We start from the raw sequence: 361,609 nt of genomic DNA on the forward strand, positions 1-361,609 counted from the left end.
TCTTTCACGGATTTGGCCATGCGCGAAAGCATACACGAGGCCGACAGGACCGGGCATCCACTCCACGACAGTACGGGCGCTTCAGGAAGCCCGAGTGCTCAAGCTCGGCTCAGGCTTGATCGCCAAAACAAAAGCCGAAATCTTCGCAGCCCGGACACCCTGGCGCCGGCTGCGGCGTCTGTCCGAGCGACAGCGCAAGTTCTCGCGCGAGGAATTTTTTCCAGCGCATCCCATCGATATTGCGTGCCACCAGCGCCGGGAAATACCGGCTAAGCATGTCCGTGACGTCGTGGCGCCCGCTAAGTCCGAGATCGCGCCACAGATGGTCCGGCCGCAAGCACGCATGGGCGATGATCGATGCGAGGCAATCTGCGTCAGCGACCTCGGCGGCGCTACTAGCCCGGACATGACTTAGCAGAAAGGCGACCAGCGCCCTGACGAACCGGGACTGCCCTTCCGAAAGAATAACCAGACTTGCCCTCGGTAATTGCATGCCGCCAAAGTGCCGGCCAGTCAATAAGGCGAATTGTTCCGGCGATAACCCAAGCAGAGAGGGATCGCCGTGCGCGGCAAGCAAGGTGGCGAACAAAGCGGTGCCGGGGGCATTGGGGGTGGCGGAGGCGGCTAGCAACTGGGCACGCGTCGCAAACGAATGGGTCATGACCGGATAGCGGAAATAGCGCCCGAGAGTGCAGCCAAGCGAGGCGTTCACCGGAAGGATTAGCGCAAAACCAGTATGCCACGCGCGCCCCGGAGTCAAGCCCGTGTCTCGTCAACCCTACAAATTACCTCTATTACGTTTACCAAATACAAATCAATCGTTATATTCCTGCCAATATTTCGCAAGTCCCATGTAAGGCTAATACCATGGCCCGTTTCGTTTCGAGCAACACGGGACATGGCGTGCTTCACCAACGGCGACAACTCAGACTAAAACAGGAATAGCGATGAAAAGGAAGATCGTGGCGGCAGCCGCATTGAGCAGTTTCGGCGTAATTGCACACGCCCAAAGCAGCGTGACGCTATACGGCTTGATCGACGCGGGCGTGAGCTACGTCAGTAACGCCGCTACATCGACGGGACATGACCATTTGATCCGTTACGGCGACGGCGTAGCCCAAGGCAGCCGTTGGGGCTTGCGCGGCATGGAAGACCTGGGTGGCGGCCTGCAAGCCATCTTCACCCTGGAAAGCGGCTTCAGCTCGGGCGACGGCACGCTCGGCCAAGGTGGCGCGTTGTTCGGCCGCCAGGCGTATGTGGGTATTGCGAAGAAGGGCATGGGCTCGGTCACGCTCGGCCGCCAGTACTCGTTCTCGACCGACTATCTCGGCGGCAACTATTCGATGGGCGGCCAGACACCCGCCGGTAACTATGCGTACCACATCAACGACCTGGATCAACTGACGTCCAGCCGCATCAACAACTCGATCAAGTTCAGCAGCGCCAACTTCGCAGGCCTGACTTTCGGCGCACTGTACGGCTTCTCGAATCAGGCCGGTGCGTTTGCCGGTTCGCCCACCACCACCGCTGGCACCACGACCACGCAAGGGTCGTCGAGCACCATCAGCGCCGGCGTGAATTATGCGCAAGGGCCGTTCGGCATCGGCGCTGCGTACACCAACATTCGCTTCCCCAATGGCGCGACGCCGGCGTTCAGCGTCAGCATCGCCAACGTAAATACCGGCGGACTGCGTGACCTCGAAACCTTTGGCGTGGGCGCGCGTTATGCCATTGGTGCGGGCACGGTGTGGGGCCTCTGGACCCATACGACGTTCGATCCGATCACGGGCGCCGAGTCGAAGCTGAACAACTATGAACTGGGCGGCAAGTATGCGTTTACGCCGGCCTTGAGCGCAGGCCTGGGTTACATGTTCTCGAAGCTTGACGATCATTTCGAGGGCAAGTGGCATCAAGTCAGCAGCATGCTCGACTATGCGCTGTCGAAGCGGACCGACGTCTATGCACTCGTGATTTACCAGAAGGCCTCGGGCAGCAATACGGTCAATGGCCGCAACGTTCCAGTGCAGGCTGAAATTGGATCGAGCTCGAGCTTCATCGGCAATTCGGGTACCGGCGCGAACAATCAGGTTGCGGCCCGCATTGGCTTGCGTCACAAGTTCTGATTCCGCATCCCGGGCGGCAAGCGCTGCGAAAAGTGCTTGCCGCATGAGGCTTCAGAAGATTTCAAATCAGGGCGACAAGACCCGCGCCACGATCCGCACGAGGCGCTTCACATGACGGGGAGCGGGAAGAATATCCGCACCCGAAAACAGAATAGGCACACCGTCCTCGCTGCTCAGCGAGCGACCTCCGCATTCATGCGCGACGATGACACGCTCACCCACGGGCGTATTGAACAATTCGTGCCATGAGAAGGCGACCGCGTAGCCGTCGTGCGCGACCGCAATGAACACGGTGCGCTTGAACTCACCCTTGGGCTCGGGCCGCAGTCCGGCTTTCATGATCAGGTCTTTCAGCAACACCCCGCGATACGTGTCAACGCTGCGGATAAACCGGTTCGTCGTATAACAACGCAGATCGAACGGATCGGCAACCACGTTGGGTTGCTCCCTGAATTCCGCAAGATCAACGGTCAATGGCCGCAGGAAATCCCCTTCAAGCGATATGACAGTTTTCGCGGCGGTTTCTAGCGCGACCGCGTGGGAATGGGCTTCACTCATTTCTCGTCCTCCAGGGGCCGGTTTTGGGCGGCTTGTCCGGCATTATATCCACGCGAATATTACGCTGCTGTCATAGCGGGCAAGTCAGTGCGAAAACAATAGGCAACATATAAATTCGCGCATATGCGCACCTGGATGGCACGGAGGAGCGCGCCGCCTTAAAGGTCTGCATCAACCCTTATCGCCTAAAGCGATATATTGAGGGCCTTGAACCCATGCACCTGACCCAAGGAAAATACCGATGGCCCAGCGTCTCATCCGCCATGCGCTTACGCTCGCCAGCACCTTGACCGCCGCTGCGGTCGTCGCGCTATCCGGTTGCAGCTCGGCGCAGATTGCAAGCGCGCCACAACGCGTCACCCTCGATGCACGGGCAAACGGCATTGCTATTCGTCCTGCCGACGGCACGATTTTCATCGCCGACGATAAAACCAACAGCGTGCTTTCATCGGCTGACGGCAAGACGTTCAAACCGTATGCCGCCATTCCCGTGGTCACGGACCAAGGGAATGCGCTAAGCCAGGTCAGCATCGCGGATGATGGTTCGCTTCTGGTCGGACGATTCGGATTCGGCACGGCAGGCGCCGTGTTCGACATTGGAGCAAACGGCTCCGTGTCTCCGTTGTCAGGCATTGATCCAATGCGGCGACGGCTGGGACTTGCCGCCATTGGTGAGGGGAAATTACTCTCGACCTGGTTCGTCAAGAACGGCAATAGCCCGCCAACGGGTGGCCTCAGCCTGATCACTTACGACATTTCAACTCACGCCGCGTCCGAGCACAACCTCCTGACCGGACTGGCGAAACCCGTTGGCATAGTCGTGCAAGGCGACACCGTTTTTATATCGGATCAGACTGACAACATGATCTTGAAGACCACCTTGTCCGGCCTGATCAACCATGCCCAGCCCGGGGGCCTTAACACGGCGGTCATCAAGATCAACGGGCCGGACCTGCTGACCATCGATTCAAACGGCGCGCTCTATACGAAATGCAACGTGACGGCGGTCTGCCGGATAAGCCCCGATAAATCGGTTGCCGTCATTGCAAACGATTTCGAGGATGCCCGTGGTGTCGCTATCGACGCGGCGCATCACGCGTTGTACGTGATAGACCGGCCGAAATCCGCTGACAGCGCCAGTACCCTGCGAGCAATTCCGCTGAACTGACGCAGCGGGAACCAGCAAACAGGCTAGTCGTCCACGCCGATAATCACGCTCGACGCCTTGAAGATCGCCGTGGCCGCTTTACCGTTCCCGAGCGCCAACCGTTGGGCGCTTTCGTTCGTGACAATGGCGGCAATCTGCGCGCCGCCGGCGACCGTAATAATGACTTCACTATTGACGGCGCCCGGCGTCACGGCCGACACCGTTCCCGCAAAGCAATTGCGCGCTGATACCTGGCTATCCGCCACATCGACCATCACGATGACCGACGATGCCTTGACCAGTGCAAACGCAGCCTTGCCGGCGGCAAGCCCGAGCGATTCAGCGCTGCCATGCGTGATCACCGCGACAATTTCCAGGCCGTCATTGGCGCGCAGCAAGATCTCGTCATTGACTGCGCCGTGCTTGACGTCCACCACTTCACCGACAAATTTATTTCGGGCGCTTGTTCGCATGTTCATCTCCGGTTGCGGCGTCCTTCGAAGGCGTGGATCACCTGGTCTCAGAACGCGCGGTTGCTAGGGTCACCTGCATGACAGGCAGGCCACAAGTGTAACCGCGCCACAGCGTCACTTTGCGACGAATAGCCGCGAAAAACATGTCGATGGCGTTAGCGGACAAGTTAGGTCTCAGCGTAATATAGCGGCCTTTATTACGCCTTTATCAATGTGGAATCAACGTGGAGAATCAGATGATCCGTAAGATGATGGTATCGGTTGCGGTCATGGCGGGCGCGCTGTTGAGTCATGCTGCCATGGCGAATGAGGACGCCGTAAACGTGCTGTATGCAGGCTCGCTCGTCAATTTGATGGAGCGCAGCGTCGGCCCCGCTTTTGAAAAAGAAACCGGCCTGCATTTCCAGGGCTATGCCGCAGGCTCGAACAAGATCGCCAACGAGATCAAGGGCAAGCTGCGTCGCGGTGACGTGTTCATCAGCGCGAGCCCCAAGGTGAACACGGGCTTGATGGGTGCCGCGAACGGCGACCACGTGGCGTGGTATGTGACATTCGCCGAATCGCCCTTGATGATCGGCTATAACCCGCGCAGCAAATTTGCCGGCGACTTCAAGACCAAGCGCTGGGACAAGGTCTTGCAGGAGCCGGGCATTCGCATCGGCCGGACCGATCCGAAGCTGGACCCGAAGGGCGCATTCACCGTCGAGATGGTGACCAAGGCCGCCGGTCTTTATCAGCAGCCGGACCTGGTCGAGAAGACACTCGGCGCAGCAGAAAATCCCGATCAGGTCTTGCCGGAAGAAACGCTGGTGGGCCGTTTGCAATCCGGCCAACTTGACGCGGGTTTCTTCTACTCAACCGAGACTTCGGACCTGAAGATTCCGTCCATCCGTCCCGCACCTGAATTGCAAGCCAAGGCGAGCTATACGCTGACCATTCTCGGCGATGCACCGAATTCGGCGGGCGCCACGCGCTTCGTCGACTTCCTGCTTAGCCAGAAGGGCCGCGAGTTGCTCAAGGAACATGGCGTCGATGTCATCAAGCCCGCGATCACCGGTAACGCCCAGGCCATGCCGCCGTCACTTCAGGCCGTGATCGACGCTACTCGATGAAACGCACCGCTGCGCGACCGTTGTGGTGGCTTGCAGCGCTGCTCGCGGTCTATCTATGCGCGCCGTTCCTCGCGAGCGTCCCGCAGGTCGGCGCGGCTGACTGGCACGGGGTCGACTGGACCAGCACGCTGTCGGCGGTGGCTGTATCGGCGGGCAGCGCGAGCGTGGCATCGCTTGTTATCTTGCTGGGCGGCGTACCGCTGGGCTATCTGCTCGCCCGCTCGAATTCGCGCAAGGCGGCGTTGCTGGGGTTTATCGTGCAATTGCCGCTCGCGTTGCCGCCGCTCACCAGCGGCGTCTTGCTGCTGTTTCTTCTTGGCCCCTATAGTTGGGTCGGACAACTGACGAACGGCGCGCTGACCGACTCGTTCACCGGCATCGTGCTGGCTGAAACGTTTGTTGCAGCGCCGTTCCTGATCATCGCGGCGCGCTCCGCATTCGCGGCCGTCGATCCCATGTTCGAAGATGTGGCCGCCACGCTGGGACATCGTGCCGGCAGCCGCTTCTTTCGCGTCACGCTGCCGGTTGCATGGCCCGCGATCAGCGCCGGACTGGCGCTCGCGTGGCTGCGCGCATTCGGTGAATTCGGCGCAACCGTCATGGTCGCGTATCACCCGTACTCGCTGCCGGTCTACACCTATGTCGTATTCGGCGGCCAGGGCTTGCCCGCCATGATGCCCTTGCTATTGCCGACGCTTGCCATTGCCGTTGCATGCGCCGCGTTGTCCATCTATAGCCGCCAGGGCCGCGCTTCGTTGGGTCCGGAACTCGTCAATGGCGACGATGCCGATGACAACGCCCCGGCGCACCCGGTCCTGGACCAGGATGATAGGCGCCTCAAGATCGTGTTGAAAAAAAGTCTGGGCAGCTTCGACCTCGACATCGAATGGGCGCCGCGCACACAACGTCTTGCGATCATCGGCACGTCGGGGTCGGGCAAGTCGCTCACGTTGCGCCTGATTGCAGGGCTTGAAGCCGGGCAGACGGCTAGCGTATCGCTGGGTGAAAGTTCTCTCGACGCACAGCCGCCCGAAGAGCGCAGGATCGGCTATATGCCGCAGGACTACGGCCTTTTTCCGCATATGACGGTCGCACAACAACTCGCGTTTCCGCTAAGCGCGGATGCCGCGAGCGCGCGTCAATGGGTCGATCAACTCGGCCTCGCAACGCTGCTTCTCCGCTTGCCGCATGAGCTTTCATTCGGTCAGCGCCAGCGTGTAGCGCTTGCTCGCGCACTCACGCAGCATAGCCAGCTGCTGCTCTTCGACGAACCCTTCGCCGCACTCGATACCCCGCGCCGCCGCCGTCTGCAGCAATCGTTGCGCGCGCTGCAGCGCGAGATATCGGCGGTCACGGTGATCGTCACCCATGATCCCGATGAAGCCGCGCTGCTGGCCGACGAAGTATTGTTGCTCGAGCATGGCCGCGTGCTTCAGTCCGGACCGGTAAGCGATGTCTTCGAGCGCCCCGCGTCCATGCGCGTGGCGGAATTGCTTGGGCTTCACAATGTCGGGCAAGGTCGCGTGCTTGAAGCAAATCAGATCGAACTGGGCGGCGGGTTGCGTCTGGACATGGCGGGAGACAACGCCACTCCCGCAGGACAAACCGTGATGTGGCGGCTGCCCGCGCTTGCGATCATGCCGTCAGATGAAGGTGCGTTCGAAGGGACGGTCGACGGCATCGAATTGCGGCGCGGAGACCGGTACGCGCGTCTGAGAATTGGCGGTGTGACGTTCGATATTCCCAGCGATGACGCGCGCCTGAAAACCGGCACATCACATCGGTTCGTGTTGGACATAAACAAATTAACTATCTGGTCCATTTGAAGGGCCACAGCCTTCGGGTGCAAATAAAAAAACCGTCTTGCGACGGTTTTTCTTTAGTCAAATCACCACCCGAACTAAGCGGTGGCTTCCTCGCACAGGCTGCCTTCATCGACAGTGTCGCCGTAAAGATGCAGTAGCCGATAGCCGCTTTTGTACACCGGCTGCAAGCGGAAGTGATTCATCGGTTCAATCGTCAGTGCAAGCCTCAGGCGCGAAACGTGGCTGTCGATAGTCCGCGTGGACTCGCGAAATTCTCGTCCCCAGACCATGGCGAAAATATGATCGCGCGACAACACGCGCCCGACATTCGAGAAAAACAGCAGCGCGAGCCGGAATTGCGTACCGCTCAGTTGCACCGGTTGGCCGCGCACGGTGACGCTCTGCTGACGCGAATCGAAGCGATACGGCCCGAGTTCGGTGATCGCCGCGGTATTCGCCGGATACGCACGCCGCAGCAGCGCTTCCACGCGCGCGCCGAACTCGGCGGAACGCACGGGGTGCGTGACGTAGTCATCGGCGCCCGCGGTCAACGCGCGGACCACGTTGCTCTCTCCGCCGTCCGCCGAGGCGAACATCACGGGCACGCGCTCGCCAATGCCCGAGCGCATCGATTTCAACAGGTCGAGCCCGGACAAGCCGGAGGAATGCCAGTCGAGAACCAGCATGTCGACAGTGGATCGGGACAGCGATTTCGACATCGACAAACCATCGCTGAAGGGAATGCAAACATGGTTGAGACGTTCGATGATTCCACCGATGACATAACGATGCTGTGGATCGGACTGGAGAATTGCGATGCGCATGATAACGGGACCGGTGAACCTGCAAACGGTGACTTCGCGCGTACTTAAAAGGCGGTGTTGAAGGCACCAAAGAAGGTCTCATGACGCTCTACGAGACCACTTCAGACGCGCGAATTCTGCAGAGCGGTACTGGCTTGATCTATCGGACAATTCTTAATCCCGGGCAACATATCGTCACAAATGCTTTCAATATGTCTCGCGAAGTCACTGTTTGTGCCCAGACGTGACGGAATCCGGCCCTTTCAAAAAAGTGTTGCCTGCACGCCATGCCGCCCCCATGCCACCCGTTTGACAGCGCTGCGAAAAGCCGACATGCATATTTCACGAACCACGGAAACGTCGGACGCTGCAGATCGATAAGCTGGTCTTCATGAACTCGAACCTTCCCTCCTCACGCGCAGGGCTGAGCACACGCCAGACGCTGATCGTCACCACGGCCAGCATGGGTTTCGTGGTCTCTCAACTCGATGTCACCATCGTCAACGTGGCGCTCGCGAGCATTGGCCGCGACCTGCACGCGAGCGTGGCGGGCCTGCAGTGGACCGTCGACGCCTACGCGCTCGCCTTCGCCGCGCTGATGCTCTCGGCAGGCGTGCTCGGCGACCGCTTCGGCGCGCGGCGCTTGTTCGTCGGGGGCCTGATGTTGTTCGGGGTGGCTTCCGCCGCTTGCGGCTTTGCAATGGATGCGACCCAACTGACCGCCGCACGCGCATTGCAGGGCATAGGAGCGGCCGCCACGCTGCCCAACTCGCTGGTCCTGCTGAATCAGGCCTGCGGTCACGACGACGGGCTGCGCGCGCGTGCCGTGGGCTTGTGGACGGCGGCAGGTTCAGTATCGATTGCTGCAGGACCGATCGTCGGCGGCCTGTTGATCGCTGCGTTCGGCTGGCGCAGCATTTTCTGGGTCAACGTGCCGTTGTGCGCGGCCGGCATCGCGGCGACCTATGCGTGGATCGCCGATAAAAAGCCGGAGCAGAAAGCGCGCGGCGCCGACTTGCCCGGGCAGGTCCTCGCGGCCGTTGCGCTGACCGGCTTTGTCGGCGCGATGATCGAACTGCGGCCGTTGGGCCTGACGCACCCGCTGGTGATCGGCGGCATTGCCGTGGCGCTTCTCGCGGCCGTGGGACTTGTGCTGGTCGAGCGGCGCGCGTCGGCGCCCATGCTGCCGCCTGCGCTGTTTCGGGACCGCACGTTCAATGCGGCCACGGTGTTCGGTATCTGCGTGAACCTCACGTATTACGGCATGGTGTTCGTGCTGAGCCTGTACTTGCAGCGCGTGCTGGGCCACACGCCCTTGCAAACCGGGCTGGCGTTCCTGCCGCTGACCGGCGGGTTCCTGTTGTCGAATCTGGCGAGCGGCGTGGTCGTTGCCCGCTTCGGCTCGCGCTTGCCGATGATCGTTGGCGCATTGATCGATGCGGCCGGTTTCGCCGCGCTTCTTTTCGTCAACGCGTCGACGCCGGTGTGGGCGCTATTGCTGCCCTTCTTGCTGATCCCGACAGGCATGGGGCTCGCCGTCCCCGCGATGACGACCGCCGTATTGGGCTCGGTTGAGCCGGACCGCGCGGGCACGGCGTCGGCGGTGCTGAACACCGCGCGGCAGGCGGGTGGCGCGATAGGCGTCGCGGCGTTCGGTGCGCTGGCGAGTCACTCGGCCATGGCCGAAAGCGCGCAGATCGTGATAGGGGTGAAGGCGTCGGCGGGGGTATCGATGGCGTTGCTGTTATTCGCCGCGGTCCTCGCTTGGCGGGCGATTGAGAGCAAACGTGCGAAGGACGGAAAAACGGATGCGGGATCGATTAAATGCGGCTCGGCGACGCGTTCCTGAGCAAGACGCGGGCGCGTGAAACGCGAACGACCGGCGGCGGGAACGTTAGTTGCGCCTGCCTTGCCATACGCACTTCTCGTGCAACGCGCGGTCCGCAGACCGCTCATGAGGAACTGGATATGTCCACGCCGCCGCCGGACCCGACTTACTTGCCGATAGAACCCGATCCCGACGAGCTGCTCGACCCGGATGCGCCGCCGCCCGAGGACGACCCCGACTTACCCGATGGTCCTGATTCAGCGACGCCTATAGTGCCGGCAGATCCAAAAAACGGCACACCGCGCCTTTGAATTTTCAGCTTTGAAGTGCAGCCTCTCGTCAACAGCAAAAAATGCCCGCCTGCGTCTTGCAGGCGGGCATTTTTCCTTTGGGTGATGCGGTCCGGGCGCGGTACACCCGCGCTATCTGTTAAAGAGCCGTTGTCAGGATTTCGCCCGAGGCGAGTGCCCGTTCAATCAACCCTTCCTGCTGGGCCTTGCGCACCGCTTCGGCGACGAACGTTTCCGGTGCTTCGACCTCGGCTTTGATCGCACCAATGATCCCTGAGGCCTCCACGATCACCAGCGACTTCGCCGAATCCGCCCGGCTGATGATGACGCGTTGCGGACTTCCGCCGTCTGCGATGCTTGCGCAGAATTGAACCGGTTTGCCGTCGATGGTCTGCTCGAAAGTTTGAATCATCGCTGGGTTTCGCCTGTAGTAAATGGAGTTCGCGTCAGGGCACGCATAAAACGTTCCGCCCCAACTTTCGCAAGCCGCGACCGACAGCTTAGACCCATAGTTTAGAACCTATAAGTCACGCCCACCTGGACGACGGGATACCAGCGATACCGTTCCACGTGATCAGTAATGTTTTGCTGTTCCTGATCGATATTCGCCTGCGTCGTCAACTGGCTATAGATGGCCGGCACGGAATAAGAAACATGGGGACGGCCGTACGCCACGCCGAGGTCGCACATAAAGCCAAATCCCTTCGATACCGGCTTGTGACCGTAACCCACGCCGAGGTACGGCATCACGCTCGGCAAGCGCACCGTGGCCGATGGCGCAGGCCCGACAGCCGGCACAAGGTCGTTGCCGATCTTGTAGTTGCCGTCGGCGTCAGGCACCGCATGCCCAGTCAGTTTGTCACCGTTGAAAAGCGCACCGCCCGTCACGCGAAAACCGCTGCTGGAGAACGGGAACAGGTCGAGGTAGAGCCCTCCTTGCTTGAGGCTCAGGTGCCCGTCGTACTTATTGTCGTCGACGGTAAATGAATGCGACAGGCCGAAGCCCTCCACTTCCGCATGCACGCCCGACCACGAGTTGAAGGAATATGCCGCGCCTATCCCTGCGCCCAGCGTGCCGCCCTGTACGTAAATTTCCTGCGCGTGCGCTGCGCTCGTTGCCATCGTTGCGATCGCTGCGGCGGTTGCCGCCCTTAAGACAATGTTCACTGCACCTTCTCCGTAATGTCCCCGGCTCTTTCCCGTGGCGAGACTTTACGGTTTCAGTAATCGTTTCAATGAAGCGAATAGTGACTGTTTTCGAGTTCAGTTCGACGCTCCGGAAAACTGACCTGGACGCCATGAATCAACGCCTCTAATCATCTGATGAATAACACCTAAATTTGATTTGGCGCGATGGAAGGTAACTTTTGCCATGCCCAATCCCTCTACAGGCAAAAAGATACCTTCTCCCTACCCTAAATCTGCTGAGCAGCTTGCCGTTAAGGTCTAGGACAGCTTCATTCAACGGAAGCATAAAAATCAGGCGGAGAGAGCATGTTTGTTGTTATTGGCTGGGTCGTGGTCATCGGGTCGGTGATCGGCAGTTTTCTGGGCGTAGGCGGTCATCTGGCCGCACTGTTCCAGCCCTTCGAGTTGCTGTGCATCTTCGGCGCGGCGGTGGGTGCGTTCGTCGTATCCAATCCGGTGACGACGCTCAAGAAGACCCTCAAGGTCATCCCCACGGCGTTCAAGCAAGGTGGCTACTCGAAAGAGAAGTACGTGCAGCTCATCGCGCTGCTGTACGAGCTGCTTCAGAAGGCGCGCAAGGAAGGCATGATGGCGCTCGAGGTCGATGTTGAAGCGCCACAGAACAGCCCGACGTTCAAAAAGTACGAACACGTGCTCAACGATCACCATCTGCTGGAATTCATCGTCGACTATCTGCGCATGATGTCGAGCGGCAACATCAACGCGCTCGAGATGCAGGACCTGATGGACGAAGAACTCGAGACGCATCACGCGGAAACATCGCTGGCTGCCGGCGCGATTCAGAAGATGGCCGATGGCCTGCCCGCGTTCGGCATTGTCGCGGCCGTGATGGGCGTCGTGCATACGATGGGTTCAGTAGGCGCCGCGCCCGCGATACTCGGCGAGATGATCGCGGGCGCGCTGGTCGGCACGTTCCTCGGCATCCTGCTCTCGTATGGTTTCTTCGGACCACTTGCCGATCTGCTGGCTGCAAAAGGACAGGCCGAAGCCAAGCCGTTCCAGTGCGTGAAGTCCGTGCTGCTTGCATCGATGAACGGCTATGCGCCGGCTATTGCCGTCGAGTTCGGGCGCAAGGTGCTGTTCACCGCTGATCGTCCGTCGTTCCAGGAACTCGACGAGGCCGTCCGCGCCACCAAGCAACCGAAGTCGGCGTGACGAGCCTGTCTCGCCCGCTGCAGATCACGCCGACCATCAAGAGGTTCGCTCATGGCTGACTCCCCTTCTCGCGACCCCATGCAGTCGGTGCTCGCGCCGACTGTTGTAGTGCGACGCAAGAAAAAATCCGCACACGCGGGTCATCATGGTGGTGCATGGAAAATCGCGTATGCGGATTTCGTGACTGCCATGATGGCGTTCTTCCTGCTTATGTGGCTGCTAGGCTCGACCTCCAAATACGACAAGCAGGGCATTGAAGATTATTTCAACACGCCGCTGTCGGCAGTCTTCGGCGGCAAGGACGGCAGCGGTGCTGCACGCTCAAGCTTGATTGAAGGCGGCGGACGCGATCTCTCCAGTTCGCGTCCGGGAGAAGCCACCAAAAGCCAGACCCAGCCCTTGCCGAAGACAACCGAACGCACGGCCGCAAGTGCCGCTGCAATCGCGGCCGCCGCGGTCAAGGACGACGCAGAGCGCCTGAAACAACTCAAGCAGAAGCTTAGTGCGTTGATCGAGCGCACGCCGGCGCTGGCCGCGTACAAGGACCAGATTCGCATCAACATCACGAGCGAAGGATTGCGCATCGAAATTGTCGACTCACTCAAGCGGCCGATGTTCCCCTCAGGCAGCGCAAAGCTGGAAACGTATGTGACGACCATCCTCGGGCAGATCGGCTCCTCGCTCAACGACGTGGATAACCGCGTGTCGATCGCCGGACACACGGACGCCGTGCCGTACTCAGGTGGCGAAGCAGGGTATTCGAACTGGGAGTTGTCGAGCGAACGGGCGAACGCCGCACGCCGCGCGCTGATTGCAGGCGGCATGAACGAAGGCAAGATCCTGCAAGTGCGCGGACTGGCTAATGTATTGCCGCTCAATAAAGCAGTCGCCGATGAACCCACTAACCGGCGCATCAGCATCCTCGTTTTGAACAAGGCCGCCGAACAAACCTTCTTTGCGGACGGCGGTCGGACCGCCGTGGATGAATCGAAGCCGGCTAGCTCAATGATTCCGGCGGTCGTTGGGTCGCAGGCGGCAAGCGCGGTGATTCCGCCGGTCGTGGGGGACCAACAGGCGAAGCCTCGAGTTGCGTCGGCGAACGCCCGGCCGGCCTTAAAAAGCTAGCACGCTGCAGTGAGCGGCGGCGATTTTCCAGCCGCTCTCCGTTTCCACCCACATGCGCGTGTAGCGCAGATTGGCGGAAAGCGGCACGCCGCCAAATTGGCCGGCGAGCGCCGCATGCGTGAGCGTCACGGCGCTCCTGTCATACACGCGCACCGTCTGTTCCTTGATCTCCAGCCGCTCGATCCGCTGTATTCCATGGCGATGCGCGTTCAGGTCGTCGGCCTTGCTCCACACCTTGCCCGTTGCATCGACGAACGTGAGGTCGTCGGCGAGCAACGTATCAAGCACGTCTACGTCCGATGCAAGCATGGCCTCGCGCAACCGCTCCTCGAGTGCCGCAATCACGCTCTCTGTCATGGCTTTGTCCCTCGCTTGAAGATGAGCCGTCAGCATAGCGCGACGGCTCGCCAAAGCGCTTCCGCACGCCTCTCCGATACCCGTTCCTGGGATTTATCGAAAGTATTTTTCTGAAGCCGTCGCTGAAAAACAACTGTCATATACCTTACACACCCGTTCGCTAAAGTCCGCCCGTCGCGAGCTACAGACCGTCAGAGTCCGATGCCGTGCAGCACCTATTTGCTTCATTGACAAGTTTCGCTTAATCACACCCACGCTAGGGAGAACGTTTTGAACCGTAAAACACTGCTCGCCACTGCTGCAATGGCGGCATTCGCCGCATCGGCAACCACTGCTCAAGCTCAAAGCAGCGTCACGCTTTACGGCCTTATCGACGCCGGTATCAGCTACGTGAACCACGCAGCCGTCGGCACGACAGGCAGCTCGAAGAACTTCAAGTATGACGACGGCGTATCGCAAGGCAGCCGTTGGGGCCTGCGCGGTGCTGAAGACCTGGGCGGCGGCCTGAAGGCGATCTTCACGTTGGAAAGCGGTTTTAACAGCGGCAACGGTACGCTCGGCCAGGGCGGCGCGGAATTCGGCCGTCAAGCGTATGTGGGGATTTCCAAGTCGGATATCGGCTCGGTCACCCTCGGCCGGCAATACACGTTCTCGACCGATTACCTCGGCGGTTCGTACTCCATCGGCGGCCAGACGGTTGCAGGCAACTACGCGTATCACATCAACGACGTCGACCAGCTCACGTCGAGCCGTATCAACAACTCGATCAAGTTCAGCAGCGCCAACTTCAGCGGCCTGACGTTTGGCGGCTTGTATGGCTTCTCGAACCAGGCTGGCGCATTCGAGGGTTCGCCCACGACGACGACCGCAGGCGTGACGACGCAAGGTTCATCGCGCGCTTACAGCTTCGGCGCGAACTACGCTAACGGCCCGTTCGGCATTGGCGCGGCTTACACCGACATCCACTACCCGGGTTCGTCCACGCCGGCGTTCAGCACGAACATCGCGAACGTTTCGACGGGCGGTACGAAGGACCTGCGCACGTTCGGTGTTGGCGCCAGCTACAAGTTCGCTGCTGCAACGGTGTTCGGTCTCTGGACCAATACGCGCTTCGAAGCCATCACGGGCGCAACGTCGAAGTTCAACGCGTATGAAATCGGCGGCAAGTATGCGTTCACGCCGGCTCTTACCGGCGGCCTCGGCTACACGTACATGAAGCTGACCGATGCAGCGCAAGGCAAGTGGCAACAAGTCGACGCAAGCGTGGACTATGCGCTGAGCAAGCGTACCGATGTCTACGTGCTGGCCATCTATCAAGACGCGTCGGGTTCGAATGCAGGCACGCCGGTGCAGGCTGAAATTGGTTCGAGCACAAGCTACTTCGGCAACTCGGGCAAGGGTTCGTCGAATCAGATCGCTGCACGCGTGGGTATTCGCCACAAGTTCTAAAGCAGGCGTTTGACGATAAAACGGGCCACTGGGGTAACTTTTCCCGGTGGCCCGTTTTTCGTTTGACGCTTAAGCAGACGTCTTTTCGAGGCGTCGTTGCTGGCTTAGAGCACCTTGTTTTTATCGAGCGACTTGCCCGTTGCGGCGTTATAGCGCTCGACATACTCCACCATCAGCTTGCGCATCGCGCGGCCGATCGCCTTGTAGTCGCTCTCATTGAGATTGGCAAGCGACACGCGGCCCGATGGGTGCTGCGTACCGAAGCCGCGTCCCGGCAAGAGCACGACACGTGCTTCTTTCGCAAGGCGGAACAGCAGCTCGGAGGGCTCGGTATTCTTGAAGAGCCACGCGACGAACTCCGGCCCGTACGCACGATTGCCGAGGAATTCGAGGTCGATGATGGTGTAGTAATCGACCTGATTCACGTCGCTGTCGTCAAACGATATCCCTATCTCCCGGTACAACGCCTCTTTGCGGCCACGAATCAGGCGCTTGAGCGCGTTCTTGTACGCGTCAGGCGTATCCATCAGCGCGAACAGCGAGAACAGCACCATCTGCACTTGCTGAGGCGTGGAAAGCCCCGCCGTGTGGTTCAGCGCGACGGTACGGCTGTCGGCCACCAGGCGGTCGATGAACTTCAGGTTCTCCGGCTCGGTGGTGATCGACTCATAGCGCTCGTGCAATTCCTTGCGCTGATCCTTCGGCAACTTGCGGATCAGGTCATCGATCACGTTCTCGCGGTGCATGGCGATCGTGCCGAGCCGCCAGCCTGTCGCGCCGAAATACTTCGAATACGAATACACGAGGATAGTGTTCCTCGGACACAGGGCGAACAGCGAGACGAAGTCGTCGGCGAAGGTGCCGTACACGTCGTCGGTCAGGAGGATCAGGTCGGGCCGTTCCTTCACGATCTCCGCGATGTACTCCAGGCTTTCGGTATTCATCTTGACCGAAGGCGGATTGCTCGGATTCACGAGGAAGAACGCTTTCACCTTCGGATCGCGCAGCTTGTCGAGTTCCTTCTTCGAATATTGCCAGCCGAGTTCCACGTCGGCATCCAGATTGACCACGTTCAACTGGTAGTCGTTAAGCGTCGGAATCTCGATATACGGCGTAAAGATCGGCGAGCCCAGCGCGATGGTGTCACCTGGTTTGATCAGGTGATTCTCGCGCATCGTGTTGAAGATATAGGTCATGGCGGCGGTGCCGCCTTCAGTTGCGAAGATATCGAAGTCGCCGACGAATGGATGTTTGCCGATCATTTCTTTCTTCAGGTACTGCGCAACAATCACCTCCGACAACTTGAGCATCCGATCGGGCACCGGATAATTCGACGCAAGAATCCCTTCGCACATTTCATAAAGGAATTCGCTGCCACTCAGGCCGAGCTGGTCGCGCACATACGAGAGCACGCCGCGCAGGAAGTCAATGCCGGGAACGCCTTTATTGTCGCGGGCAAAGATTTCAAAGCGCTCTTCCAGTCCCTCGCGCTTCGGAAAGCCGCCCAGCCCTTCGGGCATGTGGGCGAACGATCGCTCCGACTCACGCATGGCGAACAGGCCCAGTTGCCAGAAGCCGTGGCGCGGAATGGTGGCGAGGAAATTCGGATTACCCCGGCCAGCATTGAGCATGGCCGCGTTGGCGGGACGCTCGACCGCACCGCCGCCGGCGGCCTTGATTAATTCGTCCTTGAGTTCGAACGGGCTGAGCGCCGCGATCTTGGATTGTTCCTGCGAGCCCGCCTTTGTAGATTTTGCCATCCAACACCTCCAGAAATGATCGACTGCTTGAAAGAGCGACGTTTTCGAGGAACGCCAGTCCCTTTGGGAGTAAAGCGGCAATGAATTTTCAGGTTATGCGTGAGTTGTGCCTTATTAACCGAGTACTGCAACACATCTCTTTTTTTACCGGTCTTCGCAACAATCCCGCCAACCGGCACGTAGACTGTTTATGCATTATGAGGACGATAATTTTAGGTAATGAAATAATCCAACACCATTCGCAGCCTTGCGAGTTAATAGTCTAAGGGAGAAACCTTCAAACGCAATCGCTTTATGTTTTGCCCGTGGAGATTGAGCGTGAACCGCCAAACAGTGTTTAAAGCGCTTGATACTCCATGCTATTACCGAACGTCAATTACACCATTGCACAGAAACATAACAAACTAACTAATTGGCCGATTTTTTGTTGCCGACGGCTTAAATCCCCTCTGTGCACCCGGGTGAAAATCCCGGATATCACAAAGCAGGCATGCAGGCACGCCTCGTGCGCCCAATGCCCCTGCCGTATCGACAGTATTTTCGGCAGCCACCTAAACTGTCGGCCATCCGCGTGGCCACTTCATCGTGTTCGGACACGACCTTGCGGCCGTCTGGGCAAACCAATACCACAATGGCTTTAAAACGCATGGCAATCAGAAACAAGCAACCCGACGACAAATCGATATCGATATCGACATCGACATCGCTTGACCCTTCCCGGACCGGCTTCGTGCGGGTGCGCGGCGCCCGCGAGCACAACCTGCGCAACATTGATGTCGACATTCCGCGCGACGCTCTCGTCGTCTTTACCGGCGTCTCGGGATCGGGCAAGTCATCGCTGGCGTTCGGCACGCTCTACGCCGAAGCGCAGCGCCGTTATTTCGAATCCGTGGCTCCTTATGCGCGTCGCCTCATCGAGCAGGTTGGCGTGCCGGAAGTGGATTCCATCGAAGGTCTGCCACCCGCTGTCGCTCTGCAGCAGCAACGCGGTACGCCCAACGCGCGCTCGTCGGTGGGCAGCGTCACCACGCTGTCCAGCCTCGTGCGCATGCTGTACTCGCGCACCGGCACCTACCCGGCGAAACAACCCATGCTGTTCGCCGAGGACTTCTCGCCGAACACGGTACAAGGGGCGTGTCCCACGTGTCACGGCCTGGGGCGTGTCTACGAGGTGACCGAACAATCGATGGTCCCCGACGACTCGCTGACTATCCGCGAGCGCGCCGTCGCTGCATGGCCGCCGGCATGGCATGGTCAGAACCTGCGCGACATCCTGGTCACGCTCGGATTCGATGTCGATAAACCGTGGCGCGACTTGCCGAAGCAAGACCGCGACTGGATCCTGTTCACGGACGAGACGCCGACCGCGCCCGTGTACGCCGGCATGACGCCGCAGGAAACACGCGCGGCGCTCAAACGCCACGCGGAACCGAGCTACCAGGGCACGTTCACCGGCGCGCGGCGCTATGTGCTGCACACCTTCGCCAACACGCAAAGCGCGTTGATGAAGAAGCGCGTATCGCGTTTCATGGTGAGCAGCGCGTGTCCGTCGTGCCATGGCAAACGATTGAAACCCGAGGCGCTATCCGTGACGTTCGCGGGGCTTGATATAGGCGAGTTATCGCAGATGCCGCTCGCCCGTGTCGCCGATGTATTGCGTCCGGTCGCTCGCGGTGAAGCGCCGGCGGCCGCGAAGGATCCAGCGGCCGCGGCACCATCGGACAGCGAGATATTGAGCAAGGACGAGATGCGTGCCGCCGTCGCACGACGGGTCGCATCCGGCGGATCGGAGCACAAAGCCTCCCCCGATATTAGACGGACTACGAATCAATCGAAAGAGAAGCAAGTCGCGGCTCAACGCATTGCAAGCGAGTTGCTCGAACGCCTGACTACACTCATCGATCTTGGACTGGGGTACCTCGCGCTGGACCGCGGCACGCCGACTTTGTCGTCGGGCGAGCTGCAGCGGCTGCGGCTTGCGACGCAACTCGCGTCGCAATTGTTCGGCGTGATCTATGTCCTAGATGAACCCTCCGCCGGCCTTCATCCAGCCGATGGCGAAGCGTTGTTCAGTGCGTTGCAGCGTCTGAAGGCCGCGGGCAATTCGCTGTTCGTGGTCGAGCATGATCTGGAAATGATGCGCCGCGCGGACTGGCTCGTGGATGTGGGTCCGGCCGCGGGCACGGCGGGCGGCCAGATTGTCTATAGCGGGCCGCCCGCCGGATTGGCCCACGTCGAGGAATCGCAAACGCGGCTGCATCTATTCGGCGATTGCCGGCCGGCTCCGCGTTCGAAGCGCACGCCGACGGACTGGCTGCGGCTTGCGAATGTGACGCGTAACAACTTGCAGGACCTGGAGGTCGCGTTTCCGCTCGGCTGCTTCACGACGGTCACAGGGGTTTCTGGCTCGGGCAAATCCAGCCTCGTCAGCCAGGCGCTGCCGGAGTTGGTTGCGGAGCGGCTCGGCCGGCCGATAGCGGCAGAAACGGATGAGGAGCGCGATCCGTTGCTGGATGTCGAGGACATTACTACTGGCGGTGAAATCACGGCCGGGATGGAGAGAATCCGGCGCCTGGTTCGCGTCGATCAGAAACCGATTGGGCGCACGCCGCGCTCGAATCTCGCCACCTACACCGGCCTCTTCGATCATGTGCGCAAGCTGTTCGCGGAGACGCCCACGGCGCGTCGCCGCCGTTATGACGCGGGCCGGTTCTCGTTCAATGTGGCGAAGGGTCGATGTCCCACGTGCGAGGGCGAAGGATTCGTGAGCGTTGAATTGCTGTTCATGCCGAGCGTGTACGCACCATGTTCAACCTGCGGAGGAACACGCTACAACCCGGAGACGCTGGAGATCGAGTGGCAGGGTAAGAATATTGCGGACGTGCTGCAGATGACCGTGGACACCGCCTGCGCGTTCTTCGCTGACGAGCCGCAGATCATGCGTGCGTTGACCGTGCTCAAGGACATTGGACTGGGCTATTTGCGTTTGGGTCAACCAGCGACCGAGTTGTCTGGCGGCGAGGCGCAGCGAATCAAGCTCGCGACCGAACTTCAGCGAGCGCAGCGGGGCGAGACCCTTTACATCCTGGATGAGCCCACAACGGGGTTGCATTCCACGGACAGCGACCGCTTGCTGGTTCAATTGCAGGGTCTGGTCGATGCGGGCAACACAGTGATCGTGGTTGAGCACGACATGCGGGTGGCGGCCCAAAGCGACTGGGTCATCGACATGGGACCGGGCGCGGGCGAGGAAGGCGGAAAGGTAGTGGTCGGCGGCACGCCGGAGGACGTGGTGAAGCGGGGGAAACACAGCAATACTTCGAGGTATTTGAAGGCCTGCCTGCTCTGAGTTCACGGCTCAGAAGCGAAGCCAAGAAAACAAAACAGCCGGTGACTTCCCATGAAGCCACCAGCTGCCGCCAACCAAAAATCTGACCGCTTAGTCCATCGTCTCGAGCGTCGGATAGTCCGTGTACCCTTCGGTGCCACGAGCATAGAACGTTTCGGGAACCGGTGCGTTCAACACGGCATTGCTCTCAAAGCGTTTCACGAGATCCGGGTTGGCAATAAACAACTGCCCCCACGCGACGGCGTCGGCATCACCGCGGTCGAGCGCTTCCTGCGCGCTTTCCTTGGTGAACTTCTCGTTCGCGATATAAACACCACCGAAGGCACGCTTCAACAGCGGTCCGATCGAGTCTTCGCCCACGCGTTCACGTGCAGCAATGAACGCGATCTTGCGCTTGCCCAACTCACGTGCAACATAGCCGAAGGTAGCAGCGGGATCAGTGTCGCCCATGCTGTGCGAATCGGCGCGCGGTGCGAGGTGCATGCCAACCCGGTCAGCGCCCCAGACTTCAATACATGCGTCGACCACTTCGAGCATCAGCCGTGCACGATTTTCAGCCGGACCGCCGTAGATGTCCGTGCGTTTGTTCGTGCTGTCCTGCAGGAATTGGTCGAGCAGATAACCGTTTGCGCCGTGCACTTCAACGCCGTCGAAACCGGCGAGCTTCGCGTTCTCAGCACCTTTGCGGAAAGCTGCAACCACGCCTTGAATCTCGTCGAGTTCAAGCGCGCGCGGCGTCACGAATTCGCGTTGCGGCCGCACGAGACTCACATGACCTTGCGCTGCAATTGCGCTCGGCGCGACCGGCAGGTCGCCGTTGAGGAAGATCGGGTCGGAGATTCGGCCGACGTGCCACAGTTGCAGCAGGATCGTGCCGCCTGCGTCGTGGACGGCCTTCGTCACCAACTTCCAGCCTTCGACCTGCTCGTCCGACCAGATGCCCGGCGTTTCAGCATAACCCACGCCTTGAGGCGTAACCGAGGTCGCTTCGCTCAGGATCATGCCGGCGCCAGCGCGCTCAGCGTAGTACTGCGCCATCAACGCATTGGGCACGCGTTCAACACCTGCGCGCTGACGCGTGAGCGGTGCCATGATGATGCGGTTGCGAAGATTAAATGCACCAGCTTTGAGCGGATCGAAAAGATTTGGCATTTTGAAAGCATTCCTAAATAGACTGTAAAGGGAACCAGCAGCCAGAACACGGTGAACAAGCTGACGCTTCGGGAGCCGTTTTTCAAAGGCCCTTATGAAGCTGGTCGAGAAAAGCCTGGATAACCGCATCGTCGCGCTTGAAGAATATCCACTGCCCAACCCGCTTTGAGGTCACGAGGCCCGCTTTATGAAGCGTGGCCAGGTGAGCCGACACCGTGGATTGGGACATATCGCAACGCGCGTCGATCTGACCGGCGCACACGCCATTCACGAGCGGAAATTCCTGCTCGGGAAAGTAGACCTCCGGGTCCTTGAGCCACGCGAGAATCTCGCGGCGGACAGGATTGGCCAAGGCCTTGTGAATAGCGTCGATATCCATGGAAAAACGGCTTTAGGTAGAATCGCGATGAGACGAATTATATTTCGTATAAAACCGATATACAAGCAATCCACTATCGACGATAGGGGTAATCCCGGATCTCGCCGCTTGCCGTCGTCTTCAACTCGTTTTGCGTGCGTAACGAAGCCATACCGCGTCATGCTCGACGTGCTCAACTGACGCCAGGGTCAGATATGCGGGGTTTTTCCATGCGTTCATCGGCACTTCGAATGACGACGGATGTTCACTGCGGCCGTCCACCAGTGGCATGATCAGCACGCTCACCTCATCGACCAGACCGGCATTCACGAACGCGCCGCTCACGTGCGAACCGCCTTCTACGATCAGCTTCTTCACGCCCAGCTCGCGTTCAAGCGTATCGATCACTTCAGCCAGATCGATCTCCGTCTTGCCGCCGAAAACGTACGACACGTCAATTGACTGAAGATAGGCGAGATAGTCGTCGGAGACCTGCTCCGTCAGCACTTCGATCACATGCGACTTCAATGCGGTATTCGATTTCCATTCAACCAGTCCCTTCGGGTCAATGGAAATGGCGTATTGATCCGCGCCGCGTTGGGCGAAGTGATTCGTGCGAGGAATCGGCTGCTTCGCGAGGCCTTTCGGATACCCCTCGCCGTGCGCGATTTCCTGCATCGTGACGCGGCCGCAAATCCAGCCGTCGGCTTCAAAAGTCGCTGCTGTTTTCTCGTAGAGATCGGACGCGAAGTCGAGATGCCAGCCATCGGTCAGACTGCGGCCATCGACGGAAGACATCATGTGGCAAACAATAGTGGGCTTCATGGGCGTTGGTTTGAGTGTTGGGGGGAAAGCGGAGAATGCAGCAAGTAGTGTTCCGCGCCGCAAGCTGAAAGAGCGGGACGCGGCCGTCCTGAAGCCCAGAACATGCTGGCGCCGTCCTGAGGCTTGTGGTCTTATTCGTCCTTTGGATCACGCGGATAAACGCGCTGCCGCTCATGGACCTGAAGCAGATTCACTATTTCATCGCGCTGTTCGAGGACGGCTCGGTCACGCGCGCGGCTAAGCGGCTCAACATCGTGCAGCCGGCGCTCAGCATGCAGATATCGAAGCTTGAGGCAGAGCTTCACCAGCCGCTGTTCGAGCGTGGACCGCACGGCATGACGCCGACCGAAGCCGCGCGGCTGATGTATCGGCTATACGTACCCATTATTCGCGATATTGAACACGCCCGCGAGCAACTCAGTCGCAGCGACGTAATTGTTACGGGGCGCGTCGCGCTCGGCATGGTGTCGTCGGAAGCAGAGAGCGTGCTGCCCGAATCGCTCGCCACCTTCGACGCGCTGTTTCCGCAAGTGGAGGTGTCAGTAGCCGACGGTTTCAGCGCGCAATTGATTGATGCGGTCGAGGCCGGGCGCCTGGATGCCGCGGTCATCAACAAGCCGCGCGGACGTCTCTCGCTCGACACGCGTTCCTTGCTCGATGAAGAGATGGTGCTGGTGACCAGCGTCATTCACGGACGGCAGATGCCCGAGGCCATCGACCTGGCTGAACTCGGCGATCTCGAGCTCGTACTGCCCACCCGCCGCAACGGTTTGCGCGGCGTGCTGGATGCTGCGCTTCTCAACGCGGACATAGTGATCCAGCCGAAGTTTGAAATCGATCTGCTGAATACGATCGTGCAGTTCGTTGAACAGAGCAATGTGGCGACCATCTTGCCGCGCGTTGTCGTCCAGCGGAAAGTGGACGACGGCCTGCTGCACGCTTATCGCATTGCATCGCCGGGGATCGTGCGGCATATCGTATGCGTGAGCCACCCGAAGCGGCCGATTGGCGCCGCGACGAATGCGCTCATCGAAATCATCACGGACAACATTCGCCGCGTGACCACGACCGTTGCGCCGCCATAGCTCTCAAGAACAAATCGCGCAAATCAGCCTGGCTGCACCGACCGATTATCGAGCCTGCCCAGCGTCTCCGGCACGATGAACGCGCCCACGAGAAAGATCACGCTGATCACGCCGACGAAGATCGCCAGCGTCATCGGCAACTCGCCCGGGTCCTTCGCCACCAGCGACACGGCGGTCGGCATCATGCCGCCGATCGCGAAGCCTATATTCCACGACAGCCCCGTTCCGGTCGCACGAATCGCGGTGGGGAAACGCTCGTTCAGGAAGATCAGGATAGGCGCATACCCCGCGCTGCCGAGTGCGCTCAACACGACCGCATAGACGGCGATCATGGTGATGCTTTGCGCGGTGGGCAGCAGCAGGAACAAACCGGGCAGCGCGACCAGGCGAACCAGCCCGAGCCAGATAAACGCGCTCTTGCGTCCGATGAACGTGCTCAGGTGCCCCGCCGCCACCGACGCCGCGAGCACCCCGATGCTCGCGATCATCAGGATGCCGGCGGCCGTGCCGTTGGGCACGTGGCTCACTACCTTGAGGAAGGTCGGCAGGTAACCCGAGGTCAGGTAATAACCGCTGCCGCCACCAATCGTGAGCAGCAGGTTGACGAACAAGATGCCGCGATAGTCCCTCGAAAACAGCGTTTTAATTGGTGACCGGATGATTTCCACCGGCGCCGACATGTCGCGCGCGGCGGCCTTTGCGGCTTTCTCAGCCGCGAGCTTTTGCCACAGCGGCGACTCTTCGAGACTATTGAACACGAACAGTCCAAGCACCGAACTGATGATGCCGGTGAAGAACATGCACCGCCAGCCCCACACGTCGAAGAGTTCGCCCGGAAAGATCGACGACATGGTCAGGTACACGATGGAAGCGAGCAACGCGCCCAGTCCCGCGCCGCCACCGCCAACCAACCCGGAGACCGCGCCGCGATACTTCGGCGCGACGGATTCAGTGCCGATGGTATGCGTCGACGCCACCACCCCGCCCACGAACACGCCCTGCACAAGACGCAGTGCGAGGAACAGGATTGGCGCTACCAGTCCGACCTGTGCAACGGTAGGCAGGACACCGAAAAGCGCAGTCGATATCCCCACGCCAACGACGGCGAGAATCATCGCGCCCTTGCGGCCATGACGGTCCGCGTAGGACCCAAACCACGCGGAGCCAAGCGGACGCATGAGCAGAGTCACCGCGAATGACGCGTACACCGCGGCCAGCGAAAGCATGGCATGTTCGGACGGAAAGAACAGCCGGCCGACCACGGGAGCCACGTATAAAAGCACAAACAGATCAAATAGATCGAGTGCCCAGCCCAGGCATGAGGCGACGACTGCGCCCATCACCTGTCGCGTGTTTACTTCGGGCGCGGCGGCGCTTTCCTGTGCTGCTACGGACATTGTCATCTCCTTGAAGGTCGCGGCGCATTCTGTTGAATGACGCCGTGTTTTTTGGCACGTCGAGATGTCGTGCTCTCGTTGGTATTTAAGTGCCGGCGCACCATTCGCGTGTTCATCTCAGCTACCGCGAAACACCGGCTTGCGTTTGCCGTGGAACGCTTCCACGCCTTCACGGAAATCGTCGGATGTACGCAGCCGGCTATAGCTGTGCCCTTCCAGTTCGATAGCAATCGAGAGAGGAGCATCTTCCGTGTCGTTGAGCAGCTTCTTCGCCGTGCGTTGCGCGAGCGGCGAGAACGCACGCAGTTCATCGACGAGTGCATCGGTCGTGGCTTCAAGCTGCGAATCCGCTACGCTCTCCACCGCGATGCCCCATTCGTACGCCTGCTTGCCGGGGATCCGGCGCGAGCGCATCACAATGTCCTTGGTCCTGCCAATGCCCACCATCTGCTGCAGGCGCGCCGAGCCGCCCGAGCCCGGGATCTGTCCGAGCTTCTGCTCCGGCAGAGCGTAGAAGGTTGTATCGGTTGCAATGCGGAAGTCGCAAGCGAGCGACAACTCGAAGCCCACCCCAAAGCAAAAGCCGCGATTCGCGGCGATCACCGGCTTCGAGCAGCGAGCGGGCGCCGCAATATTCCACGCCAGTTTCGACACATGTTCCGGCGATGCTTCAAGGAAGCCCTTGATGTCGCCGCCGCTCGAAAAATGCTCGCCGATGGCGCGCACGACGATCACGCGCACGCGGTCGTCTTCGTCGAGCGCTTCGAACGCGGCGCGCAACTGGTCGCGTGCGTGCATCGAAATGACGTTGAGCGGCGGACGATGCAAAATAATGTCGGCGCGCTCGCGTTTCTCATCGACTTCAATCGAAAAGCCGTCCAGGTCCTGCAACAGCGTCTGGCCGCGATGGGTCAAGTCAGTCATCGGTTACTCCTTCGTTGTTTCTATGGGGTTATTCGTGGTGTCGATGTCATATTCACCGGCAGATAATTTGCGGCGGAGGATCTTGCCGACAGGCGACTTCGGAATCTCGTCGACGAAAACATAGTCGCGCGGACGCTTGAAATTCACGAGGTCCGACTCGCGGCACCAGGCGTCGAGCGCGTGGGCTTCAACATAATCACGGCGCTTGATGAATGCCACTACACGCTGTCCCCAGCGCTCGTCTTTCACGCCCGCGACCGCCACTTCGTCCACGGCCGGATGCAGCGACAACACCGATTCAATATCGACAGGCGAGATGTTTTCTCCGCCGCTGATGATCATGTCGTCTACGCGGCCGCTCACGAAGAGGTCACCGTCCTGGTCGAAGAAACCGGTGTCGCCGGTGAAGTACCAGCCGTCGCGCAAGGACTTCGCATTCGCGTCCGGACGATTCCAGTAACCTTCGAATGCCTCGTCGCCGAGCAGGTCCGCAATGATCTGGCCTTCCTCGTGCACGGCCGCAAAATCGTTCGGCGATGCTGCGTCCAGCTTCACCACGCGCAGCCGCGTGTTGATGCCGGCGCGGCCGGCGCTGCCGGGTTTGCGCGTGGCGTCCTGGTCGATGCTGAACGTGTAGACCTCGGAAGAGCCATAGTGATTCACGAACAGTTCGGGCTTGAATGCGGCCGACAAACGCTTGAGCAAGCCATCACTCATGGGCGCACCCGCGAAGCCGAGCTTTGTCACCGAACCCGTGCTTGCTTTCGCAAAGCCCGGTGCGGCCAGCAGATCGTGGTAAAGCGTGGGCACGAGATACAGGCAGGTGAGCTCGAACGTGCCGATCGACTCCAGCGCATGGGGTGCGTTCCAGCGCCGCGCGCACACGAACAGGCCATCGACCAGCGCCATGGCGAGCAGCGAGCGCACGCCCATGGTGTGATAAAGCGGCATGACGCCCAGCGTGCGTTCACCGTAGCGGTACAGGTTCTGTGCGACGTGTGCAAGCGCCGCGGCGCGCTCATGCCGGTGACGGCGCGGCACGCCCTTCGCCTTGCCCGTCGTCCCGGAGGTATAGAGGATCAGCGACAGGTCGTCGGCCGTGGCTTCTGTCGTGATGTTCACTGCACGTGCGTTCAGCAACGCGTCGAATGATGTCGTGCCGCGTGCATCGTCCAGCGCGATACGCGGTATCTTCTGCGCCGCCTCGCTTGCATCGACTGCATCTGCGGAAACCGGTTCGAATACGATCGCTTTCGCGCCCGCATCGGTCACGCAGTAGTCGAGTTCGTCAGGCTTCGCGCGCCAGTTCAACGGCGTCATGACAATGCCGGCGAACTGGCAAGCCCAATGCAACGTCGCCATTTCCCAGCGGTTTTGCAGCACGACGAGCAAGCGGTCGCCGCGTACGAGACCCAGCTCGCGCAGACCACCAGCAGCCTTGGCAATGATGCCGTGCCACTTGACGTAAGTCAGCTGCACGTCGCCATCCACGAGGGCGAGCGTGTTCGGGCTGCGTTCGACGCTTTGCAAAAAGGTCCGGCCGAGATCAAGCATGTTCCGGCTCCTTCTCGCTGTTCTTTTTACGTAATGCCGCTACATCAAGCACTGCCGCCACGATCGGCGTATAGCCTGTACATCGGCACAGATGGCCTGACAGCATCTCGCGCACCTGCATTTCCGTCGGGTCCGGCACGCGCTTGAGATAGTCCGCGCACGACATCAGGATGCCGGCCGTGCAGAAGCCGCACTGCAATGCGTGATGACGCTGGAAGGCACGTTGCAGATCGCCTAGCGTCTGATCAGGCGCGAGACCTTCGACCGTGTCAACGCGGCGTCCCTCCGCCTGCACCGCGAGCATCAGGCACGAACGGGCCGCCACGCCGTCCACCTGCACGGTGCACGCACCGCACACGCCGTGTTCGCAGCCGACGTGGGTTCCGGTCGCGCCCAGTTCATGACGCACGAAATCGGACAACAGGTCGCGTGATTCGCAATAGCCCGTACGTTCTCGTCCGTTGAGTGTCACGGTGATACGCCGGCGCTCGCCGCGCGCAAGCGTGGTGGATGATGTCTTGCTCACTTCGCCTCCTCTATTACGCGCCATCCGAGTTGCCTCACCAGATGGCGTCTATACGTTGCGCTGACATGGGTGTCGTCCTGCGCGTTCAGCTTCCAGCTCAAATCGTTCAGCGCGCCACGCAAGTCGTCGCCATGCAGCCTTGGCCATTGCTCGACCACTGGCCGGTCCGCCACGCCGCCTACGGCGATCCTGATCGATGTGTCGGTGACCACGGTGGCGCACGCGACCATTGCGAAGTCGCCGTGACGGGAAGAAAATTCGGTAAACGCGTATCGCTCGCCGGCCCGCTTCAGCGGAAACCGCACGCCTTCAACCAGTTCATCGGGCTCGCGCGCGGTCATCAACATGCCCTGGAAAAAGTCCTCTGCCTTGAGCGCGCGCTTGCGTCTCCTCGATCGCAGCATCACGTCGCCACCGAGCACCGAAAGCACCAGCGGCAGCTCAGCGCTCGGGTCGGCATGCGCGATGGACCCGCATACGGTGCCGCGATTGCGAATCTGAAAATGCGAAATGTGCGGGAACACGAGCGCAAGCAAGGGCACTTCGTCCTGAAGCGTCGGACGCCACTCCACGCTGCCCTGAGTAGCCGCTGCGTTCACGACAAGAGAATCACGGTCGATGCTCACGCGATCGAGTTCCTCCGTGCGAGAGATATCGATCAGCACCCGCGGTTGCGCAAGCCGCATGTTCAGCACGGCCATCAGGGACTGGCCGCCTGCAAGAATGCGGGCCTCTTCACCGGTTTGCGCGAGCGCTTCGAGCGCGTCGTGCGTGGAAAAGGCGCGCAGGTAATCGAATGGCGCCGGCTTCATGACGTTCTCCTGAAACGTGCAACGAGCCGGCCTAGCCACGAACCGCCGCTTTTTACGGGCTTCCCTGCTGCCTGACGTCCCAGTGATTCAAACAGTTGACGCAACACGACCTTCGCCGCGCCTTCAAGCATCCGTCCGCCCACGGCTGCAACCTTGCCCGAGACCTGCGCTTCGTAGTCATAGGTGAGCCGCGTGCCAGTACCAACGGGCGTGAGTTCCACGAGGCCATTGCCACGCGCGCTGCCAAGCGACGACATGCCCGCCCCGGCGAGCCGCAATCGATGCGGCGGATCGAGGTCGGACAGCGTGATCTGCGCTTCGAAACGCGCCTTGATCATGCCCACGCCCACGGTCACATCGGCGCGATAAGAATTCTCGCCATTCGCTTCAAGCGCGTGACAACCCGGGATCACCTTGGCGAGCGCGTTGGGATCGAGCAGCACCGCGAAGATCGCTTCCGGCGATGCCGCGAGATCCACGCTGCCTTGCGCGGTCAACGCCTTGCCGCCGGGCAACACCGGCTTCTTTTGCTGCGTCTCCCGGAACTCGGGCCGCGAAGGTTCGGGATCCTCTATACCCACCAGCGCCATCACCTTTGAAGGCGTCAGGGGCAAACGGATGTCATCGACACCGAGCGCGTCCGCCACTGCATTTGCAATGCAAGGCGGCGTGCTCATGTTGTTGCCTTCGCCCAAGCCCTTAGCGCCCAGCGGCGTAAACGGCGATGGCGTCTCCAGGTGAATGATCATAGGATCAGGCACTTCGCAGGTCGTCGGCATCAGGTAATCGGCCAATGTGCCCGACTGGAAGCTACCGTCGGCACCATAACGAAACTCTTCCATCAGCGCCGCACCGAGCCCCTGAGCGAACGCGCCGCGGATCTGGCCATCGGCGAGTGCGGGGTTCAGCAACGTGCCGGCATCGTGCGCGGTGACATAGCGGTCGATCCGCACGCGCCCCGTTGCACGGTCCACTTCAACACCGCACATATCGAAGGCAAAACCATACGCCGCCGATGTATTGATGCGGTCCTGCTCATCAGGCGCATCCATGTTTTCCGGCGTCCAGAACACCGTCTCGCGCAGACCCGGCTCTTCGCCTTCGGGTAGCAATGCAGGCGCCCAATGCGGTGCATTGCTCGCGACGCGGCCAAAGGGCATTGCATGCGTTTCATCGCCTGCTTTATAGATGCGTCCGCCTTCAAAACGGATGTCATCGGGCTTGCACGCAAGCTGCGATGAAACAATGCGCGCCAGCTTGTCGCGCACGCGCATGGCCGCGAGATGCACCGTGCCCGCGACGGCCCCTGCAAAGCGGCTCGAATAGTTTCCCGACGCCACCGACCACGCATCCTTGTGCGTATCGAACTCCACGTTCACCACGATCTCGTGCGGCGCGAGTCCGAGCACATCCGCCACGACTTGCGCGCAAACGGTCATGTGTCCTTGCCCCGCCGGTGTCGACGCCACCGTCACCACCACGCCGCCAAGCAGGTCGACGCTGACCGTCGCGCTCGCAATAGCACCGCTCTTCGGTCCTGCCTTCTTGCGGGCTTCAGCAGGCATCACCGTCGTGATGTACCCCATGTTCGATATCGACGGCTCGACAATCGCCGCAAAGCCGATGCCATACAAACGGCCTTCCTTGCGCGCAGCGTCGCGGCGCGCCTTGAGCTCGTCGTATCCACCCTCGGCGAGCGAGCGTTTCAATGCTTCCTGATAGTTGCCCGAGTCCAGCAATGCGCCCGCCGCCGCGCGATAAGGGAAGGCATTGGCGGGAACAAAATTGCGCCGGTACACGTCCAGCACGTCAAGCTTCAACTCGATCGCAATACGTTGCATCAGGCGCTCGAGCGCGAAATAAACCTGCGGCCCGCCGAAACCGCGTACGAGGCCCGTAGGCGTCTTGTTGGTCAGGACAACCCTGTTCCGCACCAGCAGCGCGGGAATGGCGTACGCGCCCGTTAAACAGCCGTGCATGCGATAAAACGTGGCAGGCTCCGGCGCGCGCAGATACCCGCCGCAATCCTCGATCTGGTCATAGTTGAGCGCGGTGATCCGGCCATCGTTTTCCACGGCTGCTTCGAGCGTGGTCAGCCGCGCCGTAGCGGAGGTCGCCGCGCTCAGGTGCTCGAGCCGGTCTTCCACGTATTTGACCGGCGCGTTCGCCTTGCGCGATGCCAGGCACATCAGCACGACGTAGGGAAATACGGCCTGCTTCACACCGAAGCTGCCGCCCGAATCGCGCGGCGCCTTGTGACGCAAGCGGTTGGCCGGAACGTTCAGCGCGAGCGCCATCACTGCGTGCAGCGAGAACGGCCCCATGAAATTGGAGGTGACGTCATACCCTTCGTCGCCGGAAAGATACTCGGCGATTACCACGGCACATTCGATCGGCGCGCAGGTATTGCGCGGATAGTGCGCTTCAAGTTTCACGCGATGTGGCGCGTTCCTGAATGCCGTTTCGGGCTCGCCATACCGGAAACTTCGGTCGCTGATCACGTTGGTGTCGACGTTCGGATGCAGCACCGCGGCGTCACTTTTAAGCGCGCCTTCTATCGATGTCACCGGGTCGAGCGTCTTGTATTCCACCTTGATCAGGTCGAGCGCGTCCTCGGCCAGCGCACGCGATTCGGCCATCACCACTGCAACGGGTTCGCCTACGTAGCGCACACGCTCGGTCGCGAGCGCCCACTGTTCCATCTTCGACTTCACCCCGACCACGAACGGACGTGACCACGCGGCGAGATCGTCACGCGTCAGCACTGCTCGAACGCCTTCACATGCAAGCGCCGCGGTGGTATCGATGGAAACCAGTTCGGCATGGGCGTGCGGCGAGCGCAGCACGGCCGCGTGCAGCGTGCCCGGCTTGATCGCAAGGTCGTCGCCATATCGCCCGCGGCCAGTCAGGATGGCGGGGTCTTCAAAACGTTCGAGCGACTTCCCGACGTAAGTGTTCTTCGGCTTCGGCGCGTTTTGCGCCTCGTGCGCTGTGTCGAGCGCCTCTGACGCTCGCGCGTCGACACCGGCAAAGCCGGTCTGTTCGCGCTGGTTCATTCGTCCGCTCCTTCGGTGTGCCGTGCACCGAACTCATCGGCAAGACCGCTCCATCGCCGGGCTATTTCCCGATGCTCAATGCCGAACAGATCGAGAATGCGTCCGACGGTATGGTCAACAACGTCTTCGATGGTTTTCGGATGCGCGTAGAACGCCGGCACCGGCGGCATCACGATCGCGCCCATTTCAGTCGCCATGGTCATGTTGCGCAAGTGCGCCAGATTGAGCGGCGTTTCGCGCGCCACCAGCACCAGGCGGCGGCGCTCTTTCAGCATCACGTCGGCCGCGCGCGTGAGCAGGTTGTCGGCAAATCCATTCGCCACCGCAGCCAGTGTTTTCATCGAGCAGGGAGCCACGACCATGCCTGCGGTGACGAAGGAACCGCTCGCAATCGACGCGCCAATATCGCGGACGTTATGCACGACGTCAGCCATCGCATCGAGATCCTGGCGCGTGATGCCGAGTTCCTGCGCGGCTGTCACCGCACCCGATGCCGACACGATCAGATGCGTCTCGTGCGTACCAATCCGGCGCAGCGCAGCAAGCAGACGCACGCCAATGACCGCGCCGCTCGCTCCCGAGATGCCGACAACCAGACGCGGCTTTTGGTCGGCGCTCATCAACTCTCGCTCAGGTAGGTATCGAAGCCGGCGTTATCGGGCGCGACCAATGTGTCGAGATCGACCGCGTCGTAGCCGGGAATCCGCACGCGGGTGAACACGTGGCCCGAATAGGCCACCGGCCGCGTGGCATCCAGACCCATCTTCGCGCTGATGCCCTGCAGATGCGGAGGGGCATCGTCAGGATGACCAACGGTTGTCGATGGATCCAGCGGCGAGCCTTGCGCGCCTTCGATTAACACAAGATCGCGGTCCGCCTGAAAACGCGTGGCGATCGCCCATTCGATTTCGGCGGGATCATGGATGTCGACGTCGGTGTCCACCACCACGACTTGCTTGATGTCGTAATGCGCGCCGAATGAGCACAGGATCACGTTCTTCGCCTCGCCCTCGCGCTTCTTCGCGAACTGCACCCACAGGTGGTATCGGCATACGCCGCCGACTGAAAGATGCACGTCGGTCACGCCGGGATGACTGCGTTGAAGGTGCGATAAAAGCGTCGCCTCGCGCGGAATGCCGCCGAGCAGCAAGTGCTCCATTTCTGCCGGCACGATGGTGTGATAAACCGGTTTCCGCCGATGCGTGACCGCCGTCACCTCGATCACTTCGCGTGCTTCCTGTGCGCTGTAGTACTTCGGAAACTCGCCGAACGGGCCTTCCGCTTCGCGCACGTCGGGCAGGATGCGGCCCTCGATCACGATCTCCGCGAACGCCGGCACGCGCACCTCGTTTGTCACGCATTTAACGACAGGCAGCGGCGCGCCGTGCAGTGCGCCGGCGATCTCCAGCTCATCGAAATCAATGGGCGAAATGGCCTGGGACGCGAGCATGGTCAGGGGATCGACACCGATTGCGATCGCAATATCGAGCGCATCACCCGCAGCTTCCGCGGTCTTCTGGAACGCATGAAGATGGCGCGGCAGCAGCAAGATCGCCATGCGATCGCGAGCGTGCACCTGGATACGGTTGATCGAAACGTTCTGCACGCCTGTACGCGGATTGCGCGCAATCACAAGACCTGCGGTGATATACGGACCGTTGTCGTGCTCGCTATGAGTGGGGATCGGCAGCAACGCGTGAAGGTCGATTCCGCTGGTATGCACGACCTGCTGGCATGCGGCTTCGCCGGCGGGCACTTCTTTCCATGGCAGAGGATGATCTGCCGCATCGCGGAAACGCTGCAACAGGTCTTTCTCCGCTACGCCCATGGCCTCGGCAATCCATGCGCGCCTGGACATGAAGCCGCTGACCACCGGCATGTCATGTCCACCCGGCGCGAGGAATATTGCTGCCTGCTTGCCGTCGAGCCGCTTCGCCACGGCCGCGAGCTCATGTTTCAGCGCGACCGGTTTAGCGATGGTCGCAACGCGTCCGGTGGCGGAAAGGTGCGCGAGCCAGCCACGCAGCGACAATGTGTCGAAGGGGGTCGTTGCGGGGCCGTTCGTCGCGGCGTCACGTCGATTCATCTGCGTCTCCATCGCGTCTCCTTCATTTCTTAAATCAAGCGTAACGACAACGCGACATAACTTCTAATACTGTTTTTTGATGTTTTCGATCAGTCTCCGTGATATCCGTGTTTGCCCCAATGAAAGTCTTTTGTTAGTGGAATATCAATAGCATGGGGCTTGGGCGCGGTACCCTGCGGGGCGGCGTCTGATAAATAGCGGTTGCTGTATTAGACTTATTGATAGCCCGCACTTCGGACCTGTTCTTTTTGAGGCGACCTACATGGACCTGAAGCAGATTCAGTATTTCATCGCCTTGTTCGAGGACGGCTCCGTCACGCGGGCCGCCAAGCGGCTGAACATCGTGCAGCCCGCGTTGAGCATGCAGATCGCCAAGCTGGAGGACGAACTGCATCAGCAGCTCTTTGAACGCGGCGCGCATGGCATGGCGCCAACCGCAGCGGGACGGCTGATGTACCGCCTCTTTCTGCCGATCATGCGGGATCTCGCACACGCGCGACAGCAACTGGTGCAGCGCGACGAAGTGGTGACGGGGCATGTATCGATAGGCTTGATTGCGTCGGTGACGGAAAGCGTGCTGGCGGATTCATTGTCGCGATTTCACGCTCGTTATCCGCATGTGGAAGTCACCGTGGCAGACGGTTACAGCGCGACGTTTATCGACTGGGTGTCGGGCGGGCAACTCGACGCTGCGCTCATCAACAAACCTCGCTCGCGGCTGTCGCTCGACTCGCAGCCCTTGCTCGATGAAGAGATGGTGCTCGTCACCAGCGCCGTGCATGGGCCTGACTTGCCGCATGTCATCGAGCTTGCGCAGCTTCCTGATCTTGAACTGGTGTTACCCACGAAACGTCATGGCTTGCGCGGCGTACTGGATACCGCCGCGCAGCACGAAGACGTGCTGCTCGCGCCGCGCTTCGAGATCGACGTGCTGAGCACGATCGTCAAGCTGGTGGAAAGCACGCGCTTCGCGACAATCCTGCCGCGCATCGTGGTCGAGCGCGCGGTGCGGCTGGGAACGCTGCGCGTGTATCCCATTCTTGCGCCGCGGATCGTGCGTCATATCGTGCGGATCAGTCATCCGCGACGTCCGCTAAGTGCGGCGGCGGAAGCGCTGATAGCCATCATTGCCGACGAATTGCGGCTGGTGTCCAGCGAGTCGACGATGGAAGCGTGAACGTAGCTGGTACTTCTATCGATCTTCAAGCACCGAAAAAATATTGCCGGCCGGGTCCTTGAACCAGGCAATTACCGGGCCTTCCGAGCCTCGGCAAATCCCCTTGGCATCGGTCTTGAGACCTGGCATGTCGTAGTGTTCGAAATTCACGCCGCGTGCGCTCAGCGTATCGACTGCCTGCTCCACGCTATCGACCGGGAAGTTCAACACGGTGTAGGTTGCCGGCACGTAATCGGCCTTGGGATAGACAAGTACATGGTTACCGCCCGCGAGATGCAGCTTGAGAATGCCCATGGGCTCGCTCGTCACCTTGAGGGCCAGCATATCGCTGTAAAACGCCTTTGCTTCGGCAAGATCCTTCACCGCAAAGCCGCTAAAAGCGTGACTGTCTTTCAATAGCGTTGCCATTGTTTGCTCCTTTAAGATTGTGCAACTCATGCGTCCGACCACGACGCGCGCAACTCCTTCACCGGACGCACTTCCACGCCGCCCAGCCGTGCGCCGGGAAAGCCGGAAGCCACGCGCATGGCGTCATTCATGTCGCGTGCCTCGATAAGAAGAAAGCCGCCCACCTGCTCCTTCGTTTCGGCGAATGGACCGTCCGTGATCGAAACATGCTCACCGCGAACCCGCAACGTGACCGCTTCCTTCGCGGATTGCAGCGCCTGCGCCGCGATGAAATGGCCGCTCTCTCGCAGGCGTTCGTCGTATGCCAGGGATTCGTCGACTAGTGCGTCGTACTGCCGTTTCGACAGATCGTCGAGCACGTGTTCGTCGAAGAAAATGAAGCACAGGAATTTCATCGGTCTCTCCGGTTTGGGTTGGCTTCACCTGCTAGACGCGCGAGCAAAGCCGAAATCGACAGAAAACGCGGTGAAAAAGTTTCGAAATGTAACGGACGGGACGGCGGTGCTTGCCGCCTTTGCGACCGTGTGAGATCTCGTGCGACGATCGGCGGGATGCCGGAGTTGGGCGCGTCTGTTAATCTGCGCCTTTCTTTCCGCCGACAAGACTTCGAACCATGCAACAGGATCTCCCTTTCAACGAACGAGGTATTACGTTTGCCCGCGCCGGCCTGAGCGCGGCGGGCCAGCTCTTTCCGTTGCGTGATTTGCGCGGCGCGACGGTGGTCATGGTGCCAAAGCAGAAGCCCTTGCCGATTGCACTGGGTGTCATTGGTTTGATCGTGGCGGCAACGGGAGGAATTCTCGGTTCAGGACCGGCGTTGCTGCTGGGCGTGATGATCGCGGTAGTGGGATATTTGTCGTGGATCACGCAGGACGTGATCTACAGGATGTACGTCACTACGCCGGCAGGCGAGCGTGAGGTCTTCACGACGAAGGACGAAGAGTTCGCGCAGCGCGTGGCGCAGCTCGTGCGCGAAGGAATTCCGGCAGCGCCTGCTTCCACAGCCACGCCGGGGCCCTCATCTGCGCCCGAGCCGAATTAATACTTTCTTTACACGGACCGCCGCGATCCATGCCTATTGTTAATGCGCGGCTCGCTAAAGTGGTCGTGTTCTAGCCACCGCCCGTCGCGAGACGGTGCACCATCCGATGCTTCAGGCAAGCGTTGCTTCCCCGGTCCGTTCATCTGCCGTTCCTGTGCCCAAGCCGTTCGTACGGGCCACGCGTAAGCTCCAGACGGTTATTGCGTTTGATCTCATCCTGCCGGGGCTTGACTCCAGCGGGCCGCGGCGCGTTTTGCAGAAGGCGTTGGGCGGCGAAGCGCGTATGCAGGTGGTAGCAACAGATCGCCGGCATGAATGCGTCACGTTGCACGTTGAAGTGCCGTCGCGGACGTTAAGCGATGTGATTGGCGTGGTGACGTCCCGGTTTGAGCAGGCAACCTTGGGCCACGCGACGACGTTCACACTGCGTCGCTAATGTCGGTTTTAGTTTTAGTTTTTGGTTTGATCTACTCGCACCGATGGACCTCAAAACCCGTCCACCGGCGCGAGCTAAAACATCAAACGTTAAACGTTAAACGATCAAAGGCTCAACGTGCCAAATATGCTTGGCGTATTCCGCAATCGTCCGGTCTGACGAAAAAATCCCCATCCCCGCGACGTTTTCAATTGCACTGCGCGTCCACGCTTCCTTATCGAGAAATTTCGCATCGACGTCTGCCTGGGCTTTGTCGAAACTCTCGAAGTCCGCCAGCACCATGTAATGGTCGCCCCAATCCACCAGCGTATGAAAGATGTCATAGAAGCGATGCGGCTGGTCCGGCGAAAAGTGCCCAAGCCGGATTTGGTCAAGCGCCAGCTTGAGTTCAGGATTCTCTTCGTAGATATGACGCGGCCTGTATCCGGTCGCCCGCAACGCATCAATCTCTTCGGTTGAGTGCCCAAAGATAAACATGTTCTCGCGCCCGACGGCATCGCAAATCTCGATGTTCGCGCCATCCAGCGTGCCAATGGTCAATGCGCCGTTCAACGCGAGTTTCATGTTGCCCGTGCCCGACGCTTCGGTCCCCGCCATCGAAATCTGCTGCGATAAATCCGCTGCCGGAATAATCAGTTCGGCCACGCTCACGCCATAGTTCGGAATGAAACCGACCTTCAACCGGTCACCAATCAACGGATCGTTGTTGACCTTCTCCGCCACGTCGTTAATCAGCTTGATGATCGTCTTGGCCATCTTGTAGGCCGATGCCGCCTTGCCGGCAAACATCACCACGCGCGGTGTCCACGCCTTCTCCGGCTCCTCGCGAATCCGGTTGTAGCGCACGATCACATGCAAAATGTTCAGCAACTGACGCTTGTATTCGTGAATGCGCTTGACCTGCAAATCGAACAGCGCATTCGGGTCGATGATCGCCCCTGTCTCAAGCTTCGCTCGTGCGGCAAGCCGGACCTTGCTCGCGAACTTCGCGTCATGAAAGGCTTTGGTAAATTCAGGGTCGTCGCGCCATTCGCGCAGCCGGGCCAACTCGAACAAGTCAGTCCGCCACCGCGGTCCAAGCCGTTCATCGATCAACGACGACAGCTTCGGGCTCGCCTGCGACAACCACCGGCGCGGTGTAATACCGTTCGTCACGTTCGTGAAACGCTCGGGGTACATGCGCGCGAAATCGGCAAAAATATTCTGCGTCATCAACTGCGAATGCAGCTTCGACACGCCGTTCACCGTGTGGCTCGCAACAATCGCAAGATGCGCCATGCGTACACGCCGCTGACCGTATTCGTCCACCAGCGAAATGCGGCGGATCAGGTCGACGTCGCGTCCAAACTTTTCGCCCACCTGCTTGAGAAAATCGGCGTTGATATCAAAGATGATCTCGAGGTGGCGCGGCAACAGCCGCGACAGCATTTCCACGTCCCACGTTTCCAGCGCCTCGGGCATCAAGGTGTGGTTCGTGTACGAGAACATTTGCTGAATCAGCTTCCATGCCTTGTCCCACGGCACGTGATGCGTATCGACCAGCAAGCGCATCAGCTCGGGGATGGCCAGCACCGGATGGGTGTCGTTCAGGTGCACCGCCACCTTCTCCGCCAGCCGCCCAAAATGCGTATGCGTGCGTTGATAGCGGCGGATCAGGTCCTGCATCGTCGCGGATACGAAGAAGTATTCCTGGCGCAAACGCAGCTCGCGGCCGGCCTGCGTAGAGTCGTCCGGATACAGCAGGCGCGATACGTGTTCCGAGGTGTTCTTCGCTTCCACCGACCGGCGATAATCGCCCTGGTTGAACGCGGACAGGTCGAATTCATCGGTCGCCCGCGCCGACCAGAGCCGCAGCGTATTGGTCGCGGTCGTGGCGAAACCGGGGATCACCGTGTCGTACGCCATGGCGTTCACGTGTTCCGTATCGATCCATTCGGTCCGGTCATCATGACGGACCGTACGTCCGCCAAAATGAATCACATAGTTCACTTCGGGGCGCGGGAACTCCCAAGGATTGCCGGCGCGCAGCCAGTAATCGGGCGTTTCGACCTGATTGCCGTCAACGATGGTCTGCCGGAACATGCCGTATTCGTAACGGATGCCATAGCCAAAACCGGGAATGCCGACGGTCGCCATGGAGTCGAGAAAACACGCGGCCAGGCGGCCCAGGCCACCGTTGCCGAGCGCGGCATCGGGTTCCAGGTTCTCTAGCGTATTCAGGTCTATGCCAAGGCCGGCAAGGGCTTCACGGACTTCGTCGTGAATGCCAAGGGCAAGCAACGCATTAGTAAACGTCCTGCCGATCAGGAACTCCATTGACAGGTAGTAGACGCGTTTGACGTCTTGCTCGTATTGCTGGCGCGTGGTTTTCATCCAGCGCGCCACTAGCCGGTCGCGGACCGCCAGTTCGGCGGCATGAAGCCAGTCGCGTGGCTGCGCGGTGACGGCATCTTTGCCGACGCCGTACATGAGGCGGTTGGAAATGGAGCGCCTGAGCGCATCGACGGTGCTGTTCAGCTGTTCGAATTCCAGGTCGACGGATGTCATCGAACTCTCCAGAAATGCATTGCTGGACAACGCGCTAGGTACGAGCCGCGTTCTGTCAAGCGGGACGGGGCCGGGTGAACAGGCAGGTTACGCTATTTTTATTTTTTTGGGTATTGGCCGCGGGGGCCGTGGAACTGGCACGACATCCGCCGGCAGTCCGTCCTTTGTCGCATTTCCGTCATCGGAAGCAGTTGAGCTGATCTTGAAACAGAATTGTTAAATTATTTTGGTTTCCTGATCATTTCCCCATTTGAACGCGCCTTTATGACGCGGCGTTGTGGCTGTCAGCCAGCCTTTCGATTAGCTGAATATAGTGATCGAGCGAGGGCGTAACGCGCTCGGGACTCTTTGCAAGATCATCCCAGCGGCGCAATGAAAGTGCTTCCTGCGCGAAGGGTTTGCGCATGAAATCATCCGATTCTTCCCGGCTGAAAATGCCTCCCTGCAATTTCAGGCTACGGACTGAATCGGCGGATAACGTCGAAAAATATTCGTCATCAATTGCACATAAACAGCGTTTTGCGTCCACATGCAGGCGGATCGGTTCGAGCACGGCATTACCGAACAACGGCCGCAGGAAGGGCAGCGCGAAATACTGGTGCAAGTCGTCAATGCCCCGCTCGCTTGGCGTCTCCCCCTGGAGGTTCAGCAAGTGTCCCAGGTCGTGCAAAAATGCCGCGCCAACGAGCGTTTCGTCTGCGCCCGCTTCCTCGGCCAGCGCCGCCGTCTGCAGTGCGTGCTGGAGTTGCGTGACCGGTTCACCGCTATAAGCAATGGCGCCGTAAGTGTCGAAGAGATGCCGGATATCAGTGAGCGTAAGCGCCATGATTCAAGCCCAGGGCAAAGAAAAAGTCTTGAGGTTTGTGAAGCTTTTCATCGCTTCCTGAACGCCTTCCTTGTAACCGAGACCCGAGTCCTTGATACCGCCGAACGGCGTCAACTCGATCCGGTAACCCGGCACTTCCCACACGTTGACAGTGCCCACGCGCAGTTCGTTCACAAAGCGCGTGATCAGGTCCGCGCGGTCCGTACACACGCCGGACGACAACCCGAACGCGGTGCCGTTGCTGATGCGGATGGCGTCATCGATGGTATCGAATTCGATGATCGGCGACACCGGCCCGAAGGTTTCCTCACGCACCAGCGTCATCGATGGATCGACGCGATCAAGCACCGTGGGCGAATACAGCGCGCCGTGGCGGTGATTGCCGCAGAGCAATCGCGCTCCATTCGATACCGCTTCGTTCACACGTGCTTCGAATGACCTGGCCGCGGTTTCGTCGATCACCGTGCCCATCTGGTTGGCGGGATCGAAGGGATCGCCGTAAGTCCACTCAAGCGTTTTTTCCACCACGAGTTCAGTGAACCGGGCGGCCACGCTCTTCTGCACCAGCATGCGCTTGACCGCCGTGCAGCGTTGTCCGGAGTTCTTGTACGAGCCCTGCACGGCAAGCGTTGCTGCACGTTCCAGGTCGGCGTCGTCCAGCACGATCAGCGGATCATTGCCGCCGAGTTCCAGGACCACGCGCCTGTACCCCGCCTTCGCCGCAATCGCCTTGCCAATCGCTACGCCGCCGGTAAAAGTGACGAGGTCGGCATAGCGGTTGGTGACGAGCTCTTCAGCGATCTCGCGCGGGTCGCCCGTTAAAACCTGCAGCATGGGTGCGGGCAAACCGGCTTCGGCCAAAATATCGGCGAGGTAATAAGCCGATAACGGCACCTTCTCCGATGGCTTCAGGATCACCCTATTATTCGTCGCAATAGCCGGCGCAAGCTTATGCGCGACTTGATTCATCGGATGATTAAAGGGTGTGATCGCGACGATCACACCGGCCAGCGGTTCACGCTGCGAAAACACGCGGCGGGCCTTGCCGTGCGGGGTCAGGTCGCAGGAAAAACTTTGGCCATCGTCGCGCAACGCTTCCATCGCGGCGAATTTGAACACGTCGGCCACGCGGCCAATTTCATAACGCGAGTCCTGTTTCGACAAACCCGATTCAAGTGAAATAAGATCCGACGCCTCTTCCGTGCGCTCACGCAGCAACGCAGCAGCGCGTTCGAGAATCTGCGAGCGTTCATAGCGCGTCAGCGTGGAGCGGTAATTCGCGGCGTACTCGAATGCGTCGCGCACGTCGTCGACGCTCGCCATTGGCACGGTGCCTATGCGTGTATTCGTGTACGGATCGAGAACATCGATAGTGCGAGCACGCGCCGCACGCTCGCCCTTCAGGCGCAGCGTTTCGACCCGTAGCGCATGTTGCTCAACCGCAAGAACGGCGCTCATGATGCAAGCTCCAGATGATTCAACGCGATGCTGAAGACATCGAAGTTGCGCAGGCGCTTCCCGTCACGCTTCGCCTCGAAACCATCGGTTGGACGATTGAACAACAAGGGTACTTCCTGCTCGGACACGCCGCCATGCGAGCGCAACGGTACGGTCAATCCTGACAGGTCGTGCTCCGCGCGCCGGGTGCCGAGGACCGTGTTGCGGCCGCTCACGACGACCAGATCTCCCACGCGATCATTCGGCAATTCGAAGCGCTCGCACGCGGCCTTGTTGTCGAGCACGATATCCACGCCCGGCAGTTCGGCAATGCGCGCTGCTAACGCTTTTGCATCGACGGAACCTGGCAGGTAGATAGTTGCGAACGAACCAAGCGCTCCGTGGTGGACTACGTAGGGATCGGTAATCGGCAGGATCACGCGCGCGTTCGGTGCGTCCAGCGTTTCGTCGAGCCAGTCTTGCAGATACACCACGTTCGGCTCGCCGGTCGTGACGTCGTGTTTAGCGTTCATGCCGTGGTCTGCGGTCAGCCCGATCACCGCGCCGAGTTCGTTGAGGCGCGCGAGGTAGCCGTCCATCATTGCGTAGAACGCGTTCGCGCCGTCCGTGCCGGGCGCGCATTTATGCTGCACGTAGTCCGTGGTCGACAGGTACATGAGGTCAATCTTGCGGGTTTCGGCAAGCCGTACGCCGGCCGCAAAAACGAACTCCGAAAGATCGGCGCTATAGACGTCCGGCACCGGCTTGCCGACCAGCTCAAGCACGTTTTCGATGCCGTTCTCCGCGAGCGTCACCGCGTCCGCTTTCTCCGCCGAGAAACAGATGCCGTCGAGTTGCCAGCCAAGCAACCGGCGCAGTTTGTCCTTCGCCGTGATCACCGCGACCTTATCGCCGCGTTGCGCCGCGGCCGCGAGGATCGTACCGGCGCGAAGATACGCCGGGTCGTTCATCATCACTTCGCCGCCCTTGCCGCCGTTCGCTTGCGGATCGAAGAAATAGTTGCCGCAAATGCCATGCACGGAAGGCGGAACACCCGTCACGATCGACAAGTTATTCGGGTTGGTGAACGATGGAATCACGCAGTCGGCGCGAAAGGCCGACCCGCCCCGCAGCATGGTGCCGATAAACGGCGCGACACCCGCTGCAACCGCCGCTTCCAGGTAATCGTATTCGCAGCCGTCGACGCAGACGACCACGGTCAGCGCGCGCGCCGGCCCATAAGCGCGGCCATTAACTTCCATAAGCATTTCGGTGGACGTGGACATGAGGTTCCTTCCCGTGATGAACCAGCGATTCTTCTAACCGTTGCGGTTAAAAACGCGATTCCATATTTTGATGCACAACGCCAATATTTGCCACATTTTTCGACATAAAAAAGTCCCGAAAAATGGGACTTTCAGCGGGACCGGCCTGGATCAGGCCATCCGCCGCCGTGGCACTTTTGCCGCGATCAGCAGCAATGCCGCGAGTGAAACGGCCAGCAAGATCAGCGAAAGTGCCGATGCCGGCAAGTAATAACCGCGATTCACCTGCCCGACCACCACGATCGGCACGGTGGCGAAACCCGGCGGATAAACGGTCAGCGTCGCGCCCAGTTCGCCGAGCGACAACGCGAATCCCAACGCAAGGCTCGCGCGGATCGCGGGGACAAGCTGCGGCAGGACAACGCGCGAGAGGACCATTGAAGGCGGCGCGCCGAGGCTTGCAGCGGCTTCTCGCAAGATGGTCAGTTCGGGGCGCAGCGCGGCGGCCGCGCATCGATAACAAAACGGCAGCACAAGCGCGAGCTGCACAAGCACGACGATTGCCGCCGACCCCGATATATCCAGCGGTTTCTTGTGATACGCAATCAACACGGCAAGGCCGAGCACGACGCTCGGCACGCCATTGGGCATCATCGCGATGGTGTCGACCCACGCGCCCACGCCGCGGCGGTCACGGCCTTCCAGCGCAAGCGCCAGCCACAGGCCGAGCACCGTACCCAACACTGCGACGCCGAAGCCGACTTCGAGGCTCGTGGTCAACGCATCGAGATCACTTCCGCCCAAACGTTCGAACCAGCGCATGCTGAAACCATCGGGGAAGATGGTTCCCGACCAGTGCGACGCCACGCTGGACAGCGCCACCACGATCACCGGCAGCACGAACAACCAGAAGCAGAGCAGTGCGGCAAAAACCGTAAATATCCACCCGCCGATCCGCTTCAGCGAATACGGCTTCGACGTGCTTGCGGGCAGCGTAAATTCAGTTGCCATTGCGGCCTCCCGTGCGTCGATTGACCCGTCTATACAGCGCGTACAACGAGAGTGACATCGCAAGCATCACGACCGCGCCGGCGGCGGCCGTCGGCAAGTCGAGATCGACCGTAGCCGAGCTATAAATGGCCATTGGCAAGGTAATCAGATGTGCGCTGCCGAGCACCAGCAGAATGCCGAATTCGTTGAGCGTCAGCAGAAAACAGAGGATTGTGCCTGCGGCAATACCGGGCCACGCGAGCGGCAAGATTACCTTGAACGCAACCATCCAGCCGTTCGCGCCAAGGCTCTTGGCGGCTTCGATCAAGCGCATGTCGAGCGTCGCGAACGACGCCAGCGTGGGCCGCACGACGAACGGCGCGTAGAACACGACCTCCGCGAGAATCACGCCGCCAATACCGAACAAGAAGTTGAGCGGCGGGTCCTGCGTGTTGAAAAGCCGCTGCAAGCCGATGCTCACCGACCCCTGCGAGCCATACAAAAAGATCAGCGTGAACGCCACCAGGAACGACGGGAACGCGACGAATAATTCGAGGAACCGCGTGACCAGTTTCGCGCCCGGGAATGGCTTGAAAAACAGCATGGCCGCGAGCAGCACGCCGAGCAATGAAGCGAGTGTCGCGCTGGCAAAGAGAATGCCCAGCGTTGTGCCAATCACCCCGCTAGTCTCAGGATTGCTGAAGAACGCGGTGTAGGCATGAAAGCTCATGCCATGCGCACCGCTCACGCTGAGGATCAGGAGTTGCAGCAGCGGATAGATGACCAGCGGGCCGAGTACGACCACGAGAATGAACCACAAATGCCACTGTGCCAGGCGTTCGCGACGCCGCTTGGCCGCGGTATGCGCAACGTCGTCGACTACGTGTTCACTCACTGATAAGGACGACATCGTCAACCTCGTGGCGTAGGGAAACGCGCGCGCCCTTCACGGGCATCGGGCCGTGGGCACGCTGCATGGTGACCAGCACGGGTTGATCGGGCAGCGCGTCTAGCATCACCGATACCGACAACGCCGCGCCGTACCACTCCACTGAAGCGATGGTGCCATGCAGTTGAGCATCGCCGAGCGGCACGATCTTGAGGCACTCGGGGCGCACGCACGCTACATGCTCGCGATCGTCGTGACGGGCATCGCCGATGGGAAACATGATCGATGGCGGCAACAAATTCGCCGCGCCAAGATAGCGCGCGACGAACGCGTCCTTCGGGTTGTCGTAGAGTTCGCGCGGCGTGCCGAGTTGCGCAATGCGGCCATCGCGCATCAGCAATGTGCGGTCGGAAAGCACTAGCGCGTCGTCCTGATCGTGCGTCACGCAGACAATAGTCAGGTTCGGCAAACGCTCATGCAACGCCTTGAGTTCGGTACGTACGGAGGCGCGCAGGTTGGCATCGAGTGCGGATAGTGGCTCGTCCAGCAGCAGCACATCCGGCTCGATCACCAGCGCGCGCGCCAACGCAACGCGCTGCTGCATGCCGCCCGACAGCTGCGCGGGCATCACATGCCCCGCGTCGCCGAGTTGCACGAGTTTGAGTGCATCGGCTACCCGCCGTGCGATCTCACCGGCTTTCAAGCGCCGCGCCCGCAAACCGAACGCGACATTGTCGTACACCGACAAATGCGGAAACAGCGCGTAACTCTGGAACAGCAAGCCGAGATTGCGCTTGAACGGCGGCACGTGCGTGAGGTCCCGCCCCGCCACCGTCAGCGTTCCCGCGAGCCCGTCCGCTTCAATAAAGCCTGCTATAAACCGCAGCAACGTGGTCTTGCCGCAGCCGCTACGGCCGAGCACGGTGAGCAATTCCCCGCGCTCGATAGTCAGCGACAGATCGTCGAGCACCGTGCGCGTGCCGAAGCGCACGCTCAAGCGGTCGATACGCACGCCGCCGTGCGCGTGCTGATTTGAATCCACGGCGGCAACTTCGCGAGCGGCCGGAGCCAGCGTCAAAGTGTTCACGGTTCGCATCCTTGAAAGGCTGGTGGAAACAGGACGAGCCCGAAGGTCTAAATTAGCAACGGCTTAAGACTTCGGCTTGACGACTTCGAGCTGTTTGTCCGAGTTGCCGATCACGTCGTTTTTCCAGCGCGTCGTCCATGCGGCCTTCTTCTCCATCACCTGGTTCCAGTCCACCGGAATCAGCTTCACGCCCGCGATCGCCTGCTTGACCGTTTCGCCATTCTTGCCTGCCAGCGGCACGTCGGTACGGCCCGGAATACCGTAGATATCCGGTACCTTCGCCTGCACTTCCTTCGACATCAGGTAGTCCACCAGCTTCTTGCCTTCAGCCTGGTTCGGGCCGCCCTTGATCAGGCCGATTGCGTAGGGCAACTGGAACGTCGTCGGTGCGTCGCCCGGCTTGGCCGAGAGGAAGACCGGCTTGAGCGAGAGGCCGCCGTTGGTCGAGTCGTCCAGGTCCATCTGCAAGTCGCCGTTGGCGAATGCGATCTCATTGCGCGAGAGCAGGACGTCGAGATAACCCGTGCCCTTGGTGTGGAATTTTGCGCTCTTTTCCAGATTCTTCAGGTAGTCGAACGCCTTGTCTTCGCCCATCAGTGCGCTCGTCAGGATGATCACGGCCATGCCGTCACCCGCGGTGGCCGGATTCGAATACGCAATCTTGCCGCTGAAGTCGGGATGCAGCAGATCAGCAAAGGTCTTCGGCGCGGTCTTCGTGATTTCCGGGTTGATCGCGAACGAGAAATAGTTGTTCACGAAGGTCGCCCAGGCGCCGTCCGGCGCTTTCGCGATCGCCGGCACGTTCGCGTAGTTGACGCTCTGGTAGGGCTGCAGCAAGCCGGCTTGCGACGCCTGCTGGATGAACGGCGGCAACGTGACGAGCACGTCCGCTTTCGGCGAATCCTTTTCCACCGTCGCGCGATTCACGACTTCCCCGCTACCCGCGATCACGATGTTGACCTTCACGCCTTCCTTCTTTTCAAAGGCCGGCAATACGTCCTTGTACAAGTTTTCCAGGCCGTCGGCGCTGTACAGCACGACTGCATCGGCGGCGAAAGCCGGCACGGTCACAACGCTCGCGAAAGCGGCAACGGCGAGTGCCGGCAACACGCGCTTTGCAAAACGGGATGCGGGGAAGCGATTTTTTGTCATGGTGCTTGTTTCTCCGGGAAGGCGGATACGACCAGATGGCGTGAGGTTAGATGCACGTTTTCTTGCACGTTTTTCTAAACATCGGTTCGACTCTTCTTTCGTCCGATGCGTCCGATGATTCATTGGTGCAGCGTTCCAGGATTTCAGTCCGCCGGCAACCCGAACGAAGGATCACAGAACTTCATGACAGCGACGTGACGATGCCACATTTTTCCAACAAAGACCACATTTCGCCAAAATTCCGACGTAGACTATTTCAGACCTGCCGCAGGAGACTTAAGCGTCGACCGAAGTCGACCAAGCCGTCGAAGCGGTGCCTGAAGCTATGAATGGAGGAAACCGTGATCAACGGAAGCGACCCGATTTTACTGACCCCCGGCCCACTGACTACATCGCCTGCCACCCGCCAGGCGATGCTGCGCGACTGGGGTTCCTGGGACGCAGCTTTCAACCGGATGACAAGCGATATCTGCCGCGACCTGCTTGCCATCGTGTCCGGTCAAAAAGATTTCGTGTGCGTCCCCATGCAAGGCAGCGGCACATTTTCGGTGGAAGCCGCGCTCGGTTCGCTCGTGCCGCGCGACGCCGTGGTGCTCGTGCCAAACAACGGCGCGTACTGCACGCGCTTACTGAAAATACTGGAGCGGCTGGGGTTGGCGTCGATCGAGTTGAAGTTTCGCGATGACGAACCGGCCAGCGTCGCGCGGATCGAGGAAGCATTTCGCCGCGAGCCGCGCATCACGCATGTGGCGCAGGTGCATCTGGAAACGAGCGCGGGCTTGCTGAACCCGCTCGATGAGATCGCGGCGTTGTGCAAGCAACATGGCAAGAGCCTGATCGTCGACGCAATGAGTTCGTTCGGCGCATTGCCTATCGATGTATCGAAGGGGGGAATCGATGCCGTGATTTCCGCCAGCGGCAAGTGTCTCGAAGGCGTTCCGGGGATGGGTTTCGTGATCGTACGGCGCGCGTTGCTGGAAGCGTCGGCGGGCATTTCGCGGTCTCTTGCGCTCGATCTCCACGATCAATACGCGTACATGCTGAAGACCACGCAATGGCGCTTTACGCCGCCAACGCATGTAGTCGCCGCGTTGCGCGCGGCGCTCGATCAGTTCATCGATGAAGGCGGTCAGCCGGCTCGCGGCGCGCGGTATAAACGCAATTGCGCCGCGTTGATCGACGGCATGGCGTCGCTCGGTTTCAAGCCGTTCCTGGACGCCGCGGTGCAAGCGCCCGTGATCGTCACATTCCATGCGCCGCGCGATCCGTCCTACGATTTCAAGCGCTTTTATGAAGCCGTCCGCGATGCGGGTTATGTGCTTTATCCCGGCAAGCTGACGGAGGTGGAGACGTTCCGCGTGGGGTGCATCGGGGCTATTGATGCGAACGAAATGTACAACGCGGTCGCGGCAATCGGGCGGGCGCTCGACGCGCTGAAAGTGGGCATGACGGACCTGACGCCAGCGTGACTTCACCGCGCGAACACGCACAGTGCCGGCTTTCAGGCGATCATCAATTCCGGCCCGCGCGCGGCGATGGCGCGGCGCATGGCTTTATCGGGCGCGACTTCCGTGATCACATAACGCGCCTTCTCGAAGTCGCGGATACGCACGGGCGTGACGTTGCCGAACTTCGAGTTGTCCGCAACGATAGCCGCTGCGCTCGCCGCCAAAATCATGCGGCTGCGTACTTCGGCGGCCAGGCGCGAGTAGTCGGTCAGGAAGCCTTCCGGCGTGATCGCGCCCGCGCCGACAAACGCAAAATCCACGTGGTACTGCGAGAGTTGCTGCACGGTGTCGAGCCCGAATACCGCGTCCTCATGGTCGGAGAGCTCACCGCCGAACAGCGTGACCTTGTTGTCGTTGCGGCGGCCGAGCAGCAGCGCGATGCGCCAGTCGTTGGTATAGACCACCAAGCGGTGCCGGTCACCCAGTGCACGCGCGACAGCTTGCGTCGTGCTGCCCGAGTCGATGATCACCGACGCACCGTCGGGGACGAGTTGGGCAGCACGCTCGCCGATCGCACGCTTCGCGGCGGCGTTCGCCGCTTCGCGCACATCGAGGTCGGGCTCGCGACGGTCATTGGACAGCGCGCCGCCGTGGGTGGTCGCGATCAGGCCGCGTTCGGCGAGTGCGTTGAGGTCGCGGCGGATGGTCTCGCGCGACACGTCGAGCGCACGCACGAGTTCGGCGACCGACAACGCGCCGTTTTTCGACAGCTCCGACAGGATGTATTGATGGCGTTGTTCGGCGAGCATCGAGTGCGGCCGGGCATGCCGGCAATGAATGAACAAGCAAAGGAATAACCACGGGACCGCGCGTATTGTAGTACGCGAAGGGCCGTCATACGGATGACCATGACAACAACACTCACTCCCCTTCATACCGATGTCGCGATTGTCGGCGCGGGCATTCTCGGGCTGGCGCATGCGTATGCGTTCGCCAAACGCGGCTTGCGCGTCACCGTATTCGAGCGCAGCGGCACGCCGGTTGGTGCGTCGATCAGAAATTTTGGCATGGTGCTGGTGACCGGCCAGCCGCCGGGCGCAATGCATGCGCTTGCGCAGGCATCGCGGAAAATATGGCTCGACTGGGCGGCCGGTGCGGCGTTGCATGTCCGGCGTTCGGGCTCGCTCATGTTTGCGCGCAGCGCGGCCGAAGTGCAGCTTATGGAAGCGTTCGCCGCAACCCGTGCCAAAGAAGCGGGTTACGACGCCGCGTTGCTTTCCCGCGCCGCGCTCGATGATCTCTACGATGGCCGCTTCCAGAAACATCGCGCGGCACTCCATGGGCACGCTGATTTGCAGGTGTTTTCGCGCGAAGCGGTGCCTGCGTTAATCAGTTACTTGCGGCTTGTGTTCAACGTGGATTTTCGCTTCGGGACGCTCGTGCAGGATGTAGATGGCGGGCGGATCGAGACGACAGCGGGTCAGTGGCGCGCGGAGCACGTGGTGGTTTGCGCGGGGCACGACTATTTGTCGTTGCTCGCGCCGCAAATCGCCGGGCTTGAGCCGCGCGTGTGCCGTTTGCAGATGCTGCGCGTACGGCCAACCACACCTTTCACCCTCGATCACGCGGTGCTGACCGGACTGAGCTGCCTGCATTACGGTGCGTTCTCGGACCTTCCCGAAGCCGCCGCGCTGCAGGCTGAAGTGGCAACGCGCGCACCCGAGTTGCTTGAGCACGGTATCCATCTGCTGGCGAGTCCGACGCCTCGAGGCGACCTGATCGTCGGCGATTCACACGATTATGGCGATGATCCGTCGCCCTTCAATGCGCAGGCTATCGATGACATCCTGCTCGGTCTGGCCGAGGACACGCTCGGCGGCACGCTGCGGGTCGTCGAGCGGTGGCAAGGCGTATATGGCGCGCGCACCGGGACGTCGGACGCACCGTTTTCTGTTCTGCGCGCCGCGCCCAATGTGACCGGTGTGTTCATGCATAGCGGCGTGGGCATGAGCGTCGGACCGGCGCTGGGTGAGCGCGTCGTCAGTCATTTGATCGACGGGGCAGCGCTGCCCACGGCGTGACAACTTGTCGCAGAGACGTGTCCGGGCGGTGCGAGGCCCCGGCATCAAGGGGCTTCCCTTGGGGGCTTCCCTACCCCTAAGCCACGTCATCTAACCAGCGGCAAGAGTCTGTTTCCTCGCTGCATGGCAATGAGGGCGCTCGCGCCCGGTAACATCGACGCCTGTTCTTTTATGCGACTGCGCTGGGTGTTCAACGATGAGCTACAAGAAAGGCATTGTCCTGGAGATTCAGTTTCCGCCCGAGCGGTTGAATGACGGGGCGGGAGACCCCTACTGGATCGACCTGACACTCGACGAAGCCCGCCGTCTCCACGACCAGCTTGCGAGACGTTTCGCAATCGATACGCAAGCCAACGAACCGCTAGACACCTTCACCATGGAGTGACTTGGGTCCCGGCGTTCTCACGACCCATTACAAGTAGGGCTCGACAAGTTGCGGAAACGGTTCGGCCAGTCGCCCGACATGGCCGCCTGTGCCGCTGCCAGCGGCATATCGCCCGTACACACGCAGCGCTTCAGAAACACCGCCAGCCGCTCCTTGCGGCGTTGCCCGGCACGCCCGTCCCAGCGGCGGATGTCGAGGTTCGCGGCGGCGGTCGGCGAACCGCCAAGCAGGATCGGCATGCGGTGATCGAGCGCATAGTCCGATGCAGTCTTCGGGTCCACATGGCGCTGAGTCAGCAGTTGTTCCTTCTGGTGCTGCAGGGTGTCGAAGGGCGGCAAGACATCGTCGGCATAACCGGGGCGGCAGATCGTGTCCACAATGGTCGTCTGGGTCACGCGCGGATCAAGCAGCTCGGCTTTTTGCGCGTGCGCCGGCATACCACCGGCGGACAGCGCGAGCAGGAACCAGACAGTGGCAACGCGCCGGCGACCATGGCGGCGGTAACGATGATGCGGAGAAAACCTTCTATTCATTCGGCGATCGGGCCGCGCCGGAGACGCGACGGCCATATGTCGGAGCGAGAGGAGGGGCTAATTAAAACACATGCGCGTTCCCGGAACGGAATCGTCATTAATCACGGCGGTGCAATGACCCGTGCGGTCGACGCCAGTCGATGGCTTGGCGGCTATCTGCGTGCTTAGGCAGTGTGCTGCTCGAGCGCCGTCTTGAGCGCGATTGCTTCATCGACGAAATACGCATAGGCCGCGCGGATTGCCGCGGTGTCGTAGCCTTGTCCTGGCTTGAGCGCGCATGCACGCTGCAGGCTCAGGCAGGCGTCGGAGAAAGACGTGGCGCCGATCACGAACGCCGCTCCCTTCATCCGATGCGCCAGTTCGAGCAGACGATGGAAATCGCCCGATGCGAACGCCCTGCCCGCTTCCTCCAGATCCTGGCGGTTCGCCGACAGCATTGCATCGATCAGGGCAGCGGCTTGATCACCGAAGCCGTTGACCTGGTCTGCGTCGAAACGCGGGGCCGTGGACGGAGGAGCCGAGTCTGGTTCAGCAACTGCGGGTTGAGCCGGTTCAGACGCTGTGTCCGAGGCGCTATCGGATGTGGTGTCTAGTTGCCCCGGAGAGGAAAGGGACATGCTGTATGCGGCTGAAACGGCCCTGCAGACCGCTCTGTTCGCCGGGAAGTTTTGAGTGGGGCCATAGGTATCGGAATGAACATGGCCTGGCGCGAGGGATCTCGCAGAACCAATCGATGCGGTCGACACATGCATGGGTGATGCACCCACAACGCGATCGAAGAAGGCTCTGCTCGGCGCCGCGGCCTTCGACTCTCGCTCATCGCGTATGGCAAGCACCAGCGCGCGGCCCAGCGCGTCGAGCCCAAGAGGCTTGACGAGGCACAACGTCATGCCGGCGTCGAGCGCTTGAGTAACCGCCTCGGGTTGAGCATTCGCGGTCACGCCGATGATGGGTGTCGGCTTTGGCCTGGCGTTCCTACGCGTCAACGTTGGCATCGGTTCACGCTCGAGTTCACGCTCACGAATTGCGCGCGCGAGATCCTCGCCGCTCATCGTGGGCATCGAACAATCGGTCAGGATCAAGTCGAACGAAGTGCTCTCCTGCCGCCGCCGCTCCCAGCGCGCAAAAGCATCTACACCGTCATTCGCGGTTTCAATCACGCAGCCAAGCGTTTTCAACTGGCTCGCCAGCAGGATGCGATTGGCGGGATGATCGTCGACAACGAGTACATGCAGACCGAGCAAGTCATGTGTATCGAGAGCAAGCGTGAGTGCTGGCGCTGCCGTGTTCAACGGCGGGCGGGCTACAGGAAACCGTACCCGCGCGGTAAAGCGGCTTCCCTGTCCAGGCTTGCTGGACAATCGGATCGTGCCACCCATCATGGTCATCAAGCGGCGGCAGATGGTGAGGCCCAAACCGGTGCCGCCAAAACGGCCGGGCCGCTCTTGTCGCGCCTGCGCGAAGGGCGCGAACAGCAACGCTTGCTGATCCGCCGCGATACCGATGCCGGTGTCGGAGACCGCCATTAAGAGTTCGCGATGCGCGCCAGCATTGCCTTGCTTCACGGCCCCGATCGCATACTCGAGCGTCACGTGTCCCGCATCCGTAAACTTGATCGCATTCGACAACAGGTTGCCCAGCACCTGCCGCAGGCGCAGCGCGTCGGCCATCACCCAAACGTGCTCGTGCTCCTGACGGCCACGCGCGCGCACCACGAGCGCGACGCCTTTGCTGCGCGCCGCCGGCTCATAGATCGCCGCCACGCCTTTCACCCACTCAGCAAATTCCAGCGGCGCCGACGTCAACACCAGACGCTCTGCTTCGATCTTCGCCATGTCGAGAATATCGTCGATCATTCCAAGCAGGTCATGCGCCGCCTGATGTGCCGTCCCGAGCGCCCGCTGCGTCGATGCGCGGTCCCCCGGGCTGCGCAATTCGAGTTCGAGAAGTCCGAGCACGGCATTCATCGGCGTGCGGATTTCGTGGCTCATGGCAGCGAGGAAGATCGACTTCGCGCGGTTCGCAGTTTCGGCTTCTTCCTTGGCCGCGCGCATCGCCTGTTCGGCCGCACGCCGGCGTGCGATCTGCGCTTTCAACGACACGCCCCAGCCGATCAGCAATGCCAGCAGGGCCGCCCCCAGCAGCGCCCCAAAAATGACTTGCGGACGACGCCGCTCCCACTGGCTATCCGGGTGCTCGACCAGCATCCAGCGGCGGCGGATCGCGTCGAGCTCTGTCGGCTGCATGTGTTCGATCGCGCGGTTCATGATTTCCAGCAGCATCGGCTGATCACGCGCGATGAGAAAACCGTGCTGCACAGGCTGATCCGAAAACGCGCCCGTGATGACGAGCTTGTTGCGATACGGATTGCCGACTGCATAGTTGGCGAAGGTCAGGTCGATGATGGTGGCATCGGCCTGGCCGTTCACCACGGCGTCGAACTGGCCATTGATCGGCGATGTCTCGACAATACGCACCGAAGGCATGCGCTCGCGCAACATGCTCATGAGCGCATGATTACGCCACAGCGCAACGCGTTTGCCCGCCAGCGCATGCGCGTCGCGCAGCGGCTCCGCTCCCGTGCGCGTCAGGATCACAAGCACGCCTTCGCCATACGGTTTGCTGGGCGCGAACTGCGGCGGAATGTCGCCGGCGCTCAGCCCGTAGGCGATCAGGCTCGCGCGGCCATCGCTCAGGTCATCGGTCACACGCTCTGTCGAACTGCGCAGGCGGCCTTCGAAGTTAAGGCCCGTGAGCGCGCCAATGGCGCCAAGCATATCGACCGCCAGACCCGCGGGCTTACCGCTTGCATCGCGGAATGTCATGGGCGCAGCGTCTGCATACATGGAGTAGTCGATCACCGGATGCGCGGTGATCCACGCTCGTTGCGCATCGCTCAACATAAGTGGCCGGTTGAACGTCACCGCGGCGGCGGCAGACCACCGCGCCCGCACCTCCAGCAGAAAGCGCGGCGGCAGCGCGGCGAGCGCCGCATCCACACGTTGACGCTGCAAGTCACCGGCCGAGTCGGCGGCGAAGGCGAAGCTGTAGCCGGCTTCGTCGAATGCGGCAAAGCCCGGGATGGTGAGGCTCACCAGGTCCAGATGATCGATCGTGTAACCCGTCGTGGCGAGGTCTCCTACAAACGCGTCCGCGTCGCCGAGTGACACAGCCAGCAGCGCACTCAGCGTGTCGCGATAGCCCACGGCGCGCAGCGCGGGATAAGCATCGCGTAGCCGTTGCGCCGACGTTTGCTGCTCGACATAAGCAACACGTCCTGTACGACGGCCCTCGATGCGCCGTTCAACGAAGACTTGCTTGGTCACAACATAAGGCCGGCTATAACGCAGCGCCGGTCCTGCGTCATTGCCGGTCGCACTGGTCGCGGCATCGATCCGATGATGGCGCAGCGCGTCCATCATGGCGGGACGGTCAGGAAAGGTCCGCCATTCAAGCGGCCTTTGCAACGCAATGGCCACGCGTTGCGCGAAATCGGCAGAGACACCGCGAACGCGCAAAGCGGAATCATCTGGATCGTTCATTTCCATTGGCGGCAACGCGCCCGGAACCGCGCCCACGATAAACGGCCTGGGCGTTGCGGCATTGACTGCAATGGACAGTGCCAGCGGGCACGCGAAGACGATTACCTGATGCAACGCCGTGATGCTACGTGTCGCGATGTGAGTCCTTGCGTGTGTTCTTGCGTGTGTCCTTAGCCAACTCATAACGTGATTGCCTGCGCACGACGCTAGACGTGTTCTTGAAAGGAGCGCCAGTGTCGCAAATACCAGCAACCACGCCAATTGGCGATTTGAAACGATCAGTCTGCCTAAATGAAACAGTCACGTTGACAAGCTAGCGATCAGGCTAACGTTCACGCTGGTGATTGCTAGCGTTGAGTCGCTGACAGAACCGTAAGCCTGGTCATTAACCGTGCGGTTAATTTGTCAGCATTCGCACCGCTCCAGTGCATTTATCGATTCATTATTGCAAGACACACAAAACTATTTCGACAGATACACAGCTAATGCATCAACACTTACTTACCTACACTTCATTGTTGAGATTGTTCAGCATGACCTCATTGGTCCTGGAACGAACTCGACACACACAAGAGAGGAGATTCCATCATGTTCAAGTCACTGGTTCCCGCAATCGTGCTTGCTTCCGCGCTAGGCGCACCGGCATTCGCTTATGCGCAAGACGCGGACTCGGTAAGCCGCGCTTCAGTCAAGGCCGATCTTGTTCGGATGGAGCAGTCCGGCTATAACGTAGAAGGCGATCACGCCACCTACCCGGCGCAGTCCCAGGCAGCGGAGCAACGCGTGCAAGCGAACAGCGGAGTCGTGGCAACGTCGTACGGTTCACCGACCGATAGTTCGTATGCCGCCGGCGCGCGCAGTACTCCAATGGCGCAACCTGCATCGACACGTTCGGTGTATTTCGGGCATTGAACGCCGGCACCAATGATCCGAGTGCCTCAGAGAAAAATTAACGCGTTAGTTAAATTGCATTGATGAAAGGAGCCGCTACATAGCGGCTCTTTTTGTTTCGGTCTCACCAGCAGCACTTCATGAATAAATCGGCATACCGCCGCGCCCGTCTCAGCCCATCCCTCGAAGCATCCGCTAGCTGTTCCCTGACAGAAACTTATTTCGCCGCTAACATTCGGCAAGGTTCTGTTGCCGTGTCCAATCAGCTCGCTTATTGCGAAACCAGACACATCAGTGTCACATCGCTTGAGGGGCTATCCGGGCTACGCAATATTCGACCTGATCGACGTAAGCATGCTCGTTCGCTTCCCCATGTATTTTGTATCGCCCGTATCAAGCCGTCTTTTCATTTAGTTGTGGCTTAAGTCTTCGCTATTAGTAAAACGCTCCACCCGTGACCATCCGCTATCAACTTTCAGTCGATGGTATTTCCGGCGGGCAGCGCAGGTATGTCTTTCGGTCTTCCTGACTAAAGCCATGCATGCACGCACCGCCTGCCTGCTCATTCACTCGCGCAAGAGGACACACATGAAGACGAAACTCATCGCAGCGCTACTTGCAGCAGCGCTCGCTCAAGTCGCCCTTCCTTCGCAGGCGCAAGTTGCCGGCTCGCAGACGCTCGGCATCAGCGTGGAGGAATCCACAGCCATCCTCGGCGGCTGGAGTGTCAAGAAATCCATCCTTAACAAGCCGGTTGTCAATGAGAACGGCGACCGGGTCGGCGTGATCCACGACATCATCGTGGCGCCGGACAAGGCGGTGTCGTTTGCGATTGTCGCGGCCAGCCAGTTCGCCGGCGTCTCGCATCACGACGTCGCCATTCCTATCGAGCAACTCGATATAGTCGGCGGCAAGATCGTATTGGCTGGAGCGACGAAGGCAGCAATCAAGGCGCTGCCGGAGTTTGAATACGCGAAGATGCCCGCAACGCCGAAGCCGCGCGCGGATTTCAACGATCATCATTGATGAGATGAAAGTTTGCTGCGGCACTCGACGCCGCAGCAAACCGTTCACGTGCCGTGTGAACCGGGCGAGTTCAGCCCGGCAGCTTGGAGGCCAGTACATCGACTTTCATGATCTGCGGCGGCGAGGCGAACAAATCGCCCGCCTTCGCCATCAGCGCCTCGGCCACCTTGCCGGACAGATGTGCATCGCGGCCGGCTTCATCGGGGAAGGCATCGAAGATGCCAAACGTGCTTGCACTCAGCTGCAGCGCGAACCACGCGGTCGTCGCAGGCTCTTGCTCGACTAGCGCAAGGCCGCCAAGCAGGAACGCCTCGACCTCTTTCTCCTTGCCGGGTTTTGCTTCTAACCGGACCCACAATGCTGTCTTGACCATGTCATCCTCCGCGGATTCCTGTTGCACACCATGACGGGCAACGCCCGTGTCACCCCCGTGCCACCCATTACGCCGGCACGCTCTCCGCCTTCTCAGCCCGCGCCCATACGCGATGTTTCGACATCGCCGCGATAAACGCCTTCATCACCTTCTTAGTGTCGCTGCCTACGCTGATGCCTTCGTCACCAGTTGGCAGATGCGCGGCCGCCAGCACGTCCTCGCCGTCGCCCACCGCGCCAATCGCCTTCAGATGCTTGAACGATTCCAATACGTAGTGCCGGGCATCGCCGGATTCAGACAGGAGCTTCGCACTCGCCGCGCCGCCTGCTACCACCACGCCGTCGAACATGATCGATGGCAACGCGAGAATGGTGGCATCGACTTCCACGCCGTCGCCCAAGGTGCCTAGCTGCGGCGCGATCACCTTCGCATGTGCACCTTCGGCCGCCAGCGCGTCCTTGATCGCCTTGATGCTGGCGATATCCGCACCCTTCGCGGCAAGGATGGCGACCTTGCGCGTCTTCACCGACGGTTTGGCCTTCGCGACAAGGCTCAACGCCGGCGACGCAGCCAGCGACGACTTGCCCAATTCCGCCGCGCCGGCGCTCGCTTTCGGCGCCGGCAAGCCGAGGTTATCGGCAACACGCGCACAGAGTTCGCTGTCGATATTCGCCAGGATCCCCAATTGCCGCTCGCGGATAAACTTGCGCTCGACCTTGCTGAGCTCGAACGAATACGCGCCCACGATGTGATCCTTTTCCGGCTTCGTCATGCTGTTCCAGAACAGCGTGGCTTGCGAATAATGATCGGCGAAGGACTCGCTGCGCTGACGGATCTTCACGGCATCCACGCGTTCCGGATAGGTCTCGAAACCACCGCCAATTGCCGCTGGTTCGGTTTCCTTTGGCCAGCCGCTATCGATGGAATTAGGTTCATACGAAGCCTGTCCGCGATTCACCGTCATCCGGTGTTTCGCGTCGCGCTGGTTGTTGTGCATCGGCGCAATGGTGCGGTTAATGGGGATCTCGTGGAAATTCGGACCACCGAGGCGGCTGATCTGCGTGTCCGTGTACGAGAACAAACGGCCTTGAAGCAGCGGATCGTTCGAGAAGTCGATACCCGGCACAATATGCCCCGGACAAAATGCCACCTGTTCCGTTTCCGCGAAAAAATTATCCGGATTGCGGTTCAGCGTGAGCTTGCCGAGCATGGTGATCGGCACGGTTTCCTCGGGAATGATCTTGGTCGGATCGAGCAGATCGAAGTCGAACGAGTGTTCGTCGTCCTCTTCCACAATCTGCACGCCCAGCTCCCATTCCGGGTAGTCGCCCATGTCGATCGCTTCCCACAAATCGCGCCGATGAAAATCCGCATCCTTGCCGGCCAGCTTCTGCGCTTCGTCCCACAAGAGCGAAGCCGAACCAATGGTCGGGCGCCAGTGGAATTTCACGAACCTCCCCTTGCCCTCTGCATTCACCAGACGAAACGTATGGATACCGAACCCTTCCATCGTGCGCAGGCTGCGCGGGATCGCGCGGTCGGACATGGTCCACAGCACCATGTGCGCGGACTCCGGCACAAGCGAGACGAAGTCCCAGAATGTGTCGTGCGCCGAGCCGCCCTGCGGCATTTCGTTATGCGGTTCAGGTTTGACTGCATGAACGAAATCGGGGAACTTGATCGCGTCCTGAATGAAGAAGACAGGCATGTTGTTGCCGACCAGGTCGAAGTTGCCTTCGTCGGTGTAGAACTTGACGGCGAAACCACGCACGTCGCGCACGGTGTCTGCCGATCCACGTGAACCTTGCACCGTCGAGAATCGTACGTACACCGGCGTTTCTTTATTCGGGTCCAGCAAGAAAGCCGCTTTCGTCAGGTCCGTATGCGCCTTGTACGGCTTGAACACGCCATGCGCGGCCGAACCGCGTGCATGCACGATACGCTCCGGAATCCGCTCGTGGTCGAAGTGCGTGATTTTTTCACGCATGATGAAATCTTCGAGCAGCGAGGGGCCGCGAGGACCGGCTTTGAGCGTGTTTTGATTATCGGAAACCTTGACGCCCTGGTTGGTCGTCAGCGCTTGATTCGTCGCGTCCGAGCGGAACTGCTCAAGACTGTCGAGCTTGGGGTTGGTATTGTTTTGTGACGGTGTGCGCGCAACTGCGCTGGTGTTGTTCGACGGCGCGGCGGCGCCCGCATTCTTCTTCGAGGTCGGCATTGGGGAAACTCCAGAGTGCAGTTGAAGTGGCGCATTTCACATACGCTCGTTCGTCCGTTCGCAACTTGTGTTCCCGCCAATGCCGTGCCTGAAAACGTACCTGAAGACGTCCTTCAGACCCTCGCTAAATCGTTGCTCGCTACCTTGCTGCGATCTTGCGTTGCTGCAATGCGCGAATCCGGCCCATGGCTTCGTGGTCGGTAGTCGCTGCCTGATACATCTTCGCGAGATCCGCCTTCAATTGCGTGCGCGAACCGCCGTCGAGATAAATCATGTGGCCCGACGGATAGAAGTTCGCCGTCAGATTTTCCCGGACGGTTTTATCGATGAGCGGCATTTCCTGCAGGTCGATGATCGTCTGGTAGAACGGCGTCACGAAGTCGTAGAAACCATTCGCTGACAACACCTTCAAATCAATATTCAGTGCCATCACCGCAGCCAGATCGCCGGCCGTGTAGAGAATGATGTTGCCCTGCGCGTCCATCCCTTTCTCGGCGCCGGTCGGATCCTTGTGATGAAAATCCCAGTTGGCAAAAGCCTGGTCGTTGAGGTCCGTGAACGAAGACGTGGACGTGAACTTCAATTTCTCGTTCAGGTACTCGTTCCACATCGCCGTGTACACGCCTGTCACCGCGGTCATGGTGGGATCGTTGCCGCCGGAGTTCGGATCGATCTTGCCCGCAATCCCCGTTGAAATAGCCGTCACGCGACCATCGTAGGAACCTAGCGCCTCGCCTTTTGACTTCAGCAGCGTGGTGAGAAAGAGCGAGTTGCCGCGGCTGTCGTAGGACGCCACGTCGAGACTCCATGCAATCAGCGTAGCTTTGTCGATGCCCGTGTATTCGGACAGCTTCTCCACGGTGTCGTTGTCCGTCTGCGGGAATTTTCGCAGTGCCGCAATGTAATCCGTCCGCGAGAATTGCGCGACTTCCTCGGCGAACGTCAGCAGATCCGTGGGCCGCGGATGCACACCCAGCTTTTTATGAAACCAGGCATCGGCGGCGGCGGTCGGCAACGCGCCCACCGGATTGCCGGATTGCGTGTAGTCGAGAATCGATGACTGCAGCGTGATGCCGTTCAGGTCCACGCCGTCTTCATGCAAGAGGTACGCGAGCACACAACTGCGCGCCGTGCCGTACGACTCGCCATATAGAAATTTCGGCGAATTCCAGCGATTGTTTTTTGTCAGGAAGCGCTTGATGAATTGCTTGAGAGAATTCGCGTCCTGATCGACGCCCCAGAAATCGCGATTCTTGTTCGGTGCAATGGCCGCCGAATATCCGGTGCCAACCGGGTTGATGAAAACCAGGTCGCTCTTGTCGAGCAAGCTGTCCGGGTTGTCCTCCATCTGGTAGGGCGCGGGCGGCGTGAACGCAGGCGTGGAGGTCTTGATGCGTTGCGGCGCGAAGGACCCTAGCAGCACGAATACCGACGACGACCCCGGTCCGCCGTTATAGAAAAACGTGACCGGGCGCGATTCTTCGGTCTGGTTATCCTGCGTAAATGCAACGTAGAACAACTTGGCGTCCGGCTTGGAACTGCTTGGATCGACGATCACAAGATGCCCGGCCGTTGCCGTGTAATCGATCGTCTTGCCGCCTATGACGGCCGAGTGATGCGTAATGGCGGCGCTTTCATCGGTCTGGGTCGCATCGATGGAATCATCGGGACCGTTGCCGTAAGCGGTGGGATCGAAGTAAGGCTGATCCGCCCCGGATGAAGGCGGAGTTGAAGAGGGGGTTGAAGACTTTTTCGCCGCTGAACTGGAGTTCGTCATGATTGCTCCTTTGCCGGTGTTGTTGGAGTTCTTGCCTGGCCCATCGTCATCGCACTGTCAAAACTGAACCAATCAACCTGAACCGCTACTTCAGCGCAGCCGCGACTGTTGCGCCGTCCGGGCTGCCGAGCCCCGTACACGCGTCCCATCCCGCTGCCGCCTCGAAGCTGCCGTTATTTCCCTTCGTGATGTCATGTCCCGCGGTCTTAGCGCCGTACAGCTTGGGGTTGAGGAAACCCGCCGGCTTGCCCGCCGCCGCGTTGATCCGGGCGATCAGCCCCGCCCATAGCGGCGCGACCGCGCTCGTGCCGCCCACGACAGTCTGCGTCCCGCCAATGATCACATCGTAGCCGGTGATCGGCGACGCGTCGCCTGCAACATCGGGTACACCGCGTTTGGTCAGCGCCGATTTCCCGCCGCTGGCCCGCGTAACGCTCAAGCCTTTCTGCCAGACCGGCAGCGCAAACACGGCGCTCACGCCGCCGCCGGTTGCGCCACCCTGGTCGCCGTCGTTCCACACGACTTCGCTGCTGATGCCGCTCTTCGTCGCCCGCAATTGCGTGCCGCCACACGCGAGCACATACGGGCTGGAGGCCGGGAAATCGACGGTGTCCTGGCCGCCTGCGGCGCCGTCGCTGGAGCCGCTGTCGCCGGAGGCCACGCACACGGTCACGCCCAGTGCCGCGGCCGATTGCAGGACTTCATCGAAGGCGTTTTGCGATTGCGGCGTCCAGTTGGTTTCCGGGCCGCCCCAACTGATCGAGATGACCGATGGCTTGTTCGTATCGTCGTGGATCGCGCGGTTCACGGCGTCGATAAACCCCGCGTCGCTGTTGGCCGTGAAATACACCGCGATCGTCGCGCCCGGCACGATCGCGCCAATGATTTCGATGTCCAGCGTCACCTCGCCGTCCGGCCCGTTCGGATTGCCTGTCGGCGAGTTCTTGGCCTGGTCGACGCCCACTGAAACCACGTTCGGCTTGCCCACGCCCAATTGCGAAAAATAGGCGCTCAGGTCGCTTTCGCTATACCCGCCGCCCAGTTCGATGATGCCCACGCACTGGCCGCTGCCGTCGCCGCTCGGGAAGTCGTAGAGCTGCGCGAGATCAAGCGGCGTGTACGAGGTGCTGGATTCGCTGCGCGCCGTCTGGAACGGCGGCCGGAAGCGGAAATGCGGGCGCGCCTGCGGGCGGCTGTCCAGCCCCAGCACGGCGGTCACCGTGTCCTTCATATCGTCCGGCACGTTCACAGGTCCCGTGCGCCCGCGATACTCGCCTATCGCATGATGTTCGAAGCGCTCCAACTTGACGCCGAAGGCCGCGCTGAACTGGGCGATGGTGCCCGACAGCACCACGCTGCGCGAGCCTGCATCGGCGCGGACTACGCTCAGACTGTGCGCCTTCGCGAACGCTTCGGTCTTGGCGACATCCGCAGCCGATGCTCCGAAGCGTTTGGCAAACTCATCGCGGGAAACCGGCTCGGCATCGGCCGCGCCGGTATTGATCTTTTGCATCAACTGGGTGAATTCGCCTTCGTTTTGCCGCCGAAGCATCACTACTACTTCGATCTGTTCGTCCGGATTGCATGCGCCGAGGCAACGCGCGCCCTCGGGTTGCGACTTGTCGCTGCCGGCTATCGGATGCTTGCTCATGGCTTGTGGCTCCTGGCTGGTACGGAAAAATTCGTGTCGCGCGGATTCAGGTTCGAGATGATCTCTGCTTGGCTCAAGGCTCATGCTCGGGTCTCGGCTCAAGCATCTTGCTCAAGCCTCCTATCCGACACCGCGCGACGGGTGCAGTTCCAGCATAGGCAAACGATTGCCTTCTGCTTATGCCTCGGGCGGCGAAGGACTGTCAATTCGGCATCGCCCCCGCTTTTGGGCTTGATTCGGGATAGATCACGGTGCCGTCGGATTGCGGCAAGGCGTGTAGCGTGAGCGTCGCGTGCGTGACTTGATGCGCTCCCATGATGTGCAGCACGGTCTCGCCTCGCGCGAGCAGATAATCCGCCACGATCCGCCGATGACATCGCCACCACACGGCTTCCGAGCACATGATCGCGCAACGCTGTGCGTGGCCGAGGTCCAGAAGGTCCCGCAGCGCGTCGCGGAAAGGTTCGCTCAATGCGTAATCGGCGTAATTGCGGAACGCCGGATGAGTCCAGTAGGCGTTCGGCGATGGTGAGTCAGTGTTGCGCTTGCCGCGCCGGCCGCCCAACGCCGGACTATGCACGTAGGCAATAGCGTCGGCACTCAGCGAAGCCGGCAAGGTGTCCTGGTTGAATTGCGGATTGGTCCGCGATCGGGGAATGCTGCGGACATCGACTAGCGTGTTTATCGCGTTTTCTCTCAGCAAGCCGATAAATTCCGGCAGCGGACGCGTCGAATGACCAATAGTGAAGAATGGCAGGTTCATCGGGTGGTCTATAGGCCCGGTCTTCAGGGCCGGTCTTCAGGATATTCCCGCCGTCCGTCGCCGGACAGCCAAGGCTCGCGGCGGATGCACCAGAGTTCATACGATGGATCGAGGAAACCGGTTTCGTCGAAGGCGCCAATCGGCAAGTCGATTTCATCATTGTTGACGTACGCCATATACGCAACCGACCCGCAGACCGGGCAGAAATGGCGGCGGGCATCGACTGAGCTTTGCCAGGCTTTGGTCACGCCCGACATGGTGACCTGCTCCTCGGCGTACACCGCGTACGCGCCAAACGCTGACCCATGCACGCGGCGGCATGTCATGCAATGGCAAAGACCCACGCGATTCGGCGCCGCCGTCGCCGTGAAGCGCCATGCTCCGCACGCGCAGCCTCCTTCATGCCGAACTTCCTGACCGGTGTCCTGAATCATGTCGTTCATCTCAGTCTCCCTATAATCTGGTATCTGTTATCTACTACTGGCATGCAGGATCTCGTCACCCTGGCAGCAGCGGGCATGGCAACAATCTTAGTAGCAATGTTAGTGGCAATCCGCGTGGTAGCAACCGGCGCGCCGCATCGGTTTGGCGACGTGCAAAAAGGCGCGATTTTGCTACGATGACACCCCCACGAGACGGAGATGGCACTCATGAAGCACGTATCCCTGCTGGCTCTGCTCCCCTCCGGCACGACGCCTGCCGTCGCGACCGGGCCGTACGCGACGCCGGCCGCTCCCGATCTGGCCGCCTATGTTCTCTCGCACGAACGTTATGACGCAGTGGAGAACGCGCCGTCCACGCGCAACGATTACAAAAACGTGCGCGTCGCCGATGTCATGACCGACGAGTACGTGTTCCCGCTTGGAGATACAGGCAAGTCGATCGTGCTGTCCGGTTATCAGATTGCGGCGGGATTTCTCGCTGAACGGGCCGCCGACGAGTGGCTTGAACTCGCACGCCAACAGCACGCCGCCGATGGTGGCGCAGACGACGACGGCACGCGCCACGTACCCGATCCCGCGGAAGCCGATCAGTTGATGGACCGTGCGCTTGAATCCGCCGAACGCATCCTTGCGCCGTTCGAAATGGCGCCGATCGCGTCGTTATTCGAAACGAACTATCGCGGCGCTCGCGAGTTTCTTCGCCTGAGCTGGGAAGGTTTGCCGGAAGACCTGGTGCCCAAGTCGCGTCGACCGGCCGCGGTGTTGAAAGCGGCTGCGGATTCGGATCGGGACTCGGCATTGGCCGCGAAGGACTATGACCCGTATGGCCTCCAGGGCACGAGCGATTACGACGTCGACAAGCCATTGGCATATCGGGAAAAAATCGGCCCGTTCCTGCTGACCATGACATATCGGCATGAATATCCACAGGTCGACGACGAACGGCTCGGCACCGCGTTCGCGGTGTTTCACGAGGCGGGCACGGATATCGTCGCGGCGGCGGTCGAGTTGAAACTCGTGAAAGTGCCGCCCATCCAGAGCAGCGCGGATCTGGTGTATGTCCTCGATACCTACTCCGGCGAGATGCTGTCTCTCGCGCTCGCCGCCACCGAAGCGCTTGGACCGGAGCGCCTGTGCAGCGTGTTCAATACGCATCGGGTGGTGTATATCAGCACGTGGGAAGTGAGAAAACCGTGGCGCGGCGAAGGCCTGGGCGTTGCATTGCTGCGCGAGGCGTTGGAGCGCTTGCCTGCGGACCCCGATGGCCGTCCCGATGCGTTGTGCGTGGCGCCCGAGCCGTATCAGACTGAAGTGCGCTATCTCAGCCAGTTGCCGCCCGCGTTGCGCGCTGAAGTCGATATACCCGCGCAAAGGCTCACCCGGCATCTGGCGGAATGGCTGGATCGTGCAAATTTGCCGAACGTGAAGACGCATTTTTTCATCCCGATGGCCAAGCATGAAGGCATTGGATCTGCGGGCGAGAACGCGCGGTTGATCGACCGGATCATGGAAAGTGAAGCCTGATCCGGTACTTGTGATGATCGATATGCAGGCGAAATTGATGCCGCATATCGATAACGGCGCGGCTGTGCTGAAGCGTTGCCGGGCGTTGGTTCAAGCCGCCGATCTGCTCGATATCCCGGTACTTGTCACCGAGCAGAACCCACGTGGGCTGGGCGCAAGCGTCGACAGCCTGCTTGGAGAACGTGGCGAGCGGCATCGCCTATTCGAGAAGCACACATTCGATGCCACCCTGTGCCTGGACTTCGTGGCGGCGTTGCCGACGAAGGAATCCGTGTTGTTCGTAGCCGGCTGCGAGGCGCATGTGTGCGTGTTGCTGACGGTTACCGGCTTGCTGAAACTGGGCTACACGGTGGAGCTGATCGCCGATGCCGTCGGTTCACGCGCTCCGGAGAATAAGGCAATCGCGCTGGCCAGGGCGCAGCGCGAAGGCGCGCTTCCCACCACGACGGAAACCGCGATCTTCAGCTGGTTGGGAAGCTGCGAACATCCGCGTTTCCGAGACGCACTCGCGTTGATCAAATAGCATCAATGCCCGTCACTGCAGCCATGCGCGCCGGTCATGGCTGGCATGAGCAGATTTCGATTGTTGCGGGTTTTTGGCCTGCCTACAGTGCTTTCACGTGCACGGTCACGTAGCGCTCCAGGGTATCCGAGTGAATCCCGCGAGGCGAATCCCGCAAGGTTGATCCAAACCGCGCTCTCCGACTTTTCTGCTCAAGGCCACCATCATGACGACTCGCCTCTCCCGCCTTGCCCGGCGCCTCTTCGTGGCTACGGCGTTCGCCGTGCCCTTGGCAGCCACGGCCACTTTCGCTCACGCGGATGCCCTCGATACCGTGCAAAAAAATGGCGTGCTTCGGGTTGGCGTATTCATGGACTATCCGCCGTTCGGCTCTATCGGCCCGGATATGAAACCGCAGGGTTACGACATTGAAATGGCCGACTATCTCGCCAAGACGATGAAGGTCAAAGTCGATCTTGTCCCGATCACGGGCGAAAACCGCATGGCTTATCTCGCCACGGGCAAGGCCGACGTGCTGCTGAGCGTGGGCCAGACGCCGGAGCGCGAGAAAGTGCTCGATTTCTCGCGGCCGTATGCGCCGTACTATCTGGCGGTGTTCGGACCGAAGTCGCTGCCGGTGAAAAGCGAAAAGGATCTGGCAGGCAAGACCATTTCGGTGGCGCGCGGCACGCTGGAAGACCTGAGCGTGACGAAGGTCGCGCCGCCGGACGCGACGATCAAGCGTTTCGATGACCCGAATGGCGCCATTTCGGCGTTTCTGTCGGGGCAGGTTCAGTTGATGGTCGTGGGCAATGACGTAGGCGCAACGATCATCGCGCGTAATCCGCCGATCGCGCCGGAGCAGAAATTCGCGCTCTTCAGCTCACCCGATCATGTTGCCGTGAATAAAGGCGAGACGCGTTTGCTGAAGGAAGTGGATGCGGCCGTGGTGAAAGCTAAGAACGACGGCACGCTGAACAAGCTTTCTACGAAGTGGCTCAAGGCGCCGTATCCGAGCGATTTGTAAGCAAGGTCGCATCGTTACCGATACAAAACTGCCACCGTCAGGTGGCAGTTTGCATTTGCGGTTAGCGGGGTCACACGGGGCTCATTTCCAAGCCCGGAAGCTCATAGTTGGAGGAAGGATCTAGTCGCATATTTGGCCGCGTCGAGCTCCTCTGCCGTTACGGTTTCGCCTCTGAAGTTAACTTCCCTGGCGACGTAGCTCCAGCTCCGGATCTGATCGACGAGCGCCACACCTGGGCGCTTGAGGCTCTTGAGCGGAATCTCGGTCGCCCACTCTCTCACGGTGGAGGTGATCGGCAAGCCAGTAAAGCGGCCGGTAATCTCATTCACGACTGAATCGGAGATGATCAGGACCGCGCGATAGCTATCCTGTTCATTCCCTTTGGACGGGCCAACGTGCAACCTGACCACATCGCCGGCGTCCGGTATTCCATTCTTCATTCCATACCTTCGCGTGTCGGGTCCTGCGGGCCACCCCATTCGTCACCGACCGGATCGCCGAAATCAACTTCGTCGTGGCGTTGGAGCTTGCCGTCCTTAAATTGCTGAATCAGGCGCTCGCGAGAGAACCGTGGAATGGCGCTGTGTGCACGCACGAGCAGTTGACCATCGTGGACTTCAACATCGACTTCCTGACCTTCAACGAGCGAGGCTTCGATGGCAAGGCTGGACGGGATGCGAACGGCAAGGCTGTTACCCCATCGCTTTACAATTTGAATCGGCATACATATCTCCTGCGTATCAACGCGTTGCTATAATCAATCTTATATATTAAGACATGGAGTGTCAACGCGTCGATACAGGCAAGTTGCAGGCGTTTGACATGCAAAGTTTTTTGACCCTGCGGCAGAACACGGCAATGAAGAAGTAAGCCCACGGTAACCGTATCGAACGGCTTGCCTAAGGCCGTCCAGACCCTCCCAAAGATCTCGATTTACCGATGAATGTAGCCCTTACCTGCAATCCCGAGCGGGAATCATCGTGAGAGCGCGGCATTCATTGATGGCATTGGATTTGCTGACTCTCATCGTCCCCACTCGCCTCATCGGCTTGCACCCCGCAAGACACAAGCGAGTGGCGGCAGCGCCTCTGTCAGCCAGACACGCCGACACCCCGACGCGTCCAGCCAAACATAGCGCTCACTCGATCGAGCGAGGAGCTTCATATCGCCATGCGCCACGTCAACGTTCCCCATGACAGCAACCTAGACCAAGAATCATCCGAGGCAGTCAAACCGTCGCGCCGCAGGTTCCTGCAATCAGCAGCGGCAGCGGCGGCCGTCACCGCCGCGCCGCTCGCTCGTGCGCAGCAACCGGCGGCGACGTCGGCACCACCGCCCACGTCCACGACCGCCGCGCCATTGATGCCCGTGAAGCTGACCATCAACGGCCGTGCTTACGACATGCAGCTTGAAGCACGCACGACCCTGCTCGATGCATTGCGCGAATACGCCAGCCTCACCGGCACGAAAAAAGGCTGCGACCGCGGCCAGTGCGGCGCGTGTACGGTGATTGCGAACGGCCGCCGCATCAACTCGTGTCTGACACTCGCTGTCATGCACGACGGCGATTCGATCGTCACGGTAGAGGGCCTTGCCAACGCGCAGACGCTTACGCTCAGTCCGATACAAAGGGCTTTCATCGATCACGACGCGTTCCAGTGCGGTTTCTGTACGCCCGGCCAACTGTGTTCGGCAACTGCGCTGATGGATGAATTCCGCGCCGGCGACGCCAGCGCCGCGACTGCCGATGTCCGCTACCGTCCCGCCCAACTCTCCGACGATGAAATCCGCGAGCGCATGAGCGGCAATATCTGTCGCTGTGGTGCGTATCCGAACATTGTTGCGGCGGTGAAAACCGTTGCGATCAATAAAGCTTAGGAGCGCACATGGATGCCATTTCTTACGAACGCGCCACCGATATAAGCGCGGCGATCAAGGCAGCGCAGCAGCCGGGTGTTGCGTTTATAGGCGGCGGAACAAATCTGCTCGACCTCATGAAGGGCGGTGTCGCGAGGCCGGTAAAGCTCGTCGACATCACGCACATAACCGGCTTGAACACGGTGAGCGAACTGCCCGACGGCGGCCTGCGAATTGGTGCGCTGGTTCGCAACAGCGACGCCGCGAATCACACGTGGGTCCGCGAACGTTATCCGCTGCTGTCGCAGGCGTTTCTCGCGGGGGCATCGGCGCAGTTGCGCAACATGGCGACCGTTGGCGGCAACCTGATGCAACGCACGCGCTGTTATTACTTCTACGACACCGGCTTTCCCCAATGCAACAAACGCACTCCGGGAAGCGGCTGCGCGGCGATAGAAGGCAATAGCCGCATCCACGCCATCCTGGGGGCGAGCGCGCAGTGCATTGCGACGAATCCATCCGATATGAACGTGGCGCTCGCCGCACTCGACGCCGTGGTGCACGTGAATGGTCCCCAAGGTGAACGGTCGATTGCATTCGCGGAGTTTCATCGATTGGCCGGCGATCATCCTGAAGTCGATACCACCCTGCAACCCGGCGAACTGATCACGGCCGTCGATCTGCCGCCCCCGCTCTTCGCGCAGCACTCGCACTATTTGAAGGTACGTGACCGCGCGAGCTATGCGTTCGCGCTGGTATCGGTGGCCGCCGCATTGCAGATGGACGGCAATACGGTGAGGACCGCGCGCATCGCGCTGGGTGGCGTCGCGCATAAACCGTGGCGCGCCACGGCGACTGAGCAAGCACTCACTGGCCAGCCGTTGTCACCCGACACGTTGCGTAGCGCAGCAGCGCTTGCCGTTCGCGATGCACGCAGTTATCGCGACAATGGCTTCAAGATCGAACTGGCGCAGCGCGCGATTATCCGCGCGGTGTCGACTGCAGGAGGTGTGGCATGAGTGTTCTTGGACAACCGCTCGACCGCACCGACGGTCTTCTGAAAGTCACGGGCCAGGCGAAATATTCCGCCGATAATCCCGAAGCCAAGCTCGCGCATGCGGTGCTGGTGACGAGCACGATCGCGCACGGCAGGGTCGCGTCAATGGACACCGCGCGCATACAAGGCATGCCCGGAGTCTTGCTCGTGATGACGCATGAAACCGCGATGCGCCTCCCCAATGGGGGCAAACCGAATGCCGAGCCGCCAGCTGTGCGCAGATTGTCGCTGCTGCAAACCGATGAAGTGCGCTACAGCAACGAGCCCGTAGCCGTCGTCGTTGCCGATACGCTGGAACGCGCAACCGATGGCGCCCGCACACTCCAGGCATCGATTCGATACGAAGCCGCAACGCCAAACGCGGACTATCAGCGCGCGAAAGCCACGGCGTATCAGCCGGAAAAAATGATGGGCAGGCCGATCAACACCCAACGCGGCGATGTGGCTGCCGGTCTGCGTCAGGGTCCGACGCGCCTCGACGTGGTCTACACCACGCCGAACGAACACCACAATCCGATGGAGCCGCACGCAACATTGGCGCGCTGGGACGGCCCGAATCTCACGCTCTACGATGCCACGCAAGGCGTCTCCGGCGCACGCGGCGCGGTCGCGAAAACGCTCGGCATCAAGGAAGAAAACGTGCGTGTACTCTGCCCGTTCGTCGGCGGCGGATTTGGATGCAAGGGTTCGGCGTGGTCGCATGTCGTGCTTGCCGCCATGGCCGCGAAACAAACCGGCCGGCCGGTTCGTCTCGTGCTGGAACGTCCGCAAATGTTCGGCATGGTCGGCAATCGGCCGTTCACGGATCAGCACATCCAGATCTCGGCCCGCGACGACGGCACGCTTACCGGCATGCGTCATGACGTGATCTCGACCACGTCGACGTTCGAGGACTGGAACGAGAGCTCGGCCATCCTCACGCGCATGCTGTACGCCGTGCCGAACCAGGCGACCACGCACAAGCTGGTGAAACTCGATGTCGGCACACCCACGTTCATGCGCGCCCCCGGTGAAACGAGCGGCTCGTTCGCGCTCGAATCCGCGATGGACGAAATGGCGTACGGGTTGAACATGGACCCGCTCGCGTTCCGGTTGAAGAACTATGCCGAGATGGAGCCTCAGGAAAAGAGACCGTGGTCGGAGAAGTCGCTGCGTGAGTGTTATCAGATTGGCGCCGATAAATTCGGCTGGTCGCGGCGTAATCCGAAGCCGCGTTCCATGCGCGACGGCAACACGCTGATCGGTCTCGGCATGGCCACGGCAACCTATCCGGCGAACCGCAGCGAGGCATCGGCGATCGCGCGCATCTTGCCGGATGGCACGGCGATGGCCGCATCGGGCACGCAGGATCTCGGCACCGGAACCTATACGGTGATGACGCAAGTGGCCGCCGATGCATTAGGTTTCCCGGTAGAGAAGGTCGACTTCGCGCTCGGCGATTCGTCGTTGCCGCACGCGCCGGTCTCCGGCGGTTCGCAATCGGTGGCGAGCGTGTCGCCGGCGGTGCGCGAGGCGGCGTCGCAGGCACGCGCCAAGCTGATCGCCATGGCCATAGCGGATTCAGTGTCACCGCTAAGCGGAGCTTCCATCGACGATGTCACCGTCGACAACGGCTGGGTCATTAGCCGAGCGGACCCATCGAAGCGTGACCCGGCCGCCGCGATAATCGCGCGCAACGGCGGCAAACCGATCGAAGCCATGGCGACCACCAAGCCCGGCGATGAAAAACAACAGTTCGCGTTTCACTCGTTCGGCGCGGTGTTCACTGAAGTTCACGTCGATGCGGACCTGGGCACGATCCGCGTGCCGCGCATTGTGGGCGTGTATGACGTCGGCAGTTTGCTCAACGAAAAGACCGCGCATAGTCAGTTGATGGGCGGTCTTGTGTGGGGCATTGGCTCGGCGCTGACCGAGAAGAGCGAACTCGATGGACGTTATGGCCGCTACACGAACGCCAACCTTGCGGAATATCACGTGCCGGTGAATGCCGATATCGGTTTGCTCGATATCACCTTGCTGGGCAAACCCGATCCGCACATCAACCCGCTCGGCGCGCGGGGGATAGGCGAAATCGGCATTACGGGGGTGGCGGGATCGATCGCTAACGCCGTGTATCACGCGACGGGCGTCCGGGTGCGCGATTTGCCGATCACGCTAGATAAGGTGATGCCGAAGACATCGGTCTGACGTTTTTGTCCAGGAAAACCGTGCGGGTGCACTTCCGGTGCATGCCGTGCGGTTTTTTTTCTTGCTTGCGACATGCCTTGGCGCTTGTCAGAATCGACGCTTCTTACCATCGACTATCGGGAAGCCGGCCATGAGTTATTCATCGAGTGCGACCGGCATTCTGCTTGCAGCCGGTTACGGCTCCCGCTTCGATCCGAGCGGTCTTCACAACAAACTCCTGGCTACGCTCCCCGACGGCACGCCGGTCGCGTTTCAATCCGCACGCCGGTTGTTATCGGCGGTGTCGCGGGTCATGGCCGTCGTGCGGCCGGGGTCAGAGAAGCTGGCGGAGGTGTTGAACGAAGCGGGCTGCGACGTGATGTTTTCTATCGATGCCGAACGCGGCATGGGCGCGACGCTCGCCGCAGCGGTGCGCGCGACGCAGGACGCGGAAGGCTGGCTGGTCACGCTGGGCGACATGCCGTGGATCGAACCGGGGACGGTCGAAGCGGTGGCCCGGTCGCTGGACGGGGGAGCATCGATTGTTGCGCCGTTTTATCGCGGACAGAGGGGACATCCGGCGGGATTTGGAGCCATGCATCTGGACGCGCTCAGCGCCCTTGACGGCGATGCCGGCGCGCGGGCGCTGTTTATGTCGGAGGCGGTGGAGCGCATCGACGTGGAGGACGCGAATATTTTGCGCGACGTGGACTTGCCGGAGGATTTGCGTCCTGATTGAGTTTTGTTTTACGCGCGCTCGTCCGCGGCGTCTTACACGTCACCGCCTTCACGCTGGCCGACGGCAATGACGAAACCGTGACGAATTTTCCGCTTTAAGCCCGGTTCCAGACCGAAAATGGGGTCAGTCTCAAGCCGCCAACGCCCCGTCCTCGTCTGTCTTCGCCGAAAAGCACCGTCGGCTCACATCCACCAGCGTCGCACCAAACCCCTTGAGCGCGCGGAAATCCGTACGCGCACTCGTGACCACCCGCGGCATGGCACTCCACGCAATTGATGCCCCGTCCGCAATCAGCGCCTCCACCAGCGCCACATCCTCGCTGGTTTCGAGCGGCGCGAAGCCACCGACGCGCACGTAAGCCTCCGCCGATACCCCCATGTTCGCGCCGTGAATGTGCCGATGACCGTCGGCATCGGTATAAGTGCGCGCGAAATGCTCCCGCACGGCCGCCAGATGCGGAGACCAGTCATGAACGGAGATCACGCCGCACACCGCGTCGGCGCGGCAATCGAGTTGCCGGACCAGCCAGTCATCGGCGACGACACTGTCTGCGTCGGTGAACGCCAGCCATCGCGCGCCCAGCGACAACGCGTGGCGCGACCCCTCAGCCCGCGCCACGCCCACATTTCGCGCACTCACGCTGAGCACCTCGGCGCCTAACGCGGCAGCGATGGCCGCAGTATTGTCACTGCAATGATCGACGACCACGATCACGCGCACCTCCTCCCCCAGCAATTCGTGATGATTCGCCGCGCGTTTTGCCGCGCTGACGCAAGCCCCGATATGTGCCGCTTCGTCATGAGCGGGAATGATGATGCCAAGCATGTCGTTCTCTCCATTCGCATTTTCGGCGTCCGGATGACCCGGGCACGGTTGCGGAAAGACACAGCAATGGCTATTCCCAAGCGAGTTGGAAGGTCTACGTGCGCCCGGGTGAAACGTGGGCGAGCGAACATTTAGGAGGATGGCAGGAGCGCGGACAATATTTCGACGGCGTTAGGAGCCTGGCACTAACACGCACGCGAAGAGAGAGGCAACGCGTTAGCCGGTTCGCGAGTTCAGCGAGAGACTGCGCCGCAGAAAACGGCGTTGGATGGCTTAATTAGCCATCAGACCAGGAATATGTTGGCAACCGTTAGCAGGTTCCTGACCAGCTTGGAAGATTAGAGTTTGGACGTGGCTACTGCCGCCGGGATTCGCAATCGGCGGGCTCAACCGAAGTGCTTCGCAGCGTTCCCATTAGAGCGGTCATCCGCCGATCCTGAGCCATCCTTACCTTGATGGGACTTCAGTAGCCCGAGCACAGAGATGTCAATATTGTGGTCGACCAGCGTGAGCGCCGTACCCGCAAAGGACAGCGTAATAGAGGAAAGTGCTTCAGCCGGAACGTTATCCAATTCCGATATCTCGTCCACCGGGATCACGACACTCTTCCCAAGCGGAAAATGAATCATGATCACCGCGTGGTCCGGAAGATATTCCACGCTGTCCGCAACGCCCGGAAGGGCACTGGAGTGTGATCCATGCAAGACGCTCTGGATGGTCTCGAAAGCGGCTTTGAGCTTGAACATTGCGCCGGTCGGACGACGCTCCAGAACGAAAAGCGTGTTACGTCCCTCGTCGAGATCGACAGGTTTTTCGTCAGGCGCGTTGATAATTTTCATAACTTGATCCCTACTTGCGTGCAATCTGCCAAATGCAACACGGTCAACCGCTCGACAGGATCATAGGTTCCCCGCTGGATGTTGACCAGCGTCCTTCCCGCCAGATTCGGCTTCACAACATATTGTTTCGTTTCGTCCCACGCCTGATTTTCCAGACACGTATTCTTGGTAGCTTCCATCCAACCTTCCCTGGCCACGAACAAGCGTTCTTTGACAATGGCAATGACGTCATTTCTCACTTGAGAAGGCACCCAAGCTGTATCCGGAATGACATCCAGCAGACTCACGCCGTTGTGCCAAAACGAAAATTCAAACCGCGCGGACCAGTCGCCGCCATCCAGATGCACATGCGGCGGACAATGCTCGTCTCTCGTGAACACAGCGATTCGCCTTCCCTTATATTGACCCACTTTCATCGATTTTATTCTCCCTCGTTAAACCAAACGTTGCTTACAACTATCGGTGGGCAGGTGCTTCGATGTGGTAAATATTACACACGCACTTGACCTCCGATAGCTGTCCAAACGGCTAACGAGTAAAAACCACCCGAAACATTTTGAGATCTAACTGAAACAACACGTAACGCGAGTCAACTTTCCTGAAAGCTTGGCGTTAACCCGTGGACAACGCCAATCCTGGCGACGACTTCCCAAGGCAACCGACTCCATGGCCGCCCTTCCGCTTTCAGCACTTCAGCAACGTCGACAAAAACAAGGCCACGCGGCACTCGTTCCGAGATCGGCCGGCCAACTCAAGGCTGAGCACGACCGCATCGTCGGCCGCGCACAGTTTTTCCTCTACGCGACCATCGCGCTGGGTATTGCTGGCGTGATCGCCGTCGCAATGCTGCCGTTCTCATCAGTTCCAGACGACTTCAGTTTCGGCGCTCAGGAAGTGGTCGGCGTGGCTGTGTTCGCGGCGTGCCTGTTCCTGCTGCATGAACGCACCGAGCTCACGCTGCGCCTGTACAACTACGAACCCGTGGAACAAACCACGCAGGGCGAGCTGCGCGCGCTATTGCATCGCGTGCCGGAAGGCATGTCGTATCAAAACGCTCTCGCCGCCGACAACCGGACGTTCGTGACCGTGGAAGCTGAAGAAATTCGCCGTCGTGCCGATGCATTCAAACCGCAAACCGAAGGGCTAGAACCGGCAGAAAGCTGATCGCCGTGCCTTTTGCCGTATGAACCACGGCGGAAGGGCGACGTACAAGACGTGGTAGAAAAATCGTCGTTCCCCGGTAAAAATCCGGGTCTGAATAAACCTGAAAGCCGCCGCCCCGCATTGACGGGCCGGCGGCTTTCATTTTTCCGCTCATGGGTCGAGCCTGTTTTTTGCTGGATGAATTCCGCCGCGAACGCATTCTCGTCGTTCGCCCAGTTCACCTGCGGAGCGACACATCCATGAGCAAACAACCTCGCATCGAGCAATATGACCACCCGGCTGGCGGTTGGGGCTCGGTCAAAGCCGTTTCATCGATACTCATGAAAGAACACGTCGCCGTGAACGGCACGCGGGTGTTGTTCAAGCAGAACAAACCGGATGGGTTCGCGTGCGTGAGTTGCTCGTGGGCCAAACCAGCCGATCCGCATCTGTTCGAGTTCTGTGAAAACGGTGCAAAGGCCACCGCTTGGGAAATCACCACCAAACGCGCGACACCCGAGTTCTTCGACCATCACACTCTGGCCGCGCTAGAAGCCTGGAGTGATTTCGAGCTTGAGTCACAGGGCCGGCTCACCCACCCCATGCGTTACGACGCCGCCACCGATCGCTATCTGCCTATCCCATGGCAACAAGCCTTCGATGAAATCGGCGAAAAGCTTCGCAGCTTCGATCCGAAACGCGTGGTGTTCTATGCATCGGGCCGCGCGTCGCTGGAAACCTCGTACATGTACGCGCTGCTTGCCCGTTCATACGGCTGCAACAACCTGCCCGATAGCTCGAACATGTGCCATGAGAGCACGTCGGTGGCGTTGCCCGACACCATCGGCGTACCGGTTGGAACGGTGACGCTCGCAGACTTCGAACACACCGACTGCCTGTTTTTCTTCGGCCACAACACCGGCACGAACGCGCCTCGCATGCTGCATCCTCTGCAAGAAGCGAGAAAACGCAACGCGCAGATCATCACGTTCAATCCGTTGCGCGAGCGCGGGCTGGTGAGTTTTGCGAATCCGCAGTCGCCCAAGGAAATGCTCTCCACCGAGCAAACCTGTATCAGCACGCAATACCATCAGGTCAAGATCGGCGGAGACATTGCGGCGATCACAGGCATTTGCAAGTCGCTGATAGAAGCCGACGACCAAGCCCGCGCAGCCAATGCACCTCGCGTGCTGGATGCGGATTTCATCGCGGAACATACGCATGGTTTCGATGCCTTCGCCGACGCCATGCGCGCCGCCGACTGGAAAGACATCGAGTCGATGTCGGCGCTGACACGCTCCGCGCTCGAGGCAGCCGCCGCCGAATATGCGCGTGCGAAAGCGGTGATCATCTTGTACGGCATGGGTATCACGCAGCATCGGGAAGGCGTGCTTGCCGTACAGATGCTGACAAATCTGATGCTGCTTGGCGGGAACATCGGCAAGAAGGGAGCCGGGATTTGTCCGATCCGCGGCCACTCGAACGTGCAGGGGCAACGGACGGTTGGCATCACCGAAAAACCCGCGCTGGTTCCCATGGACAAGCTCAGGGAACTGTATCAATTCGAGCCGCCACAGGAAACCGGCCTGACCACCGTGGATACGTGCGAAGCCGTCAGGGACGGCGATCTCGATGCATTTATCGGACTCGGCGGCAATTTCGCGCGGGCGATTCCCGATCAAGGCGTGCTGGACCCGGCGTGGAAACAGATGCCGCTCACCGTGCAGATCGCGACCAAACTCAACCGCAGCCATATCGTCCACGGGCGCACGGCATATTTGCTGCCGTGTATCGGCAGGATCGAGGTGGACCGGCAGGCGAGCGGCGAGCAGACGGTGACCGTGGAGGACAGCACGGCGTGCGTTCACGCATCGAAGGGGATGACTGAGCCGGCGAGCGAACACTTGTTGTCGGAGCCGGCTATTGTTGCCGGGCTGGCGAAGGCAATCTTGCCGCCGAATCCGACTATCGACTGGGATGCGTGGGTCGGCGATTACGGGCTGGTTCGTGATGCCATCGAGCGTACTTACCCCGAGCAGTTCAAGGATTTCAACCAGCGCATGACTCAGCCCGGCGGTTTTCATCGGCCATTGCCGGCCGCGAAACGTGAGTGGAAAACAAAAACCGGCAAGGCAAACTTCATCGTGCCCGATGGTTTCGGTGAAGATCCCGATATGGACTTCGAAGGCGAACGCACGCTGCGCCTGATGACCACACGCGGCGACAGCCAGTTCAATACGACCGTGTACGCACTCGATGACCGCTTCCGCGGCGTGTACGACACGCGTGACGTGCTCTTGATGAACCAGGACGATATGACCCGGCTGGGCCTGGCCGAAAACGATACGGTCACGGCAATCACAGTCGCGAAGGACGACGTCCTGCGCGAACTCGGCGGGCTGCGGGTACATGCATTCGATATCCCCGCCGGCTGCGTGATGGGCTATTACCCGGAGTGCAATCGTCTGATTCCCGTGTCGCATCACGCGAAACGCAGCAAGGTGCCGGCGGCCAAGGCGATTCCTGTACGTCTGCGGAAAATGGCGGCTTGAGGGCGTGAACCAACGTCCGCAAGGCCCCGCAGGGTTAAAAGTGCACGGCCGGAGTTTGCGAGCCTGCCTTTCAGTCCGCATGCGCCTATGCTGGAGAAGACGACATTGACTGTCGGCGACAAAACAAACCGAGGCCACTCATGAACCAGATGAACATCCCGCAGCCCAGGAAATACGATATGCAGACCAATCCGATTCCTGACCCGCTCGCCGATCCAAACCGCGATCCCGAGGCGGATCCGCTCTCGCCGCCTTCGCCCGGGCATCGTCCGGAGGAGCCGCAGCATCCCGATGCGCCACCCGACGGACATCCGGTTTAGAAAGACTCCCCAGCAACCCGTTATGACGCGGTTTCCGATCGCTCGCCAACGGCGACGATCGTGGTGACCGCGTTGCTGTCATCGACGGGTTCCAGGGTGGGATCGAAGAAAATCTTCGCACCGCGCTGATAGTTGAAGATGAACAAGACAACCGACGCAGTAGACGCCAGCAACACGCAAAACACGAACACTGCGCGATAACCCCACGTCGCCGCCACGAATCCCGACGCCACGCCTGCGAGCACGGAGCCGGTGCGCATCGTGTTGAAAAACAACGTGGTCGCGCGAGCCAGTGCGCCGGGCATCAGTTCCTGAAAGTACGACATGCCAAGACACGACGTCACCGCGACCACGACGGCGTTAAGGATCTGCAGCGGCACGAGCACCCACAGGTTCGGCGCAAGCGCGATGCCCGCGAAATACACGATATGCGACAGCGACGCGAACGCAATCATGTTCGCCTTGTTGATGCGACGGGACGCGCCGCCGAGCAGGAGCATCATCGGAATCTCGGCGAACGCGCCGAGGCCGACCATCTGCGCGACGTGCGCGGTCGCGCCGTGCAACTGATCGACAATCAGCACCGGCAGCATGATGGTCGCGATCGCCGAGCCCATGCCAATCAGCGTAAAGCTCACCAGCGCCGCGTACACGTGCGCGTTTTTGCCTTGGGGCGGAATTTCGCTGGTGGTTTGATCAGCGGATTCGAAGGCGTCGTAGGCCTTGGGTTCGCGCATGCACAACACGATGAACCCAGCCACCGCAAACGCGCCCGCCGCCGACAAAAACAGCCCGTTAAATCCCGATACGCCCAGCACGATTGCGCCCACCGCCGGGCCAAACACCCACGCGCAGGAAAGCGTGGTGCGCAAGGTTGCCATCGGCAGTTCGGTATGTTCGATGCCTTCCGCGTGCAGCCTCGCTTTGCCGAACGTGAAAAGTTGCGGAAACACCGCCGCACCGATACTCAGGAAGACGCAGCCGAAAATTGTCAGCAGCACGTAGTTGCGCGTGACGCACAGCAATGCATAACCCAGCGCCGACCCCGCGATGGACAGCAACACGATGCGTTTTTTATCGGTCCGGCGATCGGCAATACGGCCGAGATACGTACTCACGACCACGCTGCTCACCGCGGTCAGCGTCATGAAGATGCCTAGCCGAACCGGCGTCATGTGCGCCTCGGTCGCACCGAACAGCGACGTGTAAGGCACCGCGAATGAGGACGCAATGCCTGACAGGAACATCGCTAGAGAAATGCCGGGATAACCGGGAAGACGGATCAGCGCGAGAAAAGTCTTGAATACGGCGTTCATTGAAATTCACGTTGGCGGCCAAAGGTCCGTCGCGTGACGCTCGTGGCGAGCGAGAAAAACGACGTTCAGCGGGCACTTAAACACGCGCTCACGTTTTTTTCAATGACGTTTTCTTTTGGTTGCAGACTGGCGAAACCTGGGCCGGGGAAAGCGCACGACTTGGCGGTGTGCGATGAAACCCGCAACGCAATCGCGCAGACAAAGGCTCCGAAGCCGAACGTCACTTTCTATATAACAGCCCTCAAAAGGAATACAAATTCATATAACAGTCCATACAAGGGCTTTTATTCAAATTATCCTGTCATATTGCCTCTAAATTGCTATAATAGCCCGCATGGAGTCTACTAAACCGTTTAAAAGCCCACTTGAAGGCCGTAAAACCGGAAAACCGCTTCCCATTCCGGTGCAACGGACGCTCATGAAGCTCGGTGAAGACCTGAACCGCGCGCGCCGCCGCAGAGGGTTGACGCAGCAGGCGCTCGCCTCGCGCATCGGCGCTGGACTTAATACAGTCAAGCGCATGGAGAACGGCGATCCGCACGTGCAATTACATTTCCTCGTGCGCGCGCTCCATTTTTTCGGTGAACTGCAGCGGCTCAATGATCTTCTCGACAGCGGCCAAGACGATATCGGCCTCGCGTTGATGGATGAAAAGCTGCCGCAGCGGGTGAGAGCCGCGAAGAAAACCACCAAAGCGTTCTAACGGGTCAAGTGAATGAAAAGCAAACCTTCCAGGTCCGGCAAGCCCGGTATCAGTACGGCCCTGGAGGTTCACCTCGGGGCCGCCGGCACGCTTGTCGGCCACTTGAACTACGTCAGCCAGGGGCGGCGCGAAGTGTCGCAGTTCGCATACGACGAGACCTGGCTCGACAGTCCGGATCGGTTTGAAGTCTCTCCTGACCTGCCCCTCGAACCTGGTTATCAGCCGCGTCGGGCGACGAACCCCGTGGATTCGGTGTTTCACTTTGCATTGGCCGATACGGCTCCCGACGCATGGGGGCGTCGTGTCATCAACCGTATCCACGCCAAGGCGCGCAAGGATAATCCCCGCCTGCTCCCGCTGAACGAGCTCGACTATCTGTGTGCAGTGGACGATTTCAGCCGCATTGGCGCGCTTCGCCTTTGCGACGAAGGGATCTATCTGAGGACAGTTGATGAAGGCCGGCGCATGACGCCGCCCATGATCGAACTTGAACGCATGTACAGGGCCACGCGCGCGGTCGAGACAACCCGGGAAACTGCGGAGGACCTGCGTTACTTGCAAGGTAAGGGCACCTCACTCGGCGGCATGCGTCCCAAATGCACCGTACTCGATGAAAACGGCAAGCTCGCCATCGGCAAATTTCCGAGTGTCAATGACACGATCAATGTCACCCGGGCCGAAGTCCTGGCGCTCAAGCTCGCGCGCCAGGCGGGCATTACGACCGCCAATGCGCGGTGCGTCACGCTCAATGACACGCCGGTCGCGATCATCGAACGATTCGACCGGGAGGAAGGCGACTTGCGCATCCCTTATCTTTCGGCTGCGTCCATGCTGCAGGCGTCGCGGCAACATGCCCACGCCTACACCGAGATCGTCGATGTGATGCAGCAAAAGTGCTCGCATCCGGACGACGACGCTCGAGAGTTATGGCGCCGCCTGGTTTTCAACCTGCTCATCACCAACACCGACGACCATCTGCAGAACCTCGGTTTTCTGTATGACGGCAACGGCCTGTGGCGCATTTCGCCGGCATTCGACGTGAATCCGATGCCCGGCAAGGTGCGAGAGTCCACGACCTGGCTTACTGAAGATGCGGGTCCTATTGAATCGGTCGAGATGCTTCTGGATACGTGCGCCTATTTTTCACTATCCGATGCACAGGCCAGGATGATCCTTGGGGAAGTCCTGGACGCGGTAATGGAATGGCGGCGAGTGGCCGTGACGCCGGACGTCGGTCTCGGCGCTCACGAGTTGGATGATTTCGACGATGCCTTTGAGCATGCTCAGACGGACCAGGCTCGTAAGTTACTGGGCCGCGTCATGCTGCGGCCTGAGCTCGCCGAAGATGCCGAGGATATTGGGTAACCGGCCCGGCTGACTGGTCGTTCCCGAGCAGTCAATTCGTCCGGATCGGCGGATATTTACTCGTGTTTTGTTATGAATTTCCGCCTACTCTTGTCTTAGCGGCCGTACGCAGCGGCCGTACACAGACACCATCATGACGATGGGATCGTTGCATCAAACATGGGGTCCGGGAGTTCATCTTGAAACAGCTTATGTCCGCGGTCATCGCCGTTTCGGTCTTGATGCTGCCCGCCGTTTCGTTGGCTGCGCAAGCCGACGGCCCAAGGGCGCTGGACCGCGTGGTTCAACAGAACGAGAAATATGAACGGGACCACCCGCGGCAATTGCCGGCCACCCACAGCGAATGCAAGGCGTCGAACCCGGGCCAGTAAACTGAAAATCGCAGCGAATACGTTTCTTCCCGATGGTTGGAAACGGCTTTTGCAAGCATCGCTGCGACGTTTAATACGTTTCAATACTCAGTAGACGATTCTCCCGCAGACAACCTTCACGCGAACAAGCGCCTGATTCTTTGCCAGAACGCGAGACGGTGTGGGTGCGCAACTTCCGCCGGCACCTCTTCGTCCGGATGGTAATGGACCTCCCGAACCTGCCGAACCTGTGAGACAAGCAGCCCGATGTACATGGTGACTCTCCCGACGTTGGACTTTTAAGTTCGCGGAAAGTCGGCAGCTTGGAGTTCGTGCGCGCACTCGCGCGGCGACATGGGCTTATCCGCTTCCGCTAAAAGGGGGTTGGCGTACAAAGATATTGTTGTTTCTGGCATAACCCTCCTTTTTTAGCTTATTAGCTCGCCGCCTCACGAACCGCCGACGTCCGGTGGTCATCGATTTAATACAAACAGCTTAACGAAATAAGCATCCCGAACTATTGGCGCATTCACTGAACCGAATAAAGCGCCGGTCAATGTCCAACAAACCGTCCCATTGTCATATTAGGCCGATCCAGAGCCGGGGGGAATACGCACCAGCAACCGTCGTCATGCCGGAAGAAAAGCAGCGCGCGCGATCCAAAAGGCAACGCAGTTTCTACACACACATATCGCCTTCCGCCTAAACGCGTGCGGCTGAACTCGGTGACTCGAACCGGGGTGGAAAGACCGGGAGCCAACCATTTGTCGACTTGTGTCCGTAGCGAATATTCATGCGTGGATTTCATGTGCTGCTCCGGCAAATGAAGCCTGCCCGGCTTCGTCTCGCGCGGACTTGATGCCGTCCGCGGTACGCCCCGTTTCTTTATCCGAGCTTTGAGTGATGGTCCTGCTGACCGACGCCGCCCTCAGTGCGCTACACCGCGCGAGATGATTTAAATCTGCGAGTTGAGCAACAAGTTGCCTAGCCGTCCTGCGCTTCATCACACCTCCCGCACCGCAACCTGAACTTGATAAAACACTTTAACTGTATGCCTGGATCGCCCGCTTGGGCGGCTTGTCGGCAAAATCGCAACACTTTGTCATAAAGAGGAAAGCGCCGAATTGATCCCCACTGATTTGCAACGGTTACTTAAATCAGTTGCTGCCGGCCATGTTTGTTTATCGGCACGCGGAGATTCGGACTTGAGCATCTGCGATCAATGCCGCCGATGTTTTTCGGAGGGGTGCGATCGTTGAGCCGGCAACGGTCAGTTGCTGTGCGATCATCCGCGCGGGTGTTTTTCCACCGGCCGAATCCAACGGCGTGAGTTATCCGACGCTGCCGTTGAACACCTTTTAAAGCACGTTTGCAAAAGCAGTCTGGCAGGGTAAGAAATTGAACTTTGAAGCAGGGGTATAGCAATGAGCACGAATGCAGCGGCTTCAGGCAGTACAGGAAATTTCGACGTAGTAGTCATTGGCGGCGGCGCTGCGGGTATTGGCGTGGCGGCAAGCTTGCTGCGCCGGCGGCTCGATCTTCGCATCGCGGTCATCGAGCCGAGCGAGCGGCATTTCTATCAGCCCGCATGGACGTTGGTCGGCGGAGGTGCCTTCAACATAGACGACACCGTGCGGCCCATGTCGTCGGTCATGCCGGAACGAGCGCATTGGCTGCGTGCCAGTGCGAGCGCGATCGAGCCCGGGCAGCATCTTGTCCGGCTCGACGATGGGCGCGCCGTTGGTTATCGGCACCTGATCGTCTGCCCCGGACTGCGGCTCGCATGGGAAAAAATCGAAGGTCTGGAAGACACATTGGGCGCGAACGGCGTAACGTCGAATTATCGATTCGATCTCGCGCCGTACACGTGGAAACTCGTCAACGAACTCAAGCGCGGCAAGGCCCTCTTTACGCAGCCAGCCATGCCGATCAAATGCGCCGGCGCCCCGCAAAAAGCGCTGTACCTGTCTTGCGATCACTGGCTCAGGCAAGGTGTGCTTGATCAACTCGACGTCGAATTCAACCTGGCCGGCGACGTGCTTTTCGGAGTCGCTGCGTTCGCGCCGTCGTTGATGAAATATGTCGAGCGCTATCATGCGTCGCTTGCGTTCGGATCGAACCTGGTCGGCGTGGACGGTGCTCGCCGGATCGCTTCGTTCAGCGTGAAAGACGGTACCGGCAGCGTCATGCGTGTCGACAAACCGTTCGACATGCTGCATGTCGTGCCGCCGCAACTACCACCGGACGTGATCAGCAAGAGCGCGCTTGCCGACAAGGCCGGCTGGTGCGAAGTCGATCACGCCACGCTCGTGCACCCGCGTTATCCGGACATCTTTGCACTCGGCGATGCGTGCTCAGCACCCAACGCAAAAACGGCCGCGGCGGCTCGCAAGCAGATAGTCGTAGTGGCGGAAAACCTGCTTGCTGCGCGTGAGCAAAAACCATTAAGCGCACGCTACGACGGCTACGGCGCCTGCCCGCTGACGGTTGAGAAAGGCAAGGTCGTGCTGGCGGAGTTCGGCTACGGCGGCAAGCTGCTGCCGACCATCCCGCTCGACCCTACCGTGCCGCGCGCCCTCGCGTGGCATCTCAAGACAATGGTCCTTCCGTGGCTGTACTGGAATGGCATGCTGAAGGGCCGCGAATGGCTCGCCGGGCCGATGAAACCTCAAGCATGAGCTCCTTGCGTTCGTCACGTTGACGAGGCGCCCGCGTCGATCGACGCGGGCGGTGGGCTCACAAAGGAACACTCCCCAGAAGACCTCGATCAGGCAATTGGGATTTTCTTGAATCTAAATACATAGTTATCCAAACTAACTTCCCGCGATCGTGACTGATCCGTAACAGATGCCACGTCGATTACCCAATCGACGAAATTTGACACCTTAATCGCTCGCTATCCGACCTTTGTTGTACTAAGTGTATGTCCTCGAAATCAATCCATCCCCCAGGCGTCTAAAACCGAGCGTACATATGTTAAAAAAACTTGCAGCGATTATCCCGATTATGGCCACCACTTCCCTCGCGCATGCACAGAGTTCGGTCACGTTATATGGAATTGTGGAAGACGGTGTCGATGTGGTCAGCAACGTGCAGGGGAACCACTTGTTCCAGCTTGCATCCGGCGTGACCGCAGGCAGCCGCTGGGGCGTGCGTGGCACCGAAGACCTGGGCGGCGGTCTCTCAACCCTCTTTCGCCTCGAGAGCGGTTTCAATATCAACTCGGGAAACCTCGGCAGCGGACTCGCGTTCTCCCGCAACGCTTATGTGGGCCTTCAGAGCGTTCAGGCGGGTACGTTGACGCTCGGTCGTCAATGGGACTCCGTTGTGGATTTCGTCGAGCCTTATACGCTTAACGGCAATGTCGGCGGCTATTATTTCGCCCATCCGAACGACATGGACAACACCGACAACGGCTTCCCCATCGCGAATGCGATCAAATATCGCAGCCCCGCCTTTGCCGGATTTACCTTCGGCGGCCTGTATTCGCTAGGCGGCATCGCCGGGCAGTTCTCGAACAACGCCACGTTCAGCGCGGGTGCGACTTACGCTGCAGGGCCGATCAGCGCAGGCGTGGCGTATCTGCGCATTAACAATCCAGGTGTGTCGACGCAGGGTTACCAGAACTATCCGGGCTTCACGAATGCGGTCTATGGCGACTTCCTGACTGCCGCTCGCGCGCAAAAAGTACTGGGTGTAGGGGCTTCGTATCAAGTGCTCGCGTCGCTGCGCGTGTTGGCGGACTTCACGAATACGATATTCCAGCAAGGCAGCGCGGGACATGACGCGACGTTCCAGAACTACGAGTTGTCGACGCTGTTTAATCCGACGCCGGCAGTGACAATCGGCGCGGGTTACACCTACACCACCGGCCGCGACCATGCGACCAGCGCGCAGCCCAAATTCAACCAGTTCAACCTGACGGCTGAATATGCGTTGTCGAAGCGGACATCGGTGTATGTGCTGGGCGTATTCCAGAAAGCCGCCGGCGACGCAGAAGCCGCCCAGATTGCAGGCTTCAATCCTTCAAGCAACCAGAAGCAGGCGGTTGGACGGGTTGGTATCCGCAGCACTTTTTAATTCGATGATCTGATCACTGCCTGTATCTAAAGCGACAAGTCCGGTTGCGCCAGGAGCCGTCCAACCGGACACATCTTTATCTTCAGATGAATAGAACGATGCGCTCATTTCTTTGCTAGGGGTTATCCCACCCCTACATTCCGCCACTGCTTTGCCGTAAAGAAGCTACGCATAGCGTTCGGCAACGCCCGACGCCGCACATTCACTTATACGGTTCAACACTAGGCGACGGCAGAAACATGAAGAAAATGACATTGAATCAGAAGCTCGGATCGATGATCGCCGTGCTATGGCTCGGACTGGTCGCGATCGGATTCATAGGGGCGTGGCAAAGCCGTTCATCGACAATGGACGATCGCCGCGAGCAACTGAAAGCGCTGGTTGCCGAAGGCATGACCGCCACGGCGCATTTCCAGAGTCTCGCCGCGAACAAGACCATCTCCGAAGACGAAGCGAAAAAGCGCGCGCTTGAAGTGCTTGCTTCGATGCGCTACGGCACCGACGGCTACATTTCAGTCAACGACTCGCAGCCGAAGATGATCATGCATCCGATCAAGCCGGCGATGAACGGGCAAAGCCTGGGCGGCTTCACCGACCCGGCGGGGAACAAGCTCTTCGTCAATATTGTCAACGCCGGCAGCTCGTCGCCCGAAGGCGGTTTCATCACTTATCTGTGGTCGAAGCCCGGCAGCGACGTCCCCGTGCCGAAAATGAGTTTCTCGAAGCACTTCGTGCCGTGGGACTGGTTCATCGTGACCGGCATGTATACGGACGACATCAACGCTGCGTTCTACGCGAGCGCATGGCGCTGGTTCGGGATCACCGCGGTGCTCGGCGTGCTCGCGTCGCTGGTCATGCTGCTGGTGTTACGCAGCATCAAGCGTGAACTCGGCGGCGATCCGTCGATTGCCGTGATCGCCGCACAGCGCATTGCACGCGGTGACCTGACCACGCATGTGCCGCTTGCAGACGGCGATTCGCATAGCCTGATGTTCGCGCTGAGCGAGATGCAAAGCGGCCTGGTGGAAACCGTTACGCGTGTTCGCACCGGGACCGAGAACATTAACGTGGGGGCGTCGGAGATTGCAGCGGGAAATACCGACCTGTCGCAGCGCACTGAACAACAAGCCGCTGCACTGGTACAGACCGCGTCGAGCATGGACGAGATGACGGCTAACGTGAAGCAGAACGCCGACAGCGCGACGCAAGCCGCCAAGCTGGCCGGCGAAGCAGCCGACGTGGCCCAGCGCGGCAGCGGCGTAGTCGAGGAGGTTATTCATACCATGACGCGCATTACGGAAAGCTCGAAGCAGATTGGCGACATCATTGGCGTGATCGATGGCATTGCGTTCCAGACCAACATCCTGGCGCTGAACGCGGCTGTGGAAGCAGCGCGAGCCGGCGAGCAAGGGCGTGGGTTTGCGGTAGTGGCGGCGGAAGTGCGCAGTCTTGCACAACGCTCGGCGACGGCGGCGAAGGAAATCAAGGCGCTGATCGGGACATCGACGGAGACGGTGAAAGAAGGCGCGTCGCTGGTGTCGAACGCCGGCGCGACGATGGGTGAAATCGTGAGTTCGGTGCGCCGCGTGAACGAGATTCTCGATGAAATCAGTCATGCGTCGAATGAGCAGAGCGCGGGTATCGAGCAGGTCAATCGCGCAGTGGGTGAAATGGATCAGGTGACGCAGCAGAACGCGGCGCTGGTAGAAGAAGCGGCAGCGGCGGCGCATTCGCTGAAGGATCAGGTCGACGTGCTGCGTGAAGCGATTGGGAGCTTTTCGCTGCCGGCTTGAGAGGATGACATAGACGCACGCTGAACAAAAAGGCCATGCAAATGGCCCTTTTGTTTTTAAACACGCAGCCATTATGTTGTCGCCGATATTTTCCGGTCAGCCCTGCAGCGGATGCTCAAGGAAAAATCGCATCATGATCGTGCTGGCGTCGGGACCCGTTGCGTCGGTGTACGAACCATTCGCGCTACCGCCCGCCCAGGCGTGCGGAGCACCATGAATCAACCACAACTCCGCATCAACGCCGTCCGCCGATTTCAGCCTTTCCACCGTGCTTTTACGCTTGCCCGCTTCTCCACGAGAAGTCTCGTCGAATATAACGGCCTGAGCGCCGAAACCGCGCAACAACTCAGCCGTGTTCGATGGATGTACGGTTGTGTCAGCATCGCCGTGAAACACGATCAGCGGCCGCTTCGGAGCCGCTGCACGACGAATACCCGGCGACTTCCCCCCTCGCATGGCCGCCAGCGCCGATTGCAAATCGTGCGCGGCCCCCACGGCCAGCCCTGAATGCACGCATGCAGCGGCATAAAGATCCGGATACGCCTGGACCATGATGGCGGCCATTGCCCCGCCCGCCGATAAACCGGCGACGAATACGCGCGCCGGATCAACTGCGTGCTTCGACATTACTTCTCGCGTGATGCCCGCAATCAGCGCCGGCTCGCCGCTGTCGCGCTGCTGATCGCCAGGCTTGAACCAGTTCCAGCACTTCGATGCGTTCGCACCTTGCGGCTGCACCGGATACACCACGATGCATCCATCCCGCTCCGCCAGCGCGTTCATCTGCGTGCCCGCGGCGAAGTCATCGGCATCCTGCGTGCAGCCATGCAGCATGACCACCAGCGGCAACGGCTGGCTGCCGTGGTGCTTCGGCACATAGACCTTGTAGTTCCGATGACCGGCGGCACTCGTGAACGTATGCGTCGTGAGCGTGCCTGGATCCGCGACGGCCGGCGCGTCTGTATTCGCTTGATGCATTGGCTGAGCGTGTGCGCCAAGCGCACGCTGCAGCGCCGCCGTCGCTTCCTTTGGGCCGCGTGCGCGCAGCAGCTTCATTGCATCCTGCATCGAATGCAGGAATCCTTCATTGAGTTTCATTATCTTTCCCATTGGTTGCTGCTATTGCTTATCCGCCAGCATCACGAGCGGTATCACTATCTAATCCGGCCAGCCAGCGCCGCTTTTACTGCGGGCGATGCATGAAAAGCGCCGAGCACGACGATCGATGCGATCGTTTCGAGCGCCAGTTCGACCGACACGTCGGCAGCAATACTTGCGAGTCCCAGCACCTGAATGTCGAACTTTTCACCCGCCTCGCGCGCCGCTTCAAGATCGCGCTTCGAAAAGTGCTGCATGCCCAACACCAGCGCGCGCCGCGTCACCGTTTCGTTCACGACCTGCGAGTGCGTGGCCAGTTGATTCCTGATGGCCGTGCGAATCAGGTCCGTGCGGTTCGAGTAAAAACCCTCTTCCACCAGCAGGTCGATCTGTCCCAAGTCCACTGGACCGAGGTTTATCGTGATCTTCTCTGTCTCACCACCCTTCGGCCTGAGCACTTCAACTTTTTGAATCATTCAAACCATCCCGTTACCATCCCATTGGATGGTTATAGGCTGGTTTTCGCAGTGCGTCAAGGATTTTTGCCAATTTACGATAGTCAGCCAGCGATGAAAACGGGAGTGCGGGGCCTCGGGAACGGCCCATGCTGAAGTGGTTGTCGTGGTTCTTTTTTTCTTTGCGGCGAAGTTGCCGCCTGTACGCCAGAGCATTTCGCCGCTCTGAGACCCGGACGCCCAGGGTTGGGTGCGACACGGTTTGCCATCGCGTTGCCGTCCGGAGCAATCCGCTACCTTCGTTCTGTTTTTTCATCGCGACGACGTCGCGTGCTTCTGCACGCCTCTCGAGTGCTTTTGGGAAAGCCGAGCGGTTAATGATCCTAGGAGTACTACGTATGTTTATTCATAACAAACGCTTGCAATACACTGTCCGCGTTGCGGCTCCCAACCCGGGTCTCGCCAACCTTCTGCTCGAGCAGTTCGGCGGCCCGCAGGGCGAACTTGCCGCGGCCTGCCGTTACTTCACCCAGGCCGTAGGAGAGGACGATCCGGGCCGCAAGGACATGCTGTTCGATATCGCCACGGAGGAGCTGAGCCATCTGGAGATCATCGGTTCAATTGTCGCGATGCTGAACAAGGGCGCGAAGGGCCAACTCGCCGAAGCCGTTGAGCAGGAAGCTGAGTTGTACCGATCGATGACTTCCGGCGGCAACGACTCGCACACCACTGCCCTTTTATACGGCGGCGGTCCTGCCCTCACGAATTCGGCGGGCGTGCCTTGGTCGGCGGCGTACATCGACACCATTGGTGAGCCGACTGCAGATCTGCGCTCGAATATTGCAGCCGAGGCGCGTGCCAAGATCGTGTATGAGCGCCTGATCAATGTCACCGATGACGCCGGCATCCAGGAAGCGCTTGGCTTCCTCATGACGCGCGAAATTGCGCACCAGAAGTCGTTCGAGAAAGCGCTGCATTCGATCCAGCCAAATTTCCCGCAAGGCAAGTTGCCAGGCGTGCCGGAATTTACAAGCGTCTACTACAACATGTCGCAAGGCAGCGAGCCGGCGGTGCGCGGCCCGTGGAATGAGGGCGGCGACTGGAAGTTCGTGGAAGATCCGCAACCGGCCGTGGATGGCGGTGACGGACTCGCGACCGTGGGGGTATCGGCGGAAGAAGTGGATGTGTTGCAGGCCATGGCCGCACGCACGGCATCGGACAAGAGTTCGGATCCGATGACCGGCGCCGATCTTGGATCGGGGCAAGCGACCGGGGTTTGAATTAGTCGCGTATGTAGAAGTATTGGACCGCATGGCCTGGGAAAATCGGGCCATGCGGTTCGCTCGGTCTGAAGTTGATTTGGGGTTAACGCAGTCGTTTCGATCTCACACCGCTTCCCGCTCCGGCACCACTCGCCGCACCATGAACCAGTAAAACAGCGCGGAACATCCCGCTATCAATCCACCCGAAATCAACGCGATCGAATACGAGCCGGTTTTATCGACGATAAACCCCGCCACCACCGGCGAGAACGCACCGCCGAAATACCCGCCGAAATTCTGGATCGCGCTGACGGAGGCGACCATCGACTTCGGCGCAACGTCGGATGCCAGTGCCCACGCGGCGCCAATAATCGCCGCAAGGAATGCAAGGCCCAGCGTCATCAACGTAATGGTGACGCCCAACGAATCGGCAAAAGGAATGGCCACCGCCGAGACCGCTGCACCGATCGCACAGATCACGATCCACATGCGCTTGGCATCGATAGGCGTCGCCATGCCGCGATCAACCATCTTCTTGGTCAGATACCCCACGATAATCTCGCCAACCGCTCCGCCGATCCATGGGATGCTCGCGTAAATACCCAGCTGTACGAACGATATGTGAAAGCGATCGAGCAAATACAGCGGCAGGAACACGAGGAACAGGTTCCACAGCCAGATCGCGCAGAAGTATCCGAGGATCATGCCCCACACGCTGCGGTGCGTGAACAGTCCGCGCCACTCGTGGGTCGAGTTGCTGATCGACCGCTCACGGCCGCCGCCGCCCGCTTCGATATAAGCAAACTCCTGCTTCGAAAGCCGCTTGCTCTGCTCAGGGTTTCGATAGAGAAAAAGAAACACAATGGCGAACGCGATGCCAACAAAACCCGCCACATGAAACAGCGAGCGCCATCCAAACGCGACCATCAACGCAACGAGCACAGCGGGTGCAAGCGCGGGGCCCCATTTCGATGACGAATCCCAGATGCCCGTGGCAAATCCTCGTTCCTTCATCGGGAACCACGCGGCTGTGATCTTCGCCGAGGTAGGCCAGCACGGTGCCTCACCGACTGCGAGTAACGCGCGCATCACGAGCAGCGCGCTGACCGATCCGACCACCCCGGTCATGTAGGTCGCAACGCTCCACCAGATCATCGCCACCGCGTAGGCCTTCTTCGCGCCGAAGCGGTCGATCACCCAGCCCGCGGGCAACTGCATCACCGCATAGGTCCACGCGAACACCGTGCCGAGCAGGCCGATCTGCGTTCGCGACAACCCGAGTTCGCGAATCATTTCCGGCGCCGCAATGGAGAGACTGGCGCGATCGATGTAGTTGATGATGCCGCCCGCCACCAGCCATATCAGCACGGTCCAGCGAAAATTCATGCCGGCACCGGTTGCAACTCCGGCGGGGGCTACGAGCTTGTCGGCCACATCTGTCTCCTCGTTCATGCCGCTGGGCGCCCTCCAACGGACACTCTTTGCGGGGCAACAAATAGTCACACTATATTTCGCAACGACTCTGTAAGGCAGCGGAGTAAACCCGGCTCGACCGTTCAATAGTCTGGCTATATTCCCAATAATTGGGCATGAGACGGCGGCTAAGCGCGGCGTGCACTGCCTTCTTCAAGCACGCTGTCCGCATCCACTCGTGCGCTTTCGAGCTGCACCAGACTCGCCTGCCGCGCGCCCAGCGGATCGCGGCTTTGAATGGCCGTAAGAATCGCCTTGTGCCGCGGCAAGGAGAGCGCGTGCGTATCGGGATGACGGCTGGTCAGGCGAATGGATTCGGACAATGCGAGCGACAACATATTGCCGATGTACGCCAGCATGTCGTTGTGCGTGGCTGCCATGATCGCGCGATGGAACTCCAAGTCGGGCTCGAGCAAATCGGGCGCGGTGGCTGCCCCTTCCATGCGTGTGTAAGCGGCCTCGATCCGGGCGAGATCCTCGCTGCTGCCGCTCGTGGCCGCGAGCGCCGCAGCGGCCGGTTCGATAATGCGCCGCACAGTAAGCAGCGAACGGAAGAACTCACCCTCTGGCACGCTGTTGAGCGTCCAGTGGAGCACGTCAGGGTCGAGCATATGCCAGTCAGCGCGCGGCCTGACTACACTGCCCACCCGCGGCTTCGACACCACCAGCCCCTTCGCCACCAGCACACGCGTCGCCTCCCTCAAGACCGGCCGGCTGACGCCATAGGTTTCGCACAGCAGCACCTCGGCAGGCAGCCGTTCGCCGGGCGCAACCTTGCCGCCGACGATATCCATGCCGAGATCCTGCACGATGCGCCCGTGCATGCTTTTGCCTTGCTGGATGTGTCGATAGTCCATATGCGATGAAAAGATGAGCCTCGGTTCTGAGCAACTGAGCAACTGAGCAACTAGCCGACCTAAGCACAGCATAAGTAGGGTAGTCAGAAATTCCAAATAGTATGACTAAATTGAGGGTAAACGCGCTTGTGTGGCCGCTTGGCGAAACAGACCTCCGGGTTGCTGACGATCTGGCTCACCAAGTTTGCCGCTTTGCCCGACGTGCCCACCGGCGCCGCCCGGCTCAAATGCGATAATCCCGGGCTGTCACCCTGTTTCCGGAGAACCCATCCCATGAGCCGCCTCGACAACCCGTTTCACGATCAGGAGGCCGGCCGTGCCGACTCGACGCAAGATACGACCCGCATCGACGATGTCCGCATTGGCGCCGTCCGCCCGCTGATTTCTCCCGCGCTGCTGCAAGATGACCTGCCTGTGCCGCTCGCGGTGCAGACGCTGGTTGAAAAAAGCCGCGTTGAGATAGCCGACGTCCTTCAAGGCCGCGATGACCGGCTGGTGATCGTCGTCGGACCGTGCTCGATTCACGACCACGACCAGGCACTCGAATACGCTCATCTCCTGAAGGCCGCCGCCGACGAGCTGCGCGACGACCTGTTGATCGTGATGCGCGTGTACTTTGAAAAACCACGCACCACTGTCGGCTGGAAGGGTTACATCAACGACCCGCTTCTGGACGGCACGTTTCGCATCAATGAAGGCCTGCGCCGCGCACGCCAGTTGCTGCTCGATATCAGCAGCATCGGCTTGCCGACGGGCACCGAGTTTCTCGACCTGCTCAGCCCGCAGTACATTGCGGACCTGATCGCCTGGGGCGCCATTGGCGCGCGGACGACGGAGAGCCAGAGCCATCGGCAACTCGCTTCTGGCCTGAGCTGCCCCATCGGTTTCAAGAACGGCACCGACGGCGGCGTGCAGATCGCGGCCGACGCAATTGTCGCGGCGCAAGCAAGCCACGCGTTCATGGGCATGACCAAGATGGGCATGGCCGCCATCTTCGAAACCCGTGGCAACGCGGACGCACATGTGATCCTGCGAGGCGGCAAGAAAGGACCGAACTACGATAGCGAAGGCGTAGCTGCTGCATGCGCCGCGCTCAAGGAAGTGGGACTTCGCGAGCAGGTGATGATCGATTGTTCGCATGCGAATTCGGGCAAGTCGCATCTGCGCCAGATCGACGTGGGTCAGGACATCGCGCGTCAACTGGACGGCGGCGACCGGCGCATTATTGGCGTGATGATCGAAAGTCATCTGGAAGAAGGCCGGCAAGATCTGAAGCCCGGTGTACCGCTGCGCCGTGGCGTCTCCATCACCGACGCGTGCCTCGCCTGGACGCAAACCGAACCCGTATTGCAGACACTTGCTGCTGCAGTACGTGAGCGCCGCAAGCACTGATATCAATTCAATACGAGGCTCGGCGAGTCTCGTATAACGTTGCATTGCCGCAAACACATCGCGTGCTTACGCGATGACGAACTCTCCCCGTAGCACTGCGCATGCCATGCCTGTGTTGCACCCATAACGACGCAAGATAGGGTTATTGCTTCGCTTCCCATTAAATTTCATTAGGCATAGACTTAAAGCGTCAGCGTGATTCACTCCATGTAGTGGGTCGCCGTGAGCCGTCTTGCATCAAGCGTTTTTCGTAGTGATCCGCAAGTTGATCCGGGCATTGCGTCCCGTTCAATTCGTGTCCACCAACGTACGACCGAGGCGAGACATCATGGCTGATACGAGTTACATGGCGCGCAAATCCGTTGCCGACATAGTCAAGAGTGCTGAGGGCGGAGAGCGCCCGCTAGCGAAGACACTAGGCGCACTCAGCATCACGGCAATGGGCATTGGCGCCATCATCGGCGCCGGCATCTTCGTGCTGACAGGCACAGCCGCTGCGCAGTTCGCGGGACCGGCCATCATCTTGTCGTTCATATTGGGCGGTATCGCTTGCGCGTTTGTCGGCCTGTGTTACTCCGAACTCGCGGCCATGCTCCCTGTCTGCGGCAGCAGTTATACCTATACGTATGCCACGCTCGGCGAGGTGTTCGCGTGGATCATCGGCTGGGACCTGATACTCGAATACGCCATGGGCGCGGCCACTGTTGCTGTCGGTTGGTCGGGTTATATAGTCAGCTTGCTTCATAACGTAGGCATTACTCTGCCACCGCAAATGGCGGCTGCACCCGGCACCATGGTGAAGCTTGCCGACGGGACATCGGTGGCGGGCGTCGTCAATCTGCCGGCCGTCTTCATCATCGCGATCCTGACGCTCATGCTGGTGATGGGGACCAAGGAGTCAGCCCGGCTCAACAACGTCATGGTCGCGATCAAGCTGTTTGTCGTGGTGGCGTTTCTTGCGCTGGGTGTGTTCTTCGTGCATCCCGGGAACTGGCATCCGTTCATCCCGGCGAACACCGGCGAGTTCGGCAACTTCGGCATGAGCGGAATCCTGCGCGGCTCCGCAGTCGTGTTCTTTGCGTTCATCGGATTCGATGCGGTATCGACTTGCGCTCAGGAAGCCAAAAAACCGCAACGCGACATGCCGGTTGGGATTCTCGGTTCACTTGTGATCTGCACGGTCCTTTACATCGCGGTGGCGGGGGTGCTCACCGGACTCGTGCCTTATGGCGAATTGAACGTGCCCGATCCGATCGCGAAGGGCGTGGACGTGATTGGCCTCACCTGGTTCTCCATCCTCATCAAGATCGGCGCGCTGACCGGTTTGACGACCGTGATCCTGGTGCTGCTGTACGGACAGAGCCGCATTTTCTTCACGATGTCGCAGGATGGCTTGCTGCCGGGATTGTTCGCGCGGGTTCATCCGCGTCTGCAGACCCCTCACCTCAGCCAGATCATGATCGGTACGGTAGTCGCTATCGTCGCGGCCTTTACGCCGATTAACGTACTGGGCGAGATGGTGAGTATTGGCACGTTGTTCGCCTTTGTGCTGGTGTGCGGCGCGGTGATCTATCTGCGGCGCAGCGATTCAGGCGCGAACCGGCCGTTCCGCGTTCCGGGCGTGCCGGTGGTGCCCATTCTCGGCATCCTGTTTTGTGTGCTGCTGATGACCGGCCTGCCACTCGTCACATGGATGCGGCTCGTGGTCTGGCTAGTGATCGGACTCGTGATCTACGTCTCGTTTGGACGCAATCACTCGCGGCTGCGGCATCCGGAGCGGCACGTGGAGTGACCACGTAAGTCGCCCAAGGCTGCGTCGTGCAGCGGTAGTTGCTGAGTCCCACGAGTCTCACGGGTCCCACGCTTCGCACGACGCAGGCCAGCCGCTCTCACCCGCGATTCAAGCAGGATGGATATTCGATGCCTGCTTGCCCTTGGGGCCTTGACCCACGTCGAAGCTCACCTTCTGGTTCTCGAGCAAGGACTTGAATCCTTCGGTCTTGATCTCCGAGAAATGGGCGAACAGCTCTTCGCTGCCGTCGTCCGGGGTGATGAAACCAAAACCCTTTGCATCGCTGAACCACTTTACTCGTCCGAACGGCATGGCCGTCTCCTGGCTGGAAAAAGGGGAACGGTATCACGCGCGGCAGTTTCATTGACGCCGCTTTTTGCCCGCATCGGCTGAATCTTCGTCCTCGTCCATTAGTGTGGAGCAAAAAACCTCCCGCAGCCTGTCCCAGCACCTCTCCGCGTTTACCTTCACTTATAAAAATTCTTTTCATATGTGAAAATTGGACATCAAACCGTACGGGGAATCGCATCGACGGGACCCACCACCGAAAAGGAGCATCAATGGTCAAGCGTGTCGAAGGCAAAAACATCGTGGTGACGGCGGCCGGCAAAGGCATTGGACGGGCTTCCGCGCTCATGCTCGCGGCCGAAGGCGCTCACGTCTGGGCAACCGATATCGACGAAGGCGCCCTCGCCGAGCTCGCCCGCGACGCAGGCGCTGGCTCGACCCTGCGCACTGCACGCCTGAACGTGCTGGATTCCACCGATGTCGACGCGTTCGCCGCGACCACCGGCCCGCTCGACGTGCTGTTCAACTGCGCCGGCTACGTCCACGACGGCAACATCCTCAAGTGCACGGACAAGGATTGGGACTTCAGCTTCGACCTGAACGTCAAGGCCATGTACCGGACCATTCGCGCATTCCTCCCCGCCATGATCGATGCAGGCAAGGGCGCGTCGATCATCAACATGGCCTCGGCGGCGTCGAGCGTGAAAGGCGTGCCGAACCGCTTCGTTTATGGCGCGTCGAAAGCGGCCGTGATCGGTTTGACGAAGTCCGTGGCTGCTGATTTCGTTGGCCAGGCAATTCGATGCAATGCGATTTGCCCCGGCACGATCGAGTCACCGTCGCTGCGTGGCCGGATCGCGAGTCAGGCGGCGGCATCGCATCTGGACGAAGCGCAGGTTCGTGCCGCGTTCGTCGCGCGTCAGCCGATTGGACGGGTCGGGCGTGCAGAAGAAGTCGCGGCGCTCGTGACCTACCTCGCCTCCGATGAATCCGGGTTCACCACCGGCGCGATTCACATGATCGACGGCGGTTGGTCGAACTGAGCCTATTGATTCGTATAGCTTACTAAAACAAAAAACCCAGAGGGGAACGAAATGTCAGGATCGATACCGCTGGCGGCGAGCCCGGAAGCCGCCGCTGCGCTTGAAGAAAATGCGTATCGCAAGGCTGTGTGGCGGATCGTGCCGTTGCTGATCGTGTGCTTTATCTTCGCCTACTTCGATCGCGTCAACATCAGCTTCGCCAAGCTGCAGATGCAGGGCGACCTGGGTCTCTCGAACGCGGCGTATGGGTTTGGCGCCAGCATCTTCTTCGTGGGCTATTTCATCTTCGAGATTCCCAGCAACCTGATCCTGAGCCGCGTGGGCGCGCGTATCTGGATAGCGCGCATCATGATCTCTTGGGGAATCGCCTCGGCTGCGATGATGTTCGTCACATCGGAAACATGGTTCTACGTGCTGCGCTTCGTGATTGGCGCGACAGAAGCGGGGTTCCTGCCGGGCATCATCCTGTACTTCACTTACTGGTTCCCCGCCAAGCGGCGCGCGCGCATCAATGCGCTTTTCATGACGTCGATCTCTATCTCAGGCGTGATCGGCGGCCCGTTGTCGGGCTTCATCATGACGCGCTTTGCCGGTCTGGCCGGCTTGGCCGGCTGGCAGTGGCTGTTCCTGCTGGAAGGCTTGCCGACCGCCCTGCTCGGCTTGCTGGTGCTGGCCATTCTCGATGACCGCATTGCCAGCGCGAAGTGGCTGAACGCTGAAGAGAAGGCTGTGTTGCAAGCCAACCTGGATCGCGAGGACCACGGCACGTCGCACAAATTCATCGACGCAATGCGCCAGCCCGGCACGCTGCTGCTCTCGCTGATCTATCTTTTCATGCTGATGGGACTCTATGGGCTGACGTTCTGGATGCCGCAACTGATCAAGAACACCGGTATCACCAGTCCGATGACCATCGGCCTCCTCACTGCCATTCCGTATGCGGCGGCGGGCATCGGCATGGTGGCGCTCGGCAAGAGTTCGGACCGGCACGGCGAGCGCCGCTGGCACCTTGGGCTGGCGGTCGGCGTGGGCGGCATCGGTTATATGCTGAGCGCGTATTTCGCGCACGACACCACGCTTGCCATGATCTCGCTCGTGATTGCCGCGGTGGGTGCCATCGGCTGCCTGCCGGTGTTCTGGACCTTGCCGCCTGCGTTCCTGAGCGGCACCGCAGCGGCCGGCGGGATTGCGCTGATCAATTCCATCGGCAATCTGGGCGGCATCATCAGCCCGTATCTGGTCGGCAAGGTGGTGGATATGACCGGTGTGCCGTCAGGCGGCCTGTACGCGATTGCGGCGGTCCTGATCCTCGCTGCCTTGCTGATCCTGTTCGGCTTGCCCGCTCGCATTGCCGACCGCGATCAAGCGCTTTGACGATGCGCTCTCTTTCGCTCAAGACATTGCCATGAATACAGTGCTAAAACCGTCCCGGAACGCGTCCGACGAGAACGCCGAAAGTCCGCGTTACGCCGCGCCCGCCCTTGAAAAAGGCCTCGATATTCTCGACGTGCTCGTGGACACGGCCGAGGGTTATACGCTCAACGAACTTTCGGTGAAACTCGGCCGCACCGTGAGCGAAATCTTTCGCATGGTCGTCACGCTTGAGCGCCGCGGTTATGTGCAAGGCGATCATAACGACCGCTATACGCTGACGCTCAAGCTGTTCGAAATGGCGCACCGGCAGCAGCCCATTCGATCGCTGACCGCCATGGCGCTGCCGCTGTTGCGCGATCTTGCCAACGTCACGCGGCAGTCGTGTCATTTATCGATTTATCACAGCGGCCGCGTCGCGGTGATTGCGCAAGTCGATAGTCCCGAGCGATGGTCCTTCGGGCTGAAAGTCGGCGCGGTGATGGGCCTGACCGATACCTCGTCAGGCCACGTGCTGCTCGCGTTCCGCGATCCCGCCGAACGGGAGCGAATGCTGGCTGCGCACACACGCGTGGAGGGCGAGAACGACGTGGAACCGGCGGCGCTGCTGGCGCTGCTCGACGAGATTCGCGCGACCGGGCATGAGATCGTGCCCAGCCGGCAAATGCGCGGCGTGACCAACGTGGCGTTCCCGGTGATCGGGAGCAGTGGCGACGCCGTGGCGGCGGTCAACGTGCCGTATCTCGAACGTATCGATAAAAAGGTCAATCCCGAGTTCGACGAAGTCTGCAAGATGGTCGGTGAAATGACCGCGCGCTTGTCCGCGCTCATGGGGTTCAGCGGTTACAACCTGGAAGGCGAATAAAAGCCGTACCTGCTTTGGCGCGGGCGCTCGAATGTCATCATTCGAGCGCCCGCTTGCGCATTGCGAAATCAACCCGGCAATTAAGCGTTTGCCGAGTAAAAAATAGAAAATAAATCAGCGTTGGTTTTAGCGCCATTTAATCGCGTTGACGAAATAAATGCGCAACCGTATAAAACCAGCAACGCCTCCCGTCCTTGCGCAGTCTTTCAGTTATCCGACGCCGCTATTCCTGGTTTAGCCCGAATGCGCCCGGTCGATCCAACCATTCAGCCCACGGTGAAGACATCATGCGACAGACCAAAATCTCTATTTGCCTGCCAACGTGCAACCGCCCCGACCTGCTGATGGAATCGCTGAATTCGTGTCTTGCTCAAACCCATGAGGACATTGAAATAGTCATTGGCGATGATTCCAGCGACAGCCGCACGCGCAATATGATCGACACCACGTATATGCACGAAACGCGCATTTCGTACGTCAAGAATGAGCCGCCTCTCGGGCAGGCGGATAATATTGCCAGCCTTTTCGACCGTGCTACCGGCGATAAAATCCTCCTGATTCACGATGACGATGCTCTCAAGCCAGACTGCATAGAACGCCTGCTGTCCGTGTGGAATCTTTACTCGGACCTGGAAATCGCATTCGGCGACCAATATCAAATGGACGATACCGGCCGCGTCGATCTGGACGCCAGCCGGCAGCTCAATACCGATTACCACCGCACCGAAGCGGTGGTCGGAATGCAGGAGAATCCCGGACGCACCGGCCTGATCCAGATGATGCCGAACAACGGCTGGCTCGCCAACGCGGATCTGGTCAAGAAAATCAGCTATAGAAAGCAATACGGCATTGGCTGCGAATTCGTATTCGGCGCGCAGATTTGTATCGCGGCCCGGAAGGTGTATTACCTCAAGGAATATGTATCGTTTTATCGGAAGACCGAGGTTTCGATGTCCAAGACCACGGCGCGCTCGACCACTGCCGCGGCCGTCCTGGCTTATGACTTTCTTAAATCCCTGAAGCTTGACCGCAGCCTCGAGTCAGCGCGTGAACTGGCGCTTAAACGGATCGTGCCAATCGTGGTCTCCGTGTATGCACGCAATCATCAACCCGTGCAGGCATTGAGCATCGCGCTCGGGCATCTGTACGCGTACAACTATGGGCTTAGCAAACGGCTGTATTTCCACCTGATGCTGATCCTCAAGGGATTCGCCAGCGCCGGAAGCTACAAAAGCAGTACTCAGAACGGCTGAAATAAAGCGGTTTCAAGCCCAAGCCCGGTGCGAGTTCGGGCTTGAAACCACACGTGCCTCGCTTCGCCATCACGCCCTTCTATTCGATTAACGCGCTCCCGCGCCATCGTAAAACCCTCCCCACGTAAAACACTTTGCAGTACATTCGACAAGCGCCCCAATAGTCGAAAAAGTCTATGTATTCATCTGACAATTGCGGCCTTTAGCGACTGCTTATCCGTTTGCGCCGTACGAACATCGAAATCACGTCAAAGCATTAGAGCGTCCGAGTCACGAAAGTTTTTCGGGAAAATCCGCCATGCTGAAGCTCATCGCCTGTTTGTTCGGCCTCCGCCTGCTTGCCACGCGCGGAGAACGGTTTCCATCGACACCCGCTGCGGCCGGCGGCGAAGACCATTCTTCCTCCACATTACCGCCGGATTTCATTGGCGTTGAGATCGAGCAAGCGCGGCGCCATCGCCGAGCGGTCGGGCTCGATCCGTTCCCGGGCGACCAGCCAGACAACACGCTCGATGCCGCCGGCATACCCGGCCTCGCCATCTCAGGCGGCGGAATTCGCAGCGCCGTATTCTCGCTCGGCGTGCTTCAGGCCATGGCGGATCAGCAGGTGCTGAAGCACTTCGGTTATGTATCGACCGTGTCGGGCGGCAGTTATATTGGCGCGTTCTATGGCAGCCTCTTTCTCCCCGATTCGTTGCGTACCGGCAGCGCGCAAACACCCGCGGCCGAATTCAAAACACGCGCGCAGAGCGCTGACACGGCACTCGGCCCGAAGACCTGCGCGGCCACGCCCGCTTCGGTCACGCCAATTTCCTATCTCCGCGATAACTGCAACTACCTCGTGCCGAACGGCATGAACGACGTCCTGCAATCCATCGCGTTCTCGCTGCGCAACTGGTTCGCGTTGCAATACGTGATTGGCGTTTCGCTGCTGACTGTGTTGCTGTGGATCAGCCTCACGAACACCACGATTTTTCATTTCGCCCGCTTCGCCGACCGCTGGCATCCATTGCTCAAGTCCGTCCCGGGCCTGCTGGCAATAGCCATTTCAATCTTGCTCATTTCGCCGTTGAGCCGTGCTTACTGGCTCACGCAAAATCTTGCCCAGGGAACACGCTCGGCCTACAAAGTATTGCCTGCTGCGTCGCTTATCCTCGTGACCTTGATCGCGTTGATCAGCGTGGAAATCAATCGGCCCGGGACCATTCTTCCGGTTCATTCCGCGGCTGCCTCGTCGTCCTTGCTCAACTACTCGTTTGTGGGAACGGGCTCATGGTTCGTCATCCTGACCGAAATTCTTGCCGTCCTTGCTTTCGTTATAGCATGGAGCTTCGTGAACCGTAATGCCTCGCCGGGCAAGTCGGGCATCGCATGGCGAGTTGGTCCGAGAGCTAAACCGGCATCCCACCTCGATAGCCGCGCGTTCGCCGACCGCTTGCGCAACGCACTGACGAATGCTTACACCACGCCGCTTCGCATCGGCCGGCATCGCTTGTTCTCCGGCCCTGTCCAGGTCATGATCTGGGCTGCCGCCATAGCAGCGATTGATGCGCTCGGTCAAATAGGCTATGCGTGTGCGCCCTACCTGACGGGCGGCGCTTCGCACACGTGTGTGCTCGCGGTGTCGAGCGGGGCGGCAATGACCACCGCGACCACCGCCTCTGCCGTCGCCGAATCGTCGTCTGTACCCGCGTCGCTCGGCGTGTTGGCGGGTTCGGGCGCGGCGATCTGGGCAGCGGCGAAGTTTCTTTTGTCCGAGGGGAGCACGGTCAAGAATCAGATCATGAAAGTGCCGAAGATCGTACTCGCCTCGGTTGCCGCCTTTTTCGCCGCGCTGATCACGCTGACGTTCTGGTCGATCGCCGCCCGCGCCGCCGATGTCGCGTTAAGACACTATGCGCGCAAGACCGCCCTCCTCGATGCCTTCCCGGCCGTCTGGCGGGATGCTAATCGCAGCGGCCTGCTGTTCCTCGGCCTTACCTGCTTAGTCATCCTGATGCTTGCGATCATCGATGGCCTTTGCATCCAGTTTCTCAACCTCTCGACCTACCAGCGCTTCTATAGCACGCGCCTGACGCGTGCGTTCATTGGCGCGACGAATCGCGTCCGTCTCGATCAGGCGAACCGCCGCGACGTCACATCACTTGTGCCCGGCGACAGCATCGCGATGAGCCAGTATTACCACGAACAAAGTTGCGCACCGGTCCACCTGATCAACACGACGATCAACAAGACGATCGACTGGAATTCGTCGCTGGTGCAGCGCGGTGCGCGCGGCATGATCATGAGCATCGGCCCTGCCGGCATGACCGTGGGCGCGAAGCTGGGCGTGCTGAAATGCGACTGGCGTTCAGCGAACGACATCTCAACGCCTGCTTCGCATACCTTGTCCGGCCGGACAACGCAGGACATCTGGCTCGAATCACTGACGCTAGGTGACTGGATCGCGATCTCGGGCGCGGCGGTGAGCACCGGACTCGGGCAACTGACGCGTCCGGGTTATTCGCTGTTGCTGGGCATTGCCAATATTCGCCTTGGTTACTGGTGGGACACGTATTCCGCGCCGTTTCGCCATGGCGCAAAGAACAGCCGGCGTACACGCGTCCCGCTTCCGGACGACAAAGACCCCAAGCGCATTTTTCGTGAGAAGGTGTTCGGCACGCAGTTCTGCCTGACGAGTGAACTACTCGGGCAGTTCGACGGGCCGCGAGGGCGGCGCTGGTATCTGACAGACGGCGGACACTTCGAAAACACCGGCGCGTACGAATTACTGCGTCGCCAGTTGGCGTTCATCGTCATCTTCGACAACGGTTGTGATCCGCTCTATACGTTCGATGACCTCGCCAACCTGATGCGGCGCGTTCGCGTGGACTTCGGCATCGAAATTTTCGAGTCGCCGTGCAAGATCACGTCGCCCGATGGCTTGCGGTTGAACGCAAGCGTGATTGCCAAATCCTTCGATGCTTTTGCGAAAGGTTCCGAGTACCTCGCAGTCCGCCTGATGGTTGCGTTTCCGGACGGACGCAGCGGCCAGATTCTCGCGATCAAACCCCGCTTGACCACGGCGGCGCCTCACGACGTACGTCAGTACAAAAACACCAGTGCTGATTTCCCGAATGAAACAACTGCCAACCAGTTCTTCGACGACGTCCAGTGGGAGTCGCATCGCGCGCTCGGGTATTCGCAAGCGCGCGCGTTGTTCGGCTGACCTGGCGGGCTTCAGAGCCCTGCAAGCGTGTCGCGTTTGATCTTCTTGGCGATCGACCACTTGTGGACTTCCGTGGGGCCATCGTAGATACGAAACGCGCGGATCTCACGGAACACTTGCTCGACCACCGTATCGCGCGATACCCCCGTGCCGCCCATGACCTGCACACAGCGGTCGGCCACGCGGAACAGCGCGTCGGCCACGGCAACTTTTGTCATCGAACTTTCCGATGTGCCCAGCGAGCCGCTATCGAGTACGGCCGCGCACCAATCGATCATGAGTTCCGCCTGCTGCAAATCAATCACGTTTTCCGCGAGCATGAACCCGACACCTTCGTGATCGACGAGCAACTTCCCGAATGCCCGGCGGGTGCAGGCGTACCGTGTCGCGATCTCGTGCGCTCGCGTGGTCGCGCCGTGCCACCTCATGCAATGCGACAGCCGCGCGGGCGACAACCGGATCTGGGCATATTTGAAGCCTTCGTGCGCCTCGCCCAGCACCTGACTCTCGGGCACGCGCAATCCGCTAATACGTACGACTGCATGGCCGCCGGGCATTGAACTGTCGATGGTGTCGAGAATGCGCTCAAGATGAATGGCGGGATGCGGCAAGTCGACAAGAAACATGGTCGCCCTGACCTTGGCGTTGCTGTGGTCCGTCGGGTCTCCTTCTTCACCCGTGTTGCTGCGCGCCATCACAATGCCGACCGATGCCCCTTCAGCGCCGGTAATAAAGGCCTTCGTACCGTCGATGACCCAGTGATCGCCATCGCGCCTCGCCGTGGTCTGGAGCATGGAAGGATCGGAGCCCGCGCCGCCATCGGATGCAGGTTCGGTCATGAAGAAAGCTGAGCGCGCATCGCCGGCTACGAGCGGCGCGAGGAATCGCTCCTTCTGCGCGTCAGTGCCGATCTTGCCAATCAGGTACATGTTGCCTTCGTCCGGCGCGGCGGTATTGACGGCGACCGGGCCAAGAGGCGACAAGCCTGAACGCTTCAGGATGGTCGCAGTTTCAAGCTGCGTGAGATGGTCGCCACCCGCCAGGATATGTGGCGTGAGAACGCCCGCGGCGCGCGCCTTGCCGCGAAGTTCACGCACCAGTTCCTCGCTCGGCCCGTGACTGCCGCAACGCGGATCGCGTTCGTACGGAACTACTACCGTGCGCACAAACTCTTCCACCCGTTTGGCAATTTCGCTCGCGCGCTCTGTCTGTATAACTTCCATGCTGCTCATGCAGGGTCTCCTTTTTTTCGCCGCGCAATGCGCGGGCGCCGTCTTCAGGTTGATCATTCCTACCAAGGCGTTACTTGGCGCCGTGATGATAGCGAGGCGCCGAACCGGCAGTTTGGGAACAATCATAGCCCTGTTCGCATGCTCGTTCGCCAGCCACGGCGATGACGTTCAATGCCGCCAAAATAATGCTGCGGTCCGCCAACCGTGCGGCGCCAGCCGAAGCACTGAAAGGGCGAAAAAACAGGACCGCACATTGCACGCGCATATGAACCACGCTGACGAGTTATTTCGCATTACTCATAACTAGGTCTACTCCGTCTCACGAAACAGATATTTAACGCTGCCGTCTCCATGCTTCGCCTGGCATGACGCGTACCGCGCCATACCGCTTACCTCACCGCTTTTCCTTATGCGATTAATGACACGCTAGCGCGCTCGCCCGCGCGCGGCGTATAGTTTGCTGCTCGTGCAGTCATGCAAGATGGCGCGTTGACTCTGCAGTCCGCGCCCCGGATTCCACCTTCTCAGGAGAGTCGCGATGACGTCGGTGTTGTTTCGTAATGGCGCGCTGCTGGACCCGTTGCAACCAGAATTAATTCCCGGCCACGAGGTCCTGGTCGAAGACGGGCGAATCAAGGAAGTGTCAGATCGTCCGATCAAAGCCGCCAGTGCCCGCGTGATCGATTTGAAAGGCAAGACGTTGATGCCTGGCCTGATCGACCTCCACGTGCATGTCATCGCGGTCGAATTCAACCTGCCGCGCGTCATGACCCTGCCCAACGTGCTCGTCACGTTGCGCGCCGTGCCCTTGATGCGCGCGATGCTGCGGCGAGGGTTCACCACCATCCGGGACGCAGGGGGTGCCGGTTACCCGTTCAAGCAAGCCGTGGAATCCGGACTGGCCGAGGGCCCGCGCATGTTCGTCTCGGGACGCGCGCTGAGCCAGACCGGCGGTCACGGCGACATGCGCGCGCGTACCGACTACATGCCGCCGGACGCGCCGTGCGGATGTTGCGTACGCGTCGGTGCGCTCACACGGGTGGCGGACGGCGTGGACGAAGTGCGACGTGCCGTTCGCGAAGAACTCCAGATGGGCGCGGACCAGATCAAGATCATGGCATCCGGCGGTGTTGCCTCACCGACCGACCCCGTCGGTGCATGGGGATACTCCGAAGACGAGATCCGCGCGATCGTTGCCGAGGCGCGCGGCCGCCAGACCTACGTGCTGGCTCACGCCTATACGCCGGACGCCATCGCCCGCGCGGTGCGCTGCGGCGTGCGCACGATCGAGCACGGCAATCTCATCGACGACGCCACTGCGCGCGTGGTTGCGGAACACGATGCCTTCGTGGTTCCCACGCTGGTGACCTACGAAGCGCTCGCGAGCGAGGGCGCGAAATACGGCCTGCCCGAAGCGAGCCTTGCAAAGGTGGCCGACGTGCATGAGGCCGGCCTCAAGTCTCTCGAGATCATGAAACGCGCGGGCGTACGCATGGGCTTCGGCACGGATCTGCTGGGAGAAGCGCAGCGTCTGCAAAGCGATGAATTCCGGCTGCGTGCCGAAGTTTTATCGCCGGCTGAAGCCATAGCAAGCGCCACGGTAGTAGGCGCCGACGTGCTCGGCATGACCGGCAAACTCGGCCGCCTCGTGGCGGGCGCGTTCGCCGATGTGCTCGTGGTGGACGGCAATCCGCTGCGCTCCATCGACTGCCTGCTAGGTCAGGGTGAGCATATTCCGTTCGTGATGAAAGGCGGCCACATCCACTTCGACGAACTCGAGCACGCTTAATTCCAAAGCCGAACCCCAAGCCAAATCCGCTCATTCCTGACACCGAGGCGCGTTACCCATGTCGACGATTTCCGCCCGTATCGAACGCATGCCGTTTTCATCCTTTCATCGACGGCTACTGCTGATGGGCGGTCTCGGCTACACCTTCGACGCCATGGACGCCGCCGTGCTCGCGTTCCTGCTGCCGGTGCTGCGCACGCAGTGGGGCCTGACGAGCGTGCAAACGGGCGTGCTCGGCAGCGGCACGTTTATCGGCTATTTCCTTGGGGCGATGCTTGCAGGCATTCTCGGTGACCTGATCGGGCGCAAGCGCGTGATGATGTACGCGCTCGTGATCTACTGCATTGCATCGCTGGCCAGCGCAACGGCGCATGACTGGCCGTTCTTTCTCGCGACGCGCATTGTTGCCGGACTCGGCACGGGCGCCGAAAGCGCGATCGTTGCGCCGTTCTTGTCGGAGTTCGTGGCGCGACGCTATCGCGGCGCGTTCACTGGGAGTCTCGCCGGCTTCTTCTCCTTCGGCTTCGTGGCGGCCGCCCTGCTCGGCTATTTTGTGATTCCGATTGCGCCGAACGCGTGGCGCGTGGTCATGGTGATCACCGCCCTGCCGATCGTGATGTTGCTGTGGTGGCGGCGCGCATTGCCCGAATCGCCGCGCTGGCTGGTCGCACGCGGACGGCATGCGGAAGCCGAGGCAATCGTCGCCCGCGCGGAGGCGGAGTTGACGGCAGCCGGCGTGAAACTGGAACCTTTGCCCGAGACCGATGCAGCGGCCGCAGCGGAGGTTCCTGTCGCGGCTGAGCGCGCATCGGCGCTCGCCAACGTGAAGGCGCTCTGGTCTCGCAAGCTTGCGCGCATCACGACCATGACGTGGCTCATGTGGCTGTCGATAACCTTCAGCTACTACGCCTTCTTCACGTGGATTCCGAGTCTGCTGGTGCAGAACGGCATGACGATCACCCGCAGTTTTTCCTACTCCCTCGTGATCTATATCGCTCAGATACCAGGCTATTTCTCAGGCGCGTGGTTGAACGAAAAGATCGGCCGGCAAGCGACCATCGCGTCGTACATGGTGCTGGGAGGCGTGTCGGCATTGGGCCTCGCACTCACGCGCAGCGACGCGGGCATCATGCTGTCCGGTGTGCTGTTGTCGTTCTTCATGAACGGCACATACGCGGGTGTCTATGCGTACACGCCCGAAGTTTTTCCAACCGATGTCCGCGCGACCGGTGCGGGAATGGCCTCATCAATCGGTCGGCTGGGCGCCATCGCTGCTCCGATCCTGGTCGGGTATGTGTATCCGTTGCTGGGCTTTCCAGGTGTGTTTGGCGCGACCACGTGCGTGCTGCTGATCGGTGCGGCGGCAGTAGTGCTGATGGGCGTGCCGACGCGTGGGCGGTCGCTTGAAGACATTGCGGCGCAGCAATTGAGGGGGTAGCGAAATTGCGGGACGCGTGCAGAAATCAGTACACGTCCCGCACATAACGCTTGTCCCTGACCATGTCGCTGACATACTCGCGGGCTTTGTCGTCACTCATGCCGGCGTGCTGAGCGACGACAGACTTGAGCGCTGCATCAACGTCACGGGCCATGCGGCCCGCGTCGCCGCAAACATAGAAATGCGCGCCCGCCTCAAGCCACGACCACAGTTCCGCGCCGTGCTCACGCATGCGATCCTGCACATAGATTTTCTCGGCTTGATCCCGCGAGAAAGCGAGGTCGAGACGGTTCAACAAACCCTTGCTGCGCATCTCGTCGAGTTCATCGCCGTAGTAATAGTCCGTGGCGGCATGCTGCTCGCCAAAGAACAACCAGTTACGGCCCGTGTCGCCTCGTGCGAGGCGTTCGTGCAGGAAGCCTCTGAACGGGGCCACGCCGGTGCCGGGGCCGACCATGATCATGGGTGCATCGCCACTATGGGGAAGACGGAAATGCGCCGATTTCTGGACGAACACCGGCACGCTGGCGTCACCTGCGCGGTCAGCCAGGAAGGTCGATGACACACCCTTGCGCTGACGCCGGCCGTTGTTATACCGGACCGCCGACACAGTCAGGTGGATCTCGTCAGGATGTGCCTTCGGACTCGATGCAATCGAATAAAGCCGCGGCTGCATGCGTTTGAGCATGCCGACCAGTTCCGTAGCTGACAGATCAACCGGAAATTCATGCAGCACGTCAGCCAGTTGCTGACCCCACAGCCATTTCTTCAAGTCCGCTTTGTTGCCCTCGCGAAGCAGTCTGCTTAATGCATTATTTTGATCCGCTGCACCGTTGCGCGTCCTTGCTGCGATGAACGCCAATGCGTCGTGATTGGGGCGTGCTATTTCATAATGCTTGCCGAGCGCGTCGGCCAGGCGCATCTCACCCGCGCCCGCCACATTGACGGGGGCATCGGCGCTAAGACCACTCAGGCCGATAAGTTCATCGACCAGTTCAGGACAGTTTCGCGGCCACACGCCAAGCGCATCGCCGACCTCGTAGTCAAGGCCCGAGCCAGCGGTATCCAGCGAGAAATAACGCGTGTCCTTCGTCGCGCCCTGCTTGTTGAGACGCAGGTTCTTCACCAGCCGCGACGCCGCGGGATGCGTCTTCGAGGGCATGGTGCCGGGCAGCACGGCCGGAATCATGCCGTCAGCCGGGATGGCATGGAGCGCCGCATCCTCTTCCTTGATCCGCGCGACGATCCGCTCGAGCCACGCATCGGCTGCGGGCTGAAACTCTGCATCGCAGTCGACCCGCTCGAGCAAACGTTCCGCTCCGCGTTCAAGCAAACGCGTATCGAGCTTGCGGCCATGACCGCAGAACGCGTCGTAGTTGCGGTCGCCAAAAGCCAGCACGGCGTAGCGCACGCCATCGAGGCGCGGCGCGTTATTTGCACTGATCGCGGCCCAGAAACTCTCGCCGTTATCGGGGGCATCGCCATCGCCGAAGGTGCTCGTCATCAGCAGAACGTACTGCGCTTTCTCCAGGTCGGACACCGTATAGTCGGCCATGCATGCGGTCCGTATCTCGAAGCCGGACTCCATCAACTGGGTCGCATACCGCTCGATCAATGATTCGATATTGCCGGTCTGGGAAGCCCACAGCAACACGACCTTTGGCCGTGCCCGCGCAATCCGGACAGAGGACTCGGCGGTCGATTCTGCAAGCGGCGCGGCTAACGTTGGAACGGCCGATTCCGCGCGGCTGAACAGCCCCGCAAGGACACCGTCGAGCCAAAGCCGCGTGGCAGGGGCGATGGGCGCGCTAAGCGGCAACGTCGGCACGCCATCCTTCGAACGCCCTTCCGTCGATCGCAGGCCACTCATGAAACCGGCGACGTAGATGCGTTCAGAGTCGCTCAGTTCGGGCGCGGGCGTATTCGGAATTCCGAGCAGCGTGGCAAGGGCGTCAATACGGGACATGTCCAGTTCCTGGTTCGGACGGGCTTGATCGGCGGCAGCGGACTCGACGCGTTCCGGGCGGCCCGCATCGTCGCGCATTTCGGGATTCGCCATGTCAGCTTTAAGTGCTACGCGGCTGAGCGCAACGGCGCAGAACTTGAATTCAGGCTGCTGCGATATGGGGTCGATCGCGTCATTCGTCACCGCGTTGATGCAGAGATCTTCGCCGAAGACATCGTTCCAATGCATGGGCGCAAAACAATTACCGGCACGAACGCGATCAGTGACGACCGCCGGCAGCACGGCCCGGCCGCGACGCGATCGAACCTCAACCGCGTCCTTCGCCCTGATACCCAGCGCCGCCGCATCTTCGGGATGAATTTCCACGAACGGGGCGGGGTTCAGCTTGTTCAGCATGGGCACCTTGCCGGTCTTGGTCATGGTGTGCCATTGATGCTGCAAGCGGCCCGTATTCAGCACAATAGGCCGTTCGCTGTCAGGCATTTCAGCCGGCGGCACATGCGGGCGCGCAAAAAAGACGGCCTTGCCGGATGAAGTGGGAAAGACCAGGTGCGGGCGGCTGCCGTCCGGCAATTCCCTGAGTGTCTGGCTCACGCCGTCGTTGATATAGCGCACCGGATTGCGATCGGCCGCGACGTCTGGCGGGCAGGGCCATTGCAACGGCGTCTGGCGCAGGCGTTCATGGCTCGCGCCGCGCAAATCGTAGCCAGTCTTCCGATTCGATGTCCGCGTGATTTCAGCGAAGACCTGTTCCGCCGACACATAGCTGAACGCATCGGCGAAACCCATTTCACATGCCACGCGCGCGATGATCTGCCAGTCCGGCAACGCGGTGCCCGGTGGCTCGATGGCCTTCTGCGCGAGCGTCATGTTGCGCTCCGAGTTGATCATCACGCCTTCGGCCTCGGCCCACAACGCACCCGGCAAAAGGACATCGGCGTAGCGATTCGTTTCGGTATCGAGGAAGGCATCTTGCGCAATCACCAGCTCCGCGGCCTGCAAGCCCGCCATCACGGTCTGCCGGTTCGGTACGCTGGCAACAGGATTCGTGCAGATGATCCAGCAAGCCTTGATCTCGCCCGTCGCCATGCGCGAGAACATGTCCACGGTGCCTTGGCCAAGCGAAGTCTTCAGCGTGCCCTTCGGGATATTCCACAGGCCTTCGATAAAATCCCGGTCCTCTTCCACCAGCACCGAACGCTGGCCGGGCAGCCCGGGGCCCATGTATCCCATCTCACGTCCGCCCATCGCATTAGGCTGCCCGGTGAGCGAAAATGGCCCGCTGCCCGGCCGGCATATCTTGCCCGTGGCGAGATGCAGGTTGCAGATCGCGTTCGTGTTCCAGGTGCCATGCGTGCTCTGGTTGAGGCCCATGGTCCAGCAGCTCATCCACTCGGGCGCCTCGCCCATCCATTGCGCAGCCCGGCGAATATCCGCTTCGGGAATGCCGGTGATCTCAGCCACTCTATCTGGCGGATAGTCCTCGAGAAAGGCAGGCATCGCGTCCCACCCTTCAGTCGACTCGGCGATGAAACCGGCATCCGTATGCCCGTTCCGATGCAGCAGATACAGCAGGCCATTCAGCAACGCGAGATCGGTACCCGGTTTGATCTGCATGAAGAGGTTGGCTTTGTCCGCGGTGGCATTGCGGCGCGGATCCACCACGATCAGCTTCGCACCCGCCTTCACGCGATCCATCATGCGCAGGAACAGGATCGGATGACAGTCGGCCATGTTCGCGCCGATCACAAAAAACAGGCTGGCCTTATCGATGTCCTCATACGAGCCCGGCGGACCGTCAGCGCCCAGCGACAGTTTGTAGCCGCTCCCCGCGCTCGCCATGCAGAGCCGCGAATTGGACTCTATGTTGTTGGTACCGACAAACCCTTTCGCGAGCTTGTTGACGAGGTACTGCGCCTCGATCGACATCTGCCCCGACACATAGAACGAAAGTGCGTCCGGACCGTGTGCATCGAGTAACCCGCGCAGGCGCTGTGCTGTGTCCGTGATGGCTTGTGCCATGGGCAACGGGATCGGGTCCTGATCCCGTTCGTGGCGAATGAAGGCGCACTCAAGACGACCCGACTTGCGCAAGACCACATGCGCCGATGACCCCTTGGTGCAGAGGCGTCCAAAGTTCGCCGGATGCTCCTTGTCGCCGGACACCTTGACCACTTCTCCCTTCTCGACTTGCAGGACCATCCCACAGCCAACGCCGCAGTACGGGCATACAGTTTTGACGCTGCCGGAAATCATGATCGACTCTCGAACTCGCGTACCTTGCTCATATCGCGACCCATACGTGGCCATCTTCCACGCGCGCGGCGAAGGCGTTCACCGAGTTCTCCGGGATCTCGAGGCATTCGCCCGTGCGAAGGTCGTAGTGGTGCTTGAAGATCGGCGATGCCACCACAATGCGCTCGCCCAGATTGCCGATCAAACCGCGCGACAGCACCGACGCCTGCGAACCCGGATCGAAGTTATCGATGGCAAACACGCTCGTGGTTTCGTCGGCAAGATGGAACACAGCGATCTGCTCACCGTTGATGAGTGCACAGACGCCCGTGTTCGGCACGATGTCATCGAGCGGGCACACAGGCACCCACGCGCTTGGGATTCGGTCGATGTTCATGATGATGTCCTTGATGTGGATCGGTAGATCCCGCGTGCTTCAAACCGTTTCGACAACCACCGGAATATCGATTCGTTTCAGTTGCCGTTCAGCCAGCGTCGCGGGTCGAATCTGGCCACGCTCTTCGACAAAACTCACGTTTGCATCGGCCGCGTCGCTGTTCACGAAATGACGGAAGCGCTTGCGCGTGTCCGGATCGTTGACGGCCTTTTTCCACTCGCATTCGTAGGTGTCGACCACGTGCTGCATCTCCGCTTCGAGTTCCGCGGCAAGCTGAAGCTTGTCGTGCACCACGACATCGATCAGGTACTGAAGCCCGCCTTCCAGGTTGTCGCGCCACACGCTCGTGCGCTGCAACCGGTCCGCGGTCCGGATATAGAACATCAGGAAACGGTCGATGTAACTGACCAGCGTGGCACGGTCAAGATCCGATGCAAGCAGCTCGGCGTGACGCGGTTTCATGCCGCCGTTGCCGCATACGTAGAGGTTCCAGCCGTTCTCCGTGGCAATCACGCCAATGTCCTTGCCTTGCGCCTCGGCACATTCGCGTGTGCAACCGGAGACGCCGAACTTGATCTTGTGCGGTGTGCGCAAGCCCTTGTAGCGATTCTCTATATCGATTGCAAGACCGACTGAATCGCCCACGCCATAGCGGCACCACGTAGACCCCACGCATGACTTCACGGTGCGCACCGACTTGCCGTACGCGTGGCCGGATTCGAAACCCGCCGCGATCAGTTCTTCCCAGATCAGCGGCAGTTGCTCAACCCGCGCGCCGAACAAATCAACACGCGCGCCGCCCGTGACCTTGGTGTACAAACCGTACTTCTTGGCGACCTGGCCGACCGCGATCAATCCATCGGGCGTGACCTCGCCACCCGGCATCCGGGGGACGACGGAATACGTGCCGTCGCGCTGGATGTTGGCGAGGTAGTAGTCGTTGGTATCCTGCAAGCTTGCGTGCTCTTTCTTCAGGACGAACTCGTTCCAGCACGATGCAAGAATCGCAGCCGTAGCCGGCTTGCAGATGTCACAGCCAAGGCCGTGGCCATGCTTCGCGAGCAACGCGCCAAATGTCTCGATGCGCTCGACGCGCACCATGTGATAAAGCTCCTGGCGCGAATACGGGAAGTGCTCGCACAGGTGGTTGTTGACCGCGAGCCCCTGCTTTTTCATCTCGGCCTTCATCACCTGGGTGACGAGCGCGACGCAGCCGCCGCACGAGCTGCCGGCCTTGGTCGATGACTTCAACGCGCCAATGCTGGTTGCACCCGCACAGACCGCTTCGCATATCCGGCCTTTGGACACGTTGTTGCACGAGCAGATTTGCGCGGCGTCAGGCAGCGCGTCAACGCCAAGACCCGGCTTTTGTTTGCCGTCGGAGGAAGGGAGAATCAGGAACTCCGGCGCCTCCGGCAACTCGATTCGGTTCAGCATCATCTGCAAGAGCGTGCCGTATTCGGCCGCGTCGCCAACCATCACGCCGCCGAGCAAATACTTGCCGCACTCGGACACCACCAACTTCTTGTAGACCTGCTTGCGTTCATCGCTGAACTGATACGCGCGGCTGCCCGGCGTCTTGCCGTGCGCGTCGCCAATGCTCGCCACGTCCACGCCCATCAGCTTCAACTTCGTGCTCATGTCGGCGCCTGTGAAACCGGCCACCTCACCTCGCAACTGCTTGGCGACAATACGCGCCATGTCATAACCCGGTGCGACCAGCCCGAAGATCTGTCCGTTCCAGAGCGCGCATTCACCGATTGCGAAGATATCGGCGTCGCTCGTGCGGCAGTTATCGTCGATCACGATGCCGCCACGGGCGCCGACATCGAGGCCGCTGATCCGCGCAATCTCGTCGCGCGGACGGATGCCGGCGGAGAACACGATCATGTCGGTGTCGAGATGGGTCGCATCGGCGAACTCCATGCGATGCGTGCCATTCTCGCCATCGACTATGGCAACGGTATTCTTCTGCGTATGAACCGTCACGCCCAGCTCTTCAATCTTGCTGCGCAAGACGCGCGCGCCGCTGTCGTCGACCTGCACGGCCATCAGGCGCGGCGCGAACTCGACCACATGCGTCTGCAAGCCCATGTCGCGCAATGCCTTCGCGCATTCGAGCCCCAACAGGCCACCGCCCACGACCGTACCCGTCTTCGAGCGCGCGCCGCATTCCTTCATTGCTTCGAGATCCTCAATAGTTCGGTACACGAAGCAGTCATGGCGCTCGTTGCCCGCAACCGGCGGCACGAACGGATAAGAACCGGTAGCGAGCACGAGCTTGTCGTAAGCCAATACCTCGCCGGTCGACACCGTCACGGTCCGCGCCGCGCGATCGATCGACGCAGCCTTCGCATTCAGTTCAAGCCGGACGTTCGCGCGCTCGAAGAATCCCGGCTCGACCAGCGACAGGTCCTGCGCCGATCTGCCGGCGAAGAATTCCGACAGATGCACGCGGTCGTAAGCCGGCCTCGGTTCTTCGCACAGCACGGTGATATCGAGTCCGTGCGCTGCAGTCTCAGCGAGACATTCGAGGAGCTTATGGCCGACCATGCCATGGCCGATGACGACAATTTTCATGATCACGACTCTCTCAATTTGCAATGCGCCACACGCCCGAGATCGATACGGGTTGTTTTGTCTGCCATTGTTTTTCCACAAAACAAAAAGGCGTCCCGCAAACCCAGCCGATGACTGAGTTCAGGGGACGCCTTTGTCCAAAAAGCCCTTCAAGGGCCGCTGTGAAGCCTTGCAATGAAACTGGACCGCCGTTGATCCATGGACGCTCTAAATGCAAGCGCCATGCCATGCTCAACGTTTCTTTATGTGGCGGGCGTTTGCGAGCGATCACGCATTTTGAGCCGGATAGATGCGGTGCATTTTGATGCAGCGCCGCACACTCGCGGTGCGATAGAGCACTGTCCGCGTGCGGGCAAGAAGGCATTCCTGATCGGCTTCATGGGACTAAAGGGAGTCTCGTTCATAACCATACGCATGGGAGCGTGGCTCCACGCGGCGGCCAGCTTACCGATCAAAGGCTCACTCGACGCATGCATTAAAACCATTCTCTTCTGGCCTGGATATTGCCTATGACTAGCTGTGCCCGGCAACGATGTCGGGCGCTTGGATATCACAGTCTTATCGATGTGAATGCCGGTAGACATCGGCGACTCAGGACAACGGCGTCCCTTCGTGCAAGAGCACGAGCGGATGCCGTTTTTCGTTGGCGCGCGGCGTTGAATGCATGGTTGTTTAGCCACCAAAGGACATCACGATGACAACAGGCAAGGTCACCTTGCTCAGCGCAGGCCCAGGCGATCTGGACCTGCTCACGATCAAAGCTGCCAAAGCACTGGCGCTGGCGGATATCGTGTTGCTGGACGATCTCGCCAATCCCGAGATCGTGTCGCTTGCGCCGCAAGCCCGCGTGATCCGGGTCGGCAAACGCGGCGGCTGTAAATCGACACCGCAAGCGTTCATCCAGCGGCTGATGCAACGTTATGCCCTCAAGGGACTGCACGTGGTTCGCGTGAAAGGCGGCGACGCCCTGCTGTTCGGACGCGCAGGCGAAGAGCTCACAGCACTGCGGCACGCGCAGATTCCGGTCGAAATCATCAACGGCATTTCGTCCGGTTTCGCAGCGGCTGCGTGTCTCGGGATATCGCTGACGCATCGGGAGCATTGCCAGGGCGTGACCTTCGTGACGGCGCACAAGCAGGATCACGGCGAACCCAACTGGGCCGCGCTTGCGGCAACCGGCACGACGCTCGCGATCTACATGGGCATGACGCGTATCGACAGCCTGTGCCTTGCACTGCTCTCGGCGATGCCAGCGTCCACCCCTGCGGCAGTGGTTCAATGGGCAGGAACACCATCCGAGCGGCGCTGGCTTGGGCGGCTGGATTGCATGGCGACTGACGCGGTAAAAGCAGGCCTGCAAAGCCCCGCCGTAATCCTTGTTGGCGACGCGATCAGCGAAGCAGCAGCAGACGTGCACGCGGCCTTCAACGCATGGGAAAACCACACCGAAGCGGTCCAGCATGCGGCCTGAGACGCACACATCGCGCGCGGTCTTCATGGTGCTGGCCAACCCGCCGCCGGCCAGCGTTGCGGCCGGCCGGTCTCGCACGCGCTACCCCGGCGCCTGACCCATGCTTCGCGTGCTGCTCGTCACCGACACCGACAAACCCATCGGCGATCTTCGCCAGGCGCTCGCACGCCTGGGCTACGACATGCTGGCCGAGGTGGCGACCCCGGCGGCCTTGCCCAAGGTGGTGGAAGAACAGCGCCCGGATGTGGTTATCATCGACACTGAGTCGCCTTCGCGCGATACGCTCGAGCAACTCGCCGTGATGAACGAAACCGCGCCGCGCCCGGTCCTCATGTTCAGCAACGACGGTGACCAGAAACTGATTCACGCGGCGGTCAGCGCGGGCGTGAGCGCTTATCTTGTTGAAGGGCTGGAAGCATCGCGGCTTGCACCCATCCTTGAAGTCGCACTCGCACGGTTCGCCCGCGAGGAACAATTGCGCAAGCGGCTCGCCGAAGCCGAAAACGAACTCGCGGACCGCAAGCTGATCGACCGGGCCAAGCGCCTGTTGATGGACCGGCGCAGGATGTCCGAGCCGGAGGCATACGCCATGCTGCGCAAGCGCGCCATGGACGAGGGAATGAAGCTTGCCGAAGTCGCGCGCCAGTTGGTGTCGATGGCCGATTTATTAGGGTAGCCCGTACAACATGAACACGCCCAATGCCGCTTTGAAGCACGTGTCCGAGCGACCCGAGAAGACGCATATCCGCCTCGGGTTCGTGGCGCTGAGCGATGTCGCCCCGCTCGCCGTTGCCAAGATCCTCGAGTTTGGCCACAGCCACGGCCTGACGCTCGAACTATGCCGTCAGCCTTCATGGGCGGCCGTGCGCGACAAGCTGTTGTCCGGCGAAATCGATGCGGCGCACGCGCTTTATGGGCTCGTGTACGGCGTCCAGCTGGGTATTGGAGGACCGCAGGGCGACATGGCCGTGCTCATGGTGCTGAGCCGGAATGGTCAGGCCATCACGCTGTCGAATCCACTTGCCGATGCGTTGAGCAAGAGCGGCAATTTGAAGGAGGCGCTCGCGTCGCTCGGCCGTCCTCCGGTCTTCGCACAGACCTTTCCGACCGGCACGCACGCGATGTGGTTGTACTACTGGCTCGCAGCACTTGGCGTGCATCCGCTGCGCGACATTCGCAGTATCGTGATCCCGCCGCCGCAAATGGTCGATGCATTGGCCGAGGGCCAGCTCGACGGATTCTGTGTGGGCGAGCCGTGGAACGCGGTTGCCGAGTCGCGCCACGCGGGCAGGACCGTCGCGATCACGAGCCAGATCTGGCCGGACCACCCGGAAAAGGTGCTTGCCAGCCGGCGCGATTTTGTCGCGCGTTATCCGAACACGACACGCGCGCTGATCCAGACCATGCTCGAGGCGTGCCGATGGCTTGACGACCCCGCACATCGCACCGACATCTCGACGTGGCTCGCCGCGCCGGAATTGTTAGGCGTGCCGCAGGAATTGATCGCGCCACGCCTGCTCGGTGATTACGGCAACTACGATGCAGCGCAATTCCCCGGGCAGCCACTCCCGCGCCCCGCTAGTTTCTTCGATAAAGGCGCCGTCAACTATCCGCGTCCGTCGGATGGCCTGTGGTTCCTGACGCAATATCGCCGATGGGGTCTGCTGAACGGCAATCAGGACGATGACGCCGCAATTGCAGCGGCGATCAGCCAGACGGCCTTGTATCGCGAGGCGGCGGAACTGGCGGACGTGCGCGTACCGGACGAGATTCGCGCGGACGTGCTGTTCGACGGGCGCGTCTGGGATGGACAAGATCCCGCCGCCTATCTCGACGGTTTTGCGATGCGTGCCTGACGCGGTGGTGGCGTTTGTTGTCTATCGCCGGTTTCAACGGCTCGGCGATGCATACCTCATGACAGCTTGACCTTCATTCCGGCGCTTATCAAAAGACCCCCTGCCGTCGAACATATAGCTACTAGAACAACTTCCACCTGCGTGGCGAAAGTGCATGCCGGAAGCATCCTGACGGCCTATGAGCCCGGTTTAGGTTGCCAGTCCGGGACCGTATGACGGATGCTTCATAACCCCGGCGCGCTTTTATGTGACCAGAAGCTTGCCGGCCGTGGAACGCATCCTGCTTCGACGGTTTACAAACCGTCAAGTCGTCGTCACCGTCATCGAAGCAGAGGTTGCCATGAGCACGTTGTCCACCGAGAAAATTCAGGCTGTGGTGAAAAAGGACGCCTCCTGGGTGATGGGCGCGCTCAAGAAATTCGGCGAGGATCGCTGTGCCGCCATGGCCGCGAGCATCGCGTTCTACTCCGCGTTTTCGTTGGCGCCAACGCTGGTCATGGTTATCGCAGTGGCCGGCTGGGTGTTCGGCGCAGACGCCGCGCGGGGGCAATTGTTCCATCAGGTCAATGGACTGCTGGGCGATCAGGCCGCCGCGAGCGTGCAAAGCATTGTTGAAAATGCCCACCGCAGCGGCGGCACGGGTATCGCTGCCGTGATCTCGTTCGTGTTGCTGGCGGTGGGCGCATCAGCAACGTTTTCGTCGCTCAACACTGCGTTAAATCTCGTGTGGCCAATGACCGGCGAGCAGAAATCCAGCGTATTCGCTTTGGTGCGGGTGCGGCTGATCTCGTTTGGACTGGTGCTGGGGGTGGCGTTCTTGCTGATCGTCTCCCTGGTCCTCGATACCGCCATCCAGGCCGTCGGCACATGGCTTTGGGGTAATTCGCCCTTCGTGATCATCGGCGACATTGTGCAACTGGTGGTCGGACTGGTGATTCTCTCGCTGGCGTTCGGGGCACTCCTGAAGTTCCTTCCCGATGGCCGGGTGCAATGGCGCGACGCAATAGTTGGCGGGTTGGTCGCCGCCATCCTCTTTTCCGTCGGCAAAAAGCTGTTTGCGTTCTACCTGACTCACGCCGGCACGGCGAATTCGTTCGGCGCGGCGGGCTCGCTTGCCGTGTTGCTGATGTGGCTGTACTTCTCGGCGGCCGTCCTGCTGCTTGGCGCCGAGTTTTCAGCCGCGCGGGCACGTTTGCATGATCCCCGTGGCGCGTGGGGCCAGCAGAGCTCGCGGGTCCCGCCGGGCAGCCGTGCAAAGATCGGTTCGATGCTGGCAGGCTCGACGCATCCCGGAGCCGGGTTGGCAGATCCAAATGCGGATGCGGGCAGCGCCGGAACTGCAAAAGCCTTTGCGGTCGTGCCGGGACGTACGCGGGCATCTATTGGACAGCGGGCTGAACGCTCGCAGCATCTGACGCAGCAGGCGCGCAAACGCGTGTCGGCACTGAGCACCGCTCTCAGCCTTAGCCGCAAGCTGGCACGTGCGGAAACCACCGCCACTCGCGTGACGGCGCAGGCCATGCTGGATTGCGGGCGCAAGGCGGTGCAGGCCAATGGCTTGGTAAAACAGTATCCATGGCATGCCGTGCTGCTGGCTGGCGGCGCTGGCCTGGCGCTCGCGCTGCTAACGGGCCGCGACACGAGCCGCAGCCTGCCTAGGGCGACCGACGAATAACGCCGGCAAGGTCAATCGCGGGATCCAATAGCGATCCCGCGTCATTCACGAAATCGGCGTGATCCAGGACACGTCAGTTTTCCGTGTCAAAAGCTCGATCGCCTCAAACTTCGTCAAATCGCATGGACCATTCGCGACGTGTGAAGAGCCGCGTTTCTGTTGCGATCTACGCAAGCATCACGCTTTCAGAGCCTGCAACTGGGTAAGAGTGTTGGTAATCCACAACGCGCGCACTTGGCTTTCAGAGCCGGACACTCCTCAGGCGCTTCAAACCCCTGCCCCGTGCAAACCCTTGCCGAGCCATATACAGCGCTCCTCTTGCCGTAAGCGATCGCTTTAGCGAGCACCGTCGGCATGTCTCGCTTATAACAACTAATTAGTAGAAAACTAATAAAAACCGACTGTTTCGCGCTGAACCAATTGCATTAAAGGGAACTTTCTGACGGCGTCTGTGGTTCGGCCTTTCACAAGATGATTGAACGGCTGAAGCCTTGACAGGCTTGCCTTACGAGAGATCACACGGTCGACCGCAAAGTGTCTTTTTTTCGAGACATGTTTTAATTTTTCAGTTCTTAAGTTTTGTAACGCTGCGTTATTCTCTGCGCCGGCAACAACGAATTTAATCCTAGCGTGGAGAACCTGATGAAACGTTTCGCACTGACTTCCCTTTCGCTGGCACTGCTCGGCACAGCTGGCGCGGCTCACGCGCAAAGCAGCGTGACCCTTTATGGCGTGATCGACGAGGCTGTCGCCTATGTTAACCACGCAAGCGGCAACAACCATCTGGTTGGTCTCTCTGCAGGTAACTTGTCTGGTGACCGTTGGGGCCTGAAGGGTTCGGAAGATTTGGGCGGCGGTTTGAAGGCAATTTTCCAATTGGAAAACGGCTTTAACGTGAACACGGGTGCACTGGGCCAAGGCGGTCGCGAATTCGGTCGTCAGGCATTTGTTGGCTTGACGTCGGACAAGCTCGGCACGGTCACGCTCGGTCGTCAATACGATCCGCTGGTTGACATGGTGCAGGGCATCACGGGTGACAACTACTGGGCGTCCATCGTCGGTACGCCGGGCGACGTCGACAACTACGACAACAGCTCGCGTGTGAACAACGCTGTGAAGTACGTGTCGCCGAACTATGCCGGCCTGCAATTCGAAGGCATGTATGGTTTCAGCAACACCGCTGGCACGACGGGTCAAGGCCAGACGTGGAGCGGTGCAGTTGCGTATAACAACGGTCCGTTGGGCTTGGCTGCTGGTTACTACTACACGAGCAACCCGAGCGCAGGCCGTTCGGCTACAAACTGGAACAGCCCGTCGTCAGATTCGATTATCGACAGCGCAATCAACGCTGGCTACGCCTCGGCTCACTCGATCGCCATCGCCCGTGCAGCAGGTCAGTACGCTATCGGCCCGGTAACGCTCGGCGCTTCGTACAGCAATGTGAAGTACCGTCCGGACGGTTTCTCGGCATTCACATCGACAGAGACGTACAACATTGGCAGCGCGTTCGCGAACTACCAGCTGACGCCGGCTTTCCTGATCGGCTTGGGCTACACGTATGAGAAAGCGAGTGGCGACACGGGTGCTCATTACAATCAGGTCGGCATCGGTGCGGACTACACGCTGTCCAAGCGCACGGATTTCTACGCACTCGGCGCTTACCAGAAAGCAAGCGGCTCGCAAGCTACGTTCACCACAAATGGCGGCGTAACAACTCGCGTAAATCAACAAGCGCAAGCATCGATCGGTTCGTTCGGCTACAACGGCACGAGCACGCAGGAACTGGTGCTGGTTGGTATTCGTCACAAGTTCTAAAGTCCGATACGGCGTGCAGCGTTTCACTGCATAGCGCGCCGATTCAGACTGCGGTTCAAAAACAGCCATCGGCTTCGCCGGTGGCTGTTTTTTTATGTGCGTTGAATACAGCACGTCCAGGCTGCCGTGATCGCCATACACACGCTGAACAAGCGAACGGCCCAATCGACTTATGCCGATTGGGCCGTTCGCTTGTTCAACTTACCTAGCTTGCCGAGGCATTGAAAGTCTGTAGGCACTCCAAAACGTACTCAATGCTGCGAACGCTCGCTCCCGGGCTGCATCAGCGTCTGAAATGGCGGCGCTGACGTATCGGGTTCCGCGCGCAGGTCGCTGCCCGTCACGCGCGGCACGTTAGATACCGTTTCGCGCGCCCGCAGTGGCACATTGGCGGGATCGGCCCAGGTCGGATTCGGAATTTCCCCGAAAATCTGCCGCAACCGGTCACCCCACGTACGATGAATCATCTGGAAATACTGATTGTCGTTATCGATCGTGGAGAACCGCGTGACCTGCAACGCGTCCTTTTCATACACGAGCAAGTCGAGCGGCAATCCCACCGACAAATTCGAGCGCAGCGTGGAATCCATCGACACCAGCGCGCATTTCGCCACTTCGTCCAACGGCGTGGATGGCGTGACAACGCGATCGATGATCGGTTTGCCATACTTCGATTCGCCGATCTGGAAATACGGGCTGACCGGCGATGACTCCACGAAATTACCCGCCGAATAGATCATGAACAGGCGCGTATTTGCGCCGCGAATCTGGCCGCCGAGAATAAAGCTGCAATTGAAGTCGACGCTGAATTCCGCGAGCGTGGCTGCATCTCGCCGATGTACCTCGCGCACCGCATCGCCCACCAGCCGCGCCGCTTCCGCCATGGTGGGGACGTTGTACAGCGTGGTTTTGTCTTCGGGCGCCGGTTCCGACAGCAGTTGCATGACGGCCTGCGTCAGCGCGAGGTTGCCCGCGGCCAAGAGCACGAGGACGCGGTCACCGGGCTGTTCGAAGACCGCCATCTTGCGAGCTGCGCTCACATGATCGACTCCGGCATTCGTGCGGGTATCGGACAGGAACACCAGTCCCTCGTCGACGCGCATTGCCACGCAATAAGTCATGCGTCCAATTCCTGAAAGAAGCAAATTCGTATTGTAGTCGGGTATTCGTCCGGACCGGACCGATTGCGGAGACTCTTGGACTAGGCAGCATCGCCCGGCAACGCGGCGCCTGACCTTCTGATAGTTATTATCGGCACAGGGGGGCGCGGCTTGAATGCCGCGGCGCAGGAGAAATGCGCGCCGCGACGTGTCATGCGTATCGCATTGCTGCGATCAGTTCAGCTCACTGGTCGGCCGTTGCCTGCACCGAGACGTCCACGCTCATGCGCTCTTCCTTGCCGCCCACGCGCGAACCGCGCACGGGCGCGGCCGCTTCATAGTCGCGTGCGACCGCGAGGCGGCAGTACCGGCCACTGGCGAACGCCGCGTGCGTGACGTCCACCGACACCCAGCCGTCGTCGATCCACACATCTACCCACGCGTGGCTCGCGGCGTGCGGGACATCGCCCGGATCGATATAACCGCTCACATAGCGCGCCGGCAAGCCCCGCGCGCGGCAGGACGCCAGCATGAGGTGAGCGTGATCCTGGCACACGCCGTTGCCGAGTTGCAGCGCCTGGGCCGCGGTGCTCGTCACCTCGGTGACACCCGCCTTGAACTGCACTTTTGCTTCGATATTCTCCGCCAGCGCAATCAGCGCCGACGGTGAATCGAGTTTCGGCACCGAGTTCGCGAGTTCGCGGATCGCAGCATCCGGTTCGGTCAGCGCGGTTGCACATGTGTAGTGTTGCAGAGGAATCCGGCCGGGACCGTCGTTGAGACGGCCGCCGTCGAGCAACGTGGTTTCCACCTGTCCGGTCACGGAAAGATGGATCTCCATATGCGGTTTCGTCAGCACCAGGGTGTGCAACGTGTTGGCGTAGGCGTCGCGGGTGACGTCGAGCTTGCCGACAGTATCGATGTTCCAGCGCCGCACCATTTGCGCCGACCCATTGGCGGGCGTCATGCGCAGTTGCTGGATGGAGTACTGCACCGGCACCGCGTATCGGTAGCTTGTGTGATGACGAATGGTCAGAAGCATGATGGTTCCCAGGGCGGATGCAATACAAAGCAATGCAAAACAATACGAAGCAAGACGAGCCGGTTCAGGCGAGAGGCAACATGAGGAAGGTGCGCATCACGCGAACACCGAGCTCGTCGACCCGTTTCAGGAATTGCGTCAGGTAGGCGTGCACGCCGGTTTCGAGGATCTGGCGGATATCCATGTACAGCACGTCCGCGCGCAGCTTGCCGGCGAAACGTTCGCACTCGTTCGAGCCGTCGGTACGCAGCTTGTCGAGCGTCGCGCAGACCCCATCAAGAGACGCCAGCAGCGAGCGCGGCATCTGCGAGTTAAGGATCAGCAACTCCACGACCCGCGACGGCGTCACAACGTCGCGATACACCTTCCGATAAATCTCCAGCGCGGACACCGAACTCAAAATGGAGGTCCAGTAATAGAAGTCCTCCAGCTGACGCGCGGCTTCGCGCGAGTTCGGTTCGGCATCGGCGAAACGCACGTCCAGGATCCGCGCCGTGTTGTCCGCGCGTTCCAGGTACATGCCGAGCTGGATGAACCAGAAAGCGTCGTCCTGAAGCGCTGTGCCGACCATCACGCCGCGACACAAATTCGAGCGGTACTTGACCCATTCGAACAGCATGTCCGGGCTTTTTTCCAGCTCGCCAGCGGCGAGTTTCTCGCCGAATTCGAGCCACGTGAAATTGATGGTCTCCCACGCTTCCGTGGTCAGGGTCCCGCGCACGGCACGCGCGTTTTCGCGCGCCGCGTGCAGGCAGGAATTGATGCTCGACGGATTGCCGGTATCGGCGACCATGAAGTGCAGCATGTCCTCGCGGGAATCCGAACCCGGGAAACGCTCCTCGAATTTTGATTCGAGCTCCGAAATACGCAGTACGGAACGTTGCGCGCGAGCGGCCTGATCCGGCGTCTGCGGCAGGAGCATGCCCTTCAGGTTGATATCGAGCATGCGGGCAGTATTTTCCGCACGCTCCATGTAGCGAGCCATCCAGAAAAGGTGATCGGCTGTGCGGCTTAGCATCATGATGGCGTTCCGTTGTTGTGTGGCTCGCGCGGGGCGCAGCGCTTGCAAGCGCGCCCTTGCGAACAATCCTGGTGGGTGCTTAGTCCACCATCCAGGTGTCTTTCGTGCCGCCGCCCTGCGACGAATTCACGACGAGAGAACCCTCCTTCAACGCCACGCGAGTCAGGCCGCCGGCGGCCATCGTCACTTCTTTACCCGACAGCACGAACGGCCGCAAGTCGATATGGCGCGGCGCAATACCCGACTCCACGAAGGTCGGGCATGCGGAGAGCGCCAGTGTTGGCTGGGCGATATACCCATCCGGCCGCGCAATCAGTCGTTCGCGGAACGCCTCGATTTCCGCTTTCGTCGATGCCGGTCCGACCAGCATGCCGTAACCGCCCGCGCCGTGGACTTCCTTCACGACCAGCTCGGGCAGATGCGCGAGCGTGTAGGCGAGATCGTCGGGCTTGCGGCACTGGAACGTGGGCACGTTGTTCAGGATCGGCGTTTCGCCCAGATAGAACTCGATCATGTCCGGGACGAACGGATAGATGGATTTATCGTCGGCTATGCCGGTGCCCATCGCGTTGGCCAAGGCCACGCGGCCCGCGCGATACGACGTCAAAAGCCCCGGCACGCCGAGCGCCGAGTCCGTGCGGAAGGCGAGCGGGTCCATGAAGTCATCGTCGAGGCGCCGGTAGATCACATCGACACGTTTCGGTCCCTGCGTCGTGCGCATGAACACGTAGTTTTCATCGACAAAAAGGTCCTTGCCCTCCACCAGTTCCACGCCCATTTGCTGCGCGAGGAACGAGTGCTCGAAGTACGCCGAGTTGTACATGCCGGGCGGGAGCACGACCACGTTGGGGTCATCGACACCGGCTGGCGCGATCGAGCGCAAGGTTTCGAGCAGCAGATCCGGATAGTGCGCAACCGGCGCGATGCGGTTCTGCACGAACAGTTCAGGGAAGAGCCGCATCATCATCTTGCGATTTTCGAGCATGTACGACACGCCCGACGGCACCCGCAGATTGTCTTCGAGCACGTAGAACTCGCCCGCGTCACCCGCGCGCACCACGTCCACGCCAGCCACGTGCGCGTAGACGTCGAGCGGCACGGACACGCCTTGCATCTCCGGGCGATATTGCGCGTTCGTGTACACCTGTTCGGCGGGAATCTTCCCTGCCCGGACGATGTCGTGATCGTGATAGACGTCGCGGATGAACATGTTCAGCGCACGGACACGCTGTCGAAGGCCGGCTTCCAGCTTGCGCCATTCGTCGCCGGGGATGATCCGCGGAATCATGTCGAAGGGAATCAGGCGCTCGGTGCCCGACAGATCACCGTTCACGGCGAACGTGATGCCGACACGCCTGAACAGCAGATCGGCTTCCGCGCGCTTGCGAGCGATGGTTTCGGGGCTCTGAGTGGAAAGCCACCGGGAGAAGCGTGCGTAATGCGCCCGCACGGTTTCCTCGTGACGCATTTCGTCGTAGATCTGCATCTTGCGTCCTTTTTTGATCGCGGCTTCTAGCCGCCTGTGCGTGGAAGTGCCGGCTCTTCAAGCCGGGCCACGCCTGTCCGACGCATCGGTAGTTTCAGTATCTACAATTAAGCAACAGGCGTGCCATTTTTTCTACTACTTGTTTTTACTCATTGTTTTGGCGGGTTAGGTGGAAGTTTGCTTCAAATGAGTGCGCAGCGGTGAGCCGGGGTGGTAGATGAAGTTGGGGCGATGCCCGGATTTGGTGCGAAGGGAGGCATTCGCGCTGATGGACGAAGCCCATCAACGCTCAGAATATGCGTAAGCTGGCGGTCTGCGGGCGTCGGCGATCTTCTATTTAACTGCTAGCCGCTTGCGCGTCTGCCTGCCATCCGCCGCCTAGCGCCTTATAAACAGCGATCAGATCCGTTGTCACGTTTATCGTGGATTGCGCCAGTTGCTGCCGCGTCTCGGCCAACTGCCGCTCCGCATCCAGAACGTTAATGAACGTCACCAGGCCCTTGCGATAACTATCGGTCGCCAGCTCCAAACTGATCCGGTTCGCCTCCACCGTGCGCGTCAGCGCCTCGCGGCGGTCCTGGTCCGTCCGGTACGACACCAGCGCGTTATCGACGTCCTGCAGCGCCTTGAGCACCGTCGATCGATACTGCAGCGCCGCCTGCCCCGCCTGCGCCTTCGCTATCCGCACGTTCGCCCGCAACGCGCCGCCTTCGAATATCGGCAGGGAAATACTGGGGCCAATCGTCCAGAAAAGACTCGACCAGCGTGCAAGATATTTCGCTTCGCTGGCTCGCATGCCCACATTGCCCGTCAACGATACATCCGGGTACATCTGCGCCACCGCCACGCCAATCTCAGCAGTGGCCGCATGCAAGTCACTCTCCGCACGACGAATGTCCGGACGCCGCCGCGCCAACGTGGACGGCAAACCAATCGGCACGCTTGGCGGAACCGGCGGTATCGCCCCTTGCGTCTCTAACTCCGCGTCCAGCGTCCCCGGCGCATTCCCGGTCAATACGGCAAGGCCGTTCATTGCCTGCGCAATCTGTGCATCGAATTGAGGAAGCTGGGCCTGCAGCGATCCCATTTGCGCAGTCGCGCTTTCCACGTCGCTCTGACTCGTCAGCCCGACACGCGCCTGCTCACGCGTCAGATCAAGTATCCGCTGCTCCGAGCCGATCTCAGCCAACGTGATCTGCTTCAGCAACTGCGCCCCGCGCAGTTGCGAATAAGTCTGCGCGACCTCAGCTTCGAGCGAGACGAGGGCGTCGTTGCGATTCTCGATTGCCGACTCCGTCTGCGCGTTTGCCGACTCCACCGAACGCCGCACACGGCCGAACAAATCGAGCTCCCATGAGGCATCGAAACCATCCTGGAAGAGGTTCACCGGCGCTGTCAGGGAATTCAGGGCGCTCGTCACGCCCGCACTGTTGGGCCCAAGCGCGTTGACCCTGTCATACACGCCCTGCGACTGCAGCAAGCCCTTCAGGCCCAGTTGCTCGCGCTTATAGCTCGCGTTCGCGCTAAGTTGCGGCAACCCCTGCGCGCCCGATGCCACCGCCTGTTCGCGCGCCGCCTCGATACGCAGCACCGCACTCTGCAAGTCCAGGTTGCCCGCCGCCGCGCGGTCGATCAGCGAGTCCAGCGTGGCGTCGTTGAACTGCCTCCACCAGTGAGGATCGGGATCGGCGTTGGTGTCGGCCAGCGACGGTGCGCCCGCATGCGGATATCGAATGTCATCAGGCGGGGTCTGCGGGTTTTGCGCGCGTTGCAAATCGCGCCAATTGTCAGGGGCTTTTGCATCGGGCGGCGTGAAGTTCGGACCGACTGAACACGCGCCGGCGAGCATCGAAAGCAGCAAGGGAATCAAGCGTTTGCGCATCTCAATGCCCTCCCCCGCCACCCGATGCTTTCACCGGAGAAAAGAAAAACGTGACCGGCACGAAGCACAACGCGAAGATCGCCACCGCGCCGAATACGTCAAGGTAAGCCAGGATCGTGGACTGCGAAATGAACTGCTTGTACATCAGGCCGGTCGCGGTAGTCATGGCCTGCTGCATGGTCTGGCCCATGTCCATGAGCGTGTGCGTGAGTCGCTGTATGGAGTCGTTGTAGTTCGGATTCAACGGCGTCATGTGCACAACCATGTGCGCCATGTTCGCCTGCGTGCGCTCCACGATCGCGGCGGTCGCAAGGGAAATTCCTATCGATCCCGCCACGTTTCGGAACATCGTGAATAGCGCGGAAGCGTCCGCGTTCTCCGATGCCTTCAGCGTCAAATACGCCAGCGTCGTGATCGGGACGAACAGGAATGCAATGGCGATGGATTGCGAACTTCGCATGATCGTCAGCGTCTTGAAGTCGATGTTCGGCACCAGGTGATGCGTATAAAACAGCGCACACGCCATCAGAAAAAAACCGAAGCCGACCAGGAAACGGGTTTGTATGATCGGCATCAATTTGCTGACCACGGGAATGATGGCGACGATCATCATCGCGCCGGGCGACAACACGAGGCCCGCGAGCGTCGCGGTATATCCCAGTTGCTGCTGGGCAAGTTGAGGCACGAGCACCGCGCTGCCATAGAGAATGGCGGCAAAGCCCACCATGCATACCGAGCCCAGCGCAAAATTCTTGTCCTTCAATACGCGCAGGTCGGCCACCGGTTTCTTCGCGTAAAGCAGCCAGAAGATCGCGCCCACGATACCGATCAACGAAAGAATCGCGAAGGTCGTGATGAAGCCGGACTTGAACCAGTCATCGTCCTCGCCGCGATCGAGGAACACTTGCAGGCAACCCAGACCCAGCGCAATCAAGCCGATGCCGACAAAATCAAGGCCCAGTTCCTTGCGATCCTTTTTCTTCTCCCACGGCGGGTCTTCAACAAACTGCATCACGGCGATGGTCGTAATCACGCCGATCGGCACGTTGATCAGGAACACCCAGCGCCACGTGAGGTTGTCGGTGATCCAGCCGCCGAGCGTCGGGCCGACCACCGGCGCCACCACGATTGCAACGGCCGAAATCGAGAACGCGCGGCCGCGCTGCTCGGGCGGAAAGGTATCGAGGATGATGGACTGCTGGTTCGGTTGCAAGCCACCGCCGAAGAAGCCTTGCAAGATCCGGAACACGATCAGTTGCCACAGGTCGGTCGCCAGTCCGCACAACAGCGAACAGACCGTGAACGCGCCGATGCAAATCAGGAAATATCGCTTACGTCCCAGCAGTTTCGAAAAAAATGCGGAGATGGGAAGCACAATGCCGTTCGAGACAAGATACGCGGTCAGCGTCCAGGTGGCTTCGTCGTAGCTCGCGGACATCGCGCCCGAAATGTGCGGCAGCGCGACGTTCACAATCGTCGTGTCGAGCACTTCCATGAACGCCGCGAGCGTGACTACCACGGCAATCAGCCAGGGATTGGACTTTGGTTTCCAGCCGGCATGATCGCTCATTTGAACATCACCTTCGGCACCACGGAGAGTCCGAGCGGCAGCGGCAGATCGGGCTGCAATCCGCTATCGATAAGAATCTTCACCGGCACGCGCTGCACGATCTTCACGAAGTTGCCGGTAGCGTTCTCAGCGGGGAAAGCGGAGAAGCGCGAGCCGCTGCCAAGCTGGATACTGTCCACGTGGCCGTGCAGCTTCAGGTTCGGATATGCATCGACAGATACATCCACCGAATCACCGGGACGCATGCGTTCAAGCTGCGACTCCTTGAAGTTGGCCGTGACCCAGACGGTGGTGGTCACCAGTGAAAATATCGACGTGCCCGCTTGCAGGAACGTGCCGTATTGCACGTTGCGCTTGGTGACCCAGCCGTCCGCAGGCGCTCGCAGTTCCGTGTAGGACAGGTTCAATGCAGCCGCTTCCACCTGCGCCTCGGCTTGGCGAACATCTTGCCGGCGTTCCTCCACCGTGGCCTGCGCCTGGCTGATTTGCTGCGGCACGAGGCTCGCGGTCTTCACTTGCGCCTGTGCCTGCGCGACGCTGGCAAGCGCGCTCTTTTGCTGGGCGGTCGCGGTGTCAATATTCTGCTGCGATGTCGCACGGACATCGACCGAGCGCTGCCTTTCGTAAGCCGCGCGGGTCTGCGCCAGGTTCGCTTGCGCGCTTTGCTCCTGTGCCTTCGCCTGCGTCAGCTGCGCGGGAAATTGCACGCGGGCAATGCCCAGTTGCACCTGAGCCGCATTGAGTTGCGCCTGCGCCTGGCCAAGTTGGGCGTTGGCCTGATCCAGTTGAGCCTGATAGTCGCGAGGATCGATCTTGATCAGCAGGTCGCCCTTGTGGACGAACTTGTTATCGCCCAGGTTCATGACCACGACGTAACCCGAGACCTTCGGTGCGATCGTGACCGCATCGCCATCGGTGTATGCATCGTCGGTGCTGACCTGATTGCGGGTCGCGAACCACCAGATCAATCCGCCCAGGATCAGCAGCAATACGACGACGCCCAAAATGATCAGCGGCGTTTTGCCCGGACCTTTTTTTTGGCCGTTGGACTTGTCGTCGGACTTGTCGTTTGTCTTGCCCTCGCTGCCGTTTTTATCGCTATCGTTTTTTTGCTCGCCTCGGGATGAATCATCCCCGGCTTTGTCTGCGTCATGATCAGGTCGTTCGTCTTGATCTGGCATCAGGCCCTCTCTCACTCATTGAAACGCGGAATGGCACAGACGTTGGGCCACTCTCCAGGTCGCAGGTCGACTGAATGGGAATCTCTTGCTCTAGGACTTCTTGCTTCTACGCGTGCGTCGGGTCATGCGTAAGGGCACAGCCTCAGCAAACCACGTGCCTTCATTACGGCATGAGGGATGAGCTGCTTTCAGTTTGGTTTCAGAGGGTTATGCCGACGCCCGAGCGCGTCCGCCCTGCCGGGCAGCATAAGCGTCGTGATCGCGCTGTTCTTGTTGTGGCGTAAAAAGCCGTACGGCCTCAACACCTTTTATGCTTGGCTTTCGCTGCCTTGCCACGGTTCGCGTTTCAGGTAAATGCCCGCGTAAAAGTGACATCGACAGCGCGTTCCTACTCGCGCTTTTATCCGGCATCGGTGTTGCTTGCCTTTGCCGGATCGACACCGAATCGACACTTCTCCTTCGAAGGATCTCATCATGCTGACCGTCCAGGAAATTGCATTGCTTCAAGACGTGGTGCCACGACTTCTCGCCGAAGCGAAAACGGCTTCGCCCGATAACGCCGATTTCATCTTCACCATGGAACTCGAGACGCATCTTCAACCCGGGCTTCGCATACGCGCGCCGGAATCTTCCATCGAGTCCACTCCACCGTTTCCCCTGAACCTGTTCGTCGGTATTCCAATCGGCGAGTTGCGCGCGCTTGCTCACGCCAATTCCGCTCAACGCGACAGGCTCGTCGCGCAGTTCGGCGCGACCTTCTCGCCTCGTCTGCTGCGCGCGATCCATCACTTCGATGCGCATAAAATCGACTACGAAGCGGGCTGCCAAAGCGAACCCGGTACGTCGACAGTGATCCTCGAAGACTCGGTCTGAGCAGGTACCGAATTGCGAACGGCATCGCTGTTTGCGCGTCACCCATCACGCTCGAACGTCACAGCCTTTCAATCCCGCCTCTGAAGAAACAGGCAAAAAAATGGCCGATTCCCTCGCGGAAACCGGCCATTTTTTTTCGACTACGGTTCGCCTCTACTCCTGCGCTGCCATAGTCCTTCAATGCTTTTGCGTCAGCTTAGGCTGCAGCGTCCTTCAACTTCTTCAACGCACGTGCCTTGATACGCACGCTTGCCGGCTTTGCATCGAACCAACGGTCTTCACCCGAGAACGGGTCCTTGCCGAAGCGCCTTTTCTTCGCCGGCACGACTTGCGCCGAAATCTTCAAGAGGCCCGACAGCGTGAACTCGCCTGCGCCCTTCTTGTGAACCGCACCGAGGATGGTGTCCTCGAGTGCCGACAGAACGGCCTTCACTGCTTTCAGGTCAACAGTCGCACGATCCGACAGATGCGCGGCGAGCGATGCCTTCGTGAACGTGTCCTTGACCGGCGACAGCGTTGCCGTCGTCTTCACTGCTGCTTTCTTCGCCACAGTAGCCGGCGTCGATGCGGCCTTCTTGGCAGCGACCTTCTTGACGGGCGCTGCGGCAGTCTTCGTTGCAGCCTTGGGAGCAGCTTTGGTTGCAGCTTTCTTGGCAGCGGTTTTTGCGGAAGTCGGCATGTTTCTCCTACCTGTTGAGGTCAGTGTTTTTAGAATACGGCCGCGTGAATGCATCCGTATCAACGCCGGATTCTACAAGCGCCATTGAACTTCGTGCGAGTCTTTTTGCGCTTCTGAGCCTTTTTTTAAGGGGTTTTCGTTACAAGCGTCTTTTTTAAGGCGACAAGGATAGCCGCGCGATCAATGGATCGTGATCCGATGCCGCCTTCGCCTAGTGAACTTCGATGCGCGTTGACTCGTACATCACGCTCGCGCGAATGCATCCGGATGCGGTGCGAGCGGGCGATGGACGGCGAGTTGGAGAGGTTCGGGAGAGCGTGCTCGATGGAAATGCGAGGTTGGTTGACGCCGCGGTAGGGCCGTCAACGAACCGCTCACTGAGGTTGCCGGGCGGGATCAACGGCATAGCCGGGTATTGAAACTTTGCAACACTTGCTCGACCTGTACCCGTCTTTCACGCGATGCCAACCCAAAATCAGCAAAGACGTTGATACGTTAGTTTCAGATAGAGGACGTCGGCATGCGGCATCAAATGCGCGGGTAGCCGTCTGCATCGACAGCACGATTGCATCGGTGTCGAGCATCATCGATGCGATGTTGAGACCCATCGATCCAAGCAGCAACATGCCGTCGATATTTTGTTGCGCACGTTCGGCGCCATCGAGCAATTCGTGCAGCGGTGCATGCGGAAGTCCATCCTCATTTCCAAGCACCGCCCTTGCGATCCGATCTTGGGGATCGCGAAAATAATCCGACTCATCGATCGGCAAACTAAAACGATCAGCATGCCGAACGCTGTCGGAACAACGGCGCTGTCGGAAAACGCTTCGATGCTCACACGGTCACGGATTCAAGTGGATGCTTGAACAGATTCACCACAAGCAAAAATCGCGAAACGTGTAATAAACCGTACCAATGAAGGAACAGTTCACACGACGCTTTTTGCAAACGCTACGCCAGATCGCGCCAACAACGCCAACCGCACCGTACAGGAAATGACCTGACTATCTGTACCGGTACTGTACAGATCACATCTCATACACTGGCGCTCACGGTCGCTCGATCCGACTCAATTCCTGCATTCGCGACACACTAGGAAACACCATGCATCTCGACACAGCCGCCCTTATGACAGCCCTTCCGGCCGCGGTGCTGTTCGCGCTCGTCACCACCATCACACCCGGTCCGAACAACACCATGCTGCTTGCGTCGGGGGTGAACTTCGGATTGCGCCGCACCGTGCCGCACGTGCTCGGCATCAGCGTAGGCGTCGCCATTCTGATGGTGCTGGTGGGTCTCGGCGTGGGGCAGGCATTTGCGCGCTTCGCCTGGGCTTACACGCTGCTTGAAACTTTAAGCGTGGCGTACCTGCTGTATCTCGCGTGGAAAATCGCGACTTCATCGACCATGCAGGCTCGCGACGGCGAGGGCCGGCCCATGCGGTTTATCGAAGCAGCCGCGTTTCAGTGGATCAATCCGAAAGCATGGATGATGGTGCTGACCGCCGCGACCACGATTCATTTGCATTCGAGCTTTTCGCTGAATGCTGTGTTGATGGCAATGGTTTTCATCGTCGTCGGATTACCCTGCATCACAATGTGGGCCGCATTCGGCACGTCCATGCGGCGGATTCTCACGCAACCGCGCTGGCTCCGTGCTTTCAACTGGACCATGGCCACGCTGCTCGTGCTTTCGTTGTATCCAATTGTCGAGCGTGCGCTGGCGTAACGACTGGCGACTCCGGTGACGTCATAACCGATAGTTCGAAGCGGCGATGTAACCAGTGGGGTGAGCGTTACATTCATGGCAAGTTGATTCGGAAGTCCGGCGTTCAGATCCAGCCTATTTTTTCGTAGGCGGCGCATACTGATCCATGCCTGCCGTCGCGCAAAATATGCAGCCTGATTGCAACTTTGGCCGTGGGAAGCGGCAAGAAATGCGCACTCCGTTTTGGAGAAATCGACAGGCGTGTACGAAGCTTGCTGGCCGAGCTTGCTGTCCGATCAACTCGCGCCTTTGTTGGCGCGGCTTTGAAAATCCCAAGGAGTTACGCCATGTCTGGAGCAAACCGCCCGTCCGGTCCCGCAACACGCAAGTCCCTCGATCTCGCCGATCAAATTGAACGCGATGAACTCGAGAACCAACTGCCGGATGCGCTAAACCACGCCGACGATGACGACCTCGACGACGAACCTGACAACGGCAAAACCCGCCGATAACCGCCGATAACCGCCGATAACATTTCTCCTCTGTTCCGCGCCCTCTGGCGCGTCTTACAAAGCCGCACTCGCGCAACGCAGTGCGGCTTTTTTGCGTGCGAATCTTTTTGCGCCCTATTTTCTGACGTAGTGACTTCTGGGCACGAGGGTTGCTTCAGGTTCGGGCGTCGCGGGATATAGCTGCATTCAGCGGCACATGGTCATATAAACCAGTCAAGGCGGCGAAGGCGTCAAGCCAGCACGCAACCAATCCGATAATCGACCCCTTTGGAGGGCTTCATGCTTCGATACGCTGTCATCTTTTTCATCATCGCGATCATCGCGGCGTTTTTTGGCTTCGGCGGAATCGCGAGTGGCGCGACCGAAATCGCGAAGATCCTGTTCTTCATCTTTATTGTGATCTTCCTGGCGACATTGTTGCTGGGCGTATTCCGGCGATGAAACAGCGGTGTCCATATCCAAAGGACGCCACTGAAGTAATGCAAAAAAGCGCGAGCATGCTCGCGCTTTTTTGTTTTACGTCACTCCGCAAGCAGGCGGAGCAAGCAGTTCAGTTCACCCTTCATGTACCGCAAAATCAACGCTTTGATGAAGCAAAGGTTCAAGGAGCGCGCCTGAGTGCTCGATCGGAATGTACACGGCGCCGCCGGTTTTCAACGTACTTTTTGCCGCCACTCGCCTTCCACGAGACCCGCAACGCAAGACTCCGGCGCAACGGTCGCATGGTCCGTTTGGCCGGCAGGTTTCGCCGGGAGTTTATTGTCGGGAAACAAGTCATGTTCCCCGGGAGTCAGGACATCGGTAGTCGAGAGTTTGAACGCGGCGCGCGAGCCATTTGTATTGATGTCCTCAATACTTATTGCATGCGCAACGTTTTCGACAGTGAAAGCCGCATGATTCGACGGCGAGCGCGGCGAACCTTCTGCATTTGATGCAATCGCATACAGGTCGTGCGAACCGTTGGCCAGGCCCGCGTCCGCGGTGATCCACCATTTACCGGCGCGTCCACCCCGGCGGAGCCGATAACCTGCTGGCCGTCGAACAGCGTGACCATGTCGCCTGGCTTACCGGTTCCCGTCGTGCTGGGATTAGACTCAGAAGTCGTGCTGCCCGGAACAATCGCTAAACCGTTGCGTCCCAGGATGTCCGTAATAAACGGTGAGATCACTGCCGGCAAGTCGATGGTGGTGTCTAGCCATCGACGCCGTCATACACGTTCACCGCGGTTCCGGCATCAGCCGTTCCCGTGATGACCGGCAACGCTTCGCCTGTCGTGCCGCTGGCGCTTGAGATCCAATGGATGTGATGACTGCTTTAGATGGATAGCTGGATAAATTCGCCATATCGGCCCTCTTTTTGAAGGAATCAACATACGCGGCTCCGCCTGGAATCCAGCGGTCGAGCAGTGATGCGAATTGACGGCGGCTGCGTGCCGCCGGTTCAGTTCGCGAGCGCGAGTCTGTGCTTATGATCTAAGGCTATCCGCACGATTGTTCCTAATTAGCAAACAAACCGGAGGATTCAATGTGCGAGCGCAACCTTTCCTAGCGCCGCTTCCATTTATCGATAAACCCCCACAACGCGTCATCGGTGGAATACGGCACGTTGAAGCGAAACCAGCTGCTCGCAGCATCGTTGGGACGGAAATACGAACCGGGTGCAAGCCAGATGCCGTCTTCCAGCGCCTGCGTCGCGAGTTCGCTCGCTTGCTCGGGCTCAACCGGTAAGCGCGCCCACACGAACAATCCCGCACGCGGCCGATGAAACAACTCGACGCCGAGCGCGTCCATCCGGTCCTCGACCTGCACGTGCGCGTCCTTCAGTTTTTCGGTCACCGATTCCACGTTCCGCGCGTAACGCCCTTCGGTCAGCACTTTTTCGACAATCCGTTCCGTCGCCGCCGATGACGTCAGCCCCACCGCCATCTTCGTACGCGCCAGTTCACGCAGCACGTCGCGTTCGGCGACCACATAACCGCAGCGCAATCCCGGCGTGATCGTCTTTGAAAATCCGCCGACGTACAGCACGCGGTTCAAGCCCTCCATGGCGGCAAGAAGCGGCGCGCCGGGCGGCGCGAGCTCGCGGTTGACGTCGTCTTCCACGACCCACAAGCCATAGCGTTCCGCGATCTGCAGCAAGCGAAACGCCGCCGCCATGCCGAAGGTTGCGCCGGTCGGATTCTGCAGCGTCGTGTTGAGAAAGATCGCCTTGGGACTATGCTCGATCACCAGTTGCTCGAGCACGTCGTTATCAATTCCTGCCGGCGTGCGCGGCACGCCCCGCACGATCAGGCCGCCCAGTTGCAGGATCTGCAGCAGATTGCAGTAACCCGGATCTTCGACGATGACCGTATCGCCGGGACGCAGCAGCGTGCGCACGATCAGGTCGAGCGCCTGCGTTGCCCCGGCCGTCAGCAACACGTTCGCGGCCGGGTCGGCGGGCAAACCGTAGCGGTCCAGTTGCTCGGCAATCCGCTCGCGCAGCGGCGCAAAACCGTATGGGTGCCCGTAGTCGGCCATACGCGCCGCCGGCACGCGGCTGATCGAGCGCAGCGCGTGATGCAAACCGCTTTCGTTGACCCATTCGTTGGGCAGCCAGCCACAGCCGGCTTTGATCGGCACGGAATGGTCGGCGAAGACGTCGGACAGGAGCCAGGTCGCGGTAAGACTAGGCGGCTGCCACGCCACAGCGCGCCTGTGGGCCGTCGGCGCTCGTGCCGCCACCCGGTACCCCGAGCCGCGCCGCGCGACCACGAGGCCCATCGACACAAGGCGTCCATACGCCTCCGTTACCGTGAAGGTGCTCAGCCTTTCCGATTGCGCAAGCTGGCGCACCGAAGGCAGCAACGCGCCGGCGCGCAAGGCCTGTTGCTCGATGGCGCCGGAAAACGCCCGCACCAATTGTTCGACGAGCGTGGCTTGCGCGCGGTCGCGGTCCAGTTGAAGTTCGATCATGAAGTGACAGGCAGAGGATGATGAGAGCAAGTCATCCAGGATAGACGACCAATACAGTTTGCACCATTTTGCCAGCACAGTTCTCGTCGCGACAGGATAACTGTCTATGCCGCAGGTTTTTATCGAGGACTACATTGCGTGTTCTAACAGGAGATTTCCCATGACTTCGCGCCCCGTCATCGACGACCTCTCGTCGTTCTGGATGCCATTCACCGCCAACCGGCAGTTCAAAGCTGCACCGCGCCTGATCGAGGGCGCCAAGGGCATGTACTACCGTGCGTCCGACGGCCGCGAGATTCTGGACGGCTGCGCCGGCTTGTGGTGCGTGAACGCGGGCCACTGCCGCGATGAAATCGTCGCCGCGATCCAGCAGCAGGCCGCCACGCTCGACTTCGCGCCGACCTTCCAGATGGGCCATCCGCTTGCATTCGAAGCGGCCACGAAGGTCGCCGCGATCATGCCGGAAGGCCTCGACCGCATCTTCTTCACAAATTCGGGTTCTGAATCCGTCGATACCGCGCTGAAAATCGCCCTCGCCTATCACCGGGCACGCGGCGAAGGCCAGCGCACGAAGCTGATTGGCCGCGAGCGCGGTTATCACGGCGTGGGTTTCGGCGGCATCTCGGTCGGCGGCATTGGACCGAACCGGAAGACGTTTTCAGGCGGGCTGCTGCCGAACGTCGATCATCTGCCGCACACGCACGCACCTGAACACAACGCGTTTTCGAAGGGCCAGCCGGTCTGGGGCGCGCATCTCGCCGAAGAGCTCGAACGCATCGTCGCGCTGCACGATGCATCGACGATCGCGGCCGTGATCGTGGAACCGCTGGCGGGTTCAACAGGCGTGCTCGTGCCGCCGCAGGGGTATCTGCAAAAGCTCCGCGAGATCTGCACGAAGCACGGCATCCTGCTGATTTTCGATGAAGTCATCACGGGCTTCGGCCGGCTCGGCAAAGCGACGGCCGCGGAATATTTCGGCGTGACGCCGGACCTGATGACGCTGGCCAAGGCCATCAACAACGCCGCCATTCCGATGGGCGCAGTGGCTGCGCATCGCAACGTGCACGACACGATCGTCGATGCGGGTGCAGTGAACGGTATCGAGCTGTTCCACGGCTATACGTATTCCGCGCACCCGATGGCAGCCGCAGCCGCAATCGCGACGCTGGACCTGTATGCACGCGATCAACTGTTTGAACGGGCTGCATCGAAGGCGCCGAAGTTCGAAGCCGCTGCGCATGCGTTGCGCGACGCGCCTTATGTGAAGGACGTGCGCAATCTCGGCATGGTGGCGGGCATCGAACTGGAATCGCGCGATGGCGCGCCGGGTGCGCGGGCTTACGAAGCGTTCGTGAAATGCTTCGAGGCAGGCGTTCTGATGCGCTATACAGGCGATATCCTCGCGTTCTCGCCGCCGCTGATCATTGAAGACGACCAGATCGAGCAGATTTTCAGCACGGTTCGCAAGGTCCTCGAAACGGTGAAATAACGCGGGTTTCGATAGCCGAACACTGTAAGCGCCAAGGCCGTTCCGGTTGATCCGGGACGGCCTTTCTTCGTTGCGGCGCTGCACGTGCACTGAGACCAGCACGCTCTGGCGTTCTAGCGTGCGTGCCGAGCCGTACTCGCCTTCGCGGCCGCCTTACGGCGCGTCTGCCAGCCTTTCTTCGCCGCGGCCGATCGATCGGCAGCAGACCGCCGGCTCGCACTGGCATGCGCCTGCCTCGAGAGCGACTTGTGCGAAGCGGCCTTGGTGCCCTCACGTTTGAGCACGCGCGTGGACGTCGCGGATCGTTTCGACTTCGATTCCGTGCTCGCGCTGCGTTGAGTCTTGTGCTGACCCGCCTGCGTATCCTTCGCCGCTTTCTTGCGAGTGGCGGCGGACGCCGCGCCCTTCTTCGGCGCCTTCATACCGACACCCGATCTGCGTGCCTCCGATAACCCGATCGCGATCGCCTGCTTCGCGGACTTCGCGCCGTGCTTGCCTTCACGAACGTGATCGATCTGCTCCTTCACAAACTCGCCAGCCTGCGTGCCGGGCGACTTCCCCGCACGTTTGTCAGCATGGGCGCGTTCGATGGTTTTCTTCTCAGGCATGGTGCTCTCCTTTGAGAGAAGGTTGCTTGGTCCGGCAATGGCATGGCAGCAATGGCCGTGCCAATGTGGCGGGCAAGCGCCACTGTGCGGATTCGTCGCGGATCTGCCTGTAAGCGTGATGTTAGATTGACGACCGATCTACCCAGCCGTTGTCGGTACGCTGGTCCATTCGAATCGTTAAGGAGAGCCAATGTTGAAGAAGACTTGTATCGCAGCAGGAACCGTCCTCGCACTTGCAACAGGCAGCGTGGCATTCGCGCATGACCAGCCGGGCGCGGACTGGATATCGAAAGACGCTGCAATCGCGAAGGTCAAGGCGCAGGGCTATGACGCGGTACGCCTCAAAGCCGACGATGGACGCTGGGAAGGCGAAGCCACCAAACAGGGCTTGTTTTATGACATCCACGTCGATCCGCGCTCCGGCGCGTTGACAAGGCATGAATTGAAGCATTAAGCCTGAATTGCCGCTCACACGCCGGCCTGAACCGCTCTCTCGTCCACGCCAAGTTGTTCTTTCAACCCGGCCCATCCCTTCGGCGTGACCTGAACGGCGCGCGAGGACTTCGAACGCCGGACCCATCCCATCGCGCAAAGCCGGCTCATCAATTCAACGCCCAGCGGTCCGGCCAGATGATGCCGCCGCTCGGTCCAATCCAGGCATTGCCGCGCGAGTCCGCGCCGGGTCGGTTTCAATGCCGCTACGTCAAGGCCCATCGCGCGGAACCATTCAACGCCCACCGGCGTTACATCGAATTGCTTGTCATCGGTTGCGACGACGAGCGCGCGGTCCTGCAACGCCTGCGTCACCGCTACGCCGAGACTGCCGGCGAGATGGTCGTAACAGCATCGCGCGAACTGCAATTCCCGGGCTTCCCTGCTGCGCGGCATTCGACGCACCACGTCATTCGCCGGGGTCGATGTGATCGATGCAAGGTTTTCAAGCGCCAGCGCAACGTGCGAACCGGCTAGCCGATAGTACCGATGCCGCCCCTGTGTTTCCACCGACAACAACCCGCCCGTCAGCAGCTTCGCGAGATGTGAGCTTGCCGTCTGGGCGGTGACGCCCGCCGCATAGGCCAGCTCGCCCGCGGGTCGCGCGCGGCCGTCGGCGAGGGTCATGAGCATGGTGGCGCGCGTGGGATCGGCAATCAGGAAAGCGGCCGACGAGACCGCAGGATGAGAAAACATGAAGGCTCTCCGCTTTGACATCGTCATGATAATCCGCTCACCTGTCCGCATGCTTCGATACGCGTCGAAGCATGCGACATGGCAGTGTCCCTACACTGGATTTCCCGTCTCGTAGAGAAATATCCACGTGCCCGACATCCGAACGCACCAGCGCCGCGTCCTCGCTGCGACCAGCATCAGCTATATCGTCGTGATCCTCGATACATCCATCGTCAATGTTGCATTGGGCAGCATTGCCGATGCGCTCGCGACCAACACGGCGGGCTTGCAATGGGTCGTCAACGCGTACACGCTGACCTTTGCGAGCCTGCTGTTGACGGGCGGCACGCTGGGCGACCGGTTCGGCGCGAAGCACGTTTACTTCGCCGGCCTCGCGGTGTTCACGCTGGCGTCCGCGCTCTGCGGCGTGGCGGCCAATCTTGCCGCGCTGACCGGCGCCCGCGTGCTGCAGGGAATCGGTGCATCGATGCTGGTGCCCTGCTCGCTGATGCTCATCAACCGCGCGTACGCCGAACCGGGCGAGCGCGGCCGCGCGATCGGCCTTTGGGCTGCGTGCGGCGGCGCGGCGATGGCCGGCGGCCCATTGATCGGCGGCATCCTGATCCACGCGTTCGGCTGGCGCAGCATCTTCCTCGCGAATTTGCCGATAGGGTTGATTGGCTTGTGGCTGACATCGCGGGTTGCAAGCACGGAACCTGCCGATGACGCACGCGTGAAGCGCCATCTCGATCTCGCCGGTCAGGCGACGGCAATCGTGGCACTGGGCGTGTTGATCGCCGTGCTGATCGAAGGGCGCTCGCTCGGCTGGCGCTCGCCGTGGATCGTGGGCGGGATTACGCTGGGCGTGCTTGCCACAGGCAGTTTCTTCAAGATCGAATCAAGGCGATCACGACCGATGCTGCCCCTGTCCTTGTTCAGCAACCGGATTTTTTCCAGTGCTGCGTTTGTCTCGATGGTTTCCGCGATGACTTTCTACGGCCTGATCTTCACGCTGAGCCTGTATTTCCAGCAGGTGCGAGCGTATTCGCCGTTGCTGACGGGCCTCGCTTTCTTGCCGCTGACCGCGCTGGTGATGGCGGGCAGCATGTCGGCGGCGCGCTTCGTCAGGATGGCCGGACCGCGCAGGCCGATCTGCGTTGCACTGGGTATCTATACGATCGGCTTTCTCGCGCTGCTGATGTCCACGGACACTTCGCCTTACTGGCTCATCGCGCTTCCCATGCCGGCAATCGGCTTTTCCGCAGGCCTGATCACGCCGATGGCCACACGTTCGCTGATGGATACCGTCGATAAGAACCGCGCCGGCATCGCGGCGGGTGTGCTGAATTCCGCGCGGCAGACGGGCGCGGCGCTGGGCGTCGCGGTTTTTGGCGCGATGCTTGACGCACCGGACCAGTTTGAGCGCGGCATGCATACGGCAATGTTGTTGGCTGCGGCCATTTCGCTGACGGCGGCGTTGGTCTGGTGGCTGGCATCGAAAGCGATGCCGAGGGTGAGGATCGGTCAGGCGGTTTGACAGATTGGACGAGCGTGAAAGCATGCGGGTGGACGGAAAAAGCTGACGACGGCAGAATCGAACCGCTGAACATCCATAGCAAACGAACAACCTTGGCCGCCGCGACGGACCCGCACGATACACGCGGCTGTACCACTCTTCCAACAATGCTCAAATCATCCCGCACTGCAGCACCTATCGACTTCGACGCGCCGTCCGAGCAAGTCGGGCGTCGCCTGATCGGCGCGATCTTCACCGTCGATGGCGTGGGCGGGAGGATCGTCGAAACCGAAGCCTACGATCGTGAAGATCCGGCGTCACATACGTTTCCCGGGCCGACCCCGCGTAACGCCATCATGTTTGGTCCGTCTGCGCACGTCTATGTGTATCGCTCGTACGGCATTCACTGGTGCCTGAACTTTGTTTGCCGCGAAGAGGGCCACGGCGCGGGCGTGTTGATCCGCGCGATCGAACCGCTCACTGGTCTCGATGCCATGCGCCAACGGCGCGGCCTCGAACCAGCCAGGCTGTTGTGCTCGGGACCAGGACGCGTCGCGCAAGCGCTGGGCATCACGCACGGCAACAACGGCATGTCCCTGCTCGAACCTCCGTTTCACATTGAAGCGCCTGACGAGGAATATCCCCTCGCGACCGGACCGCGCATCGGCATCACCAAGGCCGTGGATGTACCTTGGCGCTTCGGACTTGCAGGATCGAAATTCCTCAGCAAGCCGTTCCCAAAAGTCTGATTAAACACCGAGGCGTTTGCGCCGCCAAAAGCTATCAACGTCCGCTCCCGCGGCACCTTTATTGCTCCACGGAACTCTGTTTGCCAGACACAATCCGACCGCCGGCCCCAACTGTTCGATAAAGGGGAATGCACATGAAACGCTCGCATCTTCCACATCGGTTTATCGAAGTGCTGTTTGCGGTTGTGATTGCCGGATGCAGCGGGGGCGGCGGAGATTCGAACAGCAGTAGCTCTTCTCCCGCGCCCGGTGCCAGCGGGGGCGCTCCCTCGCCCGCGTCCAGCGCCAGCGAGGCGACTCCCGCATCCGCAGCATCGGGCGGGGCCTCCAGTCCGGTCACCGCTTCCAGCCCACCCGCAGCATCCGGCGCGGGCGCTGGCTTGCCATCAGGTTCCGCACCCGTCACACCCGTGGTGAACGCCGCTGACGTCGCGACCTATCACAATGACGTCGCGCGAACCGGCCAGCACCTCAACGAAACCGCGCTGACCCCTGCCACGGTGAACTCAGCGACGTTCGGCAAACTCGGTTTATACAGCGTGGATGGTCCGGTCGATGCCGAGCCGCTTTATCTGTCGAACATGACGATTGCCGGCGGCACGCACAACGTGCTGTACGTCGCGACAGAAAATGCGAGCGTCTACGCATTCGATGCCGATACGGGCGCAACATTGTGGAAAACGACGACCCTCGCCAGCGGCGAAACGCCCAGCGACACCCTCAGCTGTTTCCAGATTTCTCCGACAATAGGCGTAACCGCGACGCCAGTTATCGATCGCTCGCGCGGCCCGAATGGCGCAATGTATGTAGTCGGCATGTCGAAGACCGCAGCCGGCGCGTATCACCAGAGAATCCACGCACTCGATGTCACCACCGGTGCTGAATTGTTCGGCGGCCCGACGGAAATCACGGCGTCGTATCCGGGCGCCGGCGCGAACAGTTCGAACGGCAACGTGATCTTCGACCCGAAACAATATGCCGAGCGTACGTCGCTATTGTTGCTGAACGGCACGATCTACACGGCGTGGACTTCACATTGCGATGTCCAGCCTTACACCGGCTGGGTGATTGCTTATAGCGCGAACACACTGCAGCAGACCAGCGTACTGAATCTCACGCCGAACGGGTCCGGCGGAGCGATCTGGATGAGCGGCGCGGGCATGGCGTCGGATGGAACCTCGATCTATCTGCTCGATGCCAACGGCAGCTTCGACGCCACGGTCAACGCGGCGGGCGTGCAGGTTTCGGGCGACTACGGCAATGCGTTTTTGAAGCTCGGAACGACGACCGGCTTGACCGTGGCCGACTATTTCGAGGCATCGAATACGATCCAGGAATCAGCCGACGACGAAGACCTGGGTTCGGGCGGTGCGCTCGTGCTGCCCGACCTCACCGATGCCGCCGGCACGGTGCATCACCTTGCGCTGGGCGCGGGCAAGGATGCGATCATCTACGTGGTCAACCGCGATTCGATGGGCAAGTACAACCCGGTCGCAGACGCCATTTATCAGGAGTTGGCCGGACAAATCTCCGGGCGCGTGTTCAGCATGCCGGCGTACTTCAACAACACGGTGTACTTTGGCGCGGTCGGCGACACCATCAAGGCTTTTTCGATCAGCGGGGCGCGGCTGTCGGCGACGCCGGTCAGCCACTCGCCGACCACTTTCGGCGCACCCGGCGCGACGCCCAGCGTCTCGGCCAACGGGACATCGAATGGCATTGTGTGGGCAGCGGAAAACGGCACCGTCGGGGTACTGCATGCGTATGACGCGACCAATCTGGCGAACGAGTTGTACAACAGCAATCAGGCGGGTGCGCGCGACCAGTTCGGTGCCGGAAACAAGTTCATCACGCCGATGATCGCGAACGGGAAAGTGTATGTGGGAACGACGAACGGCGTGGCGGTGTTCGGGCTGCTAGGCAGTCATTGAATCTCGTCAGGGTTGCGAAGTACTTTCAACGCTGCATTAATTTCGCTAACGCCGTGAGTTGCAAACCATCCGGGTCGGCGAGGTCGTAAAGAATGGAGAAGTGATCTGCTGCAGGCAACGGCACGTAGGTCACGCTCTCGCCTGCATCGGCACATGCGTGGGCATAGTCATGCGAATGGCGGATGAGTTCGGGCCGCTCTGCGTCGCCGACGGAGACAACCATTGGCGCACCGTGGCCGATATGCCGCATTGGGCTGAAGCGCGCGATTTCCTCCGCCGATAACCCGATTTTATCGTTCAGCCGGCCTGCACTGATAGGTTCGAGATCGAAGAGACCACTCACGGGCAGCGCGTATTTTACCGCCGGATGATGACGATGCATTGCTGTCAAATGCCCGCCCGCGGAATGGCCGCCGAGTACGAGCGTTGTATGACCTTGCTCGACGAGGAAGTCGAGCAGCCGTCCGATCTCGCTCACGATTTGCGTTATCGAAGCGGTCGGTGCCAGCGTGTATTCGGCCACAACCACGTTCATGCCGCGGGCAAGCGGTCCTTGAGCGACGAACGCGCAGAGTTCCTTGTCGCAGCTTTGCCAGTAACCGCCGTGGACGAAGACGAAAGTGGGCGCGGGGGATTGTTTGTCACTCGATGCCGGGAAGAAGTCGAAGCGCTCGCGGGGCGCGGTTCCGTACCTGACGTCGAGATCGCCGGAATGCGATGCGTAGAACGCCGCGCTGCGGGTCGTAAAGTCGGCCGGGGGATCGCCATTGCTGTAGGCGGCGTCGAGGGTCGCGCGGTCCATGTTGCGCCACGAGAGGTTCATGCATTGATCTCCTTGAAAGTTTGAGCTTACACGGTCTGTTTTTCCAGGAGCAGTGTAAGGAAATTTCAAACGGTCTGCATCGGGAGACGGCGACCGCATTGACAGCGATCCAAACCGCGGACGAAGCCCACTTTGCAAATCAACGGGCGATGGGCCGAAGCTCTCCGCAACTGGGCCCTGCCCACACGGCGTAACGCCTGAAGCAAAATTATTTTGAGATGATCGTTTAATAATCAGTAAAGCTAATTTAACGATCGATCGAAAGCGACCTTGTATATGGGATGCTCATTCGCAAGTTGACCGGACTCGCAGCCACCCATAGAGTCAATCGATAGCAACGCATTAAGCGATCACAAACAGATTGCAAACATCAACGCTGCGAGAAAGACCGCAGCGCTGAAACAGCGTCGAGAAAACCAGAGGGAGACAAAATGCAGGTCCAATCATCGGCCGTCGATGGCGAACGAGTCATTAGACGCGCCACCTTAAAACTCATGCCGTTGCTTGGCTTGCTCTATTTGATCGCGTATCTCGATCGGCAAAACATAGGTTTCGCGAAACTGCAGATGGTGGCCGATCTCGGTGTGAGCGAAGCAGCCTATGGATTGGGCGCATCACTGTTCTTCATCGGCTACCTGCTGTTCGAGATACCGAGCAACATCATGCTCGACAGAGTTGGCGCACGCCGATGGTTCGCGAGGATCATGCTGTCATGGGGCGCGGTTACGGTCGCACTTGGCTTCACGCACAACACCGCCATGCTTTACATCCTGCGCTTTCTGCTCGGCGCCTGTGAGGCAGGGTTTTATCCCGGCGTGCTTTACTACTTGACGCTTTGGTTTCCCGTGCGCCGCCGCGCGAGGCTGATCGGCTATTTCATGATCGGCAGCGCGCTCGCCAATGCAGTGGCCGCACCAATCGGCGGCATTCTGCTGGACTTCAACGGTCTGCTCGGCTTGCGCGGCTGGCAATGGGTGTTTATCGTCTCGGGCATGATGGCGGTGCTCATGAGTCCGGTGGTCTGGAAAGTGTTGCCCGAGTCGCCGCAAACCGCACGCTTTCTCACCGAGCCCGAGAAGAGCTGGCTGCTCAAGACCTTGCAAGCCGAAGCGGCGCGCATTGCGCCGACCGGCCACACCAATCCGTTTGCAGTGCTGCTGGACCGGCGCGTGTTGCTAATGTCGTTTTATTTTCTGTTCTTCCCATTGTCGGCCTATGGTCTGAGCTACTGGCTGCCGACGGTCGTCAAGGGATTCGGCGTCAGTTATACCGTCAATGGTTTATTAAATGTCATTCCCTGGTTGATGGTCGGATTTGCACTGTGGTGGGTGCCGCGTCATTCCGTCGCGAGGAACGAGCAGACATGGCACATTGCTGTGCCGGCATTGCTGGGTTCGTTTTTCCTGCTACTGAGCGTCTTCGTTCCCGGCAATACGCTGCAGTTTATTTGCCTGTGCTTCGCGGCCGCCGGCATATTCGCCGGGCAACCGGTGCTGTGGTCGTTGCCGGGCCGTTTCCTGACGGGCGTCAACGCCGCAGCGGGCCTCGCAGCGATCAATTCAATCGGCAACCTGGGCGGATTCATTGCGCAGAACGTAGTGCCAATGATCAAGGATCGCACCGGCAGCGTCATCGCTCCGATGCTGTTCCTGTCTGCTTGTCTCGCGTTCGGCGCGATGATGACTTTTGTGATGCAGGCGGTTATCCGCAAATCAGAACAGCGCGCGACCGACGTTCAAGCCGGTCCTTCAAATGCGGCAGGCTTGAAGGATTGAACGCACCAAATGAGGTTTTCCGGTGTGCTAGCAGTTGAACAAGACCGACCGAAACACGACATCACATTCAATTACTTAGTTTATCTAACTTATAAAAAGATGGATTAATTAAAAGCGGTGAAACTTCGGAATTAACAACCATTTTTTCGAGAGTATTCGCATGAAAGGACTTATAACCGCTGGCGTCTGCCTCGCTTCCTATAGTTGCGTTGGCCATGCACAGAGCACCGTTTCACTGTATGGCGTTATCGATGTCGGATTTGTGTACAACAACAATGCGCATGGCGCGAAACAGTATTCGATGGTCGCTGGCTCGCTTAAAGGCAATCGCTGGGGCTTACTCGGCAAGGAGGATCTGGGCGGCGGCTACAAAGCAGTGTTCCTGCTTGAAAATGGCTTTTCGGCGGCGAACGGCGCTCTCGCACAAGGTGGCGCCGAGTTCGGCAGGCAGGCTTACGCCGGTTTGAGTGGTCCGGCCGGTACGATCACTCTCGGGCGGCAGTATGATTCGATCGTCGATTACGTCGGTGTGATGAAGGCGGGCGGCGATACTGTGGGCGGTTACGCTAGTCACCCCGGAGACCTGGACAACACGGGAAATAGCTATCGCGTCAACAACGCGATCAAATTCACGAGCCCTGACTATCGAGGCATCACATTTGGCGGTGTATTCAGTCCTGGTGGCATTGCAGGAGATTCACAGCGGAACCGGATTTATTCCTTGGGAGTGGGCTATAAACAGGGGCCGCTCTCAGTTGGTGCCGCTTACCTCGTCGCACGCAATCCGAATTTTTCTTACTACGGCAACAACCCGGCGTCGAGCGTCACGGGCTCGAACATGGCGTTGACCCCGATCTATTCAGGCTACGCGTCTGCTCAGACGCAACAAACCGCCGGCGCCGCCGCGGCGTACACGTTCGGCAATGCGACGGCCGGACTCGTCTATACCAACGCTCAATTCAGCGGCCTGGGATCAAACCCTGCCCTCAACCCCCGAGCTTTGAGCGGTGAAGCCGTGTTCAATACGCTGGAAGCCAATCTCAGGATTTTGCCGACACCGGCCATCATGGTCGGCGCATCGTATGCTTACACGCGCGGTTCGCAGGTAACGAGCGGTGCCGCGGGCGGCGTCACTTACCAACAGCTCAATGTAGGGGCCGAATACTTCCTCTCGAAACGGACGGGCGTTTACGCCGTCGTGTTTGGACAGCACGCAAAAGGGCGGGATTCGACCGGCGGCAACGCGGTCGCTGCCGTCTTCGGGCTCACACCGTCATCGTCGAATACTCAGGTCGCGGCGACGGTTGGCTTGCGCCACAAGTTCTGAGTCAAGCGAGCGCAAGCTGGCTCACTGGCCGCAGATGCCCAGACGGCTCAACGTGATTGCTGAGGCCAGTCATTGCACGGGCAGACGGTCGAGTTGCGCCCATTCGAACTTGGCCGACGGCTGCCAGCCAGGTCGCTAGTGTCTCGTTACAATTCGAATGCCGAGTTTGGGCAGCCTGCGACAGACCACGCAAGTCAGCACCGAGCCTGATTATATGTGCGCCCTTCACGTTCTATCCCAGGGCGCCACGCCTCCCAGGACTTCAACCAGGTAATCGATCATCACCCTCACGCGTGAGCTCAAGTGCCTTCGGCTCGGGTACATCGCGAGTACATCGGTATCCGCCATGTGGAAAGCTGGCATCAGCGCGACCAGACGGCCTGCTCGCAGGTCATCGCCAAGGGCCAAGCTGAACAGAACGGAGAATCATCGTGAATCGACTGACAGGAAAGGTAGCTATTGTCACGGGCGCAAGCGCCGGAATCGGCCGCGCCACGGCCAAATTGTTTGCGGCGGAAGGGGCAAAAGTTGTGGTTGCCGCCCGCCGCGCGGCCGAGCTGGAAACGCTCGTGGCAGAGATCAACGCGGACGGCGGCGAAGCCGTTTATCTCGCGGGCGACGTGCAATCGGAAGACTACGCGAAGGCAGTCGTGGCGCTGGCGATCGAGAAATTCGGCCGGCTCGACGTCGCTTTTAACAACGCCGGCACGCCAGGCGAAATGGGACCGAGCACCTCCGTTTCGGTGGAGGGGTTCAACAACGCACTCGCCACTAATCTGACGAGCGCATTCATCGGCGCGAAACACCAGATCCCGGCCATGCTCGAACACGGCGGCGGGTCGATCATCTTTACATCGACGTTCGTGGGTTATTCATTTGCGTTCCCCGGCACGGCTTCGTATGCGGCGAGCAAGGCCGGCCTCATTGAACTCACGCAAGCGCTGGCGGCCGAGTATGGCGCGCAAGGTATCCGCGTGAACGCCGTGCTGCCCGGCGCCGTCGACACCCCGATGTATCGGGACATGAACGATACCGCCGAATCGCAAGCGTTCATCACCAACCTGCACGCATTAAAGCGCGTTGCAACGCCGGAAGAACTGGCCCGCTCGGTCCTTTACCTGGCCTCCGATGACTCGTCGTTTGTCACCGGCACCGCATCGCTCGTGGACGGCGGCGCGTCCATCACGCGCACGTAAAGCAGCGTTATGCCGAAGGGACCGCGCGGATTGCATTGCCACAGGTCTCTTCGATCCGCCGCTGCCCGTGCATCGGGCAGCCATCACGGATGGAACGGCTCTTGCGCCCCTCTCCATGTCACTCACTCAAGGAGAACGACATGACGGACAAGCAGACAGACACCAACTACGCAGGGCGGTCGCAGGAAGAACGGCGGGCGCAACGCAAGGGCGAGAAGCAGCGCGCGCAGGAACAACCCGGCGGTCATCTGGCGCAGGAAGGCACGGAACCGGACAAGCATCACAGCTCGGGACAACTATCCGAGGAAGGAAAAAAGGTCTGGCAAACCGGTTCGGGAATCGATGGCGGCGGCAAGAGCCGATAAACCTGACATCGCGCAGGGGTCTTCCATTCGGTAAAACGTGGAACAATGAGGGCTTAATGACTTTGCTACAGGCATCTGGAGCCCTCGATGAGCGCCACGCGCAACTCCCCCAACGCGTCTTCGGACATCCACGATCAAACTGGTCACGCCGATCGTCCAAGCCGCGAAGAAGCTGAAGCCGCCGTCCGGGTTCTGATCCGCTGGGCTGGAGACGACCCCGCGCGCGAGGGACTGATCGATACCCCATCGCGCGTCATTCGCTCTTACGAAGAGTTCTTCGCGGGTTATGCGCAAGATCCTCGCGAGATCCTGGCCCGCACTTTTTCCGAAGTGCAGGGCTACGACGAGATGATCGTGCTCAAGGACATCCGCTTCGAAAGTTACTGCGAACATCACATGGTGCCGATCATTGGCCGCGCGCACGTGGCATACCTGCCGCGTGAGCGAGTGGTGGGTATATCGAAGCTGGCGCGCCTGGTCGATGCGTTCGCCAAGCGCCTGCAGATCCAGGAAAAGATGACGGCGCAGATCGCCGATACGCTGGAAGAAGTCCTGCAACCGCTAGGCGTTGGCGTGATCCTGGAAGCGAATCATCAATGCATGTCCACGCGCGGCGTGCATAAGGCCGGTGCGTCGATGGTGACATCGCGGATGCTGGGCACCTTCCGCGACGACCCTTCCACACGCCGCGAATTCTTGTCCATCGTCGGACATTCGAGCGCGTTCAGCGTGTCGAACAGCTAAAAAAGACGCTAGGGTTTAAGCGCCGCGGCCGTCGTCCGGCGCGTCGCCTGCGCCGCCTTCGCGGACCTTGCCTTGCGAGACGTTGCTGCCCGGCGGCACGCTATGCGTGAGCCAGACGTTGCCGCCGATCACCGAACCGCGTCCAATGGTCACGCGCCCGAGAATGGTCGCGCCGGCATAGATCACCACCTCGTCTTCCACCACCGGATGGCGCGCGTTGCCCTTCACGAGCACGCCGTCGTTGCCCGCCGGAAAGCTCTTTGCACCCAGCGTCACCGCCTGATAGACCCTGACATGCTGGCCGATCACCGCGGTCTCGCCGATCACCACGCCCGTCCCGTGATCGATGAAAAAACTGGGGCCGATTGTCGCGCCCGGGTGAATGTCGATACCCGTAGCCGAGTGCGCGATCTCGTTGATGAAGCGCGCGAGCAAGGGCACGCCGAGCTTATGCAGCGCATGGGCCAGGCGATGATGCGTCATGGCCCAGATGCCGGGATAGCAAAGCAGGATCTCCGTGATGTGCTGCGCAGCAGGGTCGCCCGCGAATGCGGCCTGGATGTCGCTGACCAGCAGCGCGCGGATGGCCGGCAACTGCGTGCCGAATTCGCGCGCGAGACCGAACGCGTGCATGCCGAGATCGGCATCGCTCAGGTCGTGGTTCTCAGGCAAGAAACGCAAGGCGCGGCGAATCTGTTCGGAGAGCAGGCGCAAGGTGCTTTCGAGCGTGTGGCCGACGTAATAATCCACGCTTTCGGCGGTCAGGTCCGCGTCGCCGTAATGGGTGGGAAACAGCGCGGAACGCAATCCATTGACGATCTTCACAATCGCTTCACGCGATGGCAATTCACGGATTCCAAGTGGATGGCGAGTGCGGTGCAACTGTTCGCGCGACGCGCGCAAGTCAGCCACGATCTTGTCGAGGCCCCATTCGTGGGAGGGGAATTGATCTTCTACGGAAGCAGTCTTGGGCATGTCGGGAGCTTGGGCGGATGACGCCGCGTCGAACGGCACAATCTAAACGATGCCCCGAGATTAACCGTTTTTCTGCAAGACTGCCGCTTGTACGCAAAACCCGTTTCAGGTGCACGCTAGGACTTGGGCTCGACCTTCACGTGACTGGCATCGATCCATCGAACCGCCCAGTCGCGGGCATGCGCAATGGCTTCGTCGGCGTTGCCAAAGCGCAGGTCGGCAGGGAAAAAACGATTGGCGACCAGTTCACCGTCGCTCGATCGCGAGATGACCACATACGGCTGGAAGCAGCCGTCGCCCTGACGCGCCGGTGCACAATTGAGTAAATAGCCGCGATGTGAAAATGCCGCGTCAAATTGCATGAGTCACCCTGATTTTAAGTGCCCCGCTGGATTCGCGATGGTCGTCTCCCGCTCGCTTTAAACGCGCGAATCCGGCAAGCGGCACGAGGCCGTCCGGTGGCGCATGCAGGCTTGGCGAACAACAAATCATACTCTTGAGAAAACCCTCGTTGGGTTGAAAAAAATCAATTTGGCTTAGAACATTTACTGATGTTTTATCCCGTGGTTTATTTCTATATGTGAGTTAGCCCCGGCCCCGACCCGGCCTTGTACGGCGGAAACCCCGGAATGTTTCTTGCGTGGTGTTTCTTTGTTGACCAGAACCCTAGCGGAGCGAATCATGAACGACCCACAGAATAGTGAATCGCAGGACAAGCAAGCGCAGCGCGCGGCTGACAGCCCGTTGAAGAAGCCGGAAACCGAAACCGCCAAAGCCAAGCCGGCTGACGTGGCGGCGGCAGCGGAGGGACGCAAGGACGGGCTCGAAGCGGGGCATGGACAGACGGGTGGCGCCGTGCCTGATTCATCGCTGGAGAATGCGGGGCCGCTCGGCGACACCAACGTCACGCATCAGGCAATGGATGTTCTGAATGACGACACGCTGGACGATACCGTCGACGCTGACGGAAAAAATCGCGACGCTTCGCGCGACGTGAGCATGATCGAAAACAACCCCAATGCGTTTGTCGGCGTGGATGCAACGCTGGTGAATTCGCACTATGAACAAGGCGATGGCCTGGGCGGTTTCGATAGCCGTCCCGCTCGCAATGGGCTGGCGCTCGCGCTGGAGGAAGGCTTCAGTGTCGTCGATAAAGGCATGATTGCGCCGGACGTGGAAGAGGTGGAACGCCAGTACGAATTCGTCGAACGCGATCCCCACGGTTACAACTTGCGCGGACGCAGGCATTTCGCCATCAATCATGTCAGGCCATCGCGGCTGATTGAAATTCAGCGGCGCGAGAAATAAGCCGGCGTTAGCTGCCCAAGAAGAAAGAAGGACCGAAAGCCTTGGCGGTTCTCGGTCCTTCTTTCAGTTCATCTCCGGTTCATTTCTTTTCCTTCTTGCCCTTCTCATCGTCGGATTCAATCCGGGTCACGCCGCCTGTCGAGGGCGGATCGCTGGCGGGAAAAGTATCTTCCACGGCACGATCGACGTCTTCTTCCTCTCGATGCGAATGCGGATGCTGTTCCTTCGGTTTCGTCGTGGTCATGCCTGACTCCTGGTCGGTGGTGCGTGTAAAGACTGCTAACGAGATGCGGCATCGTTGCAATCGCGTGGTGTCGTGCGGCCGCTTTTCTGCCTTGTTTTCGACTGAAATCTCAAGAGGAAATTTGAGCATTCCTCAGGCAAATCACCGCTGCACGTGCCGCCACGCGGGCTCTGCACATAAGCCTAAGTAGTTGAAAGCAAGCGATGTTCCCAACTTTTGCCTGATCTGGCACGACCCGTGCATTAAGACTCCCGCGAATCAGACGAATGCAGCACGATGCATCGGAAAACCAAGCGGCGGGGGCCAGCATGAACACAACCAATATTTACTCGAACGACGCGTTACAGCCGTTGGAGCAGACACCGCATACGCATGGCGTGCGCGCCCAGTGGCGTGGGCAAGCGCTCTCCACCGCGCTGGTGTGCCTCGGACTCGCATACGCCCTCTCATGGGCCGAAATGGGGCTGGCGCTGATGACGGGTCCGGGCGAGCCCATTGCCGCGCTCATTGCATCGCGAGCGTTGATTGGCGGCTTGTACTTATGCGTGGCGTTCCGGTTGCAATGGGCACGCTGGATTACCGTGGTGCTCGGCTTTGCGTCGGTCGTGCTGGTCGGTCCCATGCTGGCCGCCGAATGGCACGTCATCCCGGTCGCCGCGCTCGTGACCGGCATCGTGCTGGTGTTCAAGCTGGCGGCCTCGATCTTCCTGCTCTCGCCGAATGCGTCGCACGGGACCCATTGAAGTTCAAGTTCATCTAAGAGAACCGGCGCGGGCCGCTTGTCCAGGCGGCCTGTAAAACGCACAATAAGAGCCCGATTCTTCTTCGATGAGCCTCCCATGAAAATTGCTGTCATTGGTGCAACCGGCACAGTCGGCCGCGCCGTCTTCTCCGAATTCCAGCCACGTCACGAAGTCGTCGAAATTGGCGCCACGCGCGGTGCGCACCGCGTCGACCTGATGAAGATCGACAGCATTCATGCGTTGTTCAAATCGATCGGTCAGGTCGATGCCATTGTGGCTACTGCCGGACATGTTCACTTCGGCGAACTCACGCAGATGACCCCCGAGCAATTCCGCATTGGCCTCGACGACAAACTCATGGGCCAGGTCAACCTCGTGCTAGTCGCTCAACAATATTTGAACGACGGCGGCTCGTTCACGCTGACCAGCGGAATCGTAGGCGATGAACCGATCAAATATGGCGCAAGTGCAGCTGCGGTCAACGGGGCTATCGAAGGGTTCGTGCGAGGAGCCGCGATTGAACTGCCGCGCGGTCTGCGCATCAACGTGGTCAACGCGACCATGCTGGAAGAAGCGCGTGAATCGTTCGGCCCGTATTTTCGCGGCTTCGAAGCGGCGTCCGGTGCGCGTGTCGCGCTGGCGTACAGCCGCAGCGTGGAGGGCCTTGAAACCGGCCGCATTTACAAGGTGCGTTGAATGGTTAGCGAATGGTCGAGGGACGATTATCGGGTCACCACGGACGTCGATACGTTCGACTTCGACGTCGTCCATAGGTACTTGAGCGAGGTGGCTTACTGGTCGCCCGGCATCTCGCGCGAGAAGGTCGAGCGCGCTGCCGCGCATTCGCTCGCGTTCGGCCTGTTTCACGGCGATGCACAAATTGGTTATGCCCGCGCAATCACGGACACCGTGAGCTTCGCGTATCTCGCCGATGTATTCGTGCTACCAGGCCGTCAACGCGACGGCCTGGGCACATGGCTGGTGGAATGCGTGCTGGCGCATCCGGATTTGCAGGGCTTGCGCAAGATGATGCTGACAACTTCAAGCGCTCACACGCTGTACGCCCGCTTCGGTTTTGCCGTGCCCGCCGAACCGGAAAAGCTGATGGAAAAACGCGCGCCGGCGTGATATCGCGATCATGTTTCAGCCGCCGATCACGCCTTGCGTATTGACGTAAAGCGAGTACAGGCCGTGACTCGCCGCCATGAACAAGCGGTTGCGATAACGGCCGCCAAAACACACGTTGGCGCAGCGTTCGGGCAACGCGATATGTCCAATCGCCTCACCTTGCGGCGTGAAGATCCTGACGCCGTCCAGTTCGTCGCTGCCCATACCCCAGCCGCACCACAGGTTGCCGTGGACATCGACGCGAAAACCGTCGGGCGTGCCCTGCCCGGCATCGATCACTTCGCGCTGGTTCGTCAGCTTGAGGCCATCGCTGGACATATCGAAGGCGAGGATCTTGCGCGGCGACGCACGCGAATCGACGATATAAATCACCGACTCATCCGGCGAAAATGCGAGTCCGTTCGGGCCAATCAGCGTGTCCACCATCATGGTGATCTCGCCGCTCTTGCCATCGACGCGATACACCGCCGGCGTCAACTCCGGCTCCTTGCGCTCGCCTTCATAAAAGCCGTCAATGCCGAAGGTCGGGTCGCTGAACCAGATCGAGCCATCGGATTTCACGATCACGTCGTTCGGTGAATTGAGCGGCTTGCCGTTGTATTGATCGGCAAGCACGGTGACCGAACCGTCGTACTCCGTGCGTGTTACGCGGCGCGTAAGATGCTCGCACGTGACCAGCCGTCCTTCGCGGTCGCGCGTGTTGCCGTTGGCATTGTTCGAGGGCTTGCGGAACGTGCGGACCTCGCCCGTTTCTTCGTCCCAGCGCAGCATACGATTGTTCGGAATGTCGCTCCACACCAGCGTGCGGCTGTCGCCAAACCAGACCGGCCCCTCTGACCAGCGAGCCCCCTGATACAAACATTCGACCGACGCCATGCCGACACGCAGCGCGTTGAAGCGCGGATCGAGTACTCGGACGGCGGGATCAGGATAACGGCGCTCCATCTGTTTTCATCTCCGGGTTGATTGATTCGTTTGAGTCGCTTGCTTCGTGTATTTAGTTGGGGCCGAGTTCGCCATCGCGCAGGCGCCACAGGCTTAACGGGTTGTCGTCCTGAAGCGAAAGCGGCAGCAAAGCCTGCGGCAAGTCCTGGTAACACACCGGCCGCAGGAAACGTTCGATCGCCATCGCGCCAACCGAGGTCGCGCGGCTATCGGACGTAGCAGGATACGGCCCGCCATGCACCATGGCATACGATACTTCAACGCCGGTCGGAAAGCCGTTCGCCAGAATCCGGCCGGCCTTGCGTTCGAGGATAGGCAGGAGACGGCGCGCGAGCGGCACGTCGTCGTTTTCCATCTGCAGCGTCGCCGTCAACTGGCCTTCAATACGGCGCGCCAAATCCAGCATCTCGTCCTCGTTGCGGCAAATCACGATCAGCGACGTGGGTCCGAATATCTCATCCTCGAGTTGCGGCGTGGAGATGAATTTCTCGGCGCTCACGGTATAAAGCGCCGGCAACGCCGGACAGGATGCATCGGATTCAGCGCCGGTTGCAACGCGCTCCACACCGGACTTATCGCGCCGCGCAATGCCTTCCTCATACGCGGCCGCGATGCCTGCGGTCAGCATCGTCTGAGCGCCCTTCTTTTCAAACGCACTCACCGAATAATCGATAAACGCCTGCAAATGCGGTCCTTCCAGCGCCAGCACCAGACCCGGGTTCGTGCAGAACTGGCCGACGCCGAGCGTGACTGAATCGACAAAACCCGTCGCCAGCGATTCAGCACGCGCGGCCAGCGCGCCCGGCAACACGAAGAACGGGTTGATGCTGCTCATCTCGGCAAACACGGGAATGGGCTCGCGCCTCTTCGATGCAATCTCGATCAGCGCCAAACCACCTCGCCGCGAGCCCGTAAACCCGACCGACTTGATAGCCGGATGCGCGACCAGCGCTTCGCCTATCGCGTTACCCGCCCCGACCACCAGCGAGAACACGCCTTCGGGCAAACCGGAATCCGCCACCGCTTTCTGGATCGCGCGCCCGACCAGTTCCGAGGTGCCCAGATGCGCCGGGTGCGACTTCACGACCACCGGACAACCCGCGGCGAGCGCGGCGGCGGTATCGCCGCCTGCTACCGAAAACGCCAGCGGAAAATTACTGGCGCCGAACACGGCAACCGGACCAAGCGGAATCTTCTGCAAACGCAAGTCGGGACGCGGCAACGGTTTGCGTTCTGGTTGCGCCGAATCAAGCGTGGCAACTAGCCAGCGGCCTTCACGCACGAGCGACGCAAACAGTTTGAGTTGCCCGATCGTGCGAGCACGTTCGCCTTCCAGACGTGCTTTGGGCAACGCGGATTCGGCTTGCGCGCGTTCGATCAGCGTGTCACCGAGTTCGACGATGTTGTCCGCAATCGCTTCCAGGAATTGCGCACGCGTTTCGAGCGGCGCGAGCCGGTAGGTATCGAATGCCTGCTCGGCAAGCTCGGCCGCGCGCGCGACTTCCTTTGCTCCACCGCCGCCGAACGCCGGCTGCAAGTCGACGCCGCGCGCCGGATCGAAGGCATGCAGCGTGGCGTCTTTTCCGCGCACCGCCGTGGCACCGATCAGCATTTCTCCGGTGATCTGCATGTGAACTCTCCTGAAAGCAGCGCCGATCGCGGACCGCGATGGTCGCCGTGAGTGATAAAAAAATTCGCTGACATGATGCGCAAGCAAGCTTGCTTGTTGGCGTGGACTGCCACGCCGCAAGGAAAGTTTCAGGGCACGGTCATGATGCGTGACCTGATGGACCTGAGTGACGATAGGGCGTGAGCCAGCTCAAACCGTCGGACGTGCCTGCGCGCGGCCGATATTCGCAGCCGATCCACCCGCCATAGCCGAGTGAATCGATGAGATCGAAAAGGTACGGATAGTTGACTTCGCCCGTATCCGGCTCATTACGGTAGGGAACGCCCGCAACCTGAATATGGCCGATGCCCGCGTTGGGCCGTTTCATGTCGCGGCGAAGCTTGACGGCCAGGTCGCCTTCCACGATCTGGCAGTGATAACAGTCGAACTGGACTTGCAGGTTCGGCAGGCCAATCTCTTCGCAAATTGCTTGCGCTTGATCCTGCCGGTTCAAGAAATAGCCGGGCATGTCACGCGTATTGATCGGCTCGATCACAATGGTCACGCGCGCCGTTTGCGCCATGCTGGCAGCGAGTGTCAGGTTCCTGATATAGACGTCGCGATGCTGCTCGTGCAACTGCTGCGTTGGCTGTGTCGATTCAAGCAACCCGGCCATTACATGAAGCCGGTCGTTGCCGAGCGCAGCGGCATAGTCGAGAGCAATCTCCATGCTGCGCTTGAACTCTTCCTCACGTCCCGGCAGCGAGGCGAGGCCGCGTTCACCGCCGGTCCAGTCGCCCGGGGGCGCGTTGAACAGCACCTGCTTGAGGCCATTGTCCGTGAGCTGAGCCTTGATCTCCGATGGCGGGAAATCATAGGGAAACAGGAATTCCACCGCCTTGAAACCATCACGCGCCGCCGCGCCAAAACGATCGAGAAACGCGTGCTCGTTGTACATCATGGAGAGGTTGGCGGCGAAACGCGGCATGATGAACCTCCTGCGGATAGGGGTAACGCCCAAGCGGCGTGCAAGACGAACTGCGCAACTCCCGCGCCCGGTTTGCGCATCGTCCGTCCTTACCCTTCGCTGCGCCCTCGCCGCGATGATATTCCCGGACCCCGTGCCCGGAATGATCGGTAAAAACCCTCGTTACGGCGCAACCGGATGGTCGATCAGCGCGAAAGCATCGCGGATTTCCGATGTACTTTTCGGGCGCACGACCCGCGCGACCTCGGTCCCGTTGTCGAGGAAAATCAGCGTTGGCCAGAGTTTGACCCTGAACGAGCGGCCAAGTGGGCGGCCGCTGCCATCCTCGATCTTCAAATGCCGGACGCTGTCGTGTTCCTGGAAAGCCTCCGCGATCAGCGGCTGTGCCGCGCGGCAATAGCCGCACCAGGACGTGCCGAATTCAATGACCGTCGGCCCGTCGAGCGCGTCGACGTCAGCGCGCGGCGGCGCGGAAAGTGCAAATTCAGTGGTCATCGCCATCAGGTCTTTCTCCTCGGAACGCAAGTCCAGCCATTCTATTCAGCAACGACGCGGCGCGCTCGACGCAGCCTTTTGCCTCAACGTCGATACAAGCCTAGAACTGCCCGAAGCCAGTCAGCCCGATCAGGCTGCCCGCCGCCAGCAGCCACAGCGGATGCAGCTTCGTCTTGAACGACAGCAGTGCAATGAGCGCCGTGATGGCCGTGAGTATCAAGCGGGTGTCCGACGCTTCGGCAATCAGCGACGCGCTCGCCGCGACCAGGCCGGCTGTCATCGGTACGAGGCCGAGTTGAACGTATCGCCGCCACGGATGGTCCTTGAAGCGTTCCCAGGCGTGCATGGCCGCGACCGTCACGATTGACGACGGGCCAAATTTTGCAATCGATGTCACCAGCACGCCCGGCCAGCCTGCCACATGCCAGCCGATCAGCGTCACGATCATCATGTTGGGTCCGGGCGCGGCCTGGGCGAGCGCGAACAGCGCGGAAAAATCCGCCTTCGACATCCACTGGTGTATGTCCACTACCTGCCGCTGCATCTCGGGCAGGATGGTATTGCCGCCGCCGAAGGCCAGCAGTGAAAGCTGGCTGAAAATGGCCGCAAGCGAAACAAGATCGTGATTCATCGGCTGTCTCCGTGCTTCGCTTCTTGCTTCGCTTCGCGATTCACCCTCGACGCGACGAAGATGGAAACCGGTGTGAGCACGAGCATCACGGGCAACAACGGCCAGCGCAGCAGCGCGATCGCGATGAACGCCAGCGCAGCGACCGCTGCCATGGAAAATTTGCGCCGCAACGGCCACGCTACCTTGATCGCCATCGACACCAGCAAGCCCGCTGCAGCCGCCGCGAGTCCCGCAAACAGATGGCGGATGTGCGGGTCCTGATGCGTGCGTTGATACAGCACGCCGAGTCCGATCACGATCAATGAAGGCCCGACGATCAGCCCAAGCAGGCCCGCCAGCGCGCCCGCCACACCGCGAAATTTCATGCCGACCGCGACCGACAGGTTGATCACGTTGCCGCCCGGCAGGAACTGGCAAAGGCCCAGCAGATCGACGAATTCGTCGGGAGTGAGCCACTTGCGCCGCTCGACAATTTCGCGTCGTGCCAGCGGCAGCGCGCCGCCGAACGCGGTCAGCCCAAGCGTCAGGAAGCCGATGAAAATTTCCGCGACTGTCGGCGGGGCGAGCGGCTCTTGCAAGGCATGATCGTGCATGGTTCGGCGAACGTTACTTTTGGCTTTTAAGAAGCGCAAAGCGTAACGCGTTATAGGCGTCGCCTCAAAGTACGAAATGGCTGTTTAAAGCGCGCTGCGAATTTTTTAGTCGACGAAACGCGATGCCGGCGCAATCACCGGCATCGCCTTGCCTTGATCCGCGCGGGCGGCTTACGAAGCCTTGACGTCGCCCCGCTCGCGGCGGGATTCGTAAGCTTTCAAATGCGTGTAGGCGGTCGAAAATAGTGGCGTGCTGACCGTACCTTGCGCGCCTTTAGCTCCTCCAGCACGCGCGATCAAATCACCCACCACGTGGTCCGCTTCGATCCGCGCGCCGTTCTCCAGATCGCGCAGCATGGACGCGGTGATCGTGGAGCCCGCCTCCGTGAACATCGCCCGCGCACGCGCGACCACGGCTTCTCCCGGCGGAAATCCGTTCGCGCTTGCAATGGCGCGGGCTTCATCGAAGAGATCGAGCAGCAGTTTCTGGCCGCCCGGCGCCGCGATGATGTCGCCGACCGGTGCGCGCATCAGGCAGGTGCCGGCCGCGAGCGTCGCGAGGAACACCCACTTTTCCCACATCGATTGAATGATCTCGGGGCTGGCTACGGCGTCGAATTGCGCGCCGGACAACTGCGCCGAGATCGCCTCGATACGCGGCGATAAACCGCCCGCGCGCTCGCCAAACGCCATGGAATGCAGCTTGTTCAAGTGAACGATCGTGCCGTCGGCGTCGAGCGTTACGGCCGCGATGCACTGGCCGCCGAGCACGCGCTCCGCGCCAAATTGCGCTTCGAGCACATCCAGGTGGTGCATGCCGTTGAGCATCGGCAGGATGGCGGTGTTCGGACCGACCGAGGTTTTTATCGACTCGATGGCGCCGTCGAGATCGTAAGCCTTGCAACTGAGCAGGATCAGGTCGAACGGTTCGCGTACGTCTTTGGCCAAGACGATGGGCGGATTGGGTATCGACAGATCACCGTTCGGGCTGCGTAGGTTGAGGCCCGTCTGCGCGAGTTGCGCAGCGCGCCGCTCGCGCACCAGAAACGTCACGTCGCGGCCGGCATCGAGCAGCCGTCCGCCAAAATACCCGCCAATTGCGCCCGCACCCACCACCAGAATCCGCATGCCCCGCTCCTTACATTTAGTCTGATCAGAATGCCGCCGCGGGTGCGGCGGCGCTGCCTGGTTCTACGCTTGCCAGACGCCGTATCCGGCTTCCCGCAAGCCAATTGCCAATTCCACTTCCATCTCCCGCGCGCCTTCGTAGGGCATCGGGTTATACAGTTCATAGAGCCGCGGCAACAGTCGCAGCCCGAATTCCCGCGCATACCGGTTCGACTGGATACCGGCTTTGTGTTTGTCAAAACGAACATCGGGATCGATGCCCGTCATGCCTACATAGACAAAGGGCATGCCGAGCACGTAATCCGGATTTGCGCGCCGGAATCGCGCTTCGTTCCAGACGGTGTCGGCCAGTTCGATCACGTACACGTGGTAATGGTGACTCCTTGGGGTCTTTTGCTGAGTCTTTTGCTTAGTCACTTTCCGAAGCGCCATGCCGATGCCCTGCTGTTCCCCTGCCGTTGCTTGTTCCGCCCGGTTCGAGCCTGGTTCGAACGCGTTGGACCGCCCCGAAACCCGCCGCGGATGCACATTCTAGACCGGTGTCGCGCGTGTTGCCCGGCCCCCGCCCGCGTGCCCTCCAGCCGTGCGGGCGCGCGCGATGTCTGCCAGCGTCGTGTCAAAGTGGTAATCTCGCTCCGTCTGCGCGTTCTGCGCGGCGTTCGCGTGTTTCCGTCTGCCTGCGCTCACGGACACGCGTTCGGTCCGTGCCGCTTTCGCCCCCGTTTCCCGGTGCGAAAGCCTGTTCGGAACGCCGTCGCGGGCACCGCCCCAATTGACAAATCGCATCCGTCGCGCGTGTAGCCACGAGCCGCCCGCGCTTCGGTCATTCGGAGAGAAACATGAGCAAGCAAGCAATCGGCGTTGTAGGCCTCGCCGTCATGGGACGCAATCTGGCGTTGAATATCGAGAGCCGCGGCCACGCGGTGTCCGTGTACAACCGCAGCCGCGAAAAAACCGACGAACTGATAGCCGAGCATCCCGACAAGAAACTCGTGCCTTCGTACACGCTGGAAGAATTTGTCGAGTCGCTTGAAAAACCGCGCCGCATCCTGCTGATGGTCAAGGCCGGCCAGGGCACCGACGCCACCATCGACTCGCTGCGTCCCCTGCTCGAGAAGGGCGACATCCTGATCGACGGCGGCAACACCCATTTCACCGATACCATCCGCCGCAACACGGACCTGGCCAAGTCGGGCCTGCACTTCATCGGCACGGGTGTGTCGGGCGGTGAGGAAGGCGCGCTAAAGGGCCCGTCGATCATGCCGGGCGGCCAGAAAGAAGCGTATGACCTGGTGGCTCCGATCCTGACCGAGATCGCCGCCAAGGCACCGGACGGCGAACCGTGCGTGGCGTACATGGGCCCGGACGGTGCGGGACATTACGTCAAGATGGTCCACAACGGGATCGAATACGGCGACATGCAGTTGATCGCCGAAAGCTACGACGTGCTCAAGCGCGTCGCGGGCTTGTCGAACGAAGAACTGGGCAAGGTTTATGTCGAGTGGAACAAGGGTGAACTGGATAGCTACCTGATCGAGATCACGTCGAAGATTTTCTCGAAGAAGGACGACGAAACGGGCAAGGCTCTGGTCGACGTCATTCTCGACCGCGCGGCGCAAAAGGGCACGGGCAAGTGGACGAGCCAGAATGCGCTCGATCTTGGCGCTCCGTTGCCGCTGATCACGGAAGCCGTGTTCGCACGCGTGCTGTCTTCGCTGAAGGAACAACGCGTTGAAGCGAGCAAGCAATTGACAGGACCCTCGCCGAAGTTTGATGGCGATCGCGATGCGTTTGTCGAAGCCGTGCGGCGCGCGTTGTTCCTGAGCAAAATTGTTTCTTACGCGCAGGGGTTTGCGCAGTTGCGTGCAGCGTCTGAAGAGTACAAGTGGGACTTGCAATATGGTCAGATCGCGAAGATCTTCCGGGCGGGTTGCATTATCCGTGCGGGCTTTTTGCAGAAGATCACGGACGCGTACAAGACCAACCCGGACTTGCACAACCTGCTGCTCGATCCGTATTTCACCGACATCGCAACGAAGTATCAAGGTGCGTTGCGCGACGTGGTCGTAGCCGCGGTGAAGGCGGGCGTGCCAGTGCCGGCGTTTTCATCGGCGGTGGCGTATTACGACAGTTACCGGTCGGAGACATTGCCGGCGAATCTGGTGCAGGCACAGCGCGATTTCTTCGGCGCGCATACGTTCGAACGCGTGGACAAGAAGGGCAGCTTCCACGCCGACTGGTCGTAAGTGCCGAGCAGTCAGCTGACGTTTTTGTAGCCCAGTAATTCAACGCCGACGCTTTCGCGTCGGCGTTTTCTTTTGTTTTCTCTCGTCCTGCACATTATCGTCAAATTTTGTCGCAACGAATTTTTCCACAAGTCGAATGTGAGTGTTTGCGCCTAAGCTGTCCTATCGATGGATAACGGAACAGCGGGGCGATAATGACAACAGCACTTTCAGCAGTAAATCGGGAATCGGAGTTGAGCTACGCTTACCTCCACGCCATTGCATCTCATGCGGGCGTCAACTGCAAGACAGGCAGCCGGCACGACGACAATTCCGGGATCGACGCCATGCTCACCGGTTGGGAGCCATTCCCGAATGGCGGAAGCCTGACCGAGTCGACATCAAGATCCAGTTGAAGGCGAGCATCAAGCCGCCATTCGACGACGGCGATTCGTTCTCCTATTTCCTCTCCGGCACGCAGCAATACGACGACCTGCGTCGTGAAACACACGCGTCGCCGCGAATACTTGCGGTGTTATTCCTGCCGCCCAAAGTCGAAGACTGGTTGACGCATTCCCACGAGCAACTCGTGCTTCGCAAATGCGCTTACTGGGTCAGTCTGCGTGGCTCCACCCACGGACAACCCGGCAGGGGCCACCGTAAAAATTCCAAAACATCAGGTGTTCGACGGCACCGGCCTCATGAAACTCATGGCAAGCATCTCGCGTCGCGAAATTCCTGTCTATAAAGCTCCCGCTCATCGAGTTACTCATGGCGATGATCGGCTCGAATCCACGCCAAGAATGATCAGGTCGGCTTGAATGACCGGCTGGGGAACGGTGTCCTTACGACCCGAACCCCAACACTTCCCGTATTTGCTCACCGTCCGCGCCGCTTCCGGCGAAGTCGTCGAATGCCCGATCTGCTACGCGAATAATATGCTTGCCGATGAATTCCGCCCCCTCCCGAGCGCCGTCCTCCGGGTGCTTCAGCGCGCACTCCCATTCAAGCACGGCCCAGCCGGGAAAATCGTACTGCGCCATCTTCGAAAAGATCGCTCCAAAGTCGATTTGCCCGTCGCCCAGTGAACGGAATCGCCCCGCGCGATCCACCCAGCCCGAATACCCGCCGTACACCCCTTGCCGGCCGTTGGGACGAAACTCCGCGTCCTTCACGTGGAACGCCTTGATGCGTTCGTGATAGATATCGATGAACTGAAGGTAGTCCAACTGCTGCAGCAAGAAATGACTGGGATCGAAGAGGATGTTCGCTCGCGGATGATCGTCCACGGCGGCAAGAAAACGGTCGAACGTCACACCATCGTGCAGATCCTCGCCCGGATGCAACTCGTAGCACACATCCACGCCGGCTTGATCGAAGGCATCCAGCAACGGCCGCCAGCGCCGCGCCAGCTCTTCGAACGCAGCCTCCACCAGACCCTGTGGACGCTGCGGCCACGGATACAAATAAGGCCAGGCCAGTGCCCCCGAAAACGTCACGTGCGCGTTCAATCCCAAGCGCTTCGACGCCGCCGCCGCGAACCCGACCTGTTCGATCGCCCAAGCGGCGCGAGCCGCCGGATCGCCGCGAACATGCGTTGCGGCAAAACCGTCGAAGAGGGTGTCGTAGGCCGGATGCACCGCGACGAGCTGCCCCTGCAAATGCGTCGATAACTCCGTGATGCTCACGCCCGCGTCGTCCACTACGCGACGCAGATCGTCGCAATACGCATCGCTCTTTGCCGCCTGCTCCAGATCGATCAGCCGCGGCTCGCACGGCACCTGAATGCCTTCGTAACCCAGGCCCTTCGCCCAGCCCGCAAGATGCGCGAGGTTATCGAAGGGCAAGGTGTCGCCTAGAAACTGCGCCAGGAAAATGGCGGGGCCTTTGATGGTTTTCATGTGCATGGATCCGCAAATGGTGCTGTCCTCAAGCCGTCACGAGTTCAGAACGGCGAGTTCGGATAGTAGAACTGCTTGGCGTTGTCCTTCGTGATCAGCACCGAAGGAATGATGGTCGTGGCCGGCAGTTTTTCACCCTTCAAACGTGCTTCTGCAGTGAGCTTGATGGCGTCGTAGATGAACTTCGGCGAGTACGACACATCTGCCTGGACCAGCTTGTCGCCGTCCATGATCCGCTTGACCGCTTCCTTCGATCCCGCGCCGCCAAACACCTCTTTGATGTCCGTGCGTTTTGCCTGATCGATCGCCTTCAACACGCCGATCATCATGTCGTCATCGGCTGCCCAGACTGCGTCGATATGCTTGAAACGCGTCAGGTAATCCTGCATGACCTTGAACGCATCATCGCGATTCCAGTTGGCGTATTTGGCATCCAGGATCTTCATGTCGGGATGCTGCTTGATCACCGATTCAAACGCAGCCCAGCGCTCGTTATCCAGCGTAGTCGGGATACCGCGCAACGCGACGATGTCGCCCTTGCCGTCCATCGTCTTCGCCAGATATTCCGCCGGCAGCTTGCCGAACGCGGTGTTGTCGCCGGCTACATAGGCATCCTGAGCACTCGTATCGGTCAGTCCGCGATCCACCACGGTCACGTAGACGCCCTTCTTCTTGACCTGCGCCACCGGCTGCGTCAGCGACGCCGATTCGAACGGGAAAATCACCAGCGCATTGATCTTGTTCACGGTCACCAGGTCCTGCAACTGGTTCGCTTGTTCCGGCGCGCCGCCCGCTGTCTTGATGATGATCTTCAGGTCGGGATGCTCCTTTTCCAGCTCCTTCTTGGCCTCGTTGGCCCACCAGACGATGCCGCCGGTGAAGCCGTGCGTCGCAGTGGGAATAGCGACGCCGAGCGTGACTTTATCGGCGGCATTGGCCGAAACGGTGCCCGCCGCCAGCGCCAACGTAACGAGCGGGGCGCCGAGTGCGCGAAGAATGTTTTTCATGCTGTGTCTCCATTGTTTTGACAGGCGCCCGAGAGGATTTCAGGGCACGGTTCGAACACACTTCAACGACGTCCACGCTGTAAAAACGCTACGAAAATAATCACGGCGCCCTGCACTGCCGCGTTGAGATACACACTGATGATGCTGGTGAGATTCAGGATATTCGCGATCACCGACAACAGGATTGCGCCGATCACCGTCCCGATCACGCGCCCTTCGCCGCCTCTTAGCGCAGTGCCGCCGACGACCACCGCCGCAATTGCCTCGAGCTCCCAGAGCAGGCCGGTGGTCGGCGTGGCAGACCCGAGGCGCGGCACGTACAGCACCGTCGCCACGCCGACGCACAGCCCAAGCAACACGTAGGTGACGATCTTCACGGTATCGACGCGAATGGCTGCATAACGCGCGACCTGTTCGTTCGAGCCGATCGCCTGCACATGCCGCCCGAACACGGTTCTGTTCAACACGATCACGCCACCCGCCGCGACGATCAGGAACACCCAGATAGGCACGGGAATGCCAAAGAGACTGGCGTAATACACGGGGCCATAAAGATCGGACAGATTGTTGTCGAGCGTGAGCGCGCCGCCGTCCGCGAGCCACGTCAGCACTGCGCGGAAAATCCCGAGCGTCCCGAGTGTCACGATGAACGGTTCAATGCGTCCCTTGGTCACGAGCAGTCCATGCGCCAAACCGAAAAGACCCCCTAAAACAAGGGCTAGAACGATTCCGACAGTAATGATGGCGAGCGGCGCGAGCGTATGTCCGCCCACCCCGTGCGCAAGCGCGTTCATGATCCAGATCATGCTGCCGGCGATCAATGCGGCCATCGATCCAACAGACAAATCGATACCGCCCGAGATGATTACGAAGGTCATCCCGACCGCGATGATGCCGATGAACGAGGTACGCGTGAGGACGTTCATCGCGTTGTCGAAGGTGGCGAAATCCGGGTTCAGCAGCGTGCCGCCTATGCATAGCGCGACCAGCCCGAGCAGCGGCCCGACGCCGTGCAGACGCCGCGCAAAGCTGCCAAGGCTGCTCGATCCTTCAACGCCTTCAGTGTGTGCCGGTCGCATGCGCGATCAACCTCTCTTCAGTCAGATGTTCGCGCCCAAGCGTGGCGACAAGCTGCCCGCCGCGCATCACCGCCACGCGATGGCATAAACCGATCAGCTCGATCAGTTCGGATGAGATGACGATCACCGCACGGCCTTCGGCGGCGAGCGCGTGGATCAGGAAATAGATGTCGCGTTTCGCGCCGACATCGACACCGCGAGTGGGTTCGTCGAGAACGATCACGCGTGGGTCGGGATGCAGGAACTTCGCGAGTGCAAGCTTCTGCTGATTGCCGCCCGACAACATGCGCGCGCGGCTCGCCAGATTGCCCGTGCGGATCCCGAAGTCGCCGACCGCCTTTTTAAGCGCATCGCGTTCCGCTTGCGCGTCGAGCAACGGATGGGCATAGCGCTCGAGCGTCATCATGGTGAGGTTGTCCTTCAACGCCATGTCGACGTGCAAGCCGCGGCCCTTGCGGTCCTCGCTCAAATATGTGATGCCGTGTTTCATCGCAGCGCGGGGATTGCGCGGATTGATGCGTTCGCCCTCGAGCGTGATGTGTCCCGCCGCGCGTGTCCGCAAGCCGACAAGTCCTTCAAACAGTTCCGTGCGTCCCGCGCCCACCAGTCCCGCGAAGCCGAACACTTCGCCCGCCTGCACCGAGAAGCTCACGTTCTCCGCCCAGCCCGGCACATAGGCGTTATCGACCTTGAACGCAATGCGGGCATTGGCGGGAATGACGGGTTTATCGGGGAACATGTCGGACACTTCGCGCCCAACCATCAGGTTCGCCATCTGCTGGCGCGTGGTCTCGGCAGTCAACCCGCGGCTGACGAAGCGGCCGTCGCGCATCACGATCACTTCGTCGGTGACGCGTTCCACTTCGTCGAGTTTGTGCGAGATATAAATGATGGTCACGCCGTCGTCCTTCAACCGCGCCATCAATGCGAAGAGCCGTTGCGTTTCGGCAGGCGTGAGCGTGGCGGTCGGTTCGTCCATGATCAACAGGCGGGCATCGCGCAGCATGGCCTTGGCGATCTCTACAAGCTGCTTTTCCGCGACGATCAGGTTGCGTACGCGTGTATCCGGATGTTTGTGAAGGCCGACATCGGCGAGACGTGCGCGCGCGTCTTCGCGCATGGCGGGTTCATCGAGGAAGAGGCCGCGCTTCTTCTCGTGACCCAGAAACATGTTCTGCACAATGCTCAAATGATCCGCGAGATTCAGTTCCTGATGGATCAGCACGATGCCCGTGGCTTCGGCATCGCGCGAGCTCTCGAAGGTCACGACCACGCCGTCGATGGAAACCGACCCCGCGCCAGGGCGTTCGTATCCCGCGAGGATCTTCATCAACGTCGACTTGCCGGCGCCGTTCTCGCCAAGCAAACCGTAGATGCGTCCGGGTGCCAGGTCGAAGCTCACGCCATGCAGCACGCGAACGGGTCCAAACTGTTTTTCGATGTTATCGAAGCTGACGGCCAGGCTCATGATCACGCGCTCCTTCGTATCATCAGCTTGTGCGGGAGCAGCACGCCGGGCACATGCGCGTTGGGTTCGCGCAGGCGTTTGAGCAGCAGGCGCGCGGCGGTTTCGCCCAGTTCGCGCATGGGCTGGGCGACCGTCGTGAGCGGTGGATCGATTTGCGCGGCGACCGCGATGTCGTCGAAACCGATCACCGCCATGTCGTCCGGGACGCGCAAGCCGACGCCACGCAAGCCGTTGATCACGCCGATGGCGAGCGTGTCGGAGACGGCGAACACAGCAGTTGGCCGGTTGCGTCGCAAGCGGGTGAGCTTCCGCGCGGCGCTTTCACCGGCGGCGTAATCGAGGGTATCGAGGTCAACTTGCCAGGCGGAATCGGCGTCGATCCCGGCCGCACTCAATGCATCGCGATAACCCTCCGCGCGCTGGCGGCTATATAAGTATCCGTGGCCCGAATTGATCAGCGCGATCTTCCGGTGGCCTTGGCTGAGCAGGTGGCGTACTGCATCGCCGGCGGCTTGATAGTTGTCGATGCCTACATACGGCACGCCTGCGGCCGGATCGAATTCGCAACACGCTACCCACGGCAGCGTGGCCGCCTCTTCGACCAACGCCTGCTGGATCGCGGCAGGATCGAGGCAAATGGCACCGTCGGCGCGGCGGCCTCGCAGCAAGTCGAAATAACTGCGCTCGCGGCCGGGATCGGCGCCGGTATCGCAAAGCAGCATGAAATAGCCGTTTTGACGCGCGACGCTGTCGATGCCGCGAACGATGGCCGCGTAGAACGGGTTGCCGAAGTCGGGGACCATGGTGAGCAGCATGCGGCTTTCCGCGGTGCGCAAATTGCGCGCGAGTTCGTTGATCCGATACCCGCTGGCGGCAACCGCTGCGAGCACTTTGTCGCGCGTGGGCTCGCGTACGTTGGTGTGACCGTTGAGCACACGGGATACGGTCGCGACCGATACGCCCGCCTTTTGGGCGACATCGGAGATCGAGATTTCATCGGCGGAACGCAATGAATCGGTCATTCGTTTCAACTCGCGGTCCGCGGATGTAATGGATTACATTATTGGAGCGAGAGGGCCAGGACGCGATAGGGACAAACACGAAGGGGGAGCATCAGGACCCAAGCTCTGCGGCGGACGTCGCAAACTAGCGCATACTGGCCGCCCATCCTCCCGCGCGGCTTCACTTCCGCGCCTCCCTGATGCCCGGTTACCTGACCAAGCAACAAAACATCGCCATTGTCGGCGTTGAAGACCTGATCATCCGTTCGCTGCTGGACCTTCAGCAATTCTCCGATCCCGCCGGCGACGCTGAACGAATCGGCATCTCTTCCGCCATGTGGCCGCTGTTCGGCATGCTGTGGCCATCCGGCGCGCATCTCGCCGCGCGCCTCGCCCTGCGACCGGTTTCGATGGGTGAAAGAATTCTCGAAATCGGTTGCGGACTGGCGCTCGCCAGTCTCGTCGGACACCGTCGCGGCGCCGATGTCACCGCCAGCGATTGTCATCCGCTAACCGGCGACTTCCTGAAAGAAAACCTGCGCCTGAATCACTTGCCACCCATGAAATACCGGCACGGCAACTGGTCGATTCCTGAACTGGAAGATACGCTGGAAGATGATTCAGGACGCCGTATTGTCGATGGCCGCTTCGACCTGATCATGGGCAGCGACCTGCTCTATGAACGCGATGCCAACGCGACGCTCGCCGCGTTTATCGGGCTGCATGCATCGCCGGCGGCCGAGGTCTGGATCGTGGACCCTGACCGCGGCAACCGCGCCGCGTTCAACCGCCAAATGGGCGAACGCGGCTTTCACATGCGCGAGGAACGCCTGGACAAAATCGCTTTCGACGATACCGCCGCCTATAAAGGCAGGCTGCTGATCTATCGTTTTGGCGACGCATGACATCGCGCTGTGCATACGTTGCTCGTTGCTAGCCGATCAACCGAACGTGAATGCGTACGCCTCGACGCCTGGGTCCAGGAACTCGATGGTGAAGGTGTGATCCTTCACATCGCCTGACTGCCGCACGAGCTGATACAAACGCTGCTCCGTGACCGTGCCGGTGCCGTCGGCCATGACATCCGACCCGTGCGCATCGCCGGGCGCCGCGCCATCGATGCTCACGCGAAACCTCACCGGCTTGTTGCCCTTTCCGGGTCCGAGCACGAGATGCAAGTCACGCGCGTGGAATCGATACACGATGGTACCCGTCGATGCCGCCAGCGTCGCTTGCTCCGAACCCACGTTCCATACGCCCGCCAAGCCCCATTGATTGAGCCCGAGCAAAGCAGGCGCGGTATAGCTGTGCACGCGATCATGCGATGCACCGCCGCGATCGGCAAAGTTCTCTGCGCGCTCGTAGCCGACATACGTTTCCGGCGACTGCATGTCGGCGTTATCGGCCGCCATTTGCACGCCTTTCGCCACAGTGTCGTCGCTGACCATCGCGCCTGCATTTGCGTGACCGGCTTCTGCCAGCAACTGCTGGATCACCTGTTCCGAATGCGCGTAGTCGCCTTCGCCAAAGTGATGGAAGCGAACCTGCCCTTTGGCATCGATGAAATAATGCGCCGGCCAGTACTGGTTCCCGAATGCGCGCCAGATTGCGTAGTTGTTATCGATGGCAACCGGATAATCGACACCCAGATCGTGCGTCGCGCGCTTGACGTTGTCCACGTTGCGCTCGAATGCAAACTCGGGCGCATGTACACCGATCACCACGAGCCCCTGATCGCGATACTTCTGCGCCCACGCCTTCACGTAAGGCAGCGAACGCAAACAATTGATGCACGAGTAGGTCCAGAAATCCACGAGCACGACCTTGCCGCGCAAATCCTGCGCCGTCAGCGGCGGCGAATTGAGCCATTGAACGGCGCCCGACAAAGACGGCAATTCGCCCTCCACCGGCAGCGACAACGGCGCCTCGTTGGTGGCGGCTGCTTTCATCATGGCGGGACCGGCGGCAGCGTCTGTTGCCGCGGTGGTTTGGGCAGACGCGACGTTGTTGTTAGTGGCAGCTTTGGCCGGTGTAGAACCGCCCGACAATGTATCCACCAGTTTCTGTTCGATGCCACCTGTTGCAACTGTGGACACGCGAGCGAGCACGCCGGTATCGAGTCCTAACGAGATGGCGACGACGCCAAGCAGCATCGCGGCGCCAATGCCGCGACGAATCCACTCGCCTGCACCGAGCGAGCGTTTCATCGCTGCAAACACTCGGCCTCCGATGAGCAACGCGACCGCCAGCGACGTCGCCGCTCCTGCCGCATACGCGACGAGCAGCAGCGTTGTGCCCACACTCGCGCCGCGCAGTGCTGCGCCTGTCAGAACGAGGCCTAATATTGGGCCGGCGCACGGCGCCCACAGCAGGCCGGTTGCGATGCCCAGCAGGAACGATGAACTTGGGCGCACGTGTTGTCCGCCGGCTTGAGCGAATTCGGACAAACGGTTGCCCGCGCTGACAAACGGACGCATGAGGCGCTCGGCGAAGCTTGGCAGCAGCAGCGTCAGGCCGAAGATGGCCAGCAATGCGACGGCGAGCCATCGGCCGTATTGGTTCGCCTGCGTGACCCAGCCGCCGCCCACTGCGGCGAGCGTTGCGACTGCGGCGAAAGTGATCGCCATGCCGGCCAGCAAAGGCAGGCCGCTGCGCACGAATGGTTGGTCTGCACGCGAGAAGACGAAGGGCAACACGGGCAAGATGCACGGGCTCAGGATAGTGAGTGCGCCGCCGAGATAAGCCAGGACAATGAGTAACATGAGCGTGAAAGTTCTTAGGTCTTCGGGTGGTCGGGGTGCGGCGCAAAGCAGTTTCGAGAGCTTGTGCAGCGGATCGGGAAGCGTGTTCAGGCCGCGGCGGGTTTGAACTCCATTGCCAGGCCGTTCATGCAATAGCGCAAGCCGGTGGGTTTGGGGCCGTCATCGAAGACATGTCCGAGATGGCCGCCGCAGCGTCGGCAGTGCACTTCGGTGCGTGATACGCCGAAGGACAAGTCTTCGTGCGTTGCCACTGCGTGATCGAGCGGTGCCCAGAAGCTTGGCCAGCCAGTGTGGCTGTCGAACTTTGTGCGAGAAGAAAAGACGTCTAGCTGACATCCGGCGCAAGCAAACGTGCCGTTGCGATGTTCGTTGTTCAGAGGGCTGCTGTAGGGGCGTTCCGTGCCTTCATGGCGGAGCACGTTGTATTGAGCGGGCGTGAGCAGGCTACGCCATTGGTCGTCGGGGTGGACGACTTCGAAGGCTTCGTCGGCGGTGCTGCTGCCTCCGGTGGCACCCATTACGTGACGTTGATTGAATGCGGCGAACGCTGCTGCTGCGAGGACGCTGCCTGCAAAAATAAACCGGCGCCGGGTTTGCATGATGTGCTCCTGAACAAAACTTACGCTTTGGGGAAAGTCGTACTGCGTACGGACGGCCTTCCGGGTTGCTACGGAGAACCTTGGTTGGGGGTTCTAACAGGCAAACACGTCAATCACGGCTTTAATCCCTTACGACCGAAAAAACCGTGATTAATTTAAGAAACCTGAGGCCTGTTTCAACCGGATCTTGAATGCCGCTTGGTTTAAATCGCAACATTCACCGTGCGTCTATAAGCTAGTTCGTCCAGGGAACACAGTGGGTTACACGTGGCCCATTAAAATTCGTTTGGCTGATCTACGGATGATCTACAGCCATTCCATATACAAGTTACGCTATATTTAACTAAATATAGCGTAACTTGATGAATATCGACTTGCCATGCGTATGGTGGGGGTAGATCCGGGCGGTTGCTTGACGGTTAATTGGAGCTTGCCCGAGAGCGTACGGGGCGAAGCGTGTTCGTGTCGGGATTCGCGAGAAGGAGGGGTTCAAACATCGGTGGTTCTGGCGAGCACCGTGCTTTTGGGGCACCCATGAATGAAAACTGCACGCTGTGGACACTTAGGGTAGAGCGGTGAAAGCGTTTTCTTTGCTTCGTTTCTTTGTCGCTAAGGACCAAGAAATGACGCGCCGCCACGCGCAGTGGCTAATAGTGATAAAGAAAACAGCCAACATAAAACCCGCGAAGACCTGGAAAGCAGCAACCCGGCAATGAACCCGACCGCTAACGCAAGAACCTGGCAACCCGGCACTGACCCCGACCGCTAACCCAATCACCCGTCCATCCCTCGTCGCGAGCAAAAAACCTCACTGCACCAAATACCCCCGCCCCGTCATACATTCTCCATACGAGCGCCAATACTGAACCATCGGCGGTTCCGGCGGCGGCAACGCTGGCATGGGTGCATCGGCAGAAGTTGAAGAACTCGCATTTGCCGCAGCCCGCGCATCCGAGGCCACCCCAGGCGTGGGCGTTGCAGAAGCGGCCAGTCCCAATCCCGCGACCGGGTCGGACCCGGGCGCAATCGCTGATGGTAACGGCGTCGCCACCGGCACAGGATGAATCGCGCCAGGCTTCACGGTCCTTGGTTTCTCAGGCGCCTGAGATACGCGCGCCATCACCACGCCGGTGTGTTGATTGGCGTAGCTGTAGCACATGCCTCTGTCGATACTGGTTTGCCCCGGGCTTTGGCTGCGCATTGGAATGGCGACTGGTTGTTGCGCGAGCGCGCTGGTGCTCAGCAACATCACGGCAATGCCGGCGGACAGGGGGATTTTCATAGCGCGTGCACTCCTTGAAACAGGAATGGCGGCGTCCGGATCAGGCTGATTCCGAGGCGTCGCCAAAACGAGCTTTCACCTTACTGTTCGCAGTGCGTACTCATGCGAAAGACTATCGCCATAATCCGCCAACCTTCCGCGTTATTCGCCTGATTAGCGCGCTAGACCGCGTTTGTTTGATGATCCTGAGTGAGTCCGGCGTTGAAAGTCGTGCCGCGAGAGACGAAGTTAAACCTTGTGCATCGCACCACATTCACTGGGATTTCAGACGACGCCTTCCTTTTCAATAGCCAAGCACATCAAACGCTTTCCAGCGCCAGCGCAATCCCCTGCCCGCCGCCGATACACAGCGTCACCATCGCTTTCTTAAGCCCGTCGCGTTTCATCGCGTGAACGAGACGCGTGACCAGCACCGCGCCAGTTGCGCCGATAGCATGGCCATGCGCAATCGCACCGCCTTCGGGATTCACCACGTCATCGGGCAAACCGAGCTTGCGCGCCACCGCAATCGGCACCGCGGCGAATGCTTCGTTGATCTCGATGCGTTCGAGATCGCCCAGCTTCCAGCCGGCGCGGTCCAGCGCCTGCTGCACGGCAGGCACCGGCCCAAGACCGAACATGCCCGGTTCGACGGCTGCAATACCATACGCGACCAGCCGCACCGATGGCCTGATCCCCTTGCGCTCGGCGAACGCGCGATCGGCTACGAGCATTGCTGCCGCGCCGCTGTTCAGGCCCGGCGCGTTGCCCGCGGTAATCGTTCCATCGGGGCGGAATGCGGGCCGCAGTTTGGACAACGTGGCAAACGTGGTGTCGGGACGCGGCTGTTCGTCGGTATCGAAGACGACGCTTTGCTTCCCGGCTTTGACGTCCACGCCAACAATTTCGGCAGCAAACAGACCCTTCGCCTGCGCCGCGGCAAAACGCTGCTGCGAGCGCTCGGCGAAGCGGTCCTGCGCCTCGCGCGTGATGTCCATTTGCGTCACGAGATCTTCGGTGTGCCAGCCGGAATGCTTTCCGGAGAAGGCGTCGTCGAGACCGTCACGCAACATGCTGTCGTGGATTTCCGCATTGCCCATCCGATACCCGAAGCGACCGTTGTCGAGCAGATATGGCGCACGGTCCATGTTCTCCATGCCGCCCGCCACCGCAAGCTGCACGAACCCGGCGGTGATCTCGTTAGCCGCCGATACAATCGCCTGCGCGCCCGACCCGCACACACGGTTCACCGTCAGCGCAGGGACTGTTACAGGCAAGCCCCCGTTCAAGGCCGCCTGACGAGCCGGATTCATGCGGTTGCCCGCCTGGATCACGTTACCCAAGGTAACCGAATCCACGTCCTGTCCCGCCACCCCGGCACGCCGCAAGGTTTCACGGACAACGGCGGCTCCAAGGTCCGTCGCCGGCGTGCCTTTCAGCGCGCCGTTGAATGCGCCGATCGCAGTCCTGACCGGCTCGCACAGCACGATTTCACGTAGTTGAGTCATGGTCCTTCGCTCCTTGCGTGGTTCAGCCCAAAACTCAGTGCGCCGGCGCGAGATACGCAGGCGTGGCCGTCGACAACGACGCCTTCACGTTACGGCCGACGTCATCGACGAGAATCTCTTCCTTGCCTTGCTCAATGCCCTCAAGCACCTGACGCACGACCTCTTCCGGCGATGTCTTCGGTGCATCGATTCCCGCAGTCATATCGGTATCGATAAACGCCGGATGCACGCCCACCACCAACGTGTTCTGCCCGCGCAATTCAGTGCGCAAGCCGTTCGTGATCGCCCACGCGGCGGATTTGGACGCGCTATACGTCCCCGAGGTGTCGATCGTCAGCCAGCTCAACACCGACAGGATGTTGACAACCGCGCCGCCGCCGTTGCGCTTGAGGATCGGCGCGAACGCCTGCGTGATGGCAAGCGGACCGATCACGTTGGTCTCGACCTGCGAGCGCACGGCGTCGACAGACGCGCTATCCAGCAACGAACCGCCGATGATCGCGCCTGCATTGTTGATGACAACCTGCACGTCGGTCAGGCGCTCGGCCGCCGCGGCAATGCTCTGCGCGTTCGTGACGTCGAGTTGGACCGGTTCCACGCCGGGCACTTTGACCTGACTTTTATCGCGCGCCGATGCATACACTTTCGATGCCCCCGCCGCGAGCAGCGCCTTCGCAAACTGCTCGCCAAGGCCGCGATTTGCACCCGTCACCAATACGACTTTTCCTTTGATTTCCATGTCAATCTCCGTTGTGCATATGCACTAAATAGGGTACAAAAAACGCCCGGTTTGGGGCCGGGCGACTGTTCAGTCCGCCGATTATTCCGTCGATGTCAATTCAAGCAGCGACTTTCTCAGTTCTCCAGCGCGTTCCCGGCCGAACTTGTCCTCGAATTCGTTCTGGGCCTCGCGCCAATGCACTGAAGCTTCGCCAAGCGTCTTCTTGCCCGCGTCCGACAGCGACAACGCCACGGCGCGCGTACTCGCGTCTTGCTGGGCAGCAATCACAAGACAGTCACGCTGCAAGGGCTTCAATGCTCGGACCAGCGTGGTCCGCTCCATCACCATGGCGTCCGCGAGCTCAGCCATGGTCACGCCGGGCCGCCGATGGATTGCCGCAAGCAACGTGTACTGCGCCGCCGTCACCCCTGCTTGGCTAACGTGGCGCTCATAAAGCTGCGACACAAACCGCGCCGCCTGACGGATGGCGAAGCAGTTGCAATCGAGGTAGGTCAGATCTTGGGTAGTCATGGCGGTCATTATAATTGTGTATATGCACTTTGTCAAGGCGAGGGAAATCGCCGGCCATGGGACCAGCCCCTCAATTACCCCTTGGGATACGCCACGACATCGCCTTCGACCGACAGCGCAATGCGTTCGCCGACACGCGGATGCGAATGCCCCGCGACGCGAATCTGCACGCCACGCTCGCAGGTGAGAGAGCGCAGCATGACGCTGGCATCGTGACCATAGAACACGACTTTCTCGACCACCGCCTGAACGCCGTCGCCGTTCGTTTGATGATCCGGCACAATCCGGATCTGCTCCGGGCGGATCATCACATCGACATCGATCGCGGCCATCGCGCGTGCGATCGGCAAGGTGCCGAACTCGCAAATCACCTGCTTTGAATTCCGGGCATCGATCGATCCCGGCACGATCACCGCGTCGCCGACAAAACTCGCCAGCTCACGCGACACGGGCCGCCGATACACCGCCTCCGGCGAATCCGTCTGCACAAGACGGCCGCGCCACAACACCGCGACCTCGTGCCCAAGCGACAACGCCTCGGCCTGATCGTGCGTGACCAGCACCGCGGTCGCGCCCGTGGCCGCAAGCGCATTCGCCACGGCTTCACGCGTTTCGATCCGCAACGCGGCATCGAGCGAAGAAAATGGTTCGTCGAGCATCACGAGCGAGGGCGACGGCGCAAGTGCGCGTGCGAGTGCGACGCGTTGCTGCTGTCCGCCGGACAATGCCTGCGGCGGCCGGTCGCCATACGCGGCGGGCAGACCAACGAGCGCCAGCAATTCATCCACGCGATACCGCGCCCGACGCTGCTGCCTCGGCAAGCCGAAGACGATGTTATCGGCGACCGAAAGATGCGGGAAAAGCGCGCCTTCCTGCGGCACGTAGCCTATTCGCCGTGCTTCAGACGGCACGTGAATGCCCGGCCCGGCCACGCGTACACCATCGATTTCAACGGTGCCGCCGTCTGCCCGTTCGAAGCCGCAGAGCACGCGCAACAGCGTGGTCTTGCCGCTGCCGGACGGCCCGAGCAACGCAAGCAGAGTGCCCCGTTCCACCGATAAATCGACGCCATGAAGCACGGGTTGACCATCGAAGGATTTGGTCAGGCTGGTAACGCGAAGTTCGCTCATATCGATTTACTTGTCAGTCGGCGAACCGGCCTGCAGTCCTTCTTTTAAAACCGCCGCACGCCCGCCAACCGCCGATCGCCCGAGCAACGTGAAGAGCGCAATCGATGCCGCCAGCGAAATACCCACGAGCAACGCGGCATACGGCGCAGCGGAGGCGAACGCGAGCGTGGAGGTATCGATCCACACTTGAGTGGCAAGCGTGCGTGTACCGCTGGGCGACAGCAATAACGTGGAATTGAGTTCGGTGACAACCGAGATGAAGACCATGGTCGCGCCAGCGCCAAGGCCTGGGCCCGCGAGCGGCAAGAGCACACGCCGCACGGTTTCGCGCCAGCTAAGCCCAAGCGATCGGGCCGTCTCTTCAAGACGAGGCTGCGCCTGCGTGAACGCCGCGCGCACGCTGACGAGCGCGAGCGGCAGGAACAGGATGGCGTAGGCCACGACCAGTAGTTCAGCACTTTGATACAGCGGCCTCAACGCATGCACGGCCAGCGATACGATCGCCAGCGCGACCACGAGACTCGGCAACCCTTGCGCGAGGAATACGATGCGTTCGAACGTCGTCGCCATCCGGCTCGGAAAACGAACGAGCAGAAACGCGAGCGGCACGCACGCGAGCGTGGTGACGACCGCGGCGGCGCACCCATATCCGATCGATGACAACGTCGATTCAATCAGCAGTTCCGGCGACACTTCCGCGGGCGTGATGGCCGCAGCACCGCTTTGCGTCAGCCAGAAACCAATCATGCCGATAGGCACGCCCAGCGTCACGATTGCCAGCACGATGAACGCGGCGACCACCGCCCATCGCCACGCACCGAGTTCATAACGCAATGCGGCACGCCGCACGCCGCGATCGACGCGTTCATAGCGCGAACGGCCGCGCACGCGCATTTCCAGCGCGAGGCAGAACAGGCACATCGCGATGAGAATGCACGCGAATACCGACGCGCCGCTGCTGTCGAAGCTAGTCCTGTATTCGGCGTAAATCTGGGTAGTGAAGGTCCGAAAGCGCAGCAGCGTGAACGCGCCAAATTCAGACAGCACGCCGAGCGCCACCAGCAGCATTCCGCCGAGCAGCGCGGGCCGCAATTGCGGCAACACTACGCGCATGAACACGCCAACGCGTCCGCAACCGAGCGAGCGCGCGCTTTCTTCGAGCGCCGGATCCATGCCGCGCAAGGCGGCGGCGACCGGCAGATAGACAAGGGGAAAATACGCGGTGGAAATCACGAGCAACGCGCCCGCGAAGTCCTGCAAATCGAGGCTCAGCGAGACCCACGCATAACTCGTGATGAACGCGGGCATCGCGAGCGGTGCGACCGTAAGCGCAGCCCAAAGACGCCGCCCGGGCAAACGCGTTCGTTCAATAAACCACGCTGCAGCCGTCCCCACCACCGCTGATACGAGCGTGGCGCTCACGGTAATGGACAGCGTATTGATGAGCAATTCGCCCACCAGCGGCCGGAAGATCAGCTCGATAGCGTCATCCCAGCCGAACGTCACCGCGCGATACACCGTGAAGGCGAGCGGCATCAGCACGAGCAGCGCGCACAATCCCGCCGCCACGAGCAAACCCCGCGGCGCGCGTTTGCGGCTGCGGGGTTCAGGCAGCGCGGATACGCCAACCGCCTTCACGACTTCGCTCATACGCTCCTGCGCTTACAGTAGTCCGGCCTGGCGCATCAGCTTCGCGGCCTTGCTGTCATCGCCGAGTTGTTCAACCGTCAACGACGGCGGGCTCAACTGGTCAAAAGGCTTGAGCAGCGGGTCGGGAGAAACGCCTGCATGCAGCGGATATTCAAACGCAATCTTGCCCTTGGCCATCAGGTCCTGCGCACGTTCACTCACCAGATACGCGAGGAACTGCTGCGCCGCCTGCTGGTTCTTGCTCGACTTCAACACGGCCGCGCCCGATACGTTCACGAGTGCGCCCACATCGCCGTTACCGAAGTGATAGATCGCGCTACGTGTCGCGCTGTCACCGAGTTGCACATGCAAGCGCGCCCAGTAGTAGTTGTTCACTACGCCCGTTGCCACGCCGCCGCGATTCACCGCTGCCACCACGCCTTCGTCGTCATCGAAGATCTGCGAGTTTTTCTTCAGGCCCTTGAGCCAGTCCAGCGCTTGCGCTTCGCCCTTCATCGCGATAACCGCGCTCACCACCGGCAGGAAATCGCCGTCGCTCGGTGCAATGCCGACCTTGCCTTTCCACTCCGGCTTGGCCAAGTCCATCAGCGATGCCGGCAGTTGCGCGGCATCGATCTTCTTTGTGTTGTAGACCAGCACGTTCTCGCGCGCGAGCACGCCGACCCAGTCGCCCTGCGGCGAGTTGTAGCGTGACGGAATGGTCGAGAGCGTGGACGCATCGGTTTTGGCGAGCAGGCCTTTCTCGTCGAGCAACATCAGTTCGGGCGAGTTCTCGGTGAAGTAGACATCGGCGGGAGAAGCCGATCCTTCCGCGACGAGTTGCGCCGCCATGGCCGGGCCTTCACCGTTACGAACCTTCACCGAAATGCCGCTTTGCTTTTCGAAATCCTTCGCGAGCGCAGCCACAACTTGCTCGTGTTGCGCGTTGTACAAGGTCAGCGTCGCCGCTTCCGAGTTCAGCGGCAACGCCGCTGCGGCAGCCAGCACCGCGATGCCGCAAAGCGTGCGCAGCACGGGCAGGGAGCGTGTGGTGTTCATTGCAATCATTCCTTTTGTTGTGGTGCGCCGGCGTGCGTTAGCGTGCGCCGGCGAGTGCTTGAGCTTGGTTTGAGCTTCTGACTTCTGGCTTACGTTGAATCAGGTATCGAACAGCCCCGCGCCGATAAACGAACCCGGCCGCACGCCCGGCGGGCACGCGAACACCGCGCTGCCAACGTGCGTGGTGAACTGGTTCATCATGTCGAACTTCGCGAGCCGTTCGTTGATCGGAATGAAACCCGTGCGCGGATCGGCTTGATGCGCGACGAAGATCAACCCCGCGTCGTACTCGGTTTCCTGGCGCCATGGCGGCCAGCGCTCGATATAAAAATCGGTGCCGTCGTTGTAGGAATACGAACGGCGCAGGATCTGCGCACCGTTGTTCGTCGCCTGGTTCGACAAGCGCACGTGGGAGTTTTCGGGGATCACCTGGTTGCCGTCTTTATCGGCGGCATCGAGGTCGAGCGCATCGAATTCATTCTTCTTGCCGATCGGCGCGCCGCTGTATTTCTCGCGGCCCATCACCTGTTCCTGGAAACCGCGCTCCATGGTGTCCCAGTGTTCCAGCGTGATACGAATACGCCGCACGACCGTGTATGTGCCGCCATCCATCCACGGCGCATCGGTCGACTTCGCCCACACGAACTGATTCATCAGCGCCGGTTTTGCGACCGACGGATTATTGGTGCCGTCCTTGAAACCCATCAGGTTGCGCGGCGTCTGTCCACGCGGACCGGAGAGAAATCCCGCCTGACCCCAGCGCATGGCCACGATGCCGTAGCCCATGCGCGCGAGTTGACGCACTGCATGGAACGCGACTTGTGCGTCGTTGGCGCAGGCTTGAATCAGGATGTCGCCGCCGGTTTTCTGCGGCAGCAACTGGTCGCCGTTGAAACGCGGCAAGTCGACGAGCGCGGCAGGCCGGTGTTTCTCCAGACCGTAGCGGTCCTTGCCGTCGTGCGTGAAAAGCCCCGGGCCGAAACCGAACGTGATCGTGAGGCCCGCTGCCCCGAGGCCGAGGATATCGCCGGAATCGGGTGCGGCTTTGTCGTCGGTGGGCAACGGCTTGGCCGTGTCGCCGCGCGACATGCGCGCGGCCGCGTCCGTCCACGTTTTCAGAAGGCCGATGACGTCGTCGCGTTTGTCGGTCGTGAGATCGAGCGACGCCACGTACGTGTGGCTCTGCTGCGGCGTCACGATACCCGCCTGGTGCTCGCCGAAAAACGGCTCGACCACGAGCATTGGGTCGATAGGTTGCTTGAATTGCGCCTTGGCTGCAGCGTGCGCGACTGAACCTGCGCCCAGCGCCGCGCCCGCGGCAACGCCTGCTTTCAAAAAGCGCCGGCGCGGTGGATCTTGATCGTTTGCCATGATGTCGCCCTGCTGTGCTGATTACTTCGCTTTGCTTACTTTATGTATCTACTTCACGCACTTACTTCGCCAGGACCAGCGTGTTGACATCGTCCTGTACGTAGTAGAAACCGTCGCCTTCCGGCGTCATCGCGATACCGAACAAGTCGCCATTGCCCGGCGGCGATTGCGCCTTGTCGGTATCGATCCAGCGTGCATACAGTTGCTTGCCCGTCGCCGGATCGATCTCCACAACCTGGCCGTTCAACGCGTTCGTCACCAGCAAGTGCCCGTTGGGCGCCGTCACCATCGCGAGCGGCCGATGCAGGAAACCATCGGCGGTCAACTGGCGACCGACACCCGCGCTGGTATCGCGCGTCATGGGGTCATCAATTTCCGTCACGCGGTTGCCGATGGCATCGGATGCATACAGCAGCTTCTGATCCGGCGATAACGCCAGGCCAGTGGGTCCAACGAGGAACACGCCCTTGTCGGCCTGAGCGCCAAATCCGCTGGCGATCACCGTTTCCTGCTTGACGACGGGCACCTTGCCTTCCGGGATATCCAGGTCGAGGCGAAGAATGGTTGCCTGCTTGAAGACCGGCGGATTGCCGTCCGCACCGCCCACTCCGAAGCCCGCGTTACTCACGAACAGCGTGGCGTGATCGCCGTTATCGACGACCGCCATGTTGCCCCACGGGTCGTTGATGTTCGCACTCACGATAGTCGACGCGACCTTGCCCTGGTTGTCCAGCACGATCAGGCAGCCCGCGCCCTTGGTGCCGGTCGTGCCGTCGTTGCTTGGCGTGCTGCCGACGATCACCCAGCCCGACTTCAGCATGGTCATCGCGGTGGAAAGTCCGATACCGCCCGGGCAATTCTTCAGGTCGCGCGGCACGGTGGCGAACACCGTCATCTCTTTGGTGTCGGGATGATAGTTGATGATCGTGCTGCCGGTGCCCTGCAGGTTGGCGGCGTTATTGAAGTTGCCTACCAGTACGTCGCCCTGCTTGACCGTCCCCGACGACACCGGCGCGACCACGATTGCATACGGGTTCTGGTCGCCGTTGGACGGCACGGTATTGATGAGCGTGGTGTGCTTGTGCAGTGTCTCGAGGAAGCCGATTGGCGCTGCGTGCGCCACGCTGCTGACAAGGCCGCCCACCAGCAACGCGGCCGATGCAACGGTCGACAGCGTGACCGAAAGCGCTCTGGATTTGATAAGTTGTTTCATACAAAAGCCTCGGGTGCGTGCGTTCAAGATCACGCCGATCAGAAAGTGATGGTAGTGCGCACGCCGACGACGAACGTGTTGCGCAACGGCTGCGTGGGATCGTTGGGATTCTGGCCCGCGCCCGCGTTGAAGGTGTATTGCAGATCACCCTGCATGACCCACCACGGGTTGACCTGGTACTGATAGGTCGCCTCCACCGCGGTTTCCTGCGTACGAATTCCGTATGGGCCGCCGCTTGCGGCTGCCGCGGCGATATCGAGGTCATGCACGTGGTTGCCGACCTTGATGTAGGCGAGGCCAATGCCCACGCTGTCGTTGTCACGGCCGGCGAACGGGGCTTTCATCACAATGCCCGCGTTGGCGCTGAAGCTCACCAGGTTGCGATCACCCGGCGCGCCCATCACGCGCGCAAACACGCCAATGCTACGGGGTTCGTCAGGGTCGGGACGCCAGATCATCTGATCCGCGACAGCGTAGAAACTGTAGTTGCCGTTATGGTTTTGCGGCGTGCCGCTGCTCAGCGGATTGGCGAGCGACAGGCCGGTGTTGTCAATGTTCTGGTCAGCGAAGCGTTCGTTGTTGTACCAAAAGCCAATCTTGTACGTACCGGGCAAACCGGATTGCGGAACGCCGACCATTTCGCCGTCTGACGGCTGATTGATCGAGTACTGCAATTCGCCGATATACATCGCGCCGTTATGCAGGTTGAAGTTCGTTCCGCTGAGATTGTTCGGGTTGTTGCCGAGCGGATCTGCGTCGAACACGCCTGCGAGCGCGGTCAATGAGGGCGTGATCTGGCCGCGTACGCGCACGCCGAGTCCGGACAGCGGATACGCCGGTCCACCCGAAGGCATGTCATACGACGGCAATCCCGGCCAGCCGAACATGGTGTTCACGAACGTGGCCGCGTAGCTGCTGACCATGAACTCCTGGTCAATACTCTGCTGGCCGACCTTCACGTCCACGCGCTTGTTCAGGAACGACTGCTGATACCAAAGCTCCCACAGCCGGGTGGTGTCCTGCGCTTCAATCCCGCTCGCGGTATTCAGCGTGCCGAGGTTGAACTCGCTCAGGTTACGGCCATGAATTTGCAGCGCGCTCGCGTTGAACGTTCCGCCGGGCAGGCCGAAGGCTTTTTGTGTATCGAGGCCGAGGGTGACGGTGGTCAGCCCGTCATACGTGCCGCCGGTTTTCAGGCCGCCGCGCGTGTTGTCCAGATATTCCGATACTTCCGTCGCTTGCAAAGTCACGCCGTACTGGCCGAGGAATGAGCGGATGCCGCCCATGTCGCCAAGCAGGGTTGAGCGTGACCAGACACCGGTCCATTGACCCGCCTGTTGCGCCTGGATGTTCAAGTCGGCTTCGGGCGCGTCTGAAGGGGTTGCGTCCGGGTTGGCAGGCGCGCCCGCGGCGAATGCTGCCGATGAAGCCAGCGCGAACAGCGCCACGCTGGTACCGAGCACCACCCGGCGAAGGCTGAAGGGCGCACTACGGCGAGGTGCGCTAAAGCGCTTGTGGGCAGCGCGCAGGGTCGCGTCGGGGCGTGAATCGCGTCGCGATTCAGCGCGCGATTCGCGCGGAGCGAGCTGGACGGGTTGCATCGAAATCCTCTTTCTTGTTGCGACGGCTGCTAACGCGTCGTGTTGATTGTTCTAAAGACGTTCTTACGACACGCGCCATAAGTGACGTCCTCCGGGCCACCATCCAGAAGGCACCAGCGAAGCGAATCGTACCCACGCCAAGTTTGAACGTCAATATAAATGAGAACGATTCTCATTATAATTACAGAGAGGTGAAATCTACCTTACAAGAAGCCATTTCTTACGGCTTCATAACTCCTCTATTCGAAACCGTTTAGTAATGTCTTTGATATATATGAATAAAGGATGAGATATGAATGGCCGCTGCACCCCTCCGCTTCATCTTGTGCCGCAATCTTCAGGGTCGAACCGGATAGTTGAACGTCCGCATCAGGGTATTGCCGGAGTAGATCAACGCCGACGCCAGCGCCAGCTTGGCGAGCTTCGGCAATCCGCTTGAACCCGCTATGCTGAAATCCGCATTGTCAATGCGACGAACTGCCAAGACGCCGCTAATTTGGCTTCCTAAATTGCATCTGCTGCTGGTCGCCAGCGAGTTAGTTCGACGAGCTCAACCGGCTTAACTCCCTTTTTCGTCCACACGATAATGGCAACACACGCGGGCAAGTCCCGTCTTGCTCCAAGCGTGCCCGCCATGGTGCAGTCGTGTATCGGGACAGTGGGAAAAACCGAGTTGAAACCCGGAGTTGAAAATGTGTAGATAAAACCAAAACGCGAAAGCAAAACCTGACCGCCTTGCTCGCCGGACCTGTCCAACCCCGAAGGAGAATAAAAGTGCATCTTCGAACACATATCAAACCGCTTGCCTGGATTCTTGCGTGCGCTGCCGCCACCTTGGGTGCATTGCCGTTATCCGCCGCTGCCGACACATTCGACGTCAAGGTCGGCTTTGCCGCCCCGCTGACGGGCGCAAACGCGGGTTACGGGAAGGACCTGCAAAACGGCGTGCAACTGGCGCTGGATGAAGCGAACGCGAAGAAGATCCAGATTGGCGGCAAGACGGCCAACTTCGTCATTCAGGCTGAAGACGACCAGGCCGACCCGCGGATCGGCGTGCAGGCGGCACAAAAACTGGTCGATGGCGGCGTGGCCGTGGTTGTCGGCCACTTCAATTCGGGCACGACAATTCCGGCGTCGCAGGTCTACCAGAACGCCGGCATTCCCGTGATCGATCCTGCGGCAACGAATCCGACCATCACGCAGCGCGGCTTCGACAACGTCTTCACCGTCATTTCCAGCGACGCCCAGAACGCCGGGACCGCCGGGACGTATGCGGTGACGGTAACGAAAGCGAAGAAGATTTCGATCATCGACGACCGGACGGCCTTCGGCCAGGGTGAAGCCGATGAGTTCGAGAAAGCGGTGAAGGCGGCGGGCGGCTCGATCATCGCGCGTCAGTACAGTGACAACCAGACCGTCGATTTCAGCGCGCAGCTCACCGCGCTAAAGGGCGCGGGCACCGACCTGATCTTCTTTGGCGGCCTCGACCGGCAAGCGGCGGCGGTGGCGAAACGGATGAGGCAGCTCGGTATGACCGCGCAGTTCGTGGGCGGCGGCGGCGTGATGGACGCGGATTTCCTGAAGCTCGCCGGCGATGCAGCCGATGGCGCGATGGCGTGGGAATATGGCAGCCCGCTTGAAAAGCTGCCGCAGGGCAAGGCGTTCGCCGAGAAATTCCAGAAGCATTTCGGGGTGGCGATCCTCTCGTATGCGCCGTTCGGTTATGACGCTGCGTGGGCCGCGATCAATGCCATGCAGAAGGCTAATTCCATCGATCCGAAGGTGTACCGTCCAGCGCTGAAGGCTATTTCGTTCCCGGGCATTACGGGCACGATCGCCTTCGACAATAACGGCGCGTTGAAGAACGCTTCGTCGACGATGTATCAGGTCAAGGGCGGCGCCTGGGTGCCGATCGTGACAAAGAGCGGAACGTAGGAAACAACGGACGCTCGGGGACGGGGCCGCTGCTTTAAAGTCCCGCCCTCGAGCGCGAAAGAATCTCACCTGTTCATGTAAGCCTGAAGATTTACCCGCGTCACCGCAGCCTCTTCCTCGAGCCATTGGGCAAATTCCTGCAGGACCGGCGAAGGCGCCGGCCGCTCCGGATAGATCAGGTAATACGAAGCCCCGCTGGCCACGCACAGCGAAAACGGCGTAATGATCCGTTGCGCCAGCAAGTCCTCTTCGATCAGCGATAAATCCCCGATCGTCACGCCCAAACCCTGCATGGCCGATGAAATGGCGAGATCGAGCGTATCGAAATGCTGCGCTTTCGCCGACGGCAATCCCTTATATCCATAGGCTTCCAGCCATCTGAGCCAGTCGCGCCGGTCCCGCGTGGGATGCAGCAGGGTCTGGTCGGCCAGATCATCGGGCGTAGCGGTTGCAGCGCCGCCCTGCGGCTTTTTCCACAAGCCCGGCGCACACACCGGCGTCAGCACTTCATCGAATAGATGATGCGAACTCACGCCCTTTAACGTCGGCTGCCCGAACACAATGGCGGCATCGAACTGCTCTGCATTGAACTCCACCCCGTGCGATACCGCCGCCGTGACTTCAATCACAAGTTCCGGCCGTTCATTTTGCAAACGGATCACGCGCGGCAAAATCCAGCGCATTGCGCACGTGGGACATTTCACCCGCAACGTGCCCGACTGCGCCCCGCTACGCTCCAGCGCCTCGGTAATCTGCGCCAGCGCCTGCTGCAACGGTGCGAGAAGCATTGCGCCGTTCGGCGTCAGCGCGAGACCGCGCGGCTGGCGCACGAACAATGCATAACCCAGATGCGCCTCCAGCCCGGAAATCTGCCGGCTGACAGCGCCTTGCGTGATGTTCAAAACGTCGGCGGCGCGGGTGAAATTCAGTCGCTGCGCCACGACCGCAAAGGTTTTGAGCACATCGAGAGAGGGCAGCGGTTTCATTGTCGGGTCTCGTAAGCCATGAGCGGGGTTCATGGCTAGTATGACAAACTTTCGATTGTCCACGCTTTATTGCTGCTGTCGAATGACAATGGAACCTTGAATTGCGTCGTCAGGAGACAACCGTCGTGAAAAGTGCCTGGACCCCCGCGTCGAAGCTGCCGAATGTCGGCACAACCATCTTTACCGTGATCGGCCAGCTCGCCGAGGAACATCAGGCGCTGAATCTCTCGCAAGGCGCACCGAATTTCGCGTGTGATCCGAAGCTCGTGGATAACGCGGCGCGAGCCATGCGCGCCGGGCATAACCAGTACGCGCCCATGTCCGGCGTGCTCGCGTTGCGCGAAGCCATCGCGCTGAAAACGCAGCAGCTGTATGGCGGCACCTACGACCCGGGCAGCGAAATCACCGTGGTTGCAAGCGCAAGCGAAGGCTTGTACGCCACGATCAGCGCGCTCGTGCATCCCGGCGACGAAGTCATCTACTTCGAACCGTCATTCGATAGCTACGGTCCCATCGTGCAGTTGCAGGGTGCAACGCCCATCCCGATCAAACTTTCGGCGGTCGATTTTCATATCGACTGGGACGAGGTAGCGGCGGCCATCACGCCGCGCACGCGGATGATCATCATCAACTCGCCTCACAATCCGTCCGGCAGCGCGTTCACTGCGGAAGATGTCAATCGCCTCACGGCGTTGACGCGCGATTCGAAGATCATCGTGTTGTCGGATGAGGTGTATGAACACGTGGTGTTCGACGGCGCCATTCACCACAGCATGGCGCGTTATCCGGCGTTGGCCGAGCGCAGCGTGATCGTGTCGTCGTTCGGCAAGTCGTATCACGTGACAGGTTGGCGTGTCGGCTTCACGCTCGCCCCGGCTGAACTGACCAACGAGATCCGCAAGGTCCATCAGTTCATGACCTTCTCCGCCGATACCCCCATGCAGATTGCATTCGCCGAAGCACTCGGAGACGCATCGAGCTATCTCGGGCTCGGCGAGTTCTATCAAAAGAAACGCGACCTGCTCGCCGAGGCGCTTGGCGGTTCACGCTTCGAACTCTTGCCGAGCGCCGGCAGCTTCTTCATGCTGGCGCGCTTCGGCGCGTTCTCCAATGAATCGGACAGCGACTTCGTGCTGCGCCTGATCCGCGAAACCCGCGTCGCGACCATTCCGTTGTCGGCGTTCTACACAGACGGCACGGACAACCGCATCATCCGTCTCAGCTTCGCCAAGGACGACGACACGCTGCGCGAAGGCGCACGGCGCTTGTGCGCAGTTTAATGGTTGCTTTCAATAACAACATCCAACTTCCATCCATAGGGAAACGCTCCATGAAAAACACCGCTCGCGTTCTGTCGGCCGCCCTGCTGCTGGCCTCATCGTTGTGCAGCGCTGCCGTGTACGCGGCCGAGTCCGATACCTTGCGATACGGCGTGGAAGCGCAATATCCGCCGTTTGAATCGAAGGCGTCGTCCGGAGAACTGCAGGGGCTGGATATCGATGTCGGCAATGCGGTATGCGTCGCGGCGAAGATGAAATGCGTGTGGGTCGAGACCTCGTTCGACGGCTTGATCCCGGCTCTCCAGGGCCGCAAATTCGATGCAATCAACTCTGCGATGAACGCGACCGATCAACGCCGCCAGGCTATCGACTTCACGACGGTCGTGTATCGCGTGCCCACGCAACTGATCGCGAAGACGGGCAGCGGGCTTGAGCCGACGGCGGCATCGCTGAAGGGCAAGAACATTGGCGTATTGCAGGGTTCGATCCAGGAAAGTTTCGCCAAGGCGCATTGGGCGAACGCGGGCGTGAATGTCGTGCCGTACCAGGATCAGAACCAGGTTTATACGGACCTGAAAGCTGGCCGCCTCGACGGTACGCTTGTGCTCGCCGCATCCGGACAATCGGCCTTCTTGTCCAAGCCGGACGGCGCGGGATACAGCTTTGCCGGCGGCTCGGTCAGCGACGACAAGATCCTCGGCAGCGGCATTGCATATGGCATCCGCAAGGACGATGACGCGTTGAAGCAGCGCCTGAACAAGGCGATTGCAAAGCTCAAGGCGGATGGGACAATCGCGAAGTTCGCGAAGAAGTATCTTGGCGATATCGACGTCTCTGCTAAATAAAGTGGTTTTAAACAAGGGATATCCGAAGTCGATGCAAGCTTGATGGCCGGATGAAGGCCGCAGCCTGATCAGCGAGGTTTTTTGAACGCTGGCACACTGCGGCCTTCGTTGTTGGCACAATCGGCCGCCGCGTTTCACGGCGCGGCCGCTTTCTCCGGATATCCCATGAGCACTGCGCCTGCCGCATCGCCCGCGCCCTCCCCGCCGCCGCCGTTGAAAGGTGGCCAACTGGTTCTTGCGACCATTGCCGTGGCGCTTGCCACGTTCATGAACGTGCTCGATTCATCGATCGCGAACGTCGCTATCCCGACTATTTCCGGCAATCTCGGCGTTTCCGTCGATGAAGGCACGTGGGTCGTGACCGTATTCGCCGCGGCCAACGCGGTGTCGATTCCGCTGACCGGCTGGCTGACCCAGCGGATCGGGCAGATCAAGCTGTTTGTCGGCGCAATTTTGTTGTTCGTGATTTCTTCCTGGCTTTGCGGGCTCGCACCCACGTTGCCGATTTTGCTCGCCGCGCGCGTGTTGCAGGGCGCCGTTGCCGGGCCGCTGATTCCGCTGTCGCAGGCTATCTTGCTGGGTTCGTATCCTAAGGAGAAAGCGTCGATGGCGCTTTCCCTTTGGGCGATGACCGCCGTTGTCGGACCAATCGCCGGACCGGCGTTAGGCGGCTGGATTACCGACAGCTATAGCTGGTCGTGGATTTTCTATATCAACATTCCGGTGGGACTTTTTGCAGCCAGCGTGACCTGGTTTATTTACAAGTCGCGCGAATCGGCCACGCGTAAAGCGCCAATAGACACGGTTGGACTCATGCTGCTGATTGCGTGGGTGGCATCGCTGCAAATCATGCTCGATAAAGGCCGCGACCTCGACTGGTTTTCATCGCCGGTGATCGTCTGGCTGGGCATCATTGCGCTGATTGCGTTTGCATTCTTCGTGGTCTGGGAATTGACCGAGAAGAATCCGGTCGTGGATTTACGCCTTTTCGCGGGACGCAATTTCTTTGGCGGCACCGTCGCCATTTCCGTGGCTTACGGCGTGTTCTTCGGCAATCTGGTGTTATTGCCGCAATGGATGCAGCAATACCTCAATTACCGTTCCGTCGATGCGGGGCTGGTAACCGCGCCACTCGGCATTTTCGCGGTGATTCTCGCGCCGGTCATGGGCCGCGTTTTGCCTCGCACCGATGCGCGTGTTGTCGCGACGATGGCGTTTATCGGTTTCGCAATCGTGTTTTATATGCGCTCGAAGTATGTGATCGAGATAGATACCTGGCATCTGGTCCTGCCTACCCTGTTGCAAGGGATTCCGATGGCGTTGTTCTTCGTGCCGTTGACGTCGATTATCTTGTCGGGACTGCCGCCGTCGAAGATTCCCGCTGCTGCGGGTTTATCGAATTTCGCACGGGTTTTTTGTGGCGCGGTCGGAACGTCGCTGTGCGGCAATGCATGGACCAATCGCATTGCGCTTCATCACGAACGTCTGACGGAACAGGCGAACGTGAATAACCCGCTGTTCATGCAGTCGATACAGACGTCGCAGGGGGTATTGCATGTCAACGAAGCTCAGGCGCGCGGTTTATTCGATTACACGGTGAATACCCAAGCCGCGATGATGGGACTGAACGATATCTTTTTTGCTTCCGCCGTTATCTTCATCCTGATTATTCCGCTTATCTGGATTACGAAGCGGGCGAAGGGTGGCGGCGGTGGGGCGGCGGCGGGCGCGCATTGAAGTGGGTGTGGGGCTGGACGAAACTCGGGGGTTTGTGCGGTCCCTTCCGGTCCACCCCGCGATCCCAGCCAGAAAACGAGTAATGGTCGGTTCAACCGCTCTGTGCAACGTGTCAGCAGAGCGTGTGCCGCCTCGCGATGCTTCATCTTTTCCTAGTCGCAAATCGCGATAATCTGGTTCAACTGCTCGCATGCAGCTGCAAACACCTCATCGGGTGCTCGCTTCCACGGATGGGCCTTCGCTCCCCGCGCCCGCCAATCAAAAGACTTGGGCTGATGTCCAAGCACGTAGCTTGTAACGTTTTTCGGCCCCTGGAACTTGATTGCAAACGGATTGGTGTCGTTGAACGCGGCTGTTGTCATCGGAAGGCCGATAACGATCCCGGTCCGTTCGTTGAATGGCTTCGGTGACAGGACCAGCATAGGGTGCATATCCTTCATCTCGCGATCGACCTGAGGGTTGCAGTCAATCCAGATAATGTCGCGCCGATCCGGCGCCCACAAAGCAACTACCATCAAAACGCCTCTACACCCATGCGGCTCGTGGCCACTACCTCACCGCTATGCGTTGCGGGATCGAACTTCGCCAGCTTCTCCGCAAGCGTGAGCTTGCGGGGACCCACCGGCTTCACCGTCACGCCGACCTCGTCAGTTGTCACCTCGACTTCCTGACCAACCTCGAAATGCGCAGAGCGTGCGATGGCGGCGGGAAAATGGACAGCCAGGCTGTTTCCCCACTGCTGGATCGTGAGCGTCGCTGTTTTGGCCATGATGCCAACCTCCTGTGAACGTTGAGACAAGTCTATACGCTTTGTCAAAAGGTTTCGACATGTCTATACGGCGATTGCAGACGCCTTTCCGGGGTCGTCCGAGAGGTAAAAACCACCCTACCCCTTCCGAAACGTAATGTGCGACACCCTCCGCACCATCAGCACCGCCGATAACGCCGCCACCGCAGTCAGCGCGATACCAATGTGTATCGACTGGACGAGCACCTCGCGGGCGCTCTCGATCATCGCCGGCCCATCCAGCCCGGCCGGCGCCAGATCCGCCAGCAACTTCGCACGCAACACGGAATCGATGAGAATTCGCGGATCGGCAAATCGTGGCAGCCACGCCGTACTTACCGGCTCGCCGAGCACCCGCAGCGTGCGCGTAATCACGTCCCGATAATGATGCTGCACGATCACCGCCACCACGCTCGTCCCAAGCATCCCGCCGACCATTCGAGTGGATTGAAGCAGCGCCGTGGTAATGCCGAAGCGCTCACGCCCGGCAATTTCCTGCCCGAATACGTTGAGGTTATTCAGCACGAAACCCAGGCCAATACCAATGCCCGCCATCGGAATTTCGATCCAGATATGCGGCGTGAAAGCATCGGCGAAAGCCAGCGCAATACACGCGAATAACAGCAACGTGAATCCTATCGACAAGATGAACGTCGGCTTGCGCAAATGAATCACAATGCGCGTATTGATAAAACTGCCGATGGCAATAAACATCGCAATTGGCGTAGCCAGTAATCCGGCCTGCTGAGGCGATAAACCAAAACCGCCCTGCAGCAAAAGCGGCGCGAAAAAGATCAGCGAAAACATCACGAAACCCGACAGCATCGACAACGTGAATAACGTGACAAGCTGCGGGTCCTTGAAGAGGTCGAGTGGAATGATCGGATGAGTCGCGCGACGCTCGCATATCAATAACGCCACGGCGCCGATCGCCACGCACGCGGCCAACACCACGTTCCCCGTAGTGAGGCCGCTCTTCGGCACGGCTTCAATGAATGCCTGCAAGCCGCCGAGCACCAAGGCAACCAGCACCGCGCCCGGCCAGTCGATCTTCACCGCCCCCTCGCGCGGCCGATGGAAATTCGGCAAATGCGCCCAGATGAAATAAAACGCGGCAATCCCCACCGGCAGGTTGATCAGGAAGGTCGAGCGCCAGCCCCAGTGCTCGCTCATCCAGCCGCCGAGCGACGGCCCCGCTGCGGTCCCGATCCCGTACGACGCCGCCATCACCACCTGCCAGCGCACCCGCAAACGCGGATCGGGAAAGAGATCGGGAATCGACGCGAACGCCGTGCCGACCATCATTCCGCCGCCCACGCCTTGCAAGCCGCGCGCGATCACGAGGAACAGCATGTCGTTGGCGACGCCGCATAGCACCGAAGCCGCTGTGAACGTGACCACTGCGGCAATCACGAATTTCTTGCGGCCGAAATAATCGCCAAGCCGGCCGAAGACCGGAACGGTCACCACCGACGCCAGCAAATACGCGCTCGCAATCCACGCGTAATACTCGAAACCATGCAATTCCGCGACGATGGACGGCAGCGCCGTACTGACCACGGTCTGGTCAAGTGCCACCAGCATATTGACGAGGCCAATGCCGAGCATCGCAAGAAGTGCGTTGCGGAAAGGCAAGGGTGATCTGGATTCGGGATGTGGCGTGGAGGCGGAAGAAGAAGCGGATTGCGGAGCGGATTCAGACACGGGCGAGGAGTTAGGAGAGTAAAAGAGAAGAATCGATACAAACATCGCATCCCGGATTGTATGACGTCATTATTTCATCCGGCCGGTCAGGATCGAACCGAACACGTTTAAACGCGGAACATTACTCAAATTATTACTGTCGACCATTTGTAAGCCGGCTCAAGCCGTGCAATCAGGCATTTCAACCGAAGGAGAACCGTATGTTCAAACGAATCGTCGTGGCCATTGACGGTAGCCGTACCTCGCGCCGGGCATTCGAATCCGCGCTCGAACTCGCCGCCACGCATGGCGCGATACTGCAGCCTTATTACGTGGTTGAAAACGCCCCGGTCTATTACGACGTCCCGGGCTACGACCCATCCATCCTGCGCGACGAGCTCGCCGACGAAGGTGCCAAACTCGCCGACGAAGCGAACGCCGAGATGAAGCAGCGCGGCGTGCAAGGCGCCGTGGTGATTGCCGAGGGTACGTCGGTGGACGACGTCGCGGAGATGGTGCTCGCCGGCGCCGCCGCGTTCAACGCGGACCTGCTTGTGATGGGCACGCACGGCCGCAAGGGTTTCCAGCGGCTGATACTCGGCAGTGTCGCGGAAAGATGCCTGCGCCAGGCAACGCTGCCGGTGCTGCTGATTCCCGCCGCTTCCGGGACCGATGCCGCGCCTGCATCAAAGGAAGAATGAAGCTCCCGGGCGGCCGCAGAACGGGTTCTCACGCGACGTTTTGCCACCCGGAGGGCGATCGCATCGATGGGACAATTTCCTTGTTCCAGATCAAAACGAACTAAAAGCGAGCGAGCCATGCAAACCGTCCACGAGACCCCCGTTCCTCTGCCCAGCGCCCCCTCGCGCCACGCCACTCATTGCTCGAGCTGCGCGTTAAGGCACTACTGCCTGCCGCAAGGGCTCTCTTCCGACGACGTCAACAGGCTGCAAAAGGTGGTCGTCAACGCTCGGACGATCAAGCGGGGCGAAACCCTGTTTCGCGTCGGAGACACCTTCGACACGCTCTACGCCGTCCGCTCCGGCTCGATCAAAACGGTGGTATCAACCGCGAATGGCAACGGCCGCGAACAGGTCATGGGCCTTCATCTTGGTGGCGATCCACTCGGCCTCGAAGGATTCGATAATGGCCGGCACGCCTGCCACGCCATCGCCCTCGAAGACAGCTCGGTCTGTCTCGTTCCCTACGTGCATTTTGAGCGCGCCTGCCGCGAAACCAGCGCCCTTCAGCGCCGGCTGCTGCAGTTGCTGAGCCGTGAAGTCGTCCGGAAAACCGCGCAAACCCTCATTCTCGGCACGTTGCGCGCCGACGAACGGGTCGCCGCCCTGCTGCTCGATCTCTCTGCCCGGCTGAGCCATCGCGGTTATGCGGGCCACGAATTCAACCTGCGCCTGACACGCGACGACATGGGCAGTTTTCTCGGCATCACGCTGGAAACCGTCAGCCGGACGCTCTCGCGTTTTCAGGCAAAAGGCCTGATCGATGCAAAGGGCAAGCTCATCCAGATCCTTGACTTCGACGGCCTGCGCGCGATCTAGCACATCCGCCAGTTTCCGGCCCGTTTGTGACCCAAGCAGGCTTGGCATGTCCTCTGCTACGATTTATCGTTTTGCATCGGCCCGTGCCCGGAGACAAAGCGAAATGAATCGCGAACCTACCCCGCTGCATCCGCTGCTCGCCCGCCTGCGCGAAGCGCGCCAGATCACCGACGCGTTGTTCGCCATCGTCAAACGCGAATTCCTGTATGAGCGCCCGATTTCCGAGCGGCATCGGATCGTGTTCTACATCGGGCATCTGGAGGCTTTCGACCGCAATCTGTTCGATCAGCGCCTCTTCGACCTGCCCAGCCCGAATCCGGAGTTCGACCAGTTGTTTGCGTTCGGCATCGATCCCGTCGATGGCGGCCTGCCGAGCGACCAGCCTCAAGACTGGCCGTCGCTCGACACGATTCGCGCGTATGTGCAGCGAATTCGTGACGACATCGATACGCGTTTCGATTCCGTCGAAATTACAAAACGTGAAGATAAGCACGACAATTCCAGCGCGCCGGAGACCACGCCCGAGACGCTGCTGGAGGTCGCGATCGAGCACCGGCTGATGCACGCGGAAACGCTCGCGTACATGTTGCACCAGTTGCCGCTGCATCAAAAGACCGGACCTGACGTCACCGAAGACACTGCGAAACATCCGCTCGACAATACGGCGGCGCGGGAAATGGTTCACGTGCCCGCGGGCAGGACGACGCTCGGCCTGGCGCGTGACAGCGGCACGTTCGGCTGGGACAACGAGTTCGGCGAGCATAGTGTGGAGGTGCCCGCGTTCGAGATGGACCGCTACATGGTGACGAATTCGGACTGGCTGGATTTCATCGATGCCGGCGGCTACGGGCATCGCGATTACTGGCGGGACAGCGACTGGGCGTGGAAGGAGCGTGAAGGCATCGACAAGCCGGCGTTCTGGGTACGCGATGAATCGCCGGCGGATTCTTCGGGAGATTGGAAGCTGCGGACCATGTTCGCCGAGATCCCGTTGCCCGCGGACTGGCCGGTGTACGTGAGTCACGCCGAAGCCAATGCGTATGCGAAATGGGCGGGCAAGTCGCTGCCGACTGAAGCGCAATGGCAACGTGCGTCGGAGGCGGCCCCGCATGCCCAGCAGGGCAATTTCGATTTCCGCCGCTGGGAACCGTCACCGGTGCAGGCTCACCCGGAGAATCGCAGCGCGGCGGGCGTGGTGGGGCAATTCGGCAACGGTTGGGAATGGACATCGACGACCTTCGGGCCGTTACCCGGCTTCGAGCCCTTTCCGTTCTACCTGGGTTACTCCGCGAACTTCTACGACGGCCAGCATTTCGTGCTCAAAGGCGGCTCGCCACGCACGGCGGCCTGCATGCTGAGACCGAGTTTTCGCAACTGGTTTCAAGCGCATTACCAGTACGTGTATGCGGGGTTCCGTTGCGTGCGGGCGTGACGAATATGCTTTGGCTGCAGCAGTCTGCATGCTCGATCTGACGTTTAATGTCTGATAGGTGATTCGCGATTCATGATTTGTAAGGGCTGTCCACGGTTCAACGGCGCCCTGATAGCGACGCTGTAAAGCGGCTTGAACAGTCCCTTCGCGTTAAACCCAGGTGGCAGCATGGCTGCCTCCGGTCTAAAGATCCAGGACCAGCTCCTGGCTCAACGCCCGCGATACACAGCAAGTCAGATACTCTCGTTTCTCGTCGTCTCCGAGAATGCAGTCGTTGTGTTCCACCTCACCCGACAAATACCGCACCTTGCACGTACCGCATAATCCGGCCCGGCACGAGGTTTCAATCGCCACACCCGCCTCCTCCAGCGCGTCGGCAATGCTCTGGTCTGCTGACACCGGGATCTGCTGCCCGGTGCTCGCAATCCTCACGATGAACTCGCCCACGGCCGCCGCGACGGTCTCACTCACGTCCCGTTCCGGCGCCTTGAAATGTTCGAAGTGAACGGTTCCGCGCGTCCAGTGTTCAGTTGCTGCAGCGCACGCCTTCATGAAGCCGCCCGGGCCGCAGTAATACACATGCACACCGGGCGCGGTCTCCCTCAACAAGCCCCTTAAATCCAGTCCCTTGGAAGGATCGCCGTTATCGAAGTGAAATTGCAGCTTGCCACTGGCATGCAATGGCGCAAGTTCGGCCGCGAATGCCGTGCAGCTTTCGTCCTTTGCGCAATAGTGCATGTCATAGTCGATACCCACTTCTTCCAGCCGATGCGCCATCGCTTTCAACGGCGTCACGCCAATACCGCCAGCCAGCAGGATGACCTTGCTGGCATCGGCGGCAAGTTCGAAGTTATTGCGCGGATAACTGATGCGCACCTTGTCCTGCACATGCAAGGTATCGTGCAGCGTTTTCGAGCCGCCCCGGCCCGCGTCGTCGCGCAAGACCGCAATCACATAGCGATGCCGTTCGTCAGGCGAATTGCTTAGCGAGTACTGACGGACGAAACCATCGTTCAGATGGATATCGATGTGCGCGCCCGCCGTGAAAGCGGGTAACGCTTCGCCCGATGGATCGACGAACTCGTACGAGTTAATGCCTCTGCCTTCGAAGCGGATCTGGCGCACCATTAAATTGAGTGTGTCACCGTCCGCCGGTTTGTCTGAACTTGCCATTGCTTTTCCTTGCAGGTCTTCATAAGGACCGGGCAACTTGTGTTGGCCGGTCCTTCGCTGAACCGTTCAACCCTTCACCGACGCCTCGAGCGCATCGAACTTTTCACGCACAAATGCCGCTCGCTCGTCGCCCTTCAGTGTCTCGCTTTCGGTCAGGATCGCGACAATCCGCTTCGTCACATTGCGGCGATTCGCGACCTCCTGTTCGACGGTCTCGCCTTCCGGAATATCGAACACGTTGCCCGAGCAATAACTATTCGGCGCACCCGCGTTGGCGCGGAACCATTCGGCAAAGTTCTCCGCCGACGCTGCCGGGTTCGCGCCGCGTACCGCGTCGCGCAGCATCTTGCGAAACAGGAACAAGCCGGCGTCGAACTTCGTCGGATTCTCCAGCGCATGAACCGCGATCGGCCGCTGGCTGATGATGGCTTCGTAATCGCCAGGGGCATATTGAGCGTCCTTGTAGTTCTCGCGCTCACGATGGTTCGGCGGAATCGGCGGCAAGTCCTCCAGCTTGTATTTGCCGAAGCGCTCAGGACGACGCATGGCTACCTGCCCTTCAAGGAAATCGATCGACTCGTAGCCGACCAGCGATTTATCACAGATGCCGCGCGTATCGATGCCCGGGCCCATCACGCGCCAGCCGATCATCTTGCTGTTTTCATCGTCGACAGGAACGGTCCAGCGGATGATGTGGAAACGGCTGAACAGCTTCTTCTTTGAACCATCTTCCGACGTATAGGCGTGCAGGCTCAGGTTGGGCAGGACCTGATGCTGGACGCGCACGAATAGCCTGTCTTTATCGACGCGGCGAGCGCCCGCGCACGCAAGGCTCCGGCCTTGCTGCACCGGCACGAAATGCATGTCGGGCGCGACTTCCATGGACTTCGCGCCGACTTCGTCGAACGTCGTGCCCTGGTACTTGCCGTTCACCACGTTCTTGCCCGCGTGAAGCGCGGTCGGATGATAGTTGTCCGCGGCGTTGTCCTGCACCTGCAGCCAGTTGCAATGCTGGAAGTTGCTGTAGGCCACGAGTTCATCGCCGGGCGCGACGGTGAAGTCGCCTTCCCATTCCGGGAACGGCGGCTCCTTGTCGGGTGGCCCCATGTATGCAAACACCAGACCATTGCGCTCTACAGCCTTGTACGCGCCCTGCTGGATCGAGCACGCGTATTTCTCGGCCTCTTTTTCTTCACCGTTGGGAAATGGGACATGGAGACAGGTGCCGTCTACGTCGAAGACCATGCCGTGATAGCAGCACTTGATGCCGTGCTCCTGGATCGCGCCATATTCAAGCGATGCCCCACGATGCACGCAGTGCGCGTGCAGCACGCCCACCCGGCCGCTGCCGTCGCGAAATGCAACCAGCTCTTCGCACAGGATCTTCAGGAAACGCGGGGTATCGGTGAGTTCGATCGACATGCAGACGGGATGCCAGAAAGCCCGCATGTATTCGCCCATTGGCGTGCCGGGTCCTGTCTCGGTCAGCTCCGGATCGTGACCCGGAACCTTGCTGGTGTAGTACCCGCCAAACGGCACGAGCTTCTTCTGCACCACGCCACCACCGGCGCTTTTCTGACCTTCTGCTTTGTCTGACTTGATATTCATGGGGATCCTCTGCTGGGTTTATCCATCTTGTCGAGCCGGCTTGTCCGTCCGTCTCGATTGTCTTGATTTTTATACGTTCGCTTTGTGCTCTAGATTCTGAACTCCGAACTCTGTATACAAAGATACGATTCAGAGTGCCGCGCTGTCTCTACAGGTAAACGCTTGGTCCTTTCCGCTTGGTCCTTTCCGCTTGGTCCTTTCCGCTTGGTCCTTTCCGCTTGGTCCTTTCTTTTGCGCTATCCGGTCAAGCCGTTTGACGCTGTCCCGTGCCAGCCTGTAACCTGTTGAACTCTGTATCCAAACTTTTATCGAGAGCCATCATGGTCGCCAAACTTCTGAAGCTTCAGGCACGTACCGACTATGTCGATGAAGTCTACAAAGTGCTGCTCGACGCGATTAGCGAAGGATCGCTTGCACCGGGAACCCGCATTACGCAGGAAGAAATTGCCGACCAGCTTGCGGTCTCACGGTCACCCGTCTTGCAGGCGCTGCGTCTGCTCAAGAAAGACGGACTCGTGCAGGACGCGCCGGGGCGCGGTCTTCTTGTCACCCCCCTCGATCCCACCTGGATCGCCCATCTCTACGAGATCCGCGGCGCGCTCGATTCGCTTGCCGCGAGTCTTGCGGCACAACGCGGCGCGAAGCTCGATAAAGCACTGATCACGCGAGGCCGCCGCGCGTCGAAAGGCGACGACGTGAAAGCCATGATCGACACGGACTGGGCCTTCCATTCCGCCATCTACCTTGCATCGGGCAATCCGTTGATCGCTGAGACCGCGCATCTTCACTGGGTTCATCTGCGCCGGGTAATGGGCGCCGTGCTGCAATCGTCGGCTCAACGCAAATCCATCTGGGATGAACACGCGGCGATTGCCGAGGCTATCGCCGCAGGCGACGCTCGCCGCGCCGCGGAACTCACGGACCTCCACACCAGCCGCGCCCGTGAGAACCTGGTGCGACGGCTGGGGGAGGTGCTGAGTGAAGAAGTGGAAGACGCGGCGCATCAGTCTTGAACAAGCGTCTTAAGCACGCGTCTGCACGCCGCTTTCCATCACGCGCTCGGTGTCTTTCATCGCTTCGCGTTTGCGGCTGTTCACGAGTTTCGCGGGCACCGTGAACACGAGCACACTGCCGATGATCAGGCTCGCTGCAAGCCCGAGCACGCCGTTTCCGGTTGATCCCGTTGCGGTCTGGATCAGCCCGATGACATAAGGGCTGACCACGCCCGAGATGCTGCCTACCGAGTTGGCAACGGCGAGCCCGGCCGCTGCTGCAGCACCGCCGAGAATGGCCGGCGGAAGGACCCAGAACTGCGAAATGGTCGTCATTACACCCATCGTGCCAACGGTCAGTGCAAGCATTGCGATCGGCGTGGAATGCGCATACGAAACGCTGAAGTACAAACCTACTGCACCAACAATCCCCGGCAGCGCAAGGTGCCAGCGGCGCTCGCCGCGAGCATCCGAACTGTGGCTGACGAGCACCATGGTGATGGCTGCCGCGGCATACGGAATCGCGCTCAGCAAACCGATGTTCAACGGATCGGACACGCCGCTCGCCTTGATCAAGGTAGGCAGCCAGAAGCTCACGCCGTAGAGGCCCATCGTGAAAAAGAAGTAGATCAGGCTGAGCAGCAAGACCTTCGGATGCAGGAGACCGTCCTTCACGGAATGCAGCACATGCGCCGACCGTTCCTCGACCAATGCGCCTTCAAGGAAGGAACGCTGTGATGAGGAAAGCCATTTGGCGTCGCTGACTTTGTCGTCGAGATAAACCAGCGCGATCAACCCCAGGATTGCGGTCGGAATGCCTTCGAGCACGAAGAGCCATTGCCATCCGGCGAGCCCATGCGTGCCGCCCATGTGGTTCATGATCCAGCCGGACAGCGGACCGCCCACCACTCCCGACATGGGGATACCGGTCATGAACAGCGCCGTGACCTTGCTGCGCCGCGACGACGGGAACCAGTAGGTGAGATAGAACAGGATTGCGGGGATGAAACCCGCCTCTGCTACACCAAGCAGGAAACGCATGATGTAGAAACTGGTCGGCGAGGTGACGAACATCATGCCGGCGGAGATGATGCCCCACGTGATCATGATCCGCGCGATCCAGCGCCGCGCGCCGACCTTCAACAACAGCAGGTTGCTGGGTACTTCGAACAGCAGGTAGCCGACGAAGAACACGCCTGCACCCGCACCATAGACGGCATCGCTGAAATTAAGGTCCTTGAGCATTTGCAGCTTCGCAAATGCCACGTTGATGCGGTCCAGATACGCGCACAAATAACATAGGAACAGGAACGGCAATAGTCGCCACGTAATCTTGGAGAACGTGGACGCTTCGTCGCGTTTGCTGAATGCGGCCGGACTAGCGGGATTCATGTCTTGTCTCCTGGGGGATCGGATAAAAGCGGGACGCCGGCCTGTCTCTTGATGGTGGCTGTTTCGTCCCAGCTTGATGCGGTTCGTTCAACGCATGGCGTGATCAGTCAAACATGTCGGGCTGCGTGGCGACGAGGTCATTCCAGATGGTCTGGAAATGCAGCCAGCCAATGTATTCGCTGCCCACATGCTCGCGGCTATAGCGGGCCCGGTCCGGTGTGACGAGCTTCGGCGTGATGCCGGTTGCATCAATCATCAATTGCTGCTGGCAGCACCGTTCCAGCGCGATAAACCAGAACGCCGCTGACTCTATGCTGTGACGGCTTGCCGTGAGCAGACCGTGATTCTGGTGGATGGCAGCCTTCACACCCTTGAACGCGTTCGCAACCTTGTGGCCCGCCTTCACTTCGACCGCGACCTGGCCGGCTTCATCGCCGATCACTACGTGGTCTTCGAAAAATGCAGCGGCATCCTGCGTGATCGGCTCGAGCTTCTTGCCGAGCGCGGCGAACGCCGTGCCGTACACCGTGTGCGCATGGCACATCGCCACAATGTCCTGATGCATTTCGTGAACGGCAGCATGCAGCACGAAACCCGCTCGATTGATCGCATGATTGCCTTCGACCACACGGCCTTCGTGATCCGAGCAAATCAGGTTCGACACCTTCACTTGCGAGAAGTGAATGGCCATCGGATTGGTCCAGTACAAGCCGGGGTTTTCCGGATCGCGCACAGTCAGGTGGCCGGCGAAACCGTAATCAAACCCCTGCAGTGCAAACGCCCTGCACGCGCCGACCAGACGTTCCTTCAAGTGCTGCCGCTGCGCCGCGGCATTCGCGAACGTCGGCAATTCCGGAAAGATCAGCCCTTCCTGGTCCGGCTGATAAATCGATACCTTTCCATCCTTCACCAGCTTTTCCGCTGCGTCGGAACGCGCTTCCATGACAGCCGCCATTTCGTTTATCTCCTGTAGAACAAGGGGGATTGTTTTCAGGGCTTAATGGTCGTCCGCGCGACGCTCATTGACAAACGATGACTGTTCATAGAAAGATGAACAGCATTCATGTATTAGCGAAAAACATTCCATCGGAGGCGGATCACGCATGCGACGAATACCGAATTTCGTGCTGTTGCGCGCGTTTGAAGCGGCCGCGCGACTTGAAAGCTTCACGCTCGCAGCGGAAGAATTGCACTTGTCACAATCCGCGATCAGTCATCAGGTCAAGGAACTGGAGACGTATTTCGGCTTGCCCTTATTTCATCGACGCAACCGCCGCGTCGAAACCACGGCCGAAGGCAGAAGGCTTTTCGACAGCCTCGGGCGCGTATTCGATGTGATCGAGGCCGCGTGCAGCGAGGTGGCTTTATCGCCGCAAGCGCAAGTGCTGGCAGTTCATTGCGCTCCCAGTCTTGCGGTGAAATGGCTCGGGCCGCGCTTGCCTAAATTCATGCAAGCTCATCCCGACATCACTATCCGGCTTTCATCGGGCGCGGAGCCGATTGACCTGACTCGCATGCATGAAGTCGATATCGCAATCAGTTACGGCATGGCGGTGGAACGTCCTGGCCTGCGCGTGCATCCGCTCGGCGCGGAGCGGATTGTGCCAATGTGCTCGCCCGGCATGTTGCGCGACGGCATAACGCTGGAGCAGCAGATTGTCGACTTCACGCTTATCGATTCACAACTCAGTCGCGTGACATGGCGCGACTGGTTCACGCTGAATAGACTGGCGTTCCCGAACAAGCCACGCCCTTCGTTTGATCGCGGCGCGCTGGCGATATCGGCCGCGGTCGACGGCATGGGTATCGCGCTCGAAACCACGCGTCTCGCCGAACGCGAATTCGCGCGCGGCGAATTGATCGAGTTTGGCGAAGGGCACTTCAAACCCTTCATGCGCGAGACGCACTTCCTGACGTACCGGACGAACGAACGCAACCTCGACAAGGTGAAGCTGTTCAGGCTCTGGCTCGCTGACATAGCGGGAATGACCGCGCAGTGGCAAGCCGACGCGGCGCTATAAGCGACTCTTGGAAGCAATCCATAATTGCATTTATAAATATAAAAATGCAAAATGCAATGCATGGAAAATAATCGCGGTTTCAATTCAGAAGCGCGGCTGACGGTAGCGAACACGTCACTTCGCTTTGTCGACTTGCCGGGCATATTCGGAGACACGCTTTACCGGTTGCCCGTCGTCCTGCGCCTGTTGCTCGAGAACGTGATTCGCAATACGAATGGCGATGAACGCCGGTTGGCGGTCGAAGGCATCGTCGAATGGCTGGAACATGGCACGAGCGAAGTCGAGATCGCTTTCCAGCCTGAGCGCGTGCTCATGCATGACACGACCAGTACGCCGGCGCTAGTCGATATTGCAGCCATGCGCGACGCGCTCGCCGAAGCCGGGGCAGACCCGGGCGCGCTCAACCCCGTTCTTCCCGTCGACGCGTCGGTCGATCACTCGCTGGCGGTCGACTATTTCGCGCGGCCTGACGCGGTGCCAATGAACCTGCAGCAGGAACTTCGCCGTAACGCCGAGCGTTACCGCTTCCTGCGTTGGGCGTCGCGCGCATTGACCGGCGTGCGCATTCACCCGCCTGGCACCGGGATCATGCACACGATCAACCTGGAGCAACTGGCGACGGTCGTATCGGTCCAGGAACGCGATGGTGAACGATGGGCTGTAGCGGACAGTTTGATCGGCACGGACAGTCACACGCCCATGATTAACGGCATTGGCGTGCTTGGCTGGGGCGTAGGTGGCCTTGAGGCGCAAACCGTGATGTTCGGCATGCCGGTCATGCAGCGTATCCCGGACGTGGTGGGTGTGCGCCTGACAGGAGCACTCAAGCCCGGAGCACTTGCCACGGATCTCGCGTTGACCGTCACGCAAAGACTGCGGGAGATTGGCGTTGCCGGTGAATTCGTCGAGTTCTTTGGTCCGGGCGTCGCCACGCTCACTGCCGGCGAACGCTCTGTCATTGCAAACATGGCGCCGGAATACGGAGCCTCCACGGGCTTCTTCCCCGTCGATCAAAGCACGCTCGATTACTTGCGCTCGACTCATCGAAACGCGGCGGCAATCACACTCGTTGAAGCGTTCACCAAGCGGACCGGCCTGTGGTTCGATCCTTCTGCCGAGCCGGTTTTTACGCGCACTATCGAGATCGACCTGAGCGCGATCGGCATGCATGTGGCGGGGCCGCGGCGCCCTCAGGATCTGCTCGATTATTCGGCTACGTCGAAAGCACTCGATACGCTTGCGTTCGTGCCCAAGGCCAACGCGTTCGGCATGCCGAAGCATCCTGTTGTGATTGCCGCCATCACCAGTTGCACGAATACATCGGACCCCGCCTTGCTGATCGCCGCCGGGCTCGTGGCTAGGAAAGCGCGCAAGCTGGGCCTGACGGTGCCGAGCTGGATCAAGACCTCGCTCGGGCCTGGTTCGCCTGCAGCGGCGCTGTATCTGGAACGTGCCGGACTTATCGATGATCTCTCGGCACTGGGTTTCGATATCGTCGGTTACGGCTGCACTACGTGCATTGGCAATTCGGGCCAGCTCACCGACGAAGTGAAATCTGCGCTTGCCGCCGAGGCAATTTATCCGGTCGCCATGTTGTCGGGAAATCGAAATTTTCCTGGCCGCATTCATCCCGACCTGGATCTTGGCTTCATCATGTCGCCGCCGCTGGTAGTCGCATTTGCGCTGTCAGGCGATGCGCAAGCCGACCTAAGCCATGACGCTGTGCAGACCACCTCGGACGGAACACCGGTCTTCCTGAGCGATCTATGGCCCACCCGAGAAGAGGTCGCCAAGCTGCTCGAACAAGCAGCGGATCCGGCCGACTATCCGCGTGCGTTTGCTATCGCCAGCGAGAATCCTGCGTGGCAGGAAATCAATGCACCCGCTACCGCGCAATTCCCATGGAACCCACACTCGAACGCCTTAAGGCGTCCGCCATTCGCCGCCGTAACCGAAGGCACGCAGTTGGGAATGTATAGCGCCTACCCATTGCTCGTCCTTGGCGACGACATCACGACCGACCATATCTCGCCCGCCAGCGCCATACCAAAGGACAGCTTCGTCGCAGACTTTCTCGTCTCCCGAGGCGATGACCGCGATGACCTCAACGTTTTTGCATCGCGTCGCGGCGACTGGGAAGTCATGATCCGCGCGGCGTTCTATAACAAGTCGCTGGTCAACCTCCTGCAACCCGGCGCGCCGGTCGCTCATACGCTGCACGTTCCGACCGGCGACATCAAGCCGATTCATGAAGTCGCAGCGCAATATCGAGCGGATGGGGACGCCGTCGTGCTCATTGCAGGCGAACGGTACGGCACGGGTTCCTCCCGCGACTGGGCGGCGAAAGGTCAGCGGCTGCTTGGAATTCGCGCCGTGCTGGCGGTCAGTTTTGAACGAATCCACCGCTCGAACCTGATCGGCATGGGCATCTTGCCGCTACGATGGCCAGCGGGCGTCAGCCCCGTCACGCTGAACATTCAGCCGGGTGATAAGGTGGAAGTTGACGCGCCGCCCGATACGCTCGCGCCGCGTTGCAGGGTCAATGTAAAGATCGTGCGGGCAGACGCGAGCGTCGAATCATTCGTCGTTACGGCTGCTGTCGAAACGCAATTGGAAGTCGCATTACTGCGCTGTGGCGGTGTCATTCCACTGATCTTGCAAAAGACCCTGGCCGCTCAAGGCAACAAATAAAAGCATGAACGACAGATCGATAGCCGTTCAAATAGTCGAGTGGATCAGGACCGAAGCGATGGAAGTGGGCAGTCATCTGCCCGCGCAAAAAATTGCCGACCATCTTCGGCTATCACGCTCGCCGGTCAACGAAGCTTTATCGCTGCTGCACGAAAAAGGCGTGCTAAGCCGCGAGCGCAACCGCGGATTTTTCGTGGCAAACCCTGCGATTGAATGGGTGACGGAAGACGGCGATTCAATTGGTTTGAGCGGCCCGGACGTAGTCACGAGCGCGTATTTCCGTATAGCTGATGACCGGCTGAAAAGTGCGTTGCCCGACGAGGTGTCGGAGCAGATGCTCAAGACCCGGTACGGCCTGACGTCGACGCAACTCACAGCGGTTCTGGGTCGCATTGCGCAGGAAGGCTGGGCCGAGCGGAAACCCGGGTACGGATGGCAATTCTCGGCCATGCTGACGACGCCCGACAGCTTGATGAAATCGTACCGCCTGCGTCTGGCGCTCGAACCGGCTGCGCTTCTGGAACCCGGTTATTGGCTCGACCCGAAAGTGCTGGAGCGCTGCCGGGCAGCAGAACGGCATCTGCTCGACGGTGGTATCGAAACCGATACGGCAGATCAATTGCATGACCGCGGCGTCCGCTTTCACGAGTCTCTGGTCGAGGCGTCCGGCAATGCGTTTTTCATCGATACGATCAAGCGCGTGAATCGCGTGCGCCGACTGCTTTCATACAGGTCGATGCAGCATCGCGAGCGATACAAGAAACATTGCAAGCAGCATCTGCATATCCTGGCGCTGCTTGAGAAGGAACGTAACGAAGAAGCGTCCGAAGCGCTGCGCGAACATCTTCAGCATACGCTCGACGCCCTTTCACGCATCGGCAACATTCTCAAACCCTAGGTTCGGTTTGCGCCGACCGTTCATTGATCGAGACGCCATGACAACCGGCTCATCCGTACTCTCCGCTTTCGCGCCCACCGGCACGCTGCGCGCGTCGATCAACCTGGGCAATCCGATCCTCGCCAACAAGGACGCGCTCACCGGCGAGCCAAGCGGTGTTTCCATCGATCTCGCGAGGGAGCTCGGCAACCGGCTGAGCCTGCCAGTTGCACTCGTAGTTTTCGATACCGCTGGAAAGTCCGTCGAAGCGGTCAGCGACGAACGCGCGGATACCGGCTTCTTCGCAATCGATCCGGCACGTGGGGCCAGCATTGCGTTCACTGCACCCTATGTGCTGATCGAAGGCTTTTATATGGTCCGCAACGATTCCCCGATCCAGGGCAACAGCGAAGTCGATAGCGCCAACACACGCGTCGCGGTCGGTAAAGGCAGCGCTTACGATTTGTTTCTATCGCGGGAACTGAAGCATGCACAGATCGTGCGCGCGCCTTCGTCGCCGACCGTGGTGCAGACCTTTCTCGAACAAGGGCTGGAGGTGGCCGCAGGCGTAAAGCAACAACTTGAAAGCGATGCTGCAAAAACCCCGGGCCTCCGCTTGCTCGGCGAGCGCTTCATGGTCATTCAGCAAGCAATGGGATTGCCCAAGAGCCGTGGTGATGCAGCGGCGGACTATCTTCGGCGTTTCCTGGAAGAGATGAAAGCGTCGGGCTTCGTTGCGGACGCATTGCAGCGGCACAAGATCAACGGCGCATCGGTGGCCCCTGCGGCCTGACCGCTGGGGCGCGGCGCGCCAAGGGCAAACCATTTTAGTTTGCGCTCCTAATTTCTATTCACAATCCTTCCTGCATCAACGTCAGATCACATCAATAAGCGCCTGTCTAGTGCTGTTTTCCCAGGTGATCCGAATATCGGCCGCCGATCGGCAGGACTGCTCTTCCCAACGCCAATATGAGCTTCTACGATCGCTTCCTATCGATTCATCGCATGAGTCACGCATTGTGCAAATCCTCCCCGGAAGGACGTTTGATGGAAATCCCCGTGTCCCCCACCCCTCGCCTGCTTGCTCTGCGCCGCGTGGAAAACCGCTGGATTCATTCTATGAAACGCGTAGCAATTGCGGGAGCGTTGGCACTCACAACTGCCCAGCCCGCAACCGGATGGGCCGCTGCCCCGGCACTTCCGGAGATCCGTTTTGCCATTAACACGGACACGACAACGTCCATGCCCGGCAACGTGTTACGCAATACGTTTACCGACGAAATCCTCGCGAACGTAATCGAGTCTCTGGTGGCGCTCAAGAGCGACTTGTCGGTCGCGCCCATGCTCGCTGACAGTTGGGACATCTCGCCGGATGGCAAGCAATACACATTTCACTTGCGGCATGGCGTGCTGTTCCATGACGGCACGCCGTTCACTTCCGCCGATGTGAAATGGAGCTTCGACTTCTTCATGAAGCCGCAGTCCGGCTACGTGTGTCGCGGCAACTATGACGGACACCGGGGTCCAAAAGTGCTTGCCGTCACCACGCCCGATCCGCATACCGTGGTGTTTGATCTGGACCGGCCGTCGGCACTTTTTCTCACGCACATGACGGAACCGCGCTGTCCGCTTGCCATCCTGAGCCATGCAAGCGTGGACAAGAATGGCGCGTGGCTGAAGCCGGTTGGAACCGGCCCGTTCGTGTTCAGCGAGTGGAAACAAGGGCAGTACGTGTTGCTCAAACCCTTCGCCCAATACCAGTCGCGCACTGAAGCGCCGAGCGGACTGGCAGGCGCCAAGCATCCGCAGGCCGATGTGCGCTTCGTCGCCATTCCCGACGAAGCGGCACAAGTCTCCGCGCTCATGTCCGGACAGATCGACGTGATGAACATATCGGAAAACAACTTGCCGCCCGCCGATCCTCACTGGCATGTGATCGTGGGACCAGGCGCCGATCCCGCCGCGATGCTGATGCAAACGCGTGACCCTTTGCTTGCCGACGTCCGCATCCGCCGCGCGATCGCGCTTGCGGTGGATTTGCCGGGCGTGGTGAACGCGGTCAGCGGCGGCATGGCGCGCTACAACTCATCGCTGACACCGGATGCCGAAGCGTTCTATACCGCCGGCGACGCGGTTGGATACAAGCAGAACCTGCCCGAGGTCAAGCGTCTGCTCGCGGCAGCCGGTTATGCGGGCCAGACCTTGACGCTCGAAACCAACCGCCGATATCCGCACATGTACTCGACTGCGGTGTATATGCAATCGCTGCTTTCGCAGGCGGGCATCAACGCGAAATTGCAGGTAGTGGAATGGGGTACGCAGGTGAACGACTTTCGCTCGGGGCATTTCCAGCTGATGTCGTTTGGTTATTCGGCGCGCATCGAGCCTGCGCTCATGTACGGCGATGTACTCGGCGACAAATCCAAAAATCCGATGGTGCAATGGGACAACCCTAAAGCACGCGCGCTGCTGCGCAGCATTGACGGCGTGAGCGACCCCTCCGCCCGAAAGCAGGTCTTCCAGCAGTTGCACCAGATGATGATGGATGACGTCCCCATGATCGTGCTCTACGACTCACCCGACCTGACACTTGTGAGCAACCGGTTGCAGGGCGTGACGACCTGGCCCCTGCGCCTGAAGCGCTTTTCCAACGTGACGAAGAACTAGGCAAGCCGATGCTCAGCTACATCATCAAGCGACTATCGATGGCGGTTCCGACGGTTTTTATCGTGACCCTGCTGGTATTCGGCATGATCCGCGCCATTCCCGGCGACCCGGCTTCGCTCATGCTCGGCGACCTCAACGACCCGGCGCTGCTGCAGCAAATGCGCCACTCGTTTGGTCTCGATCAATCGATCCCCGCGCAATTCGTGATCTGGGTATCGCATCTGCTGTCGGGCGACTTCGGCATGTCGATCGTCCGGCATCAGCCGGTGCTGGAACTGATCCGCGAAACCTTCCCCGTGACCGCGGAGATCGTGCTCGCCGCGACTTTCCTCGCGTGCGTGATCGCCATTCCCGCCGGCTTGTTCGCTGCCTGGATGCAAAACCGGCGCGGCGATCTGGCGGTCGTCATGGGCAGCATCATGCTGGTCTCCATCCCCAGTTTCTGGGCGGGTATCCTGCTCATCTGGTTGTTCGGCGTGAAGCTGCACCTGCTGCCCACCTTCGGATATCAACCGTTTTCGCAAGCAGGCTGGGCATCGCTCAAATACCTCGTGCTGCCGGTCATCGCGGTCACGCTGGGAGAAATCGCGGTCGTCACACGCATGATGCGGGCGAGCAGTATCGAAGTCCTGCGGCTGGAATATATCGCTCACGCGCGCGCTAAAGGTCTGTCGGAACGTCGCGTGCTGCTGCGCCATACGCTGCCCAATGCGTTCGGTCCCACGCTCACCGTGATCGGTCTCGTGCTTGGTCACTTGCTCGCGGGAGGCGCCGTGATCGAGACCGTGTTCACGCTGCCGGGCATGGGGCGCCTGCTCGTGGAAAGCATTTATTCACGCGATTACCCCGTGGTGCAGGGATGCCTTCTCGTCATCGCGCTGCTGTATGTGCTGACCAATCTCGTGGTCGACCTGCTGTACCCGATCTTCGATCCACGCCTCAAGCTCTGACTCGCCCATGCCCTCCTCTCCCAAGCGCGCCCGGCGCGCCAACCTCGTGATCGGAGCCGTACTTGTCGGCCTCCTGCTGCTCATTGCAGTGGTCAATCTCGTCTATACACCCTACGGTCCCCTCGACGTCAACATCCATGCACGTTACGCGCCGCCTTCGCTGCATCACTGGTTCGGCACCGACGAATTCGGCCGTGACATCCTCTCCCGGATCATGTCGGGCGCGGGCGTCAGCACCACCGTCAGTGTCTGCTCCGTGCTGTTCGCGTTGCTCGCCGGGACGTCGATAGGCGCAGTGTGCGGTTATGCGGGCGGCTGGTTCGACCGGCTGGCGGCCATGCTGATCGATGCGCTGATGGCGTTCCCTGGCTTGCTGCTGGCGCTTGGCATCATGACCGTGGTCGGGCCATCGAAATGGGGCGTGGTGGTCGCGCTCGGCCTGGCTTATACGCCGTCGGTCAGCCGCATTGCGCGCGGCGCGGCGCTCTCGCTGCGCCAGCGTGATTTCGTGGTGGCATCGCGAACCATGGGCAACAGCGGCGCGTGGACGCTTCTTCGCCATGTGCTGCCGCATTGCGTGGCGCCGCTGCTGGTGTTTTCCACGTCACTCTTCGGCTCGGCGCTGCTTGCCGAAAGCGCGCTCAGTTTTCTTGGACTCGGCGTGCCCGCACCCGAGCCGACCTGGGGCGGCATGCTTGCCGACGGCCGCACGGCAATCGATCAGGCGCTCTGGGTCGTGCTGTTCCCGGGCGCGGCAATTTCGCTGGCGTTGTTCGGCATTAATCTGTTCGGCGATGGCGTGCGCGACTTGCTCGACCCACGCATGAAGGGGGGAATGTGATGAACGCTCTTGTGCAACATCCATTGCTCGCGGTGAGCAACCTGACGATAGGTTTCCCCGACAAGAACGGCACGGTCAAACAAGTCACGCACGACGTGAATTTCACGTTGAACGCGGGCGAGTCGCTTGCGCTCGTGGGCGAGTCCGGCAGCGGCAAGACCATGGTCGGCCGCGCGTTGCTCGGCTTGCTGCCGGAGCGCGCGGAGATCGTGTCGGGGACCATCAGCTTCGAGGGTCACGACGTCCTTAGCAACACGCCGGCGCAATGGCTGGCAACACGCGGCACGGGCATAGGCATGGTGTTTCAGGAGCCGATGGTCTCGCTCAACCCGGCCATTCGCATTGGCGATCAGTTGACGGAAGCGCTCATGCGGCGGCGTTCCGTGGCGCGTGATGCGGCCCGTTTGCAGGCTATCGCCATGCTCGAACGCGTTCGTGTACGCGATCCCCACGGCTGCATGAAACGATATCCGCACGAGTTTTCGGGCGGCATGCGGCAACGCATCCTCCTCGCCGCGGTCATGTTGCTGCGCCCCAGGCTTCTCATTGCGGACGAGCCGACCACCGCCCTGGATTGCGTGGTGCAGAAAGAAGTCCTCGACCTGATGATCGAACTCACGCGCGAGGAAGGCACCGCGCTGATCTTCATCAGCCACAACCTTGCGTTAGTGACGGCTTATACGGAACATGTGCTGGTGATGCAACGCGGGTCCGTCATGGAAACCGGCGCCGTGGCGACAGTCCTGGCAAGGCCCTCGCATGAATACACGCTGAAGCTGCTCGAAGCGTTGCCAAGGCGCGCAGATACCGAAAGCGCGTTGAGCCCGCCAAGCTCATCGGCGCCGCCGATCATCGAAGTGAAGGATGTGGCAATTGACTATCGCGTGCCCGGATTGTGGTTCCGCAAGATTCTCGCGCGGGCCGTGCATCCGACATCGTTCAGCGTGCAGGCAGGCGAAACGGTCGCAATCGTCGGCGAATCGGGCAGCGGGAAAACAAGTATCGCGAAGGCGATCCTCGGACTTGCACCCGTGGCACAAGGGCAAATCCTGCTCAACGGGTTGCCGTTTCTCGGCGCTGGCCATGACGCCATGCAAGCTGCACGCCGCTCGGTCCAGATGGTGTTCCAGGATCCCTACTCGTCACTCGATCCACGCATGCGGGTCGACGCGCTTATCGGCGAAGCGCTACGCCTCGACAAGACGTTAAGCCGCGCACAACGCGCTCAGCGGGTCGCAGAGGCACTGGAAGATGTTGGCCTGGGGGAATTCGCTGGCCGCCTCGTCCATCAGCTCTCCGGCGGCCAGCGCCAGCGTGTGGCGATTGCGCGCGCGCTGGCGAGCAGACCAGCAGTCATCATCGCGGACGAGCCGGTGTCCGCGCTCGATGTCACCGTGCAGAAGCAAATCCTCGACATGCTCGTTTCCTTGCAGCAGCGCTATCGCTTCGCATGCCTGCTGATCTCGCATGATCTTGGCGTGGTCGAGCAGATCGCCGACCGCGTGCTGGTGATGTTCCGGGGCCATATTGTTGAAGAGGGCACGCGCGATGCCGTCTTCGATAACCCGGTCCATCCCTACACCCGCAGACTCCTGCAAGCCGTGCCCGAGCTACGGGGAAATCGCGACGACGGCTTCAAGGTCATCACCCGCACCGTGCCCGACGACATCGATCCGTCACGCAAGTATTTCAACGCCGAGCTGGCAGGCCGCGACATGCCGGTGCTGGTCGATGTCGCGGCGCCGATGCTCACGCCTGCGCACGTCCTGACTGACCACCGCATCGCGCTTGAAGCAGTGCAATCATCATGACGCTGATCCAGCTTCGGGCATTCTGTTCGGTCGTCGAGCAAGGCAGTTTTCGTGCTGCCGCCCGCGCGCTCGACATTGCTCAAAGCACCCTGACCCAGGCGATCCAAAGCCTGGAGGCGGAGCTCGGCGTGGTCCTCCTGAACCGCTCGCATCAGGGCATCAGCCTGACTGCTCTCGGTGAAAACTTCCTGGTCCGCGCCAGTGCGATCATTCGCGACTGCGAGCGCGCGACGCAGGACATGCGGCCGTTATCGGAAGAACCGCAGGGTCACATTGCACTCGGCGTCACCTCCGAGCCGCTCGCGGAATTCCTGCTGCCGGTACTGAAGCGGTTCATCGAACGGTTCCCGCGCGTGCGCGTGCATGTGTCCAGCGGCTACGCGAAGATGCTGATCGAAAAAATTCGCGATGGCGCCCTCGACTTCGCGCTGTGTCCGCTCGCGCCTCATGTGAGCGATATCGATCTCAGCATCGAGCGCATGTACCGGTCGGATGCTGGCGTAATCGCGCGCAAGGGTCACCCGCAAGTGCACGTCACGTCCGTGCGCGAGCTGGTGGAGTGCGACTGGGTCAGCATCCGGCCCGCAGGTATTGCCGGCGGTGCAGAGAACCGCTTGATCAGTCTCTTCAAGGCGCAGGCGCTTGGGGCTCCACGAATCGTCTTCACGGCGGAATCATTGCTGGAGACGCTGCACATTGTTTCCGAAACTGATTGCCTGACCATCGAGCCGGCGGTACTCGCGCAGTTCAAATTGTTTTCACCGTCGCTCGTGACCATCCCGATTCGAGAAGCATTCGATCCGCGTGACGTCTGCCTCATCAGCCGCCGCGCATCACCGTTGACCACGGTCGCGCATGAACTTGTGAGCATGCTCCTGTCTTACTCGCGCCTTTTGCGGAGCGCGAGCGCCTGATCCTGACAGCGCAACAAAGCGCGGCGGGCGATCAGCCGGGCTGATCCCGATCGGTCAGGCCGCCTTCTGCGCTACGTGAACTCCCCGTAAGATGACCTTGCCGCTACTACGAGCCTTTTTCCCTCATGAACAGCACCACCCATGCCTTGCCCCATGCGACCGCTGGCGCCGCGTACCATCTGACGAGTCATCAGTTCGGTACGAATAGCGGTCAACGAAAGGTGTATATCCAGGCCGGCCTGCACGCCGATGAAACGCCGGGCGTGATGGTTGCACTCACGCTGCTCGAACAGCTGCGCCGGCTGGAAGACGATGGCAAGCTTCGTAGCGAGATCGTGCTGGTCTGCAACGCCAATCCGCTTGGGCTGAGCCAGTGGTTGTTCGGTGCGCCCGTCGGACGCTTCGAATTCGCGAGCGGCCGCAACTACAATCGCGACTTCCCCATGCTCGCCAGCAAGATTGCGACGGCGCTCGAAGGCAAGCTCACGCAAGATGCCGACGAAAATCTCGTCATCATTCGTCAAGCCTGGAAAGCAGCGCTGAGCGCGCAGCGACCGGCTACATTATTCGACGGCTTGCAACGCCAGCTCATGCTGCTCGCGCACGATGCGGACGTAGTGCTGGACCTGCATTGCTCGCGCGAAGCCGCCATGCATATCTATACCGGCCAGGCGATCTGGGCCGAGGCCGAGCCGCTTGCGCGGTATCTCGGCGCCGTGGCCTCGCTGCTGGCGTACGACTCCGGCGCAAGCTCGTTCGATGAAGCGCAGAGCCTCACATGGTGGCAACTGAAGCAGCAATTCGGCGCCCACTATCCCATTCCGACAGGCGCAGTATCCGTTACGGTCGAGCATCGCGGACAGCGTGATGTGTCGTATGAAATGGCGCGACAGGACGCACAGGCAATCATCGATTACCTCACGCATCAAGGTTTCATAGACGGCATTGCGCCGCCCTTGCCCGAGCTTACTGGTCCTGCCACCCCGCTTGCCGGCAGCGAACAGTTTCTCGCGCCCGCAAGCGGCATCCTCGTGCATCGCGCGAAGCTTGGCGATGTCATCGAAGTGGGCCAGCCGCTCTTCGATGTGATCGATACAACCAGCGGCTCGATCATCACCGTTCACAGCAAGACCCGCGGCGTGTTCTACATGCGCCGCGACGTGCGTTTCGTGAAGCACGGCGATCCGCTTGGCCGCGTCACCGGCGCGACGCCTCAACGCACCGGCAAGCTGCTCGGCGCCTGACTCCACGTTTGGTAAAACGCCACGCACATCGACACACCCATGTAGCCCCTCAAGTTCATCTCATCGTTCAGGAACGCACCATGACTCGATATATCGACGTCAACGACATCAGGCAACTGCTTCGCACCATCGGTCCCGAAGCATTCATCCACACCCTCGCCGACTATATCCGCGCTGACTATTTGCGCTGGCCCGAGTTCGACAAATCGCCGCGCACCGCAGCGCATTCTCCTGACGGGGTCATCGAGTTGATGCCCGTCGCCGACCACACGCTCTACGGCTTCAAGTACGTCAACGGGCATCCCAACAATACCCGAGCCAACATGCTCACCGTGATGGCGTTCGGTGTACTCGCCGACGTTGCCACCGGCGTCCCTCTGCTCCTCAGCGAGTTCACCATCATGACGGCGCTGCGGACTGCGGCCACGTCCGCGCTCGCAGCAAGCGTGCTTGCGCGGCCGGGATCGAAGTCGATGGCGTTGATCGGCAACGGCGCGCAAAGCGAATTCCAGGCGCTGGCGTTCAAGAATATGCTGGGCATCGAGCATATTCGCGTGTTCGACACGGACCCCGCAGCCACCGACAAACTCATCCGCAACCTGTCCGGCATCAAGGGGCTGACGCTCACGCGCGCGGCATCGATACGCGAAGCCGTGCGAGGCGCCGATATTGTCACTACGGTTACCGCCGATAAAACCAACGCGACCATTCTCACGCCCGACATGATCGAAGCGGGAATGCATATCAACGCCGTGGGCGGTGACTGTCCCGGCAAGACCGAGTTGCATGCCGGCGTGCTGAACGGCGCGCGCGTGATGGTGGAGTTCGAACCGCAGACGCGCATAGAAGGCGACATCCAGCAGCTTCCCGCCGACTCGCCCGTGATCGAGTTCTGGCGCGTGCTGGCCGGGGAAGTGCAAGGCCGCGAATCAGACGCACAGGTAACCGTATTCGATTCAGTCGGGTTCGCGCTGGAAGATTTTTCTGCTCTGCGTTATCTCAACGATCTCGTACGCACCGAAGGGATCGGCACGCCGATCGACCTGATCGCGCAACCGTCGAACTGCAAGGACTTGTACTCGCTGGTGGCATCGACCGGCACGGTTGCAAGCGACGAACTCGTACGAAGCCTCGTTCAAGCGGCCTGACGCGTCAGGCGTCCGGTTGCGGCGCCACACGACGGCTTTCTGGAAGGCTATGCTTGCACGAGCCGAACGCAACGCTCCCTTAGGCCGCTAACAGGCCGGGCGAGCGTTGCATCTATTCCAGAGGGTTTTTCATGACGTTGATCCAGCTCCGGGTGTTTTGCGCGGTCGTGGAGCAAGGCAGCTTCCGGGCTGCCGCGAGAGCGCTCGACATCGGGCAAAGCACGCTCACGCAGGCTATCCAGAGTCTTGAAGCCGAACTCGGCGTGACACTGGTGAACCGTTCGCATCAGGGTATCAGCGTGACAAGTCTGGGCGAGACCTTCCTCGTTCGCGCGAACGCGATCATTCGTGATTGCGAACGCGCGATGCAGGAAATGAAGCAGTCATCGGGAGAACCCGAAGGACAGATCGCGCTCGGTGTTACTTCCGAGCCGCTGGCAGAATCCTTGCTGCCGGTACTCACGCGTTTTATCGCGCGCTTTCCGCGAGTACGCGTGCATGTGTCCAGCGGCTATTCAAAGATGCTGATAGAGAAGATCCGCGATGGTCGGCTCGACTTCGCGCTGTGTCCAATCGCGCCGCAAGTCAGCGATGTCGACCTCGAGATAGAACGCCTCTACCGGTCGGTGCCGGGCGTGATTGGACGCAAGGGGCATCCCCAGGCACACGCCACTTCCATTCGCGATCTCAAGGATTGCGAGTGGGTTAGCATCCGGCCGGCGGGAATTGTTGGTGGCGCGGAAAATCGCCTGACGAGCCTTTTTCGTGCAGAGGGACTGGGGGAGCCAAGGATAGTTGTCACGGCGGAATCGTTGCTGGAAACGCTGCACATTGTTTGCGAATCGGATTACCTGACCATCGAGCCGCGCGTGCTGGTCGAGTTGAAGCTGTTCTCAAATTCGATCGTCAATATCCCGATTCACGAGGCGTTCGATCCACGCGACGTCTGTCTGATCAGCCGGCGGTCCTCGCCGTTGACCATGGTCGCGCAAGAGCTGGCAAGCATGCTGGTTTCCTATTCGCGCATGCTGCACGGCGCCAGTTCGTGAAGGGCTTCTCTTTAGCTCGCGAGTGAACCGGTCAAATCGTCGTGATGCAACGCACCGCCGTTGATGTTCACTTCCCGCTTGAACGTTACCGTCTCTCCCGAAAATTCGCAGATCGCGGTGTCGCGGAAAGCGGTCTCGGGAAAGATCCAGGTCATCTGCAGGCGGGTGTTATCTAGCCAGCATGCACGGGCGACGACCGGGCTGTTATCGAACTCGTAGCCATGGTGAAGATCGCTGCCGGGCATGTTGGTTCGGCCCTCCAGCCACCGGCCTAACCCCGCAACTACGATGTGTTCGCCGCGCGTGTCGGTGAGACGAAACACGCAGGTCTCGTCCGCGAATTCGAATTGCAACTCGCTCACGCCGTGGGGGTTGGGATACATATGGAAGCGCTGCGTCTGGCCGGATGTGCACGCTGCATTGGTGTCCGCACCGGCTCGTTCATAAGGCGCTTTCCACGCTGCGGGCGCATCCGGACTTTGCCAGGCGGTGAGCCTCGATTTGAGTCGCGCATCGGCTGCAATACCGTCTTCGATATGGTCACGAAAAGCCGCCGGAAAATGCCGGTCGATATGTGGAAACAACTTTGCGCTCCCCTTGATCGCGCCGGTAACCGCGAGAGTTGCGCCGTGCAATGGGAACACCGTTGTCATCTGAACGAACTTGCCAATTGCGCTATATGAACCGTCAGGCCGTGTCCACCAGTGATAGCCGTATTTGACCGGCTCGCCGTGCGCCGTCGTGGCGGTCTCAACCCACCTTGCAGGAAGCAGGCGACGCCCCTCCCATACGCCGTTTTGCGCATGCAGTACGCCTAGCTTCAACAGATCGGCAGTTCGCGCAATGAGACCGTTGCCACCCGGATTGATGCCGTCCGGGCCGATATCCCAGGTTTCCCCTTCGATGCCCATCGGCTCGAAGATTCGCGGCTTGAGATACTCATGCAACGTCACGCCCGCCGCGCGGCTCAGTATGGCCGACAACATGTAGCTCGCAGCACTCGTGTACATGAAGGCCGTTCCCGGCTCTTGCACGATAGGGATCTTGAAGAACTCCGCTATCCAGCTCGTGGTCAGCGATCGCCACTCCGCCCCGGATGTTTCGCCTGCGTGACCGACGCGCATGGTCAGGAGGTCTTCCATGGTCATCGCCGTCAGCCAAGCTTGGTCTGATTCAGCAACGACCTCGACCTCGGGGAAAAACGAGACCACCTTGTCGTCGAGCTTGAAGAGACCCTGTTCCAGCGCCAATCCGATCGCGCATGCAGTGAAACTCTTGACGACCGAATGCAGGTTGCGCGGCCGGTCCGCGCGATACGGCCAGCGCCAGCCTTCGGCGACCACCTTGCCGTTGCGATGAAGCATGAAGGCGTGCAGGTCGAGGCCGGCTGCTTCGACGTCATTCAGGAAGGCGACGACGGCATCGGCATCCACGCCCGCTGCAGACGGATCAGCACGGGTCAGACCATCGGCTTGCTGAGCCGCAATCAGGTCCACGGCGGACACGGCACCGCACTCCTCGAAATTGTCCGGCATCGTCTCTCCTGCTATTTGAAAAATGAAACGTGACTTGGCTGTCGGCCTGTTTTGCATCTTCGCACTCGCAGCATTCATCCGTCGGGGACAAGCAAGTGCGTACACGCGATGCTAAGAGCAACCGGGCGCACAAGGAAGCCGTTTCGACCGATCACACGCAGAAAATCGGATCACGTCTCGATCAAAAGCTGCTGATACCAAGTTGGTTGTTGGCGTTCGATCATGATTTGTCCGCCTTGGTGTGCCGAGGTTTTGCCCATGCCACAAGAGCCGTCTCGAAGCGGTTTGGGACGCAATCCACCGAGGGCCAAATGACAGGAACGCGCGTTGCTCGAACCAGGTTCATCGATGCTATTAAAGCGTCACAGACCCGTGGAGCCGACATGTCCCGCTCGCCCTCGCCTTTACCCGCTCAGGATTCTCCCGAAGCACGCCCGCCGTTCGTCGCTGCAACGGAGCGTCGAGCCGCGCCGGAATTTCCTCCGCTTGCGCCTGAACGCCGCGTTGGCTTCGCCGTCGTCGGACTCGGCAGGCTGAGTCTTGACTCCATCCTGCCTGCCTTCGCTTCCTGCAAACTCTGCCGGCTGTCCGCCGTCATGACCGGCGACAAGGACAAGGGGCGTCGAATCCTTGGTCAATACGGCGCGCCGGCCGACGCTGTCTATGGTTACGACGAATGGGACCAGCTCGCGCAAAACGATGACGTTCAAGTGGCCTACATCGTGACGCCCAACGGCCTGCATCACGAACAGGTAAAGCAGGCCGCGCGTGCGGGCAAGCATGTGCTATGCGAAAAGCCGCTCAGTAACACGTCGGCTGAAGCGCTTGAGATGGTAGGCGCCTGCGCGGACGCCGGCGTCATGTTGATGGTCGCGTACCGGCTGCAATACGAACCCCACAATCGCGACATTGCCAAGCTCGTCAGATCCGGAGAATTCGGGAAGCTGAAGCTCATTGAAGCGCACAACGGCCAGGTGCAGGACGAGGCAAGCCAGTGGCGCCATCAGCGTGGCCTGGCCGGCGGCGGCTCGTTGCCGGATATCGGTCTTTACTGTCTTAACTTCGCACGCTTTGTCACGGGCGAGGAACCGGTCGAAGTGATGGCCTGGATCTGGAGTACCCCGGGTGACCCGCGCTTCACCGAGGTCGAAGAAAACGTAGCGTGGCAGATGCGGTTTCCCTCCGGCGTTGTAGGACGCTTCTCGTCAGCTTATGACGCGCACGAGTCGCGCAACGCACAGCTCCATTTCCAGAAGGGCACCGTCAAATTGGACCCCGCGTTTTCGTATAAAGGCATCCGGCTCTACGTGAATCACCGGTCCCCCACACACGAAGATGTAGAGGTGATGGAGGAGCGGGTCTCGGAAGACAAGAACCAGTTCGGCACCGAGATGGACCACATGGCGGAATGCGTGCTGACCGGCCGCAAACCTGGAACGCCCGGCGAGGAAGGCTTGCAGGACCAGCGCATCATGGAGGCGATCTACCGGTCCGCGGCGGACAACCGCCCCATTACGTTAGAGCCCATAGCGGGGCCGGACGCATTTCGCGATCCCCGTTTCTCCGAAGATTAGGAGCTACTCGTGCACTGGCTCCTGGCTCTTTTCGCGGTTCTGGCGGGCATTTCGAATCCGCTGCAGTCCGGTAGTAATTCCGCGTTGCTCAAGACGACTCAGGCGCCGATTGTCGCTGCGTTCATCGTTTATGCAATCGGTGCGTGCTGTCTGCTCGCCTGCATCCCGTTCCTCGGATTTCAGCTGAAGGCGACGGCAGCGAAACTTGGCGATGTACCTTGGTGGGCCTACATAGGCGGCATCTGCAATGCGCTGTTTTTGATGTGTTCGTTGCTCGTAACCAAAAAGCTCGGCTCCGCCACGTTCACGACTATTGTCGTGATCTCGGCCGTCATTACTTCCGTGCTACTGGACCACTTTGGCTTGCTGGGATTCGAGGTTCGATCCGCGACATGGCTCCGGATTATTGGTGCGGGATTGTCAGTGGTTGGTGTAGTGTTGATCGCAGTCTTCTAGCGCTCCCAGTTAGTTAGAAATGCAGATGATTAGAATACTTCGGCTGGCTGCCACTCAGCGCAGCGGCCATTGAGTGCACACGCTAATCAACCGCCCTTGCCTTTCGCCAGCGCACCCTCGCTGTTAGCGCCGCCGAACAGTTGCGTCAGGTACTGCGAATTCTTGTTCATCGTCGCCATGACCGTGTTGAGCGCGGTGAACTGCGCCTGATACTGGTGAGTCAGCTGAGCCGAGTAGCTCGCCAAGGTATCTTGCTGCGTGCTGATGCCCTTGAGGTCCGCGTTGAGCGGGTCCTGGTTATTCGCAATCAGGCCGCCCTCGCCCAGGAACCCATTCAGGCTTTTTGTCATCTTCGCGGCCACGCCGGTCGTCGAATTGAACAGGACCGCGACGCCTTGCGGATTGCTCGTCAGCTCATTGGCCATCTTCGTAGCGTCGGCGGTAAGCGTCCCATCCTTGTTCAGCGCAATGCCGATAGCGCCAAGCGAAATATTGGAACTGCCGTTCTTGACGCCGCCGCTGACAATGCTCGCAAGCGTGCTCTTGACTGTGTTGAACATCGAATTGCCGAGCAGCGGGCCGCCTTGCGCACCCTTGGCTTTCGAACTGTCGAAACCGGCAACCTGGCCGTAGGTGGTGACCAGGGCGTTATAGAGATTGACGAAGTTGTTGATCGCGGTCGATGCCGACGTCGTGTCCTGCGCCACGGTCAGCGTCTGCGGTGTGCCGGCAGGCGCGCCAATGGCCGCGGCGGTCAGGTTCAGCGTGACGCCTTGAATGGCGGTGGTCACCGTGTTGCTTGAGCTCGTGCCGGCCGTGCCGTCGATGGTGAACATGGCGTCTTTGGCCGATTCCGTCTGCGTCCACGGGCTCGTGGCCGATGCCGATGCAATGGTCGAAGGATCCGCGGCGCTGGCGCCGGCCGTGGACGTTACGTCGAGACTCGACAACCCGGCATCGTCGGTCACCGGGCCCACTGAAACATCGATCTTGTTCGATGCACCCGTGGCCGACGAGCGCAAGATCAAGTGCGCGCCGTCCGTGCCCGACACGACGGTTGCCGTGACGCCCGGATTGCTCGACGACGCGTTGATCGCGCCGGCAATGCCGCTCACGGTGTTGTTCGCCGACGTGATGTCGACGCTCATCGACTTGTCTCCGACCGAGACGTTCATCGTGCCCGTGCCCAACGCGGTGGTCGCGCCGAACGCGGCCGACGATAGCGTCTGCGCGCTGGCAATTTGCGTCACCGCGACAGAATAGCTGCCCGTCGCCGCGCCGCTGCTGCCGCTCGCGGTCAATCCCGTGCCGTCCGTGGTCGCCGTGAACTGCCCGAGCGCGGTACCGTTCGACAGCGGCGCAATACCCGCCTGCAACGCCGACAACCCAGCCTGCAAAGCGCCGATTGCCGAGAGCTTGGTGGTGTCGTTTCTCTGCTGTGCGATCAGCGAGCCGGTCTGGCCCGCCACCTTCGCGTTGACAAGGCTCGTGACGAGAGCCGACACATCCAGCGACGCATTGCCCGTCGAGCCGCTGATGACGGACTGCGCGGCGGATGCCCTGGCCGACGCGGCGGCAGCCGTCGTGTCGGCTGCGGTCGAGATGGCGTTGGCCGAGTTCGTATTGGCCGGGGAGGGCAAGCTTGGAGCGCTGGACGCGCTGGAAATCGTCGACATTAAAATGCTCCGTACGTCGGGTTTGATATTAAGCCTGGGCCTGGATGAACATCGCCCGCTGAAGACAAGCTTCAGGAGAGCTTCACGTGATGCAATTCGATGCGATGCGATGCAATGCCGCAGCCGCGCGTTATTCGGGCTGTGCATCGTGTATCGGCGCCGTCATGGTTGCGCACTTCGATCAAAGGCGAATCGATGAGCAACACGCGGCTCCCGAAGGTTCTTTCCAAATCTTTAAAAAGATTTCAACGCGTCTTTCCAGCCGATTTGAGATCACCGACGCGCGGCTCACCGGCCTTTTTTGATTTTTATTTGATTATTTTTTCGCGGATGCTTCCTCGTCGGCGACAACGTCCGGTTGCTTTTTATCGAGGCATCGTTCTTGCGCTTCGTGGACCAAACGAAATACGAGTAGAAGACGAGTAGAAGACGAATTGAGGACCAATTGAAGACCAGTAAGCCGACCTCGCTGTTTCGACCGTCGTCTCAGGCAGTCGCGCGTCCGGCACATTCGGACAAAACAGCGAACCGCCGCGTGTTTGTTTTCGAGGCCGATCCGCCAATCCAGTACACTTATTACATCGAAGGCAATGGCCCAGACCGGGGAAACCTGGTCCGGGGTTTGATAGTTAAGAGGGAGAAATGTACGTGGCTAATGACAAGATGCTGGCGCAAATGAGCAACAAACCGGGGTTTATCGCTGCCCTTGACCAGAGTGGCGGATCAACGCCCGGCGCCCTGAAGGCGTATGGAATTCCGGAGAGCGACTACAACGGCGACGCCGAGATGTTCGCGCTGATGCACGAGATGCGGGTCCGCATCATGACCGCACCCGCCTTCACCGGCGACAAGGTTATCGGTGCCATTCTGTTCGAAGCCACCATGGACGGACAGGCTGAAGGCAAGTCCGTTCCGGCCTTCCTGTGGGAAGACCGCGGCGTGGTTCCGTTCCTGAAAGTGGACAAGGGACTCGAAGCGGAAGCGAACGGCGTGCGTCTGATGAAGCCAATTCCCGGACTGGACACGCTGCTCGAGCGGGCGGTCAAGCTGGGTGTATTCGGCACGAAAATGCGCTCGGTTATTGACCATGCGTCGCAGGAAGGGATCGCGGCCATTTCCAGGCAGCAGTTCGAAGTTGCGGCGCAAATCCAGGCGCACGGCCTTGTGCCAATCCTGGAACCCGAAGTGTCGATCAACAGCCCGGACAAGGCAGCAGCAGAGACCATTCTGCGCGCTGAGTTGCTCAAGGGTCTTGAAGCGTTGCCTGAAGGCAGCAAGGTCATGATCAAGCTGACCATCCCGGATGTCGCGGATTTCTATCGTCCGCTGATCGAGCACCCGGCCGTCGTACGCGTGGTTGCGCTCTCAGGCGGCTATGCGCGGACCGACGCGTGCAATCGCCTCGCGAAGAATCACGGCATGATTGCCAGCTTCTCCCGTGCGCTGATCAACGAACTCAAGAAGTCGATGAGCGACAGCGAGTTCGACGCAACGTTGGCAACGTCGGTCAATGAGATCTACAAGGCCTCGGTCGAAAAGGTCTGAGTGATCGGTAGGAAGCAGATAGGAAACAGGTAAGAAGCCGGTTCGAAGAAGGCTTTGAAACATTGTTGGATGCCGGCCGCACTTGAAGCTTCAGTGCGGCCGGTTTTTCATGCAGCGCGCGCAACGCTCGCTTGCGGCAGTTCAAGACGGCGCGTCCACGCGGCAAGGTGACGGAAAGCGACTGGCGTTTTGCACAGGATTGCACTGTCGTATTGCTTGCCGGCGAACCTCACGAAATCGGCAATCCGGAAGCCCTGGCCCCGATAGAACTCAATCAAATGTGCCGCGGGTTGCGGTGTATCCAAAGCAAGCTCGGCGTAACCGCGAATAGCGGCCCAGTGATCTGCGTAAGCCAATAACGACCTTCCGATCCCCCTGCTCTGATAGGCAGGATCAACGCCGAACTGGCGAACGCTCGCAATGTCGTTCCGCCGATAAAGCGCACATGGCGACTCGCCATCCTGTGCGTAAAGCGCCATGGTTCCAACCAGCCGTCCGTTGCATACCGCGACATAACAATCGCCACGCGTGGCACGTGCGCGCGTAACGAGCGCGGACTGGTCAACGCACGTGCAATTGAGCCCCATCCCGCCGAGCCGCGCGAACGACCGGTGCAGCATCTGGGTCAACTCATCGAAGGAATCGCACGCCGGATCAAAGCGTCTCAGTACTACGCTGCCCACGCCACGATGAACGTAGCTGATGCGCGTGTGATTCTTCACTGCTGTACGTTGCTTGAGCATGACACCCCCGGCTTCATCATTTGCCAGAAGTGTAGGATTCCTCGCCGGTTGATAACAAGAAAAAATGCCGTAAATATTTCGTGATTTGCGGCATATATATGCGGACGGCTCAAGGCTTTATGGAATTTTTATTTCCGGACCGCGCTCACGTAACGCGTACGGTTTCCGCAGTCATTTTTTCGATAGTGAGGTTCACGGATCGCGGGGTCAGAGGATTCGTCCGATGCCTGACCCCGGCTGGCACGGTCAGCATCTCGCCGGCCTTTAACTCGTATCGCGCTGTTTCCAGTTCGACCAACAAGATGCCCTCAAGAACGATGAACACTTCGTCCGAGTCAGGATGGACATGCCAGAAAAATGGCGCGTCCATCACGCTCAGATGAACCGCGTGATCGTTCACCTGAGTCAGGACCTCGTTGAAATAGCCTGCTTTGGGCTGCGCTGCCACTGCGCTTAGGTTGATCAATTTAGCGTCCAAGATCGTTCCCTCCGGATTCGTTACGGCCAAGCGGGTGAGCGACGGCTAAGAAATAGCGCGGACGTCACCCGCTATTCACAAGCCTAACCATCCGGAACGCGCGCGCAAAGCGAGAAATTTTCACCGCGACGTGAGGCAAATTCACAAGGCCGCATCAACCGATGAAGGGACGAAGATGTTCCCTTCCATGAGCCGGCGCGCCGTCCGGCTCATGATCGCCTTGGTGACGACCCATGACCCTTCCCGCTGCTCGGCTTCCGCACCGACCGCCAATACGCCCGATGGATGGCCGAAGCGGACCCGCCCGGCCGTCTTGTTCGCCAGCAGCCGGTGCACGATCGTTTCGGGAATCACGCCGGCAACCGCGATCGCGACTGCGCCGGTACCGGTCATCGCGTGGTGCAACTTGCCCATGGAGAAAATGCGCGCGTTGATATCGAGTGTCGCCGGATCAATCGGCTTGCCGCTGGACGCCACGTAGGCGGAGGGAGCGGCCACGAACGCCAGTTTGGGCGTGTGAGGCCGAAGCGTGGAGGCTTCTTCAACACTTCTGGACAGTCCCATTCGAACAGCGGCATGCGCGCGAATGGCCTCGGCTTTGCCAAGCAGATCCGCATTGCCGTTGATGTCTCGCTGCAGCTCGTTGCCCGTCAGACCGAGTGTCGCGGCATCGATGAAAATTGCCGGATTGCCCGCGTTGATCATCGTGAGCTCGATGACGCCGACGCCGGGTACGTCGAGTGTATCGACGGGATTGCCCGTGGGAAACATGCCGCCGCCAGCGCTATTGTCATCGCCGCCCTCGCCGCTCGGGTCCAGGAACTCGATCCTGATTTCGGCTGCGGGAAAGGTCACGCCATCGAGTTCGAAGTCGCCTTCTTCCACCACCGCGCCATCTTGCATCGGCACGTGCGCGATGATTTTTGCGTTGATGTTTGCCTGCCAGATACGGACGATGGCCATACCGTCGCGCGGCGCATCGACCAGGCCCTGCGCGATCGCGAACGGACCCACCGCCGAGGTCAGGTTCCCGCAGTTACCCGACCAGTCGACGACCGGCTTGTCGATCGCCACCTGCCCGAACCAATAGTCGACATCGCAATCGTCCCGGGAAGAAGGGCCTACAAGTACAGCCTTGCTGGTGCTCGATGTAGCTGCGCCCATGCCGTCGATTTGCTGGCCATAGGGATCGGGACTGCCGATCACGCGCAGCAGGATGCGGTCGCGGTGCGCCCGATCAGAGGGGAGTGAATCCACGCGAAAAAAGACACCTTTGCTTGTGCCTCCGCGCATATAGGTTGCCGGAATCTTTCTTTGCACCTTGGTCTCCTGAGATTGAGCTCGCGTGATGACTACGACGACGCGCGCGGAGCGGGCGCCTCACGCCTCACGCTTCACGCTTCAGGTCGAAAAGACTATCACGTTCGCTTCGCACGCGTGACGTGCGGACTACGGCTTCAAACGTCTCGATGAATAAGGAACAGCCGTTGCAGTTATCCGCGTTTACAGCAGCTTTCGGCGATGTACGACGCGCACGACAAAATTCAGGCGTACGCTGTCAATTCGCCTACGAAGTCGGCTGAACCCACCGTCAAAGGATCCCATCATGCGAATCGAAACTTCATTCCTCTTCGACCTCGACGGAACGCTGGTCGACAGCGTGTACCAGCATGTTCTTGCGTGGAAAGAGGCACTGGACGCGGAAGGTATCGAGCTCTCGGTCTGGCGCATTCATCGAAAGATTGGCATGAGCGGCGGCCTCTTTACAAATCAGTTGCTGCGCGAAACGCATGGCGATATCAGTCCCGAACGCGTGGAGCGGTTGCGCCGCACTCATGCGGATGCTTATCAGCGGCTGCGTGCGCAGGTTTGCCCACTGCCCGGCGCCCGTGAGTTGCTCGCCGCGCTCACCGATGCAGGCACGCGCTGGGCCATCGCGACCAGCGGCCGCATGGAGACGGCGGCCGTGAATCTTGAAGCGCTCGGAGTCGATCCGGCCAAGTCGGTGGTCGTAACACGCGATGACGTGAAGTACGCCAAACCGGACCCCGACCTCTTCCTTGCAGCGGCGTCGCGTCTGGGGGTATCGATAGAACATACGGTGGTGGTGGGCGACAGCATCTGGGACATGCTCGCCGCGAGACGCTGCCGCGCGCTGGGCGTGGGGCTCTTGTCGGGCGGATACGGCATGGATGAACTGGAACGGGCAGGTGCGCTGCGCGTGTATGAAGACCCGGCTGACTTGCTGCTGCATCTGGATGAAGTGGCGGCGAGACCTTAGGCCTAAATAAAACTTCATGAATGCGCCGCTTTCGGAATAGCGCGGGGTCGCTAATCTGCATGAACCGGGCAACAACGACGGTTCATCGCAGGTCCGGTAACTCGCCAACCCTCATTCCAGGAACACACCATGAAGACCCCAGTCATCGCCCTCGCAGTTGCAGGATTGCTTGCCACCGGTTCCGCATTCGCTGCACAAACCACCCCGCCGGCGCAGTCAGGCCAGACTGCAATCCAGGCCGCCGGCCAGTGGGTGCCGCCTTATGGACAGGCCGTTACACCTAAGACACGCGCAGAGGTCTATCAAGAACTCATGCACGCTGAGCAGGATGGTCAGCTGGCGTATCTGGATGCCACGCTTTATTCGCATGGCTAAGCATTGGTTAATCGTGCAATCGGTTCATCGGTTCGGCAACGCGAATAGTGCCGGCTCCTGCCAGCCCGATTCAATCCCGGTCGACAGGCGCTCCCAACGGAAACAACGGCCGATACGGACGCGCCTCGTCCACCGCCCGCGCGAATGACGGACGTGCCAGCAGCCGTTGCCGGTACGCGATCACGTGCGGAAACGACGTGTCAATTCGATGCGTCCAGTCCGCATAAAACAGGAACGGCGCAGCACCGCAATCGGCCATGCTGAAGCGATCTCCCGCAGCCCATTCGCGCCCGGCCATGACGCCATCGAGCCAGCCGTAAGCGGTCTCGAGCATTGCGCGTGCATCGGCGACGCCTCGCGGGTCTCGTTCCGTTTGCGGCCGCAAGCTGTCGCCCGCGATCTTCTGCAGCGGAGTCGAGATGTAGTTATCGAAGAAACGATCCATGCTGCGGACTTCGAGAGCACCGCGCGCATCTTCAGGCAGCAGCTGCACGGGGCCCGGATGGTACAGCCCAAGGTGCTCGATAATAATGCTCGCCTCGACCACGGCGCGGTCCGCATCCACGAGCACGGGAAAGCGCTTCATTGGCCAGAGCGCCGTCAGCTCCTCCATTGCCAGTGGATTCTCCTGCGACAGCGCGCGCCATTCGAATGGCGTGCCGTTCTCGTAGAGCGCGACGAGGACCTTCTGGCAGTAAGACGAAAATGGATGCGCGTAGAGTTTTAATGTCATTGGAACTCCTCGGGTTGAGAAAGGCGGCTTTCCCTGACGACGAGCGAGGTTGCCGGAATTCGACATCCACCCTGAAGAATTTTAAAACTCCTGCTGCCGCGAACTATCCCGGACTTGAAAATTCAGCGATGCACGCCATCCGCACCCGCTCGACAGCCGTCGACCAACTCTCATCGGCTGCTTGCCGGAACAAGCGCAGCGTCTGCGGATACCACGGCGAATCGTCACGCTCACGCATCCAGCGCCAGTCGATATCTTCTCGCGGCAGCAACATCCAACACGGCGTGCCCAGCGACGCGGCAATATGTGCCGCGGAGGTGTCCACGCAGATCACCAGATCGAGCTCGCCGATGATCGCAGCGGTATCGGCGAAATCGCTCAGCTCTGTGCCGAGATGCAGCAGCGGAAGACCGGCGGGTGGCGACTGCCCCTCTTCTTCACCTTGTCCTTTTTGCAGGCTCACGAAGTTGACCCCGGGCACGCTCCAAAGAGGCGCAAGCGTTGCAAGCGATGGCAGCGAACGGTTGATATCGTTGTGATGCTTGGGATTGCCTTTCCAGACCAGGCCAATCTTGCGGCCGGGCGGAAGCGTCGCCAGCCGCGCGCGCCAGTGTTCGACCCGCAACGCGTCGGACGTCAGGCGGACAGGATCGGGGATGGTGTCCATGGCCGTGCGCAGATGCAGCGGCACGCTCATCGGGCTCGTCCAATAATCGAACTCGGGCGCCCGGCGTTGAGCGGTCTCGTGGTCGAGCACCGTATCGACGCCCTCTACATTCGCAAATAGCCGATGCAGCGCAGGCGCACAAGCAAAGGCGATATGGCTTGCGCCTTGCGCCTTGAGCAAGGGCAGATAGCGGCCGAACTGAACCATGTCGCCAAGACCATCTTCCTGCCAGACCAGCAAGGACTTGCCCGCAAGCGCTTCGCCTCGCCAGCGCGGACACGCAAGCAAGGACTGCGTCTGGTGATGAATGAATCCCCGCTGGTCATAACGGGAATCGTAAAGCCGCCATCCCTCTTTGAATTCACCCAGGCTGAGGAGCAGCGTTGCGAGACTGACTTTTGCATCGTGATAGTCGGCACGGATCGCGAGTGCTCGCCGGAAGGATGTCTCGGCGTCGGTCAGGTGGCCGAGTTCCTTCAGCACGTTGCCGAGGTTATGGTGCGCCTCGGCGAGATCGGGACGCAGAGTAATCGCTCCCCGATAAGCAGCAACGGCCTCAGGCAAGCGACGCAACGCCCACAGCACGTTGCCCAGGTTGTTATGCGCTTCAACAATATCCGGACGAATCAGCAACGCTTGGCCGTAGGCCGCTTCGGCTTCGGGTAGCCGTTCGAGCGCCTGCAGCACGATACCGAGGTTGTAATGGGCTTCCGCATAGCCGGGCCGGACTGCGAGCGCCAGCCGGTAAGACGCTTCCGCTTCGGGAAATCGGTTGAGGGCAGCCATCAAGGCGCCAAGGTTAAGGTGCGCTTCAGCGTAGTCGGGGCGGATAGTCAGTGCCATCCGGCAAGCGAGCTCGGCCTCGTGAAGACGGTCCAGTTCCTTGAGCACGTTCGCCAGGTTGTTGAGCGCCTCGGGGTACTGAGGCCGGAGAACCAGCGCTTGCCGGTACGCCGCCTCGGCTTCCGGCAAGCGGGCCAATTCCTTGAGCACGTTGCCCAGGTTGTTGTAGGTCCCGGCATCGGGAGAAAGAATTAATGCCTGCCTGTAAGCACTTTCCGCTTCAATCCAGCGACGCAGGTCATACAGCACGATGCCTAAGTTGTAGTGCGCCTGCGCGTAATTCGCACGGATCGCAAGCGCATGCCGATACGCTGCCTCGGCGTCATGCAAGCGGCCGAGATCGTAGAGCACGGCGCCCAGATTGTTACTGACTTCGGCTAAATCCGGGCGGATGCTCAGCAGTTGCCGGTAGACAGTCTCCGCTTCCGCTAGAGAGCCCACTCCCTTGAGCAACATGCCGAGATTGTTGTAGGCATCGACGAAATCGGGCTTGGCCTCAATCGCCTGTCGCCAATACGCTTGCGCGTCCGCCAGTTGGCTCAGGCCTAGCGAACAGACCGCCGCTATGTTCAAGGCCTCTGCCAACGCACTTCCCGTCAAAGCCGGATGCGGTTCAAGCATTGGCTTAACTATCGACAACGCTTGCGCGTAGTGTCCGGCCAGGCATAACGAAGCGGCCGACTGATGCCAGTCCGCAATGGGAGACGCGCCTGTTAAGACAGGGACAGTTGTCATGGGTTTGTCGTCGAAGCTTGGGTCAGCGGATTCTGTCTGGGCGTCCGCGGGAAAAGCAAAGGGAAAACGCCCATCACATCACTGAGGTTACGATAATTGCTATCGACATGACGGCGGGAAATGAGCGCATTGCTACGCGCTATTCGGAGGATGGGGCGCTAAGAAGCGTTTACACAGCCCAATGCGCAGACGCGTGATTTCATTCTCCCTTCAAGCGCGGTGATCCGCACTTAAAGGAACGCGCCGGCATTGAGCCACTCACTACACGATCGCTTATTGCTGCTTACTTCTGCGTGCTGCTCGTCACGCCATAACGTGCTGCCGGCGCCCGATGTGAAAGGTTAGGTATCAACGTCTGCCGAGCCGCCTCGAACGCGTTCCAGTCAGCCGCTTCCGGCAGCGAGGGGATCGTGACCAGCTCGCCTTGGTCAAGACCCGCGAGCGCCGCGTCCACCAAGTCCTGCGACGTCATCACGATACTTTCCGGCAAATACCTCACCGGCGTACCCGCGATGTCCCAGAACTCCGTGCTGGTTGCGCCCGGCAACACTGCCTGGACCCGCACGCCCTTCGCGCCAAGTTCATGATGCAGCGACTGGGAGAACGCAAGCACGAACGCCTTGCTGCCGCCGTACACACCGTTCAGTATCTCCGGCGACACGGCGACGATCGATGAAATGTTCACGATCGTTCCGCCGCCACGCGCGACAAAACCCGGCACGACCGCCTTCGTCAAATGCGTGAGCGCGACCACGTTGAGCGTGATCATCGCGTCCATCTTGTCGATGTCGGAGTCCACGAGCGGAGCGGTCGCGCCCACGCCGGCATTGTTCACGAGCATCGTGATGCTGGCGTCGTTGCGCAGCACGTCTTCAACTTTGCGCACGCCTTCGGGCGTTCCCAAATCCGCGACGACAACCTCGAAATTGCGTCCCGTGGACGTTGTCAGCGTCGATGCCAATTCGGTCAGGCGGTCGCGATTGCGTGCCACCAGGATGACGTCGTATCCCCGTTCGGCAAGCCGCTTCGCGTAGATAGCGCCAATTCCGCTCGAAGCGCCCGTTACCAAGGCCGTGCCTTTGTTCACTACATTGCTCATTTCCGTTCTCCAGTTTTTCAGGGGTTCCGGCGGTAGGGCCGGTGTGTGAACGGAATAGTAGAAGTGTGCGATCATGTCATCAATGACATAGATGCAACTTTTTAGGACATCGGCCGGGATCCCTTTCCCGGCGCACGGGAGGCACGTGAAAACGATCGGAATCATTGTTTATCCTGACTTTCAGGTGCTGGGGCTGGCGGTCTCGACCGTGTTCGAATTTGCCAACGCAACCGTCGCACAACCCGCGTACGAGGTGAAGCTGCTGTCGGAACATGGCGGCTCCGTGCGCTCGTCGCTGGGCTTCGGCATCGACACAGCCAGTTTCCAGGGCAGCGCATTCCACACCCTGATCGTCACTGGCGACAACCTGGGCACGCCGCATTCGGCCGGCGTGTCGGCATTTCTTCGCGACGCGCTGAAGACGTCGCAACGCATCGCGGCGACCTGCACAGGCGCGTTCGTGCTGGCCGAGGCGGGCTTGCTGGACGGCCGCCGTGCTACCACGCACTGGTTTTACGCGCGGGCGCTTCAGCGCGCGTATCCGCAGGTCAAGATGGAAGAGGACCGGATTTTCATTGTCGATGGCCCGATCTGGACGTCCGCCGGCGCGAGTGCCGGCATTGACCTTGCGCTGGCGCTCGTCGAGAAAGACCTGGGCACCGACACGGCGCGGCTCGTGGCGAAAAAAATGGTGGTCTATCATCGGCGCGCCGGCGGCCAGTCGCAGTACTCGGCGCTGCTCGAACTCGACGCGAAATCGGATCGCGTTCAGACCGCGCTGGCTTATGCAAAGTCCAACCTGACGGCGAAGCTGTCGATAGAAGAACTGGCCGAAGTCGCTCATCTCAGCCCGCGTCAATTCAGCCGGGTGTTCACCGACGAGACCGGACAATCGCCTGCCAGGGCCATCGAAAATCTACGCGTGGAGGCTGCCCGCCTGATGATGGAAGCGGGCCGGCATTCAGTCGATGTCGTCGCACGCGAGAGTGGCTTCGGCGATCGTGAACGGATGCGGCGTGCATTTCTGCGCGCCTTCGGACAGTCACCGCAAGCCATGCAGCGGATGACGGAATCGCAGCTGGTTTGACGGAGGAGCCGGTTTTGTTTTGCGCGGCGAATGGATCAAGCTCGCGTTAAGGAGCTATGCAAGCATTTGCTGAATCAACAACAGGTGACGCCATCGCCGCCGCTCGGGCCGACGTTATGCGGCCGGCGCCAACTGCGCGAGCACAGTCGTCATGCTCATGATCTGCTGGTCACCATCCGAAATTCCCGCGTCCTCGGCAGCCTTCGCCAATTGAGCGTTGGTGAGTCTGACGAGGCCGTCGAAACTATCGCGGACGATGGTTGCGGTCGTGGCGGAGCTGGTCCGGCGTTCCCAGGTCTTGTCTTCAACAAGCCGTCGAAGCACATACTCGCGTGCAGCCGCTTTTGCGGCAAGAATGCCGCGCGCTTGTTCTTCTGTCATGGTGTTCTCCCCAAGTTCGCCCTCGTTTTATAGCAACGCGGCGCACCCTTGGCGGTTCGGAAGAACACACTTGGCTCAATTCTTTTCTCGGGAAAGCTCTGTTCCGGGCGATGGCTTCAGGCCATCGCCAGACGTGCAATCGCTCGCTCCACGCCGCCGCGGCCGAACGGAACACCCTGCACGGTCATCGCGGCTTCGACGCCCCCGAGACACCCGAGGATCATCGCGGAGTTGATGTCGCCGAGATGGCCAATGCGAAATGCGCGTCCCGCGAGCGGCCCCAGACCGCCCGCAATCGCGACTTCGAAGCGTTCGCGTGCGACGCTGCGGATTGCTTCCGGATCGATACCCTCGCTCACCTCGATAGTCGTCACCGACACCGAGCGCGCCGACGGCACCGCGCAGAAAAAGCGCAATGCGCCCGACTCGCTCCAGCACTCCACGGCCGCCTGCACCGCCTCAGCAATTCGCCGATGACGTTCCAGCACTTGCGGCAAGCCTTCGCGGAAGATCAGCCCAAGCGATGCCTCCAGTCCTGCGATCAGGCTTTGCGGCGGCGTGCCGCAAAACTTGCGATACGACAGCGCGCTTTTGCGCCGCTCCCAGTCCCAGTAGAAACGCGGCGTGGCATTGCGGCGCGAGACTTCCATGGCGGTTGCATCGGCCGCGACGAACGCGAGTCCCGGCGGCACCATCAACGCCTTCTGACTGGCGCCCAGGACCACGTTGATGCCGGTTGCATCCATTGCGAAAGGCGCGGCTGCGAGCGATGCAACCACGTCGACCACGAGCAGCGCCGGGTGATCGGCCCGGTCGATCGCCGCCCGCATGGCCGGCAGATCATTCGTGATGCCGCTGGCGGTATCGGTGTGAACGATGAAGACCGCCACGATCTCGCGCTTCGCGTCTTCACGCAGCACGGTTTCGATATCGGCGGGATCGATCGGACGCCCCTGAACCCATGGGGTACGAATCACGCGGCCGCCCATTGCCTCGGTCTGCACCGCCCACGATTCCGAGAAGTGACCTGTGCCTGCCACCAGCACCGCCTGACCCGGCGCAACCACGTTGGCAATGACCGCCTCCCACGCGCCGTGCCCGTTCGCGGCATAGAAGAAAACATCCGCTTGCTCGGTCTGCAGCACGCGTTTCAAGCCCGTTTCACACGCGGCAATACAGCGATCCAGTCGCGGGTCAGCGAGGTCCATCGGCTGACGGCTCATGGCGTGGAGGACTTCATCCGGCACGCGGCTAGGGCCCGGCGAATGCAGGAAGCGATGACCGGGCAAACGTGTGGAGTCGTTCATGCGATGATGTTTCGAAACGAGTGATTGACGCTGGAGTTTGAGCGCGCTTGAGCTTTGTGGTCAGTCAGTTTCATTGCAACCCCGGCTAGTTGTTGGCCAAAAGATTCTACAGGGCTGTCAAGGAGGATGCACTCTCGCATGTGCTAAGCGGGTGAACGCTGCAGGCGCGCGCGTGGTACACCCTTGATCATGTCCACGGCCTTTTCGGCAATCATGATGATCGCCGCGTTCGTGTTGCCGCCAATCAGCGTCGGCATCACCGACGCATCGACAACACGCAGGCCCTGCAGACCTCGCACGCAGAGTTGCGCATCCACTACCGCTAGCGGATCTTGTCCCATCCGGCAAGTTCCAGCGGGGTGATAGACGGTATCGACGCGCTGTTTCAACGCATCGCGAATCTGATCATCGGTGTTCACGTTCGCGGTGAACAAGTCCTTCGTGATCCATTCGGTAAGAGCAGGCGCGCGCATCAGCCGTTGCGCGAGCTTGAATCCGTCCACCATGTCGTCGAGATCGCGAGGGTCCCTGAAGAACGCCGGATCGATGCGAGGAGCATCGTGAGCGTCCTTGCTCGCAAGCGTCACTTCCCCGCGGCTTCGCGGCCTTAGCAAACACACATGGCACGACAACCCATGGCCGAGGTGCAGCGTACGAACATGGTTATCGGCCAGCGCCACGACGAAATGAAGCTGGATGTCGGGCATGGCCAGGTCGGGTCGCGTCTTGAGGAACGCGCCGCCCTCGGCATAATTGGACGTCAGCGCCCCACGGCGGGAACGGCGAAAGCGCATGATTTCCTGCACTAAACGCACGCTGCCGCGCACCGATATGCCCAGCGTGTCGAGGCTGCGAGTCCGGTAGCCGAAGATAAAGTCAGGATGATCCTGCAGGTTCTTGCCCACGCCGGGCGAATGATGCACGACCGGAATTCCGAGCTTGTCGAGCGCCTGCGCATCGCCCACGCCGGAGAGCATCAGCAGTTGCGGCGTCTGTAACGCGCCTGCCGCCACGATCACCTCGCGGCGCGCGCGAATAACGCGCTTCTTGCCGCCCATCGTTACCTCAACGCCAACGGCACGCGAGCCTTCGAAAATGATCCGCTGCGCGTGAGCATGAGTCTCGACCGAAAGGTTCTTGCGCGCCGTCATATGCGGCAGTAAATAGGCGCGCGCGGCGCTCCATCGTTCGCCATTCTTTTGGGTCACCTGATAGATCCCTACCCCCTCCTGCTCGGCACCGTTGAAGTCGTCGGTCACGGGCAAGCCCGTCTGTCGCGCGGCTTCGAGGTACCGTTCTTGAAACGGGTTGTCCGTACGCAAGTCGCTGACCCAAAGCGGCCCATCCCGGCCATGCCATTCGTTGGTGAACCGCTCGTTATGCTCGCTGCGCAGGAAGTACGGAAGCACGTCCTCATATGACCAGCCGTCATTGCCGAGCGACGCCCAATGATCGTAGTCCGAACGATGTCCGCGCGTATAGACCATTGCGTTGATGGCGGACGATCCCCCCAGAGCCTTGCCACGCGGCTGATAGCCCTTGCGTCCATTGAGTCCTGCCTGCGGCACGGTTTCGAACGCCCAGTTGTTGATCCGCGTCGGCAACATGGCGACGGCGGCCGCCGGAGTATTTACCAGCGCGCTGTCACCACGTCCTCCCGCCTCAAGAATGCAAACCGTGACCGCGGGATCTTCGGTCAGCCGCCCTGCGATGACACAACCAGCCGAGCCCGCGCCGATCACAACGAAATCGAAAAGGTCGCTCATTCTGTCTCCTGCCAGAGTGTCGGCGCGCGCCGCACCGCTGGCGTGTTGTTCACGCAATACGCTTGATCAGCCACAGAACCAGGTTGAAGGTCTTGCCATAAGGTGGATGAAAAAGACGGGTGCCATTCAAGCGGGCTTGGTAGAAAACGGGTCTCTCATTGCTGAAGGTACGAAAGCCCCATTCGCCGTGATAAGCGCCCATGCCGCTCGCGCCAACTCCGCCGAACGGCTGCGCTTCCTGCGCCAGATGCCACAGACAGTCGTTGATCGTGACGCCGCCGGATATCGTTTCATTCAGCACCCGGTCACGATTGGCGACGCTCCGTCCGAACCAATAAAGTGCGAGCGGCCGGTCGCCCCGGTTGACCATGGCAATGGCTGCGTCAAGTCCGTCGTATTCGATAATAGGCAGCAGCGGCCCAAAGATTTCCTCGCGCATCAGACGCGTGCTTGCGGGCGCACCGACCACCAGTGTTGGTGGAAATTTGCGCGTGTTCTCATCGAAACGTTCACGGGCCGCATTGACTTCCACAATGCGCGCACCGCTGTCACGCGCTTCTTGCAGGATCGTCATCAGCCGCTCGCGATGCCGCGTGCTGATGATCGCCGTGTAGTCCGGATTCGAGACCAGCGTAGGGTAAAGACGCGTGATGGCTGCCTTGAGTTGATCGGCGATGCTGTCAGCCATGCCCGTTGGCACGAGGAGATAGTCTGGCGCAATGCAGGTCTGTCCGGCGTTCAGGAATTTGCCGTAGGCAATGCTTGCAACGGCAGCGGCAAAGTCGCAGGAGGCGTCGAGTATGGCAGGCGATTTTCCGCCGAGTTCCAGCGTCACCGGCGTCAGATTCGCTGCCGCGGCTTGGGCGACCTGGCGGCCGACCTGGGTCGATCCGGTAAAGAACATGTGATCGAATGGCAGCCCGGCAAATGCCCGCGCCACGTCCACGCCGCCGTTCACCACGCTCATCTCATCCGGCGCAAACGAAGCGCTAACCAAGTGGTCCAGCAACTCGCAGAAGCGAGGGGTCAGTTCGGACGGTTTGAGAAGCACCCGGTTACCAGCGGCGAGAGCCGCGAGCGCGGGTCCCAACGATAATTGAATGGGGTAGTTCCATGGCGATACGATGCCGACCACACCCAGCGGCTGCCTTAAAAGGCGGTTATAGCCGGGCCGAAAGTGCAGGCCGGTCACGACACGCTGCGGACTCATCCAGTGCTTCAGGTGTTTGCGCGCGTGGCGGATGCCGGCGCGCACGACGAACAACTCGGCGAGCCGCGTTTCATGAGCGGACCGGCCCGCGAAGTCGGCATCGATCGCGCGTACGAAGTCACTTTCATGATTCTCCGTCAACGCAAGCAGCCGGTTCAGCCGGTCCATGCGAACGGACAGCGGCGGATTGGATTCCGCCGCGAATGCCTGACGTTGCGCCTCGAAGCGTGCTTCCAGGAAAGAAGGCGAGCTGACCTGCATGGTCTGTTTCCTGTGTGTGGAATGGCGCTAGCTTACGCGCTTGGCCGGCGATCAGGCAGCTCCTGTGTGCCGACGGCTGAATGTAAAGGACACGCTATTCACTGTGCAGAAGGCGCTCCGCTGCTCGAAGGTGGCTCACTACGCGCTTGCCAAAAATACTTAGTAAAATCGTTCCGAACGGGCCATGCCGACCTGCCGCCCATCCTGGATATTCCCGCCATTGTGACAAGCACACTCGAACAACTTCGCGCCGGACAGTTAGCCGGTATCCATCGACTGACGCTAGCTTGCGGCTTGACCGAATTTCCGCGCGAGATATTCGATCTCGCCGATACGCTCGAAATTCTCGACTTGTCCGGCAATGCGCTTTCATCGCTGCCCGACGACCTGCCGCGCCTGAAGAATCTGCACACTATTTTCTGCTCGGACAACCCGTTCACAGAACTGCCCGACGTCCTCGGACAGTGCGCGCAATTGAGCATGGTGGGGTTCAAGGCGAACCGTATCCGCACGGTATCAGGCGCTTCGTTACCGCCCAAACTTCGCTGGCTGACCCTGACCGATAACGAAATCGAAGCGCTGCCGCCTGAGATCGGCAACTGCACTCAGCTACAAAAACTGCTGTTGGCCGGCAACCGGTTACGCGAATTGCCTGTCGAGTTGGCAGCATGCTCTCGGCTCGAATTGATCCGGCTGGCAGCAAATCGGCTTGGCGAGCTGCCGGTATGGTTAGCGTCTTTGCCCCGGCTGTCGTGGTTGGCCTATGCGGGGAATCCATTCAATGACGAAATGGAAACCAGCGCGATGGCGAACACGCACGTCGCTAATATTGCATGGCAGGCGCTGGACCTGCAGCATCGGCTCGGCGAGGGGGCATCGGGGATAATTTATCGCGCGGAACATCGTGTGATGTACCCGGAAATCAGCGACAAAACCCGGCCCGTCGCCGTCAAACTATTCAAGGGCGCGGTCACAAGCGACGGCCTGCCTCACTGTGAGATGGCAGCGTGCATTGCTGCGGGCGCACATCCTAATTTGATTCCGGTGCTCGGCAAAATCAAGGACCATCCCACTGGCGTCGATGGCCTCGTGATGGAGCTGATCGACCCGCAACTCAGGAACCTTGCCGGGCCGCCAAGCCTCGCTTCCTGCACGCGCGATATCTATGACGCCGATACCCGCTTCGACCTGACTTCGGTGTTAAACATCGCGCATGGAATTGCATCGGCGGCGGCGCATTTGCATCGGCAAGGGATCATGCATGGCGACCTTTACGCTCACAACATTCTGCTCGGCGCTCAGGGCTACGCGCTAATGGGAGATTTTGGCGCCGCCTCTTTCTACGCTGCCGACAATAAAACGCTGGCCCCCGCACTCCAGCGTCTGGAAGTAAGAGCCCTTGGTTGCCTGCTCGAAGAATTGATCGATCGATGCAATGTCCAAGGGTCCACGCAAAGCAGCATGGCGATGCTCGTCAAACTAAAAGATAGCTGCCTAAGCGAACAACCAAGCGAGCGGCCCCTGTTCGACGACATGGTAAATACCCTGTCTGCACAGAGGGATTCGCATCGGAGCGAGGCAACTTCAGCTTAAATTCAGGCGCGTTAACCGTATACTCATCCTCCCGTTCCCGTAGCGAGAGAGAAACGTGCCAGTGATTACCTGCATCGAGGATTTGCGCGTGCTCGCGCAACGGCGCGTCCCGCGCATGTTCTACGATTACGCCGATAGCGGCTCGTGGACCGAGAGCACCTACCGGGCCAATGAAAGCGACTTCCACCTCATCAAGCTGCGTCAGCGCGTAGCGGTCAACATGGCGGGCCGCAGCACACGCACGGAAATGGTCGGTCAGGAAGTCGCCATGCCGGTAGCGCTTGCCCCGACGGGATTGACCGGCATGCAACATGCCGACGGCGAGATCCTGGCCGCGCGTGCGGCGGAAAAATTCGGTGTCCCGTTCACCTTGTCCACCATGAGCATCTGCTCGATCGAGGACGTAGCGGCGCACACCACAAAACCATTCTGGTTCCAGCTTTACATGATGCGCGACCGCGATTTCATCGTGCGGCTGATCGAGCGCGCACGCGCCGCCAAGTGCAGCGCGTTGATGCTCACGCTCGACTTGCAGATCCTCGGTCAGCGCCACAAGGACATCAAGAACGGGCTGTCGGCGCCGCCCAAGCTAACCTTGCCGAACCTCATGAATCTCGCAACAAAACCACGCTGGTGTCTCGGCATGCTCGGCACCAAGCGGCGCAGTTTTGGGAACATCGTCGGTCATGCAAAGGGGGTGGGTGATCTCTCATCGCTGAGTTCGTGGACCGCCGAACAATTCGATCCGGGCTTGAGCTGGGCAGATGTCGAGTGGGTCAAGAAGCTGTGGGGCGGCAAGCTCATCCTGAAGGGCATCATGGATGTGGAAGACGCGCGTCTTGCCGCCGACAGCGGGGCCGACGCAATGATCGTCTCGAACCATGGCGGCCGTCAGCTCGACGGCGCGCCATCGTCCATCTCCGCACTACCCGCGATTGCGAGCGAAGTCGGAAATCGAATTGAAGTGTGGGTCGATGGTGGCATCCGCAGCGGACAGGACGTGCTGAAAGCCGTGGCGCTTGGTGCGAAGGGCACGCTGATCGGCCGCAGTTTCCTATATGGGCTGGGCGCAATGGGTGAGGCCGGTGTCGAGCGATGCTTGCAGGTCATCCACAAGGAGCTCGACATCACCATGGCCTTTTGCGGGCACACCGACATCCGGCGTGTGGACGATCAGATCCTGCTGCCCGGGACCTTTTGAAACCGGGTGCGATTATCAATTCGTGTTGGCGTCCGGCGGATAACCAGCCGCTGGACGCTCCCATCAACCGTGTTCAACTTCCCGAAATATCGAAGTCAAAGTAGCGACTCTCGATCTTTTTATACGTTCCGTCTTTCATCATCGAATCGATAGCGTGATCGAGTTTCGTGCGCAGCGCAGTATCGTCCTTGCGTACGCCAATGCCTGCACCCTTACCCAAGGTCTTCGCGTCATTCACGGGGTCTCCGACAAACGCAAAACCCTTGCCTCGCGGTGTCTTGAGAAACCCCTCGCTGCCGGCAATCATGTCCGTCAGGGTGACGTCAATAGGCCCGGCCAGCAGGTCCGTGACCACCTGCTCCTGATTCGCATACGACACCACATCGATCCCGGACGGCGCCCAGTGCACTTTCGCGTAAGCCTCTTGCGTGGAGCCTTGCGCAACCCCGACTTTCTTGCCCGTCAACGATGCCACCGTCGGCTTGATATCCGCGCCCTCTTTCCCGATCAACCGGCTGGGCGTATCGAACAACGGCACTGAAAACGCCACCTGTTCCTCGCGCTTCGGGGTGATCGACATAGCCGACAAAATGGCATCGAACTTGCGGCCTTGAAGCGCCGGGATGATGCCGTCGAAACCTGTTTCAACCCACACGCATTTGACATCGAGCCGCTTGCAGATTTCGTTGCCCAGGTCGATCTCGAAGCCGACCAGTTGCCCCGACGGCGCCTTCGATTCAAACGGTGCATAGGTCGGGTCCACGCCAAATCGAAGCTCGCCTGCGTCTTTCGCTTGCACGCAGAACGCGGCGAGTGACATCGCCAACCCTGCCGCCATACCAGCCAGTGCTTTTTTCATGAATGCTCTCGTTCGACTGAATAGCCGCATCGTTGAATGCGTTGCCGGCTACGGTTGATAAGACCGCCTGTAAAGCGGGTTGTGCGATATAGCTGTACGTAGATTCGATGCATGCCGTGGTCAGCTAGGCTGTCTGCAAAGCGAGCAGCCCACGCTCAAAGATCTGCCGCGTGCGTAGCTGGGTGAGTTCGCGCCAATCCCGATCCGCGGGATAGAAATGTTCCGCCAGCGCCGTCTTGATCCGGCGCCCCGTTTCGTCTTCAGGATCGCCGTATAAATGCAGCCAGTGATCGTCCCTTAGCGCGCGATGTCCACGGTCGCCGTCATAGGTCCCGCATTCGATAACCAATTGCATCAAGTCCGTGCCGGGCAGTGAATCGAGCAGCGCCTGTGACGTGTAGCCGGTCGCCGTCGCCGCGATTCCTGAATCGGTTGTTGCAGCAGGTCCGGTGATGACCGTGTAGAGCCACGGGCCGAAAACCGACTGCGACCTGGCGAGTGCGGGGTAACTTTCCTGCGCGACCGCCATCAACATGGCATGACCGAACGCCCCTGCCCCGGTATGCAAATCGAAACACATTGCTGTCCGTGCACCCTCCATAAAACGCTTCGCGATGGCGCGCAGGGTCTGGTTGCTCCAGGTGGCGTGCTGACCGCCGAAGAAGATGCCGTCGGCATGCGCGTACTGCCCAGCCTCCACAATGCTCATTACCGTGCCGCGACCTAGTCTTTCGATTTCTTCGGCGAGCCGTTCGTCGGCACGGCGGCGAGCGGGACCGTCAAGGTCGCGGCACAAATAGAGGGTATGAAAATCCTCATAGCGTGCGTTGTCGGGCAGCGGCTCGTTAAACGCGATGTAGTTCCGGTTAAGGTCGACGTTGTCTTCATTGACCCGACGAAACCAGGCCGTGCCCCAAGGATTGATCAGATGCACCATGACCAAGCAGACGTCCGCCGGTAGCGCCCGTTTTTGCAAGGAGTGAAGCAATGCGATCTGCGCTTCGGAACCGTAATAGCCTTCAATGCCATGCGTGCCGGAGACGACGATAAACCGCTTGGGCGCAAGCGGATCGCCGATCACGGCTACGTCGGTAGCAAGCAACTCACGGCGGGGACCGCGCAACGGATGCTCGAAGTCCGTGAGTTCAGCGCCAGCAGCCCGCGCGGCTTCAAGAAAACGTTCGCGCTGAGCGGTAAAGCCTGGGGTTTCGATGAAATGCCGGTTCATGTTCTCTTTCCAAAATGTATACCCGCCGCTGACGGATTAATTCGCTTTGCTAAGCAATTTGCAGGGTGATGGCAGTTGATGGTCTTGCACAACACAACAGCACTTCGCCCTCGCGCGGCTCATCGAGCGGTTGCTCAAAGTACTCGACCGTGCCGTCTATCAACTGACTGGCACAACACCCGCACAATCCTGCGCGACAACTGAACGGCGGCGAAAAGCCGGCGGCTTCGGCGAAGTCCAGCAATGAATGACATGACGGATCCCATGCAACAGTCTTGCCGGAAGGCATGAAATGAACTGCGGGCACGGAGGCGTCCAATGCAACGGAAGGTTCGGGCGATGACGACACGTCGACCTCGTCCAGCTCAAGCACTGAGGAAGGTCCAAAGAACTCATGCTGGATACGGGCTTTATCGACACCGAGACTTCGAAGTAACCGGAAGTTCGCCTGCATGAAGTGCGTAGGTCCGCACAGATAAACGTCGTAGTCGTCGAGCGGCAACACGCGTTGGAGGGTCTCGCGCGTAATCAAGCCGTGGCTGTGAAAGCGCTGATCAGCGACGTCCGATGGTTCAGGCGTGCGATAACAGACATGCGTCTGTACGCCCTCCCTGCTCGCCTGCAGGTGCACGACTTCATCCCGGAACGCGTGCACCTCACCGTTTTCACATGCGTGTATGAAATAGACCCGACGCCGCGACGTCGCACACAGGCGATGCAACATGCTGAGCATCGGCGTCACGCCAACGCCACCGCTTAACAACACAACGGGACGATCGCTCAGCTCATCGAGTACGAACGCACCGGCCGGACCGGCAACATCAAGCGTAACGCCTGCCTCGACAACCCCATGCAGATGACCCGACACCAAGCCATCCGGCAGCTCGCCCCTGTCTGCCGGCGCCAGTTGATGCTTGACCGAAATACGCCACCGAGTGCGTTCGGCAGGATCGCCGGACAAGCTGTAATGCCGCAGCAAGCGCTGCCCGTCGGCGCCAGTAATACGCACCTGGACAAAGTGGCCCGGCAGGAAAGCCGGCAGCAATCCACCGTCCTCCGCTTCCAGCACGAACGATTTGATGACGCTGCTTTCGCGCTGTACGTCAACAATGCGCATCCGCTTGAACGCTCGCGGTTCAGTTGCCTCTTGCATGACTATCGGACGGTGTCGAGCGCGGCAGGTTCAGATTCGGGCGCCCGCGTCTCCGCTTCGATCAGCCGTTGCAGGCTGCGTCGAAAGCGCAACGGCCCGGCGTCGAGCGGCAGGTCGAGATTAGGCGTTCGTTTGTTCGCCATACCCGCATGAACCGCGGTCAGGATCACGCGATCCTCTTCGAATGCATGACGAACGTCCTCGTTGAATTGACGCGATACGTTTTCATCGCGTTGATCGAAGTTGCGCATCTGGAACCAGAAATAGCGCGTGTTCGATTCATCGATTGGCGTCATGAAGTTGTACGAGTTCATCAGGAAGACTTGCTCGTGCAGCGGGCCTTCGTCGGACCCCGTGCCTGCGGGTGTGAACACGGCCTTGATAATCGCGTGCGATGGAAACCGGACTTCGTAATGCTGCTTGCGATCGCAGCGTCCCGAGAACTTCACGAAGCGCGCATAGAACGGCGCCACATCCACGTCTCGCATCCAGCGCGACACGACGACGCCGTCATCCGTCACCGACGTCTTCAGCGGCTCCGATTCGCACGCCGCGTTGCCGAACGAAGACGGATGAACCCACGCGACATGCGACGGATCAAGCAGGTTGTCCGTCACATAAAGATAGTTGCACGCGACGGTCATTGCATCGCCCTGGTTCATGCCCCACGCAGGATCGTTCCATTCCTCGACCGCGAAAATAGTGTCCGCATTCGCCTGCTCCGGCGCGCCCATCCAGATCCAGACCAGGCCGTAGCGCTCTTCAACGGGGTAGCTTCGAACGCGTGCGGCCGGTGGAACCTTCGTCATGCCCGGTGCCCGCACGCAGGTTCCCGAGCAATCGAATGTAAGGCCGTGGTAACCGCATTCAATCTGGCCGTCCTGCAGGCGTCCCATCGACAAAGGCAGCTTCCGATGCGGGCAAGCATCTTCCAGCGCGGCCACCCCGCCGTCAGGTTTGCGATACAAGACCACTGGCTCGCCCAGCAGCGTTACTGGACACAGGCCGTCGCCAATTTCGCTGCTCCATGCCGCCACGTACCACGCGTTTCTTAAGAACATTGCCCTCTCCGTTCTATTCCGATGCCAGCCGTTGCGACTGCTCACCCGCTAATCCCTTGGGACTCAGCTTAGGAACTCAAAATTGAAAAGAACAGAGGGCTAAAGCTTTGGCATCGTTTAGAATTTCTAAAACGACTTAGGCCCAGCCGCTCACCATGGACACACTTCCGCCACTGCGTGCGTTGCAGGTATTCGATACCCTGGGCCGTTGCGGGGGAGTGGTCGAGACAGCGCGCCGGCTTGGCGTTTCGCCGGGCGCGGTCAGCCAGCAGATCAAGCTTTTGGAAGATTCATTGGGCATGCGGCTGCTGGCAAAAGAAGGCAAGCGCCTTCGCCTGACGGCCGCAGGCGTGCGTTATCACGAGACCTGCGCAGCGGCGTTCGAAAGCCTGCGCGTGGCCGGCGCCGAGATTGAACGTGTCAGGAACAGGCGCAGCCTCAGCGTGAGCGCGTTGCCCTCGCTGTTGTCGAAGTGGCTGGCACCGCGCATCTACGAGTGGCAAAACACGCATCCGGAACTGGATGTGTATCTGGACGGCACGCATTCGGAGCCGTCGCCCGATGGCCCCGAGATCGACTTCCGCATTACCTACGGCGAGCGGATGAATCATGCGGGCACGACGGTCGAACTCTTTCGTGACAGTGTCGTGCCTGTGTGCAGCCCGCGGTTGCTTGGTACCACCAAACCGCTCGTCAAGCTGGACCAGATCCTCGCTTATCCGTTGCTATCGATAGACTGGTTTCCCAAATTCTCCTCGCCGCCATCGTGGAGCGAATGGTTTGCAACGCACGGCATTGAGTGTCCCGAGGACGTGCGCAGCAATCGCCTGGTGTTCTCGTTGTCGGGACTTGCGATACAAGCTGCCATTGAAGGCCATGGGTTCGTGCTGGCGCAGACATCGATGATCGTCGATGACCTCAGCGCAGGCCGCCTCGTGTTGCCGTTTCCGGTCGGCGTTGCGCTGCCCTCGCCTTATTTCCTGACGTGGCAAGCGAGCAGTTTCGACCAGCCGCACTGCCGCGCTTTTCATCGATGGATTCTCACGCAGAGCCGCGAACAGCAAGCGCTCAACGACCGGATGCTTGGCGCCGGGTAAGCGCTCGCTGACACAAATAGAAGCGCGCTCAACTCATGTAGCCAAGATGCTCGGCCAGGATCACCGAGCCGATAACAACCAGAACCACCCCGCCCGCAATTTCCGCTCGCTGCCCAACAGCCTTGCCGAGAAAACGTCCGACCATCACGCCCAAGGTCACCATGATCAGCGTCGCGAGTCCGATGGTCGCAGCCGTCGAGAGAATATTCACATCGATGAAAGCGAGTCCCGCACCCACTGCCATTGCGTCGATACTCGTCGCGAATCCGGTGATCGCCAGCAGCCAGAAACTGTGGCTATCGGGCTTCTCGACTTCCGGCGTGGGCGTGCGCAGACCCGCGCGGATCATGCGTACGCCGAGCACGAGCAGCAAGCCAAACGCAATCCAGTGATCCCACGAGGCCACATACGGCGCAGCGGCCTTGCCGAGCGCCCAGCCGACCAGCGGCGTGATGGCTTCAATCACGCCAAAGATCAGGCCGGTGCGAAGCGCTTCGCGCATCCGCGGACGATGTAGCGTGGCGCCCTTGCCGACTGCAGCGGCGAAGGCGTCCGTCGACATGGCGAAGGCGAGCAGGAGAGTAGAAGCGATATTCATGGAGAGGTGGAGTTGTCGTTAAGGCGTTCAGGTCGGGCGAGAACATGCGATGCAGCGGTGAGCCCGACCGGTCTCTCCGATGCATCGATGGTCTTGCCAACCAAAAGCTGAACGGTTGCTCATGCCACGGTTCGATCGAACCAAGCGTGTTGACATGAGCGCTTCCAGTAAATGGAAGCCGGCTACTCCCCAAAGACGGACGGAGACTATCACGATTGAAATGAAATCGTAATCTTTCCCCGGCGGCGCGAAGGGACTCTTCCTGACTGCGTGAAACGAAAACGAAAGCAAGAACGAAAGTTCGAGCCGATACAATGCGGCCAGCCCGTCAGACGTGACTAACCTCCCGATCCAATCTGCCGCACGATGCCGAACCCGAACTCCATGCCGTCGTCTGACCGTGCGTGCCCAGCGCAGCACGGCGCCCCGTGCTGCTCGTGCATGACGGGCCGTCCGCGATGAAAGCTGACGCGCCGCTCGCCACGGTTCTGAGGAAGCGTCGCATCCGGTCGCGCTGGACTGCGGTCGGCATGGCGAGCACGCTGTCGCACCATCCGTTGCTTGCGGGCGTAGCCGGCACCGTGGCCGCGGTATTGATGGCGAGCGTGTCGCTCGTTACGTTGTATCAGGGGCGCCAGGGCGTGCTCGACCACGCCCACGATACATCGGCGAATCTCGTCGCCATTATCAGCAGCGACCTCGCCCGCAATGTCGAAATCTACAATCTGTCGCTCAACGCAATGGTCGAAGGCGCGGAAAATCCGGCCATGATGGGACTTCCGCCCGCCTTGCGCCGGCAGATCCTCTTCGACCGGGCGACCTCCGCTGCCTACATCACTGGCGCCTACGTGCTCGACGCGCACGGCAAGGTCACGGCAGTAAGCAAGGACATCCCTCTCTCGCCGGGCTCGTTCGCCGACCGCGAATATTTCTACGCGCAGCAGCGCAGCCCCTCGACCGGCCTGTTTTTCTCGCATCCGTTTGCGTCGCGTTTGCGCGGGACGCCGACCATCGGCATGAGCCGGCGGATCAACGCACTCGACGGCTCGTTCGCCGGCATCGCGCTGCTTGCTTTGAACGTCGCGTATTTCGACTCGTTGCTGGACAAGCTCAACGTAGGCGCCCAAGGATCGATCTTCATCGTCCATCAGGACGGCACAATGATCGCCCGCAAGCCTTTTCGCCACGACGTGATCGGGCGCAACGTCGCCGTTTCGCCCACTTTTTCGCGCATGACGAACGCCGCGTCGGGGTCGTACGCGGCGACCTCTCCCGTCGATGGCGTGCGCCGCCTTTACACGTTCTCGCATGTGCCGGGGACACCGTTCATCGCCGCCGTGGCCCCTGCTGAGGACGAAGTACTGGCGCCGTGGCGCGAACGCAGCCGGATCGTCGGCGCGTTGACATTGCTGTCGGGCTTGAGTTTCGTCGCGGTGTCGTGGCTGCTTGCGCTGTCGCTGCGCGAACGCGCCCGCGCGCAGGAGGAGCTCGTCCGGCTGGCCGGCACCGACGCGCTCACCGGCCTGCCGAACCGGCGCGCCTTCGACGAACGCATGGACGACGAATGGCGCCGTGGGCGCCGCGCGGGTACGCCGTTGTCGGTGTTGTTCATCGACGTGGATTATTTCAAGGCCTACAACGACACCTACGGCCACGCGCTCCGCGACCACGCGCTCGCCACGGTGGCGCACAGCATTGCCACGACCGTGCGCCGTCCGGGCGATATCCCCGCGCGCTACGGCGGCGAAGAATTCGTCGTGCTGCTGTCCGATACACCCCTGGAAGGCGCGCAGCATATTGCCGAAACGATCCGGCAGCATGTGCTGGCCTGCGCAATTCCTCATCGGGCGAGCGCGCTTGGGGTGGTGACCGTGAGCATAGGCTGCGCGACGGCGTCGCCGCCGGGTCTCGCCGGCGTGTACGGGTTGCTCGGCACCGCCGACCAGCAGCTCTACAAAGCGAAGGCCGCAGGGCGCGACTGCGTCCGGCCGCTCGCCCACGCGGCCGCCCCGGTAGAGAGTTCCTAAGCACGCCGGCGGGTCCGCAAATTTCGGGCAAACGCGCGCAGACTTGCTCTACAGCCGAAGCAAACACATGATTTGCAAGGATTTTTCTCGTCTGTATAATGCGACCTTCCCTCCCAAGGCCACTTCCCATGAGCAGACTCCTCTTGCTTGCTGCGCTGACGCTAGGCGGAACGCTAGGACCGATGCAAGGCGCGGTGGCCCAGGAACGCGCTCCAGAGGCCGCCCAGCAAGATGCCGCGGCCAGTGACGCCAGCGTCGAAGCCACGCACCAGGTCTCCCGGCTGATCTCCGAAAAGTTCGGCGTCGCACGGGCGAAAGCGGAGCAGATTTCATCCGCTGTCATGTCGGCAGCTTCGAAATACTCGCTTCCTCCCGCTCTCCTCCTCGCCATCATCTCCGTTGAATCCCGTTTCAAGGAAAAAGCCCGCGGCTCCAATGGCGCAACCGGGCTGATGCAGGTCGTGCCGGCCGCGCACAAACAACTTGTGCGTAATATCGACCTGACCGAAGCGAAGGCGAATATCGAAGCCGGATCGGCGATCCTGCACGGTTATGTCCAGTCCGCTCGCGGCGACGTGGGCGCGGCACTAAAGAGCTACGGCGGCTCGAAAGCCTACGCGGAGAAGATCAGCCTGCGAGCCAAGGCATTCGCCCCGGAATTCGGCTCCGGCACTGCTGCTGACACCGACGCCGACGCGCAAACAGCCGGCGACTGATTGGCAGCTTTCGCGCGCAGTCCTCGCACCTGAATACCTTCTTAATACTTGCTTGTTCGCTCGGCGCGCCTCCACGCGTCGCGCGGACCGCTTTTTGCTCCCCTCATACAGGACACGCCTGATTTTCATCGGGCACTAAACAAGCAAAGAATAGTAAAGTCGCGCTCCCGCGGCTAAGCCCTAATACGGTTGCCTTCCAGACCGCCCGCTTTCGATTCCCCGACGCGTCCCCGGTTGGCTAACCGATCGCCTCATTTTCGAGGAATTCGTGACACGACGCCCCTTCGAAGCGGATCACGATCAGTTCGCTTTATGGCATCCCAAGCGCCTGCCCACCCGCATGCCTGAGCAGCGGGTCGTGATTGCGCATCGCGACCCCATGATCGGCGAGTCGTTTGTGCTGCTGCTTGGGTTGAAAGGGCTGGCGGCGCAGCACGTAAAGGATGTGGAAGCGCTCACGCTCCTGATTGAAGACTGGCATCCGCAGGCATTGATGATCGATACGCGCCTCGCGACCGGCGAGCACGCCGGTTTCGTGCGCAAACTCAGCGATAACCCGAGCCACGCCGGCACGCTGCTGCTCGCGTTCAGCAATTTCCTGCCGGAAGATCCGGTTGCGGTGTTGCAGGAAGCAGGTTACGACGGCCATTGCCGCCGTCCCTGTCCCATGTGGCGCATCTCTGAGGTTCTCAGCGATTTTTTCGCGCTGAACAGAGCATCGATGAGTTGATAGATTGACGAGCTAACGAGTCAACGCAGCACCAGTTCCCGCAACTCGTCGATATTGAATGGTTTCGCGAGAATCGTTACTCCGGTGTGGCGCGCGCGCTCGAATTCATCGGCATAACCGGTCATCAGCGCGATCCGCTGCGTGGGCCAGGCGCCACGCACTTTCTCAGCCAGGTCGATGCCGTTAAGCCGGCCGGGCATTTGTATATCCGACAACACCAGGTCAAAGCGACTGCCTTCGCTGAGCAGGTCGAAGGCTTTGTCGGCGGTGAGTTCGTGGCGTACGTCGCAGCCAAACGTAGCGAGCACCGCCGCCACGCCCGCCGCCACTTCCTCGTTGTCTTCTACCAGCAAGATCGAACCGGGATGTACCGGCGCTGGCGCAGCATTGTCCGGTGAATCTGGCGTGAGAGCCGCGACTTCCGGCGCAGTCCCGGTGGACGGAACGTGGTATCGGGGCAGATAAAGCCGCACGGTCGTGCCACGGCCCGGCACGCTGTCAAGGCGCGCCGTGCCGCCCGCCTGCTCACTTGCCGCCAGCACTTGCGCCAACCCCAAACCCGTTCCTGAGCCGCTCAGCTTGGTCGTGAACAGGGGTTCGAATGCGCGCCGCGCGGTCAACTCCGTCATGCCCTCGCCACTGTCGGTGAAAGCAAGCAGCGCGTACTCGCCGTCGGGTAAAACATTGTCGGCCGTCACGCGAACGTTCTGGCTGCGGATCACGAAACGGCCGCCGCGCGGCATTGCATCGCGGGCATTCACGGCAATATTGATGATCGCGAACTCAAGTTCGGTAGCGTCCGCACGAACCTGCCACATGTCCGGCGACACCTGCACCCTCACCTGGACCTTCTCGCCGGCCGCCGTTTCGATCAGCCCGGTCGCCGCGGGCAGCCAGACAGCGAGGTCGATCGGCTCCTGCTTGAGCGGCTGCTTGCGCGCGACACTGAGCAAGCGTCTGGCGAGCGCTTCAGCACCGGCGGTCGCGCGCTCCACGGCCAGGACTTCCCGTTCCAGCCCGTTGAAATTCTTGCGCCGCGCGAGCTCCATATTCGCCGATACCACCATCAGCAAGTTGTTGAAATCGTGCGCGACATTCGCCACCAGATTGCCGAGCGCGCCCATGCGCCGCAATTGCCGGCTGGATGCTTCAGCCGAAAGCCGCATGGCAACCTCCGCCTGCCATCGCTCCCATGCGGCCTGTTGCGCCCGCAGCTGGTGCAACGAAAACAACACGAGCAGCCAGACCGCGACGCACGGCGCCGCCGTGATCACGGCGATCAGCGAGTAGTGCTTGCGCCACTCCGCGAAAATCGCATCGGTCGGAATCGCGCTTGTCACATAGAGCGGGTAATCCCCCGCACGGCGAAACGCCACCACGCGTTCCACACCATCAACGCTTGAGCGAATCCGGATGCGGCCGAATAGTTCGTTGTTGCGCATGGCGCTGGTGAACGCCGTGTCGCGAGCGTGGGTGATGCCGGGACGGCTCGGCGGCTCGCGCACGAGAATGCCGCCGTCGCGCCGGAACAAGCCGACGCTCATGCCCGGTTCACCATTCGACAGATCGCGATAGAAACCCGCGAAATAATCGCGTTTGAGCGCGATCGACACGACGCCCGCAAAGTGGCCGTCGTTCAGACTACGGCCGACGCTGGTGGTAAACACATTTTCTTGCTGGATGCTGCCAAGGAGCGGCAGTGAAAAATACGGGTCCGGGCGGATGGAGCGAGCCGAAGTAAAGTCGTCGCGATTCGCGATTGACACGGACGGCACGGGGAAATAGCGGTTGCTGGCGAGCATCTCGCCTTTCACGCCAAAGATGGTGATGCCTGCCACCTGATCAAACGAGTCGCCGATCACGCTCAGGCGGTCATGGATGGCTTTCTGGTTCGCGGTGATCTGGGCGTCGTTGCTGTCGGCGAGCATTTCCACAATACGCGTGGAGATTTCGCGGTTGAGATCGAGTACCTTGACCGCTTGTTCATCGGCGACACGCGCGACGCGGTCGGCGATGTCATTCGATTCGATCATGCGGCGCTGATAATCGTAATAACCGTAGCCGAGCAAAAACACGATCGGAAAGAGGATCGATGCCGCCAGCACGACCAGCAGCATTCGCCGGGTCGCGGCGAAATTGCGCAGCGGCAATGGCAAGTCGAGTCCGGCGGAATCCGAAGAGTGCAAAGCGTCAAAGCTCCAAGGTTGCGCTCGCTCGCGCCGGGGTTGGTCAGTTTTGCGGGCGGGCAGTTCTGCCAGCAGTTAGCAAGCAACAGCTAACAGACTAACAACTAGCAGAACCCGTGAGCGCTAAACCTGAGAACCAGCGAAACATCCAACCCCGTTACTGCGGCTTCGACATTGTCCCACTCCCATTTGGCGATGTGGTCGAGTTGCTATTTGCGCTGGAACCATTGCTCTTCATGTTAGGCGTGGCGCCTGTGCCTGTGCCCATCCCGCCACCGACCGCGTTGCCTCCGGGCGCATTGCTCATTCCCGCTCCGTTGGAGCTGCCAGCATTCCCACCGCCGCCGCCCACCCCCGCGCCGCCGGCCGAACCTCCACCCGCTGAACCACCTCCCGATCCGCCGCCTGCGCCACCACCCGCTCCGCCTCCCCCGCCGCCGGCCTGCGCGTAGACACTGCCCACACCGCCCGACAGACCCAGCACAAGCGCAGACACCAAAAGCTTCTTGGTTACGTTTTTCATTGCAGCCTCCTTGAAATACCGTTGAGTGCGTTGCGCAGGACTTTTGTCGCAACGCTCGCTCTTAAGCTAGTGCAAGGGGCATGCCGCACAAGCGGCTATTCGATGGCCGGTAACGCTTGCCTGGCGGGCATTTCAAGGTTTGGACGGCAGCAGTACTTGTGACCTTGAGCCAGCTTTTTGACCAGCTTTTGCGCAACACATAGTCTGATCCGAAACGCACAAAACAAAAAACCGGGCTTGCCAGCCCGGTTTTCGATTCGAGGTAGTTCGGTCTTACCAGCCTTGTTGCTGGTAATAACCTGCCTGCGGTTGCGGACCGCACGGTACATAAGCGCGGCGATAGCTGTCGTAGCAGTATCCCGGGGGCGGGCCCGGCTGGGCGTAGACCGGCTGTGCATAAACAGGTTGCGCATAGACCGGTTGATACACCGGCTGGGCATAGACAGGTTGTGCGTACGTCGGCTGAGCCACGGCGGACCCGACCAATGCGCCAATCACCGCGCCGCCCAGCAATGCGCCGACAACCGCGCCACCGTCCCCGCCACCCCCGTGTGCGGACGCCTGACCCGACATGGCAAGACTTCCGGCCAACACCAACACTGCAGCTACGCGTTTCATTTGAGTTCTCCAGATCCCGTGGTCGGGACTATGGAACCGATCTTATGCGGGTACAGAAGAAATAACTGATGCAGTTGGTAACGGATCATTTCAGCGGATACATCTTCGGGTGCTGTTTGGTACCCGTGCGCCCGCGTTCATCACGCTTCAGTCGATGCCCGGCGGATAGCCCGTTCCACCGCGCCGGTCTCGCCGTGCGGCACGAAGATATAACCCTGTCCCCAGACCGTCTGGACATAACGCGGGTCCGATGGATCGGCCTCCAGCAAGCGCCTCAGCCGCCATATCGACACATCCAGGCTACGGTCCCTGTACGTTCCGGCCTGACCACGCAGCTTCTCGTTCAACTGAGCGCGCGTGAGTACGACCATTTCGTTCTTCACGAAGATCTTCAGCGTCGCGAATTCGCCGGAACGTAATGGCACACGCTCGCCGTTGTGACGGAGCTCGCGCGCGGCGAAATCGACTTCGTAGGGGCCGAATCGAAAAGGCGGCCGGTCCTCCGGCGCGCCGGGCGACGCCGCGTCGCGACGTCTCAGCACCGTGCGGATGCGCGCAAGCAATTCGCGTGGATCGAAGGGTTTGGCGAGGTAATCGTCCGCGCCCAGCTCAAGGCCGATCACGCGATCGATAACATCGGAACGCGCTGTCAGGAAGATCACCGGGATGTCGTCGCCGGCCGCCCGCAGTTCGCGCAATGCACTGATGCCGTCCTGCTCGGGCATCATCACGTCGAGCACCACAATTGACGGCCGCTCGACGTCAAGACGTCGTTTAAGGCCTGTACCGTCGTGCAGCACCGAGACTGCCAGGCCGTTGCCTTGCAGGTATTCGCGAACGAGGTCGCGCACTACGGGGTCGTCGTCGACGAGAAGGACATGATGGGTCATGCGATTCATTCTAAGACGCCAAAGCGCCTTTTCGCGATACCGATTCCTTTCCGCTTCTTTCATCGAATTGCACGGCAAGCGATCGCTCAAATCTCCTGATCAAAGCGCTTGGCCGCCCGGGCCAACGCGCACGGGCTTTTCAAGCCGGTGCCGCCGGTCATTTTTGCGGCAGTTTCGGGTAAGAATCGGTAACGATCTTTGAGCCGATGAAAAACCGTAGTTTTCCTATGCCAGCTAAAATTTCACCATGACTACCTCTGTATTGATCGTCGACGACGACCTCGCGGTGTGCGACCTCCTGAGCCGCTTCCTGAAAGCACGCGGACTCGACGTTTCCGTCCTGCATGACGGCACCGACCTGCGCGGGCGGCTGGAATATGCACGTCCGTCCATCGTGGTGCTCGACATCATGATGCCGAACCTGGACGGCATCGCTGCGCTTCGCCAGGTGCGTGCCGCCGGTGACGACATCCCCGTGATCTTCGTGACCGCACGCGACAGCGTGACGGACAAGGTGGAAGGGCTGGAACTCGGCGCCGACGATTACCTCGCCAAACCCTTCGATCCGCGCGAACTGCTTGCCCGCATCGACACCGTGTTGCGGCGGCGCGCGCCCGCATCGACGGCGCGGCCGGAAGCCCGCGCGAGCGAACGCTTCGGCCGCTTCGAGCTGGACTTCGTGACGCGTGCGCTGGTGAGCGACAACGAGCGCATTCCGCTGCGCGACAGCGAATTCGCGTTGCTCAAAGTGCTGGTGCGGCATCCGTACAAAGTGTTGTCGCGCGTTCTTATCCACGATCTCGTGCATCGCGACGACAGCACGTTCAGCGATCGCAGCCTCGACGTGCCCATCTGGCGCTTGCGCCGGATTATTGAGGAAGATCCGGCCAGCCCGCGTCATGTGCAGACGGTGCGCGGCCAGGGTTACGTCTTCATTCCCGATCCCGACGGTGCGCGCAATATGAACTCGGCGGAGCAATCGGCGCCTCCCATGCCGGCACCCTCCGCGCCTGATCGCGCATCAACGGTATGAAACTTTTCGGCACGGCGCGGGATCACGATTCGCGCAGCAACCCACGCGTCTGGAATAGCGGCCGGTCAGGTCGCGGCAATCCGTTCAACACGCTGTTCGGGCGCATGGCGCTTATTTCGCTGGTCGTGCTGTTTGCCGTGCAGGCTTGCTGGTTCGCGGTGATCACCGTGCAGCGGCCGCATCACGATGCCGAAGGTTATGCGCGCGGCTTGATGCTGGTACTTGCCGCAGCCAATGACGACGCGCGCGAGGGCGTGCGGCTCGCGCCCGCGTTGAGCGTGCAATTGGTGTTGTCATCGAACCTGCCGGAAGGCATCACGTTGCGCGAGCCTGACAACGGTCCCGTCGTGCATTTGCTGCGTGAATTAAGGAACGTGTTGCCGCCGGGCACCCGGCTCGCCGTCGATGGTCCCAAGCACGCGCAGCGTCTCTGGGTCCGTTATCCGAACAGTCCGAACTGGATTGTGACGCCGGTCGACCTGCCGCCTGCACCGCCCATCATGATTGAATCGGTGGGAATGTTGCTGGCCGCCGTGATCCTTTCACTGGTCGCGGCGTGGCAATTGCAGCGGCCGTTGTCGCGCGTGGCGCAAGGCGCGCGTCAGTTCGGCGCGGGCGAGCGGCCGGTCCCGGTTGACGAGCGCGGACCGCGTGAGCTGCGCGACCTGATCCGCGCGTTCAACCAGATGATGCGGCGAATCAACGACGCCGACGACGAGAAAGCCGTGATGCTTGCCGGCATCGCGCACGACCTGAAAGCGCCGCTCACGCGCCTGAAATTGCGGGCGAGTGTGCTGGTCCAGGACGACGCTGAGCGCGCGCATTTCATTGGCGATATCGACTCGTTGACGCGCATCGTGCAGCAGTTCCTGGAGTTCGCGGCCAACGTGCCGACGAGCGGGCCGGCGATCAACGTCGACGATTTTCTTGCAGAGCAGTTTGCGCAGGACGAAGCAGGAGACACCCCGCTGTTCCGCCTCGACCTGGCCGCGGGTAATGCGTTCCAGTTGCCGCGTACCTTGCTGGATCGACTGGTGACCAATCTGGTCGACAACGCGCTGGAACACGGCGCTCCGCCCGTCGATATCACCACGGGCAAGCGCAACGGCGAGTGGATCATCACGGTCCGCGACTACGGCAATGGCATTCCGCCCGAGCGTCTGGACGATGCCCGCAAGCCGTTTGTCCGCCTGGACCCGGCGCGAGCGGGCGATGGTCATTGCGGGCTGGGACTCGCCATCGTAGGACGCCTCGCGCAGGAACTCGGCGGCCGCTGCGATATCGGCAACGCGTCAGACGGCGGCCTCATCGTGCGGATTGTCATTCCAATGGCCGAACCCATCCGTGCGGGTTGCGGCCCGGCTTTGCAGACTGCCCGCGTGCCCGAAGCCGTCATGGCTTCCTGAACACCGCCTGTTCGAGTTCATCGAAGTTGAATGGCTTCGGCAGCAAGGTCGCGCCGCTCAACTCGTCGCCAAGCTCGGCCGCAAGACTCGTCCCGTAACCCGATGCCAGCACCACACGCACGCGTGGCTGCACGCGCTGCATCGCGCGCGCCAGGTCGAGGCCCGACATGCCGGGCATGCGGACGTCGGTGAGCAGGACATCGAACAATTGCTGCGCGATCACGTCGAGTGCGGCCTGCGCGCTGTCCACCGACACCACGTTGGCGTCGAGCAATTCCAGGAGCTCGCGCGTTGCTTCGCGAGTGTTGGCGTCGTCCTCTACGATCAGCACGCGCAGCGGTTGAGACTCGGGCTGCACGTCGGGCGCGTCCGGCATATCGGGCGCTTCATACACCCGCGTGCGGAACATCCAGCGCACCTTGCGCGCCAGCGCATCGCGCCGATACGGCTTGCTGATCAGCGCCACGCCCGGATCGAGCCGGCCGCCATGCACGATCGCGTTTTCGGTATATCCCGATGTAAACAACACTTCGAGCGCCGACAGCATTTCCTTCGCGCGCCGGGCCAGTTCGACGCTGCGCATGGGTCCCGGCATCACGACGTCGCTGAACAGCAAATCGACGTGCACGCCGCTCTCCAGCACACTCAGCGCGCTCTGGGCATCCACGGCTTTCAGCACCTGGTAACCCAGCTGGGTCAGCATGTCCACGGCGGTCGCGCGAACGTTCGGATCGTCCTCGACCACCAGGATTGTTTCCGTGCCGCCCGTCACCGGATCGTTCGCGGCTTCCACGCGCACGGCCTCATCTTCCATCGATCGCGGCAGATACAGCTTGACCGTCGTACCGTGGCCCGGCTCGCTATAGAGCTTGATGTGGCCGCCGGTTTGTTTCATGAAGCCGTACGCCATGCTCAAGCCCAGGCCAGTGCCGCGGCCTTCAGGCTTGGTCGTATAGAACGGCTCGAAGACGCGCGCAAGGGTTTCCGGCGTCATGCCGCAACCCGTATCGGAGACGGCAACCATCACGTACTGGCCGCTCGCCAGGTCCTCGTGATAGCGCGTGTATTCGTCATCGAGCAACGCGTTGCCCGCTTCGATGGTCAGGCGCCCCGCGCCGTTCATCGCATCGCGGGCGTTGATCGCCAGATTCACGATCACGTTCTGCAAATGATTCGGGTCGGCAAGCGTGTTCCAAAGGCCGCCCGACACCACCGTTTCCAGTTCGATGGTTTCGCCGAGCACGCGGCGCAGCATGTCGTCGGAACTGCGCAGCAAACGCGAAATATCGAGCGCCACGGGTTCAAGCGGTTGCCGGCGCGCGAATGCCAGTAATTGCGATGCGAGCTTCGCGCCGCGCTCGACCGCTTCATGCGCGCTGGTGAGGCGCCGCGTCAGGGCTTCGTTGCCATTCGATTCCTGCACGGCGAGTTGCAGGTTTCCGCCAATCACCTGCAGCACATTGTTGAAATCGTGGGCTACGCCGCCGGTCAGCTTGCCGACGGCTTCCATTTTCTGCGATTGCGCCAGCGCAGCTGCCGTTTCGCGCTGTTCCGCTTCGATCGCCCCTAATGCCCTGGACGCCTCTTCAATACGTTCCTCCAATGTCTCCCGATGCTTTTCCAATGCTTCGCTCAAGCGCTTTTGCTCTTGCAGCGCGGCGTCGAGTGAACGCACGCCGAGCACGCGCTCGGTGATATCGCGGGAGATGGAGACAAACCACTCCACTCCGCCGGGTCCGGTCACCGGCGACACCGAGATGTCCCAGTATTTCGGCGTACCTTTCGCTGTCGGGCAAGGCGCTTCGAAACGCGAATGCCGGCCTTGCCGGGCGCCGTCCATTGCTTCGATCAGCAGATGCCGCGATTCCTCCGGCCACAGAGATGCCCACGACTTGCCCTTGAGCGGCGCGAAGTCATCGATTTCCATCAGGCAGATGCCGTTGGCGTTCATGAATTCGAGGGTTCCGTCGAGCCGCAGGATCTTGATGCAGTCCGTGCTGCCGTTCAGCACACTCAGGAAAAACCCGCCGGAATCGAGCGAAAGGGGCGGCGTGTTGTCGGGCTGGTGATCCGTCGCTGGCGCGCTTTCCGGCTCGGAAGCGGGCTCGGAAGCGGGCTCGGGCGCGGCCGGAATGGCGCCATGAAAACCGAACGGCTTGTCGGCGGGCATCAAGGGGTCTGGCTGCTGGACCGGCGCCGGGACGCTGTACGCACCCGTGTCGTCGAGACGTGCGATCACGGGATCGGGACTAGCGGAGTCGGTCATGAATCGGGCACTGGAGAGAGAACGGCGAGGGCAGCGCGAGGCGTTTTTCTAGTCGATGCGCTGCAACGTGATCGGGAATAGAAAGCAAGCACCGCGCCAGTGCAGGGAAACAAGGCCACATAGGACTGCGGGCATAGCTGAGGCTTATGCAGCATTTGCTTCATGCAACCACTGCCCCATGGCGTTCACACGACGCGTGTAAAAAGCAACCCGGCGACGGGTAGTTATTGCGTGGGTATCGCGTATTTATTGCGAAAATGACCTTTTCCCGGATGGCTTGAGCGTGATCGCGAAGACACCGGTACAGTCGATCACCACGCGAAATTTGCTGTCCGGACAGGGCATGAATTGATGGGGTTCGGGACGCACAGACATCACGACTATCGTGACAATGCGCGACCTTGAATCATGAAATGGCGGCGCCGTGCGCGCTTCTTGCTCACCCGGATACTTCGCTCCCCGGTTGCGCGGCGCCCGTCACGGCCGTCACGCCGGATCGCCGATCGACCATTTTCGTCAGGTCTTTTTCGACGCGCGTAATTCTCCGTCATGGATAACCCGCCGGGCGCACTGCGCCACGGCAACATGGAGACGCCTCATGCCTCAAGCCACGACGCAGGCCGTTCAGTCGCCGCGCTTTTCCTCCCCGTTTGCCGCAGCCGTACACGACGGCCTCACGCACGCGCCGCAAAAAGAATTGCCATCGATGTATTTGTATGACGAAGTCGGCTCCGCCTTGTTCGAAGTCATCACCGCGTTGCCGGAATACGGCGTAACGCGTGCAGAAGAGCGCGTATTGAATGCGCATGCCGCCGATATCGTGGCCGCGTTGCCGCGCAATGTGACTGTTGCCGAGCTCGGCAGCGGCAGCGGCCGTAAGACGCGGCGAATCCTGGAGGCGCTGTGCAAGAAGCGGCCGACCGAATACTGTCCGATCGAAATTTCGCCAACTGCATTGCAATTGTGCCGGCGGGAGTTGGGCGATATTGAACGGATTTCGATTGTGGGCTACGAGCGCGATTATCTGGCGGGGCTGGCGGAAGTCAGTGCCAACCGGAAGGACGGAGAAGTGTTGCTCGTCCTGTTTCTCGGCAGCACGATTGGAAATTTTGCGCGGCTGGCGGCTACGCGATTTTTAAAATCGATTCGCGGCATGCTCAAACCGGGCGATTCGTTGCTGCTCGGAATGGATTTGCTCAAGCCGCTGGAAGTGCTGATTCCGGCGTACGACGATCCGATTGGCGTGACGGCCGCGTTTAACCTCAATTTGCTTGCACGGATCAATCGCGAACTGGACGCGGACATTCCGCTGGACGCGTTCGAGCACGTGGCGCGCTTCAATCCCGACGCTCGCAGTGTGGAAATGCACTTGCGTGCGAAGCGCCCGGTGAAGGCAACGATTCGCGCGGCGGAATTGACCGTGGAATTCCTTCAGGGCGAGACGATCTGGACAGAGAGCAGCCATAAATATCTCGCCGGGGAGGTCGGGCCGTTAGCCGCGGATGCAGGGTTCGAATTTACGAGGCAGTGGCTGGACGACGAATGGGGATTTGCCGAGAGTTTGCTGGTGGCAAAGTAACGAGATTCGTTATCTCGCAATGGATGTGCGGCCGGAATTGAAGGCAGCGCATTGAGGCTTGTTTGAAGCCTTGATGCGCTGCCGTTTTTGATTCTGGCAACTTGCCACGACGCCACACGATGGATGGCGCAAGCCGCGCGTAGGACTGGCCGGCGACGCGAAGAAATGTAAAAAATCGAGTCGCGTGAAATTCTTCGGAACAATGATCAGCATGCCTTACTGATATGTTAATCTGATAACCCAACTTTCCCGGCTTCACCGATAAGACCGAAAACTTCGTTCACGTCTTTGAAGAACAATCAATGGACGATGAACGCCCCTTCGCAAGACCAATTTTCATACCTAAGCTTTACGCGTTGGTACGGTCACGTCCACTGCTACGCCAGTCCATTGTGTTGTCATCTTGGTGGCCCGTCCGGGCATGCCAAACGCGCTATGGACAATCGAACATTCACGCGGCGGCTCTATTTTTTGCGGACTACCCAAAATGATTGCGCCCGGCCACACCTTCGAAAACGGACCGGTATATCTGCTGCTGGGCGAGCACTGGAGTCGCCATCGCGGATATCCTGGAGGGACACTGGAAGGAGATCAAGCTGTCCACAAAAGCGCTCTCTCCGGGCAACGTGACAGCTGTATCAGCGTTTGTCGCACGGGTATTGACTCGTCGCGCCAAGATCCATTGTGAGTTCGCCAGCACGCGGGGGAAACACAAACCCATTGTGGTCAAAGGCGGAAACGGAAGTGTAGTGTTGGAGCCCATGGTCGACCGGAGTACTCGCGAATTCTACTATTCGGTCGTAACGGCCTTTAGAGATACAAATGCAAAGGGCCCCGAGATTGGGACCCTTTGATAGCTGGAAAACGGCAGGCGGAACACCCCCTTAGCACGAAGGTAGTCGGGGACTAGCGCGACTTTTTACACTGCGCTACCACTGCCTCAGAATCCCGGATGATTCTGTGCCCAATTGAGTAGACCCGTACGTTCCGGGAAGGCCCCCCGAAGGTTCTTGCAACCAGCTTTCGTAGCCTGGCGCCGTCACCCCCTGAGGTCAAGATTCGAGATTTTCCGACAGCCGGCGAAATAGTATTTTGTACTGGCTCAAAGGCGTTCAACTTAGGAAATACAGAGCCGAAACTCGTTCAGGTTCCACTCACAACAACCCCTTCAATGCTGCTCAAACCGTTCGAACCGCTTCTCGATATACCGCTCTTCGCTGACGAGATCCGTGACGCGCGCATGCGGCGGCCCTCGGCGCAGCCATTCAAGCATCAGGTCGACTTGATTCGCCGGTCCCTGGATCATGGCTTCAACCGTTCCGTCCTCCAGATTGGCCACCCAGCCGCGCACACCTAGCGCATGCGCCCGGCGCACGGTCGCATGGCGGAATCCTACTCCTTGCACCAAGCCCTTCAGGTGCACGTAATACGTTTCTATTCGAACATCCAGGTCTGGACTTGGCATGCTTGCTTCTCCCGATTAGTGCCGATTCGCCACGCCGCCAGATGAGTGCCAAAAGCACGCCCCGGCAAACGCCATCAGGCCGCATTTTAGACAAGACCGACAAAACCGGCAGTGCGCATGGGATTATCGAGATCATCCAGCACGAAGCCGCGACCAAAGCGCCGCTACGCCTTCACCCCAAACGAAACGGCTGAGCACCTTCGGATATGTCGCTACTCCCCCGCCGCGCGACCGCTTCGCGCGGCAACGTCACTTCGAATACCGTGCCGTTCTCTGCGTCGGAGCGTACTTCCACTCGGCCTCCGTGCATCTGAGCAATCTCGCGCGTGATGTAAAGCCCCAGTCCAAGCCCGCCCGTTTCCTGCTGCGGCCGCCCCGACCGATACGGCGCGAAAATGGTCGGCAATACATCGACGGGAATCTCGCCTGCGTTTTGCACGCTGATCAGGACGTCGTCGGGAGCGTCGCCGTTCAGGCGCACCTGAATAGCCGACCCTTCGCGTCCGTGCGTCAACGCGTTGCCGATCAAATTCGAAAACACTTGCGACAACAGATCGCCATCGCCCTGCAGCAGCGTGTCGCCATCGCGGAAAATGAAGATGCGTCCCTTACCCACCCGCGCTTCGTATTCTTCAACGATATTCTTCGCCAACGTCATCAACTCCACGGCCCGAGGCTGCAGCGTCACGCGCCCGCCACGCAGCCGCGCCAGATTGAGCAGCTGGTCGACCATGCGCACCATCCGCATGCCGCTGCTCTTGATACGCGTGCCGATATTCGCGACGTTTTCATCCGGCACGAACCGCGCAAGATATTCCGCCGATGCAATCACCGCCGACAAAGGCGTACGCAGATCGTGGCCGAGCACCGCCATGAGCATTTCGTTGGCATCGAGGAGTTGCTGCACCGTCGCCAGTTGCGTGGCGAGCTGCTGCTTCTGCTTCTCGATCTGGATGAACACATCCACCTTCGAATTCAGGATCCGCGAGTCGTACGGCTTGTACAGGAAGTCCACCGCGCCCGCTTCGTATCCGCGAAACGTGCGCCCGGTGTCCTGCGCGGTCGCCGTCAGGAAGATGATCGGCACATGCGCCGTACGCGGACTGCCGCGCATGAGTTCGGCCAATTCGAAGCCATCCATGCCGGGCATGTTGACATCGAGAATGGCGAGCGCGACTTCGTGCTTGAGCAAAAGCTCGAGCGCCGCCGGACCCGAGCTGGCCGCGAGCACCGAAATGTCCGGCCGCGCGAGCGAAGCTTCCAGCGCAGTGATGTTGTTCTGCACATCATCGACGATCAGGACGTAAATGGGCGGCCTGAGCGGCTGCCTGGCAGGTTGCCTGATGTGTTCCATTAGCGGAGTTCCATTAGCGTGTCGGCTCCAAGTCAACCGCGTTGGCGGCGCGTGCCCGCCACCATGGCGCCCAAACGCGCGGTCATGACGTCGAGTGTAAGAATGTCGTGCACGCCGCCGCGCGCGATGGCGCCAAGCGGCATGGCGCTAGCCACCGCGGTTTGCGGTTCCTGCACCCAGCAGCGCCCGCCTGCCCGCGAGATCGCGACCAGTCCGCGCGCGCCGTCGTCGTTGGCACCGGACAACACGACGCCAAGCAGCGTATTGGCGAAACAGAGCGCCGCCGATTCAAACAACACATCCACCGACGGCCTCGAAAACCGCACGGGCGGATCGACGGAAAGGGAGATCGTGCAGTCGGGCTCGACCAGCATGTGATACCCCGGCGGCGCCACATAGATCGTGCCCCCGGCGATCTCGTTCTTGTCGTCAGGCTCGACGACCGGCAGCTTGCAACGCGCGGCAAACAGCGCGGGCAGCAAGCTGGGCGGATCACTCCTGACATGCACGACCACCAGCACGGCTGGGCGGAAATTGGCCGGCAGCGCAGGCAGGAGATGGTTCAACGCCTCGACGCCGCCGGCCGATGCCCCAATCACGACGGCATCGATTGCATCAAGGTAATCGGTCGACGGTGTCATCGTTAGACCTTTTGATACAAACGCTCGCGCGCATCGAAATCAGCAAAACTGCCTGCGTGTTTTGAGAACCGCAGGCTCTCCTTGCTGCCCAGCCCGAGAAATCCGCGCCGGACCAGTGAATCGCTGAACAGTCCCAGCGCGCGGTCCTGCAACGCTCGGTCGAAATAGATCAGCACGTTGCGGCAAGACACGAGATGCGCTTCGAGAAACACGCTGTCGGTGGCGAGACTGTGATCGGCGAACACCACGCGCGACTTGAGCGTCTGCGAAAATTTCGCGGCGCCATACGCTGCGTGGTAGTAGTCGGAGAGCGAGCGTTTGCCTCCCGCCGCCAGATAATTCTGGCTGAAACTGGCCAGCCGATCCAGCGGGTAAATGCCATTCTCGGCCTGGCGCAAGGCGTCGGCGTTGATATCGGTGGCGTACAAAACCGTACGTTCCGCAATGTTCTCTTCAGCGAACAGAATGGCGAGCGACCACAATTCCTCGCCGCTACTGCACCCTGCCACCCACACCTTGATGGATGGATACGTCTGCAGGATCGGCACGACCTGTTCGCGAATCGCGCGGAAGTACGGCGGGTCGCGGAACATCTCGCTGACCTGCACCGTCAGGTACTGGAACAAACGCGAGAACAAGGTGGCGTCCCGGAGAATGCGCTCCTGCAATTGCGACAGCGTCGAAAAGCCCAGGTCGTGCAGCGCCTGCGTCAGGCGCCGGCGCAGCGAACTCACCGAGTAGTGACGGAAGTCGTGCTGATACTTCATATAGACGGCTTCGAGCAGCAGCTTCAACTCGATGTCGAAGACCGCCTCTTCCGTGTCCTTCAGGGTTCGATGTGGCATGGCGAATCCTGGCTATCGTTGGCGTAACCATACTCGACACAGCGACACCAGCTTGTCGACATCGATTGGCTTTGAAATATAGTCGTCCGCGCCCGCTTCCAGGCACTTCTGGCGATCGCTCGCCATCGCTTTCGCGGTCAGCGCGATGATCGGCAGCCGCGCATGTTCGGGGTTCTTGCGGATCTCGGTCATGGCGGTGAGCCCGTCCATTTCCGGCATCATGATGTCCATCAACACGAGATCGATGTCCGGATGTCGCGCAAGCGAATCGAGCGCCTCGCGGCCATTGCGCGCGATTTCAAGCTTCGCCCCCAGCGGTTCGATCACATGCGACAGCGCGAAGATATTGCGGACATCGTCTTCGGCCAGCAGGATCGTGCGGCCTTCGAACACGTCGTCGCGCTGGCGGGCCGCGCGCAACATGCGCTGCTGCTCGGGCGGCAACGCGCTCTCCACGCTGTGCAGGAACAACGTCACTTCATCCACCAGACGTTCCGGTGACTTCGCGCCCTTGATGATGATCGACTTGGAATAACGACGCAGCCGCTGCTCCTCATCCGGCGACAACACACGCCCCGTATACACGATCACCGGCGGCGACGCATGCTCCTGCACCGTCGATACCCGTTCCAGCAAGTCGTAACCCGAACCATCCGGCAAGGCCAGGTCCATCACGATGCAGTCGAAGTTCACGTGGTTCATCTGCTCGAGTGCTTCTGCAATCGTACCGGCTTCCACGATCTCGACCGTCGCGCTTTTCAGCAGCGCGTGGATGCTCTGGCGCAACGCGGGGTCGTCCTCGACCACGAGCACGCGCCGCGTGCCTTGTGCCGAACGCGCTTCGAGCTTGCGGATCGCGCTCGCCAGCGTATCGCGTGCGCTCGGTTTGAGCGTGTAACCAATCGCGCCGAGATGCAGCGCGACATCGGCATGATCCGTCGATGAACAGATGTGAATCGGGATATGGCGCGTCAGCGGATCGTGCTTGAGCCATTCGAGCACGGTCAGGCCCGACTGGTCGGGCAAGCCGACGTCGAGCAGGATGCCGTTGGGCTGCAAAGTGCGGGCGAGTTCGACGCCTTGTGTCGCGGTGGTCGCGTGCACGAAGTCGAATTCAAGTTCATGCGCGAGGTCGTGCAGGATGTGCGCAAAACGCAAGTCGTCTTCAATGGCCAGGATCACGCGATCCGGGCGCTTGCGGTTGGCGCGGTCATCGGGAATGGGCTGCGGCGCCGGGAAGTTCGCGTTCGGCGCGCGCCAGGACGAAGGCTCGGGAGTAGGCGCAGCCGATGCCATTGCCACAAGGTGCGCGGGCGCGTGGTTCTGCACGAGCGCGGCGCTTTCGTTCGCGGCCGCGGCCATGGGCAAATCCGCCGGTGCATCGTTCGCCGCGGCAGTCTCCGGCTCGCTCATATGCCCGATCACATCGAGCTTAGCCGTGACCGTGCCTTCACGAACAGCTAGCGGCAGCGTGACTGAAAACACGCTGCCCTTGCCCGGCTCGCTCGACACGCTCACTGAACCGCCCAGCAGCCGCGAGAATTCCCGCGATATCGACAGACCCAATCCGCTGCCGCCGTACTTGCGGCTGGTCGTGCCATCGGCTTGCTGGAAGGCCTGGAAAATGAGGTCCTGCTTGTCGCGCGGAATGCCGATGCCCGTATCGCGCACATCGAAGCGCAGCGCATTTTCCCGGTTGTCCGCCTCGTGCACCGAAACGGTCACCTGACCGTGCTCGGTGAACTTGAACGCATTCGACAACAAGTTGCGCAGGACTTGCTGAAGCCGCTGGTTGTCCGTGACGAAATATTCCGGCACGCCTTCCGCGCGCTCCGTCACGAACTTCACGCGCTTCGAGTCTGCGACTGGTGCGAACGATTGCCGCAACGACTGCAACATCCCGTCGATAGCAACCGGCGCGAACTGCACGTCCATCTGCCCCGCTTCGACCTTCGACAAGTCCAGGATGTCGTTGATGAGCGACAGCAAATCGCTGTTCGACGAATGAATAGTCGCGGCGTAACGCACCTGTTCGTCGGAGAGATTGCCGTGTTTGTTGTCCTGCAAAAGCTTCGCGAGGATCAGCGAGCTGTTCAGCGGCGTGCGCAACTCGTGCGACATGTTCGCCAGGAATTCCGACTTGTACTGACTCGCGCGCTCCAGCGCCAGCGCGTTCGATTCCAGTTCCTTTTGCGCGCGCACCAGTTCCGTTTTCTGCCGTTCGAGATGCTGCGTGTATTCCTCGAGATGCACGTTCGTCTGCTCGAGCTCCGCCTGCTGCGTTTCGAGCCGCGCCTGCGTTTCCATCAACGCACGGCCGCGCTCCTCGAGCTCTTCATTCGATACCCGCAACTCTTCCTGCTGAACCTGCAATTCCTCGCTCTGGCGCTGCGTTTCCTCCAGCAACTCCACCATCCGCGAACGATACTGCGCCGAACGCAGCGCCATGCCCATCGCTTCAGCGGCGTTTTCGAGCAGCTCGCGGGTATCGTCCACCGCGTTTTCATCGCCGATAAAACCGACTTCCAGCACGCCTGTCACGTCGCCATCGGCCATCATGGGCGCGACCACGCAGTGGCTCGCAGGCGCCGATGCCAGCGCCGAGCCCACCCTCAGGAAGTCCGATCCCGCGCCCTTTACCTCGATCGCCCGCTTCTCGTCGAGCACTTGCCCGAGCAATCCCTGACCCCGCTCGATACGCTGTGGCACGTCGCTTCCGGCAGGCAGCGCCCACGCTGCAATACGCTCGAGCGCATTGCCTTCACGGCTGTACAACACGGCGACATGCGCCCCGACGTACGGCACGAGCGAGCGAAGAATGCCGTCACCAACGGCAGCAGGGACGAGATCGCCGCGCATCTGCAGGCCGATCTGGACTTCGCCCTGCTTGAGCCACGCGCTGCGTTGCAGGTTCAGCCGCGTTTTGATATAGAGATGCCCCACGGCGGCGAGCACGAACATCACGATTACGCCGATCACGCGGTTGAGTTGCAACACGACCGGGCCGGTGAGCGCGTCGGCGTTCGAAAGGATATAACCCGTGAACGTCAGCACGGAGGCCAGGCCGGCCGTGATGAACGGCACGTTGGGCCGGTCGACCCACATGCAAAGCGCGACCGGCAGCATGTAGAACACCCAGATGGCCACGCGCAGCGGCGTGAGCCAGTCGACCGCAAATACGATCAGGAGCAACATCGCGATCGCGAAGTACAGCCACACGGATCGATTTCGACTGTCTATGAACATTGGCTGAAGACTTTTCTTTAAATTTCGGTGACGGTGAACCTAAACAGCACCGGACCATAGCACGAGCCGCAAGCCCTTGTCACATATGGGTTGGCGGGGAATAGCGACGATTCGGACGACGCGCAACTGTTACCTTTGCAAGACAAAAAGAGGCAAAAATGACTGACCCGTTAAGTGGGTTCGCCCGTGGACGCGTGCTTGTCACCGGTGCATCCGGATTCGTCGGATCGGCGGTGGCGCGGATCGCGCGGAGCCAGGGTTTTGATGTTCGCGTAGTCATACGCAAGACCAGTTCCCGGCAGAACCTCGAAGGACTCGACGCTGAAGTCGTGATCGGCGACATGCGCGATGAAGCCTCCATGCGGGCCGCGATGAAGGACGTGCGCTACGTGTTGCACGTCGCCGCCGACTACCGCATCTGGGCCCGCGATCCGGGCGAAATCGAGCGCGCGAACCTGCAAGGCACCGAGGCTACCATGCGCGCGGCGCTGGCCGAGGGCGTCGAGCGGATCGTGTACACGAGCAGCGTCGCGACGCTGAAGGTGAGTCCGGCGGGCGATATCGTCGATGAAACCAAGCCTGCGCAGGCCCAGCAGACCATTGGCGCGTACAAACGCAGCAAGGTGCTGGCGGAGCGCGCGGTCGAGCGGATGGTCGCGAATGACGGCTTGCCGGCGGTGATCGTGAACCCGTCCACGCCGATCGGTCCGCGCGACGTCAAGCCGACGCCGACCGGGCGGATCATCGTGGAAGCGGCGACGGGCAAGATCCCCGCTTTCGTCGATACCGGCCTGAACCTCGTTCATGTCGACGATGTGGCGAACGGCCATTTGCTGGCGCTTGCGCGCGGCGTGATCGGCGAACGCTATATTCTCGGCGGCGAGAATTTGTCGCTGCAGCAGATGCTGGCGGACATCGCGGGACTTGCCGGACGCAAGCCGCCGACCATCAAGTTGCCGCGCGGCCCGCTGTATCCGCTTGCAATCGGCGCGGAGCTTTACGCGAAGTTCACCGGCAAGGAACCGTTCGTTACCGTCGATGGCTTGAGGATGTCGAAGAACAAGATGTACTTCACGTCGGCGAAAGCGGAGCGGGAGCTGGGATACAAGGCGCGGCCATATGGTGAAGGCCTGAGTCACGCGCTGGACTGGTTTCGCGCGAACGGCTACCTGAATCGATGAAGCGACGATGAAGCAAGGTACGCATCGCCTGTTGTTTTGATGGCATTTTTAGCGTCATCCACGCATTTTGTTACAACGTGTGGAGACGTTGCGCGGTACGCAGCAGTTAAAATCACAGGTTCGATGTAAGGCTAGCAAGGCAAACAACGCATGAACTTAACCGACCAGCTCGGCGCGCTGGAATCAAGCCTCGATGAGCTGATTCTCGCCGCCGCTTCTATTCCCGCTTCTCCTGGCACTTCCACTGCTTCTGCTTCTTCTGTGAGTGACGCCGCTGTTGAACCGGCGGCTGAAGAACAACCGACCGTGGCTGAAGAAAAGCCCACGCTGAACGTCTCGCGCCCCGACAAGAACCTGATCGCAATGACGATTGGCGGGGTGACGGTGCCGTTGAGCCCCGAAGGGGTATCGGAGTTGATCGAGGAATTATCGAACGCGCGCGCGTCGATGGACGTCGAACAGCCGAGCGGCCTCCCGCAAGGCTGGCGTTTTGTCGCGACGAAAAACCCGGTGATGGCCACGCAACGTTATGCGAACGGCGACCGTTTGCTGGTGTTGCGCCATACCGGACACGGCTGGGTGCCGTTCTCTTTCTCGCCCGACACCATCATCGAGATGTACGCGCTGCTGACGAAGCGGTGAGGGAACCGCTCAAGGCGCCTGGACGCGCGCCTTCCACTGCCCGCCTTTGCCGCGCCAGAACCGTATGGCCGAGCCAACGGTCGCGCTCACATAAAACAGCGCGATCAGCGGCAATATTGGCGCCCAGACTATGGAACGGCGGTAGTAGCGCAACATGGGCGCATAGGCGCAGCACATCGCAATCCAGGCGAGCCATGCCGGCCAGCCTTTTGCGCCCAGCGTCAACGCAACCACCGGCGGTGCGAGATAGATCACGCACATTGCCAGCACGGTCCCAACGAGCAGCACCGCCGAATAACGCAACTGCGTGAACGCCGTGCGCGCGATCATGTTCCAGATCTCGCGCCAGTCGTCGTAAGGCCGCAGCGATTCGCTGTCGGCGGCAAGATCAAGCCGGATCGGCCGCGCCGCATTCACGCCGTTACGAAACTTGATACGCGAAGCGAGGCTGCAATCGTCGATCAGTTCGCCACGAATCGATTCCATCCCGCCCGCTTCAACCAGCGCCGCGCGCCGCACCATCATGCAACCGCCCGCGGCCGCGGCCATGCGTTTGCTTACGTCGTTCACCCACGCGAACGGATACAGCTTCGCGAAGAAAAACACGAACGCGGGAATCAACGCCCTTTCCCATGAGGAATCGCTGCGCAGCCGCACCATCAGCGAGACCAAGTCGCGATCTTCAAGAATCGAGCGTGCGACCAGTTGCGAGGCAGCGTCCGCCGGATGACGGATGTCGGCGTCGGTAAGGAGCAGGTAATCGGCGGGGAAACCCAGCCCGTCGATAGCCGCAATGCCTTGCGACTGCGCCCACACCTTGCCGGACCAGCCGGGCGGCAACGGCGCGGCCGTCAGCACCGTCAGGCGGTCTTCGAAACCGCCGTCGCGCGCGGCGGCTTGAGCGGCGTCGGCGGTGCCGTCGGTGCTGTGGTCATCGACGACAATCAGGTGGAACGAACCCGCGTAATCCTGCGCTAGCAGCGATGTCACCGCGCGGCCGATCACATCGGCTTCATTGCGCGCCGGCACGACCGCGACGAGCGCCGGCCACGCGCCGCGCCGTGCAATCTCGGCTTGGCCGACGGCGTGAACGGTACTTTCACTGAGCCGTTCGAGGGGCTGCGCGCGCCAGAAACCGCCGCGGCCAAACAGCAGGACAAGCCAGATGAGAAGGGACAACCAGGCAATCAGGAGCATCGTTTATTCGAAACAGGTCGATGATTAAGCAGATTCAACATCAGGAGGGTGCCATGGCCGCGTCAGATCAGCCTTCAACCGAGCGCAACTGCACACCCACCCGGCCGCGCAGCCGCATCGCGAGGGAACGCACGCCGATGACCGCCCAGTCCGGGCCTTTCAGCACCGGACGCTTGCGGAACACGTCGTAGTCCGCCTGTTCAATTTTTTCAAGGATACGCAGACCGCCATGCACGACGCTGCATAGCTCCAGCCCGAACCGCCCGGGCATACGCACGGCCAGCGGCGCACCGCCAACGATCATCGCGCGGGCGTGGTCAACCTCATGCCGCATCAGCGCGCGCCAGGCGTCGTCGCAGATTTGCTCGTCGATATGCCGTTCGGTCACGCCGAAACGCGTGAGATCGCATAACGGCATGTAAATGCGGCTCTTCTTCCAGTCGATACCCACGTCCTGCCAGAAGTTGATGAGCTGCAGCGCGGTGCAGATCGCGTCGGAATCGGCGAGATTCTCGGGCGTGCTGGCGTCGAAGAGATGCAGCATCAGCCGCCCGACCGGATTCGCCGAGCGCCGGCAATAGTCCATCAGCGCAGGCCAATCGGCGTAACGCGTGGTGTCGATGTCCTGATCGAACGCCGAGACGAGATCGTAGAAGGGGCCGAGCGGCAACCCATATTGCGCGACGGTGCCGGCCAGTTTCTCGAACAGCATGGGGTGAACCGCCGCCGGTGAACCGGCGGCGACCGCATCGAGGCCCGCGCGGAAATCGGCAAGGCGGGCGTGGCGTTCGGCCGGATCGAAGACGCCTTCGTCGGCGATGTCGTCTGCCGTGCGCGCGACGTGATAAATCACGCCGACCGGCGCACGCAGCCGTTTCGGCAGCAATATGCTGGCTACCGGGAAATTTTCGTAGTGATCGACTTCCATAAGGCGGTCCAGGTATTCGACACGGCGCGCGGATGCCAAAATGGACATCGACGCACGCAGGCCGTTCGTGCCGGATCGCTGACACATAACAACATTCCGTTCGGACGACGTGAATGTTGGTTAGGCGCAACGACTCGACACGGGATAAATTCTTGTCGTGCGCTGCCCGAAACCTGTTGAAGGACCAGGCGCGAATCCAGGCAAATCCGGTGCTTCCGGCGCTTGATGCAGCCGCCGAGGCGACTCGTTCGTCCGGCTTAAGCGGCGTCCGCCTCCGCGCAGGTGAGGCTCAAACGCCCGTCAGCATCGGTTTGGATCGGCAGCCCGGCCTAGTGTCCCCACAGCCGCTGATCCCCGCCGATACTGCCCGGCACGGGCTTTTCATAGTGCCTTGCAGCGCTGGACGACTATTGTCCGCGCGTGCCGCAGTCGCCTGAAAGGCCGGATCACGCCGCCATGGCCGCTTCAAAACTGTTTAGCGCAAACGCGGCCTCAAACGCGGCAAAGCGCTAGTTTACAGGCTTCCGCGTCTCCGCAGTAATTCAACCCTGCCGGTAGAAACGTAAACACCCTCTAATAGCCTCTTACAAGCATCCAAAAACTGGACGAGTTAGAATACGCGGTCAACTTCGGCCTTAAAGTTGAAACGAATGGCTTCTTTCCAGCCAGTTGTTTCCCAAAGCTTTTCCGAGAAGCTTTAATTTCGCTTACAACAAATCGACCGGATTTGATCGAAGCTTATAGCCGGTTCCATTCGAAACCCGCGCCAGTCGGAGTTCGCCCGAATATGCGTATTATCCTTGCTCAACCCCGCGGCTTTTGTGCGGGCGTGGTCCGCGCGATCGAAATTGTCGATCGCGCTCTTGAACGACATGGCGCGCCCGTCTACGTGCGCCATGAGATTGTTCACAACCGGCACGTTGTCGACAATCTGCGTAGCAAGGGCGCGCGTTTTGTCGAAGAACTCGACGAAGTGCCGCACGGCGCCGTTGCTATTTTCAGCGCGCACGGCGTAGCGCAAACGGTTGAAGCCGACGCGGAAGCGCGCGGCCTGGATGTGCTCGACGCCACCTGTCCGCTCGTGACGAAGGTCCACGTCCAGGGCCGGCAATATGTCGCGCAGGGCCGCACGCTGATCCTGATCGGCCATGCGGGGCACCCCGAGGTGGAAGGGACCATCGGGCAGATTCCCGGCACCGTGGTGCTCGTGCAAAGCGAAGCGGAAGTGGCAACGCTCGCGCTGCCCGTCGATGCCCCCGTAGCGTATGTCACGCAAACCACGTTGTCGGTGGACGATACGCGCGACATCATCGACGCACTGCATCGCCGGTTTACAGATATCGTTGGCCCGGATACGCGTGACATCTGTTATGCCACGCAAAATCGCCAGGCGGCGGTGCGCGAGTTGAGCAAGCAAGTCGATGTTTTGCTGGTGGTCGGGGCGACCAACAGTTCCAACTCGAATCGTCTGTGCGAGATCGGCGCCGAAACCGGCGTGCCGAGCTACCTCGTGGCAGATGGCTCGGAATTGAAAGCCGACTGGTTTGCGAACGCGCAGACCGTCGGGATTACGGCCGGTGCGTCCGCGCCGGAAGAAATGGTTAAACACGTTATCAGTGCACTGCGCGCGCTGGGCCCTGTTGAAGTCACGACAATGTCCGGCCGCGAAGAAAAGGTTGAATTCAAACTCCCCGCGAAGCTGACGAAGCCGCTTGCTGCGGCAACAGCATCCGCTGGCGCCCTTCGCGAAGATTAAGGAGCACACGCAATTGTCTATTCCAATGCTGCAAAAGGTCCGGGTTGGCGCTTACATCGCGCGTCAGCATTTCATGCGCAACAAGCGCTATCCGCTCGCGTTGATGCTCGAGCCGCTGTTCCGCTGCAATCTGGCGTGTAACGGCTGCGGCAAGATCGATTACCCGGACCCCATCCTGAACCAGCGCATCTCGATGGCAGACTGCCTCGCGGCTGTCGACGAATGCGGTGCACCGGTGGTCTCCATTGCCGGTGGCGAGCCGCTGCTGCATAAGGAAATGCCCCAGATCGTGAAGGGCATCATCGCGCGCAAGAAGTTCGTTTATCTCTGCACGAACGCGCTGCTGATGGAAAAGAAGATGGACGACTACGAGCCGAATCCGTACTTCGTCTGGTCGGTTCACCTCGACGGCGACAAGCAAGCGCATGACCATTCTGTCTCGCAAGACGGCGTGTATGAGAAGGCCGTTGCAGCGATCAAGGAAGCGAAGCGCCGTGGTTTCCGCGTGAACATCAACTGCACGCTGTTCAACGACGCCGATCCGGAACGTGTAGCGAACTTCTTCGACACGCTCGGCCCCATGGGCGTGGACGGCATCACGGTGTCGCCGGGTTATGCGTATGAACGTGCGCCGGATCAGCAGCACTTCCTGAATCGCGAAAAAACGAAGTCGTTGTTCCGCGACATCTTCAAGCGCGGCGATAACGGCAAGCGCTGGTCGTTCAGCCAGTCGAGCATGTTCCTCGACTTCCTGGCCGGCAATCAGACCTACGAATGCACGCCTTGGGGCAACCCGGCGCGTACCGTGTTCGGCTGGCAGCGTCCGTGTTATCTGCTCGGTGAAGGGTATGTGAAAACCTTCAAGGAATTGATGGAAACCACCGAGTGGGACAAGTACGGCACGGGCAAGTACGAGAAATGCGCCGACTGCATGGTGCATTGCGGCTTCGAAGCCACCGCCGTGATGGATACGGTTGCGCATCCGCTGAAGGCAGCACTTGTTGCCTTGCGCGGTCCGCGTACTGAAGGCGCCTATGCGAAGGACTTGCCGGTCGATAATCAACGCCCGGCTGAATTCGTGTTCTCGAAGCACGTTGAGATCAAGCTGGAAGAAATCGGCCGCGCGAAGAACAACAAGGGCGGCAAGCAAACGACGATCGCAGCTTGAGTTTGCGCACGTGAGCTTGGCAGCGTGTTATTCAAGCTCACTGCATACTGCGAAACGAACGGGTGGATAAGGTCGCGACGAGCGGCGTTATCCACCCGTTTTGTATTTCAAGATGCGTATGTGGCGCGCCCGTGTAGCATCACGGGTTTTCAAGGCAACCAAGCAGGAAGCAATGGCTGATTTCAGCGTAATGATCAATCTCGGCAAAGCCGATCTGGACGACTACTCTCTCTTGGCGAAGATACTGTTCAAGACAGGATTCAGCGAGACGAAGGCCGCGCAAGTGGCAGCGGATTATCGGCTGTTGCCGGCATCGTTTAAGTACTCGAGCGAGACCGAAAACCTGACCTCGGTGCGGGAGAAAGCGCTGAAGTCGGCGAAGAGCGTTTCGTCGAAAGCAATGGTGCTTGTGTCGGAATGCTGAGGCGGGAGTGAAGGCCGTCAGGGCGGAACTTGCTGCGCATAAAGTTTCGGGGGTGCTTGGGGTTGGAGCCGAAGGCACGGACGTCACCCCGTTCACGTCCTGCGTTACCAGATCGTCTTGACGTGGGCATAGGCCCTAATCTTAAGGTCCTTGGTCACAAGCGGCGCGGCAAACTTCCGCGCCGTCGCTACGATCAGCCGGTCTGCCGGATCTTTGTGGAACTCACCTGGAAGCTGCACGGATTTGACCGAAATATCGACGTCGACAGGGGCAAACCTCACACCAGGGATTTGAGCCACGGCAGCGAGCCAGTCTTCGACATCCATTGAGAACGCTACCGTTTCACGCTCAACGAGCATGGCGATTTCCCAAGCCGAAATCGCGGAAATAACGATTTCGCCACCGGCTCGTTCACGTTCGATAGCATTCTTCGCTTTTTTGCTCAGCGCGGCATCGCTAGTTGCCCACCAGATCAGCGTATGCGTATCCAGAACAATCACTGCGCGGCCTCCCAATCGCCTTCCCCAACCGGGTCCATCGGATTGTCATAACGCAACAGCGAGCCGCGCAAAAGATCTAGCGGATCCGGTGCATCGGCGCGATACGGGCGCAATTCTAGTGTGGGTCTGCCATGGTCAGTGACGATCAGGCTTTCCCCCGACGACTCCACCAACCTGAAGAATTCAAGCGCCTTCGCCTTGAACTCGGATTTTGATACCTGCCGACTTGGCATATTTTGCCCCTAGTCATATGTCTATGGTCATTTTAGCTAGAGCGAGATGTTTTGTATATGGCAATGCATTGACAATTACTGCAAAAAAGGGCGCATCTGGCTTGGTGCCAGGTGCGCCCTTTTGTTTTGCTCAAGGAATGTTCTAAGCCACTCACCCGCGCTTCATGCGCGAATCCCGTTCGTAGCCCTACCCTTCCTCACTCCGCCGTCCGCGCGTTGTGCGCCGTCAGGAACTTGATCAAACCATCCACGCCGCCCTTCGACAACTGACCCGCGAATTGCGTCTGGTACACCTGGATCAGCCACGCGCCCATCATGTCGATGTCGTAGATCTTCCAGCCGTCCGGCGTCTTCTCCAGCCGATAACGCACCGGGTTATCGCCACCGGTCGAGTACACATGCGACTGCACGACAGCATCTTTGCCGCCTGCATCGAGCGTGGGGGGATCGAATTTGAACTTGACGTCTTCATCGCGTAATTGCGACAGCGACGATGTGTAGGTGCGCACCAGCAGCGTCTGGAACTGCTCGTAGAGCGCCTTCTGCTGGTCGGGCGTCGCCGTGTTCCACGCCTTGCCGACGGCAATCCGCGTGGTGCGCTGAAAGTCGGTCGCCGGCACGAAACGCGTCTGCACCAATTGCGTGATCTTGGCCATGTCGCCGCCACGCGCGACGGGGTCCGCCTTCATCGCGCTGACCGTGCCTTCCACGGCGCTCTTGACGACAGCATCAGGGCTCGTCTGCGCAAACGACGTGCTGGAGAACAACGCCGCTGAGCATGCCAGGGCGAACAAAACCATACGGACAGGAAAATAGCGTTTCATACGACCGTTATCGAGTAATGGCGGGCGGCGTTCAGCCTGAGGCGCCGAGTTAGCGGAAAACGCAGTAAGTATATCGACCTGCGTCTGCCGTGACAGTTCAGTCAACGCTCTTCCTGCGCCCTTACGCCTGCGGACTCGGCCCGCGCTCCAGATACGTCGTCAACGCAATGTAACTTCGCGTGCCAGTGAATCCCTCGATTGAATGAATGCGCTCCAGCAGATGTTCGAGAGTCTGCGTGTCGCGGGTTCTGACTTTCAGCAGCATCGCGCTTTCGCCGGTCACGGTATGGATCTCTTCGACGTCCGGAAACTCCGCCAGTTGCAGCAGTTGACGCGTGACTGCCCAACTGGAGGTATCGACGTGAACAAACGCCAGCAGCGGCCGGCCCACGCTTGCGCCATCCAGCGTTGCCACCGTGGCCTTGACGACGCCATCTTGCTTCAGGCGCTTGGCCCGTTCGTGCACGGCAGGCGCAGACAAATGCAGCAGCCGGCCAAGCTCGGCGTAAGTCCGCGTGGCGTCTTCGGCGAGCAAGGCCAGCAGCTTGCGGTCGGTTGCATCGAGGGCGGCGGCAGGAGGCCTGCGTTTGGGCAAGGCCGTCTCCGAGGTCATCGGCGGGTCCTCATGGCTTGGCCGAATCGTTCAGACCCGGCAACCCCGCCCGCAATTCCTTGCGCATGACCTTGCCGGTCGGCGTCATGGGCAACGCATCGACAAACCTGACCTCGCGCGGATATTCATGCGCGGCCAGCCGGGTCCTGACATGCTGCTGAAGCTCGCGCACCAGCGCTTCATCTCCCACGAAACCTGCATTCAGCACAACGAACGCCATCACGATTTCCGTGCGTGCAGCATCTGGTGCACCGATCACCGCCGCCATGCTCACGGCGGGATGGCGCAGCAAACAATCTTCAATAGGCGCAGGACCGATCCGATAACCCGCGCTCGTAATCACGTCGTCGTTGCGGCCGACGAAGCGGATGAAACCATCGGCGTCGCATAAACCGAGGTCGCCGGTCAGCAGGAACTGGCCGCGAAATTTATCGCGCGTGGCGGCTTCGTTGTTCCAGTAGCGCAGGAACATGACCGGGTCGGGCGCGGCAATCGCGATATTGCCCGGCGTGTCGGGCGGCAGTTCGGTGCCTTCATCGTCGACGATTGTTACGCGATGTCCCGGCACGCTACGTCCAATTGCCCCGGGCCGCGGCTCGAACAACGCAGAACACGACGACACGACCACGTTGCACTCGGTCTGCCCGTAGAACTCGTTGATCGTCACGCCAAGCGCCGACCGGCCCCACGCGATCAACTCCTCGCCAAGCGATTCCCCGCCGCTCGCCACCGCGCGCAAGGACAACCGCCACTGCTCGGGACGCACCACCGAGCGCATCATCTTGAGCGCGGTCGGTGGCAGGAACGTGTGCGTGACGCCGTGGCGCGCCATCAGGTCGAACGCGGCGGGGCCATCGAATTTTTCAAATCGACGCGCGAGCACCGTGACGCCGTGATGCCACGCGGGCAGCAAGACGTCGAACAGGCCACCAATCCACGCCCAGTCGGCGGGCGTCCACATCAGCCGGGCGTGCGCCGGAAAAAGTCCCTGCGACATCTCCACGCCGGGTAAATGCCCCAGCAACGCGCGATGAGCAAGCAGCGCGCCTTTGGGCTTTCCCGTCGTGCCGGACGTGTAGATGATCGCGGCGGGGTCGTCGCAGGAGGTATCGGCCGGGGTGAAGACGTCGGGTTCCGCGCGTAGCGAATCCCAAAAGGAATGGGCGTTTTCGCGCGGGTTTGTATCGACGCAATAGGCCGCTTTCAGGTCGGGCAACGTCCCGCGAACCTGCTCAAGCTTCTCGAATCCCGCGTGGTCGGTGATCAGCGCGGCTGCGCCGCTATCGGCGAGCCGGTACTGGATGGCATCGACGCCAAAAAGCGCAAACAGCGGCACCGCGATATAACCCGCCTTGTAGATGGCCAGATGCGCGATGGCCGTCTCCGGCGATTGCGGCAGGAAGATTCCCACACGGTCGCCGCGCTTGAGTCCCGCGCGGGCGAGCGCGTTGGCGAACTGGTTGGAAAGCGCCTTGAGGTCATCGAAGGTAAAACGCGTTTCCGACCCTTCGCGCGTCTCGTAGATCAGCGCGAGGCGGCCGGACCCGTCGGCCCATTTATCGCAGACGTCCACGCCGATGTTGTAGCGCGCGGGCACTTTCCACGAGAAGGCCCCGGCGAGGGTTTCATATGAATCGGCTGCGGGAAGCATCGCTTCTCCCTGGTTTTTGGTTAAGTCTCATTCGATAGCGGCTTGATCATCGGAATCGTTTGAACCGCTCGCAGTGGTCAATTCCTGCAATCCCGCAGGCGGCTGATATCGAGAAAATCCGTTGAATTCCAGCGTACGCCCAGCGGCCGCCAATGGCCAAGAATGCCGTGCGTTCGGCACGCCGCCATCGACGCGAATCACCGTTCCGTTGATAAACGCCGACGCCTCGGACAACAAAAATACCGCCGCCGCGGCCAGTTCAGATTCGGTCCCGAAGCGCTGCAACGGCACCTTGTGCTTGAGCTCCCGCAACAACGCGCGATAGCGTTCGTCGTAGCTATCCATGCCCGCCGATGCAATCCATCCCGGCGCAACGGCATTCACCCGCACGCCGGCGTAACCCCATTCGCACGCGGCCGTTTCCGTGAAGTTCCAGACGCCGGCGCGCGCGGCGCCTGAATGGCCCATGCCGGGCATGCCGCCCCAGATGTCCGCGAGCATGTTCACGATCGCGCCGCCGTGATCGCGCATCCATTGCGTGAAGCATTCGCGCGACATCAGGAAGGTGCCGTGCAGGTTATTGCGCACAACCGCGTCCCAGCCGTTCAGCGAAATCCTGTCGAGCGGCGCGGGAAACTGGCCGCCCGCGCAATTGAAGAGGCCGTCGAGCCGGTTGAAATCGGCGATTGCCGCAGCGACAACTTCTTTGACGCTCGCTTCGTCGCGGATATCGCAGGCGTGGCAGCGCACGCGTTCGATGCTTTCAGGGTAGTCCTCGGCCAGCTCGGCGCGCACGGTGTCGAGCTTCGCCAAGGTTCGTCCGATCAGGATCACCGACGCTCCCAGCGAGACCAGTTCGTGCGCGGTGCATCGGCCAAGCCCGCTGCCTCCGCCTGTCACCAAAACAACCTTGCCGGCGAACAGGCCGGGACGGAAAACGGAACGGTATTGATGCTGACTGTGGCGATCGTTCGGATTGGTTTCCATGATTCTCGACGTGACAGGATGAGTGCGCCTCAATGCGTTTGAGTAAAACTCAACTTCATACTGACGTCAAGCCGGTTAACCCTTAAATTTCGCCAGTAATTCTGCTAAATTTTGCCTTCAATTTCAATTGAGCTACACTCAAAATACTTTCATTGACGAGCGGCTTTCATCGCTAACCCATCGCCAACCATGAGTCAGCTCAAAACCCTCCCCGCACGTCGCGCACCGTCAAGCGTCAAGTCCGAACAACGCATCAAGGACATCCTGCTCGTGGCCCGGCAAGTGTTCTCGGAGCGCGGATATGCGTCGGCGACGACCATCGATATGGCGCGTCGGCTGGGGGTATCGGAGGCGACGGTTTTCACGTATTTCTCCGGCAAACGCGACCTCTGCGTGCGCGTGATCTGCGACTGGTATGACGAGATCATCGCGGAGATTGAAGCCACGTTGCCGCGCATCACGGGCACGCGCGCGAAGCTGTTCTTCCTGATCCGCACGCATCTGTACAGGCTGATGATCGATGGGCCGGGCCTATGCGCGCTGATCCTGTCGGAAGGGCGCGCGAAAGACGACACCTTCGGCGATGAAATCGTGCGGCTCCAGCGGCGCTATACCGCGCCGCTGATGCAAGTGCTGTCGGACGGCGTGGCAGCCGGCGATATCCGCGACGACCTGCCCTTGAGCCTGCTGCGCTCGAGCATTTACGGGCCGATGGAACATGTGCTGTGGGACGCGATCAGCAAGAAAACCGTGGATATTGAGGAGACGTCGAAGCGGTTATCCCTGCTTCTTTGGCAGGGTTTGCAGCCGCCCAATCCGAAAGTCGCCGCGCTGGGGCAATTACAACGCGACATGGCGGCGGCGCTCAAGACGTTTGAAAACACGCCTGAATGAAAGATCTGAATTTGTAGAATGATTACGGTTGTCCGCGACGTTACCAGAGACTTTGGTTGCCTCGCCATTTCTGGCTTCCCCCTCTCATCCCCGCCCCACAACGCTTCGACCTCCGAGGCGCGTTTTATTTCCCCCGATGACCCCCCCTCGTGAAAATTGCCGGGCCTTGGTCCGTCAGCAATCCGCATAGTTCCCGAAGCCGTATTGAAAACAATTCTTACCTATGTAATGATATTGATTCGTATTCACGAACTATCCGGTAACGCTGCACACCCTTCGCAACTACAAACAGCTGCTTCGACTGCGCCGCTTACCGGCCGCTCGCCCGTCGCTGCGGGAATCACGAAAACAATTGACGGCACGGCGCAACGGCGCCGGCTTTTTTGACTATCAAGCACTCGGGGAAACACATGTTGAGGAAGACACCGCTTGCCGCGGCAATCATGACCGCGCTGGCGGCTCCTGTTGCCGTACCGCTTTATGCTCACGCGCAGACCGCGCCAGTCAGCAAGTCCGATCAAACCGCCCAGGCGGACCCGTCGGCACAAGCCCCGCAAGCCACTTCCCCCACTGAAGGCGCCGCACTGCCCGCCGTGCACGTCAACGCCCAGGCCGTCACGCCCGATTTCCAGCCCGATACGTCGACCGTAGGCGCCAAGGTCCCGACCGCGTTGCGCGATATCCCGCAAGCGGCCGTGGCGGTCCCGAAAGCCGTGCTTCAGTCCCAGGCAGCCACCTCTTTCTCCGATGCGCTCCGCAACGTTCCCGGCGTCACCCTTGGCGCGGCGGAAGGCGGCCAGATCGGCAACAACATCAACTTGCGCGGTTTTTCGGCGCGCACCGACATTTATCTCGATGGTTTCCGCGATCGCGGCCAGTACTATCGGGACACGTTCGACCTTGAATCCATCGACGTGCTGTATGGCCCGTCATCGCTGTATTTCGGACGCGGCTCCACGGGCGGCGTGATCAACCAGGTGAGCAAGCAAGCGGAGCTGAAAGCGCATGCATCGGTATCCGCGATGGTCGGCACGAGCGACCGCTACCGCACCACGTTCGACATCAACCAGCCGCTGTCCGACACATCCGCCGTGCGGCTCAACGCGTTCGGGCAAGACCTCGGTTCCACGCGCGACGTGATGAAAAGCAAGGACTACGGCTTCGCGCCGACCGTGCGCTTCGGCATTGGAACGCCGACGGAAGTCACCTTGTCAGCGTTGATCCAGCACAACCGCGACCAGCCGGACTACGGCATTCCGCCGGTAAACGGCGCGCCGGTCCCGGTGAGCAAGAGCCAGTTCTACGGCTTCGAAGGCGATCGGACGATCCAGGACGTGCAGACGCTGTCGGCGCGCATCCAGCATCGTTTCAACGATAACCTCACGCTGCGCAACGAGACCCAGTTCAGCCACTACGGCACCGAAGCCACGGCCACCAATGCGGCGGCTGTGCTGACCGGACCGCTTGGAACATCCACTGCGCTCGCCAACGGCAATTTCACGACGCTGCCGTTGTCGTCGCTCTATGTGAAGTTGCAGGGCAAGGACCGCAACATCAACGATCACTCGGTCTACAACACGACCGATATCGACTACAAGTTCAATACCGGCTTCCTCAAGCATGAGGTGATCGCGGGCGTTGACCTGAGCCACGAGACCTACAGCAACCAGTCGTTCACCGCGACGACGCCGGGCCTGCCGTCGAACACCATCGCGATCGTTCCGCTGCTCAATCCGCAGTACACCACGCGGCCCGCCAATACGCGGGAAGTGGCGACCAACCTGGCGGAGTCGAGCGCGAACGGCGTGGGCGTTTATGCCAACGATACGGTGTCGATCGGCCAGTACTGGAAGGTGGTGGGCGGCTTGCGCTGGGACCGTTACGAGGCGTCGATCAAGAACACGCTCAACGCGCCTTCATACGCTACGCAGACCAACTACTTCACCAGCGTGCGCGGCGGGATCATTTTCCAGCCGACCGATTGGCAGTCGTACTACGTGTCGTACGGCACGTCGTTCAACCCGTCGCTGGAAGCGCTGACGCTGACGAACAACCAGCAGAACATTCCGCCGGAATCGAACCGCTCGTATGAAGTGGGCACGAAGTGGGACTTGCTGAACGGCGGGTTGTCCGTGACGCAGTCGCTGTTCAATATCGATAAAACCAATGCTCGCACGCTCCAGGCCGACGGCAGCTACTCGCTCGACGGCGACGTGCGCGTGCGAGGTTATCAACTCGGGCTGGCTGGCCACATCACGAACAAGTGGCAAGTCTTCGGCGGTTATACGTACATGGACGGCCAGGTGGTGAAGGCGCTGGACAACACCAACGGCAAGACGCTCGCGAACACGCCGCGCAACATGATCACGTTGTGGACGACTTATGACCTCACGCCGCAATGGACTTTCGGCGGCGGTCCGGTGTACACATCGGCGCGATATGCCGCGAGCAACGACTTCGTGCAAGTGCCTGCGTACACGCGCTGGGACGCAATGGCCGCGTTCCACCAGAAGCATTACGACATCCAGTTCAACGTGCAGAACCTGACCAACAAGCACTATTACGATTCGCTGATTCCATCGGATGGCGGGCGTGCGGTGCCGGGTTACGGCCGGACGTTCCTGGCAACGCTAAACTACCGGTTCTACTGACCGACTGCCCGCCACACGAGCCGCGCGATGCACATCGCGCGGCCGCCGGGCCCCAAAAAACATGATCCTTTCGATACCCAACGTCCTCAGCCCCGAAGACGCCGCCGCCATGCGCCAGCGACTCGATGCGTCGGACGCATGGGTGGACGGGCGCGCGACGGCCGGTTATCAGGGCGCGCCGGTCAAGCGCAACCAGCAGATCGCGCAGGAAGCGCCAATAGCGTTCGAACTCGGCGACACCATCATTGCTTCGCTCGAACGGCATCCGTTGTTCATTAGTTCGGTACTGCCCAACCGGGTGTATCCGCCGCTATTCAACCGCTACGAAGGCGGGATGCATTTCGGCAGTCATGTCGATGGCGCAATCCGGCTCGTGCCGGGACATGGCACGCGGGTTCGAACCGATGTATCGATCACGCTGTTCCTCACCCCGCCCGAGGATTACGACGGCGGCGAGCTGGTGATCGAGGACACGTACGGCGTGCAGGAAGTGAAGCTGCCGGCGGGGCATGCGATTGTTTATCCGGCGACGAGCTTGCATCAGGTGCGGCCGGTGACGCGGGGAATGCGGGTATCGAGTTTCTTCTGGGCACAAAGCCTGGTTCGGGACGACACCCGCCGCAGCCTGCTATTCGATATGGACACAGCCATTCAAAGGCTCAACGCAGAAAACGCCGACGACGCCGCGAGGCGAACGCTCGTGGGCTGTTATCACAATCTGCTGAGGCTTTGGAGCGAGACGTAGGGGTTGCCAAAGCTAGGCTGCGAAGACTTCCTGCAAGGTCCGCAACGCGACCGAGAGCGTACTCGCCGGCACGGCGCCGAGCTTTTTGACCAGACGGGTTTTGTCGATTGTGCGGATCTGGTCGAGCAGGACCAGCCCTTTCTTTTGACTGAAGACAACAGATACACGGTATGGCGCCGGCCGGCTTTTTGTCGTCATGGGCGCGACGATCACCGTGCGCAGATGGTCGTGCAATTCAGGCGGCGAGATCACCACGCAAGGCCGGGTTTTCTGAATCTCGCTGCCAACGGTAGCGTCAAGCTCATCCATTTCAATGAGCCAGACCTCTCCACGCACTACCATGCGAGCTCCGAATCGTCGGCGTTTGGAAACTCGCCGAGTACGAGTTCGTCGTCGCCCGCTTGAGCGATGGCCTTGCTTGCGTCAGACCAACCCTGGCGGGCTTTCTTCTGCGGCTTTCTTAAAACAATTGCGTCGTTTTCCACTTCCATCTCCACTTCGTCCTCCAGCCCAAGTTGGGCCAGGATGGGTTTCGGAATCAACACGCCTTGCGAGTTATCCATCCTGCGAATCATTGTTTTCATCGCTTCACCGTAATGACAATGTTGGTCCGTAAACGGGCCGAGTGGTTGCACAATGTTAGTACAATCTGTCATTAAGCGCGCGCGCGCCGCGCTGCCCGCCAGAGCCCGGCCCGCAAACTGCTGACCAGACCAAAAAGTTTTTGTCCGATCGCAGTATCCAACTCGCGCCCGTCGCGCGCACGCTCCTTCTGCGAGTATTTCCCCGCGCCCGGTATACTCACGCGGCGCCTCATGGCCTCCCGGTTAATTAGCAAAACTTCAGAACACGCCCTCCGAGGCATCCGCCTTCATGCTCACGCCTCTCATTGCCCGTCTCGTCACGTTATCGATTCGCCGACCCGGCTGGATCATCGTTTTATCGCTGCTGATTGCCGTGCTGAGCGGCTATTACGTCGTGCATCACTTCAAGATCAGCACCGACATCAGCCAGTTGATCGAAACAGAACCCGAATGGGCCGCGCGCAGCCACGCGATTGACGAAGCCTTTCCGCAACGCGGATCGACGGTGCTCGTGGTGGTCGAAGCGCAAGCGCCTGAATTCGCCGATGCCGCCGCCAACGAGCTCGCCGCCGCGCTGACCAAGAACACGGCCCACTTCACGGCGGTGTCGCAACCCTCGGGCGGCGACTTCTTCGAACATAACGGCCTGCTTTATCTCTCCACCGATAAAGTCGCCGACACCACCCAGCAACTCGTCAAAGCGCGTCCGCTGATCAACGCGCTGGCGCACGACCCCACGCTCACCGGCCTGGCCGGCACGCTCAACACCAGCCTCAACCTGCCGCTGCAACTTGGCCAGGTGACGCTCGGGCAAATGTCCAAGCTGCTGGGCCAGAGCGCGGACGTGCTCGATAAAGTCGTCGCCAATCAGCCCGCCGTGTTCTCGTGGCGCAATCTCGTCGAACCCTCGGCGACGCATCCCGCCCGCGCGTTCGTCACCGTCCAGCCGATGGTGGACTACAACGCGCTGGAACCCGGTGCGAGCGGATCGAACGCAATTCGGGCGACAGCAAATGAGCTGAAGTTATCGGAGAAATATGGGGCCGTCGTGCGGCTCACGGGCGAACAGCCGCTCTCCGACGAAGAATTTGCGTCGCTGAAAGACGGCGCCGTGCTCAATGGCATCCTGACGTTTATCGTCGTGCTGGTGATCCTCTGGCTCGCGCTGCGCTCGGGAAAGATGATTGTCTCGGTGTTCATCACGCTGTTCGTCGGACTCGCGATCACCGCCGCGATCGGCCTGCTCATGGTCCACGCGCTGAACCTGATTTCGATCGCGTTCATGGTGCTGTTCGTCGGGCTCGGCGTGGATTTCGGCATCCAGTTCGGCGTGCGGTATCGCGAGGAACGCTTCAAGGATGACCGGCTGGACGTTGCACTCGTGAATACGGCGCGCCACGTTGGCGTGCCGCTGACGCTCGCCGCCGCCGCGACGGCCGCGAGTTTCTTCTCGTTTTTGCCGACCGCGTATCGCGGGGTGTCCGAACTCGGGCAGATTGCGGGCGTCGGCATGCTGGTCGCGTATTTCACCAACATGACGCTGTTCCCGGCGCTGATCAAGGTGTTCGGGCCGCCGGGAGAAGCCGGCTCGCCAGGCTTTCCGAAGCTCGCGCCGGTGGACGAATACCTCGCGCGCAATCGCAAGCCGGTGCTGATCGCCACGCTGGTCGTCGTGATCTGCGCGCTGCCGTTGCTGTTGCATCTGCGTTTCGACTTCAATCCGCTCAACCTGAAGGACCCGAAAACGGAGTCCATGGCCACGCTGCTCTCGCTGAAAGACGCGCCCGAAGCGGCCGTGAATGATGTGAAGGTACTCGCGCCCTCGCTCGAGGAAGCGGACAAGATCGCGGCAAAGCTCGAGAAGCTGCCGGAAGTGGAGCGGGCCACCACTGTGTCGTCGCTCATTCCTGCCGATCAGCCGCAAAAGCTCGATTTGATTGCCGCTGCGGCGACGGTGCTTTTACCTTCGCTGGACCAGCGCGTCGCCACGCCCGCCAACGACGCGGTGCGCGTCGCCTCGCTCAAGCGGCTGTCGAACACACTGGAACTCGCCGCCGATGAACATCCCGGCCCCGGTGAAAATGAAGCGCGCCACCTCGCGGCGACGCTGAAAAAGCTCGCCGCCGCCGATGTCGCCACCCGCGATCGCGCCGAGCACGCTATGTCCGACCCGCTGCGCATCGCACTGGGCCAGATGCGCTCGCTGCTGCAACCCTCGCCGATCACGCTCGCGTCGCTGCCTAAATCGATGACCGAAGGCTGGCTCGCCGCCAACGGCCAGGCGCTCGTGGAAGCATCGCCTAAAGCATTGGACGGCAAAAGCCGCGACGACGACAAACTGCTCGCCCGCTTCGCCAATGCCGTGCAGAAAGCCGAGCCGAACGCTATCGGGGGCCCTATCTCCGTGTTGCATTCGGCCAATACGATCATCAAGGCATTCGAGCAGGCGGCGGCGTGGTCGCTGATCGCCATCGCGGTCCTGCTGTGGCTGACTTTGCGTCGTATCGGCGATGTTTTGAGAACTTTGATACCTTTGCTGGTCTCCGCCGTCGTCACGCTCGAGTTATGCGCGGTGTTCGACATGCCGCTGAACTTCGCGAACATCATTGCGTTGCCCCTGATGCTGGGCATTGGCGTGGCGTTCAAGATCTATTTCGTGATGGCGTGGCGTTCTGGACAAACCGGCCTGTTGCAGTCCAGTCTCACGCATGCCGTGATGTTCAGCGCCGCCACCACGGCGACGGCGTTCGGCAGTTTGTGGTTTTCGCATCATCCGGGCACATCGAGCATGGGCAGGCTCCTCGTCCTGGCGCTTTTTACGACGTTAATCGGCGCAGTGGTATTTCAGCCGGTTCTAATGGGAAAACCGCGGGTGCGGCCAAAAGTGGCCGAAACCGTCTAGACCGTCCTTGTTTGAACCGTCCCCTTTGAATCGTCCCTTTAGACGCACTAATAACTAACGCATCACCCCAAGGAAACTGACCCATGAGGATGGCAAAAACGCCCGATGCCGCCCGCAAACTGCGAGCGCTCTCCGGCGGCGTGCTGCTCACAGCCGCTGCTTTCGCCCTGTCCGGTTGCGCCACAGGCCCCGACCGGAAACCAGGCGATCCGCTGGAACCGATGAACCGCGAGATCTTCAAGTTCAACGACGCCGCCGATAGATACGTCGCCCGCCCGATTGCAACCGGTTACGTGAAGGTCACGCCGGTACCGGTTCGCACCGCGATCAGCAGCTTCTTTTCGAATATTGGCGACATTGGCAACTTCGCGAACAACCTGCTGCAGTTGAAGATCACCGACGCGTCCGAAGACTTGATGCGCATCGCAATCAACTCGACGTTCGGGATTGGCGGGTTGATCGACTGGGCTTCAGCTGCGGGGCTGCCGAAGCACAACCAGGACTTCGGGCTGACGCTGGGCCATTACGGCGTGCCGTCGGGACCGTATCTGGTGCTGCCGCTGCTCGGGCCCAGCTCGGTGCGTGATTCAACGAACTGGATCGCGAGCTATCCGCTCAATCCGGGGACGTATTTGAGTACGGAAGCGAGTGTGTCGATGTTCGTCGTGCAGTTCGTGAGCGCGCGGGCCGATCTGCTGGGCGCCACCGACATCCTGTCGCAAGCGGCGCTGGATAAATACGCGTTTGTCCGCGATGCCTACACGCAGCGTCGACAGTATTTGTTGACGGGCGCGGCGAACGCGTCGTTGCCGGATTATGGCGATGAAAGCGGTGCTGCCGCATCGCCTCCGGGCGCCGCGAGCGCGACGGCTGCGCCGGCGAAGCCGGGCATGGGCGGGAGCAGCAGTTCGCAAGGCTTGCCGAATTACGCTGATCCGGGTGCGGCCGAGCCGGCGTCGGCACCGGCTGGGAAGTAAGCTGGCCTCAGCGCCTCACCGCTTTGGTTTTAGCTTTCGCCAAAGCGGTGGGATTCACGGTGTTTTTGACGAGTGCGGCCGCAGTCGCGCGGGCTACATCACGGCGGCCCAGGGATGGCGCTCGAAGTGGCGCTTTTCAAAGGCTTCAATGTCGGCGAGCGCGGTCAATGTCAGGTCGATCGTGTCCATGCCTTCGATCACCATGCGCTTGTGCCGCGCGCCGATCGGGAACGTGAAAACCTGAGCGCTGGTGGTTGAAGTGACCGTCTGCACTTCCAGATCGATGAGGATCTTCGACGCCGGATCATTCGTCGATTCGCGCAGCAACACGTCCACTGCCTGACGTTCAAGTTGCACGAGCAGCAAGCGATTGTTCATCGCGTTGGAGTAGAAGATTTCGGCGAAGCTCGGCGCGATCACGGCGTCGAAACCGTATTGCTGAAGTCCCCACACCGCATGTTCCCGGCTCGATCCACAACCGAAATTTGCGCCGCCGATCAGGATGCGTGCGCCGTTATACGCGGGCTGGTTAAGTACACAATCTGCGAGCGGCGCGCCGTGTTCATCGAAGCGAAGGTCGTAGAGCAAGCCTTTGCTCAAACCCGCTTTATCGATGATGCGAAGGAACTGCTTCGGCATGATCTGATCGGTGTCGAGGTTTTCGATTGGCAACGGCACCGCGCTGCCTTCAATCGTGGTCAGCTTAGTCATGGTGATTTTCCAGGGAACGGACGTCGGTGATCTTGCCGGTCAGCGCGGCGGCGGCGGCCATCGCGGGACTCATCAGATGCGTGCGGCCGCCGCGTCCTTGCCGGCCTTCGAAGTTGCGATTCGTCGTGGATGCACAGCGTTCGCCTGCTTCGAGAAAGTCGTCGTTCATCGCGAGACACATCGAGCAGCCCGGCTCGCGCCATTCGAAGCCGGCAGTTTTTAGAATCTCCGCGATGCCTTCCGCTTCAGCCTGCCGACGCACCGAGCCCGAGCCCGGCACGACCATCGCGCGTACGCCCGCTGCAACTTTGCGCCCCCGCACAATCGACGCGACGATGCGCAAATCCTCAATCCGCCCATTCGTGCATGAGCCGATAAACACGCGGTTGATCGGCGTTCCGGCGATCGGCTGATTCGATTCAAGGCCGATGTAGTCGAGCGCACGACGCAATGCGGCGGCAGCTTCGGGCGTGGCTTGTTGAGTGGCATCGGGCACGAGGGCATCGACGCGCATCGCCTGGTCGGGGCTCGTACCCCACGTGACGAAGGGCGCGATATCGCGGGCGTCGAAGGTGAATTCGGCGTCGAAGGTGGCGTCGGCGTCGGATCTTACATCGCTCCAGTCGGCGAGCGCGGCTTGCCATGCGGCTTCATCCAGCGATGTGGCATGCGCGCGGACGTAGTCGAACGTGGTTTTATCTGGCGCGATCAACGCTGCTCGCGCGCCCGCTTCCACGGTCATGTTGCACAAGGTCATGCGAGCCTCCGCCGAGAGCGACGCGATGGTCGTGCCTGTGAATTCCACCGCATATCCTCGCGCCCCTTGAGCGCCAATCTGGCTGATTATCCAGATGATCACGTCCTTCGATGCCGTGCCATAAGGCAACGCGCCATTGATAGTGATACGCATGGTCTGCGCCACGCGATACACCAGTGTCTGCGTCGCGAGAACGTGCTCGACCTCCGACGTGCCGATACCAAACCCCAGCGCACCCAACGCGCCGTAGGTGGTCGTGTGGCTATCGCCGCAAAGCACGGCCATGCCGGGACGGATCAACCCGAGTTCCGGCGCGATGATGTGTTCAATCCCCTGCAGCGGATCGTTCGCCGCGAACAGCCGGATGCCCGCCTTGTCGCAATTGCGCGCGAGATTTTCGGCTTGCAGCAGGGAGGCGGCGTCGCGAATCACACGCGGCGATTCGGCGTGCGTCGGGATGATGTGACTGACTACGGCGAGTTGCTGCTTAGGACGACGCACCGGCCTGGATCGTTCAGCCAGTCCGCTGAACGCTTGCGGACTTGTGTACTCGTTCATCAGATGCAGATCGACGTAGAGCAGCACGTTTTGATCGTCGATACGCGTAACCGTATGCGAGTCGACGAGCTTCTTATAGAAAGTAGTGTGGTTCGACATGATGCTCAGCCCCGAAGAAACGGCAGCACACGCGCGAGCAGCAACTCGGGCGCTTCTTCCGGAATGTAGTGGCCACATGGCAGCGAGTGGCCGCTGACGTTATCGGAGAAATGGCGCCACTCGGCGACAGGATCGAAGCACTTTTCGATCACGCCTTCCGCGCCCCATAGCGCCAGAAAATCGCAGGTTATCTTCTGGCCCTTCGCCAACGAGTCGCGGTCGTGTTCCAGATCGATACCGACACTCGCGCGATAGTCCTCGCAGATGCCGTGAGCCGTCTCCGGCTGTTGCAGGCAGCGCAGATATTCCGCGTACGCCTCGGGCGTGAACGGCTTCAACCCCGCACTGCGCGCGCCGATGGTCTGCTTCAAATACAGGTCAGCGTCCGCGCGAATCAGCGTCTCGGGGAACGGCGCGGGACGGACCAGGAAAAACCAGTGCCAATAAGCGCGCGCGAATTCGAACGACGTTTGCTCGTACATCGCGAGCGTCGGCGCTACATCGAGCGTGATCAGTTTCGTAACCACCGTCGGATGATCCAGCGCCATCCGCGCCGCCACCCGCCCGCCGCGATCATGCGCGAGCACAGCGAACGATTCGTGACCCAGCGTGCGCATCAGGTCGACCTGATCCTGCGCCATGCGGCGCTTCGAATAATTGCTGTGATCGGGCAAGCCCTCTGGTTTGCCGCTATCGCCGTAACCGCGCAGATCCGCCGCCACGACGGTGAAGTGTTTCGTCAGCTCGGGCACGACCTTGTGCCAGATCGCGTGGGTTTGCGGATGGCCGTGGAGCAGCAGTAACGCCGGGCCTTCGCCGCCTTGTATTGCCTTGATCCTGACGGTATCGACGGTTGCCGATACGTCCTTGAAGTCATCGAACATCATTGTCTCCCGCAGTTTTATGAAGTTTAATTGATGCATTTCCCGATACAGTTTCTATTCAGGCAATCCAGACTTAACTTCCAGGAACTAATCGATGGACGGTTTTTCGGACCTCAACCTGTTCACGCTGGTCGCGCGGCATCGCAACCTGGCGGCGGCTGCGCGCGATCTCGGCGTGACGCCGCCTTCCATTAGCAAGCGTCTCGCGCAACTCGAACGGCGGCTCGGCGTGCGGCTTTTAAACCGCACCACGCGGCGCGTCAGCCTTACGCCGGAAGGCGAGTTGTATCTCGCGAACGGCTCGCGCATCCTCGATGAACTCGCCGAATTGGAACAACTCGTCACAAAAAGCCGAGCGGAGCCGACGGGGTTGCTGCGCGTGAACGCGTCATTTGGATTTGGGCGCAGCCGGATTGCGCCGGCGGTGTCCAGCTTCATCGAGCGATATCCGGCGATCAAGATCCAGCTTCACCTGTCCGACCGGCCGGTGAATTTGCAGGAGGAAGGGTTCGACCTGGGCATCCGTTTCGGCGATGTCCCCGATGCGCGCATCAACGCGCGTTTGCTGCTCAAGAACCGGCGGATTGCGTGTGCATCGCCGGAATATGTGGAGAAATACGGGCAGCCTGCTATGCCGCACGACCTGACGCGGCACGCGTGCCTCGTGCTGCGCGAGAACGAATCGGCGTATGGCACGTGGCATTTCACGCGCGGTAAAAAGATGGAGACCGTCAAAGTCGATGGGCCGCTCAGCAGCAATGACGGGACGGCGGTGCTGCAATGGGCGCTGGATGGACGCGGCATTGCCGTGCGCTCGCAATGGGAGACGGAGGCGCTGGTGCGCGATGGGAGGCTGATGGTGCTGCTGAACGACTGGGCGCTGCCGAACGCGGATATCCACGCGGTCTATTTGGAGCGGCACCAGCTGTCCGCGAAGTTGCGGACGTTCGTGGAGTTCCTGGGGGATGAGTTACGCGCTGGGGCCGGCCAGACAAGCGGTTGCTTAATAGTTTGATTGGCCGAACACAGACGTGTCGCAATACAGGGACGCGACAAAGCGCGCGACTGACCGACATAAGGCATTCACCGGTCTTTCATCGCGGGCAGTGTTTTATTCGATGCGGTTATTTACTTAGCAAAAAAATGCAGCGTTTAATTAATTGAATCGATGTGAATGTTTGCATCGTTAATGAGCAAATGCCCATAATTAACGCGCCCGCGTTTTCGGCGGGCGTGTTTTATCGATACCTATACGGTTTGTTTCGGAACGCTTTGCTTTGTCTTTCGGTTTGGAAAGCCGGATTTATGCGGCCTGATCGAAAGACTGATGCATGACTCGTTGCTGCTGCTGTGGCGCATGACGACGTTCGTCTATTTCCGCCATGCCGTATGCAAGGGCAAACTTGCGGGCATCGACGGGGCACGGGAAATGTCCCAGCACGCCAGTAGCGCGCTGAAGGCCATCGACTTCCCTCACGATAAGCATGGCTGCATACAAGCCATCGTCATACGCGGCCAGCGGAATCAAGACGACGTTCTCGTAAGCGATCTCAGCGTATTGCATGACTGATTCCCCCCAAGTTGACGACTCACTACTCTCTCAGCGCACCAGTTGGTCTGGCACGACATTGTGTTTAGGCATTATCAATAAACAAAAAACAAGAATCAACCGGATTTGCCCTATTCAGGGTTTATACGTGGAATTACCCGGCTGTTATGTGGCAAATACTTCATTTATGCCGTATGCGGCATGGGTGAACGGATGCTTATACAGACAGAATATGTCAATTTAATGAGTAGCGTGGGATAACGCATGGATGCACAGTTGTTGTGCGGTTGATGCTATTGATGGCGAAGGGGTGATTAAGGTTTTACCGCTATTGCGTTTGAAACGGATGGACGGTTTTTTTGGCCGGTGGCCGGTTGGATATGTAATGGCGAGACCAGGCGTCTGTTGGAAATTCCGGTTCTCGCTGCATCGATGGCACGCATCGGGCGGGGAGATCCTGCAGCGCCTTTTTACCTTCGCGTATTCTTGCATTTAGGTTTGCTTGGGCGGATGTGACGACGTTTCGAGGTGCCTTGGTCTTGATGTCAGGCACGTGATATGCCCGCAATCCTTACACTGACAGCAATGTCCTAACGATCTATGGGGGGAGCTTGTGAAACTCGATCCGACTGCATGGTTTCCGTTGAGCGATTACTCACCAGTGCGCGACGGATGGTACGAGGTACAACTTGCGAGCGGCGAAACGGCATTCGCGAAGTTTGGTACGGACGGATGGACCGAAAAACCGATGCTCGTCTTCACTCACTGGCGCGGCCTTTCTGGCGATCCGAGTAAGGTCGACGGCGCGGAGAGTATCGAAGCCGAAGTGACGGCGGCGGAAGGGGTTCGGGCCGTTTGGGATACGTTCTTCCCCGGGTCAGGAGCGGAGCAGCATAAGCCGTTGGACGCGGGGCATGGGAAGGAGTAGCGGTTTGGTGATTTTTTGGTAGGGATGGATAGGCTGGCGAGTGGGTGGCTCGCCAGTTTTTTGTTTTTGGGAATTGGTCGTTGGGGAGGTTTCGCGGCGTGCTCCTCGATGGTGGGTCCGCATGTTCAAGAGATGCCGCTTCCCGTTGTGTGACAATCAAAGTTCTTGACCCACCCAACTACGGCACGACGGAACAACATGAACCCGAACAAGAAAGTGACGTATCTGGTCAGCATATTTATCGGTACTCCGACACAACAGCACGCACAGATCAAAGACATCGCGGCACAAGTGTCAGGCGACGACTACGAGTTCCTGCACCTGCATCAAATGGGCGCGTTTCTGGTGCTGAACACGGATCGCTCGGCCAAGGAACTGGCGGGTTCGTTTTCGCGTGCGACGGCAGCCGATGATCGAGTGTTCATCTGCGAAATGGGACAGGACTGGCACACGCAAGGGTTGAACAAAGCGATGTTCTGGTTGCAGAACCATCAGGCGACGAAGAACCAAACGCCAGCGATGAAGAAAGGGAATCCGTTTGGGGATGCCTGACAAGGACTTACCGTCGAACGACAACTCTTCGGCCTTATGCGATGCTTTCCATAGCGCCTATTAATCGCCTGCCGTTTCGTGCCTATGATTGGCAGGTCGCCGACCGTTAGCGAATTCGCCCCAGGCTTCACGAATGGAGGCTTCGGGGAACTCAGTTGAACTGACGCCATCGGCCCATATCGGCCAGTTCCGGTCAGTCGACCGGCGAAGGAGTCGGACATTCGACGGTCCGCTGCACGCAGCGAAGCGACGTTGAGTCCATGATTTTGTTCGTCAGGTCAATTGCTGCTATCGATCCCTTGGCGCTCGCCTGGCGGACGACAGTTGCTAGTCGCGCGAGGACGTTAGCTTGACCGTATCAAGGTGGCCAATAAGGGCATCAATGAAAGCGCGGACCTTTCATGACATGCTGCTGTGGGTCGGATACAGCGCGTAAAGCTCGATGGGTTCGCGTCTCAATGAGGTAAGTACCCGCACTAACATGCCTGCCTGCGACTTCCACATACTCAGTTCGACCCAACGGATTGACTAATGTTGTTAGATTCATCGCCAGCTTCAGCCTTAAGTTTCGAAGGCCCGCGCCAGTGCAAGCGTGTCGATGTACTCCCGGATGTTCGTCACTTTGCCATTTCGAACGGTAATGGCGAAGACCCAATGGTCGTCGAACGTCCTGTTCGTGGCTTTGACTCTGCCCGTGGCGAAGCCAACGACTAGAACCCGGTCGCCTTGCGCTACGAATTCGGGAGGCTCTGGGTATGACGTTTCCACCATTTCCGAGGCCTTCTGAAGCAAGCCCGCCAACCCGGCGTGTCCGTGGTACGTGCCGGCCAGCGGCCACTCGCCCGGAATGATCCACTCAATGTCTTCGGCAGAAATCGCCAACAGACCTTGCTCATCGCCGCAGCCCATTGCTGCAAAAAAATCCTTCACAATCTGGACATTCTCTTGCGTGCTCATCGAAATCTCTCCATTGCAGGATCGCATCGAAATTTGTGATTACGATTCTTCAGTCGAACTTGACCAAGTCCTTAAAGATCAGTTGACCCCAGCTACTGCCGCGCGCCTGCACAAGCAGTCCACCTTCCGAAAGGCCGCCAAGTTTGATCGGCGAGAAACCGAGATTTTCCGCAAGCGCACCAATCTCCGCTGCGGCGCCGTCATCGTCGCTCGTCAGGAACACGACTCTCCTGCCACCCTGTACGGCCGGATCCTGGCCAAGGACGGCAGCGCCCAAATGGTTGAAGCCCCTAACCAGTCTTGCACCAGTGAAGGCCTGCGCGACGACCTTGGAAGAAGGCTGTCCTCCCAGTTCCTCAGGAGACACGCCGTAGGCATTGGTCACATCGATGATGGTCTTGCCTTGCCAGGTCGGCAGCGCCTTCGCGACATCCCGGTGCGACTCGTAACGGACAGCCAAAAAGACGATGTCAGCCCCGACGGCATCCGCTAGTTTTTTGGGGATAATCGTGGGTCCGATCGTGGCCGCGGCGGATGCAAAGCTTTCCGGGTCGCGCGTGGTTGCAACGGATACTTCGATGCCCTTGCGGGCAAACGCCTTGGCCAGGGCCTGGCCGATCTTGCCGAAGCCGATAATTGCGTAGCTCATAGATTTTCCTTCAGTTTACCGAGCCCTACGGCGCTCCGAATAATCGAATGGAGCGCCTTAGGACGTAGCGTCAGAGTTGCGCCAGGCCGCCGTCGACGGCGACTTCGCTGGCAGTCATGAAGCTGCTGTCCGACGACGCGAGAAAGGCAGCCGCTGCCGCGATCTCCGCCGGATCGGCCATGCGCTGGAGCGGAGTCATCGCGGCGTAGACCTTCTGGCCCTCCTCGCCGAGCGCTTCCTTCGCGAGTTCGGTCGCAGTCGCCCCGGGCGAAAGCACGTTTACGCGGATGCCGGTGCCCTTCAGGTCCTCCGCCCAGGTCCGCGCGAGGTTGCGCACTGCCGCCTTGCTCGCGCTGTAGGCGCTCATTCCCGGCGCGCCCGTGGTGCCGGCGCTCGATCCGGTCAGGATGATCGAACCGCCCTCGCTCATCAGTGGCAGCGCCTTCTGGACCGTGAAGATCGTACCCTTCACATTGGTGTCGAAGTGTTCGTCAATGTGCTCGGCGGTGATCTTGCCGAGCGCAGCCTGGCTTCCCGCCCCGGCATTGGCGAAGACGATGTCGAGGGTTCCGCGCTCGGCCTTCACCGCCGCGTAGAGTCGGTCGAGGTCGGCCTCATTCGAGACAGAGCCCTTCACAGCGCGAGCATTGGGCCCGAGCTCGGCCACAGCGGCGTCGAGCGATTCCTGCCGGCGGCCGAAGATGAAGACGAAGGCACCCTCCTCGATGAAGCGCTTTGCTGCGGCGCGGCCGATGCCGGTAGCGCCACCGGTGATCACAGCGGTCTTTCCATTCAGTCTGGTCATGTCGTGCATCCTTCCTTGGAGTAGTACGGAAGCAGGAACTGCTTGCTTGAGACAAGTATGCAGTTCTGATAACCTAAGGACAAGTATGCACCTTTTGGTAACCATGGAAAATGACTGACTGTACTCAAAATCAAAACTGCGGTGGCCGCTACTCCTACGGGCTCGCCGCCACGCTCAGCATCATCTCGGGCAAGTGGAAGCCGCTGATCCTGTACTTCCTGCTCGACGGCCCGAAGCGCTACGGCGAGCTCAAGCGCAACGTCCATGGCGTCAGCGCCAAGGTGCTGATCCAGCAATTGAAGGAACTGGAGGCCGATCACGTACTGGCGCGGACCGACTACAAGGAGGTGCCGCCGCGCGTGGACTACGCGCTGACCCCGCTCGGCCGCAGTCTCGCCGACAAGATTGTCCCGCTGTGCACCTGGGGAACCGAGAACATGGCAGAAATGGTGAACATGCTCGCCGAGCGCGACCGCTTGCTTTTGCCGGATACGCAAGAACCGCTGAGAACGACGTGAGAGACATTGTTCCCAGCGGTGTTGTGGACCTGTCGATGAAGACGCGGCGTCGGTGATTCAGCCGATCTCGACGTTCAAGGCGATATCCCAGGTGCCGGCGCCGTTTTTGGCCAGGCCGATCATCATCAGACCGAGCGCCTCGAGCGTCGAGGCCATGTGCAGGCCACCGACATCCAACGGACGCAGTCCGAGACTCTCGATGAAGGTCGAGACGCGCGCCTTGGCCTCCGGATCGTCGGCCGCGATGAACGCGTCGAGACGTCCACCCTTAGCAAGTACGTGGCCAAAGACGGTGTTGAACGCCTTTACGACGTGAGCGGTGGCGGGAAGACTCTTGGCGATCTCCTGCGCGCCGGAACTGCCGTGCGGGGTGACGAGGCCGAAAAGGTCGGGGGAGACCGGGTTGGTGATGTCGATGATCACCTTGCCGTCGAGCGCGTCCCCGAACTCGGTCACCACTGCTGCCGCACTGCCGTACGGCACGGCGAGGATGACGATGTCGCCCGCCGGCGCGGCGGCGTAAGTCCCCGTGGTCGCTCCCGCTGAGAGCTTATCGGCCAGCGCCCGCGCTTTGGCTGGGTCGCGGCTCAGGACCTCGACGGTATGTCCTGCCTTGGCGATACGGCCGGCGACCGCCGTGGCCATGCCACCTGTGCCGATGATGCTAATAGTGCTCATGTCAAATATCCCTCTGAGTTGGGGTATGCCCGTAATCTGTACGAGGCTTTCGCCCATAATGTTTTCCGTGTGCGCCGAGCCACTTGCGTCACCCTCCACCACTCCGGGAGGATAGTGTCTTGGTCGGGCTCGGCGCGATGCGGGAGTCCCTGCCGTCCGCTTAGCTCAGCTGGCAGGGAAGTAGTGGCCATTGTCCATATCAGCAAACAGGCCGGGCTGCGTTGGGGTCCAGCCGAGCGTCTGGCGCGTGATGGCATTCGACGCCGGGGTATCCAGCGTGACCAGATTCGCAAGGAACCCGAAATACCCCGGCAGCATCAGCACGTCCGCGGGAATGGGCACAGCGGGCAGCTTCAGGCGACTGCCGATGGCCTCGGCGATCTCGCGGTACGGAATGCTCTCGTCTGCAACCGCGTGCCAGCTTCTGCCGGCGGCGCCCTTCTCAAGCGCCAGGCGGAACACGGTTGCGAGGTCGCGGGTGTGCACGGCGGCCCACCTGTTCGCACCGTCTCCAGGGTAACCGACGACACCCTTTTCCTTCGCCAGCCCGATCAGCAGCGGAAGGAAGCCGGCATTATCAGTCGTGCTGTGCATGATTTCAGGAATCCGAACGACCGAAGATCGCACGCCTTTTTCGGCGAGGCCGATTACGGTGGTTTCCACGATGTTACGAACCCGCAAGGTGTTCTTGTATGGATCGCCGCCGGGAAGAGGCGGATCCTCCTCGGTGGCCGGCCGGCCCAGGTTTTCCCAGCCGGGCGAGCCGATGCTTCCCGATGAGACCAGCGGCTTTCCGGTTCCGGCCAGCGCCTCGCCATATGCGAGCATGATCTGAAGCTCCGCATCGGCCACGGCGTTGATTCCGCCGACCGGAATCAGGTCTTGCCGGTGTGCGACATGGATGACACCGTCGGCGGCGGCGGCCGCTTCTTTAAGACCGTCAAGATCCTCGAGGCTACCGACACGCGCCTTCGCACCGAGTGCGGACACCGCAGCCGCCGCCTTGTCTGAACGAGCCAGGGCGGTGACCTCATGGCCGGCGGCGATGAGGTCGGAGATGATGTACGGACCGGAATGGCCGGTCCCGCCAGTGACGAAAACGTGCATGTGAATGTTCCTTATGAGTAATGTGATGCGGGAAGCGGTGGTGCCGGTGCACTCAGCCGAGAAGGCTGACGCCGATTGAGAAGTTGGCGTGCTTGACGGAGTGGGTGAGGAGGCCCAGCGACAGCAGGCAGGCGTGCTCCAGCGTCCTCGCCATGGGCAGCGGCCCGGTATCCATAGGGCGTAGTCCGAGGCTCTCGATGAACGCCGAGACGCGAGCCTTCGCCTGCGCGTCGTCCCCGGCGATGAACACGTCCAATGGGTGGCCCTCGGCGGGACCGGCAGCCAGGACGTGGGAGAACTGGGTGTTGAACGCCTTGACAACTATCGCATCGGCAAGGGCGGCCTTGGTGATCTCCTTCGCGCCGAAACTGTCTCCAGGGGTCACGAAGCTCGTGTGGTCGGAGGCGACCGGATTGGTGATGTCGACAAGAACCTTGCCTGCCAGCTCTTCGCCGTACTGCTTCACCACGTCAAGAACGGCGGAGTAGCGAACCGCCAAGATGACAATGTCTCCGGCCGGGGCGGCGCCGATCGTTCCTGTCGTCGCGCCGGCGCCGATCTGCTCTGCGAGCGCCCGCGCCTTGACGGCGTCGCGACTCATCACCTCGACGGTGTGTCCGGCCTTGGCGGCAAGGCCGCCGATCGCTGCGGCCATGCCGCCTGTGCCGATGATGCTGATAGTGCTCATGCAGTCTCCTGGTGAGTTGGGTGCTGCTCGTACTTCCAAACAACCATGCTAGATAGATTGCTTGCAAAAAACAAGTAAAAATGGAAATTTACTTGCAACATGCAAGCGATGCTAATATCTAGACATGAAGATGACATCTAAAGAAGACATTCGGTCCCATTGCGCAGTGAACTACGGCGTGGAGGTCTTCGGCGACCGATGGTCGCTCTTGATCATTCGCGACATCGTTTTTGTTGGGAAGAAGACGTATGGCGAGTTCCTGAAATCGGAAGAGGGAATCGCGACCAATGTGCTTGCTTCCCGCCTTGCCTTTCTTGAGGGGCAAGGAATTCTCTCGAAGGCGCCCAGCGCCGAAGACAGGCGCAAGGACTTCTACTCGCTGACCGAGAAGGGCCTGGATCTCATCCCCGTCGTGCTTAACATAGTCCTTTGGAGCGCGAAGTACGATTCGAAGTCGTACGTGCGGCGCAGCAAAGAGTTCGCTGCTCGATTGCGTCAAAACCCGATGCAGGTGAGCGAAGAGGTGAAGGCGCTGGTCCGCAATGGCGGATGTATGTTTCCTGAGAGCAAGGAATGAGTAAGACGGCAAGCGCGCCCTGTTACGTCGCACGAACGATATGCACACGTCATCGGCTACGTGGTGCAGCGAATAGCTGGGCCGATGTCCGACACGGTACTGGAAGCCGCCATTAATGTTTCACCAATCCCAGCGGCGGTTCAGGGTCGAGAAGACTCATTCAATTTTCATGTCAGCGGACATTCGTGGCAGCGCAACCACGAGGTATCCCGAACGGCCGCCACCATCTTGCGGCTGAATGCCATTCTGTCAAATCGCTTGCTGATGGTTTTGCATCGTCAGTTTCTCGAAGCGCCTTCGTTTCTGACACGCTATCTCCCCACCCGGCAATCACTTTGATTACCATCTCAAAGTCACCACCGCTCAAAGCCCCGACTCATGGAATTCGATACCAAAGTAGCCATCATCATCCTCGACGAACTCCCCGTCTGGCAGAAGCTCAACGTAACCGCCTTCCTCGCAACCGGCATCGCGGGTGCAGCCCCTGACGCAATGGGCGAACCCTACATCGACGCCGCAGGCACAACCCACGCCCGCCTCCTGGGCCAACCAATAATGATCTACCAAGCCGACACCCCCAGCATCCTCCGCGCCTTCCGCCAATCGATAGAACGAGAACTCACCCGCGCCGTCTACGTGCGCGCGATGTTTTCCACTGGCCACGATGAAGCCAATCGGGAAGTGTTTCTAAAGGAGCCGGCAGATGCGCCCGATCTAGTCGGACTGGCCGTAAGAGGCCCGAAGAAAGCAGTCGATAAAGCCATCAAGGGCTTATCACTGCATGGATGATTGAAACAAGATTAAAACGATATCGAGAAAAGCTCGAAACGCGGTCGCACGCCGTACACAGACCGCCATTCCCACTCAGCCGCGCAACAGCCAAGCCAAAACCAAAAAAACCGCTAAACCGCCAACGCCCCCGCCACCCCCATCGCATGCCGCGCCTGGACCAACGAAGTCTTTGCCGCCCGCGCATCCCCCGCGACCTTCAACAGCGCACCAAGCTGCGAAGGCTCCTTCAACAACTCGCGCAGTATCGGCAGAATTGTCGTAGTCCCATCATCCCGTAACCCCGCCGTCGCAGCACTCGGCAAGCTCCGCCAAGCTGGATCAACAATCGCGCGACACACCGCAAACGGCAATCCGCGCGCCGTGGCAATCGCCCCGGCAATATGCGATTCCATATCGACAGCCAACGCCCCAGTAGCCCGATAAAGCGAGCTCTTCTGCTGCTCGCCGGTCAAAGGCGCAGCCACACCGGCCATCGTCCCGCGCACCGCCCTTGCCTCCAGCGGCGTCCCGGCAAAAGCCGCGAACAGCCTTGCAGACCATTCCGGATCGGTATCGAGCACACCGAACGGCCCGGACACCGAACTAGCGATAATCACCGTCCCCGGCTCCAACTCCGGCGACAACCCACCGGCCGTCCCGAAGCTGATAATCCCGGAACACCCTCGTGCCAACGCTTCGCTTAACACGCGCTCAAGCAAATCGGACCGCGCGGCAAACACCGCCTCCACGCCTGGCCCGCGAGCGATACGCGCTTCAAACGCCATCCCCGTCACAGCAATCACGGGCAAACGCGCATCGCCTGAACCGAAGCCTGAACCAGAACCCGAGCCAGAAGCGAAGCCGGGGCGCGAACTCACATGCCCGCCGTCACGCGCGACGTACCGTCGCGCATCATGTTCCTGTACCTTGCCAGCGCCCAAAGCGGGAAGAACTTTCTATACCCGTGGTATCGCAGATAAAACACTCTCGGGAATCCCGTCGCGGTGAATCGCGTCTCGTCCCACAAGCCATGTTCGCGCTGCTCGGCCTGCAAATACTGCACGCCCTTCGCCACCGCCGGATGATCGACAAACCCCGCCGCCATCAACCCCAACAATGCCCACGATGTCTGCGATGCCGTGCTCGGCGCCGCTTCATATCCGCGATAGTCGAGCTTGTAACTCTCCCCGCCCTCGCCCCATCCGCCATCGGCGTTCTGAATGCTGATGAGCCAATCCGCGGCGCGCTGAATGCGGCTATCGGCAGGCGGCAATCCAGCTGCGTTCAACGCGCACAACGCGGTCCACGTGCCGTAGATATAGTTCAGTCCCCATCGCCCATACCAGCTTCCATCGCGTTCCTGACCGCGCAAAATGTAGTCGAGCGAGCGCTTCGCCGGCTCGCTCGTCGCGGGCATTTCGCCCAACTGCGCGAGCATCGAAAGACATCGGCCGGACACATCGACAGTCGGCGGATCGAGCAACGCGCCGTGATCGGAGAAAGGAATGTTGTTGAGGTAATACTGCGTGTTCTCAGGCTCGAACGCGCCCCACCCGCCGTCGCTGCTCTGCATGCCGACGACCCACTCCCGCCCGCGCGAAATCGCTTCGCCGTACAACGCCGTGCCGTTTTCACGATCGGCACGTTCCATCGCCATCGCTACAACGGCGGTATCGTCGACGTCCGGATAATGCGGATTCGCGAACTGGAACGCCCAGCCACCAGGCCGGATGTTCGGCCGGCGCGAGATCCAGTCGCCACGTACATCGAGGATCTGCAGCGGCACGAGCCAATCCAAACCACGCGAAACGGCAGCGCGCGCCTGGGGCGTACCGGCTTCGAGTAATGCGTGCGCGACGAGCGACGTGTCCCATATCGGCGATAAACACGGCTGACAATATGCCTCGCCGTTCGGCGCTTCGTCGATGATCAAAAGCTTCTCAATCGACTTGCGCGCTATCGCCCGGTTCGGATGATCTTCCGGATAACCGAGCACGTCGTACATCATCACGGAGTTGGCCATCGCAGGGAAAATCGCGCCGAGGCCATCTTCGCCATTCAAGCGTTCATCGACGAAACGCACCGCCGCTTCTATCGCCCGTTGCCGCGTGTGGCGCGGGAACAGCGGATCAGCGACGCGCAGCACGGCATCGACGCAACGGAACAACACGAACCAGCCCTGATGCTGATGCGGCGCGCGCGCGGCCATGCCGGCGTTCACGGGGGCATCGAAGAACAGTTCATCGATGCGCACGCCCTTCGGATTGCGCGCCTTAGGCCGCTTTGCGTTGAGCACGAGCAGCGGCACGATCACGGTCCGCGCCCAGTACGACACCTTCGATAAATGGAACGGGAACCACTCGGGCAACAGCGTGATTTCCACGGGCATCATGGGCACCGCGCGCCACGACACCACGCCGAACAGCGCGAGCAAAATGCGCGTGAACACGTTCGATTTTTCCGCGCCGCCGGCCGCGATAATCGCGCGGCGCGCCCGTTGCATATGTTCGGCTTCGGGCAAATCGCCGATCATCTTCAGCGCGAAATACGCCTTTACCGTGGCGCTGACGTCCATGGCGCCATCGGTGAAAAGCGGCCAGCCGCCATCGGCGCGCTGGATCCGGCGCAAGTACCGCGCGATCTTCGCTTCGAGTTCAGGCTTCGGCGTCTCGCCAAGGTAATGCACGAGCAGCACGTACTCGGCGGGAATGGTGGCGTCGGCTTCGAGTTCGTAGAGCCAGTAGCCGTCGGGATGTTGGTCGGCAAGAATGGCATCGGCAGCGCGCGCCACCGACGCTTCCAGCGCCGCCGCCGTCACCGGCTGGATACCGGGCGGCTGGACAGGTTCGTTCATCAGCGTTGCACCGAGAAATCAATGGAAGGATTCATAAGCAGGTCCGCGGCCTTCTGGCCGGAGCGGATCGAGCCTTCAATGGTGGCGGGCAGCCCGTTGGCCGTCCAGTCGCCGGCCAGCATCAGATTGGACCAGCGCGTACGCGTGCCCGGCCGGAGGTTCTCCTGGCTCGGCGTAGCCGCAAAGGTCGCACGCTTTTCCGCGACGATCTGCCATGTCGGCATGCGCTCAACGGGCAAGCGCGCCGCCTTCGCGACCTCTTGCCAGATGCCCTGCGCCAGCGTCTCGCGCGGGGTATCGAGGAGACGATCCGCGCCGCTGATGGTCACCGAAAGACGTCCATCGAACGCAAACAGCCATTCGGAGGTGCCGTTCAGCAAACCGGTCATCGGCTCGAAGGCCAGCGGCGGATCAATCGCGAAATGCGCATTGACGATAGCGCGAAATTCGTTCGGCACGGTCAAGCCCGGCACGAGTTGTTGCGCGACATTCGGCGGCACGGCAAGCACCACGCCGTCATGAATACCGACGTCCACGCGGCCATCGTCGAAATCAAGCGATGCAACACGCGTCTTCGAATCCGTGCCGGCGAAGCCGATCTCACGCACCCGCGACCCGAGCTTGATCTCCGCGCCGCCGTATTGCAGCAGACGCAACGCGGGATCGACGAACGCATGGCCCAGGCCATTGCGCGCGACCAGCGGACGGCACGCCTGACCACCCAGCAGCAGCGATTCCTTCAACACGTTGCCGGCGAGCACCGCGCTGCCTTCACGCGGATCCACATTCAACACAGCCAGGAATAGCGGGCTGATCAGCGCGTCCCACAAGCGCCCGTTCGTGCGCATGGTTTGCTGCATCGTGCGGCCGGGTTTGGCGAATAACAGCGGCAACAGCGACAGATAATCCGCGGGCATCGTGCCCGGAACACGCGCGGCGGAATCGAAGATCCAGCCCGGCACGCGCCCCGCCGACAACTTCACCGTCCAGCGCGCGCCGCTGCGCAAATCCATGAACGGAAACTCAGGCTGGGCCGGACCAACGAGCTCGTCGGCCGCGCCAATCGCCTTGGCATAGGCGAGCGTGGCGTGGTTGCCCGACAGCACCAGATGGTTGCCGTTATCGATGGTGGCGTTGAGCTTGATATCGAAGTAGGAACGGCAGCGCCCGCCGGCGTGCGGCGCGGCTTCGTGCAGCATCACGCGCGCGCCACGACGCTGCAACTGGACTGCGGCGGCGAGTCCCGACAACCCGGCGCCAATCACATGAACGAGACGCGACATCAGAAAATATGTCGCGCGACGATCCACAGCAGCCGCGAACGCGGCGTGCGGACGTGGTTGCGCGGGAGATCGAAACCACGCTTCAAATTCGCTTCAAGCACGCACCGGTACGCGCCCGACATGATGCGCGGCGCCCGCACCTGAGCACGCGGCGCGGTCGCCATGATGGCGTCGGATTGCGCGTAGTGGCTGCGCGCACGATCCGCAAGCGTCAGGCAGACGCGCGGCAAGCGGGCATCGTTGATGATGGACGTAATGTCGGTCGTGGAAATACCTTCGCGGGACAGCAGTTCGCGCGGCAGATAAACACGCCCAATACCGGCGTCTTCATCGATGTCGCGAAGAATGTTCGTGAGTTGCAGCGCACGGCCGAGGTGGTGCGCAAGACGCCGTCCAGCGTCTTCGTGCATCCCGAATATCCTCACCGATAACCGCCCCACCGCGCTCGCCACGCGGTCGCAATAGAGGTCGAGGGTGGCTTCATCGGGCGCGACGATATCTTCGGCTGCGTCCATGGCCATGCCGTCGATCACGGCGATAAAGTCATCGCGGGAAAGGTGGAACGCTTCAATGTGTTGCGTCAACGCGGCCAGCGACCGGCGCGGCTTGCCGGCGTAGCAATCGTCAATGTCGGTACGCCATTGTTCGAGCGCGGCGGCGCGTTCGGCGCGCGGCAACGTGCCGTCGGCGATATCGTCAACCGCCCGGCAGAACGCGTAGACCTGATACATGGCGTCGCGCTGCGCAGCCGGCAGGATGCGCATGGCGAGATAGAACGAACTACCCGACGTTACCTTGGCAACATCGGGAGCAGGATCATCGTCGGCGATAAGATTGGAAACGGCCAAGACGGACTCCGCTGTGGCGCCCCCAAGGGCAGCAAGTGTTAGATCGGGCGCCGGGAAAATCCGGCTTCATGGAGCATGCTGTAAAGCTAGCTGTAATGCTGGATGCAAGCCCGGCATGGCTTGGACACCCGCTTCAGGCGGCGTACAAGCCATGCCGGAAGCGGCGAAAAGTATATCAAGTTTGTGAACTGTTGCCCTAAGGCCGCCCGCCGGGTGCTTTCAAAGCGCTTGGTAACCCACCTTCCACTGATCAAAATCTTCGTACAAATCAACGGTTTGCTCTTAGCATACGATCGGCGTCCACGCGATATCCATTGCCAACTTTACGCGATTCGCCGCTTTTTACCTCCCGCTCTCTTGCTCCAGAAAAAATTATCTTCACTCAATCCCGGCGCTTTACACATCGATACGATCGGTTCGGCAAAACATCGATTCATCGGTTGAATGAACGCCAAAGGCACGATTTATGCACGGGGTCTCTTTCCCGAGCGCTGGCGGCAAACTAACAAGCGGCTAAAGTGCGCGGAATTCCGCGTGCCGCATTCGCTGCCTTCATCGTTGTATAAAGATGCCACGCTCAGCCATTCACATCGGGACGACGAGTCATCATGACGCCGCAACGCGAGGAACCGGGCGCTGACCATTGGCAGGACGAGCCGCCGTTTCCCGTGGTGCCGGAGCGTAACTTCGCCGCCCAGCGCATGACCCTCCTGGTCCTGCTGATCGCCGCCATCGTCCTGCCCTGCCTCTACGTCGCGGCCATGGCGTGGAGCGACCTCAAATCGCGCGAGGCCGATGCCGCCGAAGTGGTCGACCGCAACGCGCACGTGGCCGAAGAGCACGCGCTCAAAGTCTTCGACATGAACGAGACGCTCAATGCCCGCGTGATCGATTTGATCGAAGGCGTGGACGACGACACCTTGCGCGGCGAAGAACTCGATATTCACAACAAACTCGTTGCAATGGGCGGCGGTTATCCGCAAGTAGCGTCGGTGAGCATTATTGGCGCCGATGGCCGTTTGATTGCCACGAGCCGCATTTACCCCGTGCCGGATGTATCGATCGAAAACCGCGACGACTTCATCGGCATCCGCGACCACAAGATGTTCGAAAACGTCTCCCGCGTGATGGTCGGCAAGGTGGCCGGGGAAACCGTGTTCAACACGGCCGTGCCGCGCAAGAACGCGGACGGCAGCTTCGCCGGCATTGTGACCGTTGCGCTACGTCCGGGTTACTTCGGCGCGTTCTATCGCGAATTGCTGGGCGAACATTCCACCGTATCGCTTGGCCTCACGCGCGCGGACGGCGCCGTGCTCGCGTGGTACCCGACCCGGCCGCCCAACCGCATGGACCTTGCCGCCAGTTCGCCATTGCGCGAGGCCTATGCCAAGGAAGAGCACAACGGCGTTGTGCGAATGCGCTCAGGGCTCGACAATGAAATGAAGATCGTGGCGTTTCGGAAGGTGGGGACTTATCCGGTGTATGTATCGAGCGGATATCCCGTCTCAACCATCTGGGCCGCGTGGTATCGGCGTGTCAGCGTGTTGATGTTGTCCTTGTTCGCGCCGTGCGTGGTGTTGTGGGGCGTGATCTGGCTGTCGCTGCGCCGCCTCGCCCACGAAGAAGAAGCCTGGGAGCGCTGGCAGGCGGAGGCGTCCATGCGCCGGTCGATTGAATCGGCTTACCGGCAGGCGCGCAAGATGGAAGCGCTGGGTAATCTGGTGGGCAGTGTTGCGCATGACTTCAACAACCTGCTGATGATCCTCTCGACCAACGTGCAGATTGTCCGGCGACGCGGCGCTACGGGACTGGATCGCGAGTTGTCGGCCATGGAACGCGCGCTCAAAAGCGGCCAGTCGCTGACGCGCCAGTTGCTGGGCGTTGCCCGCAAGCAGCCGCTGCGCAACGAGAACATCGCGATCGGCAAATGGCTGCCGGCTTGCCGCGAATTGCTGAAGGCGTCGCTGGGCGCAAAAGTCGCGCTGAATCTGGAAACGAGTGGCGACGTGTGGCCGGTTCGCGTCGATGCGGCGGAACTCGAGCTTGCGCTGATCAATGTGGCGGTGAACGCCCGCGATGCCATGCCGAGCGGCGGCACGTTCTCGGTGCGCGCCGACAACGTGCGCTTTCGTCACGAGGACGGGTTTCCGATCATCGGCGAATTCGTGCAGTTGACGCTGGAGGATACGGGTGCGGGCATGAGTCCCGATGTCCTCGGCCGCGCGTTCGAACCGCTGTTCACCACCAAGTCCAAAGGCATGGGCACCGGGCTTGGCCTGCCGCAAGTGTTCGCGTTCTGCGAGCGCGCGGGCGGCGTGGCGACCATTGATAGCGCGGTCGGCGCGGGCACGTCGGTGCGGCTCTATTTGCCGCGCGCGAGTGCAGCCGTGGCGGAATCGCCCGAAACGCATCACGACGCCGCCGCGGCCAGCGAATCGCACGGGCTGCGCGTGCTGCTCGTGGAAGATAACGAAGAGGTGGCGGCCGGCACCGAGGCGTTGTTATCGATGATGAATCATGACGTCACGCACATCTTCAACGCGGACGGCGCGATCGCCGTGCTGGAAGCGGCCCGTCGCGACGCCGCCAATGGCGGTGTGCTGCCGTTCGATGTCGTGCTCTCCGATATCCACATGCCGGGCAAACTGAACGGCATCGACCTGGCCGAGATCCTGCAAAGCTGGACGCCGCGCGTGCCGGTGATCCTGGTGACGGGGTATGCCGAAGAACTGGACCGGGCGCGTGAGGTGGATGCGCGCGTCTTGTCCAAACCGTTCGATATCGCCCTGCTCGATTCCCTCCTCCAGGCCATTCGCGAAAACCTGAACGCGCACGCCGACAACCGCGAACACGGCGAAGCGCAGCACTGAACCGCGCGCCTTTTCCACATCGTTTGTAAAAACAGCTGCGCGCCGGCCGGCTTGGGGCGGGATCGCGTCAGGCTGTGGAGCGCATCGCGGCGCATACGCCCGCGACCCGGCACGCGAGTTGCGTGGCTCAAATAGAAGTGCGGCGAATCTCCCTGACGCGTCGCAACTCAATCCAGGCCACCCAGGAGGCAGCCATGCGACACACAGTTATTGGTATCTTCGATACCTACGACCAGGCCGAAGTGGCGCGCAGCGCACTTGTCGCGTCGGGTTTTGCACGTTCCGACATCGAACTCCAGGCCGCACCCGAACCTTCCTCGCCCGATGACCCCGCGCTGGCGCCCGGCGTGGGCCAGCCGCCCGAAACCGGCGGCGTGCTGGCGAATATCGAACGCTTCTTCTCGATGCTGTTTGGCGGCCGCGATCAACCGCCTGAAGTGGCGCATTACTCCGAAGCCGTGCGGCGCGGGGCGGTGCTGGTGGCTGTCGATACGGCAACTGAGGACCGCGCGGACGCTGCGCGCCAGACGCTGGCTGAGCAAGGTGCTATCGATATAGACGAGCGCGCGGCCAGCTGGGGCACGCTGAATCACACACGCACGGCAAGCTCGGCGGCCGTTGAAGCCGACGATCGCGATCACTCGCTGCTGGACGAACTTGGTCTTGGCTCGGGCAGCGCTGTGCCGGGACGTGCTCCGGTGAATCCGCCGGTCGATCCGCTCGACCCCGTTCGCGCCGATGCAAACCGGGATGCATATCGAGCGCGCGCTTATCCGCATGTTGACCGTGACGATCCGGCTGTGCAGCCGCTCGACCCGATCAGCCCGGTCGGACGCGATGCAGTTGCCAGCGATCCATTGACGGGCACGAGCACGAACACGGGCACGACCGGCACGGTCTGGCCGGACACAAGGGAAGCGGCTCTGCGGGCGGCAGGCGCGGAGGACCCGTTGACGGGAACGACGTCAGCACAAGGCTGGCGCGCGGTCGATCCGCTTGATCCGCTCGATGAAACCGAGACATCGGCACGAGTGGGCGGCACGGGTTCCATGAGCGCGACGGGCGCACCGGTTCCGGGTACGTTGAGTCAAACCGGCGACTCGGCGCTCGGAGCCCATGCAGGTCCACGTACCACGATGCCCGATGAATACATGGAGTACGAAGACGAGTTCCGCAGCGACTACGAGGCGAAGTACGCGGCGAGCGGTGCGAGCTATTCAGAGTACGAGGAGGCGTATCGATACGGCGTCTCAGCAGCCAGCAACGAGCGTTATACGCGCCGCAACTGGGATGACACGATGGAAACCGAGTTGCGCCAGGACTGGGAAGGCCGTAGCTCGGGCGGTCATGACACCTGGGAGCGTTTCAAGCTTGCGGTGCGTCATGGCTGGGAACGGGTGACTGGGCATCAGCACCATCTGTAAGAATTTGCTCTTAACGACGCGTTGAAACGCCAACGGCCCGCTTTAGCGGGCCGTTGGCGTTTTGCTCTTTTTGCGGGCTTAGGCCTTCGCCATACGCTGCACCCACGCGACGTATTTATCGACGAAATTCTGCAGGAACTTGCGCGTGTCTTCGCTCACGATCGTGCCGCTGGCATCGATGCGGCTTGCATCGTGTTTGACGAACATTTCCGGATGACCCATGAGCGGCACATCAAGGTAAGCAAGCACATTGCGCAGATGCGCCTGCGCGAGCGCCGTGCCGGTCGCGCCCGGCGACGTGCCCAGCACCGCGCCGGGCTTGTTGCCCCACACGCTGTGCCCCCACGGACGCGAACCCCAGTCCAGCGCGTTTTTCAGCACGCCGGGAATCGACCGGTTGTATTCCGCCGTCACGAACAGCAGCCCATTCGCCGCCGCGATCTTTTCCTTGAAGGTGCGCGCAACCTCGGGAAAGTCGCTGTCGTAGTCCTGGCTATAGAGCGGCAGGCTCGCGATATCCAGGAACTCGAACGAAAAATCCGGCGGCGCCAGCGACGTAACCGCGTGCGCAAGCTGCTTGTTGAACGAATCTCGGCGAATGCTGCCAACAACAACCGCAATCTTGTAGGTCATGGCTTGTCCCGGTGTTTGATTGATGCGGATCCCGAACGGAATCCGCGAATGTGCCCTGTATGTTCCTCGTATATGGCTGCAACAGCCAGCACATCATAGGCGTTCGGTCGAGCCCGAGGCTATCGGGAATGGGTCGGATTGCTGTCGCGAACGACGCGGGAGAACGGACGTTTCGTATGACGTTTCGCCTCGAATTGGGCGTTTCGATCGATACCCGATGACAAGCCCGCTGCAAGCCATTTTTGAGATGATTTCCACAAAGTTGTCCACAGAAACTGTGGACAACTTTGTAGTTGTTTAATAATTCGCACTAAACCGCCAAAGCGGTTGGCGGGATACAACTAAAGGACACCGCTAAACCGGCCAACGCGACGTTATTGGCCGAAAAACACGTTGATTGCGACGGCGGGCCTTGGCATGTCGACGACTGGGAATTAGCATCGGTCGAGGCGTTGGCAGCGCCGGCCATCGCGAACAAAGCGATAGCGGCGAAGACGGAAAGCATGCGTTTCATGGGATATCTCAGTAATTTGACGACGATCGCAACTGATCGGTAAACCGAGAATATCGATTAAGCGGACGCAGACAAATGGCGATGTCAGGAATTAATCCTTACCGAAAACGCAATGAATGAAGGGCGGCAGGGCGAGACAGGGAACGGTCATCCCGGCGCGCAGAAACGGAACTTCACATTCATGCGCGATAGACAACAATATGTTTTCTCAATCGACATTGGTTATCGATAGTTATGTGAATAGACTGCTTCACATCGATGGCGTGAAACGCGCCGTCTCCAAACAGTGAAGGGTTCATCATGAAACGCGCGCTTATTGGAAGTTTGTTTGTCGCCGTGCTGGTCTCATCGGCACCGGTTTTTGCACAATCCACCGACGTCGCGCAGCAAAGCGCTTACGCATCCAGAACGCGAGCTGAAGTGAAGGCCGAATTGATCGCTGCGCAAAAGAGCGGGGAACTAGAAGCGCTGCACGCGGAAAGTTATCCCCAGTTGCTGCCGTATCAAAGCGCGCGCTTTCAACGCGTCACATCGGGTACGGATACGACCGTGACAGAAGGGAACGGCACGCGCGTGAGCACGCAATAAGCGCGGTTGAGGAACGCGGCGGTTTCGATTGTTGAAGCCGCGTTATCCATCGAAAAAATGATCGCGCGGTTTTATGTTCAACCTGCGTTATATAAACCGCGTGAGTAACCGTAATGTTCAAGGTGTTGAACATTGCGCGCGCGACACGCGCTTGTAGATCTTCGCTATCAGCTCAACGCGGCAAGACACACCGTGACCGTGATCAGCGAGATCACCGTGGAAAACAGAATGGTGCGGGACGTCACCGCCGCTTCCCGCTTATAAAATTCCGCGAGCATGAATGGCCCCGTCCCCGTGGGCAACGCACTGAGAATGACGGCTGTCTTCGCCCACAACACCGGCAGTGCAAACACATAAAACGCCAGCCACCACGTGAGCAACGGTTGCGCAATGAGCTTGGCCACGACCAGCATGGTGGTCGTTCTAGCCGCGCCCCCTTTTGACTTCTCGCCAAGAAACAGCCCGAGTGCAACGAGTGCGCACGGGCTTGCCGCTGCACCCAGCAACTTGAGAAACGTGTCCGCACCGCCCGAGATCGTGAGCCCCGCTCCGCTGCATAACCAGCCCGCGAAAGGCGCGAACAACAACGGATTGGTCATTAGCGATCTGACCACCTTGCCAAGCGTGGCAACCAGGTTCTTCTCGGTCTGCAAACCCACTTCGATCAACACAATAGCCACGGCGAATAGCACGCATACCGTCATGATCGTCACGATCACCGCAGGCGCGAGGCTCGCGTGACCAAACGCGAGCATGCATAACGGCAAGCCGATAAACCCCGCATTGGGATACGCGGCGTTGAGACCATCGAGGCTGGCATCGGCGAGATGGCGTGATTGTTTCAATCGAATCAGCACGGTCAACACAAATATCCCGCCCGCACCCAAACCGAACACTGCGATGAACGCAGGCTGATCGAGCGTAGGCCATGGCGTGGTCGTCATGATGTCGAAGAGCAGCGCGGGCAGTGCCAGATAGACCACGAATCGATTCAGTTCAGACGATGCATTCGGTCCCAGCCGATTGGTCTTGCGACACGCATAACCTGCAAAGATCAACGCGAACACAGGAAGAATGATTTTGAGGAGCGGAGCGAAAAGCGACGAGACCAGCGACGACATGAGCAGCGGAGCGAAGTGAACGAGGTCAAGAGCATAGCGGCTCAATACGTTCGCCGCAGAGCGCACTCTATGAAGATCAGCGATGAAGTGAGCGGCAAGGTGAGCGATTTCGGGAGCCGCGCGAGGTGAGTTGCATGACTCGACAAAAACTCACGCTTGAGGCGAATTGCTAGTATCGCTAACTAGATTGAAGCGATAAGCCGGCTTCAGCAAGTGCTTGAGGTATGCCGCTGTGAGCCTTTATCTATAAGGCTTTCACGCCTTATCATTGATGTCGCTTCGAGGCCTGCGCCATAATTTGCATGGGTGACACGAAGCACGAACTCGACGTTCCGCTTGCGCACGCGTGAAGTGAGTGACGTCATAGGTGAGGTTATACGGGAGGGTGATCCTGCCATGTTGAGAACTCACATTAAGCACTGTGAGCAACGTTTGCAGCGCGCTGCATGCGCTACGTTAAAGCGTTCTCTATCAATGAGTTGCGTCCCGTTGTTAAAACAGTTGATACGCGTGCGCATGAACTTTAAGTGCTTCCTGCCAGTGCTTTTCGGTAGATTCATCGCGCCATAGGTGAGGTTATGCGGGACCGGAAACAACGGAATGAAGCTTGCTCATACAGCGACATGTATCAATTAAATGCTGCTTGAATGCCGCTTAATTACAACGAGGACCACCATGAAATTCAAACGATCCGTCACCATCGGCGCAACAGCTTTGCTGGTGATCGGCGGACTGGGTCTGCTGGCTGCCTACGCAATGGCCGGCGGCAACAAGAGCGGCAACGCGGAGGTGCCCGAGCCTGCGAAGCCAGTCGATCTCGATCGTTACCTCGGCCATTGGTTTGAATTTGCGCGCTACGAAAACCGCTTCGAACGCGGTTGCGAAGCGGTCACGGCGAACTATGCTAAGCGCGATGACGGGCTGCTTTCCATCGTTAATTCATGTCGGACTGGCGGCGTGAGCGGCGCGTTCAGGTCGTCCGAAGGAAAGGCGAAGATCGTGCCGGAATCGAACAACGCGAAGCTCAAAGTGTCGTTCTTCGGACCGTTCTATGTTGGCGATTACTGGGTGCTCGATCACGCCGATGACTACACGTGGTCCATCGTCGGCGAGCCGAGCGGCAAGTATCTTTGGATTCTGACGCGTGAAGCGAAACCATCGGCCGAGCAACGTACGGCATTTGTTAATCGCGTACGCGCACTCGGCTACGACGTGACGCTGTTGCGAGAAACCTTGCATTGAGCGTCATTGGATAATCAAACACCTGTCAGGAAGCGGTCCTTATGCGCCCTTCGAGCCAGCCCGGCGGGGGCCCGCTTCATGTTTCGCCGATCTTCGGGTCACGATACTTCGGCGGCAGCGGCGCCTTCCTGGCCGGCCTTTATAAGGACATGTTAGTAAAGCGGCTCGATGCTGGATGATCTACGGGCTTCGTCTCGACGAACTGCTGCGTCGCGGCACGAGTGCGCTCGAGGCGCATGGCGCTGAGTCCCGCGTCGAACCGCGTCGGAGATTCAATATCCCTGCCGTGCGCATTTTCTCGGCTCGTCGTTTAAGCATGCCGGAATCGGACTCAAAGGGAAGATTTACTTAGGCCGTAACTTCATGAAACAGAAACCGGGAAATCGAACCACATGCCGTTACCCAGAATAAACCAGTAAGCGTTTCAATCCGGAACCGCTTCAAGTTGCTCGAGTCGATTGTTGATCCGCCGCATGCGCGATTGCTGGGCGGGCACAAGCGCATTGGATGCCACGAGATCAACCCGGTTGCGCCAGTAAGACAAAGGAATGCGGTCGTCAGCGGAAATTCTTCCGATTACCCGCTCTAGATGAAGAATATCCGTTTCGATTTGCCGATGATTCATTCATTACTCCACGGTAGAAGTTATTTTTACTTTTTCTCAAACGAGTTCGACGCAGCGCGCGGAACAGATAACCGTTTCCGCTGTCACATGTTGGATGCTCTGATACGCGAAATGTGCAACATGCGCAGCCAGATGGAAGCTAGCGCAGGCCCGGAAGGACTTCATGCAGAGTATCGAAACATACGTGGTGCTGTATATTCCGCAAATGCGGAACAGTAAAAATGCAATAAGCCGGCATCTCGGATCGGCAAATTATCCGCATGACAGGAGAAAATGGATGCTTCTTGAAAGCGACCCATACGACCACGCTGTCAACGCTATATATGAAACACTCTCGGAACCGCGCGCATGGCATGCCGCATGTGCCGCAATCGCCGGATTGATTGGCGCTCGCGCGGTCTGGATAACGGTCAGCAGTAACAACGAGAAGGAACCTGCTAATCCGCACTCTGAAAGTTTTGGAAATTTTTCAGATAAAGATTATTACAATTTTTCTGGAAGCTCGGCGGCGGTATTACCGAAAAACTCATTTGAATCGTTTGCGCGGTTTAGTCTGGATCAGGAAAACATTGATTCCGGGAACATAATTGCGCCGGCTCGCACTTCAAGCCGGCCTGTTCTCGACACGGGCAAATTACGCATTACGCTGGTCTGCGAGTTCGACTCGGAGACGGACGCGCTTATTGATACGCTTGTCGAGCCGGAATCGCGTTGGCTCGATCGCCTGATGCCGCATCTTTCACGCGCTGCACAACTGCAGGACGTGCATTACATCGCAATGCCAGAGCCTTTCGCCCGTGCACCCTTTCTCGACGATTGGCGTCAACCGGCCATGCTCGTCGCGTTGAATGGAACGCTGCTCCGTCTTAACGATGCAACCACGCAGATGCTGGGACGAACCCGGTTGGTTCAGGTCGTTGACGGCAAGCTTGAATTGCAAGGCGCGGCGCAACGGCAAATTTTGGAAGGATGTCGCGTGGCGGCAGATGCGACGCGGGGGTATCGAATGCTTCGGCTGACTGAAGATCACCACGCTGAGCCCACCGCTCAGGACGCGCTATACGTGTTTTATCTCCCGGTCGCAGTGAATCGCGAGCACGCAGCGCTGCTCACGTTTTATCACCCGGATTCGCCGCCCATTGTCGATTCAGATTTGCTTGCGAGCGCGTTCGATCTGACACCCGCAGAGTGCCGCGTCGCCTCTCATATTGCGGAAGGGCGCACGCCCAAAGAGATTGCCAACCGGATTGGCGTCCAGCACGACACCGTGCGCAAACAGTTGCAGGCGATCTATCAGAAAACGGCGACGAATCGCCAGGTCGACCTGATTCGCCTTTTACTCAACCTGCCCGCGCAACCGGCGCTGGATCAGAGCCCAAGCTAAACCATAAACAAGGCCCGGCGTTACTGCGCTTTGCACGCAATCAACAGGCTGTTCTGGCCGTTGTCGCTGCTTTGATCGAGGACGTCGTAACTGCCTGCGCACAATGCGCGGGCATTTTGCTGGCAGTTACTCCAGCCGCCATTGGCCGGGCATTGGATCATGTTGGTCGGGCGGCCATCGGCTGAAAAAAGCGGCGGCGCGCTGCTGCAAGCAGACAACACCGACACCGCGGCCGCAAGCGGCAACAGCGCAAGAAAACGCGATGTTCGTACGTGGAAAATTTTCATCCAGAACCCCTTTTTAACGCTGTTTTTATTGATGCCGCGAGTATGCCATGCGGAGCTTTCGGCTTGCCTCCTTAGCCATGCTGATCGCGCGATCCGGGTCAGCGTTCGCGCTACTTTTGGAGCCCCCAGATGTCGCTGTCGATCATCTCGACGCGGGCATCGATTTTCGCTTTGACATCGGCGAGCGCCTGGTTGTAGAAATGCGCGCCAATCATCTTCGATATCTCGTCAAGCCATTCCTTCGCCTCGAACTGCCCAAGCCGGGTGTCGAAGCGTTCTTGCGCCATGCGCTGCAACTGGTCGATGGCAAGCAGTTCGAGTTCGCGGGATAACAGCGTTTTGTTCTTGTCTTTGCTCACGGTTCACACCTCTATGCCCAATGCGACGATCTTCTTGTACATCGTCGCCCGGCCGATGCCAATCCGTTGCGCCGCCTCGGCCGCGCGACCGCCGCTTGCACGCAGGGCTTCCGAGAGGAAACGCTTTTCGAAACCCGCCATGGCGTCGGCGTAGGACGTCGCATCGGTTTCTTCGGCCTCGCTCGCGGGCGCAGCCGATGCCTCCGCGCCCATGAAGGCGCCGAGCGCGCGGGCATCAATATGTTCACTGTCCGACAACATCACCGCGCGCTCCAGCACGTTGCGCAGCTCGCGCACGTTGCCGGGCCACGAATACGCGGACAGTAGCCGTAGCGCGTCGTCGTGGAGCACGAACTGGCCGGCGTGACGCGGGCGGGCGTCGGCGGAAAGTTCTTCGAGCATCGCGTACACCAGCGCCTCGATATCCCCCGCCCGCTCGCGCAACGGCGGCGCGTGAATGGACAGCACGTTCAGCCGATAAAACAAGTCCGCGCGAAACCGGCCGCTGGCAACCAGCGCCGGCAAATCGGCGGACGTGGCGGCGATGATCCGGACATCGGTGCGCACGATCCGGTTCGACCCCAGCGGCTCGAACTCCTTCTCCTGCAATACGCGCAGCAACTTGCCCTGGAGCACGAGCGGCATATCGCCGATTTCATCGAGGAAGAGCGTGCCGCCATCGGCTAGTTCGAACTTGCCTACCCGGCCTTTGCGATCCGCGCCGGTATAAGCGCCCGCCGCCGCGCCGAAAAACTCCACTTCGAGCAAGGTGTCCGGAATTGCCGCGACGTTCACCGTCACGAGCGGCCGCGCGGCGCGCGTGGACGCGCCGTGGATTGCGTGCGCCAGCAGTTCTTTGCCCGTGCCCGTTTCGCCGGACAGCAGCACGGGCGAATCGACTTGCGCCGCGCGGCGCGCCTGGCGCTTGACATCGAGGCTCGCAGCACTCGTTCCGACGAAACTCGCGAACGTGTATTTGGCGCGCCGCGCCTGCGCGAGCGATTGCCGTGTCGCGATCAGTTCCTGCTGCACGCGCGAGTAATGTGAAAAGAGCGGCGTGAGCGCCTTCATTTCATCGAAGAGCGCGAAACCGATCGCGCCGACCGTCTGGCCGTAGTCGTCCTTCAGCGGCAGGCGCGTGACGACCAGCGGCTCGCGGTCCGTTTCCAGCAGATCAAGCAGGATTGGCTTGCCGGTCGTCACGACTTCGCGCATCAGGCTGTTCGGAATCACCGATTCGCAATCGCGGCCGATCGCCTCTTGCGGGTCCGAAAACCCGAAGCGTGCCGCGTAGCGTTTGTTGATCCAGACGACCCGCGCTTCTTTATCGACGATAAACGTGCCTTCGCTAAAATTCTCGAAGGTCTTGAAAAGCGAATCCATCGCGCGACGCAAAACGTCGCTGTAATCGACGGGGACATGCGTCCAGTCGTTGTGCATCCAGTGTCTCATGAAGTTTTCTCGATATTGAGACAGGATATCTCGAAACGTGGAAAACCAGCAAGATTGCCGTCAAGCATTATGTGACCGGCCGTTCGGGCGAGTTTTGGGTCACGGCGTTGTCTCGATTAGTAGACATCATTCAGGGCACATGTTACTTGGCAAAACCGCGTTCCCTTACTGGGCAAGGCTTCATGGCCTTTGGCATGAATGCTGCATAAAGGGCGCGGTCATTTCCGGACGCTTTGGCTACCGCGCCCGGACACACAACAATTAACGGAGACTTAATGTCGTTCATCATCGTCCTCGCCGCCCTGGCGTTCCTCATGCTCGCCGCGTATCGCGGCTACAGCGTGATCCTGGTGGCGCCGCTCGCCGCGCTCGCAGCCGTCCTCCTGACCGAACCCGCCGCCGTCGCGCCGGTGTTCTCCGGCATCTTCATGGAGAAGATGGTCGGCTTCGTGAAGCTGTATTTCCCCGTGTTCCTGCTCGGCGCCGTGTTCGGCAAAGTGGTGGAATTGTCGGGATTCTCCGAATCCATCGTGGCCGCCGCCATTCGATATATCGGCAAAACGCGGGTCAATGCGGTGATCGTCGCCGTGTGTGCGTTGCTCACCTACGGCGGCGTATCGCTGTTCGTGGTCGTGTTCGCGGTCTATCCGTTCGCGGCCGAAATGTACCGGCAGAGCAATATCCCGAAGCGGCTGATGCCCGGCGCCATCGCGCTCGGTGCGTTCTCGTTCACCATGGATTCGCTGCCGGGCACGCCGCAGATCCAGAACATCATCCCGACGACGTTCTTCAAGACCACCGGTTGGGCCGCGCCGTGGCTTGGCACTATCGGCTCGCTGTTTATTGTCGTGGTCGGATTATCGTTCCTCGAGTGGCGCCGCCGTTCGGTGATGGCCACGGGCGAAGGCTACGGCACGTCGCTCGTGAACGAACCCGAGCGCGTGGAAAGCGCGCATTTGCCGAATCCGCTGCTCGCGGTTGCGCCGCTGGTGCTGGTGGGTGTGGCTAACTTCGTGCTGACCAAGCTGATCCCGGTCTGGTACGGCGCAAGTTATACAGTCGCCGACAACGTGCTGCCGGGCATTCATGCGCCCGTCGTCACGCCGATCAAATCGGTTGTCGCGATCTGGGCCGTGGAAGGCGCGTTGCTGCTCGGCATCCTGATGGTTGTATTGACGGCATTCGGACGCGTGCGCGAACGCTTCGCGGTAGGAACGAAAGCGGCGGTCGGCGGTGCGTTGCTCGCCTCCTTGAACACTGCGTCCGAGTATGGTTTTGGCGGTGTGATCGCGGCGTTGCCGGGGTTTATCGTGGTCAGCGACGCGCTCAAGAGCATCCCGAATCCGCTCGTGAACGCGGCGGTTTCGGTGAGTTCGCTGGCAGGCATCACGGGCTCGGCGTCGGGCGGCATGAGCATCGCGCTGGCCGCCATGTCCGATACGTTCATCAAGGGCGCGGAAGCGGCGCACATTCCGCTGGAGGTGCTGCATCGCGTGGTCGCCATGGCCAGCGGCGGCATGGACACGCTGCCGCATAACGGCGCGGTGATCACGTTGCTCGCCGTGACCGGGTTGACGCACCGTGAGTCGTATCGCGATATCTTCGCCGTGACGATCATCAAGACGCTGGCCGTGTTTTTCGTGATCGCGGTCTACTACATGACTGGGCTGGTCTAAGGCTTTCGTTTCTTGCCCGTTGCCTCGGCTTGCGTTGAAGTGCGCTGAAAATGCGTTGAAATGCATTGAACGTCGCCGGGGCAAACCCACATCGCCTGGCCGCATCTGGCAAACTTGGCCGCTGCCGCCTCCCCCTTCCTCTCCCACAGGACTTCCCACATGACCTCATCCGCAGCAGCACCGCTCGCCGGCAAAACCGCGCTCGTCACCGGATCGACGAGCGGTATCGGCCTTGGAATCGCTAATGCCCTCGCGCAAGCCGGCGCGAATCTCGTGCTGAATGGTTTCGGCGATGCCGCCGTCATCCAGGGCGCCATCGCGCAAATCGAGCAGCACGGCGTGAAAGCGGTGCATCACGGCGCGGATATGTCGAAGTCCGCCGAGATTGAAGCGATGATCGCCTTCGCCGTCGAGCAATTCGGCGCCGTCGATGTGCTCGTGAACAACGCGGGCATCCAGCATGTGGCGACTATCGATACCTTCCCCATCGACAAGTGGGACGCGATCATCGCGATCAACTTGACGTCGGCGTTTCACACCATGCGCGTGGCGTTGCCCAAGATGCGCGACAACGGCTGGGGCCGCGTAATCAATATCGCGTCGGCGCATGGGCTGGTGGGATCGGCGGGGAAATCGGCTTATGTGGCGGCGAAGCACGGCATCGTCGGCCTGACGAAAGTGGCCGCGCTTGAAAACGCGCGCACGGGCGTGACGGTAAATGCGATCTGCCCGGGATTCGTTTTGACGCCGCTGGTGCAAAAGCAGATCGACGATATCGCCACGCGTGACAACATCTCGCCGGACGCCGCACGCTCGAAGTTGCTCGGCGAGAAACAGCCGTCGGAACAGTTTGTGACGCCGGAACAGATCGGCAAGCTGGCGGTGTTCCTGTGCTCGGAAGGCGCCGACGAAATGCGCGGTGCTGCGCTTCAGATCGATGGCGGCTGGACGTCGCAGTAAAGCATGCGATGAGCGGAGCGCGTGCCTGCTGTGGAAACCGTTGGTACTATCAGGGTTCGTAGAACGGAGACTCTGATGACGGCCGAACATAATCGAACAGAAGAAGCGCGGGCGATGGAGCGCATCGTCAATGCCACGCGGCAGGTACAGACCGCGTTCACGGCGTTGCAGGGGCACTTTCCGCCTGGAGGTGACGGCCGGCCTTCGCAGATGGCATTGCAGACTTTCGACGCCGCGCTTCAGGAACTGGAAGAAGCGCAAGCCGCGTTCGACACCATGTTGAACGACCTGTTCGACGGAAATCGGTAAAAGAGTTTTAGTCCGTTCGCGTCCTGGATACCACCTGCGGCGCGAACGGAACGTCGAAACGTCTTCAAGCCCCCCGCAACACCGGCACCACGGGCGGCTTCCCCTTGGCGCTCTCGACTTCTGCCGACGCAGCCGCGTCCGGCGGATTCAATCCCTCCCACGAAATGCCATCGGTGGACTGCCGCCGGGCCGCCGCCACGCACGCCTCGACCAACTCCTTGAACGACGTAGCCGCCGAGGTCTTGCGAATCACCGCCTCGCCTTCCAGCGCGCTGTTTGGCAGCACCAATCCCACGATCAGATCGGCCGTGGCCGCGCGCTGATGCAAACGCCGCAACAAATTGCGCAGATACGGCGGCGATTCGGCGGCATCGAATGAAATCACGCAGATCAGCGATACCCCGGTCAAATCAACCTCGTCGAAGCGCGTCCGCGAAAAACGTTCGTAGGGCGCCAGATCCGCGCCCAGCCCATGCTTGCGGAAGAGTTGCACCGCGATCGTCGCCGCCAGGTCGTCGAGCACTCCGCGCCCGGCGATGCACAAAACGGACGACGTGTGGCCTTCGCGGGCGGCATCGAAGTGAGACGGCGGCGCTTCGTGCACGATGCCGGCTTCACGATCCGACATCTCAAGACTGGCCGGCGGGTCCTCCTCCTGCCTGACCGCCATCACCACGTCTTCGACCTCTTCAAGCCCTTCAACGATATCCATCGCCGATTCGTTGATGCGCCTCAATTGGTCCGAGGTCACGACGCCGCGCAACACATCTTTATGCGCGATCCGCAAACCCTCCAGCGCCACTTCGTCGTAATACGCGCTGAGCGACCGCTCCTTGAGCAGCGACTCGGCTTGCACGAGCGCTTCATCGGGATCGTTCGCCAATAATCGCTGATAGAAATTCTCCGCTGGCGTCAGCGCTGGACGGTCGCCGAACAGCACATCGAGGAATTCAAGCCGGTCCACATGCCGGCCCAGGATCACCAGGCACAAGGTCAGCGGCGTCGATAAAACCAGCCCGATCGGTCCCCAGATCCAGCTCCAGAAAATTGCCGCCACAATCACCGCGAACGGCGAAAGGCCCGTGCTGTGGCCGTACAGCAGCGGTTCGACCACCTGCCCCGCGACCACGTCGGTCACGCCGAAGAGCACGATGGTCCAGATCATCATCGACCAGCCGGGACCCACGGCCGCCGCGAACACCACGGCCAGCAACGCCGCGATCCAGGTGCCCACATACGGCACGAAGCGCAGCAAGCCGGTGAGGACGCCGAACAGCAACGCGCCGGGCACGCCGATGATCGCCAGCCCGATCGCGATGATCACCCCCACGCCCATGTTGATGCCAAGTTGCGCGAGGAAGTAGCGAGACAGCCGGCGAGCGGCTTCGTCCATGGCGGTCGTCGCGCGATGCAGGTCGCGCGAGCCAAACAGCCGGATCAGCCGGTCGCGCAAGTCTTCACGCTGCAACAAGATGAAGATGGCGACCACGAGCACGATGCCGGTGGTTTCCAGCGGACTGAGTATCGGCGATAAAAACCGCTGCGCCAGTTCCACGGGCGACGGCGCCGGTTCGTGGACTTCTACCGGCATCGGGGAATCGATGGGCGAGGTTGCGGGATTTTCTTCGTTCTTGCGAATTTCGTCCTGGCGATTCGGCGAAAGGCGTTTGAGCGCCGTCGCCGCCTTGCCGAGAAACGCATCGGCCCGGCCAATGGTCTTTTGCTGCACCGAGTCAATCTTCCGTTCCACCGCAACCTGATACTGCGGCAGGTCGCCGGCGAGCTGCGCCACCTGAGCGCCGATGAGCGCGCCGACCGCGGTCAGCACCGACAACGCGACCAGCACGGCCACGATCACCGACGGCACCTGCCCGAACTTCAGCCGCCGCAACAAGTCCACGAACGGCGCGACCAGGAAGCTCAACAAAACAGCGAGGATGATCGGAATCAGCACCGCGCGACCGAAATACAGCACGCAAATCACGACTACACCGGTAATTAGCGATGTCAGCGCCCGCAATCCCGGTCCTTCGGGCGGCAAAACCACGGTTGACGGCCGACGGGGCACGGGATCTTGATTCATGACTGCGTTCTCGTTAATGACGCTATAGGGACATAAAGACAGCGCGGAATCAGACGCAGCAACGCACGCGCTAGTCCGGGCAGGATCGCGACGCGGGCGCACGTTTTCCGTGTCTGGATTGCCACGAGCCGGTGTCCGGCGGCTCGGGTATCGAAGGAACGTCGACAAGTCTGAGCAAACGACATGCCATTTGCGCCAAACGGTGAGGTAATACGGGAGCACAAAGGTGAGGTTTTACGGGAGCGCTCGGCGCCTATTCGTCTGTCACGCTCAGCGTCACCATCCGGCGAATCCGGCTCGCCATGGACTCCAGCGTGAACGGCTTGGTAATCATTTCCATGCCGGTATCGAGGAAACCATTCGTGCGGGTCGCCGCTTCAGCATAACCGGTCATAAAAAGCACTCGCAACCTGGGCCGCGTCGCCCGCGCGGCATCCGCCAGTTGCCGGCCGTTCAGACCGGGAAGCCCGACGTCAGTCACCAGCAAGTCGATGCGCACATCCGAATTAAGGATGATCAATCCGGACGGGCCATCGAACGCTTCGAGCACCTGATAATCCAGATCGCGCAGGATCTCGCACACGAGTTCTCGCACGGACTCGTCGTCTTCCACCACCAGGATTGCGTGCCGCCCGGCCGCACGATGCGCGTCGTTCAGTTCGCTCGCGATCTCCTGCGTGCCCGGATCGCCCGAAAAACGCGGCAGATACAGCCGGATCGTGGTGCCGGCGTCGGGCGCGCTGTCGATCGTCGCAATCCCGCCCGACTGCTTCGCAAACCCGTAAGCCATCGATAAACCCAGCCCCGTGCCCTGGCCCAGCGGCTTAGTCGTATAGAACGGGTCGAAGGCGCGCGCCTTGACGTCGGCCGGCATGCCCGCCCCCGTATCCGACACCGATACCACCACGTAAGCGCCCGGCGCCACATCGGGATGGCGCGCGGCGAAGTCGTGGCCGAGTTCCACGTTGCCGGTTTCAAGCGTCAGCCGGCCGCCTTCCGGCATGGCGTCGCGCGCGTTGATCGCGAAATTCAGCAGCGCGTTTTCAAGCTGATTCGCGTCGCAGCGCGTGAGCCACAAATGCGGATTGCGCACCACACGCGTATCGATCGCTTCGCCCATCGTCCGCTTGAGCAGATCGTCGATGGAATGCAGCAGCTCATCTGCGTTCACCGGCTTCGGGTCGAGCGGCTGACGCCGCGAAAATGCCAGCAGCCGATGGGTGAGCGATGCCGCCCGGTTGGCCGCACCGGTCGCCATCGAAATAAACCGCTCGATGTCATTGGTCCGGCCAAGCTGGGTGTATCGGCGGATCAGTTCAAGCGGCCCCGTAATGCCTTGCAGGAGATTGTTGAAATCGTGCGCAATCCCGCCCGTGAGTTGGCCAAGCGCCTCCATTTTCTGCGCCTGGCGCAGCGCTTCTTCGGTTTGTTGAAGCGCCCGCTGAGTTTCCTTTTCGCTGGTGACATCGCGGCCGTTGCCGTAAAGCGCATCGCCTTCGGGCGCAGCAACCCACGACACCCACCGGTACGAACCATCCTTGTGGCGATTGCGGTTCTCGAACCGCACCAGTCCCGACCGTGCCGCCGACAGCAGCGCGGCTTCGGTAGCGTCGACGTCATCAGGATGGACGATTTCCGCGAACGACTTGCCGATCAGCTCGTCCTCGCGGAAGCCGAGAATATCGGTCCAGGCCGGATTGACGGCCCGCAGCACGCCCGCGCTGCTAGCGACAATAAACAGGTCGCGCGAGTTGCGCCAAATGCTGTTGCGCTCGCGGGTACGCGCGTCGACTTCGGCGGCGAGCGAATCGTTCAAGCGCCGCAATTGCGTCTCGCTAACACGCAGGCGTTCTTCGAAGCGCTTATGCCCGGTGATGTCGTAAGTCACGCCGAGATAACGCAAGCCGCCCGCCGTATCTGGAATCGCTTCGCCACGGCGTGCCATCCAGCGCTCCTCGCCGTTGTCCGGCCGGCGGATGCGGTACTCCAGATAATCGAGCGCGCCCGCAGGCATGTCGAGATGGCCGGCGCGTACGCGCTCGCGGTCGTCAGGATGTACGAGTTCCAGCAGGTCATCGAGAGGGTATTCATGACGGGGCGTCAAACCCCATTGCCAGCACAATTCTTCGGAAACGGCCAAGCGCCCGTTGTGCGGAAATATCTCGAAGGTGCCAATTCCGCCCGCCTGCTGCGCGATGCGCAGGCGCTCTTCGCTTTCGCGCAAAGCCCGGTCGCTTGCATGGCGCTCGATAGCGAGCGCCGCGATGCTCGCTACTTGCGCGATGTCCTCCAGTTCTTCGCGCGATGGCGTTTTCGGGATTGCGTAGTAGTTGGCGAACGTGCCGAGCAGGCGGCCGTCGGCGGCCTGGATGGGCATGGACCAGCACGCGCGCAAGTCGTACTGCCGGGCGATATCGCGGAAAGCGGCCCAAACCGGATCGGTCTGGATATCTTCCACGATCACCGGCTCGCCGCGGAACGCCGCCGCACCGCATGACCCCATCAGCGGCCCGAATTCCAAACCGTCCACGATGCGGTTGTATTCATCAGGCAAACTCGGCGCAGCGCCGTGTATGAGGCGCTTCCCTGTTACATCGACGAGCAGAATGGAGGCTCGCAACCGCTGTTCAGAGCGGCTTTCCACACGATGCACCACGTGCTCAAGCACCTCGCGCAACGGCATGCCCGCCACCACACGCCCGAGCACGGCCCGCTCGAATTCAAGCTGGCTTAGCGTGGAGAACAGAATGGGTTTCGGCATGGTCGTCCAGCAAAAGCCGGTATGTCGGTCGGCGCAGTGCAACGAGCGAAATGGTTCCAAATATTAGCACTCGGTCTCGCAGGGTCCCGGGCGCCAATTTACGCTTAGCACGTGGCGCGCCTATTGTCCCCATGCAGATTATGTTTTAGGTCCGCGGGCATACATCGTGCGAGATTCAGACGGTCTGGCTAACGCGTACGCGCAATGGATATCTAATGGCCGTGGAGTCTCCCTGCATCAATATCTGCAAATTCGACAGTAAAACCGGTCTTTGTGTAGGTTGCTTACGGACCAAGGACGAGTGCAAGCAATGGAAGAAACTGAAGAACAAAACCCGGACAAAAATTATCGGTCAGCGGCCCAAACGCGAGGCTAAGCTTAAGGAGCCGGGCAAGTAAAACAATGCGTGCATGACCCACGCAATCGCTTTGTTTGACACGCTTTTGACACGACAAAAACGCGTGCTTGGTGACGTACTTAAATGACGTGCCAAGTGACGCGACAAGACGGCAAGGACACGAAAAAACCCACTTACTTAGGGAGTTCAGTCATGACCATTATCGTTACGTTGAAGCGCGTTTTATCGGTTTCCGCCGCCGTGCTAGTCACGTCGTTTGCTACTCAGGCGGTCCATGCGCAAAGCATGAGTATGGGTTTGAGTCCCAATGACGACATGCGCGCTCCCGCTAACAACCCGAAGTTAATGCCGAATGCGCCGCTGGGCAGCGAGTATCCGTCGCACGGCAATCAGCAAGCGGGTGAGATGAACCTGAATCCGACCGATCCGCGTGCGCAGTTGATCAACGGTCTGCCCAATAACACGCAAAGCGGTGGTTATGGCTCACCGTTGGCGGGGAACAAGTCGAATGTGCCGCAGGCCAACTAAGTTTTTGACGGTTGTGCCATTCGATGTTGAAGGCGCGGTCTTTCGCCAAGGTGGCCGGTTCAGGTGTGGGCAAGCACATTGACGAGCTTGCCGAACGGATCGCGCACGTAGAAACGTCTGACGCCCCAAGGTTCATCGGCGGGCCCGTATTCAATCGGGAAACCCGCGGCTTTCATGCGCTCCAGGGCGGCGTCCACGTCGTCTACCTCGATCGACAGGTCCGGCACCGGTGTGCCGGATCCGCCCTCCGAGGCCACGCTAACCTGGACGCTCGTGGCCGTCTCTGAACCGAAGGTCTGAATCCAGCCTTGGTCCATGAGCAGGTTCAGACCCAGCACCTCCTGATAGAACGACCGGGCGCCGGCCACGTCTTGCGTGCCAATGTTGGCGACTATGCGCTTGACCTTCATCTTCATCTCCTCCTTTACGGTGCCGAGGGTGGATACGGTAAGGGCTTTGCCTTGGGATCGGTGGTCGTGTTGTCGATGACCTTCTCGACATCCGCCGTTTTTGCCAGCTCCGCGAGGAATCTGTCTTTATCGAAACCCGGCGATACACACCCTTGCACGTAGATAAACCTGCGCTGCAGCAATACCCATAACGATGTTTGCTCGCGCCATTGGGTAGCAAGACTGATCATGCTGAGCCGACGTTGAACCGCTTCGGCTATCTCGGCATCGTAGCGATACGAATTGGACAACCGGCATCGCCCTTCCACCCAGCAGCTATTGCCGCGCTCGATCCGGTAATGCGCGTCGTTATTCCATTCCTGCTCCGTCTCCAACGGCCCCAAAGGAGCCGGGCATGCGGTGATTGCCTTGGATATCTGGAAAAACGGATCGTTTCCGCGATTACTGCGCAGGTCGCCGGCAAGCGCTGAATGGCTTGCTATCGATATAAATGCCAGCAAACACCAGGCGCAACGTTGAATAAGCAATCGCATTTTTGTCGTACTCACGCGGTTCTTAAGCAGGTGTTTTAGATCTCTGAGCGACGAATATAACCGATCGATTTACTCCCTCGGGCAACGCAACCATGCGGCTCGCTGAAACTTTACGCCTTCTCGCGGCCGAGTCGATCCGCATGCAATTCGAGTGGCATTGTTCCCGCCTATGAAGCTCGTTAACGATTTCTTCATCTTGCGTCGATGGAGTTCCTTAAAGCAGCGTCGCAACATGGCCCCACGCGAGCCCGGACGCTCAGCCGCCCGGTATCGCCTTTTTCGGCCAGTAGTTTGCTGACCGGTCCGACCTCGGCTTTTGGGAGAAATCAACATGAAGACGCTTAGAATCGTGGGGGCGTGCGCTGCTGCCCTCCTCGTTGGACAAGCATGGGCGCAAGACCAGCCTATGACCGCACAAACCACCGCACAGCCCGCGCAGGACGTTGGCGGCATAACGGATATCTCCAGAAGCGATGCAGGCATGCCAGCGGGCCTGACGCGGCAACAGGTCTACCAGGATCTCATTCGTTCACAGCAATCCGGAGAACAAAGCCGGTTGCAAGAGATCTATCACGGGAATTGACCTTGGCGTGAGCTTCCAATCCGCGTGACGGGCGTCCGGCACGCGGACTACAGAAAGCCTCCATTAATATCCAATCCGCTTTTCGAGGTTACGAAATCGCCCTGTCGATCGGTAGTGATCGAACCACGCATTCGTGCGCAACTCGCACAGGCGGGACGATCGCTCGGCCAGCGCCACATCGAGCCAATGAAACATCTCGTCCTGCTTGCCCAGCCGGGCGTAGATCTCCGCAAACAGCAGCGGCGACGTGTAAGCCGACTGCCGCCTCGCCAGTAAGTCCTGCAAGTACCATTGCAGCACTGCGTCGTATCCGCTTGCTTCCCACACGGTCCGGATCACATCGGCTCGCGCAAAGTCGTTGCAACGCGTTAACGCATCGACGGTCGCTTCCACCGCTTCCTTGTACGCGCCCTGCGCTTCGAACGCGATCGACAGCACCTGATAGATCAATGGCGAACGGTTGCCATGCCCCTCGGTCAGAAACTCCCGGGTGACTTCCTCGTACCGGCCCGATAACACTAGTCCGAAGATCCGTGAACCATCGAATGTGAGCGGGTCAAGCCGCTCCGCCCGCTCGAACTGCGCGCGCCCCTCCGTCTCGCGCCCAAGCACCATCAACAGCCGCGCGTAGAGGCGGCTGGTTTCGGCGAGATTGGGATTCAGGCGCAGCGCTTCGAGAAATTCCGTCTCAGCCTTACGCCAGTCCCAGTCATAGAAATAGTGCACGCCAGCCAGCGCGTGATGCGCTTCCGGCAAGTCCGGGTCAAGTTCCAATGCGCGAAGCGCGGCTTCCCTGGCCTTCGGATAACCTTGCGATGGCGCAAACAAGCCGTGCGTCACGGTCGATCCATAGATATTCGACAAACCGGCATAACCAAGCGCGCAGGTCGGATCACGCTCGAGCGCGGTCTCGAAGTAGCCGAGCGCACGCGTGAAGTCCTCGCCGCTCAGTCCGTGATGCGCGGCGAATCCCGGGTGAAAATGAACCCGGCGCAACCAGTAATACTTTCCGTGCAAGTACGCATCGTGCGCCGCCGGATCGATCGGCAGGTGCCTTGTCAGCGTGAGCCGCTGCTGCTCCACGAGCGTCGGCCAGACATCCCGCGCCAGCGCGGTTCCAACCTCCTTCTGCATATCCATCGAACCGCTTGCCGACGGCTCATAAGCACGGCCCCAGATCTGCGCCTGGTCCGTACAGCGAATCAGTTGCGCCAGGACGCGCACGCGTCCGCCCTCTCGCGTGAGCGAACCTTCCAGCACATAGTCGACCGCCAACTCATGCGCCATCTGCGCAATGCTCTTGTTGGATCGCCGATAACTTGCAGCCGTGGTCCTGGCAATCACGCAGATCTGTTCCGCATGCGACATGCCGATGTTCGCGGAAGTCTCGTCGGCGAGGGCATCGCAGAAACTGTCCTGGGCCGGGTCGCCGCTTTTATTTTCGAAGGGCAGCACCAGCGCGCGAAAGGCGGCCGGCGCGACGGCTTCCGGCTGCACGGGCGACATCCGAACGCCATCGAGCCGATAACCCTTGCCCTTGATAGTAAGCAGATACTTCGGGTCGTCCGGATTCTCGCCGAGCGCGATCCGGATTTTCCGGATCGCTGTGTTAATGCTGTTGTCGGTATCGCGATACGCGTTGCCGCTCCACAACATCCTGACGATGTCAGCGCGCGTAACCAGTTCGCCACCGCGCGAAACCATGAAAATCAGGAGTTCCATCGGCAAGCGTTCCAGTCGGATGTGCTGGCCCGCACGGCGCAATTCGTAGCGCTCTACATTGAGTTCGACGTCCCCGATCCTGATGGCTTCGTGCGTATTCATGTGCCCTCCAGCGAGATCGATTTTTTATGTGCGCGCGATCAAGCGGCGCCACCTCCGAATTGCATGATTCATCCCGAATGACGCCATGGATGCGAGCGTCACGCACAGCATGTGAAAGATGACAAAGTGAAAGTCTTAAGCGCGCCTGCCATGCTGACGTGCAAGATCGTGCTGCGCTGGCATCGTCTCGTTTCGGATCGTGAGCGAATCCTCGAGCATAGCCCTCCCGGAATCATCGGGCGCGCACGAATGCACAGGGTCCGGAGTGCGTCGCGTTGTTGTCTGCGTAAGAGCGCTAACGCTCTACTATCCTAGGACGCGACTGCATGTCATATCCGCCATTCTTGTGAGAATGTTGGCCGACGCCCGAGGGCGGCGCATGCAACGGATACGCTTGCCTATGACCGATGGCTGGATGCCAACTCATACGGGCTTTCGCTTTGCAAGAATTGAGTAGATGCGCTGGGTGCTAGCGGGGGTGATGCGGGGAATTCGATCGCAATAAGCTAAGCACCACGACGCTTATCGATACAAAATGCGTAATCGTTCTCAGCTTCACCTAGCTGATCTTGCGTTGATGCAGTGGTGAAAAGGGACCGGCTTCCATTAGTCGCGCGGTCCCTCAATGACGCCGGATTATTTGACCAGCAGGCGCGTTCGGATGAAGCCCGGTTCGCGGGCCAGCGCCTGGATCAGTTCGTTCGATGGGGTTCTATCGAGGTCCGTTACTACGTAGCCGGTCTGACCCTGCGTCTGCAAATGCTGAGCGACAATGTTGGCGCCCTCGCCCGCCAGCCGGGTGTTGAGCGTCGCGAGCGCACCGGGCGCATTGCCGTGGACGTTGAGCAGGCGCGCGGGCGCGTCGAGCGGCCCCGGATTGACATGCGGAAAATTGACCGACCCCACTGTGTCGCCGGTCGTCAGAAACGAAATAAGTTTCGTCGCGACTTCCGTCCCGATGTTCTCCTGCGCTTCCTCCGTGCTGCCGCCCACATGAGGCGTCAGGATCTCGTTAGGCAAATGCTGAAGCACGCTTTTGAAAATATCCGCGTTGGTCTTGGGCTCCTCCGGGAATACGTCGATGGCAGCACCGCCCAGCCGCTTCGCCTGCAGCGCTTGTGCGAGGGCATCGATATCAACCACCGAACCGCGCGATGCATTGATCAGGATCGCGCCGGCCTTGAAACACGCCAGCGTTGCCGCGTCGATCATGCGGTTCGTCTGGGCCGTTGCGGGCACATGGAGCGTCACCACGTCGGCATGAGCGACCGCGTCGGCGAGCGATTGCGCCGCGCGGGCAGAACCCAGCGAGAGCCGTGCTTGCACGTCGTAATACACCACGCGCATTCCCATGGCTTCGGCAAGCACGCCAACCTGCGAGCCGATGTTTCCGTACCCAACTATCGCAATGGTCTTGCCGCGCGTTTCGAACGATCCGCCGGCTCCTTTGGCCCAGCTTCCAGCATGTGCCAGCACGCTCTTTTCGGGCACGCGCCGCAGCAGCAAGACAGCTTCAGCGATCACCAGTTCCGCGACGGAGCGCGTGTTCGAAAATGGCGCGTTGAACACGGGAATTCCTGCATTTGCGGCCGCGTTCAAATCGACTTGGGACGTGCCAATGCAGAAGCAGCCGATTGCGAGCAGATGGCGCGCGGCATCTATCTCCTCGCGCCTGAGATGCGTTGCCGAGCGAATCCCGACCAGGTTATGTGCTTGAAGTGCGCTCGTTAAATCCGTGCCGGCGAGCGCACCCGCGCGGCGCTCAACCTCGAGTTTCGCTTCGCTGAAACGCGCGACAGCGGTGTCGTGGATATTTTCAAGTAGAAGAACAGAGGTCATAGAACGCTTATGTGCCAGTGACGGGGGCCATGCATGCGCCCAGCAGGTGGTGTCCGGGTAATATTCGCAATTTCGTCGCGCTCGATCATGCCGGACGGATCGACGCCCAAGCTTCAAACGTCCCGATGATGTTACCGCTTGCCGGGCATTCGTATTTTCTACCCTACTGCGCATGGGGCCTTTGGGCTTGTGCGTCCTTCCACGTTGTTTGGCGGCGATCTGGTGGCTATTGAGTGGATAAGGCAACGCTTTGGGCGAAGCGGTATGCTTAAGGCTTGCTTTAGGCAAGACAACATTAATTTTCTTACGATAGCCACCGTGTATTCGTCGAAAACGCCAGCCCTTAAGGGAAACGGAATCTCGCACAAGAATTCGTGCCAATGAGCGCAATCGTCAAACGCTCTTCCCGAACCTATGCGATGCCCGAACGCAGTGATCGCCTCGACTTTTATATTCGCGACCAGACCTTACGCTCCGCGATTACGGAACCGCACAAGCACGACTACTTCCAGATCCAGATCAATCTGGGGGGCGACACGCAGCAGCAGATCGGTGATGTAACGCGTCCGTTCCCAACAGGCTCATTGGCGTTCATCGCGCCGCATCGGGTGCACATGATTCCGCACCCTGAACACTCACGGTTCATCGTGATCAATTTCGCGCTGGACTTCCTCGGTCTTGATGTCGATGCAGTCGATGGCCGGATCGACCTTGGCAGTGTTCCCATCATCCGGTTTCCAGAGCTAGCGCCCTTTCGCTTCCAAGATGAAACCGATTTCAAGCTGACGGAGCCGGACCTCGTCGAAGTCGAACGCATCGTTCACCTTATGATGGAAATAGACAGTGCGCGCGGGTTTGGTGCGACTAGCCGGCTTCGTGGTTATCTCCTGCAATTGATCGGACTTGTTTGCGCACGATATGCGGACCCGCTGATGCAACTGGCGTCGCTTGGTGAGCGCGCGGTGAACCGCCGCGACTCCATCAGCAAGGTGATGCGTCACGTTCTGGCGCACCTCGAAGACGACACGCTTTCGCTGGGGTCGGCCGCAATCGCAGCAGCGTTGACGCCCGGCTATGTTGCCCGCCTGATGAAAAAGGAAACCGGCAGGACGTTCGTGCAATGGGTAACGGATCAAAGAATCAGCCGGGCAAAAGCATTGCTTGCAGACGATACCCGTCGCGTCAGGGACATCGCGTTCCTGGTCGGCTTTCGCGACGAAGCCTATTTCACCCGACGCTTCCGGCAGGCGGTAGGAATATCGCCTACGGAATACCGGGCGTCGCAATTCGAGCTATAGACTCCTGCCCGCCCTTTCGCTGGCGGGATCCGGAATAGAGCAATTTAATCCAAGGCGTAGGGCGGATTTGTCCTGCACGAGAGGTGGGCCGAAGCATATTGTCTGTAGGCGTCGCGATGATCCGCGCCAGACAACTTCCAACTTCGAGCTTTCCGCCATGACCGAATACGTCTTTCCCGCTCCCCAAACTGTTGCTGTGCCCGTCACTGGGTCGAATGCCGCCTTCGCGGTACGCCGCGTCTTTTGCGTAGGACGCAATTACGCCGATCATGCGCGCGAGATGGGCGCCAATCCTGATCGCGAACCGCCGTTCTTCTTTACAAAACCGGCCGACGCTGTCGTTCCTGCAACGGCAACACTTGCGTACCCGATGCTCACCGACGACCTGCATCACGAGATAGAGATGGTGATTGCCATCGGAAAAGAGGGCCGGCAAATCGATCCGAAAGATGCGCTGTCGTACATCTTCGGCTACAGCGTGGGCGTGGACCTCACGCGACGCGATCTGCAAGCGGTCGCCAAGAAGATGAGCCGGCCGTGGGACTGGGCCAAGGGCTTCGACGAATCTGCGCCTGTAACCGCTATTCGTCCTGCAAGCGAGATCGGTCATCCGGGCAGCGGCCGCATTTGGTTGACGGTCAATGGCGAGACGCGGCAAACGGGTGATCTCAGCGACCTGATCTGGCCGGTTGCGGACATCATCAGTCAGGTGTCGCAGGCGGTTGTCATCAAGCCGGGTGACCTGATTTTTACAGGTACGCCGGCGGGCGTCGGTGCGTTGAAACCGGGCGATCAGGTCGCTGGCGGCGTTGATGGTATTGCAGACTTTCAGTTTGAAATCGGCAAGGTTAAGGGCTGATTTCAAGAGCGTTGTCAGCCTTATGCTGTGCTTAGCAACATACGGCTTTCTTCACTCGGTCTCGGACGAAGTCAGCACTCACTCTTGCTGGCTTTGTCGCTTCGTGGCAAAGGTCTTCCTGGATGCGCCAGGCTCCCGAATAACCTCACCTAAGCATTGATAACGCCCGTGCTACTCGCGTTCATTGCTTGCTTTTATGAGTGCAACGCTAACGCCGACTGTGTATAACAACGACACCGTTACGTTAATCGCCAAGCGAGAGAGCACACCATGAACAGTCCCATTCCGCCTGACGAACAGCACAAAACCAAACAACATCACTTACGGTTTCATCTGCCATACGTGCACCTTTCGTCAGTATTCGGCGACGACTGGTTTGCGCTAAAAGCCGAGCGGTTTGCACGCTTCTTCGGAACACCCACTTTCCTCGTCGGGCAAACGATTATTGTTGCCGTGTGGATTGGCATCAATGTCGCCGGCCTGACCAAGTTCGACGTTTATCCTTTCATTCTTCTCAACCTTGCGTTTAGTCTCCAGGCCGCTTACGCCGCGCCTTTGATTCTGCTTGCGCAAACGCGGCAAGCGGATCGCGACAAGGTCAATGCCGACGCCGATGCGCGGCATCGCGAAGACCTCGCCTCCGCGAATGAAGCGCGCCAGTTGCAAGCGGCCCGACAGACCGATCAACTTGTTGCCTTACTCGAACAAAATACCAAGTTGACCGAGATCACGAAGCAAATGAGCGAACGTATCGAGGCATTGACGCGCGAAGTGCATAACCGGATAGAGCAGTCAAACATAAAACCCTAAGTGCCCTGAAGACTGGCGCTCTAATTACCGATGCAGTCTTCCGCAAGTTCGCAGGAAGGTTGCGACGACCCAGCCGCGAAGGCGGTTGATCGTCACGGCAATATCGTCTGTAATCCGAATTAAAATTTAATTCGGAGCGCGGACACAAAAAAAGCGCTTATATCTGCCGAGTGCCAATTCGCTTCCAATAAATCTTGGTACCCGTCAGCCCACCATGCGGCTTCAGCGCATAGTCGGGAATCTCTCCCGCAAGAGTGAACCCGAGACGTTCGTAAAGCGTCGACGCTCCACCATCGGTTGCCGTGTCGAGAACCAGCAACGTACGTCCGCGCTTCGCGGCCATATTTTCTGCGGCCTGCATCAGCGACAACGCCACTCCTCGCCTGCGATAGCTAAGACCGGTCATCAATTTGGCTATTTCTGCCCGATGCGGTTGATTAGGCGGACAGTCGAGCAACAGGGTGACGGTTCCCACCAGTCTCTTACTGTCCCACGCGCCGAGAACCACTCGTTCGCCACGAGTTGCGGCAGCCAGCGCATTGGCCCAGAACGCATCCGCGGCTTCGGGCTGCAGCGGATGCATGAAGCTGACCGAACCACCGTTTGCGACAGTCTCGATCAAGAGCCCGCTGAGCATCTCGAACGTCGTCGATGATGCGTGTAATTCGCTGATTTCAATGTTCGACATCGGGCATTACATCCCTTAAGTCCATTAAGTTCATTAAGTTCATTAAGTCCGGGCGAGAACAACGAGATAGGTACAAATCGATGCGGTTTCGTTCGCCAGGGTTACCTCCGAAGGCGGACCAAACCCCAGGCAATCGCCGGCGCTCAAAGCGTACCGCTCACCGCCCTCCAGAATCACGAGATCGCCTACCAACACCCACACGACCTGGCGGATATGAGCATAAGACGATGAAGGCAACACCACCTGTCGTCTCGCCGGCAGATCGACCTGAACAATCTCCACCGGATGGTCCGGGTTGTTGAATACCTGCTTACGCAGATAACCGGTCTTGGGATCGCGCCAGAGCGGTTGATCGGCCGCCCGCGACAAGCGGTCTCCATTGCCCTCTGCTCTCACCAACAGGCCCGCAAGCGTTAAATCGAAGGCGCCGGCCAGTCGCACCAGCGTGACCGCGGTGGGGCTGATTTCCTCGCGCTCAATCTTGCTGATCGTCGCCTTGGCGACTCCGGAGGACTCGGCCAAGTCCGCGAGTGACCATCCGCGCGCACTTCGTTCAAGCCGAATACGGCGAGCGATGCGAGGTCCGGTGTCGTCTATTAATGATGTCATACCGTCCATAATAGTAGACGATAGGGACGCCCGCAAGATGCGTTCAGAAACGTGAGAATTGGTGCGTGGAAGGACTTGGACTCGAGGTCAGGTTTTTGGAGCACCCCGTCAGCAGATGCGGCGCTGAAAGTGAGAGCGAAATACGCGCGATGGGCGTTCGTTCACCGAATGCGTTGCAACGCGCCACTTGATGCGCGCCGGCCGAAGCCGGCGCGATCCATTTTCAATGTTCTTCAGACAGCTTTCGTCACCGGCGCCGTGGCAGCAGAATCGCTCGTGCCTGCACGCCCGGTTTCAACATGCCCCGCGAGACGACGCTGGAATGCCGGGTTGGATGGCATCGTGACATGCAGGTCGTACCGGTTACTGCTGCATGACAGATCCCAGTGATCCTCGGCGGTTTTGATCGCAGGCACCGTGATTGATCGCGGCGGCTGGCCGTATGCCAAATCGGTCACCGTGAAGACCACCGGCGCAGTGCCCTGATTGCCGAGCGTCAGATAGACATTGCCGTTGGCCACGTCGTAGCACGTCACCGTCTCGGCTTGTACGGCAGCATCGGCCGCCACCGCACCTGTGAAGCGCCGGAAGTATCCGTTCGGACCAACCACGCTCAACGAGTATTGGCCGTTCTTATCGGCGGGCCACGTATCGGAAAGCTGCTTGCCTGCTTCGACGGTATAACGCTTGGGCATCGCCGTTGGGTCAGCCGTGCACACATAAAAATTTGCGCCCACCTTGCCGGTGTTCGCGAAGCTCAGCGTGTATGTCTGGCTTTTCACCTGCAACGTGCCGTTCACATGCAGCTCATAAGGCAATGGCCGCGCCGGACGCATGCCCGGCTCCTGCGCCGCGATAGCCTGAGGCGCGGTCCAGCCGGCGTGGTCTGGCTGGTCGGCAATGCGCATTGCATATCGGCCGCTGCGATGTATCCGGTCGTACTCGGCAGCGGCGGCACGGTGGCATCAGGCTTCGAAAAATCGAACGCCGACGTCAAGTCACCGCATATGGCGCGACGCCACGGCGTGAGGTTCGCTTCAATCACGCCAAAACGTTTTTCGATAAATTGCAGCACCGACGTGTGATCGAATACTTGCGAGCAAACGAAGGCCCCTTTGCTCCACGGTGAGACGACGGTCATCGGCACGCGCGGTCCGAGCCCATAAGGCAGGTTGTCGGCCGTGTAGGTCCCGGCTTGCGCGGCGGTCACCACCGTGTGGCGTTCGAGCGTTCTATGGGGAGTGATTGGCCGTCCGCATACGTACGGCAGCCGATTTCAGGCATATATGTCGACGATAGGAAAATACTCAGGATGACGAAGCAGGCGTAGCGGCCGGCGGTCAGCTCGTCTTCGCCGATACGGATGCGCCACCACACGCCGATTGACTCGGTGAATCCGAACTACCGCAGGCGGACAGCAACAGCCCGGGAAGTATCGACGCGAATATGAGCGCGCAGAGTCGAAGTTTGCATGGCAGTCTCGGGAAGGATCGGAGTGAACGGATACCTTTGGCGAATACCAATCAAAGCGATGCACCGAAACGATGGCGCTGAGAATACCGTTCGTTTATGACAGGCCGGTGGGAAAATTTGAAAAGATACGGTAGGGATTGTCGATATGTGAACGTCTTGGGATCAGATGCAATTCGGGTTACGCAGGTCGAGGCTTTGCGTTGGTATCCAGTTCCCGAAAAAGCTCACCAACGACAGTCCAGGTCGTGAGAGTAGCGCTTATTTTAAGTCGCTTCGAACAGATGTTCGAAGCATTTTCGGTCTTGGGGTGAGCTGATACGGGAGCTCGCCGCGAGCGCAGTCAACTGATGGGAATGGCGTCTCTTGCGGTACAAGTTTTAATCTGGAGTCCGTATTAGACAGGATTCACGATACAGACAACGAAGGGGTGAAGGCGGGCGGAGTCAGTGGAGCATCTGACATTGATACGCTCGAGACGAGGTCATGCGTCCCCGTCTATTTGACTTTACTGTGCGATCTCGTAGGAGGCACGACTAACTCCTCAGTGCCCACGAGATATCACCAAAATTTGACGCGTAGCTGAAACCCAATCGTGAAGGGCAAGTCGCTGGAGGGAATCGGCGGAATCAGGATGATGTTCGCGCCAATGCGACCGTACTCAGCCATGATGAGCGGCGCGAGGACCGGGCCGAGCTTGTGATCGTGGCCGATACCCCACTTGCCGTAGTCGTATCCCGAGATCAACCCGCCCATGGCGGCCAGCCGGACATAACCCCAATGCGCGAATTCCGGCGCCCAGACACCGCCGCCATAAAACGAAGGCGCCGTCAGCGAGTTTCGAAAGTAACCGCCGGTCAGCGCCCACTGCGGGGAAATCCAGCATTCAACGCCAATGCCTGGATTGAATTGATCAAAGTGCTTTTTGGGATGGACGTGATATGAACCGACCATCGCATCGGCCCATAGGCCGTCACTACAAACCTCAGCCGCTGACACATTCGATGCCGCACCTAATGCCAACAACGCCGCGAGCATTAGCGGGACGCGGGTCTTTTTTGAGACAGTTGCTGACGTTTTCATTCGGCTCAAACCTGTGCGTTCTGCCGTCGCGGTCCGGGCGACCACGCCTTTTTATAAGAACTTTGAGCGGAACTTTACATGAACGCCTTGGGCATTTGTGTGAAATTGGGGCTTGATCTTTCGTGGGTTGAGGACAGTCATGGGTGGGATGTTTGGCTAAGGCTGCAGTGTTTTTCGCCTCGTCGACTTGGTCTTCGCCGCAGATGGCTCCGCGAATGCCGACGGAATGGATGCGGACGCGTGGCTTCTTCGACTAACGCGATCGGGATCGGGCGGACTTGGCGCTATGGATCGCCGGCGGCGGTCGGAACTTGATGCGCATAAAGTTTTCGGGCTGCGCTCCGGGAAGGAACGAGCAGGCAACGACTTAAATCTCGGACGCTGCTGGCGCTACGTTCAGCCGCCAGCTTGTAAAAATAAGAGGAGCGGGCTGCGTCACTGAAACCTGGTGGAGCAAGCCCTAGTCCATGAAGTTTCGCCAGCAGCGTGAGAAAAACTGCGCTGTCCCGCGATACTCTGATATCGATGCGACAGAGTAAGACTAATGCGTCCATGCAAAAGGCCGTTCCAAATTGCTTTGGAACGGCCAATCATCTGAGATGCAATGACCACAGCGGCCACAGCTGCCCTTAGATAGCTACTCGCTGCATCCTGGCGCGATCAATCAAGGCTTTTTGAGCGAATCCTTTACGTTTTCACGCGCATCGCCAACACCTTTTTGCACCTTGCCCGCGGCCTGTTGCAAATCACCCTTGGCTTCTTGACTCTTATCGCCGGTCACCTTGCCAACGACCTCGTTGACTTTGCCCTTGGCCTGATTCACTACACCGTCTTTCTGATCCTTGTTCATCTTGATCTCCTTTCGTATTGAGACGCGAAATCCCGGTCTCCTGAGATTCGCGGCGTCATGTCAGGGAAAGCGCCCTGACCGTGTAATCAGAATGGCGATTTCGGACGCGCCAGACCAGCCGCACGCGTCTGATTCCCACGTAGGCGGAATCGCACATACGCGCGGAGCGCTCAGCGCGACTCTAGAGGAACATTGCGATTAGTACTGTATATTTGTACAGTACATATCTTGGCGCAATGGCATGAATGGAGGAGAACACAATGGACTTCGACGAAGATCGTATAAAGAGCCCCGAATTCGCACGCACAGTGCGTGACCTCGAGCGGATTACGCGCGATATAGCCCAGCGCTACATCGTGCAAAGTGTGCCTTTGACTTGGAGATTGTTGCTCGCTATCGAGGCAGAAGCGCTCGCGGATCTCGGTTTTGCAGGGCGACATGAGTCCGCGCTCCGCGCGTTGTTTGCGCGCCCGGATGACATGGCTTTTCCCGAAACCGATGATCTCGTCGATTTCAGGGCGTCGAATGCGTTACCGCCCGTATTCGTATTTGCAGTCGATGCCTACGAATGTGCGGCCCGCGCCGGATACCCTGAACTGGCGTTAGCCGCGTCGCATTGATCTCTGAATTTGAAATAGCGCGAATGACGAGGGTGGCCGCCGAGAGCCTGGCGGCCGTTCTCTTTTTGAACAACGTCAACCTTGTGGCAAAACTCGAGCACGTTAGTGTGATGGACATCGCCGGCAGCTTTCGCGTAACCTGCCGGGGTACACCTTTCACAACTAACGGATTTTCCGGCTAATGACCGCTCACCCGAAAACTCGCGAGATTTTCAATCACGAGCGCGCTAATTGGTACACCGATCCGCGTAGCGCGTTTGATTCCTGGATGGCGCATCAAGCATTCAAAGCATCTTCCTCGGATGTCTACCGAGCGCAATGGGGGCTTTTTCTCGAATGGCTGACCAGTAAACGAATCGATCTCCGAACGGTAGACCGACTTGCCATCGAACAATTTGTCACCCAATTAGAGATTCGAAAACCACAGCGCGTTCGCTATCTTCGCCTTATCGAACGGGTACTCGATCATGTACGCGAGATCGAAATGGCATCGACGAATCCAGCTCGCTTCATTGCGCAGGACGGCGAGGCTCCATGGCGAGACGCGCGCGAAAACGAGCCAACTGGTTTTCTCGCACACGGTGAACGGGCAGCTCTGATCAGGTATCTTTTCTCTCCAATCGGCGATCTGCCGACAGGGCAGCTGTGGCGCGAACGGCGCGATCGTGCGCTGGTCAGCGCGTTCCTGGGCGGCGGGGTAAAGACGGGTGAGGCAGCGGCGCTGACCGTTAGTAACTATTCATGGAGCCAGCCATGGCTCACCGTCGAGGCGACCAACTCCGCATTAAATCGGGAAACCCGGCTCGCACCCTTTGCAATCGCCTTACTCGATAATTGGATCAGCGAGCGCAAGACGGCGCGATTACTCGGCGACCTGCTGTTCCCATCCGCGCCGTCAGGACGCCCGATGCACAAGGCCACCATGCTGCGCGCGATCGATGCCGTGATCGAAGCGGCAGGCATCGCCAATTCCCGGGCGGCACGCGCCAGTCCGCAAACCTTGCGCAATACATTTGCTGCCGAGTTATTCGAAAGTGGCACACCACCCGAGCGTGTCGGGCAATGGCTCGGGTTCCAGCAGCAAATCTCGGCGCATCGGTTGCATCGAGCATGGCAAAACTGGATAGGTGAGGAAATACGGGAGCGGGATCAAGCCGAGGCGCGAGAAAGCGGGGACGAGGCGAACCACGCGTTCAAATAGCGTTTGGCTCCCGAAAAGCCTCACCTTTGGGCCGATTCACTCGAATCGACGATCTCGGCCGAGTGAAATCGGGCCACAGCCAGCAGCCGTGACGATGCAGTCCCAGACGATCGATCACAATCCGGACAGGACAATTCGAACTCGTCGTCGTGCTGCGCAAGTTCGGGTTCGCCGGTAATACACGTTGGACAGCTAGCAGGCACGGCAACAAAACCGTCGATGTCCATTCCCAAGCTCTCCATTTCCTGCTCGGACAGTCTTCCTTCCTCAACCATCGTCCAGATCAGCCGGGCGACGTTTTCGCTCATCCCGCTTTGTCCGCGCAACGCGTCACGCTCCAAAGCCAGCGCGTCGATTTCATCCGATTGCTCGCGAATTCGCAGTTCCAGCCGATCTGCGCGTGCCTTGGCGATGCTAAGTTGTTGAATGAAATCGAATTCTTTCTGGCTCGCCTGACGCACTCCCGCTTGGTATGTTGCCGCCATGCCACGCAAAGAATCGAGTTCCACGAGCATTGGCTTCACTCGCCGCTCGGCCTCACTGATCGCGTCCTTGATCTGTTGCGCGTAATGCTCGGTGTTGTGTCGCAGTTCCGTGTTCAGCGCATCCACGCGATCGCGTAGCGCGGCGTTAGCCGTTTGCTCTGTTTCCAGCCGCTGAGTCAGCGCAGCATGTTCCCGTTCCAATCGATGAATCGACGCCTGCACACTGCTTTGTGCTTCCAGGTCGCGGCCCCGAAGCGATCCTAATTCGATCTCGAGTGCAGAATTGCGGGCTAGTGCGCTATCAGCGCGCGCCTCACTGCGGCGAAGTGCTTCGTCGACTGTTGCACAACGTACTTCTGCATCGCGAAGCCGGCTTAACGCAGCGTCGACATTATCTTTAGCAGCATGGCGTTCATCTTCGAGAGATCGAACCGCGAATTCTTGCGCTTCCTGGAAAAGCTGTCCGAGTAATTCACCGGCTCGCTCTTGCAGTCCTTCCGGAATCGCTCCGCTTTCAATCCGAACGCGCGATGCGGATCTGATCCGAGCCCAGAATGCGTCGATATCCTTCGGGATATCGCTCGCGCTGCCGGTTTGCGTGAGATCCCGGACAGTGGCCATCGACGGGCGAATGCCGAAATCGAAGAAAAGCCGCTTGCAAGCGTGCTGCGATAAATCTTGTCGACGCGCTCCGCCGGTTCGCATTGTCGAAAGCTCAGCTCTCAGCGCAAGATGTTCTGCATCGTTCATACGAAACTCCGGGTCAAATTCGTTCGTATAATAATACTTTACGTATCAAATGCTACGGATTTCGGATGGATACTCAGGTTCGCCCTCGCGCATACTCTCTTTCTGCCCAATCGCGGTATATCACCCATGCGGTGCAACGGCATCCGTGAAACATGTCGAGGTTAATCCGTCAAGCCGTTGATTACTAGCATCTTTTCGCAAGATCGTCATTTCCTCGAATGTTCCACGGCGTTTTTGTTCCACGGTTCTCTTTCTCTGATCACTCAGCTGCTTGAGAGTATTAGAAGTAAACACCTTTGAAACCTAGTTAAAGACGTTAACGCCACGGCGAAGCCTTACCAGATAAGGCTTTCCGAGGGGTTCGGTGAGCGTCTGCGGGATAGATGGTGAGCTAACACGGGGGTGATCGGTGTATAGGTTCGGGGACTAGCGTGAGAAGTCACAGGAGCAAGCGTGAGCGAGTTCGGGAGACCGACGTTTTGTGATGGTGAGGAAATACAGGGGCCGCTGCTTCTGTTCCCCATATGTGACGGTACGGCAAGCGTTAACTCGCCAAATCTTGCAGTGAGCCTTTGCAGGATCGCGAAAATGCGAAAATTCCAACCAAAAATAAGTAATTATTACCTATTGGTGAGACTTTGCAGGGGCCAAATCGATTTGAGGGTGAGACCATACGGGTGTGGACAGTCCAGACGCCCTGGTTTCGGAGACGCCCAAACTTCAACGGTGAGCGAATACGGGAGAGCTGTGCGGCGGTATTCGGCATCGCCTATTTTGCCGATCCTACTGGTTTTAAGGGGTATTTCTGCAAATCAGGACTAGAGGTGAGGTTTTCCGGGAGCGCTTTGAGATACGCGCAAGATCGGTGTCGACGGCTTTGGCGAGGTCCAAAGGTGAGGCTTTTCGGGACGACATGTCTTGACCTTAAGGTTCGCAGATCCCGCTTGCCGGACACCGTATTCACCAATGTCCCAATAAGCTGTTGATTTAAATAGAATTTCAAATCATAGATGGCGCTCACATCTAGCCAGAGGTGAGGGTTTTCGGGAGTAATGTTCAGCTGCCTGCGGCGATCTTGTCGTGCTCAAAAGGAGATGAAGGTGAGCTTTTACAGGACCGTGTTAGCCTGAATTTCGATGCTAAAAAGGCTTTTGCAGTGCAAAAATCTAGAAAATCTCTGTTTATGACTCTAAAGGTGAGTGTTTGCGGGGGCCGGTGAGGGACAGGTATCGATGCTGCCAACTGCGGGAGAGTCCAAAGGTGAGGTTATGCGGGACCTTCGATGCGTGATTCAAATGCCTGTTTTGAGACCGCCGTTTGGCTGAATAGGGCTCTCCGGTGGCGTAAGGGTGAGCCTTTGCGGGAGAAATTGCGTGCTAACCGTAGTGTTATCGAGAGTTAAAGCTCTGATAACTCGACGAATACGGTAATTTCCCTGCGCTTTCATGAATTTTCGCGTTCCGGAGAAATTTCGCAAAAACCACAGGGGCGCGTAAAAAAATTTCAGGTGAGAAGATACGGGACCGCGCTTTGCGGCGTCACGATCCGGTCCCGCAAGCTCCGCATCCGTTTACCCGCGTGGCACGGGGCAAAAATGAGATGGGGCGTCACGGTGAAGGTGAGGCTTTTCAGGAGCGCACCTCAGTGAGTTTTGCGTGTGACATCGCCTTCACCACTACAGGGTGAGTGTGGACCTGTAGACGAGCATCACCGTCATGAGTATGCTTTCCAAAATTCTCCTGACTCCAGCATGGCAACCAAACGCGCGAAGAAGACCGATATAGTGAGTCCGAGCTCGGCTGAGCTGCGAAAAGCCGTCGAAGCCATCGCTATCCAGCCAAAAAGCGGGAAGATCACGCTTTTGACTCGAAAGTTGTTCAACGTGCTGCTGGCTGTCGCTCAGCAAGCGGATGAGTCCGGGGACACGTATCGTGCGCTTTTATCGGACATTGTCGCGAATGCAGCGTTCGATTCCAACGATACCGCGCTCGTGAAAGAGCATTTGCGCCGCATGGTGTCGGTGCAGGTGGAGTGGAGCACAGGCACTTCAAGTCTGAAGCCAGGCCGTAAGTGGGGAATTTCGACGTTGATTGCAGACGCCGAAATTCTCGAGGACCCTGCCACGCGTCGGGTGTGGGTTGAGTTTTCATTCGCACCGAAGATCAAGAAAAAGCTGCTCGACCCGGTGCAATACGCGCGCTTGAGTCTGCAGTTTCAAAGTCAGCTCCGTAGCAGCGCTGGGCTTGCGCTTTACGAAATCTGCGTCCGCTATCTGACAAATCCCAGTCATCTCACTATGCGCGAGACGTGGGAATGGTGGCGGCCGATCTTGTCAGGTACACCCGACACCGAAGCAGGCGACGAAGCCAAGCGCGAGTACAAGTATTTCAAGCGCGACTATCTTCGCCCCGCGATTGCGGAAGTCAATGCCGTTACCAACATCTTTGTGGAATTGATCGAGCACAGGGAAGGCAGGCGGGTAGCTGAGATTCAGTTTCGCGTGACTGAGCGTAAGCAGCCCATGCTTGCACTCGACGAACATCCGAACGTGTTCGACAGTACCTTGGTCGATCGCATGGTGAAAATCGGGATCCCGCTGAAAGATGCGCAAACGCTTTACGCGGACAGCGAGGAAAACCGAATTCGGTCAGCGCTGCAGATGACCGAGCAGAGAATGCGGAGCACGACGCTGCCTGCGGTGCGCAGTGCGGCTGCGCTTTTCAAAGATGCTCTGAAGAAGGGTTATGCGCCCAAGGTCGAAGCGTTGCCGGCGGTAGCGGCGCCAGCGAAATCCAATGGAGCGCCGGCAGACGACCTGAAGGCACGGTTGCTGAGTGAATATTCCGTGTTTCGCCGGAAGGAAGCGCGCTCGTTATACGAAGAACAAGGTGAGTCTGAACGGGAGCTTGCCCGTCAAACCTTTGAGGAAGATGTGCTGCCGGAGCTTGGTACCCACATGCGTGACGATTGGCGCAAGCGGGGACTCGATTCAAAAATGGGAGAAACGTCGTTTTTCGACTGGCTTGCGCGTAAGACGTGGGGAGAGCCGACCGATGGCGACTTGCTGGCATTCACGTTGAATCAGAGCCGCACCACGTAAGAATCGAGTTAGAGGGACTGCAGCGGACGTCGTGCCCGCCACTTTTGTCCCTCTACTGGTATTTTTCGTTACTACGGTACCTTCATTGTTTTGCGGTATCCGTCTGCAGCATCTTCTCTATCTGCTGAAGAATTTCATCGCGTTTGTCTTTCGACAAACCACGTAAGCGTAACTCCAGCCTGTCGTCTCCATACGTCTTCAGATCGCCCACGGAAAGCCCATCCAGCTTGATTTCCAGCCGCTGCGCATAGCGTTGACGGCCTGCGGGTTTCGGGGTTTCTTGTGCAGTCGCCCGACCTTTTACAATGTCGGCGACTTGCCGGGTGCTCAGATCGTCCGATGCAATCTTATTGATCAATCGCAGCGTGGCGTCTGCGCCGCGCGCCGTATGAAAGCGCGAGACCTGATAAGCCATGTTCGAACCAAATCGATCCGGCCGGGCGACCATTTCATGCATCACGTTCTCGGGAAGCTTGGCAATAGCCAACGCGACGGCGATCGTGGACTCGTCGAGACCAAGATGGTCAGCGAGTTCGCGCTGGCTCTGGAAATGCTTTTCATCGAGGAAACGCTTCCAGACGATGGCGTTATCGAACACGGTTTGCGAGTCCCGCTGTACGTTCAAGTCATAACCCAGCTTGTAGCTTTCAATGCCAATGGGAAGGTCGATGACAATCGCCTTCACGGTTTCTTTGTTGGCTTCCTTCAGCGCCCGCACTCGCCGGCCGCCGTCGCTCACAAAAAACGTACCGGGGTTGTCGTGATCGGGGATCACGTGAATGGCTTGCTGCTGGCCCTGCTTCGCCAGATTGACAGCCAATTCTGCAATAGACGCCTTCAGATAGAAATGCCGGGGATTGAACGGGCTGGGCTTGATAGCCTTCAGCGGCAACTCAATGACCTGGCCGTGTACGTATCGGTTTTTCCGGCGCCACGCCCTGAAGTCTTCCGACTCCTGCGCCGTCGGGTCGTCGTGAAACGCGTCTTCGGAGTAGGTGCTGGAGCGGCCAGTGACCTGCTTATCGTTACCTGCTTCTTGATTGACGATTTCGTCGATGGCATTGATGCGATCAAGGGCCGTGCGCTTTTCGCTGCTGGTCGTATCTGGCCGGGCTTTGAAGCCTTTGGCGAACTGGGTAGGTTTCATTCAGGATCCTTTATGCGCATAAAGTTCAGGGAAGCATGGCGAGAACTTCGTCTGCGCACGCACGTATCTCAATGGCCGCCAGTCGCGCTCCTCGGTCGTTCATCTGAAGCACAGTTTGGCCGAGAGCCATCGCCTGCTTGTAGCACTCGCGAGTCGGAATCTGCGTTTTCAGCAAGGGGAAACCCAACTCTTCCAGCGCACGCTTCAGTTCGCGTGTCAGCATGCGTTTTTCTTCGGTCTTGTTGAGGAGAAACACTGCGCGCAGATCCTCATTCATGACCTGGGCTTGCTGGATGAGTTTGACAAGGCCCACGCTGGACCAATAGTCGGCGGGCGACGACGATGTCGGGACAATGGCAACCGTCGCAGCGAGAAGAACGACACCCGATACTTTTTCCGTAATCGAAGGCGGGCAGTCGACGACGATGATGTCGTAGTCGTTGACGAACTTCCTGATTTCTCGATGAATCTGGGCCCCCGCTTCTGACAGGTTGACGATAGGAAACGGGATGCCGCTGGCCTCGTCGGCCGCAGCGCTGGCCCAGTGGACCAGCGTATTTTGCCCGTCGGCGTCGACGACGAGCACCCGCTTTCCCTTCTCGTGAAACGCAGCGCCTAGATGCATTGCTATCGTGCTTTTTCCTACTCCGCCCTTCTGCTGCGTGATCGCAATGATTTCAGCTGCCACGTTTTGCTCCCAAATTTAGCTTTTCGAATTTTACATTGAAAACTCAATTTTTCTAGCGCTAACTGTTTTGATTGGCCGTTTGGTCGGGTTTCTGCGGGTTTATGCGCATAAAGTTGGGAGCGCTGAAGTGATTTGACACGCCTGATGGCGTTGTTGTTGGCCGACGTCTGCGGGCTGTGCTGCAAAGGGCCAAGGGACGTGATGCTGATTCTTAAGTTGCAATCTTGCTTTGACGCTCGCTCCGCGCGCGTCGGAGAGCCGATACGTTTGGCAATGGTTCGGGGCAATGGCCGCGACGTGAATTCGATCGAGAAAACGTGGTTTCCTGCCGGGCTTTGAGGGTGAGCTTGGGCTTGAGATTTGGGCTTGATCACTCCCTGGATATTTCGACACCGACTCGACATGCTCCGTCCTCCGCCGTTCGGTGAGCCGTGAGTTTTACTCGCCGTGTCAATGAGGAAGGGCGATTGGCCTTGATCGATGATCGCGGAGCGACATATGTCGGTGCAGGAACGTACTGCCCTCGGCCCCTGCTGAATGATCACTACGCTCGTTCGTGTCCGTCGATCGGGGGCCGGTTTATCGAAAACGACCACGAGCGAGCGGAAAATCCGCCGGCCAGACTTTATGCGCATAAAGTCTGGCATCACCCGTCTTGATTTCTGCGGGCACGCGTCGTCTAAGTGACTTCGTACGACTCACTGACTGGGACGCAAACCAATCATCCAGCGTAAGTGGCGATCGGGGTGGTTGGCTCTAGGCACCCTTCGGGTTCGCGATGTCGAGGACGATCTGACAACCCGAATGCTATCCCGCATAAATTTGTTCGGGCCATCGTCCAACACCATGGAATTCGCTATCTGTATTTCCGTTTTGGGTTTTTCAGGCGCGGCGCTAGATCTCAATCCGGGATATTTGTTTGAAATGCACACCCCGGTCAGGGCATGAAATTAAATTTATTATAGTTATAACTAGTAAATTAAATAAACGTGATACACGTCAGCTAAGTGCGATCTGATCCTTGCTCGCAACGTCATCTATTGCCGAACGCGAGCCTCGACGGAAGCTTTAATCGACCATGGACTTCAAACGCGAAGAACGCAGAAAAGAGTTAACCAGGAATGAATGGGCCCAAGAGCGAGATAAGACGGCAACTCAACCACCCGGCGATGACGTGCTACACACATTTGCGTCGTCCCGCGTCCGCTAAAGAACGGCCCTGAGTAACAACGCTCCTCCGCCAACGGCCTGTCAAAACGCCACCTCATTTTTTTAAACTACCGCCAAACCCCTACGGCCTGAAGCATCCCAAGTATTTTGTAAGCCTCCGCTCGTAAAATCCGGCGACCGTGCGATGCCGGTGGTGTGCCAACACCGGATGAACACCCGAGTCCCGCATAACCCCCCGAAACAAGCCGTCCAGCAGGCAAAGAACAAACACGCAATCGAACACCCCGGTCATCCCTCCACCTAAGCCAAGGGCATTTCAGTGCATCTGACCTCGACTCTCGCCGCGTGGTCCGCCCACGACACGCGTCTCCTCATCGCATGCGCGCTCGGTCTCGCGACAATCATCGTTCTCATCAGCGCGCTGAAACTGGCGCCTTTTCTCTCAATCCTCGTCGGCACCTTTGTCGCGGGTTTCACGGCGAGTTTGCCGCTCGAAGCCGTCGCGAGCGCGTTCAGCAAAGGGGCGGGCGGAATCCTGGGCGATGTCGGCATCATCATCGCGCTCGGGGCCATGCTCGGCGCGCTGATGGCGGAATCGGGCGCGGCGGACCGGCTGGTCTCCACCATCCTCGATCACTCCACGCCGCGCACCTTGCCGTGGCTGATGGCGCTGGTGGCCATCATCATCGGATTGCCGCTGTTCTTCGAAGTCGGTCTCGTCATGATGGTGCCGATCATCTTCGTGATGGCGTGCCGCTCGAAGCAGCCGATCCTGCGTATCGCGATTCCTGCGCTCGCCGGCATGACGACGCTGCACGCGCTGCTGCCGCCGCATCCGGGTCCGCTGATCGCCGTCAGTGCGCTGCACGCGGACCTCGGCATCACCATGGGGCTGGGCTTCATCATTGCCATTCCTGCCGTGATTCTCGCCGGACCGGTGTATGGCATGTGGCTCTCGAAACGCATGCACGTGGAGGAACCAGAGGAGATGGGCAAGCTGTTTTCATCGAAAGTCGATGAGAACGGAGGGCTCGACGCGCCAAGCTTCGGCATCTCGTTGTTGACCATCCTTCTGCCTGTCGTACTGATGCTCGGACGAACGGTCGCGAAACTGGCGGTCCAGCCCGAAACCCTTCTCTTCGATACCCTTAATTTTCTCGGTGAGCCACTTATCGCGCTGGGACTCACCGTTCTTTTCGCGATCGTCGCGCTCGGCTGGTCGCGCGGCATGGCGCGTGATCGAGTGGGCGGCATCCTGCGCAAAAGCCTGCCGCCGATCTGCGCATTGCTGTTGACCATTGGCGCGGGCGGCGGTCTCAAGCAGACGCTGGTCGTCGCCGGCATCAGCACGACGATTGGCAAGATCGCCATCGGCTCGCACATGCCGCTGATCCTGCTGGCTTGGCTCATCGCAGTGGCCTTGCGCCAGGCGACCGGCTCGGCGACCGTGGCCACTACGACCACTGCGGGGATCATCGCCCCGGTCGTGGCGGGTTTGAGCGCGACCCACAACTCGCTGCTGGCGCTGGCGATTGGCGCGGGTTCGGTGTTCTTCTGCCACGTCAACGATGCCGGTTTCTGGATGATCCGCGAGTATTTCGGCCTGCAACTCAAGCAGACCGTCTACGTCTGGTCGGTGTTGCAGACCATCGTCTCGGTCGTCGGCCTTGCGTTGACGCTCGTCATGTGGGGCGTACTGACGTAAATCGTGGGCAGATTGGCAAGGCAAGCGGGCACTCCGACCCTAAACTGCGAACAAAGGAGATGTCCATCATGCTTGCCTTGCGCCCCTCTTGTGAATGCTGTGGAAAAGCGCTGCCGCCCGACGCGCGCGACGCGATGATCTGCAGCTTCGAATGCACGTTCTGCGAAGCCTGCGTGTCGTCCCGGCTGAGCAACGTGTGCCCCAATTGCGGCGGTGGTTTTCAGCTCCGCCCGATTCGGCCGAAAGCGATGCTCGAAACCCGGCCGCCTTCAACCGATGTGCATCCGGCCGGCGTCGATGAACACGCGCATCGCGTATTCCTTGATCGCTACAGGGCGATCCCGCCTTCCGAACGATAAACGCAAGCTGGCCTGAGTGCCCTCAGCCGTTGACGTCACGTTTGCTGGATCTACCGCCTCAGGGCAATCCCTGATCTGAGCGGCGCTCATACCCGTCCGCACGAATCGTCGATTCCTCCTCATCGGCTTGCGCTCGCACAATCTGTTCATCGATCCACTCCATGAACGGAAGCCAGCATGCCAACACCCCAATCCGGCCGCACCCTCCACATTGGCGAGGGCTTTGAAGGCCCGGGCGTCAATCTCGCTCACATCAACGTGCTTGTCGGCCCGCGCGACGGCCCAGCCGGGCAGGCCTTCGCCACCGCGCTCGCCACGCCTTCAGCGGGCCACGCGCCGTTTGTCGTCATCGCGCAACCTGGCGTGCCGACCAAACCGCTCACGCTGTATGTCAACAAGGCCCCCATAGCCGGTGAATTTCACGGCAACGCAACCTGGGGCGCATCGCAGGCGGGAATAGCGAAAGCCGTAGCCGAATCGCTGGAAGACGGCACGTTGCCGCCCGAAGCGGAAAACGATTGGGTCGTGGTGACGGCGAACTGGGTGAACCCATCTACAGACGATCTCGACGCAGTCTTTCGCAACAACTACCGCGCGACGAAAAACGCCATCAAGGCCGCCATGCTCGGCTTGCCGTCGAAGGAAGACGTGTTTGCCGCCGCGCGAGAGGTATCGAATCCCTTCTACACACCCAAATTGCCGCAAGCGGCCCTCTAAAAATCAGTGCGACGGTGCCGTGACCGGCAACCGTCGCCGTGCGTCATTGACGTCATGGAGACTCAAAGAATGGAATTTGTCCGTCTGGGCCAGTCAGGCCTGAAAGTGTCGCGCCTATGTCTGGGCACTATGAATATGGGTACCCCCCAATGGAAACCGTGGATTTTTGACGAACAAAAGAGTGAACCCATCGTTCGCCACGCGCTGGAGGCTGGCGTGAATTTCATCGATCTGGCGGACTTCTATTCGGCAGGCGTTGGAGAAGAAGTTGTCGGTCGCATTCTTGGACGCCTTGCGCGGCGTGAAGAAATCGTGGTGACGACCAAGGTCGGGTATGACATGGGCGCTTATCAGAACGCCGGCGGTCATTCGCGCAAGCATGTGCTTGACGGTATCGACGCATCGTTGCGCAGGCTGGGCATGGACTATGTCGACATCTACATGCTGCATTACTTCGATACCACTACGCCCGTGGAGGAAACCATGGGCGCGCTGAACGACATCGTCCGCTCGGGCAAGGCGCGTTATATCGGGGTATCGACCATGTACACGTGGCAACTGGCGAAGATCGTCCAGGTCTGCGAGCGGCATGGCTGGCACAAGCCTATCAACATGCAGTTGCAGCTGAACCTCGCCTATCGCGAGGAAGAGCGCGAAATGATGCCGTATTGCGCGGACCAGGGATTGGGTGTGTCCGTCTTCAGCCCGCTGGCGCGCGGACTCCTCACGTGCGACACCGCCTCCACGCGTAACCAGACCGACTTCTTTACATCGCAAATGTATGGCGACGCAGCCTCGCGGGAGATTGCGGCATCGGTGGCGCACGTGGCGAAGCGGCGTGGTGTGAGCGCGGCGCAAATTGCGCAGGCTTGGGTGCTCCGGCGCGACGGCGTCGCCAGCATGCTGGTGGGCGCAGATTCGCCCGCCCAGTTCGATAGCGCGCTGAGCGCGCTCGGCACTTACCTGGACGCGGACGAGCTGTACGAACTCGAACGCAACTACACGCCGTGCGATGTCATCAATGACTACACCGCCGGCCGTCGTACCGCGCGCGAATCTCGCGCGCCGCAAGGCGACTTTGTTCAACCGATGAAGGACGCCGCATGAATCTGCTTCGCAAAGAGCATTACATCAATGGCGCCTGGCAAAACAGTGCCGAGACTTACGCCGTCCGCAATCCAGCTACGGGAGAAGTGATCGTCGATGTCGCGAAGGCCGGTGCTACGGAAACGGACCAAGCCATTCGCGCTGCGGAGATCGCGTTTCCCATTTGGCGCTCTCTGACCGCGAAAGAGCGTGGGGCGCGGGTCAGGCGCTGGGGCGAACTGATGCTGGAGCATCGCGACGCGCTCGCCGAACTGCTGACACGTGAGCAAGGCAAGCCGCTTGCGGAAGCAAATGGCGAAGTGGCGTATGCCGCAAGCTTCCTCGAATGGTTTGCCGAAGAAGCGAAACGCAGCTACGGCGATGTAATCCCAAGCCCGAAGCCCGGTTCGAAGATCATCGTCACGCGCGAGCCGGTCGGTGTGGTCGCCGCCATCACGCCCTGGAACTTCCCGCTTGCCATGATCACGCGCAAAGCGGGTCCGGCGTTGGCGGCGGGTTGCACGATGGTGCTGAAGCCGTCCGAGGAAACGCCTTTGAGCGCGTTGGCACTCGCGGTGCTCGCGGCGGAAGCCGGCATCCCCGCGGGCGTGTTCAATGTCGTATCCGGAGACGCTGTAGCGATTGGCGCGGCGTTGACCGCATCGCCCGTGGTGCGCAAGTTGTCGTTCACCGGCTCAACGCGCGTGGGCAAGCTGCTTGCCGCGCAATCCGCGGACACGTTGAAGAAACTATCGCTGGAGCTTGGTGGCAACGCGCCGTTCATTGTGTTCGACGACGCCGATCTCGACGCAGCAGTGCAGGGCGCGATGGCATCGAAGTTTCGCAACACAGGCCAGACCTGCGTATGCGTGAACCGATTTTTCGTGCAGGCGGGGGTGTATGCCGAATTCACGCAACGCTTGACCGAGGCGGTACGGAAGCTCCGCGTCGGGAACGCGCTCGAGCAGGAAGTGGATCAGGGCCCGCTTATCAACGAGGCTGCTTTCAGGAAAGTCGGCGATCACGTTGCAGACGCACTCGGTAAGGGCGCGTCAGCACTAATCGGCGGGCATCCCCATGAGCTGGGCGGGACCTTCTACCAACCCACCGTGCTCGTTCATGCGAACCGCACCATGTCGATCGCACAGGAAGAAACGTTCGGACCGGTTGCCGCCTGTTTCCGTTTCGAAACAGAGGCCGAGGCCATCAAGCTTTCCAACGACACCCCGTTCGGGTTGGCCGCATATTTTTATTCGCAGGACCTGGGCCGTGCGTGGCGTGTAGCCGACGCACTCGAGACCGGCATGGTGGGTATCAACGAAGGAATCATATCGACGGAGGTAGCACCGTTCGGAGGCGTCAAGCAATCAGGTCTTGGCCGCGAGGGATCGAAGTACGGCCTCGATGAATACATGGAAATGAAATACATGATGATCAGCGGCCTGATGGGCAATGACCGCTGAGCGCCTAAGGATGCCGGTTATGCGCCACGCAATGTTGCCGTCGCGCATGGCCGGCGTCAGCTGAATTGAAGAACATATAGGTAAGGAGACGCAGTGAGTCATCAGGACACGCCAAGTAGTGTTTTTCCAATCAGCCCGCTGCCTCATGCGGCCACAACGCCTGTTCGCGCGCCAGCACCGCCGAAGCCGAAGCCGGTTTTACTCGACGACATTCCGTTAAACCGATTCCATATAAAAATTGCGGGCCTGACATTTGGCGCGCACTTCACTGAGGGTTATGCGCTCGGCACGGTGGGATACGCGCTGGCATCGATGAACCGGCAGATGCCGCTCGATTCATTCTGGATGGGGGCAATCGGCAGTTCCGCTTTGATCGGAATTTTCCTCGGTAGCCTGGTATTTGGCCGGCTGTCGGATCGGCTGGGACGCCAGAGCATCTTTCTTAGCAGCTTTGTCATCATCACCGTAGCGGCGTTCCTGCAATTCTTCGCTACCTCGCCTATGGAATTATTCGCGTTGCGGGTGTTGATCGGCTTCGGAATGGGTGGTGACTTCACGGTGGGTCACGCCATCCTCGCTGAATTTTCGCCACGAAAGCATCGTGGTGCACTTCTGGGATCATTCAGCGTGGTGTGGACGATTGGTTACGTGGTGGCGAACGTGCTCGGCATGACGTACGGCGACGCGGGACCCGACGCCTGGCGCTGGCTTCTCGCGTCCGCGAGTCTGCCTGCGCTTATCGTGCTGATATTGCGTATTGGTACGCCGGAATCGCCCCGTTGGTTGCTTGGCAAAGGGCGCGTCAAGGAGGCGAATGACATTGTGCTTAAGCATTTCGGGCCAGGCGTAGCGCTTGACGCAGAAGATGCCATGGCGAGCGTCGCCACGAAACACGGTTATGCGCGTCTGTTTCAGCCCGACCTGATCCGCAGGACGCTCTTCAATTGCGGGTTCTTCGTGTGCCTGGTGATTCCCTACTTTGCGATCTATACCTTCCTGCCCGGCATCCTGAAGGTAATCGGCCTGAGCAACGGTTTCGGTGCGGATCTGTTGCTGAACGCGGTGCTGGTGATCGGCGCCGTGCTGGGGATTTGGCTGACCATCAAGCTGCCGCGCCGGCACTTCCTGATCGGATCGTTTGCAGTCACCTGCGCAATGCTGATAACCATGAGCTTGCTGCCATCGTCCGCAACGCTCGCCATGATCGTCGCGTTCGCTGTCTTCACCCTGACCATGTCGGCGTTCAGCAATCTCGTTGGTGTCTTCCCGCCGGAATGCTTCCCAACGGAAGTACGTGCGTCGGGTGTTGGGCTCGCCATTGCATGCAGTCGGCTTGGTTCGGCGATTGGCACGTTCCTCTTGCCCGTTGGGATCGCGGAGATCGGGTTCCATTACACAATGATGGTGCTGGCCGCCGTGCTGCTGATTGGCATGATCGTTTCGATAGCCTGGGCGCCCGAGACGCGTAACCTTACTTTGCGCGCCGCAAGCGGTTCCCCCTAACCGCAACGCCCTTCGCTTCAACCGCCGCTCCCGAAAACCCTC

General features: G+C 60.1%; 324 protein-coding genes and 1 riboswitch (1 of these 325 running past the window's edge). Of the genes, 146 read left to right on the forward strand and 178 right to left on the reverse strand.

Features of this window, described 5'->3' with window-relative positions:
- Both ACSQ83_RS02410 and ACSQ83_RS02415 read right to left on the reverse strand, forming a co-directional pair.
- Window positions 1-32: the 5' portion of a winged helix-turn-helix domain-containing protein gene (locus ACSQ83_RS02410; RefSeq protein WP_299709654.1), read on the reverse strand. The gene continues 370 nt to the left of window position 1, outside the view; the window shows 32 of its 402 coding nt (coding positions 1-32); the start codon lies at window positions 30-32; the stop codon falls past the left edge of the window.
- A gap of 77 nt (window positions 33-109) precedes the next feature.
- Entirely contained in the window at window positions 110-661 is a 552-nt protein-coding gene (locus ACSQ83_RS02415) for a nitrogen fixation protein NifQ (protein WP_436227117.1), read from the reverse strand.
- 286 nt (window positions 662-947) lie between these two features.
- Between ACSQ83_RS02415 and ACSQ83_RS02420 the strand changes: the two genes are divergently transcribed.
- A complete protein-coding gene (locus ACSQ83_RS02420) occupies window positions 948-2,123 on the forward strand; it encodes a porin (RefSeq protein WP_436227118.1) in 1,176 nt (391 codons plus the stop codon).
- A 66-nt stretch (window positions 2,124-2,189) separates the two neighbouring features.
- On the opposite strand, the gene ACSQ83_RS02425 is transcribed toward ACSQ83_RS02420, so the two are convergent.
- Entirely contained in the window at window positions 2,190-2,681 is a 492-nt protein-coding gene (locus ACSQ83_RS02425) for a molybdopterin-dependent oxidoreductase (RefSeq protein ID WP_436227119.1), read from the reverse strand.
- Window positions 2,682-2,922: 241 nt separating this feature from the next.
- Here ACSQ83_RS02425 and ACSQ83_RS02430 point away from each other — a divergent pair, with 241 nt between their 5' ends.
- Window positions 2,923-3,849 carry a hypothetical protein gene (locus tag ACSQ83_RS02430; RefSeq protein WP_414949300.1) on the forward strand — a complete coding sequence of 309 codons (927 nt, stop codon included), beginning with the start codon at window positions 2,923-2,925 and terminating at the stop codon, window positions 3,847-3,849.
- Between the two features lie 23 nt (window positions 3,850-3,872).
- Here the strand turns inward: ACSQ83_RS02430 and ACSQ83_RS02435 are convergent, their stop codons facing one another.
- Window positions 3,873-4,301, reverse strand: coding sequence for a TOBE domain-containing protein (locus ACSQ83_RS02435; RefSeq protein ID WP_436227120.1), 429 nt, complete (start codon window positions 4,299-4,301; stop codon window positions 3,873-3,875).
- 236 nt (window positions 4,302-4,537) lie between these two features.
- On the opposite strand from ACSQ83_RS02435, the gene ACSQ83_RS02440 reads away from it, so the two are divergent.
- Both ACSQ83_RS02440 and ACSQ83_RS02445 read left to right on the forward strand, forming a co-directional pair.
- Window positions 4,538-5,413: an extracellular solute-binding protein gene (locus tag ACSQ83_RS02440; protein ID WP_436227121.1), complete on the forward strand. Its 876-nt coding sequence runs from the start codon at window positions 4,538-4,540 to the stop codon at window positions 5,411-5,413.
- The gene (locus tag ACSQ83_RS02445; protein WP_436227122.1) at window positions 5,410-7,239 is read left to right on the forward strand and encodes an ABC transporter ATP-binding protein/permease; all 1,830 of its coding nucleotides are present in this window, start codon (window positions 5,410-5,412) and stop codon (window positions 7,237-7,239) included. The genes ACSQ83_RS02440 and ACSQ83_RS02445 overlap by 4 nt, the downstream gene beginning before the upstream one ends.
- Before the next feature lie 74 nt (window positions 7,240-7,313).
- On the opposite strand, the gene ACSQ83_RS02450 is transcribed toward ACSQ83_RS02445, so the two are convergent.
- Window positions 7,314-8,042 (reverse strand): response regulator transcription factor, encoded by a 729-nt coding sequence (locus ACSQ83_RS02450; protein ID WP_414949294.1) that lies wholly within the window; start codon window positions 8,040-8,042, stop codon window positions 7,314-7,316.
- 370 nt (window positions 8,043-8,412) lie between these two features.
- On the opposite strand from ACSQ83_RS02450, the gene ACSQ83_RS02455 reads away from it, so the two are divergent.
- Window positions 8,413-9,870 (forward strand): MFS transporter, encoded by a 1,458-nt coding sequence (locus tag ACSQ83_RS02455; RefSeq protein ID WP_436227123.1) that lies wholly within the window; start codon window positions 8,413-8,415, stop codon window positions 9,868-9,870.
- Between the two features lie 119 nt (window positions 9,871-9,989).
- Entirely contained in the window at window positions 9,990-10,160 is a 171-nt protein-coding gene (locus ACSQ83_RS02460; protein ID WP_436227124.1) for a hypothetical protein, read from the forward strand.
- A gap of 118 nt (window positions 10,161-10,278) precedes the next feature.
- On the opposite strand, the gene ACSQ83_RS02465 is transcribed toward ACSQ83_RS02460, so the two are convergent.
- Window positions 10,279-10,551, reverse strand: coding sequence for a hypothetical protein (locus ACSQ83_RS02465; protein WP_414949290.1), 273 nt, complete (start codon window positions 10,549-10,551; stop codon window positions 10,279-10,281).
- 101 nt (window positions 10,552-10,652) lie between these two features.
- A complete protein-coding gene (locus ACSQ83_RS02470; RefSeq protein ID WP_436227283.1) occupies window positions 10,653-11,261 on the reverse strand; it encodes a hypothetical protein in 609 nt (202 codons plus the stop codon).
- A 372-nt stretch (window positions 11,262-11,633) separates the two neighbouring features.
- On the opposite strand from ACSQ83_RS02470, the gene motA reads away from it, so the two are divergent.
- Both motA and motB read left to right on the forward strand, forming a co-directional pair.
- On the forward strand, window positions 11,634-12,503 hold the full coding sequence (gene motA, locus ACSQ83_RS02475; protein WP_414949289.1) for a flagellar motor stator protein MotA: 870 nt from the start codon (window positions 11,634-11,636) through the stop codon (window positions 12,501-12,503).
- A gap of 51 nt (window positions 12,504-12,554) precedes the next feature.
- Window positions 12,555-13,628, forward strand: coding sequence for a flagellar motor protein MotB (gene motB, locus ACSQ83_RS02480; RefSeq protein WP_436227125.1), 1,074 nt, complete (start codon window positions 12,555-12,557; stop codon window positions 13,626-13,628).
- Here the strand turns inward: motB and ACSQ83_RS02485 are convergent.
- Complete coding sequence (locus tag ACSQ83_RS02485; protein WP_414949287.1) at window positions 13,617-13,985, reverse strand: nuclear transport factor 2 family protein; 369 nt, start codon at window positions 13,983-13,985, stop codon at window positions 13,617-13,619. The genes motB and ACSQ83_RS02485 overlap by 12 nt on opposite strands.
- A 270-nt stretch (window positions 13,986-14,255) precedes the next feature.
- Here ACSQ83_RS02485 and ACSQ83_RS02490 point away from each other — a divergent pair, with 270 nt between their 5' ends.
- Window positions 14,256-15,434: a porin gene (locus ACSQ83_RS02490; RefSeq protein WP_414966786.1), complete on the forward strand. Its 1,179-nt coding sequence runs from the start codon at window positions 14,256-14,258 to the stop codon at window positions 15,432-15,434.
- A 104-nt stretch (window positions 15,435-15,538) separates the two neighbouring features.
- Here ACSQ83_RS02490 and ACSQ83_RS02495 read toward each other — a convergent pair whose 3' ends face one another.
- Window positions 15,539-17,194: a bifunctional aspartate transaminase/aspartate 4-decarboxylase gene (locus ACSQ83_RS02495; RefSeq protein WP_414949285.1), complete on the reverse strand. Its 1,656-nt coding sequence runs from the start codon at window positions 17,192-17,194 to the stop codon at window positions 15,539-15,541.
- A 646-nt stretch (window positions 17,195-17,840) separates the two neighbouring features.
- Between ACSQ83_RS02495 and ACSQ83_RS02500 the strand changes: the two genes are divergently transcribed.
- Complete coding sequence (locus ACSQ83_RS02500) at window positions 17,841-20,543, forward strand: excinuclease ABC subunit A (RefSeq protein WP_436227126.1); 2,703 nt, start codon at window positions 17,841-17,843, stop codon at window positions 20,541-20,543.
- 90 nt (window positions 20,544-20,633) lie between these two features.
- On the opposite strand, the gene ACSQ83_RS02505 is transcribed toward ACSQ83_RS02500, so the two are convergent.
- The 3 genes from ACSQ83_RS02505 to ACSQ83_RS02515 all read right to left on the reverse strand — a co-directional run bounded on the left by ACSQ83_RS02505 (window position 20,634) and on the right by ACSQ83_RS02515 (window position 22,878).
- Window positions 20,634-21,695 (reverse strand): alkene reductase, encoded by a 1,062-nt coding sequence (locus tag ACSQ83_RS02505; RefSeq protein WP_436227127.1) that lies wholly within the window; start codon window positions 21,693-21,695, stop codon window positions 20,634-20,636.
- An 82-nt stretch (window positions 21,696-21,777) separates the two neighbouring features.
- The gene (locus ACSQ83_RS02510) at window positions 21,778-22,074 is read right to left on the reverse strand and encodes an ArsR/SmtB family transcription factor (RefSeq protein WP_414949279.1); all 297 of its coding nucleotides are present in this window, start codon (window positions 22,072-22,074) and stop codon (window positions 21,778-21,780) included.
- A 120-nt stretch (window positions 22,075-22,194) separates the two neighbouring features.
- Window positions 22,195-22,878 carry a dihydrofolate reductase family protein gene (locus ACSQ83_RS02515; protein ID WP_436227128.1) on the reverse strand — a complete coding sequence of 228 codons (684 nt, stop codon included), beginning with the start codon at window positions 22,876-22,878 and terminating at the stop codon, window positions 22,195-22,197.
- Window positions 22,879-23,051: 173 nt separating this feature from the next.
- Here ACSQ83_RS02515 and ACSQ83_RS02520 point away from each other — a divergent pair, with 173 nt between their 5' ends.
- Complete coding sequence (locus ACSQ83_RS02520) at window positions 23,052-23,963, forward strand: LysR family transcriptional regulator (protein WP_436227129.1); 912 nt, start codon at window positions 23,052-23,054, stop codon at window positions 23,961-23,963.
- 23 nt (window positions 23,964-23,986) lie between these two features.
- Here ACSQ83_RS02520 and ACSQ83_RS02525 read toward each other — a convergent pair whose 3' ends face one another.
- The 8 genes from ACSQ83_RS02525 to ACSQ83_RS02560 form a co-directional block, all read right to left on the reverse strand.
- Window positions 23,987-25,360: an MFS transporter gene (locus tag ACSQ83_RS02525; RefSeq protein ID WP_436227130.1), complete on the reverse strand. Its 1,374-nt coding sequence runs from the start codon at window positions 25,358-25,360 to the stop codon at window positions 23,987-23,989.
- A 117-nt stretch (window positions 25,361-25,477) separates the two neighbouring features.
- A complete protein-coding gene (locus ACSQ83_RS02530; RefSeq protein ID WP_414949273.1) occupies window positions 25,478-26,284 on the reverse strand; it encodes an enoyl-CoA hydratase/isomerase family protein in 807 nt (268 codons plus the stop codon).
- 3 nt (window positions 26,285-26,287) lie between these two features.
- Window positions 26,288-27,838, reverse strand: coding sequence for an AMP-binding protein (locus ACSQ83_RS02535; RefSeq protein WP_436227131.1), 1,551 nt, complete (start codon window positions 27,836-27,838; stop codon window positions 26,288-26,290).
- Window positions 27,831-28,364, reverse strand: a complete 534-nt coding sequence (locus ACSQ83_RS02540) for a (2Fe-2S)-binding protein (RefSeq protein ID WP_436227132.1) — start codon at window positions 28,362-28,364, stop codon at window positions 27,831-27,833. The genes ACSQ83_RS02535 and ACSQ83_RS02540 overlap by 8 nt, the downstream gene beginning before the upstream one ends.
- Window positions 28,361-29,176: an FAD binding domain-containing protein gene (locus ACSQ83_RS02545; RefSeq protein ID WP_436227133.1), complete on the reverse strand. Its 816-nt coding sequence runs from the start codon at window positions 29,174-29,176 to the stop codon at window positions 28,361-28,363. The genes ACSQ83_RS02540 and ACSQ83_RS02545 overlap by 4 nt, the downstream gene beginning before the upstream one ends.
- Entirely contained in the window at window positions 29,173-32,232 is a 3,060-nt protein-coding gene (locus tag ACSQ83_RS02550) for a xanthine dehydrogenase family protein molybdopterin-binding subunit (protein WP_436227134.1), read from the reverse strand. The genes ACSQ83_RS02545 and ACSQ83_RS02550 overlap by 4 nt, the downstream gene beginning before the upstream one ends.
- Complete coding sequence (locus ACSQ83_RS02555) at window positions 32,229-32,852, reverse strand: UbiX family flavin prenyltransferase (RefSeq protein ID WP_436227135.1); 624 nt, start codon at window positions 32,850-32,852, stop codon at window positions 32,229-32,231. The genes ACSQ83_RS02550 and ACSQ83_RS02555 overlap by 4 nt, the downstream gene beginning before the upstream one ends.
- Window positions 32,852-34,318: a UbiD family decarboxylase gene (locus ACSQ83_RS02560; RefSeq protein ID WP_436227136.1), complete on the reverse strand. Its 1,467-nt coding sequence runs from the start codon at window positions 34,316-34,318 to the stop codon at window positions 32,852-32,854. Before ACSQ83_RS02560 ends, ACSQ83_RS02555 begins: the two co-directional genes overlap by 1 nt.
- Before the next feature lie 262 nt (window positions 34,319-34,580).
- On the opposite strand from ACSQ83_RS02560, the gene ACSQ83_RS02565 reads away from it, so the two are divergent.
- The gene (locus tag ACSQ83_RS02565; protein ID WP_414949262.1) at window positions 34,581-35,495 is read left to right on the forward strand and encodes a LysR family transcriptional regulator; all 915 of its coding nucleotides are present in this window, start codon (window positions 34,581-34,583) and stop codon (window positions 35,493-35,495) included.
- A 15-nt stretch (window positions 35,496-35,510) separates the two neighbouring features.
- On the opposite strand, the gene ACSQ83_RS02570 is transcribed toward ACSQ83_RS02565, so the two are convergent.
- Together ACSQ83_RS02570 and ACSQ83_RS02575 are read right to left on the reverse strand one after the other, a co-directional pair.
- Window positions 35,511-35,903 carry a VOC family protein gene (locus tag ACSQ83_RS02570; RefSeq protein WP_436227137.1) on the reverse strand — a complete coding sequence of 131 codons (393 nt, stop codon included), beginning with the start codon at window positions 35,901-35,903 and terminating at the stop codon, window positions 35,511-35,513.
- Window positions 35,904-35,929: 26 nt separating this feature from the next.
- Entirely contained in the window at window positions 35,930-36,298 is a 369-nt protein-coding gene (locus tag ACSQ83_RS02575; protein WP_414966795.1) for a YciI family protein, read from the reverse strand.
- A gap of 218 nt (window positions 36,299-36,516) precedes the next feature.
- Here ACSQ83_RS02575 and ACSQ83_RS02580 point away from each other — a divergent pair, with 218 nt between their 5' ends.
- Window positions 36,517-36,945, forward strand: a complete 429-nt coding sequence (locus tag ACSQ83_RS02580) for a DUF6232 family protein (protein ID WP_414966796.1) — start codon at window positions 36,517-36,519, stop codon at window positions 36,943-36,945.
- A gap of 106 nt (window positions 36,946-37,051) precedes the next feature.
- Window positions 37,052-37,381 (forward strand): hypothetical protein, encoded by a 330-nt coding sequence (locus ACSQ83_RS02585; RefSeq protein WP_414949256.1) that lies wholly within the window; start codon window positions 37,052-37,054, stop codon window positions 37,379-37,381.
- 96 nt (window positions 37,382-37,477) lie between these two features.
- Here the strand turns inward: ACSQ83_RS02585 and ACSQ83_RS02590 are convergent, their stop codons facing one another.
- The 8 genes from ACSQ83_RS02590 to phnS all read right to left on the reverse strand — a co-directional run bounded on the left by ACSQ83_RS02590 (window position 37,478) and on the right by phnS (window position 47,574).
- A complete protein-coding gene (locus ACSQ83_RS02590; RefSeq protein WP_414949255.1) occupies window positions 37,478-39,928 on the reverse strand; it encodes a glycogen/starch/alpha-glucan phosphorylase in 2,451 nt (816 codons plus the stop codon).
- A gap of 262 nt (window positions 39,929-40,190) precedes the next feature.
- Window positions 40,191-40,754, reverse strand: coding sequence for a phosphonate degradation HD-domain oxygenase (locus ACSQ83_RS02595; RefSeq protein WP_414949253.1), 564 nt, complete (start codon window positions 40,752-40,754; stop codon window positions 40,191-40,193).
- A gap of 3 nt (window positions 40,755-40,757) precedes the next feature.
- A complete protein-coding gene (phnY, locus tag ACSQ83_RS02600) occupies window positions 40,758-42,212 on the reverse strand; it encodes a phosphonoacetaldehyde dehydrogenase (RefSeq protein ID WP_414949252.1) in 1,455 nt (484 codons plus the stop codon).
- Window positions 42,209-43,477: a phosphonoacetate hydrolase gene (gene phnA / locus ACSQ83_RS02605; RefSeq protein WP_436227138.1), complete on the reverse strand. Its 1,269-nt coding sequence runs from the start codon at window positions 43,475-43,477 to the stop codon at window positions 42,209-42,211. Before phnA ends, phnY begins: the two co-directional genes overlap by 4 nt.
- 150 nt (window positions 43,478-43,627) lie before the next feature.
- Window positions 43,628-44,467: a 2-aminoethylphosphonate ABC transport system, membrane component PhnV gene (gene phnV, locus ACSQ83_RS02610; RefSeq protein ID WP_414949248.1), complete on the reverse strand. Its 840-nt coding sequence runs from the start codon at window positions 44,465-44,467 to the stop codon at window positions 43,628-43,630.
- On the reverse strand, window positions 44,457-45,356 hold the full coding sequence (locus ACSQ83_RS02615) for a 2-aminoethylphosphonate ABC transporter permease subunit (RefSeq protein WP_414949246.1): 900 nt from the start codon (window positions 45,354-45,356) through the stop codon (window positions 44,457-44,459). Before ACSQ83_RS02615 ends, phnV begins: the two co-directional genes overlap by 11 nt.
- Complete coding sequence (gene phnT / locus ACSQ83_RS02620; protein WP_414966800.1) at window positions 45,334-46,422, reverse strand: 2-aminoethylphosphonate ABC transport system ATP-binding subunit PhnT; 1,089 nt, start codon at window positions 46,420-46,422, stop codon at window positions 45,334-45,336. The genes ACSQ83_RS02615 and phnT overlap by 23 nt, the downstream gene beginning before the upstream one ends.
- Window positions 46,423-46,485: 63 nt before the next feature.
- Complete coding sequence (gene phnS / locus ACSQ83_RS02625) at window positions 46,486-47,574, reverse strand: 2-aminoethylphosphonate ABC transporter substrate-binding protein (RefSeq protein WP_414949244.1); 1,089 nt, start codon at window positions 47,572-47,574, stop codon at window positions 46,486-46,488.
- A 329-nt stretch (window positions 47,575-47,903) separates the two neighbouring features.
- On the opposite strand from phnS, the gene ACSQ83_RS02630 reads away from it, so the two are divergent.
- Complete coding sequence (locus ACSQ83_RS02630; protein WP_414949243.1) at window positions 47,904-49,043, forward strand: 2-aminoethylphosphonate--pyruvate transaminase; 1,140 nt, start codon at window positions 47,904-47,906, stop codon at window positions 49,041-49,043.
- Window positions 49,044-49,075: 32 nt separating this feature from the next.
- Here the strand turns inward: ACSQ83_RS02630 and ACSQ83_RS02635 are convergent, their stop codons facing one another.
- Window positions 49,076-49,831, reverse strand: a complete 756-nt coding sequence (locus ACSQ83_RS02635; protein WP_414949241.1) for a DeoR/GlpR family DNA-binding transcription regulator — start codon at window positions 49,829-49,831, stop codon at window positions 49,076-49,078.
- A gap of 87 nt (window positions 49,832-49,918) precedes the next feature.
- On the opposite strand from ACSQ83_RS02635, the gene ACSQ83_RS02640 reads away from it, so the two are divergent.
- Window positions 49,919-51,103: a TIGR03364 family FAD-dependent oxidoreductase gene (locus ACSQ83_RS02640; RefSeq protein ID WP_436227284.1), complete on the forward strand. Its 1,185-nt coding sequence runs from the start codon at window positions 49,919-49,921 to the stop codon at window positions 51,101-51,103.
- A 196-nt stretch (window positions 51,104-51,299) separates the two neighbouring features.
- Window positions 51,300-51,488 carry a hypothetical protein gene (locus tag ACSQ83_RS02645; protein ID WP_414949240.1) on the forward strand — a complete coding sequence of 63 codons (189 nt, stop codon included), beginning with the start codon at window positions 51,300-51,302 and terminating at the stop codon, window positions 51,486-51,488.
- Window positions 51,489-51,505: 17 nt separating this feature from the next.
- Here ACSQ83_RS02645 and ACSQ83_RS02650 read toward each other — a convergent pair whose 3' ends face one another.
- Both ACSQ83_RS02650 and ACSQ83_RS02655 read right to left on the reverse strand, forming a co-directional pair.
- Window positions 51,506-52,021 carry a hypothetical protein gene (locus ACSQ83_RS02650; RefSeq protein ID WP_414949239.1) on the reverse strand — a complete coding sequence of 172 codons (516 nt, stop codon included), beginning with the start codon at window positions 52,019-52,021 and terminating at the stop codon, window positions 51,506-51,508.
- A gap of 164 nt (window positions 52,022-52,185) precedes the next feature.
- Window positions 52,186-55,677 carry an ATP-binding protein gene (locus ACSQ83_RS02655; RefSeq protein ID WP_436227139.1) on the reverse strand — a complete coding sequence of 1,164 codons (3,492 nt, stop codon included), beginning with the start codon at window positions 55,675-55,677 and terminating at the stop codon, window positions 52,186-52,188.
- Window positions 55,678-56,151: 474 nt separating this feature from the next.
- Between ACSQ83_RS02655 and ACSQ83_RS02660 the strand changes: the two genes are divergently transcribed.
- Complete coding sequence (locus ACSQ83_RS02660) at window positions 56,152-56,475, forward strand: DUF4148 domain-containing protein (RefSeq protein WP_414966802.1); 324 nt, start codon at window positions 56,152-56,154, stop codon at window positions 56,473-56,475.
- A gap of 567 nt (window positions 56,476-57,042) precedes the next feature.
- Window positions 57,043-57,480: a PRC-barrel domain-containing protein gene (locus ACSQ83_RS02665; RefSeq protein ID WP_414949234.1), complete on the forward strand. Its 438-nt coding sequence runs from the start codon at window positions 57,043-57,045 to the stop codon at window positions 57,478-57,480.
- Between the two features lie 70 nt (window positions 57,481-57,550).
- Here the strand turns inward: ACSQ83_RS02665 and ACSQ83_RS02670 are convergent, their stop codons facing one another.
- From ACSQ83_RS02670 to ACSQ83_RS02695, 6 genes are all read right to left on the reverse strand, one after another.
- Window positions 57,551-57,853: a putative quinol monooxygenase gene (locus ACSQ83_RS02670; protein ID WP_414949233.1), complete on the reverse strand. Its 303-nt coding sequence runs from the start codon at window positions 57,851-57,853 to the stop codon at window positions 57,551-57,553.
- Window positions 57,854-57,920: 67 nt separating this feature from the next.
- Window positions 57,921-60,071, reverse strand: coding sequence for a catalase HPII (gene katE / locus ACSQ83_RS02675; RefSeq protein WP_414949232.1), 2,151 nt, complete (start codon window positions 60,069-60,071; stop codon window positions 57,921-57,923).
- A gap of 139 nt (window positions 60,072-60,210) precedes the next feature.
- The gene (locus ACSQ83_RS02680) at window positions 60,211-61,848 is read right to left on the reverse strand and encodes a S10 family peptidase (protein ID WP_436227140.1); all 1,638 of its coding nucleotides are present in this window, start codon (window positions 61,846-61,848) and stop codon (window positions 60,211-60,213) included.
- A gap of 85 nt (window positions 61,849-61,933) precedes the next feature.
- Entirely contained in the window at window positions 61,934-63,499 is a 1,566-nt protein-coding gene (locus ACSQ83_RS02685; RefSeq protein WP_414966804.1) for a S53 family peptidase, read from the reverse strand.
- Between the two features lie 202 nt (window positions 63,500-63,701).
- Entirely contained in the window at window positions 63,702-64,262 is a 561-nt protein-coding gene (locus tag ACSQ83_RS02690) for a DUF488 domain-containing protein (RefSeq protein WP_436227141.1), read from the reverse strand.
- 23 nt (window positions 64,263-64,285) lie between these two features.
- On the reverse strand, window positions 64,286-64,705 hold the full coding sequence (locus tag ACSQ83_RS02695; protein WP_414949227.1) for a GFA family protein: 420 nt from the start codon (window positions 64,703-64,705) through the stop codon (window positions 64,286-64,288).
- Between the two features lie 207 nt (window positions 64,706-64,912).
- On the opposite strand from ACSQ83_RS02695, the gene ACSQ83_RS02700 reads away from it, so the two are divergent.
- From ACSQ83_RS02700 to ACSQ83_RS02710, 3 genes are all read left to right on the forward strand, one after another.
- Window positions 64,913-66,229: an inositol monophosphatase gene (locus tag ACSQ83_RS02700; RefSeq protein WP_436227142.1), complete on the forward strand. Its 1,317-nt coding sequence runs from the start codon at window positions 64,913-64,915 to the stop codon at window positions 66,227-66,229.
- A complete protein-coding gene (locus ACSQ83_RS02705; protein WP_436227143.1) occupies window positions 66,219-66,752 on the forward strand; it encodes an isochorismatase family protein in 534 nt (177 codons plus the stop codon). The genes ACSQ83_RS02700 and ACSQ83_RS02705 overlap by 11 nt, the downstream gene beginning before the upstream one ends.
- A gap of 205 nt (window positions 66,753-66,957) precedes the next feature.
- Window positions 66,958-67,758, forward strand: coding sequence for a transporter substrate-binding domain-containing protein (locus ACSQ83_RS02710; RefSeq protein ID WP_414949223.1), 801 nt, complete (start codon window positions 66,958-66,960; stop codon window positions 67,756-67,758).
- 101 nt (window positions 67,759-67,859) lie between these two features.
- Here the strand turns inward: ACSQ83_RS02710 and ACSQ83_RS02715 are convergent, their stop codons facing one another.
- Together ACSQ83_RS02715 and ACSQ83_RS02720 are read right to left on the reverse strand one after the other, a co-directional pair.
- A complete protein-coding gene (locus ACSQ83_RS02715; RefSeq protein WP_436227144.1) occupies window positions 67,860-68,198 on the reverse strand; it encodes a type II toxin-antitoxin system PemK/MazF family toxin in 339 nt (112 codons plus the stop codon).
- Window positions 68,195-68,482 carry an AbrB/MazE/SpoVT family DNA-binding domain-containing protein gene (locus ACSQ83_RS02720; protein WP_414966807.1) on the reverse strand — a complete coding sequence of 96 codons (288 nt, stop codon included), beginning with the start codon at window positions 68,480-68,482 and terminating at the stop codon, window positions 68,195-68,197. Before ACSQ83_RS02720 ends, ACSQ83_RS02715 begins: the two co-directional genes overlap by 4 nt.
- Window positions 68,483-68,928: 446 nt before the next feature.
- Between ACSQ83_RS02720 and ACSQ83_RS02725 the strand changes: the two genes are divergently transcribed.
- From ACSQ83_RS02725 to ACSQ83_RS02740, 4 genes are all read left to right on the forward strand, one after another.
- Window positions 68,929-69,636 carry a 2Fe-2S iron-sulfur cluster-binding protein gene (locus tag ACSQ83_RS02725; protein WP_414966808.1) on the forward strand — a complete coding sequence of 236 codons (708 nt, stop codon included), beginning with the start codon at window positions 68,929-68,931 and terminating at the stop codon, window positions 69,634-69,636.
- Window positions 69,637-69,644: 8 nt separating this feature from the next.
- Window positions 69,645-70,634, forward strand: coding sequence for an FAD binding domain-containing protein (locus ACSQ83_RS02730; RefSeq protein ID WP_436227145.1), 990 nt, complete (start codon window positions 69,645-69,647; stop codon window positions 70,632-70,634).
- Window positions 70,631-72,859, forward strand: a complete 2,229-nt coding sequence (locus ACSQ83_RS02735; protein WP_436227146.1) for a xanthine dehydrogenase family protein molybdopterin-binding subunit — start codon at window positions 70,631-70,633, stop codon at window positions 72,857-72,859. The genes ACSQ83_RS02730 and ACSQ83_RS02735 overlap by 4 nt, the downstream gene beginning before the upstream one ends.
- Before the next feature lie 130 nt (window positions 72,860-72,989).
- Window positions 72,990-73,577, forward strand: coding sequence for a nucleotidyltransferase family protein (locus ACSQ83_RS02740; RefSeq protein ID WP_414949217.1), 588 nt, complete (start codon window positions 72,990-72,992; stop codon window positions 73,575-73,577).
- 129 nt (window positions 73,578-73,706) lie between these two features.
- Here ACSQ83_RS02740 and ACSQ83_RS02745 read toward each other — a convergent pair whose 3' ends face one another.
- The 3 genes from ACSQ83_RS02745 to ACSQ83_RS02755 all read right to left on the reverse strand — a co-directional run bounded on the left by ACSQ83_RS02745 (window position 73,707) and on the right by ACSQ83_RS02755 (window position 75,657).
- Window positions 73,707-74,402: a glycosyltransferase gene (locus ACSQ83_RS02745; RefSeq protein WP_414949216.1), complete on the reverse strand. Its 696-nt coding sequence runs from the start codon at window positions 74,400-74,402 to the stop codon at window positions 73,707-73,709.
- A 386-nt stretch (window positions 74,403-74,788) separates the two neighbouring features.
- The gene (locus tag ACSQ83_RS02750) at window positions 74,789-75,241 is read right to left on the reverse strand and encodes a DUF2442 domain-containing protein (protein ID WP_436227147.1); all 453 of its coding nucleotides are present in this window, start codon (window positions 75,239-75,241) and stop codon (window positions 74,789-74,791) included.
- Window positions 75,238-75,657: a hypothetical protein gene (locus tag ACSQ83_RS02755; RefSeq protein ID WP_436227148.1), complete on the reverse strand. Its 420-nt coding sequence runs from the start codon at window positions 75,655-75,657 to the stop codon at window positions 75,238-75,240. Before ACSQ83_RS02755 ends, ACSQ83_RS02750 begins: the two co-directional genes overlap by 4 nt.
- Before the next feature lie 250 nt (window positions 75,658-75,907).
- Here ACSQ83_RS02755 and ACSQ83_RS02760 point away from each other — a divergent pair, with 250 nt between their 5' ends.
- The 3 genes from ACSQ83_RS02760 (at window position 75,908) to ACSQ83_RS02770 (ending at window position 79,256) form a co-directional block, all read left to right on the forward strand.
- On the forward strand, window positions 75,908-76,405 hold the full coding sequence (locus ACSQ83_RS02760; RefSeq protein ID WP_414949212.1) for a hypothetical protein: 498 nt from the start codon (window positions 75,908-75,910) through the stop codon (window positions 76,403-76,405).
- A gap of 239 nt (window positions 76,406-76,644) precedes the next feature.
- Window positions 76,645-78,936, forward strand: coding sequence for an FdhF/YdeP family oxidoreductase (locus ACSQ83_RS02765; protein ID WP_436227149.1), 2,292 nt, complete (start codon window positions 76,645-76,647; stop codon window positions 78,934-78,936).
- Between the two features lie 140 nt (window positions 78,937-79,076).
- Window positions 79,077-79,256 carry a hypothetical protein gene (locus ACSQ83_RS02770; RefSeq protein ID WP_414949210.1) on the forward strand — a complete coding sequence of 60 codons (180 nt, stop codon included), beginning with the start codon at window positions 79,077-79,079 and terminating at the stop codon, window positions 79,254-79,256.
- Window positions 79,257-79,276: 20 nt separating this feature from the next.
- Here the strand turns inward: ACSQ83_RS02770 and ACSQ83_RS02775 are convergent, their stop codons facing one another.
- Window positions 79,277-80,572: a sugar efflux transporter gene (locus tag ACSQ83_RS02775; RefSeq protein ID WP_436227150.1), complete on the reverse strand. Its 1,296-nt coding sequence runs from the start codon at window positions 80,570-80,572 to the stop codon at window positions 79,277-79,279.
- A 418-nt stretch (window positions 80,573-80,990) separates the two neighbouring features.
- On the opposite strand from ACSQ83_RS02775, the gene ACSQ83_RS02780 reads away from it, so the two are divergent.
- The 3 genes from ACSQ83_RS02780 (at window position 80,991) to ACSQ83_RS02790 (ending at window position 83,011) form a co-directional block, all read left to right on the forward strand.
- On the forward strand, window positions 80,991-81,275 hold the full coding sequence (locus ACSQ83_RS02780; RefSeq protein WP_414949208.1) for a helix-turn-helix domain-containing protein: 285 nt from the start codon (window positions 80,991-80,993) through the stop codon (window positions 81,273-81,275).
- Window positions 81,276-81,287: 12 nt separating this feature from the next.
- On the forward strand, window positions 81,288-82,640 hold the full coding sequence (locus tag ACSQ83_RS02785; protein ID WP_436227151.1) for a type II toxin-antitoxin system HipA family toxin: 1,353 nt from the start codon (window positions 81,288-81,290) through the stop codon (window positions 82,638-82,640).
- A 179-nt stretch (window positions 82,641-82,819) separates the two neighbouring features.
- Entirely contained in the window at window positions 82,820-83,011 is a 192-nt protein-coding gene (locus tag ACSQ83_RS02790) for a hypothetical protein (protein WP_436227152.1), read from the forward strand.
- Between the two features lie 532 nt (window positions 83,012-83,543).
- Here the strand turns inward: ACSQ83_RS02790 and ACSQ83_RS02795 are convergent.
- The gene (locus ACSQ83_RS02795; protein ID WP_414949205.1) at window positions 83,544-83,798 is read right to left on the reverse strand and encodes a hypothetical protein; all 255 of its coding nucleotides are present in this window, start codon (window positions 83,796-83,798) and stop codon (window positions 83,544-83,546) included.
- A gap of 616 nt (window positions 83,799-84,414) precedes the next feature.
- On the opposite strand from ACSQ83_RS02795, the gene ACSQ83_RS02800 reads away from it, so the two are divergent.
- From ACSQ83_RS02800 to ACSQ83_RS02810, 3 genes are all read left to right on the forward strand, one after another.
- The gene (locus ACSQ83_RS02800) at window positions 84,415-85,668 is read left to right on the forward strand and encodes an NAD(P)/FAD-dependent oxidoreductase (RefSeq protein WP_436227153.1); all 1,254 of its coding nucleotides are present in this window, start codon (window positions 84,415-84,417) and stop codon (window positions 85,666-85,668) included.
- A 328-nt stretch (window positions 85,669-85,996) separates the two neighbouring features.
- Window positions 85,997-87,070 (forward strand): porin, encoded by a 1,074-nt coding sequence (locus ACSQ83_RS02805; protein WP_436227154.1) that lies wholly within the window; start codon window positions 85,997-85,999, stop codon window positions 87,068-87,070.
- A 248-nt stretch (window positions 87,071-87,318) separates the two neighbouring features.
- Window positions 87,319-88,863 carry a methyl-accepting chemotaxis protein gene (locus ACSQ83_RS02810; RefSeq protein ID WP_414949385.1) on the forward strand — a complete coding sequence of 515 codons (1,545 nt, stop codon included), beginning with the start codon at window positions 87,319-87,321 and terminating at the stop codon, window positions 88,861-88,863.
- A 96-nt stretch (window positions 88,864-88,959) separates the two neighbouring features.
- Here the strand turns inward: ACSQ83_RS02810 and ACSQ83_RS02815 are convergent, their stop codons facing one another.
- Together ACSQ83_RS02815 and ACSQ83_RS02820 are read right to left on the reverse strand one after the other, a co-directional pair.
- A complete protein-coding gene (locus tag ACSQ83_RS02815; protein ID WP_436227155.1) occupies window positions 88,960-89,961 on the reverse strand; it encodes an extracellular catalytic domain type 1 short-chain-length polyhydroxyalkanoate depolymerase in 1,002 nt (333 codons plus the stop codon).
- Window positions 89,962-90,017: 56 nt separating this feature from the next.
- Window positions 90,018-90,437 (reverse strand): CopG family transcriptional regulator, encoded by a 420-nt coding sequence (locus ACSQ83_RS02820; protein ID WP_436227156.1) that lies wholly within the window; start codon window positions 90,435-90,437, stop codon window positions 90,018-90,020.
- 377 nt (window positions 90,438-90,814) lie between these two features.
- Here ACSQ83_RS02820 and ACSQ83_RS02825 point away from each other — a divergent pair, with 377 nt between their 5' ends.
- On the forward strand, window positions 90,815-91,696 hold the full coding sequence (locus ACSQ83_RS02825) for a manganese catalase family protein (RefSeq protein WP_414949197.1): 882 nt from the start codon (window positions 90,815-90,817) through the stop codon (window positions 91,694-91,696).
- Between the two features lie 105 nt (window positions 91,697-91,801).
- Here ACSQ83_RS02825 and ACSQ83_RS02830 read toward each other — a convergent pair whose 3' ends face one another.
- Complete coding sequence (locus ACSQ83_RS02830) at window positions 91,802-93,130, reverse strand: MFS transporter (RefSeq protein WP_436227157.1); 1,329 nt, start codon at window positions 93,128-93,130, stop codon at window positions 91,802-91,804.
- Between the two features lie 149 nt (window positions 93,131-93,279).
- Complete coding sequence (locus tag ACSQ83_RS02835; protein ID WP_414949195.1) at window positions 93,280-94,008, reverse strand: FadR/GntR family transcriptional regulator; 729 nt, start codon at window positions 94,006-94,008, stop codon at window positions 93,280-93,282.
- 273 nt (window positions 94,009-94,281) lie between these two features.
- Between ACSQ83_RS02835 and ACSQ83_RS02840 the strand changes: the two genes are divergently transcribed.
- Together ACSQ83_RS02840 and ACSQ83_RS02845 are read left to right on the forward strand one after the other, a co-directional pair.
- A complete protein-coding gene (locus tag ACSQ83_RS02840; RefSeq protein WP_436227158.1) occupies window positions 94,282-95,400 on the forward strand; it encodes a 3-deoxy-7-phosphoheptulonate synthase in 1,119 nt (372 codons plus the stop codon).
- 328 nt (window positions 95,401-95,728) lie between these two features.
- Window positions 95,729-97,192: an amino acid permease gene (locus ACSQ83_RS02845; protein WP_414949193.1), complete on the forward strand. Its 1,464-nt coding sequence runs from the start codon at window positions 95,729-95,731 to the stop codon at window positions 97,190-97,192.
- 108 nt (window positions 97,193-97,300) lie between these two features.
- Here ACSQ83_RS02845 and ACSQ83_RS02850 read toward each other — a convergent pair whose 3' ends face one another.
- Window positions 97,301-97,504 carry a cold-shock protein gene (locus ACSQ83_RS02850; RefSeq protein ID WP_299703114.1) on the reverse strand — a complete coding sequence of 68 codons (204 nt, stop codon included), beginning with the start codon at window positions 97,502-97,504 and terminating at the stop codon, window positions 97,301-97,303.
- 248 nt (window positions 97,505-97,752) lie between these two features.
- Between ACSQ83_RS02850 and ACSQ83_RS02855 the strand changes: the two genes are divergently transcribed.
- From ACSQ83_RS02855 to ACSQ83_RS02875, 5 genes are all read left to right on the forward strand, one after another.
- Window positions 97,753-98,523, forward strand: coding sequence for an SDR family oxidoreductase (locus ACSQ83_RS02855; RefSeq protein WP_414949191.1), 771 nt, complete (start codon window positions 97,753-97,755; stop codon window positions 98,521-98,523).
- Between the two features lie 51 nt (window positions 98,524-98,574).
- The gene (locus ACSQ83_RS02860; RefSeq protein WP_436227159.1) at window positions 98,575-99,897 is read left to right on the forward strand and encodes an MFS transporter; all 1,323 of its coding nucleotides are present in this window, start codon (window positions 98,575-98,577) and stop codon (window positions 99,895-99,897) included.
- Between the two features lie 31 nt (window positions 99,898-99,928).
- Window positions 99,929-100,759: an IclR family transcriptional regulator gene (locus tag ACSQ83_RS02865; RefSeq protein ID WP_414949189.1), complete on the forward strand. Its 831-nt coding sequence runs from the start codon at window positions 99,929-99,931 to the stop codon at window positions 100,757-100,759.
- Window positions 100,760-101,046: 287 nt separating this feature from the next.
- Window positions 101,047-102,012 carry a glycosyltransferase family 2 protein gene (locus ACSQ83_RS02870; RefSeq protein WP_436227160.1) on the forward strand — a complete coding sequence of 322 codons (966 nt, stop codon included), beginning with the start codon at window positions 101,047-101,049 and terminating at the stop codon, window positions 102,010-102,012.
- A 298-nt stretch (window positions 102,013-102,310) separates the two neighbouring features.
- Window positions 102,311-105,220: a patatin-like phospholipase family protein gene (locus ACSQ83_RS02875; RefSeq protein WP_436227161.1), complete on the forward strand. Its 2,910-nt coding sequence runs from the start codon at window positions 102,311-102,313 to the stop codon at window positions 105,218-105,220.
- A gap of 11 nt (window positions 105,221-105,231) precedes the next feature.
- On the opposite strand, the gene ACSQ83_RS02880 is transcribed toward ACSQ83_RS02875, so the two are convergent.
- Window positions 105,232-106,443, reverse strand: a complete 1,212-nt coding sequence (locus ACSQ83_RS02880; RefSeq protein WP_414966869.1) for an acyl-CoA dehydrogenase family protein — start codon at window positions 106,441-106,443, stop codon at window positions 105,232-105,234.
- Between the two features lie 547 nt (window positions 106,444-106,990).
- Here ACSQ83_RS02880 and ACSQ83_RS02885 point away from each other — a divergent pair.
- Together ACSQ83_RS02885 and ACSQ83_RS02890 are read left to right on the forward strand one after the other, a co-directional pair.
- On the forward strand, window positions 106,991-108,241 hold the full coding sequence (locus ACSQ83_RS02885) for an amidohydrolase family protein (protein WP_436227162.1): 1,251 nt from the start codon (window positions 106,991-106,993) through the stop codon (window positions 108,239-108,241).
- A gap of 58 nt (window positions 108,242-108,299) precedes the next feature.
- On the forward strand, window positions 108,300-109,679 hold the full coding sequence (locus ACSQ83_RS02890) for an MFS transporter (protein ID WP_414949183.1): 1,380 nt from the start codon (window positions 108,300-108,302) through the stop codon (window positions 109,677-109,679).
- Between the two features lie 25 nt (window positions 109,680-109,704).
- On the opposite strand, the gene ACSQ83_RS02895 is transcribed toward ACSQ83_RS02890, so the two are convergent.
- The 4 genes from ACSQ83_RS02895 to ACSQ83_RS02910 are packed head-to-tail and all read right to left on the reverse strand — an operon-like array spanning window position 109,705 to window position 117,086.
- Window positions 109,705-113,901 (reverse strand): sulfite reductase subunit alpha, encoded by a 4,197-nt coding sequence (locus tag ACSQ83_RS02895; protein ID WP_436227163.1) that lies wholly within the window; start codon window positions 113,899-113,901, stop codon window positions 109,705-109,707.
- Window positions 113,902-113,929: 28 nt separating this feature from the next.
- Entirely contained in the window at window positions 113,930-114,277 is a 348-nt protein-coding gene (gene nirD, locus ACSQ83_RS02900) for a nitrite reductase small subunit NirD (protein ID WP_414949181.1), read from the reverse strand.
- Between the two features lie 39 nt (window positions 114,278-114,316).
- Complete coding sequence (gene nirB, locus ACSQ83_RS02905; RefSeq protein WP_436227164.1) at window positions 114,317-116,857, reverse strand: nitrite reductase large subunit NirB; 2,541 nt, start codon at window positions 116,855-116,857, stop codon at window positions 114,317-114,319.
- A 13-nt stretch (window positions 116,858-116,870) separates the two neighbouring features.
- Window positions 116,871-117,086, reverse strand: a complete 216-nt coding sequence (locus tag ACSQ83_RS02910) for a hypothetical protein (RefSeq protein WP_436227165.1) — start codon at window positions 117,084-117,086, stop codon at window positions 116,871-116,873.
- 465 nt (window positions 117,087-117,551) lie between these two features.
- Between ACSQ83_RS02910 and cobA the strand changes: the two genes are divergently transcribed.
- From cobA to ACSQ83_RS02935, 5 genes are all read left to right on the forward strand, one after another.
- Window positions 117,552-118,328: a uroporphyrinogen-III C-methyltransferase gene (cobA, locus tag ACSQ83_RS02915; protein ID WP_436227166.1), complete on the forward strand. Its 777-nt coding sequence runs from the start codon at window positions 117,552-117,554 to the stop codon at window positions 118,326-118,328.
- Between the two features lie 100 nt (window positions 118,329-118,428).
- On the forward strand, window positions 118,429-119,004 hold the full coding sequence (locus ACSQ83_RS02920) for an ANTAR domain-containing response regulator (RefSeq protein ID WP_414949176.1): 576 nt from the start codon (window positions 118,429-118,431) through the stop codon (window positions 119,002-119,004).
- 10 nt (window positions 119,005-119,014) lie between these two features.
- Window positions 119,015-120,184, forward strand: a complete 1,170-nt coding sequence (locus ACSQ83_RS02925; RefSeq protein ID WP_414949174.1) for a CmpA/NrtA family ABC transporter substrate-binding protein — start codon at window positions 119,015-119,017, stop codon at window positions 120,182-120,184.
- Window positions 120,185-120,524: 340 nt separating this feature from the next.
- Window positions 120,525-121,859, forward strand: coding sequence for a YihY/virulence factor BrkB family protein (locus ACSQ83_RS02930; protein ID WP_414949172.1), 1,335 nt, complete (start codon window positions 120,525-120,527; stop codon window positions 121,857-121,859).
- 642 nt (window positions 121,860-122,501) lie between these two features.
- Window positions 122,502-123,674, forward strand: a complete 1,173-nt coding sequence (locus ACSQ83_RS02935) for a porin (RefSeq protein WP_414949171.1) — start codon at window positions 122,502-122,504, stop codon at window positions 123,672-123,674.
- A gap of 251 nt (window positions 123,675-123,925) precedes the next feature.
- Here ACSQ83_RS02935 and ACSQ83_RS02940 read toward each other — a convergent pair whose 3' ends face one another.
- The 7 genes from ACSQ83_RS02940 to ACSQ83_RS02970 form a co-directional block, all read right to left on the reverse strand.
- Window positions 123,926-124,795, reverse strand: coding sequence for a peptidase (locus ACSQ83_RS02940; protein ID WP_414966833.1), 870 nt, complete (start codon window positions 124,793-124,795; stop codon window positions 123,926-123,928).
- A gap of 223 nt (window positions 124,796-125,018) precedes the next feature.
- The gene (locus ACSQ83_RS02945) at window positions 125,019-125,816 is read right to left on the reverse strand and encodes a transglutaminase family protein (RefSeq protein ID WP_414949169.1); all 798 of its coding nucleotides are present in this window, start codon (window positions 125,814-125,816) and stop codon (window positions 125,019-125,021) included.
- 64 nt (window positions 125,817-125,880) lie between these two features.
- Entirely contained in the window at window positions 125,881-126,834 is a 954-nt protein-coding gene (locus tag ACSQ83_RS02950) for an alpha-E domain-containing protein (protein WP_299718893.1), read from the reverse strand.
- 82 nt (window positions 126,835-126,916) lie between these two features.
- Entirely contained in the window at window positions 126,917-128,323 is a 1,407-nt protein-coding gene (locus tag ACSQ83_RS02955; protein ID WP_436227167.1) for a circularly permuted type 2 ATP-grasp protein, read from the reverse strand.
- Between the two features lie 337 nt (window positions 128,324-128,660).
- Complete coding sequence (locus ACSQ83_RS02960; RefSeq protein WP_436227168.1) at window positions 128,661-130,205, reverse strand: efflux transporter outer membrane subunit; 1,545 nt, start codon at window positions 130,203-130,205, stop codon at window positions 128,661-128,663.
- 1 nt (window position 130,206) lies between these two features.
- Window positions 130,207-131,775, reverse strand: coding sequence for a DHA2 family efflux MFS transporter permease subunit (locus tag ACSQ83_RS02965; RefSeq protein ID WP_436227169.1), 1,569 nt, complete (start codon window positions 131,773-131,775; stop codon window positions 130,207-130,209).
- On the reverse strand, window positions 131,772-132,956 hold the full coding sequence (locus ACSQ83_RS02970; protein ID WP_414966836.1) for an HlyD family secretion protein: 1,185 nt from the start codon (window positions 132,954-132,956) through the stop codon (window positions 131,772-131,774). Before ACSQ83_RS02970 ends, ACSQ83_RS02965 begins: the two co-directional genes overlap by 4 nt.
- A 474-nt stretch (window positions 132,957-133,430) precedes the next feature.
- Here ACSQ83_RS02970 and ACSQ83_RS02975 point away from each other — a divergent pair, with 474 nt between their 5' ends.
- Window positions 133,431-133,829 carry a hypothetical protein gene (locus tag ACSQ83_RS02975; RefSeq protein ID WP_414949165.1) on the forward strand — a complete coding sequence of 133 codons (399 nt, stop codon included), beginning with the start codon at window positions 133,431-133,433 and terminating at the stop codon, window positions 133,827-133,829.
- A 196-nt stretch (window positions 133,830-134,025) separates the two neighbouring features.
- Here the strand turns inward: ACSQ83_RS02975 and ACSQ83_RS02980 are convergent, their stop codons facing one another.
- Together ACSQ83_RS02980 and ACSQ83_RS02985 are read right to left on the reverse strand one after the other, a co-directional pair.
- The gene (locus ACSQ83_RS02980) at window positions 134,026-134,508 is read right to left on the reverse strand and encodes an HU family DNA-binding protein (protein ID WP_414949164.1); all 483 of its coding nucleotides are present in this window, start codon (window positions 134,506-134,508) and stop codon (window positions 134,026-134,028) included.
- A gap of 374 nt (window positions 134,509-134,882) precedes the next feature.
- Window positions 134,883-135,278, reverse strand: a complete 396-nt coding sequence (locus tag ACSQ83_RS02985; RefSeq protein ID WP_414966838.1) for a hypothetical protein — start codon at window positions 135,276-135,278, stop codon at window positions 134,883-134,885.
- A 334-nt stretch (window positions 135,279-135,612) separates the two neighbouring features.
- Between ACSQ83_RS02985 and ACSQ83_RS02990 the strand changes: the two genes are divergently transcribed.
- The 4 genes from ACSQ83_RS02990 to ACSQ83_RS03005 all read left to right on the forward strand — a co-directional run bounded on the left by ACSQ83_RS02990 (window position 135,613) and on the right by ACSQ83_RS03005 (window position 137,659).
- Entirely contained in the window at window positions 135,613-136,236 is a 624-nt protein-coding gene (locus tag ACSQ83_RS02990) for a LysE family translocator (protein WP_436227170.1), read from the forward strand.
- Window positions 136,237-136,562: 326 nt separating this feature from the next.
- Window positions 136,563-136,727: a hypothetical protein gene (locus ACSQ83_RS02995; protein ID WP_414949158.1), complete on the forward strand. Its 165-nt coding sequence runs from the start codon at window positions 136,563-136,565 to the stop codon at window positions 136,725-136,727.
- 279 nt (window positions 136,728-137,006) lie between these two features.
- The gene (locus ACSQ83_RS03000; RefSeq protein ID WP_031363615.1) at window positions 137,007-137,168 is read left to right on the forward strand and encodes a DUF1328 family protein; all 162 of its coding nucleotides are present in this window, start codon (window positions 137,007-137,009) and stop codon (window positions 137,166-137,168) included.
- Window positions 137,169-137,206: 38 nt separating this feature from the next.
- A complete protein-coding gene (locus tag ACSQ83_RS03005; RefSeq protein WP_414966840.1) occupies window positions 137,207-137,659 on the forward strand; it encodes a hypothetical protein in 453 nt (150 codons plus the stop codon).
- A gap of 612 nt (window positions 137,660-138,271) precedes the next feature.
- Here ACSQ83_RS03005 and ACSQ83_RS03010 read toward each other — a convergent pair.
- Complete coding sequence (locus ACSQ83_RS03010) at window positions 138,272-139,681, reverse strand: PLP-dependent aminotransferase family protein (protein WP_436227171.1); 1,410 nt, start codon at window positions 139,679-139,681, stop codon at window positions 138,272-138,274.
- Between the two features lie 160 nt (window positions 139,682-139,841).
- Between ACSQ83_RS03010 and ACSQ83_RS03015 the strand changes: the two genes are divergently transcribed.
- Entirely contained in the window at window positions 139,842-141,170 is a 1,329-nt protein-coding gene (locus ACSQ83_RS03015) for an aspartate aminotransferase family protein (RefSeq protein WP_436227172.1), read from the forward strand.
- Window positions 141,171-141,283: 113 nt separating this feature from the next.
- Here the strand turns inward: ACSQ83_RS03015 and ACSQ83_RS03020 are convergent, their stop codons facing one another.
- A complete protein-coding gene (locus ACSQ83_RS03020; RefSeq protein ID WP_436227173.1) occupies window positions 141,284-141,778 on the reverse strand; it encodes a DUF6496 domain-containing protein in 495 nt (164 codons plus the stop codon).
- A gap of 190 nt (window positions 141,779-141,968) precedes the next feature.
- On the opposite strand from ACSQ83_RS03020, the gene ACSQ83_RS03025 reads away from it, so the two are divergent.
- Window positions 141,969-142,232: a PepSY domain-containing protein gene (locus ACSQ83_RS03025; protein WP_414949152.1), complete on the forward strand. Its 264-nt coding sequence runs from the start codon at window positions 141,969-141,971 to the stop codon at window positions 142,230-142,232.
- A 14-nt stretch (window positions 142,233-142,246) separates the two neighbouring features.
- Here ACSQ83_RS03025 and ACSQ83_RS03030 read toward each other — a convergent pair whose 3' ends face one another.
- Entirely contained in the window at window positions 142,247-142,966 is a 720-nt protein-coding gene (locus tag ACSQ83_RS03030) for an ArsR/SmtB family transcription factor (protein WP_436227174.1), read from the reverse strand.
- A gap of 127 nt (window positions 142,967-143,093) precedes the next feature.
- Here ACSQ83_RS03030 and ACSQ83_RS03035 point away from each other — a divergent pair, with 127 nt between their 5' ends.
- The 3 genes from ACSQ83_RS03035 (at window position 143,094) to ACSQ83_RS03045 (ending at window position 147,141) form a co-directional block, all read left to right on the forward strand.
- The gene (locus tag ACSQ83_RS03035; protein ID WP_436227175.1) at window positions 143,094-144,482 is read left to right on the forward strand and encodes an MFS transporter; all 1,389 of its coding nucleotides are present in this window, start codon (window positions 143,094-143,096) and stop codon (window positions 144,480-144,482) included.
- A 146-nt stretch (window positions 144,483-144,628) separates the two neighbouring features.
- Window positions 144,629-145,210: a DNA-3-methyladenine glycosylase gene (locus ACSQ83_RS03040; RefSeq protein ID WP_436227176.1), complete on the forward strand. Its 582-nt coding sequence runs from the start codon at window positions 144,629-144,631 to the stop codon at window positions 145,208-145,210.
- Window positions 145,211-145,344: 134 nt separating this feature from the next.
- Complete coding sequence (locus ACSQ83_RS03045; protein ID WP_436227177.1) at window positions 145,345-147,141, forward strand: pyrrolo-quinoline quinone; 1,797 nt, start codon at window positions 145,345-145,347, stop codon at window positions 147,139-147,141.
- A gap of 25 nt (window positions 147,142-147,166) precedes the next feature.
- Here ACSQ83_RS03045 and ACSQ83_RS03050 read toward each other — a convergent pair whose 3' ends face one another.
- Window positions 147,167-147,964, reverse strand: coding sequence for an alpha/beta hydrolase (locus ACSQ83_RS03050; protein ID WP_436227178.1), 798 nt, complete (start codon window positions 147,962-147,964; stop codon window positions 147,167-147,169).
- Between the two features lie 431 nt (window positions 147,965-148,395).
- On the opposite strand from ACSQ83_RS03050, the gene ACSQ83_RS03055 reads away from it, so the two are divergent.
- From ACSQ83_RS03055 to folE, 5 genes are all read left to right on the forward strand, one after another.
- The gene (locus ACSQ83_RS03055) at window positions 148,396-149,739 is read left to right on the forward strand and encodes an MFS transporter (RefSeq protein ID WP_414966848.1); all 1,344 of its coding nucleotides are present in this window, start codon (window positions 148,396-148,398) and stop codon (window positions 149,737-149,739) included.
- A 160-nt stretch (window positions 149,740-149,899) separates the two neighbouring features.
- A complete protein-coding gene (locus tag ACSQ83_RS03060) occupies window positions 149,900-151,066 on the forward strand; it encodes a porin (protein ID WP_414966849.1) in 1,167 nt (388 codons plus the stop codon).
- Between the two features lie 431 nt (window positions 151,067-151,497).
- The gene (locus tag ACSQ83_RS03065; protein WP_436227179.1) at window positions 151,498-152,262 is read left to right on the forward strand and encodes an SDR family oxidoreductase; all 765 of its coding nucleotides are present in this window, start codon (window positions 151,498-151,500) and stop codon (window positions 152,260-152,262) included.
- 140 nt (window positions 152,263-152,402) lie between these two features.
- Window positions 152,403-152,627 (forward strand): hypothetical protein, encoded by a 225-nt coding sequence (locus ACSQ83_RS03070; RefSeq protein WP_299712989.1) that lies wholly within the window; start codon window positions 152,403-152,405, stop codon window positions 152,625-152,627.
- Window positions 152,628-152,714: 87 nt separating this feature from the next.
- The gene (gene folE, locus ACSQ83_RS03075; protein ID WP_414949141.1) at window positions 152,715-153,371 is read left to right on the forward strand and encodes a GTP cyclohydrolase I FolE; all 657 of its coding nucleotides are present in this window, start codon (window positions 152,715-152,717) and stop codon (window positions 153,369-153,371) included.
- 15 nt (window positions 153,372-153,386) lie between these two features.
- Here the strand turns inward: folE and epsC are convergent, their stop codons facing one another.
- A complete protein-coding gene (epsC, locus tag ACSQ83_RS03080; RefSeq protein WP_414949140.1) occupies window positions 153,387-154,346 on the reverse strand; it encodes a serine O-acetyltransferase EpsC in 960 nt (319 codons plus the stop codon).
- Between the two features lie 116 nt (window positions 154,347-154,462).
- Window positions 154,463-154,708 carry a hypothetical protein gene (locus ACSQ83_RS03085; protein ID WP_414949139.1) on the reverse strand — a complete coding sequence of 82 codons (246 nt, stop codon included), beginning with the start codon at window positions 154,706-154,708 and terminating at the stop codon, window positions 154,463-154,465.
- Between the two features lie 319 nt (window positions 154,709-155,027).
- On the opposite strand from ACSQ83_RS03085, the gene ACSQ83_RS03090 reads away from it, so the two are divergent.
- Window positions 155,028-155,654 (forward strand): DUF3005 domain-containing protein, encoded by a 627-nt coding sequence (locus ACSQ83_RS03090; protein WP_436227180.1) that lies wholly within the window; start codon window positions 155,028-155,030, stop codon window positions 155,652-155,654.
- Between the two features lie 79 nt (window positions 155,655-155,733).
- On the opposite strand, the gene ACSQ83_RS03095 is transcribed toward ACSQ83_RS03090, so the two are convergent.
- On the reverse strand, window positions 155,734-155,898 hold the full coding sequence (locus tag ACSQ83_RS03095; RefSeq protein WP_414949136.1) for a hypothetical protein: 165 nt from the start codon (window positions 155,896-155,898) through the stop codon (window positions 155,734-155,736).
- Window positions 155,899-156,206: 308 nt separating this feature from the next.
- Between ACSQ83_RS03095 and ACSQ83_RS03100 the strand changes: the two genes are divergently transcribed.
- From ACSQ83_RS03100 to ACSQ83_RS03110, 3 genes are all read left to right on the forward strand, one after another.
- Window positions 156,207-156,641 (forward strand): hypothetical protein, encoded by a 435-nt coding sequence (locus tag ACSQ83_RS03100; protein ID WP_414949134.1) that lies wholly within the window; start codon window positions 156,207-156,209, stop codon window positions 156,639-156,641.
- A gap of 96 nt (window positions 156,642-156,737) precedes the next feature.
- Window positions 156,738-157,337, forward strand: a complete 600-nt coding sequence (locus ACSQ83_RS03105; protein ID WP_414949133.1) for a short chain dehydrogenase — start codon at window positions 156,738-156,740, stop codon at window positions 157,335-157,337.
- Window positions 157,338-157,769, forward strand: a complete 432-nt coding sequence (locus tag ACSQ83_RS03110; RefSeq protein WP_436227181.1) for a GNAT family N-acetyltransferase — start codon at window positions 157,338-157,340, stop codon at window positions 157,767-157,769.
- 15 nt (window positions 157,770-157,784) lie between these two features.
- On the opposite strand, the gene ACSQ83_RS03115 is transcribed toward ACSQ83_RS03110, so the two are convergent.
- The 8 genes from ACSQ83_RS03115 to ACSQ83_RS03150 form a co-directional block, all read right to left on the reverse strand.
- Window positions 157,785-158,714, reverse strand: a complete 930-nt coding sequence (locus ACSQ83_RS03115; protein WP_414949130.1) for an SMP-30/gluconolactonase/LRE family protein — start codon at window positions 158,712-158,714, stop codon at window positions 157,785-157,787.
- A gap of 52 nt (window positions 158,715-158,766) precedes the next feature.
- The gene (locus ACSQ83_RS03120) at window positions 158,767-160,344 is read right to left on the reverse strand and encodes an aldehyde dehydrogenase (NADP(+)) (RefSeq protein ID WP_436227182.1); all 1,578 of its coding nucleotides are present in this window, start codon (window positions 160,342-160,344) and stop codon (window positions 158,767-158,769) included.
- 139 nt (window positions 160,345-160,483) lie between these two features.
- A complete protein-coding gene (gene otnI / locus ACSQ83_RS03125; RefSeq protein WP_436227183.1) occupies window positions 160,484-161,311 on the reverse strand; it encodes a 2-oxo-tetronate isomerase in 828 nt (275 codons plus the stop codon).
- Between the two features lie 162 nt (window positions 161,312-161,473).
- A complete protein-coding gene (locus ACSQ83_RS03130; RefSeq protein WP_414949126.1) occupies window positions 161,474-161,812 on the reverse strand; it encodes a thioredoxin family protein in 339 nt (112 codons plus the stop codon).
- 94 nt (window positions 161,813-161,906) lie between these two features.
- On the reverse strand, window positions 161,907-162,437 hold the full coding sequence (locus ACSQ83_RS03135) for a chromate transporter (protein ID WP_414949124.1): 531 nt from the start codon (window positions 162,435-162,437) through the stop codon (window positions 161,907-161,909).
- Window positions 162,434-163,030 carry a chromate transporter gene (locus ACSQ83_RS03140; RefSeq protein ID WP_414949122.1) on the reverse strand — a complete coding sequence of 199 codons (597 nt, stop codon included), beginning with the start codon at window positions 163,028-163,030 and terminating at the stop codon, window positions 162,434-162,436. Before ACSQ83_RS03140 ends, ACSQ83_RS03135 begins: the two co-directional genes overlap by 4 nt.
- Window positions 163,031-163,201: 171 nt before the next feature.
- On the reverse strand, window positions 163,202-164,158 hold the full coding sequence (panE, locus tag ACSQ83_RS03145) for a 2-dehydropantoate 2-reductase (protein WP_436227184.1): 957 nt from the start codon (window positions 164,156-164,158) through the stop codon (window positions 163,202-163,204).
- A gap of 63 nt (window positions 164,159-164,221) precedes the next feature.
- Entirely contained in the window at window positions 164,222-164,575 is a 354-nt protein-coding gene (locus ACSQ83_RS03150) for a hypothetical protein (protein WP_414949120.1), read from the reverse strand.
- Between the two features lie 422 nt (window positions 164,576-164,997).
- On the opposite strand from ACSQ83_RS03150, the gene gndA reads away from it, so the two are divergent.
- Window positions 164,998-166,404, forward strand: coding sequence for an NADP-dependent phosphogluconate dehydrogenase (gene gndA / locus ACSQ83_RS03155; protein WP_414949118.1), 1,407 nt, complete (start codon window positions 164,998-165,000; stop codon window positions 166,402-166,404).
- Between the two features lie 824 nt (window positions 166,405-167,228).
- Here the strand turns inward: gndA and ACSQ83_RS03160 are convergent.
- From ACSQ83_RS03160 to ACSQ83_RS03180, 5 genes are all read right to left on the reverse strand, one after another.
- A complete protein-coding gene (locus tag ACSQ83_RS03160) occupies window positions 167,229-168,284 on the reverse strand; it encodes a sugar phosphate isomerase/epimerase family protein (protein WP_436227185.1) in 1,056 nt (351 codons plus the stop codon).
- Window positions 168,285-168,328: 44 nt separating this feature from the next.
- Complete coding sequence (locus ACSQ83_RS03165) at window positions 168,329-169,291, reverse strand: substrate-binding domain-containing protein (protein WP_414970389.1); 963 nt, start codon at window positions 169,289-169,291, stop codon at window positions 168,329-168,331.
- 62 nt (window positions 169,292-169,353) lie between these two features.
- Window positions 169,354-170,370 carry an ABC transporter permease gene (locus ACSQ83_RS03170; RefSeq protein WP_436227186.1) on the reverse strand — a complete coding sequence of 339 codons (1,017 nt, stop codon included), beginning with the start codon at window positions 170,368-170,370 and terminating at the stop codon, window positions 169,354-169,356.
- Window positions 170,351-171,838, reverse strand: a complete 1,488-nt coding sequence (locus ACSQ83_RS03175) for a sugar ABC transporter ATP-binding protein (RefSeq protein WP_436227187.1) — start codon at window positions 171,836-171,838, stop codon at window positions 170,351-170,353. Before ACSQ83_RS03175 ends, ACSQ83_RS03170 begins: the two co-directional genes overlap by 20 nt.
- Before the next feature lie 2 nt (window positions 171,839-171,840).
- Window positions 171,841-172,860 (reverse strand): LacI family DNA-binding transcriptional regulator, encoded by a 1,020-nt coding sequence (locus ACSQ83_RS03180; protein WP_436227188.1) that lies wholly within the window; start codon window positions 172,858-172,860, stop codon window positions 171,841-171,843.
- A 179-nt stretch (window positions 172,861-173,039) separates the two neighbouring features.
- On the opposite strand from ACSQ83_RS03180, the gene ACSQ83_RS03185 reads away from it, so the two are divergent.
- Window positions 173,040-173,744: a class I SAM-dependent methyltransferase gene (locus tag ACSQ83_RS03185; RefSeq protein ID WP_436227189.1), complete on the forward strand. Its 705-nt coding sequence runs from the start codon at window positions 173,040-173,042 to the stop codon at window positions 173,742-173,744.
- Between the two features lie 36 nt (window positions 173,745-173,780).
- Here ACSQ83_RS03185 and ACSQ83_RS03190 read toward each other — a convergent pair whose 3' ends face one another.
- The 13 genes from ACSQ83_RS03190 to ACSQ83_RS03250 form a co-directional block, all read right to left on the reverse strand.
- Complete coding sequence (locus ACSQ83_RS03190; RefSeq protein ID WP_436227190.1) at window positions 173,781-175,601, reverse strand: cytochrome c biogenesis protein DipZ; 1,821 nt, start codon at window positions 175,599-175,601, stop codon at window positions 173,781-173,783.
- An 86-nt stretch (window positions 175,602-175,687) separates the two neighbouring features.
- Entirely contained in the window at window positions 175,688-176,119 is a 432-nt protein-coding gene (gene msrB / locus ACSQ83_RS03195; RefSeq protein WP_436227285.1) for a peptide-methionine (R)-S-oxide reductase MsrB, read from the reverse strand.
- Window positions 176,120-177,008: 889 nt separating this feature from the next.
- Complete coding sequence (locus ACSQ83_RS03200; RefSeq protein WP_414949104.1) at window positions 177,009-177,482, reverse strand: hypothetical protein; 474 nt, start codon at window positions 177,480-177,482, stop codon at window positions 177,009-177,011.
- A 299-nt stretch (window positions 177,483-177,781) separates the two neighbouring features.
- Window positions 177,782-178,969: a thiolase family protein gene (locus tag ACSQ83_RS03205; RefSeq protein ID WP_414949102.1), complete on the reverse strand. Its 1,188-nt coding sequence runs from the start codon at window positions 178,967-178,969 to the stop codon at window positions 177,782-177,784.
- 34 nt (window positions 178,970-179,003) lie between these two features.
- Window positions 179,004-179,708, reverse strand: a complete 705-nt coding sequence (locus tag ACSQ83_RS03210) for an SDR family oxidoreductase (RefSeq protein ID WP_414949101.1) — start codon at window positions 179,706-179,708, stop codon at window positions 179,004-179,006.
- A gap of 81 nt (window positions 179,709-179,789) precedes the next feature.
- Window positions 179,790-180,221 (reverse strand): MarR family winged helix-turn-helix transcriptional regulator, encoded by a 432-nt coding sequence (locus ACSQ83_RS03215; protein ID WP_436227191.1) that lies wholly within the window; start codon window positions 180,219-180,221, stop codon window positions 179,790-179,792.
- Between the two features lie 74 nt (window positions 180,222-180,295).
- On the reverse strand, window positions 180,296-181,351 hold the full coding sequence (locus ACSQ83_RS03220; protein ID WP_436227192.1) for an ABC transporter ATP-binding protein: 1,056 nt from the start codon (window positions 181,349-181,351) through the stop codon (window positions 180,296-180,298).
- Window positions 181,352-181,357: 6 nt separating this feature from the next.
- Entirely contained in the window at window positions 181,358-183,001 is a 1,644-nt protein-coding gene (locus tag ACSQ83_RS03225; protein ID WP_436227193.1) for an ABC transporter permease, read from the reverse strand.
- A 12-nt stretch (window positions 183,002-183,013) separates the two neighbouring features.
- Window positions 183,014-184,039 (reverse strand): iron ABC transporter substrate-binding protein, encoded by a 1,026-nt coding sequence (locus tag ACSQ83_RS03230; RefSeq protein WP_414949097.1) that lies wholly within the window; start codon window positions 184,037-184,039, stop codon window positions 183,014-183,016.
- A 99-nt stretch (window positions 184,040-184,138) separates the two neighbouring features.
- Entirely contained in the window at window positions 184,139-185,410 is a 1,272-nt protein-coding gene (gene efeB, locus ACSQ83_RS03235) for an iron uptake transporter deferrochelatase/peroxidase subunit (RefSeq protein WP_414949095.1), read from the reverse strand.
- A gap of 61 nt (window positions 185,411-185,471) precedes the next feature.
- Window positions 185,472-186,623 carry a hypothetical protein gene (locus tag ACSQ83_RS03240; RefSeq protein ID WP_414949093.1) on the reverse strand — a complete coding sequence of 384 codons (1,152 nt, stop codon included), beginning with the start codon at window positions 186,621-186,623 and terminating at the stop codon, window positions 185,472-185,474.
- A 38-nt stretch (window positions 186,624-186,661) separates the two neighbouring features.
- On the reverse strand, window positions 186,662-188,224 hold the full coding sequence (locus ACSQ83_RS03245) for a carbohydrate porin (protein ID WP_414949092.1): 1,563 nt from the start codon (window positions 188,222-188,224) through the stop codon (window positions 186,662-186,664).
- A gap of 337 nt (window positions 188,225-188,561) precedes the next feature.
- On the reverse strand, window positions 188,562-188,708 hold the full coding sequence (locus ACSQ83_RS03250; RefSeq protein ID WP_436227194.1) for a hypothetical protein: 147 nt from the start codon (window positions 188,706-188,708) through the stop codon (window positions 188,562-188,564).
- A 290-nt stretch (window positions 188,709-188,998) separates the two neighbouring features.
- On the opposite strand from ACSQ83_RS03250, the gene ACSQ83_RS03255 reads away from it, so the two are divergent.
- Entirely contained in the window at window positions 188,999-190,159 is a 1,161-nt protein-coding gene (locus tag ACSQ83_RS03255; RefSeq protein WP_414949089.1) for a branched-chain amino acid ABC transporter substrate-binding protein, read from the forward strand.
- 65 nt (window positions 190,160-190,224) lie between these two features.
- On the opposite strand, the gene ACSQ83_RS03260 is transcribed toward ACSQ83_RS03255, so the two are convergent.
- Entirely contained in the window at window positions 190,225-191,145 is a 921-nt protein-coding gene (locus ACSQ83_RS03260) for a LysR substrate-binding domain-containing protein (protein WP_414949087.1), read from the reverse strand.
- Window positions 191,146-191,270: 125 nt separating this feature from the next.
- Here ACSQ83_RS03260 and ACSQ83_RS03265 point away from each other — a divergent pair, with 125 nt between their 5' ends.
- The 3 genes from ACSQ83_RS03265 to ACSQ83_RS03275 all read left to right on the forward strand — a co-directional run bounded on the left by ACSQ83_RS03265 (window position 191,271) and on the right by ACSQ83_RS03275 (window position 195,007).
- Window positions 191,271-192,425: a methionine aminotransferase gene (locus ACSQ83_RS03265; protein WP_436227195.1), complete on the forward strand. Its 1,155-nt coding sequence runs from the start codon at window positions 191,271-191,273 to the stop codon at window positions 192,423-192,425.
- Window positions 192,426-192,475: 50 nt separating this feature from the next.
- Window positions 192,476-193,270 (forward strand): ABC transporter substrate-binding protein, encoded by a 795-nt coding sequence (locus ACSQ83_RS03270; RefSeq protein WP_414949085.1) that lies wholly within the window; start codon window positions 192,476-192,478, stop codon window positions 193,268-193,270.
- Window positions 193,271-193,435: 165 nt separating this feature from the next.
- Window positions 193,436-195,007, forward strand: a complete 1,572-nt coding sequence (locus ACSQ83_RS03275) for a DHA2 family efflux MFS transporter permease subunit (protein ID WP_414949083.1) — start codon at window positions 193,436-193,438, stop codon at window positions 195,005-195,007.
- 152 nt (window positions 195,008-195,159) lie between these two features.
- On the opposite strand, the gene ACSQ83_RS03280 is transcribed toward ACSQ83_RS03275, so the two are convergent.
- The 3 genes from ACSQ83_RS03280 to ACSQ83_RS03290 form a co-directional block, all read right to left on the reverse strand.
- Complete coding sequence (locus tag ACSQ83_RS03280) at window positions 195,160-195,522, reverse strand: type II toxin-antitoxin system PemK/MazF family toxin (RefSeq protein WP_414949082.1); 363 nt, start codon at window positions 195,520-195,522, stop codon at window positions 195,160-195,162.
- Window positions 195,522-195,776 carry an AbrB/MazE/SpoVT family DNA-binding domain-containing protein gene (locus tag ACSQ83_RS03285; RefSeq protein ID WP_436227196.1) on the reverse strand — a complete coding sequence of 85 codons (255 nt, stop codon included), beginning with the start codon at window positions 195,774-195,776 and terminating at the stop codon, window positions 195,522-195,524. Before ACSQ83_RS03285 ends, ACSQ83_RS03280 begins: the two co-directional genes overlap by 1 nt.
- Window positions 195,777-195,893: 117 nt before the next feature.
- Window positions 195,894-197,402, reverse strand: a complete 1,509-nt coding sequence (locus tag ACSQ83_RS03290) for an MFS transporter (protein WP_414949383.1) — start codon at window positions 197,400-197,402, stop codon at window positions 195,894-195,896.
- Between the two features lie 296 nt (window positions 197,403-197,698).
- Here ACSQ83_RS03290 and ACSQ83_RS03295 point away from each other — a divergent pair, with 296 nt between their 5' ends.
- The 3 genes from ACSQ83_RS03295 to ACSQ83_RS03305 all read left to right on the forward strand — a co-directional run bounded on the left by ACSQ83_RS03295 (window position 197,699) and on the right by ACSQ83_RS03305 (window position 200,468).
- Entirely contained in the window at window positions 197,699-198,178 is a 480-nt protein-coding gene (locus ACSQ83_RS03295; RefSeq protein WP_414951963.1) for a universal stress protein, read from the forward strand.
- A gap of 117 nt (window positions 198,179-198,295) precedes the next feature.
- Entirely contained in the window at window positions 198,296-199,036 is a 741-nt protein-coding gene (locus tag ACSQ83_RS03300) for a helix-turn-helix domain-containing protein (protein WP_414951962.1), read from the forward strand.
- Between the two features lie 103 nt (window positions 199,037-199,139).
- Complete coding sequence (locus tag ACSQ83_RS03305; RefSeq protein ID WP_436227197.1) at window positions 199,140-200,468, forward strand: SUMF1/EgtB/PvdO family nonheme iron enzyme; 1,329 nt, start codon at window positions 199,140-199,142, stop codon at window positions 200,466-200,468.
- A gap of 183 nt (window positions 200,469-200,651) precedes the next feature.
- Here ACSQ83_RS03305 and ACSQ83_RS03310 read toward each other — a convergent pair whose 3' ends face one another.
- On the reverse strand, window positions 200,652-201,641 hold the full coding sequence (locus tag ACSQ83_RS03310) for a PDR/VanB family oxidoreductase (protein WP_436227198.1): 990 nt from the start codon (window positions 201,639-201,641) through the stop codon (window positions 200,652-200,654).
- 66 nt (window positions 201,642-201,707) lie between these two features.
- The gene (locus tag ACSQ83_RS03315) at window positions 201,708-203,249 is read right to left on the reverse strand and encodes a Rieske 2Fe-2S domain-containing protein (RefSeq protein WP_436227199.1); all 1,542 of its coding nucleotides are present in this window, start codon (window positions 203,247-203,249) and stop codon (window positions 201,708-201,710) included.
- 320 nt (window positions 203,250-203,569) lie between these two features.
- On the opposite strand from ACSQ83_RS03315, the gene ACSQ83_RS03320 reads away from it, so the two are divergent.
- Window positions 203,570-204,262, forward strand: coding sequence for a GntR family transcriptional regulator (locus ACSQ83_RS03320; protein WP_436227200.1), 693 nt, complete (start codon window positions 203,570-203,572; stop codon window positions 204,260-204,262).
- A 9-nt stretch (window positions 204,263-204,271) separates the two neighbouring features.
- On the opposite strand, the gene ACSQ83_RS03325 is transcribed toward ACSQ83_RS03320, so the two are convergent.
- Entirely contained in the window at window positions 204,272-205,633 is a 1,362-nt protein-coding gene (locus ACSQ83_RS03325; protein WP_414967652.1) for an MFS transporter, read from the reverse strand.
- 103 nt (window positions 205,634-205,736) lie between these two features.
- The gene (locus tag ACSQ83_RS03330; protein WP_414951956.1) at window positions 205,737-206,588 is read right to left on the reverse strand and encodes a class II aldolase/adducin family protein; all 852 of its coding nucleotides are present in this window, start codon (window positions 206,586-206,588) and stop codon (window positions 205,737-205,739) included.
- A gap of 148 nt (window positions 206,589-206,736) precedes the next feature.
- Here ACSQ83_RS03330 and ACSQ83_RS03335 point away from each other — a divergent pair, with 148 nt between their 5' ends.
- The 12 genes from ACSQ83_RS03335 to ACSQ83_RS03390 all read left to right on the forward strand — a co-directional run bounded on the left by ACSQ83_RS03335 (window position 206,737) and on the right by ACSQ83_RS03390 (window position 221,846).
- Window positions 206,737-207,654, forward strand: coding sequence for a LysR substrate-binding domain-containing protein (locus ACSQ83_RS03335; protein ID WP_436227201.1), 918 nt, complete (start codon window positions 206,737-206,739; stop codon window positions 207,652-207,654).
- Window positions 207,655-207,714: 60 nt separating this feature from the next.
- Window positions 207,715-210,345 carry an aconitate hydratase AcnA gene (acnA, locus tag ACSQ83_RS03340; RefSeq protein WP_436227202.1) on the forward strand — a complete coding sequence of 877 codons (2,631 nt, stop codon included), beginning with the start codon at window positions 207,715-207,717 and terminating at the stop codon, window positions 210,343-210,345.
- A 4-nt stretch (window positions 210,346-210,349) separates the two neighbouring features.
- Entirely contained in the window at window positions 210,350-211,243 is an 894-nt protein-coding gene (locus ACSQ83_RS03345; RefSeq protein ID WP_436227203.1) for a GntR family transcriptional regulator, read from the forward strand.
- Between the two features lie 37 nt (window positions 211,244-211,280).
- A complete protein-coding gene (locus ACSQ83_RS03350) occupies window positions 211,281-212,015 on the forward strand; it encodes an ABC transporter substrate-binding protein (protein WP_436227204.1) in 735 nt (244 codons plus the stop codon).
- Window positions 212,016-212,341: 326 nt separating this feature from the next.
- Complete coding sequence (locus tag ACSQ83_RS03355; protein ID WP_436227205.1) at window positions 212,342-213,889, forward strand: ABC transporter substrate-binding protein; 1,548 nt, start codon at window positions 212,342-212,344, stop codon at window positions 213,887-213,889.
- 8 nt (window positions 213,890-213,897) lie between these two features.
- On the forward strand, window positions 213,898-214,839 hold the full coding sequence (locus ACSQ83_RS03360) for an ABC transporter permease (RefSeq protein ID WP_414951950.1): 942 nt from the start codon (window positions 213,898-213,900) through the stop codon (window positions 214,837-214,839).
- A gap of 7 nt (window positions 214,840-214,846) precedes the next feature.
- Window positions 214,847-215,680: an ABC transporter permease gene (locus ACSQ83_RS03365; protein ID WP_436227206.1), complete on the forward strand. Its 834-nt coding sequence runs from the start codon at window positions 214,847-214,849 to the stop codon at window positions 215,678-215,680.
- Window positions 215,680-217,491 (forward strand): dipeptide ABC transporter ATP-binding protein, encoded by a 1,812-nt coding sequence (locus ACSQ83_RS03370; RefSeq protein WP_436227207.1) that lies wholly within the window; start codon window positions 215,680-215,682, stop codon window positions 217,489-217,491. Before ACSQ83_RS03365 ends, ACSQ83_RS03370 begins: the two co-directional genes overlap by 1 nt.
- Complete coding sequence (locus tag ACSQ83_RS03375) at window positions 217,488-218,405, forward strand: LysR substrate-binding domain-containing protein (RefSeq protein ID WP_414967660.1); 918 nt, start codon at window positions 217,488-217,490, stop codon at window positions 218,403-218,405. Before ACSQ83_RS03370 ends, ACSQ83_RS03375 begins: the two co-directional genes overlap by 4 nt.
- Before the next feature lie 125 nt (window positions 218,406-218,530).
- Complete coding sequence (locus tag ACSQ83_RS03380; RefSeq protein ID WP_436227208.1) at window positions 218,531-219,649, forward strand: succinylglutamate desuccinylase/aspartoacylase family protein; 1,119 nt, start codon at window positions 218,531-218,533, stop codon at window positions 219,647-219,649.
- 80 nt (window positions 219,650-219,729) lie between these two features.
- Entirely contained in the window at window positions 219,730-220,797 is a 1,068-nt protein-coding gene (locus tag ACSQ83_RS03385; RefSeq protein WP_414967662.1) for an ornithine cyclodeaminase, read from the forward strand.
- A 131-nt stretch (window positions 220,798-220,928) separates the two neighbouring features.
- The gene (locus ACSQ83_RS03390; RefSeq protein ID WP_414951944.1) at window positions 220,929-221,846 is read left to right on the forward strand and encodes a LysR substrate-binding domain-containing protein; all 918 of its coding nucleotides are present in this window, start codon (window positions 220,929-220,931) and stop codon (window positions 221,844-221,846) included.
- An 11-nt stretch (window positions 221,847-221,857) separates the two neighbouring features.
- On the opposite strand, the gene ACSQ83_RS03395 is transcribed toward ACSQ83_RS03390, so the two are convergent.
- A complete protein-coding gene (locus ACSQ83_RS03395; RefSeq protein ID WP_436227209.1) occupies window positions 221,858-223,381 on the reverse strand; it encodes a serine hydrolase domain-containing protein in 1,524 nt (507 codons plus the stop codon).
- A 383-nt stretch (window positions 223,382-223,764) separates the two neighbouring features.
- On the opposite strand from ACSQ83_RS03395, the gene ACSQ83_RS03400 reads away from it, so the two are divergent.
- The gene (locus ACSQ83_RS03400; RefSeq protein WP_436227210.1) at window positions 223,765-224,955 is read left to right on the forward strand and encodes a Gfo/Idh/MocA family protein; all 1,191 of its coding nucleotides are present in this window, start codon (window positions 223,765-223,767) and stop codon (window positions 224,953-224,955) included.
- 9 nt (window positions 224,956-224,964) lie between these two features.
- Window positions 224,965-225,411: a DMT family transporter gene (locus ACSQ83_RS03405; protein WP_414951941.1), complete on the forward strand. Its 447-nt coding sequence runs from the start codon at window positions 224,965-224,967 to the stop codon at window positions 225,409-225,411.
- Window positions 225,412-225,497: 86 nt separating this feature from the next.
- Here ACSQ83_RS03405 and fliD read toward each other — a convergent pair whose 3' ends face one another.
- A complete protein-coding gene (gene fliD / locus ACSQ83_RS03410) occupies window positions 225,498-227,087 on the reverse strand; it encodes a flagellar filament capping protein FliD (RefSeq protein ID WP_436227211.1) in 1,590 nt (529 codons plus the stop codon).
- Between the two features lie 648 nt (window positions 227,088-227,735).
- On the opposite strand from fliD, the gene ACSQ83_RS03415 reads away from it, so the two are divergent.
- A complete protein-coding gene (locus ACSQ83_RS03415) occupies window positions 227,736-228,632 on the forward strand; it encodes a fructose bisphosphate aldolase (RefSeq protein ID WP_436227212.1) in 897 nt (298 codons plus the stop codon).
- A 107-nt stretch (window positions 228,633-228,739) separates the two neighbouring features.
- Here the strand turns inward: ACSQ83_RS03415 and ACSQ83_RS03420 are convergent, their stop codons facing one another.
- From ACSQ83_RS03420 to prpF, 3 genes are all read right to left on the reverse strand, one after another.
- A complete protein-coding gene (locus tag ACSQ83_RS03420) occupies window positions 228,740-229,375 on the reverse strand; it encodes a GNAT family N-acetyltransferase (protein ID WP_436227213.1) in 636 nt (211 codons plus the stop codon).
- Window positions 229,376-229,520: 145 nt separating this feature from the next.
- On the reverse strand, window positions 229,521-229,853 hold the full coding sequence (locus ACSQ83_RS03425) for a cupin domain-containing protein (protein WP_414951936.1): 333 nt from the start codon (window positions 229,851-229,853) through the stop codon (window positions 229,521-229,523).
- A gap of 141 nt (window positions 229,854-229,994) precedes the next feature.
- Window positions 229,995-231,173, reverse strand: coding sequence for a 2-methylaconitate cis-trans isomerase PrpF (prpF, locus tag ACSQ83_RS03430; RefSeq protein ID WP_436227214.1), 1,179 nt, complete (start codon window positions 231,171-231,173; stop codon window positions 229,995-229,997).
- A 286-nt stretch (window positions 231,174-231,459) separates the two neighbouring features.
- Here prpF and ACSQ83_RS03435 point away from each other — a divergent pair, with 286 nt between their 5' ends.
- Both ACSQ83_RS03435 and ACSQ83_RS03440 read left to right on the forward strand, forming a co-directional pair.
- Window positions 231,460-232,134, forward strand: coding sequence for an HAD family hydrolase (locus ACSQ83_RS03435; RefSeq protein ID WP_414967670.1), 675 nt, complete (start codon window positions 231,460-231,462; stop codon window positions 232,132-232,134).
- A 129-nt stretch (window positions 232,135-232,263) separates the two neighbouring features.
- A complete protein-coding gene (locus ACSQ83_RS03440; RefSeq protein ID WP_436227215.1) occupies window positions 232,264-232,509 on the forward strand; it encodes a DUF4148 domain-containing protein in 246 nt (81 codons plus the stop codon).
- A gap of 70 nt (window positions 232,510-232,579) precedes the next feature.
- Here ACSQ83_RS03440 and ACSQ83_RS03445 read toward each other — a convergent pair whose 3' ends face one another.
- From ACSQ83_RS03445 to ACSQ83_RS03455, 3 genes are all read right to left on the reverse strand, one after another.
- Window positions 232,580-233,242 (reverse strand): glutathione S-transferase family protein, encoded by a 663-nt coding sequence (locus tag ACSQ83_RS03445; protein WP_436227216.1) that lies wholly within the window; start codon window positions 233,240-233,242, stop codon window positions 232,580-232,582.
- Window positions 233,243-233,345: 103 nt separating this feature from the next.
- Window positions 233,346-235,487, reverse strand: coding sequence for a tetratricopeptide repeat protein (locus ACSQ83_RS03450; protein ID WP_436227217.1), 2,142 nt, complete (start codon window positions 235,485-235,487; stop codon window positions 233,346-233,348).
- Between the two features lie 283 nt (window positions 235,488-235,770).
- Complete coding sequence (locus tag ACSQ83_RS03455) at window positions 235,771-236,586, reverse strand: SDR family NAD(P)-dependent oxidoreductase (RefSeq protein ID WP_436227218.1); 816 nt, start codon at window positions 236,584-236,586, stop codon at window positions 235,771-235,773.
- A 145-nt stretch (window positions 236,587-236,731) separates the two neighbouring features.
- On the opposite strand from ACSQ83_RS03455, the gene ACSQ83_RS03460 reads away from it, so the two are divergent.
- The gene (locus ACSQ83_RS03460) at window positions 236,732-237,673 is read left to right on the forward strand and encodes a GlxA family transcriptional regulator (protein WP_436227219.1); all 942 of its coding nucleotides are present in this window, start codon (window positions 236,732-236,734) and stop codon (window positions 237,671-237,673) included.
- Window positions 237,674-237,787: 114 nt separating this feature from the next.
- Here ACSQ83_RS03460 and ACSQ83_RS03465 read toward each other — a convergent pair whose 3' ends face one another.
- From ACSQ83_RS03465 to ACSQ83_RS03480, 4 genes are all read right to left on the reverse strand, one after another.
- Window positions 237,788-238,054 (reverse strand): hypothetical protein, encoded by a 267-nt coding sequence (locus tag ACSQ83_RS03465; RefSeq protein WP_436227220.1) that lies wholly within the window; start codon window positions 238,052-238,054, stop codon window positions 237,788-237,790.
- A gap of 116 nt (window positions 238,055-238,170) precedes the next feature.
- Window positions 238,171-239,361, reverse strand: a complete 1,191-nt coding sequence (locus tag ACSQ83_RS03470; protein WP_436227221.1) for a pyridoxal-phosphate-dependent aminotransferase family protein — start codon at window positions 239,359-239,361, stop codon at window positions 238,171-238,173.
- A 143-nt stretch (window positions 239,362-239,504) separates the two neighbouring features.
- Window positions 239,505-241,127, reverse strand: a complete 1,623-nt coding sequence (locus tag ACSQ83_RS03475) for a GMC family oxidoreductase (protein ID WP_436227222.1) — start codon at window positions 241,125-241,127, stop codon at window positions 239,505-239,507.
- A gap of 49 nt (window positions 241,128-241,176) precedes the next feature.
- A complete protein-coding gene (locus ACSQ83_RS03480) occupies window positions 241,177-242,598 on the reverse strand; it encodes a coniferyl aldehyde dehydrogenase (protein WP_436227223.1) in 1,422 nt (473 codons plus the stop codon).
- A gap of 222 nt (window positions 242,599-242,820) precedes the next feature.
- Here ACSQ83_RS03480 and ACSQ83_RS03485 point away from each other — a divergent pair, with 222 nt between their 5' ends.
- Both ACSQ83_RS03485 and ACSQ83_RS03490 read left to right on the forward strand, forming a co-directional pair.
- A complete protein-coding gene (locus ACSQ83_RS03485) occupies window positions 242,821-244,191 on the forward strand; it encodes a protein kinase (RefSeq protein ID WP_414951924.1) in 1,371 nt (456 codons plus the stop codon).
- Between the two features lie 55 nt (window positions 244,192-244,246).
- Window positions 244,247-245,392, forward strand: coding sequence for an alpha-hydroxy acid oxidase (locus ACSQ83_RS03490; protein ID WP_436227224.1), 1,146 nt, complete (start codon window positions 244,247-244,249; stop codon window positions 245,390-245,392).
- 73 nt (window positions 245,393-245,465) lie between these two features.
- On the opposite strand, the gene ACSQ83_RS03495 is transcribed toward ACSQ83_RS03490, so the two are convergent.
- The 4 genes from ACSQ83_RS03495 to ACSQ83_RS03510 all read right to left on the reverse strand — a co-directional run bounded on the left by ACSQ83_RS03495 (window position 245,466) and on the right by ACSQ83_RS03510 (window position 249,693).
- Window positions 245,466-246,251, reverse strand: coding sequence for an ABC transporter substrate-binding protein (locus tag ACSQ83_RS03495; RefSeq protein WP_436227225.1), 786 nt, complete (start codon window positions 246,249-246,251; stop codon window positions 245,466-245,468).
- 124 nt (window positions 246,252-246,375) lie between these two features.
- Entirely contained in the window at window positions 246,376-247,479 is a 1,104-nt protein-coding gene (locus ACSQ83_RS03500) for a DUF2817 domain-containing protein (protein WP_436227226.1), read from the reverse strand.
- Between the two features lie 49 nt (window positions 247,480-247,528).
- Window positions 247,529-248,632 (reverse strand): 2Fe-2S iron-sulfur cluster-binding protein, encoded by a 1,104-nt coding sequence (locus tag ACSQ83_RS03505; protein ID WP_436227227.1) that lies wholly within the window; start codon window positions 248,630-248,632, stop codon window positions 247,529-247,531.
- Between the two features lie 2 nt (window positions 248,633-248,634).
- Window positions 248,635-249,693, reverse strand: a complete 1,059-nt coding sequence (locus ACSQ83_RS03510) for an aromatic ring-hydroxylating dioxygenase subunit alpha (protein ID WP_414951919.1) — start codon at window positions 249,691-249,693, stop codon at window positions 248,635-248,637.
- Window positions 249,694-249,848: 155 nt separating this feature from the next.
- On the opposite strand from ACSQ83_RS03510, the gene ACSQ83_RS03515 reads away from it, so the two are divergent.
- The gene (locus tag ACSQ83_RS03515; protein ID WP_436227228.1) at window positions 249,849-250,790 is read left to right on the forward strand and encodes a LysR substrate-binding domain-containing protein; all 942 of its coding nucleotides are present in this window, start codon (window positions 249,849-249,851) and stop codon (window positions 250,788-250,790) included.
- 28 nt (window positions 250,791-250,818) lie between these two features.
- On the opposite strand, the gene mntP is transcribed toward ACSQ83_RS03515, so the two are convergent.
- Window positions 250,819-251,388 carry a manganese efflux pump MntP gene (mntP, locus tag ACSQ83_RS03520; RefSeq protein ID WP_436227229.1) on the reverse strand — a complete coding sequence of 190 codons (570 nt, stop codon included), beginning with the start codon at window positions 251,386-251,388 and terminating at the stop codon, window positions 250,819-250,821.
- A 23-nt stretch (window positions 251,389-251,411) separates the two neighbouring features.
- Window positions 251,412-251,591, reverse strand: a riboswitch (yybP-ykoY riboswitch).
- 201 nt (window positions 251,592-251,792) lie between these two features.
- Between mntP and ACSQ83_RS03525 the strand changes: the two genes are divergently transcribed.
- From ACSQ83_RS03525 to ACSQ83_RS03535, 3 genes are all read left to right on the forward strand, one after another.
- Window positions 251,793-253,415, forward strand: coding sequence for a sensor domain-containing diguanylate cyclase (locus ACSQ83_RS03525; RefSeq protein ID WP_436227230.1), 1,623 nt, complete (start codon window positions 251,793-251,795; stop codon window positions 253,413-253,415).
- A gap of 128 nt (window positions 253,416-253,543) precedes the next feature.
- Entirely contained in the window at window positions 253,544-254,131 is a 588-nt protein-coding gene (locus tag ACSQ83_RS03530) for a transglycosylase SLT domain-containing protein (RefSeq protein WP_436227231.1), read from the forward strand.
- Window positions 254,132-254,399: 268 nt separating this feature from the next.
- Window positions 254,400-254,861 (forward strand): hypothetical protein, encoded by a 462-nt coding sequence (locus ACSQ83_RS03535; RefSeq protein ID WP_414951914.1) that lies wholly within the window; start codon window positions 254,400-254,402, stop codon window positions 254,859-254,861.
- Window positions 254,862-254,881: 20 nt separating this feature from the next.
- Here the strand turns inward: ACSQ83_RS03535 and ACSQ83_RS03540 are convergent, their stop codons facing one another.
- From ACSQ83_RS03540 to ACSQ83_RS03555, 4 genes are all read right to left on the reverse strand, one after another.
- The gene (locus ACSQ83_RS03540) at window positions 254,882-257,047 is read right to left on the reverse strand and encodes an ATP-binding protein (protein WP_436227232.1); all 2,166 of its coding nucleotides are present in this window, start codon (window positions 257,045-257,047) and stop codon (window positions 254,882-254,884) included.
- Window positions 257,048-257,204: 157 nt separating this feature from the next.
- Window positions 257,205-257,570: a hypothetical protein gene (locus ACSQ83_RS03545; protein ID WP_414951912.1), complete on the reverse strand. Its 366-nt coding sequence runs from the start codon at window positions 257,568-257,570 to the stop codon at window positions 257,205-257,207.
- A gap of 273 nt (window positions 257,571-257,843) precedes the next feature.
- Window positions 257,844-258,188, reverse strand: coding sequence for a hypothetical protein (locus tag ACSQ83_RS03550; protein WP_414951911.1), 345 nt, complete (start codon window positions 258,186-258,188; stop codon window positions 257,844-257,846).
- 140 nt (window positions 258,189-258,328) lie between these two features.
- A complete protein-coding gene (locus ACSQ83_RS03555; protein WP_436227233.1) occupies window positions 258,329-259,078 on the reverse strand; it encodes a response regulator in 750 nt (249 codons plus the stop codon).
- 247 nt (window positions 259,079-259,325) lie between these two features.
- Between ACSQ83_RS03555 and ACSQ83_RS03560 the strand changes: the two genes are divergently transcribed.
- Together ACSQ83_RS03560 and ACSQ83_RS03565 are read left to right on the forward strand one after the other, a co-directional pair.
- Window positions 259,326-260,111, forward strand: coding sequence for a response regulator (locus ACSQ83_RS03560; RefSeq protein WP_414951910.1), 786 nt, complete (start codon window positions 259,326-259,328; stop codon window positions 260,109-260,111).
- Window positions 260,112-260,215: 104 nt separating this feature from the next.
- The gene (locus tag ACSQ83_RS03565; RefSeq protein ID WP_414967733.1) at window positions 260,216-261,517 is read left to right on the forward strand and encodes an ATP-binding protein; all 1,302 of its coding nucleotides are present in this window, start codon (window positions 260,216-260,218) and stop codon (window positions 261,515-261,517) included.
- Here ACSQ83_RS03565 and ACSQ83_RS03570 read toward each other — a convergent pair.
- Entirely contained in the window at window positions 261,504-263,783 is a 2,280-nt protein-coding gene (locus tag ACSQ83_RS03570) for a response regulator (protein ID WP_436227234.1), read from the reverse strand. The two genes, ACSQ83_RS03565 and ACSQ83_RS03570, sit on opposite strands and share 14 nt — an antisense overlap.
- A gap of 598 nt (window positions 263,784-264,381) precedes the next feature.
- Between ACSQ83_RS03570 and egtD the strand changes: the two genes are divergently transcribed.
- Entirely contained in the window at window positions 264,382-265,362 is a 981-nt protein-coding gene (egtD, locus tag ACSQ83_RS03575) for an L-histidine N(alpha)-methyltransferase (RefSeq protein ID WP_414951908.1), read from the forward strand.
- Between the two features lie 1,168 nt (window positions 265,363-266,530).
- On the opposite strand, the gene ACSQ83_RS03580 is transcribed toward egtD, so the two are convergent.
- The 5 genes from ACSQ83_RS03580 to ACSQ83_RS03600 all read right to left on the reverse strand — a co-directional run bounded on the left by ACSQ83_RS03580 (window position 266,531) and on the right by ACSQ83_RS03600 (window position 272,862).
- Entirely contained in the window at window positions 266,531-266,827 is a 297-nt protein-coding gene (locus tag ACSQ83_RS03580; RefSeq protein WP_414951907.1) for an acylphosphatase, read from the reverse strand.
- Between the two features lie 172 nt (window positions 266,828-266,999).
- Entirely contained in the window at window positions 267,000-268,181 is a 1,182-nt protein-coding gene (locus ACSQ83_RS03585; RefSeq protein WP_436227235.1) for a hybrid sensor histidine kinase/response regulator, read from the reverse strand.
- Window positions 268,182-268,213: 32 nt separating this feature from the next.
- The gene (locus ACSQ83_RS03590; protein WP_414951905.1) at window positions 268,214-268,822 is read right to left on the reverse strand and encodes a chemotaxis protein CheB; all 609 of its coding nucleotides are present in this window, start codon (window positions 268,820-268,822) and stop codon (window positions 268,214-268,216) included.
- A gap of 2 nt (window positions 268,823-268,824) precedes the next feature.
- Window positions 268,825-269,667 (reverse strand): CheR family methyltransferase, encoded by an 843-nt coding sequence (locus ACSQ83_RS03595; RefSeq protein WP_414951904.1) that lies wholly within the window; start codon window positions 269,665-269,667, stop codon window positions 268,825-268,827.
- 12 nt (window positions 269,668-269,679) lie between these two features.
- A complete protein-coding gene (locus ACSQ83_RS03600) occupies window positions 269,680-272,862 on the reverse strand; it encodes a hybrid sensor histidine kinase/response regulator (RefSeq protein WP_414967734.1) in 3,183 nt (1,060 codons plus the stop codon).
- Between the two features lie 209 nt (window positions 272,863-273,071).
- Here ACSQ83_RS03600 and hpnA point away from each other — a divergent pair, with 209 nt between their 5' ends.
- Complete coding sequence (gene hpnA / locus ACSQ83_RS03605; protein ID WP_436227236.1) at window positions 273,072-274,094, forward strand: hopanoid-associated sugar epimerase; 1,023 nt, start codon at window positions 273,072-273,074, stop codon at window positions 274,092-274,094.
- A 150-nt stretch (window positions 274,095-274,244) separates the two neighbouring features.
- Window positions 274,245-274,736 (forward strand): hypothetical protein, encoded by a 492-nt coding sequence (locus ACSQ83_RS03610; protein WP_414951902.1) that lies wholly within the window; start codon window positions 274,245-274,247, stop codon window positions 274,734-274,736.
- Window positions 274,737-274,745: 9 nt separating this feature from the next.
- On the opposite strand, the gene ACSQ83_RS03615 is transcribed toward ACSQ83_RS03610, so the two are convergent.
- Together ACSQ83_RS03615 and hpnC are read right to left on the reverse strand one after the other, a co-directional pair.
- A complete protein-coding gene (locus ACSQ83_RS03615; RefSeq protein WP_414967691.1) occupies window positions 274,746-275,933 on the reverse strand; it encodes a glycosyltransferase in 1,188 nt (395 codons plus the stop codon).
- A gap of 67 nt (window positions 275,934-276,000) precedes the next feature.
- Window positions 276,001-276,861 carry a squalene synthase HpnC gene (hpnC, locus tag ACSQ83_RS03620; RefSeq protein WP_436227286.1) on the reverse strand — a complete coding sequence of 287 codons (861 nt, stop codon included), beginning with the start codon at window positions 276,859-276,861 and terminating at the stop codon, window positions 276,001-276,003.
- A 787-nt stretch (window positions 276,862-277,648) separates the two neighbouring features.
- On the opposite strand from hpnC, the gene ispH reads away from it, so the two are divergent.
- From ispH to ACSQ83_RS03635, 3 genes are all read left to right on the forward strand, one after another.
- Window positions 277,649-278,617, forward strand: a complete 969-nt coding sequence (gene ispH / locus ACSQ83_RS03625) for a 4-hydroxy-3-methylbut-2-enyl diphosphate reductase (protein WP_299709469.1) — start codon at window positions 277,649-277,651, stop codon at window positions 278,615-278,617.
- 13 nt (window positions 278,618-278,630) lie between these two features.
- On the forward strand, window positions 278,631-279,785 hold the full coding sequence (gene hpnH / locus ACSQ83_RS03630; RefSeq protein ID WP_158939759.1) for an adenosyl-hopene transferase HpnH: 1,155 nt from the start codon (window positions 278,631-278,633) through the stop codon (window positions 279,783-279,785).
- A 172-nt stretch (window positions 279,786-279,957) separates the two neighbouring features.
- Complete coding sequence (locus tag ACSQ83_RS03635; protein ID WP_436227237.1) at window positions 279,958-280,209, forward strand: hypothetical protein; 252 nt, start codon at window positions 279,958-279,960, stop codon at window positions 280,207-280,209.
- Between the two features lie 104 nt (window positions 280,210-280,313).
- Here ACSQ83_RS03635 and ACSQ83_RS03640 read toward each other — a convergent pair whose 3' ends face one another.
- The 6 genes from ACSQ83_RS03640 to ACSQ83_RS03665 all read right to left on the reverse strand — a co-directional run bounded on the left by ACSQ83_RS03640 (window position 280,314) and on the right by ACSQ83_RS03665 (window position 285,017).
- Window positions 280,314-280,709 carry a type II toxin-antitoxin system VapC family toxin gene (locus tag ACSQ83_RS03640; protein ID WP_414951898.1) on the reverse strand — a complete coding sequence of 132 codons (396 nt, stop codon included), beginning with the start codon at window positions 280,707-280,709 and terminating at the stop codon, window positions 280,314-280,316.
- Entirely contained in the window at window positions 280,706-280,942 is a 237-nt protein-coding gene (locus ACSQ83_RS03645) for a type II toxin-antitoxin system Phd/YefM family antitoxin (RefSeq protein ID WP_436227238.1), read from the reverse strand. The genes ACSQ83_RS03640 and ACSQ83_RS03645 overlap by 4 nt, the downstream gene beginning before the upstream one ends.
- A gap of 197 nt (window positions 280,943-281,139) precedes the next feature.
- The gene (locus tag ACSQ83_RS03650) at window positions 281,140-281,766 is read right to left on the reverse strand and encodes an MlaC/ttg2D family ABC transporter substrate-binding protein (protein ID WP_436227287.1); all 627 of its coding nucleotides are present in this window, start codon (window positions 281,764-281,766) and stop codon (window positions 281,140-281,142) included.
- Window positions 281,767-281,887: 121 nt separating this feature from the next.
- Window positions 281,888-282,379, reverse strand: a complete 492-nt coding sequence (locus ACSQ83_RS03655; RefSeq protein ID WP_436227239.1) for an Lrp/AsnC family transcriptional regulator — start codon at window positions 282,377-282,379, stop codon at window positions 281,888-281,890.
- A gap of 10 nt (window positions 282,380-282,389) precedes the next feature.
- On the reverse strand, window positions 282,390-284,030 hold the full coding sequence (locus ACSQ83_RS03660) for an acyl-CoA synthetase (RefSeq protein ID WP_436227240.1): 1,641 nt from the start codon (window positions 284,028-284,030) through the stop codon (window positions 282,390-282,392).
- Between the two features lie 27 nt (window positions 284,031-284,057).
- Window positions 284,058-285,017: an SDR family oxidoreductase gene (locus ACSQ83_RS03665; RefSeq protein WP_414951893.1), complete on the reverse strand. Its 960-nt coding sequence runs from the start codon at window positions 285,015-285,017 to the stop codon at window positions 284,058-284,060.
- Window positions 285,018-285,206: 189 nt separating this feature from the next.
- Between ACSQ83_RS03665 and ACSQ83_RS03670 the strand changes: the two genes are divergently transcribed.
- The 3 genes from ACSQ83_RS03670 to ACSQ83_RS03680 all read left to right on the forward strand — a co-directional run bounded on the left by ACSQ83_RS03670 (window position 285,207) and on the right by ACSQ83_RS03680 (window position 289,307).
- A complete protein-coding gene (locus tag ACSQ83_RS03670) occupies window positions 285,207-285,911 on the forward strand; it encodes a TetR/AcrR family transcriptional regulator (RefSeq protein ID WP_414951892.1) in 705 nt (234 codons plus the stop codon).
- A gap of 410 nt (window positions 285,912-286,321) precedes the next feature.
- Window positions 286,322-288,562 carry a TonB-dependent siderophore receptor gene (locus tag ACSQ83_RS03675; RefSeq protein ID WP_436227241.1) on the forward strand — a complete coding sequence of 747 codons (2,241 nt, stop codon included), beginning with the start codon at window positions 286,322-286,324 and terminating at the stop codon, window positions 288,560-288,562.
- Between the two features lie 61 nt (window positions 288,563-288,623).
- On the forward strand, window positions 288,624-289,307 hold the full coding sequence (locus ACSQ83_RS03680; RefSeq protein WP_414951890.1) for a Fe2+-dependent dioxygenase: 684 nt from the start codon (window positions 288,624-288,626) through the stop codon (window positions 289,305-289,307).
- Window positions 289,308-289,319: 12 nt separating this feature from the next.
- Here the strand turns inward: ACSQ83_RS03680 and ACSQ83_RS03685 are convergent, their stop codons facing one another.
- The gene (locus ACSQ83_RS03685) at window positions 289,320-289,649 is read right to left on the reverse strand and encodes a type II toxin-antitoxin system PemK/MazF family toxin (RefSeq protein WP_436227242.1); all 330 of its coding nucleotides are present in this window, start codon (window positions 289,647-289,649) and stop codon (window positions 289,320-289,322) included.
- Entirely contained in the window at window positions 289,643-289,891 is a 249-nt protein-coding gene (locus tag ACSQ83_RS03690) for an AbrB/MazE/SpoVT family DNA-binding domain-containing protein (RefSeq protein ID WP_436227243.1), read from the reverse strand. The genes ACSQ83_RS03685 and ACSQ83_RS03690 overlap by 7 nt, the downstream gene beginning before the upstream one ends.
- 289 nt (window positions 289,892-290,180) lie before the next feature.
- Here ACSQ83_RS03690 and ACSQ83_RS03695 point away from each other — a divergent pair, with 289 nt between their 5' ends.
- Entirely contained in the window at window positions 290,181-292,793 is a 2,613-nt protein-coding gene (locus ACSQ83_RS03695; RefSeq protein ID WP_436227244.1) for an MMPL family transporter, read from the forward strand.
- A gap of 83 nt (window positions 292,794-292,876) precedes the next feature.
- Entirely contained in the window at window positions 292,877-293,770 is an 894-nt protein-coding gene (locus ACSQ83_RS03700; protein ID WP_414951886.1) for an MlaA family lipoprotein, read from the forward strand.
- A gap of 93 nt (window positions 293,771-293,863) precedes the next feature.
- On the opposite strand, the gene leuD is transcribed toward ACSQ83_RS03700, so the two are convergent.
- Genes leuD through ACSQ83_RS03715 form a run of 3 tightly spaced genes read right to left on the reverse strand, consistent with a single transcriptional unit; the run spans window position 293,864 to window position 296,779 of the window.
- The gene (gene leuD / locus ACSQ83_RS03705) at window positions 293,864-294,481 is read right to left on the reverse strand and encodes a 3-isopropylmalate dehydratase small subunit (RefSeq protein WP_436227245.1); all 618 of its coding nucleotides are present in this window, start codon (window positions 294,479-294,481) and stop codon (window positions 293,864-293,866) included.
- Window positions 294,474-295,895: a 3-isopropylmalate dehydratase large subunit gene (gene leuC, locus ACSQ83_RS03710; protein WP_436227246.1), complete on the reverse strand. Its 1,422-nt coding sequence runs from the start codon at window positions 295,893-295,895 to the stop codon at window positions 294,474-294,476. Before leuC ends, leuD begins: the two co-directional genes overlap by 8 nt.
- A 5-nt stretch (window positions 295,896-295,900) precedes the next feature.
- On the reverse strand, window positions 295,901-296,779 hold the full coding sequence (locus ACSQ83_RS03715) for an alpha/beta fold hydrolase (RefSeq protein WP_414951969.1): 879 nt from the start codon (window positions 296,777-296,779) through the stop codon (window positions 295,901-295,903).
- Between the two features lie 94 nt (window positions 296,780-296,873).
- On the opposite strand from ACSQ83_RS03715, the gene ACSQ83_RS03720 reads away from it, so the two are divergent.
- Window positions 296,874-297,794 carry a LysR family transcriptional regulator gene (locus ACSQ83_RS03720; RefSeq protein WP_436227247.1) on the forward strand — a complete coding sequence of 307 codons (921 nt, stop codon included), beginning with the start codon at window positions 296,874-296,876 and terminating at the stop codon, window positions 297,792-297,794.
- A 288-nt stretch (window positions 297,795-298,082) separates the two neighbouring features.
- Here ACSQ83_RS03720 and ACSQ83_RS03725 read toward each other — a convergent pair whose 3' ends face one another.
- Complete coding sequence (locus ACSQ83_RS03725) at window positions 298,083-298,343, reverse strand: hypothetical protein (protein ID WP_436227248.1); 261 nt, start codon at window positions 298,341-298,343, stop codon at window positions 298,083-298,085.
- Between the two features lie 598 nt (window positions 298,344-298,941).
- On the opposite strand from ACSQ83_RS03725, the gene ACSQ83_RS03730 reads away from it, so the two are divergent.
- Window positions 298,942-299,256 carry a hypothetical protein gene (locus ACSQ83_RS03730; protein ID WP_414951881.1) on the forward strand — a complete coding sequence of 105 codons (315 nt, stop codon included), beginning with the start codon at window positions 298,942-298,944 and terminating at the stop codon, window positions 299,254-299,256.
- A 198-nt stretch (window positions 299,257-299,454) separates the two neighbouring features.
- Window positions 299,455-299,808 carry a hypothetical protein gene (locus ACSQ83_RS03735; RefSeq protein ID WP_414951880.1) on the forward strand — a complete coding sequence of 118 codons (354 nt, stop codon included), beginning with the start codon at window positions 299,455-299,457 and terminating at the stop codon, window positions 299,806-299,808.
- 561 nt (window positions 299,809-300,369) lie between these two features.
- On the opposite strand, the gene ACSQ83_RS03740 is transcribed toward ACSQ83_RS03735, so the two are convergent.
- The 3 genes from ACSQ83_RS03740 to ACSQ83_RS03750 form a co-directional block, all read right to left on the reverse strand.
- Complete coding sequence (locus ACSQ83_RS03740) at window positions 300,370-300,765, reverse strand: nuclear transport factor 2 family protein (RefSeq protein WP_436227249.1); 396 nt, start codon at window positions 300,763-300,765, stop codon at window positions 300,370-300,372.
- Between the two features lie 49 nt (window positions 300,766-300,814).
- On the reverse strand, window positions 300,815-301,414 hold the full coding sequence (locus ACSQ83_RS03745) for an NADPH-dependent F420 reductase (protein WP_436227250.1): 600 nt from the start codon (window positions 301,412-301,414) through the stop codon (window positions 300,815-300,817).
- A 70-nt stretch (window positions 301,415-301,484) separates the two neighbouring features.
- The gene (locus ACSQ83_RS03750; RefSeq protein WP_436227251.1) at window positions 301,485-302,219 is read right to left on the reverse strand and encodes an SDR family NAD(P)-dependent oxidoreductase; all 735 of its coding nucleotides are present in this window, start codon (window positions 302,217-302,219) and stop codon (window positions 301,485-301,487) included.
- 110 nt (window positions 302,220-302,329) lie between these two features.
- Here ACSQ83_RS03750 and ACSQ83_RS03755 point away from each other — a divergent pair, with 110 nt between their 5' ends.
- Complete coding sequence (locus ACSQ83_RS03755) at window positions 302,330-302,737, forward strand: winged helix-turn-helix transcriptional regulator (RefSeq protein WP_414951876.1); 408 nt, start codon at window positions 302,330-302,332, stop codon at window positions 302,735-302,737.
- A 57-nt stretch (window positions 302,738-302,794) separates the two neighbouring features.
- Here the strand turns inward: ACSQ83_RS03755 and ACSQ83_RS03760 are convergent, their stop codons facing one another.
- The 3 genes from ACSQ83_RS03760 to ACSQ83_RS03770 form a co-directional block, all read right to left on the reverse strand.
- A complete protein-coding gene (locus ACSQ83_RS03760) occupies window positions 302,795-303,415 on the reverse strand; it encodes an NADPH-dependent F420 reductase (protein ID WP_436227252.1) in 621 nt (206 codons plus the stop codon).
- 165 nt (window positions 303,416-303,580) lie between these two features.
- Window positions 303,581-304,522 (reverse strand): SDR family oxidoreductase, encoded by a 942-nt coding sequence (locus ACSQ83_RS03765; RefSeq protein WP_436227253.1) that lies wholly within the window; start codon window positions 304,520-304,522, stop codon window positions 303,581-303,583.
- Window positions 304,523-304,574: 52 nt separating this feature from the next.
- Entirely contained in the window at window positions 304,575-305,210 is a 636-nt protein-coding gene (locus tag ACSQ83_RS03770; protein WP_436227254.1) for an NADPH-dependent F420 reductase, read from the reverse strand.
- A gap of 124 nt (window positions 305,211-305,334) precedes the next feature.
- Between ACSQ83_RS03770 and ACSQ83_RS03775 the strand changes: the two genes are divergently transcribed.
- The 3 genes from ACSQ83_RS03775 (at window position 305,335) to ACSQ83_RS03785 (ending at window position 306,576) form a co-directional block, all read left to right on the forward strand.
- A complete protein-coding gene (locus ACSQ83_RS03775; protein WP_414951873.1) occupies window positions 305,335-305,787 on the forward strand; it encodes a winged helix-turn-helix transcriptional regulator in 453 nt (150 codons plus the stop codon).
- 84 nt (window positions 305,788-305,871) lie between these two features.
- Entirely contained in the window at window positions 305,872-306,126 is a 255-nt protein-coding gene (locus ACSQ83_RS03780; RefSeq protein WP_436227255.1) for a hypothetical protein, read from the forward strand.
- A gap of 39 nt (window positions 306,127-306,165) precedes the next feature.
- Entirely contained in the window at window positions 306,166-306,576 is a 411-nt protein-coding gene (locus ACSQ83_RS03785; protein WP_436227256.1) for a DUF2000 family protein, read from the forward strand.
- Window positions 306,577-306,689: 113 nt separating this feature from the next.
- On the opposite strand, the gene ACSQ83_RS03790 is transcribed toward ACSQ83_RS03785, so the two are convergent.
- From ACSQ83_RS03790 to hpnD, 4 genes are all read right to left on the reverse strand, one after another.
- On the reverse strand, window positions 306,690-307,343 hold the full coding sequence (locus tag ACSQ83_RS03790; protein WP_436227288.1) for a phosphorylase: 654 nt from the start codon (window positions 307,341-307,343) through the stop codon (window positions 306,690-306,692).
- 89 nt (window positions 307,344-307,432) lie between these two features.
- Window positions 307,433-309,412: a squalene--hopene cyclase gene (gene shc / locus ACSQ83_RS03795; RefSeq protein ID WP_436227257.1), complete on the reverse strand. Its 1,980-nt coding sequence runs from the start codon at window positions 309,410-309,412 to the stop codon at window positions 307,433-307,435.
- Window positions 309,412-310,695, reverse strand: coding sequence for a hydroxysqualene dehydroxylase HpnE (hpnE, locus tag ACSQ83_RS03800; RefSeq protein WP_414951869.1), 1,284 nt, complete (start codon window positions 310,693-310,695; stop codon window positions 309,412-309,414). Before hpnE ends, shc begins: the two co-directional genes overlap by 1 nt.
- A complete protein-coding gene (gene hpnD / locus ACSQ83_RS03805) occupies window positions 310,695-311,543 on the reverse strand; it encodes a presqualene diphosphate synthase HpnD (protein ID WP_436227258.1) in 849 nt (282 codons plus the stop codon). The genes hpnE and hpnD overlap by 1 nt, the downstream gene beginning before the upstream one ends.
- A 608-nt stretch (window positions 311,544-312,151) precedes the next feature.
- On the opposite strand from hpnD, the gene ACSQ83_RS03810 reads away from it, so the two are divergent.
- Window positions 312,152-314,413 (forward strand): ATP-binding protein, encoded by a 2,262-nt coding sequence (locus tag ACSQ83_RS03810; protein ID WP_436227259.1) that lies wholly within the window; start codon window positions 312,152-312,154, stop codon window positions 314,411-314,413.
- 194 nt (window positions 314,414-314,607) lie between these two features.
- Complete coding sequence (locus tag ACSQ83_RS03815) at window positions 314,608-315,837, forward strand: hypothetical protein (protein ID WP_436227260.1); 1,230 nt, start codon at window positions 314,608-314,610, stop codon at window positions 315,835-315,837.
- Window positions 315,838-315,915: 78 nt separating this feature from the next.
- On the opposite strand, the gene ACSQ83_RS03820 is transcribed toward ACSQ83_RS03815, so the two are convergent.
- A complete protein-coding gene (locus ACSQ83_RS03820; protein WP_414951864.1) occupies window positions 315,916-316,470 on the reverse strand; it encodes an NADPH-dependent FMN reductase in 555 nt (184 codons plus the stop codon).
- A gap of 814 nt (window positions 316,471-317,284) precedes the next feature.
- Between ACSQ83_RS03820 and ACSQ83_RS03825 the strand changes: the two genes are divergently transcribed.
- Complete coding sequence (locus ACSQ83_RS03825) at window positions 317,285-317,572, forward strand: DUF4148 domain-containing protein (RefSeq protein ID WP_436227261.1); 288 nt, start codon at window positions 317,285-317,287, stop codon at window positions 317,570-317,572.
- Window positions 317,573-317,739: 167 nt separating this feature from the next.
- Here ACSQ83_RS03825 and ACSQ83_RS03830 read toward each other — a convergent pair whose 3' ends face one another.
- Window positions 317,740-318,693: an AEC family transporter gene (locus ACSQ83_RS03830; RefSeq protein WP_436227289.1), complete on the reverse strand. Its 954-nt coding sequence runs from the start codon at window positions 318,691-318,693 to the stop codon at window positions 317,740-317,742.
- Between the two features lie 675 nt (window positions 318,694-319,368).
- Here ACSQ83_RS03830 and ACSQ83_RS03835 point away from each other — a divergent pair.
- Window positions 319,369-319,935, forward strand: coding sequence for a lipocalin family protein (locus ACSQ83_RS03835; RefSeq protein WP_414951862.1), 567 nt, complete (start codon window positions 319,369-319,371; stop codon window positions 319,933-319,935).
- A 424-nt stretch (window positions 319,936-320,359) separates the two neighbouring features.
- Here ACSQ83_RS03835 and ACSQ83_RS03840 read toward each other — a convergent pair whose 3' ends face one another.
- Window positions 320,360-320,560, reverse strand: coding sequence for a hypothetical protein (locus ACSQ83_RS03840; RefSeq protein WP_436227262.1), 201 nt, complete (start codon window positions 320,558-320,560; stop codon window positions 320,360-320,362).
- Between the two features lie 277 nt (window positions 320,561-320,837).
- Here ACSQ83_RS03840 and ACSQ83_RS03845 point away from each other — a divergent pair, with 277 nt between their 5' ends.
- Complete coding sequence (locus ACSQ83_RS03845) at window positions 320,838-321,944, forward strand: helix-turn-helix transcriptional regulator (RefSeq protein ID WP_436227263.1); 1,107 nt, start codon at window positions 320,838-320,840, stop codon at window positions 321,942-321,944.
- A 20-nt stretch (window positions 321,945-321,964) separates the two neighbouring features.
- Here ACSQ83_RS03845 and ACSQ83_RS03850 read toward each other — a convergent pair whose 3' ends face one another.
- The 3 genes from ACSQ83_RS03850 to ACSQ83_RS03860 all read right to left on the reverse strand — a co-directional run bounded on the left by ACSQ83_RS03850 (window position 321,965) and on the right by ACSQ83_RS03860 (window position 324,030).
- Window positions 321,965-322,231, reverse strand: a complete 267-nt coding sequence (locus tag ACSQ83_RS03850) for a hypothetical protein (protein ID WP_436227264.1) — start codon at window positions 322,229-322,231, stop codon at window positions 321,965-321,967.
- Between the two features lie 110 nt (window positions 322,232-322,341).
- The gene (locus ACSQ83_RS03855; protein ID WP_414951858.1) at window positions 322,342-322,590 is read right to left on the reverse strand and encodes a DUF2164 domain-containing protein; all 249 of its coding nucleotides are present in this window, start codon (window positions 322,588-322,590) and stop codon (window positions 322,342-322,344) included.
- A gap of 3 nt (window positions 322,591-322,593) precedes the next feature.
- Window positions 322,594-324,030: a sigma-54 interaction domain-containing protein gene (locus ACSQ83_RS03860; RefSeq protein WP_414951966.1), complete on the reverse strand. Its 1,437-nt coding sequence runs from the start codon at window positions 324,028-324,030 to the stop codon at window positions 322,594-322,596.
- A gap of 287 nt (window positions 324,031-324,317) precedes the next feature.
- Between ACSQ83_RS03860 and ACSQ83_RS03865 the strand changes: the two genes are divergently transcribed.
- The 3 genes from ACSQ83_RS03865 (at window position 324,318) to ACSQ83_RS03875 (ending at window position 326,987) form a co-directional block, all read left to right on the forward strand.
- Window positions 324,318-325,718: a GntP family permease gene (locus ACSQ83_RS03865; protein WP_414951857.1), complete on the forward strand. Its 1,401-nt coding sequence runs from the start codon at window positions 324,318-324,320 to the stop codon at window positions 325,716-325,718.
- Window positions 325,719-325,877: 159 nt separating this feature from the next.
- The gene (locus tag ACSQ83_RS03870) at window positions 325,878-326,678 is read left to right on the forward strand and encodes a 3-hydroxybutyrate dehydrogenase (protein WP_414951856.1); all 801 of its coding nucleotides are present in this window, start codon (window positions 325,878-325,880) and stop codon (window positions 326,676-326,678) included.
- 75 nt (window positions 326,679-326,753) lie between these two features.
- A complete protein-coding gene (locus tag ACSQ83_RS03875; protein WP_158939805.1) occupies window positions 326,754-326,987 on the forward strand; it encodes a hypothetical protein in 234 nt (77 codons plus the stop codon).
- A 64-nt stretch (window positions 326,988-327,051) separates the two neighbouring features.
- Here the strand turns inward: ACSQ83_RS03875 and ACSQ83_RS03880 are convergent, their stop codons facing one another.
- Window positions 327,052-329,070: an AI-2E family transporter gene (locus tag ACSQ83_RS03880; protein WP_414951855.1), complete on the reverse strand. Its 2,019-nt coding sequence runs from the start codon at window positions 329,068-329,070 to the stop codon at window positions 327,052-327,054.
- 253 nt (window positions 329,071-329,323) lie between these two features.
- Window positions 329,324-331,831 carry a PAS domain-containing protein gene (locus tag ACSQ83_RS03885; RefSeq protein WP_414967720.1) on the reverse strand — a complete coding sequence of 836 codons (2,508 nt, stop codon included), beginning with the start codon at window positions 331,829-331,831 and terminating at the stop codon, window positions 329,324-329,326.
- 215 nt (window positions 331,832-332,046) lie between these two features.
- Here ACSQ83_RS03885 and ACSQ83_RS03890 point away from each other — a divergent pair, with 215 nt between their 5' ends.
- Both ACSQ83_RS03890 and ACSQ83_RS03895 read left to right on the forward strand, forming a co-directional pair.
- On the forward strand, window positions 332,047-332,229 hold the full coding sequence (locus tag ACSQ83_RS03890) for a DUF1289 domain-containing protein (RefSeq protein WP_436227265.1): 183 nt from the start codon (window positions 332,047-332,049) through the stop codon (window positions 332,227-332,229).
- Between the two features lie 152 nt (window positions 332,230-332,381).
- Complete coding sequence (locus tag ACSQ83_RS03895) at window positions 332,382-332,717, forward strand: hypothetical protein (protein WP_414951852.1); 336 nt, start codon at window positions 332,382-332,384, stop codon at window positions 332,715-332,717.
- 59 nt (window positions 332,718-332,776) lie between these two features.
- Here the strand turns inward: ACSQ83_RS03895 and ACSQ83_RS03900 are convergent, their stop codons facing one another.
- Together ACSQ83_RS03900 and ACSQ83_RS03905 are read right to left on the reverse strand one after the other, a co-directional pair.
- Window positions 332,777-333,127 carry a VOC family protein gene (locus ACSQ83_RS03900; protein WP_436227290.1) on the reverse strand — a complete coding sequence of 117 codons (351 nt, stop codon included), beginning with the start codon at window positions 333,125-333,127 and terminating at the stop codon, window positions 332,777-332,779.
- Window positions 333,128-333,141: 14 nt separating this feature from the next.
- Complete coding sequence (locus tag ACSQ83_RS03905; protein ID WP_414967721.1) at window positions 333,142-333,660, reverse strand: hypothetical protein; 519 nt, start codon at window positions 333,658-333,660, stop codon at window positions 333,142-333,144.
- A gap of 331 nt (window positions 333,661-333,991) precedes the next feature.
- On the opposite strand from ACSQ83_RS03905, the gene ACSQ83_RS03910 reads away from it, so the two are divergent.
- Complete coding sequence (locus ACSQ83_RS03910; RefSeq protein ID WP_414951850.1) at window positions 333,992-334,243, forward strand: hypothetical protein; 252 nt, start codon at window positions 333,992-333,994, stop codon at window positions 334,241-334,243.
- 63 nt (window positions 334,244-334,306) lie between these two features.
- On the opposite strand, the gene ACSQ83_RS03915 is transcribed toward ACSQ83_RS03910, so the two are convergent.
- The gene (locus ACSQ83_RS03915; RefSeq protein ID WP_414951849.1) at window positions 334,307-336,067 is read right to left on the reverse strand and encodes a winged helix-turn-helix domain-containing tetratricopeptide repeat protein; all 1,761 of its coding nucleotides are present in this window, start codon (window positions 336,065-336,067) and stop codon (window positions 334,307-334,309) included.
- Window positions 336,068-336,703: 636 nt separating this feature from the next.
- Window positions 336,704-337,924, reverse strand: a complete 1,221-nt coding sequence (gene serA, locus ACSQ83_RS03920) for a phosphoglycerate dehydrogenase (RefSeq protein ID WP_436227291.1) — start codon at window positions 337,922-337,924, stop codon at window positions 336,704-336,706.
- A gap of 362 nt (window positions 337,925-338,286) precedes the next feature.
- Here serA and ACSQ83_RS03925 point away from each other — a divergent pair, with 362 nt between their 5' ends.
- From ACSQ83_RS03925 to ACSQ83_RS03935, 3 genes are all read left to right on the forward strand, one after another.
- Window positions 338,287-339,204 carry a helix-turn-helix transcriptional regulator gene (locus tag ACSQ83_RS03925; protein ID WP_436227266.1) on the forward strand — a complete coding sequence of 306 codons (918 nt, stop codon included), beginning with the start codon at window positions 338,287-338,289 and terminating at the stop codon, window positions 339,202-339,204.
- 157 nt (window positions 339,205-339,361) lie between these two features.
- The gene (locus ACSQ83_RS03930; RefSeq protein ID WP_436227267.1) at window positions 339,362-340,063 is read left to right on the forward strand and encodes a fumarylacetoacetate hydrolase family protein; all 702 of its coding nucleotides are present in this window, start codon (window positions 339,362-339,364) and stop codon (window positions 340,061-340,063) included.
- A 270-nt stretch (window positions 340,064-340,333) separates the two neighbouring features.
- On the forward strand, window positions 340,334-340,873 hold the full coding sequence (locus ACSQ83_RS03935; protein WP_414951846.1) for a DUF1003 domain-containing protein: 540 nt from the start codon (window positions 340,334-340,336) through the stop codon (window positions 340,871-340,873).
- Window positions 340,874-341,030: 157 nt separating this feature from the next.
- Here ACSQ83_RS03935 and ACSQ83_RS03940 read toward each other — a convergent pair whose 3' ends face one another.
- The 6 genes from ACSQ83_RS03940 to ACSQ83_RS03965 all read right to left on the reverse strand — a co-directional run bounded on the left by ACSQ83_RS03940 (window position 341,031) and on the right by ACSQ83_RS03965 (window position 345,573).
- Window positions 341,031-341,561 (reverse strand): GNAT family N-acetyltransferase, encoded by a 531-nt coding sequence (locus ACSQ83_RS03940; RefSeq protein WP_414951845.1) that lies wholly within the window; start codon window positions 341,559-341,561, stop codon window positions 341,031-341,033.
- Between the two features lie 42 nt (window positions 341,562-341,603).
- A complete protein-coding gene (locus ACSQ83_RS03945; protein WP_436227268.1) occupies window positions 341,604-342,179 on the reverse strand; it encodes a helix-turn-helix domain-containing protein in 576 nt (191 codons plus the stop codon).
- A 224-nt stretch (window positions 342,180-342,403) separates the two neighbouring features.
- Window positions 342,404-343,006, reverse strand: a complete 603-nt coding sequence (locus ACSQ83_RS03950; RefSeq protein ID WP_436227269.1) for a phospholipase domain-containing protein — start codon at window positions 343,004-343,006, stop codon at window positions 342,404-342,406.
- Complete coding sequence (locus tag ACSQ83_RS03955) at window positions 342,967-343,380, reverse strand: alkaline phosphatase family protein (protein ID WP_436227270.1); 414 nt, start codon at window positions 343,378-343,380, stop codon at window positions 342,967-342,969. Before ACSQ83_RS03955 ends, ACSQ83_RS03950 begins: the two co-directional genes overlap by 40 nt.
- An 821-nt stretch (window positions 343,381-344,201) precedes the next feature.
- Window positions 344,202-344,723 carry a hypothetical protein gene (locus ACSQ83_RS03960; protein WP_414951842.1) on the reverse strand — a complete coding sequence of 174 codons (522 nt, stop codon included), beginning with the start codon at window positions 344,721-344,723 and terminating at the stop codon, window positions 344,202-344,204.
- A 664-nt stretch (window positions 344,724-345,387) separates the two neighbouring features.
- Window positions 345,388-345,573 carry a CsbD family protein gene (locus tag ACSQ83_RS03965; protein WP_414951841.1) on the reverse strand — a complete coding sequence of 62 codons (186 nt, stop codon included), beginning with the start codon at window positions 345,571-345,573 and terminating at the stop codon, window positions 345,388-345,390.
- 260 nt (window positions 345,574-345,833) lie between these two features.
- Between ACSQ83_RS03965 and ACSQ83_RS03970 the strand changes: the two genes are divergently transcribed.
- Window positions 345,834-346,193, forward strand: a complete 360-nt coding sequence (locus tag ACSQ83_RS03970; RefSeq protein WP_436227271.1) for a DUF2471 family protein — start codon at window positions 345,834-345,836, stop codon at window positions 346,191-346,193.
- A 181-nt stretch (window positions 346,194-346,374) separates the two neighbouring features.
- The gene (locus ACSQ83_RS03975) at window positions 346,375-347,394 is read left to right on the forward strand and encodes a tyrosine-type recombinase/integrase (protein ID WP_436227272.1); all 1,020 of its coding nucleotides are present in this window, start codon (window positions 346,375-346,377) and stop codon (window positions 347,392-347,394) included.
- Between the two features lie 20 nt (window positions 347,395-347,414).
- Here the strand turns inward: ACSQ83_RS03975 and ACSQ83_RS03980 are convergent, their stop codons facing one another.
- Window positions 347,415-348,629 carry a DNA-binding protein gene (locus ACSQ83_RS03980; protein WP_436227273.1) on the reverse strand — a complete coding sequence of 405 codons (1,215 nt, stop codon included), beginning with the start codon at window positions 348,627-348,629 and terminating at the stop codon, window positions 347,415-347,417.
- Window positions 348,630-350,379: 1,750 nt separating this feature from the next.
- Here ACSQ83_RS03980 and ACSQ83_RS03985 point away from each other — a divergent pair.
- Window positions 350,380-351,729 carry a replication initiation protein gene (locus ACSQ83_RS03985; RefSeq protein WP_414951837.1) on the forward strand — a complete coding sequence of 450 codons (1,350 nt, stop codon included), beginning with the start codon at window positions 350,380-350,382 and terminating at the stop codon, window positions 351,727-351,729.
- Window positions 351,730-351,811: 82 nt separating this feature from the next.
- On the opposite strand, the gene ACSQ83_RS03990 is transcribed toward ACSQ83_RS03985, so the two are convergent.
- A complete protein-coding gene (locus ACSQ83_RS03990) occupies window positions 351,812-352,876 on the reverse strand; it encodes a ParB/RepB/Spo0J family partition protein (RefSeq protein WP_436227274.1) in 1,065 nt (354 codons plus the stop codon).
- A gap of 25 nt (window positions 352,877-352,901) precedes the next feature.
- Complete coding sequence (gene parA, locus ACSQ83_RS03995) at window positions 352,902-353,564, reverse strand: ParA family partition ATPase (protein WP_414951835.1); 663 nt, start codon at window positions 353,562-353,564, stop codon at window positions 352,902-352,904.
- A 1,489-nt stretch (window positions 353,565-355,053) separates the two neighbouring features.
- Here parA and ACSQ83_RS04000 point away from each other — a divergent pair.
- From ACSQ83_RS04000 to ACSQ83_RS04025, 6 genes are all read left to right on the forward strand, one after another.
- Entirely contained in the window at window positions 355,054-356,439 is a 1,386-nt protein-coding gene (locus ACSQ83_RS04000; protein WP_436227275.1) for a GntT/GntP/DsdX family permease, read from the forward strand.
- A gap of 68 nt (window positions 356,440-356,507) precedes the next feature.
- Window positions 356,508-356,798: a DUF1272 domain-containing protein gene (locus ACSQ83_RS04005; RefSeq protein ID WP_414951833.1), complete on the forward strand. Its 291-nt coding sequence runs from the start codon at window positions 356,508-356,510 to the stop codon at window positions 356,796-356,798.
- A 177-nt stretch (window positions 356,799-356,975) separates the two neighbouring features.
- Window positions 356,976-357,515: a formaldehyde-activating enzyme gene (gene fae / locus ACSQ83_RS04010; protein WP_436227276.1), complete on the forward strand. Its 540-nt coding sequence runs from the start codon at window positions 356,976-356,978 to the stop codon at window positions 357,513-357,515.
- Between the two features lie 69 nt (window positions 357,516-357,584).
- Entirely contained in the window at window positions 357,585-358,622 is a 1,038-nt protein-coding gene (locus ACSQ83_RS04015; protein WP_436227277.1) for an aldo/keto reductase, read from the forward strand.
- Window positions 358,619-360,064: an NAD-dependent succinate-semialdehyde dehydrogenase gene (locus ACSQ83_RS04020; protein WP_436227278.1), complete on the forward strand. Its 1,446-nt coding sequence runs from the start codon at window positions 358,619-358,621 to the stop codon at window positions 360,062-360,064. Before ACSQ83_RS04015 ends, ACSQ83_RS04020 begins: the two co-directional genes overlap by 4 nt.
- A 93-nt stretch (window positions 360,065-360,157) precedes the next feature.
- Window positions 360,158-361,567, forward strand: a complete 1,410-nt coding sequence (locus ACSQ83_RS04025; protein ID WP_436227279.1) for an MFS transporter — start codon at window positions 360,158-360,160, stop codon at window positions 361,565-361,567.
- Window positions 361,568-361,609 lie beyond the last annotated feature (42 nt).

It is taken from the genome of Caballeronia sp. LjRoot29, from assembly GCF_964252755.1.
Classification (GTDB): domain Bacteria; phylum Pseudomonadota; class Gammaproteobacteria; order Burkholderiales; family Burkholderiaceae; genus Caballeronia.

Bases quoted from the DNA above. Each gene is read 5' to 3' on its own strand.
- ACSQ83_RS03005 (WP_414966840.1), top strand. From the start codon at position 137,207: ATGCAAAAAAGCGCGAGCATGCTCGCGCTTTTTTGTTTTACGTCACTC.
- ACSQ83_RS02495 (WP_414949285.1), bottom strand. From the start codon at position 17,194: ATGGCAAAATCTACAAAGGCGGGCTCGCAGGAACAATCCAAGATCGCG.
- ACSQ83_RS02850 (WP_299703114.1), bottom strand. From the start codon at position 97,504: ATGCCGTTCGGACGAGTAAAGTGGTTCAGCGATGCAAAGGGTTTTGGT.
- ACSQ83_RS03260 (WP_414949087.1), bottom strand. From the start codon at position 191,145: ATGAAACCGCTGCCCTCTCTCGATGTGCTCAAAACCTTTGCGGTCGTG.
- ACSQ83_RS03845 (WP_436227263.1), top strand. From the start codon at position 320,838: ATGCTTCTTGAAAGCGACCCATACGACCACGCTGTCAACGCTATATAT.
- ACSQ83_RS02920 (WP_414949176.1), top strand. From the start codon at position 118,429: ATGCTTCGCGTGCTGCTCGTCACCGACACCGACAAACCCATCGGCGAT.
- ACSQ83_RS02660 (WP_414966802.1), top strand. From the start codon at position 56,152: ATGTTCAAGTCACTGGTTCCCGCAATCGTGCTTGCTTCCGCGCTAGGC.
- ACSQ83_RS03510 (WP_414951919.1), bottom strand. From the start codon at position 249,693: ATGTTCTTAAGAAACGCGTGGTACGTGGCGGCATGGAGCAGCGAAATT.
- ACSQ83_RS02860 (WP_436227159.1), top strand. From the start codon at position 98,575: ATGTCAGGATCGATACCGCTGGCGGCGAGCCCGGAAGCCGCCGCTGCG.
- ACSQ83_RS03215 (WP_436227191.1), bottom strand. From the start codon at position 180,221: ATGACTACCCAAGATCTGACCTACCTCGATTGCAACTGCTTCGCCATC.
- phnV (WP_414949248.1), bottom strand. From the start codon at position 44,467: ATGGCAACTGAATTTACGCTGCCCGCAAGCACGTCGAAGCCGTATTCG.
- ACSQ83_RS02855 (WP_414949191.1), top strand. From the start codon at position 97,753: ATGGTCAAGCGTGTCGAAGGCAAAAACATCGTGGTGACGGCGGCCGGC.
- ACSQ83_RS02730 (WP_436227145.1), top strand. From the start codon at position 69,645: ATGGATGCCATTTCTTACGAACGCGCCACCGATATAAGCGCGGCGATC.
- ACSQ83_RS02615 (WP_414949246.1), bottom strand. From the start codon at position 45,356: ATGTCGTCCTTATCAGTGAGTGAACACGTAGTCGACGACGTTGCGCAT.
- ACSQ83_RS02995 (WP_414949158.1), top strand. From the start codon at position 136,563: ATGTCTGGAGCAAACCGCCCGTCCGGTCCCGCAACACGCAAGTCCCTC.
- ACSQ83_RS03500 (WP_436227226.1), bottom strand. From the start codon at position 247,479: ATGAACCGGCATTTCATCGAAACCCCAGGCTTTACCGCTCAGCGCGAA.
- ACSQ83_RS03945 (WP_436227268.1), bottom strand. From the start codon at position 342,179: ATGGACGGTATGACATCATTAATAGACGACACCGGACCTCGCATCGCT.
- ACSQ83_RS03220 (WP_436227192.1), bottom strand. From the start codon at position 181,351: ATGAGCGAACTTCGCGTTACCAGCCTGACCAAATCCTTCGATGGTCAA.
- ACSQ83_RS03440 (WP_436227215.1), top strand. From the start codon at position 232,264: ATGAAGACCCCAGTCATCGCCCTCGCAGTTGCAGGATTGCTTGCCACC.
- ACSQ83_RS03840 (WP_436227262.1), bottom strand. From the start codon at position 320,560: ATGAATCATCGGCAAATCGAAACGGATATTCTTCATCTAGAGCGGGTA.
- ACSQ83_RS03600 (WP_414967734.1), bottom strand. From the start codon at position 272,862: ATGTTGCTCCTGATCGTATTTGCGGTCGACTGGCTCACGCCGCTGCGC.
- ACSQ83_RS03720 (WP_436227247.1), top strand. From the start codon at position 296,874: ATGGACGGTTTTTCGGACCTCAACCTGTTCACGCTGGTCGCGCGGCAT.
- katE (WP_414949232.1), bottom strand. From the start codon at position 60,071: ATGCCGACCTCGAAGAAGAATGCGGGCGCCGCCGCGCCGTCGAACAAC.
- ACSQ83_RS03880 (WP_414951855.1), bottom strand. From the start codon at position 329,070: ATGAATCAAGATCCCGTGCCCCGTCGGCCGTCAACCGTGGTTTTGCCG.
- ACSQ83_RS02735 (WP_436227146.1), top strand. From the start codon at position 70,631: ATGAGTGTTCTTGGACAACCGCTCGACCGCACCGACGGTCTTCTGAAA.
- ACSQ83_RS03550 (WP_414951911.1), bottom strand. From the start codon at position 258,188: ATGAAACGCGTAGCTGCAGTGTTGGTGTTGGCCGGAAGTCTTGCCATG.
- ACSQ83_RS03870 (WP_414951856.1), top strand. From the start codon at position 325,878: ATGACCTCATCCGCAGCAGCACCGCTCGCCGGCAAAACCGCGCTCGTC.
- ACSQ83_RS02990 (WP_436227170.1), top strand. From the start codon at position 135,613: ATGCATCTCGACACAGCCGCCCTTATGACAGCCCTTCCGGCCGCGGTG.
- ACSQ83_RS02725 (WP_414966808.1), top strand. From the start codon at position 68,929: ATGCGCCACGTCAACGTTCCCCATGACAGCAACCTAGACCAAGAATCA.
- ACSQ83_RS02595 (WP_414949253.1), bottom strand. From the start codon at position 40,754: ATGGCGCTTACGCTCACTGATATCCGGCATCTCTTCGACACTTACGGC.
- mntP (WP_436227229.1), bottom strand. From the start codon at position 251,388: ATGAATATCGCTTCTACTCTCCTGCTCGCCTTCGCCATGTCGACGGAC.
- ACSQ83_RS03960 (WP_414951842.1), bottom strand. From the start codon at position 344,723: ATGAAAACGTCAGCAACTGTCTCAAAAAAGACCCGCGTCCCGCTAATG.
- ACSQ83_RS02890 (WP_414949183.1), top strand. From the start codon at position 108,300: ATGTCGACGATTTCCGCCCGTATCGAACGCATGCCGTTTTCATCCTTT.
- ACSQ83_RS02445 (WP_436227122.1), top strand. From the start codon at position 5,410: ATGAAACGCACCGCTGCGCGACCGTTGTGGTGGCTTGCAGCGCTGCTC.
- ACSQ83_RS02950 (WP_299718893.1), bottom strand. From the start codon at position 126,834: ATGCTAAGCCGCACAGCCGATCACCTTTTCTGGATGGCTCGCTACATG.
- ACSQ83_RS03295 (WP_414951963.1), top strand. From the start codon at position 197,699: ATGTTCAAACGAATCGTCGTGGCCATTGACGGTAGCCGTACCTCGCGC.
- ACSQ83_RS02545 (WP_436227133.1), bottom strand. From the start codon at position 29,176: ATGAAGCCGGCGCCATTCGATTACCTGCGCGCCTTTTCCACGCACGAC.
- ACSQ83_RS02645 (WP_414949240.1), top strand. From the start codon at position 51,300: ATGAGCTACAAGAAAGGCATTGTCCTGGAGATTCAGTTTCCGCCCGAG.
- ACSQ83_RS03940 (WP_414951845.1), bottom strand. From the start codon at position 341,561: ATGTCGAACATTGAAATCAGCGAATTACACGCATCATCGACGACGTTC.
- ACSQ83_RS03565 (WP_414967733.1), top strand. From the start codon at position 260,216: ATGGCGCTTATTTCGCTGGTCGTGCTGTTTGCCGTGCAGGCTTGCTGG.
- ACSQ83_RS03275 (WP_414949083.1), top strand. From the start codon at position 193,436: ATGAGCACTGCGCCTGCCGCATCGCCCGCGCCCTCCCCGCCGCCGCCG.
- ACSQ83_RS02485 (WP_414949287.1), bottom strand. From the start codon at position 13,985: ATGACAGAGAGCGTGATTGCGGCACTCGAGGAGCGGTTGCGCGAGGCC.
- ACSQ83_RS03900 (WP_436227290.1), bottom strand. From the start codon at position 333,127: ATGAAGGTCAAGCGCATAGTCGCCAACATTGGCACGCAAGACGTGGCC.
- ACSQ83_RS03980 (WP_436227273.1), bottom strand. From the start codon at position 348,629: ATGAACGATGCAGAACATCTTGCGCTGAGAGCTGAGCTTTCGACAATG.
- ACSQ83_RS03610 (WP_414951902.1), top strand. From the start codon at position 274,245: ATGAACTTAACCGACCAGCTCGGCGCGCTGGAATCAAGCCTCGATGAG.
- ACSQ83_RS02455 (WP_436227123.1), top strand. From the start codon at position 8,413: ATGAACTCGAACCTTCCCTCCTCACGCGCAGGGCTGAGCACACGCCAG.
- ACSQ83_RS03375 (WP_414967660.1), top strand. From the start codon at position 217,488: ATGACGCTGATCCAGCTTCGGGCATTCTGTTCGGTCGTCGAGCAAGGC.
- ACSQ83_RS03885 (WP_414967720.1), bottom strand. From the start codon at position 331,831: ATGCCGAAACCCATTCTGTTCTCCACGCTAAGCCAGCTTGAATTCGAG.
- ACSQ83_RS03395 (WP_436227209.1), bottom strand. From the start codon at position 223,381: ATGCCGGACAATTTCGAGGAGTGCGGTGCCGTGTCCGCCGTGGACCTG.
- ACSQ83_RS03300 (WP_414951962.1), top strand. From the start codon at position 198,296: ATGCAAACCGTCCACGAGACCCCCGTTCCTCTGCCCAGCGCCCCCTCG.
- ACSQ83_RS02575 (WP_414966795.1), bottom strand. From the start codon at position 36,298: ATGAAATTCCTGTGCTTCATTTTCTTCGACGAACACGTGCTCGACGAT.
- ACSQ83_RS03435 (WP_414967670.1), top strand. From the start codon at position 231,460: ATGCGAATCGAAACTTCATTCCTCTTCGACCTCGACGGAACGCTGGTC.
- ACSQ83_RS02960 (WP_436227168.1), bottom strand. From the start codon at position 130,205: ATGCGCAAACGCTTGATTCCCTTGCTGCTTTCGATGCTCGCCGGCGCG.
- cobA (WP_436227166.1), top strand. From the start codon at position 117,552: ATGACAACAGGCAAGGTCACCTTGCTCAGCGCAGGCCCAGGCGATCTG.
- ACSQ83_RS03090 (WP_436227180.1), top strand. From the start codon at position 155,028: ATGAACGACCCACAGAATAGTGAATCGCAGGACAAGCAAGCGCAGCGC.
- ACSQ83_RS03400 (WP_436227210.1), top strand. From the start codon at position 223,765: ATGTCCCGCTCGCCCTCGCCTTTACCCGCTCAGGATTCTCCCGAAGCA.
- egtD (WP_414951908.1), top strand. From the start codon at position 264,382: ATGCCTCAAGCCACGACGCAGGCCGTTCAGTCGCCGCGCTTTTCCTCC.
- ACSQ83_RS02880 (WP_414966869.1), bottom strand. From the start codon at position 106,443: ATGGAAGTTATACAGACAGAGCGCGCGAGCGAAATTGCCAAACGGGTG.
- ACSQ83_RS02535 (WP_436227131.1), bottom strand. From the start codon at position 27,838: ATGCTTGATCTCGGCCGGACCTTTTTGCAAAGCGTCGAACGCAGCCCG.
- ACSQ83_RS02825 (WP_414949197.1), top strand. From the start codon at position 90,815: ATGTTTATTCATAACAAACGCTTGCAATACACTGTCCGCGTTGCGGCT.
- ACSQ83_RS02665 (WP_414949234.1), top strand. From the start codon at position 57,043: ATGAAGACGAAACTCATCGCAGCGCTACTTGCAGCAGCGCTCGCTCAA.
- ACSQ83_RS03780 (WP_436227255.1), top strand. From the start codon at position 305,872: ATGTCCGACACGGTACTGGAAGCCGCCATTAATGTTTCACCAATCCCA.
- ACSQ83_RS02965 (WP_436227169.1), bottom strand. From the start codon at position 131,775: ATGAGCGATCATGCCGGCTGGAAACCAAAGTCCAATCCCTGGCTGATT.
- ACSQ83_RS03465 (WP_436227220.1), bottom strand. From the start codon at position 238,054: ATGACAGAAGAACAAGCGCGCGGCATTCTTGCCGCAAAAGCGGCTGCA.
- ispH (WP_299709469.1), top strand. From the start codon at position 277,649: ATGCGTATTATCCTTGCTCAACCCCGCGGCTTTTGTGCGGGCGTGGTC.
- ACSQ83_RS02820 (WP_436227156.1), bottom strand. From the start codon at position 90,437: ATGATTCAAAAAGTTGAAGTGCTCAGGCCGAAGGGTGGTGAGACAGAG.
- fae (WP_436227276.1), top strand. From the start codon at position 356,976: ATGCCAACACCCCAATCCGGCCGCACCCTCCACATTGGCGAGGGCTTT.
- hpnE (WP_414951869.1), bottom strand. From the start codon at position 310,695: ATGTCGCGTCTCGTTCATGTGATTGGCGCCGGGTTGTCGGGACTCGCC.
- ACSQ83_RS02635 (WP_414949241.1), bottom strand. From the start codon at position 49,831: ATGCTCGCCGAACAACGCCATCAATACATCCTGTCGGAGCTGTCGAAA.
- ACSQ83_RS03580 (WP_414951907.1), bottom strand. From the start codon at position 266,827: ATGCCAAGTCCAGACCTGGATGTTCGAATAGAAACGTATTACGTGCAC.
- ACSQ83_RS03690 (WP_436227243.1), bottom strand. From the start codon at position 289,891: ATGAAAACAATGATTCGCAGGATGGATAACTCGCAAGGCGTGTTGATT.
- ACSQ83_RS03200 (WP_414949104.1), bottom strand. From the start codon at position 177,482: ATGAAAATCCCCCTGTCCGCCGGCATTGCCGTGATGTTGCTGAGCACC.
- ACSQ83_RS03700 (WP_414951886.1), top strand. From the start codon at position 292,877: ATGAGGATGGCAAAAACGCCCGATGCCGCCCGCAAACTGCGAGCGCTC.
- ACSQ83_RS03850 (WP_436227264.1), bottom strand. From the start codon at position 322,231: ATGAAAATTTTCCACGTACGAACATCGCGTTTTCTTGCGCTGTTGCCG.
- ACSQ83_RS03240 (WP_414949093.1), bottom strand. From the start codon at position 186,623: ATGAAACAACTTATCAAATCCAGAGCGCTTTCGGTCACGCTGTCGACC.
- ACSQ83_RS03445 (WP_436227216.1), bottom strand. From the start codon at position 233,242: ATGACATTAAAACTCTACGCGCATCCATTTTCGTCTTACTGCCAGAAG.
- ACSQ83_RS02785 (WP_436227151.1), top strand. From the start codon at position 81,288: ATGAAAAGCAAACCTTCCAGGTCCGGCAAGCCCGGTATCAGTACGGCC.
- ACSQ83_RS02700 (WP_436227142.1), top strand. From the start codon at position 64,913: ATGAAGCACGTATCCCTGCTGGCTCTGCTCCCCTCCGGCACGACGCCT.
- ACSQ83_RS02940 (WP_414966833.1), bottom strand. From the start codon at position 124,795: ATGACTTATTGCGTGGCAATGCGCGTCGACGAGGGACTGGTGTTCCTG.
- ACSQ83_RS03555 (WP_436227233.1), bottom strand. From the start codon at position 259,078: ATGACCCATCATGTCCTTCTCGTCGACGACGACCCCGTAGTGCGCGAC.
- ACSQ83_RS02670 (WP_414949233.1), bottom strand. From the start codon at position 57,853: ATGGTCAAGACAGCATTGTGGGTCCGGTTAGAAGCAAAACCCGGCAAG.
- ACSQ83_RS03135 (WP_414949124.1), bottom strand. From the start codon at position 162,437: ATGAATCACGATCTTGTTTCGCTTGCGGCCATTTTCAGCCAGCTTTCA.
- ACSQ83_RS02760 (WP_414949212.1), top strand. From the start codon at position 75,908: ATGGCCGCCCTTCCGCTTTCAGCACTTCAGCAACGTCGACAAAAACAA.
- ACSQ83_RS03175 (WP_436227187.1), bottom strand. From the start codon at position 171,838: ATGAGCCTGGCCGTCAGCTTCGATAACATCGAAAAACAGTTTGGACCC.
- ACSQ83_RS03390 (WP_414951944.1), top strand. From the start codon at position 220,929: ATGACGTTGATCCAGCTCCGGGTGTTTTGCGCGGTCGTGGAGCAAGGC.
- shc (WP_436227257.1), bottom strand. From the start codon at position 309,412: ATGAACGAACCTGTCCAGCCGCCCGGTATCCAGCCGGTGACGGCGGCG.
- ACSQ83_RS03020 (WP_436227173.1), bottom strand. From the start codon at position 141,778: ATGCCTGAGAAGAAAACCATCGAACGCGCCCATGCTGACAAACGTGCG.
- ACSQ83_RS02715 (WP_436227144.1), bottom strand. From the start codon at position 68,198: ATGAAGAATGGAATACCGGACGCCGGCGATGTGGTCAGGTTGCACGTT.
- ACSQ83_RS03760 (WP_436227252.1), bottom strand. From the start codon at position 303,415: ATGAGCACTATTAGCATCATCGGCACAGGTGGCATGGCCACGGCGGTC.
- hpnA (WP_436227236.1), top strand. From the start codon at position 273,072: ATGACTGACCCGTTAAGTGGGTTCGCCCGTGGACGCGTGCTTGTCACC.
- ACSQ83_RS03070 (WP_299712989.1), top strand. From the start codon at position 152,403: ATGACGGACAAGCAGACAGACACCAACTACGCAGGGCGGTCGCAGGAA.
- ACSQ83_RS03595 (WP_414951904.1), bottom strand. From the start codon at position 269,667: ATGCCACATCGAACCCTGAAGGACACGGAAGAGGCGGTCTTCGACATC.
- ACSQ83_RS02805 (WP_436227154.1), top strand. From the start codon at position 85,997: ATGGCCACCACTTCCCTCGCGCATGCACAGAGTTCGGTCACGTTATAT.
- ACSQ83_RS02500 (WP_436227126.1), top strand. From the start codon at position 17,841: ATGGCAATCAGAAACAAGCAACCCGACGACAAATCGATATCGATATCG.
- otnI (WP_436227183.1), bottom strand. From the start codon at position 161,311: ATGCCGCGTTTCGCCGCCAACCTCTCCATGATGTACAACGAGCACGCG.
- ACSQ83_RS03635 (WP_436227237.1), top strand. From the start codon at position 279,958: ATGGCTGATTTCAGCGTAATGATCAATCTCGGCAAAGCCGATCTGGAC.
- ACSQ83_RS03910 (WP_414951850.1), top strand. From the start codon at position 333,992: ATGAAGACGCTTAGAATCGTGGGGGCGTGCGCTGCTGCCCTCCTCGTT.
- ACSQ83_RS03860 (WP_414951966.1), bottom strand. From the start codon at position 324,030: ATGCACAACGACTGGACGCATGTCCCCGTCGATTACAGCGACGTTTTG.
- ACSQ83_RS03825 (WP_436227261.1), top strand. From the start codon at position 317,285: ATGAAACGCGCGCTTATTGGAAGTTTGTTTGTCGCCGTGCTGGTCTCA.
- ACSQ83_RS03205 (WP_414949102.1), bottom strand. From the start codon at position 178,969: ATGACTCAACTACGTGAAATCGTGCTGTGCGAGCCGGTCAGGACTGCG.
- phnS (WP_414949244.1), bottom strand. From the start codon at position 47,574: ATGACAAAAAATCGCTTCCCCGCATCCCGTTTTGCAAAGCGCGTGTTG.
- ACSQ83_RS02650 (WP_414949239.1), bottom strand. From the start codon at position 52,021: ATGAATAGAAGGTTTTCTCCGCATCATCGTTACCGCCGCCATGGTCGC.
- ACSQ83_RS02845 (WP_414949193.1), top strand. From the start codon at position 95,729: ATGGCTGATACGAGTTACATGGCGCGCAAATCCGTTGCCGACATAGTC.
- ACSQ83_RS03905 (WP_414967721.1), bottom strand. From the start codon at position 333,660: ATGCGATTGCTTATTCAACGTTGCGCCTGGTGTTTGCTGGCATTTATA.
- ACSQ83_RS02590 (WP_414949255.1), bottom strand. From the start codon at position 39,928: ATGACATCCGTCGACCTGGAATTCGAACAGCTGAACAGCACCGTCGAT.
- ACSQ83_RS03335 (WP_436227201.1), top strand. From the start codon at position 206,737: ATGCGACGAATACCGAATTTCGTGCTGTTGCGCGCGTTTGAAGCGGCC.
- ACSQ83_RS02630 (WP_414949243.1), top strand. From the start codon at position 47,904: ATGGAGGAAACCGTGATCAACGGAAGCGACCCGATTTTACTGACCCCC.
- ACSQ83_RS03765 (WP_436227253.1), bottom strand. From the start codon at position 304,522: ATGCACGTTTTCGTCACTGGCGGGACCGGCCATTCCGGTCCGTACATC.
- ACSQ83_RS03970 (WP_436227271.1), top strand. From the start codon at position 345,834: ATGGACTTCGACGAAGATCGTATAAAGAGCCCCGAATTCGCACGCACA.
- ACSQ83_RS04020 (WP_436227278.1), top strand. From the start codon at position 358,619: ATGAATCTGCTTCGCAAAGAGCATTACATCAATGGCGCCTGGCAAAAC.
- ACSQ83_RS02895 (WP_436227163.1), bottom strand. From the start codon at position 113,901: ATGATTTCCGGCAGCGTCAAAACTGTATGCCCGTACTGCGGCGTTGGC.
- ACSQ83_RS03975 (WP_436227272.1), top strand. From the start codon at position 346,375: ATGACCGCTCACCCGAAAACTCGCGAGATTTTCAATCACGAGCGCGCT.
- ACSQ83_RS03775 (WP_414951873.1), top strand. From the start codon at position 305,335: ATGAAGATGACATCTAAAGAAGACATTCGGTCCCATTGCGCAGTGAAC.
- ACSQ83_RS02840 (WP_436227158.1), top strand. From the start codon at position 94,282: ATGAGCCGCCTCGACAACCCGTTTCACGATCAGGAGGCCGGCCGTGCC.
- folE (WP_414949141.1), top strand. From the start codon at position 152,715: ATGAGCGCCACGCGCAACTCCCCCAACGCGTCTTCGGACATCCACGAT.
- ACSQ83_RS03810 (WP_436227259.1), top strand. From the start codon at position 312,152: ATGACGCCGCAACGCGAGGAACCGGGCGCTGACCATTGGCAGGACGAG.
- ACSQ83_RS03370 (WP_436227207.1), top strand. From the start codon at position 215,680: ATGAACGCTCTTGTGCAACATCCATTGCTCGCGGTGAGCAACCTGACG.
- ACSQ83_RS03740 (WP_436227249.1), bottom strand. From the start codon at position 300,765: ATGAGCACGCAAGAGAATGTCCAGATTGTGAAGGATTTTTTTGCAGCA.
- ACSQ83_RS03055 (WP_414966848.1), top strand. From the start codon at position 148,396: ATGCAGGTCCAATCATCGGCCGTCGATGGCGAACGAGTCATTAGACGC.
- ACSQ83_RS02810 (WP_414949385.1), top strand. From the start codon at position 87,319: ATGACATTGAATCAGAAGCTCGGATCGATGATCGCCGTGCTATGGCTC.
- ACSQ83_RS03505 (WP_436227227.1), bottom strand. From the start codon at position 248,632: ATGCAAGAGGCAACTGAACCGCGAGCGTTCAAGCGGATGCGCATTGTT.
- ACSQ83_RS03355 (WP_436227205.1), top strand. From the start codon at position 212,342: ATGAAACGCGTAGCAATTGCGGGAGCGTTGGCACTCACAACTGCCCAG.
- ACSQ83_RS03785 (WP_436227256.1), top strand. From the start codon at position 306,166: ATGGAATTCGATACCAAAGTAGCCATCATCATCCTCGACGAACTCCCC.
- ACSQ83_RS03935 (WP_414951846.1), top strand. From the start codon at position 340,334: ATGAACAGTCCCATTCCGCCTGACGAACAGCACAAAACCAAACAACAT.
- ACSQ83_RS02555 (WP_436227135.1), bottom strand. From the start codon at position 32,852: ATGAGCGCCGACCAAAAGCCGCGTCTGGTTGTCGGCATCTCGGGAGCG.
- ACSQ83_RS03770 (WP_436227254.1), bottom strand. From the start codon at position 305,210: ATGAGCACTATCAGCATCATCGGCACAGGCGGCATGGCCGCAGCGATC.
- ACSQ83_RS02755 (WP_436227148.1), bottom strand. From the start codon at position 75,657: ATGAAAGTGGGTCAATATAAGGGAAGGCGAATCGCTGTGTTCACGAGA.
- ACSQ83_RS03165 (WP_414970389.1), bottom strand. From the start codon at position 169,291: ATGAAAAACATTCTTCGCGCACTCGGCGCCCCGCTCGTTACGTTGGCG.
- ACSQ83_RS03695 (WP_436227244.1), top strand. From the start codon at position 290,181: ATGCTCACGCCTCTCATTGCCCGTCTCGTCACGTTATCGATTCGCCGA.
- ACSQ83_RS02800 (WP_436227153.1), top strand. From the start codon at position 84,415: ATGAGCACGAATGCAGCGGCTTCAGGCAGTACAGGAAATTTCGACGTA.
- ACSQ83_RS02525 (WP_436227130.1), bottom strand. From the start codon at position 25,360: ATGTCCGTAGCAGCACAGGAAAGCGCCGCCGCGCCCGAAGTAAACACG.
- epsC (WP_414949140.1), bottom strand. From the start codon at position 154,346: ATGCCCAAGACTGCTTCCGTAGAAGATCAATTCCCCTCCCACGAATGG.
- ACSQ83_RS02975 (WP_414949165.1), top strand. From the start codon at position 133,431: ATGCTGACCGTCCAGGAAATTGCATTGCTTCAAGACGTGGTGCCACGA.
- ACSQ83_RS02980 (WP_414949164.1), bottom strand. From the start codon at position 134,508: ATGCCGACTTCCGCAAAAACCGCTGCCAAGAAAGCTGCAACCAAAGCT.
- ACSQ83_RS02815 (WP_436227155.1), bottom strand. From the start codon at position 89,961: ATGAAACTCAATGAAGGATTCCTGCATTCGATGCAGGATGCAATGAAG.
- ACSQ83_RS03085 (WP_414949139.1), bottom strand. From the start codon at position 154,708: ATGCAATTTGACGCGGCATTTTCACATCGCGGCTATTTACTCAATTGT.
- ACSQ83_RS03245 (WP_414949092.1), bottom strand. From the start codon at position 188,224: ATGCAACCCGTCCAGCTCGCTCCGCGCGAATCGCGCGCTGAATCGCGA.
- ACSQ83_RS02865 (WP_414949189.1), top strand. From the start codon at position 99,929: ATGAATACAGTGCTAAAACCGTCCCGGAACGCGTCCGACGAGAACGCC.
- ACSQ83_RS03875 (WP_158939805.1), top strand. From the start codon at position 326,754: ATGACGGCCGAACATAATCGAACAGAAGAAGCGCGGGCGATGGAGCGC.
- ACSQ83_RS02930 (WP_414949172.1), top strand. From the start codon at position 120,525: ATGAGCACGTTGTCCACCGAGAAAATTCAGGCTGTGGTGAAAAAGGAC.
- ACSQ83_RS03615 (WP_414967691.1), bottom strand. From the start codon at position 275,933: ATGCTCCTGATTGCCTGGTTGTCCCTTCTCATCTGGCTTGTCCTGCTG.
- ACSQ83_RS03050 (WP_436227178.1), bottom strand. From the start codon at position 147,964: ATGAACCTCTCGTGGCGCAACATGGACCGCGCGACCCTCGACGCCGCC.
- ACSQ83_RS04015 (WP_436227277.1), top strand. From the start codon at position 357,585: ATGGAATTTGTCCGTCTGGGCCAGTCAGGCCTGAAAGTGTCGCGCCTA.
- leuD (WP_436227245.1), bottom strand. From the start codon at position 294,481: ATGACTAAGCTGACCACGATTGAAGGCAGCGCGGTGCCGTTGCCAATC.
- ACSQ83_RS02925 (WP_414949174.1), top strand. From the start codon at position 119,015: ATGAACACGCCCAATGCCGCTTTGAAGCACGTGTCCGAGCGACCCGAG.
- ACSQ83_RS03350 (WP_436227204.1), top strand. From the start codon at position 211,281: ATGACAACCGGCTCATCCGTACTCTCCGCTTTCGCGCCCACCGGCACG.
- ACSQ83_RS02505 (WP_436227127.1), bottom strand. From the start codon at position 21,695: ATGCCAAATCTTTTCGATCCGCTCAAAGCTGGTGCATTTAATCTTCGC.
- ACSQ83_RS02685 (WP_414966804.1), bottom strand. From the start codon at position 63,499: ATGAGCAAGCATCCGATAGCCGGCAGCGACAAGTCGCAACCCGAGGGC.
- ACSQ83_RS03585 (WP_436227235.1), bottom strand. From the start codon at position 268,181: ATGGAACACATCAGGCAACCTGCCAGGCAGCCGCTCAGGCCGCCCATT.
- ACSQ83_RS03285 (WP_436227196.1), bottom strand. From the start codon at position 195,776: ATGGCCAAAACAGCGACGCTCACGATCCAGCAGTGGGGAAACAGCCTG.
- ACSQ83_RS03450 (WP_436227217.1), bottom strand. From the start codon at position 235,487: ATGACAACTGTCCCTGTCTTAACAGGCGCGTCTCCCATTGCGGACTGG.
- ACSQ83_RS03045 (WP_436227177.1), top strand. From the start codon at position 145,345: ATGAAACGCTCGCATCTTCCACATCGGTTTATCGAAGTGCTGTTTGCG.
- ACSQ83_RS02435 (WP_436227120.1), bottom strand. From the start codon at position 4,301: ATGCGAACAAGCGCCCGAAATAAATTTGTCGGTGAAGTGGTGGACGTC.
- ACSQ83_RS03480 (WP_436227223.1), bottom strand. From the start codon at position 242,598: ATGCAGGTCAGCTCGCCTTCTTTCCTGGAAGCACGCTTCGAGGCGCAA.
- hpnC (WP_436227286.1), bottom strand. From the start codon at position 276,861: ATGGAAGTCGATCACTACGAAAATTTCCCGGTAGCCAGCATATTGCTG.
- ACSQ83_RS03715 (WP_414951969.1), bottom strand. From the start codon at position 296,779: ATGTTCGATGACTTCAAGGACGTATCGGCAACCGTCGATACCGTCAGG.
- ACSQ83_RS03815 (WP_436227260.1), top strand. From the start codon at position 314,608: ATGCGACACACAGTTATTGGTATCTTCGATACCTACGACCAGGCCGAA.
- ACSQ83_RS03115 (WP_414949130.1), bottom strand. From the start codon at position 158,714: ATGGAGCGCCGTTATCCTGATCCCGCCGTCCGAGTACTCGATCCGCGC.
- ACSQ83_RS03650 (WP_436227287.1), bottom strand. From the start codon at position 281,766: ATGAAACGCTATTTTCCTGTCCGTATGGTTTTGTTCGCCCTGGCATGC.
- ACSQ83_RS03420 (WP_436227213.1), bottom strand. From the start codon at position 229,375: ATGCTCAAGCAACGTACAGCAGTGAAGAATCACACGCGCATCAGCTAC.
- ACSQ83_RS02415 (WP_436227117.1), bottom strand. From the start codon at position 661: ATGACCCATTCGTTTGCGACGCGTGCCCAGTTGCTAGCCGCCTCCGCC.
- ACSQ83_RS03225 (WP_436227193.1), bottom strand. From the start codon at position 183,001: ATGAGCGAAGTCGTGAAGGCGGTTGGCGTATCCGCGCTGCCTGAACCC.
- ACSQ83_RS04005 (WP_414951833.1), top strand. From the start codon at position 356,508: ATGCTTGCCTTGCGCCCCTCTTGTGAATGCTGTGGAAAAGCGCTGCCG.
- ACSQ83_RS03735 (WP_414951880.1), top strand. From the start codon at position 299,455: ATGAACCCGAACAAGAAAGTGACGTATCTGGTCAGCATATTTATCGGT.
- ACSQ83_RS02870 (WP_436227160.1), top strand. From the start codon at position 101,047: ATGCGACAGACCAAAATCTCTATTTGCCTGCCAACGTGCAACCGCCCC.
- ACSQ83_RS03680 (WP_414951890.1), top strand. From the start codon at position 288,624: ATGATCCTTTCGATACCCAACGTCCTCAGCCCCGAAGACGCCGCCGCC.
- ACSQ83_RS03110 (WP_436227181.1), top strand. From the start codon at position 157,338: ATGGTTAGCGAATGGTCGAGGGACGATTATCGGGTCACCACGGACGTC.
- ACSQ83_RS03345 (WP_436227203.1), top strand. From the start codon at position 210,350: ATGAACGACAGATCGATAGCCGTTCAAATAGTCGAGTGGATCAGGACC.
- ACSQ83_RS02510 (WP_414949279.1), bottom strand. From the start codon at position 22,074: ATGGATATCGACGCTATTCACAAGGCCTTGGCCAATCCTGTCCGCCGC.
- ACSQ83_RS02425 (WP_436227119.1), bottom strand. From the start codon at position 2,681: ATGAGTGAAGCCCATTCCCACGCGGTCGCGCTAGAAACCGCCGCGAAA.
- ACSQ83_RS02470 (WP_436227283.1), bottom strand. From the start codon at position 11,261: ATGGCAACGAGCGCAGCGCACGCGCAGGAAATTTACGTACAGGGCGGC.
- ACSQ83_RS02935 (WP_414949171.1), top strand. From the start codon at position 122,502: ATGAAACGTTTCGCACTGACTTCCCTTTCGCTGGCACTGCTCGGCACA.
- ACSQ83_RS03750 (WP_436227251.1), bottom strand. From the start codon at position 302,219: ATGACCAGACTGAATGGAAAGACCGCTGTGATCACCGGTGGCGCTACC.
- msrB (WP_436227285.1), bottom strand. From the start codon at position 176,119: ATGGGTGCCACCGGAGGCAGCAGCACCGCCGACGAAGCCTTCGAAGTC.
- ACSQ83_RS02440 (WP_436227121.1), top strand. From the start codon at position 4,538: ATGATCCGTAAGATGATGGTATCGGTTGCGGTCATGGCGGGCGCGCTG.
- ACSQ83_RS03895 (WP_414951852.1), top strand. From the start codon at position 332,382: ATGACCATTATCGTTACGTTGAAGCGCGTTTTATCGGTTTCCGCCGCC.
- ACSQ83_RS03160 (WP_436227185.1), bottom strand. From the start codon at position 168,284: ATGAAAACCATCAAAGGCCCCGCCATTTTCCTGGCGCAGTTTCTAGGC.
- ACSQ83_RS03890 (WP_436227265.1), top strand. From the start codon at position 332,047: ATGGCCGTGGAGTCTCCCTGCATCAATATCTGCAAATTCGACAGTAAA.
- ACSQ83_RS03130 (WP_414949126.1), bottom strand. From the start codon at position 161,812: ATGGCGATGACCACTGAATTTGCACTTTCCGCGCCGCCGCGCGCTGAC.
- ACSQ83_RS03320 (WP_436227200.1), top strand. From the start codon at position 203,570: ATGGTCGCCAAACTTCTGAAGCTTCAGGCACGTACCGACTATGTCGAT.
- ACSQ83_RS03570 (WP_436227234.1), bottom strand. From the start codon at position 263,783: ATGACCGACTCCGCTAGTCCCGATCCCGTGATCGCACGTCTCGACGAC.
- ACSQ83_RS03675 (WP_436227241.1), top strand. From the start codon at position 286,322: ATGTTGAGGAAGACACCGCTTGCCGCGGCAATCATGACCGCGCTGGCG.
- ACSQ83_RS03470 (WP_436227221.1), bottom strand. From the start codon at position 239,361: ATGAACGACTCCACACGTTTGCCCGGTCATCGCTTCCTGCATTCGCCG.
- ACSQ83_RS03670 (WP_414951892.1), top strand. From the start codon at position 285,207: ATGAGTCAGCTCAAAACCCTCCCCGCACGTCGCGCACCGTCAAGCGTC.
- ACSQ83_RS03665 (WP_414951893.1), bottom strand. From the start codon at position 285,017: ATGGAAACCAATCCGAACGATCGCCACAGTCAGCATCAATACCGTTCC.
- phnA (WP_436227138.1), bottom strand. From the start codon at position 43,477: ATGTCCACGTCCACCGAAATGCTTATGGAAGTTAATGGCCGCGCTTAT.
- ACSQ83_RS03835 (WP_414951862.1), top strand. From the start codon at position 319,369: ATGAAATTCAAACGATCCGTCACCATCGGCGCAACAGCTTTGCTGGTG.
- ACSQ83_RS03530 (WP_436227231.1), top strand. From the start codon at position 253,544: ATGAGCAGACTCCTCTTGCTTGCTGCGCTGACGCTAGGCGGAACGCTA.
- ACSQ83_RS03380 (WP_436227208.1), top strand. From the start codon at position 218,531: ATGAACAGCACCACCCATGCCTTGCCCCATGCGACCGCTGGCGCCGCG.
- ACSQ83_RS02875 (WP_436227161.1), top strand. From the start codon at position 102,311: ATGCTGAAGCTCATCGCCTGTTTGTTCGGCCTCCGCCTGCTTGCCACG.
- ACSQ83_RS02970 (WP_414966836.1), bottom strand. From the start codon at position 132,956: ATGCCAGATCAAGACGAACGACCTGATCATGACGCAGACAAAGCCGGG.
- ACSQ83_RS03120 (WP_436227182.1), bottom strand. From the start codon at position 160,344: ATGCAGATCACCGGAGAAATGCTGATCGGTGCCACGGCGGTGCGCGGA.
- ACSQ83_RS02765 (WP_436227149.1), top strand. From the start codon at position 76,645: ATGAGCAAACAACCTCGCATCGAGCAATATGACCACCCGGCTGGCGGT.
- ACSQ83_RS03185 (WP_436227189.1), top strand. From the start codon at position 173,040: ATGCCCGGTTACCTGACCAAGCAACAAAACATCGCCATTGTCGGCGTT.
- ACSQ83_RS02580 (WP_414966796.1), top strand. From the start codon at position 36,517: ATGCAACAGGATCTCCCTTTCAACGAACGAGGTATTACGTTTGCCCGC.
- ACSQ83_RS02885 (WP_436227162.1), top strand. From the start codon at position 106,991: ATGACGTCGGTGTTGTTTCGTAATGGCGCGCTGCTGGACCCGTTGCAA.
- ACSQ83_RS03305 (WP_436227197.1), top strand. From the start codon at position 199,140: ATGAATCGCGAACCTACCCCGCTGCATCCGCTGCTCGCCCGCCTGCGC.
- nirB (WP_436227164.1), bottom strand. From the start codon at position 116,857: ATGAAAATTGTCGTCATCGGCCATGGCATGGTCGGCCATAAGCTCCTC.
- ACSQ83_RS03230 (WP_414949097.1), bottom strand. From the start codon at position 184,039: ATGAACACCACACGCTCCCTGCCCGTGCTGCGCACGCTTTGCGGCATC.
- ACSQ83_RS03590 (WP_414951905.1), bottom strand. From the start codon at position 268,822: ATGACACCGTCGACCGATTACCTTGATGCAATCGATGCCGTCGTGATT.
- ACSQ83_RS02430 (WP_414949300.1), top strand. From the start codon at position 2,923: ATGGCCCAGCGTCTCATCCGCCATGCGCTTACGCTCGCCAGCACCTTG.
- ACSQ83_RS03290 (WP_414949383.1), bottom strand. From the start codon at position 197,402: ATGCTCGGCATTGGCCTCGTCAATATGCTGGTGGCACTTGACCAGACC.
- ACSQ83_RS03560 (WP_414951910.1), top strand. From the start codon at position 259,326: ATGACTACCTCTGTATTGATCGTCGACGACGACCTCGCGGTGTGCGAC.
- ACSQ83_RS03820 (WP_414951864.1), bottom strand. From the start codon at position 316,470: ATGACCTACAAGATTGCGGTTGTTGTTGGCAGCATTCGCCGAGATTCG.
- ACSQ83_RS03755 (WP_414951876.1), top strand. From the start codon at position 302,330: ATGACTGACTGTACTCAAAATCAAAACTGCGGTGGCCGCTACTCCTAC.
- ACSQ83_RS03330 (WP_414951956.1), bottom strand. From the start codon at position 206,588: ATGGCGGCTGTCATGGAAGCGCGTTCCGACGCAGCGGAAAAGCTGGTG.
- ACSQ83_RS02560 (WP_436227136.1), bottom strand. From the start codon at position 34,318: ATGAATCGACGTGACGCCGCGACGAACGGCCCCGCAACGACCCCCTTC.
- ACSQ83_RS03170 (WP_436227186.1), bottom strand. From the start codon at position 170,370: ATGCGACCGGCACACACTGAAGGCGTTGAAGGATCGAGCAGCCTTGGC.
- ACSQ83_RS02750 (WP_436227147.1), bottom strand. From the start codon at position 75,241: ATGAAAATTATCAACGCGCCTGACGAAAAACCTGTCGATCTCGACGAG.
- ACSQ83_RS02690 (WP_436227141.1), bottom strand. From the start codon at position 64,262: ATGAACCTGCCATTCTTCACTATTGGTCATTCGACGCGTCCGCTGCCG.
- ACSQ83_RS03745 (WP_436227250.1), bottom strand. From the start codon at position 301,414: ATGAGCTACGCAATTATCGGCTTCGGCAAGATCGGCCAGGCCCTGGCC.
- ACSQ83_RS02585 (WP_414949256.1), top strand. From the start codon at position 37,052: ATGCTTCAGGCAAGCGTTGCTTCCCCGGTCCGTTCATCTGCCGTTCCT.
- ACSQ83_RS03990 (WP_436227274.1), bottom strand. From the start codon at position 352,876: ATGAAACCTACCCAGTTCGCCAAAGGCTTCAAAGCCCGGCCAGATACG.
- efeB (WP_414949095.1), bottom strand. From the start codon at position 185,410: ATGGCAAACGATCAAGATCCACCGCGCCGGCGCTTTTTGAAAGCAGGC.
- ACSQ83_RS03325 (WP_414967652.1), bottom strand. From the start codon at position 205,633: ATGAATCCCGCTAGTCCGGCCGCATTCAGCAAACGCGACGAAGCGTCC.
- ACSQ83_RS03475 (WP_436227222.1), bottom strand. From the start codon at position 241,127: ATGAGCGACCTTTTCGATTTCGTTGTGATCGGCGCGGGCTCGGCTGGT.
- ACSQ83_RS03495 (WP_436227225.1), bottom strand. From the start codon at position 246,251: ATGAAAAAAGCACTGGCTGGTATGGCGGCAGGGTTGGCGATGTCACTC.
- ACSQ83_RS03830 (WP_436227289.1), bottom strand. From the start codon at position 318,693: ATGTCGTCGCTGGTCTCGTCGCTTTTCGCTCCGCTCCTCAAAATCATT.
- ACSQ83_RS03280 (WP_414949082.1), bottom strand. From the start codon at position 195,522: ATGGTAGTTGCTTTGTGGGCGCCGGATCGGCGCGACATTATCTGGATT.
- nirD (WP_414949181.1), bottom strand. From the start codon at position 114,277: ATGAACATCGACCGAATCCCAAGCGCGTGGGTGCCTGTGTGCCCGCTC.
- ACSQ83_RS03030 (WP_436227174.1), bottom strand. From the start codon at position 142,966: ATGTTTTCTCATCCTGCGGTCTCGTCGGCCGCTTTCCTGATTGCCGAT.
- ACSQ83_RS02740 (WP_414949217.1), top strand. From the start codon at position 72,990: ATGAGTTATTCATCGAGTGCGACCGGCATTCTGCTTGCAGCCGGTTAC.
- ACSQ83_RS03655 (WP_436227239.1), bottom strand. From the start codon at position 282,379: ATGACCTCGGAGACGGCCTTGCCCAAACGCAGGCCTCCTGCCGCCGCC.
- ACSQ83_RS02520 (WP_436227129.1), top strand. From the start codon at position 23,052: ATGGACCTGAAGCAGATTCACTATTTCATCGCGCTGTTCGAGGACGGC.
- ACSQ83_RS03790 (WP_436227288.1), bottom strand. From the start codon at position 307,343: ATGGCGTTTGAAGCGCGTATCGCTCGCGGGCCAGGCGTGGAGGCGGTG.
- ACSQ83_RS03925 (WP_436227266.1), top strand. From the start codon at position 338,287: ATGAGCGCAATCGTCAAACGCTCTTCCCGAACCTATGCGATGCCCGAA.
- ACSQ83_RS03915 (WP_414951849.1), bottom strand. From the start codon at position 336,067: ATGAATACGCACGAAGCCATCAGGATCGGGGACGTCGAACTCAATGTA.
- ACSQ83_RS02830 (WP_436227157.1), bottom strand. From the start codon at position 93,130: ATGAACGAGGAGACAGATGTGGCCGACAAGCTCGTAGCCCCCGCCGGA.
- ACSQ83_RS03315 (WP_436227199.1), bottom strand. From the start codon at position 203,249: ATGAATATCAAGTCAGACAAAGCAGAAGGTCAGAAAAGCGCCGGTGGT.
- ACSQ83_RS03385 (WP_414967662.1), top strand. From the start codon at position 219,730: ATGACTCGATATATCGACGTCAACGACATCAGGCAACTGCTTCGCACC.
- ACSQ83_RS02910 (WP_436227165.1), bottom strand. From the start codon at position 117,086: ATGGCATGGCGCTTGCATTTAGAGCGTCCATGGATCAACGGCGGTCCA.
- ACSQ83_RS02680 (WP_436227140.1), bottom strand. From the start codon at position 61,848: ATGACGAACTCCAGTTCAGCGGCGAAAAAGTCTTCAACCCCCTCTTCA.
- ACSQ83_RS03950 (WP_436227269.1), bottom strand. From the start codon at position 343,006: ATGCGTCCGGCGCGGCCATTGCCTTATGAGCTGCATGTGAACGGCACG.
- ACSQ83_RS03270 (WP_414949085.1), top strand. From the start codon at position 192,476: ATGAAAAACACCGCTCGCGTTCTGTCGGCCGCCCTGCTGCTGGCCTCA.
- ACSQ83_RS02515 (WP_436227128.1), bottom strand. From the start codon at position 22,878: ATGAAGCCCACTATTGTTTGCCACATGATGTCTTCCGTCGATGGCCGC.
- ACSQ83_RS03210 (WP_414949101.1), bottom strand. From the start codon at position 179,708: ATGGAAATCAAAGGAAAAGTCGTATTGGTGACGGGTGCAAATCGCGGC.
- ACSQ83_RS03685 (WP_436227242.1), bottom strand. From the start codon at position 289,649: ATGGTAGTGCGTGGAGAGGTCTGGCTCATTGAAATGGATGAGCTTGAC.
- gndA (WP_414949118.1), top strand. From the start codon at position 164,998: ATGAGCAAGCAAGCAATCGGCGTTGTAGGCCTCGCCGTCATGGGACGC.
- ACSQ83_RS03985 (WP_414951837.1), top strand. From the start codon at position 350,380: ATGGCAACCAAACGCGCGAAGAAGACCGATATAGTGAGTCCGAGCTCG.
- ACSQ83_RS03365 (WP_436227206.1), top strand. From the start codon at position 214,847: ATGCCCTCCTCTCCCAAGCGCGCCCGGCGCGCCAACCTCGTGATCGGA.
- ACSQ83_RS03190 (WP_436227190.1), bottom strand. From the start codon at position 175,601: ATGTTACTCATTGTCCTGGCTTATCTCGGCGGCGCACTCACTATCCTG.
- ACSQ83_RS03025 (WP_414949152.1), top strand. From the start codon at position 141,969: ATGTTGAAGAAGACTTGTATCGCAGCAGGAACCGTCCTCGCACTTGCA.
- ACSQ83_RS03545 (WP_414951912.1), bottom strand. From the start codon at position 257,570: ATGAAAAACGTAACCAAGAAGCTTTTGGTGTCTGCGCTTGTGCTGGGT.
- ACSQ83_RS03930 (WP_436227267.1), top strand. From the start codon at position 339,362: ATGACCGAATACGTCTTTCCCGCTCCCCAAACTGTTGCTGTGCCCGTC.
- ACSQ83_RS02565 (WP_414949262.1), top strand. From the start codon at position 34,581: ATGGACCTGAAGCAGATTCAGTATTTCATCGCCTTGTTCGAGGACGGC.
- ACSQ83_RS02450 (WP_414949294.1), bottom strand. From the start codon at position 8,042: ATGCGCATCGCAATTCTCCAGTCCGATCCACAGCATCGTTATGTCATC.
- ACSQ83_RS02720 (WP_414966807.1), bottom strand. From the start codon at position 68,482: ATGCCGATTCAAATTGTAAAGCGATGGGGTAACAGCCTTGCCGTTCGC.
- motB (WP_436227125.1), top strand. From the start codon at position 12,555: ATGGCTGACTCCCCTTCTCGCGACCCCATGCAGTCGGTGCTCGCGCCG.
- ACSQ83_RS02710 (WP_414949223.1), top strand. From the start codon at position 66,958: ATGACGACTCGCCTCTCCCGCCTTGCCCGGCGCCTCTTCGTGGCTACG.
- ACSQ83_RS03660 (WP_436227240.1), bottom strand. From the start codon at position 284,030: ATGCTTCCCGCAGCCGATTCATATGAAACCCTCGCCGGGGCCTTCTCG.
- ACSQ83_RS02695 (WP_414949227.1), bottom strand. From the start codon at position 64,705: ATGAACGACATGATTCAGGACACCGGTCAGGAAGTTCGGCATGAAGGA.
- motA (WP_414949289.1), top strand. From the start codon at position 11,634: ATGTTTGTTGTTATTGGCTGGGTCGTGGTCATCGGGTCGGTGATCGGC.
- ACSQ83_RS03455 (WP_436227218.1), bottom strand. From the start codon at position 236,586: ATGAGCAATGTAGTGAACAAAGGCACGGCCTTGGTAACGGGCGCTTCG.
- acnA (WP_436227202.1), top strand. From the start codon at position 207,715: ATGGAAAATAATCGCGGTTTCAATTCAGAAGCGCGGCTGACGGTAGCG.
- ACSQ83_RS02420 (WP_436227118.1), top strand. From the start codon at position 948: ATGAAAAGGAAGATCGTGGCGGCAGCCGCATTGAGCAGTTTCGGCGTA.
- panE (WP_436227184.1), bottom strand. From the start codon at position 164,158: ATGCGGATTCTGGTGGTGGGTGCGGGCGCAATTGGCGGGTATTTTGGC.
- ACSQ83_RS02835 (WP_414949195.1), bottom strand. From the start codon at position 94,008: ATGGACTATCGACACATCCAGCAAGGCAAAAGCATGCACGGGCGCATC.
- ACSQ83_RS03060 (WP_414966849.1), top strand. From the start codon at position 149,900: ATGAAAGGACTTATAACCGCTGGCGTCTGCCTCGCTTCCTATAGTTGC.
- ACSQ83_RS03140 (WP_414949122.1), bottom strand. From the start codon at position 163,030: ATGCACGATCATGCCTTGCAAGAGCCGCTCGCCCCGCCGACAGTCGCG.
- ACSQ83_RS03360 (WP_414951950.1), top strand. From the start codon at position 213,898: ATGCTCAGCTACATCATCAAGCGACTATCGATGGCGGTTCCGACGGTT.
- ACSQ83_RS02460 (WP_436227124.1), top strand. From the start codon at position 9,990: ATGTCCACGCCGCCGCCGGACCCGACTTACTTGCCGATAGAACCCGAT.
- ACSQ83_RS03965 (WP_414951841.1), bottom strand. From the start codon at position 345,573: ATGAACAAGGATCAGAAAGACGGTGTAGTGAATCAGGCCAAGGGCAAA.
- ACSQ83_RS02530 (WP_414949273.1), bottom strand. From the start codon at position 26,284: ATGACTGACTTGACCCATCGCGGCCAGACGCTGTTGCAGGACCTGGAC.
- ACSQ83_RS03010 (WP_436227171.1), bottom strand. From the start codon at position 139,681: ATGATCGAACTTCAACTGGACCGCGACCGCGCGCAAGCCACGCTCGTC.
- ACSQ83_RS03645 (WP_436227238.1), bottom strand. From the start codon at position 280,942: ATGCCAAGTCGGCAGGTATCAAAATCCGAGTTCAAGGCGAAGGCGCTT.
- ACSQ83_RS02570 (WP_436227137.1), bottom strand. From the start codon at position 35,903: ATGGCAACGCTATTGAAAGACAGTCACGCTTTTAGCGGCTTTGCGGTG.
- ACSQ83_RS03515 (WP_436227228.1), top strand. From the start codon at position 249,849: ATGGACACACTTCCGCCACTGCGTGCGTTGCAGGTATTCGATACCCTG.
- ACSQ83_RS03040 (WP_436227176.1), top strand. From the start codon at position 144,629: ATGCTCAAATCATCCCGCACTGCAGCACCTATCGACTTCGACGCGCCG.
- ACSQ83_RS02465 (WP_414949290.1), bottom strand. From the start codon at position 10,551: ATGATTCAAACTTTCGAGCAGACCATCGACGGCAAACCGGTTCAATTC.
- ACSQ83_RS02795 (WP_414949205.1), bottom strand. From the start codon at position 83,798: ATGAAATCCACGCATGAATATTCGCTACGGACACAAGTCGACAAATGG.
- ACSQ83_RS02770 (WP_414949210.1), top strand. From the start codon at position 79,077: ATGAACCAGATGAACATCCCGCAGCCCAGGAAATACGATATGCAGACC.
- fliD (WP_436227211.1), bottom strand. From the start codon at position 227,087: ATGTCGACGATTTCCAGCGCGTCCAGCGCTCCAAGCTTGCCCTCCCCG.
- ACSQ83_RS03310 (WP_436227198.1), bottom strand. From the start codon at position 201,641: ATGGCAAGTTCAGACAAACCGGCGGACGGTGACACACTCAATTTAATG.
- leuC (WP_436227246.1), bottom strand. From the start codon at position 295,895: ATGTCGAACCACACTACTTTCTATAAGAAGCTCGTCGACTCGCATACG.
- ACSQ83_RS02955 (WP_436227167.1), bottom strand. From the start codon at position 128,323: ATGCAGATCTACGACGAAATGCGTCACGAGGAAACCGTGCGGGCGCAT.
- ACSQ83_RS03015 (WP_436227172.1), top strand. From the start codon at position 139,842: ATGACTTCGCGCCCCGTCATCGACGACCTCTCGTCGTTCTGGATGCCA.
- ACSQ83_RS02745 (WP_414949216.1), bottom strand. From the start codon at position 74,402: ATGCTTGGCATCATCATTCCCGCTCATGACGAAGCGGCACATATCGGG.
- ACSQ83_RS03095 (WP_414949136.1), bottom strand. From the start codon at position 155,898: ATGACCACGACGAAACCGAAGGAACAGCATCCGCATTCGCATCGAGAG.
- ACSQ83_RS03865 (WP_414951857.1), top strand. From the start codon at position 324,318: ATGTCGTTCATCATCGTCCTCGCCGCCCTGGCGTTCCTCATGCTCGCC.
- ACSQ83_RS03105 (WP_414949133.1), top strand. From the start codon at position 156,738: ATGAAAATTGCTGTCATTGGTGCAACCGGCACAGTCGGCCGCGCCGTC.
- ACSQ83_RS03000 (WP_031363615.1), top strand. From the start codon at position 137,007: ATGCTTCGATACGCTGTCATCTTTTTCATCATCGCGATCATCGCGGCG.
- ACSQ83_RS03180 (WP_436227188.1), bottom strand. From the start codon at position 172,860: ATGACCGATTCATTGCGTTCCGCCGATGAAATCTCGATCTCCGATGTC.
- ACSQ83_RS02945 (WP_414949169.1), bottom strand. From the start codon at position 125,816: ATGCTTCTGACCATTCGTCATCACACAAGCTACCGATACGCGGTGCCG.
- ACSQ83_RS02550 (WP_436227134.1), bottom strand. From the start codon at position 32,232: ATGAACCAGCGCGAACAGACCGGCTTTGCCGGTGTCGACGCGCGAGCG.
- phnY (WP_414949252.1), bottom strand. From the start codon at position 42,212: ATGAGCGCCGTTCTTGCGGTTGAGCAACATGCGCTACGGGTCGAAACG.
- ACSQ83_RS02780 (WP_414949208.1), top strand. From the start codon at position 80,991: ATGAAGCTCGGTGAAGACCTGAACCGCGCGCGCCGCCGCAGAGGGTTG.
- ACSQ83_RS02775 (WP_436227150.1), bottom strand. From the start codon at position 80,572: ATGAACGCCGTATTCAAGACTTTTCTCGCGCTGATCCGTCTTCCCGGT.
- ACSQ83_RS03100 (WP_414949134.1), top strand. From the start codon at position 156,207: ATGAACACAACCAATATTTACTCGAACGACGCGTTACAGCCGTTGGAG.
- ACSQ83_RS03725 (WP_436227248.1), bottom strand. From the start codon at position 298,343: ATGCAATACGCTGAGATCGCTTACGAGAACGTCGTCTTGATTCCGCTG.